The following is a 337,977-nucleotide window of genomic DNA, read 5'->3' on the forward strand; positions in this document are numbered from 1 at the left end:
TCGGGGCCACCCAGTTCCATTGCAAAAACACCGCCGCGCTTGAAGCAGACATCGCCAATGGCGACCTCTTCGCCGGACAGCTTTTTCTTTGCTGATGTTTCGATAATCGTTGGGCAAGCCTTGCCGCCAAAAAGCAGGCTTGTCGTATCAGATTTAGGATCGCAGCCAATCAGCAGCACGCGCTTGCCCATCTCGGCCATCATATGGCTGAGGTTGGCAAGGGTGAATGATTTACCGATGCCACCTTTGCCATAAATCGCGATGATCTGCGTTTTTGACGTTGGCACACCCTGCGGCACTTCGAGCGACGGCTCTTCATTGGCCTCATCGCGCAAGCGCTGATCAAAGTCCTTCAGGTTTGGTATTTCGTCTTTCATGAAGTTCCCCAATTCAAGATCATTTTCAGACACGCAGGGTCGGTGAACGCGGTCTTGTATGCGCCGCTGGCGAGGTCGGCGGGTTGTTGATGCGTAATCAGATCGGCCAATTCCAACACACCAGCCTCGACCAAGGCTTTGGTGGCGGTCATGTCATCTGGCGCCCATTCGGCGCTGATGCGAAAGCGGGCCTCTTTCATAAAGGCGGGCGGAAAGGCGAATTGCAGCGGGGCGGTATAGAAACCCGCCAGTACAATCTCGCCCCCTTTGGCGATACGGCCAATCCAATCGTTCAGCAAATCACCACGACCGGATGCGTCATAAACCGACTTATAATCGCGACGTTCGTCCAGTTCAGGCGTTGTTACTTCATAGCCTACGGCGCCTTCCATGCGGATGGGATCAACCTCCCACACTGTCGGCGCAGGCGCACCAGAGGCCACGGTCAAACGGGCCAGCAAACGGCCAAGAACACCGTGGCCGATAATCAAATCAGGGACGGCTTTGTTGGGGCCAGCCATCGCATGACGTGCAGTGGCAGCCAAAGCAAGCAAAGCACCAGCAGCACCAAGACCGGAATCAATCCGGGTGACGCGTGACGCCTTTGTCACCAGCGTTTCCGCCGCAGCCCCGAACAAACCAAATGCACCTTCATAGCAGCTTGCGCCGGGCACAAACACATGTTCGCCCACGCGGTAACCGCTGTCGACACCCGCCTCGATCACTTCGCCGGCGGCCTCATATCCGGGGATTAAAGGATAGCCCATTCCGGGGAACGGCGGCATTTCACCTGTCCAAAACAGCTTTTCCGTACCAGTAGAGATGCCAGAATGCTTGATCGCGACGACAATATCATCAGCCGCAGGGGATACGATTCCCACCTGATCAATCGCCAATTTACCTGGCGCTGATAGGATAACGGCCTTTGTTTGCAACGTTTTTCTCCCTTGTGAGGCAAATGATAGGCGTACCATTTGCGACACTCTGTCCATCCACAGTTTAGCCTTACATACCATAGTGTCAATTTATTTAGACAGCTAAAGTGTCAACTTTTCTTTACACCCTCTATAACCGAGGTGATATAAGCCCTGCGCGGTCGAGGCATCTGGATTTCATCAAAGCCTGCTTGCGCCAGCAGCGCCGCGATCTGTGCTTGGGATCGTGCACGCCCCGTACGCATCGCCGCGCAATAAAGCGCAAAATACGCGTCGCCCGCCCGCTGCGGGCTGTCGCCGCCAGTCATGGGTTCAGAAATCAGGATGCGGCCACCTGCGGGCAACGCATCATGAACAGCGTTGAGCAAGGCAATCACCGTTTCATCCGCGTGATCGTATAACACGCGCACAAGGCTGATGATATCAGCACCTTGTGGCAGCGGGTCGTCCCGAAAGGACCCAGGTACGATGTCAACGCGATCAGCAAGCTGCGCATCATCAAAACGTTTTGCGGCCGCCGGCACGACAGCAGGCAGATCAAAAAGGGTCATCTTCAGATGTGTATGGGCCGTACCAACGGCGGCTAGAAACGCGCCGGTTCCGCCGCCCACATCAAGGATATGCTGGGCGTCGGAAAACTTGACTGTGGCAAGCGTATCTTCTGCCACCAGAACCTGACTATCCGTCATGAGCTGCGAATACTTGGCCGTTGTTATCGGGTCCGTCGCACCGCTTGCACCAAAGACATATGGCCAGAATTCCGCTAATTCAGTTTCAACCTCACCTTTGAAGAATGCGACCGGATCGGCCAAATCCAAGTAAAGCACATCATGGTGATCAATCATCCCCGCCAACCCCGGAACACCCGCCAATGCGGCCCCGCGCGTGGTCAGCGCATAGCGCCCGGACCGGCGGCGCTTAAGCAGGCCAATTGCTGTTGCAGCGCTTAATAATAGGGGCATGCGATCTGGCGGCATCCCAGCCTCAAGAGCCAATGCATCGGCAGTCATTTCGCGGTCCAAAAGCATATCCGGCAGCTTAAGCCGCACAAAGGCCTGCAAGATCTGGCTGTGGCAAAACCCGGCCACCAGATCGAACATCGCTTCACCTTCGGATTTTACGAAACGGCGGGTTAAAGGAAAACGTGCAGCCCAGCTTTGAAATCCACGTGACGCCACAAGGCGGGTCAAACGGCCAGATCGCTTAACTGCCCCACGCGGCAACGCAGGTTTAGGTGCAGGGATGTCGAGGTCTTTCATTACTCGCCGGGAACAGTGGGCCTGCCGCGCGCACCCGCAGGCACCAGTTTATCGGCATAGGCCCGGACCATCTGCGCCAATGCAGCCTCACCGGGGCATGACGGGATTGACGAAATAGCCCCGCCCAGAATGTCATCAAAACGCTGAATCGCACCCTGCACACCATATGATGCAACCGCATTGGGGCGACCATGCAGATCGTCTTGTCCGGCTGGTTTGCCCAAGGTCTGTTCGTCACATAGCGCATCACGCAAATCGTCGGCAACTTGGAATGCCTCACCAATGCGTGCGCCCAATTCTTCCCACGGCTCTGCCTCTTGACCGGCGGCCACGGCACCCATTTGGGTCGCGGCAATGAACAAGGCACCCGTCTTGGCCTGATGATAGGCCGACAGATCAATCTGATCTTCGCTTTCCCAGCCCTGGCCTGCACAGATACCAAAGGGCATGCCCGTCCGCGTGCCAAGGATGTCGATCAGGCGCAGCGCACGGTCGGGCATATCGGATGCAGCGCGTGCCAAAATCTGAAAACCCATGATGATCAGGCTATCACCGGCAAGAACCGCCAAAGGTTCGGAATACGCGCGATGCACGGCGGGCTTGCCCCGCCGCATATCGGCATCATCGAAACAAGGCAGGTCGTCATGGACAAGGCTGGCGCAATGGATCACTTCCAACGCGACGCCAGCTGCATTCGTCAGTTCGGGACGATCATCGCCACAGGCCATCGCCACAGACGTCAGGATCGTCGGCCTAATACGCGCACCGCCCGGGGTGACGGCATATTCCAACGCAGCCGCAAGCTTGGCCGGGGCAACACCGCCCTGACCAGACGCAATCGCCTGCGCCATTGTCGCGTCAATCCGCTCTGAGATTCTCATGCGCGTCTCCTTTGCAATCTATAGTGTCTATTTTAGTTTACATATGTCAATGTAAATTAGAATTAACGGAGACTCAGAAGGCGGATGAAAGCCGACAAGCCCAAAATCGTTATCATCGGCGCCGGAATCGGCGGATTGGCCGCAGCCTTGCGGCTTAGCCATCAAGGCTGTGATGTGACAGTTTTGGATATGCACGGCGCGCCCGGCGGCAAAATGCGCACGGTTGCATCCGATGCCGGGCCAGTGGATGCCGGACCGACGGTACTCACGATGCGGCCTGTCTTTGAGGCGCTGTTTGCAGATGCGGGTGAAACACTCAGCGATCATCTTACCCTGCAACCACTGACGACGATTGCACGGCACTACTGGGATGATGGGGCAACGCTTGATCTGAATGCGGACCCTGCCAAAAGCCTGTCCAATGTTGCAGCGGCCTTTGGAACACAGGCCGCGCATGAATTTGAGGCCTTCTCGGCACGGGCGCAACGCCTCTTCAAAGCGTTTGACGCCCCAATGATGCGCACCGCTGAACCAAACCAAATGGCGGTGACCGAAGCAGTGCTAGGGCAGCCCAGCCTGATCCCGGATATGGCCCCGCATCGGACGCTGGCAGGTTTGCTCAAACGATCATTCAGTGATCCGCGGCTGGCGCAGCTGTTTGGACGCTATGCCACCTATGTGGGCGGGTCGCCCTATGCGTCGCCTGCGATCCTGTCGCTGATCTGGCAGGCCGAAGCGCAAGGCGTTTGGTCGGTTGCAGGTGGCATGCACACACTGGCGCAGACCATCGCAGACCTTGCCGAAAAACGCGGTACGGCTTTCCACTATGGCACAACGGCCACCCGCATCACCCGGCAGAATGGGCGCATCAACGGCGTACAAACTGATGAAGGACACTTCACAGCAGATACCGTACTATTTAACGGGGACCCCCGCGCATTGGCGAAAGGGTTACTTGGCGAAAGGGTGCAAGCGGCAGTCAGTCGAAAACACACTGAACCGCGCAGCCTATCCGCCTTTGTCCACGCCTTTGCCGCCGCCCCCAGCGGTATTGATCTTGCACATCACACCGTCTTTTTCGGGCACGATCCCCGGTCCGAGTTCAAGGCGCTCGCCAAAGGTGAGATGCCTGCCGACGCTACCCTTTACCTTTGCGCCCAAGACCACGGACATGCCGCCGCCAATGCCTTGCAACGGTTCGAGATCATCATGAATGGCCCGCCCGTCCCGCGCGATCCTGCTAAGGAGAAAGCCCCATGTCAGACACAGATTTTCGAGCGGCTCCGCGACTTCGGCCTGACCTTCAGCCCAACGCCGGGACCGGACGCGTTGACGACACCGCAGGGCTTCGACGCGCTGTTTCCCGCGAGCAGCGGTTCCCTTTACGGGCAGAGCCCACATGGGCTGATGGCAGCCTTCAAACGCCCGACGGCACGGACGAAAGTGCCGGGGCTGTATCTGTGCGGGGGCGGGGCACATCCGGGGGCGGGGGCGCCGATGGCGACACTCTCCGCCATGCACGCGGTCGCGGCGATCATGACGGACCATGCTTCCACCTTGACGTCCCGCCCAACGGCTACGCGTGGTGGTACGTTGACGGGATCAGCGACTGCGGGACGAAAGCGGTCTCTGTCATAGGATTTATCGGATCGGTGTTTTCGCCGTGGTACGCATGGTCAGGGCGCAAAGACCCTGCCAACCACTGCTGCATCAATGTGGCAACCTACGGTCCCGGCGGGCGGTTCACGATGACGGACCGTGGGCGCGAGGCGCTGACAACCACCACGAACACCTTGACCGTCGGCCCGTCGAATATGCATTGGAACGGCAACGCTTTGGTCATCAATATCAACGAGGTCAGCAGCCCGCCGTTGATCAGCCGCGTGAAGGGGCAAATCACGATCACGCCGCATGCAATGACCAACGTCGAACTGCCCCTCACCCCCGACGGCGCACATATCTGGCGGCCCTTCGCGCCGTCCTCTGACATCAAAGTTGATCTGGATGCCAAAGGCTGGCAATGGTCCGGCCACGGCTATTTCGACAGCAACTTTGGGACAAGGTCACTGGAAGAGGATTTCAGCTTTTGGACATGGGGCCGCTACCCGACCAAGGCGGGCGCGACCTGCATCTACGACGCAGTGCGACGCGATGGCACGACATTGGACACGGCAATTGCGTTTGACGGGGACGGCCAGGCCAAGATCGTCAACGCCCCACCCCGCACCCGTTTCAAACGGTCCCTCTGGCAAGTCATGCGCGAAACCCGCGCTGATCCGGGCGTGATGCCGAAACAAGTGCTGCCCATGCTGGACGCGCCGTTCTATTCACGGTCTGCCGTGCAGACGCAGCTTGATGGGGAATTCGTGACAGGCGTGCATGAGGCGCTGGATTTGAACAGGTTCCGGTCGCCGTTGCTTAAGCCAATGCTGGCGGTCAGGGTGCCGAGGCGGAAGGGGTGGAGCGGTTAGGGTCTGGTTTGAGACCGTTTCGACCAATGCTGCGCTAAATGCGAATGGCGACTTTCGGTATCAGACATATTCAAACCCATCTACGTAACTTGTGAGCGAGTTCGCTTCCGCCAAAGATATAAAGCGCCAATGAAAAAGCATATTCCTCCCAAAACAGAAAAGACTTTACCCATTGATGTGTAAAACTTCATCATACTCACACTTCGAATTTCGCCAGCCTCCCAATCAACCCGCCCATCAACAATGTCGCCGTCATTGTGGGGTTTGGGGCTGACCCATGCCGATCCTGAATATGTTATGGATGTTCCGTCATTTTGAAGGGCTTTAAAAAGAGGCCTGTAAACGATTCCATTGTCGCTTCTTCGGCTTTCCATGGATACGACATGCACTTCTTCCACCACAGAGCGCGCTGAGAACGCACTACTTGAATAGATGAAATACAGTCCAACGATGCTGAAAATCATTCCATTTAGGACTGCGATATAGGGTAGCATTTTCAGACATTTGACATAGAAATCGGCAAAGCTTGTTGGCATGGAAAGCATGATATGGCACCAAAGAAAAGTTTGTTTATCGACGCCTATCCCAAAAGAGCCACGACTTGAATATTGTACCACCTTGTTCGCCGAATTTTGTTTGGCGAGAAATCAGACGTTTAACAAATACGGCCATTGGCGCGACTGCGGCCAAAGCCCGCTCCGTCCCGCATACCCGCCCTTCACTCACCCACCCAAAGTCACAATCACCCCACCTGCCGCCTGTGCATCATCAGCATCATGCGTCACCATCAGCACCGGCAATTGCCGCACCTTTGCCCGGTCAAAGACCATATCGCGCACTTGTGCCCGCAGCGCTGCATCCAGCCGTGAGAACGGCTCATCCAGCAGCAGCCCGCAAGGCTCTGACAGCAGCATCCGCATTAAGGCAACACGCGCTTTTTGCCCACCCGACAGCGTCGCTGGATCACGGTCTGCGAAACCGCTCAGCCCGACCTCATCCAGTGCTTCTGCGATCTTCGCTTTGCGCTGTGCCGCCGACCCACCGGGCTGCAATCCAAACGCCAGATTGGCCCCGACCGACAAATGCGGGAACAGCAGGTCATCCTGAAACAGGATGCCGACCCGCCGCTGGTGCGAGGCGGCATGGGTGATGTTGTGCCCATCCAACCAAACCTCGCCCGTGGCCATGAAATCAGGCGCAAGCGTGCCGGTGATAAACGCCAGCAAGGTCGATTTGCCCACCCCAGACGGCCCCATGACCGTCAACACCTCACCCGGGGCGATGTCATGGTTCACCGACAACAGCGGCGCGCCTTCTTTGGTGATCGTTACATCACGCAGGGCCAATCCCTTATCCATGTCGCAACCCTTTTCTGTTTCGCCACACCACTGCGGGGATCAGCAAAGCCAGTGCAAATGGCACCAAAGCTGCGCCTGTCTGCATCAACCCGTAAACCCCAATCGCACGGCGATCACCGCCAGAGGCCAGCGCCACAGCCTCGGTCGTCAGTGTCGCAACGCGGCCCCCGCCAATCAGCAGCGTTGCCAGATACTGCCCGACAGATACAGCCAATCCAACGGCCAAAGCCGTCAGGATCGGGCGCAACAGCATTGGCAAACGCACGCGCCACAGCACACCATTCGGGCTCGCGCGCAACGCAGCGGCAATCGTACCCATACGGGTGTCCCATGCGCGAAACGGGTCAGCCAACGACAAGAACACATATGGCAAAACAAAAACCAGATGTGCCAATATCACGGGTATGCGCCCCACATCCGCACCAAGGCTCAACATCAGGGTTTGCAGCCCCGGCAGGAATGCCGTCTGCGGGATCAGCAGTGGCAGATAAAGCAACCACACCGCGCGCTGGCTGAAAGACAAACCATAGCGATACTCAGCTTCTAAACACCCAATCGTCAGGATCAACGCCGCCAAAGCGACGGTCACGGCAATCAAGGCCGTTTCACCCAGCGCGTCTAACGTGCCGGGGCCAAAGCGCATCCAATTGCGCCATGTGAATGCATCTGGAAAAGCGTCAGGAAAGCCCCAAAAGCCGGCAAAAGACCAGATTGTCAGCACAACAAGACCAAGCAGAACGCTAAGCGCGCACAATGTCCCGGCGATCAATGCACCCACGGCCACAACGCCATCCGCCTTGCCGCGTGCACCGGATGCGATCCAGCGCGCACCCAAGCGCGCCACAACGTATTCACCAAACCGCCAAAAGACCAATGCGCCAATGACCAGCCCCAGTTGCAGCAAAGCGCCCGCTGCCGCTTCCAGCCGCATGGCAAGATCAGGATCAGACATCCATTTGACGATTTGAACGGACAAGGATGGTGGCGTATTGGGGCCAAGAATGACTGCGACATCCACAACAGACATGGAATAGGCCAAGACCACATAAATCGGCGGCCTGATTTGCGCATAAACACGCGGGAATACGGTCTTCAACCAGCCTGTCACCCGCCCGTACCCTAACGCCTGCGATATCGCGACGCTGCGCTGCGCATCGGCTTGCCCAAGGGCCGCGAGGGTGATCAACAGCAGAAACGGCACCTCCTTGACGATGAGACCTGCGGTCATCGTCAGACCCCAGGTGTCTTGCACAATCAGCAGGTCCGGCGGGCGGTCCCACCCGGTAACGCCCGGCGACAACAAGCGAGAGATCCAACCCGAAGGTGCAATAAGAAAGGCCAAACCAAAGGCCGCTGCCGCATGCGGTACGGACAACAATGGCGACAAAAGTCGCTCTAACGCGCGAAAGGGTTTTGTACCTGACCAGCCCGCTGTCACTAACATCACAATCGCTAGCGATATGGATGTGGCCAATAACCCCGTCGAGATTGACAAGAACATCGCCCGTGGCAGGCCCGCCCAATCAAACAAATCGCGGAATGGGGCCAGCGACGGCCCCGTCAGCCCCGCTGCGGGTAAATGCCCGAACGCGGGCAGCAGCGTACCCCACAGGCCAGCCGCAACCGGACCCAACATTGCAAGCAATGTCAGGATCGGCAAAAGCGGAAGAAAGCGGCGGCGGTTCATTCTAGCTCCCGGCCCGGGCAGAACCCGGGACGGGTCAGCATGGTTTTTGGATTACTCGGACACACCGTAGCGTATCATCCAGTCATCAGCGATGCGGGTCGCCCAGCTTGGATGCGGTTCGTCTTGCACTGTGCCCAGTTCGGCAGGCGACAGCGTGGCAACACCCAACTCAAGCGCTTCAAACAATGCACGGTCATTGTCAGACAATGCATCCATGTTCAGCACAGTGCCATAACCCAAAATCGCAGGATCCTGCGCGCGCGCCTGTGCCTCTGGTGACATCAAGAAGTTTGCGACAACCATCGCACCCGCTTTGGAACCAGAGTTGTAAGGGATCGCCACAAATGACGCGTTACCGATCGTACCTTTGTCCAACACGAATGTGCGCACGGTGGGCGGTAATTCATTGTTGGCAATCGCAGTTGAAGCAGCACTAGGGCTGAACGAAATCGACAGGTCAAGTTCGCCATCGGCAATCAACGGGAACATGGCCGTGCCAGTGGGCGGATAGGCCTTGCCTTCGCGCCATAGGTTCGGTGTCAGTTCATCCAGATAGGTCCAAAGAGGTGCGGTCACTTCGTCATAGTTTTCATCCGTCGCTGGATCAGCCAACACCGACGGATCAGGCAGAATATCAACCAAAACCTGCTTTAGAAACGTTGTCCCAAGGAAATCGGGTGGCTGTGGATAGCTAAAGCGACCGGGGTTGGCTTGGGTCCATTCTAACAGCGCCTGCATCGACCCAAGGCGGTCTGGCATATCAGCGGTGTCATGTACAAAGACAACCTGCGCCATTGCCCATGGGCTTTCAAACCCATCGGTGGGGACGGTAAAATCGGTCTGTACAGTCTTGCCTTCAACATCGACAAACGCCCAGTTCGGCAACTGTTCGGCGTAGGGGCCAAACAGCAGATCGGCGTCTTTCATTGCTGCAAAATTCGCGCCATTAATCCAGATCATGTCGATGGCGCCGTCATCATCTTCGCCGGCCTGCTTTTCAGACAGCACGCGGGTGACGGCATCGGCGGTATCAGTCAGCTTTACATGTTCCAGCGTCACACCATAGTCTTCCATCACACGATCACCGACCCAGGCAAGGAAATCGTTGGTTGTGGTCGACCCACCCCAAGCATTCCAAAATACAGTCTGCCCTTCAGCTTCGGATGTGACGGCGTCCCAATTTGCAGGATCAATGTCGGCCAACGCGGGCACGGGGGCCAGCAAAACGGCCAATACGGCGAGATGTTTCATATGTGTCGTCCTTTAGTGCGTGTAGATTTGTTTGGCGGCATAAATCCGCAGTGTGGCGGTCGCAAAGCAAAGGATGCCGAACACCCAAGCCAGCGGAGAAAAGTAAGCAGGCAGCAGACAAAGAATGACAAAGAACACGATCGTCTCTGTCCCTTCCAGAATACCGTTTGAGTAGTAGAGAGACTTCTGACCTTGCGCATCGGTCTTGTGACCATGCTTTTCAGCCAAAATCGCATAGCCCAGAAAACTGGTCCCATTGAAGTAAAAAGACGCCAGCAGAAACGCACCTGCCGCACCATTCAAAGTTGGATCATAGATCACAAAAGCCATTGGAATGGCGCCGTAGAACAGAAAATCGACGGCAATATCAAGATATCCACCAAAGTCTGTTTTCTGCGTGGCACGGGCAACAGCCCCATCCAGACCATCTGCGATCCGGCTTGCCAGCAACGGGACCAGCGCCCAGCCAAACTGCCCCATGGCAATCAACAACGCCGCAAACAGCCCAAGACCCAGACCAATCAACGTAACGCCATCTGCCGTAAACCCACGTCCGGCCAATCCGCGACCGATCTGGTTCAGCGGTGGGTCGATCAATTGACGTGCATAACGGTCGAGCATCCGGCCTCATCCCAAGTTCGCTTCCTTGTGGACGATGCAACCCTTTGGCGCAATCAACCTGACGGGAAAGTGAGGGCAACGCGCAAGTTTGTCACAAATCTAAGGCGTCGTAGCGCGAAAGGTAAGAAAACTGCGCGCCCGAGCACTTATCCATCATTGGCAAGGCGTGGACGACCGCTTGCCTCAACCCGCAATGATGCTTCAACAAACATCGCCCGGTTATCGATTTTTGCCTGCGTGACATTGCGCGCCACTGTGAACCTGATCTCATCAACTCCTAATGCATGCATCCGCGCCTCGACGTCAGATCGCAAAGCGGCCTCAAGAAGATTTAGCGCCTCATCTAAGTCAGCGCATGTCCGAGGTCCGCCTGCCAAATGCACAACGAAGCTCTCCTCGCCTGCACTTGTGACCGTACCGGTGACTTGCGCGCGCGCCTGACCCACAACAGCCCCAATCGCATTGGCCACACCGCCATTTTTCTGCTAAATCATCTGCGTGCCCAGCCGGTGACCGACAGCGCCATAATAGGTCGGGGCGGACGCACGCAACCCGATCACTGGCACACCTAAAGACATCCGCAATTTCACGACACCGTCATGACGATCAAGCCCTGCGATGCTCAATGGATGCTGGGCAAGAACACCGGGGTCAGCCCACTCCCGATCATCGTCGGCAAATCCGGCCGCAAGCAGGCAATCCACCGTTTGCGCTGTCAATTGATCGACAATCTGTCGGGCCAGCGCTGTCCCATTCTTGGCCAACCGCGCACCAGCCCCTGTGCGACGGCGGGCAAACAGCATGAGCGCCTTTTCAGCCGCTGTGGCATCCCATGTATCCAGCAGCCCAAGGGCATGTGATGCATCGGATGGGGTGACACCAGCCAGAACAACCAGACCATGCCCCATCAAACGGCCAAGTGCGGGTTTTTCCATGCGTGTTTGCACCGCGTGCCCCAACCGCAAAGGCCCATCCGCCCAAAGTGTTTGTGGTAAGGGTCGTGGACAGCGATATCATCGCAACGTCAGGCCCTTTGATCCCTGCGTTTGCAACAGCCGCATCAATCGCACTGCTTACACCAATCGCAAGGTCAGGGCGCGACGTCAGCGCCTTGGCGGACGCAACGACACTGTCTTGCGCATCATCAATGATGACAGCATCGGTACAGGTGCCACCCGTATCAACACCCAAGAGGTAAGCCATTGATGCGCCCTGTTCTTTGCCGCCTTGCCGATAAGCACAACGATGGTCCAAAAGGCAACGTCAATCCACCACAGTTCTGCCAAAAGCTGCACTTACTGCGCAGGCAACCTTTACGTTAACCACATGATCGCCCATCCTGCGCCAAGCACGACTGACAAGAGACCCAAGATGTTCAAGAAATCCATTGGCCAAGCCCATGAAAAGCTGGTGTTCAATCGCCGCGTCCGCGTTTTGGTGGAAAAGATCGGGGCGTTACTGCCTCCAGGCTCTGATATGCTTGATGTGGGCACGGGTGATGGGCAGATCGCCAAGATGATCGGCGCGCGTCAGGATGGCACATCGGTGCAAGGCATCGACATCATGAAACGCGACACGATCCATATTCCCGTTACGCTGTTCGACGGCACCACCATTCCGATGGATGACAACTCTGTCGATGTGGTGACATTCGTCGATGTGCTGCACCACACCGATGATCCACAAGTCCTCATCAGCGAAGCATCGCGCGTGGCCCGCAAAGCAGTGATCATCAAGGATCATTTGAGCGAAAACAAACTTGACCATATGACCTTGCGCGCGATGGATTGGGTCGGCAACGCGCCACATGGCGTGGTGCTGCCCTATAACTACGCGCCGCGCCGGGATTGGGACGAGTGGTTTGCGAAGGCGGATCTTGCGACAGATAAATTTATCACCGACATTCCGCTTTATCCTGCCCCCCTTAGCTGGGTGTTTGGGCGCAAGTTGCATTTTGTGGCGCGGCTTACACCGAACGCGGCCTGAAGATCACATAACGGCAAATCAGATAGCTGACGACGGCGGCCATGCCTGCGGTCGCCAGAAATAAAGCTGTGTCGATCACAAAGTTCCGTGTGACAAAGCGGCTGGTGATGGTCGAGACGATGGCCAGGCTGCCCAATTGCGTCGCACCATAGATCAACATGGCGGTCTTACCTGATCGACCATCCCGAAAGGTGAACTTTTTCTGCGCCAAAAAGGCCAAAGGAATGCACAGCAGATAGACCATAACGCTTGTCAGCAGCGGCGGCATCTCTGCAAAGTTGATCAAACCTGCCGTGACCAGTGCATACCCAAGGCTAAAGCTGCCCCCAACAATCAAAAACCGCATGAACGTCCAGATCTGATTAGGGCCGCTCATTCGCGGATCACTTCGAACAAAATCTGAATGTCGTCATCAACGGCAACAGGCCGCAACCAATCGGCGCTGCCTCCATTGGCGAGGGTATTAGCAAAGCCATCGTCATAGCCATAACCGCGACAGATCAGCAGGTGGGTCGCGGGTGATGCCCGGACATAGGCAGCCATATCTGCGTTGTTCATACTGAACGGCAGAATGCCGTTTTCCATCGCCTTGGCACTACGGTGATATGGTGCTGACAAACCGTCGTGATGCGTTGCCCAGATCAGCCCCGGACCAAAGTTAATATGGCTTAGCAAAACTCCCGGTGGCACCGCATTAAGTGATCTAAGCGACGTATATTCCAAGCAGTCGTCGCGTGACAGCGTATTTGTGCCCTGCCCTTTTGCAATAAAGGGTTTTAATGCGTCAATAAATAAGCCGGGCGACGTCATCATTACAGTGACCGCAATGGCAAGCAGACCTTTTGTCAAATCACGCTTGTTGAGATAGCCTTGCAGCAAATGCGCGGCAACAACGCCCCCAATAACCGGAACGACAGAGGCGACCATAATAACCGTCCGCATCTGTAGAAACACCATCAATACCCCGGCAGCGCATAGGATCAACAACAAGCCAAGCGCTTGATCTGGATAATGCCCTGACCGACGCGATGTGCCCCACAACGCCCTTCCGGCAAATAACGACACCAAAACTGGCAGCAGAAACAAAAGCGCTGTCATAGGCCGAGCCTGCGCAAACAAAAAGGCGGGTTTCGCTTCGGTGATACGACCACTTATTGTTTCTTGAATAACCTCAGGCAGCGCGCCGTAGGGGCCAACTAAACACCCCGATAGCAAAGGCCACACCAACAACATACCGATTGCGGTCAGTACGGCAGCCGCACCCAACTGCAGCCAAGGCCCCTTTAGCCAACGATGCAAAAGCAGCGGCATTGTGCTGGCAAGGATTGCAACGGCGACCAGCAACAAGGTTTGCGGCCCTAGTTGGTCACATACCTGCTGCATCCGCATAACCGGTGGCGTCTGACCCAACCAGAAAACAACACTGCCGATGCCCAAAGCGGCGCAAAAAGTGAATAGCAAAGACCGCGTTAATGGCGATGGCAAAAAGACGACACGTATGAATATGGCCAGACCGCCGCCTATAATAAAGGGCAGGCTCTCTAACCCTACTGCCAGTGAAAATGCAGCAGCAATACCGCCGATACAGCCTGCAACAACAGGCCGGCTGGGCCAGATGACGGCAAAAGCCAGAAGGACCATCATCAAAAGTTGGACATTGTGGTGATCAAGCTGTCCCGCCCGGGAATGCAGGTCAGCAGTCAGAGGCCAAAACGCCACACATAGCACCGCAAAACATGCCGCGGCGCGTCCAAAAATATGCTGAGTGCCAAAGCCTACCACAAGCAAATGAATGATCATGATCATCGTAGGCCAAAGTGTGGCGGCCACCAATTCGGCAACGTCCATCGGGAAGATAAACGAAAACGGGATAATCAGTGCAGCAATGCCAACGTCGATATATCGCGACCAATGCAGCGGCACGCCATCAGGTGGCAGCAACCGATACTGCGCGACATCGTACCAACCTTGGCCTGCGATCCAGTCGCGAACGGACAGCAAACGCATCACATCGTCATTGTCCTGACTGGAAAACGCAGTGCCCAGCTTTACACCATCAATAGCGGCTTTCAGCATGACGATCAAAACTACCAGCCAAAGCACCGCGCGCAAAGGATGAGCAAGCAACATGCGTAGTCCGGAACGTTGGATCATAAAGGCCAGCAATCTTTGAATAAACAGCGAAACTATTAACATCTGTTCGTATCGTGCAACAATGTTTGAAATAGGGCGTTACGCCGCTAATAATAGCTGTTGCACAAAGGTCGCGCTGTGCCAAAGGTAGCGCACGGCGTCGTCTGAATTACGCCCTACTTTGCGGCTAGCCATACTCTGGCGACCGTAAGAACCAAAGCGAACCGATATGACCGAACTGACAATCCTGATGCCTTGCCTTGATGAGGCTGAAACGCTTGAAACCTGTATCGTCAAGGCGTTCGACTATCTTAAGCGGTCCGGTGTGGATGGCGAGGTGCTGATCGCCGACAATGGGTCAACAGACGGCAGTCAGGAGATTGCGCGAGGGTTAGGTGCGCGCGTGGTTGATGTACCTGTCAAGGGATACGGGGCCGCTCTTGGTGCCGGTATCGCACATGCCAAGGGTCGGTTTGTGATCATGGGCGATAGCGACGATTCCTATGATTTTTCGGACCTCGATCCCTTTGTGGAACAACTGCGTGATGGTGCAGACCTTGTGATGGGCAACCGCTTTAAAGGCGGGATTGCAAAAAACGCGATGCCGCCATTGCACCGTTATCTTGGCAACCCGGTGCTATCGACCGTGGGCCGCGTCTTTTATCGCACCCCGGTCGGCGATTTTCACTGCGGGCTGCGCGGGTTCTCAAAAGAGGCCATTCAGGGCCTGCATTTGAACACGCCAGGTATGGAATTCGCGTCCGAGATGGTTATCCGCGCCACGCTTTTTGGCCTTGATATTCGCGAAGTACCAACAACGCTGAAACCCGATGGCCGGACACGCGCGCCACATCTGCGCAGCTGGCGCGATGGCTGGCTACACCTGAAACTGCTGCTCACATTTGCGCCCTATTGGTTGTTCTATTATCCCGGTCTGGCGCTTTTTGGCATTGGTCTGGTCAGCTTTACGGCACTGATGTTTGGCCCTGTCACCATTGGCAACGTTAGCTTTGATGTCGCCACCATGATCCTGGCGAGTGCGCTGATCCTGACAGGTTTTCAGATGGTCTGTTTTCACGCACTCACACGTATCTTTGCGGTTCGCTTCAATCTGCTGCCGCTGTCGCCCAGATACGAGCGTTTCCGCAACATGATTTCAGTAGATAACGCCTGCATCATTGGTGGACTGCTTTTGTTAACTGCCCTTGTCTCAACCTTGGCTGGCGTCTTTAGTTGGGGGGCCACGGGGTTTGGTGATATGGTCGCCACAGATATCGTGCGCCCTGCCGCATTGTCTGTGGTTTGCGCATCGCTGGGGGTGCAGGTGATCACAACCGGCTTTCTGTCTTCAATGCTGCAACAACCCATCCGGCCCGGCATAAACTAGCGCTATTGCGGCAGATGATCCCTTGGTCGATAGTTGGGTCATGGTAGACCAAACACATCTGATGGATCAGGTCAAAAACCGACGCGATGATCTGATCGCGCTGACCCAAGATCTGATCCGTATCCCCACATTGAACCCGCCGGGCGATTGCTATCGCGAAATTTGCGAATATCTGGATGTGCGTTTGCAGAAATCCGGCTTTCAAACTGAACTGATCCGCGCGTGCGGTACGCCCGGTGATAGCAATAAATACCCGCGTTGGAATATCGTCGCGCGACGCGAAGGCGGGCAAAGTGGTGACTGCGTCCATTTCAACAGTCATACAGATGTGGTTGAGGTTGGCAGCGGCTGGACCAAAGATCCCTTTGGCGGTGACTTTCACGACGGGAAAATCTATGGGCGCGGTGCCTGCGATATGAAAGGCGGGCTGGCTGCGTCTATCATCGCCGCTGAGGCATTTATGGAAACGCATCCTGACTTTGCCGGTGCTATCGAAATCTCTGGCACAGCAGATGAAGAATCCGGCGGTTATGGTGGCGTCGCCTATTTGGCCGAACAAGGCTACTTCGACCCCGCGCGCGTGCAGCATGTGATTATCCCCGAACCGCTGAACAAAGATCGTGTTTGCCTGGGCCATCGCGGCGGCTGGTGGGCGGAAATCGAAACTTTCGGCGAAATCGCCCATGGGTCGATGCCGTTTCTGGGCGATTGTGCTGTCAGGCACATGGGGGCCGTCCTGACCGAATTCGAAGACAAGCTTTACCCCGTCATGGCCGCCCGCACGACCGACATGCCTGTGGTGCCAGAGGGCGCGCGGTCCTCGACCATGAACATCAATTCGATCCACGGCGGACAACCCGAACAAGACGACGACTACACCGGCCTGCCTGCGCATTGCGTGCCCGACAGCTGCCGCATCGTGATTGATCGCAGGTTTCTGGCCGAGGAAAATGTGGACGACGTACGGGGTGAAGTCCGCGCATTGCTGGAAGGGCTGAAAGCCAACCGCGACCGTTTTGATTATGACATGCGCGAAATCAATGTGGTCCTGCCCAGTATGACAGATCAAGATGCGCCCATCGTGCAGACGGTCGCATCCGAAATCGAAAAGGTGCTGGGCAAACCAGCCGAATTCGTAGCCTCGCCCGGCACCTACGACCAGAAACACATCGACCGAATTGGTAAGCTGAAAAACTGCATCGCCTATGGGCCGGGAATATTGGAGCTGGCGCATAAGCCCGACGAATACGTTGGCGTGGATGATATGATCGACAGCGCGCAGGTGATGGCTGGAACGTTGCGGCGGATACTGTTGAGGGAATAAACGGGTTCTCCATCAGCAAATGTCGGGTTTGAGCCCAAAGAGAGTGATGCTGCATGATGCACAAATGACCGCTTTCGTAAAATCTGGTGAAGACTTCTGAAGGCCCAAATTCTGTCAAACTAATGTTATTTAGATTTCGCATGCGCCGCTTGTTCAAGGATACGCACTCAATGTTCCGGTTGAAGCCCATAAAAGTCATGACCGTTTTCGCATCGTGCCTTACGGCGACGCAGGCATTGTCTGTCCAAGTTAGCTATTTTGGCGACAGCGTTGCTCTGGTCATGCTTGATCCTGAGGCTGCGGCTTTTGAATGTGCCTACAACGATCTGCCAGCACAGATCGAAATAAACGAAGATACGCGTGCAGAAGTGCGGATTAGTTTTGTGTCGGCCCTGTTTGGCTATGAGGAACCGCCTCAAGCTGTTGTCGAGAGTGGGACCGAAGTCGTTGAAAGGCGCGGCACCGATAGCGTACGCGTGCGGGTTCAAGACAATTCATCCGGTGTTGATCCAGAACCTACCAGTCAAGATGCCGACAGGCCGACTTTATTGCCCGATGAATGGCATGTGACAGTTACAGGTGAAATCGATTTCTGCGTAGGTTTAGCGACGCTTAAGATAATGGATGGCAACTTGGATGTTCGTGTGCAGGTTGGTCAATACGAGGCGCATATTCTGCACACCGAAGATATGCCGGGAGACCTGAGAGTGCTATATCAAACCGACCTTTCAAATTTGGACCCCCTGCCTCTTATTGTGCCGTTAGAAAGCGACCCAGCGCGGGCGAACGCCGACAAGTATGTTGGCTCAGTGGCGGTCGAAGGCGGGCGCAATCTCGGTGACGTGAGATTTTACGACCGACAGACCGACGTTAAATACACAAGCCCCACGGATCCCGATGGCGTTACTGATAACACGGGGCTGAGTTTCAGATTCACACTGGTCGAGGCCGCTTCGGTCTCTGATTAGATGGATCGATCACTATTGGAGTGCCATAAAACCTCGATTGTTTTCATTGTATTGTTAGGTAGGGTCAGCCGAAAGCCGCCATTGCCCGAAGGAGCCTCAAGGTCTGCTTAGTCCGCATAGCGGACATTTTAACCAGTCACGATTGTTAAACCGCCATATTGTCAATCAGCCGCACGCCAGCCAGCCATGCCGCAGCGAAAAGCCGCGAGTCTTCGCGCGCCACGTCCAGCAAACCCAGATCCTCGCCATCCCGCAATTCCAGATAGTCGATGTCGTTGAACCCCGCCGCCATGATCCGCGCTTTGGCGTCCGGCAGCACCTTTGTCATCGTCGCACCATCTTGCAGTTGCCGCCGCATGTCTTCCATCACCTCGGCCAGCATGGGCGCATAAACCCGCGACCTGTCCGACAGCAGCAGGTTGCGTGACGACATCGCCAAACCGTCCTCTTCGCGGATCGTCGGGCAGCCGACCACCTCAATGGGGATATCCAGATCATGGGCCATCCGGCGCACAATCTGCAATTGCTGGTAATCCTTTTCCCCAAAGAACGCGAAGTCAGCAGCGGTTTGGATAAACAGCTTTGACACCACCGTCGCCACCCCATCAAAATGACCCGGACGAGACTCGCCACAAAGCATATCTGTCAGGCCAGACACCGACACGGTCGTCGCAAAACCATCCGGATAAATCTGGTCCGGCTCCGGCACATAAATCAGATCAACGCCGATTGATTCCAACTTGCGCGCATCGTCCTCTTCTGTCCGGGGATAGTTTTTCAGATCATCGGGGTCATCAAACTGCTTGGGGTTCACAAAGATCGTCACGATCACCCGGTCGCATTTTTCGCGTGCCGCCCGCGCCAATGACAGATGCCCTTGATGCAAGGCCCCCATCGTCGGCACCACGCCAATCGTCTCTCCTGCCTTGCGCCAAACGTGCGTTTGCTGGCGCAACCCGGCCAAGCTGCGTTCTATTGGTGCAATCATTTCGCCGGGGCCTTATCCGCAAAAACATGTTCTGCGGCTGGAAAATCCCGCGCGCGCACGTCAGCAGCATAAGCTGCAATTGCGGCCTCTGCATGATCGCCCAGATGTGCATAACGCTTTACAAACTTGGCCTTGAACGCGGTGAACAGGCCCAGCATGTCATCAACGACCAGTATCTGACCATCACATCCGGCACTCGCCCCGATCCCAATGGTCGGGATCGGAATGCGCGCGGTGATCTCATCTGCCAATGTCTGCGGCACCTTCTCCAGCACCACAGCAAAGGCGCCCGCCTGCGCCACCGCATCGGCATCAGCCAGGGTTGCATCGCGCGCGTCACCGCGCCCCTGCACCTTATAGCCCCCCAGCGTATTAATCGACTGCGGCGTCAGCCCGATATGCGCCATCACCGGAATGCCACGGGCCACCAGAAACGCAATCGTGTCAGCCATCGCGACACCACCCTCAAGCTTCACCGCACCCGCCCCCGTCTCGGCCATCAACCGGGCCGCATTGCGAAACGCCTGTTTGCGGCTTTCTTCATAAGATCCGAACGGCATATCAATGACCATCATCGCACTGCGCAGCCCGCGCGCGACGGCCCTACCATGCAGGATCATCATCTCCATCGTCACGCCAAGGGTGGACGGCAGCCCATGCAGCACCATCCCCACGCTGTCACCCACCAGCACAAAGTCGCAATGCGGGTCCATCATCTGCGCCATGGGCGTGGTATAGGCGGTCAGACTGACCAGCGGCGTGCCGCCCTTGGCCGCACGGATGTCATCCGGCATGGGGCTGCGTTTCTTGGCGGTGGCACTCATTTGGGGCTCCCTCAATCCTGATCGCTCGATAGCAGTCCAACACGGGCCTTTCCAGCGCGAAGGGCTTGATTTGGCGACACGTTCCGACAAGAGTGAACGCAACAATAGGGGATTCAATATGCATTCTTTCAAGAAACTCGCCGCATCCACTGCTATCGTTCTTTGCGCGACGGGCGCGTTGGCCCAAGACAGCATCACCGTTGCGATTCAGCTAGAGCCCCCGAACCTTGACCCCACTGGTGGGGCCGCGCAGGCCATTGATAGCGTGCTTTATGCCAATGTCTTTGAAGGGCTGACCCGGTTCGATGCCGATGGTGCGATCATCCGGGGGTTGGCGCAAAGCTGGGACATTTCCGACGATGGTTTGACCTACACATTCAACCTGGCGGCGGGCGTCACCTTTCACGATGGCACTACGATGGACGCCGAAGATGTGAAATTCAGCCTTGATCGCGCCCGCGCCGCGGACAGCACCAACGCGCAGAAGGGTCTTTTCGCGGACATTGCAGATGTCACCGTTGTCGATCCGCTGACCGTGCAGGTCACGCTGGACCAACCCAACGGCAGCTTTTTGTTCAACATGGCTTGGGGGGATGCGGTGATCGTGGCCCCGGAAAGCATCGCGAATATCGCCTCCAACCCTATCGGTACTGGCCCTTTCACCTTTACCGATTGGGTGCAGGGCGACCGGTTGGAATTGACCCGAAACGACGCCTATTGGGGTACGGCCCCTGCACTGGAAAGTGCCACGTTCCGCTTCATCTCCGACCCGACCGCCGCTTTCGCCGCAGTAATGGCCGAGGATGTCGATGCTTTCATCGGCTTCCCTGCCCCCGAAAACCTGCCACAGTTTGAGGCCGATCCCCGTTTCCAGGTCCTTGTCGGCAACACCGAAGGTGAAACGATCCTGTCCATCAACAACAAAATGCCCCCTTTCGATGACGTGCGTGTGCGCAAGGCCGTGGCCCATGCGATTGACCGCGACGCTGTGATCAACGGCGCTATGTTCGGGCTGGGCACACCAATTGGCACGCATTTTGCACCACATCATCCCGACTACGTTGATCTGCTGGATAATTCACAACACGATTCTGAATTGGCCCGCGAATTGCTGGCTGAAGCAGGCTATGCTGACGGTTTCACCACCACGCTAAAACTGCCACCACCATCCTATGCACGGCGCGGGGGCGAGATTATTGCAAGCCAGCTACGCGCCGTCGGGATTGAGACCGAGATTACGAACCTGGAATGGGCGCAATGGATCGAAGAGGTGTTCACCAACAAAGACTTTGGCCTGTCCATCGCCAGTCACACCGAACCCATGGACATCAGTATTTACGCCAACCCAGACTATTACTTTCAATATGATAATCTGGAATTTCAGGGACTGATGGAAGTTCTGAATGTCACCACAGACCCTGACATGCGCAGCGATCTATTGGCGCAAGCGCAGACGATCATCTCTGAGGATTACGTAAACGGTTACTTGTTTGAACTGGCCGTTGCGACCGTGGCAAAAGCAGGAATTGAAGGGTTATGGGTTAACCAGCCCACCGCCGCAGTTGATTTGACCGGCGTCAGCTGGAGCAACTAAGGATATGCCCCCCGTCAAACCCTTGCGGGGGGCTATCAACTATGCCGCGCGACTTTCAGCACCAGTGGCATCTACCAACGCCTTAGCCGCCAGCGCCGCTTCTTTGCCTTTCGTCACAAAATGCGCACGGAAAATCGCCCTGTGATGGTCGGTTTCCTGAAACTGATGCGGCGTCAGGCTGACGGACAGCACCGGCACTTGGGTATCAAGCCCCACGCGCATCAGCCCATCAACAACGGTGCTGGCGACAAAATCATGCCGGTAAATTCCACCATCGACGACCAAAGCAGCACAAGCAATCGCATCAAAACGGCCCGTCAAAGCCAGCTTTTGCGCCAGCATCGGCATCTCAAACGCGCCTGGGACGTTGTAGACCGTCACCTGTTCGGCCGGGATTTCACTCAAAAATCCATCAAGCGCGCGTTCCACGATATCGGCGTGCCAACCCGCTTTGATGAATGCAAACTGGGGAAGTGTCATATTGTGATCTCCTTTTGGTTCCGACACGTCACCCAAGGCATCACACGACGCATCATGCGCCCGACAGGCGCACAACTCTCCGCATTCTCTTTCATCCGGACTATGACCGTCGGCTCAGGCGTCGCACCTGATCTGCTGACCCTTCCGCATGGAAGGCGCTCGCGGGCTCGTGGACCTGCCACATACCGCCGGTGGGGAATTTCGCCCCGCCCTGAGAATACGCCTGTTCTGACATGGGGCACCCACCACGGCAAGAGCGTGATCGCATGATTATCCGCGCCGAAACACCCGCAGATCATCAGGCGATTTATAACCTCACACGGGATGCCTTTGCACCGATGTCGTTCAGCGACGGCAGCGAACCGGGCATCGTTAATCAACTGCGCGCGGACGGTGATTTGACCCTGTCATTAGTAGCGGAACAGAAAGAAATCATCGGCCATGTGGCGTTTTCCCCAGCAAAAATCAGCGGGGGTGAAGGCGCGTGGTACGGGCTTGGTCCCATCTCGGCCCGGGCCGATATGCAAAAGCAAGGGATCGGCACAAAGCTGGCACATACCGGCTTGGGCCTATTGCGCGAATTGGGCGCGGCTGGGTGCGTATTGACGGGCAACCCCGATGTCTATTGCCCGATGGGGTTCAGTAATGACCACGCGCTGACCTACAGCGGCCTGAACCCCAAATACATCTTGTTCATCACACTCAACGGCACCGCCCCCAAAGGTGAAATCAATTTCGCCGAAGCGCTGGAAGAGGAACACCCATGATCCGCTATGCGCTGGGCCGCCTGACCTCACTGATCATCAGCCTGGTCGTGGCATCCATCGTGATCTTCGCGGTGATCGAGGTGATCCCGGGTGATCCAGCCGCCTTTATGCTGGGAGTGAATGCGCGGCCTGATACGATTGCAGCTTTGCGTGCTGAAATGGGCCTCGATCAGCCACTAATCACACGCTACCTTGATTGGGTCACGGGCTTGCTGCGTTGTGACTTTGGGCAATCATGGACCTACAAAACACCCGTTGCCGAATTGATTAACGACCGCATCTGGGTGTCGCTCCCCCTCGCAATCTATGCGCTAATCCTCTCAACACTGATTGCCTTTCCCGCAGGCATTTATGCGGCCAGCAGACGCGGCGGCGCGGGCGATGTGACGATCATGAGCGCCACACAACTGGGCGTCGCGATCCCCAATTTCTGGTTTGCGATGATCCTTGTGCTGATCTTCGCGATCAATCTACGCTGGTTCAGCGCGGGCGGTTTTCCCGGCTGGGACAACCCGCTGCAAGCGATCAAATCCCTTACCCTCCCCGCCATTGCACTCGCCTTGCCGCAAGCGGCCATCCTCGCGCGCGTCATGCGGTCCTCTCTATTGGACATGCTAGGCGAAGACTTCATCCGCACCGCCCGCGCGAAGGGACTATCGCGCCGCCAAGCGCTATGGAAACACGCGGTGCGCAACGCATTGATCCCGGTGCTGACCATCATCGGCCTGCAATTTTCATTTCTGCTGGCAGGCGGCATCATCATCGAACAAGTCTTCTTCCTACCCGGCCTTGGGCGCCTAATTTTCCAATCCATCAGCGCACGCGATCTGATTGTCGTGGAAAGCGTGGTGATGTTGCTGGTCTTCACAGTCATCATCGTAAACTTCCTTGTCGATCTGGCCTATGCCGCCGTGGACCCCAGACTGAGAACCAAAGCATGAACCGCAACCTGATCATCGGTACAGTGCTAACGCTGGTGTTCATCACGCTTGCAGCGGTGTCTTTCATCTGGACGCCTGCGGATATTGAAACGCTGGATATCCCCAACAAGCTACAGTCATCAAACACGACCAACCTATTTGGCACCGATCATTTCGGTCGCGATATCCTGTCGATGATCATGATGGGCGCGCGCACCTCTATTGCCGTTGCACTGGTCGCGGTCGGCGTCGGCATGGCGCTCGGCATCCCCTTGGGATTGCTCGCGGCGGCGCGGCACGGATCATTGCTGGATGAACTGATCATGCGTGGCAACGACCTTGTTTTCGCATTCCCGTCACTTGTCATCGCAATCCTGATCACCGCCGTCTTCGGTGCATCTGCCGTCAACGCCATCATTGCCATCGGCATCTTCAACATTCCCGTCTTCGCCCGCCTGACACGCGGTGCCGCACTGCCCCTGTGGGAACGTGATTTCATCCTTGCCGCGCGCGTCTGCGGTAAATCGGCCGCGCGCATCTCCGTCGAACACATCCTGCCCAACATCACCAACCTGATGATCGTGCAGGGCACGATCCAGTTCAGCCTCGGCATTCTTGCAGAAGCGGCCCTGTCCTACATCGGCCTTGGCGCCCAGCCGCCCACGGCCAGCTGGGGGCGTATGTTGGCAGACGCACAAACGCTGGTCAGCATCGCGCCACATACCGCCCTTGTTCCGGGCTTTGCAATCTTGCTGATGGTCTTGGGGTTGAACCTGATGGGCGACGGGCTGCGCGACTGGCTTGATCCGCGTTTACGGGTGGTGCGCACATGACTTTGCTGGCGATCAAAGATCTGTCTTTGTCGATCAACGGCACGCAAATCCTGCATAACATCGACTTGGATATGCAGGCAGGTGAGATCGTTGCAATTACCGGCGAAAGCGGGTCTGGCAAATCTATGACAGCGCTTGCCGTGATGGGGCTGTTGCCGCAAGGCGCCAGTCCCAAGGGCACGGTGACTTTGGACGGCACCGACATTCTGCAAACCACAGAACCCGACCTTTGCAAAATGCGCGGCAACGCGATGGGCATGGTGTTTCAAGAACCCATGACCGCCTTGAACCCGGTGCAAACCATTGGCAATCAAGTGGCCGAAACCATTCTGATCCACGAAAAAACATCCAAGGCCGAAGCGCAGAAACGCGCCGCTGCGATGCTGCACCGCGTCGGGCTTAAGGTATTGCCCACCCGCTATCCCCACGAACTGTCCGGCGGGCAACGCCAGCGCGTTGTCATCGCCATGGCCATCGCGCTGCGTCCCAAACTGCTAATCGCTGATGAACCAACAACAGCGCTTGACGTCACCACCCAAGCCCGCATTCTTGATCTGCTACGCGACCTTGTGCGCGAATTTGATATGGGGTTGCTATTGATCACCCACGACCTTGCCGTTGTCGCAGATGTCGCCGACCAGATTGTTGTTATGCAAAAGGGGCAGGTGGTTGAGGTAGGCAAGACCAAAACGCTTCTTGCCAACATGCAGCATTCTTACACAAAGGCATTGTTTAAAGCTTCAACGCATACGGTATCTTTGCCTGATACCGTCGCATCAGCGCCGATGCTGAATGTGCGAAATGTAAATCGCGATTATCCGGCAGCGCGAAAAACACTTCTTGGTGCAAAGCCAACGTTCCGCGCGTTGCATGACATCAGCTTTCAGATCAATCAGGGAGAACGCGTCGGGCTTGTCGGTGAAAGTGGATGCGGAAAATCGACCCTAACAAGGGCCATTCTGGGGTTGGAAGACGTACAGGGCGGCGAAATCACCCTTGATGGCGCACCTGTTTTCACCGGCAAACGCCCCAACCTTGCGGTACGGCGCAAGATGCAAGTCGTCTTCCAAGACCCCTATAGCAGCTTCAACCCGCGTCACCGGGTTGACCGGCTGATCACAGAGCCGTTTCATCTGCTAGAAAGTCCCCCAACCGGGGCCGCGCGTGAAGATGCCATTGCCAAAGCGCTCACCGACGTCGGGCTGTTGCCCAATGACGCCACCAAATACATCCATGAATTCTCGGGCGGCCAGCGCCAGCGCATCGCCATCGCACGCGCGCTTATTATCGCACCTGAATTGATCATCTTTGATGAAGCTGTCTCGGCCCTTGATGTGTCAGTCCGTGCGCAAGTGCTTGATCTTATCGCAGACCTTTGCCGCAAACGCCCGCTTGCGTATCTTTTCATCAGTCACGATCTGTCTGTCGTGCGCACGGTCACTGACCGGGTCATGGTTATGCAGGCCGGAAAAATCGTCGAACAAGGTGAAACAGAGACTGTTTTCGCCAATCCACAGAACCCCTACACCCAGACGCTGATCGCAGCGGCACCCAAACTGCCCGACTTGGGCGTGGCGGTCTGACGCAAGGGTTGCTACGGTTTGAAAACAGCAGGAGGTATCATGCGACTATCAGGCAAAACGGCGATTGTGACAGGTGGTGGCTCTGGCTTTGGGGCGGGCATTGCGCGCAAATTTGCCGCTGAGGGTGCGCGCGTTGTCGTGGCCGATATCAACGTAGAAGGCGCTGAAGCGATTGCAGCCGAAATTGGTGGAACAGCTTTGGTTTGTAATGTTGCAAGTCGCAAGTCAGTGTCTGACTTGGCTGAAACAGTGCTTTCGGCAGGCCACCTCGACATTCTTGTGAACAATGCGGGTGTCACGCATTTGCCCAACCAGCTTGAGGATGTGACCGAAGAAGACTTCGACCGGGTCTATAATGTGAACATGAAATCTGTTTTCCTGACCGCGCAAGCCTTCATCCCGCATTTCAAATCCCGCAAGAGCGGTGTGATCCTGAACGTGGCCTCTACCGCCGGGGTATCCCCACGTCCGCGTTTGAACTGGTACAACGCTTCAAAGGGCTGGATGATCACAGCAACCAAAACGATGGCGGTGGAACTGGCCCCCGAAGGCATCCGTGTGAACGCGATCAACCCTGTGGCGGGTGATACACCTCTCTTAAAATCCTTTATGGGCGAGGACACACCAGAGGTGCGCGCCAAGTTCCTTTCGACAATTCCAATAGGGCGGTTCTCCACTCCCGAAGATATGGGAAACGCCGCTTGTTTCCTCTGCTCGGATGAGGCGAGCATGATCACTGGTGTCGCGATGGAGGTGGACGGTGGCCGCTGCATCTAAGGGACCACGCAATCTGATCACTGACGTTGCAGGCCTTCGGGTTGGCAATGCGCAGGACAATCACATCAAGACCGGAACTACGGTGCTGGTTGGCGATAAACCTTTCACGGCCAGCGTGCATGTCATGGGCGGCGCGCCGGGGACCAAGGAAACCGATCTGCTGGCACCGGATAAAACTGTAGAGCAAGTTGATGCGCTGGTACTCTCCGGCGGGTCGGCCTTTGGGCTGGATGCATGCTCCGGCGTTATGGATGGGTTGCGCGCGATGGGTCGGGGTTTTCCGATTGGTACGATGAACATCCCCATCGTGCCCGGCGCGATCATCTTTGACTTGATCAATGGCGGCGTAAAGGATTGGGATGAAAACCCTTACCGCGCTTTGGGGCAAAACGCGCTGCAAAGCGCATCTGAGCGGTTTGCCACAGGTACAGCCGGTGCCGGCACAGGTGCAATGGCGGCGATGCAAAAGGGCGGTCTTGGGTCTGCATCGATCGTATTGTCCGACGGGGTGACAGTGGGCGCATTGGTCGTGGTGAACGCTTTGGGCAGCGTCACAACACCCGGCGATAAACACTTCTGGGCCGCCCCGTTCGAGGTGGATGCGGAATTCGGCGGCGCAGGCCCAGACACCAAGGCAGGTCACACCACGCCGGAACCCAGCCGCAAAGAGCAAGCAATGATGCTGCAAGCCACCGAAGGGGCCAACACAACGATTGCTATCGTCGCAACCGATGCCCCGTTGGCCAAGACCCAATGCTGCAGGCTTGCGGTCACAGCGCATGACGGCATGGCCCGCGCCATCGTGCCGTCGCACACGCCACTGGACGGGGACTTGGTCTTTGGGGTCGCGACTGGCGCGGGCACACCGGTTGATCAGTCACAATTTCGCGAAATCGCGGCAGCTGGTGCTGTCTGCCTGAGCCGTGCCATCGCACGCGGAGTTTACGATGCAACCGCCGCACCCGATGATCTTTTGCCGACATATCAAAATATGAACGCGCGGTCTTAGATCAGCCTTTGCGCGACCGCAGGCCCATCAGCCAGACCTTTCGCCGCGCAATCGCGGTCAAAAGCGCCGCAACAACCAGCGCTGAAAGAACTGTCTTTGTCACTTGTTCCATGGTGCCAATGATCTGCATCGCATGGGTAACCGTACCGATCACAGCCAGCGCCACCAATATTGTATGCCCCCAGCGCCACACCCGTAAGGGCATGCGCGGGCGCAATACTGCCAAACAGGCAGCACCAAAGACCGCCCACATGGCAAGAACACCCCACACGGCAAATGGGGTTGGCGACCGGAACAGTATCACATCAATCACATCCGGCGGGCTTGTAATCCAAAGCCCCACCACATGACAAGTGACGGTCAGAACAAGAAATAGACCGACATACCGGTGCAAACGGCGGCTGTTTTGCAAAGACAACCCCGGCAAGATGCCAATCGCCAAAAGCGGCTGCACCAGCATCAAAGCCATTCCTATAATACCAGCAAAGCCTGCAACAATATAAATGGGCTCTCGCCACTGAAGCAACGGGCTTGCCGATGCCGCGATCAGGGGAGTGAACATAGCGAGCGCAAGAGCGCCCCATATCAGCGCAGCGCGTGCGCGATCAGGCAGGTTCAAGTACAAATTCAACGTCAAGGGTCGTGTCATTGGGACTGGCCAGCAATGGGCGCAAAAAGACTGTTTTGAACGCCCCACTGTCATACGCCAAATGCCCGTGCGCTTGCCCAAAAGCAGGGACAATCTGAGGCATTTCCAATCGAAACACCCCGTTTGTATCCGTCAGCGTAGCCCCATGACTATGCGGATCACGTTCATGCCCTTCAGTGGTATGCGCCCACATCTGAATACGTTGGCCGGGCAATGGCGCCCCATCCCCTGCGCGACGCACCGTGCCTGTCATCCAAAACCCACCGCCGCCTATACGGTCAACAATCGGCGCGTCGGGGCGGTAGTTATTCGCACCGCCACGCATTGTCGGCGTAGGTGCAATACCTGCCGCTTGTGCAGGCGTCATCAGTGCTGCACCACCCATCGCGAGTGCTGTGCGCCGTGTGATTAAGGATGGTTTCATGTGAAAACTCCGCGGTGCTTTGACTTTACATATACTAACACACCGGGCCGTAATTTCGAGGTTGGGGCCGCCAACTTAACACAAAACACTGTCAAACTTTTGTGAAAGCCGCTTTGATAAGCAAAGGCCCCGGGGAATACCCGAGGCCTTTTTTGTCTAGATAAGATGTGTGGCTTAGTTCAGCGCCTGATCCGTAATCACACTGGTCCACGCACCTGTCGGCTGTGCAGAAATTACCGGATCGGAACCACCGGCCAACAGCGTATCAACTGTCCGCTGGAAATCTGCCGGATCAAGCGAACCGTTGGACCCAGCGGTCAGCTTGGCAATCTCGCCCATCATGCGCACCTGCGCCGCTTCGTTCTGTGCACCGGTTTCGTCGTTATCCAAAACGATACCTGCGGCTTCGGCAGGGTTTTCTTCCGCCCACTTCCAGCCACGCATCGACGCACGCACAAAGCGCACCATTTTGTCGACGAACACCGGATCTTCAAGGTTCTCTTCCAGCGCATAGATGCCATCCTCGAGCGTGGCGACACCCTGGTCTTCGTATTTGAAGGTGATCAATTCATCCTCGGACACACCTGCATCCAAGACCTGACCATATTCATTATAGGTCATCGTCGAAATGCAGTCTGCTTCGCGATTCAAAAGCGGGTCAACGTTGAAACCTTGCTTAAGGACAGTTACGCCATCTTCGCTGCCGTCCGTGGGAATACCTTCTTGGCTCATCCAGCTGAGAAACGGGTATTCGTTGCCAAAGAACCAAACGCCGATAGTCTTGCCGCGAAAATCCTCAACGGTTTCGATGCCGGTGTCTTTCCAGCAGGTCAGCATCAGACCGGATGTCTTAAACGGCTGCGCGATGTTCACGACAGGCAGACCCTTTTCGCGTGCCGCCAGTGCAGAGGGCATCCAGTTCAGCATTACATCAGCACCGCCACCGGCCAGAACCTGTGGTGGCGCAATATCAGGCCCACCGGGCAAGATCGTCACATTCAGCCCTTCTTCTTCGTAAAAGCCCTGATCCAAAGCCACGTAATATCCCGCGAACTGCGCCTGCGTGACCCACTGCAATTGCAGCGTCACATCATTGGCATGGGCATCCGCATGTGCCATTCCGCCCAGTCCTGCGGCGAGTGCTGCCGCCATCATCAACTTCTTCATATCATGACCTCCTAGTCAGTGTGTTTTTTGCCCTCTTGCCGGGGCTTATTTCCTTATTTGCGTTGCGATGGGTGCCAAAACGTCACCCGCCCCTCAATCCATGCCATCAGCCCATAAAGCGCGCTTCCCGCCAGGGCCGCGACCACAATCTCTGCCCAAACCATATCAAGCGCAAGCTGGCCGACCGAGGTACTAATGCGAAAGCCCATCCCTACCGTAGGAGAGCCAAAAAATTCAGCAACAATCGCCCCGATCAGCGCCAATGTGGTCGCAATCTTAAGCCCGTTAAAGATAAACGGCATCGCGGCAGGCAGGCGCAGCTTGAACAGCGTCGCCCAATACCCCGCGCCATAGGTGCGCATCAGATCACGTTGCATTGCTGTTGTATCGCGCAGCCCAGCCACAGTATTTACCAAGATCGGGAAGAACACCATCACAGCAACAACCGCCGCCTTAGACTGCCAGTCGCTACCCAACCAGCGCACAAAGATTGGTGCAGTTCCAACAATGGGCAGGGCTGCCATGAAACCGCCGACAGGCATAATACCCCGCGTCAGAAATTCTGACCTATCCGCCAAAATTGCGACAGCAAAGGCGGCAATCATACCAATGATGTAACCTGTCATCGCCCCTTTGATAATCGTCTGCTCAAAGTCCGCCCAAAGCGTGGGAATTTCGTTCGCAAACCTTTCGGCAATCATTGTCGGCGGTGGTAAAATGATCGGGCTGACTTCAAGCATCCGGACCAACAGTTCCCACATGACCAATAAGGTCAGACCAAAGATCGCAGGGACCAAAAGCTTGACCAACCGACTTTGCGCCATGGCACTATTGGCCAGCCGGGCGTTTACAAACCACCCTGCGCCCCAAACGGCCAAAGCACTGATGATTGCCGTCCCTGTCATGCCGCCTGCATCCCCATACGCCGCAAGGTCCAGCGTTCCATCAAGCTAAAGAAACCCACCAAGGCAGCGGCCGTCAGTGCTGCCGCAAACAAGGCTGCCCACGTCACCATCGGCTGTCCATACTGATCGCCCACCAACATACGCGCGCCAAACCCGGCACGCGCGCCTGTGGGCAACTCAGCCACAATCGCACCCACCAAAGAGGCCGAGATGCCAATCTTTAACGACGCAAAAAGATAAGGCACCGACGCGGGCAACCGCAGCTTCCAAAACGCTTGGTTGGGGCTGGCGTAATACGTGCGCAGCAGATCCAACTGCATCCCATCAGGGCTCCGCAATCCCTTCACCATGCCTACAACAACAGGAAAGAAACTCAGGTAAGCACTGATCACCGCCTTGGGAAATAGCCCTTGTATGCCAATCGAGCCCAGCATCACGATAATCATTGGGGCGAGCGCCAAGATCGGGATCGTCTGGCTGGCAATGGCCCACGGCATCACGCTCATATTCATCGCACGGTTGTAGACGATGCCAACGGCCAGCAAGATGCCCAGCCCAGTGCCAATCGCAAACCCCAGCAAAGTCGCCGACAGTGTCACCCAGCCATGATATACCAGTGACCTGCGCGACGTGACATTCTTCATCACAATCGTATCCCACATCTCAACCGCCACCTGATGGGGTGAGGGCAGACGCGGGCGATCCAGCGTATACGTCATTCCAAACAAATGCGTGTTGCGCAGGGTCAAGCCAATGCCGGAATACTCTTGCCGTGCGACAGGCGTATCAGGCGAAACCGCAATATTCTGCCGTTGCGCCAGATCAGCCGTCAAATGCATGTTCATCGGCACAACAGACACAACCCAAAACAACAGGATTGCCCCCACGACGGTCAGCACAGGCAACACAGACTTCATGCGGTTATCCCGTCTGTCGTTTGACGTGGCACAGGGGCCTGCCATTCCATACGGATTTCGGGAATGCCATCATTACCGTCCCAAACTGCGCCCACCTGAGTAAACCCTTCGCGCCCGTAAAAGGCATGGGCGCGCATGTTGGACAGATGCGTGTTCAGCTGCAAACGTGTTCGCCCCATCTTGGCGTGATCCATCAATTGCTTGCCCAGCCCATCGCCGCACCGCCCAACATAAAGGCCCCAGATATGGTTTTCAGCCGGGTCCATCGACAGATACCCTGCAACAGGGTTTCCGATTACCCAGGCTTCTCGCTTGGGCAAGCCTTCAGAAAGGATGTCTGCCAATTGACCAAGCGTCATCTTTTGCGGCATCCATGGCGTTGCCCTGATCCAGGAATGCAGTATTCCGGCACAGGCAGGGCCATCGGCGGCTGTGGCCCGTCGGATTGGTGCGGTATCACTCATCCACATGCCCCGCCCGCAGACCATCACGCACCCGGTGTGCGACTGCGATAAACTCTGCACTGTCGCGGATATCCAAAGGCCGCTCTTTGGGCAGCGGGCTGTCAATCACATCGTGAATCCGCCCCGGACGCGGCGACATGACAACGATCTTGGTCGACAAATACACCGCTTCAGGGATCGAGTGCGTCACAAACCCAATCGTCTTTTCGGTGCGTGCCCACAATTTCAACAACTGTTCATTCAGGTGATCGCGTACAATCTCATCCAGCGCGCCAAAGGGTTCGTCCATCAGCAAAATATCGGCATCAAACGCCAGTGCGCGCGCAATCGAGGCGCGCTGCTGCATGCCACCCGACAACTGCCAGGGAAACTTCTTCTCAAACCCCACCAGATCAACCAGCTCCAGCACACGGCCCACCCGTTCGTTCTGTTCAGCCTTTGAAAACCCCATAATCTCTAACGGCAGCTTGATATTGCCACCAATCGTGCGCCACGGATAAAGCCCTGCCGCCTGAAATACATAGCCATAAGCCCGCGCCATCCGCGCCTCATCAGGGGTCATCCCGTTGACGAAAATCTGACCACCCGTCGGGGTCTCAAGCCCTGCAATACAACGCAAAAAAGTCGTCTTCCCACAGCCCGAAGGACCGATAAACGAGACAAAGTCCCCCTTATTGATCTCAAGGTTCACATCCTTGAGCGCATGGACAGGGCCATCATTGGTTTGGAAGGTGAGGTTGAGGCCTTGCGCAGATATAACCGCTGATTGATCGGGCATTTATGCAAGGCTCCGAATATTCTCTGCTTTCCCACTATTCCTTAGAATAAGAAGAATCGTTTCTTTCAATTGCTCAACCTGCGGCTCAACGTGTAGTTTTTTGAAGAACTTCCGAATATATGGTTTCCTCGGTTCCAAAGAAAAACGGTGCGCCATTTCGCCTTCAATATTTGAGCATCCGATTGCGAGCGTGAACCCTCCATCATGATCGACTTCCATCCAATGACCCCAGTCTTCTTGGCACCTGAACTTGATCTTGACACCTTCCGCCTTCAGCCCTTCAACAAGAAAGTCCGCAAAATCCAAGGCAAATACGCCGGGGTTGATATAGTCGTCACTTGTCTCGTCTAATTCACTAGGTCTTGGAACAAAGCTTGTTGAGTCAAACATGTATTCAGTTTGCATAGATTGCTACACTCCCGTCGCAGGAATACCCGTCCGTTGCACGGGCTGCGGCGCGGTCAGTTCTTTCCATGACGACAGCGCCTTGTTCACTGGCGTATTCGCCTCGCGTTTCACGAACTTGCCGTGGCCTTCCTGCGTGCGCACGTCGCCATCATGGATCGCTACATGGCCGCGTGTCAGGGTAAAGCGCGGCAGGCCCTTCACCTCTTTGCCCTCGAACACGTTGTAATCAATGGCCGATTGCTGGCTGCCAGCGGTGATTGTCTTGGTCTTCGCAGGGTCCCAGACCACCAGATCAGCATCTGCACCGACCATCACCGCCCCTTTATTCGGGTAGCAGTTCAAAATCTTCGCGATATTGGTTGAGGTCACAGCGACAAATTCATTCGGCGTCAAACGACCCGTCTCAACCCCATGGGTCCAAAGCATCGGCATCCTGTCTTCAAGCCCGCCTGTGCCATTGGGAATCTTCGAGAAATCACCCACACCCGTCCGTTTTTGTTCAGTCGTAAAGGCGCAGTGATCCGTGGCCACAACGCTCAGCGACCCCGATTGCAGACCGGCCCAAAGGCTATCCTGATGCTGCTTATTGCGGAACGGCGGTGACATCACGCGGCGCGCGGCATGGTCCCAATCTTTGTTGAAATATTCACTCTCATCCAGCGTCAAATGCTGGATCAAAGGCTCACCCCAAACACGCTTGCCTTGCTGACGGGCACGGCGGATCGCCTCATGCGATTCCTCGCAGGACGTGTGCACCACATAAAGCGGCACACCCGCCATATCGGCGATCATGATAGCGCGGTTCGTCGCCTCGCCCTCAACTTGGCTGGGGCGCGAATAGGCATGGGCTTCGGGGCCGGTATTGCCTTCTGCCAGCAGTTTCGCGGTCATCTCGGCCACAACATCACCGTTTTCGGCATGGACCATCGCGATGGCGCCCAGTTCGGACAAGCGATTGAAGGATGAAAACAACTCATCATCATTCACCATCAGCGCGCCTTTATAGGCGAGGAAGTGCTTGAAGGTGTTGATTCCGCGGTCATTCACAACGGTTTCCATGTCGTTAAAAACCTGCTCGCCCCACCAAGTTACCGCCATATGGAAGGAATAATCACAGTTGGCGCGGGTCGATTTATTGTCCCAGCGCTTGATGGCATCCAGCAGGCTTTCACCCTGATTGGGCAGGCAGAAATCGACGACCATCGTGGTGCCGCCAGCAAGCCCAGCGCGGGTGCCACTTTCAAAATCATCGCTGGAATAGGTGCCCATAAACGGCATTTCAAGGTGGACATGCGGGTCAATGCCGCCAGGCATGACATAGCAATCGGTCGCATCAAGCTGTTCATCACCGGACAAGTTCTGACCAATCTCGATGATTTTGCCACCGTCGATCAAGACATCCGCGTTATAGGTCAGATCGTGTGTGACGATGGTGCCGTTCTTAATTACCTTGGTCATCTTGTTCCCCTTTATCCCTCTTGGGTCCTCCCCAAAAAGTCATCAATATGGCGTAGACTGCACCCGCAATCACAGCCGAAATGGCGACCTCGCGAAGCTCTGGCGGCCACGCCCGGCCGAACACGAAGTCAATCGCGAGCGAGATCAGTGCAAAAACTGGCGTAAAATAAAGGAAATGCCTCAGAAATCCTGATTTCACCCCACAATCTCCGCCGTTTCGACCACCGCATGAAACAGCACATCCGTCCCGGCCCGCGCCCATTCTGGGCTGATCTCTTCCGCCTCATTATGGCTCAGCCCATCCACGCAAGGGCACATCACCATCGCTGTCGGATAGATATCATTGATCCAGCAGGCATCGTGCCCCGCACCGGACACGATATCCATGTGGCTATAACCCAGCCGCTCGGCCGCATCGCGCACGGCCTTTACGCAGCCTTCGTCAAAGGCGGGCGGGTCAAATTGGCCAACGATCTCGCAGGAAAACTCGACCCCGATCTCTTCACAGAGCTTCGGCGCACGTTCGTTAAACTCGGCCACCATAGCATTCAGCTTATCCAATAGATGCGTCCGCATATCGACGGTGAAAACCACCTTGCCGGGGATGATGTTGCGCGAGTTTGGGTAGACATCAATATGCCCAATCGCACCTACTGCACCCGGTTGGTTTTTCATCGCAATCTCATGAACCAGTTCAGTCACAAGCGCCAAACCACGACCCGCGTTCTTGCGCATATGCATGGGCGTTGATCCGGTGTGGCTTTCCTTGCCGGTCACCGTGCATTCAATCCAGCGCAGGCCCTGTCCATGGGTGACGACGCCGATGTCTTTGCCCTCGGCCTCCAAAATCGGTCCTTGTTCGATGTGCAGCTCAAAGAACGCATGCATCTTACGGTCGCCGACCTTTTCATCGCCCTTCCAGCCAATTCGTTCCAATTCATCGCCAAAGCGTTTGCCATCGGCATCAACACGATCATTTGCCCAGTCCAGCGTATGCTTGCCCGCAAATACACCAGAGGCGAGCATCGCAGGGGCATACCGCGTGCCTTCCTCATTGGTCCAATTAGTCACCACAATCGGGTGTTTGGTTTTGATATCCAGATCATTCAGCGTCCGCAGGATTTCGAGACCACCCAGCACACCCAGCACACCATCGTATTTGCCGCCTGTGGGCTGTGTGTCCAAATGCGATCCCACATAAACGGGCAGCGCATCCGGATCAGTCCCCTCGCGGCGGGCAAACATATTACCAATCTCGTCGACGCCCATGGTACAGCCCGCAGCCTCGCACCATTTCTGGAATAGGTGGCGGCCTTCGCTATCTTCATCTGTCAGGGTTTGGCGGTTATTCCCACCTGCAACGCCCGGCCCAATCTTGGCCATTTCCGTCAGGCTGTCCCACAGCCGTTCACCATTGATACGCAGGTTTTCTCCGGGGGCTGGCATGGGGGGCTCCTTAGCTTGCATTTGACCAAGTGGTCAAAACAACGCTAACAGAGGGATAGCACCAGTCAAGTTTTCCGCTCGGATTGCAGGCAGATGCAACCAAAGCTGGCAGTTGTGGGTGCTTTCGCCCCGTTACCGCCTGTATTTTAAGCGAAGGAACGGCATGACCAAACCGCCTACCCGTATCCAGCAACGCAACCGCGCTGCTATTCTGTCAGCCGGGCTGGACGTCTTTTCACAATACGGGTTTCGCGGCACAACGCTGGATCAGATTGCTGATACCGCCGGTCTGTCCAAGCCTAATCTGCTATATTATTTCGCCTCGAAAGAAGCGATCCATGCGGCCTTACTGGAACGTCTTCTTGAAACATGGTTGGACCCACTCAAGGCACTTGATGGCGCTGGTGACCCGATTGCAGAGATCATGGGATATGCCCAGCGCAAATTGGCGATGAGCCGCGACTACCCCCGCGAAAGCCGCCTTTTTGCCAATGAAATCTTGCAGGGCGCACCACATATCCGTGATATCCTGCATACGGACCTTAAAACGTTGGTCGATGAGAAGGCGCAGTTGATTCAAGCTTGGTCAGACGCCGGCAAGATTGCGGCAATCGATCCCCATCATCTGATCTTTTCCATTTGGGCCCTCACGCAGCACTACGCCGATTTTGATGTGCAGGTCCGTGCTGTCTTGTCAGGGGAAGACGCATACGCCGGGGCCGAGACCTTTTTGACCCATATGCTTGGGCGCACTTTGGCCATCGCACCAGCGACCTGAACGGAACGATATCGCGCCACCATTGTTGATCCGCTATGACCAACAGGAGCGCAGACATGACATTTTCACTGACTTTGCAAGACATCAAACCCGTCACCCATGATACATATCAGCTGACCTTTGACAGACCTGATGGGTTCAACTTTGAGGTTGGGCAAGCCACCCACTTTGCTCTTGATCAGTCCGGTTGGCGTGATGAAGACCGCGCCTTCACCATGACCTCACTTCCGGGTGACAGCGACAAGCTGGAGTTTGTCATAAAATCCTACCCCAGCCATGACGGCGTGACCGAGCGTATTCCCGCGTTGCAACCGGGAGCGCAAGTGATCGCTGAGGAACCGGCAGGTGCGATCACTGATCATGGGCCCGGGACGTTTATTGCCGGTGGTGCAGGGATCACGCCTTTTATCGCCATCCTGCGCAGTCATGCCCAAAAAGGGGCCATGGACTGCCACCTGATTTTTGCCAATGAAACCGAAAAAGATATCATTCTGAAAGATGAATTTGATGCGATGGAAGGCTTGAAGACATCCTACTTGGTCTCTGATCAGAACGACACTGATCACACGGCAGGCAGGCCTGACAAAGATATGCTGTCCAGTCTTGTCACTGATTTTGATCAGACCTTCTATGTTTGCGGCCCACAAAAGATGGTCGATGCTGTGCGCGACGCCCTGAAAGAACTTGGTGCATCAGAGGACAAGATTATCACAGAAGAAGGGTGGTAGCATAAAGGGGGCCCGCCTTTACCGTGACGCCCCCCTTTAAAAACCTTCAATGATTGCGCAATGCGTTGATCAACGCGTCTTTGGTCATGTCAGAACGTCCGTCAATGTCCAGTTCTTTGGCGCGATCATAAAGCGCATCACGCGTCCATTCCTCATAAGGCGGCTGCTTGCCGCCTTTCTGGGATGGCGACTGGTCATCGTTGGCTTTCGCATTGGCGATGCGTGCAGCCTTTTCCTTGGATGCACCATCTTCGCGCAAGGCTTCATAGGTTTCGTCGTCCTTGACGGACGGTCCATGGTCTTTGATCATTTGCGTGTCTCCTTTGCCGGATGAACACGCAGGTAACACCTCAGGTTCCCTACTCTGCCGCGACAGCCCCGGGATTATTGGGGTGCGTAGTCCAATTAGCGTATTCTTTTTCAACCACTTTGCCGGTGCGCGGATCCACCTCACCCGGTTGCATCGCCTCCATGATGATGCAGTCTTCGACGGGGCAGACATCAACACACAGGTTGCAGGCGACACATTCTTCATCAATCACGGTGAAGGTGCGGTCGTCGGACATTGCAATCGCCTGATGGCTGGTATCTTCACAAGCCGCATAGCAGCGACCACATTTGATACAATCGTCTTGGTTGATCTTGGCTTTGGCCACGTAATTTAGGTTCAGATACTGCCAATCTGTTACATTTGGCACCGCGCGGCCGATGACCTCTTCCACAGAAGTATAGCCTTTTTCATCCATCCATTGGGACAGGCCGCTTTTCATCTCTTCCACGATCTTGAAACCATAGGTCATCGCCGCCGTACACACCTGCACATTGCCGCAGCCAAGGCTGATGAACTCTGCCGCATCCCGCCATGTGGTCACACCGCCAATGCCACTGATCGGCAGACCGTGGGTTTCCGGGTTGCGTGCAATTTCAGATACCATCGACATGGCGATTGGTTTGACCGCCGGGCCGCAATAGCCCCCGTGGGACCCTTTGCCGTCGATCGAAGGCTCAGGTGACATCGTGTCGAGGTTCACTGACGTGATTGAGTTGATCGTGTTGATTAAACTCACCGCATCCGCACCACCGCGCATCGCCGCAGCGGCAGGTTTGCGCACGTCTGTAATATTAGGCGTCAGCTTTACGATCACAGGTTTGTCGTAATACTGCTTGCACCAGCGTGTCACCATTTCGATGTATTCAGGCACCTGGCCGACAGCAGCACCCATACCCCGTTCTGACATCCCATGCGGGCAACCAAAGTTCAGTTCGATCCCGTCTGCGCCTGTGGCCGCTACACGAGGAAGGATGTCTTTCCATGCCTGTTCTTCACACGGCACCATGATGGACACGATCATCGCACGGTCGGGATAATCCGCCTTTACGCGGGTGATTTCTTCAAGGTTCACCTCAAGCGGGCGATCTGTGATCAACTCAATATTGTTAAGGCCCAGCAATCGCCGATCAGCGCCGTAGATGGCACCATAACGGGGGCCGTTGACGTTGACCACCGGTGGCCCTTCGGACCCAAGCGTTTTCCACACGACACCGCCCCAACCTGCCTCAAACGCGCGGCGAACGTTGTATTCTTTGTCGGTCGGCGGGGCAGAGGCCAGCCAGAATGGGTTCGGGGATTTGATGCCCAGAAAGTCAGTTGTCAGATCAGCCATTTTAAGTGCTCCCCATCAAGGTTGCATGAATATCCATTGCCGCATCGCGCCCTTCGGCGACGGCTGTCACTGTCAGGTCATCGCCCCCGCTGGCACAGTCGCCGCCGGCCCAAACACCTGCCTGGCTAGTGCGCCCAGCACCTGTCACCGCAATCTTGCGCCCTTCGAGGTTCAACCCGCCATCGGTTGTCAGCATCTGACCAATCGCTTTGAAAACCTGATCGGCAGCAAGGCGGATCGTCTCACCCGTCCCTTTCAGGCCGGTGCCATTGTCGGACGTATACTCCAGCTCAATCTCACGCACCGCACCGTTGCCATGGATCGCGACAGGTTGGGCATTGAACATCAGTCGCACACCTTTTGAGGCAGCGAGGTCCTGTTCGTATTCACTTGCACTCATCGCATCACGGCCCCGGCGATAAGCGATCGTGACGTTCTGTGCGCCCAACAGCTTGGACTGCACCGCAGCATCGACGGCGGTCATACCGCCACCGATCACCACAACATCGCGTCCAACGGGAAGGGCGGTCAGATCATCGGTTTGCCGCAGATCTTTGATAAAGTCGACCGCATCGCGCACACCGCCTTTGTCTTCACCATCGGCGCGCAAGGCGTTCACACCGCCCAAGCCAACACCAAGGAAGACCGCATCAAAGCAGTGTGTCAGGGATTCCATTGTAAGGTCATCGCCAAGGCGCATACCCGGTTTAATCTCGATCCCGCCGATGCCCATCAGCCAATCGACCTCGCGCGCGGCAAAGTCGTCAGTCGACTTATAGGCGGCGATGCCAAATTCATTTAGGCCGCCCGCTTTTGCTTCGGCGTCATAGATTGTCACGTCGTGCCCATGCATTGCCAGCCGATGCGCGCACGCAAGCCCCGCAGGCCCTGCACCAACAACGGCGATCTTTTTACCCGTTTCGGGTGCGCGGTCGTATGGGTGGCGCTGCTTGGCCATCAGCGTATCGGTGGCATGGCGTTGCAGGCGCCCGATTTCAACCGGTTTACCTTCGGCCAATTCGCGTACGCAGGCCTGTTCGCACAGATCTTCGGTCGGGCAGACGCGGGCGCACATACCACCAAGGATGTTTTGATCGAAGATGGTTTTGGCCGCAGATTCTGGCGTGCCAGTGCTGATCTGTCGAATGAACAGCGGGATATCGATGTCCGTGGGGCAGGCCGTTACGCAAGGCGCGTCATGGCAGAAATAGCAGCGGTCTGCAGCAACGGCAGCCTCGTGCGGGGCATAGGGCGCGTGCAGGTCATCAAAGTTTTCTGCAAGCATTTCCTGTGGCAAGCGCGCGGCGGCGATACCGGGGGTCATGGGGCTGGACATGGGTGTCATCCTGTCGTGGCTAATCCCCTTTAGCCTGCCACAGTTTTATTTTTTATCAAATGGTAAATTTTTGGCGGTTTATGAAAACACCTCTAGGCGCGTTGTTGAAAGGTCAGGATGCCTCCGGCGGAGGTATTTTTGAACATGAGAAGCAATGGGTTAGCCTAGAAGTGGAACGGGTCCACTATGATGCGTTTGCCCAGTGTCAACGCATCTGCGACATGGATCATGGGGGACACATCAACCTCTGATGCGCCATTTTTCACCAATTCTGCCATGCGATCATAGAGCGCGGGGTATTCACGGTTGTCACCCGCAGCGATTTCTTTGCCCTCAATCATCAGGCGGTCGCCACCATCATGCAGGTTGAGTGTGCCTGCGGTTGTTTCCACGGTGATGTCCCAGCTTTGCGGGCCTTCTTGGCGCCAATCGAAGTCTCCGCTCACGTTTTCGGTCCATTGCAGTTGCGCCGCAATCGGCGTGTCACGGTTTGCAGGAAACTTCAGATCAGCCGTGCGCAGATGGAAGGGCATTGGTAGGATTTCAGTGATGATCGAAATGGCGTTGCTACCCGGATCGAAGACACCCATGCCGCCGGGGGCGAAGACCCACTCCTGCCCCGGGTGCCAGCGCCGCACGTCCTCTTTCCAGTTGATGTGCGCGCCTGTCACTTCCTTGTCGGCAAGCCATGCTTTGGCGGGCGCGACGCCTTTTGCCATGCGGCTGTGCCATGTGGTGTAGAGCGTGACGCCAGCCGCTTGCGCCATTGTCGCCAGTGCATCAACTTCGGCCAAGGTTGCACCGGGTGGTTTTTCCAGCATCACGTGGCGACCCGCTGCGATGGCCTTTGCGGCATAGTCATAGCGCGGCACTGGGGGCAGGCAGAGCGAGATGACAGAGATGTCAGGTCGTTCCACCAGCATCTGATCAAAATCGGTGTAGGATGGCACGCCATCAACAGTCCCTGCCCGACTGACCGTCGCGGCCAAGTTCCAATCATCGCTACCGGCAATGGTAGGCACGTGTTGATCGACGGCGATTTTACCGATCCCGACCAGACAAATCGGTGTCATCAGTGCGCTTCCTTGCCAACAGCATTACCACGGTGCCCGACGAGGAAGTCAAAGTCCGCACCCGTATCAGCACCCATGACCCTGTCATGGTAGAGCATGGCATAACCGCTTTCGGGCCGGGGGTTCGCGCCGGACTTTTCAGCGGTCCAAGCGTCTATGCGCGCGGCCAGTTCTTCGTCAGTGATATCCAAATGGATGCGGCGACCGGCCACATCAAGTTCAATGATATCGCCGTCCTGCACAACGGCGAGGGGTCCACCAACCGCCGCCTCGGGTGAGGTGTGCAGTACGACTGTGCCAAAGGCCGTGCCGGACATGCGCGCATCTGAAATCCGTACCATATCGGTGATCCCTTTTTTAAGGATTTTGGGCGGCAGACCCATGTTCCCCACTTCGGCCATGCCCGGATACCCGCGCGGGCCACAGTTTTTCAGAACCATGACGCAGGTTTCGTCGATATCAAGATCATCATCATTGATGCGCGCTTTGTAATCGTCGATGTCTTCGAACACGACGGCGCGGCCAGTGTGTTGCATCAATTCCGGGGTCGCCGCTGACGGTTTGATCACAGCGCCCCCCGGCGCAAGATTACCGCGCAGCACGGCGATACCGCCTGATTGCGTCAAAGCTTTCTCAACCGGCAGGATCACATCCTCGTTCCAGTTTTTGACGTGCTTCACCTCATCCCACATCGACCCGCCAGATACGGTCAGCGCGTCTTTGTGCAACAGCCCCGCTTCGCCCAAGCGTTTGATCACGACAGGCAGGCCGCCTGCATAAAAGAATTCTTCCATCAGGTATTTGCCCGAAGGCATCAGGTTCACAATCGTCGGCACATCACGCCCCAAACGGTCCCAATCATCCAATGTCAGTTCCACGCCTTTGGTCCGCCCGGCCATCGCCAGCAGGTGGATCACAGCGTTGGTGGACCCACCAATCGCGGCATTGGTGCGGATTGCATTCTCAAACGCTGCTTTCGTCATCACATCGGATGGTTTCAAATCATCCTTGACCATATTGACAATGCGCCGCCCCGTCAGATGCGCCATCACGCGGCGGCGGCTATCGACCGCGGGGATCGCGGCGTTACCAGACAGGGCCATGCCCAGCGCCTCTGCCATGGATGCCATTGTGCTGGCTGTGCCCATCGTGTTGCACGACCCGGGAGAGCGGGACATGGAGGCCTCAGCCTCGACAAATTCCTCGGCCGTCATCGTGCCGGCGCGGACCGCTTCGGAGAATTTCCACAAGTGGGTGCCAGACCCGACCCGTTCCCCGTGAAACATGCCATTCAGCATTGGCCCACCGGAGACGACGATCGCGGGCAGATCGACAGATGCGGCCCCCATCAATAGGGCTGGCGTGGTCTTGTCACAGCCAGCCAGCAATACAACGCCGTCCATCGACATGCCACGAATGGCTTCTTCCACGTCCATCGCGCAAAGGTTGCGGTACATCATGGCCGTGGGGCGCAGGCTAGACTCGGCGGGTGAAAACACAGGGAATTCAACCGGAAAGCCGCCTGCCTCGTAAATCCCGAACTTCACCTTTTCGGCCAGATCGCGCAGGTGGGCATTGCAGGGCGTCAATTCCGACCACGTATTGCAGATACCCACAACAGGTCGCCCATCCAGCAAATCAGCTGGCAAACCTTGGTTTTTCATCCAAGACCGGTGATAGATCGCGTCCTTCGACGACCCCCCGAACCATTCCTGAGACCGCAGTTTCCGGGGCCACTTGGCGGGCTTGAATGTCATTTGGGGACTTCCTTTGTCATGCTGATAGCGCCATCATTATCGCGGGCAGCCGGTAAATCCAAGGAGTCGTAATGAACACGCATCAGCATAACATGACCCATTGGGCCGAACGGGTTGATATGGCCGCAGCCTTTCGTTGGACCGCACGGCTGAACATGCACGAAGGGGTGGCCAATCACATTTCTTTGGCGATCAACGACGATGGCACCAAGTTTCTGATGAACCCCAACCAGATGCATTTCAGTCGGATCAAGGCGAGCGATCTGATCACGGTGGATGCGCATGATCCTGATACGCTCAAAGGGCCCGATGCACCCGATCCAACCGCGTGGGGCCTGCATGGTGGTATTCACCGGCTGGTGCCACATGCGCGTTGCGCGATGCATGTGCATTCGATTTTTGCGACCGTTTTGGCATCATTGAAGGACAGCAGGCTGCCGCCTATAGATCAGAACTGCGCAACGTTCTTTGACCGTTACGTCATTGATGATGGTTATGGCGGTTTAGCGTTTGAGGAAGAAGGTACGCGCTGTGCGGCGCTGTTCAGTGACCCCAAGCAGAAGGTCATGATCATGGGCAACCACGGTGTGCTGGTCATTGGCGAAACCGTCGCAGAGACATTCAACCGGATGTATTACTTTGAACGGTCGTGCGAGACCTATATCCGCGCCTTGCAAACCGGGATGGAGCTGCGGGTTTTGCCTGATGATATTGCTGAAAAGACCGCGCAAGAACTGGAAACCTATCCCGAACAAGACATCCGGCATCTGGCAGAACTGAAAGCGGTTTTAGATGACGAAGGATCAAGCTACAGCCAGTAACACCGCTCTTTCTATGTTCAATCAAACTTCCGCTGTAAGTTCTGGCCTAAACCGCGTGCGCGATGCCCACTTGCAAAAACGCTAGGCCTGCGCCACCACTCAGCCCATGACGAAAACACTGCTTTCCTTTGGCCACGGCTATAGCGCCCGCGCCTTGTCCCGTATCCTGCTGCCGCAGGATTGGCGGATCATCGGCACGACACGATCCGAGGATAAGGCACCGCGCCTGATGAACGAAGGGGTTGAACCGCGGATTTGGCCGGGGGCCGATATGATCCCGGCGCTGAATGCGGCGACCCATCTGTTGATCTCAGCCGGACCGGACGATGCGGGTGATCCTGTCTTGGCAAAGCTGCATGATGAGATTGCCAGCCGCGCAGCCCAATTTGAATGGGTCGGCTACCTTTCAACGACGGGCGTCTATGGCGACCATAGTGGCGATTGGGTCGATGAAAACACCCCGCTGACCCCGGCCACAAAACGCGGTATCGCCCGGGTTGAGGCAGAGGCAGCTTGGTCTGCTATCCCGGGTCTGCCGCTGCATATCTTTCGTCTCGCCGGGATTTATGGCCCCGGTCGTGGCCCGTTTGCCAAGGTCCGCAACGGCACTGCACGCAGGATCATCAAAAAGGGGCAGGTTTTCAGCCGTACCCATGTGGCCGACATCGCCCGCGTGCTTGCCGCATCGATCAACAAACCCAATGCCGGTACGGCCTACAATGTCTGCGACAATGATCCTGCGCCGCCGCAGGATGTGATTGCCTATGCTGCTGAGTTGCTGGGTCTGCCGATCCCCGAAGCGGTTGATTTTGAAACAGCTGAGATGAGCGCGATGGCGCGCAGCTTTTATGCCGAAAGCAAGAAGGTGCGCAATGACCGGATCAAGGATGAACTTGGCGTCGAACTGCTTTACCCGGACTACAAATCAGGGCTCAAGGCGTTGCTGGCGCAGGAAATCGGCGCCTGATGCCCCAGGCGATCGCTGCGTAAACAACCAATAGAACAAGTGCCGTACCAAAATTGATACTGTAAAATACCGCACGATCAGCAAATTCCAGATTGTTCAGAAAATCATAAGGAAACCCGCTCGTGACCGTGCCGGACGGGGTGTTGTTAAGTGGCTGCCACACCAATTCGGCCAGAGCGATATACGTTCCGATCACACCCACCAACCATGCGGCTGCTGCCCAAACTCTGATAAAGCTGCGATGTATGAAAAGCGCATCAATCACGATCAAGGCAGGACCCAGCGCATGCCGATAAATCTCAAGGTGGTATTCGGTGAAACCACCGTCACCAGTGACTAGAACTGAATCCGCATAGAAAATCCGCCAATAGAGGATCAATACCATCGTGTTGAGCACAGCCGCCATGCTGATAAAGCCATCCCATCGGCATGTTGACCTTTCTTCTTCCAGTGCCATCAGGCGGCTGAACGCAAAGAACGCGCAAAACAAACCCCAGATCGTCAAAAACCGGAACGGGCCGCCAAATTCACCCCATTCGCCAAGGATCAGCGTATGAATGCAGTACCCTCCGGCCAAAAGAAACGCGGTCCAGCGAAAAATCAAACGGGGGTTCATCGACATTTAAGGCTCACTTTTTAGGCTAAACATGCGCAGGCGTCATATTATCCGTCCAGCATAACCTCACGTCGGGCGACGCTCTTGCTCAAATGTTGCAAACAACCCATATCAAGGACGCATCTGACCAAAGGCTAACCGTATGACCCTACGCCAAAAAACTGCTGATCTGCTTGCGACCCCTTGGGTGACCAACTTTATCGTCGGTGTAATTATCTTTAACGCAATCATTCTGGGGATGGAGACGTCTAAAACCATCATGGATGCGGCGGGATCGCTGATTGTGACGCTTGATTCAATCTGCCTTGCCATTTTTGTGGTTGAGCTTACGGCCAAATTTTACGCCCAGCGCGGCAAGTTCTTTCGCAACGGTTGGAACATCTTTGATTTCATCATTGTCGGCGTATCACTTGTGCCTGGCAATGGTGGCCTTTCGGTCCTGCGGGCGCTGCGTATTCTGCGGGTTTTGCGCGTGATATCGGTGGTGCCATCACTGCGCCGCGTGGTCGAGGGGTTTGTGACCGCCCTACCCGGCATGGGATCAGTTTTCCTGCTGATGGGTATTGTGTTCTACATCGCCGCCGTCATGGCGACCAAGCTGTTTGGCGCGTCTTTCCCCGAATGGTTCGGCACGCTGGGCCGTTCAGGATATTCGCTGTTCCAGATCATGACGCTGGAAAGCTGGTCAATGGGCATCGTGCGCCCAGTGATGGAGATTTACCCCTATGCGTGGGCATTCTTTGTACCCTTTATTATGGTCACAACATTCGCGGTGGTGAACCTGCTGGTGGGTTTGATCGTGAATTCGATGCAAGACGCCCATGCCGAAGAAGGCAATGCCGCAACGGATGCCTACCGCGATGAGGTGATGAAAAAGCTTGAGGCGATCGAGGCGCGCATGGATCGCGACAGCAAGACCGGCTAGGGCGTCCCGAGGTATTCAAAGCTTTCGCCCAGATGAATGGCATTGGCTGGCTGGCCCTGAACAAAGTGACCCACATTGCCGGATGCGTGCAAGACCTTGGCTGGAATTGATGTGGCCATGCGCAAAGCATCCGCAGGCGAAACTTCAGCATAAGTCACAAGCGTTTTGATAGCCGAGGCAACATCAAGATCAGCGCCTGCCAATGTGCCATCCTCTAGCATTAAGCGCCCGCCAACCCGGTGTACCTTGCGCCCATTCAATGTGAATTCCGTAATGTCCGACCCGGCGGTGGCCATAGCATCGGTGACAAGGAAAATCGCGTCCTGTTCCCGTTTGGCAGAAAGCGCCGACCGCATCGTACTCGCGTGGACATGAATATTGTCGGCAATCAGCCCCGCGCTGACCCCAGCCGCGTCCAACGCTGCCCCAACCAACCCCGGTTCGCGTGCAGTCATCTGGCTCATCGCGTTGAACAGATGCGTAACGCAAAGCGCACCAGCTGCAAAAGCAACACGTGCTTGGGCATAAGTGCAATCGGTATGACCGAGCGAAACGATGATCTCTGCCTCTGCCAATCGCCTGATCTGCTCTGATGTGACGCTTTCGGGAGCAACAGTTACCATCACATTTGGTATCCGGCTGGCCGCATCCACCAAAAACGCTTCATCCGCATCTTCCATCGGGCGGATCAGCGCCGGATCATGCGCACCCTTTTTGGCATTCGACAGATGCGGCCCTTCCAAGTGGATACCTATGATCCCCGGCACGCCCGCATCAATGGCCTGCTCTACCGCAATAACACCTGCGCGCAGGCAATCTGGCGTGTCGGTGATCAGCGTCGGCAAGAACGCCCGCGTCCCTGTTTTGGCATGCGCATCAGACATGGTCCGCAAGGTCGCAACGGACGGGTCATCATTGAACATCACACCACCACCGCCATTGACCTGAAGATCAACAAAGCCAGGTAGGATGATGCCGCCGGTGGCCCTGATGATCCTATATTCGGCAGGCACATCTTTGGCAGACAAGATGCGGTCAAAGACATCATCGTCTAGAAGCAAAGCGGCATCTTTATGCATACGCGTGCCGTCAAAGACCTTTGCACCGATGATCGCGCGTTTTGTCATGGTGTGTCTGCCGCTTTTACCAGGTTTCGGGCCAATAAGACCGCACCATCCAACGCCGTACCTTTCGGGGCTTGGATGCAAGACCGCGCTCGCGGATCAAGATATTCAGCATAGTGCGGACCAATCCCACCGGTAAGACAAAGGGTATCCGCCTCAGACCAATTCATCAGCTTCAGACAGGACATCAGATAAGCCGCCCCTTCCTTCATCAGCGTAATGCCATGCGGATCGCCTGCTTGCGCAGCTTCAATGATTTTCGGGGCAAGGGCCGCATAGTCAGATGGATGCGCCTTATTTGCGAATGACACCATCGCGGTAAGTTCACCACCACAACAAGCCATCAGGTGCCGGGTCAGGTCAGAATGCACCATATGGCCCTCTTCGGCCAACACCGTGCGGCGCAATGCCTGAACACCAAGCCAAACACCCGATGCCTGATCACCCAGTACATGGCCCCAGCCGCCCAAAAAGCGCTGCTGCCCGTTGCGTTGGGCCGCCACGAAAGAACCGGTCCCCACGGACACCACAACCCCACTAGCAGACCCAAGGGCACCCGCCACGGATATCGCACGATCATCGGTGATGGTTACGTATACAAAAGGCATTGCTGCAGCCACTTGGCCAGCATCAGTGTCGTTCATGACACCAGCCAGACCAATATGAGCGACGCAGTTTGTCAGATCTATACGGAACTGAGTCTTCAAAGCCTCAATCGCGGTCAGAACATTCTGGATCGTCGCATTTGGATTGGTTGTATAATTGGCTGGTCCGGCGCTTACTTCGGCAAGTTGTCTTCCGCTTTGATCGCACAGGACAACCCTGCAGCCGGTGCCGCCGCCATCAATGCCGAAAACGTGGGTATCGGAGGTCATAAGCCTCTGGCGCTCCTCAAATCTGCCTTTGCCAGCTTGCACCCGAAACACCCCCTTTCCAACCATAAAAAACCCCGCCATCACATGGGATGGCGGGGGAAAAGTTAGTGCTCGCGTGCCCATCCAGTATTGGACAGGCTTGCCGCAGGCACCGGCGGTATCAACTTTGGTGAAACTTAATGCTTCGCCATCTCTGAGCGGATCTGCTGACGCAGCAGATCAATGGGCACCTTTTGCCCGTCGCGTTTAAATTGCCAATAGGTCCAGCCGTTACAGCTTGGCGCACCTTCCAGATGCGCCCCGACCTGATGGATTGATCCTTTGATGTCGTCACCGATCAACGTGCCATCGGCACGGACCTTTGCTTTATGACGACCATTCATGCTCCACAGTTCCTCACCGGGGCGCAGCATGCCGCGTTCTACCAACACGCCAAAGGCCACGCGGGGTTCGGCCCGTTTCGATGTGGACACCTGCAAAGCTTCGTTATCGAACTTGCGAGTGTTCTTGATGCGCTTCTCTGCCACCTTGCGGTAGCTCTCTTCACGCTCAATCCCGATAAAATCGCGGCCCAGCATTTTTGCAACCGCGCCCGTGGTGCCAGTCCCGAAGAAGGGGTCAAGGACCACATCACCGGGGTTCGTGGTGGCAACAAGGACGCGGTGCAAGAGGGATTGCGGTTTTTGCGTGGGATGGGCTTTGTCTCCGGCTTCATTCTTCAACCGCTCATGACCGGTGCAGATAGGCAGAACCCAATCAGACCGCATCTGTACGCCCTCATTGAGGGCTTTGAGCGCTTCGTAATTAAAGGTGTATTTGCTGGCCTCTTCTTTCGACGCCCAGATTAATGTCTCATGGGCATTGGTCAGGCGCTTGCCCCGGAAATTAGGCATCGGGTTCGACTTGCGCCACACGACATCATTGAGAATCCAGAACCCCTGGTTCTGCAACTCAGCGCCCATCCGGAAGACGTTGTGATAGCTGCCAATGACCCAGATCGCGCCATTGGGTTTCAGCAGACGGCGGGCCGCGGCAAGCCATTCACGCGTGAATTTGTCATAGACCTTGAAACTGTCGAATTGGTCCCATGCGTCGTCAACCGCATCAACTTTGGAATTATCGGGACGGTGCAGATCACCCTTCAATTGCAGATTATAGGGGGGGTCAGCGAAAATCAGGTCGACAGAACCCGCAGGCAGGCTGTTCATCACGTCGATGCAGTCACCATCCACAATGGTATTGAGCGGGAGCTGGGAAGCCCCTTTTGCTTTGGTCTTGGTCGTCATTACTTGCCTCATAGCCCCGGCGGGTGTCCCGCTCTTTGGTTGAACCCAATGTGAGTCAGAGGTGATTCCAAGTCAAAAACATTATTGATTCAGGGGGTTAGGTTTTATCTTGATACAAGATGTTGTGTATCGGCTTGAAAGAGCGCCTATGGTGTTCGGTCACGCCAAACTGTTGAAGTCCCAATTTATGTTGGGCTGTCGGGTATCCCGCGTTCTTTTCCCAGCCGTAGTGCGGATGCTGTTGCGCCAATGCCACCATGTGTCTGTCGCGCCACACCTTCGCCATGATAGAGGCCGCAGCGATGCTCAAACTGCGCCCGTCACCTTTGATGATCGTCTGCGATGAAATCGCCAAATCACGCGGGATCATATTGCCGTCGATCAGCGCGTGGGCGGCAATGACGGATAATCCGGCAACTGCACGCACCATTGCAATATGCGACGCGCGCAGAATGTTGTGTTCATCAATCTCTGCAACTGTTGCTTCGGCGATGGAAACGTCCGCAACGGCGAGCAATTCATCATAAAGCGCATCACGCCGTTTTGCGGTCAGTTTTTTACTGTCGTTCAAACCATCGGGGATATTCGCGGGGTTCAGAATGACGGCGGCGGCCACAACCGGCCCAGCCAAGGGACCACGCCCCACTTCATCCACGCCGGCCACATGGATAAAGCCACGCTGATGTGCAGCACTTTCAAAACTGAAATCGGGTTTGGTCATAGGGTCAGTGACCAGAACATGACGGCCACTTCAAGGAAAAAGGGGCAGAGAGCCATGTCCAAACTCTCTGCCCCACGTAGGGGTCTTGCCTTATCACGCTCTAATCAGCGCGTTCTTTATAAGGCAATCCGCCCAAGGTGGCGCGGTAATCGGGGCTGTGGAACCGCGCAACGTGTCAGCGCCTTAGTGGCGCCGATCTGAACGAAAGCCCTGCTCGCGCAGGCACAAAGGGTCAAAGCCACGGCGTGGGCCATCATTTGTGTAAATCCTGACGGCACAACGATCAGGCAGGCGGTTCACATGGCGATAGTTACGCTCAAGGCATTGCTTGCCGAAAAGACCTTGATGACCGAACCGTGTTTCAACGGTGCGCAGGCACGCGTGCGGCAGCGCGCGGCGGCTGTTTTGGGTGTTCTGGTGTTCACGGTTCAAATCAGACCACGTATTGTTGCGGTGTGCGTCATTCCACTGCGGCGTTTGATGTACCTGTGTTCGGCGATCACGATCGCGGTCGCGGTTTTGATCAATGGCCGCACCGATTACAGCAATGGCAGCCAAACCAAAAATCAGCTTACCGACATCGTCGCGATTCATGCCTTGTGCATGCAGCGGTGTGGTTGTGGCAAGGGTCAGCGACAACGCGGTAATCCCTGCGATCAATGGCTTAAACATATCTGCGTCCTTTCGGTTCAGGTGCCTGACGTGTGGCGATGAACCGAAATTGGGGCAGGCGGTGCTTGCCAAACAATATCGGGGGATGGTTATACGATTGCCATCGCGATATCATTGGGCGTTATTGAATATCAGGACGGCTTTGGATCAGGTAGGGCGTATGAAAAAACTTTCTTTCTCATTCATGGCTCTGATGCTGAGCACAACCATCGCGCAAGCAGCTTGCTATGCCGATTATAAGGCCAAGCAGGACGACCCATTGCGGCTTCATTATGGGGTGGCAGAGGTGCGTGGCGATTGTTCGGTCGGGTCCGCCCAAAGCCAGTTGCGCGATCGGTTGGCAGGTAACGGTTGGCAGCTATTGAATGTGCTGGGTGTCTTTGATGACGCCGGCCTTGATGAAAGAAAGGACAGCGCAGGTGAGTTCTTCCTCCGCTACTGAAGCACGTGAAATTGGGAACAGGATTGTCGTCGCAGGGATTGCGGCGATTGTCCTGATTTTGGCCGTTACCGCGGTACTGCTGTTTATCAATCTACCTGATGCCAACGCATTCAATATGCGGGTGGAACGGTTGTTTGTTGAAAATGACAACCTGACCAGCAATGCGGAGATCAAGCTGCTTGAGATTTTGGCAGGGTCCGGTACTGCGTTTTCCGATACGCTGGCATCCTATCGCTTTGTCATCTTTGTGCTGCTGATCTTTGCAACGGCCCTTCTGGTGGCCGCCGTCGCCTTTCTTGTGATGTTGATCGCGCTGAACCGCCGCATGGGCCGGATTGAACGGCAGGGGATCGAGGTGAATTCGCTGACCATCAGCCGCGATCAAAAGGCGGTTTACCTCAATGACTTTGAGTTCAAACTGACGGATGCCGCCATCGAAACGCTTTCGGTTCTGGCCGAGGCGCGCATGGACGACGAAGTGCTGACAGGTGCGGAAATCGAAGGCGTCATCTCTGGCCGCGCTTCTGCTGATTGCGACGAAGCGGCAGGTGCGACGCGGATCAAACGCCTGCGTGATACGCTGGGCAACCAGATGATGAGCGAACTTTTGGTCAAGAACATTGCCCGAAAGGGCTATGTGCTAGCGATTGATAAAGACGTTATTCGGATGATCTAGCGGTGCAAAATGTTGCAAAGGCGTGGCGAAGATCGACAATTGTCGTAGCCGATCTTCACCATCTTTTTCGCATATCGCAGTGATCGCCAATACGGACCCTCAGGTCAGCATGGCTGTTGAAATGGTGCGCTAGTCTTCTGTCCAGTCAGTTGTTGTAGGTCCTGTCCCGATTTCAAGAATACGGACGTCGCCATCGCGTGCGGCCATCCAATGCGGCACGCCAGCGGGCGTCAGGGCAACGGTGCCAGCTTTGAACACTTGTTCTGCATCCGGATCGACGGACGTCCCGACGCCAAGATACATCGTGCCTTCAATGACCAGCGACATGCGGGCATCCGGGTGACTGTGCGGCGGGAAAACACTTCCGCCCTCCATAACCGCATTTGCGCCAAACACCCCTTCGGTCCCCATTGAGCCTGACATCATCGCCGAGGAAACGCCGTCAATCGGGGTTTGATTAAGTGGCATCTCACTCAGAGTTAGTTTCGAAACCTCTGCAAGGGCGAACGACGGCATCGAAAGAACGGTGATCAATGTGATCGTCTTGAAGAAAGTCATGGCTATAGCCTCCTGTTGCTGTTATTTAATATATCCATTAGTTCATAAATTAAGAGAAATAAAAAGACTGATGAGTTCACAAAATAGTCAGCGTGGTCGACCAGCAATTTTTGACGACGGCTCTATTATCAGTGCCGTGACCGATGTTCTTTGGAAAACAGGCTTTCTGGGCACCTCTATCAGCGATCTGTCGCGGGCAAGCGGCACGTCGCGGGCCAGTCTGTATAAGCTCTATGGTGATAAATTCACCTTGCTGGCTGCTGCGCTGGATTGTTATGCGGCAAGGTTTGACGCGCGCGTGGACAAAACCCTGCAAGATACCACCGACCCAGCCAACGCTGTTGAGGTGACACTGCGCGCCAGCGCGGATCGGTTAAGCGATCCGTCCGCACCCAATGGGTGCCTCAGATGCCGGACGACCCTGGAACTAAAGGGGCAAAGCCCGGTTGTGGACGCCGCAATTGAACGTGCAAATCAGGCTTTCGAAGCCAATATGCTGCGCCTTTTGGCCGCCGATGGACGTACGCGCGCAACAGACGGTCCAATGTCACGAAAACTCACTGCTATCGTCAACGGCATGGTGATCTTAGCAGAAGGGGGCGCGTCCAGAGAAAGCTTGCACGAGCTTGTGAGCAGCGCTGTGGCTGACGTGCGATCCAAGCTGTAGCGATCAGAAAGGCAGCCTTGCTACCTTTGCAGCGTTTCACCCACCGCAAGGATGGGTTCCAGCGCAACGACTGGGCCGTCAGGCACATCATCCCCAGCATTCAGCGCTGCAATGATCTGTGCGGCTTTCTGGCCAATCTCGCGGCGACACGCATCCATCGTTGCCAACTGACGCGGCAAGCCTTCCAATAATTCGACGCCATTGAACCCGGCCAGACCAATCTTGGCAGGCACATCAATGCCCTGCTCCAACAGATAAAGCAGTCCACCGGCGCCAATCATATCGTTGGAATAATACAGAAAATCCAGATCAGGGGTGCGTTCCAACATTTTGGCAGTCATCTCGCGCCCCTTGGCCAAAGCTGACCCGCCAGAATAAAATTCCTGATCCGCAATTTCGATCCCGGCCTTGGCAAGGGTGCGTGTAAACCCCTCAAATCGTTTGCGCGCGCGGTGGTCCAGCGGCATTTTCGTGCCCATGAACCCAATGCGTTTGTATCCAGCGGCGATAATCTCTTCTGCCATCTTACGGCCTGCACGACGATGTGAAATGCCAACGCAATAATCAATTGGCTCACCGTCCGTATCCATGATCTCAACCACAGGGATACCGGCCTGCTGTAGCATTGCTTGCGAGGCCTCTGAATGCTCTAATCCGGCGATAATCACCCCGGACGGACGCCACGACAGCATCTCGAACAACACCTTTTCTTCTTTTTCGGGCAAGTAGTCTGTAACACCCACGACAGGCTGCAATTCTGTATCCTCAAGCGTTTCTGAAATGCCTGAAAGCACCTCTGGAAAAACCATATTGCCCAAAGACGGAATAATCACCGCAACCAAATTGACGCGTTGCGATGCCAGCGCCCCCGCGATTTTGTTGGGCACATACCCCAGCCGTTTCGCGGCATCCTGCACCTTTTGACGTGTTGCCGCACTCACGTCGCCTTTGTTGCGCAACACCCGGCTGACGGTCATTTCGCTGACACCAGAGGCTTCAGAGACGTCACGCAGGGTCAGGGGGCGTTTAGGCAAATTGGTCAAAGGAGTTGTCCCGTCTGTCGTTTTCCCATTGTTAGCCCCGCTGACACACAAAAGCCAGAACCGCATCACCGTTGACCCCCGCAACAAACAAGGGCATTCCAATCAGGGCAAGGCCCCGTGGCTCAACTGGATAGAGCAGCCCCCTCCTAAGGGGCAGGTTATTGGTTCGAATCCAATCGGGGTCACCAAAATTCTTTGTTGTTATGACCGCACTTTAGTCGAGGCGTACGTTTTCGTTACTGTGCACATCCTCTGACGCGTAACCGATCTGAGGCAGCCCATATCCTGCGGCGATCGTGATGACGACAGCGGCGGCGAGCCCTGCGAAAATGGCTTTCATGCATGGCTCCTATTCCGCGGGTGTAGCATTGGGTTGCCGCTCTTTTTCTTTCATTTCCTCAAGCCAGATAGAGTGGTGCTGTTTCGCCCATGCCTCGTCTACTTCGCCATGGGTCATGGCCCCTGATGCGCCTTCCATGCCTACTGAGCCGATGTAGATATGCGCGATGATGATCGCCATCAGCAAGAAGGCGAAACCTGCGTGCAGCACCTGTGCGAGCTGCATTTCTGCGTGTGGGGTCAGTGTGGTGGGCAGTGCTCCACCAAAGAGTTCGGCAAGGCCGGTTGCGTTTAACACGCCAAAGACCCATGCAAAGACCGGGATTTCGAAGGGAAAGATGAGTGACAGGCCCGTCACGGAAATCAGGCCGCCGAAGACGATACAGGACCAGAAGATCAGTTTTTGACCTGCGTTGAATTTTTTGGCTGGTGGATGTTTTGATCCCACGATACCGCCTGCTTGGGCGAACCAGACCAGATCCAGCCTGCTGGGAAGGTTGTGCCAGACCCACATCACAAAAATCATCACAAGCGCCAGCATAAACGCCCAGGACACATTGTTATGCACAAAAATGCTAAAGCGCAGGATGGCTGCATTTGCCTCATGTCCAAAGGTCGGCACGATGAACGCCCGACCAAACAAAATGGCAAGGCCTGTCAGCCCTAAGACAATAAACGATCCCGCCAGTATCCAATGGGCAAAGCGTTCAACGAATTTGAACCGCAGCACGGTGCGTCCGGCAAGGCCACCATCGACACCGATGCGGCCACGCAGGATAAAGAACAGGATCAGCGCGCCGATGGTGCCCAACAAGGTCCAGCCGCCATAGGTGGCCAGCGGCCCTTCGCGGAACAATGTCCATTCCATACCGGATGATTGCACCAGCGTTTCGGCCACACGGCCCCCAGCGGATACGGTGATATCGGCGCTGTCATAGCGTAGCGCGCGCCAGACTTCGGCGTCGGATACACCACCCAAGGACCCTAGCTGATCCTTTGTTGCCGCAGCCGCCTCAGGATCGCCAGTTGCGTCGCGGCGGAAAGCGTCATCCACCTCTTGGGCAGCCTGACGCGCCATAATGTCTTCCAATGTTTGTGCGCCGCCGGTTTCTGCACGGTCCTGTGCGGCCAAGGGGCCAGCCAGAAGCAGCATTACAAAAAGGGCCATGAGGCGTTTGATCAACATGAAGCAAATCCCGGATCAGTTGAATTCTGTATCGAAGGGGCGCATTGGCGCCCCTTCGTAAGGTCAGAGACCGTTTTAGGTATCGCGCCCGTCATAGGCTGTACCCCAGCCCCATGCACCGGACCCAAAGCCACGGGCCACCACACGTTCGCGGTAGATGTCGGCGACCGTGTCACCGTCACCGGCCAGCAGTGCTTTGGTCGCGCACATTTCCGCACAGATGGGCAATGCGCCTTCTGCGATGCGGTTGCGTCCATACTTCTGGAACTCGGCGGCGGAGTGGTTTTCCTCTGGGCCACCGGCGCAGAATGTACATTTGTCCATCTTGCCGCGCGATCCAAAGCTGGCCGCCTGCGGGAACTGCGGCGCACCGAAGGGGCACGCGTAAAAGCAGTAACCGCAGCCAATGCACAGGTCTTTGGAGTGCAGAACCACACCATCAGAGGTCTGATAGAAGCAATCCACCGGACAGACGGCCATACAAGGCGCGTCTGAACAATGCATACATGCGACCGAGATCGACCGTTCACCCGGCTGACCATCGTCGATGGTCACCACCCGGCGGCGGTTGATGCCCCAAGGCACCTCGTGTTCGTTTTTACAGGCTGTGACACAGGCGTTGCATTCGATGCAGCGCTCGGCGTCACAAAGGAACTTTGCTCTTGCCATAATATGTCTCCCTTACGCTGGCATGATTTTGCAGAGTGTGGCCTTGGTCTCTTGCATCTGCGTGACGCTGTCGTAGCCGTAGGTCTGCGCTGTGTTGCACGATTCACCCAAGACGTATGGGTCGGCACCGGCGGGGTACTTCGCACGCAGATCCTCGCCCTGCATGTGACCACCAAAGTGGAACGGCATAAAGGCGACGCCTTCGCCAACCCGCCTTGTGACCATCGCCATGACCTTGACCTTACCACCCTCTGGCCCTTCGACCCAGACCTGCGCACCATCGCGCACGCCCAGATTGTTGGCATCCCGTGGGTGAATTTCCACGAACATGTCTTGCTGCAATTCGGCAAGCCATGGGTTTGACCGGGTTTCATCGCCGCCGCCTTCATATTCGACCAAACGACCGGAGGTCAGGATGATGGGATAGTCCTGCGAAAAGTCGTTTTTCTGGATCGACGCATACATGGTCGGCAAGCGATAGAACTTGCGGTCCTCGTATGTTGGGTAATCCGCGACCAGATCGCGCCGGTTTGTATAAAGCGGCTCGCGGTGCACTGGCACCGGATCGGGGAAGGTCCAGACAACAGTCCGCGCCTTGGCGTTGCCAAAGGGCGCGCACTCATGCTTGATCGCGACCCGCTGGATGCCGCCGGACAGATCTGTTTTCCAATTCACCTTGGCGACTTTGTCGTCGTAGTCAGACGGGAAGGGTGACATGGACTGCTCACCAACTTCTTTGGTGTAGTCGGTAAAGCCCTCTACACTTGCGGCCTTGGCAATATACGCACGTTCATCATCCGTCAGTTCGGTATGCCACCCAAGGTCCTTCAGCATCTGATATGTAAACTCAGGATAGCCATCCTGAATGTCAGAGTTCTTGGAATAAACCCCTTCGGCCAGCAGGTTTTCACCATCACGTTCCACACCAAAGCGGGCGCGGAAGGTCAAACCACCTTCAGAAACAGGCTTGGACATATCGTAAAGGTTCGGCGTGCCAGGGTGGTTCATCTCTGGTGTGCCCCAGCTTGGCCACGGCATACCGTAGTAATCGCCATCTGCAGGGCCACCAACCGCCTGTAACGTCGTGCGGTCAAAGGTATGCTGGTTTTCCATATGCTTCTTGATCCGCTCAGGGCTTTGACCTGTGTAGCCGATCGTCCACATACCGCGGTTGATCTCGCGCAGCGTATCTTCGGGATCGGGCGTCAGGCCATCATCCTCAAGTGCGATATTTCGGAAGATACGTTCGTGAAAACCGAACTTCTTAGAAAACAGCGCGATGATTTCCTGATCTGTCTTTGCCTCGAACAATGGATCAACGACCTGTTCGCGCCACTGGATAGACCGGTTCGATGCCGTGACAGAACCACGGGTTTCGAACTGTGTCGTGGCCGGGATCAGATAGGTGTTATCTGGCCGATCCTGCATCACGGCTGACACGGTAGGGAACGGGTCAATCACGACAAGCATGTCGAGCTTTTCCATCGCTTCCTTCATCTCGACCTGGCGAGTCTGAGAGTTCGGCGCGTGGCCCCAAAGCACCATGGCCCGGACGTTTTCGTTCTGGTCCATGTTGTCTTTGTCTTCCAGAACACCGTCGATCCAGCGAGATACCGGAATACCCGTCAGGTTCTGCAATGACTTTGTGCTGCCGTCCGCGGACTGCAAGTCATCAAAGCGACCGGCCAGCCATTCAGGGTCTTCTTCCCAGACGCGGGCCCAGTGTGCCCAAGCGCCAGCGCTTAGACCATAATAACCGGGCAATGTGTGCGACAGAACGCCAAGGTCAGTTGCACCCTGCACGTTGTCATGGCCGCGGAAGATGTTTGTGCCACCCCCGCTGACGCCCATGTTGCCAAGGGCCAACTGCAACACACAGTAGGCGCGGGTGTTGTTGTTGCCATTGGTGTGCTGTGTGCCACCCATGCACCAGATCACGGTGCCGGGGCGATTATCAGCCAAGGTGCGTGCAACACGCTCTAGCTGGCTACCGGGTGTGCCGGTGACGCGTTCAACCTCTTCAGGCGTCCATTTGGCCACTTCTTCCTTGATCTGGTCCATGCCCCACACGCGGGTGCGGATGAATTCATCATCCTGCCAGTCGTTTTCAAGGATGTGCCACAGGATACCCCAAACAAGGGCGACGTCCGTACCGGGACGGAAGCGCACATATTCATCCGCATGCGCCGCCGTGCGTGTAAAGCGCGGGTCGCAGACGATAACTGGTGCGTTGTTGCGTTCCTTGGCGCGTAGGATGTGCATCATCGAAATCGGGTGCGCCTCGGCGGCGTTGGACCCGATCATAAAGATTGCTTTGGAATTATGAATATCGTTGTAGCTGTTTGTCATGGCGCCGTAGCCCCATGTGTTCGCCACACCGGCCACAGTGGTGGAGTGACAAATCCGCGCTTGGTGGTCTACGTTGTTTGTGCCCCAATAGGCAGCAAACTTGCGGAACAGATAGGCCTGTTCGTTGCTATGCTTGGCAGACCCCAGCCAGTACACGCTGTCAGGGCCGCTTTCTTCGCGGATCTGCAACATTTTGTCGCCGACTTCGTCGATCACCTGATCCCAAGAGATGCGAACCCATTCGCCGTTCTCTTTTTTCATCGGGTACTTGAGGCGACGTTCGCCATGGGCGTGTTCACGCACGGCGGCCCCTTTGGCGCAATGGGCGCCAAGGTTGAACGGGCTGTCAAAGCCGGGCTCTTGGCCGACCCAGACACCGTTGGATACCTCTGCAATCACCGAACAGCCCACGGAACAGTGGGTGCAGACAGTCTTTTTCAATTCGATGTTTCCGGTCACAGCGGCAGTGGCTGCATCTGCACGGGTGACCGTGCCGCCTGTCGCGGCAATCGCGGCCATGCCACCAATGGCAAGGCCAGAGCCGCGCAAAAATCCGCGGCGGTCTACTGATGCGTTCGCCGCCTCAGTCAGGATCGAAGTCCGTTGGGAGCGTCGCGCAACCCCGTTGGTCTTTTTCCTCAGCATGTTTCTCTCCTCCCCCATCGGACACAAACGACGTTTGCACCTCAAAGGTCTGTTGGTTTTGCATCAAGACAGTCGGGCGTCACGCAACCAGTCGCCAGATGCGGGTGGTACGGCGTCAGGTCAGAACCGGGCGGCGTCGTAATAGGCGCGGGTCTGCGCGGTGTCCTGCATCGTATCGTCTGATAAATCGGGTGCAGATGCTTGCGCCGGATCGGCGCCTGTCACAACGACAGCGGCAGCCAATGGCGCTGCTGTCACGGACAGTTTCAGAAAATCACGGCGGTTTTCGCGGCGTTTCTGTTTGGCTTGGTGGGTCATTTATGATCCCTCCCCTGGCTTATGGCGGTGCCCCGCCGGTGATCCGCATGGCCCCGTCGGGCCACCGGTAAATGATTTATACCTGCCCGCTCATACGGAAGGCTTCGGCCTCAACCTCGATAAAGGTGCGGCCAACTGTGCCGACGGGCGCGTAGAAGACAGAGCCTTCTGCGCCCTCAAGATCGGCAAAGAACACACGCGCCCATGGGGCAATATGCGTGTTGAAAAAGTTGCGCTGCTCTTGCAATGGCACGGGTTCACCAAAGCGGCCAACAATCATCGCCGCCATGATCTCCATCAAGCTGGCGATATTATCTTCGGGTTCGAACACGGTTTCAGACCGCGCCAATCCAAGCCGCGACATATCAAGGCGTAAGGTCGCCAACGGCTTCTCGTTCAAAAAGCCGGTCATGTAGTAGCTGGCATAAGGCAACAATTCACCACGCCCCACCCCGATAAACAGGTTGTTGAATTCGCGTTCGACCATTTTGGGTTTGCTGAGCTTGGCAAGCTTGGCTAATATCGTGATGGCCTGCCCCAAATCCGTATCATCACCAGACAAGCCTGCGACCTGCGCGAGCATTATTTCATCAGGTGGTGAAGACAGGATGACCCCTAAAAAGTTATAAAGATCAGCGCGCTGGCGATCTTCAGCAGGGATCTGAATGTGGGTGGCCACGTTCATGTTGCTCCTTCCGGGGTAGGATCAAAGGCAAATGTCATGCGACGACGCAGCGGGGCGGAAGGCAGTTCATCGGGTTCTGCCATCTCGGGCTCCGGTGCAGAGGCAAGCACCAATTCCGGCAACTCTTCTTCATCCTCAACATCAGGCGTTTCAACAGCATCCTGCTGCTCTGGCGCGGCCAGTGCCTCAATCTTGGCGACCATGCCTTTGCCGACCTGATAGGCGGTCTGCAGATTTTCGACGACCGTTGCGCTGTCTGTATAATCTTCGCCGTAATCAACCAGACCGTCCAGATTGGCGAGCATGGGATTAATCCGCCACAGTTGACGCAAGGCGCGTGTTTTGATGCGCTGCGGCACAGCTTTGGTCAGGAAAGCACGGATTTGATCAGGATCTGCGACGTCCTCGGGGACCGGCAAGTCCAGCTCCGCCAAAATCTCTTCATCAGTACGGTCGGCCAAATCAGCCTCGACCTTGGCAATTTCAACCTGTTTTGCTTCTACAGCAACATTGGCGCGGCGCCGATCCCAGAAGTTCGCTTGGCTCATTGCAAGCGCTCCCTCAAACGGCGGGGCGAGGCATAAACATCGGACCCTCGGCTGACGCGGGCATCACCAATGCCATCTTGCCTAAGATCAATCCGCTTCTTGTCGCGCTTGCGCTTGATAAATGTCTCTTCCTGATGATGCTTTTCGACAAAATCCTCGACCCAAGCACGCAAGGCGGGTGGCATCGGCACTTTCTCGATAATTTCTTCGCCACTGTCAGCATAGTCCTGCGCCTCGTAGGGCGAGACCGTCAGAAGGACCAGATCAAGGGGCGCATCGCCTGCACCTTCGCGCAGAATAATATAGACGCTGGGGTCCTTGGCATGGAGGCCGTGCAAATAGGCCTCAGTGTCGGCGCGGTGCAATTCTAGATCAAGCGTCCCGGCGTGATACTCGGTGGTTTCACCATCGCGGCGCATCTCAACCCAGTGTGCGGGTTGGGCGCCCGGAAGGACAGCGCGGGCCGTCCAAGACCACTTAGCCCAAGCAGTAACGCCCGGTGTGCGCTGCATTACAACGCCAACCGGAAGGACATCATATTTGTCCGATCCGTGCTTCAAAGTGATCCTCCCTAACCGGTATACTATTGTATGAAAAATCGTTGACGCAATCGAAGATCGCTCTAACGCGACCATTTGTGACGGCTTTCGTATCAAGGTACTGATAAAACATCGAAGTTTTATAATCCGATGAAAAGACTAGGTTTTATGCTGCACCTGCACAATAATTGGACAGGGTTATTCCGCCGCACCTAGTTGCGATTGTGGCCATGAAGCGAATGTGTATAGGGTGAACAAATTGTCGCGCCAACCCGCAGGGAGGGGGAGTTGATGGCTGAAAAAGTGATGATCTGCCCATGTACAGGTCTGCAATCTGCGCATGCTGAAACACTGTCTGGTGCCATAAGCGCAGAGATCACAATCGCCCCATCCGCGCTTTGCGACATAGACCCTGGCATGGCCGCAAAGGCACTGTCGCAGGACCATGTCTTGTGGTGCTGCGGGCAGAACGCCGATCATCTGGCCGCGATGGCCGATGATCTGGAATTGGTGGCCCCTACCGTCTTGGACCTGAATACTGTGACCGGTTGGACCGGTGAGGGGACTGCACCTTTGCCAAAACTGGCCGCTGCTGTGGCCGAAGCGCTGTTGCCCGCCCCAGCGGCCAAAACGCTCGATGTTGTCTCCGAAGGTATGTGCCTAGTTTTCGGCCCCGAAGACGTGACATTGCCCGTGGCGGAACAACTTGCGCCCTATCTGAGCGTCACTTTGCTTTTGTCACCGGGCGCTAACATGCCTGACATCACCGGTGTTGATGTGATCGCAGGGCAGTTGCGCCGTGCCGCTGGCGCGTTGGGGCAATTCGACGTTGTGATTGATGCGCTGCAACAGCCCCGGCCCGGTTATCAGTGGTCAGAGGCCCGCGATGGTGGGCAATCGGCCTGTGATATTCTGCTGGACCTCAGCGGTGGCACGCCATTGTTTTCTGCACATGAAAAACGCGAAGGGTATTTGCGCGCAGACCCTGCGCATCCGCCCGCTGTTGCTGCGGCTGTGCTTGCAGCCTCGCATCTGATGGGAACGTTTGAAAAGCCGCTTTATGTGCAAACGGCCCCTTTGTTGTGTGCCCATTCAAGGGCGGGTCAAACCGGCTGTACCAATTGCCTCGACCTTTGTCCCACAGGCGCGATCAGCCCCGAGGGTGATCATGTCAGCATTGATCCGATGATCTGCGCTGGCTGCGGGGCCTGTTCTGCCGGCTGTCCGTCCGGTGCGATCAGCTATGACGCCCCGCCTGTGGATTTGACTATGCGACGGGTGCAAACATTGGCTCGGACCGCGCGCGGCGCAGGGGCAACGGCGCCACATCTGCTGGTGCATGACGCTTACGGGAGCCAGCTGATCCGTCTTGCAACGCGCCACTTTGGCGGCCTGCCGAATGATGTGGTGCCAATGGCGCTGCCTGCCATCGGTGCTTTTGGCCATGCCGAGATTTTGGCGGGCATTGCTGCTGGTTTCGCCGCTGTCACCCTGCTGCCCGGACCGGGCGCTGATCGCGACGCATGGCAAGCGCAGGTCGCGCTGGCGCAGGCGATGGGCGGTGGCGCACCCGTCAGCATGGCTGACGTTACCGATCCAGAGGCTTTGTCTGGTATGCTATCGCCTAGCCCAACCCCAACACCACCACCGATCCGCCCGATGGGCAGTCGCCGTCAGGTGGCGCGCCAAGCCGCCCGCGCGCTGAACCCGGACGCCACCGAATTGGCGCTGCCGGCAGGTGCACCCTACGGCGCAATCCTTGTGAACACGGACAGCTGCACCTTATGCCTGTCGTGTGTGTCGCTCTGCCCGTCGGGCGCTCTGGGCGACAACCCCGACAAGCCGCAGTTGCGCTTTCAGGAAGACGCGTGTCTACAATGCGGTCTTTGCGTACAAATCTGTCCAGAAGACGCGATCACCCTTGCGCCGCGTCTGGACCTGACCGATGCGGCCCTGAACCAGACGGTTCTGAACGAAGAAGAGCCCTTTGCCTGCGTCGAATGCGGCACGCTGTTCGGGTCAAAATCCACCATTGATCGGATCACTGAGAAACTGACCGGGCATTCGATGTTTGCCGATGAAAGCAAGCTGCGGATGATCCAGATGTGCGATGATTGCCGCATCGTCGCCCAAGTGCATAGCGCCGATCAGCCCTTGCAGGGGGGCGAACGCCCGCGCCCGCGCACCACGGATGATTATCTGTCAAAGCGGCGTGACCATTAATACCGAAGGGAGAGAGTGAAAATGGACGACGAAGACTTCAACATGTCGATGCGTAAATTCCTCAAAAAGGTTGGCATCACCTCGCAATCCGCGATTGAAGAGGCCGTGCGCGCCGCTGAAAGCAGCGGGAAAACCTACAACGTGCGCGCCGTGATCACCATCGAAGAGCTTGGCATGACCCACGAGGTCACCGGCACCATCAATGGGCGAGACTGACACTTGAGCATTGAAAGAACCGCTGTACTGGACGCGCTCAAGTCCATTTCAGACCCGACCGGCAGTGACATCGTCAGCGCAGGCGTCGTGCGTGCGCTGAATATTGGCGAAGGTGGTGCTGTGCGATTTGTCATGGAAATCCCGCCCTCGCAGGCGCAGGAATATACGGCCATCAAGGACGCCGCCGAGGCCGCTTTGCAGGCGCTGGATGGTGTTGGCGCGGTGTCTATCGTGATGACCGGACACAGTGAAAAGCCCGCGCCGCCCGATCTGAAACCGCAGCGCGCCGCTGAACCCAGCGGCCCGCAATCCATTCCCGGTGTTGACCGCATCCTTGCCATTGCCAGCGGCAAGGGCGGTGTTGGCAAATCCACCGTGTCCGCCAATCTGGCTTGTGCGCTGGCCCAGCAAGGGCGGCGCGTTGGTTTGTTGGATGCGGATGTTTATGGCCCCAGCCAACCACGCATGCTGGGGGTTTCCGGCCGCCCGGCCAGCCCTGATGGCAAAATCATTCTGCCGATGCGCAACCACGGTGTGACGATGATGTCGATTGGTCTGATGACCAACGAAGATCAGGCCGTCGTCTGGCGCGGCCCGATGCTGATGGGTGCTTTGCAACAGATGATGACACAGGTACAATGGGGTGCGCTGGATGTGTTGCTGGTTGATCTGCCCCCCGGCACCGGTGATGTGCAGATGACGCTTGCACAAAAGGCAAAGGTGGATGGTGCGATCATCGTTTCAACCCCGCAGGATGTGGCCTTGTTGGATGCGCGCAAGGGTATTGATATGTTCCAGCAACTGCATGTGCCGATCATCGGGATGATCGAGAATATGAGCACACATATCTGTTCGCAATGCGGCCATGAAGAACACGTTTTTGGACATGGTGGGGTTGCGGCAGAGGCCGCGAAACTGGATGTGCCGCTGTTGGCAGAGGTCCCGCTTGATCTGCAAATCCGGCTCTCCTCTGATGGTGGTGCGCCGATCACTGTCAGCCAGCCGGATGGTGCGCAGGCGCAGGCCTTCCAAGGCATCGCAAAGACCCTGATCGACGGGGGACATGCTTGACCCTGACGTTCCCACCTTTGATGCATGGTCACGCCGTCACCAGTGACGCAATGGCAGAGGCCGCGCGCCAAGCCACATTGGGGTGCGACGCCGGGCTAGTCACCTATGTCTCACGCCCTGATATGGTCGAGGCGGCGCTGGTTTTTGCCCCGGAAGTGCCGCTGGGAAAGGCAATGGCGATGCTGCCGCTATGTGGCGTTGGCTTTCAAAACGCCCTTGGCGCGCTGGGCCCGCCGGAAGTGGCGGCCCATCTGGAATGGCACGGTGGTATTCGCGTCAACGCCGCGTCCTGTGGCGCATTGAAAGTGACTGCCGCGACCACCGATCCTGATGAAGTGCCTGATTGGTTGATCGTCGGACTGACCATGCCGTTGATGGCTGGCACCGAAGACATGGGACATACACCCGACCGCACTGTGCTTTACGCCGAAGGCTGCGCCGATGTGGCCCCGAGCGATCTGATCGAGGCTTGGGCGCGCCACACGTTGCATTGGATCAGCCGGTGGGAGGCGGACGGCCCACGAACGCTACACACTGATTGGCGTGGCCTGTGCCATGGTATCGGGGAAGAAACCGGAGTGAGCGATCTGACGGGTACGTTCGTGGGTGTGGACGAAGACTTTGGCATGTTGTTGCGCGATGCTGATGACACGACCCATCTGATCCCCCTGACAACCCTATTGGAGGCCCAACCATGATGCTTGCCCGCGCGATCCATTTCGATGAAAGCGACCAGCGGGTCTTTGCCAGCCCGGCACGCACCGGCGAATACTGCATCTCTGGGGGTTTTGAGTTTTCGGACTGGACCGAGGGTGATCTGGTCGGCAAGGCGCGGCAGGCGTTTTCAAACGGCTGGCTTGGGCTGGAAACGGGCGGGCGGGTGACTTTTGTGGCCGTCACGCAAGTTGAGCAGGTCGAGATAGATGCGCTGGCGCAAACCTTGGCTGCGCATTTCGTGACGTACTACGGTGCACCTTCGGTTGACGCGGCCTTGCCCACGGCACAAGAAGAGTTGGCGCAAATGGCGGAGCTTTGCGCCGATCATGCACCCAACACCCTACTGACAGTTGCGCGCGAGCTGACGCCCGCAGGCGTGCGCGAAGGTTACCGCGTGATCGAGGCGCAGGCGGCAGGGCTGGAACAATTCGCGATCCATGTGACCGAGGATGACAACGGCCATAGCCATTAGTCGGTCTTGGCGTTGAAAATAAACAAGGTTTCGCGATCAATTGTATAGCCGTTGATCAAATCGGCGGCGCGTTCTGATGTCAGCCAGTCTTCCAGCCGCGATGCCAGATCGGATTTCACATGATCATGCAACGCCGGGTTCACCGGCAGGTAAGCATATTGATTGAACAGGACAGGGTCACCGGAAAACAGCAAGGCAAGGTCACCTTTATTGCTGAAATTCAACCAACTTGCCCGGTCAGATAGAATATAGGCATTCAGGCCCGACGCTGTGTTCAGTGCCGCCCCCATGCCAGCACCGACAGCGCGATACCAATCACCAAAGCCGGTTGGATCAAGTCCGGCATCAATCCAAAGGCTGAGTTCTTTCTTATGGGTGCCGCTGTCATCGCCACGGCTGACAAAAGGGACCTTGGCATCAGCGATACCCTGCAAACTATCGTTTGCATCAGCCGCATCACTGATCGCAGCCGGGTCATTCGACGGCCCCACAATGACAAAATCGTTGTACATGATCTCGCGGCGGTGCGTGCCGTAGCCATTTGCCACAAATGCCTCTTCCGCCGCACGCGAATGCACAAGGATGGCATCAACATCTCCAGCCTCACCCAAGCGTAGGGCCTGTCCGGTGCCGACAATCAACAACTGCACCTCAAGCCCCAGATCAGCCTGAATTTCCGGTAACAGAACATCGGCAAGGCCGGAATTATGAAAAGATGTCGTGACCGCCATGCGCATGCTGTCCTGCGCTTGGGCGGCGGTGGCCCAGAGAAGGGTTGCTACAAACAAAAAGCGTTTCATTCTACGATATCTCCGTTCAAAAAGGCCCGCGCTGCATCTGTTTGCGGCGCATCAAAGAATTGCGCGGCAGGTCCTGTTTCATGCACCTGACCGCCACGCAGAAACACTATCTCATCGGCAAGGCGGCGGGCTTGACCCATGTCATGCGTCGACATCACAAGCCGGGTGCCTTGTGCCTTTTGATCTTGCAGGATCGCTTCGATCTCGGCGGTGGCGCGACCATCCAAAGAGGCACAAGGTTCATCCAGAAAAACGACCTGCGGTGCGGTGATAAACGCGCGGGCAAGGGCCAGTTTTTGCTGTTCGCCGCCGGACAGGCTGGGGGCCGCCCGATACGGCATATCGCCCAAACCAACGCGCTTGGCCCAGTCAAGGGCTTGCGCCATCGCCTTGGCTTTCGGCAGGCCCCGGATCAGTAGCGGATAGGCGATATTATCAACAACACTGCGGCGCAACATAACGGGGCGCTGAAACACAAAAGATTGCACCGCACGGGCCTGATCCATGGGCAGTTGCCAGGCAATGGTGCCTGCATGCAAACGTGCTGTTCCATGCAAAAGACCCAGCAGTGATGTTTTGCCAGACCCGTTTGGTCCGATGACAACGGTCGCGCCCACACCAGCCAGATGCAAAGACACTGGTCCAACCAGCACCTTGCCCCGGCGGCGTGTTTCTGCGCCAGTCACTTGTAATGGAAACACCATCGCTACCACCGCCCTTCGCGTTCGGTCTGGCCCAGCCAGTGGATGGTCAGGTTAATCGCAATCGTCAGCGCGATCAGCACAAAGCCTAGCGCAAGCGCCAAGGCAAACGCCCCCTTGCCAGTCTCAAGCGCGATCGCCGTGGTCAGCACGCGGGTCACATTGTCGATGTTGCCGCCCACGATCATGATCGCACCAACCTCGCCAATGCCGCGCCCGAAACCGGCCAATGCTGCGGTCAACAACGCCCGCCGCGCGTCCCAGATCAGCGTGCGCATCTTCTGGCGCTGACTGACGTTCATTGAAATCAGCAGATCATGATATTCCTGCCAAAGATCGCGTAGCGACTGATGCGCGATACTGGCAATCAGCGGGACGATGATAATGACCTGCGCAATGATCATCGCCGTGGGTGTGAAAAGCAAACCCAAGACACCCAGCGGACCTGACCTGGACAGTAAAACATAGACGATAAGACCCACAACAACAGGTGGTAAACCCATCAGGGCGTTCAGAATTGCAATGATCAGTCGCCGAAACCGAAAACGGCGGACCGCCAGAAACGCCGCCAAAGGAAAGGCGATCACACAAGCAATCGCCAGTGCGGTCAGCGTGACATAAAGCGACCGCAACGCGATCTCGGCAAGCTCTGGATCACCGGTCAGCACAAGCCAAAAGGCCTGTGTCAAACCATCCCACAGATCGACCATGCGCCTTTTCCTTTTCCCTGCCGGTGGAAACTGCCAAGTTTCGCAGACTTAGACCAGAGTGCAGGCGCAGCAAAAGCCGAAATTGGGTCATAAAGTCCCAGCATCAAGACCCAAGAATAATCAGGCGCCGTGGTCTGCGCCATATTAAGAACGTTCACGCCTGCTTGCGAAAAGTTCAGGACAACACCTCAACCATAACGCTTGACTTGTACCACGGCGCTGTGCAGCCACCGGTGACAGCGCCAGAGGTCTTGGACATTGCATCCGATGTGCTGCCGTGGCAATGATGAATGGCGCGCACGAGTGGGTTATATTCTTGCTAATTCCTAAGGTTGGACCGTCTTGATGGAGATTGATAAAATCCAGCTCTTTGAGGTTCATCTTCTCTATCTTGCGCTTGTTTCTTTCATATTGTGCATGGCGTTGATTGTTTTGGCACGGACCGTCCCACGCCTGCGCGGACGGGCAGGCGACGCAACAGCTGTGCAGGCTATGCATGTTGGGCTGACACCACGGGTCGGTGGCGTTGCAATCTTTGGTGCGCTCGCGTTCAGTCTGTTTTTCGCGCCAGAAGCGTTGGTGCGCCAATATGCTGAGTTCATAATCGCCACAGCAATGATCTTTGTTATCGGCCTTAGGGAAGATCTTGGATTTCACGTATCGCCACGTATCCGGTTGTTGGCAGTTGTTATCGCCAGCTTGATCGTGATCGCACTTATCGGTGATTGGCTAAGAAGCATTGGTTGGCCCTTTGCTGATCAGCTTTTGTCATACTGGTTTATCGGCATTCCATTCACCCTTTTGATTACGGCTGGCGTTTCAAACGGGTTTAATCTGATTGACGGGGTAAACGGCTTGGCTGCGGTCACGGCGATTGGTGGCGCAATTTCAATTGCGCTGATTGCGCAACAGGCAAACTATGTCCCGACCGTGGTGTTAAGCATGATGCTGGCTGCGGTTGTGGTTGGGTTTTTGGTTCTCAACTATCCTTTTGGGTGGATTTTTCTGGGCGATGCCGGCGCCTATACCATCGGCTTTGTGCTTAGTTGGCTTGGTATTGCGACGCTGCTGAACGCGCCAGCGGTATCACCGTGGGCGATACTGCTTACCATGTTCTGGCCATTGGCCGATACGCTGCTTGCCATGTATCGCCGGAACCGCAGTAACCGAGGTGCAATGCTACCCGACCGATTGCACATGCATCAACTGATCATGCGCGGTATTGAGATCCGCATTCTGGGGCGCAACCGGCGCCATCTTAGCAATCCCCTGACCACGGCGGCTCTGACACCATTTGTCTTGGCGCCGCCGATTGCGGGCACGTTATTATGGGACCATAACCTTGCCGCTTTCTGTGTCGTGATCATGTTCCTGGGGTTGTTTTTTGGGTTCTATACATTTGCCGTTGGCGCAATTCGAAAGAACCGAAAACGACCATAGCTTTGTTTCGGATCTGCGAAACGGTGAGTAATGCCTAAGGTAAGATAGAGGCGTACAGATCAAGAAACCGCCTCGACATTTTTTCCCTGCCAAACTCGTCCTCATACCGATCCCGTGCCATTTGCGCATATTTTTCGCGTAGATTGGGGTCTGCCAATACTTGATCAAGGCGGGCGGCAAGGCCATCGTGGTCACACAAGTCAAATGTCATACCGCTTTGGTTCACCCATGACACACCGCTGCCGGGAATGTCGCTGGAAATAGCAGGGCACCCCGCCCGCATGGCCTCAAGCAAAACAACGCCGAACGCCTCAAGACGGTTGATGGATGGCAAACAAAAAACCGTAGAAACCTGAAACAACTCAAGTAATGCAGACTGATCGGCTTTGCCCAAAAAATCGATGCGGTCGCTTAGGTTTAGGTCGTTAGCCAAAGCCTCCAAAGATTTGCGTTCCGGCCCGGACCCAACAACGACAAGGCGCGCTGGACGGGTCATTTTAGCCATCGCCCTGAACAAGACCGGCAGCCCCTTATATGGCACCAGACGGCCCACAAACAGGATTTGATCTGGCTTTACCGCAGTCCGCTGGGAACCACCTTCAATATCTGCGATTCCAATGGGAATGACGGATATTTTTTCCGCATGCGCAATAAGCGGCGGTGAGGCTTCTGTATAAGCTTGGGATGTTGCGACAATCGCATTTGCCCTTTTCAGCAACAAGGATTGTATCGGCCGTATCAGCCGCCCCAACATGCCTTTCCCCTCAATATCCGCATGCCAATGCACGACGATGCGAGTTTTGCGAGCGGAAAAAAGGGCCACGAAAGCGGCCAGTACATTGGGTGTGTGTACATGCAGAATGTCGGCTGTCCGTGCGCGTTTTATGCCGTCAGTCATGTAGCGCAGGGACATCGGCTGCGACGACACTTCTGAAAGCGTGGCGTAACGACGAATGGTCAGATTGCCCGCTGTTTCCGTGCCCGGTGTCGTTCGGGTAAAACAAAGCACCTCAATTCTGTGCCCATCCTGCGCGTGATCCACGGCCAACGCCTCTGTCACGCTTTCGATGCCGCCAAATTCTGGTGGGTAAAATTTACCCAGATGAACAATATCCAAGCTGCGCATAGTCAGGTGAACTCTCTGAAAAGGAAAAGAACAAGCAGTGCAGCATACCCTCCCAGCGCGGATAGCCATAACAGCGTGTACCGATGCCCGTTACGCCAAATCGCTATACACTGGGTCAGATAAAAGCCAAGCATCAGTGCGGAATGCCACACAGCAAAGGTCATCAAAGTAGAGCCGACATTTCCATCGGTGTTTGAGCGCACAGTAACGAAAGCCAAAATCGGTAGCGATATCAGCAGAAACGCCGCAGCATACCACGCAACGCGGCCCGCAATCTGAAGCCGTGAATTAAGCAAATCGTTAAGTGCGATTGCTGACCAAAGCACTGTCTGCGAAAGGATCAAAAGCGCCGTGACACGGTGCTGTACAAACACCTCGGCAAACCGATCACCAAGCACCGCGCCAAATTGATCGACCAGCAGCCAGAATGCCAACGCAAAAACGGTAACGCCAAGAGGGATGACCACCGCGCGTTGCTTAAGAATGGCTTCATCCCAAGAGAACAACTTGGGAAACAGGCCGATGATCAACAACTGGTGCCCAACAAGTGGAACGGCGGTCGCACGAAACAGGATCGCATAAAGACCCAGCACCTCTAGGTTTGAAAAAGTGCCCAGAATAATCCGGCTGGAATAAACGGCAAGGACCGATAACAGTCCGATCACCATCAATGGCAGGCTCACCCGCAGATTTTCCCGAAGGTCAGCCAGATCAAAGGGCATCCGTATATCATAATAGGCCCGAATGGTCCATAACAACAAAAGAGCCGCATAGATAGCAAGCACAGCAACCAGAATTGACTGGTGTCCAACGCCCCAAACAATCAATGCGCCACCAAGAAGTATGGTGACCCAGAACCCTGCCTCAAGAGAGACAGCCATCGTACTCTTGCCTTTTGCCTTAAGCACGGTGGCCCAGAGGCCCTGCAATAACAATGCAGCAGTTGCCAATGGGATAAGAACAAAAAACGATGTGATGGTATCAGAGCTTAAGGCCGCGATAGCACTGACAAAGAGCAAAAGAACCGCGATAACACCTGTCAACAAAAGGCCTGTATCCCAACGCGCCTTTACCTCATCTCTGAGAAGAACAAGTGGCACTGATGCTGGCAAGCCAAGTCCGATAATAAGAGCGCATAGAACGGCAACTGACTGGGTTAACTCCAGCCGTCCATAAAGTTCGACCGATACCAGATTGGCCAGAATAATTTGCGAAAAGAACAACGCGCAGCGCGCGACACCGAACCCTACTAAAAATAGAATGAACCTATTCAATGGGGCTACTTGCCTGTGAAGAAATCATGCAATGTAGTTATGTCTGCGCAAGCGTTCGGAAATTAGGGGAAAATACGCATATGATGCGCTTCACTACTTCGACAGCAATCATTTTAGATATACCCGGTTCGTCCACGCATCGTGATTTTTATCATTGTCTCTTTGCATCACAGGTGATTTGGGGCCGTAGGGTAGTGGGGTCAGGGTGTACACCACCTGAAAAAGCAAACGATGGCCGTTTTTCACAGGCTGCCCTTTATGAATGCCGTAGGTATCCTCAAGAAAGCCGTCACCGGCAGCTGAAAGCATCGTTTTTATCTTCTGCGCTCCAAAGGTATCGCTGACTTCGTCATCATTGAACCGACGAATATCGGTGAGCTTTGGCTGGCTGGACGACCCCAATACATATTTATGAGGCCCACTTTCTTCAGAGACATCTGTTAGATAAATAAACAACTTTACAAAGCGCCAGTCGTCCACATCTCGATGATAATTCTCTGCTTGCTGCGGTCCCAGAGGTGTCGGATAGCTCCACCATGTCGCCATATATCCAATCGTTGGTTTGCAACCAAGAAACTTGCCCACAACATCAAGAATTCGTGGATCATTTGCAATGTCCAACAGATAAGGTGCCACAATTATGTCATCCGCGTCATGATGCGCGATATGTGCCTCCTTTGGGCGTTGGTCGGACAACGGTAGAAATGGTCCTTCGCCTGCTCGATACGGATCTCGTACCTCTCGGTTAGAGAAGTATTCACGTAATTCTTCACATTGCGCGGCGCTTAACAAAGAACCCAAAAGATGAATGCCATCATTGCGAAGGTTCATCAGCCCCTCATCACCGCGTTTATTGTCAACGATCGCTGCTTTAGGTTTAAAACGCACAAACTGGTCGGCAATCCATGCACGACGTGCCGGGGTCGTAATGCGACGTTGCAGGTAGAAACTCCACCACCGCTTATCAGTGACAATCTGCTTAACGCGTGAAAGCTTTCCCATCGTAACTAATCCTTGTTAAATTCTGTTCTTAACCGGGCGGGCTGGAATGCCAGCCACAGTGTCTCTTTCGGGTACTGTACAGAATGCGACTGACCCGGCTGCGAAAACCGCATTCTCACCGATCTGTACACCACCAAGAATAATCGCACGAGCACCGATCCACGCGCCGTTCTCAATCCGTATAGGTTTTGAAACATGCTGATATGGCGAATCCATGTCAGGAAAATTAAGCCCCGCGGTTTCAATCAAAACATCACGCAAAATACGGACGTTATTGCCAAGTTCGACACAACTATGCGCCCCGATCGAAACATTTGTGCCAATAACAACACTGTCTCCTAGCACCATGTTTTCGGGGTATCTAAGGTCTGCGTTCCATGCGCATACCCATCCCGATCCACGATTGCGCACCAGCGCGCCAAACCTGATCCGTCCCCAAAGCCACATGATACGAAAAGCAAATTTGCTGAACATCCATACTAGCCCCCCGAACAGCACGAAATCCAGAACGCTTTTTTCAAGATGCAGGATAAGTTTCTTCATATCACGCAGCCACCGGTTTCATCTTGTACAGTTTGCGCGACACGATCCAGAAGATGACAAACGCATTGATTGAATACATACCTTGCGCAGAAATCATGAAATTCACAACCGGCGCGAAAAAGAGCACAACACAAAAATGGCTATACAAAGGATAGGCGCCGATATCACCTTTTTGTGCTGATCGCGCCAGGCTGCGGGCCCACATCCCAAAGACGAACATCATAAGTGGCGAAAACCATCCAAAATCAACCCAAAGCGGGCCAAAGAACGACGTAAAAACACCAACCCTTGGGAAAAGCGCAAACAAATCGGCAGCACCGGCAAGTCCAAACATTTCAAGCGCTTTGAAGTACGGCGCAAAGGTCAGTGCCCCGAAAGCAAATTCTTGCGGCGTTGGCTGCACCCACAGGATCTGAAACTCAAAAAGAGCGTGTGTGTAATACTGCGAGATTGGTAAAATGACGGCAAGCATGTTGGCCGCTGGACCCCCGTTGGACAGTATAGCGTGCGCGCCCGCATTTGGGATAACGGTATGGGCATAGCCGGATACGTAAATGGAGTCGAAGACGGAAAAGCTCATTTCATCGAGGCGCCATAAAAAGACGTTTGCGGATACAAAAACGACGGCCGCAATGCCGGCCGCAACCGGAAGCAGCAGCTTGCGGGGTATCGCCTTTCCATTGAACACCGAGATTGAGGTTCCAAAATACGCCATCGCCAAGGCGACAAGCATGAATGATCTTGAAAAAATGATCAGCGCGTCGAACGCGGGGATCAGAAACAAAACAAGCGCAGCAATCAGCTTGAACCGGCTGCGGGGCATGAACCGCGAACCCAGATAAATGAGGATCGGTATAAAGCCGAACGGATAAAGCACAGCACCCACTAAAGAGAGCGCCGAAGTGCTGCTTTCAAGAAGGACTTCGCGCGCCAAGCCGCCAGACAGGTCCCCGACGCCGCGCAGAACATACCGATCAATCAGGCGTATCAGGTTGCCAACACCGCCAATGACGAACATTGTCCAGAAAAGACGTGCTTCCTTTCGCGCGATGGTCCTTTCCAATGCAAATCTAGTGCGATGAGACACCTTGACCAAATCTGAAAACCGGCTTCCCGCAACAAAGGTGCAGCAGCAGATCAAGATGAAAACCACGCTTGTTGGTGCGATCTCGACAACAGATTGAAGTGGCGCGATCACCCACAAGCCCAAATAAGTCACAAAGCCAAAGAACAGCACATTTTCAGGTCGGAAAAGCACCGTTTAGGTCTGCATCGCAAGAGATATTGATGTGAAGGATCTTGCCGCACTGTGCCAGCGGACTGTTAGGCCGATCACCCCAGCGCCTTTTATCTTGCTGCGCCCAATCTTTGATTGATGGCTGGTTTTAGGCTTTGGTATCATTGGTTTCCACAATGGCAAACTTAGACGTCGGATTTCAGCAGGTCCCATGAAACCGGGGTGTTGCGCCTGATGGCTTGTGTGACGCGTGCGCCAATAATCTTATCGGTGTATTTTGGCGGCAAACCGTACCCCGGTCGTACAGAACGCACCGCATCCGCCGTTACAATATCGTCGGCTTTCATGTCCTTTACAAAATACAGTGACCGGCGAAACTTAATATTTCCTTGCTCACTTGATTTGCGACCGTAGTCAACTTGCCCGATTGCCTGCCACGCTGTCTTGGCGCTTTTGCACAGCTGCGTGAATTCGGCTGGCTCCAGAGAAAAGCTATCGTCCGGCCCGCCACCATTTCGATCCAGCGTAAAGTGCTTTTCAATCGCAACGGCGCCAAGCGCGATACTGGCCACTGCCGTTGTGTTATCCAGCGTATGATCTGATAGGCCGACAGGAACGCCAAACCTGGCCTCCATATCTGCGATTGTGCGTAGGTTGTAGTCTTCGGCAGGGGCTGGATAACCGCTTACACAGTGCAGCAACAAAAGGTCTTGGCACCCGCCGTCGCGCGCGGCCTGAACGGCCTCGCCGATCTCTTCTTCATCGGCCATGCCGGTCGACATAATCATCGGTTTGCCTGTTGACGCCACATAGCGGATCAGTGGCAGGTCGATGACCTCAAAAGACGCGATCTTGAACGCCGGTGCGTTCAAATCCACTAAGAAATCAACCGCTGTGGTATCAAAGGGTGACGAGAACATCGTCATGCCATGGCGCGCTGCCCTTTCGAATAGGCTTTTGTGCCAGTCCCAAGGCGTATGTGCTTCTTCGTAAAGGTCATAAAGCGTGCGTCCATCCCACAGCCCACCAGTGATCTGAAAAGCCTCATCATCGCTTTTCAACGTGATTGTGTCGGCGGTATAGGTCTGCAATTTGATCGCATCGCAACCCGTTGCGGCGGCGGCGTCGATCATCTGTAGTGCTGTATCCAGCGATCCATTATGATTGGCAGAAAGTTCGCAAATCACGTAAGGCGGCTGATCTGCACTGATCAAACGGTCAGCGATTTTGATTGAATGACAGGTCTTGGTCATTGAGGCAGCCTTTCTTGCAGTTTTTCAAGTTTGGCGGCGCGTATTGCCTGCCAGTTGTCAGCAAATAGGGCCAGCCTGTGCACATCTTCCAGTGTCTCGCCAATCATGACGTGGGCAAGGAAAAGTCCCTCTTTTTCGAACCCAAAACTTTCATGCAACCCGATTGAAGCCGCATTGCCTTTGATCACCTCGGCGTTGACTTTGCGCAATGCCATTGGACCAAACGCTTCGTCCATTGCAAGAAATGTCATCATTGACCCGGTGCCGCGAGGTGCCTGAGGCGCGGTATAAAATCCCCAATGTGCCGTCGCGGACAGCGGCGCGATCTGGGAAAAAGCAACATAGCCCAAGGGTGTTTCATCACGCTCATAGATATAAAGCCGGGATTTTGGTGAAGTCTTTGTAGCCTCCCACCAAGTGCGATGCTCTTTTAGCGTAATCTCATCCTGCGTATACATGTGACGGCGGATCGCAGGGTGGTTGCGCCACGATAAAACAGCGGGCAGGTCCGTTTCTGTCATGCGCCGCAGCTTGCCTGGGGATTTGTCAGTCATGGGCATCCCCTAACAGGCGCGCGGCCATATGCCCGGCACCGGTGCCATCGGTTAGCGCGGCAGCACGACGCGCCATAGCACGATAGGCTGAAGGGTCACTTAACTGCGTCAGGCCCTGCGCCAACGCGGCTGCAAAATCAGATTCGTCCGGATGTGGCAGGGCAAGGGCCACCCCGTTTTCGGCCATGCTGCGGGCGATAGCTGTCTGATTGTCAGCAAGCGCCAGTTGCAGTGTGGGCAGGCCGAGACAACAACGCTCCCAAGCAGTCGATCCAGCCGCCCCGATGCAAAGGTCGGTTTGCGTAAGACGGCGCGCCATATCAGGGACGGCCACATCCACCTGCGTGTGCATCGGCAAAGCGCGTGCCTGTCGCTTGACGTCATCAAGCCAAGGGGCATTCGCGCCCATGACCACGCTGACCTTCATCTGATCAATTCCCGCAATACCTGCCAGCGCATCAAGCACCACGCCTGTTGCATTGTCACGGTCGATACCGCCGAGCGTCACCAATAGGCGTTCAGGTCGTTTCAATGTTTCGCGTCGGCGCAATGCATCGGGGCGCAGCGTTGCAAACTCCGGTCGCAAAAGCGCATGCGCGGGGCCGATCAATCGGTCGTAGTTTTCCGGGACAAGCCCATCATAGTCCTGCGCCAAACGGCCCACATTCTGGTCAAGCAACACATCCGCAAGATGGGGTCGGTCGGCCAGATCATCAATCACCAACAGTCGTACACCACCGGGTAACGCGGCCTCTTGCCAGACGCGATCCAGCGCGTAGTGATCCAGGACCAACCAATCCGCGCCCTCATCGCGCAGAGCCTGTCGGGTCGCAGCGGCGTCATCGCGCCAATCGGCATCCAGCCAATTTGCATGAACGGGAGTTGCGGTATGGGCGCCATAATCTGCACCAGTGTCGCCAAGCAGCGTGATGGCACGATAACCCCGGTCGCGGATCGTAGGGATAATATGTCCGCGATGTTGCCGGGTGATGAAAACCACTTTGGCCCCTTCAGCCCGCAACGCATCGGCCAGTGTCAGGCAGCGCATCACATGACCCGTTCCAATATTCAGCCCGGCGTCCGCACGAAATACGACGCAGCTGGACGTCATGTCTTTACCCACAAGGCTTCAACCATGGTTCAATTAAGCCGGTTGAACCCGGTATGACAGATCGGACCATCAAGTAGGCCTTCCAGCGTTTCACGCCCGGTCTGGCATTTTGATACCAACGCCATTGCGTCATCAAGTGCGGCAAATGTCAGGTCAAGCACCTCTGGCGTATGTGCCAGCGACGCATAGAACGCGGGAGGCGCAAGAAAACCGCGTTTCAGCATTTCTTGCGTCACAAGGGTTTTATAGCCCGCCGGATTGTCGCCTGTAACGGACCACGTGGTCAGCGCGGGCAATCCACTTATCACGACATCAACATTATGCGACGCGGCAACCTGGCGTAAACGCGACCGATAATCATTGCCAATATCAGTAATTTGCATCCAGCTTTCTTCGCGCTCCATGATCTCTAGCGTTTTTAACGCTGCGACAGAACCGATACGCTCGGTCCAGAACGTTGAACTGATAAAGGTGGATTGTGCGGCTTCCATCACTGCGCGGCGCCCGACAACGGCAGTAATGGCATAGCCATTTCCAAGCGTCTTGCCAAACACCGCGATATCAGGCTCTACCCCATATTTCTTGTGCAGCCCGCCAAAGGTTTCGCGAAAACCAGAGGTGCATTCGTCAAACACCAAGACAATACCATTGGCATCCGCCAATGCGCGCACCTTGTGCAGGAAATCGTCTTGCGGTTCAGCGTTTCGGACAACTTCCATTTTGATCACACCGATCTTGCCGGTAGCGACCAATTCCTCAAGCGCGGCAAAATCATTGTACATGAAAGGGAATGTGCTGGCGGCCAAACTGCGCGGAACACCACGCGGGCTCAGACCGGGCAACAGGTGACCGTCAAGGTTGGCATCATCCGCCAGATTTGCCGAAAGATACCAGTCATGCCATCCGTGGTATCCGCAGATCGCCACACCGTCACGCCCCGACGCCGCCCGCGCGATACGCACAGCGATGGCATTAGCCTCTCCACCAGATCGGGCAAACCGGACCATATCGGCCCACGGTGCGTTGATTTCGACCAGACGTTCGGCAAGCAACACCTCTTCGGGCGCATTGAGCGTCGATAGATTCCCCTTAGCCACACAATCACGAACGGCATCATCCACTTCGGGATGGCTATACCCAAGTACGTTGGTGCCAATCCCCATGAACCCGGCGTCTATGTACTCTGCCCCGTCCATATCCCAGACACGGCATCCTTGCGTGCGGTCAAAATAGGCGGGCCATTGTTCGGGCAGGTGCATTTCGGCGCGTTTCGACAAAAGCATATTGCCGCCCGGAATGACCTGCTTGGCGCGTTTCCACAATTTCTGCCCTTTACCTATTTTGGCCCCCTCATTGCGGGCGATGGTGCTATTGGCCTCAAACAATTCGGGCTGGCTGTCATACAGCGCAATCAATTTGGCAAAGTCGAAATCCGGGTCCGCAGAGAGCGCCTGAAGCACCGCTTCGGCGACCTGCAAATCTACTGGTTCATCAATCGTCAGGCGCAAAGCAGACAGATCGCGACCAGCAGTTATTGATCCGCGACGAATGTCTGCTGCGCGGCGCAAAAATGGCGTGACGTGTTCACGGTCATGGCTGTTCTGCGCTTTATGGGCGGCGCGCAACAGGCTGGCCGCTGTGAAAACTTCGATATCCAATCCGTCCGGATATGTTGGTGGGTCAATATTCGACAGATAATCGATATCCCCGTTTTGTGCATGAAACGCGCTGATGGCTGCATCAACCAATTCGGGCATAACAAACGGGCAGTCGCCGGTAATGCGAACAACGACGTCCGCGCCGCTTTCCTCTGCCGCACGCACATAGCGCTGTAATACATCGTCTTCGCTATCACGCACGACGCGAATCCCCTGCGTGGCGCAATGCGCGGCCAAAGGATCATCTCCTTGCAAATGGGTGGTGGCCAGCACAATTTCATCCACGCCACTGGCCTGCTTAAGCCTGTGCAGCAGCAGGTCGATGACCCGCTGACCCGCCACAGTCTTCATCACCTTACCCGGCAGGCGGCTCGAACCCATGCGGGCCTGAACGATAGCAACTGTTTTCATGCGTCAGCTTTCTGTTGTAGGCGATTCACGATCTGGCCGATGGCATTTGTCACCTTTGCGATATTGTCTTCAGACGCGCAATGTGGGTCATACAAGGGCTCATTTATCGTGCCTTCAAAACTGTCTGCCACCAGATGTGCCAAAAGCCCCGTACCGCGGGCGACACTGCCACATCCGGCGTTGACGTCGCTCAGTAAGCGGTCAACGGCCTCTTCTGGGGTGTCGGCATGAAACGCTGGCAGGTGACGCGCCAGGACAGGATGTCGCAAAGACATGCATCGCCCCCGGCCAAACACGGCCTCAAGACCAACGGTACCCGACACAGTGACAGCGCCGATACATGCGGTCTGTGCGGCAGCCATTGTGCAATCGCGCGGCAGCAAGATCACGCGATTTGTTTCTGCCGCCAATGCGATCAATGCAGACGAAACTTCATATTTCGCTTTTGGATTTGCCTTGATGGCCACCGCGCCCGTCTTTGGCAGCGCCGCCAGCAAGCGCCCTATCAACGCCACCTGATCGCTGAACGGCCGCCCCCAGACATCAATGTTAGCCTCAGGCTGCATCTGAAGCGGGTAGAGGATTATTGGGTCATGTGATGCGTCAGGCATGCGCGCCAACTTGTCCCATGCAGCAAGGTTCCGTTTCAGTTGCCTGCCCAGCGCCAATTTGCGGGCAGGCGACGGCGTATTGTAACGCTCACCCCGAAGCCAACCAAGCGTTGTCAGCCCTTGCCCGGCTGTACGGCGTAGCTGACGCGTGCGGGCAGATATTGCGGAAGGCAGCTTCATGTAACTTGGCAGGTTACGCCCTGTATTGATTGCTTCTGCAATCTCAATCAGTTTTTCTTGCGGCCATGCCTCCTCGCTGCCGCCGACAGGGATTTGCGTATCTTCTTTTAGGATATTGAAGCGACCGTTGGGATAACGTGTCATTGTCGGATGCAGATAGGGGATACCGCGTTTGCGACACTCTGCGATAATCAACAGCTCATGCATCAGTGTCGGTTCACCAAACACCACGTCAGGGCGCAGCTGATCCAAAGCAGACGCGATGCGGTTTTCATAATAGGTATAGTGCAACGATCCGCTGCCGAAATACTGTCTGCCACGGTCTGTTGTGACCGCTTCGGGCACAGGGGTGTTCACCAGATCAGCGCTTTGTGGAAAACCCAGATTGTACACATCACCCGCCACACCTGATGGTGCATAGGCCGGGTTTTGAACGATCCAACCCGTCTGATGACCGGCCTTTTCCAACGCGCGTGCCACCGTGGCCCAGAATGCCGTCTTGCCCCGGTTTTCGACAAAGGTCAGCCGGGCCATGGCGTCAGCACTCTTGCGGGAAAAACTTGGGGTTGAAACACGAAATGACAATGCGGTCACGCGACTGCCCGTTCAGCAAATACTGACCCCGCATTGTGGCCTCAACCACGAAACCAGCAGCACAATAGGCTTTGAGTGAACCAACATTGCCCTCTATCACGCCATCCGAAAGCTTGCGCAGCCCATAGTTTTCAAAGGCCAGCTGCACACCGATGCGCACAGCCTCGCGGCCGATGCCCTTACCCCAATACGCCCGATCACCAATGAACGTGACCAATCCGGCAGTTCCGTGTTTCCAACTGATTGGCCCGATCTTCACATTGCCGATATGCCGGTCACTGTCCTTTGCGAAAATACCATGCATCACATGCAAACCACTTTCGCGCCCACCGACCATGTAATCAACGACGTCCTTGCGCGAAAGATTGCGCGCCTCAAGATACTCGGTCACCACCGGGTCGCTGAACCATGACAGATAGGTGTCAGTCACGTCATCAGGTGTGAGCTGACGCACGGTGACTTGTCCGCCATCATCATGAACATCGTTTGTATAAGGGATTTCCTGCATGTTCCGTCCTCACCAACGCCTTGGATCAGTCAGATCCTTGGTCACACCCTCAAACGGCGTAAACTGTATAGCTGGCCGTGTTTGCGGCGACTGGGCCGCTTGCAGGATTTCATTTAGTTGGGCAGGGCTATCACAACCGACAACGACCTGCGCAATTCTCGGGCAGGACAACAACGGCAACAGCGCAGCTTGCACCGGGGTCAACCCCAGCGACGCGGCCTGCGCGCGAAACTGCGCCAGAACATCCCTCCAAGGCGCAAGATGTGGCGGCAGTTGGTCAGGTTGGCTAAGAAGAAAGCCCTGAAGGAAAGCCGAGCGCACATGCACTTCGATAGTTTCGGGCAGTGTCACCCGGTCGTACCACGGATCCAAAACATTGGCAGGCAACTGCACCAACGTCATGGGATAGCGCGCGCACAGCGCTTGCACGCTATCCACATCATACGCTGATACACCAATCCGCTTGGTCATTCCCGCATCGCGCAAACTGGTCAGCGCATCCCAGATACCCGGTCGTTCTATGTCGGTTGGGTTATGCAGCAGATAGCCATACAGTGGCACATCGCCCAGCGCGGCATAGGACGCTTCAAAGGCATCATGGAACGCCGCCAACGGATCAGTTGCATCGCTTAGGTCAGGACATTTGGTGACGATACCAAAGCGTTTCGACGCCTTAGCGTGGGCCAGAACCGCCTCTGCTTCGCCATAGGCGTGTGCGGTGTCCAACAGGCGCATGCCTGCGGCGTTTGCCATATCAAGCATCGCGCAAATCTGATCCAGCGGCACCTTCCCGGCGGCATTGAATGCACCATAGGTCATTCCGAATTGGACAGTGCCAAGCATCAGCTTCATGCCAAAGCACGTTTCAGGCACGCAACCACAGTATCCTGCTCGGCCTCTGACAATCCGGCATGAAGCGGAATGCTGACTGCCCGTTTATAGTAGTCTTCGGATACCGGGAAATCACCATCGGCAAAGCCAAGGTCGCGGTAATATGGCTGTAGGTGAACGGGAATGTAATGCAGATTTACGCCAATACCATCTGATCGCAGTGCTTCAAAAACCGAACGATGCCGTGCTTCGTCATGTAACCGGACAACATAGAGGTGAAACGACGCACGTGCATCTATCAGCCGTTTGGGCAAATTCAAAGGAAGGTCGGCAAGCAACGCGTCATACCGATCAGCCAGCGCATTGCGCCGCGTGACAAAATCATCAAGCCTGCCAAGCTGACTAAGACCCAATGCAGCATGCAATTCGGTCATGCGATAATTCCAGCCCAGTTCGATCTGCTGATAATACCACGGCCCGTCAGAGGCGTGGGTCATCAGATTTTCATCGCGGGTAATTCCATGGCTGCGAAGCCGCTGCATCCGGGCGGCCAAATCTGCGTTGTTTGTCAGCGCCATGCCACCCTCGGCCGTGGTGATGATCTTGACGGGGTGAAAGCTGAAAACGGTGATATCTGAGTAGGCACAGTTTCCTACAGGGGCATTGCGATAATCTGCGCCAATTGAATGGCTGGCATCTTCGATCAGACGAATGCCATGCCTGCGGGCCAGTTCAGATATGCGCAGCATGTCCGGCGACTGACCGCACATATGCACCGCCACGATCACTTTGGGCAAACGTCCGTCGCTGGCGGCTTGATTGATTTTTGCCTCAAGAGCGTCTGCGCAGATGTTGAACGTGCCAGGATCAATATCGACGAAATCAACGTCAGCCCCGCAGTAGCGGCCACAATTGGCCGACGCAACAAACGTGATAGGTGATGTCCACAACAAATCGCCCGGGCCCAAATCCAACGCCAGACAGGCGATGTGCAACGCTGATGTGGCCGAGTTCACGGCAACGGCGTGTTGCGCCCCCACACGATCAGCGACAGCATCTTCAAAACGCGGCACCACAGGCCCCTGCGTCAGAAAGTCTGAACGCAGCACCGCTGCAACAGCGGCAATGTCATCATCGTTGATGATCTGACGGCCATATGGGATCATCAAATCGCTCCGATTTTATCTTTATGAGTAGAAATCCAACTGGCAAGATCCTCTGGGGTCATCCATTCATCATTCTGATCGCTGGTATAAAAGAAATCCTCTGCCACTTTGCGTCCATCCTTGATGCGTGCAGGATCATCCGACCATCCATTGATCGCAGGCAAAATCTTGAAATGTGCGTCGTATTCGTAGGTGTAAGGCGCATCTTCTACACCAATCATTTGTTCATGCAGTTTCTCACCAGGACGAATGCCGATAATCTTTTGTTCGGCTGCCGGGGCGATCACCTTTGCGATATCCGTTACCGTCATCGAAGGGATTTTCTTAACGTAGATTTCCCCGCCGATCATGTCGTTAAAGGCATGCCACACAAGCTCCACACCCTGTTCCAGACTGATCATGAAACGCGTCATCCGATCATCTGTGACTGGCAATGTGCCCTTGTCGGCAATCGACATGAAGAATGGAATAACCGACCCACGCGACCCCATCACATTACCGTACCGAACAACCGAGAACCGTGTTCCATGTTCTCCTGAATAGGCGTTGCCAGCGACGAACAACTTGTCAGAGGCCAGTTTAGACGCGCCATACAGATTGACGGGCGATGACGCTTTATCGGTGGAAAGAGCGACAACGCCCTTCACCTTATTATCAATGGCGGCATCAATGATGTTCATGGCACCATTCACATTGGTTTTGATGCATTCAAAGGGGTTGTATTCCGCCGTTGGCACAATCTTGGTTGCGGCCGCATGGACAACATAATCAACACCGTTGAAGGCACGGTAAAGCCTTTCTCTGTCGCGTACATCGCCGATGAAAAACCTCACACGCGGGTCGTCGGCAAACAGCTTGGCCATCTCCCATTGCTTCATCTCGTCTCTGGATAAGATAATCACCTTCTTTGGCTTGTAGCGTTCCAAAGTCATCGGCAGGAAAGCATGCCCAAATGAACCGGTTCCGCCGGTCACGAGAATTGTAGAGTTTTCTAGCATTTCAGTCATGATGTCCTTAAATTCAGCTTGGATAATTTGATTGTCCAGACCGCGCCAACTGGAGTTTTACCTAAAGTCGATTGCTCTTTCAGAGTGCGGTTTTGAGCACACATCGGTTTTTGTGAACTGTGACCCATGACCTTACCTGCTGTCATCCGCGGCCTCATCGTCCAGTTCATTCTTCAATCCGTCGATCTCGGCCTTCAGGGCATCGTATTCACGCATTTTGCGCTGCAAGAACCGTCCAGTCATCCGCGCCTTCTCGGTCATGCCCTCAGGCGTCAGAACGTATGCATATCGCAGCTTACTGTCCGAGACGCGGAAGTTTTCCACCTTTACCGCACCTTTGGCGATCAAAGCATTGATGCAATAGTTAATACCGCCCAAGCTTACGCCGAGCGCACGCGAGAGGTCTCGTTGAGACATCTTGGGGTTTTCCGCGATGGCACGCATCACACGGAACCGCACTTCGGCTCTGTCGCTGAGTTCTTTGTCTTCGGAAAGAGTCACGGCTACCGCACCAGAGGTCACTGACGTGATCTGTTCAAAGAGCGCAAGGGAATCAGTGCGTTCATGCATGAACACATCGCAGTTTTATACTTTCTTTTCAAGGATGACCGATGTTCCTTACCTTAGCATCAGACGTAAATTAGGACGGGATGTGTCACAACCATCACACCTGATGCGGGTCGTTATTTTGTGAAATTCAGGCATGATACAGCGGTTATTGGTACGAATGGCTGGCAAGATTGGCACACCTTCTGGTCGACCCGCGTCACTAGCCACGCGTGAATGATCTGTAGACCAAAATACGCGGTGCAGGGTCGGCAATCGCGCATATTTTTCATAAGATACTCCAGACGTAGCCATAAAAGCACCTTAGGCGGAAACTGGAACTTTTTGGTTAACGTCGGCTTTTTGGTTAGTATCGTTTCTCAAGGTCACGACCTGCAATGTTCACAGCCGTTTCGCGCCCCATGACATCAACCAAAAGCTGGATACGATCGGGGGTATCAGCCGAAACCACCTTTGCCATCCAACCCGCAAAGGGCCCATTGACCACGCCAACCTGATCGCCTGTTTGCAAATCGGCAACGTCGCCCAGCATCCCATCTTCGGTCGTTATCGCCAGCAGGCCAGCGGCGATGTCCGCTGGAAGTCGCGCAGGCTGTCCGTCCGTTCCAACAACGATGCGCGTCACACCGCGAGTATTGGCCGCCGCGGGCCAATTGATCTGCCGTGCTGTCACCGAAAAGAACAGATAACCCGGGAACAGTGGCTGCCTGACGGTGCGCAAGCCATAGCGGGCATGTTGTGATACTTCACGCAGTGGCATCAAAGTCAGAAAACCCTGTCTGGCAAGATGTGTTCTGGCAAGGCTTAAACCATTTGGCTTAAGTTGCAGCACAAACCATCCCAACTTTTCATTCCTATCGTTCATGGATATCCCGTCAGAAATGCGACTCCATCGCAACATGCATGGCTATGTAGCCTTCAACACCTTACAACGATATGATCAAATTCCATAGACTGCGGCCCACAATGTGACACTTGCTCAGGTATCGTAATAGGTTTGATACGTACCATAGCTGTCCCCATACCCGTATCGTTTCATTCCCTTGGGTGATATCTGTCCCAGTACCAAACCAGATACTTTGACCCGGACTTGTTCAAGGGATCGCAGACCATCAAGTACCTGACGATGGGTGCTGTGGTCCCACCGGACGGTATAGATGGTGGTATCGACCCAACGCCCAATGATCCGGGCGTCGGCAACGGCCAGAACGGGTGGCGTATCGATGATGATGTAATCGTATGCATCCCGCAGACCGTTCAAAAACGTCCCGAACCGTTCTGATGAAAAGATGTCAGCGGCATTTGTCTGCGACTCTTCTCCGAACAGGACATCAAAGTTCATGCCAGGCAATTGCGTGATTGCCTCATCGAGCCGCACTTCACCAAGCATGACACTGAGGAAACCATGCTTCTCAGGCACACCGAAATAGGTGCTCATCACACGGCGGCGAATATCGCCTTCGACGAGCAAGACCTTTTTGCCCAATCCCGAAAGGTTCAGCGCCAGTGCGATTGATTGGGTCGTTTTGCCCTCACCGGGAACCGATGAGGTCGACATGATAATTTTTGGTGGCTTGTCCAGATTTGCCAGCAAAAGCGAGGTTCGCAAGTTACGTACCGCCTCAGCAACACCAGAATTCGGCTTATCTTGCAGGTACTGCAGCACCTTTTTGCGGCTTCGTGCGGGGACAAGCGGTATTTGACCGACAACGGCAAAGCCGGTCTTGTCTTCCAGATCTTCCGCCGTCCGGAATGTGTTTTGGGACAGTTCGCGCAACAGCACCAATCCTGTGCCCACGATGAGGCCAAGGATCATCGAAAACGTCAGAATGACGGCTTTTCGAGGTGCCGATGGCGCGCTGGGAAGAACGGCGTATGACAAGATCCGGCTTTCGGCCTGTTGTAACCCCTGCTGCACCGATGTTTCCTTCAGCCGGCCAAGAAAGAATTCATAGATCAGCCGGCTGGCCTCGGTCTCGCGCTGAAGCTGTTGCAACGCGACCAATTCATTCGACTGTGTCGCGATGCTTTGGGTAATTTCGACCATCGACTGCGCAACGGTATCGGCCTGTGCGACCGAGCGGTCACGCGCCATCACGGCGCGCGCAAGAATGGTGGCAAAGCGCGTCTGAAACTGGTTTTCAATCGCAGCTGTATCATTTGTTGCCGCAAGCTGACGCAGGGCCGTGTCGTTGGCAACCGCAGCCATCTGCAGCAGATCACCGGAATCAAAGGCAGCATTCAATGCGGCGACGCGGGCCACGTTCGCGGCAACCTCTGCATCAATACCTGCCTGCCGGTCGCGCAGATCTTTCAGTTGACGGTTCAGACCAACAAGCCCTTCGGGGCTGATCAGATCAGTGTTGCTACTAAATTCCTTCAGTTGGTTTTCGCTGGCCTCCAGCTCAATCTGAAGCTCAGCAACCCGATCAGTCAGCCACTCAGTGGCCTCGGCCGTCTTTTCAAACTTCAAAACGATCTGGTCTTCGACATAAAGTTCGGCAAGGCGGTTTGCCATTGCAGCCGATTTCGCCGGGTTTTCAGTGACGACAGAAATGTTGAAGACGTAGCTTTGGCGTACATTAGACACTGATATTTGTTCAAGCACCGCATCTACAACTGAATCGCGAATAGCCTCATTCGATTGCAACAAGTTGCCTGCGGGCTGCCCAAAGATGTTTTCGCGTATCGCATCTGCCATCGCACCCAAAGAATACCACGTCTCATCGGTCAATGTGCTATTGAACTCAGGATCCGCAACAAGGTTCAGATCATCAACCAGTTTGCCCATCAGGCGGCGCGACCGCAGTACTTCAACCTCGGTATTGATCGTGATCTGATCACCGGACAGGCCGGACATCACACTGTCAATATCGACAATCTGTTCTTGCCGGCTTTCCAACGCAACCGACGCCGTCGTCGTGTAAACCGGCGTGGCTACACCGAATGCATAATAACCGCCGGCGACAAGCGCGATTACTGCACTTAAAATGATCCATAGCTTGCCGCGCCACAACGTCCCGATTAGAGCGCCAAGATCAATCTCATCATCTTCTGAAGGTATGACAACCTGCATGCCCTTGGTCATGTCGTGGGAATGGCGTGTCATATTGAACCTTCTGGCTGCATTCGCTTTCAAACGCGCTGCGCATGACCAACCACTGTTGGCGCGCACGCAGGCGTGGCCCAGAGATCATTCAGTAAGGTTAATATTTCGCAAAAATTTACGGTCCGGCCGCAGTGTTATTCTACGTCTGCTTCGGCAAAGACTGGACAAAGCTGCAATGATCCTCAGCGATGTAAACCGCTGTCAAACATCCGGTTCTGTAAGCGCCGGTATCAACCGCAATGCGGCTATTGCGATTTATGGGCGTATCAACTGTCGTGTGTCCGTGCACGACACAAAGATCGTCCTGTCGCGGCGTCGTCAAAAAATCCGCATGCCCCCAAAGCAACGTTTTTTTCCGCTGAGCAGTCGGTGCTTTGGCGGGGTCGAATGCCGCGTGAACGCACCACATATTTCCACTGTTCCAAGACAAAGGCAGATCGCGCAACCATGCGGTCATCTCAGGGCCTAACCGCTGCTCAAGCGTATGCGACACATCTACCACATCATCCGGCGCGGTCTGTGCTGACAGACCTTTGATCCCATAACTGTCTAAGGTTGCTACACCACCATTGCGTAACCAGATGCCACCGCGACCCAAAGGGTCATCAATGAAATCCAACATCATCCGCTCATGATTTCCCATCAAGCAGACAAACTGGTCAGGACGCCCAGTCGTCATGTCAAAAAGTCTTTCAAGCGTGCTGGCCGCATCTGGCCCTCGGTCAACGTAATCACCCAGAAAAATAACGGGTTGATCTTTGTCAGGGTTTATTTTGAAAACCACTTCATCCAGTAAATCCAACCGTCCGTGAATATCGCCAACGGCATAAAACGGCTGTTCGGGTTTCAAGGTGTTGTGCGTCGTCCGGTTCTGATCACGCTCTCCTCCACGTTTGCGCAAGAACCGTGGCAGAAATTGGCGCATAAGATTTCTGTCCTTTAAGTTGTATCAACGATCAGTCGGACCACCACATAACATGTGTTTTCCAAATTCAATCGAAATTGTCACATAGAACAGTGCAACCTTCGTAATCCACGCAGGCCGCTGGCCAGTCTTACCACATGCCCGAAGCTGCACATCGTTAAGACGATCTTTCCTAAGTTCATACAATTTTAACGAAAATGGACGTATCCCTGACTCAAAAGGGCGGTCGCACAGCGATAAATCAGCCGCCGCTATGTTGCTTTGTTTGGCGTGGCGCAATTTTCTCAAAACACTTGTCTCTGGGGAACATAATTGAAGGTTTTAATGCGACGATGCTGCTTGGGCATCCTAACTTTGGTGATGCTAAGTGCATGCGGTGCAGCCTATATTTCGCCGCAGGTCAAAGCGGATGATGGCAAGGTCCGCATAGTCCCGCTAACCAGTGAATCCGTTTTGATTGCGAACCGCGACACCCGCACCCCAGACCAGATACCAGATGTGTTTTTCCGTACGGCTGGCAGCCCATCAGCTATGCGCGGCGCCGGTGCAGCGCCACCACCCAGCTTGACCGAACAAAGACGTCCCGCAACCTTGGACACACGACCGCCGCCCAATACTGCACCCGGCCCATACCGCATTGGGGTTGGTGATGTCTTGCTGTTGGCAACACCGTCGTCCGGTGGCACTGTCGAAGAACTCAGCGGTCTTTTGGCAGCGCAGAACAGTCGCGAAGGCTATACCGTTCAAGATGACGGCGCGATCGCGGTGCCCGATGTGGGCCGTATCATGCTGGCGGGGCTGACGCTGGAAGAGGCAGAAGCACAGCTTTTCCAAAGCCTTGTCGAAAACAGAATTGACCCGACCTTCAGCCTTGAGATCGCGGAATTCAATTCTAAACGGGTTTCGGTTGGTGGCGCTGTCGGAAAACCGGCCGTCGTGCCAATTGCCTTGACGCCCTTGTTTCTGGACGAGGCTATCGCCCTGTCAGGTGGGATCGCGACACCGGACATCGACTTTGCCTCGATCCGCGTATACCGGGATGGCGTCTTGTATCAGATTCCACTGGTCGCATATCTACGCGACCCCGGCCTGCAAAAGACGCGGCTGCTTGCGGGTGACAGTATCTTTGTTGACACCGCGTTTGAGCTTGAAAGAGCGCAAGCCTATTTTGCAGAGCAAATCACCCTGGCCCAGTTCCGGCAGCAAGGGCGCGTGCAGGCCTTGGCCGAATTGACTGCCGAGGTAGAGTTGCGACGCGCGGCCCTTATTGAGGCGCGCAATAATTTTCGGGAAAAGGTTGAACTTGACGCCGTCGCCCGCGACTTTGTCTATCTGACGGGCGAAGTGACCCAACCCGGTCGTTTTCCCTTGCCATTCGGGCGACAGGCCACGCTTGCCGATGCCCTTTTTGCCGAAGGTGGCTTTTCAAGCGAAACCGGCAACCCCGGTCAGATCTACGTGCTCCGCAGTTCAAGCGAAGACATCAGGGCAGTTACCGCATGGCATCTGGATGCAGCAAACGTGACTAACCTGCTGCTTGCAACGCGGATGAACCTGCTGCCCAACGATATACTATTCATCGCCGAACAACCCGTGACGCGTTGGAACCGGGTTGTGCAACAACTTGTACCGTCGCTTGTCACAACAGGCGCGGGGATCGCAACGAACTAGCGCCCCAACAAGCCTGCATGAACGCTAGAGCAGCCCATTTGGCAGCGGCTGCTCGTTCGCTGTATCCACCCGGCGGAACCATAAGGTTACCATGGTCGATGTGATCACGATGAACAGCGAATAAAGCACAGGAACGGCCATGATGGCCTGCGCTTCTGTTCCCGCAAATGTGAAAGCGATAATCGCAATGGCCAGCGGCCCATTCTGAATGCCCGTCTCAAGCGCCACCGTACGCGCATTGCGCGGATGCAACCGCAGCAAAACCGAAAAACCATAGCCCAACGCAAATCCAAAAAGCCCCAGCACAATCGCGCCAAAGTAGGTGGCCCATGTCGTTGTCAGCAAGAATTCCCAATTCCGCGGAATCCAGGACACAATCAGGAACAGAATAAAGAAGATCGCAAGCATCGACCCCATAAACTCTGTCACTGCGCCGACATTTGCGTTGAGTTTGCGTAGCACCATCCCAATGGCGACAGGCACCAACAGCAGCACCAACGTCGCGATGATATTTTCGCGCGGGATATCAAGATCAAGGGCCCCGGCGTAAAGCACCAAAACAACAGGGATCAGAATAACGCCAAAAACGGTTGAGGTCACCGTCATCAATACCGACAGCGCGAGATTACCCTTTGAAAAATAGGCAAAAATATTTGATGTCGTCCCACCGGGCATACAGGCCATGATCAGGATACCGATCTTGATTGTGTCTGACACAGGCAACGTCGTTGCCAGCACAAAGCCAATCAGCGGCATGAACCCATATTGCGACACAACGCCAATCATCAGGCCATATGGCCGTTTTAAAGCAAGCGTAAAGTCACGCGGTGTCAGTGATGCGCCCATGCCCAACATGATCACAAAAATCATCAGCGCCAGAATGGCCTGTTCAAGTGGTCCAACCATTATGCGTTCTCCACTTTGGCTTGTTCTTCGGCCCGCAGATCTTTGCGCAGGATCTTTCCGACATTCGATTTCGGCAACTCATCGCGGAATTCGACCGCTTTGGGCACCTTATAGGCCGTCAAATGTTCCTTGCAGTACGCGCGCATCGCGTCTTTATCCAAGGTGTCATCCCGTTTCACGATAAAGGCCTTCACCGCTTCGCCTGACGCGCCGTCCGGCACGCCGATCACTGCCACCTCTTCAACGCCGGGATGGGCGGCAATCGTGTCTTCGATTTCATTGGGATAAACGTTGAAACCGGACACAAGGATCATATCCTTTTTGCGATCAACAACCCGGAAATACCCATCGTCATCCATGACACCGATGTCACCGGTTAACAGCCACCCATTCTGGATCGTCTTTCCGGTTTCTTCAGGTTTGTTCCAATAGCCCTTCATGATCTGCGGACCCTTCGCAATCAGCTCACCCGGTTCCCCTTGGGGTACATCTGCACCGTCTTCATCGACACATTTTACTTCGGTCCCCGGAACCGGCACGCCAATCGAATTCAGGCGGGTCTTGCCATAGGGATTAAAGGTCAACACGGGCGAGGATTCAGTCAGCCCATACCCTTCCAAAACCGGCTTGCCGGTCACCTCTTCCCAGCGTTCGGCGACAATACCTTGCAAGGCCATGCCGCCCGCAGATGCAAATTTCAGATGCTTGGGTGGTGTGTCCTGAAACCAGATTTCCCCGTTTAGACCGTTGAACAAGGTGTTCACGCCGCTCACCCAAGTGATTTTATAATTTTCGAACGCGCGCTTGAGGTTGCTTAATGGTCGTGGGTTTGGGATTAGAATATTATGCGCGCCCTGCGAATACATGCCTAGAAAATTCACTGTAAAGGCAAAGACGTGATAAAGCGGCAAGGCGGTCAGGGCGACTTCACGCCCCTTCTCAAACTGCTCAATCAGTTCCATTGTTTGTTCCATATTCATCAGAATATTGGTGTGGGTCAGCATCGCGCCCTTGGACACACCCGTTGTGCCGCCCGTGTACTGAAGGCAAGCGACATCATCAGGATCAATGGTCGCGCGATAGGTCTGTAATGCGTTATGTGTTTCGGCGTGCTTGGCACGCCCGGCTTTTACGGCCTCTGGCAGGCGCATGTGCGGGGTCGCGATCGGTTTAATCGTCTTGTCCCAATATTTCTGGACCAACCCCACAATACCGCGCGGCATTGCCGGGAAATATTCCGCCACCCGTGTGACAATCACATTTGGGATCGGATAGTCTTGCATTGCCTCGACCAGTTTGTCGGCAAACATATCGACCACGACAATGGCGGCAGGTTCGGCATCGGCAAACTGCTTGGCCATTTCCTCTGCGGTGTAAAGCGGATTGACGTTGACCAAAACGCAGCCCGCTTTGAACACGGCCATTGCAGCAATCGGATAAGCCAGGCAGTTTGGCACCTGAATGGCGACGCGATCACCGGTTTTCAGCCCGGCAACTTCGCGGAAATAGACCGCCAGCGCATCTGACATCTCATCTGCCTGATGGTACGTCAGCGTGCCGTTCATCCCGTTGGGCAGGCAAGTGGTGAACGCGGGCCGGTCGCCGTAAAGTTCGGCCATGGCTGTGATGAAACCACCAATCGTGCGATGTGCAGGGGCGTCAATCGTCTTGCGAACGGACGGGCCATAAAAAGCGGTCCATGGGCGGGTCTGATCTGTCAATGGCTTCCTCCCAAAAGCGTTCAGGATACTCTAGCCAGTCTGATCGCTTTGTGAAGGAAAACAGTAGACATGCACAATATAACCCTACGTTCATGTGTGTTGATCAAAACCAACCGAAGGGTCGCCTTACAAAACCCGGTATTGTCCTTAACTGCGGAGCATGTGCTGACGTGAAACCAGTCGTTGCAATTGTTATGGTCGTCCTGTCGCTTTTTGTGCTTGAGGCCGCACGAAGTGACGTGCTGATTACAAGGGGTATTATCGGCGATACACCCGTGACCACATACGCGCAGCCAGACGCCGATGGACCAACCGTCGTCATTGCGCATGGTTTTGCGGGTTCTCAGCAGATGATGCAGGGGTATGCGCTTCCGCTTGCCCGTGCAGGGTATCAGGTCTATGCCTTTGATTTTCTGGGGCATGGTCGGCACAGCGTGCCGATGTCGGGTGATGTGAATGCGCTGGATGGAACAACGCGCCTTTTGATGGACCAGACGATCGGGGTGTTGGACACGCTGCCACCAAGTGGCGAACCTGTGGCCTTGTTAGGCCATTCCATGGCGACCGACATATTGGTGCGCGTGGCACGCGGACGCGGCGACAGTGGGCCGCTTGTCTTGATCTCGGCTTTCTCGCAAGAGATCACACGAACCTTCCCGCGTGATCTGTTGCTTGTCACTGGCAGTTGGGAACCGGGATTGCGCAATTTTGCGTTAGAAGCCGTTCAGATGCTGGCCCCCGATGCGGCAGAGGGCCAGACGATTGCGGTAGATGATCTGCGCAGACGCGCGGTCGTCGGTCCATTGACCGAACATGTCTCTATCCTGCACAGCCGGGCGGGGCGGGCGGCGGCGGTTGACTGGCTGGATCGCTTTTATGACCGCCAGTCTGATCTACGTATCCTGCCAACGGGCACCGCTATTTTGGGTTTGCTGATTGGGATCGTCCTTCTTTTTAAACCTATTGCCGCGCGGCTGCCAACGCAGGTGGTCGCGGTGCCAGTCCTTACAAAACCGCAGATGGCACTGCTGCTTTTGCCGCCCGCCGTTATCACGCCGTTCATTGCTGTGCCGCTGACACCGGAATTTTTGCCCGTTTTGGTTGCTGACTATTTAGGGTTGCATCTTTTGATTTACGGTGCATTGCAACTGGCCCTTCTTTGGGTTTTTGGCGTCAGGCTTGGCGCGTTCAACTGGCCTGCGGCTGTGTTGACGTTACTTTGGTGCGCGCTGTTTGGTGTTCTGCTAGACAGATATGCCGCAAATTTCTGGCCAACGGCCGATAGGGTTTGGATCATTGCCGCACTTACGCTGGGGACCGTACCTTACATGCTGGCGGATACAATTCTGACGGCGCATGCTCGCATTTGGAAGCGCTTACTTATCAGGGTCACATTCCTTGCCTCGCTTGGTCTTGCGGTTTGGCTGGATTTCAGCGGCCTGTTCTTTTTGATCATGATCGCCCCGGTGCTGGTTCTATTCTATCTGGTGTTCGGAACACTTGGCCGGTGGGTTGCAGCCAAAACCGGACCTGCCGCACCAGGGCTGGCGTTAGGGTTGGTTCTGGCATGGGCCTTGGGCGTTAGTTTTCCCTTGTTTGTTGGCACCTGAACCTCTTTGTGTACAATTGTACACCAAAACTATTCCCTTTCGCGGTCTGTTCCACTAGTGATGTGAATCAATTCCGGGCTTTGTAATCCTGCTAGGGTACAATGCCCCCACAAGCCGATGAAACACGCCAAAAAAGAGGACATGCGCATGTCAGATCAGACCCTGCCCGATATCATTTACACAAAGACCGACGAAGCGCCGCAACTGGCGTCTGCCTCTTTGCTGCCGATCCTGCGCAAGTTTCTGGCGCAGGCTGATATTTCGATTGGCACAAAAGACATCTCACTGGCGGGACGTATTCTGTCTGCCTTTCCTGAAAAGCTGACGGATGCGCAAAAAGTGTCTGATGATCTGGCGCTGCTGGGTAAAGTCGTGAAAGAATCCAGCGCGAATGTGATCAAACTGCCAAACGTCTCTGCCTCTGTCCCACAATTGGTGGCTGCAGTGAAAGAATTGCAAGGCCAAGGATACGACATTCCAGACTACCCCGAAGCGCCCGAAAGCACGGATGAAGTCGAAGCCCGCAAACGCTATGATGCGATTAAGGGCTCTGCCGTGAACCCGGTCTTGCGTGAAGGCAACTCGGACCGCCGCGCGCCATCTTCGGTCAAAGCTTATGCCAAGGCGAACCCGCATCGGATGGGCAAGTGGTCGTCCGACAGCAAAACGCGCGTATCTACGATGGGTGCGAACGACTTTTTCTCAAACGAGACTTCGGTCACTTTGTCTGACGCGCAAACACTGAAGATCGAACTGACCGCCGCTGACGGCACAGTCACCACGCTAAAAGATGGCATCGCGATGCCTGCGGGCACAATTGTCGATGCCACCTTTATGTCGGCGAAAGCGTTGAAGGAATTTTTCCATGCGCAGATCGCACGCACTTTGGAGGATGGGACGCTGTTTTCACTGCATATGAAGGCAACAATGATGAAGGTCTCGGACCCGATCATCTTTGGCCATGCAGTTGTCGCCTATCTGCAACCAATCTTTGACACATACGCGGATGATTTCGCTGCCGCCGGGATTAGCCCGAATGCGGGATTCGGTACGCTGTTTGATGCCATCGACGCGATGCCAAACGGTGCCGCGATCCGGGCCGAGATTGACGCACTGCTGTCTGAGCGCCCACCGCTTTACATGGTGAATTCTGACCGTGGTATCACCAACCTGCATGTCCCATCTGACGTGATCATCGACGCATCCATGCCTGCAGTGATCCGCGCAGGCGGCAAAGGCTGGGGGCCGGATGGTACAGAAGGTGACACCAACTGCGTCATTCCCGACAGCTCTTATGCGCCGGTTTATGACGCCTCTGTGGAATTCTGCAAAGCCAACGGCGCACTTGATCCCGTGACCGCAGGCACGGTGCAAAACGTGGGGCTGATGGCGCAGAAGGCAGAAGAATACGGATCACACCCGACGACCTTTGAAATAGCAACGGCAGGTACAGTGCGCGTGATTGCAGATAACGGCGACGTGCTGCACACGCATGAAGTGGACGCGAGGGATATCTGGCGCATGGCCTCTGCCCGCCGCGCACCGATTGAAAACTGGATTCAACTCGCGCTCGACCGGATGGCCAGCACCGGATACGAAACGATCTTCTGGCTTGATCGTAACCGCGCGCATGATGCGGAACTGCTGAAATACGTTGAACCCGCGTTGGAAAAGGCGGGTGTTGCAGACAAGGTCAAGATCATGGCGCCGCGCGATGCCACAACCCGGTCGTTCGAAGTGATCTACAAAGGCGACAACACCATCGCCGTCACCGGCAATGTGTTGCGCGACTATCTGACTGACCTGTTCCCGATCCTGGAAGTCGGAACATCGGCCAAGATGCTATCGGTCGTTGGCCTGATGAACGGTGGTGGCTTATTCGAAACCGGTGCCGGCGGCTCTGCGCCCAAGCACGTCGAACAGCTGGTACAGGAAAACCACCTGCGCTGGGATTCGCTGGGCGAGTTCTGCGCGCTGGGCGAAAGCCTGCGGTTCCTGGGCGTGTCACAGGGCAAGGCGGCAGCCAATATCATGGGCGATGCCGTTGATGCCGCCACAGAGAAATTGCTGTCTGAAGGGCATTCCCCACAGCGCAAAGTTGGACAGCCTGATAACCGCCATAGCCATTATTGGTTTGCACGTTTCTGGGCTGACGCGCTGGCGACGCAAACGGATGACACAGGTCTTGCGACAGCCTTTGCACCATTGGCCAAAAGCCTTGCGGAAAACGAAGCGGCAATTATTGCTGAATTGTCAGCGGGGCAGGGTCAGGCAGTTGATTTGCAAGGGTATTACAACCCGTCCGAAGACCGCGCGGCGCAAGCGATGCGCCCTTCGAACACGCTAAACGCGCTGATTGGGTAAAAGCCATCAAATGAACTTCAACAGGGTGAATTCTTTCATCCTGTTGATGTCCCTCAAGGCGCGGGCGATCCTGATGCTTTAAGCTTGGTTATTATCCGCAAAATGAAGGGGATTTACTATGTTTAACAACATCACGATCGGCATTGATGGATCAGATCATTGTTGGCGGGCGCTGGTTATCGCTTGCGATCTGGCGCAGCGATACACCGCACAAGTGCATATAATCCACGTCCCTGAAATCCCACCATCTGCCATGGCAATGGGCGTCGGTGCAATTGATGTTCCTGTGGATATGGAGCAGATCATGCGCGCAGGCCAAGCTATTATGGCCGATGCAGCGACACGCGCACGGGAACATGGCATAGAGCCATCCAGCCAAATCGTGCGTCTTGGTATTCCCTCGACGGAAATTATTCAGGTTGTGGAAAGCACAGGCTCTGACCTGGTTGTCACAGGAAGGCGCGGACGTGGCGGCGTGGCAAGCCTTTTGCTTGGCAGCACATCACAAAAAATCGCGCACGACGCACCTTGCGCTTGTTTAACGGTAAAATAGGCGTGAGTTAGGGGAATGCTGGGGGGGCGACACACAATCGAGACTTCACATTTCCTATATTTCTTATAAATATAGTCAGGAATAGGTTGCATCGATTCCGATGAAACCTGACTACAAAGGCTGTTTTGAACATGTTGTCCGTTGCACCTCTGACAATGCCAAAGGTCACACCGCCTGCCCCCGTTACCTTGCCGGGTGGGTGGTTGAATATGTTGAATGCGCTGCGCATTGTTGCCCTAAAGTGCCGCGTGGCGGCGCGCACTGATTTATTTGAGGCTTGCGCGCTCATCTCGAACAGCCCAAGTGCGGCACGCGATGCTTATGCACAAGCCCTGCTAAGATGTGTGCGCGAAGCGGTGGAAACGAAACCTGTATTCTTCCAACCCGGCACAAAGGAAATATCATTTGATGAGGCATGGCTGATCCGCGCCTTAATGGCTGCCAAGCAAGGCGACAGCGACAGCCTGACATTCTTGATCCGGTCGCGCGTGAGGGCAGATCACCGAAGGCACATTAGCTTTCTGATCAACGGTATTGCCGCACAAAGCACCCCAACTTAGAATTATTCTAAAAAGTACTTGTCTCAGATACAGGCTGGCTTATGTTAATGCCAAGCAAGCCAGCCAGATGCCAGCCAGCACAATTCAATTTTAAGCGGAGACCGGCAATGACACAGACAGCCATGGCGCTAAGCACAGACGCCAAAACACAAATCGCCGAAGCATTAAATCAATCAGTGGCGGAAACCGCCGTGACGACAATGCTTGCGCAGAATTTTCACTGGAACGTCAAAGGCATGGCCTTTGCGCCACTACATGAACTGTTCCAGCAAATCTATGAAGACCACTTTGTGGCGCAGGACGATCTGGCCGAACGTATCCGCGCGATTGACGCCCATGCCGAAGGAATGCTCGCCGGGATGCTCAAGCGGTCAAAGGTCGACGAACATGACGGGCATGCCAGCGACAAAGATATGATCAAAATGATGCTGGACGCACAAGAAACGCTGGCTGCGACGCTGGCAGGTTGCGGTGCACTGGCTGCTGAACATGGCGACACCCTGACCGAAGATCTGTGCATTGCACGCGGCCAGACACACGAAAAATTCGCGTGGTTCCTACGGTCCCATCTGCGTTAAACGTTTTCTATAGACATGAAAAAACGGGCTGCTTGGCGGCCCGTTTTTTTACGCCTAACGGTGCGATAGGTTAATGCAGCGTCGGTTGCTGCGGTAACATCCGTGCAGCTGCTTTGGGGGATGCAAGGTTCATCTGTTTCAAAGCCAAGCCAAAGTTAGTCGCCAGACTGGTCAAAATCGGCGCCACATCGGGCCGCACCAAAAGGATTGCGATCAGCATCGCATCATCACGGTCCCCTTCTGTGGCAGTGGCAATAAGCTGGGCAAAACCTGCCTCATCCGCGCCAACGCATCGGCAACCCAGACCGTGACGCGCCAGTGGTCGCCGCCCGTAACGCGCGCATAACCCGCAAATTTCGGCAAAAGCCTCGACCGCTTTGCCACCGCGCACGGACCCCAATGTATTGGACAGATCGGCGATCATGCTGGCCTGGGTTTCGGGGCCTGCGCACCACATTCGTAGGTAAATTACACAAGCCGCATTGATTGCATCACAATCATCCAAGCTTCCAACGGTCGCGCCGCCGCGATGATCGGACCCAGTATTCATTTGGTTAAAATCAGTTTTCCGGCGCGGGTGATGCGCAAGACATAGACTTGATCATCCAGAATGATATGCGCCTGTTCGCCGTGCGAGATCAGATCGCGTGCGTCATAGTGGGGCAGGTTCTGCGGCGGGGCGGGGGCCGTTGGCACAGCCTTTTGCAGTCCCATCACGTCCTCCCTTCGCGGGTGTTACAGCGGTCAAGGACCCACTCAAGCTGAAGTCCGGCGCGGCTGCTGTCATCTTGTTGCAGGATGCGTAGAATATCATCTTTGGAAGGCACATGAAGCTGAGGGTCGCGCCGAGGCGTTGTGTCCTGTGGTCGTGACATGACGAGAAGTCCTTTCATCTGACGAATGTCGGGCTTCCCTTGTGGTCAACAGGGGTGGCTAGAACGTGGTTCTAACCTGAGTGATTTTATTGGTTATGTCAATCCGACAATTTTAGTCGGAATTAATTAGCCGAGCGATGCCAATGCAGGCTTCGGTCTGATCCGAATGCGCTGGCGTGATCCCCAACACCCGCGCACGGATCGCTGTCCAAACCGGGTTTTGTGCCCCCCCGCCCGCTGTATAAAGTCGCGTAGGTCTAGGGCCGCCGCGCGCTGCAATCGCATCATAGGCCTGACGTTCGATCCGCGCGACACCTTCCAAAAGACCATGCAGGAAAGCCGCATCATTATCGGGGCGCGGTGTCATGCGCGGCGCAAGGTCAGGGTCATTGACGGGAAAGCGTTCGCCTTTTTTCAGCAAGGGATAATAATTCAATGGGCTGGCTTGGCTTGGGTCAATCTGGTCGGACAGGGTGGTCAGGGTTTCCGCATCAAACAGGCTCGCCAACACCCCACCGCCGGTATTTGACGCACCGCCAACCAGCCAGACATCGCCAAGCTTGTGCGAATAAAGCCCCATATGTGGTTCATCAATTCGCGTGGGCGACAGGATTTTGATCGCCAGCGTTGTACCAAGCGAGGTAACGGCGTTGCCTGCCTCCAACGATGCGGTCGCCAGAAACGCGGCGATGCTGTCGGTGGTGCCTGCGTGGATGACGGTTTGCGGCAAAAGGCCCAGCGCAGTCGCAACATCCGGTGCGATAGGGCCAAGCGCGGTGCCAGCTGGCACGACTTTGGGCAGCAGATCGGTACGCAGCCCTGTTTGTGCAAACCAGTGCGGCCAAGTGCCTGTATCCGGGTCATAACCCAGTTTCAGCGTATTGTTTTCATCGCTGACCCCGCCTTGTCCGCGCAGATGGGCGATGATGAAATCGGCTTGGTGCAGCAAATGCGTCGCTTGGCTGTCAGCATCAAAGGTCTGTAAGCGCAGCGCACGGGCGAGCGCAGAATTGCTGCCTTTGGTGATATGAGTAGCGGGCGCGTGTTTCGCAATGTCAGCCGCCTCGGCGGTGAAACCGGCAGAGTTATACATCAGGGCAGGTGTGACCGGGTGCAGGGTGTCGTCGGTCAGCACCATTGTGCCAGAAGTGCCATCAACGCCGATCCGGCTAACCTCTAACAGGCTGTATCCCGCATCTTTCAGCGCTTTACCTTGCGCGGTGATGCAGTCTTGAACCGTTGTCCACCATTTGCTGGCGTCAATATCGTTGGGTTTTTGGGGCAGGTGGGTTGTCTTAACAGTGCTGAGCACGCGTCCACCTGCGTCAATCACCGCTGTGCGTACCCCGGATGTACCGACGTCAATGCCAAGGGACAGATGGCCTGTCATCGTGCGGCCAAGGCTTGGCGGTATTTTTCAGCGTCCCAATTCAGCAAAGCTGCCTCCGCATCCGTGCCAATGGGTTCGGCTGTCCAATCTGCCGGTAGTCGCGACAAACAATCGGACAGGCATTTGATCATAGCGCGTTGCGATGATGTGGCACCATTGCGCAGATAAACGCCCTGTTCGGGCTTCACGATAACCGGCGGGTTTTCAGCGTGATCAGCGGTGGGCAAGGCGGGGCCAAGGAACACCACGTGGTCAGGATAGTAGGATCCGCTAAGGGCAAGGTCACAGATGCGCGGGTTGTGTGCGATCCAGCTTTCGCCGACTGCCTCAAAACCTGTCATTGCGGTCGTGGCGGCTTTCGTCGTGTCAGTCAGAACAGGCATTTGCAGCCTGTCTTCGACCTGCTGCATGATCTCATCAGTTTCGGCCACGGTGGTGCCGCAACAGATCAGCCCATGGTTTTCAAGGATCACGATCTGCGTGTCAGATGTAACCCGTGCAAGGATTTCGCGGGTCAGCGGCAGGCCCGGTTTGGCATAGGGCACAAAAACAGCAGGTAAATCGGCGAGCTTTTCGATGGCCACCTTTCGCCCCTCTGGGCTGATTGCATGAACGAGCGTCGCGATGGAATGGGTGTGGGCAACAACCGGCCAATCAAGGGCGGCGTGAAACGTCGTTTCGATAGATGGGCGCAGGGTGTTGGCGGGATCAATCACTGTATCCTTGCAGCTACCATCGCCTTCGCCAGCGGCCTCTGCTTGGGCGGCGGCACGGTTGACAGCAACGAAGATAGGCTTTGTTTCCGCATCGGCCAGTTCAGTGCCCGACGCCTTAATCCACATAACATCGCCAATTTTCATCGACGTGTTCCCCCCGGGGCCCTGGACACGCAAAGGATCTTTGCCCAGACGCGCGGAGAAAGCGTGGAAATCTGCGGACGGTTCAGTCATTGGCATCACCTGAGCGTTGGAATTGTATAGGTTGCAGTGGTCTTACCCGCGAAAACATCATGCGCCGCATCCGCATGCAGGCCGCCTGCGATAAAAAGGCTATCCCAGCCAACCGTTTGTGCGCCAGCGATATCGTGTTCGGGGCTGTCACCAACCATTAAAACGCGCTTGGGCTCGGTTATCTGCAGCGTATTCGACAGCACGTCAAAAATGGCTTTGTGCGGTTTGCCATAGAACATCACCTTACCGCCCGCATCAGCGTAGGCATGGGCCAATGCACCGGGTGATTGCACTGTTTTGCCATGCGCGCGCGGGGATGCGCGGTCAGGGTTTGAACAGATCAAAGGTAGGTTCAGCGCGCGTGCCCGGTCAAGGATCGCTTGTTGCTTGGGATGGTCAGTCGCATCAGGCAGGCCCATCAGTAGAACGGCGTCGGCTTGATCAACCGTGTCGGTGAAAGTCACGGATAGAGACCCTGCCCATTTCGCGGCATCCCCTGCGGCGGCAGTGATTGGCAGCAGCGTTTTGATGTCGCGCAGGCGGCCGCCTTTGAATTCAATATGCAATGCCTCGCCTGAGGTCATGACAACGCCAAAGGCATCGGGTGCAAACCCCATGCCGGTGATGCGATCTGCGTTCACGGCGGCCCGTTTGCCCGAATTTGACAGAACCGCCAGCGTCTTGCCCTTCAGCGCATCAATCGTGATGACCGCGTCCGGATAGGGGGAGGTTCCGTTGTGCAGAACCCCCCATTGATCAAAAACAATGGCGTCATACTGATCTGCGACCGCCAGTATGCTGTCGATCGGTTGCATCGCTTATTTGGGGTCCGGTGTGGGCGGCACCAATGCTGCGATATAGGCGTCAGCTTCATCCTTGGTCAGGGCAGGTGCTGACTTTTCAACAGCGCCCGCGGGCATGTCGCCAAAGTAGAATTGATAACCGGGGATCACCTGACGGCGTTTACGCAAAGGCATGCCTTCATAAGGAAAAACGTCGGACCGCGCGTTCGCGACCTTATCATGGCAGGCAAGGATATAATCCGCGCGCTTGTCCAGCTCTTCAACAGATTTCCAACCCTCAAAGGAATTCACAAAGCGTGCTGGCACCCAATAACGCCAACCTTCGTCCGGGTTGGGTTCCATGTTGCGTTCCTGAAAGATCGCATCGCCCGCAACCACAATATCACCGACGCTGGTCGCAACCGTCACGGCCATATGCCCGACAGAGTGGCCAGGGGTGTGGAACATCGTAATACCGGGCAGGATTTCGCATTCATCCTCGACCGCTTCAAACACGCAGCCGGCATAGGCTGGTTCGATGCCGAGATAACCGCTTTCATAGGTGCGGTAGTACAGCGGCAGCGGATTGTAGGCCATTTCAATCTCGGCCTTTGGCGCGATGTAGCGGGCGTTTTTGAATTGCTTCATGTTCTGCACGTGGTCCCAGTGCAGGTGGGTAAAGACAATCGCGTCAATCTCATCAGGATGCACGCCCAGCTTTTGTTCAAGGTGTTCATGGACCTGCAAACAACCACGTTTATCGCATTTATGGTGGTATTTAGTGGCGCGTTCTTCGTCGCAAAGCCCGGTGTCGATCAGGATCTTGTGGGTGCCGGTGTCAACATAGTGGCAATAAACCGGGTTCCAGATCTTCTGACCCGCAGGCCCTTTCCAGAAAATATATGTGCCAAGGTCGGCCTCAAGCCAGCCAGTGTTGATCGGATAGATTTTGGTTTCTGCGACGCCCATGAGGTCCTCCAGTTACGAGTCCCTGACTTTGTATACAAAAATACAAAACTGTCTACACTGCGGTGCTAATTATCTGAAACTCAATCCGACAGCTTAGTTATTTACTGCCAAAACGCGCATAAAGCTTTCAGTCATGTGTTTACGCATACCATCAACGGCAACCTGCGAGTCACCAGAAAAAATCTTGGCCAACAGCTCTTCGTGGCTAAGCACCGACGCATCAAGATCAGCCTTGGTTTCCAGTTTTTTCGCCCGGAAAGGCCCTGTTTTGCGTCGAAAGTCCGAAGCAAGGTCGCGGATGTACGGGTTGTCTGTTGCCCGGTAAATCGACATGTGCAGAGCTTCATTCGCATGAATGTAGGCAAGGCGGTCATTGGCCGCGGCCGCGGCCTTGCAGCTTTCTTGTGCGGCTTCTATTTCGGCGCGCGCCAATAAAGTAAGGCGTTGATTGGCCAAACGTGCGCAAATACTTTCGATTTCCTGCATTGCTTCAAACATTTGCGCCAGTTCTTCGCGGGAATATTGCGCCACGCGCACGCCGCGTTTTTCGCCTGCCACCAGCACGCCCTGGGCGGTAAGTCGGCTTAGCGCTTCGCGTACTGGGGTGCGGGATACAGCAAATCTTTCGGCCAGTTTTGTCTCGTCCAGTCGTTCGCCTGGCTCTAGCTGTCCAGCGGCGATGTCGTCGCGCAATGCACTTTCAATACGTTGCCCCGTCGATTCGCGGGAAGATGTGCCGTTTCGCTCCATGACAGGCCCTTCATCGTCTTGCGTCTGAACGTTGCACTATCATGATCCACATCCAAAAACTACTAAAACCGAATACATTGGATATTTTGTGTTGATTTTGTATACAAACTCATGTTCCCTTTGTGCATCGAGGGGAGAGGTCCGTTAATGCCAGAGATAAGACTACAACATCTGCGCAAAGACTATGGCGCGTTGACGGTGATCGAGGACCTGAACCTTGAAATGGCGGACGGTGAATTCACCGTGCTTGTCGGCCCGTCAGGCTGCGGCAAGTCAACGACCCTGCGCATGATTGCAGGGCTGGAAGGTGTAACCGGCGGTGAGATTGTGATCGGCGATCGTGATGTATCGCAGATGGAACCCAAGGAACGCGATCTTGCGATGGTGTTTCAGGATTACGCGCTTTACCCGCATATGAACGTCGCCAAGAACATGTCATTCGCCTTGCGTCTGGCACGCATGAACAAAGCTGACATTGACAAGCGCGTGGGTGAAGTGGCCGAAACGCTTGATCTGACCGCTTACCTGAACCGTAAACCTGCGGAATTGTCGGGTGGTCAACGACAGCGCGTGGCGATGGGCCGTGCACTGGTGCGTGATGCGGGCACATTCCTGTTCGATGAACCGCTCTCCAATCTGGATGCCAAACTGCGCGGGCAGATGCGTGCCGAACTGGCCCTGATGTCGCAGCGGATCAAAAAGAACATGATCTACGTGACCCATGATCAGGTCGAAGCGATGACGCTGGGCGACAAGATCGTGGTGATGAAGTTTGGCGAAATCATGCAGGCCGGCACCCCTGAAGAGCTGTATCGCAGCCCGGCAAACAAATTCGTGGCGGGCTTTATCGGGTCGCCAACGATGAATTTCCTGAACGCTGAACTGGTCGATGAGGCCGGAACGTTAAGCGCCAAAGGTGATGGGTTTTCCATCCCGCTGCCTGATGCGCGCAAAGGTGCCCTGCAAGCCCACCGTGATCGGAACATCCATCTGGGCATTCGTCCATCCAGCTTTGCCGAAGGGCCCGGTGGGCTGAAAATGCCCGTAATCCTGTCGGAATATATTGGCGCGCAATCTGTGCTGATCTCTGAACTGGGCGGTCAGCGTGTGTCGATTGAAATTAATACCGTCGCGCCCATTCGGGCCGGTGAAGAACGTGAATTCACGGTGCAAGGGGATGAAGTCCATCTCTTTGATCCCAAAACCGAAGCGGCCCTGTAAGGCCCGCAAAAAACCATCTGGGAGGATGATATGAAAGTAACGAAAACAAATGTCTGGTCTGCGGCGATTGCTGTGTCCCTGACCTATACGACGGCATATGCCGATGGCCACACGGCTGACGTCTATGCCCCCTACGAAGGCACGACGCTTGTCGTGAACTTCCCTGCGCACCCGCACTATAATGCGGTGCTGGAAGTGCTGCCTGAGTTTACAGAGCAGACAGGAATTGAGGTCGAAGTTGACCAATTGCAGTATCTTCGGATGCGCGAACGCCAGACGCTTGAGCTGACAAAGGACGAAGGTGATTATGACCTGATTTCCTATGTTGTGTTTTCCAAAGCGGATTATGTCTTTGCCGATCAGCTGGAAAATCTGGCCAAGTACTTCATGAACCCACGTTTGGCCGACCCAAACTATGATGCTGGCGATCTGATTGACGGTTACGTTGCCAACATCGGTATTGCGGGTGGCGAAAAAGGGTATCTGCCGGGTCCAACTGGATCGCTGTTTGGTATTCCTTTCGGGTCCGAAACATCCGTTCTGGCCTACCGCAAGGATATCTTTGAAAAGCACGGCATCGATGTGCCGGAAACATATGATGATCTGCTCGAAGTGGCCTGCCTGATCCCCGAGGTTGAGCCGGGCATGGGCGGTATGGCATCGCGCGCCGCATCCGGCCACCAGGCCAGCCACGCATTCCTGTTGCACCTTGCCCCCCTTGGCGGTCGTGTGTTTGACGCGGAATGGAACCCGATCATCAACAGCCCCGAAGGTGTTGCCGCTGCAAATGCGCTAAAGACTATCGTGGATTGTGGCCCTGAAGGTGGCACAACATTCGGTCCAGCCGAAGCTGCCGCCGCATTCCAGCAGGGTCAGGCTGCGATGTTCATGGACTCGATTGCCTTTGCAGCCGGGTTCGAAGATCCAAGCCGGTCTACTGTGGTCGGCAACGTGGGCTATGCGCTGCACCCCGAAGGCGTGCGCCGTGGGTCACAAACCGGTGGTTTTGGTATTGGCATCCCGTCGAACGCCCAGAACAAGGAAGCTGCGTTTTTGCTGATGCAATGGCTGACCAGCAAAGAACAGGATCTTGCGATTGCATTGGCCGGCGGCAACCCATCGCGGTTCTCGACCTATGAAAACGCTGAGCTGAATGAGAAATATCCATATTCCGCAACATTCGGTGAAGCACTGAAATACGCTGACCCGGATTGGCGTCCGATCATCCCGACATGGGGTACGATCAACGCGGATATCGGCACAACCATGAGCCAGGTTCTGACCGAAGGTCTGGACCCGCAAGAAGCGCTTGATGGTGTGGCCGAACGTGCCCGCGCCACGATGGAAGAGGCCGGTTACTACACCTGGCAGTAATTCCTCCCCGATGGCAGGCCGGTGCATGTTGCATCGGCCTGCTATTTTCGCCCGCGCCGTATCAGAAAGCCCCGGATCATGAGTATCGCTCGCGCCAACCGTCTGACGCCTTATCTGTTTCTGGCACCCGCCGGTGCAGTGCTGGCCGTCGCGCTGTTCTATCCGATCTGCTATATGATCTACGCCAGCTTTCTGGACTGGAACCCCAGCCAGCGCATTGGCGAGGCAGATTTTATCGGTCTGCGCAATTATACCAAGCTTTTCAGCGATGCCGCTTTCCGCGAAAGCATGTGGGTCACTATCAAGTTTTCCATAGTCGTGGTGACCATCGAAATGTTCCTCGGCGTCGGCCTTGCCCTGCTGCTGGATCGTAACATTCGCGGTATGTCTGTGCTGCGCACCCTCTTTATCCTGCCAATGATGATCGCCCCTATCGTTGTGGGTCTGATGTGGCGCTATATGTACCACCCCACCGTGGGTATCTTTAACCGCACGCTGACGGATTGGGGGTTTGACCCGATCCCGTGGTTGGCGGATGGCGATTGGGCCTTTGCGTCCATCGTGATCGCCGACATCTGGCAATGGACCCCGTTTATTTTCATTTTGTCACTGGCCGCCCTGCAATCACTGCCCGCATCCGCGATTGAGGCAAGCAGGATTGACGGTGCCTCGGGTTGGCAGCAGATCATCTATATTAAGCTACCGCTGATGTTGCCGGTACTGATCGTCACCTTATTATTGCGTCTGATCGACAGCTTCAAAGTGCTCGAGGTTATCTTGGTCATGACCAACGGTGGACCCGGCCTATCGACCGAAATCCTATCCATCCGCATCAACCGCACCGCATCCGAGTTCCGCGAATTGGGCGAAGCGGCGGCTATGTCGAACCTGCTATTGATCGTCTTGCTGATCCTGACCTTCGCGATGTTCATCTATAACAAAGCGCAGGAATTGCGCGCCCAGCGCATGCGCGCGGTGGAGGAAGAGGCATGAGCCAGAAAACCTATGACCGCCAGAACCCGGCCTTTTATGTCCTGATTGTCATGCTGGTGATCATGGCGATTGGTCCGATCTATCTGATGCTGGTCACGTCGCTGAAGCTGAATGTCGATATCATGTCCGACACCTCCAGCCTGATTTTCATGCCGACCTTGCGGAACTACGAAACCGCCTTGTGTGATTTCCTGTGGTACGAGCCGGAGCATCTGCGCCGCTGCGATCCAACGTTTGGTCGGGCGCTGACGAATTCACTGATCATCGGTCTGGTCTCAACCGCGATTACGCTGATTATTGGCACCATGGCCGCCTATGCGCTGGTACGTTTCCGGTTCATGGGTCGCGATGTGGTGTCCATCTGGACGTTGATGATGCGTATGGTCCCACCTGCGGTTTTGCTGGTCCCCGTCTTTGGCATCTGGACCTTTCAGTTCGGTCTGGATGGGACACGCGGCGGGATCATTTTGGTTTATGTGGCGCTGAACCTGCCTTTCGTGATCTGGATTTTACAGAGTTTCATTGTGCAAGTGCCAATCCAGCTGGAAGAGGCCGCGCGCATGGATGGCGCCGGCCCCTTCCAGGTTTTCTTTCTGGTCGTGCTACCCTTGATCAAACCAGGGATCGCAGCGGCGTCTATCTTTACCTTCCGGGTGGCGTGGAATGAATTCCTGCTGGCGAACGCTTTGTCAGATCGCAACAGCCGGACAGTGCCTGTGACCATCGTGAACAGCCTAACTGAATTCGACATCGACTGGGGTGTGATCATGGCAACGGGCATGTTGCTGGCTGTCCCCCCGATCATTTTCACTTTCTTTGCCAGCCGCCAGATCATCACAGGCATGACCGCAGGGGCCGTGAAAGGGTAATGTCAGTCCTTCTTCTTGCGACCTATGACACCAAGCAGGAGGAAGCAGATTATCTGATCCTTGGGCTGATGGCGCTGGGTGTGCCCGTCGAACAATGTGACATCTCGCTGAATGCTGGCGGGCAGCACTGGTCGCCTGCCGCCAAGGTCGCCGGCATGAAGGCCGCGACAGAGCGTGCCATAGCCGAGATTAACAGCGCCCCCCAAGCCGGACGGCGCATGGTTGTTGCCATTGGCGGGGGTACGGGCGGGCAGATTGCGGTGAATGTGTTGCGGTCACTGCCATTGGCGATGCCGAAGGTACTGGTGACAACCCTGCCCTTTGATCCGCGTTATGTGATTGCTGACAGTTCTATCGTGTTGGTCCCAACGATTGCAGACCTCTGCGGGTTGAACGCAACAACGCGGGCGGCGCTTGATCAGGCGGCGGCTATTACCGGCGGGCTATATCACGCGACTTTGCCGACGGGGCCTGTGTCATTATCGCCATCTGTTGGGGTTACGGCATTGGGTGTGACAGGGCCGGGAACAGACGTGCTCTGTAACAGATTGCGTGCCGAAGGCGATGAGGTGACCGTATTTCATGCCAACGGTTTCGGGGGTGCTGCCTTTACCCGCTGGTCGCAGAACGAAGCCTTTAAGTCGGTCATCGACTATACCCCGCATGAACTGACCCGTTGCTATATCGCCGGTGTAAATGCTGATATGCCGGGCCGTTTTACCGCGATGGGCAATGTGCCGCGGGTCGTCTTGCCGGGGGGTGTGAATTTCATCGGCATGGGGCAATCAGACCTCATGCCGGAAACCTATCGCGCCCGCCCGCACTATAGCCATTCGCCCTTGTTTACGCATGTAGAATGCGCACCGGATGAAATGGAAACATGCGCCAATATCTTGGGACAAGCACTGTTACAGGCGACGGCACCGGTGCGCGTCTTGATCCCCATGGGTGGCTTTTCATCCGAAGACAAACCCGGTGGCGCCATCGAAAACCCAAAGCTGCGCGAGGTCTTTCGTGACACGCTTGCCAACCATATCGACGTGACCAGCTTGCCCGGTCACATCAACGATCCTGCCACAGCCCATGCGGCTGTTGATGCTTTACGTGAAATCACAAAGGACTAATCCCCATGTTCGACCCTTCCGATATCGAAGCCAAGAAAGACGCGCTGATTTGGTCCGCGAACCGCTGTTTTCAAGGGGGGTTGCAAACGAACGCGGGTGGCAACCTGTCGGTGCGGTTGTCATCGGGGCCCGGGATTGTGATCAAACCGTCGGGCGTTGGTTTTGCCGAATGCAGCCGTGATAACCTGCAAGTCGTGCATCTGGATGGTACGATTGAACCATCCGCGTTCAAGCCGTCCAAGGATATGGATTTCCACCTCGACCTTTACCGTATCCGGCCCGACATCAACGCCATCGTGCATTGCCACAGCCCATGGGCCACAGGCTTTGCCAGTGCCGGGATCGAGATACCTTGCCTGACCGTGCAGACCATCGAAAAGATCGGGCGGATGCCGTTGATCCCGCTGTCTGACAACGGCGGGCCGCAAACCGAGGTCGAAATCAGCCCGGTGTTTCACGATACTTCGGTGCGGGCAGCAGTGCTGGCCAACCATGGCACCATCGGGGTCGGCAAAACGCTCACGGCGGCGCAATATCTGGCTGAGATTATTGAAGAAACAGCACATATTGCTTTTGTGCGGGACACACTGATGGCAGCACATGGCAAAACGACAGCTGATTTACCAGTTTATGGCACGGCAAAGGAAGCGCGGGGCGAATAGGGCGAAAGCCACCAAGAACCTGCTTTATTGGGCTGAATTTGCGTAATAATTGCGCGAAATGCCCGGTTTTTGCGCGAAATGAGAATGATCGTCATTTTTTCACCACTTTTCGAAGTGTTATTAGTACAGTGAAGACCTGTAGCCAGTAACGGAAGAGTTTATGATGAACATTACGAAAACCAAGAATAGTCGTTTGCCTATGGCAATCGGCACAGCGCTAGGCATTCTAGCGCTCGCAACGACCCCACTGACAGCGCAACAAAGTGCGCCGATCCAACTTGAAGCAAACGACGGCAGCATGTCGATCGCAGGCCAGCTTCTGAGCTTTGAAAACAATACCTACATCGTACAGACAGAGGGCCTTGGCACGCTGCGCATCAAGGCGGGTGGCGTGACCTGTACAGGTATTTTGTGCCCAGAACGTCAAGAATACGGCCCAGAGTTTGGAATTTACGGATCGCGTACTGTTGGCACGACACTGATCCCCAATTTGCTGCGCGGCTATGCGCAGTCCGTGAATGCGACCTATGAAATCATCGCAACGGATGAAGCCGCCGAACGAATTGTCCGGCTGACAAATGCCGATGGCACATTGCGGGCAGAAATTGATTTGCAAACGCGTGGGTCCGGCAGTGCCTTTCCCGCGCTTGCAGAAGGTTTTGCCGCGATTGGTGTCGCTGACCGCCGCATGAAAGACAGCGACGTCGAAAAACTGGCCATTGCCGGTATCCCTGATCTGCGTGACACAGCGGATGAAACAGTTTTGGGCGTCGATGGTATCGTCATGATCGCCCACCCAGACAATCCGGTCCGCAACCTGACATCGCTTGAGATCGCCAGAATTTGGTCGGGTGAGATTACAAACTGGCTAGAACTTGGTGGCGGTAATGTTCCGATCACCGTGAATTCCTTTGGCGAAGGTTCTGGCGACCGTGCTGTCATGATGGATGCGCTGGTGCGCCCGAATGGCCGTGATGAAACGGCAGAAGTGGTACGCTGGAGCGCATACCAGGACATGGTTGACGCTGTGATGGCTGATCGCGGCGGTATCGGCTTTGTTGGCCGTTGGCTGGCACGCACCAATGATGTCAACCTGCTTGCTATTCGCGAAACATGCGGGCTGTTGTCCCCGCCAACTGATTTCCGCATGAAGATCGAAGGTTACGCATTGTCTCGCCGTCTTTATGCCTACACCGCACCGGGCATTATCCACCCAGAGGCACAGGCATTTCTGGACTGGACACTGACCAGCGACGCACAATCCTACATCAAGGAAAGCAACTTTGTTGACCGCGAGCTTGAGCGGATGCGCCTGGAAGACATGGGTATGATGCTGGTGCACACTGCCGCGGTCGAGCCTGACTTTGATGGTGCGCAATACTCTGACATGATGCAGCAACTGCGCAGCGCTGACCGTCTGAGCACATCTTTCCGCTTTAACACAGGTTCCAGCGTGCTGGATGTCGAATCTATCCGTAACATCGAAGAACTGGCCGCACGTATGGAAGCTGGCGAATTCGATGGACTGGAAGTGCTGCTGGTTGGTTTTGCAGATTCAGTGGGTGAGCGGGCTCGCAACACCGCCCTTGCGCAGAACCGCGCTGATGCCGTCCGTAACGTTCTGGCCGACACGCTGTCGCGTGAAAATGCACAACGTCTGCGTCCGATCAGCTATGGCGAATTGCTGCCCTTGTCGTGCAACGAAGATGAGGTAGGCCGCGAGCGTAACCGCCGCGTTGAAGTATGGCTGCGTTTGCCAAACAGCCGCTCAGTGCTGCGCTAATCATCACGTAATTTTAGAAAGGCGCCGCGTTATCCTCGGCGCCTTTTTTCGTCTCTGTCACTTATTTGGTGATACGGTGCGCGTTTCATGAACGCATTTGGAACAAGTAACCTTGTCGTCCCACAATGCGTCTAAGCCTGCTGATAACCGCGCGATTTAAGAAGCGCCATTGTCGCTTCCAGAATTGTCGCAAGGCGCTTTTTCATATCTTCCGGGTCATCGACGCCGTATTTGGCGTTTTTACTTGCCGTATAGAAGAATTCCGAAACATCCTGCACCGCAGCGGGGCCGCCTGCGTCGGTCTGCAATTCTTTATTCAACATCCCGTTTAGCAAGGCGATCCATTCTTTCTCGATCTCCGCCAATTCAGAAGCTGCGCTCATGTTCAGACCTTCAAGAATATCGGCCCAGTCCGGCGCGTTGCGTACCTCTGTAAACCAGCTCAGCGGCCCAATCCGCTGAAAAGCCGCCAGTTTTTGCTCGATGGTGCCGTGCTCGGCCCACTCCGTCTTGAGTTGCTCTAAGGTTTGTTTGCCAATCTCGCGGATCACGACGCGCAGAATATCGTCCTTGCTACCAAAGGCGTTGTAGACTGTCTGTCGTGTCACGCCCGCCTGGTTGGCTATGTCAGACATGGTTGTTTTGGTGAAACCATGGCGACCGAACATCACGCGTGCCGCTTGCACAATATTTAAGACTTTTTTCTCCATGATGCTGGTTGACATCGCGCGCACCTCAAGTCAATTTTACAATCTGTACGTATGTGTAAAAGATGTCAAATTGACTTCAATCCCCCATGTGACTGGAAACCGGAGAGCGCACAGATGAAGATCACAGTGAATGGCCAGCAGCATGAGGTTACAGTCGAAGATGACATGCCCCTGCTTTGGATTTTGCGCGATGAACTGGGCTATACAGGCACCAAATACGGGTGTGGCATCGCGCAATGCGGCGCTTGCACGGTGCATTTAGACGGGTTTGCTGTGCGGTCTTGCCAGATCCCGGCAAGCACGCTGGACGGTGCCGATATCACCACGGTCGAGGGGCTGGGCACCCCTGATGCAATGCATGCAGTTCAGCAGGCTTGGGTCGACCACCAGGTTGCGCAATGCGGTTACTGCCAATCCGGCCAGATCATGCAAGCGGCTGCACTGCTTGAAACCAACCCCGATCCGACCGACGACGATATTGACACCGTGATGAGCGGTAACCTGTGCCGTTGCGGGACGTACCCGCGCGTTCGTGCCGCTGTCAAAACGGCCGCCGCCAACCTCAAGGAGGTTTGATCAATGGGTCGCATCAAAACAATCGCCCGTCGCAGTTTTCTGATCGGCTCTGCTGCTATTGCCGGTGGCGTCGCATTTGGCGTCTACGCTGTCCGACGTACCCCTGATAATCCCTTGGAAGACGATCTTGCAGCGGGGGCTGCCACTTTTAATCCGTGGGTTCTTGTCGACAGCGAAAAAGTAACTTTGATCACCCCACATGCCGACAAGGGTCAGGGTGTCATGTCGTCCCAAGCAGCCCTGATCGCCGAAGAGCTGGATATCGAATTCGGTCAGTTCGAGACAAGTTTCGGACGCCCGTCTGGTGCCTATTGGAACCGCGGCCTTAGCCATGAAACTGTTCCGTTTGCACCGACCGACGAACGCTGGATTGCCAATACGATGCGTGACGTTGCCGGTGGTGCGATCAAATTGCTGGGCATGCAAACGACCGGTGGGTCAACCAGCATGCCCGATAGCTTTGACAAACTTCGCGAAGCGGGGGCGGTGGCGCGCGAAACGTTGAAACTCGCAGCCAGTCAGCAAGAGGGCGTACCGGTTGAGAATTTGAGCACCGCAAACGGCGCGGTCATTTTGCCGGACGGCAGGCAATTGCCTTACACGTCCCTTGCGGCGGCTGCCGCGACTGTTGAACCTGTGACCGATATCACGCTTCGCCCGCCCAGCGCGTGGCGTTTGATTGGCAAACCAATGCAGCGCCTTGATATCGTCGCCAAGTCGACCGGAACACAGCAGTTCGGAATTGATCTTGCACTAGATGGCATGGTGCATGCGACCGTCTGCACATCCCCACGGCGGGGCGGTACGCTTGATGGATATGACGCGACCGAGGCTATGACGATGCGCGGGGTCAGCGATGTCCTTGAGGTTACCAATGGCGTGGCCGTTGTTGCTGACAACACGTGGCGCGCCATTCAGGCCATAAATGCGATCAAGTTCGAATGGGGTCCAGCCCCCTATCCGGCAGAGCAAGCGGATCACTGGCAAACCCTTGAAGACAGCTTTACCGATGCGCGTTTGGATAGCACATGGCGCGATGATGGTGATGCCGCATCAACTTTGGCCGATGGTGATATTGTTGAAGCTACCTATCGTTCGCCCTACGTCGCGCATGCCCCGTTAGAGCCGTTGAACGCGATTGTTTTGGTCAAGGATGACAGCGTCGAAATTTGGGCCGGCCATCAATCACCGTCGCAGGTTTTGATCGAAGTTGGTAAAATTACGGGCCATGATGCCAGCCAGATTACGTTCCACAATCAGTTTATAGGTGGCAGTTTTGGTCACCGGCTAGAGTCTGAATTCATCAAGCAGGCAACCGAAATCGCAAACCAGATGCGTGGCACACCGGTCAAATTGACCTACAGCCGGGAAGAAGATTTTGCGCAGGATTTCCCACGCCACCCGGCGATCGGGCGCGCGCGTGGCAAGGTTGATGATGGCAAGGTGGTTGCGATTGACCTTGAAATTGCAGGCACGTCGGTTTTGACGTCACAACTGGGGCGGCAGGGCATATCGCTGCCTATGGCAGATCCGACCTTGGCTGCCGGTGCCTGGAATAACCCGTATGATGTCCCGCACTACAGGGTGCGTACATACCGCGCGCCCGAACTGATGCCGGTATCAAGCTGGCGGGCGGTCGGGGCACCGGGTGCTGGCTTTATCTTTGATACGTTTCTGGATGAATTGATCCATGCCGCTGGTGCCGACCCGATAGAAGAACGCATCAGGCTGATGGGGCATGACGTATCGCGCAAAGTGCTTGAAGCCGTGGCAGAAATGTCTGACTGGGGCGGCCCATTAGGCGAAAATCAGGCCAAGGGCGTCGCCTTTATTGAAAGCTTCGGTGTGCCGACAGCAGAGGTCGTTCAGGTCACCAATACCGACAGGGGTATCAAGATCGATAAAGTCTGGGTGGCCTGTGATGTGGGCACAATCATTGACCCGATCAACTTTGAAAATAACGTCCAAGGGGGCGTTGTGTTTGGCCTTGGTCATGCGATGAATTGCGAACTGACTGTGTCTGACGGAAAAGTCGAACAGTCCAACTATCACGCGCATGAGGCGATGCGGATGCATCAATGCCCAGAAATATTCGTGCGCGGATTAGAGAACGGAACACAGGTGCGTGGCATCGGCGAACCACCCGTACCACCAGTAGCACCCGCGCTAGGTAACGCGATATTCGCGGCCACCGGTCAACGTATTCGCGAGATGCCATTCTGGAACCACGTCGATTTCGCCTGAGAACAGCAATTATGTTGCGAAAGGCCATCGCGGCTGTGGTAATATCTTGGCTTTGCAGGCGGTCTTTCAACGCGGTCTGAGCCAAGCTATGGCCGGATACATTTATGACTTGGACTGGTAAATTGTGCTAGGTGGATGCGTCTGACGTGATCCGCACCACATCTTGAAAGGAACCTGTCATGAGTATGAACGCGGGCATCTTTGGCCTTGGTTCTATGGGCTATGGCATGGCGCAATCTTGCTTGCGTGCAGGGCTGAATGTCCATGGTTTCGACGTGATGCCAGACCCTGTTACGCGTTTTGTGTCAGAAGGCGGAAAGCATGGCCGCATTGCAGATGTTGCACCCGCCCTTGACGCTATTGTCGTTGTTGTACTGAACGCCGCACAGGTAGAAAGCGTCCTGTTCGGAGCAGAGGGCGTCGTGCCCCAATTGCGCGAAAATGCCGTTGTCATGGCTTGCGCCACTGTTCCGCCAGAGTTTGCAAAGGACATGGAACGCAAATGCAATGCTTACGGCGTGCACTATCTTGATGCGCCGATTTCCGGGGGGGCGGTCAAGGCGGCAAAGGGTCAATTAAGCATCATGGCGTCAGGCAGCGCTGCTGCATTCACAGCGCTTTCACCGGTTCTGGATGCGACGGCCGAGACTGTGTTTCGCCTTAGCGATGCGGCTGGTGCGGGCTCTGCCATGAAGGCGGTCAATCAACTTTTGGCTGGTGTTCATATTGCCGCAATGGCCGAGGCGCTGACCTTTGGCATGACGCAAGGCATCACACCTGCCACATTTATTGAGGTAATTACAAAATGCGCGGGCAACTCTTGGATGCTGGAAAATCGCGCGCCGCATATTGTGGCGGGCGACTATACGCCCCAGAGTCAGGTCAATATCTGGCCAAAGGACCTTGGCATCGTGCTGGAAACCGCAAAAGCGTCGGGTTTTCATGCCCCGATCACAGAAACAGCGCTGGCACAGTATCAGCGTGCGGTTGAGATGGGGCTGGGTGGCGAAGATGATGCCGCTGTGGCCAAGGTCTATGCCCAGAATGTCGGGCTAGATTTGCCGGATGACCAGTCATGACTTTAATCTTTAAGCATGGTGAAATCGCGATCACTTCTTCACTAAAAATTGCATTGCCTGGTGGCTTGGGACGCTCGAAACCACTTGACCTTGCGACAATTTGACCCCGTACTTGATCAGGCACAACGCCTCGGAGGGACACATCATGACACAACGAAATCTGCGCCAAGCGGCCTTATTGGGCGGCGTACTCAGTCTTTGCGCCATAGGGGCGTCTGCTGAAACCCTGCGCTGGGCCTCAACCACTGATCCGCAAACCATGGACCCGCATGCCGTGAACTCTGCCCCGGTACTGTCCTTTTTGAATAACATTTACGAAGGTCTGGTCCGCCGTGGGCAGGATATGTCGATTGAGCCTTCTTTGGCGACGTCTTGGGAACCGCTGGAGGGCGAAAATGGCTGGCGCTTTAACCTGCGCGAAGGCGTGACCTTTCAGGATGGCGCGGCCTTTACCGCAGAGGATGTGATGTTTTCCTACCAACGCGCGTCAGATGAGGCCGCAGATGTGCGGTCTTGGTTCGCGCCTGTGTCAGAGGTGCGTGTTGTCGATGATTTCACGATTGATTTTGTGACCACAGCGCCGAACCCGTTGTTCCCGGATTCCATCGCAAACTTTATGATCCTTGATAAGGATTGGGCCGAAAGCAATGACGCGGCCTTGCCCGCCCGCGATGCAGAGAATTTTGCCACAATGAATGTGAACGGCACGGGTCCTTTCACCGTGGCAAGCCGTGATCCCGGTGTGCGCACCACATTGGTGCCAAACGATAACTGGTGGGATGAGGTGCAACACAATGTGACCGAGACGGTGTTCACGCCGATCGGGAATTCTGCCACGGGCCTCGCTGCTCTTTTGTCGGGTGAGATCGACTTTATCCAGCCGATCCCTTTGCAGGATGTGGAACAAGTCGAAGGCCGTGAGGGCTTTAAGGTGCTGGAGGGCGAAGAAACCCGCGTGATCATGTTTGGCTTTGGCCACGAGCATGACACGCTGCTTTACTCGTCCGACGTGACCGACGCAAACCCCTTCACCGACCCCCGTGTCCGTTTGGCTGCCGCCCATGCGATTGATATCGCGTCCATCGACCGGGTGCTGTTCCGGGGTAAAATTGAGCCGGCCAGCCAATTGGTGCCTGCCGGTATTTCCGGTTTCTCAGAGGCCAATCAGGACCGCCCCGCGTTTAACCAAGAACGCGCGCGCGAACTGTTGGCCGAAGCAGGCTATCCTGATGGTTTCTCGTTCGGTCTGAAGTGCACGAATGACCGTTATATCAATGATGAGGCGCTTTGCCGTGCCGCTGCATCCATGTTTGCCGCTGTTGGTTTGAACGCCGAACTCTCCACCGGTCCAGTGCGCGATTACTGGCCACAGCTGCGCGAAGATGACTTTGATATGTATCTTCTGGGCTGGTCCCCTGGCACGTTTGATATGGAACACCCGATCCGCTTTCTGATGCATAGCCAAGACGATGAAAAGAAGCTGGGTTCCTGGAACTTTGGCAACTATTCCAACGCGCGCGTTGATGAGTTGCTGCCGCAGATCCAGCAAGAGATTAACCCCGCTGCCCGTCAGGCCATGATTGATGAGGTCGTCGCGATCACGCAGGAAGAGGTCGCCTATATCCCGCTTTATACCCAGCCGCTGATCTGGGCTGCGAAGGACAATATTAATCTGACGCAACGTGCTGACAACTTCTTTATGCTGCGTTGGGTGACTGTGAACTGATCACCCAAAAATAAGCAAAAAGGCGATGGTCTATTTCATTCTCAAGCGGCTTGTGCAGTCCGTTTTCGTGATGCTGGCCGTCGCCTTTTTGGCCTTTTCGCTATTCCGCTTTGTCGGTGATCCGATCACGCAGATGACCGGGGTGGAAACCTCGGTCGCCGATCAGGAACGGCTGCGCGATGAATTGGGGCTGAATGATCCGTTCATCCTGCAATTTGGCCGGTTCACCGGCGACATGTTGCAAGGGGATTTCGGCTTTTCCTATCGCACCCGCCAACCGGTGGCCGAGATGATCGCAGACCGCATTCCCGCGACGCTTGAACTCGGTATCGTCGCGCTTCTGATTTCGCTTTTTGTGGGCATTCCTGCGGGGGTATACACTGCCTTGCGACCGCGCGGTATTGCGACCCAGACGATCTTGATGACGACCCTCGTGGGGGTATCTATCCCGACATTCGTGATTGGAATCATGCTGATTTTTATCTTTGGGGTGCAACTGGGGTGGTTGCCTACTTTTGGGCGCGGGGGCACCGTTCAAATCGGCGGCTGGGAAAGCTCGCTATTTACCGTTGAAGGCTGGCGCGCTTTGTTACTGCCTGCCATCACCTTGGGTGTCTATCAACTGACCTTGACCATGCGCCTTGTCCGGGCCGAGATGATGGAGGTCATGCGCACCGATTACATCCGCTTTGCAATGGCGCGCGGCGTGCCGATGCAAAAGCTGCATTACAAACACGCGCTGGCCAATACGATGGTGCCTGTGATTACGATCATCGGGCTGCAATTTGGTGGTGTCATCGCCTTTTCCATCGTAACCGAAAGCGTCTTTCAATGGCCCGGCATGGGGTTGCTGTTTCTAGAATCCATCCGCTTTGTCGATATACCTGTAATGGGGGTTTATCTGGTCGTCATCGCGTTTTTCTTCGTGCTGGTAAACCTGATTGTCGACTTGCTCTATGTGGCGATTGATCCGCGCCTAAGGGTGAGGGACGTGCAATGATCGCCTTTATCAAAAGGTATGAGGGCCTGTGGCTGTTCGTTCATTCACCCGCCGCAATTGTCGCGGCAATTGTCGCGACGCTGATCATATTAGGTGCGGTTTTCGCACCATGGCTGGCCTTGGTGAACCCATACGATCTCGCCTCATTCAGCCTGTTCGACGGTCTTCTGCCTCCGGTTTGGGAAGAAGGCGCGAACCCTAGATATTTGCTGGGGACGGATGATCAGGGCCGCGATATGATTTCGTCCATCCTTTACGGTGCGCGGTTGTCGCTGGTCATCGGGTTGTCGGCGCTGACCATTGCAGCAGTTTTGGGTGTCGGGCTGGGCCTTGCTGCGGGCTATTATGGTGGCCGGTTCGACGCCATCGTCATGCGGATCGCGGATGTGCAACTGGCGTTGCCTGCCATCCTGACCGCCTTGCTGATTGACGGGATCGCGCGGGGTATTCTGCCTGCCGCCGTGCAGCAGGATTTGCGCGTCGCGGTGCTGACCCTTGCGATTGCGCTGTCGCTCTGGGTGAATTTTGCGCGGACGGCCCGCGCCTCGACCTTTGTGCAGATGAATAAGGAATACGTGCAGGCGGCGATCATGATGGGGCAGCGCCCATCGCGGATCATGTTTGTGCATATTCTGCCGAATATCTTGGGGCCGCTATTGGTGATCATGACGGTCGATCTGGCCTCGGCCATTTTGTTAGAGGCGACACTGTCGTTCCTTGGCATCGGCCTGCCTGCGGACAGTCCCAGCCTTGGCACGTTGATCCGTATTGGGATGCAGTTTCTGCTATCGGGTGAATGGTGGATTTTGTGGATACCGACCCTGTTGCTCGTCGCCCTCGTGGTGTCGATCAACATCCTTGGCGACTTCCTGCGCGACGTCTTTAACCCGAGGCTGCGCTAGATGCTGACGATCACGGACCTTGCGGTAAAGTTCCCGTCACGCTTTGGCGATTTCACGGCGATTGAAGATGTGGATATGGTGATCAAACCGGGCGAGATTCACGGGCTGGTTGGCGAAAGCGGGGCGGGGAAATCCACCGTCGGGGCTGCCGTCATCGGCCTGCTGCAATCGCCGGGGTATATCGCGCATGGGTCACTGACCTTGGGCGATACGGACCTGCGCACATTGACGCCAGAGCAGGCGCATGCTGTGCGCGGCGACCGGATTTCGATGATCTTCCAAGATCCGCAAACCAGCCTGAACCCTTTGATGACGATCGAAGATCAGCTGATCGAAACCATTCAAGCGCATGCGGACGTCAGCACCGCCGCTGCGCGCCAACGCGCTGTTGATCTGCTGGAAGAGATCGGGATCAAGAATGCGGCTGAACGGATCAAAGCCTATCCACACCAGTTTTCAGGCGGGATGCGGCAGCGCGTGGTTATCGCTTTGGCGATTTGCACGGACCCGGAACTGATCATCGCGGATGAGCCGACCACAGCGCTGGACGTCGCGGTGCAATCCCAAGTCCTTAAGCTGATCCAGCGGCTGGCCAAGGATCGCAAAATCGCCTTTATGCTGATCACGCATGATATCGGTGTCATCGCACAGGTCGCTGATCGTGTGACAGTGATGCGCAAGGGCCGCGTCATGGAAACAGGTGAGACAGCGCAAGTGCTGGGCGCCCCACGTCACCCTTACACCCGCGCGCTGATGGATGCGGTTCCGCCCTTGGATTACCGGATTGATCGCTTCCGTGTACCGCAAGAGGAAGGTGCCGACTTTGAACGGTCACTTGGTCAGAAGGCTGAAGACTGGTTACTGGCGGGCGTGCAGGGCGCGCCTACCGGCCTGACCTTGCAAAACTTGTATGTCCGGTTTGCAGGGCCGCGAACATCGCTGTTTCGCAAACCAGAGCCGTATGTCGCCCTCAACGATGTGTCGCTGACCGTGCGCCCGGGGTCCATCATGGGGTTGGTCGGTGAAAGCGGGTCTGGCAAATCAACCCTTGCCAAAGCAATCACAGGGCTGGTGAAACCCAGCGACGGCACCATGATTCTGGGCGATGAGGTGTTGCCGGGCGGCAAGGCGCGCGACAGGCATCACCCGTCGCGGCAGTTGGTGCAAATGGTGTTTCAGGATCCATACTCGAGCCTGAACTCGCGGCATCGCATTGGTGCAGTCCTTGAAGAACCGCTTTGGTTTTATGGGTTCGTGAAAGATGCTGATCAGCGAAAAGAACTCGCCGCATCCATGCTCGCACTTGTGGGCATGCAGCCTGATGCGATTGACAAATACCCGCATCAATTCTCTGGCGGGCAAAGGCAACGAATTGCTGTGGCCCGAGCGCTGTTGGCACGGCCAAGGTTCTTGATCTGTGATGAGCCGACGTCAGCGCTTGATGTATCAATTCAGGCTGAAATCCTGAACCTACTGAAAGATTTGCAAGCGAAATTCGGACTGACTATTCTGTTCATCAGCCATAATCTGACGGTGGTCCGGCAAATGGCAGATGACACCGCTGTTCTGCGCAATGGCAAGATCGAGGAAATTGGCAAGACAGAAGACGTCTATGAAAGACCGCAAGCGGCCTACACTAAATCGCTGTTGGCCCTTACCCCTGTGATGCAGCGCGCATCATTCGCGGTTGCGGCCCACGACTGAATCCGGGCGGCATGCGCGCTATCCCTCTTTCACTTCAGCGATAAAGATATAACCCGCGCCATAAACGGTCTTGATAATACGGGCGTTTTGCGCGTCATCGCCTAGTTTTGTACGCAGCCGCGACACCTTAACGTCGATGGATCGGTCATAGGCGTCATCTGCGCTGCTTCCCAGATAGTCGAGGATCTGTTCACGTTTAATAAGCCGGTTCGGCGAGGCGAGGAACATTTTCAGTATCTCATTCTCGGCAAACGTCAGGCTTTGGTTTTCACCTGTTTCTTTTGTAAGCTGGAGCAGATTAAGGTCTGCCGTCCATCCGCAAAACTGAACTGTCTTGGCGTCACTTTTCACAGATTCGGCGTTTGTCCTGCGCAGGATAACACGCAGGCGAGCAATGACTTCCTCGACCTCGAACGGTTTGATGATGTAGTCGTCAGCACCAAGCTCTAACCCCACAATCTTGTCCTGTGTCCGCGACCTGCCGGAAATGATCAGGATGGGCACGTCTGACTGGCTTGCAAAGCGGTGAACAAGGGCAAGGCCATCACTGTCGGGCAATCCAAGGTCGATGATGCAGGCATCCGGTGTTATCGTTTTGCAGGCCTGTTCAAAATCTGCCGCGCGCCCGAAGGACCGCACCCTGAACCCCGCCTGTTCCAGGGCATCAGATAGAATGCTCCGAATTTCCGGGGTGTCATCAAGAACAGTGACGAGCGGGGCAGGTTTCATGTGAGTGTCACTTCATGCATTTCCGCCGACAGGGCATCAAATTCGAACGGTTTGTGCAAGACCCGGTACGCCTGCGCCGCAGCCAGACATTGCGGATCGTCCTGCGGTAGCCCGGTGATGATCAAGACTGGCAAATCGCTGCGGCGTTCGCGCAGGTATTGGGCCAGTTCAAACCCGGTATCCCTAGTCTTGAGTATCAGATCGGTGACAACGAAAGTGACATCGCCGACCAAGGCCAGTGTTTTTGCTTCTGATACGTTGTCAGTTTCCACAACTGCATGTCCCATGCGTTGCAGGTAACTTCGCACAGTCTGCCGGATGTCGACATTATCTTCGACCAGTAAAACCACACCGGGAACAACCGGTTTTGCTGGCAGATACGGCACAAGCATCGACACTTGCGCACCGCCCGTTTCGCAGTTTGCCAGCCGCACAGTTCCACCGCTCGACCTTGCAAAATCAAAGGTCGTCGATAGGCCAAGGCCCCGCCCGGTCCTGTCAGATTTGGTCGTAAAAAAGGGGGCCAGCGCATTGCTAAGCGCATCAGGTGAAAAGCCGGGTCCTGTGTCTTTGACACAGAAGGTAAGGAAATTTGCGGGATCAACTGACACTGAAATTGTCACGGTTCCCTCGCCTTTAATCGCGTCTATGGCATTCAGAACAAGATTAAGAAGGGCATCCTGCGCAAATCCAGCATCTATCATCAAGTGTGACGCGGTGACGTGATTATCAACGATAAGAGTGATCCGATCAGGTACGGCGGCTTGTGCCAGAAGGGTCATCTTTTTGATGAAACTACTGAAATCGGTCAGGCGCGTGTTGATCGTGCGTTGTGTATCCAGTTCACCAAGGCCTGCAATCAGATCACCACCACGTCGCGCAGCCGATTTGATGGTCTCAATGTATTGCAAGGCCTCTTCGGGCAGGCCGTTTAGTCGTGACAACCTGTCTTGTTCACCCAGAATAATCGTCAGCAGGTTTCCAAAATCATGCGCCAGCCCGCTGGTTAGCTGTGCCGCCAGTTCCCGCCTGCGCGTGTGCGCCAAAGCTTGGCGGGCGCGCACCTGTTCGGTCACATTTGTCGATAACAGGTAGGCGCCGACAACCTGATAATTTTCATCAATGTCCGGCGTGAACGCGACGCGATTAAACCGCCCCACTTCCTTGTGTTCAAACTCTACCACGGGCGCATCACCCCGCAAAGTGGCTGCAAAGGCGTCTGAAATTTTTTCGAAAACTTCTGGCCCCAATGCATCGGTCATATGTTTCCCAACGATATCGTTTGCGCGGCCAGGCACGATCGAGTTCAGCTTGTGATTGGTATAAGTATAGATCCCGTCACGATTGACCCGCGCGATATGCGCCGGGATCATGGAATTGGTGAGGTTAAGCCGGGCTTGCGACGCCAGTAGCTGGTGCTTGGTTTCCTCAAGGGTCGTGACCGTTGCGGTCAACGTCCGGTTCGCACGGGCAAGCTCCTCTGACCGTGAGATAAGCTCTTCTGATAAGTTGGCAGAGCGCGAGCGCAGCAATGCTTCTTGTGTTTTCAACTCGGTAATATCGGAATAAACAGCCACCCATCCGCCGCCTTGAAGCGGGCTGCCCTCTACCGAAATCGTGGTGCCATTGGCACGGGTCCGTTCAAAATAATGCGGCTCAAACGCCTTGGCTTGCGCGACCCGTTCAGCCAGAAAGCTGTCCACATCATCAAGCTCTCCGTAATCGCCCCGTTCTGCCAAGATCCGCAATGTTTCTTCGAACGATCCACCGGGTTTCACCAAGGCATCAGGCAAACCAAACATACGTTGAAATTGCAGGTTCGCCAGCACCAGCCGCAAGTCCTGATCATAGATCGAAATCGCCTGTTTGATCAGGTTCAAACCCGCTTGGATCAGGGTATCGTGGTTTGCGGACATATGCGCCATCCCATATCTGTAACAGCAACGCGGCCCGCCACAAGAGCAGGTAAAGCTTGCAAGGTTTCGCAACATTTCGGATAAACTTCTGTAAAACTTGTCTGTCACAAAAATATCTGAAGACCTTTGGGAGGACGATCGAAGGTCATTCGGGATTGCGTTTGGGAGGATGCATGACGGATCAAAACCCGCCAGAGGGACTTGTGTCTGTGCCGCATTTGCTGGCGCGCAATGTACAGCTATATGGCAACAAACCTGCGTATCGCGAAAAGGAATTCGGGATCTGGCAAAGCTGGACTTGGGCTGAAACCGCCGACGAGGTTGAGGCGCTTGCCCTGGGTTTGCTTGATCTGGGCGTGAATGTCGGTGACCACGTTGCCGTTATTGGCCGCAACCGTCCTGCCCTTTATTGGTCCATGGTTGCGGTGCAATCGGTGGGCGCTGTGCCAGTCCCCCTTTATCAGGACGCTGTTGTCGAAGAGATGACTTATGTGCTGGAAAACTGCGGTGCGCGCTTTGCCATTGCGGGTGATCAGGAACAGGTCGACAAGATTATTGAGGCGCAGGAAACGGTCCATGGGATTGACCATGTGATCTATTACGACACCCGCGGGATGCGCAAATATGATCATAGTGAGATCACGTCCTTTACCGATATCCAGAACGAAGGTCGCGCGGCCAAGGCGCGTCTGTCCAAGGAATTGAACACACGCCGCGATGCCCTTGGTTATGACGACACCTGCGTCATGCTTTACACGTCTGGCACCACCGGTCGGCCCAAGGGCGTGGTCCTGTCTAACCGCAACGTCATCGAGACATCCAAGAACTCTTCAGAATTTGACCATCTGAGCGCGGGAGAAGAAACGCTCGCTTATCTGCCGATGGCTTGGGTCGGCGATTTCATCTTTTCCATCGGTCAGGCCTATTGGTCAGCGTTCTGCGTCAACTGCCCGGAAAGCGCCGAGACAATGAACGCCGATTTGCGCGAGATTGGTCCGACTTACTTCTTCGCGCCACCCGCAATCTTTGAAGGGCACCTGACCCAAGTCATGATCCGCATGGAAGATGCCAGCCGGTTCAAGCGCTGGATGTTTTCCTATTTCATGGAGCATGCCAAAACTGTCGGGCCGCGTTTGTTGGATGGAAAACCCGTCGGCTTCAAAGACCGCATGCTGCATCGCATCGGCAAATACATGGTCTATGGTCCGTTGAAAAATCGGCTTGGCATGAGCAGGGTACGCGTTGGCTATACGGCAGGCGAGGCGATTGGGCCGGAACTGTTTGATTTTTATCGAAGCCTTGGGATCAACCTTAAACAGCTTTATGGGCAGACCGAGGCGACGGTGTTTATCACCCAGCAACCTGATGGTGAGGTGCGGTCGGACACGGTCGGCGTGCCGTCACCGGGTGTTGAATTGAAGATCGCGGACAATGGCGAAGTCTTCTACCGCTCACCGGGCACATTTGTGGAATACTACCAGAACCCCGAAAGCACCGCGTCGACGAAAGACCCCGAAGGCTGGGTCGCCACCGGCGATGCCGGGTTTATCGAGGAAACGTCAGGACATCTGCGCATAATCGACCGGATCAAGGATGTGTCCAAAATGGCGGACGGCAGCATGTTTGCCCCCAAATACATCGAAAACAAGCTCAAGTTCTATCCCAATATCCTAGAGGCCGTTGTCTTTGGCGCCAGCCGCGACCGCTGCACAGCCTTCATCAACATTGATCTGACAGCGGTGGGCAACTGGGCCGAGCGGAACAACATCGCCTATTCCAGCTATCAGGAACTGTCACAGCATCCGCAGGTTTTGGATACGGTTCTAGCGCATGTGAATGCGGTGAATGAAAGTGTCTCACAAGATGAAATGCTGGCGGCCTGCCAGATCCATCGTTTCTTGGTACTGCACAAGGAACTCGACGCTGATGACGGTGAAATGACCCGCACCCGCAAAGTGCGGCGCGCGGTGATTGCCGAGAAATTCAATGACCTGATTGATGCGCTCTATGATGGGTCCGACACCATCTATACCGAAACCGAAGTCACCTATGAGGATGGGCGCAAAGGCAAGATCAAAGCCACGCTTGATATCCGCGATGCCACCGTGATTGCGAAAACACAGGTGGCGGCATGAACGAAGCGGTGATGGACAAAAATGCGCCCTACGTGACCGAAGACGGTCGCCAGATCGGCGGCGTCATGATGGACCTGCGCGACATTACCCTGCGCTTTGGCGGGGTTGAGGCGATCAAGGCGATCAGTTTCGATATCCGCGAAGGCGAAATCCGTGCGATTATCGGCCCGAACGGGGCAGGCAAATCGTCCATGCTCAACGTGATTTCAGGCTTTTACAAACCGCAGGAAGGCGAGGTTTACTTTCGCGGTCAGAAACGCCCGCCGATGAAACCTTATCAAGTGGCCCGCCAAGGGGTTGCGCGCACATTTCAGAACATCGCGTTGTTTCAAGGCATGTCGGTGCTTGATAACGTCATGACGGGGCGTATGGGGCATATCAAAAGCAACATGCTGGCGCAGGCGATCTGGGCGGGTAAAGCCCAGCGCGAAGAAAATGAAAACCGCGAGGCGGTAGAGCGGATCATTGATTTTCTGGAGATTCAGGCGATCCGCAAAACGCCCGTGGGCCGCTTGCCTTATGGCTTAAAAAAGCGCGTTGAACTGGCACGCGCTTTGGCCGCTGAACCTGATCTGCTGCTGTTGGACGAACCTATGGCCGGCATGAACGTCGAGGAAAAAGAGGACATGAGCCGCTTTATTCTGGACGTAAACGATGAATTCGGCACCACAATCGCCTTGATTGAACATGACATGGGCGTGGTCATGGACCTGTCCGACCGCGTCGTCGTGATGGATTACGGACGCAAGATCGGCGACGGCACACCCGACGAAGTGCGGAATAATCAAGAGGTGATTGATGCGTATCTGGGGGTGGCCCATGATTAATTCTGGCATCTGGTGGAGGGCGTCTTATGTCCGCTGATTTCCTGTACGGCATCGAGGTTGTCATCAACGGTCTGATGGCGGGTGTGCTTTATGCGTTGGTCGCCCTTGGGTTTGTGCTGATCTACAAAGCTTCCGGTATTTTCAACTACGCTCAAGGCGTAATGGCCCTGTTCTCGGCCCTGACATTGGCCGGGATCATGTCGGGCCAGGTGCCCTTTGCCCATCTGATCAACGCAATCTTTGGAACGGATATCCACTATTTTGGCTGGAACGTCCCCGTCCTTGCTGCGATTATCTTGACGCTAATCGTTATGGTGATCTTTGCTTGGTGCGTGCAGCGGTTCGTCTTTCGACATCTGGTTGGGCAGGAACCAATTATCCTGTTTATGGCTACTATCGGGCTTGCGTACTTCCTCGAAGGGGTGGGCGATCTGATGTGGGGGTCTGATATCAAGACGCTGAACGTGGGTCTGCCACAGGGTGGGTCTCGCTTTGTCGAGGACGCCACCGCAGGCCTTGGTGGCGACGACTTCTTTGGTTTCTTCATAGATAAGCTGGATATGGTGGCGACGGTCGTCGCGATCATCCTTGTGGCCGGGCTGATTGCCTTTAGCCAATATACCAAGCAAGGCCGCGCGATGCGCGCTGTGGCCGATGATCACCAGGCGGCGTTGTCCGTGGGTATTTCGCTGAACTTCATCTGGGTGCTGGTGTGGTCGCTGGCGGGGCTTGTGGCGCTGGTTGCGGGCATCATGTGGGGGGCGAAATCCGGTGTACAGTTTTCGCTGTCCCTGATCGCGCTCAAGGCCCTGCCGGTGCTGATGCTGGGTGGTTTCACGTCGATCCCCGGCGCGATTGTCGGCGGGTTAATCATCGGCGTGGGTGAGAAGCTGTTCGAGTATTTGATTGGTGCGCCTTACCTTGGCGGTGCGACAGAAAACTGGTTCGCCTATGTGCTGGCGCTGCTGTTCTTGGTGTTCCGCCCACAGGGGCTATTTGGGGAGCGGATTATTGAACGTGTATAACAAGACAATCCGCGTGAAGGGGGCGACTAATGCTCTATCGTGAGGCCGGTGATTTCAAGACGACCTATGTCGCGGACAACCAGACCTTCCCGCTCAAGCTGGACAGGATTGGGTTCTGGGTCACAATGGCCGTCGCATGGCTGGTGATCCCTTTCGTGATCAACGACTATTGGGCAAGCTCATTGCTGGTGCCCTTTCTGATTTACGCAATTGCGGCGATTGGGTTGAACATTCTGACCGGATACTGCGGGCAGGTATCATTGGGCACAGGCGGTTTCATGGCTGTAGGGGCTTATGCCTGCTACAAGCTGATGACCTCGTTCCCCGATGTGAACATCATGATCCATATCGTGCTAGCCGGTGGGATCACCGCGATGGTTGGTGCGGCTTTCGGCTTGCCCAGCCTGCGGATCAAGGGGTTCTATCTGGCGGTGGCGACACTGGCCGCGCAGTTCTTTCTTGTCTGGCTTTTTAACAAGGTCAGCTGGTTCTACAACTACTCTGCCTCAGGCCAAATCAGCGCGCCTGAACGTCTGGTGGCAGGCGTTGCCGTGACCGGACCCAGCACGCCCGCTTGGGCGCAATATCTGATCTGTCTGTTCTTCGTCACGGTCTGCGCGATCATTGCACGCAATCTGACGCGGGGCACATTAGGGCGGTCCTGGATGGCGATCCGCGACATGGATATCGCGGCCGAAATCATAGGTGTGAACCCTTTGAAGGCGAAATTGACCGCCTTTGCTGTCAGTTCCTTCTTTGTCGGTATCGCAGGCGCGCTGTTCTTTGCAGTCTATCTAGGGGCCGTCGAAGTGGGCGAGGCCTTTGGCATTCAGAAATCTTTCCTTGTCTTGTTCATGATCATCATCGGCGGCCTTGGGTCAATTTTCGGCAGCTTTGCAGGCGCTGCCTTTCTTGTGCTACTGCCCGTCGCACTCAAGTGGATTGGTGTTGATGTGATGGGTTGGCCCACCGACCTTGTCGCCCATTTCCAACTGGTCATCGTTGGCGCGCTGATCATGTTCTTCCTGATCAAGGAACCGCATGGATTGGCGCAGCTTTGGCGGCTGGCGAAAGAGAAACTACGGCTTTGGCCGTTCCCGCATTGAACTGGGTGAAAACACCCAAACGACTATCGGAAAACCTATGGGAGGAGAAAACCGATGAAAATGAAGAAACTGGCCGCTATGGCCTTGGCGGGCACGATTGCCGCCACACCAGCGATGGCCGAACTGGTCATCCCTGACCTATCGTATCGGACAGGGCCTTATGCGGCGGGCGGCACGCCTTTCAGTGATGGCTATCAGGATTACTTTAACCTGCTGAACGCCCGCGATGGTGGCATTGGTGGTGAGCCGATCCGCATTGTTGAATGCGAAACAGGCTATAACACCGAAAAAGGTGTGGAATGCTACGAAAGCACCAAGGGCGAAGGCGCGTTGATCTATCAACCGCTGTCCACTGGGATTACCTATCAGATCATCCCCAAAGCGACGGTTGATGAAATCCCGATCCACACAATGGGCTATGGCCGCACGTCCGCTGCCAATGGCGAAGTGTTCAACTGGGTCTTTAACTACCCTGCAAACTATTGGGATGCCGCATCTGTGATGGTGAACTACCTGCTAGAGGAAAACGGTGGTGATCTATCAGGCAAGAAAATCGCGCTGGTCTATCACAACTCGGCCTACGGCAAGGAACCGATCCGCACATTGGAAGAACTGTCCGCCATGCACGGGTTTGAGCTGAGCCAACTGGCCGTTGACCACCCGGGTCAGGAACAAAAATCGCAGTGGCTGCAAATTCGCCGTGAACGTCCTGATTACGTTCTGATGTGGGGCTGGGGCGTGATGAACCAGGTGGCCGTGCAGGAAGCGGCCAACATTGGTTTCCCGATGGAAAACTTCATCGGGAACTGGTGGGCCGGGGCCGAGCATGACGTGACCCCAGCGGGCGCAGGCGCTGATGGATACAAGTCGCTGAACATGAACCGGATTGATGCAAGCCTGCCTGTGTTTGCCGAAATCCAATCGCTTGTGCATGAAGCAGGCAATGCCGCCGGTGACGGATCGAACGTGGGTTCGGTGCTATACACACGCGGCATGTATGCCGCGATGCTGGCGGCAGAGGCGATCGCAAAAGCGCAGGAAATCCACGGTGTCTCTGACGTAACCGCCGCAATGGTACGTGATGGCATGGCCGCGTTGGAAATCACCGAAGCACGCATGGCTGAGTTGGGGATGTCCCAGATTGGGCCGGAATTCAGCGTGTCATGTGAAAACCACGGCGGCTCTGGCTTGGGGATCGTGCAGCAGTGGAATGCGGCTGATGGTCAGTGGGTGGCACTAACCGATTATATTGCGCCCGATGACAGCGTGATTGATCCGCTGATCGCCGCGGACTCGGCTGCTTTCGCTGCTGAGAACAACATCGAGCCGGGCTGTCTCTAAACACTAATTGGGTGGCCCTTTGCCGGGCCACCCTCCCTTCGCAATCAAATGATGGATCAAAGCGCCATGCTGGACGATGCAAAAGTTGAGACCCTGCTAGAGGTCAACAACATCGAAGTGATCTACAACCATGTGATCCTTGTGTTGAAGGGCGTGTCGCTGAACGTGCCCAAAGGCGGGATCACGGCCCTATTGGGCGGCAATGGCGCTGGTAAAACAACAACGCTGAAGGCCATTTCGAACCTACTGCATTCCGAACGCGGTGAAGTGACCAAAGGGTCAATCACCTATCGCGGTGAACGCGTGCAAGACAGCTCGCCCTCTGATCTGGTCAAGCGCGGTGTCATTCAGGTGATGGAAGGCCGTCACTGTTTCGAACACCTGACCGTCGAAGAAAACCTGATGACAGGCGCCTATACGCGGCGCGATGGCGCGGCGAAGGTCAACGATGATCTGGAACTGGTCTATAATTATTTTCCGCGCCTCAAAGAGCGGCGCAAAAGTCAGGCAGGCTATACCTCTGGCGGCGAACAGCAAATGTGCGCTATTGGGCGCGCGCTGATGTCGCGGCCTGAAACGATCTTGCTGGATGAGCCTTCAATGGGCCTTGCCCCGCAGCTGGTGGAAGAGATTTTCACGATTGTGAAGAATCTGAACGAACAGGAAGGCGTGTCTTTCCTGCTGGCTGAACAGAACACCAACGTGGCCCTGCGCTTTGCCCATCACGGCTATATTCTGGAAAGCGGGCGGGTCGTGATGGAAGGACCGGCAGCAGAGTTGCGCGACAACCCCGACGTCAAAGAATTCTATCTGGGCATGTCTGACGAAGGCCGCAAATCGTTCCGCGACGTGCGAAGTTATCGCAGGCGCAAGAGGTGGCTGGCATGAGCAATCTGGACCCCCGCGAAACGCGGTCAGCGGATGCGCGCGAGGCGGATCAACTGGCGCAGTTGCAAGCACAACTTGCCCCTGACGTTGCCGCACAGATCGCATCGCTAGCAGATCTGGTAAAGCTGCCTGTGCTGCGCAAATCTGAACTCAGCAAAGCACAATCCGCCAATCCGCCGTTTGGTGGGATCACAACAAAGGGTATCACCCGGTTATTCCAGTCACCCGGTCCAATCTATGAACCGGGCGGGCAAGGTGCCGATTGGTGGCGCTTTGGCAGTGCGCTGCGTGCTGCAAACATCGGCGCAGGCGACGTGGTGCAAAACACGTTCTCTTATCACTTCACACCGGCTGGCGCGATGTTCGAAAGTGCGGCCATTGCAGTAGGTGCACAAGTCTTTGCCGCTGGGCCGGGTCAGACGGAATTACAGGTCCGCGCGGCGGCGGACCTTGGTGTGACGGCCTATGCCGGGACGCCGGATTACCTTGGTGCAATCCTTGCCAAAGCGGATGAGATGGGCGTTGATCTATCACGGATCAAGAAGGCACTGGTCTCTGGTGGACCTTTGTTCCCACCGGTACGACAGGCCTATGCAGATCGTGGCATTCACTGTTTGCAGTGTTATGGCACCGCTGATGTGGGAAACATCGCCTATGAAACAATCGCGGACGCACCGATGGTTGTCGATGAAGGCGTTCTGGTGGAAATCGTCACCCCTGGCACTGGCGATCCTGTTGCCCCGGGCGAAATTGGCGAAGTCGTTGTGACCCCCTTGAACCCTGACTATCCGCTGATACGTTTTGCAACAGGTGATCTATCAGCGTTTGTGCCCCATACATCTGCGTGTGGGCGCACCAACAAGCGGTTGGCTGGCTGGAAAGGGCGGGCAGATCAAGCGACCAAGATAAAGGGAATGTTTGTGCGCCCAGAACAGGTCGCCGATCTTGTATCCCGTATGCCCACGGTCGCGCGCGCAAGGGTCGAGGTCACACACGACGGGCAACGTGACGAGATGACCATAAAGCTTGAAACGCAAGAGACGGACAGCAAGCCATTTGAGGCGATAACCAACGAAGTGCTAAAACTGAACGCAAATATACACCTTGTCGCACCGGGGGAACTTCCGCGTGACGGCGTTGTCATTGCGGACCTACGGTAAGAACCGGTTGCTTGAGCGACTTTGGAAAGGCCGCCGCTGCTGTTTGATGCACCTTCCCGATGGGGAACGTGTTAAATAATCGGTGTGATGGGATCCGATAAATACGCATTCCGCCGGGCGACGATAGATGATCTACCCTTATTAGTGACGTGGCAGGCGCAACCGCACGTGCGCAAATGGTGGGACATGGACGCGCCCTATAGTCAGAAAGACATAGACGAACCGCGTGTATCGCGCTGGATCGTCATGTTGGACGGGCGTGCCTTTGCGTTTATGCAGGACTACACTGTCCATGGATGGCAAAATCATCATTTTGCAAATCTGCCCAAAGGATCGCGAGGGATTGATCAGTATATCGGCGATCCGGCAATGGTCGGTGCAGGACACGGATCAGCGTTTATTCGCGCCAGAATGCAGTTTCTTTTTGATGCAGGCGCGCCAGTGATCGCAACGGACCCGCATCCTGATAACAAGCGTGCAATTTCGGTTTACAGGAAACTGGGTTTTGAACCTGTTGGCCCCGTGGAAGACACACGATGGGGTTTGATCCTACCAATGCTGGCAAAACCGTTCGCACAGTCTGACGGCTAATGTGTTTATTGATCGGCACCGCCGCGTTGACGCTACGCATCAACTAGGCCGTTCTTTGAGTAGACGCCCTGACCTGTAACGCGAACCCAAGATCTATGTTGCGATTTTCCGGCTGCGGCTGACCGGCATTGCGGTCCAATATGTATTGCGCGGCACGCGCGCCAATTTCGGCCCTTGGTGTGTTCACAGACGTGATCGCTGGCTGCATCTGCGAGGTCGTACCCAAATCATTAAAGCCGCAAATACCCATATTTTGTGGAATACGGATGTTACGACGATGACATTCAAGCGCTATGCCCACGGCAACATCATCATTGTTACAAAAGACGCCATCGCAATCAGGAACTGTGTCGAGCAATGATCCCAACAAATGGCGGCCAATCTCAACGCTGGACTTTTGCGGTGTTGTCACCAAAAGCGCGGCATCAAAAAGCCCATGTTCTTCCATCACGCTGCGATATCCCGCCATACGTTGTTGGGTTCGGGGGTCCATGCGCGTACCGACAAATGCAATCCGTCGAAAGCCCTGTTCAACCATATGTGCAACCGCCTGTGCTGCGGCCTGAAAGTTTGAAAATCCGACGATGACATCAATTGGGTCGTCAGACGCATCCATGATCTGGACAACCGGACAGTCAGCAGCCTTTAACATCTTGCGCGATTTTTCAGTCTGGTCGACACCGGCGATGACAATGCCGGCAGGTTTCAACGTCAGAAATTTGGGGATCATCGCCTCTTCGGTCAGCGCGCTATATCCGGTGTTGCCGATCTGGATCGAATATTTCGTTCCCTCAATAACGCTGCTTGCCCCTGCCAGAACATCAGAGAAAACATAGTTTGAAAACGAAGGCACCAGTACGGCGATAACCGAAGACCGGTTCGATGCCAGCGTGGCTGCGGCTGCATCTGGCACATACCCAAGCTTTTCGATGGCGGCGAAAACACGTTTACGCAATGCGACCGAGACGCGGTCGGGATCACGCAATGCGCGCGACACCGTGATTGCGCTAACTCCTGATTCCTTGCCAACATCAATCAGTGTCGGTTTCTTCATAAAGGTAAGTCCTTCTTTCAAAAGATTATACAAACACCTTCCTTCTAAAGAAAAGAGAATTTGACAAATGATTGCGCAATCATTTAGGTGTTGATGTACGGGGGGATTCAATATGGCCGCAGACAGCCAACATTGCGCGATCGTCATCATGGGCGTCTGTGGCGTGGGAAAGACGTCTGTTGGCCGCACGCTTGCCGCGCGCATGAGTGCACGGTTCATCGAAGCCGATGACTATCACTCTGCGGAAAATCGAAACGCGATGGCGCATGGTATCCCGCTTTCAGATGAAATGCGGCTTCCTTGGCTGGAACGGTTGGCCTGTGCTGCCGAAAAGGCCCGTCAGGATGAAACTGTCATAATGGCCTGTTCCGCCCTGAAAAGGGGCTATCGCGACCTGCTGCGTGACGGCATCACAAACCTTCAGTTTGTTTTCCTGAACGGCGACCGCGACATTATCGCAGACCGGATCATGAAGCGCGAAGATCACTTTATGCCGCTATCACTCTTGGACAGTCAGATAGCTATTTTGGATCTGCCAACGCCTGATGAGAACGTACTGGCCGTTGATATCGCCCCCCCAAAGCACGTTGTTGACGATGTTGTTGAGCGCGCTGTGCGTTCCAAGGCGTTCGACCACCACCGGACCTGAACCAAACATTGAAAATGAGGAGTATCTCAATGTCACTAAACTTCAGAACACTTACCGCTGCCGCCGCTATGACAATCGGCCTTGCGACGGCTGCGACGGCCCAAGATTTTGCGCTGCGTTTCCAGTCGTCAGATCCTGCTGGCAACCCAAATTATGAACTGAAAGTCGAATGGGCCGAAAGTGTCAGTGCGCTTACCAATGGTCGTGTCGCCATCGAAATGCTGCCGGTTAATTCCATCGTACAACATACCGAAACCCAAGACGCGGTCGCGGCGGGTATCATCGACGGTCACATCACAGATACATCTTACTTTACCGGCAAAGACGCCGCATTTGGCCTGATCGCCAACCCTGTCGGCGCGTGGTCATCACCTTATGAGATGTTCGCGTTCCTTGAATACGGCGGCGGTAACGAGCTGATGCGCGAAATTCTGGAACCTTATGGACTGCACTTTATCGGCGCCACAACACCGGGATTGGAGGCATTCATTTCAAAAGTCCCTCTTGATGGTGTTGATGATTTGGCAGGTCTGAAAATGCGCGCACCCGAAGGTCTTGTGCAGCAGGTGTTTGCCGCAGCGGGTGCCGCACCTGTTAACCTGCCCGGGTCCGAGGTGTTCACGTCGCTGGACAAGGGCGTGATTGACGCTGCCGATTACACGGTGTTTTCAACCAACCATGCGCAAGGCATGCACGATGTCGCAACGCATCCGGTCTATCCCGGTTTCCACTCCATGCCGTTGGTCGAGGTGTCCATCAACAAGGCAACCTGGGACAGCATGCCCGCTGATATTCAAGCAATCCTTGAAATGTCTGTCCGCGACTTCGCGCATAATATGGTCGGCAAACTTGCCGCGAACGATACGCTGGCTGTGGCTGAAGCGAACGCAGATCCAAACATCACGGTGCATAACTGGTCAGCGGCTGAACGCGCAAAATTCCGCACAATCGCCCAAGGCGAGTGGGGCAAGGTTGCAAGCCAATCTGCAAACGCGCAACGCGTCTATGATGTTTTGACTGGCTATCTTGTCGCGCAAGGCATGATCTCTGAATAGATCAAAGAGGCAAAGACCCGTCCGCACACGTAAGCGGGCGGGTTTAATAATAACAGGGGCATAGCCATGACCGAAAAGATTGTTGATCGCCTGCATGATGATCCGGGCGCTGATCCACACTCTGGTGTTTTGGGTCGTATCATCAATGCAATCGGGATTGTTTTCGCGATTGGCATTCTGCTGTCAGCAGGCATCCTCGTGATCGAAATTTTTCTACGCTATGTGGTGAATGCCCCTACGATCTGGGCGCATGAAACGGTGATATTTCTGACGGCCAGCGCCTTTGTCTACGGTGGTCTTTACGTCGTTGCACGCAACACACATATCCGCGTCGTCCTGATCTACGACTACCTGCCAAAGCCGATACGCCGCTATTTCGATATCGCTATTTCAATGACCTGTTTTCTGGCTTCTGGTATCTTCGCTTGGGCCGCGTGGAAGGGTGTGGAACGCGCGATCTGGACCCCCGCTGGTGATTTCCGGCTTGAGACATCCGGCTCGGCGTGGAATCCACCAACGCCCGGTATGCTGAAGGTATTCTTGCTGTTCATTCTCATCGTAATGACAGTGCAGTTCCTTATTCTGACAATCGCCTATTTCAAGAAAAAGGACCACTGAGATGGAGTGGCTGACAGCCTTGACCGACCTCAAGTCGATGGGCATCGAGTGGGCAACATTTGCGATGTTTGCCTCACTGTTGATACTGCTGTTAACTGGCATGCCGCTTGCGTTTGTGACGTTGTTGGTCGCGCTCATTTTCGCGTTAGGCTGGTTCGGTCCTGCGGCCGTGCCACTGATTACAAGCCGCATTTTCAGTTTCGTAAATTCGTTTGTCTTTGTCTCGGTGCCCATGTTTGTGCTGATGGCCGCAATCCTTGATCGTTCAGGTATCGCCCGCGATCTTTTTGATGCCATGCGGCTGGTTGGGGGGCGTCTGCGTGGCGGTGTGGCGATACAGACATTGCTTGTTGCGGTGGTATTGGCTGCGATGTCAGGGATTATCGGCGGCGAAGTTGTCTTACTTGGCCTGCTTGCCCTGCCGCAAATGTTGCGTCTTGGATATGATCGCAAGCTGGCAATTGGCGTCTGTTGTGCGGGCGGTGCGTTGGGCACCATGATCCCGCCATCCATTGTTCTGATCGTTTATGGTTTGACGGCGAATGTCTCAATCGGGGACCTGTTTACAGCGTCGTTTGTTCCCGGGCTCATGCTTGCTGGGCTGTATGTGGTGTATATTTTGGTGCGCGTTCATTTTAATCCTGCAATGGCACCGATCCCTGAACAGGGCGAAATTCCCAAATCCGAAAGGCTGCGTCTTCTCAAAGGTCTGTTCTTGCCCGGTCTTGTTGTTTTCTTTGTCCTTGGGTCAATTTACGGCGGGATTGCCAGCGTGACTGAGGCGTCCGCCGTTGGGGTATTGGGTGTGACGTTATCTACTGTTGTGCGCGGCGAATTCTCAATGGGATTGCTGATTGGTGCGGCACAACAAACACTTGCGACAGTTGGGATGATTGTCTGGATCGGCATTGGGGCAACAGCCCTTGTCGGCGTGTTCAACCTAATGGGCGGGATCAATTTCGTTTCTCAATTGATCACCGGTATTTCGGATGAACCGATCGTCATCATCCTGTTTATGATGGCGGTCTTGTTTGTCCTCGGCATGTTTTTGGACTGGGTCGGTATTGCGCTTTTGACGATGCCGATCTTTGTCCCGATTGTCGTCTCGCTTGGGTATGATCCTGTTTGGTTCGGCGTGGTCTTTGCAATGAATATGCAAGTCAGTTTCCTGTCGCCCCCCTTTGGACCAGCCGCATTCTATCTCAAAAGTGTGGCACCACCTGACATTTCTTTGGGAGAGATTTTTCAATCGCTTCTGCCGTTTATCGCCCTCCAAATTCTTGCGCTTGCACTGCTCTTGGCATTTCCGGGGATCACGCTGATCGAAGGCCTTTAATCGGGCGTATAAATGGCTTTAGGGTCTCAGCTGGAAGGAATCAAATGCGTTTCTATGGGTGCGACAGTAACCAATGTCACGCATCCGGGACAAACTTTGCCGCGCGTTTCACTCCAACCCAATCGACGTAATGTCATGCAAGGTATGCTTTGCCAGCCGGACGCCTGCACCAGCAGTCACGCATAGTTGAGGAAGCGTCAGCCACTCAAGCATCCAAGCGCGCCCGGATCGAAAACCTTCATGGCGCGCAGATCGCAGTGCCGTCGCCGCAAGTCCGGCGGCAAAGTCAGCCAGCGCCACCAGCGCTTCGGCTTTGACCGGGTTGTTCTTGTGCGGCATTGCCGACGATTGTCCACCTTCAAACGTGATGTGGTCTGAACCGGTTATCGCGAACAGGACTATATCGTCGCCAATCTTGCCGGTCACAGTTGCGATGCGGCATAGAAGTTGGGTGACTTTGACAATAACAGTCCGATCCGTATGCCAGTCGCGCCCCGGATCCTTAAGGCCAAGATGCTGTGCAAAGGACGCACCAAGTGCATCCGCCTGAACATGCGCACGCGCGCCAATGGGACCACCCCATTGCAAGACACCAACCTTGTTTTGCAGATCACTCAAATCCTCAATGAGCTCTGCAAAAGGTTGCCTCCACCGGTCAATAACCTCATGAACCGTCGTTTCCATGGCAGGCTGCATCCGCGTAAAGGCTGTGATGGATCGATTGCCGAAGGCGCGTTGCTTTTCCGCAAGGTGCTGATCAAGCAACCCAAGCCGTTCTTTGAGAAGAGACAGAACCTGCACCAATGCAAGAATAAGACTGGTATCCACCACATCTTGCGATGTCAGTCCTTGGTGGACGTGCGTGGCCTGATCAGGCCGTAAATGTTTTCGCAAAAGGCGCACCAGAATCGGGATGGGTACACCATCTTCGGTCATGCCTGCCTTAAGGGCTTGTGGGTCAATCTGTGCGGCCTCGATAGATGCTGCGATATGATCAGACGCGTCGATACCGTCAATTTCACCCAATGCCCGCATCCAGGCAGCTTCAATCCTCAACAGACGTTTCAACTCCGCCTCTGGTTCAAAGATGCTCGCCATCTCTTCATCGCCCAACAGGCCACTTATCCATGGGTGGGTTGCGATGTTGATCATGCGGGTCGCAAGCCCAAAATGGCCCGTGCTTCGGCCGGGCTGGCCACTGGGCGATCATACTTTGCGCACAACTGTGCCGCGCGGGTAATAAGTGCCGCGTTTGAAGGGGCCAGCGTTGTTTTGTCGAGCCGAACATTATCTTCAAGCCCCGCACGCGTATGCCCACCCGCCGCGATCGCCCATTCATTCACCATGATCTGCGCAGCACCAATCCCGGCGGCACACCATTCAGCATTCGGCGCGCGCGATTGCATGATGTGGACGTAAAAATCAAACACCTCTTTATCGACCGGCATCGCATTCGCCACACCCATGACAAACTGTACATAAAGCTTGCCAAAAAGCGCGCCTTTGGCATGCATCGCTTGCGCCTGAAGAATATGACTAAGGTCGAAAGCCTCTACTTCGGGCGTGATTTCAAACTTTTTCATTTCCCCTGCCAGCCAAGCGACCAGATCGGGCGGGTTTTCATAAACACGGGCCGGAAAATTATTCGACCCGACAGATAGTGACGCCATGTCAGGTCGCAATGGTAACATGCCGCCACGCTCTTGGTCAGCGCCAGAGCGACCGCCAGTCGAAAACTGAACGATCACACCCGGACAGTGTTTTTCCAGCCCTTCTTTCAGGGCAGCAAATTTGTCAGGATTACTGGATGGGCTTTCGTCACTGTTCCTGACATGGGCATGAATGATGCTTGCACCTGCCTCAAAGGCGGCATGGCTACTTTCGATTTGTTCATTAACGCTGATTGGGACGGCAGGGTTATCTGACTTTCGCGGCAGTGATCCGGTGATGGCACAGCATAAAATACAGGGCTTTCCTGCAACATTAGACATCGAAAAATACCGTCTCGTTGCCACCCTGAAGGCGTATTATGTGTTCAAACCCATCAACGGTTTGCGTCGCGATAAGCGTGTCGGCCCGCGCGCCGGCAAGGGCGAACACAGGGTCGGATGTATTGTCTTCATCCGGGAAATATATGCGGGTCGTTAGCCCAAGATTGATGCCGCGCGCAACAAGCCAAACAAGGATATGAGGTGCTTGATCCCCGTTACGCCCCGGCTTCAATGTCTCAAACCGTGCAATTCCGGTAGAGAGGTCCGATGCCTGACGGCCCCAGTTGCGGAACGTATCTGAAGGCGTGTAATTCCCGCTTGGATCAGCTTGCCAGATTTCGATCAAAGCATCTTTTACCGGCGCATCATCACCATCCAACAATTTGATGCAGAGCGTCAGGCTGTCGCGACCCTCTGACACCATGGTGGTGCCCAACTGACTGCCCATTTCGCGCTGGTCCAACCCGGCTATTTGCGGCGTACAACCGATATGAACGTAAGGCCCCGCAGTTTGGGAAGGGCTTTCCCTTAACGGCATTATGTCCCCTCCATCTGGTTTTCAAAGATTGTCGCCCGCCGCCCGCGCAGGACAATATCAAACCGATAGGCGCGGATATCCATTGGAACGGTGCGTTCCATATCAAAACGCGCGACAAGACGGTCAATCGCTTCGTCACTGGGAATAGACTGAACAATAGGACACAGCGCAATATGGGGATCGCCCTCAAAATACATCTGCGTAATCAGCCGTTGCGCAAAGCCATCGCCAAAAACAGAGAAATGAATATGTGCAGGGCGCCAATCGTTGCCGCCATTGGGCCAAGGGTAAGGGCCGGGCAGGATCGTCCGAAAGCTATAGTGCCCCTGTTCGTCAGTAAGGCAGCGCCCGCAACCACCAAAGTTGGCATCAAGCGGTGCCAGATAACCATCATTAACATGGCGGTACCGTCCTCCGGCATTGGCCTGCCAAACCTCGATCAACTTGCCCGGCACTGGTCGGCCGTTTTCATCACGAAGTGTGCCGCGAACAATGATCCGCGGGCCTTGTGCAGTCTCGCCTTCAGCGGCGTAGTTGGTGATAAGATCATCGTCACGTAGCCCAATATCACCATGACCAAAAGTAGGGCCTGTCAGTTCGGTCTGGGTTTGTGGCATCTGCAAAAGCGGTTGTTGCGGTGCGCGCAAATGTGTCGACCGATAACGTTCGAAAAACGCAGGTGGGTGCCAGGAAAGGTCACGGCGGTTGAATTGCTGGTCAGTCATCGCCGCTTATTTCTGCAAGGGTCTGTTTGGCCAGTTTCAAAGCATGATTGGCGCGTGGTACGCCCGCGTATATGGCAACGTGTTGAAAGGCTTCTGTGATGTCGCTTTCTATTGCACCGGTGCGTTTGGTTGCGCGGATGTGCATGGGGATTTCATCAAAATTCCCGGTTGCCGCAAGAAGAGCCAATGTCAGCATCGACCGTTCACGGGCCGAAATCGCGGGGCTGGCCCAAACCTGACCCCACGCGCCTGTTGTGATAAGTGTCTGGAACGCTTGGTCGAGCGTAGTTGTCTTATCTGCCGCCTGATCCACATGCGCGCCACCAAGAACGGCGCGCCGCGTTTCCAGACCTGCCGTTGCGGTATCTTTATCGCGCGGATCAAACGCGGTGATAAGTGCGGCCAATTGCGCTGGCGCTTCAAGGCACGGCAAATGGCCGATACCGTCCATGATATGCAATTCCGCGTCGGGTATGGATGCAGAAAGCCGCGCAACGGCCTCTGCCTGGACGGATTGATCGTGGGTGCCGCCCACGCATAGCACCGGCACCTTGATTGCTTGCGCCATTCCTTGAAGGTCAGCATCTTGGATCGCGCTGCAGGCGGCGGCATAGCCTGCATTGGTGGTGCGCGCCACCATGGTTTGGTGCAAGGCCATCCGATCAGTTTGAGTGGCGTATTCTGGGCCAAACCAGTTCCCGACAATTTCCGCAGCGATTGCAGCAACGCCCTGATGCTCAACAGTGCTGATACGTGTGGTCCAGCGTTCTGCCGTTCCGATCTGAACTGCCGTATTCGATAGCACCGCCCCGCGCACCACGTCGCTGCGACGGGCCGCCAGTACTTGCCCGATCATCCCACCGATTGAAACGCCACAAAACAGCACGTTCTTGAGGCCCAATTGATCAATAAGCTGGCTTATATCGTCCGCCAAACCTTCGATACTGTCCGCAGTGCCGCCGCTTTGCCCATGTCCGCGCAGATCATATGTCACTATCCCGTAACCACGTGGCAATGCGGCGATAACTTTGTCCCAAATGCTTTGATCACTGCCAAGCGAATTGGAAAACACCAAAGTGCGCCCTAAACCGGGACGGTGGCGGTAGGCGACTGGTGCGCCATTGATCAAGGCTACATCCATCTTACGCTACTCCAACGGCAAGCCGACGTAATTCTCGGCTATCACCTTTGAGGCTGCCTCAGATGAGGTGATATAGTCAAATTCAGCGCGCTGCATCCGCTTTTCGAATGGCGAGTTTTCAGGGAACTGGTGCATCAGTGTAGAAAGCTGCCAAGAAAAGCGTTCGACCTTCCAGACCCGCTTAAGCATGGTTTCAGAGTAGGTATCGAGATAGATATCATTGCTGGCGTTATAATGCGTAATCAGCGCACGCGATAGCATTCGGATATCAGCAACAGCAAGGTTCAGACCCTTTGCGCCAGTCGGCGGCACGATATGAGCAGCATCGCCTGCAAGAAACAAATTGCCATAGCGCATCGGTTCGGCGACGAAAGAACGAAGCGGGGCGATAGACTTTTCAAACGACGTACCAGTTTGCAAACTAGCCGCGGTATCAGGGCCAAGCCGCGCTGCAAATTCTTCCCAGAACCGATCATCTGACCAGAGGGCCACATCGTCTGCAACATCGCATTGAATATAATATCGGCTGCGGGTCTTGGACCGCATGGAGGCCAGCGCGAACCCGCGCGCATGATTGGCATAAATAAGTTCGTCACTGACCGGAGGTTTTTCGACAAGGATCCCAAGCCAACCAAAAGGGTAGATCCGTTCAAACGTCTTGAGAACATCCGAAGGGATCGCCGCGCGTGAAACACCCCGAAAGCCATCGCAGCCCGCGATATAGTCGCAAGAGATTGTATGATCTTCGCCGTTTTGGCGGAACCGGACGATGGGCTTGTCGGATTTCAGATCAGTCGGAACAACATTTTCGACATTGAAAAAGAAGGTTTGTCCTTGTTTCTCGCGTGCTGAGAAAAGGTCTCTTGTCACTTCGGTTTGGCCATAAACCATCACCGATTTTCCCGTCAGTCCAACAAGATCGATCCGGTGACGGGTGCCATCAAACGCCAGATCAAAACCGTCGTGGCGCAGTCCTTCAGCATAAAGCCGGTCTGCCACGCCTGCATCTTCCAATGCAGCGACGGTACCTTGTTCCAGAACACCTGCCCGAATACGCCCTTCGATATAGGCACGGTCGCGACGGTCCAGAACGATTGTGTCGATCCCTGCTTGCGCCAAAAACTGCGCCAGCAATAGGCCGCTTGGACCTGACCCGATGATGCAGACTTGGGTTTTATGCTTATGGGTCATAGTGCCGAACTCCTACAGAACACGAGGCAGGTACAGTGACAGAACAGGCAGCAGGACCAGTATGGCGACCCGAACAAGTTCGATTGTGAAAAAAGGTGCAACACCGCGAAAGATCACGCCGAGTTTTGTATCGGGCGAGAACGACTTGATGACAAACACATTGAGACCGACAGGTGGCGTAATTAACCCAAGCTCGACCACGATTAACGCAAGAATGCCGAACCAAATCTTTAATTCGGCGGTGGTCATGCCAAATGCGGCGTCTTCGGCGCTGACCCAATCGCCACCATTTAGCTGGATCAACACGGGCCAGAAGAACGGCACGATAACCAAGATCATTGAAAGGCTTTCCAGAAAGCAGCCCAGAATGATCAGGATCACCAACATCAGCAGCAGGATAAGGTAGGGATCCATGGTCGAAGCCGCGGCCCAGTCGCTAAGCGCGGACGGCAATCCGGTACGCGCAAAGAACCCTTTCAGAATATCGGCAGAGAACAGAATGAAATAAATCATTGAGGCTGTTTTGGCTGTGGCAAGCAAAGCCGCCTTGAGCCGTGCACCTGTCAGGCCATCATCAGACACGAAGCGAAGAAAAACCCCGTATACCAGAATAAGGAATACACCAACGCCCGCCGCCGGTGTCGGCGTGAATAGCCCCATACCAAGACCCAGTATAACCGAGCCAAAGATCAACCCGACAGGAAGCAGTCGGCGGATCGCGCGCGTCGTTTCCGCGGCAGTCATTGGTTCAGGGTCAGGGGCCAGATCCGGGTTTCGGGCCAAACGAAACCGCACGACAATCAAGAAGAAAATGACTGCCAGTATCCCGGGGATAATTGCAGCCTGGAACATTTCTATGATCGGTGCCTCGACGACGATTGCATAAATCACCAGCGCTACCGAGGGTGGGATCAGGATACCTAAAGTACCGCCAGCGGCCAGCACGCCGGTGGACAGCCCCTCGTTATACCTCAGCCGCCGTAGTTCAGGCAGGGCCACCCTGCTCATGGTTGAGGCTGTCGCGATGGAAGATCCGCTTACAGCACCAAAGCCAGCGCAGGCGAGAATGGTTGCCATGGCCACACCGCCACGAATTTTCCGGGTAAGCGCGCTTAGACCCTGAAACAGGTCCCGGCTTAATCCGGTCTCGGCCGCCAGAAAACCCATCAAGACAAACAGAGGTACAACCGAAAGATCATAGTTCGCGACAGAGTTCCAAAGCGCTGTTTTGAATTGCTGCAGGTACGGGACAAATCTGATGAACGGGGAAACCAGGCTCAGTACCCAGGTCCCGATAATGCCAGTAAGCAGCATTGCCAGTGCCACAGGAATGCGCAGCATGATCAGGATGAATAACGCCACCAGCCCGTAAACGCCGATGAGTTCACGCTCCATTTGCCGTCTCCATTGGCGCAATAAGATCAAGAATGGCGGCGATGGCCCAAAGCAAGCAAGACATCACCGCAAAAGGCATGAAAATCCAGACAGGCCAGCCCAATACCGTCGTTTCAACACGGTCCGCGCGCATCTGAATGGTGCCTTGCGCCAACATCCAAGCCATCCAAACCAACAGAACAGCCAACACCACGCCCGACAACACGTTGACACCCCGGTTAGCCCATTGCGGTGCGCGCTGCATAACAACATCCACCGCAGCGTGGGCGCGGTGTAGTTGTGCATAGGGGAACATCATAAGCGCCGCCACACCCACTAATAATTGGACCGCATCTTCATAACCTGGCAATCCCGAAACATGACCGCCCCATGTTCGCGCGATTGTATTGGCCGTGAAACCGGCCGCATTGATCGCCGTTACAATGACGATGAGTAGAAGCAGCGCGCCACCAAGAAGGGCCCAGCCATTGATCAGTCGGATAAGAAAAGTTTTGACTGCCACTTGCACCGCCTCATTCATTTACTGGATGTTCGTTTCACAAGGACAACGTGCCTATATCGGCGGGACCGCCTTATAAGTTCCGGTACAGGACGCCATTGTACCGGAACTAAAAGTAGACGTTTTTTGGCTTACGGTCGTCGCGTGTGCTGCGCGACGCCGTGCACCAAAACCAATCACTGTCTGGAATATTCAGCGATTGTTGTTCGTGCGCTACCAAGAAGAGCCTCTGCATCAATACCGACCACAGCCGCTTCTTCGACCCAGCGCTGGACAGTTGCGTCGAATGGTGCGGTAAATTCGGCGGTCGCGTCTGACGTCAGCTGCGTCACATCATTTCCAGCGTCTAGTGCACGCTGAATGCCGATTGGTTCGATGCTGTTCCAGGCCTCACCCATTTCGGCTGCAATCGCGGCACCGGAATGGTCATCGATAATCTGCTGCAAATCTTCCGGAAGCGAATTGTAGCTGTCGAGGTTCATTGCAAACAGGAATGTGGACGTACCAAATCGCGCGCCTTCTGCCATTTCAACGGATGCAGATGTCAAATCCGCAAGACCCAGCGGGATCGCAACCTCAAATGGAACTAGGCCCGCATCCACGGTGCCCCGTGATAATGCCTGCGGCAGTGCGGGCACAGGCATGCCAACAGGTTCGGCACCCAATTCTTCCAGCATCCAAGCACCGGTTCTTGACGGGCTACGTATCTTTAACCCTTCAAAATCAGCAAGGTTTGTGACGCTGCCATCACTGAAATGAAGGGCATTCCCGGCGTGTACATGCACAAGAAGCGGGTGAATACCAACATAGTCTGGCAACAGAATTTCCATCAAATCCTGAATGGCCAAATTGGTTGCACGCGCATCGCTAAGATGAATACCGGGCAGTTCAAACACTTCTGTGCGGGGGAACGTGCCCGGTGTATAGCCCGGCAATGTCCAGACAATATCGGCAACACCATCACGTACCTGACCGTACAACTCTGGCGGCGCACCACCAAGTGCCATGGCTGGGAAAATTTCAAAGGCAATACGCCCTTCTGATGCTTCTTCGATGGATCGTGCCCAAGGTTCAATCAGCTGCGTTTGAGCCGGCGCTTTCGGGCTCAGAAAATGGTGAATCGAAAACGTGAATTCCTGTGCAGCAACGGCTGTCGAGAAGGCAAAGGTGGCCACACTTGCACTCGCGCTAAAAGCCAAGATCTTCAAAACACTCATTTTTCTCTCCATGATATTTATCGTCCTGGTCGCATCGCAACCTTGTTTCAGGGTTCGCCTGACTGCGCTGTGGGGCGTAGGCTGGATCCCTGTTTGGCAAAAGCTAAAGACCCATCCCCTAAGGCAGCGCGTCAGGGACATGCGTCACCGCGGCAATCAAATATATTTGCATCAACCCGCATTTCGCCAAGCCGATCGACATCAATGATGTACGCTCCATCCTCGACGCGCAACAAGTTCCCTTCAATCGTTGTGGTGCCACTTACCAAAGCAACTCTCTGGTCGACGGTTGGCTGCGCGGCGACACATCCATCACCTTCGCATGTTGTATCACTCGCGCTGATCCGCAGTTCACCGATATCGGTGGCCAAGACATACTCACCATCAACAAAATCAATGACGTTGCCAAACATCCGAAACGATCCGTCCAGACTTGTCAGGGTCGCTGGTGCCGCCGGAACCTCAAGCGCGGTTCCCTCGGGGCAGGCACGCCCGATACACGACACGTCCTGCGCAGGAACAGCGATCAAACCGATCGATGCCTGGATCCGAAAAACACTGTCCTCAAATCCCACCAATTCTCCAGAGACACCGCTGCCATCACCGTACTTCAAGGTGATTTGGTTATCGTCTTGCGCCGCGCTTGCGGTCGCCAACACCATCAAACCAAAAATGAAAGATCCCACCGTTGGATATTTGGACAATTTCTTACCTGACTGCATCTTGTCCGCTTTCTTGCGTCGTTTGCTGTAATCGGGGCATTCGCACTTTGCAGAATACGTATCGCATTTTAGCTACCGCTTTGCCGGAACTCGATCATATGGCGCCGTACAGTTTGGAACCAAAGACCAGATTCTTTGATATTCTTCAGGCCGCTGTTGATCGTGCCCAAAATATCGTCTCCGCGCGGATTGTTCTTGGCGACCGTGGCATGAAAAAAGTCGATATATGATAGATCATCATGCAACTGTATATTGTCTTGCGCATCCAGTTCTTTGATGCGCGCATCCGCCACTTCAATCGCCACCAATGCCACGTCTGCATTACCGTCCAGCACATAATCAATACAGGTCGCCGCATCAGGCGCACGAACGATGTCGATTGCTGACTGAGAAAGATTTACGGCTTCAAGCGGTACCAGCGTATAGTCGACCGCGCGACAAATCGTTTTGCCCGAAAGCTCTTGATGATCTGTGTATTCAGGGTCGCCCGCTGCTGAGTAATAGCCAAAGATTTCTTCGTACAATGGGTCGCTGAAGTCGAAGTTGTCGCAAAGGAACGTTGATTCCGGGCCCAATTGCGCACCATCCGCACATGCAGGCTGAAGCTGTCCAATACTGACATCATACGCCTGCTTTGTCAGCAGAGGGTCAAGATGGGCACCAAAATCATTGATGAAATCAATTTCATAATCCGCCTGATCATCTGTATTTACAAGCGCCAGCTCAGTGATCTCGGTCAGCAGTCCACCTTGTGGGTCACTTTCGTCAAGGAATGGGCGCCATCCGCTTGCCGTCAAAACCCGGATCGGAGCGTTTTCGCCAGACCCAGACGTTGCTGACGCCGCTGTCACGCGCGCTGCTGCCCCAGATCCGTTCAGGCAAGGGATATAAAACTCTTGCCCGATGCGAATAATACCGGGGTTTGGACCAATCACGTCACGATTGGCATCATAGATAACCGAGAAATTATTAAGGTTGCCGTAGGCGCGTTGCGCAATCCCCGACAGAAAGTCGCCTGCCTCCACAGTATATACTGTATCGCAAGCGATCTCTTGCGCGGTCGCCGAAGTGGCGAACAGGCTTACTGCTGATCCAGCCAACAAAACGGTTAGATTTCGCATTGGTCATACCTCATAAAGTTTGGTTAGAATTCTTATTCGCGAGGAACTCGCGAGTTGCAACATTTACATAACTACAAACTGTACACGCCAGTCCTGCAAAAACTAAGCCCCAGTTGCGAACCACCAAGCCGCACATGCCGAGATAAAGTTGTGCTGATTTTCTAGCGAGAGTAATCGCTGAAAAGCCCTGCAGCAGGAAACGCATTATGCCGATTGTCAGAGCCTTTTGTTACATCGTGTGGTCCGTGCAGCCTACCTATAAACAATCGATTAAAAATGGACATTTCGCGCAAGTCTTTGCACTATCCAATCATCGTGGGCGGTTTGAACAAAATGATGCAAAGGTGTTAAATGCCCAGAAGTATACCGAATTATGAACTCTATGGTGACTTGCTTGCAGGGCGTGCGCCAGACCCGATCCATCTGGAGCCTATACGAGAGAGAAGCAGCCAACATGACTGGACTATTCGCGTTCACAGTCATCGGCGGCTTGCCCAGATTTTTCTGTTTCGCTCACCTGATGTTCTTTTCAGCCTTGGCGATGTGCAACACCGAACGACCCATCCGACGTTGCTTGTGATCCATCCGGGTATTCCCCATGGCTTTCGGTTTGACGAAGATGTTGTCGGCGATGTCCTAAGCATTCGGGTCGGCGAAGTCCCTCGCCGTTTATATGATCGTTTTGCCGCGTTCGAAAGCCCGACAGATGCCGTTTTCTCAAAGCCGGATACTCCGCGTTTTGAAGATATCGTGATCCTTTTTGAGCAGCTTGGCAAAACCTACCAAAGGCTGGACAGCCGGCGGGTTGAAATTATGACTGCCCTCGTCGATCTCATCACACTTTATCTTACCGGAAATCAGTCGAGCAAACTATCACCTATTCCAGCAAACGCCGCAGATCATCTTGGCCGACAGGACCTTCAAGCCCATGCATTCTGTGTGCTGCTAGAGGAAAATTTTCGCCAGTCTTGGGCGGTGTCAGATTACGCTTCACACATGGGGCTGTCTGCGTCCCATCTCACACGTATATGTCGCGGCGTAATGGATGCAGCACCAAATTCTCTTGTCAGACAGCGGCGCGTTCTTGAAGCAAAGCGGCTACTGGAATATACATCCCTGCCCCTTTCAGAAATCGCGCACCGTAGCGGGTTTCGCGACACGACATTCTTCAACCGCACATTCAAGTCCTTCGTCGGCGTCCCACCAAATGCCTATCGCTCCGGCTTGGATCGGTAGCCTCATCGAAAAAAATGTCTAACCTCACAAAGAACGCATTTGGCCGTTCAAACGGGACGGCATTGTGCGTCACGCGATGAAATTCAGGAGCAATGCACGCGCATATCTGAAACCATTCTTCAAGGCCTCGTCAATTCCCAGCGGTAGCGCTACGTCACTAGCCTTTTTACACACGTGAACGATGATCTTTTAGCTTTCTGACAATAGAAAATCAAAACTTCCGCTTCGTTGAACACTACATAAAATGGTGAGCCGTGATGGGTTCCCGGAGAGACAACCTTGGAGGTGTTAGATGAACACACGCCGATTGATTTTGCGAAGGCCATGACTTAATGCGCAACAAAAGTAGAGGCGCACAAGCTCTCCGATTACTTAGAAGGCGTTTCCGAACCTCGCCCAGCCTGCCTGATCAACAACGACACGAGACCTCTGTATTTTTCGGGGTCAAAGGGTCCGGTTGACGGGCTGGTGCGATCTCGGGTCTCTTGCCGCAGAATTTCTACGACTGCCTCACCAACCACCCTCGGGGGCGGCTTTGCATCCAACCTCTGAACTTCTGCCTCGACCAAGGTGACAATCTCGCCAATCATATTGTAGAGCGCGGAAGTGGATTGACTGGTCGCATTGATCCCTTTGAACAGAACGGCAGGATCAATGCCGTAGACGTCGGCCAACACGAACAGTCGTTCCGCGCTGATCGTCTCGGCCTTGTTCTCCATACGCCAGACCTGAACCCTGCTCACACCAAGCCGCGATGCCGCTTCGTTGACAGTGAGCCCAGCTCGTATCCGCGCGTCCTTGATGCGTTCGTAAAGGTGTTCCACAGTCTTACCAGGTGATGATAGCGTTTCATCTTATGAAACGTTTCCGGCGGTTTTGCAACAATCATGTAAGTTACCTATAGCGAATCACTATGTTACATATTAAGTAACGGATCCATGACGCTCAAGGATTACCTTACCCAAAACAATTTAAGCCTGAAGGGCTTCGCAAACCAATGCGGGCTGAGACTACATCGGAGCACTGGTTCTTATCGGGAACACTGGCGCGGCAGGCTTCAAGGTGGGCGATGTATTCCTCATCCATTTTATCCTGCACCCTTGCGTTCTTGCTGGAGCAGGCATCATCGGTTGGCATGCACGCGGGATTCAGGCTGAAGAGGTTCAAAAACAAGCTGAAGCACTGACAGTTCCGGACTTCGAACAGGCCTTGCGTGTGCTGGGCTCTCACCCTGACCTCGCAGGTGCTGGCTGGTTTGATCAGCGTTGGGCAAAAATGGAGAAAGAAGCACGGCTGGAATGGATCACCCAACATGCTGATCAGCTTCGGGCGCTTTGGCTAGAAGCCAATGGAGAGGGCCTACAGGCGCACGGGCGTGAGCTACCGATGCGGCTTGCAGAGATCGATACCGACCAATCCACACCTTGACCGGCACACAAGATGGTTCAACCGTGGATCAGCGGCAGCACATTCTGGAACGACTATGGCACAGGAATTGGGTGCGGCGGCAAATCGGCTTGCGTCCTCTGGATATCAAGGCTCTCTACTCCAAGAAGGTCGCAGCAAAACGATAACAGCAATTTCGAGGTGCAAGTTGACTAAGCGGACGATTTCATGGCGGTCAAATCAATAGGCCAGACCGACCCACTGGCGATCTCGCATCAAGAGCGAAAGGCCATTATCAATGGCGTCCGCCGATCCAACCAGTTAAGACGTGATGCCCATTTGCCGCTGATTGATGCGGATGAAAGGTATGAACAAGAAGTCCAGCGCCGCAAACTTTGCCTCACCCAGTAGGACCGGCCCAGCCATGTGAAGCATGGAGGCCATCGCGTAGTTTTGGCCGTTCTCATAAAGGTCAACGCCGCGCTCGTAGTAATAGGGCTCGACCGAGTAATCGACGAACATGAGCGTCAGCATAAATCGCTTGTCGGCCACATAGGTTACACAATCGAAATCGCTCAAAAGGTCTTTCACCAGTGCAAGCAGACGCGGATGATTGGAAACGCGCCGCGACAGCCCGACTAGGAATCGAATATTGCTGCGAGCCGTCTTTGGTCTTCCAAGGAGTTAATATATTGGACAAACGCTGGGCACTCATCGGTCGAACGATCGACTAGGCCAATCAGTGTATCAAGCGCAGCGCGCTGATGACCGTTTAACCCCGAGAGAGAAGCGAAAATCTCTTCGAGATCGTTGTTGCTCGCGAAGATAAATAGCTTGCCGAGCAGCCCTGCAAGCACATCCGAGACCTGGACCCAAGGTGCGGAGCGTGAGTCAACGAAACTGAAATTCGAAAGCGCGACCTCACCGTCCTTCAGTTCGAGGCCAGCCAAAAAGTCCTGAATGGAAGGTTCAATGTCGAGGATGTGATTGGAGTGTTTGAACAGGGCTAGCCGGTGCAGATAGAAGCTGCCGAAACCGTCGATTAGGACGTTGGGGCGCTCATCCTCCAGATAGGGCAACCTTTCGAGGCGCGCGCCAATTTGCAGTAAGCCTTTCAGCATCTGGAAGTTAAATGCGGGAAACAAATCTTGGCGCGCCTTTAGGATAACTTGCAATTCCGCGATGAACGTAGCACGCCTGACACGGCCTACGTCCGGATAAGTATAGCGACCAAGAATCTCTGGGGTCTCATCGGGGTCATTGCGGAGAAGCCAGTAGAGATCGTTTTTGAGCAGTGGGGCGATCGCGATCAATTCATTGCTTCCATGCTCGGCTATGATTGAGTCAATCACATCAACCAGTGACCAATACATCGGATCGAGTACCTGAAAGTGGATGAAGGCGTTGGAGTTTTTCAGCCAATTGAGAAAGGTGCAGACCTTGGGAGCATCCAGTAGTGCAAGGAAATCGCCTTTGCCGAGATGCTTTAGCTTTAGTTCTACCGAAGACCTCTGCAGATTAAAGGCAGTTCGCAGATCTTCGAAATCAAGTACTGGTGCAAGTCCGGCGTGCGCGATGCCACCCAATACGAAACATTGTGGTGCCCTGACGTTAAGGCCGTTTGGGGTCAGATGCAGTCGACGAATGTTGTTGGTTTCGTCATAGTGAAAGGTGAACACGCGATCTAAGCCAGTGAGCCCGCCTAAGGCGATTGCTGGATTGCGTATATCATTCACGTCGACCATGTTATGTTTGGGCCATCCTTTGCTATTTTTGCTGAATAGTAAAACTAGCGCTGAGTGACAGCATCCGAAAAGAGTTCATTGCCATCATTAGATAGGTTGCTGCTTGTTTGGGAAACCAATTTGAACGCCACGCTACGAGCGGTCCTATGGGCTTTCGGCTTTTTCGGTGCGGGTAGTTGTCTATTGTTCCGGTTCCTAAAGCAGGTTTTGCTATTCGAGTCAGCTCGAACCGTCTGCAGCTGGAATTCCGAGATCAAGCGAGCGGTTTTCATGCGTGTATGCTGGACCCACGACGTAATCCTGGAGCTCTAGCGCAGGGTTCATCATCGACGTTGTGAAAATGATCTGGAACGGTGCCTCGAACGCCGTTGCATATTCAACGATCAGCTTTTGAAAGAGATGGCTGCGTTCCTCTTGCATGCCCTTGTCCTCGATGTTGTCAAACAAGAGGAACCTTGGGTGATAGAACGTATCGTCCTTCATGGCGGCGAGAAACAAAGCAAAAATCGTTGCATTCTTGAGAAAGACATTGCTGCTTTCTGCGAAATTGTAAGTGCCATCGACGGAGTTCGCGTCATTCTTGAAGTTAACCGAAACGTCCTGTGCTGCAATAAACTCATCTTGTCTTGGAAGATCTGATCTCAAGATTGCAGCAGCGATCCGAGATACACTGGATAGCGCCACGGTCCGCCTCTTGCCGGCCGCAGTGCGCAACGCTGTCGCGCGCGCGTTCTTGATGTCTAATTCCTTCTGAACAGAAGCTTTCTCTGCACTCAGCGCTTCGATCTCTTCTGCAACTTGCAGGTTTGACAGCAGATAGGCCTTTTCCGCATCGATGTGACCAATTCGATTGGTGCGTGCGGCTAAAAAGGCTTCCCGTGGCCCATTTGGTCCAGAATATTTGACTTGGTACTGCGTTAGGTCGCGCTTGTGCTCGCTGCGCTTCTTCCGAATTTCAGACAGTTTTTCGGTCAGGGATCCCTTTTTCTGGCTCAGCAACTGGTTGGTTTCACGAGATTGAATCTCAAGATCAAGTCTGATCTGATTGTAGCGCGCCTTCTCAATGTCCGGATCTAAATCCTCCTTGCAGACGTGGCACTGACTTTCAGAATCTGGAGCGACAATTTCTTTCCCACAAGCTGGGCAATGGCTAAATTCGATGGCACCGACAACATCAAAAGACAGTTGTGCGGCTGCCAACTTTACCGTTTGCTCTTCAAGGAAGTTTTGGAACTGGGCGATTTCCCTCAGTTCAAATTCTGCTTCGCTGATGTCACCCTCAACGGCAGTGATGGCATCTCGTTGTTTGGACAACTGTGCGCGGGCTGTCTTCCGTTCCGTCAAGAAATCCCCGACTTCTCCAGTATCGACATAGCGATCAACGTCCCCGATCTCAGCGTGTAGACGTGCTTTCTCAACCGTCAGTTCTTGAAGCTTGGAATTGATAGAGGCAGGCGTTGCGAGGGCATTTTCGAGCTTGAGCGCACCCAAAAGGCTAGAGAGCTTGGCATCGATCTTTGAGAACGCTTTCTCTTTGTTGCGAATTTCCAATCCAAGTTCGTAGAGCTCATATCCACTGATACCGCAGATCAGATCGCCAACAGCCTCGCGAATGCTTTGTGTGTCGAATGACTCATACCTGAAAACCCGCATCGCCGGGGTACGTTGATCAGAGTAACAGAGCCTCAAGAGCTGGTGCATCGTGATGTTGGACGCTCCATCACTCTGAGCCTCCGGGATTCCAAGCGTTCGAAACATGACCTGGGAGAAGCTTTCCCTGCTTCCGGAGCGCCGGAGAGGGAAGACCTCCCACCTATCCAACGCACTTCTTGATGCGTCTTCGAAGCCACCAAAAAAGATAGCCACTGGCTGTTGGGCAGACGAGGTGGCCCGTTTCAGAACCAGTTTGCCCTTTGACGTCTCAATCTCTGCTTGAACCTCGTCACATCGACTGGCCACGTCCTTCCAATCATCAAACTCTCCGCCCAGAACGAAGAAGATGAAGTCTGAGATCGTGGATTTACCGGAACCGTTTTCACCGCGGATAATATTGACGCCGGGATGGAAGTTCTGGTCATAGGCAGCGTGGCCCCGCCGCATGATGCGTAGTCGATTGATTTGGAGATAGCGGCTGGCCATATCAGACGCTCCTGCGCAATCCGCAGCTTGAGCGCAGGGTGCTCATACCGTTGTCATGGCTAGCTGAATATTGGTTGACGAGAAAACGCGCCAAACCGATCTCTTGCGGACTATCAGTGCGGTTTTTGATGTCCACAAACAAAGACGATCCGAGCGTATTTAACTCGGCGGATTTGCTTGCAAAGCTCTCATTATTTAGAAGGCCTTTACCCGCGAGGGCCCGCAGAGCTGATGTTTGAGCGCTCTCCATTTGGTGAAAAAGAAGAGGAGAGGCAGGATAGGACAAAAAGACCTTATCTGGTTTTGGAATTGCCAAATCGCGGAACGCACTTCTAACACCAGCCGTCATGGTGACACGGTGGAGCAGGGGCGCGTTGGCAAAAAAGAAGTCCAGAATATAGAGCCGCTCAAGATGAACTGGTTGCCGCCATTCGAGCAGCAATCCACCCAAACGGCGGACACAATCATAGACGTCAAACTGGGAGTACCAAAGCCGCGCACTCATGAGGGTTTGTCCCATCGAATATGGCATTGTTCGGTCAAAAAATACAAACCGGACAGAACCGCTGAGGCTGGAAACTTCGTCTCACCGAAGCCCTTTGCCGTTAGAGGGTCAAGAACGTTGTCCTGAAGGGCTGTTCGCACAGCCTCTTCAGGTGCGTCTTTGCAGATATGGGGATGGAACACGTGGGTCACAAACCGCGTCTCTATCTCAGCAAGGAGCGCATCGTGGTCTTCTTTCGCCGCAGTAAATAACCCCGTCTTAGCGTAGCCACGCGCGAACTTGTTCTGGGCATCGTTGGCGTAATCGTATTCGGCCTCTCGGTCGGCATCAATCAGCTTTTGGAGGAGATCGCGCCGGTCCCGCTCGGATTTTTCACTATAAACGGAGAAAGGCATCATACCGTTTGAGGCCGTCGCGGTGTTCTGTGCCTTTTCGATATGCCGCTTGATGCCACGATACACGACATCGTCGCGATCCTTGGGTTTGCAAATCGAAATATGATCTCGATCGACCGCCACAGGGTTTGCACCTGGGATCCCTGGATCGGCAGATTCTCTTGAAACGACGAGGACAGCTTTGTAGGTGGTGTGTTTCTCGTAGTAGACCTTCGTCACATGATCGTCGTTCGCGGCGCAGAACTTGCGGTAAGCTTTGTTGAGATCTTCCAACATACCGGTTTCATTGCCCAATAGTTTGATGTGCTTTGAAGCGCCTGGTACAGCGTCCACGATATTGGCAATGGACGCACCAATGTGTGGTGTTGATAGGAAAATCACGAGCTTGGTTGCGGTTGATACGGCCGCCCAGTCCTCGTCGTCAGCGTCCTTGGATGCGCGCAAGATCATCTTTGCAAGGATGCCGCCAAGACTGTGAGTGATGAACACTAGAGGGCGTTTGCCGAGCCCTTCACCGGAAAATTGTTCAAGAACGTTGTCGGCGCGCTCGAACATATCCATCTCTTTCTTTGCCCACTTTTCGAACACAGCCGCACCGTAGCCTAAGCAATAGGCGTTGCACGGACCGATGTCTTTGGTGAGCCAATGTGGCCAAAAGCCGTCGTCCCCACCGCAGTCCCAAGTTGAATGGGCATCTCCGGAAAGCCCATGGACAAACACAATGTCGATAAGTGCGTCAGTAGCACTATGGATTTTTTTGAATACCGTTTCGCCCACGTACTGCTCACTCAAAAATTGTTTTGTGGGGCAGGTCCTGCCCTTATTATCTCGGTTGAAATATGCCGTATCGTGGCCTTGTCGTCCACACCTTTAAGGTGATTGGTTTCCTCTTGACCACTGATTGCAAACGGTTCTGAAAGACTGCTTTGACAAGACGTGATGAATGTCTCGCATCTGCAGCGAACGACCGCTTCCCGCCCATTGTGTTAAAAACTCCAATTTCGCGGAAAACTTCTGAAGAAGTGGCCCATAAAAAACGTGTCGGAATATTTGACGAGCCGGGTCGACCAAAACACTGACTTGGCAACGTGAGTAGACCTCATGGCTTGCACTGACCGAGCTGAACCGACTTGGCTGATGTATTGAATTTTGGCACAAAAATGCGGAGATTAGATTTTCGAGTTTTTCAACACAGTTCGCACTCTTTGCGAAAGATTTACCGCCTCACCAACGTCCCAAGCTCAAACAATCGAGCGGGCCGCGACTGCATACTACCTGCCCCCGGTGCCAAGTCGAGCCCCATGTACCAAGCCCAAACTGACGACCCTTGTTCGTATATGGCCGGAAATAAGCGTCCTGCTGTCCTTATTTTACCCCTTACTTGATTCAGTTTTTTCACTTGGTCTGGTCCAAACAAGTAGAGAACACGTACAACCGTATGTTTTGCATTGGATAATTTTAGAACTGATCGGACCAAGAGGTCTTGCATTTTGGTCCAAGTGTGAGGAAAACATGGACCATGTCGATTCCCAACTGGTCCAGTCGGTCAGATCGCTTCACCTGCTCTTCCCAGCACGATTTCTCCGTATCTTATCTTTGACCTTACTCACACTGGGACCTTTTCGGAAAAGCGCGATCACATTGCAATCACTGGCTGGCATCGCCTGTTCGTCAGTTTCCGGATTTAGCCGCACATATCCATGCCGCTTCGTTCCGTCATGTAGTGTCTTCCTCATCTTCGAAGACACCTGGCCTCCAGAAACCATTTCATCCAACTTGCCCTGACAGTACGCAGTGGTTGCGCAGGCCGAGTAGTGTATGCATGGATATTTCCTCCAAATTTGCATGTGAACGTCCAAGATGTTCAGGACGACCGCTTCATTGCGATGTGGGGAGGAATAGCGGTTTCGATTCGTATGCGATAAAGGGAGGATAGTGGGTCAGAACTTTAGTTGATCAAAAATTTCAAATAATTCAAAAGCTTCCGCCCCGCTGAGTGAGGATTTTAAGTACTTCGAGATGTGCGGTATTTGTTTCTTAACCCGCAAACGCAGTATGGTTCTATAGTGATCCAGAGAGTTATCCGACTTATTTGGCACCGGTAAGAATTGGGTTATCTGAACAAACTCAATCAACAGATTCGCGAATGCCGAGTCGTATTCAGATACTCGGTTCTCGATAGTTCTGCCGTTTAGATCGGTATCAGCGCTCTTAGATTTGTCGTGGATTTGTGACGCCCTCTTTTTCCGATCAAATTCTTCGAAAAACTCAGCCAGCAACACGGTCATCGCTGTTCGCAAGTAAACGCGTGGGCTCCCAGTGCCCTTTTGAGACTGGTACTGGGAAAGGTAGTTGTAGAAGGCCGAATGGACTCGTCCATGCTCTCGGTGCAATTGATCTGCATCTAAGATTACAGTCCAAATATTCACGTCCCACAACGCATCGCCATCGTCATCGCCTTCATCATTGCTCTCGACATGAAACTCATTGATCACCCACATTACCTCACGGCAGTGCTTGACCAAATCTTCGCTTATTAGTCTCTCGGTCTTGTATGGGAGTGTCAGTGCAGAGGGGTTTTGAGCAAACTTTCGCTTCAAACGTTTTCTCAATTCTGACAATTGTAGCGAGAAATCCACGGTGAGTTTTATGGCTCCAAGAAACCCTTCAACCTTTTCAAGACGCTCGATTTCGTCCAGATATCGTAGGAGTGGGTTGCTGACAACTTCCTCTACCCCGAGAAGTTCGAGCAAAGGTACAAACCTCTGCATGTGCGCTTCAGCTAAAGGTGTATGATCATCCAAACGCCTGTGGTGAAAAGCCAGTTTAACCAACCGCTGTTCGTCTAAGTAGCGTTCGAATTCAGCCTTGATTAGGAGCAAACCGAAATGATGCACTATTCGCGATATGGCAGATCGGTCAGTACGTGAGCTAGATGATCTCTTGTCTGGCATGCGACGCTTTTCTTAGGGCTATTCTAGATGTTTATGACAGAAAGCATATACCTCAGTTGACTGGCAATACTTGCTGCACATGCTGTCCGCTAGGGTTCATGGCACCCTGCGGACGCTATTCATACCGACATGAGCCATACGGACAGACGCTTACTGCCTTCGCTCACTGCCTTCAAGGATCAGATGATCAGTGCTTGAAGCAGTGGTCTCTGTGCCATGAGACAAATTCGTCCCTTGGCCGCTCTGCCAACCGTTTAGGGACCAACAGGTGACCAGATGGGTTTATCATCGAACGGACAGCATCAGCGTCGTTCGCTTGTCTGGACACCATGATTTCTAGATCGTCGGACAATCCAACCAATCCACGGTCAAACATCCAATGCGCGGTGCCGGACAATGCAATGCCGTTGCTGATGATGTCTGGGCCGTCGTGCTCAACGGGGCGGATGTGAGCGGCTTCCACCTCGGCACGACCTCCCCCATTGATCAGGCGTAGCCCGGTGATCGCACAGCGTTCGCCATAAGCCTTTAATACCGTGCGACGGAAGTTCCGATCCCTGACCACTCGAGTGGTGAGTTGATTAACACGTTCACGGACCGGCGTATGATCAAAGCCAGCCTGCACTTCTTCGAATCCACCTTTATCAATGTGATCTCCCACTCGCGGCAGGGTGTCTGGGTCACGACCAAGGCCCATTTCAATGATCCGACTGAAGTCCTCTGATGACAGTGGCCTGACCGCTGCCTGCGCACGACCAGAAATCTTACCTTCATCGTTCAGCAGGCCCGTCTCGATGATCGACGTCTGATCCCTGAAAGGGACCGGATCACCGAAGTCCAGATAGGTGTTCGGCTCGATGACAGCCAGATACATGTCTGCGTGTCGTTGGTCAGGAATGATCTCTTGGACCTTGGCCACCGCAAAGTAGCCCTTCGTATTGGCGACCTTGCGAGGTTCTAAATAAACGATCCAATCACCTTCACACTCTTGCGCACGGCTCAGATACTGCTTTGGGAACTGGTACCGTTCCGATGGGACATCGTCGTAGATCGAGTCAGTTCGGTGAATGAAGATGCCAAAGCCCATGTGGCGATCATGTCGAAAGCCCGCTGGGTTGCCAATCGGTTTTCACCACGATCTGTTCCGTCAGCGTGACGATCCAGGGAGCCACCGATACAGGGTCGGTACGGATACGCCCACAGCGGCTGCGGCGTCCTTCACTGCTGTCCCAGATGCCAGAAGCTCACGCACGGCAGCTATCTTCTCCTGTGTCATTCTACGGGGCCGACCACCGATACGCCCCTTGGCTCTCGCTGCATTTAGGCCAGCCTGAGTGCGCTCACGAATGAGATCACGTTCAAACTCAGCTATTGCTGCGACGACGTGGAACATCAATCGCCCGGAAGAAGTGTTGGTATCGATAGCCTCGGTCACGGATTGGAATTCGATGCCGCGTTCTTTGAGGTTATCCATGATTTCGATCAGATGGGGCAAGCTCCGTGCGACGCGATCCAGTTTATACACCACCAACGTGTCACCTGCATCGGTACGGAGGTAGTCCATAGCCTCTGCCAATACCGGACGATCTCGCCTCGCACCCGATGCAGTCTCAGTGAAAATCTTGCTGCAACCAGCGGCCTTCAGTGCCACGATCTGGGCATCGTGTGTTTGGGTATCCGTACTGATACGTGCGTATCCTACTTTCATTAGGCCTCCTTCTCAAAACTCATCCTCAACCTAACAATCGGCTGGTTAGGTTACGACATAGGGTTGTGAGAATTCCTGGCCCTGTGTTTTCCAGGCCAGGGCCAGTCCACAGCCATGATCGTTGCGAGAACTCCGATAACGACCGTTTTTGAGAACGCACAACAATTTCGGGTCGATTTGTCCTACATCGACAAGTCCACTGTCAAACCTCGGATGTTCCAAAAGTTAGATCGATAAATACTGGTGAACACAACAATGAGGCTGCCATGCAAAGCTATATCGAGTCCTTCGCCCAACCCACTATCGGACAGGAGCATGAACTGGGGAATGGTCACAAAATCCTAGTCTCGGCCCGTCTGCTCCAAAAGGGCGACCCGTACGACATCGTCAGACACATCGATCCATGGGAAGAGGAAAGGTCAATCCTCCAGCCTGACGCCGGGATGCTACTCATTGAGGCACGTGATCCGACCGACCTAGACGAAGGTACCATTGCACATTGCGTCCTTTGTCTCGACCAAAGGAGTATCGATCTTCTGGAAATGGAGGTAGCGTACCCTTACCGGGGCAATAATATCATGGAAGCCCTAATTGCTCTGTCCTGCAAGCTGACCGACCTACCCTTTACGGACTTATCCGAGGATGCATTCAGATACCTTTGATCAATAAGCCGCCGTTTAATGTGTCATTCTTCAATGACCGCAGTGCGGACGAAGTGTGAATTCGCTGCGACCGCGCGAACGACTGCTTTACTCAGTCGATCATTGCGCTGCACTTTGCCTGAGCCACGCCGCCCACATGGCGAATCCTAAGCCCAAACCGGATGCCACTAGCATCAATGTAAGCAGTGTTTGCGCACCATTGGTCTCGGTAACGGCAGCGCCTGTCGCCGCAGTCAAAATGGCACCTCCTGCAACGATCAACGCGCCACTTAGCCCTGCGGCACTGCCCGCAAGGTCCGGACGCACCGACATCGCGCCAGCATTACTACCGGGCATTGTGATCCCATTTCCGAGGCCCACGAATATCGTGCTCGCAAAGAAGATTTGTGGCGATGTGATGCCCAAAGCCAAGACGAGCAGACCTCCAGCAAGCCCGATGCAGGCTATGATCCGGCCCGCAATCATCATGGTGGTCGGCTCAAAGCCTTTGCCAAAACGCCCGGCAATGAAACCGCCAAACATGAACCCGACTGTTATTGTTCCTATGTAGAAACCAAGCTCTGCCGTCGAGATTTCAAAGACGGCTTGAGCCACAAGCGGAGCGCCCGTTAGGAAGATGTAGAACGCACCAACCGAGAAAGTGCCGCAGAGTGCGTAAGCCCAAAAAAGCGGTTCGCGCAAAAGGGATGTCGTGCGAGGCACTGGCGTGCCGGGATCACTGTCCCGATCCCGCTTGGTTTCGCCCAAGTCCAGCCAACACAAAATAAGCAGGCCAAACCCGCACGCGGCATAGAAAGCAAAGATGGATCGCCACCCCAGAAATGTGTCCAGCACACCTCCTAACATCGGTCCAACCATCGGGGCGATTGCCATGGTCATTCCGATGTAACCGATCAAGCTCACAGCCTCTCGCTCTGATCTCGTGTCCCGGACGATGGCGAGAGACAGGGCGTATCCGCCGATTATTCCGCCTTGAAGCATCCGGGAAAACAAAAACACCTCAATGTTTTGAGCAAGAGCGCAGCCCACCGACGCAAATGCAAAGACCAGCAACGCTCCCAAAAGGACTGGCCGTCTGCCAATCCGGTCTGACAGTGGGCCAATGATCAGTTGAATGATCGCAGTTATCGCAAGATACCCAGAGACCGCCCAACTCACCGTTCCATAGTCTGTTTCGAGATCGACAGCGATGTTCGCCAGTGAAGGCAAAAACATATTGAGAGACATGGGCGAAAACCCCGTCAGGAGGATCAGTGTGATCAAAGCGGGCGGTGTTTTGGGGCGGTACATTTTTGAATATTCTCAGCATTAGAAACAAAAAAGCCCCCGAAGATTTCGGGGGCGCATGGAAACAGATATGGAAAACCCTTATCGAACCATGCACCTCTTGCTGACTACGACGACGAATTTAACGGTCATGGTTTTCTCCTCTGGCGGTGAGCGTAGTCAGACAGTTCTCCCTTGGCAATCCGAAAAACTGCCGTTCGTGCAACATGCAGCATCGGTGAATCTGGGCTCAAACCGAACCTTAGCTGCGCGATGCACCAACTTCCGGAATGCGGGACAAAGCGCACTTTCGCTGCATCTAGGCGAATGGCCGCTTTGGAAGAGCCAAGATTCCTACGCGCTACGGCTTGGTGAGCAGCCAAACGCTTACGATGAGGCTCCCAACACCGGCCAGTCGATTGAGATCGATGGGTCGTCGGGATGCACCGAAGAACCCGTAGTGTTCCAATAGCAAAGCCACGAAAAATTGCGTCGCGACAACAATTGTAAATGCTGCTGAAAGCCCCAAACGCGGCACTGTGAAACCAATTGACCCCGCAATCACCAACCCCAAGACTCCGGCCGAAAGGGCATACCATGGCACTTGCAAAAGGTTTTTCAGTGATCCGCCTTGCAGAAACAAAAGGATGATCGCTGCAACAAGTACCCCGCTGGCATAATTGACGAACAGTGCTCCGCTCGTTCCAATTTTGCGATCCATCATGCCCATGAATTGACCTTGAAGTGCGACGGCTGCCCCGCCCGTTGCTGCAATTGCGGCAAGCCAGATGGTATTGTTCATTTTGTATCCTCAGGATTTGATGTTCAGGAAATCCGCCAAACTCAAACGAGGCGCTACAAATGACAAAAGTCAGATCGGCATTGCTGACCGTATAGAATGCGTCATCAAAATTCTACGTCCATTTTTCGATAGCTGGGGGCGTGACGTCCTGAATTGCGCAACTCTGGCCAGCCCGTCGTATCAGAAAGGTCAAATTCGACTAAGATTGTGCATTCTGATTGTCGTTGATCTCTTTAAGGATATCTTTCAAGTCAGCCATGCGTTGTTGACCGATCACCTGTTCGTAACGTGTCTCGATCTCAATTTTCACCGCGTCAATTTCGGCATAAAGTAAACGACCACTATCCGTCAGAACGATGCGTTTTTTTCGCGCGTCGTCGGGGTCAGGCTGTCGCGTGACAATGGTGTCGCGCACCAGATCATCTATTTGCTGTTGGACGGCTTGCTTGCTTAGGCCTGATACAGTTGTCAGCCTGCTTTGGGACAATCCAGAGGGACCGATGTGCCTAAGAAGGCTATATCGCGCATCGCCATAGTCGTGAAACCCGCGTGCGATCATCCCCGCCACGAGTTCCTTTTTCCAATTCTGCGTGGCCTGCCACAAATCCCAGCCAATATGATCAATAATTTGAAACTCTCCAAATTCAGCGCTATTCGTCAAGTAACTTGACAAATGTTATCGCGCTAGTTAAAGTCAACCTACTTGACGATTTAAGGACTTTCAATGGACTTTACCAAACGCGACTTCATGGTTCGGTTGTGCGCAGCAACGGGGGCATCAGGTCTGATAACATCATCCGCAAAAGCTGATCCCGCACGCGGCGTCGTCATTGATGGCGTCTCGTTTCGATGGATGTTTCAGGACGGTCGTCTGGTCGGTGAACTCTCTGCGCCCACACCGGGATGGATCGCTGTGGGGTTCCACGCAGAAACAGGGCTTCAAGGAACCTACTTTGTCATCGCGTCAGTTGCTGATGATGTTCATCGGATCGAAGAACACTTTGCTGTTGTTCCTGATCACATTCCAATATCGGACCTTGGCTGGCCGAACACCGCCCGCTTGCATGCTGGACTGTTTCAAGACGGGGTTTCGTCAATGTCCTTCTCCATTGCAGCAACTTCCCCGTTCGGGGCGCGGGTCGCTTTGCAGTCAGGCAGGCACGTAAATCTCATGCTTGCTTGGTCCCATGAGGCCGACTTTGATCACCATTCGGCATGGCGCAAGCACATTGCCATTTCTTTATGAACCAATTGGCTGGACACAAAAGGCAGTGAACATGACATCGGAAACGACCAATTCGGCCAACTCAGGCAGTTCGCTGATCAATCTTTACAGCAAGGCAAGCTCGAAATGGCAGTCGACTGTTGAACGGCTGGGCTATCCCGCCGCCTACGGCGAACTTATTGCACGTAGTGTATCCGCATCCCAATATAGTAGCCTTGTGAATGTTCTGGATGTGGGGGCCGGCACTGGCACCTTTACCACGGCACTGCTGCAATCATCTGTTGCAGTTGGCCGCATAGATCTTCTCGAACCGTCGCCGGACATGCTGGCCGTAGCGGAACATCGTATAGGCCCGAACGCCAATCGCCTCAGGTGTTTTTCAGGTGGGATCGGGTCGCCACAGGTTAACGCAGGGACCTATGACATCATCCTGTGCGCTCATGTGATTGAGCATATCGACGATGTTCAAGCGGGCTTGGCTTGGATGAAAAGCCGCCTGACCGAGCAAGGTGTGCTATTGCTTGCCGTCAGCAAACCGCATTGGTGCACATCTCTGGTTCGCATGCGATGGGGCCATGCCGCTTATTCGCCACCAAGTGTAGAAAAGCTGCTGCTTACAGCCGGATTTTCACAGATTGATAGCGGCCCGTTCAGCAAGGGACCGCCAAGTCGAACGAGCTATGGATATACAGCGCGGGCGTGATGCGTTTATAATTCTTTCAGCCCTGAACAGGTGTTGAGGGTAGTTTTAACAAAGGAGTGCTCTGCCAGTGATCAAGTAATTTGCCTGAATTTTTGCAGCCTTGTGCTGAATGGTAACTTGGAATTGGAGCACTCAATGCATCCTATTATTTATGACGTCGCCGTCTCACTTGACGGTTTTATTTGCGGTCCCGACGAGGACGTTTCACAATTCGCCCACGATGGAGAGGTCGTCGAAGACTACAATCGCAGGCTTTCCACATACGCGACGGCCATCATGGGACGATCAACTTATGAATTTGGCTATAAGTTTGGCCTTGTTGCAGGTCAGAACCCCTATCCACATCTGAAGACAATCGTGTTTTCGACCCAGATGGAGGCTCCCAATGAAAGCAAAATTGTCGTTCAACGCGACATAAGTGATGGCCTGATGAAAGACATCGCAGCGGCGTCCGATGGTCCGATCTATCTTTGCGGCGGAGGAGATTTTGCGGGGTCGCTTCTTATGAAAGGTATGATTGACCGGATTGTGCTTAAGCGCGCGCCGATTGTACTGGGCGGTGGAGTGTCCCTATTTGGTCAACGGCAGACCAAAGCACCGATCCGCAGAGTATCTACCAAGACGTATGACAATGGATACGTTTTGGAAGAATTCACACTATAACCATGATCGCCGCTGCCATGTGTGGCGGCGATCTCATTGTAGCCGTTCACCCATGCCGCAGCATTTGTTACAATGAGCTCACACCATACGTTGACTGTCTTAGTTGCCTATTTTGTGTGTTGTAAGGTCTATGGGGTCGGATTTGCAGACGAAGCAGTTGTCGACAATCACAGGGCGAAATTTGGTTTTGGCCTAGGTACCTTGTTTCGACCAAGCATTTGCGATGCGTTCAGTCGTCATCTCGCCATTGAACGTCATAATGCGTCCCATCGCAGAATGGCTTGTTCTTTGAATGACCACATCGGCACAAAACGTATTTTGCGGGGCTGGCCCCGGCGCCATTGAATTCAGCATCCAGTGGCACGTTAGAAACCCAATACGGACCATGCCGTTCGATATCAATCTTGACCTCGGGGGACGTCATATGGGCGGCGTTCATGCTTTGCGTGCTTAGCCTAAGGGCACCTGACGGGCAGGCAGAAATGACCGCGAGAATGTCTTGCAGCGATCCGCCATCTGGCTTGATCCACGGTTTTTCTTGAGGGTTAAAGATGTCCTTGGCCAATCGGGCGCATTCCCCCGCATGCGAACAAAGCACAGGGGTGTAATGAACTGTGACGGGGTGGGAACTCGCCGTTCCTGAATACGCAATCTCTTTGTTTCTAATCTTGCTGTGATCCGGAGCGCTGGAAAAACCCTCGTCGCTGTGCGACCCGTCGCAAAAAGGTTTGTTCTTGGACGCACCGCACCGGCAAAGCGCTGCGACTTCCTTTGTTTCGATATCTTCGCCATTGGTGTCACGAAGGTTAGGCGGCGACGAGACGACAAGCGGGCCATTCTCGCGCAATGATATTTTTGTTTCTGAAGCCATAGTATGCATCCTTTTCTAAATTTTACGTCGCTTTTGGACCACTCAGCGCATAGAATCCATCATAATCCCCGATGCTGAACCCCGCTTGGAATAGCACGCTCAGGATGGCAGTTGGTTGACAGAAGGGGCCAATCCAAACCCCACCCATTTTCGATTTTATGGGAAAGCCAGAGCGCGACCAAGAATGTCGCAACACCTGCAATCGCGTTGGCAATCGCTTGCCCCGCTAGAACCCCCGGGGCGCCGAAGTACGCCGCGCAAAGCGTCATAAGCGGGATCGCCAAACCCAGATCACGGGCAAAATTGCTGATTGTTCCAAGGCCCGGATGGTGAAGCGCCGTCAGGATCGGATTTGCACAGAGTTGCAAGGCAAACAGTATATTGGTTATGACAATGAAGGTTGCATAGAAGCGAAGCAAATCTGCTGCGTCACCCTCAAGCTGAAAAAGAGATATCAGCGACCCTTGTAGAGCAAATATGACGATTGCGACTGGTACCATATAAATAACCGAGAATTTTGCGCCGGCGGTCAAAGTTTCGCGGACGCGGTCGAACTGGCCAGCACCGACATTTTGCGACGCAACCGGACCAATCGCACCCGAAAGGCCGTATAGCCCCGCGAAAGCAACGGGCGAAATACGCCCGATGACAGAGGCTGCCGCAACAGCGTCTGTCCCAAACTTTGCCATCTGCATTGTAGCATATGACGCGCCGATCGGGCCGGACAGGTTCGTGATCACGGACGGGACAGCGATCTTGTTCAACTGCTTAAAGTCGGACCATATCTGGGAGGTATCGATCCGGCCAAGCAAATCATGCTTTCGGATCAATCCAAAGATTGCGACGGCCACGACGACAATTCTTGAAATAACTGACGCAATGGCCGCGCCACTCAACCCCATGCCAACGCCAAAAATCAGGATTGGATCCAGTACAGCGTTTACAACACCGCCAGAAATAGTTGACCACATCGCCAGTTTGGCATCACCCGCTGACCGCAAAATTGCGGTGCCAGCCATGGCGATCCCTAGCAGCGGAAGTGAAGCGCCAACGATCGTGAAGTAAGTGACGGCAAACGCGAGCGTTTCGCCGCGCGCGCCCAAAAATTGCATGATGCCTTCTGCAAAGACGACCGTCAGGATCGTGATTGGGACCGACCAAACCAACATATACAGCATGCCATGGGTGGCCAGACGTCTGGCTGCGGCTTCGTCACCTTCGCCAAGCAATTGCGCAACCAGCGTTCCAATGCTGATCGCGATGCCGATACAGATAGCAGAGCCAAAGAAAATACCGACACCAGCAAACCCAACAGCCGCGGCCAACGCGGGCTGACCCAGCAATGCGATAAAAAACACATCAACAAGATCAACGATAAAGATCGCAAACAGCCCAATCGCCCACGTTGTGGACAACGCCGTGATATGGCTGAAAATTCATCCCTGCGTATAGGTCGCTTTATGCTGCATTGGGAACCTTCACTGCGTCACTGTCAGCTTGCCGGGGTTGATAAACACATCTCGTCCGATGTTTGCGTGGGTGATAAGCGTGCCGTCGGTTAACCGCAAAATGTTGCTCAGGCCTGGCCCATCGGCCTCGACCCAAGTCAGCATGAACATGTCGTCGGTGAGTTTGCTAAAGACATATTGTTCCGTGTCGCCTTGGCCTGTGTTTTTGCCAGCCGTCCTTGTCCAGCGTAGCGCCGTCTGTGATAGAATTTCAATGCTATAGGTTTCATCCGAATAGACGAAGCCGAAGCTCATCCCAATTATGTCTTTGTGGTCCATCTGATGGCCTCCTATTTCGGAATTCCGGTTATTCCGTGTTGCCTTCGATAAACACCGCGCTGAACGTCCCCGCCGATTTGCGCAGCGCCTTCAGCGGGGCGTAGTCATCCGATGCGTACCAAGCCTGCGCATCAGCCATCGACGGGAATTTGATGATGACGGGGTATGTCGGGGCCCAATCGCCTTCTTTGACATCAACCTGACCGGCCTTGGTCACGTACTGCCCTTTGAAGGCGTGGGTGATCGGCTCCACCGTGGTGGCATATTCTTGCATCTTATCCATGTCGGTGATCTCGAGGTTTTGAAACAGGCAGTATGCAGTCATAGTCATTCTCCGGGATTGGGTTGCTGTTCCTAAGGCTATTTATTTCTAAAAATGCGTTGTAGGCTATCATTTTAGAAATCGTATTTCGCGGAATTAGAAATGAATAGATTAGCAGAAATCGAGTGTTTTATCGCTGTGGTCGACGCAGGATCACAGCTGGCGGCATCTAAAAAGATGAACATCGCAGTCTCTGCACTTCATCGTCGCATCAAAGACCTCGAGGCACGGCTTGGTGTCGCTTTGACACGTCGCACGACGCATGGGACCACGCTCACACCGGAAGGGCGGGCCTATTATGATCGCTGTCATAGGGTCGTGACCGACCTGAACGAAGCAGATGCCCGCGCCAATGGAGAGATGCACAATGCGTCAGGGTTGATCCGCATGACCGTTCCCAGCGTGTTTGGCGCACGCCACTTGGCCCCGATTATGACCGCGTTTTCAGAAATGCATCCTGATATCCGTTTTGATCTAAATGTAAGCGATCGCCACGTAGATCTGATTGAAGAAGGGTATGACTTGGCCATTCGGATTGGCGGAGATGAGAAACCTCAGTTGGGCACAGAGGTCTTGTTCAAAGTTCATTATGCTCTCACCGCGAGCCCCGAATTCTGGGCAAAACACGGGTTCCCGAAAACGCCTGCGAATTTGGCAGGACTGCCGGTTCTGGCATATCGGTCAGGGTCAGTGCCAACGCATTGGCAGTTTCGTGCACCTTCCGGAAAGCTGTCAAAGGTTCCGATCACGCCGCGCTACATTGCCAACAACGGTGAGTTTCTAGTCGAAGCGGCAAAGGCGGGTTTGGGCGTTTCACTGGAACCTACATTCATTTGCGGTGATGCGTTGCGGTCAGGTCTATTGATCGCGGCGCTAACCGATTATGAAACTTATGATCGGGTTGCTCAGATTGTTAGACCTGAAAACCGACCTCTTTCTTTCAGGGTTCGAGAGTTCTCGAAATTCTTAAAGGCAAGGTGGTCCAAACCGGATCAGTGGAACATCGACCAAGTGTAGCCGCGCCTCATTGGTGTTGTAAGGATCACCTACGCGCGGCGCTATGCGCTGCGGACAAAGCGGTTGCATCATCGATGTTCGCCTTGTTCCGCGTCTTAATTACGGACCAAGTTGTGGTTTTATTATTACCCGCGAAGTTCGGCGTCCTCGTTCACTCTTGCCGAAGTCCAAAACGAATACTCTGAGGATCGGTGCATGTTGAGAAACGACCGAAGCCCGGTTCTTCCGGCGTTGGATCGTCTGCTTTGCCCCCGAGCTGTCGCACCTTTGCGACCGCGACTTTAATATCCGTTACATCGAAATAGACCACGATGGCGGGTCGTTCATCTTTTCCGTGCAAACCTGTTTTGATGTCTCCGGTGTCAAACCATCCGCCGTTTTCCATCGGAGTGAATGACCATCCAAAGAGGTCAGCAAAAAAGCGACGTGCCTTGGCGTCGTCAGGCGCGCCGATTTCAAGGTAGGATGGTTTCATGGGCAGGTTCCTTTAATATTCAGATCACCAATAGGCTACTATCCAGAAGCAATCTTGAACAAAACGGAAGTTGCCCGTCATTCCAAGGCGTTCGTCTGGCGGAACCTCAACGGGCTGACCCCTGCCAGTTCCATAAAATCGCGGTTCATGTGGCTTTGGTCAGCGTATCCCGCTTCAAGCGCAACAATCGCCAGAGGTTCGGTGCCGCTTGCGATTGCGTGGCTGGATTTCTCCAATCTGATCAGCTTTCGCCACTGAGCAGGAGATAGGCCTGTCTCTTGCTTGACTGCTGCACGGATGCGCCTGTCACTCAGCTCCAAGTTGTCGGTGATATCGCATAGTTGGCGTGTCGGGTCAGCTTGCAAAGCGTGCCAAACCCTCTGCGCAATATGAGCATCCACCGTGCCACGCCCAGCACTCCAGTTCATATAGGCCATTCTCGCAGTATCGAGTGCATCTGGCGCGGACTGCTGGACAGCAGACAGAAAAGGCGTTTGTGGCATATCGCTGATGTCATGAACGTCATGGCTCAGATCCCGCCCCGAAACGCCAAGAACAGCCGTCCCAACCCATGCCGGGAGACTGAACTCGGTACAACTTACGTCCTCGGAATACATCGCTTCGATTGGCGCTGCACAGCTTCCGACCACGAACGCGGTTCTTTTGCGTCCAGCAATATAGAAGTAACCGCGGCTTGCTATGATGACCTTGATGCGTGCCGTCGCCATCTCACTTGAGTTTGACGTCAGTGGTTCCGCGTTTGGATAGTCGGTCGCGACGAATTGGCTCATGTATGCACAATAGCAGACCTTCGTTCTCAACGCAGCATTGGTGAGTTTGGGCTCAAACCAGCCATTCGCCGCATCCATGCCAAGGTCGGCAAAGCGGATCATAAAGATGAGGAAGGCTTTCTCGCTTCCCGAGGCACCACTCTATCCCTAAGACAACATTCGAACGTCCAGATCCGCAACTAATAGTTCCACTAGTTGCTGATACGGCTGTCAAAGGCCGTTCACGCGAACTCATGTCGAGATTCTTCAAATGTTCAATTTGCCACTATGTCATCGGTACTATGAACAGAACGAGACCACCCTCCTCAATGTCGAAGCGCCTACCATTCACACTTACTGAGATGCGCAACGCAGCGCGCGTTGCGCGTGACGAAGGGGTTTGTGTAAGTCTAAGTCCATCAAAATGCGTAAGCTTCACACCGGTCGATCAAACAACTAAGACGGAGTGCTCCGGTTCGTTAACAGATTGGATGGAGCACTATGAACGTGGAACTAAAGGGCATTCATAAGGTAAATAAGATCCTCGCAAACGGATCGATCAAGACATACTATTACGCGCATCGCGGCGGGCCGCGCATTCAAGCAAAGTATGGCAGTCCAGAGTTTGTCACCCAATACATGGCCCTCAAGCAAAGCGCCTCGCCAAAGGTCAAGCGTAACAGCATAGATTGGCTCATCACTCAGTATCTTGAGTCTTATGATTTCAAAGCCCTGTCAGACGCCTCCAAGCGTGAGTATAAACGCTACCTCACTCTGATTTCACAGAAGTTCGGCAAAGCGCCCATCGATATAGCGACGAGGAATGACGCGATCGCTGCATATCGTCAGTGGCATCGAAGCATGCAAGACAAGCAACGCACTGCGAACTACGCGCTAGCTGTACTCAAGAAGCTGATGGCGTGGGCCGTCGACTCAGGCAATACGACCACCAATCCAACCGCGCAGATCAAACCAATCAAACGAAAAGGCAAATCAACGCGACGCGATATTATTTGGACAAAGGATCAAATTAACCATTTCAATACCGTCGCTGGGTGCCACGTCAAGAACCCATTCAATGCAGCACTCCTTACCTCTCAACGGAAGAAGGACATCATTGAGATGACTTGGGATGCGTATGATGGCGACACTATCAAGATCAGGCAATCAAAGACGGGTAAAGACGTCTGGATCAAGGTCCCGGAAGAACTCAAATGTATACTCGATGGCCTGGACCGCACACATGAAAGGGTCTTCTTGAACAGCCTTGGCCAGCCTTGGACACTGGATGGCTACGACAGCTCATTCCGTGCCGCAAAAATAGCAGCAAAGGTCAATGGTGTTACCTTTCATGACACGCGAGGCACGGCTGTCACCTTAGCATACATCGGTGGGGCAAGTTTCCGTGAAATATCACTAATGTCAGGACACTCTGAAAGGGAAGTGGAAGAGATCATCAATACTCACTACCTGAATCGCGCAGCAGCGGCCGACGCCATCGATGCGATCAAGAAAGTAAACCAGGCTGGAAAAGTGTAAACTGGCGAGGCAACCAAGCTAGAATTTGGGTGCAAGTATTTGTTTTATATAAATAAAATGGTGAGCCGTGATGGGTTCGAACCATCGACCTACTGATTAAAAGTCAGTTGCTCTACCAACTGAGCTAACGGCCCACTAGCGCGCTACTTAGAAAGGCGCACCGCCTTGGTCAAGCCCCAAATGCCGCGCAGCGCTGGATAACTTGTCTGCCTTGGCCTATATCGCCGCCATGGCTGCAGACGACTCATCATTTTTGCCCTTTATGAAGATGCACGGGCTGGGAAACGACTTTGTTGTCGTGGACGAGCGGGGAATCACTCCGCGCGTGGATAAGGCTGTGGCGGTCGCCATCGCGGACCGGCATCGCGGTGTCGGGTTTGATCAGTTAGCCGTGATGTCTGAGACGCCGGATGCCGATGTGCGACTGGTGTTCTGGAACAGCGATGGATCGCAGGCCGGCGCCTGTGGCAATGCAACCCGCTGTATTGCGCGGCATGTGATGGATCAGACAGGTGCGGCCGCGCTGACCCTAAAGACCGAGCGCGGGATCTTGCAGGCCAAGGATGCAGGCAATGGTCTGACGTCGGTGAATATGGGCCAACCGCAACTGGATTGGCAGCATGTGCCGCTGGCACACGCGATGGATACGCTGGAATTGCCGATTAAGGGCGCGCCAACCGCGACCGGCATGGGCAATCCACATTGTACCTTCTTTGTATATGACGCCGAGGCGATTGATCTCGCTACCAAAGGTGCAGAACTTGAACATCATCCGCTTTACCCAGAACGCACGAACGTACAATTCGCTAGCCTCATTGGCCCGAACCACCTGCGCATGCGCGTATGGGAGCGGGGCGTGGGCATTACGCTGGCCTCTGGATCGTCGTCTTGTGCCACAGCTGTTGCAGCTGCGCGCCGTGGTCTGACGGATCGTGATGTGACCATCGACCTTGATGGCGGCACCTTGCAGATCAGTTGGCGCGATGATGGCGTGTGGATGACCGGCCCGACCGCCCACGTGTTTGATGGGCAATGGCGGCTGTCATGACCAAAAACGCACCAATCTTTTCCAATCACGGCTGTCGTCTGAACGCCTATGAGACTGAGGCGATGAAAGAGCTTGCTACTGCCGCTGGTGTGGACAATGCGATTGTCGTGAATACCTGTGCAGTGACATCCCAGGCCGTGCGCAAGGCCCGGCAGGACATCCGCAAGCTGCGCCGCGATTACCCGGATGCGAAACTGATTGTGACTGGCTGTGCCGCGCAGACAGAGCCGGATACCTTTGCCAATATGGGCGAAGTTGATGTTGTCATCGGCAACACCGAAAAGATGGACCCCGCCACCTGGGCCGGCATGGCCCCCGACTTGATCGGGCAGACCGAATCTGTGCAGGTTGATGACATCATGTCGGTGACTGAAACTGCTGGACATCTGATTGATGGCTTTGGCACGCGCAGCCGCGCCTATGTTCAGGTCCAGAATGGTTGCGATCATCGCTGTACGTTCTGCATTATCCCCTACGGTCGCGGGAATTCGCGGTCTGTTCCTGCGGGCGTTGTCGTGGATCAGATCAAACGGCTGGTGGATACTGGCTATAATGAAGTCGTCCTTACCGGTGTTGACCTGACAAGTTGGGGCGCTGATCTGCCAGCAACGCCAAAACTGGGTGATCTGGTCATGCGCATCCTGAAACTGGTGCCTGACCTGCCGCGCCTGCGGATCAGTTCCATTGATAGCATTGAGGTGGATGAAAACCTGATGCAGGCAATTGCGACCGAACCACGTTTGATGCCGCATTTGCACCTGTCGCTACAACATGGCGACGATATGATCCTGAAACGGATGAAGCGCCGCCACCTGCGCGATGATGCCATCGCCTTTTGCCAAGAGGCGCGCACGCTGCGCCCGGATATGACTTATGGTGCCGATATCATTGCCGGTTTCCCGACGGAAACGGATGATATGTTCGCCAACTCATTGGCATTGGTTAAAGAGTGTGACCTGACATGGCTGCACGTCTTCCCCTATTCCCCACGCCCCGGCACACCTGCCGCCAAAATGCCGCCGGTGAACGGCAAACTGATCAAACAACGCGCCGCAGCTTTGCGCGCTGCTGGTACTGCGCAGGTGGATCGGCACCTCAAGGCGCAAGCGGGTAAAACCCATCGCATCCTGATGGAAAACGCCCGTATGGGCCGGACCGAACAATTTACCGAGGTTCTGTTCGACACTGACCAGCCTGAAAGTGTGATCGTGCAGGCGCAGATCACCGGATTTGCTGGCCAGCAACTGACCGCATGACGACACTACCGATCCTTTGGACGTTTCGACGGTGCCCTTATGCGATGCGCGCAAGGTTGGCGATCCAATCCAGCGGGCAGCAGGTGCAATTGCGGGAAATCCTGCTCAAGGACAAACCGACGCCCTTCCTTACCGCGTCACCCAAAGGCACGGTTCCTGTCGTGCAGAACGGCGACACTGTGATTGAAGAAAGCCGTGATGTAATGCTTTGGGCGTTGCGCCAGAACGATCCTGAAGGCTGGCTGGATATGCCTGAGGAAGGTTACGCTTTGATCGACACCTGCGATGGGCCGTTTAAAAGCGCCCTTGACCACACCAAATATGCAGTGCGCTTTCCTGACAGGGATGAGATGACCGAGCGTGCCAAAGCGATGGTGTTTCTGAACGACCTTAATGAACGACTGATGCAGAACACCTTCTTGACGGGTCCGAAATATTCGCTGGCTGATATGGCGATCCTGCCTTTCGTGCGGCAATTCGCAAACACAGACCGGGTGTGGTTTGATGCGCAAGGGCTTGGGCCACTTACTAAGTGGTTGGATAATTTCCTGACATCTGAGCGTTTTCGCAGCATCATGACAAAATATCCGCCTTGGCAAGCCGGACAGGATCAGGTCTTGTTTCCCTGAATTCGGAAAAGGAACCATGCCTATGCAACTCCTCATCTCACCCGCGTCACCGTTCGTGCGCAAAGTGCGCGTCTTGATCCGTGAAGTGAACCTGATGGACACAGTGGAAGAGGTGAATGTCACCACCACGCCGATGAATTCCGCATCCGAGGTTATCGCGGCGAACCCGATGGGCAAAATTCCCGCGTTGATCCGCGCGGACGGACCGGGCATCTATGATAGTCGGGTGATCACGCGGTTCCTGGACGATTTAGCCGGGTCGAACCTTTATCCGCAAAGCCGTATCTGGGAAATTCTGACACTAGAGGCGACGGCTGACGCGATTATGGATGCGACGGTAGCGATGTCATACGAGGCCCGGCTGCGCCCCGAAGAAAAGCAATCCGCCGACTGGGTAGAAGCGCAATGGGTGAAGGCAGCGCGCGGCATTACAGCTGTGAACAGCCGCTGGATGAGCCATCTGACAGGGCCGCTTAACATCGGGCAAATCGGGGTCGCCTGTGCACTTTCATACATTGATCTGCGGCATGATGAACGCGGCTGGCGGAATGGGCACGAAGCGCTGGCGAATTGGCATGCAGAATTCGCTGCAAGAGACAGCATGGTTGCCACCAAACCAGAGTGAGTATTTTAGAAGTTAAAGCTAACGCCAAAATTCAGCGCGTTGGTGACAATGTCAGCTTCCAACGTGCCGCCGCTTTCAAGATCGGCTTTATTAGACGAAAACGTACCCTTGTATTCGCCAAAAACCGACCACTGATCGTTAATCGGAAGGGATGCGCCCGCCAGCCATGTGGCAGCAGGCCCAGTCAGTTGATAGCCAAAGGTTTCTGAAGCACCATTCGTGACTTCGACATGGGGCAATGAAATGCCGACGCCACCACCAACATAAGGCGTGACATCACCCATCACATCGTTCCACCGGCGATAAGCATTGATCGTCAGCGTGTTCAGACCATCTGTGAATTCAAGCACTTCATAACCGGCGGGTAATGAACCATCGGTCGGATAAACCTTGTTGTGCGCGAAATCCAAACCAAAACCGAACGTTGGCGAACGCCACTGGGTCGCGCGAATCCCGTAATAGGGTGGGGCTTCGAAAGAACGGCCTTCCCATTCCTGGGAAAAGTCATCCGAACCAATTTCAGGATCTCGAATCGAAATGTCAGATGCGGGGGCCGATTGCACGCCACCATAAAAGCTCAGCTCAACATCTGCAGTCGCAAATGCGGGAACAATCATCAGGCTGATGAAGAAGGCCAAGGCGCGGTGCATAACGAAGTAATCCGAAGTGAGTGCTATCTAAAGTCGATAAACTTGTGCAACAAACCTGACAACAAAACATTAATCACCAATGTGTCACCATGATGCGAATGTGGCGCACCCAACACAACTATTGCTGATTTAAAGAAGAAATTCGCCGATTGCGGCAGAAAGAAGGCAACTTTATGTCCATACATCGCGCCCTACGTCGGATCAAAAGATTGGCGGCCTTAAACGATTCTCTGACGGCAGTTAACGATGTTTTTGGTATTGATCACTTACAACATGCGTCATGTCGGCCTGCGCGGGATTGTCCGCTGGACCTTGAAGGGTTTGATAGTTAAACAGCGCGGAAATTGACCGATCGCAGTATCGGTCTATTTTCTCGTGAGGGCAGCGAGCCCATCAAAAGAATCGGAGATGCATTAGTGTCACATGCAGATGATCATCAGGGCACACGCCGCGACTTTCTTTATTACGCAACCGCCGGTGCGGGTGTCGTGGTAACGGGCGCTGCGGTCTGGCCACTGGTAAACCAGATGAACCCTTCAGCAGACGTTTTGGCGCTTGCTTCAATCCGCGTTGATGTCAGCGCAGTTGATCCCGGCACACAGATTACTGTGCTTTGGCAGGGCAAGCCGGTCTTTATTCGGGCGCGGTCCGAAGAAGAAATCGCAGAAGCGCGCGCCGTTGATGTGAGCAGCCTGCCAGATGCAGACGCAAACAACGCCAACCTAGGCGAAGTACCGGCAACCGACGAAAACCGCGCTTTGACCGAAGACGGCATTTGGCTGGTTCAGATGGGTGTATGTACGCACCTTGGCTGCGTGCCTTTGGGCGATGCGGGTGACTTTGGCGGCTGGTTCTGCCCATGCCACGGTTCGCACTATGATACATCCGGTCGGATTCGCCGTGGCCCAGCGCCGCGCAATCTGCCCGTCCCTGTCGCGTCCTTCGTGGACGAAACAACAATCCAACTCGGTTAAGGAGAGAACAGTATGGCTGGTATTCCCCACGACCACTACGAACCAAATTCCAAAGGCGCAAAGTGGCTGCACTCGCGCTTGCCCATTGTGGGCCTGATGTACGACACCCTGATGTTGCCCACACCCAAGAACCTGAACTGGATGTGGATCTGGGGTATCGTTCTTGTTTTCACTCTTGTGCTGCAAATCATCACCGGCGTCGTGCTGGTGATGCACTATGTGCCACACGTTGATATGGCATTTGCGTCGGTCGAGCATATCATGCGCGACGTAAACGGCGGCCATATGATCCGGTATTTCCACCAGAACGGCGCGTCGCTGTTCTTTGTGGCGGTTTATGCGCACATCTTCCGGTCGCTTTACTATGGTTCATATAAATCACCGCGCGAGGTGACATGGATCGTGGGCATGTTGATGTATGTCCTGATGATGGGCACGGCCTTTATGGGTTACGTACTGCCATGGGGTCAGATGTCGTTCCACGGTACAGCTGTTATCACCGGCCTGTTTGGCGCGATCCCGTTCGTTGGTGAAAGCGTGCAGATCTGGCTGCTGGGTACGCCCAACGGTGCGATTGCGCAGCCTGCGTTGAACCGCTTCTTCTCACTGCATTATCTGCTGCCGTTTATCCTGCTGGGTCTGACAATTGTCCATATTTGGGCTTTCCACACCACAGGTAACAACAACCCAACGGGTGTTGAGGTGCGTCGCACATCAAAAGAAGATGCCGCAAAAGATACACTGCCGTTCTGGCCATATTTCGTGATCAAAGACCTATTCGCGCTAGCCATCATTCTGGCGCTGTTCGTCGCTGTTGTTGGCTTTATGCCAAATTACCTGGGTCACCCGGATAACTACATCCCGGCCAACCCATTGGCGACGCCTTCGCACATTGTGCCTGAATGGTACTTCTTGCCATTCTATGCCGTGCTGCGCGCGTTTGACCAAGACGTGTGGCTTGTGATCGCGGTAGATTGGATCACGTTCGGTATTGTTGACGCCAAATTCTTTGGTGTTGTGGCAATGTTCGGTGCGATCGTTGTAATGGCATTGGCACCATGGCTAGATACATCTTCGGTACGCTCTGGTCGTTACCGTCCGATGTTCAAATGGTGGTTCTGGGTGTTTGTCGTGAACTTTATCCTGCTGATGTGGGTTGGTGCGCGCCCAGCTGAGGGTATCTATCCTTACATCGCGCTGATCGGTTCGACGTATTGGTTTGCCTACTTCCTGGTGATCCTACCGCTTTTGGGTGTGATCGAAAAACCAAATACGCCACCGTCAACTATCGAAGAAGACTTCAACGCGCACTACGCGCCGAAAGGTGACGGCGCCAAACCCGTCGCCAGCCCGGCCGAGTGAGAAAGGACCAAAAGTAATGTTCCGTAAATTATCACTCACCGCAGCAATGGCGCTTGCCCTCACCGCAGGGCAAGCCACCGCTGCCGAGGTGGATATTGAAGTCATCGACTATGACTTCTCATTCGAAGGTCCATTTGGCAGCTTTGATCAAATGCAGCTTCAGCGTGGCCTTCAGGTTTACACTGAAATTTGCGCAGCCTGTCATGGTCTGGAATACGTTGCTTTCCGCAACCTGTCAGACGAAGGCGGGCCGGGGCTTCCTGAAGATCAAATGCGGGCCTATGCCGAATTCTATGAGATTTTCGACCAGGCTTTGTTTGATGGCGAAGGTGATTTCCGCACCGCCACACCTGCAGATAAGTTTCCAGCTTCAAGCCTGTCCAACGCACCTGATCTAAGCCTGATGGCAAAAGCGCGTGCAGGTTTTAGCGGCCCATACGGGACAGGCATCAGCCAATTTGTGAACGGTATGGGTGGCGCAGAATACATCGCGTCCCTGATGACTGGCTACCATGAAGAACCGGAATGCGCGCTTGAAGGTGAGCCGATGGACGGTTTCTATAACGCAGCCTTCGCTGCCGGTGGTTTCCCTGAAAGCTGTAAAGACGAGAATGGCAAGCACAAGGTGCCAGGTTCCTGGATCGCAATGTCGCAACCGCTGTGGGGCGATGATGTTGATTATGCAGATGGATCATCCACTGATCTGGAAGCGGTATCAATGGATGTTGCAGCGTTTCTGATGTGGACAGCAGAACCAAAGCTTGTCGCCCGCAAAGAAGCTGGCCTGACAGGTGTTTTGTTCCTGACCGTTTTGTCTGTACTTCTGTATCTGACAAACAAGCGTCTGTGGGCACCGCATAAACACAAAGATTAAATCACTTTGATCTAGCTAATACAAAGGCCCGCCAAATTGGCGGGCCTTTTGCGTTATGTAAGGTGGAACATGTTTCACCTTACCCCAAATAAGCCTTCAATGCGGGGGGTGGGTCATTGAACAACACATCTGTTGCGACGGGTGCGCTGACCTGACCGTCTGTGACTAAAGCTGCCATATCTGCAATACGCCGTGCATCTGCGGGATCATGGGTCACCATGATTACCGTCTTGCCTGCCGCGACCAGCTTTGATTGCACGAGATCCAGCATCTCGTCTTTAAGCGCTGGCCCTAAGGCCGCAAAGGGTTCATCTAATAAAACAACGGGCCGGTCCGCGACAAGAACACGCGCCAGCGCAACCCGACTTTGCTGACCACCCGACAAAGCATTTGGTTTGCGATCGCCAAAACCATCCAGCCCCACATCGGCCAATGCTGTGGCGACCGAGGCTTTATCCGGGGCACTCAACCGTAAATCTGGCCGCAATCCCAACCCGACATTTTGCGCGGCGGACAAATGCGGGAACAGGTTGTTATCCTGAAACAACATACTGACAGGCCGCGCACCCGGTGCCGCGTCTGTCAGATCGGCGTCACGCCAAAGTAACCGACCAGACACCGGTGACAAGAACCCTGCAATCGCCGCCAATAATGTTGACTTACCGGCCCCTGACGGGCCAATCAGCGCAATAGCCTTGCCAGGATCAAAAGCGATATCAGCACGCAGCGAAAACGACCCTTGCCGCAATATTAGATTTTCACATGTCAGCATCAGCCCGCCCCCAACGGTCGCATATCCAAAAGAGCGTAAAACTCAACGCCACCAGCAAAAGCGCTGCACCCGCCGCCGAATCCATCCGGTAAGCCCCCATCAAACGATACATCGCAAGTGGCAGCGTCTCTTCCGATTGCCCGGCGAATAAGGCAATAACCCCAAGGTCCCCCATGGATAAAGCGGCCGCCAGCCCAGCTGCAAACCCCAATGGGCGGCGCACGCGCGGCAAGATCACTAAACGCACCCACGATCCTTTGGCGATATCCAAGGACAGTGCCAAACGTCCATAGTCTTGCTTGATCTGTTCAACTGCGGGTGCCAACGCCCGCAATGCAAATGGCAATGCCAAGGTCGCATTCACCAGCATCGTTACAAGCAGGGCAACATCAGCAGGCCGGATGAACGGAAACACCAACAGAAATGCACCCGTTCCAACAACCAGACCCGACGCCGCAAGTGGCATAACCCCGACGATCGACACCATCATCTCGCCTCGCAAGGCAAGCGCAAGTGCCATCAGTACGCACAATAGGGCCGAACCCAGCGCCACAAGCACCGATCGAAACGCTGCGGCCCAGATGGCGGCTGGCATATTGAAGAATTCGGGTAGTCCACGCAGCACGATCATCGCCAGTGGCAACAACAGAAAAATGGCTGCCAATATGATCACACCATAATCGACCCCGGGACGCGCCAAATCCCACCGCCGTACCACACGGTCCAGCCCGGTCCCAATCGGGTCGTTACCGGTTACGCGCCATGCCAAGACGGCACCAAGAACGCAAAGCACAAATTGAATGCAGGCAAGCAGCGCCGCGCGACCCAGATCAAAGTCAAAGCGGACTGCCTGATAGATAGCCAACTCTACCGTTGTTGCACGCGGGCCGCCGCCCATCGTTAGCGCCACTGCAAAACTCGTCAGGCAAAGCAGGAATATGACAAGGAATGTGCTGGGCACAACTGCGCGCAACATCGGCAGTTCCAGCACCCGCCAAATCGGAACATTAAGCGACGCGGCCAAGCGAAACCGCTCCGCCGGGATAGACAGCCAGCCTTGCAGAATGAAACGTACCGCCAGCGGCATGTTGAAGAACACATGAGCCAGCACAACACCATGCAGGCCAAAGATTGAAATCGGCGCGATGCCCAGCCATGCCAATCCGGTGTTCAACAGACCGGCACGCCCGAATATCGCGAGAAGCCCCAGTACGGCCACGATGACAGGCAACAAAAACGGCGCACCTAATAGCGTGATCAGCAATTGTCGGCCCCAAAACTGTCGCCGCGCTAGGGCGCGGGCCACAGGGATTGCCAACATAACGCTAAAAAAAGCAGAGAGAAGCGCCTGCATAACCGTAAACCCGATTGCGGACCAATCCGCAGGGTCCAATCCGTCGCCCCATTCAGCACGCCAGGCAACTGCGCCCAGCGTGCCAAGGGTCAACACAAGCACCAACACCCCGGCAAGGGCGTCCGGCCAACGTGCTGTTACCGGGACAGCGCTGTGCGCCATTCATCCAGCGCGACGTCACGCTTTGCTGCGGCATCTTCGGGTGACAACAACAAGGACTTTGCAGGCGTCACCAAGGTTTCAAACCCTTCAGGCAAGCCCCCTTCGGGTGTGACAGCAGGGTACATCCAGTTTGTTGTCGGGATCACGCTTTGAAACCCCTCAGATACCATGAAGGCAAGGAATTTGTCCGCCAGCTCAGGTTGATCAGTCCCTGCAACTTTGCCCGCAACCTCGACCTGCATGTAGTGGCCTTCGTCAAAGGCCCATGCAACTTTGCTGTCATCTTCTTCAGCGATCAGATGATAGGCCGGTGATGTGGTGTAGGACAAAACAGCATCTGCTTCGCCTTCAAGGAACATCCCGTAAGCTTCAGACCAGCCAGACGTAACGGTAACGATGTTGTCGGACAGGTCAGCCCACAGCGCCGGGGCGTCATCCCCATAAGCTGTCTTGACCCACATCAGCAGACCCAAACCGGGTGTGGATGAGCGCGGGTCCTGAATAACGATTTGCGCATCGCTATCCGCAAGGGCACGCAGTGACTGAGGTGCATCTGCACCTGCATTGCCCACAAAGGCAAAGTAACCCCAATCAAACGGCAAGAAATCAGCGTCTGTCCATTCAATGGGCAAATCCAGATCAGCATTGATACCATGGGGCGCGAATAACCCGGTTTCACGGGCAGCTGCGGTCAGGTTGGTGTCCAGACCCAGCACGATATCTGCATCCGTGCGTGGCCCCTCCAACTGCAAGCGCGCTAGCAAGGCCGCGCCATCACCAGCCCCTACGAATTGCAGATCGCAAGCACATTCAGCCTCAAACGCCGTTTCAATTGCAGGGCCAGGGCCCCATTCCGTGACAAAACTGTCGTAGGTCAGAACTTGCAGCACCGGGGTTTCGGCCCATGCGCTTGTGGCGCATAGGGCAAGTCCCGCAACAGCTGGCAGATAGGTGGCTTTTTTCATCGTATCCTCCAAATGCGACGGGCGGATTGGGGGATAGCGGGGATGCTAAACCTTCCCTCCGCCGGTCTTAACCGGTTCAGGTTCAACGGGTCCGCATAATTGCATCTCAGCCAGTTGTTGGCCCCCCGAGGTACACCTTAGCTAAGATGGATTGCGCAAGGACGCAAGGGAAAGCACTTGAGCCTGATTGTCACCCCCGCTAGACCCGTCTGGCAAAGGGGATTTCCATGTCGATCAACAGCTTCGGTCATCTGTTCCGGTTCACCACATGGGGCGAAAGCCATGGGCCTGCCTTGGGCGCCACTGTGGACGGGTGCCCCCCCGGCGTGCTGCTGGAAGCGCCGATGATCCAGCAATGGATGGACAAACGCCGCCCCGGATTGAATAAAAATACCACCCAGCGGAACGAACCCGATGCAGTAAAAATCTTGTCCGGCGTATACGAAGGTAAGACAACGGGAACGCCAATTCAGTTGATGATTGAAAATACAGACCAGCGATCAAAAGACTATGGCGATATCATCAACACATTCCGGCCCGGCCATGCGGATATCACCTATCATCAGAAATACGGGTTGCGCGACCCGCGCGGCGGCGGGCGGTCTTCGGCGCGGGAAACGGCTTCGCGTGTCGCAGCGGGGGGTGTTGCACGAGAGGCGATCAAGGCGATTGCGCCAGGTGTGCAGATTAAAGGCTATATGACCCAGATGGGGACCAAGCAGATCGATCCCGCGAAGGTCGACTGGGACCAAATTGATCAAAACGATTTCTTCTGCCCCGATGCAGAAGCAGCAGCCGAATGGAACGACTATCTGGCGTGGTTGCGCAAAGACGATCACAACTCTGTCGGTGCGATCATCGAAGTTGTGGCGCGCGGCGTACCCGCAGGTATTGGCGCACCTGTTTATGCTAAGTTAGACACTGATTTAAGCGCTGCGATGATGTCGATCAACGCCGTCAAAGGTGTCGAGATTGGCGAAGGCATGGCCGCCGCCGCCCTGACAGGGCGCGACAACGCGGATGAGATTTTTATGGGTCCAAATGGGCCACAGTATTCGTCAAATCACGCAGGTGGCATCCTTGGCGGCATCAGCACCGGTCAGGATATAGTGGTCCGCTTTGCTGTAAAGCCGACCTCGTCCATTCTGTCGCCGCGCAAATCCATTCGCATGGATGGCAGCCCAACAGAGGTGGTGACAAAGGGGCGGCACGACCCTTGTGTCGGCATCCGGGCCGTCCCTGTGGGTGAAGCGATGATGGCCTGCGTTATTTTGGATCATCTACTGTTGGATCGTGGCCAAACTGGCGGGGTCCGCGGGATGATCGGGTAAGGTGGATCCTGATCCACCTTACTGTTTGGACAATTGTACCGCCAGAATACCACCTGCGATAATTGCCACACCCAGCACATCCAGAACGCCAATCGACTCGCCCAGCAAAGCCGCCGCAATGGCGACCCCAAGGAATGGATTGAGAAAGTGAAAGGTTGATGCTTTCACAGCCCCGATGCGCCCGACCAGCAAAAACCAAACCAAAGTTGCCGCCAAACCGGACACCAGGGTTGTGTAGACAAATGCAACGACCAACTGCCAGTTCCAGGTGACGTCCCACACCTCAAGCGTTAACGCTGGCACCCATAGTAATGTGCTACCCACAAGCATTTGCAGGCCAACGATCATCAGCACATTGCCACCCGATGATGCGCCCAATACCGCCAGCGTCGCGATGGTCAAAGAGATGACGCCAATCACGCACAGGGTTAATCCATATAGATCAACGCCACCCTGTAGCCTTGCGCCCATAATCAGGACCACACCCAACAGCCCGGCAATCAGCCCGATAATGCCTAGCGGTTTAACCTTGGTGCCAAAGACAATCCATCCTGCCAGCGCCACCAAAAGCGGCATGGTCGACGCAATGATTGCCGCCAAAGACGCCGGGATGGTCTGCATCGCCACAAAATTCAAACCCAAATAAAGCGCATTCTGGCAAACACCAAAAATCACAACACCCAGCCACTGTTTGCACGACAACCGCGCCGATTGGCCCAGCGCCCATGCGATGGCAACGCCAATCAGCCCAGAAATAAGAAACCGCAGGGCCAGCGCACTGAGCGGTGGCGCATATTCAACAATGACACGGGCAGAAGTGAAAGCGGATGACCACATGAGGGCAAACGCGAGGCCCATGAAGATTGCTTTGATGTCCATCAAGTTGACCTAGCGGACATACTGGGAATATTGAATGACAAAAGACATGAACGTGGGCCTTACCATTCCAGGGTGCCTTACATTAGTTATGCGGACATGGCAGTCATTCATTCTTATCTATTTAAAGTCCGGTCTTAGGTCCTAGACTGTAACGACGTTTTGCAGCTCAACGACTTCCCGAAAGTTCCGCTGCGGCTGAATCATCGATCAAAGCAGATTGAGCAAAACGTTTGCGATCCTCAACCTGCAATATAATGGACTCGACACTTTTGGCATCATCTTCCAGATGAAAAACGCGCAGGTCAATAAAGCCGTCACAGGGGTTCTCAATAGCTTTCACTGCCTCAAGGTCAGTCAGGCTAAGCTGGTCCATCGCGCATCCTTCGGCTGGAATATCTGTTAAAAGCGTCCCTTCATCAAACGCCCAAAGATACCTCTTTCGGCCTTGCGTCTGCGTCGATGACACCGACGCTGGCCCAAAAAGGCGGATGGCATTGTCAACGACGTTGCGCAGCTGCGGCTGTCCATCTGGCGCATCAAAAACATACGACACACTGAACCAATGCATTTGAGAACCGCTTGGAGGAGCCGAGAAGAAAGTGCTAACAGATGTTTCGGCTGTGTCACCCGACCCAAGCCAAGCGGCTTCGCCATCAAACGTAAGCTTTCGTGGCGCAATTAGTCCCTGTAGCCTGTCATCAAAGTCTACTTGTTCATAGGTCATTTCAACTTCGAAATCATGAAGAAGAGTACATAGCTCTACCGGTGTCTGGCCATGCTCCAGACCTAAGATAGAGCTAAATGAAAATGCCCAGTCGGTTCCATCTATAGGTGTTTCGTCTGATGACCATCCGTCACTTGATGCAAAAGCCAAACAACGTTCGTTATCCGATTTACAACTTGCCAGAATACTAAAGCTGACGAGTAAAAGAAGTCTAACCAAGTTACTTCTCCGAAGCTTGTTTCAGCGCACGCATTTCACATCGCCGGTATTCGCACAACCCGTAGCAATGGCCAGTTTGCGGTCAAATCTGCCCTTCACCAAAAAGGGCCGCCCTTTCGAGCGACCCTTTCAAAATCTCACGTCAGCCAAAAAGGCCGAACGACTTAGCCGTTTACGCTGTCTTTCAGCGCTTTGGCGATTGTCATTTTGACAACCTTATCCGCGTCTTTCTTGATCTGCTCACCCGTGGCTGGGTTGCGGACCATACGCTCTGGGCGCTCGCGGCAGTAGATTTTGCCGACGCCAGGAAGTGTCACAGCGCCGCCGCCGGATACTTCTTTGGTGATGATACCAGTCACGGCGTCAAGCGCGGAACCCGCAGCTTTTTTATCCATGCCTGTTTCTTCGGCCAGTGCAGTTACGAGCTGCGCTTTTGTCATTGGTTTTGTAGCCATCAATCTGGTCTCCCTCAATTTGCCCCAGCAGTAGGGCCTGTTACCCGCACATCTAACGGTATGTTGTGTGAAACCACAACGATTAGTGTAGGTTTACAAGGGAAAAAGTGCTGTTTTTGCATTTTTTGGCCGATCAGAGGAAGGCTGTCTCTTCAAAACTACGTAATTTCCGGCTATGAATGCGTTCCAGTGGCATTTCGCGCAAGCGTTCCATGGCCCGAATGCCGATCATCAGATGCGCCGCTACTTGGGTTTTATAGAAATTTGAGGCCATGCCGGGTAGTTTCAACTCACCATGCAGCGGCTTATCGCTGACACAAAGAAGCGTTCCGTAAGGCACACGGAACCGGAAACCATTCGCTGCAATCGTGGCACTTTCCATATCCAGCGCAATGGCCCGCGATTGTGACAGGCGCTGCACCGGCCCTGCCTGTTCGCGCAATTCCCAGTTGCGGTTGTCGATCGTGGCAACCGTACCGGTCCGCATGATCCGTTTAAGCTCATACCCTTCAAGCTCTGTCACATCAGCCACAGCCGTTTCCAGCGCAATCTGGATTTCTGCCAAAGCAGGGATCGGCACCCAGACGGGCAGATCGTCATCCAAAACGTGATCTTCACGCAGATACGCATGCGCCAGAACGAAATCCCCCAGCCGTTGCGAATTGCGCAGCCCAGCGCAGTGGCCGACCATCAACCAGGCATGAGGACGCAAAACTGCAATATGGTCTGTTGCGGTCTTTGCGTTCGACGGGCCCACCCCGATATTCACCAAAGTGATCCCACTGCCGTTGGCACGTTTCAGGTGATAGGTCGGCATTTGCGGCAACTTGCCGGGTAAGGGCAGTGGTGCATCTGCATCCGTGATCTCAACATTCCCAGTACTGACAAAACTGGTGTAGCCGCTTTCCGGATCAGCCAGCATGTGGCGGGCGTAAGCCTCAAACTCTTCTACGTAGAACTGATAGTTGGTAAACAGCACATGGTTTTGGAAATGCTCTGCCGCAGTTGCAGTATAATGTGCCAAACGCGCCAGTGAATAATCAATGCGTTGTGCGGTAAAGGGCGCCAAGGGCCGCGCACCATCGGGGTAGGTAAACGCCTCACCATTTACAATATTGTCGTGCGTGGTGCTTAGGTCAGGCACATCAAAGTTGTCGCGCAGGTTGAATTCCATTGATCCGTCATGCGGCACCGTCAGCCCCGGATCATTGGCCGCCGCAAAATGCACCGGCATTTCGGTGCTGGATGCGCCGATCACAACAGGCACACCATGGCTTTCGATCAACAGCCCAATCTGCTGTTCCAGATATGCTGCAAACAGATCAGGCCGTGTGATTGTCGTGGCATAGACCCCGGGTTCAGCAACATGGCCAAAGGACAGGCGGGTATCTGTTTTGGCATAGGTTGTCGTCGTCAGGCGAATTTCCGGATAGTAAGCGCGCACCCGGGTTTCCGGCTGGCCGTTGGCAAGTGCAGTCGAAAAATTCTCGGACAGGAATTGGACCGCCGTGTTGTAAAGCTCTTGTAACCGCGCGACGGCTTTCTTGGCGTCGGTGAAGCTTTCAGGTTGTGGGACATCGGGTGTCCGGATTGTCACTTTATGTGCGACGTTCATGCATTTTCCTCAAATATATCAGTAATTTCAAACTTATCGACATCAACCAAGCCCAAATCAGAGATCCTGAGCGATGGGATAACGACAAGCGCCAGCAGCGAATGCTGCATATAGGCGTTGTTCAATGTGCAGCCACAGGCGGCCATGGCTGCGACCATCTGATCTGCTTTGGCAGCCACTTCTGCCGCGGGGCTGTCAGACATAAGCCCGGCAATCGGCAGTTCAACAAGTGCCAGTTCCTTGCCGTCTTTCCAAACGGTGACGCCGCCACCGACATCGCCTAGCCTGTTCCCTGCTGCAGCCATCATCGCGCGGTCGGTTCCCACAACAATCATATGGTGACTGTCATGGGCAACGGTTGAAGCCATGGCCATTTTGCCAGTGTATCCGAACCCGGACACAAAACCATTCACGACCTTCCCCGTGCCTTGGTGTCGCTCAACAAGGGCAATTTGATAGGTGTCACCTTCGCCTTCAACCAAGCCGTCCACTACAGGCAGTTCGGCTGTCAAAGCCTCGGTCGGCGCTTGGTTTTCAACCACACCGATGACCTTGGCTTTGACCTTGTTCTTGCCTTCAGGTGCCTGAATCGCAAAGTCGGACGGTCCCAACACCTTTCCCATATGCACAGTTTTCCGTGCATCATCGGGCCAAGTATAATGCGGACACTCCACTGTGATCTTGCCATCCCGCGCGACGGTCCGCCCGCGTGCGATGACGTCCTCAATCGGCAGCGTCGTCAAATCAGAGGTCAGGATCACATCCGCGCGGCGCCCCGGCGCAATTGATCCAATCTCGCGTTCCAGCCCAAAATGCGTGGCTGTGTTGATCGTTGCCATTTGCAAGGCGATCACCGGATCACACCCGCAGGCAATCGCATGGCGCAAAACGCGGTTCATGTGTCCGTCATTGACCAGCGTGCCTGCCATGCAATCATCCGTACACAGAATGAAGTTACGCGGATCAAGACCCTTTTCTGTCACCGCCGTAATCTGGCTTTCCACATCATACCACGCCGACCCAAGGCGCATCATCGACCGCATACCATTGCGGACGCGGGCGATTGCATCCGCTTCGGACGTGCCTTCATGATCGTCAGCCGCACCCCCTGCGACATAGGCCGAAAACGCAACGCCCTTGTCAGGCGACGCATAATGCCCACCAACGGTTTTACCCGCGTTCATCGTCGCCGCCATTTCGGCCAGCATTTGGGGGTCGCCATTAATCACACCGGGGAAATTCATCATCTCGCCCAGCCCGATGATGCCTGGCCACGCCATCGCCTCGGCCACATCCGCGGCGGAAATTTCAAACCCGGTTGTCTCCAAACCGGGCGCAGAAGGCGCACAGGATGGCATTTGGGTGTAGATATTCACGGGCTGCATCAGGGCTTCGTCATGCATCATGCGTACACCGCGCAAACCCAGCACATTCGCGATCTCATGCGGGTCGGTGAACATTGTCGTTGTGCCATGCGGGATCACAGCGGCAGCGAATTCTGCGGGTGTCAGCATACCGCTTTCGATGTGCATATGACCATCGCATAGACCGGGGATCAGATAGCGGCCTTCGGCCTCGATCACCTGCGTGTCGTCACCAATACAGTGCGACGCATCAGGGCCAACATAGGCAAAGCGCCCTTCAGCCACGGCCACCTGCCAGCCATCCAGAATTTCACGGGTTTGCACATTGACCAGCTTGCCACCGCGAATGACCAAATCGGCCTTTTCGCGCCCGGCAGCAACGGCCACCAATCGGGGGGCCACATCGGCCCATGATTTGAAATGCGTTTCCATCCCCAATGGTTTCACCGAATGGGGGGACGTTCAAGGGGTGTTAAAGGTTCTGCAACTGCAACGGCTTTTGGTCAGGGTTCAGGCGAAACATGGCAAGGTTCAAAGCCGCTGCAACGGTCACCCATGCCAGATAAGGCACAAAGGCCAATCCCGCCCAGAAATCCAACTGGAAATGCGTGATCGTCGCGCCTGCAACCGCCAACCACAGGCAGGCCATCACGGGCAAAGACGCTTTCAGATGACGCAGCCCAAAAAACACCGGTGTCCACAATGTATTGAACGCGATTTGCAGACCCCAGAACGCCATAGCGTAAGCGTTACCGTCCAAAACAGCGACACGCGCGCCCGCGAAAGCGATCAGCAGATAGATTGACGTCCATGCCACAGGAAAAACCCAATCTGGCGGGACCCATGTTGGTTTATTCAGGCTCTTGTACCACTCACCCGTCGGGAAAAGCGCGCCGGTCGCACCTGCACCAAAGGTCGCCGCAAGAAATAGGCAGAAAAGAAAGATATCCATAGCAGGCCCCTTTCAAGGATCCCGCTACACCTAGGCCATCGGGCGGTCAGTTCCAATGCCTGCTTCGCGGGCTTTCAGTTCAGCAAGAATTTCCAAGACTGAGGTTGAACGCCCATGTTCCGGTTTGATCCGGCTGGCCGCATCGACCAGAAAAGCCACTTCTGGCAGTGGTTTGGCATAGATTACCGCTGATTTTGGCATAATCAATGACGTCGCTGTGCGCCCACTGGCCTGCATCAACCAGCCCAATTTCTGACGGCCTGTGGTGCGCGCGCGCATTGAAATGCTATCATATCCTTGGCGACGCAGTTGTTTGCCGATGCCAGCATAGATCAAACGGGCGGCCCAAATCCCGGTACGCGTCTGCAAAGGCAACACGTCAATGCCAGCCTCAGATCGCAGGTAAAGCCGGTTCGCTTCTGCCAGCAATCGTTTCACCATACGCCGCACATCTTGGGACGGCAGCGGTTCACGCACAAAGTTGATGGGATCAATCCCTGCTTCAGCCAACCAATCCAGTGGCAGGTATATCCGGCCCATTCGGGCATCTTCGCCCACATCACGCGCGATATTCGTCAACTGCATCGCCACGCCAAGATCACAAGCACGCGCCAAAGCGTCAGGATCACGGACGCGCATCAGCACGCACATCATCGCACCCACAGCGCTGGCAACGCGGGCAGAATAGTCTCTTACACCGCTCAAAGTGTCATAGCGATGTTCCGCTGCGTCCCAGGCAAGACCTTCTAACAAGGCCTCTGGCAACGCCCGCGGCATATCAAATTCTTCGATAATCGCAGCAAAAGCGCGATCTTCGGGCGCGTTCTTGGGCGCGCCGGCATAAGCCGCATCCAACCTCTCTTGCAGGCGAAGGACAGCGCTGGCCTGATGATCGCCCTCATCAACCTCGTCATCCGCCAAGCGGCAAAAAGCATAAAGCGCAAGCGCAGGATCACGGACCTTGGGAGGTAACAATTTGCTTGCCGCATGAAACGACAGTGATCCATGCCGGATCGCCTCGCGGCAATGTTCAAGGTCAGCGGGGCGGATCATTCGGCGGCGACTTTCAATTCAGGCATGACAGGCGCATCCGGCACCATCTTGGCCAATACTTCTGCGCTTGAAATAACACCGGGGACACCCGCGCCGGGATGCGTGCCAGCGCCCACCAGATAAAGGCCCTTGGCCTCTTCGCTCACGTTATGAGGCCGGAACCATGCGGATTGCAGAATGCGTGGTTCAATCGAAAAGCCCGATCCGTTGGGCGATAAGTATCTGTCGCGGAAATCTTCAGGCGTCAGGACCATTTCGGTACTGATGTGATCAGCAAAGCCCGGCAAATGCTTATCGACTTCGGCCTGCACCTTGGCCTTGTAGCTTTCAAGTTCCTTGTCCCAATCCACCGCGTTGTCGAAACCCAAATGCGGTACAGGGGACAGGACATAAAACGTATCGTCACCCGCAGGTGCAACACTTGGGTCCGTTTTTGACGGACGGTGAATATACAGGCTCATGTCGTCAGACAGTTTGCCCTTGATGAAGATATCCCGCAGCAATCCCTCATAACGGGGTGCATTGCTGATGGTATGATGGCCCACATCCGGCCACATCTTTGCGGTGCCTTTGGTGCCGAAATACCAGACAAACAAGCCCATCGACCAACGGCGGGATTTCAGTTTCTTGTCGGTCCATCGTTTGCGTGGCTGATTGCGCAACAGACGCTGATAGGTATGGCCTGCATCCGCATTGCTGACGACAAGGTCAGCATGAATAGTGTCTGAATTCGTCAGTTTAACGCCCTTCGCAGCGCCCTCTTCGATCAGGATCTCGTCAACTTCAACGCCCTGCCGCAGCTGACCGCCTTGGGACCAGATCACATCGGTCATCGCCTTGGCAATCTGCTGCACCCCGCCCATCGCGTAATGCACACCAAATTCCTTTTCAAGGTAGGCCACAAGCGCATACATTGATGTCACATGCATCGGGTCACCACCGATAAAAAGCGGATGAAATGATAGCGCCATACGCAATCGGGGGTCTTTCACCCGTGCCTTGGCCAGCCCAAGGATCGACCGATCCGCGCGCAGCATCGCAAACTGCGGCAACACCTTGATGGTTTCCCAAAGGCGGTGCATCGGTTTGGCCACCATGCCTTCAAATCCCACAACGTACCGGGCTTCACTGTCCTTCAAGAACCGCTTGTATCCTTTGACATCACGCGGGCTAAGCCGCGCAACCTCGGCAAGCATCGCATCTGTATCCTGACGGGCCGTAAAGGTAGACCCATCCTGCCAGCGGACCTCATAAAATGGATCCATAGGGCGCAGGTCGATGTCTTTGTGGAAGTCGCGCCCACAGGCGGCCCATAAATCCTCGTACACTTGGGGTACGGTAATAATCGTTGGACCAAGGTCGAATCGATGCCCATCTTGCGTGACGGATGACCCCCGGCCACCGGGCTGATCCAGGCGGTCCAACACCGTCACGGCATAGCCTTTTGCACCTAAACGCATCGCCGCCGCGAGGCCGCCAAGCCCCGCACCGATGACAATTGCTGCATTTGAATCACTTGGTTCAGCTGTAATCATAGCCTCACAGTAGTAGTGTAACGCCAAGTTGACAATTCTTATGTCAACATCTTCCCAAGTCAGGGCCAATATGTCAGGATAAATTGACACGACCACGAGGTCCTACACGTGACTCAAACCGTCAGCCTGTCTTTCTTCCGCTTCGCCGGGCCGCTTGCCCGCGCGTGGGCGTTGACGATGATGGGCGGCGCACGACTGCCGTTATCCCGCACCCCCGACATCGGATTTTGGAAGCTGTGTGGATCAGGCACGGGCGAAGGGTTCACCCCTGTCCCCAACACTGCCGTCTATGCGATCCTTGCCACCTGGCCAAATGCGGAAACTGCACACAAACGAACGCAAACAGGCATTTTTGCCACTTATCAAAAACGCGCAGCCGAAAACTGGACCGTATTCCTGCAAACGCAGACCGCGCGCGGCGAATGGTCTGGGCAATCCCCGTTCAAACCTACAACGGCCGAAACATCCGGCCCGCTTGCGGCACTGACGCGTGCCACGATCAAACCCAGCATCCTGACCCGGTTCTGGGGTCGCGTCCCAAATATATCGCAGATGATCGGCAAAGACCCCAACGTCGCCTTTAAGATCGGCATTGGCGAAGTGCCAATGCTGCACCAAATCACCTTTTCCATCTGGCCATCTGAAAAAGCGATGGCCGGGTTCGCCCGCACTGGGCCCCATGCGGACGCCATTCGCGCTGTGCGCGATGAAGGCTGGTTTCGCGAAGAACTTTATGCCCGTTTCGCAGTCCACTCTGACCGGGGCACCTGGAACGGCACCTCACCTTTAGCCAAACTCGAGGCAACCTAGATGCACCCTTTTCCATTCTCCGCCATCGTCGGCCAGGACGAGATGAAGCAAGCGATGATCCTTACCGCAATCGACGCCAGTATCGGCGGCGTTCTGGTGTTTGGTGACCGCGGAACAGGAAAATCAACAGCGGTGCGTGCGTTGGCTGCATTGTTGCCGCCAATCAAGGCGATCAAAGGCTGCCCAATCAATAGCGCCAAGGCGAAGGACGTGCCGGACTGGGCGCAGGTTTCGACCAAGCGCGCACAGGACATGCCGACGCCTGTTGTCGATCTGCCCTTGGGCGCGACCGAAGACCGAGTGACCGGCGCGCTTGATATCGAAAAGGCGCTAACCAAGGGCGAAAAGGCGTTTCAGCCGGGTCTGTTGGCCCGCGCGAACCGTGGCTATCTTTATATCGACGAGGTGAACCTGCTTGAGGATCATATCGTTGATCTGCTGCTTGACGTTGCCCAATCAGGTGAAAATGTGGTCGAGCGCGAGGGCCTGTCGATCCGTCATCCTGCGCGATTTGTGCTTGTTGGCTCCGGTAACCCAGAAGAAGGCGAATTGCGCCCGCAACTATTGGACCGCTTTGGTCTGTCCGTCGAAGTTGCGTCCCCCAAAGAGATCGACACCCGGGTCGAAGTGATCAAACGCCGCGATGCCTTTGAGAATGACAATGCCGCCTTCATGTTGCGTTGGCAGGCCGAAGATGCTGCTATCCGCGATCGTATTCTGAAAGCAAGAAAGTCTCTGACAAAGCTGAAAACGCCTGAAAAGACACTGATCGACGTCGCTGAATTGTGCCTCGCGCTCGGCTCTGACGGTTTGCGCGGCGAATTGACCTTGCTAAAAGCCGCCCGCGCCTATGCCGCATGGCGCGATGACACCGCGTTGACCCGTGCGCATGTGCGCGAAGTGGCCCCGATGGCCCTACGTCACCGCCTGCGCCGCGATCCACTGGATGAGGCAGGCAGCGGTACACGCGTTGCCCGTACCGTGGAAGAAGTCCTTGGCTAATCAAAGCTGGACCCATGCAACGCTGGCGCTGCAACTGCTGCGGATTGATCCGGGGCTTGGCGGTATTTGCATCCGCGCACGTGTCGGTCCGGTGCGTGACCGGTTGATGGCAATGGTTGATCCCGATGCAAGGCGCCTACATCCAGCGATTTCTGATGAAGCCCTTTTTGGCGGGTTGGACCTGTCAGCGACACTGGCAAGCGGTCATCTGGTGCAAGAACAGGGATTATTGGCAACCCCCGGCACCCTTATTCTGGCGATGGCAGAACGGGCGACGACTGGGCTTGCTGCACGATTGGCTGTGGCTTTGGATAAAGGGAAAAACCACACTCTGGTGGCTTTGGACGAAGGGGCCGAACCCGACGAATGCCTGAACCCTAAACTGGCGGAACGGCTGGCGTTTCATGTGGATTTGTCGGACTGCTGCTTAGCCGATCTGACCGACGCGGTTATCACCAATAAAAACGCTATCGCGCCTCGCGCTGTCACAATGTCGGGCGACATCACTGCGCAAATAGCCCGCATTGCAGATAATCTTGGGATCGACAGTATGCGGGCACCCATGTTTGCTATCCGCACCGCGCGGGCGCATGCCGCGCTTAACGGTCGGGGCACCGTCATCGTCGAGGACCTTGAAATCGCCTGCGCGCTGACCCTGGCCCATCGCGCAACGCGGATGCCGGAACCCGAAACCGGGGAAGAGCCGCCCGCGCCACCCCCCGATCAAGAGAGCCAAAACAATACAGAAGAAAGCTTTGACCTGCCGGATGAGCTGCTTTTGGATGCGGTACGTGCGCTATTGCCAGATAACCTGCTTGACCAACTCACTGCCCAAAAGGCGCGCGCCGGACGCGGCAATGGCACTGGTGCGGCGCATAAAGGCAACAGACGCGGTAGACCGCTGCCATCGCGGGCCGGACGGATCAGCGATGGCGCGCGCATTGATATTATTGGGACACTGCGTGCAGCAGCCCCTTGGCAAACGATCAGACGCAATGCGACGGGGCGCGCCGGACTGCAGATCAGACCTGCCGATATTCGGATCAAACGGTTTGAAGAAAAATCCGACCGGCTGTTGATCTTTACGGTCGATGCATCAGGGTCTTCTGCGCTGACACGTTTGGCTGAGGCCAAAGGCGCTGTCGAGCTGCTGTTGGCCCAAGCCTATGCCCGCCGCGATCACGTTGCCTTGGTGGCATTCCGCGGCACTGATGCAGAGCTGTTGTTGCCGCCGACGCGTTCACTTGTGCAAACAAAACGGCGGTTGGCCGGATTGCCTGGGGGCGGTGGTACACCATTGGCCGCTGGTATGATGACAGCATTCGAACAAGCAATCCAAGCGACGCGACGCGGATTGACGCCCACGATTGCAATCCTGACAGACGGCCGTGCAAATATTGCGCTGGATGGCAAAGCAGATCGCAAACAGGCCGCAACTGACGCACAGCAAATTGCCCGGGTGTTGCGCGCACATGGCACCGATGCGATTGTTATCGACACAGGCAACCGGCCGGAACCGGCACTACGCAATCTTGCGCAAACGATGGATGCGGCCTATCTGCCGCTGCCACGCGCCGATGCTGAACGGCTTTCGAAATCCGTCGCGACAGCGTTGGGCGACTGATGCGTTGGCCCGATGACGCCAAGGGTTGGCCTCTTACTGATTATTCTCGCCAAGTTCTGCATCGGCCGCATCGTTGGCACATTCAGGAACATGGTGAAGGTCCTTTGATCCTGCTGATTCACGGTGCGGGCGGTGGCACACAAAGCTTTCGGGGTCTGTTTCCTATTCTGGCCCAAACGCACAGGGTTGTGGCAGTCGATTTGCCCGGTCAGGGGTTTACACAACTGGGTGCACAACAGCGGTGTGGTTTGGATCATATGTCAGAGGATCTTCTTGCCCTGTGCCGCAACCAAGGCTGGACGCCAGACATTGTTGTTGGTCATTCGGCGGGTGCAGCCATCGCCCTTCGGATGTGGGAACTGGGGATGCGCCCCACAGGGCGGATTGTCGGGATCAATGCAGCCCTTGGCAATTTCAAAGGCGTGGCAGGGTGGCTGTTTCCGATGATGGCAAAGGCGCTTGCGGCAACACCTTTCAGTGCGGGCGTTTTTGCAAGCACAACAACACGCAGCAGCGTGCGCAATCTGGTTCAAGGCACCGGCTCTCATCTAGAGCAGGATGGATTAGAGCTTTATTACAGGCTTGCGACCGACAAAGGTCATGTTGATGCGACTTTGTCTATGATGGCGCAGTGGTCATTGGATGGGCTGCTTTTGCGTTTAGCCCAGATTGATATTCCCGTTCATCTGATCACCGGCTTGGGCGACAAAGCTGTTCCGCCGCAGGTCAGCCGCGATGCGGTACAAATTCTTCCGCATGCAACGCTTACTGAATTATCCGGGTTAGGGCATCTGGCCCATGAAGAAGATCCTTTGGCGATCGCTCATCTGATCCTTAAAACGTAAAAGGCCGCCAGAGTTTCCTCTGACGGCCTGAATACGATGGTAAAAAGCAGATTAGTTGGTCGCTGTTGCGTCCTCTTCTGCTGCTTCTTCCTCAGCACCGAATGTCGCGATGTATGCGTACAAATCAAAAGCCTGCTCTTCTTGGCGGACCTGATAGGCCATCTTGCCACGCGCACGACGGTTATCAAGCGTCTCGCGCAGCCAACCTGTTGGGTCCTGAACGTAACCAACGAAAGCTTCTTCTGTCCAAACAGTTTCTGCTTCGCCCAACTCAATCAGCGCATCGCTGTAACGGAAATCTTCAACAGAACCCATGGTGCGGCCAGCAAGGCCATAAAGGTTCGGGCCTGTGCGGGCATTGCGGCCAGCAAGTACTTCACCGGATGCGTCTGCGATAACATGGCATGCCACGCATTGGCGGTTAAATTGCTCTTCACCAGAGGCGACGTCACCAACGGTGGCGGCATGGCCGTCTGCGAATGCAGGAGCAGAGAGAACTGCGAGTGCAGCTGCGATTGTAAACTTTTTCATGATCGTATTCCTCTTCGATCTAGTTCTGTGACCGTTTGCCCCAGTCAAACTGTAATGTAACGCAACAGCCGGGACGGTCCACCCCTGCATGCAAAAGATTGCGTGATAAGCGCTATGCCACCGCATGCGCAAGGGCGCATTGCTTCCACAAAACCCTTAAAGCATTGATAAGATGGTCAATATCAGCGTCTGTGTGCAAAGGTGACGGCGTAAACCGCAACCGCTCTGTTCCTTTGGGAACCGTCGGATAATTGATCGGCTGCACATAAATATCCCATTCACGCATCAAATAATCCGCCAACATCCGAGTCTTGACCGGATCGCCAATCATCACCGGAATGATGTGGCTGTCGTTTTCCATGTGGGGAATACCTTCGCGATCCAATGCGGCACGCATGCGCGCGACCTGACGCTTTTGTTGCACGCGCTCAAACTCAGAGTTTTTGAGATAGGCAATTGATGTTCGCGCTGCTGCTGCAACGGCAGGCGGCAAAGCTGTCGTGAAGATAAAACCAGACGCAAAACTACGGATAAAATCGCAAAGCGCCGCTGAACCCGTGATGTAGCCACCAACAACGCCATAGGCTTTGCCCAAGGTGCCTTCGATCAGGGTGATCCGGTCTGCGATACCTTCGCGCTCACTCACACCGCCACCACGAGGGCCGTACATGCCGACAGCGTGCACCTCATCCAGATAGGTCATCGCACCATATTTTTCGGCCACTTCGACGATTTCCTTGATCGGGGCAATGTCGCCATCCATGGAATAGACGCTTTCAAAGGCTACGATCTTGGGCACGTCCGCTGGCAAGCAACGCAACTTCATTTCCAAGTCATGCACGTCGTTATGCTTCCAAATAACTTTCTGCGCCCGGCTGTGGCGGATCCCTTCGATCATCGACGCGTGATTGCCCGCGTCCGACAAGATCACGCAGTTTTCCAAACGACTGCCCAAAGTCGAAAGTGCCGCCCAGTTCGACACATAGCCCGAGGTAAACAGCAGCGCCGCTTCCTTGCCATGCAGATCTGCCAATTCATGCTCCAGCAGCAGATGGTCATGGTTTGTGCCCGAAATGTTGCGCGTGCCACCCGCACCTGTGCCTGTACGCTCGACCGCTTCGCACATGGCTTCGATCACTTTTGGGTGCTGACCCATGCCCAGATAATCGTTGGAACACCAAACGGTGACATCCCGCACACCTTCGTCGGTATGATTGGCCGCCCTTGGAAACTTGCCGCAATTGCGCTCAAGTTCGGCGAAGTATCGATAGTTTCCCTCATCTTTCAATTGGGTCAACTGGGCATTGAATAGGGCGTCAAAATCCATTGATCTTATCTTTCTTCTTTGGTCATCGTTTTCGGCGCAGGAAGCATCCAACGCCAGAGTTTCGCATCAGGCAGCGGCACCACCATCAGCCAGTGTTCAAGCAAGGCAAGGCCCGCCATTGCGGTCAGTAAGGCAAAGCCGACGATCGTGACGTCCGATCCGGCGGTCCACAATCGTTCGGCGCAAACCGCCAACAATGCAGTCAGCAGGGTGATCGCCGCTGGGAAGGCAAGCGTTACCGGGCCGCGCCGAAAGTATGATTTCAGATGCGATAGCTTGTCTGGCACAAATTCCGTGTTGATCCGTGGCACCCCATAAAACAGGTTCAGCTTGGCCGAAATACGCGCGAGAAACAGCACCAGATAGGTTGCCAGGGCAATACGGTTGGCCGCACCATCCGACGCAATCACAAGGCCCCAAAGCCCCAGGACAAGTGCCAATTCGTGATAGGCTACCGTCTGAAAGGCACGGAAAAACCGGTCGCGCCCGATCAGACCGGGTGGGCATTCATCCCGCTGCGGGCCAGTGATGACGCCTGCAAGAAAAGCAAGTTCAATCCAGCCCCAAATCGCCAAAGCGCCAGCAAAACCAACGTAAGCGCCAAAGACTGTAGCATCATCCAAAGATGCCGAAACCGCCCAAACGCCCAGCGCCAGCAAAGGTAGACCCATAAACACGGTCATCCCATGCGTGCCCAAACGATCCGCCCGGCGCACCGCCACCAAAATCGCCCCGGTGGAAAACCACCAGACGAAAATAGCAATCAGCGATGCGATCCAAGGCGATGTCATTAGTAGGCAGGCTCCAAACGGGGGCTATCAGGCACCGCATTCTTGTGAACAGGAATGGTCAAAAGCGAAACAAACGCAAAACCAGCTTTTGCCGACCCCGCCATCCGCTTGACCCAACCACCAACGCCACCTTGCTTGCGGCCTGCTGCGATCTGCACATTGGCATCCTGCATGCGGTTCAAAGTTGGTTCCCAACGCGGGTGATTGATGTCCAAAGTCATCGGGAACACCTGTGTTGTGATTTCTGACGTGACGCGGAACACTTCTTGACCGTACCACTTTGGATCAACGCCCAGCGCCTTGTGGAACTCAGGACGTTGGTGATCACGTACCCACATGGTCGAAAAGACCGCTGTGAGGAAGAACTTGATCCAAAGCTTGTTTATTCGGCCTTCGGTCAATTGTGGATCGGTCTTCAACAGCAGGGCAAATGCCTCTCCATGCGAAAACTCATCGTTGCACCATTCGCGGAACCACTTGAAAATAGGGTGGAATCGCATTTCTGGGTGCTTTTCCAGATGGCGGAAGATGGTGATGTAGCGGGCATAGCCGATCTTTTCAGACAGATAAGTCGCGTAATAGATGAACTTGGGGCGGAAGTAGGTGTACTTCTTCGCTTGCGTCAGGAACCCGAGGTTTACGGCAATGCCAGCCTCGCGCAGCGCATCGTTGATGAAACCAGCATGGCGGGCCTCATCACGGGCCATCAGCTGGAACAGCGTTGTGATGTCCTCATTCGATCCGCGGCGTTTCATCTCTTTATACAGCACACAGCCCGAAAATTCGGCGGTACAGCTGGAAATCAGGAAATCAATGAATTCCGCTTTCAATGCGGGCTCCATCCCGTCCCAATCAACGTCGTCCCAATCTTCGTTCTTTTTGAAGTGACCCTTGTTGGGGTCGGCCTTCATTTGAGCAATCAGCACGTCCCATTCATCGCGGACAGAGGATACATCAATCGCGTCCATCTCATCAAAATCAGTGGTGTAGAAACGCGGGGTCAGTAGCGTGTTCGACATCGCAACTTGCGTTGCTTCTTCATTGGTCAGCGGCGGCAGGGCCTCTTGCGCGGCAATAGCCTCTTCTGCGGTGGCGGCTGTGGATGAGTGCATATTCATGACATCACCTCTTCGCTGAATGAGAATTCACACAGTTCCATGAATTCAAAATCACCTGTTGCACGGGTCCACATTTGTTCGATCTTGGACGCGCGGGTGATCACAGCGGTGCGCTGCTCTTCGATCATTTCGCCAAAAGCGGCCATGATCTCTGGTCCTTGAACCTGTACAGTGTCACCGGGGTTGATGACCGCGCCGTTGTCCAACCGGACATGCGCAGACAGTTCTTCAAAACGATGCGAGATTGTCACCGTGCATGGCGCGGTTTCTTTCTCTCTTAAAAATAGTCCCATGTGAGTTCCCTTTCACATTAGGCGCAGGGGGCTAACCCGCGCACGGTTTCAATCAAGCAGCTTGGCAAAAGCTGCCACGTTATCTTTGCCGTATCCGATCAGTTCGACTCGTAAATCAGTGGTGTCGTCAATGATGGCGATATTGCCATTCTCGCGGCGCACCACCTGAACCGGGGCGTCCCCGGTCACGTTGTTCTTAAAGCGCTCGCGGTCAATCACGCGTCCGATCACACCCAAGAAACCGGCCTTTTCGTCTGACGATGATGCAATAAGCGTGCCATCAAGTATGCTGACCTCGTAGATACCGCTGCGGTCGCCTTCCATCACAACCGCAAGCGATTGCACGATAGGTGCTTCGACCAGCACACCCCGGTTTGGCACGTCAAACCATTGCGCATAAGCGACAATAGCAAGGCTGGCCGCCATCAGGGCAAACATCGCCTGCACCAAGATCCGAGGGACCATTTCTTTGTCGCGGTGACGCATTTGTTGTTCAAGTTGTGACATGATGCTTACTCCGCTGCGACGGCATTGCCGTCTTGTTGGCTGACGCGTTCAATGCGTGGTTCGGAAATGCGGGTTTCTGCCGCTTCTGCAAAGATACGGGCGACACTTTCGGCATCCGGGATGCAGCGCAGCGCTGGCTGGGCCCGCGCCATGCGCCACGGCCGGACATGCGGCCAGGACATGAGATAGGAAATCCGGGTTTCACCGATCAGTTCAAACGCCAGCGTGCCGTGGCCGGATGATTTAAGGTCCAGTTTCGCTGTCCCGATCCAAGTATAGGGCAAGTTCAGCGTCATGGTGAGTGCCGCACCAATCCGCATCGCCACCCGCTTGTTTGTCAGCGTGTAAACGGTCGAACGCGCTTGGACGTAAGCGATGCCATACAGAATGCCGCAAGCGACAATGCCGGACAGGATAAAGGGGACACCATGCATCAATGCAATGCCAAAAGGTGCATCAGCGGATGAAACCCCAACACGCCAGAAGGCAAGCAAGGCAAAGTAACCCATGACCCAACGCACACCTAAAGCCTCGCGCGCCAGACGGCGTGGATCAGGGGCGCCTTGCCACAAGATATGTTCCCCTTCTGGCAACTGCTCAGGCAGTCCCCGGATCGGTTCAAAGTTAAAATCGTCGTGGCTCATGGCACATTCCCTCGCTTTTATCTTGGTGGCCCCGGTGGCTGGCCGGGATCACCTATTCGTTCATCGTATAGATCAGGAGGCGTACATCGTGCCGCCGGCGTAATACGCCATGATCTTGTCTTCCTCGAGCAGGGTGACCTGCTCCATGCTTTTGGTTGTAGGTACGTTGTCCCAATTGCTGGCCATCAGCGACCGCACGACCACACGGTCTGTACCGATCTTGGCCATATTCATGGGGATCAGGCGTGTTTTACCTGAACCTTCGGGGTTCAGATCAACAGTCAGAAAGCGGACCATCTGCTCTGGCACATCAACCCACATATCTGTGACACGGCCAACGACCTCGCCGTCACGACCGACGACAGGCTTTCCACGCGGATCACGACCGGCAGACACCTTGAAGTCTTCCAAACCGGCCATTGGTTTGATCTTGACGTGACCATGTGCGTCCAACTCTGGCTCATCGCGGCGCGGCGCCCAAGCGGCGGGGCCGACACCATCAACCATCGGATCACCTGTTGGAATCCAAGGAGAACCGCTCGACGCAGAAGACTGCGCCAAGGCCAGATCACCCCGCATTTTGCCTTCTTCGTATTCACGCGAGGGCACTGTCAGCTCACCACGCCCATCACGCAGTTTGAAGGTCTTTTCCTTTGGCAAAGGAAACAAGCTTTCGTTCGCTGGTACGCCATCATCGTCGTCGCGCAAAGGATAGCCTTCGCGCATATTTTCCGTTTGCAGATAATAGACAAGCCCCGCAAAAAAGATCCAGAAGAGCCAAATTGCTGCGCTCGCCAGATCGAAGTCTCCAAAAAATTCTACACCAACCATTTTGTTTTCCTTTCGGTGGTTAGGTCGGGAAATCTGCCAATCCCAGCTTGGCAGACCCCCGCGCATTGATTGGCCGCAGCCGCACAAGCGGCCCCAGCACAATGAGGGTTAGGAATAAAAGGCCAATTTCGGTGTGATAAACGACCGAATAGCCCGTGGCAGGCGTGGCGAGCGCCTCTCCCAAGGTGCCGTTCCCAGCGGCATGGTTCACAAGGTCGCGCAAGGCGCCCCCGATAAAGATGGACAGCCCCGCACCGGTGGCTTGCGCAGCCCCCCAGGCACCAAGGGCCAAACCACGACCGGCATTGCCAAGCGTGGGCATTGTCATGGCGGCGGTCAGAGTCGAGACGCCGAAAAGGCCGCCTCCGAAACCGATGAGGGCCGCACCAAGATAAAACAAGGCAGGTGATCCAACGGGCGCTGAAAAGATCACCGCGCAGAACGCGAGGATACCAGCAAGGATACCCCGGGCGCACATGCGAAACGGATCCATGCCCTTAGCCAACCAGCGCGCTGCAAAGCCAAAGGCAATCAGCGCCCCACCAGCCCACATCGCCGTCAGCAATGTTGTGGCAGACACGGACAGTCCCAAAATTTCACCGCCATAGGGTTCCAACAACACATCTTGCATGTTGAACGCCATGGTCCCGATGAACACCACCGCCAACAGGCGACCCGCATCACCGCCTGCGGCCAAGTCTTTCCAAGCATCGCGGAAAGTGGGACTGGCTTCGGCGCGCTCTGCCTTGGTCATCGGTTTGACCTTTTCCTGCTTCCACAGGGCAATCAGGTTCAAAAGCAACGTGACGACAGCCGTGCCCTGCACAACCTGCACCAAACGCAGCGCGGAATAATCACGCAGCAAAGCACCAATCAGCACGGCTGCAACGGCCATGCCCACAAGGTTCATGACATAAAGCAAAGCCACAACCTTTGGCCGCGTTTCTTCGGTCGCTCGATCCGCTGCCAACGCCAGACCAGCTGTCTGCGTCATGTGCATGCCAAAACCCGTCATCAAAAACGCTAGGGCCGCGCCAACATAACCCGCAATCGGAAAGTCCAGCGTGCGATCACCAGACAGCACCAACAGCGCCATTGGCATAATCGCCAGACCACCGAACTGCCACATCGTGCCCAGCCAAAGGTATGGAATACGCTTCCACCCAATCGCAGATTTGTAGTTATCAGATTTATACCCAACCAGCGCGCGCAAGGGTGCGACCAAAACCGGCAAAGCAATCATCGCCGCGACCAGCATTGCGCCGATGTTCAGCTCAACAATCATCACCCGGTTCAGCGTACCTAGTAGCATAACAGCCGCCATGCCCACCGAAACTTGGAACAAGGATAGGCGCAGCAATTGGCCCAGCGGCAGATCATCACTGACCGCATCACTGAACGGCAGCAGATCAACTGATATCTTTTTGAGGGATGAGGCTTTGAAGATCATGAGATTTTACCCTCGAAGACCAGAGCGTTGGAAATGTAGAAACCAGACTTCACACGGTCGACTTCAACCAACCGCCCTTTGATGCTTGCATTGCGCAGCTCATTGGCAACGCCTGCTGTTGTCTGCGGGATCATCATCGGGCTGCGGTCCGCACGCGGGAATAACTTACCCACACGCCACATCGCCATCAGCGCAGGCGTGCGCGGCGGTAGTGTAAAGACAAACTTGCCATTGATCCGCGAACTGGCCCTTCCCAGAAGGGCGGCGATATCCGGTGCGCTGTAATAAATCATCGAATCCATCGCCAGCGCGTGATCGAACATACCGTTCGTCGCTTCCAGCATATCGCCAGCAACCCAAGTGATATGTCCGGCCAAATTCGCAGGCATCCGCTGTTCAGCAATCCCGACCAAAGCAGGCGAGATATCGACGGCAACCACATCAGCCCCGCGTTGGGCCAGTTCCACCGCCATAGCACCTGTGCCACAACCGGCATCCAAAACCCGCGCGCCGCGCAAATCTTCTGGCAGTTGCGCCAACATCAGTGCGCGCATCTTGTCACGCCCCGCACGTACCGTTGCGCGCACACCAGACACGGGCGCGTCCGATGTCAGACGCTCCCAAACCTTGGTGGCGGAACGGTCGAAATAATGCTCGACCCGGTCACGTGTGGCGGCGTAGTCAGCCATTAGTCAAACCCAAGCAGTTCAAAGATTTCGCGATCAGGCAGGGGGGCAGGCGCCAAAGGCTCGGTCCCGTTCCAAAGCGTTTCAGCCAGACGGATGTATTCCTTACGAACCTGAACGATGTCTTCCTCGTCATCCATCTCAAACAGCGTCTTTTTCTTCAAACGGCTGCGGCGGATCGCATCCAGATCAGGCATATGGGCAATGCGGTTAAAGCCAACCGTGTTGCAATAGCGATCCACCTCATCGGTTTCACGACTGCGGTTCGCCACGCAACCCGCAAGGCGAACCTTATAGTTGGCCGATTTCGCTTGAACGGCCGCAATAATCCGGTTCATCGCATAGATGCTATCAAAGTCATTCGCAGTCACAATCAACGCCCGGTCAGCATGCTGCAACGGGGCCGCAAAACCACCACACACCACGTCACCCAAGACATCAAAGATCACGACGTCGGTATCTTCCAGCAGATGGTGCTGTTTCAGCAGCTTCACCGTCTGCCCAACAACATAACCACCACAACCGGTACCAGCAGGCGGGCCACCGGCCTCGACGCATTTTACACCATTGAAGCCGTCAAAGATGAAGTCTTCAGGGCGCAGCTCCTCGGAATGGAAATCGACTTCTTTGAGGATATCAATCACCGTCGGCACCAGCGATCCGGTCAGCGTAAATGTGCTGTCATGCTTGGGATCACAGCCAATCTGCAATACGCGCTTGCCCAACATCGAAAAAGCAGCGGACAAGTTGGAAGAGGTCGTCGATTTACCAATCCCACCCTTACCATAAACCGAAAACACCTTCGCGCCTTCGATCTTCGCATCTTCGGGCTGGTGCACCTGAACGGATCCTTCACCGTCTTGGCCACGTAGGTTCGGGACATCATCTCTGGGGCTCATGCGAGCCTCCTTTCATTATTGGGGATTGTCCCCATCTTCTCATGTTCAAAAATACCTCGGGGGAGGCGCGCAGCGACGGGGGCAGCGCCCCCACTCTGGCGCCTCAAAGAGGCGCAAAACCTGATGGTCATAGTCATTCCGCAGCCACCCCTTCCATACGATCTTCCAGCGCATCCGCTGCATCTTGCAGGGCGGCGAGCGTGTCTTCGTCAGGTGCCCAATATTCGCGATCAGACGCTTCCAGCAGGCGGTTCGCCATGCGCATCGACGCCTGCGGGTTCAATGCCGCCAGCCGTTCGCGCATTTCTGCGTCTAAAACAAATGTCTCTGACAGGCGCTGATAGACCCAAGGCTCCACCTCGCCGGTGGTCGCTGACCAACCCAGCGTATTGGTCACATGCGCCTCGATCTGCCGCACACCCTCGTGGCCATGGTTTAGCAAGGCTTCATAGAATTTCGGATTCAGGCTGCGGCTACGCGTCTCAAGTGCGACCTGATCCTGCAATGTCCGCACCTTTGCGGACCCGCGTGTTTGGTCACCGATATACACCGGGGCGCTTTCGCCACCTTTGGCACGTTTCACCGCACGGGAAATCCCGCCAAGCGTATCAAAATAATGGTCGACAGTTGTCACACCCAGCTCGACCGACTCTAAATTCTGATAGGCCAGATCAACGTCTTTCAACGCTTTCTGTAGTAATGCAGGATTCTTTGCCGCCTTACCGTTCACACCGTAAGCAAAGGATTTACGCGCCTCATAGGCGTCCGCCAATTCATCCTCATCACCAAAGGCAGAGCTATCAACCAACTGGTTCACATTGGACCCATAAGCACCTTCCGCGTTCGAGAACACGCGCAAAGCAGCGGTTTCCAAATCGCAGCCCATCTCGTCGGCATAGGCCAGCGCATGGGCGCGGACAAAGTTCTGCTCCAACGGTTCATCGGCCATGGCGCATTTCAAGGCTGCCTCGGCCAACATGCGGGTTTGCAATGGCAGCAGATCACGGAAAATACCGGACAGGGTCATCACGACGTCGATGCGTGGACGGCCCAGTTTCGCCAATGGGATCAAATCAGCACCAGCCAACCGACCAAAGCTGTCAAACCGCGGCTTGGCCCCCATCAATGACAAGGCCTGCCCAATCGGTCCGCCATCGGACTTGATGTTATCAGACCCCCATAACACCAGCGCCACAGTACGCGGCAGGCTGGCGTGAGTTTCCAACAGCAGGTCGGCCTGCTTTTTGCCCTCAGACATTGCAAAGGCGGTTGGCATGCGGAACGGATCAAACGCATGAATATTACGGCCCGTCGGCACAATCTGCGGCGACCGGATCAGGTCACCACCTGGAACGGGCGGTATGAAATGCCCGGACAGCGCACGCATCAACGCCGGCAGTTCGTGGTCTTCTTTCAGCAGTTCAGCCGCGTTATCAGCCGCTTCGCCTTCAGGCATCAACCGCATCATGTCTGCACGGGCAGCGCCTGACAGCGGCTTGCCCACAACATGCAGACCTTCAGTAATCAGCGAACCTTCGGTCTCCAACAGCTTCAACCACAGCTTATCAATATCGCGCGCGTTCATATCAACCGCATTGGCCTGATCGCGGATCAACTGTTCCAGATCGCCGCGCTGATCATCCTCAGCGGCCATTTCGCGCCAGCGGGTCAGGCTGTCTTTCAACTCAGCCAGCCCTTTATATAGACCGGCGGTCGTCAACGGTGGCGTCAAATGGGTGATCGTCACCGCATTTGAACGGCGCTTGGCCAGTGTCGCCTCGGACGGGTTATTGGCGGCATAAAGATACACGTTCGGCATCTCACCAATCAGGCGATCCGGCCAATCCTGTGCGCCCAAACCGGCCTGTTTGCCGGGCATAAATTCCAGCGCGCCATGCATCCCGAAATGCAGCACAACATCTGCCATGAATGTATCACGCAGCCACTGATAAAACGTGACGAACGCATGGGTCGGGGCGAACCCTTTTTCAAAGAGCAATCGCATTGGATCGCCCTCGTACCCAAAGGCGGGCTGCACGCCGACAAATACGTTGCCAAAGTGATGGCCCAGCACATAAACACCGCGCCCGTCCGACTGGATTTTCCCGGGGGCCGGCCCCCAAACGGCCTCAACCTCTGCCAGATGTGGCGATGTGCGCACGATGCTATCGGCATCAACATGGGCCGCGACATTCGCCTGCTGGCCATATTGCGCAGCGTTGCCTTGCAAGATCATCGCACGCAAGTCACCGACGGTATCAGGCACATCGACACTGTAGCCATCGGACTTCATACACGTCAGCGTATTATGCAGGCTTTCAAACACACTCAGATACGCAGCCGTACCAACAGCGCCTGCGTTGGGCGGAAAGCCAAACAGGACAACGCCAACCTTTTTGGTGGCATTGCGCTTGCGGCGCAGTTGGGCAAGGCGCAGCGTCTTTTCAGTCAAGCTGGTAATGCGTTCATGGCAAGGCGCCATAGCTTTGCAATCTGACTGAGCCGCGCATGCTTTGGCGCAACCATTACATCCATCAACACCGTGACGACCGGCGAAAACTGTGGGGTTCGTCGCGCCGTCAATCTCGGGCAAGGCGACCAGCATTGTGGTTTCAATCGGACCGAGGCCCTGACCGCTACCCGCCCATTGACCCAGCGTTTGAAACTCCAACGGCTGTGCCGCGATATATGGCACATCCAGTTTTTCTAGCAACGCAACAGCGGCGTCGCTGTCATTATATGCCGGACCACCAATCAGGGAAAATCCGGTTAGTGATACCATCGCGTCAACGCGGCCTTGGAAATAACCTTCAATCGCCGGACGCCCATCAAGGCCACCCGCAAATGCAGGGATCACGCGCATGCCCTTCGCCTCAAACGACCGGATAACCGCATCATAATGGGCGCAGTCAGAGGCAAGGATATAAGACCGCAACATCAGCAAACCAACCGTCGCGACAGGGGCGGCGGGGGCAGGCAGATCGTTCAAATCCGTGACAATGTGATGCCCCGGCAGATCAGGGTGATAAAGGCCAACATCCGGGTATTCGATCGGCAAATCAGCCTGCGCACCTTGCCAATCAGGCCGCGTCGCATAGCGCCCGATCAAGAACCGGATCATCTGTTCGACGTTATCGTCAGACCCGCCCAGCCAATACTGCATGGACAGGAACCAGGCGCGCAGATCCTGCGCCTTGCCTGGGATCAGTTTCAGGATTTTAGGTAACCGGCGCAGCGTTTTCATCTGCTTGGCACCGCTGTTGGCAGATGCCTTGGACGAGCCGCGCAGTTTCTTCAGCAATGCCATCGCGCCACTGGCAGGCTTGGACATATCCAAGTCACCCATGCGGGTCAGCTTGACGATTTCGGCATCGGCAATCACGCCCAGCATCGCATCGCAGGTATCACGGCGCGCTTGCATTGCGGGCAAGATCGCTTTGACGTGTTCTTCAAGGAACAGCAGGTTGGCGATGATGATATCGCCCTGCGCCACAGCCTTTTGCGCCTGTTCCAAAGCTTTTGGGCATTCAGACCATTCCGCAGCTGCCAGAACCTGAACTTCTAGCCCTGGGAAATCAGGTGCCAAACGCGATGACACGCGCAAAGCAGGACCTGCCGCATGGGCATCCAGCGTGACAATCACCACGCGGTAGGGCCTATGGATCACCTCATCGCGCATAATGGGCCTTTGCTTCATAAAGCGTATCGAGGCTAATTTCGTGCAGCCCTTTTTCCATTGCAAACGTCTCAGTATTGCGGCGCGCTTTACCCCGCACAAAGAACGGAATTTTCTTGAGCTCTTTTTCGGCGTCTGACAGCCAGATCACATTGTCATCCTGAGGCTGAACCCGTTCAGCCGGGGCATCATCGACCTTTGCTTTAGCCTTGCCGCCGTGGTGGCTGGGGCCTGCGTCATCATGGAATTCAAAGTCATCGCGGAACATCGTCAGCAAGTGTTCTTCCAGCCCCATGACAAGCGGATGGATCAGCGTATCGAAAATGACATTCGCACCTTCAAAACCCACTTGAGGCGAATAACGTGCCGGGAAATCCTGCACATGCACGGGCGCAGAGATCACAGCACAGGGAATACCCAGACGCTTGCCGATATGGCGTTCCATCTGGGTGCCAAGAATCATTTCGGGGCTGAGACGCTCAATCGCGGCTTCAACCTCCAGATAGTCATCGGTGATCAGCGCATCGACGCCGTATTCCTTGGCCAGCGCCCGGATAGGTCGGGCCATTTCGCGGTTATAGCACCCGATGCCGACGACTTCGAAACCCATCTCGTCACGGGCAATCCGGGCGTGGGCCGCAACGTGGGTGCCGTCACCAAAGATAAAGACGCGTTTGCCAGTCAGGTAGGTGCTGTCCACGGACCGCGACCACCACGGCATGCGCAGGCGCGTTTCATCTGGACGGCCAGTGACGCCAGTTATTACTGCAACTTCGTCGATGAAATCGCGCGTCGCACCAACGCCAATCGGGACGACTTTTGTGAACGGCTGGTTGTGGTTCTTTTCCAAGAACCGCGCCGCAGCCTCACCCGTTTCAGGCGATAGCAACACGTTGAAATGCGCCGCTGGGAGGCGTGCAATATCAGATGGCGTTGCGTTCAAAGGGGCAACGACATTCACGTCGATGCCCATGTCGGACAACAACCCGGTCAATTCTTCCACGTCGTCACGGGCGCGAAAGCCCAGCGCAGTGGGGCCGAGGATGTTGCAGGTTACGCGCTTGGTGCGCTCTTGCGGTTTGCTCAGGCTTTTGACGATCTGATAAAATGCCTCATCCGCGCCGAAGTTTTCCTTGCGGCTGTAGCTGGGTAGTTCGAGGGGGATAACCGGTATGGACAGCCCCATCGTTTCCGCCAGACCCGCTGGATCATCTTGGATCAGTTCGGCAGTGCAGGACGCACCCACAATGATTGCCTCAGGATCAAACCGGTCCACCGCATCTTGGCAGGAGGTTTTGAATAGGGTCGCCGTATCGGCACCCAAATCACGCGCTTGGAACGTTGTGTAGCTGACAGGCGGGCGATGGTTGCGCCGTTCGATCATCGTGAACAAAAGATCGGCGTAGGTGTCACCCTGCGGGGCGTGCAGAACATAGTGCAAACCCTTCATCGCAGTTGCAACGCGCATCGCGCCAACATGTGGCGGGCCTTCGTATGTCCAGACGGTCAGCTTCATTCGACAGCCTCCATCTGGAGGACTGACTTGCGGCGCAGTGGCCGTGAGAAGAGACCAGCAAGATCACCTGCCTGTTCGTAGAAATGCACAGGCGTGAAAACCAATTCGATGGCCCATTTGGTGGACAGGCCTTCGGCCTCTAGCGGGTTGGCCAGACCAAGACCGCAGACCGTCAGATCGGGGCGGGCTGCACGCGCCCGCTCTAACTGCTTATCAACATCCTGCCCTTCGGAAATCTGCGGACCGGCCGGTAGCAAATCCAAGTCAGGACCATGCAGCGCATCGTGAATATAAGGGCTGCCTACCTCCACAGCGGTCATCCCGCATTCACGGGTTAGGAACCGTGCGAGGGGAATTTCAAGCTGGCTGTCAGGGAAGAAGAAAACTGACTTGCCGCGCAACGCCTCTGCCGCTTGGGCAATCGCCTTGCGGGCACGGGCGCGGGGGGCGGCGGTGACTGCCTCAAACGTTTCTTCGCTGACACCAAATTCAACGGCAATCGCCCGCAACCAAGCGGTCGTGCCTTCGTCGCCAAACGGGAAGGGCGCTGCAAGATGGCGTGCGCCACGGCGTTCAAGTTCGGCATGGGTGTCGCCAAGGAATGGCTGGGTGAGGGCAAAGACGGTATTCTGACCAACGGCGGTCGTGTCATCAATCCGGCGCGCTGGAAGCAAGCGGATCGGACCGACGCCCATATCGGTCAACAACGAAACCATCTGGTCTTCGACAACGTCGGGCAGGGCACCGACAACCAGCAGTTCTCGTTCTTGGGTGTCTTTCAAAACTGGCACCATCGAAGCAAGACAGGCGTCTTCCCCTTCGGTGAACGTCGTCTCAATACCCGAACCAGAGTAATTCAGTACGCGGACATGAGGCGCATGAACCTGGCTCAAACGCTCTGCGGCGCGGGCCAGATCAATCTTGATCACCTCGGAGGGGCATGACCCCACCAAAAATAGCTGCCGGATGTCAGGACGGCGCGACAAAAGCTTTTCAACTTCGCGATCCAGCTCGACATGGGCGTCCGCCATGCCGGCCAAATCCTGTTCTTCCAGAATCGCTGTACCGAATCGCGGTTCGGCAAAGATCATCACACCAGCCGCGGATTGCAGCAGATGCGCACAGGTCCGGGACCCGACGACAAGAAAAAATGCGTCCTGCATTTTGCGGTGCAACCAGATGATCCCGGTAAGGCCACAAAACACCTCGCGCTGGCCCCGTTCCTTAAGAACAGGTGTGGTACGGCAACCGCCGTTTGCGGGGGGTAAAGGTACGTTCATGCGCGTGCCTCTGCGTCCAGTCTGGCGAGGCGCAATTTCCAGACAAATTGGGCGGCGTTGATGACGTAAGCGGTATAGGCCGTCAGCGCCAAATACATCAGGCCAGCGGGCGACATCGCGTCCGTCAAAAGGGCAAAAACATATAACAAATGCAATGCGATAACCGCAAAGCTGAACACGTCTTCCCAAAAGAATGCGGGTGCGAACAGATACTGCCCAAAGACCACTTTTTCCCAGATCGCACCGGTTACCATGATCAACAACAAAACACCCGTTTTGATGACGATAGAAAGGGTTGCAACATCATATCCAGTACCGGTCAGAAGATAGCGGATCACAAGCGCTAAAGAGATCAGAAAAACAACAAACTGAAACGGGGCTAAAAGGCCCTGAACAAGGGTCCATTTCGTGGCATCGCGACGGGCCCTTTCAGCGTCTGAATACAGACGTCGACCAAGCGCTTGCACGCTGCTCGTATGAGTACTGGCGATTGCCATGTAAGGAGTCCCTGACAGCTTCTTGTGTCAAGAATATGAGGCAAAATGGGCATGTGTCAACTTTAAGTTACACTTTATGCCGGACTCGTTGACGCAGGGTATGTGGGCCGGATAAGGGCGCTAAAGCATAATATTATAAGGTTTTTTTCATATCATACGCTGACTACTGCTTGATCTATGTCAATTTGCTTTGACATTCATGCACCCACCTACGAGAATGCTGCAACTGCTGTAAAAGACGCCTTTCGGCATTGATTCAGTCAGAGGACCCATAGATGGCCGACCGTCAAAACTTTGACGCTAAAAAGGAAAGTGCTGTGCCAGAAGTGGCAAAGCGTCGTATCACGGCGGCTGTTGTCGATGATACCGTTCAACCAAAACTAGACGAAACGCTTTACTTGCAACTCAAAACAGCGGCACTCAATCCTGATGCCACTGCATGCCGTCGCGCAGTCAAAGCATCTTTGGCAAAAGGTACATCACCAGAGGAATTGGCTGATGTCTACATACCTGCCATCGCCCGTGACATGGGCGATCGCTGGTGTGAAGACCAACTTAGCTTTGCCAGCGTGACAATTGGCGTATCACGCCTGCAGGCCATGATGCGCGAATTGGGCCCAAACTGGGCCAGCGATAATGCGGCGGCACCGGGTGCGCCTTCAATCCTTTTGATCGTTCTGCAAGATGTCTATCATACCCTTGGCGCGATCGTTCTGACCAGCCAACTGCGCCGCAAAGGCTTTTCCGTAAAGCTGCTTTTGGGCTGTAGATCAGAAGATATTGCAGAACGCATTCAGCGTACTAAATACCACAGCGTATTTATATCATCATCGCGCGGTGAAACGCTTGAATCGTTGCGCCGTATTGTTGATGTTGTGAAAAATTCGACGGATCGTTCACCGCCAGTGGTGGTTGGTGGCACCATTCTGGACGTTGAGACGATTAACGATGTAACGGCGCTTACAGGGGCTGACTATGCCACAAAAATTCCGGATGAGGCCCTAGAATATTGCGGCCTGCAAGACATTCCTCACAACATAGCACACGCCAAGAACGGAACCTGACGCATGAAAACGGTTCCCAACCACTGGCGTCGTCCATGACATCCCGCGGAACAAAATACTGGAATAGTGGGGCAATCCCACTGATAGCACCCGAAATCCTGGGCGATATTATCGCAGAGGTCGCGGATGTCGGGGTTGTCATATCCGAAACAGGCTCAATCCTTTCCGTCCTTGTAAACCCGTCAAACGAAGCATTTCGTCAGCTGGAAAGCTGGGAAAACAAGGATATCCGCACGGCACTTACTATCGAAAGTGTATCGAAATTTGAAAGCCGCCTTGCCGAATTTCTTGAGGGTAAACCGCAGGTACGCCCGGTTGAACTGAACCACACAGATGGCAACAACCGATGGGAATCGCCGGTACGATATAGTTTTCACCGGATTGGACCAGATGGTGCCATCCTGCTTTTAGGTCGCGACCTGCGCCCCATTGCCGAGATGCAGCAACAGTTGGTCGAAGCCCAGCTTTCGCTTGAGCGTGACTATGAAACCCAACGTGAATACGACACACGTTTCCGCGTGCTGATGGAAAGCACAACCGAGGCTGTTCTTTTCGTGTCCGTCGTGACGGGTGAAATTACCGAAGCCAATTCAGCCGCTGTTGCGCTGGTGGATCGCCCGCTTGAAAACCTGATCGGCAATCAATTGTCCGGGTGCTTTGAAGGGCGCAAACGTGGCGATATGGTTGATGCGCTGGCGTCGCAGGCGATCTCGGACCAGAACAAGAAGATGACGGTTGATTTGCGGGGCAACGGTGGCACGGTAGAAGTATATCCAAAGCTGTTCCGCGCCGCTGGAGAACGGATTCTGCTGTGCAGGCTTGTCCCTGAAAGCCAAAGCACCGCCCGCGCCGATGCGCTGGGTCATAACCTTCAGGCGCTTTATACGGATGGGCCCGATCCGATGGTCTTTACCGCGGACTCGGGTGATGTTCTGTCAGCGAATGACGCGTTCCTGGACATGATCGACGTCGCGCATGATATCAATGTGCGCGACCGAAGCATTGCTGACTATTTGCAACGCGGCAGTGTTGATTTTAAGGTCATGACAGAAAACGCCGCGCGCGCCGGACGTATGCGTAACTATGCGACAAAGCTTGCCGGTGCTTACGGCAGCCCACGCGCTGTCGAAATTTCAGTCACCAAGCTGGCGGCAGGTCCGAAGACTGTTTTTGCATTTGTGATACGTGATGCCAATCGTGCCGAAGTTGCACAATCACGCCCACATCCAACCAGCGACGAAAGTATGCGTTCTGTTGTCGAACTTGTCGGAAGTGCGACGCTAAAAGACATCGTCGCGGAAACCACCAATGTGGTGGAAAAGATGTGCATCGAAACCGCGGTTGAACTTACCATGAACAACCGCGTCGCCGCAGCAGAGATGCTTGGGCTTTCACGTCAGTCGCTTTACGTCAAATTGCGGAAATTTGATCTGTTAAGCCGCGACGTCGAAGACAGTAAGTAGGGTTCGGCGTTTCCGTAATACCTTAACGTGGGCTACGCTTTGCCAAGATGCGCTGCAAAGTGCGTCGGTGCATCGACAATCGTCGTGCCGTTTCAGACACATTGCGATCACACAGTTCATAAACCCGCTGAATATGTTCCCAGCGCACACGATCTGCGCTCATGGGGTTATCGGGCGGTGGCGGCAATTCATCCGTCAACGCCAACAGCGCATTAGTTACATCAGTTGCATCTGCTGGCTTGGCCAGATAATCCGTCGCACCAATTTTGACCGCAGCAACCGCTGTCGCAATCGCACCATAACCGGTGAGGACAACAATGCGCGCATCGGGCCTCCGGGCCCGCAATGTTTCCACTACGTCAAGGCCATTTCCGTCCTCTAGACGCAGGTCAACGACTGCATATGCAGGCGGTCGCGCTGTTGAAACGGCTTTACCGGCCGCGACAGAGCCCGCCATTTCCACTTCAAATCCTCGTTTTTCCATGGCTTTTGCAAGTCGCCGCAAAAACGCTTCGTCATCGTCAACCAGAAGAAGGCTTTTGTCTTCGCCCAGATCCAACGCCTCGGTATTCATATTACAGACCTATTGCTTATTCACTTAAGAGGTAGGTTTGTAACAGGCGGCGTCAACTCGCCTTGGTTAGCGTGAAGAAAATGGTTCGACGCGCAAACAATCAGGTCGCATTGATCATCGCGCCATTCAGGTTATCCTCTCTGGCAACCTTTGCATTGGATTTCAAAGCATGCCGCCGACCGACTTTCGCCTGCTCAAGCAACAAGAGCGTAGTAACTGGGTCAGGCTGCGGACGCTGATGACCCTGCGCTGGTTTGCTATTATCGGCCAATCAGCAGCCATCATTGTGGCAACCCGGTTTTACAACATTGATATTGCAGTTGGTTCAGCAGCTTTGGTTGTGACCATCGCCGTGGTCGCCAACTTGGTGTCATACTATACCTATCCTACCAACAAGCGGTTGTCGGAATTTGAAGCGACGCTTTGGTTGATATTTGATATTTTACAGCTATCGGCACTTTTGTATCTGACAGGCGGGCTGAATAACCCGTTTGCCATGCTTATACTGGCCCCCGTGACCATTTCCGCGACGGTTCTGCATATCAGAAGCACCGTTTTTCTGGGGCTGACAGCGATCACTTTGGTGACAATTGTCAGCCGGTACAAAGTCCCGTTGCTAAGTGAGGACGGTTCAGAGCTGGCTTTGCCCGTACTGCTTCAGTTCGGGTTCTGGGTCGCTTTGCTGATTAGTCTGGTGTTTCTGGCGCTTTACGCACGCCAGGTTACATCCGAAATGAATGCGATGAATGAAGCCTTGCTTGCCACGCAGCTTGCCCTCGCGCGTGAACAAAAGCTTACCGATCTGGGTGGTGTTGTCGCCGCAACTGCGCATGAACTGGGCACACCGCTGGCGACCATCAAACTGGTCAGTAGCGAATTGAAAGAAGAGCTTCAGGATCGGCCGGATTTGCTTGAAGACGCAGAGCTGATCCGATCTCAGGCAGATCGCTGTCGTGATATTCTGCAGTCAATGGGGCGTTCGGGCAAAGACGACCTACAGGTGCGCTTTGCCCCCATTGAAACGGTAATCCACGAAGCGGCAGAGCCCCATTTGGACCGGGGCAAAGACGTGAAATTTGACGTGGTGCCGCAAGAGGGTGCCAGCCTGACCCAGCCCAGCATCGAAAGACGCCCCGAGATCATCCATGGATTACGTAACCTTATACAAAACGCTGTCGATTTCTCGCGTACAAGCGTGATGGTGGAAATGACATGGTCTGAGGATAGGATCGTTGTACGTATTTCTGATGATGGCCTTGGGTTCCCGCAATCCGTGATCGGTCGCATTGGTGATCCTTACGTCAAACGGCGGCGCCAATCAGAAGACGGGGCGCGGCGGCCCGGTTACGAAGGCATGGGTCTTGGACTTTTCATCGCAAAAACATTGCTCGAACGCTCTGGCGCGACGCTGAAGTTTTCCAACAGTCGCAGACATGGGCATGCAAGCTGGACGGGGCAGGCCACTGGCGGTGCCATTGTCGAGGTCAGCTGGCCACGCAATATGCTTGAAACAAACCAATCTACAGAGAATGCACCACTGGGTCAGAACCAGCCGATTGCAATTTGGCCCTAAACCAAACTTTATTGTTAAGCCTGAATTAACTTTCCTGACCGATATTTTAATCGAGCAGACTCAGGAATGGATATATCATGTTGTTGAACATGGCAGAGCTCGGCGCCATCACGGTCGCGGCTATTTGTGGGGCTGTGGCGGTCATAATGCTACTACAATTCAGAACATCATCTGGTTTGCAAAGGCAAACGGCGCCCCAGACAATGACGCATACGGGAACCGTGTTCTTGTTTCATGGCAGCGACCTGATCGACGCCACATCAGATGCGAGGGCCATGATCAAGCACGGATCAAGCAACCTCAGCGATCTTGATGTGTTGATTGCAAACACTGTGCAGGAATTTCCGCAGCTTAAGGAAAAGCTTGCCGATCCTGCTGCACATGAATTTCGTATCGCCAGCCAAAATGATCCAGCGGTCTTTGTTGACGTGAAACACACTGATGACCGGCTACGGATATCTTTGAACAGTGACGAAGACTGGACCCGCGAACTGGTTACCTTGCGCTTGTCTTGTGATGCCAGCAATGCACAGACTGCTTTGATGCATGGCATTGCCATACATTCCACGCAACTTGTCTGGCAAGAAGACTGCAACGGCAATCTTCTTTGGGCCAATACCGCCTATGTTGACACACTGCGCGATCTTGACGTCCCAACAATTCTTGGCAGTGGCAAAGACCATTTGACCGGACAAAAGCGCAGAATTGCGGTCAAGCTTGTTCAGGATAAGAAAGAAGAATGGTTCGATATTTCAACCGTTGCCCATGCTGACGGGTGGCTACATTTTGCCAATAACGCGACAGAGATTGTCCGTGCTGATAATGCCAGATCAGAATTCGTTAAGACCCTTGGCAAAACCTTTGGTGAGCTTTCTATCGGGCTCGCTATCTTTGGCAAAAACAGACAATTGACCATGTTCAATCCTGCTTTTGGGGATATGACCAGCCTACCCTTCGATTTCCTGAGCGCCAATCCAGCCATCGACACAGTACTGGACCGCATGCGCGAGTTGCGCATGATGCCCGAACCCAAAAACTATACATCGTGGCGCGAACAGTTCACCGCTGTCGAAGATGCGGCAAAGAACGGAACCTACAGCAAAAACTGGACCTTACCGGAAGGGCAGACCTATCGGGTCACGGGGCGCCCCTATCCGGGTGGTGCCTTTGCCTTATTGTTTGAGGATATCAGCGCAGAGGTGTCGCTGACCCGCCGATTCCGGTTGGATATCGAAACGGGGCAAGCCGTGCTGGATACACTGTCCGATGCGATCGCCGTCTTTTCGTCAACAGGCACGCTGGTGATGTCCAATCGCGCTTATGCAGCCCTTTGGCTGGATGGGCCGGAACAGATTCTGGAACATCGCGTCCTGCAATCGGAAATGAAAACCTGGCAAAACCGTTCGATACCATCTCCCATGTGGAACGATATGCGCGACTTTATTCAGCAACTCGGTGCGCGTCAGCCATGGACAGATACTGTGCTAATGGATGATGGGCGGCATTTGGAATGCCATGCAAACCCTATTGCAGGCGGCATGACCATGGTCCGCTTTACGATCGCACAGCCGAAAAGACCTGAAATTCGAAAGCTGATGTTGCGTGACACAGCGATCCAGGCCGCCAAGCGCTGATTTCTGCTTGCAGGGCGGACGCAACCCCATAATGTCGGGGCATGGTCCACACCTTATTCGCGTTTTATCTGGCTGACGAAAAAGCAACGGCTGCTTTGGCAACACAAATCGCCCCGCGCCTAAAAGCTGGGGATACACTTTTGCTGGAAGGCGAAATTGGCGCAGGAAAATCAGCCTTTGCGCGCGCATTGATCCGCGCCCGCCTTGGCCGCATGGAAGACGTGCCTTCCCCCACTTTTACATTGGTGCAAACGTATGAGGATGATCACGGCGACATCTGGCACTGTGACCTTTATCGCCTGACGCACCCTGATGAAGCATTGGAACTTGGCCTTGATGAGGCGTTCGAAACCGCCATATGCCTGATCGAATGGCCCGACCGTCTGGGGGAAGTCGCACCAAAAACAGCGCTAACACTGTCCTTTGAAGCGCAAGACGACCATCATCACGTTGCTATTACGGGACCGAATGTTTGGGCAGAAAAATTGCGAGGGTTGGATGCCTGATCGCGCAACTGCAATCGCCACATTTCTTGTGGACAGTCCATGGGAAAATTGGGTGCAAACCCCATTGGCCGGTGATGCATCAGCCCGCCGTTATATCCGCCTTTCGTCAGGCGCAGAAACTGCAATTCTTATGGATGCGCCGCCAGAAAACAGTGAAGACACAGAGCCCTTTGTTGAAATAGCACGCCTGCTGCAGCAAAATGGTTTTGCCGCGCCTGATATTCTTTTGCATGATCCCGAAACGGGATTCCTTCTTCTCAGCGACCTTGGCACGACTGATTATGCACAATGGCTGCATCGCGCACCATCGGATGAAGCGACGCTTTACCGCGCCGCCACCGATACCCTGCTCAAGCTCGAAACAGTTGATGCACCCAATGACCTTCATCAGATGACACCCGCTGTCGGGGCCAAGATGGTGGCGATCATTGGACCATACTATAGCCATAGCCCGACCGACGACCTTTGTGCCGAAGTCCAAAACGCATTGGCACAATACGCGCCTGACGTGAACACGCTCGCGTTGCGCGATTTTCATGCTGAAAACCTAATTTGGCGTCCTACACATCAGGGCGTTGACCGGGTCGGCCTGCTGGACTTTCAGGATGCTTTTGTGGCACCGCCAGGATATGATCTGGCCTCGCTTTTGCGCGATGCGCGGCGCGATGTCAGCCCAAAGGTTGCAGAGGACATCGTCAGCTATTTTTCAGAACACAGCCGCGCAAAAGAGCCGATACGCACATCGCTGGCGTGTCTTGGGGTACAGCGCAATTTGCGTATTTTAGGTGTATTTGCACGTTTGGTGACCGAAGTGGGCAAACCACGCTATCGCGATTTCATGCCACGCGTTTGGGGGCATATCCTGCATGATCTGGAAGACCCCGCACTCAAGAATCTGCGGCAAGCGGTGCAAGATATAGTGCCAGCCCCCACACCAGCAAAACTGCAAGAGCTAACCGAATGACCGTGCCAATCCTCTTTTTCGCGGCCGGGCTTGGCACCCGTATGGGGTCACTGACCCAAGATAAGCCCAAACCACTGATTAAGGTTGCGGGACGGGCGCTAATCGACCACGCGCTGGAGTTTGCAAATGATGCGCCGGTCGGTCCAAAGGTTGCCAACTTGCACTACAAGGGTGACATGATCCGCAGTCATCTGGTGGATCAGCACATCATATTCTCGGATGAAAGCGACGCGCTTTTGGAAACCGGTGGGGGGTTACGAAAGGCGATTCCTTTACTTGATGGCAACCCGGTAATGACGATGAACACCGATGCCGTTTGGCAGGGTCCAAACCCTGTGCAACATATGCTGAAGGCTTGGCAACCGCAGATGGAGGCGCTTCTTCTGATTGTCGAAAAGACGAACGTCCATGGCCACCTTGGCGACGGTGATTTCAGTATGGATGCAGACGGACGACTACATCGCGCACCCGGGGCGATTTATACCGGCCTTCAGATCATGCGCACCGAAGTGCTGTCCACGATTAAGGATAGCGCATTTTCGCTAAATGTGGCGTGGAACATCATCGCCGAACGTGGCGGACTTTATGGCACAATATATGATGGGCAGTGGTGTGACGTCGGTCAACCCGCCAGCATTCTCGTAGCCGAGGCAATGTTGAATGTTTGAAACAGATAAACAGCCACACATCTTCGCCAGTCCGCCGGGTGTGGATTTTGCCCAGGGCCTTGTTGCTGGCCTCATCGCGCGCACTGCTGATCTAGACCCGACCGATCTGGCGAGGGTTGAGATTTATGTAAACACAACCCGCATGCAGCGGCGTATCAGAGCCGTGTTTGACACTGGGCCAGCACGGTTATTGCCGCGTGTGCGGCTGATCACTGATCTGGCAAATGACCCTATTTCATTAGATCTACCGCCTGCTGTGTCACCCTTGCAGCGCAGGTTAGAGCTGTCGCAATTTGTTGCCAAACTCCTTGATAAAGAACCGGACCTCGCGCCGCGCGCCGCACTTTACGATCTGTCAGACAGCCTTGCCAAACTGATGGATGAAATGCAGGGCGAAGGGGTCAGCCCTGACAAAATCGCGAGTCTCGACATCGCGGATCAGTCAGGCCACTGGGAACGTGCGCTCGCATTCCTTAAAATTATCACCCCGTTTTTTGACCAACAAAACGAACCACCTGACAAGGAAGCCCGACAACGGATGGTAATCGAGGCGCTTGCGCAGAAATGGGAAACAGCCCCACCGCAGCACCCTATCCTGATCGCCGGGTCCACCGGATCGCGCGGTGCTACAGCGCTGTTTATGCAGGCAGTCGCGAAACTGCCGCAAGGCGCGATCATCTTGCCGGGATTCGATTTCGATCTGCCAGATCACGTGTGGGACGCGATGGATGATGACCTGACAGCAGAAGATCATCCGCAATTCCGGTTTCGCCGCCTCATGGACCTGATCGGATTTCAGCGACATGATGTGCGTGAATGGTCCACACAATCCCCGGCGCATCCCGCACGCAATGCGTTGGTTTCCCTGTCACTGCGCCCAGCGCCTGTGACGGATCAATGGCTGTCCGAAGGCCCGGACCTTGGCGATTTATATGAAGCAACCAAGGGTCTGACACTTGTCGAGGCAGCTTCACCCCGGGCTGAGGCGGAAACCATTGCCCTGCGCTTGCGCCAAGCGGCCGAAGACGGGATTACCGCAGCCCTGATATCGCCGGACCGCATGCTAACCCGTCAGGTCACCGCCGCTCTGGACCGTTGGGATATTAAACCAGACGATAGTGCCGGTACACCGCTCGCCCTGTCGCCACCCGGGCGCTTTTTGCGCCATGTTGCCGACCTTTTTGGCAAGCCTTTGACGGGTGAGGCTTTGTTAACGCTGCTCAAACACCCGTTATGTCATTCGGCACGGGATGATCGCGGTGAACACCTGCGCCACACCCGCGATCTTGAACTGCACCTGCGCCGCTTTGGGCCGCCCTTTCCCAAACCCGAAGACTTGCTGACATGGGCCAAGAAAGGCAGCGCGCGCGAAGATTGGGCGATGTGGCTGGCTGGATTGATTGCCGGACTTGAAGATTTGGCAAGCAGGCCTCTTGCGCATCATTTGGATCAGCACATCATTCTTGCCGAACAGCTTTGCGCTGGGCCTACCGCCAGCGGGTCAGGCGGGCTCTGGGACGAAGCCGCTGGCCGCGAAGCACGCAAAACCTGCGACAACTTGATCCAAGCGGCGGCGGCGGGTGGCACAATGACCCCGCACGACTACACAGCACTTTTTGGATCCGTGATTGCAGAAGGCACTGTGCGCGACCGTGATGCCGGCCATCCCGGCATCCTGATCTGGGGTACACTTGAGGCACGCGTGCAAGGCGTTGATTTGACCATTCTTGGCGGCATGAACGATGGTGTTTGGCCCGAAGCACCGCCCCCAGATCCATGGCTGAACCGGGTCATGCGGGCGAAAGCCGGGCTTTTGTTGCCGGAGCGGCGGATTGGACTGTCAGCGCATGATTATCAGCAGGCCGTTGCCGGGCACGAGGTTTGGATAACACGCGCAAAACGATCGGCTGATGCGGAAACTGTGCCGTCGCGCTGGGTGAACAGGCTGACGAACCTGTTAAAAGGCCTACCCGATCAGAATGGGCCCGATGCACTTGCCGCTATGTGCGCCAAAGGCGACCAGTGGTCAGCAATGGCTGCCGTTCTGTCAACGCCCCAAGCGCGTGTGCCGTCCGCGCCGCGCCCCTCACCTTGCCCACCTGTTGCAGCGCGCCCCAAAAAATTGTCAGTCACACAAATTAAGACACTGATCCGTGATCCCTTTACGATTTACGCCCGCAAAACGCTACACCTTAGCCCGCTTGACCCGCTTGTGCCCACGGCGGATGCGCCGCTGCGCGGCACCATCATGCATCGTATCCTTGAACGGTTCATCCGCGCCGGACATGGCCCAAACGATCGCGACGCCCTGATGCAGCTTGCATCGGAAGAATTCACCGCGCATTGCCCATGGCCCACGATCCGCGCCCAGTGGATGGCGCGCATGGAACGATCTGCCGATCAGTTCCTTGCTGACGAAGCCGACCGACAAGCGCTTGCCACAGACCATAAGATCGAAGTCTATGGCGAAATTGTTGTCGCGCCATCCGGTGTGTTGTTGACCTGCAAGGCTGACCGCATCGACCTGACAAAGACCGGGGCAGCACTGATTTACGACTATAAAACCGGGGCTGTGCCAACGAAGAACCAGCAACTTACCTTTGATAAACAACTGCTGCTTGAGGCGGCAATGGTGGAGCTTGGTGCGTTTGAAAGCCTTGGTTCCATGTCCGTTGGTGGCGCCACGTTTATTGGTGTGAATGCCGCGATGAAAAACGTACCCGCGCCCCTGAACGACAATCCACCTGATCAGGTCTGGGGTGAGCTAGAGACGCTTTTTGGCAACTGGCATGATCCCAGTCGCGGTTATACCGCTCGCCTCGCCTTATTCCTGAAAACCGATCAAAGCGACTATGACCACCTGTCGCGCCATGGCGAATGGGACACCAGCGATGACCCCGTCCCGCAGGTGCTGACATGATCCGCGATGCAGCCACCCAGCGGCAGGTCGATGCCGCAGACCCGCGTATTTCGACCTGGCTGTCGGCAAACGCCGGGTCTGGCAAAACACGGGTACTGACTGACCGCGTCGCGCGTTTGCTGCTAGAAGAGGTATCGCCACAGAACATCCTTTGCCTAACCTATACCAAAGCCGCAGCCGCCGAGATGCAGAACCGCCTGTTCCAGCGCCTTGGTGCCTGGGCGATGATGTCGGATACTGAATTAAGCGCAGAGCTGCTTGCGCTTGGCGTTGATCGGCAGATCGACAGTTCACAGCTTTCCCAAGCCCGCACACTGTTTGCCCGCGCGATTGAAACGCCCGGTGGTTTGAAAATTCAGACGATCCATTCGTTCTGCGCAGGCGTTTTGCGGCGCTTCCCGCTTGAAGCGCAAGTCAGCCCGCAATTTCGCGAGATGGAAGATCGCGCGGCACAAATCCTACGCGCCGAAGTGGTGGACGAGATGGTCATGGGGCCACAAGCCAACGTCGTGCACAGCCTGTTGGCGCATTTCACCGGAAGCGAGCTGGATCAGTTCACGGCAGAGATTGCAGGAAAAAGGGAATACTTTCTACAGAAACCGGACCGTAACGCTATTAGCGAAACGCTTAATATTCCGCAGGGCATCACCGTTGAAAATCTGTTGGATGATGTGTTCGACAAGGGATTGCTGCTGCAATTGGCGAATGCCTGTGCGAGCGGATCAGCCAATGACATCAAAGCTGCCAATGCCCTGCGATCTATCCTTGATTACCCGCATTCACCGCATGATGTACTTGCAGTTCTCGAAAGCGTTTTTCTTACAGGCGAAGGTGCAAAAGCACCGTTTACAGCAAAAATCGGCACGTTCCCAACCAAAGCAACGCGCGCCGCGCACGAAGACTTGATGGCGGACATCGAACCCTTGATGGGACGGGTTGAAGACATGCGCCCCCACCGCCTGGGACTGCTGGCCTTGGATCGTACTATGGCACTTTACGATTTCGCCAACGTCTTTGTGCCCGCATATGAGGCGCGCAAGCTTGCCATGGGCGCACTTGATTTCGACGATCTGATCCGCAAGGCCAAGGCGCTGCTTACTGACCGCGATGTGGCGCAATGGGTGTTGTTCCGGCTGGATGGCGGCATTGACCATATTCTAGTGGACGAAGCCCAAGACACCAGCCCGACCCAATGGGCCGTGATCGAACAGTTGACCCAAGAATTTGCGACAGGCGAAGGCGCGCGAATGGATCGCGAGCGCACCGTGTTTGTTGTGGGTGACAAAAAGCAATCAATCTATTCGTTTCAGGGCGCGGACCCCGCTGCCTTTGACCAAATGAAGACGCATTTTCGTGATGCCCATCAGGCGATCAGCAAACCTTTTGAGGTCACATCGCTGGACCATTCGTTCCGGTCTTCTCAAGCGATCCTTTCGGTCGTCGATCAGACATTCATCGAGGATCGTGCCGCAGGCATGGACGACAGCCTGACCCATATCGCCTTTAAGGAAAACATGCCCGGTCGCGTTGATCTTTGGCCTGTGATTGAGAAATCAAAAGTGGAAGACAACCGTGAATGGTTCAAACCTGTGGACGAACCAAGTGCCACCGATCATACTGTTTTGATGGCCCAGCGCGTGGCCGAACAGATCAGATATATGATCGCACATGAAACGATCCCCGAAGAAGTCGGCAACACTGGCGCGTACAACCGCCGTTCCATCACTGAGGGCGATTTCCTGATCCTTGTGCAACGCCGGTCAGAACTGTTCGCCGAGATTATTCGCGCTTGCAAGGCCGCTGACCTGAAAATCGCGGGCGCTGATCGGTTGAGGGTTGGGGCCGAACTTGCAGTGAAAGACCTTGCTGCGGTGCTAAGTTTTCTGGCTTTGCCAGAGGATGATCTGTCACTGGCTTCGGCGCTGCGGTCCCCTCTCTTTGGTTGGTCCGAACAGGATCTGTTCACGCTGGCCCATCATCGCCCCAAAAACAGTTTTCTGTGGGAAGCACTGCGAAACTCTGATCATAACGAAACCCTGGCGATCCTCAATGATTTACGCGGCAAGTCCGACTTTCTGCGCCCCTATGATCTGATTGAACGCATCCTGACGCGGCATGATGGGCGCCGCAAATTGCTGGCCCGTCTTGGGCCCGAAGCCGAAGACGGGATTGATGCTTTGCTATCTCAAGCGCTAGCCTACGAAAGCACGGGCGTGCCAAGCTTGACTGGTTTTCTGACGTGGATGGAAACCGATGATCTGGAAGTGAAGCGCCAGATGGAAAGTCAGGGCGACCGTATTCGCGTGATGACAGTGCACGGGGCGAAAGGGCTGGAAGCGCCGATTGTTATTCTGCCCGACACTGCCAAGCGGGATGTAAAGGTAAATCAAGAATTGCTGCCAGCCGATGATCATGTGATCTGGAAAACGCCTGCGAAATCTTCGGCCCCGTCTGTCATAGCCCTTCGCGACAAGGTCATTGCCAAACAGGCACGCGAACGGATGCGCCTTTTGTATGTTGCCATGACCCGCGCCGAGAAATGGCTTATCGCAGGGGCCGCCGGTGATATCGGCGAGGGCGATGCGAGTTGGTATAATCTTGTGGCCGACGGGATGGACAGGCGCGGGGCTTATGATGCCGCGCTGGGCGATATGCCTTTACGCCGGGTGTCAGAATTGGATTGGGACGCGCCTGATTTGGTGACGACAGATGCAAAACCCGACACGATAGTTGCACCACCGCAGTTTGGTGCCTTGCCAATCCCGAAAGCCACCAAAACCATCGCCCCTTCAGAACTACCCGGCGACAAGATCATGAAAGGTGATCCTGCCGGAGATGATATTGACGATGCAAAGGCGCGCGGAACGCAAATTCACCTGCTTCTCGAACATTTACCGATGGCCGCTGAAGAGCAGCGCCATGAACTTGGCCTGCAACTGTTGCAAACTGATGATCCCGCGCTTGTCGATGATGTCATCGCACTGATCAAGAAACCCGAACTGGGCTGGCTATGGAACGCCAATGCCTTGACCGAAGTTGTCATAACCGCCGATATTCCACAGCTTGGCCGCGTCCATGGTGCGATTGACCGTCTGATCATCGGACCAGATACAATCACTGCGATTGATTATAAATCCAACCGGCTTGTGCCCAGTACACCCGAAGATACACCCATTGGGTTGCAACGCCAGCTTGCCGCTTATGATTACGCCCTGCGTGAAATTTATCCCGATCATCAAATTACCACCGCAATTTTATGGACCCATACCGGCACTTTGACTGTTTTACCCCAACAACATCTTCACGAAGCGCTGAACTCGCTCGCTACATCTTGACCATCGGGGCAGGGGTTCCTAGTTTCGGTCTCCAATGATTTTTCGCCAAGGAGCACCCCAATGGCAACCGTAGCAGTAACAGACGCAACCTTTGACGCCGAAGTCCGCCAGTCCGATATCCCCGTTGTCGTGGATTTCTGGGCAGAATGGTGTGGCCCCTGCAAACAGATCGGCCCGGCATTGGAAGAGCTGTCTTCCGAAATGGAAGGCAAGGTCAAAATCGTCAAAGTGAACGTCGACGAGAACCCAAATTCACCAGCCCAGATGGGCGTGCGCGGCATCCCTGCGCTGTTCGTTTTCAAGAACGGTGAAGTTGTATCAAACAAAGCCGGTGCTGCGCCAAAGGCCGCGCTGCAAGGTTGGATCGAAGAATCGATTTAAACCGTCAGAAATCGGTTTTGAAAAGGGCGTCTTTTTATGGCGCCCTTTTGCTTTCAGACAGGCCAGCCATGAAAGCGCAATGATGCAGCAATCCGTTTCTTGGCCTCTGGACGGCCCGCGTTGATCGCACGCAATTGCAGGAACCAATACAGATATTTCGTATAGTCCGGCGCATGATCTTGCACCATTAAGAAAGCCTGTTCTGCGCCTAAATCACCGGCATTCAAAGCAATATGATGGAAGTCAGATTTCGCAAAAAGGATCAGGGGTTTGCCAAAAAAGTAGCCTTCAAACCCAACTGCCGAATTCTGTGTCACGACATAGTCGCAGTTTTGCAGATACCGCGGGGAACCAGCTGCGTTGATAATCAACCTGTCATCCTCGGATGCCAGTGTTTCCAAAGCTTTCTGTTCTTCAACCGCGTATGTTTCGGATGGATGCAAGGTCACAACAACGTGTCGCTTGGTGTCGTGGGCCAAGACCGCTTTTACCATCTCTAGCGGGCTGCACGACTGAAACGATCTGCTGCGCAGCAACTGCCCCTGCAGCGGCACATAAACAAACCCGTCCTGACGGGCGAAATCTGGCGCGTCGTCAAATAACCTTCGTCGCCAAAGCCGGGCAAAGTTTGTAGCCTTGCGCGCATCAATACGGAACGGGTCAAACGTATCTTGGGCAACTGGCCAGTCCCAGCGCTCTGCTTGCTTTTCAATATGCCAGAATGGATAGATGTACGTTTTCCGAAACGTTAGCCCGCGCGCATTCACAGGTGGATCCATCAGATAAAGCCCACGCCCCGACCGCGCCAAAGCCCGCAAACGTGCCAGATCATCATCGCCATCAAAGGCAACCGTTAGCCCAGCGCCTGTCAAAACATCGCTCACTTTATTGATAAAATTGTGATTGCCGCGCTCTGCTTGCTTGCGCAGTTGCGGCGGTAGGTAAAATGTCACTGTGTTACGGGCGCTCATCCGCCGAACGCTAGCCTTGCCCAACGTCGCGAACAACCCATCCGGGGTTGTTTGCCCCCCATCGCCCCGCCATATATGGACAAGGCGACAAGGAGCGACCTATGGCAAGTGAAGAATTCCCCGGCTGGCACGGCACGACAATCATCGGCGTCCGCAAAGGCGGGCAGGTTGTGATCGCAGGCGACGGGCAGGTTAGCCTTGGGCAGACTGTCATCAAGGGAACCGCCCGCAAGGTGCGTCGCTTATCCCCCGGTGGGCAGGATGTGATTTGCGGTTTCGCAGGATCAACAGCGGATGCATTTACTTTGCTTGAACGTCTGGAAAAGAAGTTAGAAGCAACCCCCGGCCAATTAGCCCGCGCCTCGATCGAGTTGGCCAAGGATTGGCGCACCGATAAATACCTGCAAAAGCTGGAAGCGATGCTGATTGTCAGCGACGGATCAGAATTGTTCGTGATCACCGGCGCTGGCGATGTGCTAGAGCCGGAACATGATATTGCGGCCATCGGATCGGGTGGGAACTATGCGCTTGCCGCTGGTCGGGCGCTGATGGACACGAAGAAAGACGCTGAAACGATTGCCCGCGAAGCAATGGCGATTGCCGCCGATATCTGTGTCTACACAAACGGCAATTTAACAGTTGAGGCGATCAAAGCATGATCGAACGCGATGATCTTAAGGCGGCCGTTGGCAGTGGCTTGATCAGCGAAAGCCAGGCAGCCGGACTGATCAGCCTGTCCGACAGCAGGCGCGGTGCGCGCGAAAATCTGAACCCCGGTGATGAACCGTTTGAGCTGTTCAAAGGGTTCAACGAAATTTTTATCGTCATCGGACTGATCATCCTTTCTTTCGGTTGGTGGGGCGTCGTTGCGCTGGCGCTTGGCGACGAAGTGGTCAATTTGCAGGACTACGCCATGTGGGTCACGCTGATCGGTGGTGGCATTTTATGGCTACTGTCGGAATACTTCGTGCGAAAACGGCGCATGGTCGCCCCGGCGATTGCTTTATCTGTGATGTTCGCAGCAAACGCCGCCTTTGGCTTTACCGCCGGCATGTCCGAACCCTTTATGATCGCGCAGAACGATTATTCAAGCGTGTCGTTTCCACTGGTACTCGCGACGTTGACGCTTGCGGTATATTGGTGGCGTTTCCGCGTACCTTTCGCGATGGCTATGATTGCTGTCGGGCTTTTCGTTGTCGCGATTGTCTATGCGGCCAGCCGGGAAGGACGCATTGCGAGTGTCAGCGAATTTTTCCTGCTGTCCGCTGGTGGTCCGTTTGCATGGATCACGCTTGCTTTGGGTATCTTGGTTTTTGCCGTCGCCATGATGTTCGACATGAGCGATCCACATCGCGTTACACGCAGGTCTGCCAATGGGTTTTGGCTGCACGTCGTGGCGGCACCTGCATTGGTGAACACCGTCGCGCTTTCGCTGTTGAACCAAGAAAACGGAGGATCAAATCTGATCCTTTTGGGGATCTTGTTACTGTTTGCCATTGTCGCGATTGTCATCGACCGCCGGTCGTTCCTAATTGCGGCGATCGGCTATATCGTGGCGCTTGCTGCGACTGTTTTTGATGGTGACGGGGCCGCGCTGACTGTGCTGATCCTAGGCATCGTCCTTCTGCTTCTTGGTGCGTTCTGGGAACGGATCCGAGCCCGCGTTCTGCGGCTGATGCCCGGTTTCATCCCGCTGCACCGCCTTCCCCCTTCACAAGTTTAAGGCCCATTATGACAGATCTGACCCCCCGCGAAATCGTCTCGGAACTTGACCGGTTCATTATCGGTCAGAAGGACGCCAAACGCGCCGTGGCCGTGGCGTTGCGCAATCGTTGGCGGCGCAAGCAATTGGGTGATGATCTGCGCGATGAGGTGTATCCAAAGAATATTCTGATGATTGGGCCTACTGGTGTTGGCAAAACTGAAATCTCTCGGCGGCTCGCGAAACTGGCGCGCGCACCCTTTCTCAAGGTGGAAGCGACGAAATTCACTGAAGTGGGTTATGTTGGCCGCGACGTTGAACAGATTATCCGTGATCTGGTCGATACCGCGATCATCGACACCCGCGAACACATGCGCGAAGATGTGAAGGCAAAAGCACGCGCTGCAGCTGAAGATCGCGTGATCACCGCTGTTGCTGGCACCGATGCGCGTGACACAACGCGCGAGATGTTTCGCAAAAAGCTAAAGTCAGGCGAGCTAGACAATACGGTGATTGAGCTTGAACTGACCGACACATCCAACCCCATGGGCGGTTTCGAAATCCCCGGGCAACCCGGCGGCATGGGTGGGATGATGAACCTTGGCGATCTGTTCGGTAAGGCGATGGGCGGACGCACGGTCAAAAAACAAATGACCGTCGCTGATAGCTATGAAGCGCTAGTCGCGGATGAAGCCGATAAGCTGCTCGATGATGAAACGGTAACCAAAGCAGCTTTGGAAGCGGTCGAGCAGAACGGCATCGTTTTCTTGGATGAAATCGACAAAGTCTGCGCACGCGCCGATGCCCGTGGTGCCGACGTGTCGCGTGAAGGTGTGCAGCGTGATTTGCTGCCGCTGATCGAGGGAACGACCGTGTCCACGAAACACGGACCGATCAAGACAGACCATATCCTGTTCATCGCATCAGGTGCGTTTCACGTGGCGAAACCATCCGACCTACTGCCTGAATTGCAGGGCCGCCTGCCAATTCGTGTCGAACTGCGCGCACTGACCGAAGACGATTTCGTGCGCATCCTGACCGAAACAGATAACGCGCTGACCTTGCAATATTCAGCCCTGATGAAAACTGAAGAGGTCACTGTGACCTTCACCGAAAATGGGATCAAAGCGCTGGCCAAGATCGCAGCGGAAGTCAACGAATCTGTGGAAAACATCGGGGCACGCCGCCTTTATACAGTGATCGAACGGGTTTTTGAGGATCTGTCCTTCAACGCCCCTGACCGGGCTGGCGACGATATCGCGATTGATGCAGCTTTCGTTGAGGAACACTTGGGCGAGCTGTCGCGATCAACAGATATCAGCCGTTATGTGCTTTAAGCGGTGCTGAAGCTCAAAAAATACCCAGCGTTTATCGTTTTACTCATCGCGGGCCTTTTCACCGTCATCTTTGCCTACGCGACGCTCAACCTGTTTCAAATGTCGATGGCCAACATCAGGTTCATCCGTGAATTCGGTTGGACCGCCGTGATGGAAGGCGCGTTGTTGCAACTGCTGACAGTGGCGATTTCGGGGGCTTTGGCGATGCTTAGCTACATTGGGTTTAAAATCTGCGAAAGTGAGTTGGTTCACAGATATCACAATTGGCAAAACAAATGATTTAGGGGTTTCACCGAACCCCCTGTCAGATCATCAAAGCGGGATGAGCCAACCCACCGGATATCTGGCGTTCATCCGCGAAAACATACCTTTCCTTGCGACGGGCGCATTGCTGTCATTCCTATCAAGTTTTGGGCAGACATTCTTTATTTCCATTTTCGGCGGGGAAATCCGTGAAACGTATGGTTTGTCCAACGGTGATTGGGGCCTGATTTATATGATCGGCACCGGCGCATCGGCCGTCTTGATGGTTTTTGTTGGTGGCTTGGCCGATAGGTTTCGGGTGCGTTCCCTTGGGATCGTCGTCATTGTGATGTTGGCTTCAGCCTGTTTGTTCATGGCATTCAACGCGGTTGCTGCATTGCTACCCTTCGTTGTTTTCGCACTACGTTTCACCGGCCAAGGCATGACAAGCCATGTTGCCACCGTTGCCATGTCACGCTGGTTTATCGCAACCCGCGGGCGCGCTTTGGCAGTGGCGGCATTTGGGTTCATGCTGGGCGAAGCGACCTTACCGTTGACCATGGTATGGCTGAAATCATTTATCGAATGGCGCACTTTGTGGGTGTGTTTTGCCGTATTTTGCGTGTTCGCCTGTTTCGTCCTGTACCGCCTGCTGCGACTGGAACGGACACCACAATCCATGGCTGAAACGACCCAAGCGACAGGGATGGGTGGCAAACATTGGACGCGCGCCGATGCGCTGCGCCATCCGCTGTTTTGGGCGATGATCCCGGCGGTCATGTCATTCTCTGGCTTTGGCACCGCGTTCTGGTTCCACCAGGCACATTTCGCTGAGATTAAAGGCTGGTCACACCTTGCCCTCGTGTCCGTTTTTCCATTGGGAACACTGATGCTTGCGCTTTCGACCATTGGTTATGGCTGGGCGATTGACCGGTTTGGTGCGATCCGGCTTTTACCGATCTATCTGATCCCATATGTGGTCGCATTTATCCTGCATTGGTATGCGCCATCCTTGGCATGGACAGCGTTGGCCGTCGTGTTGATGGGCATTGCTGGCGGTGGGCAGGCCACTTTGCTGAATGCATGTTGGGCAGAGTTTTATGGCACCAAGCACATCGGCGCGATCAAATCGGCAGCGGCGGCGCTGATGGTATTGGGGTCTGCCATTGGTCCGGGGTTAAGCGGATGGTTGATCGATCAAAGCGTTGGGTTTGAGGTGCAAATGCTGGGCTACGCCGCTGCTTTTGCTTTTGCTGCGCTCATTTTGATCATTCCGACCCAGCGCGCACGTCAAGCATTAGCGGTTTCGCCGTAAATAAACGTAATACGCGCCATGCCCGCCATGTTTCAGGTGCGCCGGTGTCACCTGCAAAATCGCCTGCGATAGCGGAGGAAGCGCCAGCCATTGCGGCACTTGATGACGCAAAATGCCATGACGTGTTGGGATCGGACCACCATCGTCGCGGTCTTTGCCTTTGCCGGTGATCACCAAAACCAGGCGGCGACCCATGGACTGCGATCCAAGGATAAAAGCAACCAACTCTGGATGTGCCTCGGCCATTGTCATGCCATGCAGGTCAATCCGCGCTTCTGGCTTGAGTTTGCCGCGCTTCATCTTACCGAAAGACTTGCTATCCATATTTACTGGTGCAGCAGCCAACCGATCAACAAGCGGGCGCATCACATCATGGGTGCGTGCCGTATTCGCCTTTTGACCAACGCGAAAATCGGGCAGCGGACCGCGCGGGGCCATGGGTTTTTTTGGTTTCGGTATCGGCAACGCATCTGGCGCAGGATCCTGCCGATTATCATGTAAAGGCGTGGCCCGTTCTGCAACCCGATCCCAAAGCGCGCGTTCTTCAGCAGACAAATGACGGGGCTTGCGCATTAACGATTTGCCACAACCAAACGATGGGCCATTGTTGTTGGCATCAGAACCACCATGCGACCGGGATCTTTAATCTTGCCCGCTTCGCGACCGGCTTCATCACCAGTTCCAAAGAAAATATCCGCACGCTGCGCACCCTTGATTGCCGACCCGGTATCTTGCGCGACCATCAAGCGGTTCATCGGTTCCGCGCCTTCTTTTTCAATCCAAACTGGTGCGCCCAGCGTGACAAATGCCGGATCAATCGCAATTGAGCGGCCTTCGGTGATCGACCGGTTCATCGCACCTAACGGGCCCAAGTCAGCAGGCACTTCGCTGACTTCGCGAAAAAACACGTAGCTTTCATTTTCCCATAACAGTGCGCGGCCTTCTTCGCGGTTCTGGCGCACCCAATTGCGGATCACAGCAGCAGACACCTGATGCGGTTCGAAAATCCCACGATCAACCAATTCCATACCAACGGACGAATAGTTCCGGCTATTTTTACCGCCATACCCAACACGCATCACACTGCCATCGGGCAGGCTGATGCGGCCAGAACCTTGGATTTGCAGAAAGAACAGATCAACCGGGTCGGTGAGCCAGGCCAATTCCAACCCACGGTTGGCAAGCGGCTGGTCTTCGTCAATTTCGCGGCGGGTATAATATGGTTCACCGCGAACCAGGTCATCCGGCACGCCGTAAATCGGATAACGGTATGATGCGCGCTTTTCACGCGACCCCGGCAGTTGCGGTTCAAAATACCCGGTGAACAGCATTGGTTCACCATCCTCGATCAGGATAGGGTGAAAAAATTTTTCGAAAAAGCCACGCGGTTCGGGGTTTGTCTTGGCAAAGTCGCACAAGACTTCCCATTGCGGGTCATCCAGATCACGGCAGGTATTGGTAAAAACATCAAAGGCGGCTTGATGATCATCATCACGCCACCCTCGCAAATCGTCAAACGTCAGCTGGGTATAGGTTGGATCAGCCATTGCGCCGCTCGCAATTGAGAAGAGAAAGCAATACCGACAAATCCAGCCAAGAATCATTCGCCCGTTGCAACAAGCCGCCAGTTTGGATCGTCTGCGTCCATCTTACGCGCGAACGTCCATGTATCTTTCTGGCGTTTGATCTCTGTCTCGCTGCCTTCAATGATATCGCCGGCATTGTCGCGCACGACCGACGTCATTTCAGACTTAAAGCGCACAGAAACCTCACCCTCTTTCGAGAAGTCGTCGAAAACGGCTTCTGTCAATGTCATGTCGCTGATCCCGATGAATTTGGCATCAACGGTTAAACCCTGACGCTGGCGTTCATCAACCACGGATGCAAACGCCTCGTACACATCTTCCGAAATAAATGGTACGATGCTGTCCAGATCACCATTTTCAAACGCCATCAAGATCATTTCATAGGCGCCACGTGCACCGCCCAAGAATTCGCTGACGTTGAATGAAGGATCGGCGCGCTTCATATCAGCCAGCGCTTTGGCGGAATCTGATCCTTCTTCGATATGGTCCGTAATATCCAGATCAGGACCGCCTTCAATCACGTCGAAATCTGGCTTGCCGACACGGGATGAAGGTTCTGGCCGTGTCACGGCAGGTTTCTCAAATCCTTCGCGTGTGCCAAGCACACCGCGCAGGCGCAAAATCAAGAAAACAGCGATGCCAGCAAGCACCAAAAGCTGAATAAGCGGAGAGTTCATTTTGACCTCGTTCAGGGGAAGGCATGGAAACACGCCCTTTCGCCCCTTATGTAGGTCGCAGGCGGGGCTGAGTCCACCTTACCCCCGAACATGTTATGAAAGGCGCACCTTATGTGGCTGTTAATTGCTTTTATTGCGGTTCCAATGATCGAAATCGCCCTGTTTATTCAGGTAGGCGGATTTATTGGCATATGGTGGACGTTGTTGATTGTTCTGCTTACCGCAGTGGCCGGATCATATCTTGTTCGGAATCAAGGTTTGCGCGAAATTGGTAACCTGCAAAGATCATTTTCAGAACTGAAGGACCCGACAGAGCCTTTGGCGCATGGCGCGATGATCCTGTTTGCGGGTGCGCTGTTGCTAACCCCGGGTTTTTTCACAGATATCGTTGGTCTATCGCTTTTGGTGCCTGGCATTCGCCGCACCGCATTCGTTTGGGCAAAATCCAAAGTGAAAGTGCAACGCTTTGAAATGGGCGAAGGGCCCGCCCAGCGCCCGCCGCCCACTGGTGACAGGGTGATTGATGGCGATTTCGAAGATGTGACCCCACAGAAAAACCGCCCGCAAGGCCCATCCGAGTGGACGCGGGATTGAGCCTATAGATTTAGGCTGATAGGAACGCGCGAACCTTATTTAACTGGAGCAGTTTCCAATGACCGATACACCTGAAAACGGTGCAGCAGCCGCACCGGCAGCCCCACAAATCACCAGCCGCGTTTTGGCGCAGTACATCCGCGATATGTCTTTTGAAAATATCCTCGCGCAAAAAGGTGTGACTGGCGACGCACAGCCCGAAATTCAGGTGCAGGTCAATCTTGATGCGCGCAAGCGCAGCACGGAAAACCAGTATGAGGTCCTTACGAAGCTGAACATCACAAGCAAGACGAAGGAAAAGGGCGATCCTCTTTTCGTGCTCGAGATTGAATATGCGGGCGTGTTCCACGTTGAAGGTGTGCCAGAAGACCAGATGCACCCTTATCTGCTGATCGAATGCCCACGTATCACATTCCCGTTCCTACGCCGCATCGTCAGTGACGTGACACGCGATGGTGGTTTCCCACCGTTGAACCTTGAAACCATTGATTTTCTGGCACTTTACCGGTCTGAGCTTGCACGCCGGTCGGAAGCGGAAAAGGCAAAAGTCAACTAAGCCACACCTAATTTTTCCAGATAGCGCCGTCGCCCAACTGCTCAACAAAAGCAGCATGGGCGGCGGCTTCTTCTATTGTAAGTTTGGGCGCAAGCGGTTCAGGTCGCGCTGATGGGCGCCATTCGTCTGACTGCCCACCTGCCGATTGGCTACGGGTATCTGCGGCCAATGCAAAATCGGGCTGACGTCCTCCGATCAGCTCAAGATAAACCTCTGCCAGAATTTCGCTATCCAGCAACGCGCCGTGCAAGGTGCGTGAGCTATTGTCGATCGCAAAACGCCTACAAAGGGCATCCAACGACGCGGGTGAGCCGGGAAATTTGCGACGGGCAATTGCCAGTGTATCAAGCGCCTGATCCATCGGCAGCAAAGGGCGGTTTAGCCAGCCCAGTTCTGCATTCAGAAACTTCATGTCAAAAGCGGCATTGTGGATGACCAGTTTCGCATCACCAACGAAATCGACGAAATCCTGTGCAACGTCTTTGAAAAGCGGTTTATCGCGAAGTGTTTCCTGTCCGGGCTTTGGGTCTTGCGGCGGTTCAAGCAAATCAGGGCCAATGCCATGCACGCCAAACGCTTCAGCCGGCATTGAACGCTGCGGATTGATGTATTGGTGATACGTCCGGCCTGTCGGGACATGGCCCATCAGCTCTACCGCGCCAATTTCGACAATGCGATCACCTTCGTGCGGTTCAAATCCGGTAGTTTCAGTATCGAGTACGATTTCACGCATCTGTTTGCCCTGTCAGTTCTGCGATTAGTTTTCGCACAGCTGTCTTGGTATCGTCCAGAGCAACAGTTTTAATGACATGGTCGGCAAGCGCACGTTTTTCAGCATCAGGCATTTGACGCGACATAATGCGTTCAAACTGGTCTTCCGTCATGCCCGGGCGCGCCATCACCCGATCTTTTTGGATCTCTGGCGGTGCAGACACAACAAGAACAGATGTCAGCCAGTCTTGCGCATTTGTTTCGAACAGCAATGGAATATCAAGAACGACAAGCGAGCCAGTATTTTCATTAAGAAAAGCCGCGCGGTGTGCTGCAACCAAAGGGTGCACAATTTCTTCGAGTTTACCCATGACATTCAGGTCTTCGGCGATCATTTGCTTGAGCAGGTCGCGGCTGACTGCGCCATCAACAATGGCTTCTGGTAATGCCGCTTGGATAACCGGCACCGCAGCGCCCCCTTTGGCATAAAGGTCGTGAACAACCGCATCAGCGTCCCAAACCGGAATGCCTTCTTCACGAAACATGGCAGCCGTCGTGGATTTCCCCATTCCAATGGAACCGGTTAAGCCCAACAGATGCGTCATCCGAGCACAGCCGCGCGTGTTGCATCGTCAACTTCCGGGCGACGGCCGAACCAGCGTTCGAATCCAGGGACACCTTGGTGCAACAACATCCCAAGACCATCGACTGTCGTGCAGCCCTTTTCAGCTGCTGCGATCAGGAATGGCGTTTGCAATGGTGTGTACACGATATCTGTCACCGTGGCTTCTGACGAAAGCGCATCAACGGACACTTTAAATTCCTGCGCCCCGGTCATGCCTAGCGATGTTGTGTTAATAACGGTATTGGCGTCTTCAAGCATTTGGTCGGCCTGCACCCAATCCACAACACTGACACGTGCGCCGAAATCTGCGCGCAGGGCTTCGGCCTTGGCGCGTGTTCTGTTGGCAAGGATGATTTGTGGAACACCCGCGTCGGCCAGTGCCACAATAATCGCGCGCGCAGCACCCCCCGCGCCAAAAATGGCGGCAGGACCAGCCTTGGGATCCCAATCTGGCGCGCCTTGTCGAAGGTTGGCCACAAAACCATAGCCATCCGTATTATCCGCAAAAATCCTGCCATCATCCTTGAATATCAACGTATTAGCGGCACCAATGAGTGTCGCCCGGTCAGTTATTTGGTCGGCAAACTGCATGACGCTGACCTTATGGGGGATCGTGACGTTAGCACCGATGAACCCTTGATCGGGAAGCGACCGAAGCGTCATTTCAAGGGCATCTTCGGTGACCTTTAGCGCGGTATATTCGCCCTCAATCTCATAGCGGTTCAGCCAGTAGCTGTGCAGCTTGGGGGAAAGGGAATGGCTGATCGGGTTTCCGATGACAGCAGCGCGTGGAATGTTTGTCATGACGGCAATGTTCCGCGAAGCGTCAAGTATGACAAGAGTTCAAGAAGCGGCAAGCCGAGGACATTGAAATAATCTCCTTCAATGCGTGTAAAAAGTCGCACTCCTTCTTCCTCTAACTTATAGGCACCAACGGAATGGCGAATACTGTCCCAGTTTCGATCAACATAGTCGGTCAGATATTTATCTGAGGCGTCGCGCATCAACAGGCGAACAACACCGACATGCCGCCAAAGGGGTTTGCCATCGCCATAGACCACCGCAGCAGACAAAAGTTGGTGTTTCTGGCCGCGCAAAGATTTGAGTTGGGAAAGGGCATCGTCTGGAGTCTGTGGTTTGCTATAAATGTCTTGTCCCAAAGCAAGGATTTGATCGCAGCCGATAACAAGTGCCCCAAGATGACGGGCGGCAACGCGTTGGGCTTTTAATTCCGCAAGCGTATCGGCAATGTCACGCGGCGAGGCCTGTTCCGTTTGCAATGATGCGCGAATGGCATCTTCATCGACGCGTGCAACAGAAACAGTGAAGTCAAGGCCTGCGTTTCTAAGCAGCTGAGCACGAATTTCAGAGCCTGAAGCCAAAATGATTTGGTCGGTCATGTGGATAACCTTTGGGACAAAGCCTGTGTCGCAACACTGGTGGTTTTGGGCATAACTAGTACACCATCTGCATTTGGGTAGAATTCTGTCATCTCAGGGATCTTCACATGGTTTTCTCCACGGTGGGTATGGATAAGTCGGCGTTGTGGAAGAATCATCGTCATGTGACAGTCAACCCTGTGATGCATAAAATATTCTGATATCGTCGCATCTCTAACACTCTGTTTTACATATATTTTAGTCCATGAAATGAAATTCATACTTACCTCTTTCATTTTATGTTGCTTGGGATAAGTCTGAGGATCAATCAACAACCCACAGAAAATCATCTGACAAACAACAACATCATCTTTTCTTTCCTTTTATATTTATTAAGGAAGGGTAAGGCATGAGAGTGGAATGATATGATCGATCTTCTAGATAATTTCTATCCATGGATTAAAGCCATTCATATTATGGCGGTGATCGCATGGATGGCTGGCTTGTTCTACCTACCTAGGCTGTTTGTCTATCACGCAGAACGGGCATCAGTTGGATCAGAACTGGATCACACGTTTCAGGTGATGGAAGAAAAACTGCTGCGGGTCATTATGAACCCAGCAATGATTGTCGCTTGGATCGCGGGGTTAATCATGATCGGCTTGGGGGCGTTTGATTGGAGCGCTGCCTGGTCATGGGTGAAATTAGTCTCAGTCATCCTGATGACAGGTGCGCACGGCTGGATGAGCGCACGGCGCAAGGATTTTGCGGCTGGGACCAATACACGGACGGGACGGACGTACCGGTTGTTTAACGAAGTGCCGACAGTCCTGATGTTTCTGATCGTGGTGGCGGTGATTGTGCGGCCGTTCTAAGGATTGATTGACTCAAGACGTTTGCTTGCCTATGTGTCACGCAGCTTCCCGTCCGGGAAAGTGATTTTCCATTTCTAATCGCAAAGATGCCGGTGTTCGTGCCGGTTTCAGGAATTATTCATGTCACAGCACCGTTTGAACCTTGCCGATCTCAAAGCGCAAAGCCCGAAGGATTTGTTATCCTTGGCCGAAGAGCTGGAAATCGAGAACGCCTCGACCATGCGGAAAGGCGACATGATGTTCGCTATCCTCAAAGAGCGGGCTGATGAAGAGTGGGTCATTGGTGGTGATGGCGTGTTGGAAGTCTTGCAGGATGGGTTTGGATTTTTACGTTCGCCCGAAGCGAATTATCTGCCGGGTCCCGATGATATTTACGTGTCACCAGACATGATCCGAAAGCATTCTTTGCGGACAGGTGACACGGTTGAAGGCGTGATGAAAGAACCAAACGATACCGAGCGTTACTTTGCTTTGATGTCGGTTGAGAAGATTAACTTTGAAGAGCCTGAGCGCGCGAAGCACAAGGTGGCCTTTGATAACCTGACGCCACTTTATCCTGAAGAGCGTTTCAATCTTGAAGTTGAAGATCCGACAATCAAAGATAAGTCGGCGCGGATTATTGATTTGGTGGCTCCGATTGGGAAAGGGCAGCGATCCCTAATCGTGGCACCACCACGGACTGGTAAGACAGTTCTGCTACAAAACATCGCGAACTCGATCGAGAAGAACCATCCAGAATGTTATCTGATCGTTTTGCTGATTGATGAACGACCCGAAGAAGTGACAGACATGCAGCGGTCTGTGAAGGGTGAGGTTGTATCGTCAACCTTCGATGAGCCTGCGACGCGTCACGTGGCTGTGTCAGAAATGGTGATCGAGAAGGCAAAGCGTCTTGTGGAACATAAACGGGATGTTGTGATTTTGTTGGATTCGATCACGCGTTTGGGCCGGGCGTTTAACACGACAGTGCCGTCGTCAGGCAAGGTACTGACAGGCGGTGTGGATGCGAATGCCTTGCAGCGCCCCAAACGGTTCTTTGGTGCAGCACGCAATATCGAAGAGGGTGGTTCACTGACTATCATTGCGACGGCCCTGATTGATACGGGTTCGCGGATGGATGAAGTGATCTTTGAAGAATTCAAAGGCACAGGTAACAGCGAGATTGTTCTGGACCGTAAGGTCGCGGACAAGCGCGTCTTCCCGGCGATGGATATTCTGAAATCCGGTACACGGAAAGAAGAGCTATTGGTGGATAAAGGCGATCTGGCTAAGACATATGTGTTACGCCGGATTTTGAACCCGATGGGTACGACAGACGCGATCGAATTCCTGATTGGTAAATTGAAGCAGACGAAGACAAACTCTGACTTCTTCGATTCAATGAACACGTAACTTATTGTTCTAAAACAATGGGTTAAGATATGGATACTATTTTTGCCTTAGCAACAGCACAGGGCCGTTCTGGTGTTGCCATTGTCCGTATTTCTGGGCCTTTTGCTGTCCAGGCGACGTCCCGATTGGCGGGTTCTGTTCCGGATGCGAGAGGCGTGCGCCAGTTGCGTGATGCACGGGGTGAGTTGCTTGATCAGGCGCTGATTTTGCGGTTCCCCAACGGACAAAGCTTCACTGGTGAGGTGGTTGTCGAACTTCATTTACACGGTAGTCCGGCTGTGGTGCATGCTGTGTTGCGGTGTTTGGGTGATATGCCAGAGCTGCGACAGGCAGAAGCAGGTGAATTCACGCGGCGTGCGCTGGAGAACGGTCGGCTTAATCTGGCCGAGGTTGAAGGCTTGGCAGATTTGATCGATGCCGAAACCGAAAGCCAACGCAAACAAGCCGTGCGGGTTTTTTCTGGTGCCTTGGGAGAGTTGGCCGATAGCTGGCGGGTTCGGCTGATCCGCGCGGCGGCGCTGTTGGAAGCCACGATAGATTTTGCCGATGAAGAAGTCCCAGTCGATGTCAGCCCTGAGGTTAACGACCTGTTGGCACATGTGCGTCAGGAGATGGTACGTGAGGCCGATGGTGTCCGTGTCGCAGAGCGTGTCAGGGATGGTTTTGAGGTTGCAATCATAGGAGCGCCGAATGTTGGTAAATCGACGCTTCTGAATCGTCTGGCTGGGCGGGATGTGGCGATTACGTCAGAGGTGGCCGGCACAACGAGAGATGTCATTGAGGTGCAGATGGACCTTGACGGGTTGCCCGTGACGTTACTTGATACCGCCGGTGTGCGCGAAACCGATGATGTCGTCGAAGGGCTTGGCGTTGCGCGCGCCCTTGAACGTGCTGAGCGTGCTGATTTTCGTATTCATTTGCTGATGGCGCCGAATGATACATCAGCGCCTTCTGGTCCAGATGACCTGATCGTGCAGGCAAAGTCTGATCTTCATGATGGTGATGGGATGGCTGTTTCTGGTAAAACCGGTGATGGTATTGACCAAATGATAGCACGGGTCAGTGGACGTCTTCAGGAAAAGGTAGGGCAGATTGGTATTGCGATGCGGGAAAGGCATCGTGTGGCGCTGGTAGGTGCCGTTGGGTACCTCGATGATGCGACAGCTGCCTTAGGACAGTCAGATATGATGACTGATTTGATTGCAGAAGATCTAAGGTCAGCGATACGCGCTGTGGATAGCATCGTCGGGCGCGTTGATGTAGAACATGTACTTGATGAGATTTTTAGCAGTTTCTGCATTGGTAAGTAGGGAGTGTTTCACGTGAAACATTATGACTACGACGTTATTGTCATTGGCGGTGGACACGCAGGTGCCGAAGCAGCACATGCCGCGGCCCGCATGGGTGTGCGGACAGCATTGGTGACACTGACCAAACATTCTATTGGCGTTATGTCGTGTAATCCGGCCATCGGTGGATTGGGTAAGGGCCACCTTGTTCGTGAGATTGATGCGCTAGATGGTGTTATGGGCCGTGTTGCTGACAAAGCAGGTATCCAGTTCCGTCTTTTGAACCGAAAAAAGGGGCCTGCCGTACAAGGCCCTCGTGCGCAGTCGGATCGGCAGATTTACCGGACAGAGATGCAATCAGAGCTTAATGCCCTTAAAAATTTAGTCATTGTTGAGGGTGAAGCTGTTGATTTGCTGATGTCTGGTGAACGGGTCACGGGTGTTCAGATGCATGATGGTAGCGCATTAACGGCGCAAAGCGTCATTCTGACGATGGGGACATTCTTGCGCGGTGTGATCCACATTGGTGATGTGTCACGGCCGGGTGGACGTATGGGTGACGATCCTTCGGTAAAGATGGCAGAGCGGTTGGATAGCTTTTCCTTACCGCTAGGTCGGCTTAAAACAGGGACACCACCACGGTTGGATGGTCGCACTATTGCTTGGGATAAGCTTGAAGCGCAGCCCAGTGATAAGGACCCAGTGTTATTTTCGTTTTTGTCGACAGGCACATATGCGCCGCAAATCGATTGTGGCATCACACATACCAACGCACAGACGCACGATATTATTCGGGATAATCTAGGCCGGTCTGCCATGTATGGTGGTCAGATTGACGGGGTAGGTCCTCGTTACTGTCCTTCGATCGAAGACAAGATCGTGCGCTTTGCGGAAAAGAACTCTCATCAGATTTTCTTGGAACCTGAAGGGGTGACCGATCATACGGTTTATCCCAACGGCATATCCACATCGTTGCCAGAGGATGTACAAAAGGCTTACGTCAATTCTATCTACGGCCTTGAAAACGCTCTTATTTTACAGCCTGGCTACGCTATAGAATATGATTATGTAGACCCGCGCGCTCTGCAAGCCACTCTTGAATTACGCGATGTGCCGGGGCTGTTTCTGGCGGGTCAGATCAATGGCACGACAGGGTACGAAGAAGCAGCAGCACAAGGCTTGGTTGCTGGTTTGAACGCTGCCGCGCAGGTAAGGGGACGCGACCCCATTACCTTCAGCCGGCGGGAGTCCTATATCGGCGTCATGATTGATGACCTTATTACGCGTGGGGTGTCAGAACCGTATCGCATGTTTACGTCACGCGCTGAATTCCGTCTGTCACTTCGTGCGGACAATGCTGATCAGCGCCTGACACAGCGGGGGCGAAACCTTGGTTGTGTGGGTGAAGGGCGCTGGGCGTATTTCAGTGAAAAGATGCAAGGCATCAATCTAGCCAAAGAAAAGTTGGCTAATATCAGCCTTTCCGCAAGAGAGATTGCCAGTACAGGCGTTAAACTGAACGCTGACGGACCACGCAAATCAGCTCTTGAAGCTTTGGCGCTGTCTGATTTTAGCTTCAGGCATCTTTCAAAACTTGATCAAAACGCTGATGAAATCCCGGCGCATATCCAGGATCAGGTGAAAAAAGATGCGTTATATGCCCATTATATTGCGCGACAGGAACGCGACATTGCTGCGTTAGAGCGTGATGAAAAGCACGTTATCCCTGCTGATTTCGATTACGCCGGGGTCAGAGGTCTTTCCAATGAAATCGCGGCAAAGCTTGCAGCGACCCGACCGGTAAGCATAGCGCATGCTGGTCGCATAGAGGGTATGACACCTGCCGCTTTGATGCTGATTATTGCTGCCACGAAAAAGCAACAGAAGGCCACTGGGACATAAGTGATGGATGCTCAGGTCGCAGGCATTAATGTTTCACGTGAAACAATCGATAATTTAGAAGCGTTTGGTACGCTAGTCACCAAATGGACACCAAAAATCAATCTTATCGCCAGCAGTACAGTTGCAACGCTTTGGGACAGGCACATCATTGATTCGGCGCAGATTTACCGATTTGCCCCAAAAGACTATGAAAATTGGGTTGATATGGGCAGCGGGGGCGGCTTTCCGGGTATCATTATGGCAATTATGGCCAAATCCTTACAACCGGACGCGCGATTTACATTGATCGAAAGCGACCAACGCAAAGCCATATTTTTAAGGACTGCTGCACGTGAATGCGGGCTACGCGTCGATGTTATAGCGCAACGTATTGAATCTGTACCTAAACAACTGGCAGATGTTGTATCAGCACGCGCGCTTACCGCATTATCTGGTCTTCTTCCTGCCGCTGAAAGACATTTGAAATCAAGCGGAGTAGCTTTGTTTCATAAGGGTCAAAAGTCACAACAAGAAATTGCCGACGCGAAAAAGAACTGGACGTTTGACCTTGAAGATTATGCCAGTATCACTGATCCTGACGCTCGAATACTTGCCATTCGAAGGATAAAAACCGTTGGCCAATGACCCAAAAATCATCGCGATTGCCAATCAAAAGGGCGGCGTTGGCAAAACGACGACAACTATTAACCTTGGCGCGGCTTTGGCAGAGCAGAACAAACGTGTTCTTTTGATTGATCTTGATCCACAGGGCAACGCATCGACTGGTCTAGGTATTGATCATGATAAACGTGATGCCACAACATATGACCTTCTGTCCGGTGATGTGACGTTGTCTGAGGCGGTGCAGAAAACATCGGTTGATCATTTGTCAATTATCCCGGCAACAACAGATCTCAGCTCGGCAGATCTTGAACTCGTCGATAATGCAAAGCGAAGCTTTCTGTTGCGGGATGTTTTACGGGCAAGCAGCGCTGAAGCGCTAGATTTCGACTACATATTGATTGATTGCCCGCCATCTCTCAACATATTGACTGTAAATGCTATGGTCGCGGCGCAGTCCATTATTGTCCCGTTGCAAAGTGAATTCTTTGCTCTGGAAGGTCTATCGCAACTTATTCTTACCGTCCGTGATGTGCGCCAAACCGCTAATCCTGATCTTCGGATCGAAGGTATCGCGCTTACTATGTATGACAGTCGTAATAACCTGTCTCTTCAGGTAGAGGACGATGCGCGCGAAAATATGGGCGATATGGTGTTCAAAACAGTTATTCCACGTAACGTCCGGCTTAGCGAAGCGCCGTCCTTTGCGATTCCAGTTTTGACCTATGATAGCGGTTCGAAGGGTAGCACCGCTTATCGGTCTCTTGCGAAAGAGCTTATTGAAAAAGAAAAGAAAATGAGGGCGGCGTAGATGGCACGCACCACAAAGAAATCCCGCGGCCTGGGTCGCGGTCTATCGGCCTTGATGTCTGATGTTGCAACAGAAGATGCGCCGCAATCTACACCGAAACGCCCTGATTTGGTTGTTCCGATTGAACAGGTGCAGCCAAACCCCGATCAGCCGCGTCGCACCTTTGGCGAAGACGCCCTGAAAGAGCTGGCCGGGTCGATCGCTGAAAAAGGGGTTATCCAACCGCTTATCGTGCGTCCATCGCCATCAGATGATGGGATTTATGAAATCGTCGCGGGCGAGCGCCGGTGGCGTGCTGCGCAAATGGCGAAGCTGCATGAAATCCCCGTACTTCTGCGCGACTATGATGATACAGAAGTTCTCGAAATTGCGATCATCGAAAACATCCAACGGGCTGATCTAAATCCAGTTGATGAGGCTGCGGGATACAAGCAGTTGATGGATCGCTTTGGTCATACACAAGATAAGCTTGCATCGGCGCTTGGTAAAAGCCGCAGCCATATTGCCAATCTTCTGCGCTTGCTGAACCTTCCTGACGAAGTACAAACCTATCTGATAAACGGTCAACTTTCCGCTGGACACGCCCGTGCCCTTGTTGGTCATGATCAAGCGGCTGAATTGGCGCGAGAGGTCATCCAACGTAATCTGTCCGTCCGCGAAACTGAAAAACTGGCCAAGAAAGGCCCGGCAATCAAGAAACGTTCCGTACCGGGTGCACCGGTTCCCAAAGATGCCGATACCGTGCAGATTGAAAATGAGTTGTCTGCGACGCTTAATATGAAGGTAACAATTGATCATTCAGCAGGATCCGAGGGTGGCAAGATGGTCATTGGTTACAAATCACTAGAGCAGCTTGATGATCTGATGCGTGTACTGGCGGGCGGCTAGGCCGTCAAAAGTTCACGCAAGACAGCGTTAAGCACTGGATAACCCTGATCGGTCACGCGGAGCACATCATCTTGTTTTTGAACAAAGCCGCTTTCTTGTAAGTTATTGATATTGTTTTGAAATATATATGTCACGCAGTCAGAAAATCGGGAAAGCTGAACACCCTCCCGCAACCGCATTCCCATAAGCAAAAACTCAACAAATTGATCCTGACGATCCAAAGCTTCTAGATTGCCATCCCCATTCCCTGTTTTCAAAACTTGTGAAAGCCAGATAGTGGGCGCAAGAGATGCCTCTGTCGCATAGCGCGTCCCCCCCAGCGTCAAACGCCCATGCGCACCCGGTCCAATGCCCGCGTAATCGCCGTATTTCCAATAGATTTTGTTGTGGACACTTTCACACTCAGGCCGGGCATGGTTCGATACTTCATAAGAAAAAAGTCCAGCCTCACCACAAACCTCTTGGGTGGCCATGTACATATCAGCCGCTGCATCGTCGTCTGGCAAATCGCGCAGTTTTCCAGCAGCGTACCGATCACCAAATGCTGTCCCGTCTTCGATTGTCAGCTGGTACAAAGATAGATGATCAACAGCCAAATTTAGGGCCTGACCCAATTCTGATGTCCAATCTTTCAGGGACTGGCCTTGCCGCGCATAAATCAGATCGAAACTCACGCGGTCGAATGCATTTCGTGCAACATCAAAGGCCTGCATTGCCTCTCTTGCTGTATGAAGACGCCCCAGCGCTTTTAGGTCAGCATCATTTAGCGCCTGAATGCCCATCGACACCCGGTTAACCCCGGCATCCCGGTAGCCAGCGAACCGCCCTGCTTCAACTGATGTTGGATTTGCCTCCAGCGTAATTTCAATATCGTTAGCGAGAGGCCATGTTGCACGCACTTTTGTTAATATCGCGTCAACGACTGCTGGATCCATCAGGCTTGGTGTGCCGCCGCCAAAGAACACAGACCGTAAAACGCGACCTTTGGTTTCTTCGCCGATCCGCTCAATCTCGCTTAGATAAGCAGCTTGCCACGCTTTCTGATCAATCTGTGCCACGACATGGCTGTTGAAATCGCAATAGGGGCACTTCGCCTGACAAAACGGCCAGTGAATATAAAGGCCAAAGCCGCCATGTTCCCAATCTTCAGGCAAAGCAACCAGCGATCAGTTTGGCAAAAGCATCGGCCCTGTGGCTGATCTTGTTCTTTTCCCAACGGTCCATTTCACCAAAGGTAATATCATATCCATCCGGCTGAAAAATCGGATCATATCCGTGGCCCTGATCGCCGCGCATTGGCCAAACGATCTGGCCGGGCATGACACCTGGAAACACTTCATCATGCCCATCTGGCCACGCCAGAACAAGCGTGCAACAAAACCGGGCCGTCCGCGGAAAAGGGGCGGAAACAGCCTCTAATTCAGCCCAACTTCGCTTCATTGCCATCTTAAAGTCACGGCCATTGGGCGTTTCGGCCCAATCCGCGGTGTAAACGCCCGGCGCACCACCCAACCCGTCAATTTCAATACCGCTATCGTCTGACAGTGCTGGCAAACCGATTGCCTGCGCTGCCGCATGCGCTTTAATTTGGGCATTCCCAACAAAGGTTGTCTCGGTCTCTTCTGGTTCGGGCAGTCCATGATCAGCGTTTGACGTTAAAGATACACCATAAGGCTTCAAAAGATCAGCAATCTCTTCCAGCTTCCCTTGGTTATGTGTCGCAATGACCAGTTCTTTGCCGTCAAAGCGCCGCATCAGCTGACAGCCGCCAGTTGGATCGCGGTCAATTCGCCCACACCCTTTTCGGCCAGATCAACCAATCCATCCATCTGCGCACGGGTAAAGGTTGACCCTTCAGCAGACATCTGAATTTCAATCATCTTGCCACCAGTCATGACAAAGTTCCCATCAACACCCGCCTCGCTATCCTCAGGATAATCCAGATCAAGCACTTCTTGCCCCGCATAAATCCCGCAAGAAATCGCCGCGACAGGATCAATTAACGGATCGCTGATCACATCACCCGCTTTCATTAACTTCTGCACAGCCAGCTTTAAAGCAACCCAACCACCGGTGATCGACGCACAGCGCGTCCCGCCATCGGCCTGAATCACATCGCAATCCACGACAATCTGACGCTCGCTCAAAGCAACGCGATCAACACCAGCGCGTAAAGATCGCCCAATCAACCGCTGAATTTCCTGCGTTCGCCCCGATTGCCCATTCTTCGCCTCGCGGCGCATGCGTGTGTTCGTCGCGCGCGGCAGCATACCATATTCCGCAGTGACCCAACCCAAACCAGAGTTCTTCAAAAACGGCGGCACCCGCTCGTCAATCGTGGCAGTGCATAAAACATGCGTATTCCCGCATTTAATCAGGCAAGAGCCCTCGGCATGCATCGTTACGCCTGTTTCAATGGAAACTTCGCGCATTTCGTTCGTCTGACGGCCTGATGGACGCATGGGGTCTCTCCTATCGGTTGCAGTCCGGGGATACGCTGCCCACATATGAAATCCAACCCCGATTGACGTAGGCCCGAACTTCGTTTTAATTGCCCAGCCTTTGTCTGAGGATCCGATGACCGAACAACCGCCAAATATCGACGAAATGAACACCCGCTCGCGCGAGGTTTTTCGGCGCGTGGTCGAAGGGTATTTGGAAAGCGGCGCACCTGTCGGGTCACGGACCCTGACGCGGGATTTTTCGGAAAAGATCAGTGCCGCGACCATTCGCAATGTGATGCAAGACCTCGAATTTCTTGGGCTGGTGGGCAGCCCGCATGTCAGCGCCGGGCGCATCCCGACGCAGTTGGGCTTGCGTATGTTCGTTGATGGGTTGCTAGAGGTTGGCGATCTGGATGGAAAAGATCGCGAAACCATCGACCGGACGCTGACAACTAACGACCAAGATGTGACCTCTGTGCTTGATCAGGTTGGAACAGCACTTTCAGGCGTGACCCATGGGGCAAGCCTTGTTCTGACTCCAAAACATGAAGCACCGATCAAGCACATCGAATTTGTCTCGCTATCCCAAGACCGTGCCCTTGTTGTGCTTGTGTTTGGTGATGGCCATGTCGAAAACCGCATTTTCACACCGCCACCGGGCCAAACCCCATCGTCCATGCGCGAGGCTGCAAATTTCCTCAACGCTATCGCTGCGGGGCATACATTGTCTGAGCTTGGCGCTGTAATCGCCCGTGAAATCAAAACTCGGCGGCAAGAGATTGATGCGCTTGCCGCTGAACTGATCGCCGATGGTTTCGCCCTTTGGGAAAACGAAGGCGAAGCGACCGAACGCCTGATCGTGCGTGGCCGCGGTAATCTATTGGGTGATGGCGAAAACGAAGCCGATCTGGAACGAATCCGTACCCTTTTCGATGATCTTGAACGCAAGCGTGATATCGCCCAATTCCTTGATCTGGCAGAAGAAGGTGACGGTGTGCGCATTTTTATTGGCTCAGAGAACAAATTGTTCTCTTTATCGGGTTCATCTCTCGTCGTTTCCCCTTATATGAACGCCGACCGAAAGATAATTGGCGCGGTCGGTGTGATCGGGCCAACACGGCTCAATTACGGGCGCATCGTGCCGATTGTGAATTACACCGCAAAGTTGGTTGGCAAAATGATTGCTGACCGCTCTTAAAGGGAAGACAGATGTCTGAGAAAGACGAAGAACTACAAAGTCTTGATGAACTTGCCGCAGAAGGCGATGAAATTGATTTTGACGCGGCCGAAGCGACATTTGATGAAATAGAAGCATTGCGCGCCGAACGCGATGAATACCGCGACAAATTCATGCGGGCGCTGGCCGATACTGAAAACCTGCGCAAACGCTCAGACCGTGACCGGCGCGAGGCCGAAGATTACGGTGGCTCAAAACTTGCCCGTGATATGCTGCCTGTTTATGACAACATGCGCCGTGCATTACAGTCCTCCGCCGAGGCAGAGCAGGACGTGAACAAAGCCTTGCTTGAAGGTGTTGAGCTGACAATGCGTGAGCTGATCAGCGTGTTCAAAAAGCACGGGATCGACCCGATTACGCCGGAAGTTGGCGATAAATTCGACCCCAAGCTGCATCAGGCGATGTTCGAAGCGCCCCTGCCTGACACCAAAGCAGGTGACATCATTCAAGTCGCTGCTGAAGGGTTCATGCTGCACGATCGTTTGCTGCGTCCCGCACAGGTTGGCGTATCATCAACACCCGCATCTTGATTAAATACCTCTTTTCAGGGGTTCTTTTACTTGGTCTTTGGGTCAGCACTGCCCTTGCGCAAAGCTTTCCCGAAGACGCCGATTTTTACGTCAACGATTACGCCGATCTCCTGACTGACAGTCAGGAAGAAGATTTGCGCATCATTCTGGATGAACTTTATACACAGCGGGGCATTGAATTTACGGTGCTCACGATCACGCGGATGTCCGATTACGGGCATACAGGCAGCATCGAAAGCTTTGCAACTGATCTGTTTAACACATGGGGCATCGGTAACGCCGAACGCAACGATGGTCTGCTGTTACTCGTGTCTCACCTTGATCGCAAATTGCGCATTGAGGTAGGTGCAGGCTATGGCAACACACTGAATGATCCAATGGCGCGTGTTATCGACACTAAGATTGTGCCTAATTTCCGGCTTGATGAATATGCCGACGGTATTCGGTCCGGCGTGGAAGAGGTGATCTATCAAGTCGCCGGTGTCACGCCGGGGGCTTATGATGCATCTCCTTGGTATCAAGCTTGGATCCGTGTTGGCCGTTTTCTGACTGATCTTGGTTTCTTACTGATACTGCCTTTTGCCGCAGCGGTTCCCTTTGTTGTACGCTTCATCCGCCGCATCAGGCGCAATCGTCCCCGGATATGCCCAAACGATGGGGCGCAGATGCGCCGCTATCTGGAAGAAACCGAAGATGACAGCCTGTCACCCGGGCAATTGATGGAAGAACAGCTTGAAAGCGTCGACTATGATGTCTGGTACTGCAACAGCTGCGATCACCTGACAATCGAAGGCTACCGCGCGTGGTTTTCACGTTATGGTGCTTGCCGCGAATGTGGTTTCCGCACGGTAGAAGGGGACAGCCGCGTTGTGAAATCTGCGACCTATTCGTCCACAGGGCTGCGTGAAACTGATTATAGCTGCCATCACTGCGATGCGCAGTATACGATCACAAGCACCATCCCTAAAAGAAAACGCAGCACGTCGTCTTCGTCCAGTGGCAGCCGTGGCGGCGGGCGGTCTAGTGGTGGCGGTGCAAGCGGCAACTGGTAGTATTATTCATCGTCGACCATGTTGCGCAGTTCATAAATCAACGTCAAAGCTTCTTTTGGTGTCAGGTCATCCGGGAAAACGCCCTTCAAAGCGTCCTCGACTTTTGATGCCTTTACAGCGGCAGGTTTTGGCGCTGGCGTCGCTGCAAATAGCGGCAGATCATCAATAATTGCCTTTTGTGCACCGCCACCTTCACGCTCGCCCTTTTCCAATGCGTCCAAAACCACCTTTGCCCGTTCAACAACGACAGGCGGCAGCCCTGCCAACCGCGCCACCTGTACCCCATAACTGCGATCAGCGGTGCCGCGTTTGACCTCGTGCAGAAAAATGACGTCACCTTCCCACTCTTTCACCGTAACCGTGGCGTTATCAACGCCATCCAGCTTGGCCGACAGCGCCGACATTTCGTGGTAATGCGTCGCAAAGAGCGCACGACAGCGGTTCACATCATGCAAATGCTCTAGCGTTGCCCAAGCGATTGATAAACCGTCATATGTTGCAGTGCCGCGCCCGATTTCATCCAAAATCACCAGCGCCCGGTCGTCCGCTTGATTAAGGATGGCCGCGGTTTCAACCATCTCGACCATAAAGGTCGAACGCCCACGCGCCAGATCATCGGATGCGCCGACGCGGCTAAAAATTTGGCTGACAATTCCGATATATGCCTCGGTTGCTGGCACAAAACTGCCCATTTGCGCCAAAATCGCCAGCAAAGCGTTCTGGCGCAGGAATGTCGATTTACCTGCCATGTTCGGACCGGTCAGCAACCAGATAGGGGCGTCGGTTAGCCCGCAATCGTTCGCAATAAACGGCGTACCATCTTTTTGCAGGGCGGCTTCCACCACAGGATGGCGTCCACCTGAAATTTCGAACGCACGACTATCATCAACTTTCGGGCGTACCCAGTTTTCTGTCATTGCCAGATGCGCAAGGGCTGCCATCAGATCAATCTCGGACAGTGCACGGGCCAGCGCACCCAAAGGGCCAGCCTGCGCAATAATCGCCTCGGTTAGGCTGGAATAGAGCCGTTTTTCAATCTCTAGCGCCCGTCCACCGGCGTTCAAAATACGCGTCTCAATCTCGGACAATTCTACTGTGGTGAAACGGACTTGGTTCGCAGTTGTCTGCCGATGAATGAAGGTTTCATTCAACGGCGGGGTCATCATTTTGTCGGCATGGGTTGCTGTCGTTTCGATGAAATAGCCCAGCACATTGTTGTGCTTGATCTTCAGCGACGAAACCCCGGATGCTTCAATGAACTCTGCCTGCATCCCGGCAATGACAGACCGGCCTTCGTCACGCAGCGTACGCACTTCATCCAGCTCGGCATTATATTCTGGCGCAATGAACCCGCCATCGCGTGACAAAAGCGGCGGTTCTGCAATCAAAGCTTCATCAAGCAGGTTTAGTAAGGTGCCGTGCCCGGTAAGATCATCCGCGGCATCGGACAAGATCTGCGGCAAATCTTTTGGCAATCGTTCAGAAAGCTGCCTAGCCTGTCCAATCGTGTTGCGAATGGCCGCCATATCCCGCGGGCCCCCGCGATCCAGCGCCAAACGTGATAATGCACGGTCTAAATCATGTACGCCACGCAGCGCCTCGCGAATGTCTTCGGTTAACCGCGTATCCTCCGCCAAATATGAAACGGCATTCAACCGCGCGGCAATAACATCAGCGTTACAAGATGGCGACGCCAACCGCCGTTCCAGCAAACGCGCGGCCCCGGCTGTTGCCGTCCGATCAATGCAATGCAAAAGCGAACCTTGCTTACCACCGTTCATTGCGTGCGTCAGTTCAAGCGATTTGCGGGTTGCCGCATCAATCTGCATCGCCGCAGATTGGCCTTCTTGTACCGGTGGGCGAAGTAACGGCAGATTACCGCGTTGTGTGATATCCAGATATTCCGCCACGGCGGACATCGCCCCAACCTCGGCCCTGCCGAAGCTGCCAAAAGCATCAAGCGACCCAACTTTATAGAGACTGCACAGGCGTTTTTCACCAGATGTACTGTCGAACGCCGCTGCCCCCAAAGTAGTAAGCGTTGCACCGGAATCAGATACTATTCCAGCCCAATCTGCGTCATTCCCGTCGACAACGATCACCTCGCGCGGGGTTAGTCGCGCCAGTTCCGGCCCCAGTTGCGCACCAGAACAAGCCATCACATGAAACGCCCCAGTTGAGATATCGACCCAAGCCAGCGCGCCCTCATCACGTACCATGTGAAACGCAGCAAGGAAGTTGTGCCGCCGCGCATCCAGCAGTGAATCCTCGGTCAATGTGCCCGGTGTGACCAGCCGCACGACCTCGCGCTTCACAACGGCCTTATACCCACGCTTTTTCGCTTCAGTGGGGCTTTCCATCTGTTCGCAAACAGCGACCCGAAACCCTTTTCGGATCAGTGTCAGGAAATATCCTTCGGCCGCATGATGTGGTACGCCGCACATCGGTATGTCTTGGTCGTCGTGCTTGCCCCGCTTAGTTAGCGCGATATCCAGCGCCTCAGCTGCGGCGACAGCATCGTCAAAGAACATCTCATAGAAATCACCCATCCGGTAAAACAGCAGGGCATCGGGATGCTCGGCTTTAATCTCCAGATATTGCGCCATCATGGGCGTTGTGGTGCTTTTGGTGCTGGTCATGCATCCCCCCGGATCATCCCGCGCACATTAACAGCATGAGGTAGCTGCGAAACCCTGAAATGAATCCGTTGCAGGCCAGTATCGGAACCCGCTATGACTTGTGGGCTGAAGAGGGGGATCAGATGCCAAAGAATAAACTTACCCGCGAGGATGCGCTGCAATTTCATATGCAGCCAAGCCCGGGAAAATGGGAAATTCAGGCGACTGTGCCGATGACAACCCAACGCGACCTGTCACTGGCTTATTCCCCCGGTGTGGCGATCCCATGCGAGGAAATCGCGGCAGACCCTGCGACCGCCTATGACTATACAAACAAAGGTAATCTGGTTGCGGTTATTTCCAACGGCACCGCTGTTCTTGGCCTTGGTAATCTTGGCGCGCTGGGCAGCAAACCGGTGATGGAGGGTAAGTCGGTGCTGTTTAAACGCTTTGCCGATGTGAATTCCGTCGATCTAGAGCTGGACACCGAAGACCCCGACGAATTCATCAAGGCTGTTAAGTTGATGGGCCCCACGTTCGGCGGCATCAATCTTGAAGATATCAAAGCGCCAGAGTGTTTTATCATTGAACAAACGCTTAAAGAGCAGATGGATATCCCCGTTTTCCACGACGACCAACACGGCACGGCTGTTATCTGCGCTGCCGGGTTGCTGAATGCGCTGCATCTGTCCGGTAAAAAGATCGAAGAGGTTAAGATTGTTCTTAACGGTGCGGGTGCTGCCGGTATTGCCTGCCTTGAACTTCTCAAAGCGATGGGCGCCAAGCATGACAATTGCATCATGGCTGACACCAAAGGCGTCATCTACCAAGGCCGGACCGAGGGGATGAACCAATGGAAATCCGCCCATGCGGCCAATACGAAGGCGCGCACGCTGGATGATGCGATGAAGGGTTGTGATGTATTTTTGGGGGTTAGCGCAAAAGGGGCTGTCACCCAAGAAATGGTGTCTAACATGGCGGAAAACCCCGTTATCTTTGCCATGGCGAACCCCGATCCAGAGATTACACCAGAAGATGCCCATGCCGTCCGCGAGGATGCCATTGTCGCCACGGGGCGCAGCGATTACCCGAACCAAGTGAACAACGTGCTTGGTTTTCCTTATCTGTTCCGTGGCGCGCTGGACATTCATGCGCGTGCAATTAACGATGAAATGAAAATCGCCTGCGCCGAAGCGCTTGCCGCACTCGCCCGTGAGGACGTGCCAGATGAAGTCGCCATGGCGTATGGCAAGAAACTGACGTTTGGGCGCGATTACATTATTCCAACGCCGTTTGATCCCCGCCTGATCCACCGCATTCCAACTGCGGTTGCCCAAGCTGGCATGAAAACGGGTGTCGCGCGCCGCCCGATCGTCGATATGGATGCTTATGAACTGTCGCTCAAATCCCGGATGGATCCGACACAATCCATCTTGCGCAGCCTGAACGCGCGAGCCCGCGCCAATCAGTCGACCGTTGTTTTTGCCGAAGGCGATGATCCGCGCGTATTGCGGGCGGCCGTGATGTATCAACGCTCTGGCATGGGCAAGGCCTTGGTCGTCGGGCGCGAAGATGACGTGAAAGAAAAGCTAACTGCTGAAGGACTGTCAGAAGCTTATGACGAGCTGGAAATCGTTAACGCAGCGACAACGCAACACTTGGATACGTACAAGGCGTTCCTTTATGAGCGCCTGCAACGCAAAGGCTTTGATGCCCAAGACGTGCACCGTCTGGCGGCGCGTGATCGGCACGTGTTTGCCGCACTGATCCTCGCCCATGGTCATGCGGACGGGATGGTCACAGGTGCGACACGTAAATCAGCGCATATTCTGGAACTGATCAACCATGTGTTTGACGCCGAACCGCATGACGGTGCTGTTGGCGTCACGGCGGTGCTGCATAAGGGGCGGATCGTGCTGATCACAGATACGCTGGTGCACGAATGGCCAGATGAGAATGACTTGGCCGATATCGCTGAACGTGGCGCTTTTGTTGCGCGCGAGTTGGGGTTAGAGCCGCGCGTGGCTTTCCTGTCATTTTCGACCTTCGGCTATCCGGTGTCGGAACGGGCCGAAAAGATGCACAAAGCGCCTAAAGTGCTGGACGCGCGCAAAGCTGATTTCGAATACGAAGGCGAAATGACCGTGGACGTGGCACTGAATGTACAAGCGCAAGAGAACTACCCGTTCCAGCGCTTGACCGGTCCGGCGAATGTGCTGGTCGTCCCGGCACGGCACTCAGCGTCAATTTCTGTGAAGTTGATGCAAGAAATGGCCGGCGCAACGGTAATCGGCCCGATCCTGTCAGGTATCGGTAAACCGATCCAGATTTGTTCAACAGGATCCACAGTCAACGACATCATGAATATGGCCGTAATTGCGGCCTGCAAGGTTGACTGATGGCGATCTGGAACCTTGGCTCAATCAACGCGGACTTTGTTTATAGCGTCCCGCATATCCCGGCACCGGGGGAAACGCTGTCATCGACGAAGCGCCAAGTTTTTCTTGGCGGCAAAGGCACAAATATGTCCGTGGCGGCTGCCCGTGCCGCCGCCCGGGTACATCACATCGGTGCCGTGGGCGAAGACGGGCGCTGGGCGATTGAGCGGTTGCTTGAATACGGTGTCGATACACGCAATATCGCCGTGTTAGACACTGAAACAGCACAAGCGATCATTATGGTTGATCCCGGCGGCGAAAACGCGATCATCCTGCACCCCGGCGCTAATGCAGAGATCCCACAAGTCACACTGCAGGGGGCAATGGCCGAAGCTGAAACAGGTGATTGGCTTGTCATCCAGAACGAAACCAACCTGCAACGGACCGCGGCAGAGATGGGTAAAAAGCTGGGCTTGAAAGTTGCCTATGCCGCTGCCCCTTTTGATGCTGATCGGGTGCAGGCTGTCTTGCCCTATCTTGATTTCCTGATCTTGAATGCGGTCGAAGCAGAACAGTTGCAAAACGCCACCGGCCAAGCTCCCGGTGATCTGCCTGTACGCGATGTGATCGTGACACGTGGATCAGAGGGGGCAGATTGGTATGGCACGACCGGCAAAGAGCATTTTCCGGCGATCAAAGTAGACCCAGTCGACACCACGGGCGCGGGCGATACCTTTACCGGTTACGTCCTTGCAGGTCTGGATCGTGGAATACCCATGGCACAATCGATTGGGCAGGCGACAAAGGCTGGCGCGCTTATGGTCACCCGCCATGGGACGGCGGATGTGATCCCTGATTTATCAGAAGTGCAGGCGTTTCACTTTTGATGCGCAAAGGGCGCTGCATCACCCCATAATTCCAACACGCGGGCATCACGGCCACAGGCCTCGCGATAGAATTCATAAGCTTCTGACTGCACCTTTACGCCGCGACGTGTGATGACCCGGTTTTCGCCTTTATAATAGTCTTGGTGATAGTCTTCAGCGTCATAAAACGTCGCTGCATCCAAGATAGGGGTTACAATCGGCTGCCCCAATGCGCGCTGGGCGCTGGCTTTTGCGGCCTCTGCAGCGGCGCGTTCCGCAGGGTTAGACACGAAAATTGCCGTGCGATAGCTTTCTCCGCGATCACAAAACTGGCCGCCCGCATCGGTCGGATCAACTGATCGGAAGAAAGCGTGCAACAACTGACCATAGCTGACAACATCAGCATCATAGGTGATCGCCGCGGCCTCATAATGCCCAGATCCTTTGATTGAATCGTATGTGGGATTGGCTGTCGTGCCGCCGGTATAGCCGGATACCACCTCACTCACTCCCTGCACTTTTTCAAAGTCACTTTCGACACACCAAAAACATCCGCCCGCAAAAATCGCGGTTTGGGTATCGGCAGTGGCGCTTTGTGCAATTGGCAACAGCGCGAGGATAAAGACGAGGGGCTTGAACATAAGAATTCTCCTTTGTTTGTACCATTTCAGGCCAAGTGGTGCCTACACAATCACTGACATGCGATCTCACGCGCTCTTTACCGCTTGGAACAGACCGTTTGCTGTCCTAGCGTCCGGTTAAGGGAGATCAGGAATGACAGACGTAACCACGCACCAAGCCGCAGATGACGCCCGTAACGAAAACATCCTGATCTATGTGGATGGAAAGATCGTTCCAAAGGCGGATGCTATGGTCAGCGTTTATGACAGTGGCTTTATGCTGGGCGACGGCGTGTGGGAGGGGTTGCGCCTTTACGATGGTAAGTGGGCCTTTGTCGATGAACATATCGACCGATTGTTCGAGGCGGCAAAAGCGATTGATCTGGATATTGGAAAGGATCGAAAAGAGGTGATTTCGGCCTTGTTAGAGACGAAAAAGGCAAATGAGATGACCACGAATGCGCACGCACGCCTTATGGTAACGCGCGGCATCAAGGTTCGGCCATTTCAACACCCCAGCCTTTCACAGTCTGGGCCAACGTTTGTAATTATCATGGAGCATTCACAGCCAAAAATCCCTAGATCGATCACCTTGGCCACGGTGCCGCACCAACGCGGTTTGCCGATGACGCAAGATCCAAAACTTAACAGCCATTCCAAGCTTAACTGCATTCTTGCCTGTATCGCGGCGCAAAAGGCAGGTGCGGATGAGGCGCTGATGTTGGATGTGCACGGGTTTGTGAACACGACTAACGCCTGCAACTTTTTCATCGTCAAAAACGGTACCGTTTGGACCAGCACTGGCGATTACTGCATGAACGGCATCACCCGGCAAAAGGTTATTGACCTTTGTCGCGCGAATGACATTCCGGTTTTTGAACGAAATTACAGCCTTGTAGATACATATTCTGCGGATGAAGCTTTCCTGACAGGAACATTTGGCGCACAAACGCCCGTCAGCACAATTGACGGCCGCTTGATTGGCACAGGCGAATTGGGCCCGGTGACCAAACGCCTGCGTCGTCTCTATAAAGATCTGATTGACCGCTCATGAGGATTGCAATGTGGTCCGGCCCGCGAAACCTGTCGACCGCAATGATGTATGCCTTTGGTAACCGCGCAGATTGCGCTGTGTGGGATGAACCGTTCTATGCGCCGTATCTAAAGGCAACTGACGCTGATCATCCGATGAAAGACACGATTATTTCAGCGCATGAAACTGATCCACAGATCGTCGCCCAGCGTTGTTTAGACACTATTCCAGCGCAAAAGACGCATTTCTACATGAAGCACATGCCGCATCATATGATCGATGACTTCCCGCTGGACTGGGCAAAGGATTGCATCAACATCCACCTTATCCGCCATCCGGCCCGTGTTATCGCGAGTTATGCAACAAAACGGGATGAAATGATGTTGCAAGACATCGGCTTTCGTCAACAAGCAGCGGTTTACGACAAGATCGGCGGACTGGTGGTCGACAGTGCAGATATCCGCGCCGACCCCGAAGGCATGCTGCGCAAACTATGCGATGCAATTCACCTGCCGTTCGATCCAGCGATGTTGTCATGGCCTGCCGAACCACGCAAAACAGACGGCGTTTGGGCCGCGCATTGGTATAATGCAGTGCATCAAAGTACGGGCTTTGCGGGGCCCGAAGGACCGCTGCCCAACGTTAAGGCCCAGCACAAGGATATCCTTGCTCAGTCATTGCCACTTTACGAAAGCCTTCAGACACAAAAGCTTTAGGCCGGTTTATTATTGGCCCAAAAATATCCTGGGGGGATCCGAAACGGGTCGGGGGCAAAGCCCCCTCAGCCCTTGCGGTTCCGCGCCGACAACAGTTTCAACCGCAATGCGTTCAACTGGATGAACCCTTGCGCATCTGTTTGATCATAAGCGCCCATGTCATCCTCGAACGTCACATGCTCTTCAGAATAAAGCGTTTCGTCAGACCAGCGGGCGACGGTGGTCGCGGACCCTTTGTAAAGCTTCACGCGCACGGTGCCTGACACATGCTCCTGGCTTTTGTCGATCAGTGCTTGCAGCATTTCCCGTTCGGGCGAGAACCAGAAACCGTTATAGATCAGCTCTGCATATTTCGGCATGATGCTGTCTTTCAGGTGCCCAGCGCCGGCATCCAGCGTAATCTGCTCAATCCCGCGGTGCGCTTCCAGCAGAACGGTGCCGCCGGGCGTTTCGTAAATACCGCGCGACTTCATCCCGATGAACCGGTTTTCCACCAGATCAAGCCGACCGACGCCGTGCTTGCCGCCCAGTTCGTTTAGCTTGGTCAGGATCGTTGCGGGCGACATCATTTCACCATCGATCGCCACGGCATCGCCGCGCTCGAACGTGATTTCAACCATTTCGGGGGCGTTAGGCGCGTCTTCCGGCGCGACGGACCGCTGATAGACGTACTCTGGCGCTTCCTCGGCAGGATCTTCCAGGACTTTACCTTCTGACGAGGTGTGCAAAAGGTTGGCATCCACGCTGAACGGCGCTTCGCCGCGCTTGTCTTTCGCAATTGGAATTTGATGCTTTTCAGCAAATTCAATCAGCTTGGTCCGGCTGCCCAAATCCCATTCGCGCCAAGGGGCGACAACCTTGATTTCAGGGTTCAGCGCATAGGCGGCCAGTTCAAAGCGGATCTGATCGTTGCCCTTGCCTGTGGCCCCATGGGAAATTGCGTCGGCGCCTTCCGCCTCTGCAATCTCAACCAGACGCTTGGAAATTAGGGGACGGGCGATAGAGGTGCCCAGCAGATACAGCCCTTCATAAAGCGCATTGGCCCGGAACATCGGGAACACAAAGTCGCGCACGAACTCTTCGCGCAGGTCTTCGATATAGATGCCGGTCGCACCCATCATCTCGGCCTTCTTGCGCGCTGGCTCCAATTCTTCACCTTGACCCAGATCAGCGGTGAAGGTCACAACCTCGCAGCCATATTCGGTCTGCAACCATTTCAGAATGATCGAGGTATCAAGGCCACCAGAATAGGCCAGAACAACTTTTTTCGGAGCGGTCATGAGCATGCGCCTTTACATCAATGTATCTGGAAAGGCGCGATAGCGTTTTTCTGTCAAAGTCACAAGCCACCAGCGTTGACCAAACAGTGTTTCCAGTCCACTTCGGAAGTACGGATTTAGAGGATAGCGTTTGACACGAATTATTGTTTGGAATGCGCTGGTTATTCTCAAATCGAATGCGAGGCTTGTCATTATCACATCGCTGTCGTCGACTTTGTTTACACTGGCGTCGATTGTCTTCTTTAACTCTGTGCTTGGATCCGGCAACTTCATATTTGCACAGTTTTACACCACGGGGTGGCCGCAGCTTGTGCTTCAAGCGGTGTTTATGTCACTTTTTGCTGTCAGATTTTTCAGGCAGTATCTTTTGCATCCGCAGACCGCGGTTCGCGCATCTACATTTTTTAAGATTGTCGGCGGATATAACCTGCGGGTATTGGGATTGTTTATCCCAACCGCCATCGTTTGGGTTGCAATTGTTTTGTTCAGTATCGAATTACTCACTCGCGTCGAAAGCAGCTCATTACGGGTTATCTATCTGCCCTTTGCCGTTTCATTTCTTGCGTCTTGTGCATTTGGTTGGCTTTGGCTTCGTTTTGCGATTATTTTGCCTGCTTACGTTGTAGGGCAGCCCATAGCGTTGCGTGTCGCCTGGCGGGCCTCGCGATCTTACAAATATCAGGCCATTTTTATGGCGATTGCGTATTATGTCGTGCCATGGGCCGCGCTGATCTTTTCATCATCGGCTTACCGAGGCAGCACTTTCGTGGAGCCGGCGCTTACCATCCTGATCATATGGCTTATCGCCGTATTGAAGGTCACAACACTCGCTGCCATGTACGAACGTATGCTTGTTGAGAGAGATCAATCGATGTCTGATGCTTTTGACTAGATTGCAGCTTTGGACAAACATGTTCTTTTCACAAAATCCGCATCACCCTCATTATGCAGCTCCATCACCGCGTCCTCCGGCTCTAACCAAAGTGCCATATGCCCCGGCTCTGTCGGTGGCCCATGTGGCCGCACGGGCCTTGCCAGATAGATATGGCACAGCTTTTCTGCCCACATGTCGTACTCTGGCATGAAGGTGAACCGCCGGAACGTGCCCAGCTTACGCGGCTCTGTAATCCGCCAGCCCGTTTCCTCAAACACCTCGCGGTGCAGTGCATTCAGCGGATGTTCCCCCGGATCAATCCCGCCACCGGGCAATTGAATCTCAAAATGCGGATCGCCTTGATACGTCAGCAGCAGCTTTCCATCCAATGGCAAAATCGCGTAAACGCCCGCCCGGTGTTTGTAGCGCTGCCCGCTTACCGGCACCTCGCCATACCGTCTGATCATAGCTTGCCCCCTTGGACGCCACCTTGCCCCACCTATATAGGCGCGGTATGCCATCCCTAAACTTGTTAGGAAAGACTATGACCACAGGCACTCAAATCGCCTGGGACGATACCGTCCTGCCGTTTCAACTTGACGCCTCCGACATCCGTGGCCGGGTGGCGCGTTTGGATGGCGTGCTGGAACAGGTTCTGAAACAGCACAATTACCCGCCGATGATCGAAGGTCTGGTGGCGGAAATGGCTTTGCTGACAGCGCTCATTGGTCAAACAATGAAACTGCGGTGGAAGCTGTCTTTGCAGGTGCGCGGGTCCGGCCCCGCCCGTTTGATCGCAACAGATTATTACGGCCCCACAGATGATGGAGAGCCTGCCCGCATTCGTGCCTATGCGTCTTATGATGCAGAAACATCGGATGAAAGCGCTGATCCGTTCAGCCAGATTGGCAATGGCTACTTTGCTATTCTGATCGATCAGGGCGAGGATATGACCCCCTATCAGGGCATCACGCCGATCGCTGGCGGTTCACTTTCCGCCTGTGCAGAGACGTATTTTGCGCAATCCGAGCAAATTCCGACTCGGTTCCAACTGACCTATGGCCAGTCACAACTGCCCGGCGAAGCCACGCATTGGCGCGCTGGTGGCGTAATCTTGCAGCATATGCCAAAGGCATCGCCGCATGTGACCGGTGAAGGTGGGTCTGGTGAAGATGGCCTGTTGCATGCGACCGATATTTTAGATGCAGACGAAAGCGAAAACTGGAACCGCGCCAATACGCTGTTGGATACTGTTGATGAGATTGAACTGATTGGCCCAACCGTATCGCCAACCGACCTGTTGGTGCGTCTGTTCCATGAAGAGGGACCGCGTGTTTACGATGCTCAACCGATCAAATTTGGCTGTAGCTGTTCGGATGACAAAGTCCGCCAAAGCCTGTCGATCTATTCGGCAAAGGATATCGCGACGATGACCACAGAAGAAGGCACTGTCACCGCTGACTGCCAGTTCTGCGGCGCACACTATACCTTCGATCCCGAAACGCTGGGGTTTGAGGCCAAGGATGCGAATGCCTGACTTGCGTACAAAACTAGAAGACGCGCTGGCCCGGCCGGGTGGCGCGTCTTCTGATTTTGATCTCAATGATGATGTGCAAGTGCCTGAGCGTGATTTAACGCCTGCCGCCGTTCTCATCGGTATTCGGGCCGAAACCGAGACTGTTATCCTTACGAAACGTTCAGCACGGTTGAAACACCATCCCGGTCAGATTGCGTTTCCCGGTGGCAAGCAGGACCCAACTGATCCAACCATCGTTGATGCCGCTTTACGTGAAGCACGCGAAGAAATTGGTTTGCCTGCGGGTATTGTTGATGTTGTCGGTATGCTGCCGCCGCATCAGACCGTGACAGGTTATCAGGTGACCCCGGTTTTGGCGATGATTCACGGCACCTATGACCCCGTGCCAGAGGCCGGTGAGGTCAGCGAAGTTTTTGAAGTGCCGTTGGCGCATCTGGTAAATCACCAAAACTTCCTGATCGAAGGGCGCCGTTGGCAGGGCCGCCGCAGACTCTATTATACTGTACCTTTTGGTCCTTATTATATCTGGGGCGCAACCGCCCGTATATTTCGCGCCTTCGCAGAGCGGATGACATGACCCGGATTTCTGCACCTTGGTTAGATGATGACGCCTCGCAACAGGTCTGCAAACTGCTGGCTGATGCAGGTTATCAAGCATGGTTCGTCGGTGGATGTGTGCGGAATGAACTGCTGGACGAACCCGTTGCAGATCTTGATCTGTCAACGGACGCGTTGCCTGAATTTGTCATGAAACTCGCGAAGGCCGCAAAGATCAAAGCGATCCCAACGGGTATTGACCACGGTACAGTCACGCTGATCGTCGATGATGTGCCATTTGAAATCACGACGTTTCGTCGTGATGTTGCAACAGATGGCAGACGCGCCACTGTCGCGTACTCTGATAACATGACGGATGACGCGCGCCGCCGTGATTTCACGATGAATGCGCTTTATGCAGATGCTGATGGCCAAATTGCGGATCCCTTAGGCGGTTTGCCCGACCTAAAAGCGCGGCGCATTCGGTTCATTGAGGACGCAGATCGCCGGATCAAGGAAGACTACTTGCGTATCCTGCGGTTTTTCCGGTTTTACGCATGGTATGGCGATGTGAATGACGGCCCGGATGTTGATGGGCTGGCGGCCTGCGCGGATAACATTGAAGGTCTGCAATCACTGTCGGTCGAACGTATCACGGCAGAGATGCTTAAACTGCTCGCGGCCCCCGATCCAGCACCCGCTTTGGCGTCTATGACATCGACCGGTGCTTTAGCGCAGGTACTGCCCGGTGCGGAACCCGGCAGCCTTGCCGTTCTTATCCATTTGGAACAGTCGCTCACTATTGCGCCTAACCCTTTGCGCAGGCTGGCCGTGCTGGGTGGAAAGCCCGGCGATGCGCTTCGCCTTTCAAAAACGCAGATGCGCACATTGGATCATCTGACGTCCGGACTGTCGCCAGTTGAGGCAAGTTATAGACACGGGGTGCAGGTCGGGTTGGATGTCTTGCTGGTTCAGTCTGCCTCGCTTGGTCAAGACATCGACAAGACAGCGCTTAAGCCAATTGAAAACGCAGCAAAGCAGGTGTTCCCCCTCAAAGCTGCTGATTTGATGCCCGCGCTAAGCGGCCCTGCGCTTGGCAGCGCATTGAAAGAGGCTGAGACGCGGTGGATCCGCTCGGGCTTCACATTGACGAAAGCGCAGTTGCTTGACTGAATTCCTGCCACTTATTGGGTTTGTGTTCTTCGGGCTGTTCTCTCCCGGACCGAATGTGATCTTGATCACTGCATCGGGCGCGCGTTTCGGGTTTCAGCGGACTGTGCCCCATATCATCGGTGTCGCTTTGGGTGTTGGCGTGATTGCGGCAGTCACCGGTATCGGAATTGGTACGCTGATCACTGCGCAACCGGCGCTGGGCCTTCTGCTGAAAATCATTGCAAGCCTTTGGATCCTTTGGATGGCCTACAATCTATGGCGCGCTGATCCAGCCAAAAAGACAGAGACAGACAAGCCTTTTACCTTTGTTGAGGCGGTGCTGTTCCAATGGGTAAACCCCAAAGTGTGGGCTGTCGCACTTAGCGCAACCGCTTATGTCGCGACCTTGGCCCCGGTGCAGCAGGCAATGTCACTGGCTGCCACCTTTTCAACCATTAACCTTGGCGTTTGTACCTTCTGGGCTGTCGCGGGCAGTTTGCTATCCTATCTGCTGATCAACGAGGCCGCATGGCGCATTTTCATGCGCATTATGGCGCTTGCTTTAGTTGGCTTTTCAGTCCTGCTTTTTCTCTGACCATTCCTTTGCTATAGCTGGCCCATAACCCCAAGAGGCAAGCCGATGTTTCGTTTTTTCGAAGGTCTTGTCGATCCCTATGTGCCATACAAAGAGACCGACACGCCGCCCCAGCGGCTTTACCCGTTTCTGCGTGAATACGCAGAGCCGTTTAAAAAGGTATTCTGGGTCACCGGCATAAGTTCAATCGTCATTGCCATCGTCGAAATTTGGCTGCTGGGCTATTTGGGGCGGTTGGTGGATATCTTGTCCGATGGCACGCCTGCGCAGGTGTGGGCCGATAGTGGAGGCGAGTTCATTGTTGTTGCGGTCCTGATCCTGACCATGCGGCCTGCGGTCCACATGTTTCAGATCATGCTGTTGAATAACACCATCCTGCCAAACTTCGGAACTTTGGTACGGTGGCGGGCGCATCGCCATGTTTTGCGCCAATCGGTGGGCTGGTTTGAGGATGATTTCGCCGGTCGTATTGCGAACCGGATCATGCAAACACCACCCGCCGCGGGCGAGGTGGTGTTCCAGCTGTTCGATGCGATTACCTTTGCGCTTGCTTATGTCATCGCTGCCGCCGTTTTGATGGGGCAGGCCGATGCGCGGCTTCTGGTGCCGCTGATGTTGTGGATCGTGCCCTACATCTTTCTGCTGCGCTGGGTCGTGCGGCGTATTGGGCCTGCGTCAGAGGCGGCCTCAAATGCGCGAAGCGCCGTCACAGGGCGCGTGGTCGACAGCTATACGAATATTCATTCCGTCAAGATGTTTGCCCATCACGACCGAGAGGTCGACTATGCCAAGGAAGCGATCGAAGAAGCACGGCGCACATTCCAGGTTGAGATGCGGCTTTACACGATCATGGACGCGGGCCTGATGCTGTTGAATGGCATGCTGGTTGTTGGCGTCGTCGGCTGGGCCCTTTGGCTTTGGATGCAAGGTGCGGCCTCTGTTGGCGTGGTCGCTGTTGCCACGTCACTGGCGCTGCGTTTGAACGCGATGTCCGGCTGGATCATGTGGGCCGTTACGAACTTTTTCCGCGAATTGGGCGTCGTTTCTGAAGGTATGCAAACCATCGCGCAGCCTGTCACTTTGTTGGATCAGGCTGATGCGACACCATTGGCGGTGACGTCTGGGCAGGTTCAGATCAGTGATTTGTCCCACCATTATGGGAAGGAAACCGGTGGCCTGGACAAGATCAACCTGACAATCGCGCCGGGCGAAAAGGTTGGGCTTGTCGGCCAGTCGGGTGCGGGTAAATCAACGTTGGTCAAGCTGCTGCTGCGGTTTTACGATGCCGAACGCGGCACTATTTCTGTGGATGGGCAGGATATCAGCCGCACCACCCAAGACAGCCTGCGCAGCGCCATTGGTATGGTCCAACAGGACAGCGCTTTGTTGCACCGGTCCGTGCGGGAAAATATCCTTTACGGCAACCCCGGCGCCAGCGAAGAGGAAATGATCGCGGCCGCGCGAAAGGCCGAAGCGCATGAATTTATCTTGGGGCTTGAGGATAACGAGGGCAACACAGGCTATGACGCGCGTGTGGGTGAACGCGGTGTGAAGCTATCTGGCGGCCAACGCCAGCGGATCAGCCTTGCGCGTGTCATTTTAAAAGACGCGCCAATCCTGCTCTTGGACGAAGCGACCAGTGCGCTAGATAGTGAAGTCGAAGCCGCAATTCAGCAGACGCTTTATGGGATGATGGAAGGGAAAACCGTTATCGCCATCGCCCACCGCCTTTCCACGATTGCCCAGCTGGACCGGATCATCGTGATGGATCAGGGGCGGATCATCGAAGACGGCACCCATGACGCATTGCTTGCAGCAAATGGACAATACGCACGGTTCTGGGCGCGCCAATCCGGCGGGTTTCTGGGACAGACCGAATAGGCAGTTGAATGACCCCAGAACGTTGGATTGATCCTTTTGAACCTGCCCAAGGGCCCCCGCCGCAGACGTTGATGGCGTTCTTGCGCTGGTGTCTGAAAGGCAGCACAAAAGTCACGCTTGGGGCTGGATTAGTATCTTCTATCGCAGGCACGCTCGAGGTTGCGACAGCACTTATGCTGGGTTGGGTGATTGATGCAGCCCTTAACTCCTCGGGTGAGGGGTATTTCACAGAGAATGTGTTGCTTTTGCTGGGTGTCACCGCATTCTTTATTGTGTTGCGTCCGATTATCCTTGGCGTTTCTGGCGTCATGCAGGCGGTCGTGGTTGGCCCTTCGTTAAGTAATTTGATCTTGTCGCGTCTGCACCGGCACGCGCTGGGCCAATCTGTGACGTTCTTTGATGATGATTTTGCCGGCCGCATTGCGCAAAAGCAGATGCAGGCCGCGCGCGCCGCGACCGATCTGGTGGTCGATATGATCCACACGGTTGCCTTTGCACTGGCATCGTTGGTGGGGTCGGTCATCTTGCTGCTTACAATTGATGCGCGGTCAGCAGGGCTTTTGGCGCTGTGGGCTGTGTCTTACATTGCGCTAATCCGGTTCTTCATGCCCCGCATTCGCGAACGGTCCAAGGCACGTGCCGCGACGCGCGCCATGGTAAGCGGGCAGGTTGTTGATACGATCACGAACATCAAAACAGTCAAATTATTCGCCCATGATGACCATGAAGACCGCGCTGCGATTGACGCGATGGAAAATTACTGGGGCACCGCTGTGCGTTATGGCTGGTTGTCTGCATCGTTTCGGTTCTGGCTGATGGCGCTGGGCGGGCTGCTGCCTGTATTGTTGGTCGGTATGACCCTTTATTTCTGGACTACGGGTACTGCCTCTGCCGGTGATATCGCCGCAGCCGGGGCCATTTCACTACGTTTATCACAAATGACCGGCTGGGTCAGTTTCACGCTGATGGGCATGTATGCCAATGTGGGTGAGATCGAGGATGCGATGAACACGCTCAGTCCTGCGCATACGCTGACAGATGCGCAGGGCGCGCCAGACTTAATCGCGAAGGATGGTGCGATCACGTTAGACAACGTATCATTCAGTTATGGTGGTGGCCCTGGCGGTTTGAATAATGTGAGCCTTACCGTGCGTCCCGGTGAAAAGCTGGGTCTTGTCGGGGCGTCAGGTGCGGGTAAGTCGACCTTGGTGGCTTTGTTATTGCGTCTTTACGATGCCGAGGCGGGCAAGGTGCAGATTGATGGCGCTGATGTGCGCGATGTGACCCAAGAAAGCCTGCGCCGTCAGATTGCGATGGTCACGCAGGAAACGGCAATGTTCAATCGGTCTGCCCGGGATAACATCAAATACGGCAAGCCGGACGCCACGCAGGACGAGATTGAAGATGCCGCACGTCAGGCTGAGGCGCATGAGTTTATTCAAACACTAAAGGATCACAAAGACCGCAGAGGATACGATGCGCATCTGGGCGAACGCGGTGTAAAACTGTCAGGCGGGCAGCGCCAAAGGATTGCGATTGCGCGCGCTATCCTAAAAGATGCACCAATCCTTGTTCTGGACGAAGCGACAAGCGCCTTGGATTCTGAGGTCGAGGCAGCGATTCAAGGTGCGTTAGAGTCTATTATGGACGGAAAGACCGTGATCGCTATCGCCCACCGCTTATCGACACTCGCCCGTATGGACCGCATCGTCGTGCTTGACGCTGGCCGCATTGTCGAGGAAGGAACCCATGACGCGCTTTTGGCCCAGGGCGGCCTTTATGCGCGCTATTGGAACCGGCAGTCGGGCGGGTTTATCAACGTGAAAGATGCGGCGGAATAAATGCTGACAATTGAAAGTTTGACCCATCTGGGGATGGGGCGTGCCTCTGACGGGCAGTCATTGTTGCCGCGTGTTCTGCCAGGGGAAGAGGTGGATGTTGCGCAGGATGGAACCGTGCGGATTGTCACACCTTCGGTTAACCGGGTTGCGCCACCGTGCCGGCACTTCAAATCCTGTGGCGGCTGCGCGATGCAACATGCGACCGATGCGTTTGTCGCGGACTGGAAGCAGGACATCGTTGTAAAAGCTGTCCAAGCGCGTGGAATAGACACTGTTTTTCGTGATATCGCGACGTCGCCGTCGCAATCGCGCAGACGTGCAAAACTATCAGGCAGGCGCACCAAGAAAGGTGCGATAGTCGGGTTTCATACCCGCGCGTCTGATACATTGGTGCAGGTCCCCGATTGCCGATTGTTAACGCCTGCATTGATTGACAGCTTCCCTGCGCTGGAAGCATTGACCGTTCTGGCCTGTTCGCGCAAAGGCGAGATTGATCTGACAGTAACAGAGGCCAGCCTTGGCCCGGATGTTTTGGTCGCAACTGATAAAGAGCTGACACCGCAACTGCGTGTTGAATTGGCGGGTTTGGCCAATCAGTTCGGATTGTCGCGCCTTGTCTGGAATGACGAACCGGTGGTCATGATTAATCCGCCGGCGCAGGAATTCGGCGGAACAGGTGTTGTGCCCCCACCCGGTGCATTCTTGCAGGCCACCAAACATGGCGAGGCCACGTTACTGGCTGCGGTTGAAGAAATCACAATGAACGCCAACCGCATCGTGGACCTGTTTGCAGGTTGCGGGACATTTACCTTGCCGCTCGCAAAACGTGCTGAGGTTCATGCCGTTGAAGGCGAGGTAGCGATGTTGGATGCGCTTGATCGTGGCTGGCGCGAGGGGCACCAGCTACGGCGTGTCACGACCGAAACCCGTGACTTGTTCCGCCGTCCGCTGGAAACAGACGAATTGCGCCACTTTGATACGGCCGTGATTGACCCGCCGCGCGCAGGCGCCGAAGCGCAGATCGAAACACTCGCGGCGTCGGAAATTAAGACAATCGCAATGGTGTCATGCAACCCTGTGACATTCGCACGGGACGCGCGCAGGTTGGTTGATGCAGGTTTCGATACGCCCTGGATGCAAGTGGTGGACCAATTCCGTTGGTCCCCACATGTTGAGATTGTTGCATCATTCACGCGGAAATAAAGGTCATTATATCAGGTGCTCTTTTGCGACGGCTGAGTTTGGTGTACTCAGGATGAAACGGCGCAGACCGTAAAGATGGGCAGAGATAATGATTTCAAGACGTTCTATGATAGTTGGGTCGGCCGCGGTCGGTATTTCAGCATGTACGCGGCAATTGCCAACCTACAACGGACCAGAGGTGACGCGCATTCAGGTTCTGAAGGAACGGCGAGAGATGCAACTTTTGCATCATCGCACGCTTTTGTCCTCATATAAAATAGATCTGGGCTTTGCCCCGGTTGGTCATAAAGTTCAAGAAGGCGACGGGCGCACGCCCGAAGGGGGCTATCGCGTTGACCGGCGCAATCCCAACAGCTCTTTCCATTTGTCTCTTGGCATTTCGTACCCTGATGCGAATGATATCGCTTCTGCGCGCGCCAAGGGTGTCAATCCGGGCGGTGATATCTTTATCCACGGCACACCGGCGGTTTGGGAACGCACGCCGGATTGGACATGGGGCTGTATCGCAGTCACGAATGATCAGATGGACGAGGTTTATGCGATGGTGAACACCGGCACGTTGATCTATATTTACGCTTAGAAACCAAAGCCGGCCATGGGTTGGCTGACCTGTGGGTCGCTGCCCATATTCAATGTCCACCACAGCTTTGCCGCTTCTTCCTGATACCATGCAAAACCCATAAACCGGGCGTCCGGGTCTAGGATCACGGCGCGCGTGTCAGGTTGCGCCATCCAAGCTGCAAGTGTCTGAAGTTCTGATTCAAATGACTCAGAGATGTTTTCACCCAAAAGCCTGCCGGGGAAACCGACACGGCGCGCACGTTCCAGTGGGCTGGATCCATCTGATCCGAAAAGCCAAGGCCGGTTTTGCACCGCCATATCGCGCGAATGCGTGGCGGCTGCTGCGTTCAGACGCGCGTCAAGTTCAACAGGTTGCGCACCTGCGGTTTGGCGCAGGGCATTTACACTATCGAGCATGCGGAATTGAATTGCGGCTTCTTCACCCGGCCTGATCACGTATGCCGACGGCAAAGGCAGGCCGTCTTCACCAAGCGGACGGTTTGTGGTCGCGCCACAGGCCGAAAGGCCAAGGGCTGCCAGCCCTAAAAAAACTTCGCGTCGCAACATATTACTACTCGCCTTTGCTATAGTCGCCATTCTTTAACGGGAATAAGGTGACACTTCAAACCCACATCTTTGCATAAGCATACGGATGACATTTGTTTGAATTGCGGCGCTTTGCCAGACACATTATCTGTCACTTTTGAAAGACATCTGATCCTTTAAGGAGGACCATCATGACAAAGACCCTATCGCGTCGCGGCTTTTTGGCTGCATCCGCTGCAATGGTTGGCACAAGCGCTGTGGCCCAGACTGCCGGCAGCACAGAGGTAGAGGCTGACATCTCTGCCAGCGTGCAGCGCAATGTCGCCAGTTTCCGGTCATTGGATTGGCAGCCCTATTTCAGCAACTTGAACAAAGGTGCTGTCTTGGTCGACATCCAATCGCGCGCGTTGCATTTCTGGTCCGAAGATCAGGCGGTCTACAAACTGTTCCCGACCAGCGTGCCATTGTCAGAAGAGCTGACCCGTAAAGGACGCACCGCAATTACGCGCAAAGTCGAAGGGCCCAGCTGGGCGCCGACGCCGTCAATGAAAATTCGCAATCCAGAGTGGCCTGATTTCATTGGTCCGGGCCCTGATAACCCGCTTGGCACCCATGCGCTGCACCTGTCATGGCAGTATTACCGCATTCACGGCACCCATGACACGCGCAAGATTGGGCGTCGGTCCTCGAACGGGTGTATCGGCTTGTATAACGAACAGATCGCCGAACTGTATAACCTGACCCAGGTCGGTACGCAGGTCCTGCTGATCTGAGAATAGGAAACACAAATCAAAAAGGGGCGCATCATATGATGCGCCCCTTTTTGTTTGAGTGGTCATATGGATGGTTTTGTCGGCGATGATTTTTTCCACAGGCCAATGCGCCACCAGCTTTTCTTTTTCTGTGGAGTCTGTCCTTGTTCAGCCTGACGTTCGGCCTTTTTCGCCTCAAGTTCTGCGACAGCCCTTTTCACAGCGCGTTGCTCTTCAAACGTTTCGGTTGTTTCTTGATTAAACTCTTCGACCCAGCCCGGTGATTTTGCTGGCTTTGCGTCAACAGGCTTTAATTGCAAAGGCGCTTTCTGCGGTTCGCGGGGCTGCGAATTCAGAACGTATTCATTGGTTTCAGACACCAGACGGGTCAGGGTTTTTTCAAGATTGAACCTTGAAGACACCTTGAGCTGCTGAACGCGCTTGCCCTCTTTGTTGATGATGTTCAACCATTCGGGTGCTGACTGCAGGCGTGCCTTGGGCAGGATTTGCATTGCCTTATCAATAGCCTCAAGGAACGTCAGATCATATTCTGGGAAACGCCCGGCCAAGGGTTCGCAAGGGTCAGGGTTATTGCCTGCAAACTCTGCCATGCGCGTTTGGCTGTTTGGTGGGGCGGAACCGCTGATCAGGTGATAGAATGTGGCACCAAGCGCATAAAGGTCACTGCTTGGCCCTTGCTTACCACCGGCAAAATAGAATTCCTGAGGAGAGTAGCCATCCTTGACGATCAGTACAGATGACACTGCGCGTGTTTCACGGCTGGCTTCTTCGCGTGCTGCGCCAAAGTCGATCAGGAACGGGCTACCCCATTTATCAAGCAGGATATTGTCGGGCGAGATATCGCGATGCAAAAGGTCATTCTGGTGTACCAGATCGACCGCATCTAAGACTTTAATCAGAACTTCTTTGATCTGATTAGGTGGCAGCGGATCATTCTTATCGTTGACGATACTCAGCAGGTCACGGCCATGGATCAGATCGAGAACCATATAGGCGGTTTGGTTATCTTCAAAAATCCGGTGTACGCCGACGATGTTGGGGTGGCGCATTTTTGCGATGCTGCGCGCTTCGCGCATGAACATCTGAACGATTGTGCGATATTTTTCTGCGTGTTGATCAGACCGGACCAGTACGTTTTTGCCGTCACGCATACAGAATACTTCTGGATAGCATTCCTTGATGACAACATTCCGTTCAAGGTAGTTGTCTTTCGCAAGATACGTAATGCCAAAGCCGCCGTTGCTCAGCGCTCTGTTGATTGTAAACTGGTCACCAAGCAAAGCCGTACCATCGGGAAGCGCTTCACTGCGCTCTTCTGGGTTCGCCCCTTTCTTTGGCTGCGTTACTGCTGTCATCTTCACCACTCATTGTACTGGCACTGGGCACGATCCAAACAATATACTTTCACAGTATATTTGATGTCATCGAAATATGTTGGCTTTGCGGCAGCGCTGCAAAAAAGTTATGTCTTTACTTAAGAAAACAGAGTCTTTTGGGGGTGTTAGCCCTAATTCCACCCCAAGGCTATAGCCGTGTTAATTTAGGGTTCATATTACTGACCTCGCCACCAGATAGAATCGGTTTAGCGCGCAGCCTTGATCCGTGTTGTCTTGATGACGTTACCATCTGTGTCACAGATCAGCCGGACCCGTTGATCCGCGTACCAAAATGTCAGTCGAATACGCCCTGCATCGTCATCGACACCTTCTTCTGACTGACTGGTAATTTCGCCAGCGCGCATTTTGGTTGGCACATCCGCGGGATCCAGCCCCAAAAGCGGGCCAAGATCATGCGCATCAACCGTCGCACCGCTTTCTGTCAGGGTCACTTTCATCAGGCAAAATCGCTTTTGGTTCGCCTGAATGATCGCAAAACCAAGGCTGTGCTGCAATCACCCGTGGTATTGGATTAGCCGATCCAGCCTTTAAGGTTCTTTTCAATGACGCCGGACAATGCATCAATATGCGCAGGATCATCGTTCAGGCACGGGATATAGGTGAAATGTTCGCCACCCGCTTCTTCAAAGCTTTCCTTGATCTCTTCGTTGATCTCTTCCAGCGTTTCGATGCAGTCGGCTGAAAATGCTGGCGCGCAAATGGCGATGTTTTTTACACCCTCTTCTTCTGCCAAACGGGCCACTTCATCTACCGTGTAGGGTTTTAGCCACTCTTCGGGGCCAAACAGCGACTGAAAGGTCGTTACGATCTGTGTGTCATCCCAACCAAGCCGCTCTTTCAGCAAGCGCGTCGTTTTCTGACATTGGCAGTGGTATGGGTCACCTTCGCGCAAATACCGCTCAGGCACGCCGTGGTAAGAGCAGATCAGCTTTTCTGGCTTTTTCTCGGCGGCCGCATAGGCCCGTTCAATCGATTGCGCCAACGCCTCGATATACGCAGGCTCTTCAAAGTAGGGGTCTACGATCCGTGCTGTTGGCTGCCACTTTTCTTTCATCAAAGCGCGAAAGAATTGATCGTTCGCAGTTGCCGATGTTGCACCCGCGTAGTGCGGATAAAGCGGGAAGAACAGGATTTTGGTGCATCCATCGTCGATCATCTGACGCACTTTGGATTGTGTGGAAGGGTTGCCATAGCGCATGCAAAAATCAACGCGCACATCATCGCCATAACGTTCGACCATCTGCGCTTTGATCGCCGCAGTCTGCTTTTTCGTGATGGTCAGCAGCGGGCTTTCGTTGTCTTCTTCATTCCAGATCGACTTGTAAGCCGCCCCAGACGAAAAGGGTCGCTTGGTCAAAATAACCAGCTGCAACAGTGGCTGCCAGATCCAGGCAGAGTAATCTACCACGCGCTTGTCGGACAGGAACTCGTTCAGATACCGCCGCATGGACCAGTAATCTGTTGCGTCAGGCGTCCCAAGGTTGGCCACCAGAATACCCACGCGTGCCGGTTTCACCGCCGGGTGATCGGGTTGCGCATGCATGGGGCATGTGGCTGGACGCTCTTGCGCCGTGGCTTGTGCATCGAACATTTTCATTGCCCCTTAAGTAGCGTCATTTGCGTAGTAGTAAATGGGATACGCATGGCATCAGTCATTGGACCTATCTAAAGGCGTTTCTTTGGTATTCAACGCATCAGACAACCTGGTTGTGGCGCTGCCGGGGCGTAACGGTTGTGGTTGGCTGTCAGCAGGGGCCCAACCGGTAAGCGTAATAAACTCAAACGTGGCGTCCACCCGATTCTCGGTGTTGCGAAAATTCGCTGCATAGATACACGCCGCTTCCGTCAACACATTGCGTCGTGTTGCATGCTTGATGCGCTGGGTCAGCGCGTTGTTTTCACCCATTTTGCGCAGGTCATGCATCAGGTGAAAGGCATTCGCATAGCTCGCGGTCAGCGGCGTGGCATCCGCTACTGGCAAGGCAAAGCCCGCACGCTGCAAAAGCGCGCCCAGATCACGGATTTCACCCATAGGCGCGATGCGGGGCGACAGACCACCTGCAACAACAGCTTCTGCTTCAGCAAGCGAAGCGCGCAATTCATGCAGGGTTTGACCGCCAAGAAACGTACATAACAAAAGCCCATCAGGTATCAGCGCATGTCGGGCTTGTACCAACTGCCCAACCGGGTCATTCGCCCAATGCAAGCACATGGTATGCAAAATCAGGTCATGGGACTGCGGTTTCAAATCAAGCGTTTCTTCATCTGAAATGACTGTTGCCTCTGGATAACGCGCTGCCCAGAAATCCGGGAAACCTGTGACAATCGCGACTGATGTAAAGGTTCTGTTAACCTCATTCAGTCTCTCTTGCAGTTCATCGGCGGCATGTTCTTGCAAGAACAGCGCATCAGGTTCGGCGCGGGCGCGATTACGCGCCAAAGCGGTGCGGTCGGTGATCTGGGGCATATACATGCCCGTCATTTAGGGTGCATTCATGCGGTTGCAAAGCGTCATTCGGGCAATTTATCCGCCGCAATGTGTTGCGTGTGACGCACAGACCGAGGATGACAACGGGCTATGCGCAGTCTGTTGGAAGGACACACAGTTCATTGGTGGGCTGGTCTGCAACACGTGTGGCACGCCTTTGCCCGGCGAGGATCATGGCGAAGTGGTGCAATGTGACGATTGTATGACGATTGCACGGCCTTGGGATACAGGGCGATCCGTTCTGGTTTACAATGGCGTGGGGCGGCGCTTGGTTTTGGGCCTCAAGCATGGGGATCGGACGGACCTTGCGCCAACGGCGGCGCGTTGGATGGCGCAGAAAATGGCTAATTTAGCTTTATCAGATACTATAATCGCACCAGTCCCCCTGCATTGGGTGCGTCTTGCCCGGCGCCGCTACAATCAATCGGCTTTGCTGGCGCAAGAGTTGGGAAAAGCCATGAACTTACCTGTCTGCGTCGATGCGCTGTTACGTCCTAAAAGGACAAATGCCTTGGAAGGACACAGTCGCGACGCACGGTTCGCAGAGCTGTCGGGTGCGATCATCCCAAACCCGAAAAGGGCTGTTCAGATTGTGGGTAGACCAGTCATTCTCGTTGATGATGTCATGACGTCTGGTGCCACGCTCGCAGCCAGCGCCGAGGCCGTCCGGGCGGCCGGTGCCACAAACGTGTCGATTGTTACACTGGCAAGAGTAGTAAAAGATGCCTAGATCAAGGTCGAAGCTGATCTAAGGACCGTTCAAAATGGCAACTGTAGAGATTTATACCAAACCAACCTGTGGCTTTTGCCACATGGCCAAGCGCTTACTGAATTCCAAAGATATCAGCTATGCCGAGGTTAACATATCCGCCCAACCAGAGCGTCGCGCCGAAATGATACAGCGCGCAAACGGGGGCAGCACTGTTCCGCAGATCTTTGTTGATGGCACGCATGTGGGCGGTTGCGACGATCTGTTTGCATTAGAGCGCGGCGGCAAATTGGATGCGCTGCTGGCGGCATGAAGGCCGCGCTGCTTCAGTTGAACGCCAGCGATGATCCGGCTGCCAACCTGTTGCAGACGACCGGGATGATCGCAGATGCCGCTGGGCAGGGTGCCGGTTTTGTGCTGACGCCCGAGGTGACGAACTGCGTGTCGCAGGACCGGGCACATCAAACACGCGTTTTGCAGCACGAAGATGACGATATGACATTGGCGGGTTTGCGTGACGCGGCGGTCCGCCATGGGATCTGGCTGTCCATCGGCTCTTTGGCATTAAAAACGGGCGACCCTGATGGGCGTTTCGCCAACCGGTCTTTCCTGATTGATCCTGCCGGGCAGATCGTGGCGCGATATGACAAAATTCATATGTTTGATGTGACGGTTTCTGAAACCGAAAGCTATCGCGAATCTGTCGGGTATCGCCCCGGTGAACACGCGGTCGTGGCCGATACGCCTTTTGCCAAAACCGGTCTGAGCATCTGTTACGATGTCCGCTTTGCCTATCTTTATCGTGCTTTGGCACAGGCGGGGGCTGAAGTTCTGTTGGTCCCGTCGGCGTTTTCCCCCGTAACAGGGGCTGCGCATTGGGAACCGCTTTTGCGCGCCCGCGCGATTGAGACGGGGTCCTATGTTCTGGCCGCTGCCCAAACCGGAACGCACAAAGCCCATGCAGGCAAACCGCGCCAAACATATGGGCACAGTATGGCGATTTCGCCGTGGGGGGACGTGTTGGCGGATTTAGGCCCGGAACCGGGCATCGCATTGGTTGATCTTGACCCTGCGTCAGTGGCACAAAGCCGCAAACGTATTGCGGCGCTAAGCCATGATCGCCCTTTTGAAGGCCCTTAATGTCCGAAGACGCCAATAACCTTGCTGTTTCGCTGTTTAGTGAAATTCTGGCCGTTGATCAGTTGGCGCGGGCAAGCGTGGCGCGCGTGTTGCCCAAAGGGATGGAGCTGTCGCATTTTTCGGTGCTGAACCATCTGGCGCATTCTGGCGCGGAACGGTCACCTGCCCAATTGGCAAAGACATTTCACCTGACCCGTGGGGCCATGACCAACACCTTGCATAAACTGGAATGGGCCGGTTGGGTGCATGTGCGCCCTGACTGGGATGATGCGCGTCGCAAGATGGTCGCAATCAGCCCTTCCGGCCAGTCAGCACGCGATGCGGCACTGGCAGCCATTGCACCCGTGATCGCCGATGTTGTGAACAAGGTTGGCGAAGATAAAGCAAAAGCCGTACTGCCTGTCCTGCGCGAGATGCGGTTGAAACTTAGCCAGGTTGATTGAAAGACGCGTTACGCTGGCTTTGTGGCTGCTGTCACATAGTTGACTGACAAGTCACGGTCAGAGATTGACCATGTGAACGTTGTAAAGCTGAAAATAAAACCTTTGCGGTCCACAGGTTTCATGCCTGCCTTTTCGAGAAACCCGTACAATTCATCCGGTGTGATGAATTTGTTCCATTCATGCGTACCTTTGGGCAGCCAGCGCATCACGTATTCCGCACCAACAATCGCCATTGCAAAGGATTTGGGGTTGCGGTTGATGGTTGAACAAATGTGAATGCCGCCGGGCTTCATCAGTTGCTGGCAGGCATCCAGATATCCCTGCGGGTCGGCCACATGCTCGACCACTTCCATGTTCAGTACAGCGTCGAATTGTTCACCGGCAGCAGCCATTGCCTCGGCGGTGGTGTGGCGATAGTCGATTTCCAGCCCTGATTGTTCGGCATGGATTTTGGCAACAGGGATGTTTCGTTCAGCAGCATCTGCGCCGACGATCGTCGCGCCCAAACGTGCCATGGGTTCGCACAGCAACCCACCACCGCAACCGATATCAAGGATACGCAGACCTTTGAACGGTTCAGGCTGGCTTAGGTCACGTCCATACTCTGCCGCGATCTGACTTGTGATATAGTCCAACCGCACAGGGTTCATCATGTGCAGCGGCTTGAATTTGCCATTCAAGTCCCACCATTCGGCGGCCATCGCCTCGAATTTAGCAATCTCGCTTGGATCTACGGTGTTCGTTGCCGACATTTTCATCGCTCCGCGTCATGGTCAGTGCGTACAACACGCGATATAGGGTGGTTATGGACAAAGTCGTAGGACAAAAGCGCCCCGGCGCGCATCTTTATCAGCCGATTGATCCGTTTGATCAACGGATGCTGGAGGTGGGTGACGGTCACCGCATTTATATGGAGCAGTGTGGGAACCCTGATGGTATCCCTGTTGTCGTCTTGCATGGTGGTCCGGGTGGTGGGTGCAGCCCTGCGATGCGCCGCTATTTTGATCCGAATATCTTCCGTATCATTTTGTTTGATCAGCGCGGCTGTGGTCGTTCGCGGCCGCATGCAAGTGTTGAGGCGAACACAACGTGGCATCTGGTGGCGGATATCGAATTGATCCGTGAAACGCTCGATATTGATCGCTGGATTGTCTTTGGTGGGTCATGGGGTGCGACGCTGGCGTTGATTTATGCCCAAGCGCATCCTGACCGTGCCGCAGCATTGACCCTTCGCGGCGTTTTCCTGATGACCCAGTCAGAGCTGGACTGGTTCTATGGCGGCGGTGCAGGCAAGTTCTGGCCAGATTTGTGGGACCGCTTTGCAGGTCTGATCCCTGAAGACGAACGTGATGATTATATTGCGGCCTATCACCGGCGTCTGTTTTCGGATGATCGCGGGATCGAGGTGCGTTATGCACGCGCCTGGGCGTCATGGGAAAATGCGCTGGCTTCGATTGACAGCGATGGCGTGACAGGCGAAAGCCCCGCCGATTATGCCCGTGCATTTGCCCGGTTGGAGAACCATTATTTCTATCACAACGGTTTTTTAGACGAAGATCAGCAAATCCTGCATCCTGATCAGATGGCTAAGATCGCCAATATTCCCGGGGTCATCGTCCAGGGACGCTATGATATGATCTGCCCCCCTGTGTCTGCCCATAAGCTTTCGCAGATGTGGCCCAAATCGCGGCTTACTTTCATTGGGCGCGCTGGGCATGCCTTGTCAGAACCGGGGATTAGCGCCGAACTTGTGCGCACGATGGATATGATGGGTGCGCAGCGCCATTCCTTGGGCCTTTAGGGTTTACTACTGAAATTATGCCGTTAGTCTTTGGCTAAGCTACGGGGAAAACTTGAGTTTTGGGCAATGTCCTAACGATTATTCTACAGCGCCTCGCGCTTGGCCTTCTGACATTGCTGATTGTGTCGATTGTGATTTTTATCGCAGTCAACCTGCTGCCGGGTGACTTTGCAGAGTCTATTCTGGGGCAAGGGGCCACACCAGAGGCGGTGGCATCAATCCGCAAAGATCTTGGGCTCGATCAGCCGCTGGTCGTCCGCTACTTTGACTGGTTGGGTGGTGTTTTGCGCGGTGATTTGGGCACCAGTTTTGCGCAGGCTAACTTTGCCAGCTTTACGGGTACAGACTCGGGTGCCACCACCGTGGCCCAGCAGATCGCCCCGCGTTTTGCCAACACCATGTTTTTGGCGATGATCACCGCGATGATCGCTGTGCCATTTTCGATCTTTCTGGGTGTGCTGGCCGCGCTTTACCGCAATACGGTTTTTGATCGTGCGACGAACATTTTTACGCTGTCGTCGATTTCCAGCCCGGAATTCTTTGTCGCTTACATCCTGATCCTGTTTCTGGCGGTGCTGAACCCGATCTTTCCTTCACTTTCAACCATCTTCGAAGGCATGCCGTTGATTGAGAGGGTCGAAAGATCCATGTTGCCAGCGCTGACGCTGACGTTGGTCGTGACAGCACACATGATGCGCATGACCCGTGCCGCGATCATTAATTTGCTGGCCTCGCCTTATATTGAAATGGCACGTCTGAAGGGCCTGTCGCCCATGCGTGTCATCGTCAAACATGCGCTGCCCAACGCACTTGCGCCCATCATAAACGTGATCGCCCTGAACCTTGCATACCTGATCACAGGCGTCGTGGTCGTCGAGGTGGTTTTTGTCTATCCGGGTATCGGCCAACTTTTTGTTGATAGCGTGCAAAACCGCGATATCCCGGTTGTGCAGGCTTGCTGCCTGATCTTTGCGACTGCGTTTATTTTATTGAACCTGACAGCTGACATTATGTCGATCCTATCCAACCCACGGCTGAGGCATCCAAAATGATCTGGTTCGTCGCAGCACTGATCGGGTTGGCCGCTGTCGCATGGGGGTTTCGGTTTGCGGGGCAAGCGGTCACCGGAAACGCACCCAAGTTTCGCGATATGCCCTATGGTGTGGCCTATGGCTATGTTTTGGGTGCGGCGGTTCTGGCATGGTTGGTTTGGGCCTATATGCAAGGACGCAGCGACGATCAGGCGATTGCCAACAAGTTCTTCTTTCTGCGCATCGCCATCGAAGGGTTTATCATCTTTGCGATTGCTGCCTGGCTGTTTCGCTTGTTGGGCCGTTCTGTCGGCACTGCACGCAGTAAAAAGCTGTTCCGTTCCATGCCCCTTACGGCGTCATTTGGTATCCTGACGATCCTGATCTATGCAATTTTTGCGATTTTCGCAGGATTGATCGCGCCATATGGGCAAGAGCAGATTATTCCCGGTGTTGCGGCAAATATCATCCCCGGTGGCGACCCGGAGCTGGGCGGCAATCCTGATTTTCCCTTAGGAACAGACCAGATTGGCCGTGATATCCTAAGCCGGTTGATTTATGGCGCGCAAAATACGGTGGGCATCGCATTCGCGACAACGGTCTTGGCGTTCCTCTTAGGTGGCACGCTTGGCTTTCTGGCCGCCACTTTGGGCGGTTGGCTTGATCAATTGTTGTCGCGTGCTGTGGACGTCTTGATGGCGATCCCATCGCTGATTTTTGCGTTGCTCTTGATGACAATCGCCAGTGTTTGGGCACCTGAATTGGGTATTCCGCTGACCGTGTTTATGGTGGTGATCATCGCCGTGATCGACAGCACGCGTGTCTATCGTTTGGCTCGTGCGGTCGGCCAAAACATCGTTGTGATGGACTATATTGAGGCGGCGAAACTGCGCGGCGAAGGTCTGGGCTATCTTGTTTTCAAGGAAATTCTGCCAAATGCTACAGCACCTTTGCTGGCCGAATTTGGGCTACGGTTCTGCTTTGTCTTCCTAACGATCGCCGCGCTGTCCTTCCTTGGTGTGGGTATCCAGCCGCCGTTGGCTGACTGGGGTACAATGGTGCGCGATTTGGGTGGTTTCGTGAACTTTGCGCAATTCGCGCCGATGGCCGCAACGGCCCCATTGTTGGCCGCTGGTGCCATTGCCTTGCTGACCGTTGCCGTGAACTTTGTCGTCGACTGGATGCTGCACAAATCATCGGGGCTGAAAGAATGAGTGACGAGATCCTTCTCAAGATGCGCGATGTCTGGCTGGAAGGCCGGAGCGATGAGACGTGGAACCCGATTATCAACGACGTCGATCTGACGCTGAAAAAAGGTGAAGTATTGGGCCTGATCGGTGAATCCGGTGCGGGTAAATCTACGCTGGGTCTGGCCGCAATGGGGTATACCCGCGATGGTGTACGGATCAGCAAAGGATCGGTCGAATTTGACGGCATTGATCTGCTGACCGCCTCTGCCGCGGTGAAACGCGCGTTGCTAGGCAAGCGTATTGCCTATGTCGCCCAGTCCGCGGCGGCCAGTTTTAACCCGGCGCACAAGTTGATGGATCAGCATGTCGAAGGTCCTGTTCAGCACGGTGTAATGGGACGCGGTGAAAGCGAGGCGGACGGCATAGAGCTTTACGCCAAGCTGCGATTGCCAAACCCGGACGAGATTGGCTTTCGTTATCCGCATCAGGTGTCCGGTGGTCAGCTACAACGCTGTATGACAGCAATGGCGATGTCGTGCCGACCTGATCTGATAATCTTTGATGAACCGACAACCGCGTTGGATGTGACAACGCAGATTGAGGTGCTTGCCTCAATCCGTGATATTGTTGAGCAGTTTAACACGGCGGCGATTTACATCACCCACGACCTCGCGGTTGTTGCGCAGATGGCCGATACGATCAAAGTGTTGCTGAAGGGTGATGAAGTCGAAACGGCCGACACCCGTGTGATGTTGGCGACGCCAACGCAGGAATACACTAAATCCCTTTGGGCTGTGCGCAGCTTTGAGCGACCTTTGAAATCTGCTGTGCAAACAGGCTCGGTGCCGGTTGTCAGCGTCCAGAATATTGATGCTTCTTATGGCACCGTTCCAGTGCTGCATGATGTCAGCTTTGACATGCATGAAGGCCGGACTGTCGCTGTTGTGGGCGAAAGCGGATCAGGCAAATCCACCGCAGCACGCTGCATTACGGGCCTTTTACCGCCAACCGCTGGGCAGATCATGGTCGATGGTGACGTGATGCCGCCCGATTATCGCAAGCGCAGCAAAGACCAATTGCGCCAAGTGCAGATGATTTACCAGATGGCCGACACCGCGCTGAACCCGCGCATGTCGATTGGCCAGATCATTGCCCGCCCCGTTGAATTCTATCTTGGGCTGAAAGGTGCAGAGAAACGCAAAAAGGTTGATGCGCTGTTAGAGCAGATCGAACTGGAACCTTCACAGTATTATCATCGCCTACCATCTGAATTGTCAGGCGGTCAGAAACAACGCATTGGTATTGCTCGTGCTTTGGCGGCGGAACCAAAGTTTATCATTTGTGATGAGGTGACCTCTGCGCTGGACCAATTGGTGGCCGAAGGAATTCTGCGACTATTGGCGCGCTTGCAGGATGAGCTATCACTTACCTATATGTTCATCACACATGATCTTGCGACGGTAAGGGCGATCGCAGATGAAGTTGTGGTGATGAAAGACGGACGCGTGGTTGAACAAGGACCAAAAGTCGAAATGTTTACCCCGCCCCATCACGCCTACACCGATCTTTTGCTGTCTTCGGTGCCGGAAATGGACCCGGATTGGCTGACCAATCTGTTGGCTGAACGCGGAGTTGATAACATCGGCGATGCAGCTGTTGATAAGATGTAACACGAATCGGTCACGCAAGTGACGACGCAATCGGGTGCACAGGTGCCTGAAAAAATAATTAGGGAGAACGAAAATATGCACGGAATTAGTAGACGCGGTCTATTGAAAACAGGTGTCGCTGCCGGTGTGCTGGGCCTTTCAGGCATGCCACTGCGCGCGCAAACACGCGGTGGAAAATTGACTGCAGGTCTGTCGGGTGCGAATACATCTGATAGTTGGGATGGACGGACCCACTCTGACTTGTTCATGATCGCATCCGCGCAGGGTTCGGTTTTTGATAGCTTGACCGAAGTTGGTGCTGACGGCTCTCTCAAAGGGGAATTGGCGGAAAGCTGGGAAGCCTCTGCCGATGCCAAAACTTGGACATTCAACTTGCGTCAAGGCGTCACTTTCCACAACGGCAAGTCATTTGGCGCTGACGATGTAATCGCATCCCTGCAATTGCACGTAGCTGAAGGCGCGAAATCTGCAGCCCAGCCAATCGTTGCGGCGATCACTGAAATGAACAAGATGTCCGACAGCCAGGTGCAGTTTGTGCTGGAAGCAGGCAACGCTGACTTCCCTTACCTGATGTCCGACTATCACCTGCTGATGTACCCCGCAGGCCAGATCGAAGAAGCAATCGCCAATGGCATCGGCACAGGCCTTTATCAAGTGCAGTCCTTTGATCCCGGTGTGCGCATGGTCGCAACCCGATACGCCGATCACTACAAGGGCGACAGCGCGGGCTTCTTTGATGAGATCGAATATATCGCCATCAACGACAACACAGCCCGTATGAACGCACTGATGACCGGTCAGGTCGACGCGATCAACCGGATCGACTTTAAAACCGAGGCCCTGCTGCGCGCCAACCCTGCGCTGCGCATTCAGGAAGTGACGGGTAATCAGCACTACACCTTCGCGATGTTGACCGATAACGCGCCGTTCAATGATGTGAACGTGCGCCGCGCGCTGAAGTACGGCATCAACCGTCAGGAAATGGTCGACAAGATCCTGCTGGGTCACGGTCAGGTTGGCAACGACACACCAATCGGCCCCGCCAGCCAGTACTATCACGCTGACATGGAACAGCTTGAGTATGATCCAGATCAGGCCAAGTTCTACCTGCAGCAAGCGGGTCTTGATAGCCTGAACATCGACCTCAGTGCATCAAACGCCGCGTTTGAAGGTGCGGTTGACGCAGCACAATTGTTCCAGGCTTCCGCGGCACCTGCAGGTATCAACCTGAACGTGGTGCAGGAGCCCGCAGATGGGTATTGGTCCAATGTCTGGCTGAAAAAGCCTTTCTCGGCTGTATACTGGTCCGGTCGCGCGACAGAAGATTGGATGTTCTCGACCGCGTATGAGGCCGGTGTGCCTTGGAATGACAGCCAATGGGATGCAGACGACAGCGCCCGTTTCCAAGAATTGCTGATATCGGCACGGGCCGAACTTGATAGCGCCAAACGCCAAGAGCAGTATTTTGAGATGCAGCAAATCCTGCGCGACGATGGCGGTGTTCTGATCCCAATGTTTGCCAACTATGTGCAGGCCGTGAACAACCGGATTGCGTCACCTGATACAGTGGGCAACCTCTGGCAGATGGATAACGCGCGGATGGCTGAACGGTGGTCTGTGGCGTAAGTTTATTGGTATATGTGGTGCCTTTCTTAGCGTCATGCACCACATATATAAATTTCTATTGACTCTGAGAGCGATTTGAGTCCGCGTGACATTGACAAATCCGAATCGGCGTACTAACTAATTTATATACCGGCCAATAGCAGGTCTATTGGTTCAAGAGCCGTGTAGGGTTTGCGCCCTCGCGGCTCTTGCTGTATGTACTCAACTCAAGGGTTAAAGGTTGCCGATGCGGGTTCGTGTATATGTTGATGGATTTAACCTATATTATCGACTCTTAAAGCATTCACGATACAAGTGGACAGACCTTAAACTGCTCTCTTCAGAGTTGTTGCAAACGGGTGATGTGATCGAACGCATTCGGTATTTTACTGCTGATGTTAGCCCCCGTGCAGGAGACCCGGATGCTCCAACGCGACAACAAGCTTACTTTCGTGCTCTTAGAACAATTCCTGAGCTTGAGATTCATAAAGGGACTTTCTTAGCCAAAACAATCCACCGCCCCGTTAGGGGCCAAGAAGAAAGCTACGTCTACGTTAGAGATACAGAGGAAAAAGGGTCAGACGTCAATCTTGCCTCACATCTCCTTATGGATGGTTTTTGCGACACCTACGACATTGCGCTGGTTATGTCTCAGGACACCGATTTATTAGAGCCAATTCGAATGGTTTCACAGGAACTTGGAAAAGTAGTGATTGTTGCTTGGTTCGAAGACACATCACCAAGTAAACTACTTCGTCAGTACGCTACCTCGGTTCGCCATATCAGGCCAGCTATGCTGCGACGATCCCAATTTCCTAACCCTGTTATTGGGAGAGGCGGCGCAAAACTTCGGCGTCCTGACGAATGGGACCCTGACCGCGAAATGTAGCCCTTGCACCTCCCTCCACCTTCCCCTATATCTTCCTCAACAGCGGCGTTGGCTTCCACCCCCAACCCCACCGAAATTCACAACGGGCCGCGCGCCCGTTTTTTTGTGTCCGAATGATAAGTCGGAAAATATGATGAACGATCTGATTGCCAAAGCGGCCATTGACCGCCGTATCGCTGAAATCATTACCCCTGTCGTGGAAGACATGGGGTTTGAAGTTGTGCGCGTCCGTCTGATGACGGGTAAGGAAAGCATCTTGCAGGTTATGGTCCAACGTCCTGATGGCCAGATTGAGGTTGATGAATGTGGGCAGGTGTCTACCGCTCTTAGTGCAATCTTGGATGTCGAAGATCCGATTCTAGATGTTTACACGCTCGAAGTTTCAAGCCCCGGCATCGACCGCCCCCTGACGCGAATGAAAGATTTTGATCAGTGGGAAGGCTTTGAAGCCAAGATCGAAACGGATGAGTTGATTGATGGTCGCCGTCGCTTCAAAGGCCCGCTCGCTGGTACTGAAGGCGATGAAGTCCTGATCACGATTGCTGAGGGCACGATTGGCCTCAAATTTGAATGGCTGTCAGACGCCAAACTGGTCCTGACAGATGAGTTGATCCGCGACGTGCTGCGCGGACGTAAAGATGCGGGTCAGATCGACGAGACCCAATTTGATGAGATTGAAACGATTATAGACGGTGAGGAGAACACCTGATGGCATATACTTCCGCGAACCAGCTGGAATTGCTGCAAACAGCCGAGGCTGTGGCCCGCGAAAAGAACATCGAGCCCGGGCTTGTTGTGGAAGCGATGGAAGAATCGCTCGCCCGCGCGGCAAAGTCCCGTTACGGGGCCGAGATGGATATCCGTGTCGCCATTGATCGTAAGACCGGCAAGGCCACATTCACCCGTGTGCGTACCGTGGTTGAGGAAGAAGAGCTTGAGAACTATCAGGCGGAATTCACCGTCGCCCAAGCCAAAGAATACATGGAAGACCCAGAAGTCGGTCAGCAGTTTATCGAAGAAGTGCCACCGGTCGAACTGGGCCGCATCGCGGCACAATCAGCCAAGCAGGTGATCCTGCAAAAGGTCCGCGAAGCCGAGCGTGACAAGCAATACGAAGAATTCAAGGATCGCGCGGGTACAATCATCAACGCGTTGGTCAAGCGCGAAGAGTATGGCAATGTCATCGTCGATGTGGGCGCTGGTGAAGCTGTTCTCCGCCGTAACGAAAAGATTGGTCGCGAGGCGTATCGCCCCAATGACCGCATCCGTTGCTTCATTAAAGAAGTACGTCGCGAACAGCGTGGTCCGCAGATTTTCCTGAGCCGCACAGCGCCTGAGTTCATGGCAGAACTGTTCAAAATGGAAGTGCCTGAAATCTACGAAGGCATCATTGAGATCAAGGCGGTTGCCCGTGACCCCGGTTCACGCGCAAAGATTGCTGTCATCTCCTATGATGGGTCCATCGACCCTGTCGGTGCCTGTGTTGGTATGCGTGGTTCGCGCGTGCAGGCTGTTGTGAACGAACTACAGGGCGAAAAGATCGATATCATTCCTTGGAATGAAGACATGCCGACCTTCCTTGTGAATGCATTGCAGCCGGCCGAAGTGTCCAAGGTTGTTTTGGACGAAGAAGCCGGCAAGATTGAAGTGGTTGTACCAGAAGAGCAGCTGTCACTGGCCATTGGCCGCCGCGGCCAAAACGTGCGCCTCGCGTCGCAGCTAACCGGCCTTGATATCGACATCATGACCGAGGAAGAAGAGAGCAAGCGTCGTCAGGCAGAATTCGAACTGCGGACGAAATTGTTCATGGATACTCTTGATCTGGACGAATTCTTTGCCCAACTACTGGTATCAGAAGGGTTCACGAACCTGGAAGAGGTCGCCTATGTCGAAGTTGACGAACTACTGGTGATCGAAGGCGTTGACGAAGATACTGCCAGCGAATTGCAGGCCCGCGCACGTGACTATCTTGAAGCGAAAGCCAAAGAAGCGATGGAAGCGGCCCGCGCCTTGGGTGTTGAAGACAGCCTTGCGAATTTCGAAGGCCTGACACCCGCGATGCTAGAGGCGCTGGGCCAAGATGGCGTGAAAACGCTGGAAGACTTTGCAACCTGCGCTGACTGGGAACTGGCCGGTGGTTGGACCACAGTTGATGGCGAACGCGTGAAAGACGACGGTGTGCTGGAACCTTTCGAAGTGTCGCTGGAGGAAGCGCAGGACATGGTGATGACCGCCCGCGTGATGCTGGGTTGGGTTGACCCTGATGAGCTTGCTGCCGAAGCCGCGGCTGCCGAAGAGGCAGAAGCAGCGGAGGAGGAGGCCTGATTTCAGGCCTCTGACGGGTTCGCAAATGGCGCGTGGTGGCCATAACAAAGATCGGGGTGATGCCGAACGCAAGTGCATCGTCACCGGTGAGGTGCAGCCAAAGGCTGGGCTGATCCGCTTTGTTGTGGGGCCGGATAATCAGGTTGTGCCTGATATTCTGGGCAAGCTGCCGGGCCGAGGCATGTATGTGACGGCTGACCGCAAAGCGCTGCATGAGGCGAAGAAAGGTCAGTTTTCACGATCCGCCAAGCAGGCGGTGACAGTGCCGGATGGTTTGGTAGACGAAGTTGAACGTCAACTGGCCCGCCGCACTGTTGATCTGATCGCATTGACCCGGAAATCAGGTCGCGCGGTCTGCGGATTTGAAAAGGTAAAGGGCTGGCTTGCCGGTGGTGAGCGGGTCCGTGTTCTAATTCAGGCCTCTGATGGGTCGGAACGGGGCAAAACAAAACTATGGACGCCCGAAGGCGCCCGATATTTCGGTTGCTTAAGCTCCGAGGAATTGGGTTTGGCATTTGGGCGGCAAAGTGTGATACATGGCGCGCTTGCGACTGGCAGACTCAGCGATCGTGTTGTAGAGGAAGCCACAAAGCTACGCGGTCTACGTGAAGTGAACGGTGGCGATACGGCCTCCGAGAAGGATACAGAAGCTAAATGAGCGATAACGACGGTAAAAAGACACTCGGCCTTGGTGGTTCACGTCCTTCAAACGTGAAGCAAAGCTTTAGCCATGGGCGGACCAAGAACGTCGTGGTGGAAACCAAACGTAAACGCGTTGTGGTGCCCAAACCCGGTGCGGCCAAACCTGCGGCCTCTGGCGGCCCGGTTGGTGGTGACCCTTCCAAGCGTCCTGCGGGCATTTCCGATGTGGAACTTGAGCGCCGGATGAAAGCGCTGAAGCTGGCGAAAGCCCGCGAAGCAGAAGAAGCCGAAAAGCGCGCAGCCGAAGAAAAAGAGCGCGCCGCCGAACGCGATGCGCGCCGCGCCGAGATTGAGGCAAAAGAAGCCGAAGATCGCGAACGTGAAGAGCGCGCCAAGGCGAAAGCTGAAGAAGAAGAGCGCAAGAAGGCTGAAGCTGCAAAGGCTAAGGCCATTGCTGATGCACCACCGGCTGCAGCTGCCGTGCCTGGCGAGACTGAGATTTCACGCCCAACAGCGGCACCCCGCAAAACGGACCGCCCTGCAGAAAATCGCGACAACAAGACCAAGGCAAAGCCGGGTCGCAATGATGACGGTCGCCGTTCAGGTAAACTGACTGTCAATGATGCGATGGCTGGCCGTCATGGTGGCCGTCAGCGGTCTATGGCTGCAATGAAGCGCAAGCAAGATCGCGCCCGTGCGAAAGCAATGGGTGTGTCGGCAGAGCGCGAAAAGGTTTTCCGCGAAGTTGCTCTGCCAGAGGCGATTACCGTCTCGGAACTGGCTAACCGCATGACAGAACGTGTGGCTGATGTTGTGAAGGCGTTGATGAATAACGGCATCATGGCGACACAGAACCAGACGATTGACGCGGATACCGCCGAATTGATCATCGAAGAGTTTGGTCACACGGTGACACGTGTTTCTGACGCTGATGTCGAAGACGTGCTGACCGCGATTGAAGACAAGCCCGAAGATCTGTCTGGCCGCCCCCCTATCATCACGATCATGGGCCACGTTGACCACGGTAAAACATCCTTGCTGGATGCGATCCGCAACGCGAAAGTTGTGGCTGGCGAAGCAGGCGGTATCACACAGCACATTGGTGCTTATCAGGTGACAACTGATAGCGGCGCTGTGCTGTCTTTCCTTGATACACCGGGCCACGCAGCGTTTACGTCGATGCGGTCACGTGGCGCGCAAGTCACTGATATTGTTGTGCTTGTGGTTGCTGCTGATGATGCGGTCATGCCGCAAACGATTGAGGCGATCAACCACGCGAAAGCGGCGCAAGTGCCGATGATCGTGGCGATCAACAAGATCGACAAGCCTGAAGCGAATGCTGACAAAGTCCGCACCGACCTGCTGCAACACGAGGTCATCGTTGAAAAGATGTCCGGTGATGTACAGGACGTTGAGGTTTCGGCCATTTCTGGTCAGGGTCTGGATGAACTGCTTGAAGCGATTGCTTTGCAGGCTGAAATTCTTGAACTCAAAGCCAACCCGGATCGCGCTGCCGAAGGTGCTGTCATCGAAGCGCAGCTTGATGTTGGTCGCGGTCCTGTAGCCACCGTTCTGGTGCAGAATGGGACATTGCATCAAGGCGATATCTTTGTTGTGGGTGAGCAGTACGGTAAGGTCCGCGCGCTGATCAACGATAAGGGCGAGCGTGTTGAAGAGGCTGGTCCGGCTGTGCCTGTTGAGGTGCTTGGCCTGAATGGCACACCCGAAGCAGGTGACGTGCTGAACGTGGTTGGAACCGATGCGCAGGCCCGTGAAATCGCAGAATATCGCGAAAAGGCTGCGAAAGAAAAACGCGCGGCGGCTGGTGCGGCGACGACGCTGGAACAGCTGATGGCGAATGCCAAGGCGGACGAAAACGTCAGCGAGCTGCCGATCTTGGTAAAGGCTGACGTGCAAGGTTCTGCCGAAGCTATCGTGCAAGCGATGGAGAAAATCGGCAACGATGAGGTGCGCGTGCGCGTTCTACACTCTGGTGTTGGCGCGATCACGGAAACCGATATCGGCCTTGCCGAAGCATCTGGTGCGCCTGTATTTGGCTTTAACGTCCGTGCGAATACATCCGCGCGGAACACAGCCAACCAAAAGGGCGTCGAAATCCGCTATTATTCGGTTATCTACGACCTTGTGGATGATGTGAAAGCGGCGGCCTCTGGTCTGCTCTCTGCTGAAATTCGTGAAAAGTTCATCGGTTACGCCAAAATCCAAGAGGTCTTTAAGGTCTCTAACGTGGGTAAAGTTGCCGGTTGTCTGGTCACCGAAGGCGTGGCGCGTCGTTCTGCAGGTGTGCGCTTGCTGCGTGACAACGTAGTTATCCACGAGGGCACGCTAAAGACGCTCAAGCGTTTCAAGGACGAGGTGCCAGAGGTACAGTCCGGTCAAGAATGCGGTATGGCATTTGAAAACTACGAAGATATCCGTCCCGAAGACGTGATCGAGATTTTCGAACGCGAAGAGGTCGAACGGAACCTGTGATCCATCAAGGATTGTAACAGCTGAAAAGGCGGGCCATTTGGCCCGCCTTTTTCATTCGCGGGATGCGTTCATAGCATGCCCGATTTTAAAAACATCGCCTGATTATGAATAAATTGCATCCCTGCTGCGTAATCCCAGCAGGACATCCTTTGGTATTTTGCCGCGGGGTCTGTCTGACGTTGGTTCGTGAAATAATGAGGGCCAACAATAACATGTTGAAAGAAGTCTGTTCAAAGGTGCCGCCATCGGACATATTGCAAAAATATTAGGAATGAAATTTTCGGTAGTCATGACCCCTGACCAGTTCAAATCAGAAATGATTGCGCTGTTACCGCGCCTGCGCCGATTTGCGCTGAGCCTGACTCGTTCTGGTCCGGATGCCGATGATTTATTACAAGAAGCTTGTACAATAGCGCTTCAGAAGTGGGAACAATATGATCCCGCGCAGCCATTTGACCGCTGGATGTTTCGCGTTGTACGTAACCTATGGGTCAGCGAAGTGCGTAAGCGTCAGGTCCGTCAGGGCCAAGGCCAGGTGGATGCACAAGACGCGCCAGAACTACACGCGGCAGGTAGCGCTGATGAAACCTTGGAGGCCAAGCAGATACGACGTAAGGTCACCGACCTTGGTGAGGAACTTTCGCAGCCTTTGCTGTTGGTTTGTGCCGAAGGATATAGTTACCGTGAGGTTGCGGATCTATTGGGGATTCCCGTTGGTACGGTGATGAGTCGCATTCACCGTGCCCGCAAACAGCTTGTATCAGGGCTCGTATCGGAGGGGGCTGGCAGATCATGACTGAATTTTCGACACAGCTGAGTGCCTATCTTGATGGCGAGCTTGACCCAACGGCCTCTTTGGCTGTGGAAGAGCGGTTGGCCAATGATCCGGCGGCGCAAGCAGAGCTTGATGCGCTGATTGCAGCCGATGTGCTTGCACAGGAAGCTTTTGAAGCAGAGTTGAGCGCTCCTGTTCCTTTTACCTTGGCGCAGCACATTAAATCGGCTCCGATGCCGCAATCTGCTGCGCCGAAATCACGACCTGTCTGGGGTGCGCTTGCGGCCAGTCTGGTTGTCTTTGTTCTTGGCGGTCTGGGTGGTTTTGCACTGCGTGGGCAGGATGCCCCTGTGCAAACCGCCGGTTGGTTGGCCGATATCGCTGATTATCATGCGATCTATGCCAGCCAGGTGCGTCACTTGGTCGAAGTGGGCGCCGACGAATCCGATCATATCGAAACATGGTTGGGCAACACTGTTGGCGCGACCTTTTCCATTCCTGATCTGACTGAATTTGGTTTGACGTTCGAAGGTGGTCGTCTGGTTGTTGCCAATGGTAACCCTGTCGCCCAACTGATGTACCGGGATGCGGATGGTGTCGTTGTCGCACTTTGCCTACAGCGCACCAGCAAAACACCGCCAGAGACACCGACCTTTAACGAACAGACCATCAATGGCTTTGATTTTGTATCATGGACGGCTGGCGAGGCAGATTATGTTGTCATCGGCCCCGAAGATCAGCCTGACCTGAACGAAATCGCTGCCGCAGCGGCGCTGGAAATCTAAAGCCAGTCGCGCAAAATCGGGATCAGCGGGATATCTGCCGCTGGCATAGGATAATCGCGCAATTCGTTCGCCCGTACCCATTTCAACGCTTGTTTCTCGCGCGACTGTGGTGCGCCCTCCCATTTGCGGCAGGCAAATAGCGGCATCAGCAAATGGAAATCGTCGTAGGAGTGGCTGGCGAATGTCAGTGGGGCAAGGCAAGACGCCCAAGTATCGATCCCCAGTTCTTCTTGCAACTCGCGGATCAAAGCTGCCTCGGGTGTTTCGCCTACTTCAACTTTGCCGCCGGGGAATTCCCATAGGCCTGCCATTGATTTGCCTTCTGGGCGCTGCGCCAAAAGGATGCGTCCGTCAGCGTCAATCAATGCAACAGCCGAAACCAATACGGTCTTCATGACCGATAGTCCGCGTTGATGCTGATATAGCCATGGGTCAAATCACAGGTCCAAACCGTGCTTTCACCCTTGCCGATCCCCAGATCCACACCCAGTTCAAGTTCGGCATTTTTCATATAGGCGCTTGCGGCGTCTTCGGAATAATCCGGCGCGCGCCAGCCGTTTTCGGCGACTGTGATATCACCAAAGCGAATGCTTAACCGGTCGCGGTCAGCGGCAGCGCCTGATTTGCCAACTGCCATCACAACACGACCCCAGTTGGCGTCTTCGCCCGCGATGGCCGTTTTAACGAGGGGGGAATTTGCGACGGCCAGCGCCACCTTATGCGCATCGGCGTCATCCTGCGCGCCGGTGACCTGAACGGTGATAAATTTGGTTGCACCTTCACCATCACGGACGACCTGATGGGCAAGGTCGCGCATGACGTCGTGCAAGGCATGCGCGAACGCAGCATTCGCGGTCACGTCCACACCAGATGCACCCGTTGCAGCCACGATCAGCGTGTCAGATGTGGATGTATCACTATCCACGGTGATGCAGTTAAACGTTTTTGCATTTTGCGCTGACACCAAGGCTTGCAGATCGTCTTGATCAATCTTCGCATCGGTAAAGATAAAGGCCAGCATCGTCGCCATATCAGGTGCAATCATGCCAGAGCCTTTGGCGATGCCCGCAATATTGACGGTTTGTCCGTCAATGGTCATCGTCGCCGATGCCCCTTTTGCAAAGGTATCGGTTGTCATGATGGCTTCTGCTGCCGCGTTGATAGCGGTAGTGGACTGTGTCGTCTGTAATTCGGCAATCTTGTCGGTAATCCGCGCGTGCGGCAACGGTTCACCAATCACCCCGGTTGAGGCGGTAAAGACACGCGATTGCGGGACACCTGTTGCGGCTTCAACTGCTGCTGTCAGGGCTGTGACACTGCCATCACCGTTTTTACCGGTAAATGCATTGGCATTGCCCGCATTCACAAGGATTGCTGCGGGTGTGTTGCTGGCACCGCCTAGTTTGCGTTGGCAATCCAATACAGGCGCTGCACGCGTGGCCGACCGGGTAAAGACACCCGCAATGGCTGTGCCTTCGGCCAGTACAGCCAACATGACATCTTTCCGGCCTTCGTATTTCACACCCGCAGCAGTGGCCGCGAACGTGGCCCCGCTAATTTCCGGTAACTGCGGAAAGGTGGCGGGCGCCAAAGGTGAGACGGTCATGTCTGCCTAGTCCAGCAATTCAAGCGCGTCGATCAGGGCGGGGTCAAATTCGCCTGGTTCTGGCTTGGTGATGGTCTGCGCTTCTGCAAGTTCATCCAGACGCGCGGTGATTGCTGCCTCTTGCAATTCTTGCGCGATTTGAGGGCGTAGATCATCAATTGTCGGGCGTGGTTGGACGCGTGTTTCCAGCAACGTTGCAACGTGCCAGCCAAACTGCGTTTCAAACGGTTCTGACACACCGCCAACGTCTAGCCCCATGACGGCTTCTTCAAACGTGGGAACCATGGCACCGGGGCCAAACCAGCCAAGGTTACCGCCATTGGGGCCAGTGGGCCCAGTGGATACATCGCGCGCCACATCTGCAAAGGCAGCGCCTTCGTCGATCCGGGCTTTGGCGGCGATTGCCTCTTCCTCGGTTTCGACCAGCAGATGTGCGGCGTTGAATTCTTGGATCTCTTCAGCGTTTTCAAAGCGCGCATCATAGGCGGTCTGCACATCGGCCTCTGTGACGGCATTATCTGCGATGGATGTGATAACATCAGCCGCGATCAACGCCCGCCGTTCATTGCTTAGCGTGTATTCGATCTGCGCGGATACTCCATCAGCTTCATCTGCTAAAAGCTGTTGCTGGATCAACTGATCCACAAGGCCGTTAAACAACGCATCAGCCGGAAGCTGCGCATATTGCGGTGGCAGCTGGGTACGGGCGATAATAATCTCGCCCATGGTGATTTCTGTGTCGCCGACGGTGGCCACAACGGTTTCGGCGGTCACGTCCTGGGCAAAGGCCCCGGTGGACAAAACCGTAGCCATGGCTGTTGCACCCAAAAATGTAACATGTTTCAGCATTAAACGATCCCTTGATAGGCCGCGTTCGCCCGCGGCGTTGACACTGTACTGGTGGCCCCTTACATCCCAAAGATGCCTCGAGGAGGCCTTATAGTTCCATAACCTCGGCCCTTTCTATGTGGCCTTTACCGGGCCTACAAGCGACCTCCTCTCAAATAGATGTCAGACAGGCGCGCACGCGCCGCCGGAGAGAATATGCTGGGTTTCGGAACGATTGCCAAAAAGGTGTTTGGCACCGCAAACGACCGCAAAGTCAAAGCGGCCCGCCCTTTGGTCGATCAGATCAACGCGCTTGAGCCTGAATTCGAGGCGCTGTCTGACGAAGAGATCAAGAACAAAACCGAAGAACTGGCGAAACGTGCCATGGGCGGCGAAAGCCTTGATGCAATCTTGCCCGAGGCATTCGCCAACTGTCGCGAGGCTGCCAAACGCGCGCTAGGCCTGCGTGCCTTTGATACGCAACTGAAGGGTGGCATCTTTCTGCATCAGGGTAACATCGCAGAGATGAAGACGGGTGAGGGTAAAACCCTTGTTGCGACTTTTCCCGCCTACCTGAACGCGCTGACAGGTAAAGGCGTGCATATCGTCACTGTGAACGATTATCTGGCCCGCCGTGATGCTGAGTGGATGAGCAAGGTTTACGGTGCTTTGGGTCTGACCACTGGCGTGATCTATCCCCAACAGCCGGAAGACGAGAAAAAGGCCGCTTACGCCTGTGACGTGACCTATGCCACGAATAACGAGTTAGGCTTTGATTACCTGCGCGACAACATGAAGTCTGAGCTTGATCAGATGTTCCAGCGCCACCACAACTTTGCGATTGTGGATGAGGTCGACAGTATTCTGATTGATGAAGCGCGGACGCCGCTGATTATCTCTGGCCCCGCCCAAGACCGTTCCGAGATGTACGCGACGATTGATAAGGTGATCCCTGACGTTTCAGAAGACCTTTATACGCTTGATGAAAAGACCCGCCAGGTCACGTTCAACGACGAAGGAAATGATTTTCTGGAAGAGAAATTGACGTCATCCGGCCTGCTGCCAGAAGGGCAGACGCTTTATGACCCGGAAAGCGCCACGCTGGTGCACCACGTCAATCAGGCGCTGCGTGCGCACAAGCTGTTTACCAAAGACAAAGATTATATCGTGCGTGACGACGAAGTCGTTCTGATCGACGAATTCACCGGCCGTATGATGGCCGGGCGTCGCTTGTCTGATGGTCTGCATCAGGCGATCGAGGCGAAAGAGGATTGTTCGATCAAGCCAGAGAACGTGACCATGGCCTCTGTCACGTTCCAAAACTACTTCCGTTTGTATGACAAACTGGGCGGCATGACCGGTACTGCGGCCACCGAGGCGGAAGAATTTCAGGAAATCTATCGTTTGGGCGTTGTCGAGGTGCCAACGAACAGGCCCATCGCGCGGATTGACGAAGACGATCAGGTATACCGCACCGCCCGCGAAAAGTTTGCAGGTGTTGTCGATGAAATCAAAGAGGCCCACGCCAAAGGTCAGCCGATTTTGGTTGGCACGACATCAATCGAAAAATCCGAGGCGCTGGCAGAGATGCTGAAAGCCGAGGGAATCACCTTTAACGTTCTCAATGCGCGGCAGCACGAACAAGAAGCACAGATTGTTGCTGACGCTGGAAAACTGAACGCCGTCACAATTGCGACGAACATGGCCGGTCGCGGCACCGATATTCAGCTGGGCGGTAACGTCGAAATGCGCGTGTTGCAGGCGATGGCCGAAACACCTGACGCCGATATCGAAGAGGTGCGCGCGCGTATCGAAGCCGAAGTTGCTGATGAAAAAGAAAAGGTGAAAGCCGCGGGTGGTCTGTTTGTCCTTGCGACCGAACGCCATGAAAGCCGCCGGATTGATAACCAGTTGCGCGGCCGGTCTGGCCGACAGGGTGACCCGGGCCGTTCGGCTTTCTTCCTGTCATTGGAAGATGACCTAATGCGCATCTTCGGCTCTGACCGATTGGATAAAGTACTGTCCGGTTTGGGCATGAAAGAAGGTGAAGCGATCGTCCACCCGTGGGTGAATAAGTCGCTGGAACGCGCGCAAGCCAAGGTTGAAGGCCGCAACTTTGACATTCGCAAGCAGTTGCTGAAATTCGATGATGTAATGAACGAACAGCGAAAGGTTATCTTTTCGCAGCGCCGCGATATCATGGAAGCGAAAGACCTGTCAGAGGTCACCAAAGACATGCGCGATCAGGTCATCGATGATCTGGTTGACGATTTTATGCCGCCAAAAACGTATGCAGATCAATGGGATACAGAAGGTCTCTATGCTAGTGTGATTGAAAACCTTGGTATTGATGTGCCGGTGATCGACTGGGCCGCCGAAGAAGGTGTCGATGATGATGACATCCGCGAGCGGCTGGAAGAGGCTGCCGACAAATACATGGCAGAAAAGGCCGAAGCCTTTGGTGATGAGACGATGCGCAACGTTGAAAAGCAACTTCTGTTGCAAACGATTGACGCCAAATGGCGCGAGCATCTGTTGACGCTGGAACATTTGCGTTCCGTCGTGGGTTTCCGGGGGTATGCGCAGCGCGACCCGCTGAATGAATACAAAACCGAAGGCTTCCAATTGTTCGAAAGCATGCTTGATGGGCTGCGCACGGATGTGACACAGAAACTGTCAAAAATTCGTCCGATGTCCAAAGAAGAGCAGGAACAAATGGTCGCGCAAATTCGCCAGCAGCAGCAAACGGCTGCGGCGGCTGCAGCGGCTGCGGCCACCCCGGCGGCGGCTGCCGCAGCGGCTGGAACGACGCGTGAAGGCTTTGACGAAAATGATCCAAGTACCTGGGGAAACCCAGGCAGAAACGACCTTTGTCCCTGTGGATCAGGCAAGAAGTTCAAGCATTGTCACGGTCGCCTCGCCTAATTGCCGACATAATTGGGTCACGCTAAGACCTTTCGCCAGTCCTGTTCATGTCACGTTAACACGGCATTCCTACCCTCAGCTTTCTGCCGCTGTGAGGGATGGGGATGTCTCGCTTTAACACGATCAAAACTGTCGCTTCGACGCTGACCATTGCCGTAACCCTTGGGTTTCTTGTGCAATATGGTGAAACAACGCCGCGTGTTGGTGATGGGGAAAGCGAAGAACTTTATAACAACGCCCCGCGATCTTTAATGCTGTCGACGAATGCGCAAGGCGAACCTGTTTTTGGCGTGCCGAATATTGTTACTACCCCACTTGATCACGCTGCCAATGTGCAACGTGTTGTTGCTGTTGATGTGGTTTATACGGAAATGGCCGCACCTAACCTTGGGATGATTATGGCTTCGCCGGTATCCGGGTGTGATGCCACCCTGTCTGCAGCGCGTGAACCTGCGGCGATGGTTGCCTTGTCCTTGTCTGCCCCTTGCGCCGAAGAACAGGCTTTTGCTGTGTCGCATAGCGGCATGAAAGTCGCTGCAAATACTGATGGCGAAGGCAACGCAATTGTCCGCATTCCCGCGCTGGTGACAGACGCTGAATTCAAGGTGACATTTGACAATATTCTGCAAGCCACGACAAAGATTTTTGTGCCGGAATTGCGCCAGTACGATCGTGCCGTGCTACAATGGATGACATCGGACAACATGCGCCTGCATGCACTGGAAAACGGCGCGCAGATTGGTGATCCTGGTCATGTTTGGTCTGCGTCCCTGCATTCGCCTGAGGATACGCGCGAGGGCAAGAATGGTTTCGTCGTCTATCTTGGCGACGCTGATGCAGATATTCCTTATCAGGCCGAAGTTTACACTTTTCCCGAGGGCCAGATGAACCGTGACGGTGCGGTTGACCTGCGTGTCGGTGTCACCGTGACCGAAAAGAACTGCGGACGCGAGGTGGACGCGATGACTATCCAGACCAACGCGGGACAGACGCTTATTCAAAGCGAAATTGCAGCGCAAATGCCTTCCTGCGAAAAGATAGGCGAAGTCGTGTTTCTTCAAGATAAATTTTCTGACTTGGCAATCGTGTCGAACTAAGCAGCACCATTAAAAAGACCAAGCGCCCGAAAGCTGGTTTCGTTTGATTTCCCAATAATCAAGTGATCATGCACGATGATGCCCAGTGATTTGGCAGCCGCATCAATCTGCCGTGTCATCTGAATATCGGCGTCTGATGGCGTTGGATCGCCAGAGGGGTGGTTGTGTACAAGGATCAATGCGCTGGCATTCAGTTCTAGCGCGCGTTTCACAACCTCGCGCGGATAAACCGGGACATGATCGACCGTGCCTTTGGCCTGTTCTTCATCAGCGATCACGGTGTTCTTTGTATCTAGGAAAAGAATGCGAAACTGCTCTGTTGCGCGATGTGCCATGGTGGTGTGACAATAATCAAGTAACGCATCCCAACTGGACAGCACATGACGTTGCATAATTTTAGCGCGTGACAATCGATGCGCTGCCGCTTCGACAATTTTCAGTTCCAAAAGAACGGCATCGCCAACCCCGCTTACCGCCAGCAGTTGCCCTGCCGATGCAGACAGCACGCGATTGAAATCACCGAAGATGTCAATCAGCGCACGCGCCAGCGGTTTCACATCTTGCCGCGGGATTGCACGAAACAGGACGAGTTCCAGCATCTCATAATCCGGCATTGCCCCGGCACCGCCAGACAAGAACCGTTCGCGCAGTCTTTTGCGATGATCGCGCATGTAGGATGGGACCTTGCCCTTTTGCAAAGGCAAAACCTCGGTCACGTCATCATGATCGGCAAAAAGGGAAGGTGCTTCGGCAAAATGGGTCATATGCCCACTTTGCCAAAACGATGGTTACCGCGTGGTTAACGCTAGCTCTTCATTGAGTCCCAAAAGCTTTTGACGCTGTCAAAGAAGCTGGACCCTTGCGGGTTGTTGTCTTCGCTCAGCTGGTCAAACTCTTTAAGAATTTCGCGCTGCCGCGATGTTAGCTTAACGGGTGTTTCCACCGCCAGTTCGATGAACATATCACCGGTATTACCGCCGCGCAGTGCGGGCATACCTTTGCCACGCAGGCGCATTTGACGGCCCGATTGCGACCCTTCGGGCACTTTTACCCGGCTGCGTCCGCCATCGATGGTGGGCACCTCAATCTCGCCGCCCAAAGCAGCGGTCGCGATGGACACAGGCACGCGGCAATATAGATTGGTGCTTTCACGTTCGAACAGTGCGTGGTCCTGTACCTCGATAAAGATATAAAGATCGCCGGTTGGCCCACCGCGCATTCCGGCCTCGCCTTCGCCGGCAAGGCGAATGCGTGTGCCAGTTTCAACACCAGCGGGGATGTTCACAGACAGCGATTTTTCTTTTTCGACGCGGCCTTGCCCATGGCAGGTTTTGCAAGGGTCTTTGATAATCTGACCTAAGCCGGAACAGGTTGGACAGGTGCGTTCAACCGTAAAGAAACCCTGCTGCGCACGGACCTTCCCCATGCCGGAACATGTTGGGCAGGTTTGCGGTTCTGATCCACCTTCGGCACCGGTGCCATTACAGGCACCACAACTTACAGCCGTGGGTACGGTGATTGTTTTCTGCATGCCAGCAAATGCATCTTCGAGGTTGATCCGCAGGTTATAACGCAGGTCATTGCCGCGTTGGGCCGCACTGCGACGGCCACCGCCACCGCGGCCACCCATGAAATCACCGAATAGATCGTCAAACACGTCAGAAAACGCGCTGCCAAAGTCGCCTTGGCCGCCGCGCGGCCCGCCGCCACCCATGCCGTTTTCGAACGCCGCATGACCATAGCGATCATAGGCAGCTTTCTTGTTCTCGTCCTTCAGGACTTCGTAGGCTTCATTCGCCTCTTTGAACTGTGCTTCGGCGTTTGGGTTGTCAGCATTGCGATCTGGGTGCAGTTCTTTGGCCTTTTGGCGATAACCCTTCTTGATTGTCGCGGCATCCGCACCTTTCGCGACGCCAAGCACTTCGTAATAATCACGTTTTGCCATGATGATATTCCCCCTTTGGGAAAGGAAAAGACCGGCCCGGGTTGCGGGCCGGTCAATTCACAGACGGCGTAACGCCTTAGTTGTCACGCTTGTTGTCATCCAGATCTTCGAAATCCGCATCGAGGATTTCTTCGTCTGCACCCGGCGCATCAGGCTCTACTTCGCCTTCAGCTTCTTGCTGCGATTTATAGATCGCTTCACCCAACTTCATGGCCGCTTCGGTTACGTTCTGGACGCCAGATTTGATCTTATCGGCGTTTTCTGTTTCCAGATCGTCCTTAAGTGCGGCAATCGCCAGTTCAATCGCTTCGATTGTGGTTGGATCAACCTTATCCGAATGCTCTTCCATCGACTTTTCTGTCGAATGGATCAGGCTCTCCGCCTGGTTTTTCGCATCCACCAGCTCGCGGCGTTCCTTGTCAGCTTCGGCATTCGCTTCAGCGTCCTTGACCATTTCTTCGATGTCGTCATCCGACAAACCACCAGAGGCCTGGATCGTGATCTTCTGTTCTTTGCCGGTGCCTTTGTCTTTGGCGCCGACCTCAACGATGCCGTTGGCGTCGATGTCAAAGGTCACTTCGATCTGCGGCAGGCCACGTGGCGCTGGCGGAATATCTTCAAGGTTGAACTGGCCCAACATCTTGTTGTCGGCGGCCATTTCACGCTCACCCTGGAAGACGCGCAATGTCACAGCGTTCTGGTTGTCTTCGGCGGTCGAGAAGACCTGAGATTTCTTCGTTGGGATCGTCGTGTTCCGGTCAATCAAGCGTGTGAACACACCGCCAAGGGTTTCAATACCCAAGGACAATGGTGTCACGTCCAGCAGAACCACATCTTTGACGTCGCCTTGCAGAACACCGGCCTGAATGGCGGCACCCATCGCCACAACTTCGTCAGGGTTCACACCTTGGTGCGCTTCTTTACCAAAGAACTTGGCCACTTCTTCTTTGACCTTTGGCATGCGTGTCATACCGCCAACCAACACGACTTCGTCGATGTCAGATGTGGACAGACCCGCGTCTTTGATCGCTTCTTTACAAGGCTTCAAAGATGCTTTGATCAGATCGCCAACAAGGCTTTCCAGCTTCGCGCGCGTCAGCTTCATCACCATGTGCAACGGCTGACCGTCAGAGCCCATAGAAATAAACGGCTGGTTGATTTCGGTGCTGGAAGAAGATGACAGTTCGATCTTCGCTTTTTCAGCAGCTTCTTTCAGACGCTGCAACGCCATCTTGTCCTTGGTCAGATCGACCGAGTTCTCTTTTTTGAACTCATCCGCCAAATAGTTGACGATGCGCATGTCAAAGTCTTCACCACCAAGGAACGTATCACCGTTGGTGGATTTCACTTCGAACAGGCCGTCGTCAATTTCAAGGATCGTGACGTCGAATGTACCGCCGCCAAGGTCATAGACCGCGATAGTTTTGCTGTCTTTCTTGTCGAGGCCATAAGCCAACGCAGCCGCTGTCGGCTCGTTGATGATACGCAGAACTTCGAGACCCGCAATCTTACCGGCGTCTTTCGTCGCCTGACGCTGGGCATCGTTAAAGTAGGCAGGAACCGTGATAACCGCCTGTGTCACGTCTTCGCCAAGATAGCTTTCGGCGGTTTCTTTCATCTTACCAAGGATGAAAGCAGAGATCTGGCTGGGGGAATATTTCTCACCCTTGGCTTCGACCCATGCGTCGCCGTTGCCGCCGTTGATGATCTCAAACGGCATGTTCTTTTTCTCTTTGGCAAGGTCCTTGTCGTCGAACCGACGACCGATCAGACGCTTGACCGCAAAGATTGTATTTTCAGGGTTGGTAACAGCTTGGCGTTTCGCCGGCTGGCCAACAAGGCGTTCATCATCTGTGAACGCAACGATAGATGGCGTTGTGCGCGCACCTTCGGCATTTTCTACAACACGTGGCTTTGCACCATCCATGATGGCGATGCAGGAGTTCGTGGTTCCCAGGTCGATACCAATAACTTTGGCCATTTTCAAATCCCTCTACGTTAGGCGGTTTGAGCAGCGCGAACCCGTTTTCGGCACCCGCGCCAGTTTCATTTTTGCAGTTCAGGATCACGCCCTGAATCTACGATCTTGGCGTATATAGGGATGCGGTATTGGGGCTGCAAGCACCAGAGTGCCCGCGACGCGCGTAAAATAACGGTTTTTATCGCCTTGGCAGAGCAAGCGCGGTTTATCGCCCGGCAAACCAGCTAAGTGAAACGTGCTGTCGTCCAAAGAATTCGCCCATCAGACCGATCATAATCAGAACGAGGGCGACATAAATCGGGTAGTCTGAACTGGTGAATTGCGGATTATAATGCAGGAACACGGCGCCCCGCATCTGATCAATGATGTGAAAAAGCGGGTTCCAGTCAAACATGTTGATCATCGACGCGGATAGCGAGTTCACCACAAAAAGCTTGCCCGACGCGATCATATTCACACGGACATAAATTGATTTGGCGATGGCAGTAAACTTGGGGAACCAAGGCTTTAACGCCAAAAAAATCATTCCCACGGCGCACCCTGAAAACCACGCCATGATCAAGAAACCCAATGCGGCGATCGGATCGTGAATTGTGATGGGCGACAGAAGGATATGATAAACCAACAGGATAATCATCAGCGTGACAAATTGCTGGTAAAACGTGGATACCGCCGTTGCCACAATCGCAATAATCGTGTTCATCGGGCGGTGCAGCATCATAGCAGATGTCGGCCCTGCGGCACCCATCACCGCGGCAACAGATTTGACGTGAGTGAGATAAACAAAAATCCCCGTCATGATATAAAGCAACATATCGCCACGAATGGGCGAACTTCTAAGCCCCAAAATTTGATAAAATAGCAAAAACGCGACAATCAGTGTCAGACCCTGCACCATATTCAGCACCATCGCAATCACTGCGTTCCGATGCCCGCTGCGGGCTTGCCGCACGATTGTATGATAGGTCACCTCAAGCATGCCAAGCAGGCTACTGCCATGCGTCCTATGAATTGGCGTTTGAAACATCGTGGGTCCGATCAGGTCATTCTTGCTGTTTCGAGGTTTGTCGCACGATATCCTTGCTGATCGTTTGACGAAACAGCATAAACGGGCTGATCAGGGCTTTTTGATGACAGGTGATATTTTATGGACTTTGTGAAACTGACAATTGTGATGCGCGAACTGGCTTTGCAAGCTGGTGACAAGATCATGGAGATTTATGGCTCTGACGATTTTGAGGTACGTTCGAAAAGCGATGAGAGCCCGGTTACTATCGCCGATGAAGCGGCCGATGCCATCATCAGCGCCGGTCTGCGCGCGGCCTTCCCAGATACGCCGCTGGTGACCGAAGAACAGGCAGCATCCCATGCGCAATCGGTCAGCACATTTCTGATCGTTGATCCGCTGGATGGCACGAAAGAATTTATCAAACGTCGCGGCGATTTTACAGTGAACATCGCTTACATCGAAAATGGCGTGCCGATCCGTGGCATCGTCTACGCCCCTGCCAAAGACCGCTTGTTTTATACAGACGCGAACGGTGTTGCCGTTGAAGAGGAAGGTGCCTTCGCGAAAGACGCGCCAGGTGCGACGCATCCGATCAAAGTGTCGACCCCAGACAATAGCGCGCTTTTGGTTGTGGCCTCGAAATCGCACCGCGATCAGGCAACCGATGACTACATCAACAAATACGCGACAGCCGATATGAAAAGCGCGGGTTCATCGCTCAAGTTCTGCCTTGTCGCGACAGGAGAGGCGGACATCTATCCGCGCCTTGGCCGCACGATGGAATGGGATACCGCCGCAGGACATGCCGTTTTGAAAGGTGCAGGGGGTGAGGTCGTTCGCTTTGATGATCATACGACTTTGGCCTATGGCAAACCGGGGTTTGAAAACCCGTTCTTCATCGCCTACGCACCCGGTGTGCAGCTAAAGCAACCCTGATGTCCGTCCTGATCGTTATTCCGGCGCGCTATGCCTCAACCCGGTATCCCGGCAAACCGCTTGTGACATTGCGGGGTGCCAGCGGCGCGGCAAAAAGCCTGATTCGCCGGTCATGGGACGCGGCTTGCGATGTTGCGGGCATTGAGAAAGTGGTAATTGCCACCGATGACACGCGTATTGCAGATGCATCACAGGCATTTGGGGCAGAGGTCGTGATGACATCGGCCACCTGTCAGAACGGGACGGAACGTTGCGCCGAAACGTTGAAGAAGCTGGAAGGGGATTTTGACCTCGTTGTGAACTTGCAAGGCGATGCACCGCTCACCCCGGCGTGGTTTATCGAAGATCTTGTTCAAGGGCTGCGCAACAACCCAAACGCAGATGTGGCAACACCGGTTTTGCGCACCGAAGGACGGGCGCTTAACGGGTTGCTCCAAGACCGCAAAGAGGGCCGTGTTGGTGGGACAACGGCCGTTTTTGGCGCTGATTACAATGCGCTATATTTTTCGAAAGAGGTTATTCCTTACACCGGCCAGGACTTTGCAGATCATGATGAAACACCTGTTTTTCATCACGTTGGCGTCTATGCCTACCGACCAAAAGCGCTGGCAGCTTATGCGCAATGGGGTGCCGGACCGCTGGAACAACTCGAAGGGCTAGAGCAATTACGCTTTCTTGAACGCGGCGTGCCGATGCTATGCGTCGAGGTGGCTGCCAAAGGCCGCCAGTTTTGGGAATTGAACAACCCTGAAGATGTGCCTCGTATAGAGGCAATGTTGGCAGAGATGGGTCAAGACTAGGCAGTCGCGCGCGATTTCTTGCGCAAGAAGGCTGAAATCCTTTGGCTTTGTCTTTATACTGTCGCGGATAAGCTGTTACTTGAGTGCAAATTGTTTTGAGGATCAAATTTATGAACAGAAAAGTATCAAAAGCCATTTTCCCCGTCGCTGGCATGGGAACACGCTTTCTGCCCGCGACCAAATCCGTCCCGAAAGAGATCATGACATTGGTGGATCGTCCACTGATTCAATATGCCATCGACGAAGCCCGTGCCGCTGGGATTGAAGATTTTATTTTCGTGACTTCACGCGGCAAATCTGCGCTGGAAGATTACTTTGATCTGGCACCTGATCTGGAAGCCTCGCTTGAGGCGTCTGGCAAAACCGAACTGCTGGAAATTCTGCGCAACACCAACATGGATAGCGGCACCATTGCTTACCTGCGTCAACATAAAGCGCTGGGCCTTGGGCATGCTGTATCCTGCGCGCGCAAGTTGATCGGGGATGAGCCTTTTGCCGTCATTCTACCTGATGACGTGATTGCAGGCGAAAAACCATGTTTGCAGCAGATGGTCGAGGCGTATCAGGAAACCGGTGGTGCGATGGTTGCCACAATGGAAGTATCGCCAGCGCAAACATCGTCTTATGGTGTGCTGGATGTTGCAGATCAAAGCCCGCGTATCGTAACCGCGCGTGGCATGGTTGAAAAACCCGCAGCGGGAACGGCGCCGTCCAATCTGGCCGTGATCGGGCGGTATATTCTGACGCCGCAGGTGCTTGCGAATTTTGACAATATCGGGCGTGGCGCCGGTGGTGAAATTCAGCTGACCGATGCAATCGCAGAAGAAATCCAATCAGGTCGTGATGTGTTTGGCTATCGGTTTGAAGGTGAACGTTACGACTGTGGTTCCAAGGCGGGCTTTTTGCAGGCCACCGTGGCGTTCGCATTGGCGCGCGACGATCTGCGTGATGAACTTGATGCATTTTTGACGGACCTGCATGTGGCCAAGCAGGCTGCGCAATAAGGTCTTTGCTGTCATTGCCCAAGACCGGCCTTTGGCATGCTTATCGCCTGCGTTGGAAACGCAGGCGATTTCTGTTTCGGATATGGCGCAAACGTAAAGAGCTATCGTTATCCACTGACCGGACAGCACAAATTTCCCCTGATGCAATCCTTGCCTTTTCAACGGTGCGCAATGAAATCGTCAGGCTCCCACATTTTTTGGCTTATTACCGCAAACTTGGAATTAACCATTTTCTGTTTGTTGATAACGGCAGTGATGATGGTACGGCTGCGTTTCTGGCAGAACAGCCTGATGTGTCATTGTGGACGACAACGCATAGTTATCGGTTATCACGTTTTGGGATGGATTGGCTTGGCTGGTTACAATGGCAATATGGAAACAAGCATTGGTGTCTGACCGTCGATGCAGACGAACTTTTGACGTATCCTGAGTGCGAAAACCGTGATCTTCGGGCGCTGACATCTTGGTTGGATGAAAGGGGCGAGGCATCGTTCGGCGCGTTGCTGCTTGAGCTTTATCCAAAAGGGCCTTTGCAGTCCGCCACCTATGTGCCGGGGGATGATCCGACCAAAACACTGGGTTGGTTTGATCCGGACAACTATCGCAACCAAGTGCATCCATATTACCACAACCTTTGGATACAAGGCGGTGTGCGCGAACGCGTCTTTTTCGCGAATGAACCTGCGCGCGCGCCAACGCTGAACAAAACGCCGCTGGTGCGTTGGTCGTGGCGCTATGTTTATGTCAGTTCAACCCATCAGATCCTGCCCACACGGCTGCATGATGTGTTTGACCTTGAAGGCGACAGTAAGGTCAGTGGTGCCCTGTTGCATACCAAATTCCTGCCCATTGTCGGTGCGAAATCTGCCGAAGAATTGACACGCGGGCAGCATTTTCAGAACACAGCCTTGTATCAAGACTATCATCGCAGGCTGACTGAAAACCCCGACCTTTGGCATGAAGGGTCTTGCCGTTACGAGGGGCCTGCGCAATTGGTTGAGTTAGGATTGATGTCCAAGGGGCGTTGGGTCTGATATGGTAAGTGGTAACGGGACAAACAGGTAACTTCAGGCGTGGGCTTTTTGACTTCATATCGGCTGCGGTGGCAGCGCAAGCACTGGCGTGCGCGTGCCTTGCGCAAAGGGCGCGAGTTGCAGGCCGTGTCTGACCGCACCAGCGATATTGGCCCCGATGATGTGCTGCTGTTCTGCACCTTCCGCAACGAAGATGTGCGACTGCCGTTCTTTTTCGATTATTATCGCAAGCTGGGTATCAACCACTTTCTGATGATTGATAACGGCAGTGCAGACAACGGCCCCGCTTTTGCGCAAGAACAACCCGACGTGTCTTTGTGGCGCACTGATGCACCTTATGGTGAGGCCCGTTATGGTGTTGATTGGCTGACCTATCTGCAAGGCAGATACGCTGATGGCCGCTGGGCGCTGACCGTCGATGTTGACGAATTTTTTGTCTACCCGTTTTGCGATACCCGGCCTATTCGTGCGCTGGCCGATTGGCTGGATGCGTCAGAGGTGCGTTCATTCGGGGCGATGCTGCTGGATATGTACCCCAAGGGTCCGGTGGGTCAGACAGAATACGCGCGCGGCGATAACCCGTTTGAAACAGCCAGTTGGTTCGACCCTGGCAATTATTTCATGACGCAGAATAAATTGCTGAAAAACCTTTGGATTCAAGGCGGCCCGCGTGCACGCAGTTTCTTTGCGGCCAAGCCAAAGCAAGCACCTGCACTAAACAAAATCCCATTTGTGAAATGGCGCAAACCCTATGCCTATGTCAGCTCGACGCATATGATGCTGCCACGGGGGCTCAACCTTGTTTATGATCAGCAAGGGGGTGAAAAGACCTCTGGCATCTTGCTGCACGCCAAGTTCCTGAACACCTTTGGCGATCGGGCAACCGAAGAAGCGCAGCGCGCTGAACATTATCGCAATGGCCAAGAATACAAGACATATGCGGAACGCCACGGCACAGACCCCGATCTTTGGTGCCAGTGGAGCGAGCAATACATCAACTGGCGCCAGCTCGAGGTGCTGGGCCTGATGTCCAAGGGGAACTGGGCATGAGCTTGGGTGTCATCATGTTGGTGCACACCGCATTTGATCGGGCCGAACAGATGGTGCGCCATTGGGCCGCCGCTGCGTGCCCGGTTGTTGTCCATGTTGATAGTAACGTTCCTGACGCGACTTATGACGCCTTTATGCGGTCCGTGGCCGACTTGGCTGATGTGCGCTTTTGTGCGCGGCACCGGTGCGAGTGGGGGACTTGGGGTTTGGTTGCTGCATCGCAAGAGGCGGCGACTGTTTTGCTTGAGGATTTTCCTGATGTGCAACATGCATTTCTCGCGTCCGGGGCTTGTCTGCCGTTACGCTCAATTGCCGATCTTATCGGTTACTTGAAAGCGCAGCCTGACACCGATTTTATCGAAAGTGCGACGACCGCAGATGTGCCGTGGACGGTTGGTGGATTGGACCGGGAAAGGTTCACGCTTAGGTTTCCGTTCGCGTGGAAAAAGCATCGTCGTCTGTTCGATTGGTTTGTCAAACTGCAACAGATCCTGGGGTATCGGCGCAACATCCCCGAAGGGATCAGACCACATATGGGATCACAGTGGTGGTGCCTGACGCGACAGACCCTTGATGCGATCCTGCAAGACCCTAACCGCGACACATATGACGCCTATTTCCGCAAAGTCTGGATTCCGGACGAAAGCTATTATCAAACCCTGACCCGCTTGCATACGCGCAAGGTGGAAAGCCGGTCACTGACACTGGCTAAGTTCGACTATCAAGGTAAGCCGCACATCTTTTTCGATGATCATGCAGAACTGCTGCAACGCTCAAAAAGCTTTGTTGCACGTAAAATCTGGCGCGATGCAGACCAGCTTTATCAGATGTTTCCGCTGCCCAGCGATCCGCTTGGTGCTGCTGAAGAACCCAATTCCGGCGCCGTCGACAGGGTCTTTTCCCAAGCGGTAGAGCGGCGCACGCTTGGCCGCGCAGGCCTTTATATGCAAAGCCGCTATCCAAGCATTGATCGGCAAACCAACGTCGCCGCTGCGCCCTATGCTGTTTTGCAAGGTTTAAGTGATGTCTTTCCTGATTTTCAGCCATGGCTTACCCGACAGACAGGTGCGCAGGTGCATGGGCACCTGTTTGCAAAGGACCGCGCACATTTTGCAGATGACAGTGATGTGTACCGCGGCGGGCTGTCAGACAACGCGCGGCTGCGCGATTACAATGGCAAGATGTTCCTGACGAACCTGATCTGGAATGGCCGGGACGAGCATCATTGCTTTCAGTTTGGCCCTGCGGACACCCAAGACATTTGCTGGACCCTTGCCAAGGATACCAACGCCAGCATCTGGGTTGTCTCTGGCGCGTGGTCGATCCCGCTGTTTTCATCAGGCCGGTCAGCCAGTGATATACGCGCCGAAGCAGCACGCCTTCAGCGGATTGAGGATAAGTTTTTAAAGGTTCTGCGTTCACCTGATGCGCGGGCGCGGATCAATATTATGACGTTAGCGCAGTTCATCGAGGCACCTATGGATGTTCTGCAAACGATCATTGACGAAATCGCGGGCCACCGGGGAAATGCGCTGAAAGAAGTGCCAAAGATGGCTGATTTAACAGGGTTGCCCGACTTCCTGCAGGACCTGAAAAACCAAGGCATGCATCCGTTCCTGACCGGTGACATCACGGTCGGAAACACCCAAGCGCCCAAACCAATATCGCGCCGCAAACCTTATGTGATCAGCACGAAATGAGCAGGTTTCGGTCTTTCATTCTGCTGGCCGAAATGCGCACAGGATCAAACCTGTTGGAAGCCAACCTGAATATGCTTGATGGTATCAGTTGTCATGGAGAGGCATTTAATCCGTCTTTCGTCGGATACCCGAAGATTGACGAGGTGCTGGGTATTGACCGGGATGCCCGCGAAAAGGATCCGCATGCCTTGCTGCAAAAGATCAAAGACAGCGATGATCTGGGGGGTTTTCGGTTTTTTCACGATCACGACCCACGTGTGTTGGACACCTGCATTGATGATCCCTATTGCGCCAAAGTCATTCTGACGCGCAATCCGCTGGACAGCTTTGTAAGTTGGAAAATCGCGCAAGCGACAGGACAATGGAAACTGACCAACGCAACCCACTCTAAATCAATGGCAATCACCTTCGATCCAAAGGCGTTTGAAGCGCATCTTGAAGCTATTCAATCTTTTCAGACCAGCATTCAACGCGCACTTCAACTTAGCGGTCAGACGGCCTTTCATATCAACTATGATGACCTGCGCGATGTTGATGTGCTGAACGGGTTGGCACAGTTTCTGAGCGTGGATGCGCGCCTGTCAAACGTGAACAAGAAACTGAAGAAACAAAACCCAGAGCCGCTGAACCAGAAGGTCAAAAACTACGATCAGATGACAGATGCTTTGGCCCGTATCGATCCGTTTGACCTATCACGTACCCCGCATTTTGAACCCAAACGCGGTCCTGCCATTCCCACTTATATCGCGGCCCCCACAACTGGGCTGATGTATATGCCGCTGCGGTCCGGGCCCGACCGGGCAGTGCGGCAGTGGCTGGCCGCTGTTGATGGTGCACCGACTGATGCATTGCTTGAAAAGTTTTCGCAAAAATCACTGCGCCAATGGCAGGAAAGGCAGCAGCCCCATCGTAGCTTTGCCGTGCTGCGCCATCCTTTGGCGCGCGCGCATGCTGCATTCTGTGATCGGATCCTGCTGGATGGTCCGCGTCGTCTGCCCGAAATTCGGGCCAATCTGATCAGGGTGCATAAGCTGAAAATCCCTGATGATGCACCAGCTTTGGATGATCCCGCCATCTATTCAGATCAGGATCACAAGCAGGCGATGCTGGGGTTCCTGACGTTTCTCAAAATGAATTTGGCAGGCCAGACCAGTATCCGGGTTGATCCGTCATGGGCCAGCCAGTTGACGCTTTTGCAAGGCATGGCGCAGTTTGCCGTCCCTGATCTTGTGCTGCGTGAAGAGAATTTGCGCGAAGACCTGCATCATTTGGCCCAGCAAATGAACCTGCCAAATACGCCCGCTTTGGGCCATACAGCCCACAAATGGCAGGGGCGCCTTGCGGCCATTTATGATCAAACGCTTGAAGATGCAGCGCGCGCAGCTTACGCGCGCGATTACGCAGTATTCGGATTTGGAAACTGGGCTTAGGCCGCTTGCGACGCTTCAAGCTCGGTCAGGATTGTGTGTAGTGTGCCTGCATCGCTGTTGGCGCGCAGTTTCGTACAAATCGACTTGTCCCGCAGTGTACGTGACACAAGCGCCAGCGCTTTGAGGTGGTCAACGCCAGCATCCTCTGGCGCGATCAGCGCGAATACCAGATCAACGGGCTGACGATCAACCGCATCAAAATCAAGCGGCTTTTCAAGGCGCAGGAACAGGCCAAAAACACCATTTGCGCTGGTCATGCGAGCATGCGGCAGGGCAATGCCCTGGCCAACACCGGTTGGGCCCAAACCTTCACGATCAATCAACGCGTCGATCACATCAACAGCGTTCAGGTCATAGCTTGCCTCAGCAAGTTCGCCCAGATCATGAAAAAGACGCTTCTTGCTGGTGCAAGATGCAATAGATTTTACCGCATCCGCTTTCAGAATAGTGCCAAGTTGCATTGATCGTATCTTTCACTTGATGCGCGGGTCTAACCCGATGTACGCGGGTCGATCCAGCCAATGTTTCCGTCGTCACGTCTGTAAACGACGTTCACCCCATTATGTTTTTCGTTCCGGAACACCAGTACCGGCGAACTTGCAAGTTCCATCTGCATGACCGCTTCACCAACAGACAGGGACGGAATTTTCGTCTCCATCTCTGCGACGATCATTGCGTTTACAGAATCTTGCTCAACCTCATCAGTCTCATCTCTTGATTCGAGGATATATGATCCGGCGTCCGAAAGTTCAACAGGTTGTGAACGCTCCTTATGGTGGTCTTTCAGGCGGCGTTTATACCGGCGCAACTGCTTGTCCATTTTTTCAGAACTTGCATCAAAAGCAGCATAAATTTCGGTTGCTTTACCAGTCGCCTGTGCGGTCAGTCCTGTTGAAAGATGCACAACGGCTTCGCAGACAAATTCATGGCCCGACTTTGAAAAAACAACGTAAGCTTCGGTCGGCCGTCCAGCATACTTGCTTAGAATATCGTCCAACTCTGTCTTCACATGAGTTTGCAGGGCTGCACCAATGTCGATTTGCTTTCCGCTGATCTGGTAACGCATCGTTTCTCCTTTACTGGGTCATGACAGGATGGATCAGTTGGCCCGGAAAACCGGTACCAACTGCGTTCTGTCATATGAGTGGATACCGATAACACCCTGATATCGTTAACCTTACCTGAACAGGCCGGTGATTTACCGGCAAAGACGCAGGGAAAGTAATCGGGTTCGTCATCACCTCTATTTGGCGATGAATCCCTGTCTGTTGTCAATGATGCAGTGGTTAATCCGCCAAAAGAATCAGTTCACACGGAAGTTGTTACCAAGATAGACGCGGCGCACATTTTCGTCTTCGATCACTTCGCTGGTGGTTCCGCTCATCAGGACTTTGCCATCATGCAGAATATAGGCGCGATCGACGATTTGCAGTGTTTCCTGCACGTTGTGATCCGTAATCAGCACGCCAATACCGCGGTTTTTCAGATCAGCGACTAGATGCCGGATTTCACCCACTGCAATCGGATCGACGCCTGCAAAAGGTTCGTCCAGCAGAACGTATTTCGGCCCTGCGGCAAGACAGCGCGCAATCTCAACCCGGCGGCGTTCACCACCTGACAGCGCCATCGCTGACGCGCGGCGCAAATGTTCGATTGAAAACTCTGACAGCAGTTTTTCCAGCCGCTCACGGCGGCGGTGGCTGCTGGATACGCTGATTTCAAGGATCGACATGATATTATCTTCAACGGACATGCCGCGAAAAATCGACATTTCCTGCGGCAGATACCCGATGCCAAGCTGGGCACGCCGATACATTGGCAGGGTCGTAACATCGCGACCATCAATGATGACGCGTCCACCTTCAGGGGTTACAAGCCCGGCGATGGAATAAAAGCACGTGGTCTTGCCAGAACCGTTGGGGCCCAACAGTGCGACAACCTCACCACGCGCCAGATCAATACTAACGTCACGAATGACGGGCCGTTTGCGATAGCTTTTGCGCAAGTTGACAATATGCAATCCAACATCGCCTTCTTGCACTGTCAATTGGGGGCTGGCGTCTTTCATCAGTTGCCACCTTGTTGCAGGACGGTGCGCACACGGCCATCCATTGCGGCGGTGCCATCGGTCACATTGATCGTCATCTGATCGGCAGAAATCGCACTTGGGCCTTGCGTCAGCAAAACGCCACCTGCCAAAATCAAAAGGCCAGTTGTGATATCATAGTCGGCTTCTTGTGCTTCGGCAGCCTCTTCTGCAGTCACAAAAGTCACACCTTTGGTCGCAATCAACCGTGCGATTTGTGATGTATCCGCGCCGTAAATCACCTCAACCCGGCCTGCTGTCAGACGTAAATCACCCTGGCCGATAATGACATTGCCGTCGAAAATAGCTTTGCCGCTGGCCTGATCGACGGACAGGCTGTCTGCGGTGACTTCAATCGCAGCTGATGTATCAACCGTGATTCCACCCAAATTGACGTTGGTTTGCGCATAGGCTGCACCCGCTGTCGCAACAAAAAGGGATGCACAAATGGCGATTAGTCGAAGCATAGGTGCCTTATCCTTGGTTACGGGGTCTGCGGTACGTATAGCAGGCGGACGCCGTCGGTGAACAGCATCTGCTGCGCGATATCTTCTGATGCCACCTGAAAGGTCACTTTTCCAGCGGTCAGTTGGCCGAATGGCGCGCGAATTTCCAATAATCCGTTGCTGGTGACCAGTCCGGTTTCCAACTCTGCGATTAATCCGTTCGTTTCCATCTCATAACCGCTGGACGTGACAAGGCGCGCAAGTCCCAGAAAGCTTGCTATTTGGGTGCTGCCATCAATTTCGCCCTGCGTTGCGGTAACGTCGATATTGCTGCCATCGGTGTTGTCCATGCGCAGCCTTATGCCATCAATACTGACTTTGTCGGGCTGGGTGTAATGCGGGCGCGCCGAATTGGCAGAGATTACGATGACGGCCCCATCATCCGTCAGTCCCGAAAATTCGGGCGCAGAGACGCGTTGTTCGCGCGCGATCGCTTCGACCTCTGCCAGCGCAATCTCGCTCGGTTCTGTCGTCGAGCGGGCAAACAGAAAAAGCGTCGACAACAAGCCCAGCGCGCAAAGCGGCAGGATGATTTTTGCCCATCCGACAAGCTGTGAATAGGTGTTGTCGGCAGGAACCATGGCTAGACGATCCCGGCGCGCAGGCAGTCGTGAATGTGAATGAACCCAGCCGCAGTCCCTGGACCTGCGGGATCAACTGCAAAAAGGCAGGTGATCTTTTTGTCGTTCATTAACGCAACGGCCTCTTCAGCCAAAGCATTGGGTGCGACTGTGGTTGGTTGTGCTGTCATGACCTCGCGGGCGGTATGGTCCAACAGCCCCGTCATATGCCGCCGCAAATCGCCATCGGTCACAATCCCGATTAGGCGGTCATCCGTATCTGTCACACCCACAACGCCAAACCCCTTTTGGCTGATCACCAAAAGCGCTTCGCTCATCGGTGTGTCTGCCGGGACAAGCGGCACAGCGTTGGCCACATGCATCAGGTCCGATACCTTGGACAATTGCGCACCAAGTTTGCCGCCGGGATGGAATTCGCGAAAGTTTTCAGGTGTGAAATCACGATGTTCCATCAAGGCGACCGCAAGCGCATCGCCCAGCGCCAATGTCATGGTGGTCGAGGTGGTAGGCACAACGCCGGTGCCGCATGCCTCGCCCAGTTGTGGCAGCACAATGGCGACGTCAGCGCGTTGCAACAACGTGCTTTGCGGTTTGCTTGCAACACCGATCATCGCGATACCAAACCGCCGGGTATAGGCGACAAGGTCGGCCAGTTCCGGGGTTTCGCCAGAATTGGACAGCACCAACACAACATCACCACGTGTCATCATACCCAGATCGCCATGACTGGCCTCGGCCGGATGGACGAAATGCGCAGGTGTGCCTGTGCTGGCGAATGTGGCCGCGATCTTGCGGGCGATATGCCCCGATTTACCCATGCCGGTCACAATCACCCGGCCACTGGCGTTCAACAGCAATTCAATTGCTTCGCCAAAGCTGTCGCCTAACTGATCCGACAGAACGGTCAGCGCCTTTGCTTCTTGCGTAATGACGCGCCGTGCGGCGGTCAGGAATATCGCGTGGTCGGTCATCAGTGCGAAAAGATATCAATGTCGGGCCATCCGGCCAGATCAAGCTTGGCCCGTGTTGGCAGGAAATCGAAGCAGGATTGCGCCACGTCTGCCCGGTGTTCACGGGCTAGAAGCACGTCGAACTTTTCTTTTAACTGATGCAGGTAAAGAACGTCAGAGGCGGCATAGTCAAGCTGTGCATCCGTCAGGTTTGGCGCGCCCCAGTCGCTTTGCTGTTGATGCTTTGAGATGTCGATCCCAACCATATCCTGCAACAGAGTTTTTAACCCATGCCGGTCGGTATAGGTGCGCACCAGCTTTGATGCGATTTTTGTGCAGTAGACAGGGGCTGTCAGTGCACCGAAAGCGTTTAATAGCGCTGCAATATCAAAGCGGCCAAAATGGAAAAGCTTTAATACATCAGGGTTTTCAAGCATCGCGCACAGATTGGGCGCCGCTGTTTGGCCCGGTGTGACCTGCACAAGGTGGCAATCACCATCGCCGCCTGACATCTGGATCAGGCAAAGACGGTCACGATGCGGGTTCAGCCCCATCGTTTCGCAATCAATCGCAACAACAGGACCAAGGTCCAACCCATCGGGCAAATCGTTCTGATAGAGGTGATTGGCCATGTGTCGCCCTTTTCTGGTCAGCCTTAACCAGCCCCAGATACGGCTTGTCTACGTGATCCTCAAGTGGTTCAGGCGAAACGCGCCATGTCGGGCCCAACCTGAGGCGGTGTTTTGGCATGTTGTTCAAGCCAGCGGGTGAACGCATCTGGCGGCATCGGTCTACCAAATCCATAGCCTTGTCCAACGCCGCAACCGCGCGCATTAAGGTGAACCGCTTGCTCATCTTCCTCCACGCCTTCGGCCACGACATGCAATCCCAGTTCGGCTGCAAGGGCCAGAATGGCCCGAATGATGCTATCCGCTGCCTGATCAGGCAGTGGTGCCACAAGTGACCTGTCCAGTTTGATACCGGCCAATGGCAATTGCGTCAGCTTGGACAAAGACGCGTAGCCGGTGCCGAAATCATCCAGTTCCAGCGCGATCCCGCAATCGGCAAGGCTGTCGATATTGATGGCAGCGATATCGTCTTTACCGTCGATCAGCGTGGTTTCCAGAACTTCAACGATCACCTGATCAGCATTCAAACCAGACCGCTGCAGCGCAAGCAAGAAACGTTCAAGCAAATGTGGGTCTGAAATTGTATCCGGTGCTGCGTTCAGCGATATCACAGGCTGCCAAACATCTGAGGCTTCCCAGTTTTTCGCCAAATCCATCGCGGCCCGCCAGATTGCATGATCAAGATCAATCATCAGCCCCGCACGCTCTGCTGCGGGCATGAACTTATCTGGTGTGAGCAAGCCGCGGGTCGGATGCCGCCAGCGCGCCAAGACCTCAGCACCGTGTAACTGCCCATCTGCTAGACGCACTTGTGGCTGAAACCAAGGTTCGATTTCACCGTTGCGGATTGCATCCATCAAATCCAATTGCAGTTGTTGCATCATGCCCAGATCGTCCCGCAGATGCTGCGTAAAGGCCTGCGCGCGGTTTCCACCGCTGTTTTTGGCGTATTGAAGCGCGATTTCAGCATCAGCCAGAATATCGAGCGGTGTCCTTTCAAGGTCCCCCATCTGTAGATGACCGATACTGGCATTGATGGGAATGCGCCGACCTTTGATGTGAAATGGTTCTTGAAGTGAAGCGGTAATCCGTTCGATGAGATAAGGGGTCGGTTCCCTGGAGATTAACGCAAACTCATCCCCACCGACGTGCGCAACCAAATTGTCATAATCAACGCAGTTTTTAAGGGCCTGACTGACCGCAATCAGCAGTGCATCGCCATAATCATGACCCATGGTGTCATTGACCGACTTAAAGTCATCAAGACCAACCAAAAGCAAGCTACGCTCGTCAGCGTCTTTATTTGATACGGTATTCCCAATGTATTCGATCAGTGATCTACGATTGGGCAGCCCTGTCAGTTGATCATGTCTGACAGTATGCTCCAACTGCGTGTTCATCTTTTTGAGTTGCGTTTGCGAATTGCGCAGATCGTTTGTTGTCTGTCGCATCGCGCGCAAATTGGATTGCACAGATCGTTGCGCGGGCAAAAAGATGAATAGCGCTTCGGCCAAAAGCACAATGGCAGAGGCCGCAAGCATCGCACGTTGCAAGGTGGTGAAATGCGCAGCTTCGATCGCCAATTGTTTGGCGACCAGATCTGGCGTCACTCGCAGGTCGGCTATCAGCCCATTTTCGTAAATCCGACGAAGTCTGATATTCAGCGTAAGTTGCACGTCAGGCGGTGCATCTGACAATTGTTTAGCGATATTTGCAAAGGCGCGTATGCGTTGATGCACTTGTGCGTTTTGCCCGAAAAAGTGGTCATTCACCAAATCTGACCGGACCTGTGTTGTCAGAATATCGCTATAGACGGCTTCGAACCTGTTGATCGCTTTTTCCAATGCGGCAAAGTCCGTTGACCCAACAAGAAGCAGATCATTCGAGAAACCAACAATATCTTGCGCCAGCAGGACATGTTCATTGCTGCTTGTGATACCATCTGCTGCGATTAACCCTTTTTCCAGCATCGTGCGGTTCAACAGATAGGTTGCCACAATCAGACACAGCACAATGACCAACGCAGAACAGTAATGCAGCCACAGCCGATCCGGCTTGCGCAGGAAAAGACTGGCTGTCGCATTTTCAGCCTGATTTTGGGTCGCGAGCATGCATGATTCCTGCAACTAGGTCGCAGAAGTATGGACTTGGATTCATTAAAGGAGCGTTGCGGCGAGGCAGTTAAAATACGACCTATCCGATTTCGAACCGTTTCCTTGCTTTATCAACGACTAAGTCATCTGAAAGTGAAACGTTGGTAAGCAGATCATAATCGACAAATCCGATGCTGCTGTAGTATCGCAAACCAGACGTGTTATCGGCGCGGATGGTGGCATCAATGGTCTTGACGCCCGCGCGTTGCGCCACAGTGACTGTTGCTGCAAACAGCCGCTTACCGATGCCTTTTCCAGCTGCGCGTCCGTTGACAAAACTTGCGATGATCGCCCACCCCTTGGGTAGATCATCGACCGTTTGATCGGCCCAACGAAGCCACTGAAAACCCATAACGGCATCATCTATTTCGGCGACATGGCAACATAACAAATCGTCATGCGCAATATACTTTTGCCGCATCTGATCTTCATTCAAAGGCGTTTGATAGGCCGTCGTTCCGCCGATGGCGATGATCTCGTTCAGCAGGGAGGTCATTTGTGGGGCATCATCAAATGTTGCGGGACGGATCATCATAGGGCGGCCACCAATTCTTGATAAAGTGCAGTATAGTCATCGCGCACCGCGACAGGTGCGCGTAATCGGATGGTCAAGCTGCTTGCCAGTGCTGGATCCTGCTTGCCAAAAAACTTGTCAGCCTCTGCTTGTGTGAAACCCGCAATCTGGATGGCTTCCAGCCAAGCCGACAGTTTGTCAGCCTTTTTGATCTGCTTTTTCACCGAAACTGGAATTTGCGCCGGTAGACCGAACCGTAAATGAATGGCCGCCGTCAGCCGGTCATCCAGCGCGCCATAGCCCGGGCCGACGGCAGCCTTCACAGGGCTGATCATATCGCCGATGACATATTCGGGGGCATCATGCAGCAAAGCGGCCAATTGCCATTTAACCGGCGCTTTGGGTTGTTGTCGTTTGAAGATTTCGGTGACCAGCAGTGAATGCTCTGCAACAGAATAGGCAAAATCACCCTTCGTTTGCCCGTTCCAGCGGGCCACAAAGGCAAGCCCATGGGCGATATCTTCAATCTCGATATCGACCGGGGTCGGGTCCAGCAGGTCAAGCCTGCGGCCCGACAGCATCCGCTGCCATGCTCTGGGTTGTGCTTTTGCCATGCCCGCTCCGCCAATGATCTGAACTATCGGCATAAGCCGCAGCGGGCGATGCGTAAAGTGTGGCTTTGGGGCGGGTTGTGATATTGCTCCATACTTGCTTAATCATTGCCGAATATCAGACTAATGCGACGGGTGATGTGCATCGCCTGACAGGCGCGACATCGCTGCCATTGTCGCAAGGCAAAAGCCCTGTTATCAGCCACGCAAACAGATCAACCGCGCGCCAGGAGGCAGCAATGAAAGATTACGTCGTCAAGGATATCGCCCTTGCACAGTTCGGCCGCAAAGAGCTGGATATCGCTGAAACTGAAATGCCGGGCTTGATGGCGCTGCGCGAAGAATTTGGCGACAAAAAGCCGTTGAAAGGCGCGCGGATTGTCGGGTCTTTGCACATGACCATTCAGACCGCTGTTCTGATCGAAACACTGGTTGAACTGGGTGCTGACGTGCGCTGGGCGTCTTGCAACATCTTTTCCACCCAAGACCACGCTGCTGCGGCCATCGCCGAAGGTGGCACACCGGTGTTTGCGATCAAAGGTCAGTCTTTGGAAGAGCATTGGGATTACTTGGATAAATCCTTTATGTTCCCGGAAGGCGCGAACATGATCTTGGACGATGGTGGCGATGCGACATTGTACATCCTGCTAGGCGCGCGCGCTGAAGCGGGTGAAGAAATTATTCCCGTTCCTGAATCCGAAGAAGAAGTCGCGATTAAAGCGCAGATCATGAAACGTATGGCCGCCAGCCCCGGTTGGTTCACCAAGACACGCGATGCGATCAAAGGTGTGTCCGAGGAAACAACGACAGGTGTGCACCGTCTGTATGATCTGCACAAAAACGGCCAATTGCCGTTCCCGGCGATCAACGTGAATGACAGTGTGACCAAGTCGAAGTTTGACAACAAATACGGCTGTAAGGAATCGCTGGTTGATGGCATCCGCCGTGCGACCGACACAATGATGGCTGGTAAAGTTGCTGTTGTCTGCGGTTATGGCGACGTCGGCAAAGGCTCTGCCGCGTCACTGGCCGGTGCCGGTGCGCGCGTGAAAGTAACCGAAGTTGACCCGATCTGTGCATTGCAGGCGGCCATGGACGGTTTTGAAGTTGTCGTGCTTGAGGATGTGCTGGATAGCGCCGATGTCTTCATTACGACTACCGGCAATAAAGATGTCATCCGGATCGAGCATATGCGCGAAATGAAGGACATGGCGATCGTCGGCAATATCGGCCACTTCGACAATGAAATTCAGGTTGCAGCCCTGAAAAACCACAAGTGGACCAATATCAAAGAACAGGTCGACATGATCGAAATGCCATCCGGCAGCCGCTTGATCCTGTTGTCCGAAGGGCGTTTGTTGAACCTTGGGAATGCCACTGGCCACCCGTCGTTCGTGATGTCCGCATCATTCACCAACCAAGTGCTGGCGCAGATGGAACTGTGGAACAATGGCGATGCTTACGAAGTTGGCGTGCATATCCTGCCCAAACATCTGGACGAAAAGGTCGCGCGCCTGCACCTTGCCCGGATCGGCGTAAAACTGACCGAGCTGAAGAAAGAGCAGGCGGATTACATCGGCGTCACCGTCGAAGGCCCGTTCAAGCCAGAGCATTACAGGTACTAAGCGCCAATGCGGCACGCCAAACGTCAGCAAATGGCGCAGGAGGCCGCTGAAAAGCAGCGCAAGAAACGTGAACGCAGCGGGGCCATAACAAGCGGCATCGCTGCGTTTTTGTTTGCGGGCGTGCTGGCCTTTGTTGGATATCAGGCAATTGTGCATCCAGACACACCTTTGCCACGGGAATGGAACCCGACCCAGCCTTTGCGGATCAGTGACCCCGTGACGGCAATGACAGGGTGGAAGCTGAATCAGGCCGTTTCTGATCAAGCGCAATGTCTGGCTGCACTGGACGGGCATGCAGCGCTGCAATCGCTGGGCCCGCTTGAAGATACCGAACAGTGCTTCATCACAGACCGCGTTGATCTGCGTGCTGTCGGGCAATCGCGGTTAGCCCCGGTTGAAACACGCTGCGCCATCGCGCTGCGGCTGGCCATGTGGGAAAGGCATAGCGTGCAACCCGCAGCGCAGGAATTTCTGGGATCAACCGTCAGCAGTATCGACCACTTTGGCAGCTATAATTGCCGGGCTATGCGAACCGGTTCCGGACCCTCCACCCGGATGAGCACACATGCCACAGCAGATGCCATAGATATTGCGGGCTTTGGATTGGCGAATGGCACCCGGATCAGGCTCCTCGCCGACTGGGAGGCTGAAGGACCCAGACGCGACTTTTTGCGTGCGGTGCGCAACGGGGCCTGCGATTGGTTCAATCTGACGTTATCGCCTGATTACAATCGCTTGCATGCGGATCACTTTCATTTGCAATCGCGCGGTTGGGGGCTTTGCCGATGACGACCAGACGCGGATCACATGATCCGCGTCTGGTCTTATTGCTTAGAAGCTAAAGGAAACGCGGGCTTTGAATGTGGTCACACCAACATCAAGGTCCGTATCGTTGTAATCTTCAAACTCGTGTTGCAGGATTTCTGCGCCAACGGTCATGTTTTGTGTCACTGGCAGGTCATAACCTACACCGACCAAATACCCATTGTCGTCACCCAATCCCGGGGACGTTGCCCATACCACACCGGCAGTACCATATGCCAAACCGCCGCCCAGCTCTGTACCGATGCGACCCTTCAGGCGCGTGGTTGAGTCGACTTCCTGCGCGCCGCCTGCAATTTCGTATTCGGTTACGTCATAGTCGATTTCGCCGCCATAGACGATTGCACCGTTTTGCACATTGTAACCAGCAAAGATGCCGTAGGACGGGCCGTCGCCGGTCAGTTCAGCTGCGCCATCAACGTCGATGTCTGATCCACCAATTTGGAAACCAGCGTATGGGCCGGTCCAATCTTGTGCGAAGGATGCGATAGGTGCGGCAGCAAGAGCAGCTGCAATGACGAGGGAGTGAAGTTTCATTTCGTGTTCCTTGTTGAAGTTAATGAATGGTTTACGGCGGGCCAATCGCTCTGGATTTACGGCTTTGCTCAACGTTTTCGTGAGGATGTTGTGAGCGCCTCATTCCCTGCCATCACACTTGAACCGGGGCTGGCTGGGGCAACAAAGCGAAAGATTGCCACCGAAAAGGCTTTTTTCTTTACGTCGCGGGGGCAGTCCCATTAACGTGCGCCTACTGGGGCGCGTCGCGTCTCTATTGATAAAAGAACACAAACATCGGGGACATTCTCATGGGTAAAAGAGACGATTTGATTGCAAAGTATGCAGACGACCTGAAGAACAAATGTGGCATGACGCCAGATATGGATCTTCTCACAAAGGTGACAATTGGATGTGGCCCAGCCATTTACAATGCAGACGCCGCGACCGTGGCCAGCAGTCAACCAGCGGAACTTGAGACCGTGAAAAGCAACTTCCTGATGAAAAAGCTTGGCTTGAAAGACAGCCCAGAGCTGGATTCAGCAATCAGTTCTGTCCTCAACACATATGGCCAGTCCGAGCGCAACAAATATCGCGCCGTGGTCTATTACATGCTGACAAAACACTTCGGTAAAGAGTCAGTCTACAGCTAAACGGACACCGAATTTTTGACGAAACGCCCGCCATTGCGCGGGCGTTTTGCGTTGTTTGGACGCAGATGCGATAGATTTGAATTGTTTTCGAGGTGCTTAGCGTTTGCCTGAACCCGCAATATCTTGTTAGACAAACACATGGGCCAGAACGGTCCGAACCAGAGATTCAGTTGCGTGTGGTGGAGATGGAGCACGCGGGGTGAGAGAGGGTTCGGAGCAGGTCCGAACCCTCTTTTTAATTTTATGGCTTTGTTTCACCCAAATCACAGATGATTTGCCACTCTTCGTCTGTGACAGGCTGCACAGACAAACGTGAATTGTTGACAAGCACCATATCAGAAAGGCGGGGATCGGCCTTGATAGTCTCTAGTGTCACCGGCTTGGTAAATGGACGTACTGCCTTGATGTCAACGCAGTCCCAACGGTCATCGTCGGTCGTGCTGTCAGGATGTGCCTCGGCACAAACCTCAACGATACCGACGATTTCCAGCCCGGTGCGCGAGTGATAAAAGAAGCCCTTTTCGCCAAGTTTCATCGCCCGCATGTTGTTACGCGCCTGATAATTCCGCACGCCGTCCCATTCTTCGCCAGCCTCACCTTTGGCGACCTGCGCGTCCCAGCCCCAGACATCGGGTTCCGATTTAAACAACCACCGGGCCATCAGCCGATCACCTTTTTCCATGCGCGCAAGGTGACATCGCTGAAAAGCCCTGCTTTGGCGTAAGGGTCGTTATCGGCCCAGGCCTGTGCGGCTGCCAGATCGTCAACTTCCAACACGATCAGCGAACCACACATCTGCCCGTCATCGTCCAGCACAGGGCCTGCCATCTCAACCACACCGGTTTCGGCGATGTAAGCCAAATGCGCCTCGCGGTTGTCCATACGGGTTTGCAAGGCGCCGGATTTGTCTTTCGTCATCAGGGCAACGCGCATTTATTCTTCCTTCAAAGGGCGCGAAAGCAGTGTATTCAGTGCCGTCGCCACGTCTGTTTTGTCTTCGGTCAGGTCTGCAACTACAGTACAAATGGGCATATCAATGTCCAGTTCACCCGCCAATTGGCGCACAGCGCGCGCCGTTGCCGCCCCTTCAACAGTGGTGTTCGGGTCAAAGTCCGTGCCGGTGCCAAGGGCAAGACCATAGCGATAGTTGCGCGATTGGTCCGACGTACAGGTCAGCACCAAATCACCAAAACCAGACAGACCAGAGAGCGTATCCGGCTGTGCCCCCAGCGCCAGCGCCAAGCGCTGCATTTCAGGGAAACCGCGGGTAATCAGTGCCGCACGCGCGCTTTCACCCAGCTTTGCACCGATAGCGATCCCAGAGGCTATTGCCATAACGTTTTTGAGCGCGCCGCCCAATTCGCCCCCAACAGTGTCTGTTGTGCGGTAAATCCGCAGGCTGGTCGTCGATAATGCTGTTTGCAGCATCGCGCCCATTTCATCATCGGCACAAGCCAGTGTCAGCGCGGTTGGCAGCCCCCGCGCGATGTCGGCGGCAAAGCTGGGGCCCGTCAGCATTGCAGGCACAGCCCCTGTCACCAAATCACGGATCGTGCTGGCCGGACCTGTCATGCGCTTCAGGTCGATGCCCTTGCAGCACGCCACAAGGTTCTTGCCGCCCAATGTTTCACTATGTGTGGTCAGGAATGCAGGCAAAGTTTGTGCAGGAATGGCAAGCAGGATCGTGTCACATACAAAAAGCGGCTCTAATTCGGCGGAAATAGTTATGTTTTGAGGGAGCTCAACGCCCGGCAATTTTGGATTGCTGCGCGTGTTTTGCATCGCTGAAACGGCGTCTGCACTGCGCGACCATAGGTGTATATCATTCCCGTCCAGCGCCAGCGCAACCGCCAATGCCGTGCCAAAAGCACCGCCGCCTGCAATTCCGATCTTCATGCTTTTGCTCCTTTTTTGCCTGATCCTAGCATGGGTGCCGCCCGCCCGTCCAAAGGCCAACGTGGACGGGCAGAAAGGGTCAGGTCATCGTATTCGCCAGCCATCATCCGTTCTATCCCTGCATATGCGATCATTGCGGCGTTATCGGTACACAAATGCAGGGGTGGTGCCATGAAATTAGTGTCTAACGTGGCGCAAAGCGCTAATAATTCATCTCTGACCGATTGGTTGGCAGCCACACCGCCAGCGATTGCAAAACTTCGTTTTGCCGGTGTCAATTCCAGATACTCAGCAAGCGCGCGCCGCGTTTTTTCTGTTAGCACATCAGTAATTGCGGCCTGAAAACTTGCACTCAGGTCCGATTGATCCTGCGCCGTCAGCCCGCCTTTTTCGGCAACAACGCTATCGCGCGCGCGCAGAATGGCGGTTTTGAGACCAGAAAACGACATATCGCACCCAGGCTGGTTCAGCAGCGGGCGCGGCAAGGCAAACCGCTTTGGATCGCCCGTCTTCGCAGCCTTTTCGATAGATGGGCCGCCGGGCTGCGGTAGCCCCAGCAGGCGCGCGGTTTTGTCAAATGCTTCACCCGGGGCATCGTCAATCGTGCCGCCGATGCGTTGAAAGGTGTCATGCGCTTTAACAATCAGGAACTGGCAATGCCCGCCTGAAACCAGCAGCATCAAATAAGGATAAGCCACTTGATGCGTCAGCCGCGGGGTCAATGCGTGCCCGGCAAGGTGATTTACCCCGATTAATGGCAATCCTGTCGCCGCACACAGCCCCTTGGCGCACATCACACCGGATAATACGCCACCAATTAGGCCGGGACCTGCGGTAACCGCGATACCGTCAAGGTCAGAGAATGTCAGTTCAGCCTCAGCCAGTGCTTCTTCAATGCAATGATCCAGCTTTTCGGCATGTGCCCGGGCTGCGATCTCTGGCACGACACCGCCGAAATCGGCATGGAGCGATGTTTGGCCATACACGACCGAAGCCAGCACATCATGCCCGCGCACCACAGCGGCGGCGGTATCGTCACAGCTGCTTTCGATGCCAAGGATGGTCAGAGTGCGATTCATGGCGGTTCCGGTTGCGTGTTTGTCGTTGCCGAGTAACACTGCGACAGCGCGCAAACAATGGTGCCTCAATAATGCCGACCGTCATCCTGACCCGCCCAAAAGCACAAAGCGCACGCTTTGCAACAAAGCTAAAGGCGCAGTGGGATGGACCGTTAGAGATTATTATTGCCCCATTGATTGAAATTGTGCCGGTCGCTGCCACTTGTGACGTACCGGACGCCATTATTTTTACCTCTGCCAATGGTGTGTCGGCATCTGAAAGGCTTGGCCTGCCGCGCGGCCTGACGGCATGGTGTGTTGGGTCAAAAACAGCCGAACTGGCGCGGACCGCTGGGTTTGCGCCGGTCGTCGGGCCGGGAGACGCTGATGGGTTGGTCGCCGACATCATTGCGGCCAAACCGACCGGCGCGCTTGCGCACATCCGCGGCAAACACGCACGCGGTGACGTGAGCGCCCGTTTAAACGCCGCTGGGATTACCTGCGCGGATGTCGTGGTCTATGATCAAAGGGCGCTGAACCTCACACAAGAAGTAAAACGCGCGGTCGCTGCGCAAAGCTTGGTGATCTTCCCCCTGTTCTCGCCGCGTACTGCGACGATACTGAATGGTGAGGGGCCGTTTGATGCAGCCGTTCATGTTGTGGCACTTAGCGATGCTGTGAAATCGGCAGTCTCGCCAAAGGTTGCAACGCAGATCACTGTGGCAGCCAGCCCGGATGGGAACGCGATGCTTTCGGCAACGTTAAGTGTCATGAGAACGCAAATTGGTCGCACTTAGGTCAGGTTGGATTGCTTGAGGGTCCAGCAGATGCGCGATAGTCTAGGTTTTCACCTGTCAATCTGGCCGGTGGGGGCGCTGAAAGGGTGAAAACGTGGCAAAACAGCCAGCCAAGGGTCGCAAGACACCAGCAAAACCGGAAAATACGGCAAGAACCGAAGCGGCGAAATCCGAATCGGTAACGGCCTCCAAGCCGATGATCGACACCATTCCTGCTGAAGTGCACACCAAAGCAGCGCCGGAAAAGAAAAAAGCTGTGGAAAAATCGGCTATGCCTGCTGTCGAAAAACCTAAAGTCACCCCAGCACCTGAAACGCCAAAAACACCCGCGCGCCCCAAAGCGGCAGAGCCTGCCCAAGGTGCCGGTTTCTTGCCGTTGGTACTTGGCGGTTTACTGGCCGGCGTCATCGGTTTCGCTGTTGCTTCGCTGACAGCACCCGCAGCCGATACAACATTGTCCGAACAAATTGCTGTCCAGTCATCGCAAATCAACAGTCTGGAACAACGTCTGGCTGCAGTACCCGAAGTGGACCTAAGCGGTATTGAAGCCGCGCAAGCGGATTTGGCGGCGCAGATTTCTGACATCACCGCCCGCGTCACCGCGTTGGAGGACCGGCCTGCCGGCACTGTGATCTCGGATGCGGCCGGCGAAGGTGTCGCGAGCGAGCTGGATGCCTTACGTGCGCAGATCGCCGAAATGACAAATGCAGCCCAGACGGAATTGACGGAGGCGCGCGCGCAAGCCGCATCCATTGAAGAGAATGCAGCAGCGGCAGCGCGCAACGCCGCAGCTCGCGCTGCATTGGCCCGTGTTCAAATAGCGCTTGAAAGCGGTGCGCCAATCGGTGCAGCTTTGGGTGATCTTGAAGAGGCGCTGGGCGAAAGCGCACCCGATGCCCTGATCGCAGTGCAGGATGGCGTGCCCACACTTGCCAGTTTGCAAGACCAGTTCCCGGACATGGCTCGTGTCGCCTTGGCAACCGCGCGCAGCGAAGGTGTATCCGGCGAAGAGACAACCGGCTTTGGTGCATTCATGCGCAATCAATTCGATGTCCGGTCAACGACCCCACAAAACGGTGACAGCGCCGATGCTATTTTGTCGCGGGCAGAGGACGCGGTGCGCACAGGGCGGTTGTCCGATGCATTGGCCGAGATCAGCGCCTTGCCCGAAGTGGCCCGCGCTGAAATGTCAGACTGGCTGGGTCAGGCCGAAGCGCGCGCTGATGCCATCGCCGCAGTTGATATGCTTTCTACATCCCTTTCAGATAACTAAAGGCGAACCTTATGCTTTGGTCCCTCATTAAAATAGTGGCGTTTGTTTTAGCCGTAACCGCACTCACCTACGGCGGCACGCAGCTAATGGAAGTGGATGGCGGGGCGACCGTGGATGTTGCCGGTCAGGAATTCACGCTCAGTACGCTGGAAATGGTCTTTGCCCTTGGTGCATTGGTCGTTGCGGTTTGGTTGGGGCTAAAGCTTTTGGCGCTTTGCGTGGCCACGTTCAAATTCCTCAACGGCGATGAAACCGCGATTTCGCGTTACTTCGACCGTAACCGCGAACGAAAGGGTTATGAGGCGCTCAGCGAAGGTATGATGGCGCTAGCGTCAGGCGAAGGGCATCTGGCGATGACCAAAGCGGCGCGGGCAGATAAGTATCTGCAACAGCCACAGCTGACAAACCTGCTTACGGCGCAGGCGGCCGAGATGACGGGCGATCGTAAAACAGCCGAAGAGACATACAAGAAACTGCTGTCCGATGACAAAACCCGCTTTGTCGGGGTGCGTGGGATCATGAAGCAAAAGCTAAGTGATGGTGATACGGATACCGCAATGGCGCTGGCGCAAAAGGCCTTTGCCCTGAAGCCAAAGCACGAAGAGACGCAGGATGTACTGCTGCGTCTGCAAGCCGAAAAGTCTGATTGGGCTGGGGCGCGCAAAACCCTTGGTGCTAAGCTCAAGTCCGGCAGCCTGCCGCGTGATGTTCACAAGCGGCGCGATGCTGTGCTTGCCCTGTCCGAGGCCCGCGATATTCTGGACGAAGGCAAAACCATTGAGGCCCGCGAGGCGGCCATTGAGGCCAACCGCCTATCGCCTGATCTGATCCCTGCGGCCATCATGGCTGCGCGTGGCTATATCGGTGAAGGTAACGCCCGCTATGCGACGCGCGTTTTGACGAAGGTTTGGAATGCGCAACCGCATCCCGACATTGCAGCAGCCTTTGCAGAGATTGCGCCGGATGAAAGCAGCGATGAGCGCCTTAAACGGTTCACCAAGCTAACAAAGACAACCGCCGACCATCCTGAAACAAAGATGCTGATGGCCGAATTGCACATCGCGGCAGAGGATTTCCCAGCGGCCAAGCGTGCGCTGGGCGAATTGGTTGAAAAAGACCCGACGGCCCGTAATCTGACAATCATGGCAGCCATTGAACGCGGCGAGGGTGCGGACGACTCCGTGGTACGCGGCTGGCTGACCAAAGCGCTGACCGCGCCGCGCGGCCCGCAGTGGATTTGTGGCAATTGCCAGCATATCCATCCCACATGGGCGGCCACCTGCGATAACTGCGGATCATTTGATACGCTTGCTTGGAAAACGCCACCGGCAAGCGATGTCGCCATGCCCGCCGGCACCGAGATGTTGCCACTGATTGTCGGGCAGACAAAAGAGGCACAATTGCCGTCAACTGAAGTTGTCGAAGAGGCCATTGTCGTTCAGGGCGAAGAAGCCAAGTAAGCCCACAGCGCATAAATTTTAGGCTGCCTGAAATGGCGGGCTATCACCGGCAAGACTGGTTGTTGTAAAGTCCTATAGCACCTGTTTAACTAACCCCAGCCACTGGGGAGTGCGTACACGAGTATGAAAGATTTTGGATCAGAAACGTTTCTGCGTTTTGATAATGTGAAGAAAAGCTATGACCAGAAAAATCTGGTCGTCAAAGGCTTCGATATGGATGTGAAAGAGGGGGAATTTATTACCCTTCTTGGTCCGTCGGGGTCCGGTAAAACCACCGTCTTGATGATGCTGGCAGGCTTTGAAAGCGTGACGTCCGGCGATATCGCGATCAGCGGTAAATCAATCAACAGTACGGCCCCGAACAAGCGCAACATCGGTATGGTGTTTCAGAACTATGCTTTATTCCCGCATATGACGGTGGCCGAAAATCTGGCGTATCCATTGAGCGTGCGCAAGATGCCAAAAGCACAAATCAAGGAACGTGTTGCCCAGTATCTTGAGTTGGTTGAACTGTCCGCGTTTGGTGATCGCCGCCCTGGTCAATTGTCGGGCGGACAAAAACAGCGTGTCGCCTTGGCGCGTGCGATGATTTTCCAGCCTTCGCTGATCTTGATGGATGAACCCCTTGGGGCGCTGGACAAAAACCTGCGCGAACAGATGCAGTTTGAAATTACGCGTCTGCACAAGCAGATCGGCTTTACCGTGATCTATGTGACCCATGATCAGACCGAAGCGTTATCAATGTCTGACCGCATCGCCGTGTTTAACGATGGTGTTGTGCAGCAATGCGCGCCCCCGTCTGAATTATACGAACGCCCGGTGAACGCATTTGTTGCTGACTTTATCGGCGAAAATAACTTTGTCGCGGGTCAGGTCACAAACCTGACGGATGGCGTGGCCCAAGTGAAAACCGATGCTGGCACGATCACGGCACGCGCGGCAGAAGGCCTGACAGATGGTGCTGCTTGCCGCGTGTCGATCCGCCCGGAGAAACTGTTCATCCATCCAACCGATCATGCCCATGACAACGCGCTGACAGTCACGTTCAACACGCGTATCTATGTGGGCGACTTTATCCGCTATTATTTCAAAATGCCGGACGGAACAGATATTATCGTCAAGGTCCTCAATGATCTGTCTGCCCCAAACTTTGACGATGGGGCGCAAGCCCAACTGCTGTCTTTGACCAACGATTGCACGGCCTTTCCGTAAGGTTCGGCCACTTTGGGCAAACCGGGGCCCTGCATAATGCCCGGACATGACAAGGAGAAACCGATGAAAAAACATCTGACGTTACTAGCCACCGCAACCGCGCTGACTGCCAGCCCGCTTGCGGCCCAAGACCTGACAGTCACATCATTTGGTGG

Annotated in this window: 333 protein-coding genes, 2 tRNA genes, 1 pseudogene and 2 riboswitches (1 of these 338 only partly in view); of the genes and pseudogenes, 153 read left to right on the forward strand and 183 right to left on the reverse strand. The window is 54.6% G+C overall.

What is annotated here, in order from left to right:
- The 4 genes from RCCS2_RS04940 to RCCS2_RS04955 form a co-directional block, all read right to left on the reverse strand.
- A protein-coding gene (locus RCCS2_RS04940) for a chlorophyllide a reductase iron protein subunit X (RefSeq protein WP_008231912.1) crosses the window boundary here: on the reverse strand, positions 1-377 show its 5' end (the start). Its footprint begins 628 nt before the window's first position; the window shows 377 of its 1,005 coding nt (coding positions 1-377); the start codon lies at positions 375-377; its stop codon lies off the left edge, out of view.
- Positions 374-1,312, reverse strand: a complete 939-nt coding sequence (gene bchC / locus RCCS2_RS04945) for a chlorophyll synthesis pathway protein BchC (RefSeq protein ID WP_008231913.1) — start codon at positions 1,310-1,312, stop codon at positions 374-376. Before bchC ends, RCCS2_RS04940 begins: the two co-directional genes overlap by 4 nt.
- Positions 1,313-1,422: 110 nt before the next feature.
- Positions 1,423-2,571, reverse strand: coding sequence for a methyltransferase (locus tag RCCS2_RS04950; RefSeq protein WP_008231914.1), 1,149 nt, complete (start codon positions 2,569-2,571; stop codon positions 1,423-1,425).
- A complete protein-coding gene (locus RCCS2_RS04955) occupies positions 2,571-3,452 on the reverse strand; it encodes a polyprenyl synthetase family protein (RefSeq protein WP_037293211.1) in 882 nt (293 codons plus the stop codon). The genes RCCS2_RS04950 and RCCS2_RS04955 overlap by 1 nt, the downstream gene beginning before the upstream one ends.
- Before the next feature lie 84 nt (positions 3,453-3,536).
- Between RCCS2_RS04955 and crtD the strand changes: the two genes are divergently transcribed.
- Positions 3,537-5,090 (forward strand): 1-hydroxycarotenoid 3,4-desaturase CrtD, encoded by a 1,554-nt coding sequence (gene crtD, locus RCCS2_RS04960; protein WP_008231920.1) that lies wholly within the window; start codon positions 3,537-3,539, stop codon positions 5,088-5,090.
- Complete coding sequence (gene crtC / locus RCCS2_RS04965; RefSeq protein ID WP_083791163.1) at positions 5,054-5,923, forward strand: carotenoid 1,2-hydratase; 870 nt, start codon at positions 5,054-5,056, stop codon at positions 5,921-5,923. Before crtD ends, crtC begins: the two co-directional genes overlap by 37 nt.
- An 80-nt stretch (positions 5,924-6,003) precedes the next feature.
- Here the strand turns inward: crtC and RCCS2_RS04970 are convergent, their stop codons facing one another.
- The 7 genes from RCCS2_RS04970 to RCCS2_RS17850 all read right to left on the reverse strand — a co-directional run bounded on the left by RCCS2_RS04970 (position 6,004) and on the right by RCCS2_RS17850 (position 12,043).
- Entirely contained in the window at positions 6,004-6,540 is a 537-nt protein-coding gene (locus RCCS2_RS04970; RefSeq protein ID WP_232204231.1) for a hypothetical protein, read from the reverse strand.
- A 105-nt stretch (positions 6,541-6,645) separates the two neighbouring features.
- Complete coding sequence (locus tag RCCS2_RS04975; protein WP_008231924.1) at positions 6,646-7,281, reverse strand: ATP-binding cassette domain-containing protein; 636 nt, start codon at positions 7,279-7,281, stop codon at positions 6,646-6,648.
- On the reverse strand, positions 7,274-8,968 hold the full coding sequence (locus tag RCCS2_RS04980; protein WP_008231925.1) for an ABC transporter permease: 1,695 nt from the start codon (positions 8,966-8,968) through the stop codon (positions 7,274-7,276). Before RCCS2_RS04980 ends, RCCS2_RS04975 begins: the two co-directional genes overlap by 8 nt.
- 51 nt (positions 8,969-9,019) lie before the next feature.
- A complete protein-coding gene (locus tag RCCS2_RS04985) occupies positions 9,020-10,219 on the reverse strand; it encodes an ABC transporter substrate-binding protein (protein WP_008231927.1) in 1,200 nt (399 codons plus the stop codon).
- A 12-nt stretch (positions 10,220-10,231) separates the two neighbouring features.
- Positions 10,232-10,840, reverse strand: coding sequence for a CDP-alcohol phosphatidyltransferase family protein (locus RCCS2_RS04990; protein ID WP_008231929.1), 609 nt, complete (start codon positions 10,838-10,840; stop codon positions 10,232-10,234).
- A gap of 146 nt (positions 10,841-10,986) precedes the next feature.
- The gene (locus RCCS2_RS17840; protein WP_008231931.1) at positions 10,987-11,310 is read right to left on the reverse strand and encodes a hypothetical protein; all 324 of its coding nucleotides are present in this window, start codon (positions 11,308-11,310) and stop codon (positions 10,987-10,989) included.
- A gap of 343 nt (positions 11,311-11,653) precedes the next feature.
- On the reverse strand, positions 11,654-12,043 hold the full coding sequence (locus tag RCCS2_RS17850; protein ID WP_008231934.1) for a hydantoinase/oxoprolinase N-terminal domain-containing protein: 390 nt from the start codon (positions 12,041-12,043) through the stop codon (positions 11,654-11,656).
- Positions 12,044-12,211: 168 nt separating this feature from the next.
- On the opposite strand from RCCS2_RS17850, the gene RCCS2_RS05005 reads away from it, so the two are divergent.
- Positions 12,212-12,826: a class I SAM-dependent methyltransferase gene (locus tag RCCS2_RS05005; protein ID WP_037293213.1), complete on the forward strand. Its 615-nt coding sequence runs from the start codon at positions 12,212-12,214 to the stop codon at positions 12,824-12,826.
- Here the strand turns inward: RCCS2_RS05005 and RCCS2_RS05010 are convergent.
- Positions 12,807-13,202 (reverse strand): GtrA family protein, encoded by a 396-nt coding sequence (locus tag RCCS2_RS05010; protein ID WP_008231936.1) that lies wholly within the window; start codon positions 13,200-13,202, stop codon positions 12,807-12,809. The genes RCCS2_RS05005 and RCCS2_RS05010 overlap by 20 nt on opposite strands.
- Entirely contained in the window at positions 13,199-14,980 is a 1,782-nt protein-coding gene (locus RCCS2_RS05015; protein ID WP_050770773.1) for a hypothetical protein, read from the reverse strand. The genes RCCS2_RS05010 and RCCS2_RS05015 overlap by 4 nt, the downstream gene beginning before the upstream one ends.
- Positions 14,981-15,188: 208 nt before the next feature.
- On the opposite strand from RCCS2_RS05015, the gene RCCS2_RS05020 reads away from it, so the two are divergent.
- The 3 genes from RCCS2_RS05020 to RCCS2_RS05030 all read left to right on the forward strand — a co-directional run bounded on the left by RCCS2_RS05020 (position 15,189) and on the right by RCCS2_RS05030 (position 18,638).
- Positions 15,189-16,346 carry a glycosyltransferase family 2 protein gene (locus tag RCCS2_RS05020; RefSeq protein ID WP_008231942.1) on the forward strand — a complete coding sequence of 386 codons (1,158 nt, stop codon included), beginning with the start codon at positions 15,189-15,191 and terminating at the stop codon, positions 16,344-16,346.
- A 40-nt stretch (positions 16,347-16,386) separates the two neighbouring features.
- Complete coding sequence (locus RCCS2_RS05025) at positions 16,387-17,670, forward strand: acetylornithine deacetylase/succinyl-diaminopimelate desuccinylase family protein (protein ID WP_008231945.1); 1,284 nt, start codon at positions 16,387-16,389, stop codon at positions 17,668-17,670.
- A gap of 170 nt (positions 17,671-17,840) precedes the next feature.
- Positions 17,841-18,638: a hypothetical protein gene (locus RCCS2_RS05030; RefSeq protein WP_037293215.1), complete on the forward strand. Its 798-nt coding sequence runs from the start codon at positions 17,841-17,843 to the stop codon at positions 18,636-18,638.
- Positions 18,639-18,783: 145 nt separating this feature from the next.
- Here RCCS2_RS05030 and panC read toward each other — a convergent pair whose 3' ends face one another.
- Positions 18,784-19,626: a pantoate--beta-alanine ligase gene (gene panC / locus RCCS2_RS05035; protein WP_008231948.1), complete on the reverse strand. Its 843-nt coding sequence runs from the start codon at positions 19,624-19,626 to the stop codon at positions 18,784-18,786.
- On the reverse strand, positions 19,623-20,450 hold the full coding sequence (gene panB / locus RCCS2_RS05040) for a 3-methyl-2-oxobutanoate hydroxymethyltransferase (RefSeq protein WP_008231950.1): 828 nt from the start codon (positions 20,448-20,450) through the stop codon (positions 19,623-19,625). Before panB ends, panC begins: the two co-directional genes overlap by 4 nt.
- A 118-nt stretch (positions 20,451-20,568) precedes the next feature.
- Here panB and RCCS2_RS05045 point away from each other — a divergent pair, with 118 nt between their 5' ends.
- The gene (locus RCCS2_RS05045) at positions 20,569-22,044 is read left to right on the forward strand and encodes an ABC transporter substrate-binding protein (protein WP_008231952.1); all 1,476 of its coding nucleotides are present in this window, start codon (positions 20,569-20,571) and stop codon (positions 22,042-22,044) included.
- Positions 22,045-22,083: 39 nt separating this feature from the next.
- On the opposite strand, the gene RCCS2_RS05050 is transcribed toward RCCS2_RS05045, so the two are convergent.
- A complete protein-coding gene (locus RCCS2_RS05050) occupies positions 22,084-22,524 on the reverse strand; it encodes a 6,7-dimethyl-8-ribityllumazine synthase (protein ID WP_037293216.1) in 441 nt (146 codons plus the stop codon).
- A 79-nt stretch (positions 22,525-22,603) separates the two neighbouring features.
- Positions 22,604-22,747: riboswitch (FMN riboswitch) on the reverse strand.
- 10 nt (positions 22,748-22,757) lie between these two features.
- On the opposite strand from RCCS2_RS05050, the gene RCCS2_RS05055 reads away from it, so the two are divergent.
- The 6 genes from RCCS2_RS05055 to RCCS2_RS05080 are packed head-to-tail and all read left to right on the forward strand — an operon-like array spanning position 22,758 to position 28,413.
- Positions 22,758-23,291 carry a GNAT family N-acetyltransferase gene (locus RCCS2_RS05055; RefSeq protein WP_008231955.1) on the forward strand — a complete coding sequence of 178 codons (534 nt, stop codon included), beginning with the start codon at positions 22,758-22,760 and terminating at the stop codon, positions 23,289-23,291.
- Entirely contained in the window at positions 23,288-24,232 is a 945-nt protein-coding gene (locus tag RCCS2_RS05060) for an ABC transporter permease (protein WP_008231956.1), read from the forward strand. Before RCCS2_RS05055 ends, RCCS2_RS05060 begins: the two co-directional genes overlap by 4 nt.
- Positions 24,229-25,044 carry an ABC transporter permease gene (locus tag RCCS2_RS05065; protein ID WP_008231957.1) on the forward strand — a complete coding sequence of 272 codons (816 nt, stop codon included), beginning with the start codon at positions 24,229-24,231 and terminating at the stop codon, positions 25,042-25,044. The genes RCCS2_RS05060 and RCCS2_RS05065 overlap by 4 nt, the downstream gene beginning before the upstream one ends.
- Positions 25,041-26,627, forward strand: coding sequence for an ABC transporter ATP-binding protein (locus RCCS2_RS05070; RefSeq protein WP_008231958.1), 1,587 nt, complete (start codon positions 25,041-25,043; stop codon positions 26,625-26,627). The genes RCCS2_RS05065 and RCCS2_RS05070 overlap by 4 nt, the downstream gene beginning before the upstream one ends.
- 39 nt (positions 26,628-26,666) lie before the next feature.
- A complete protein-coding gene (locus RCCS2_RS05075) occupies positions 26,667-27,404 on the forward strand; it encodes a glucose 1-dehydrogenase (RefSeq protein ID WP_008231959.1) in 738 nt (245 codons plus the stop codon).
- Positions 27,388-28,413 carry a P1 family peptidase gene (locus RCCS2_RS05080; RefSeq protein WP_008231960.1) on the forward strand — a complete coding sequence of 342 codons (1,026 nt, stop codon included), beginning with the start codon at positions 27,388-27,390 and terminating at the stop codon, positions 28,411-28,413. Before RCCS2_RS05075 ends, RCCS2_RS05080 begins: the two co-directional genes overlap by 17 nt.
- Before the next feature lies 1 nt (position 28,414).
- Here the strand turns inward: RCCS2_RS05080 and RCCS2_RS05085 are convergent, their stop codons facing one another.
- The 10 genes from RCCS2_RS05085 to RCCS2_RS05135 all read right to left on the reverse strand — a co-directional run bounded on the left by RCCS2_RS05085 (position 28,415) and on the right by RCCS2_RS05135 (position 37,029).
- Positions 28,415-29,116 (reverse strand): ferric reductase-like transmembrane domain-containing protein, encoded by a 702-nt coding sequence (locus RCCS2_RS05085; protein ID WP_332249295.1) that lies wholly within the window; start codon positions 29,114-29,116, stop codon positions 28,415-28,417.
- Entirely contained in the window at positions 29,019-29,486 is a 468-nt protein-coding gene (locus tag RCCS2_RS05090; RefSeq protein WP_037293224.1) for a twin-arginine translocation pathway signal, read from the reverse strand. Before RCCS2_RS05090 ends, RCCS2_RS05085 begins: the two co-directional genes overlap by 98 nt.
- Positions 29,487-29,660: 174 nt before the next feature.
- Positions 29,661-30,653, reverse strand: a complete 993-nt coding sequence (locus RCCS2_RS05095; RefSeq protein ID WP_008231964.1) for an ABC transporter substrate-binding protein — start codon at positions 30,651-30,653, stop codon at positions 29,661-29,663.
- A gap of 53 nt (positions 30,654-30,706) precedes the next feature.
- A complete protein-coding gene (locus tag RCCS2_RS05100) occupies positions 30,707-31,558 on the reverse strand; it encodes an ABC transporter permease (RefSeq protein WP_008231966.1) in 852 nt (283 codons plus the stop codon).
- The gene (locus RCCS2_RS05105) at positions 31,555-32,475 is read right to left on the reverse strand and encodes an ABC transporter permease (RefSeq protein WP_008231968.1); all 921 of its coding nucleotides are present in this window, start codon (positions 32,473-32,475) and stop codon (positions 31,555-31,557) included. The genes RCCS2_RS05100 and RCCS2_RS05105 overlap by 4 nt, the downstream gene beginning before the upstream one ends.
- Positions 32,472-32,939, reverse strand: coding sequence for a GNAT family N-acetyltransferase (locus tag RCCS2_RS05110; protein ID WP_008231970.1), 468 nt, complete (start codon positions 32,937-32,939; stop codon positions 32,472-32,474). The genes RCCS2_RS05105 and RCCS2_RS05110 overlap by 4 nt, the downstream gene beginning before the upstream one ends.
- Positions 32,932-33,717 carry an ABC transporter ATP-binding protein gene (locus RCCS2_RS05115; RefSeq protein WP_008231971.1) on the reverse strand — a complete coding sequence of 262 codons (786 nt, stop codon included), beginning with the start codon at positions 33,715-33,717 and terminating at the stop codon, positions 32,932-32,934. Before RCCS2_RS05115 ends, RCCS2_RS05110 begins: the two co-directional genes overlap by 8 nt.
- Entirely contained in the window at positions 33,718-34,107 is a 390-nt protein-coding gene (locus RCCS2_RS05120; protein WP_232204233.1) for a hypothetical protein, read from the reverse strand. It lies immediately after the preceding gene.
- A gap of 21 nt (positions 34,108-34,128) precedes the next feature.
- On the reverse strand, positions 34,129-35,583 hold the full coding sequence (gene hydA, locus RCCS2_RS05125; RefSeq protein WP_008231976.1) for a dihydropyrimidinase: 1,455 nt from the start codon (positions 35,581-35,583) through the stop codon (positions 34,129-34,131).
- A 195-nt stretch (positions 35,584-35,778) separates the two neighbouring features.
- Positions 35,779-37,029: a Zn-dependent hydrolase gene (locus tag RCCS2_RS05135; RefSeq protein ID WP_008231980.1), complete on the reverse strand. Its 1,251-nt coding sequence runs from the start codon at positions 37,027-37,029 to the stop codon at positions 35,779-35,781.
- 163 nt (positions 37,030-37,192) lie between these two features.
- On the opposite strand from RCCS2_RS05135, the gene RCCS2_RS05140 reads away from it, so the two are divergent.
- Positions 37,193-37,807, forward strand: a complete 615-nt coding sequence (locus RCCS2_RS05140) for a TetR family transcriptional regulator C-terminal domain-containing protein (protein ID WP_008231984.1) — start codon at positions 37,193-37,195, stop codon at positions 37,805-37,807.
- 56 nt (positions 37,808-37,863) lie between these two features.
- The gene (locus RCCS2_RS05145; protein WP_008231985.1) at positions 37,864-38,535 is read left to right on the forward strand and encodes an FAD-binding oxidoreductase; all 672 of its coding nucleotides are present in this window, start codon (positions 37,864-37,866) and stop codon (positions 38,533-38,535) included.
- 46 nt (positions 38,536-38,581) lie between these two features.
- Here the strand turns inward: RCCS2_RS05145 and RCCS2_RS05150 are convergent, their stop codons facing one another.
- The 5 genes from RCCS2_RS05150 to araD all read right to left on the reverse strand — a co-directional run bounded on the left by RCCS2_RS05150 (position 38,582) and on the right by araD (position 44,365).
- A complete protein-coding gene (locus tag RCCS2_RS05150; RefSeq protein ID WP_008231986.1) occupies positions 38,582-38,845 on the reverse strand; it encodes a DUF7218 family protein in 264 nt (87 codons plus the stop codon).
- A 49-nt stretch (positions 38,846-38,894) separates the two neighbouring features.
- Complete coding sequence (preA, locus tag RCCS2_RS05155; RefSeq protein WP_008231987.1) at positions 38,895-40,199, reverse strand: NAD-dependent dihydropyrimidine dehydrogenase subunit PreA; 1,305 nt, start codon at positions 40,197-40,199, stop codon at positions 38,895-38,897.
- Between the two features lies 1 nt (position 40,200).
- Positions 40,201-41,535, reverse strand: coding sequence for an NAD(P)-dependent oxidoreductase (locus tag RCCS2_RS05160; protein ID WP_037293548.1), 1,335 nt, complete (start codon positions 41,533-41,535; stop codon positions 40,201-40,203).
- Positions 41,536-41,699: 164 nt separating this feature from the next.
- Positions 41,700-42,608 carry a Gfo/Idh/MocA family protein gene (locus RCCS2_RS05165; RefSeq protein ID WP_008231989.1) on the reverse strand — a complete coding sequence of 303 codons (909 nt, stop codon included), beginning with the start codon at positions 42,606-42,608 and terminating at the stop codon, positions 41,700-41,702.
- Positions 42,608-44,365, reverse strand: a complete 1,758-nt coding sequence (araD, locus tag RCCS2_RS05170) for an L-arabinonate dehydratase (RefSeq protein WP_008231990.1) — start codon at positions 44,363-44,365, stop codon at positions 42,608-42,610. The genes RCCS2_RS05165 and araD overlap by 1 nt, the downstream gene beginning before the upstream one ends.
- A gap of 71 nt (positions 44,366-44,436) precedes the next feature.
- Here araD and RCCS2_RS05175 point away from each other — a divergent pair, with 71 nt between their 5' ends.
- Together RCCS2_RS05175 and RCCS2_RS05180 are read left to right on the forward strand one after the other, a co-directional pair.
- On the forward strand, positions 44,437-45,186 hold the full coding sequence (locus RCCS2_RS05175) for a class II aldolase and adducin N-terminal domain-containing protein (protein WP_008231991.1): 750 nt from the start codon (positions 44,437-44,439) through the stop codon (positions 45,184-45,186).
- A 106-nt stretch (positions 45,187-45,292) separates the two neighbouring features.
- Positions 45,293-46,153, forward strand: a complete 861-nt coding sequence (locus RCCS2_RS05180) for an SDR family oxidoreductase (protein WP_008231998.1) — start codon at positions 45,293-45,295, stop codon at positions 46,151-46,153.
- Here the strand turns inward: RCCS2_RS05180 and RCCS2_RS05185 are convergent.
- The gene (locus RCCS2_RS05185) at positions 46,119-46,775 is read right to left on the reverse strand and encodes a hypothetical protein (protein ID WP_156788424.1); all 657 of its coding nucleotides are present in this window, start codon (positions 46,773-46,775) and stop codon (positions 46,119-46,121) included. The genes RCCS2_RS05180 and RCCS2_RS05185 overlap by 35 nt on opposite strands.
- A 136-nt stretch (positions 46,776-46,911) precedes the next feature.
- On the opposite strand from RCCS2_RS05185, the gene RCCS2_RS05190 reads away from it, so the two are divergent.
- Positions 46,912-47,694, forward strand: coding sequence for an ion transporter (locus RCCS2_RS05190; RefSeq protein WP_008232003.1), 783 nt, complete (start codon positions 46,912-46,914; stop codon positions 47,692-47,694).
- Here RCCS2_RS05190 and nagA read toward each other — a convergent pair.
- The 5 genes from nagA to RCCS2_RS05215 all read right to left on the reverse strand — a co-directional run bounded on the left by nagA (position 47,691) and on the right by RCCS2_RS05215 (position 52,372).
- Entirely contained in the window at positions 47,691-48,821 is a 1,131-nt protein-coding gene (gene nagA / locus RCCS2_RS05195; protein WP_008232005.1) for an N-acetylglucosamine-6-phosphate deacetylase, read from the reverse strand. The two genes, RCCS2_RS05190 and nagA, sit on opposite strands and share 4 nt — an antisense overlap.
- A complete protein-coding gene (locus RCCS2_RS05200; RefSeq protein WP_037293227.1) occupies positions 48,818-49,693 on the reverse strand; it encodes a BadF/BadG/BcrA/BcrD ATPase family protein in 876 nt (291 codons plus the stop codon). The genes nagA and RCCS2_RS05200 overlap by 4 nt, the downstream gene beginning before the upstream one ends.
- Before the next feature lie 176 nt (positions 49,694-49,869).
- Positions 49,870-50,979: a site-specific DNA-methyltransferase gene (locus RCCS2_RS05205; RefSeq protein ID WP_008232009.1), complete on the reverse strand. Its 1,110-nt coding sequence runs from the start codon at positions 50,977-50,979 to the stop codon at positions 49,870-49,872.
- A 97-nt stretch (positions 50,980-51,076) separates the two neighbouring features.
- Positions 51,077-51,700, reverse strand: coding sequence for a ribonuclease HII (locus RCCS2_RS05210; protein WP_008232010.1), 624 nt, complete (start codon positions 51,698-51,700; stop codon positions 51,077-51,079).
- Between the two features lie 183 nt (positions 51,701-51,883).
- Positions 51,884-52,372: a hypothetical protein gene (locus RCCS2_RS05215; protein ID WP_008232011.1), complete on the reverse strand. Its 489-nt coding sequence runs from the start codon at positions 52,370-52,372 to the stop codon at positions 51,884-51,886.
- Between the two features lie 160 nt (positions 52,373-52,532).
- Here RCCS2_RS05215 and RCCS2_RS05220 point away from each other — a divergent pair, with 160 nt between their 5' ends.
- Both RCCS2_RS05220 and RCCS2_RS18665 read left to right on the forward strand, forming a co-directional pair.
- A complete protein-coding gene (locus tag RCCS2_RS05220; RefSeq protein ID WP_008232012.1) occupies positions 52,533-52,814 on the forward strand; it encodes a hypothetical protein in 282 nt (93 codons plus the stop codon).
- The gene (locus RCCS2_RS18665; RefSeq protein ID WP_232204234.1) at positions 52,771-53,490 is read left to right on the forward strand and encodes a winged helix-turn-helix domain-containing protein; all 720 of its coding nucleotides are present in this window, start codon (positions 52,771-52,773) and stop codon (positions 53,488-53,490) included. Before RCCS2_RS05220 ends, RCCS2_RS18665 begins: the two co-directional genes overlap by 44 nt.
- Positions 53,491-53,619: 129 nt before the next feature.
- Here the strand turns inward: RCCS2_RS18665 and RCCS2_RS17855 are convergent, their stop codons facing one another.
- Complete coding sequence (locus tag RCCS2_RS17855; protein WP_008232014.1) at positions 53,620-54,048, reverse strand: cupin domain-containing protein; 429 nt, start codon at positions 54,046-54,048, stop codon at positions 53,620-53,622.
- A 136-nt stretch (positions 54,049-54,184) separates the two neighbouring features.
- Between RCCS2_RS17855 and RCCS2_RS05235 the strand changes: the two genes are divergently transcribed.
- Complete coding sequence (locus RCCS2_RS05235; RefSeq protein WP_008232015.1) at positions 54,185-54,715, forward strand: TetR/AcrR family transcriptional regulator; 531 nt, start codon at positions 54,185-54,187, stop codon at positions 54,713-54,715.
- 20 nt (positions 54,716-54,735) lie between these two features.
- On the opposite strand, the gene RCCS2_RS05240 is transcribed toward RCCS2_RS05235, so the two are convergent.
- Entirely contained in the window at positions 54,736-55,758 is a 1,023-nt protein-coding gene (locus RCCS2_RS05240; protein ID WP_037293229.1) for a LacI family DNA-binding transcriptional regulator, read from the reverse strand.
- Positions 55,759-55,869: 111 nt separating this feature from the next.
- Between RCCS2_RS05240 and RCCS2_RS05245 the strand changes: the two genes are divergently transcribed.
- Positions 55,870-55,946: transfer RNA gene (locus RCCS2_RS05245), tRNA-Arg, on the forward strand.
- Between the two features lie 26 nt (positions 55,947-55,972).
- Here the strand turns inward: RCCS2_RS05245 and RCCS2_RS18760 are convergent.
- From RCCS2_RS18760 to RCCS2_RS05280, 8 genes are all read right to left on the reverse strand, one after another.
- Positions 55,973-56,098 (reverse strand): hypothetical protein, encoded by a 126-nt coding sequence (locus RCCS2_RS18760; RefSeq protein ID WP_008232017.1) that lies wholly within the window; start codon positions 56,096-56,098, stop codon positions 55,973-55,975.
- A 9-nt stretch (positions 56,099-56,107) separates the two neighbouring features.
- On the reverse strand, positions 56,108-57,283 hold the full coding sequence (locus tag RCCS2_RS05250) for a formate dehydrogenase subunit gamma (RefSeq protein WP_008232018.1): 1,176 nt from the start codon (positions 57,281-57,283) through the stop codon (positions 56,108-56,110).
- A 75-nt stretch (positions 57,284-57,358) separates the two neighbouring features.
- The gene (fdh3B, locus tag RCCS2_RS05255) at positions 57,359-57,952 is read right to left on the reverse strand and encodes a formate dehydrogenase FDH3 subunit beta (protein ID WP_008232021.1); all 594 of its coding nucleotides are present in this window, start codon (positions 57,950-57,952) and stop codon (positions 57,359-57,361) included.
- Between the two features lie 12 nt (positions 57,953-57,964).
- Positions 57,965-60,946 carry a formate dehydrogenase subunit alpha gene (locus RCCS2_RS05260; RefSeq protein WP_008232023.1) on the reverse strand — a complete coding sequence of 994 codons (2,982 nt, stop codon included), beginning with the start codon at positions 60,944-60,946 and terminating at the stop codon, positions 57,965-57,967.
- A 120-nt stretch (positions 60,947-61,066) separates the two neighbouring features.
- A complete protein-coding gene (locus RCCS2_RS05265; protein ID WP_008232024.1) occupies positions 61,067-61,264 on the reverse strand; it encodes a twin-arginine translocation signal domain-containing protein in 198 nt (65 codons plus the stop codon).
- 76 nt (positions 61,265-61,340) lie between these two features.
- Positions 61,341-61,949: a TorD/DmsD family molecular chaperone gene (locus RCCS2_RS05270; RefSeq protein WP_008232026.1), complete on the reverse strand. Its 609-nt coding sequence runs from the start codon at positions 61,947-61,949 to the stop codon at positions 61,341-61,343.
- Positions 61,946-62,497 carry a DUF3306 domain-containing protein gene (locus RCCS2_RS05275; RefSeq protein ID WP_008232028.1) on the reverse strand — a complete coding sequence of 184 codons (552 nt, stop codon included), beginning with the start codon at positions 62,495-62,497 and terminating at the stop codon, positions 61,946-61,948. The genes RCCS2_RS05270 and RCCS2_RS05275 overlap by 4 nt, the downstream gene beginning before the upstream one ends.
- Positions 62,494-63,057 (reverse strand): DUF3305 domain-containing protein, encoded by a 564-nt coding sequence (locus tag RCCS2_RS05280; protein WP_269571743.1) that lies wholly within the window; start codon positions 63,055-63,057, stop codon positions 62,494-62,496. Before RCCS2_RS05280 ends, RCCS2_RS05275 begins: the two co-directional genes overlap by 4 nt.
- A gap of 270 nt (positions 63,058-63,327) precedes the next feature.
- Between RCCS2_RS05280 and RCCS2_RS05285 the strand changes: the two genes are divergently transcribed.
- From RCCS2_RS05285 to RCCS2_RS05305, 5 genes are read left to right on the forward strand one after another with little or no spacing between them, the layout of a single operon-like run.
- Positions 63,328-65,259: a 4Fe-4S binding protein gene (locus RCCS2_RS05285; protein ID WP_008232032.1), complete on the forward strand. Its 1,932-nt coding sequence runs from the start codon at positions 63,328-63,330 to the stop codon at positions 65,257-65,259.
- A 21-nt stretch (positions 65,260-65,280) separates the two neighbouring features.
- Positions 65,281-65,475 (forward strand): DUF6494 family protein, encoded by a 195-nt coding sequence (locus RCCS2_RS05290; RefSeq protein ID WP_008232034.1) that lies wholly within the window; start codon positions 65,281-65,283, stop codon positions 65,473-65,475.
- Positions 65,476-65,478: 3 nt separating this feature from the next.
- Entirely contained in the window at positions 65,479-66,546 is a 1,068-nt protein-coding gene (locus tag RCCS2_RS05295; RefSeq protein ID WP_008232036.1) for an Mrp/NBP35 family ATP-binding protein, read from the forward strand.
- Positions 66,547-66,566: 20 nt separating this feature from the next.
- Complete coding sequence (locus RCCS2_RS05300; protein ID WP_037293557.1) at positions 66,567-67,244, forward strand: biotin/lipoate--protein ligase family protein; 678 nt, start codon at positions 66,567-66,569, stop codon at positions 67,242-67,244.
- Positions 67,241-67,735, forward strand: a complete 495-nt coding sequence (locus RCCS2_RS05305; protein WP_008232040.1) for a DUF6505 family protein — start codon at positions 67,241-67,243, stop codon at positions 67,733-67,735. Before RCCS2_RS05300 ends, RCCS2_RS05305 begins: the two co-directional genes overlap by 4 nt.
- Here RCCS2_RS05305 and RCCS2_RS05310 read toward each other — a convergent pair.
- The 3 genes from RCCS2_RS05310 to RCCS2_RS05320 are packed head-to-tail and all read right to left on the reverse strand — an operon-like array spanning position 67,732 to position 69,946.
- Positions 67,732-68,535: a substrate-binding domain-containing protein gene (locus tag RCCS2_RS05310; RefSeq protein ID WP_008232041.1), complete on the reverse strand. Its 804-nt coding sequence runs from the start codon at positions 68,533-68,535 to the stop codon at positions 67,732-67,734. The genes RCCS2_RS05305 and RCCS2_RS05310 overlap by 4 nt on opposite strands.
- Complete coding sequence (locus RCCS2_RS05315) at positions 68,532-69,239, reverse strand: ATP-binding cassette domain-containing protein (protein ID WP_008232043.1); 708 nt, start codon at positions 69,237-69,239, stop codon at positions 68,532-68,534. The genes RCCS2_RS05310 and RCCS2_RS05315 overlap by 4 nt, the downstream gene beginning before the upstream one ends.
- 2 nt (positions 69,240-69,241) lie before the next feature.
- Positions 69,242-69,946: an ABC transporter permease gene (locus RCCS2_RS05320; RefSeq protein WP_008232045.1), complete on the reverse strand. Its 705-nt coding sequence runs from the start codon at positions 69,944-69,946 to the stop codon at positions 69,242-69,244.
- Between the two features lie 417 nt (positions 69,947-70,363).
- Here RCCS2_RS05320 and RCCS2_RS05325 point away from each other — a divergent pair, with 417 nt between their 5' ends.
- The gene (locus tag RCCS2_RS05325) at positions 70,364-71,386 is read left to right on the forward strand and encodes an MraY family glycosyltransferase (RefSeq protein ID WP_198007007.1); all 1,023 of its coding nucleotides are present in this window, start codon (positions 70,364-70,366) and stop codon (positions 71,384-71,386) included.
- Between the two features lie 34 nt (positions 71,387-71,420).
- Here the strand turns inward: RCCS2_RS05325 and RCCS2_RS05330 are convergent, their stop codons facing one another.
- From RCCS2_RS05330 to RCCS2_RS05415, 18 genes are all read right to left on the reverse strand, one after another.
- Complete coding sequence (locus tag RCCS2_RS05330) at positions 71,421-72,512, reverse strand: glycosyltransferase (protein WP_008232049.1); 1,092 nt, start codon at positions 72,510-72,512, stop codon at positions 71,421-71,423.
- Positions 72,513-72,514: 2 nt separating this feature from the next.
- Positions 72,515-73,786, reverse strand: coding sequence for an oligosaccharide flippase family protein (locus RCCS2_RS05335; RefSeq protein ID WP_083791147.1), 1,272 nt, complete (start codon positions 73,784-73,786; stop codon positions 72,515-72,517).
- A 108-nt stretch (positions 73,787-73,894) separates the two neighbouring features.
- Positions 73,895-74,788, reverse strand: coding sequence for a phytanoyl-CoA dioxygenase family protein (locus RCCS2_RS05340; protein ID WP_008232051.1), 894 nt, complete (start codon positions 74,786-74,788; stop codon positions 73,895-73,897).
- 15 nt (positions 74,789-74,803) lie between these two features.
- The gene (locus RCCS2_RS05345; RefSeq protein WP_008232053.1) at positions 74,804-75,331 is read right to left on the reverse strand and encodes an acyltransferase; all 528 of its coding nucleotides are present in this window, start codon (positions 75,329-75,331) and stop codon (positions 74,804-74,806) included.
- Between the two features lies 1 nt (position 75,332).
- Positions 75,333-76,349, reverse strand: coding sequence for a hypothetical protein (locus RCCS2_RS05350; RefSeq protein WP_156788426.1), 1,017 nt, complete (start codon positions 76,347-76,349; stop codon positions 75,333-75,335).
- Between the two features lie 404 nt (positions 76,350-76,753).
- Complete coding sequence (gene pseI, locus RCCS2_RS05355; protein WP_008232057.1) at positions 76,754-77,821, reverse strand: pseudaminic acid synthase; 1,068 nt, start codon at positions 77,819-77,821, stop codon at positions 76,754-76,756.
- Positions 77,818-78,375, reverse strand: a complete 558-nt coding sequence (pseH, locus tag RCCS2_RS05360) for a UDP-4-amino-4,6-dideoxy-N-acetyl-beta-L-altrosamine N-acetyltransferase (RefSeq protein WP_037293562.1) — start codon at positions 78,373-78,375, stop codon at positions 77,818-77,820. Before pseH ends, pseI begins: the two co-directional genes overlap by 4 nt.
- Positions 78,368-79,486 carry a UDP-2,4-diacetamido-2,4,6-trideoxy-beta-L-altropyranose hydrolase gene (gene pseG, locus RCCS2_RS05365; protein WP_008232059.1) on the reverse strand — a complete coding sequence of 373 codons (1,119 nt, stop codon included), beginning with the start codon at positions 79,484-79,486 and terminating at the stop codon, positions 78,368-78,370. The genes pseH and pseG overlap by 8 nt, the downstream gene beginning before the upstream one ends.
- 29 nt (positions 79,487-79,515) lie before the next feature.
- On the reverse strand, positions 79,516-81,555 hold the full coding sequence (locus tag RCCS2_RS05370; protein WP_008232060.1) for an aminotransferase class III-fold pyridoxal phosphate-dependent enzyme: 2,040 nt from the start codon (positions 81,553-81,555) through the stop codon (positions 79,516-79,518).
- Positions 81,552-82,880 (reverse strand): hypothetical protein, encoded by a 1,329-nt coding sequence (locus RCCS2_RS05375; protein ID WP_008232065.1) that lies wholly within the window; start codon positions 82,878-82,880, stop codon positions 81,552-81,554. Before RCCS2_RS05375 ends, RCCS2_RS05370 begins: the two co-directional genes overlap by 4 nt.
- 4 nt (positions 82,881-82,884) lie before the next feature.
- Positions 82,885-83,448: a GNAT family N-acetyltransferase gene (locus RCCS2_RS05380; RefSeq protein ID WP_008232067.1), complete on the reverse strand. Its 564-nt coding sequence runs from the start codon at positions 83,446-83,448 to the stop codon at positions 82,885-82,887.
- A gap of 9 nt (positions 83,449-83,457) precedes the next feature.
- Positions 83,458-84,300, reverse strand: coding sequence for an aldo/keto reductase (locus RCCS2_RS05385; protein ID WP_008232070.1), 843 nt, complete (start codon positions 84,298-84,300; stop codon positions 83,458-83,460).
- A complete protein-coding gene (pseC, locus tag RCCS2_RS05390; protein WP_008232071.1) occupies positions 84,297-85,445 on the reverse strand; it encodes a UDP-4-amino-4,6-dideoxy-N-acetyl-beta-L-altrosamine transaminase in 1,149 nt (382 codons plus the stop codon). The genes RCCS2_RS05385 and pseC overlap by 4 nt, the downstream gene beginning before the upstream one ends.
- Positions 85,445-86,443, reverse strand: a complete 999-nt coding sequence (pseB, locus tag RCCS2_RS05395) for a UDP-N-acetylglucosamine 4,6-dehydratase (inverting) (RefSeq protein ID WP_037293567.1) — start codon at positions 86,441-86,443, stop codon at positions 85,445-85,447. The genes pseC and pseB overlap by 1 nt, the downstream gene beginning before the upstream one ends.
- Before the next feature lie 141 nt (positions 86,444-86,584).
- Positions 86,585-87,022: a MarR family EPS-associated transcriptional regulator gene (locus RCCS2_RS05400; RefSeq protein ID WP_008232073.1), complete on the reverse strand. Its 438-nt coding sequence runs from the start codon at positions 87,020-87,022 to the stop codon at positions 86,585-86,587.
- 343 nt (positions 87,023-87,365) lie between these two features.
- Positions 87,366-87,920, reverse strand: a complete 555-nt coding sequence (locus RCCS2_RS05405) for a transcriptional activator RfaH (RefSeq protein WP_083791148.1) — start codon at positions 87,918-87,920, stop codon at positions 87,366-87,368.
- 78 nt (positions 87,921-87,998) lie between these two features.
- A complete protein-coding gene (locus RCCS2_RS05410; protein WP_232204235.1) occupies positions 87,999-90,128 on the reverse strand; it encodes a GumC family protein in 2,130 nt (709 codons plus the stop codon).
- Positions 90,129-90,267: 139 nt separating this feature from the next.
- Positions 90,268-91,053: a metallophosphoesterase gene (locus tag RCCS2_RS05415; protein ID WP_008232077.1), complete on the reverse strand. Its 786-nt coding sequence runs from the start codon at positions 91,051-91,053 to the stop codon at positions 90,268-90,270.
- 360 nt (positions 91,054-91,413) lie between these two features.
- Between RCCS2_RS05415 and RCCS2_RS05420 the strand changes: the two genes are divergently transcribed.
- Complete coding sequence (locus tag RCCS2_RS05420) at positions 91,414-92,724, forward strand: polysaccharide biosynthesis/export family protein (protein WP_008232080.1); 1,311 nt, start codon at positions 91,414-91,416, stop codon at positions 92,722-92,724.
- A 24-nt stretch (positions 92,725-92,748) separates the two neighbouring features.
- Here RCCS2_RS05420 and RCCS2_RS05425 read toward each other — a convergent pair whose 3' ends face one another.
- Positions 92,749-93,630, reverse strand: a complete 882-nt coding sequence (locus RCCS2_RS05425; protein WP_008232082.1) for a bile acid:sodium symporter family protein — start codon at positions 93,628-93,630, stop codon at positions 92,749-92,751.
- A complete protein-coding gene (locus tag RCCS2_RS05430) occupies positions 93,630-95,351 on the reverse strand; it encodes an AMP-binding protein (RefSeq protein ID WP_008232085.1) in 1,722 nt (573 codons plus the stop codon). The genes RCCS2_RS05425 and RCCS2_RS05430 overlap by 1 nt, the downstream gene beginning before the upstream one ends.
- Positions 95,352-95,521: 170 nt before the next feature.
- Here RCCS2_RS05430 and RCCS2_RS05435 point away from each other — a divergent pair, with 170 nt between their 5' ends.
- The 5 genes from RCCS2_RS05435 to RCCS2_RS05455 all read left to right on the forward strand — a co-directional run bounded on the left by RCCS2_RS05435 (position 95,522) and on the right by RCCS2_RS05455 (position 101,016).
- Positions 95,522-96,961, forward strand: a complete 1,440-nt coding sequence (locus RCCS2_RS05435) for an alpha/beta hydrolase (protein ID WP_232204236.1) — start codon at positions 95,522-95,524, stop codon at positions 96,959-96,961.
- A 147-nt stretch (positions 96,962-97,108) separates the two neighbouring features.
- Complete coding sequence (locus RCCS2_RS05440) at positions 97,109-99,325, forward strand: NADP-dependent isocitrate dehydrogenase (RefSeq protein WP_037293578.1); 2,217 nt, start codon at positions 97,109-97,111, stop codon at positions 99,323-99,325.
- A gap of 118 nt (positions 99,326-99,443) precedes the next feature.
- Positions 99,444-99,878 (forward strand): universal stress protein, encoded by a 435-nt coding sequence (locus RCCS2_RS05445; protein WP_008232088.1) that lies wholly within the window; start codon positions 99,444-99,446, stop codon positions 99,876-99,878.
- 155 nt (positions 99,879-100,033) lie between these two features.
- Positions 100,034-100,438, forward strand: a complete 405-nt coding sequence (locus RCCS2_RS05450; protein WP_156788428.1) for a hypothetical protein — start codon at positions 100,034-100,036, stop codon at positions 100,436-100,438.
- Between the two features lie 107 nt (positions 100,439-100,545).
- A complete protein-coding gene (locus RCCS2_RS05455) occupies positions 100,546-101,016 on the forward strand; it encodes a Dps family protein (protein ID WP_008232096.1) in 471 nt (156 codons plus the stop codon).
- 70 nt (positions 101,017-101,086) lie between these two features.
- Here the strand turns inward: RCCS2_RS05455 and RCCS2_RS05460 are convergent, their stop codons facing one another.
- The 7 genes from RCCS2_RS05460 to RCCS2_RS05485 all read right to left on the reverse strand — a co-directional run bounded on the left by RCCS2_RS05460 (position 101,087) and on the right by RCCS2_RS05485 (position 106,732).
- Positions 101,087-101,566 (reverse strand): hypothetical protein, encoded by a 480-nt coding sequence (locus RCCS2_RS05460; protein WP_008232098.1) that lies wholly within the window; start codon positions 101,564-101,566, stop codon positions 101,087-101,089.
- A complete protein-coding gene (hemP, locus tag RCCS2_RS18115) occupies positions 101,563-101,730 on the reverse strand; it encodes a hemin uptake protein HemP (RefSeq protein ID WP_008232101.1) in 168 nt (55 codons plus the stop codon). The genes RCCS2_RS05460 and hemP overlap by 4 nt, the downstream gene beginning before the upstream one ends.
- A 273-nt stretch (positions 101,731-102,003) precedes the next feature.
- The gene (locus RCCS2_RS05465; RefSeq protein ID WP_008232102.1) at positions 102,004-103,281 is read right to left on the reverse strand and encodes an FGGY-family carbohydrate kinase; all 1,278 of its coding nucleotides are present in this window, start codon (positions 103,279-103,281) and stop codon (positions 102,004-102,006) included.
- The gene (locus RCCS2_RS05470; protein ID WP_008232104.1) at positions 103,278-104,237 is read right to left on the reverse strand and encodes a class II aldolase/adducin family protein; all 960 of its coding nucleotides are present in this window, start codon (positions 104,235-104,237) and stop codon (positions 103,278-103,280) included. Before RCCS2_RS05470 ends, RCCS2_RS05465 begins: the two co-directional genes overlap by 4 nt.
- On the reverse strand, positions 104,237-105,046 hold the full coding sequence (locus RCCS2_RS05475; RefSeq protein ID WP_008232107.1) for a TIGR01459 family HAD-type hydrolase: 810 nt from the start codon (positions 105,044-105,046) through the stop codon (positions 104,237-104,239). Before RCCS2_RS05475 ends, RCCS2_RS05470 begins: the two co-directional genes overlap by 1 nt.
- Before the next feature lie 3 nt (positions 105,047-105,049).
- Complete coding sequence (locus RCCS2_RS05480; protein ID WP_008232109.1) at positions 105,050-105,982, reverse strand: N-acyl homoserine lactonase family protein; 933 nt, start codon at positions 105,980-105,982, stop codon at positions 105,050-105,052.
- A 93-nt stretch (positions 105,983-106,075) separates the two neighbouring features.
- On the reverse strand, positions 106,076-106,732 hold the full coding sequence (locus RCCS2_RS05485) for a GntR family transcriptional regulator (protein WP_008232110.1): 657 nt from the start codon (positions 106,730-106,732) through the stop codon (positions 106,076-106,078).
- A 147-nt stretch (positions 106,733-106,879) separates the two neighbouring features.
- On the opposite strand from RCCS2_RS05485, the gene RCCS2_RS05490 reads away from it, so the two are divergent.
- The 7 genes from RCCS2_RS05490 (at position 106,880) to RCCS2_RS05520 (ending at position 114,758) form a co-directional block, all read left to right on the forward strand.
- Positions 106,880-107,953 carry an ABC transporter ATP-binding protein gene (locus RCCS2_RS05490; RefSeq protein ID WP_008232111.1) on the forward strand — a complete coding sequence of 358 codons (1,074 nt, stop codon included), beginning with the start codon at positions 106,880-106,882 and terminating at the stop codon, positions 107,951-107,953.
- Positions 107,954-107,983: 30 nt separating this feature from the next.
- Positions 107,984-109,327: an extracellular solute-binding protein gene (locus RCCS2_RS05495; RefSeq protein ID WP_008232112.1), complete on the forward strand. Its 1,344-nt coding sequence runs from the start codon at positions 107,984-107,986 to the stop codon at positions 109,325-109,327.
- 78 nt (positions 109,328-109,405) lie between these two features.
- Positions 109,406-110,320 carry a carbohydrate ABC transporter permease gene (locus tag RCCS2_RS05500; RefSeq protein ID WP_008232113.1) on the forward strand — a complete coding sequence of 305 codons (915 nt, stop codon included), beginning with the start codon at positions 109,406-109,408 and terminating at the stop codon, positions 110,318-110,320.
- Positions 110,317-111,189, forward strand: coding sequence for a carbohydrate ABC transporter permease (locus RCCS2_RS05505; RefSeq protein WP_008232114.1), 873 nt, complete (start codon positions 110,317-110,319; stop codon positions 111,187-111,189). Before RCCS2_RS05500 ends, RCCS2_RS05505 begins: the two co-directional genes overlap by 4 nt.
- The gene (locus RCCS2_RS05510; protein WP_008232115.1) at positions 111,189-112,313 is read left to right on the forward strand and encodes a Tm-1-like ATP-binding domain-containing protein; all 1,125 of its coding nucleotides are present in this window, start codon (positions 111,189-111,191) and stop codon (positions 112,311-112,313) included. Before RCCS2_RS05505 ends, RCCS2_RS05510 begins: the two co-directional genes overlap by 1 nt.
- A gap of 5 nt (positions 112,314-112,318) precedes the next feature.
- Positions 112,319-112,975: a class II aldolase/adducin family protein gene (locus RCCS2_RS05515; RefSeq protein ID WP_008232117.1), complete on the forward strand. Its 657-nt coding sequence runs from the start codon at positions 112,319-112,321 to the stop codon at positions 112,973-112,975.
- Positions 112,976-113,135: 160 nt separating this feature from the next.
- The gene (locus RCCS2_RS05520) at positions 113,136-114,758 is read left to right on the forward strand and encodes a phosphate ABC transporter substrate-binding/OmpA family protein (protein WP_083791149.1); all 1,623 of its coding nucleotides are present in this window, start codon (positions 113,136-113,138) and stop codon (positions 114,756-114,758) included.
- Between the two features lie 131 nt (positions 114,759-114,889).
- Here RCCS2_RS05520 and RCCS2_RS17860 read toward each other — a convergent pair whose 3' ends face one another.
- Positions 114,890-115,483: a TetR/AcrR family transcriptional regulator gene (locus RCCS2_RS17860; protein WP_008232119.1), complete on the reverse strand. Its 594-nt coding sequence runs from the start codon at positions 115,481-115,483 to the stop codon at positions 114,890-114,892.
- 99 nt (positions 115,484-115,582) lie between these two features.
- Here RCCS2_RS17860 and RCCS2_RS05530 point away from each other — a divergent pair, with 99 nt between their 5' ends.
- The 7 genes from RCCS2_RS05530 (at position 115,583) to RCCS2_RS05560 (ending at position 124,699) form a co-directional block, all read left to right on the forward strand.
- Entirely contained in the window at positions 115,583-116,044 is a 462-nt protein-coding gene (locus RCCS2_RS05530; protein ID WP_008232120.1) for a (2Fe-2S)-binding protein, read from the forward strand.
- A 3-nt stretch (positions 116,045-116,047) separates the two neighbouring features.
- On the forward strand, positions 116,048-118,288 hold the full coding sequence (locus RCCS2_RS05535; RefSeq protein ID WP_008232121.1) for a xanthine dehydrogenase family protein molybdopterin-binding subunit: 2,241 nt from the start codon (positions 116,048-116,050) through the stop codon (positions 118,286-118,288).
- A gap of 185 nt (positions 118,289-118,473) precedes the next feature.
- Positions 118,474-119,367: an L-threonate dehydrogenase gene (gene ltnD, locus RCCS2_RS05540; protein ID WP_008232122.1), complete on the forward strand. Its 894-nt coding sequence runs from the start codon at positions 118,474-118,476 to the stop codon at positions 119,365-119,367.
- A 145-nt stretch (positions 119,368-119,512) separates the two neighbouring features.
- Positions 119,513-121,093: an ABC transporter substrate-binding protein gene (locus RCCS2_RS05545; RefSeq protein ID WP_008232124.1), complete on the forward strand. Its 1,581-nt coding sequence runs from the start codon at positions 119,513-119,515 to the stop codon at positions 121,091-121,093.
- A 25-nt stretch (positions 121,094-121,118) separates the two neighbouring features.
- The gene (locus RCCS2_RS05550; protein ID WP_008232125.1) at positions 121,119-122,093 is read left to right on the forward strand and encodes an ABC transporter permease; all 975 of its coding nucleotides are present in this window, start codon (positions 121,119-121,121) and stop codon (positions 122,091-122,093) included.
- Positions 122,090-122,995 (forward strand): ABC transporter permease, encoded by a 906-nt coding sequence (locus RCCS2_RS05555; protein WP_008232127.1) that lies wholly within the window; start codon positions 122,090-122,092, stop codon positions 122,993-122,995. Before RCCS2_RS05550 ends, RCCS2_RS05555 begins: the two co-directional genes overlap by 4 nt.
- Positions 122,996-124,699, forward strand: a complete 1,704-nt coding sequence (locus RCCS2_RS05560) for a dipeptide ABC transporter ATP-binding protein (protein WP_008232129.1) — start codon at positions 122,996-122,998, stop codon at positions 124,697-124,699.
- Positions 124,700-124,717: 18 nt separating this feature from the next.
- On the opposite strand, the gene RCCS2_RS05565 is transcribed toward RCCS2_RS05560, so the two are convergent.
- Together RCCS2_RS05565 and RCCS2_RS05570 are read right to left on the reverse strand one after the other, a co-directional pair.
- Positions 124,718-125,428: a response regulator transcription factor gene (locus RCCS2_RS05565; RefSeq protein ID WP_008232132.1), complete on the reverse strand. Its 711-nt coding sequence runs from the start codon at positions 125,426-125,428 to the stop codon at positions 124,718-124,720.
- Positions 125,425-127,344: a PAS-domain containing protein gene (locus tag RCCS2_RS05570; RefSeq protein WP_198007008.1), complete on the reverse strand. Its 1,920-nt coding sequence runs from the start codon at positions 127,342-127,344 to the stop codon at positions 125,425-125,427. The genes RCCS2_RS05565 and RCCS2_RS05570 overlap by 4 nt, the downstream gene beginning before the upstream one ends.
- Positions 127,345-127,517: 173 nt before the next feature.
- On the opposite strand from RCCS2_RS05570, the gene RCCS2_RS05575 reads away from it, so the two are divergent.
- The 8 genes from RCCS2_RS05575 (at position 127,518) to RCCS2_RS05610 (ending at position 136,417) form a co-directional block, all read left to right on the forward strand.
- Positions 127,518-129,479, forward strand: coding sequence for an AMP-binding protein (locus RCCS2_RS05575; RefSeq protein WP_008232137.1), 1,962 nt, complete (start codon positions 127,518-127,520; stop codon positions 129,477-129,479).
- A gap of 11 nt (positions 129,480-129,490) precedes the next feature.
- Positions 129,491-130,306, forward strand: a complete 816-nt coding sequence (locus RCCS2_RS05580) for an ABC transporter ATP-binding protein (RefSeq protein WP_156788460.1) — start codon at positions 129,491-129,493, stop codon at positions 130,304-130,306.
- A gap of 26 nt (positions 130,307-130,332) precedes the next feature.
- Entirely contained in the window at positions 130,333-131,331 is a 999-nt protein-coding gene (locus RCCS2_RS05585; protein WP_008232142.1) for a branched-chain amino acid ABC transporter permease, read from the forward strand.
- A 29-nt stretch (positions 131,332-131,360) separates the two neighbouring features.
- On the forward strand, positions 131,361-132,437 hold the full coding sequence (locus tag RCCS2_RS05590) for a branched-chain amino acid ABC transporter permease (RefSeq protein WP_008232143.1): 1,077 nt from the start codon (positions 131,361-131,363) through the stop codon (positions 132,435-132,437).
- 54 nt (positions 132,438-132,491) lie between these two features.
- Positions 132,492-133,778: an ABC transporter substrate-binding protein gene (locus tag RCCS2_RS05595; protein WP_008232144.1), complete on the forward strand. Its 1,287-nt coding sequence runs from the start codon at positions 132,492-132,494 to the stop codon at positions 133,776-133,778.
- Positions 133,779-133,844: 66 nt separating this feature from the next.
- Positions 133,845-134,666, forward strand: a complete 822-nt coding sequence (locus RCCS2_RS05600) for an ABC transporter ATP-binding protein (protein WP_156788461.1) — start codon at positions 133,845-133,847, stop codon at positions 134,664-134,666.
- Positions 134,663-135,826, forward strand: a complete 1,164-nt coding sequence (locus RCCS2_RS05605) for a phenylacetate--CoA ligase family protein (RefSeq protein WP_008232146.1) — start codon at positions 134,663-134,665, stop codon at positions 135,824-135,826. The genes RCCS2_RS05600 and RCCS2_RS05605 overlap by 4 nt, the downstream gene beginning before the upstream one ends.
- Before the next feature lie 87 nt (positions 135,827-135,913).
- Complete coding sequence (locus RCCS2_RS05610) at positions 135,914-136,417, forward strand: GNAT family N-acetyltransferase (RefSeq protein ID WP_008232147.1); 504 nt, start codon at positions 135,914-135,916, stop codon at positions 136,415-136,417.
- Between the two features lie 43 nt (positions 136,418-136,460).
- Here RCCS2_RS05610 and RCCS2_RS05615 read toward each other — a convergent pair whose 3' ends face one another.
- Positions 136,461-137,471 carry a LacI family DNA-binding transcriptional regulator gene (locus RCCS2_RS05615; RefSeq protein ID WP_008232148.1) on the reverse strand — a complete coding sequence of 337 codons (1,011 nt, stop codon included), beginning with the start codon at positions 137,469-137,471 and terminating at the stop codon, positions 136,461-136,463.
- 112 nt (positions 137,472-137,583) lie between these two features.
- On the opposite strand from RCCS2_RS05615, the gene RCCS2_RS05620 reads away from it, so the two are divergent.
- From RCCS2_RS05620 to RCCS2_RS05635, 4 genes are all read left to right on the forward strand, one after another.
- Positions 137,584-138,120, forward strand: a complete 537-nt coding sequence (locus tag RCCS2_RS05620) for a gluconokinase (protein WP_008232149.1) — start codon at positions 137,584-137,586, stop codon at positions 138,118-138,120.
- A 29-nt stretch (positions 138,121-138,149) separates the two neighbouring features.
- On the forward strand, positions 138,150-139,175 hold the full coding sequence (locus RCCS2_RS05625; RefSeq protein WP_037293237.1) for a TRAP transporter substrate-binding protein: 1,026 nt from the start codon (positions 138,150-138,152) through the stop codon (positions 139,173-139,175).
- 66 nt (positions 139,176-139,241) lie between these two features.
- Positions 139,242-139,793: a TRAP transporter small permease subunit gene (locus RCCS2_RS05630; RefSeq protein ID WP_008232155.1), complete on the forward strand. Its 552-nt coding sequence runs from the start codon at positions 139,242-139,244 to the stop codon at positions 139,791-139,793.
- 1 nt (position 139,794) lies between these two features.
- Complete coding sequence (locus RCCS2_RS05635) at positions 139,795-141,129, forward strand: TRAP transporter large permease (protein WP_008232156.1); 1,335 nt, start codon at positions 139,795-139,797, stop codon at positions 141,127-141,129.
- 108 nt (positions 141,130-141,237) lie between these two features.
- Here RCCS2_RS05635 and RCCS2_RS05640 read toward each other — a convergent pair whose 3' ends face one another.
- From RCCS2_RS05640 to RCCS2_RS05690, 12 genes and pseudogenes are all read right to left on the reverse strand, one after another.
- A complete protein-coding gene (locus RCCS2_RS05640) occupies positions 141,238-142,281 on the reverse strand; it encodes a lyase family protein (RefSeq protein ID WP_008232157.1) in 1,044 nt (347 codons plus the stop codon).
- Positions 142,278-143,120: a 3-keto-5-aminohexanoate cleavage protein gene (locus RCCS2_RS05645; RefSeq protein WP_008232158.1), complete on the reverse strand. Its 843-nt coding sequence runs from the start codon at positions 143,118-143,120 to the stop codon at positions 142,278-142,280. Before RCCS2_RS05645 ends, RCCS2_RS05640 begins: the two co-directional genes overlap by 4 nt.
- A complete protein-coding gene (gene pcaG, locus RCCS2_RS05650) occupies positions 143,113-143,658 on the reverse strand; it encodes a protocatechuate 3,4-dioxygenase subunit alpha (RefSeq protein WP_037293240.1) in 546 nt (181 codons plus the stop codon). The genes RCCS2_RS05645 and pcaG overlap by 8 nt, the downstream gene beginning before the upstream one ends.
- The gene (pcaH, locus tag RCCS2_RS05655) at positions 143,658-144,383 is read right to left on the reverse strand and encodes a protocatechuate 3,4-dioxygenase subunit beta (protein ID WP_008232162.1); all 726 of its coding nucleotides are present in this window, start codon (positions 144,381-144,383) and stop codon (positions 143,658-143,660) included. Before pcaH ends, pcaG begins: the two co-directional genes overlap by 1 nt.
- Positions 144,376-144,777, reverse strand: a complete 402-nt coding sequence (pcaC, locus tag RCCS2_RS18530; protein WP_269571745.1) for a 4-carboxymuconolactone decarboxylase — start codon at positions 144,775-144,777, stop codon at positions 144,376-144,378. Before pcaC ends, pcaH begins: the two co-directional genes overlap by 8 nt.
- Before the next feature lie 6 nt (positions 144,778-144,783).
- A pseudogene (locus RCCS2_RS18670) lies at positions 144,784-145,524 on the reverse strand (alpha/beta fold hydrolase); the annotation flags it as partial.
- Between the two features lie 6 nt (positions 145,525-145,530).
- Positions 145,531-146,715 (reverse strand): 4-hydroxybenzoate 3-monooxygenase, encoded by a 1,185-nt coding sequence (gene pobA, locus RCCS2_RS05665; RefSeq protein ID WP_008232164.1) that lies wholly within the window; start codon positions 146,713-146,715, stop codon positions 145,531-145,533.
- Positions 146,716-146,727: 12 nt separating this feature from the next.
- A complete protein-coding gene (locus RCCS2_RS05670) occupies positions 146,728-148,110 on the reverse strand; it encodes a TRAP transporter large permease (RefSeq protein WP_008232165.1) in 1,383 nt (460 codons plus the stop codon).
- Positions 148,100-148,612: a TRAP transporter small permease gene (locus tag RCCS2_RS05675; protein ID WP_156788433.1), complete on the reverse strand. Its 513-nt coding sequence runs from the start codon at positions 148,610-148,612 to the stop codon at positions 148,100-148,102. Before RCCS2_RS05675 ends, RCCS2_RS05670 begins: the two co-directional genes overlap by 11 nt.
- Positions 148,613-148,785: 173 nt before the next feature.
- Complete coding sequence (locus tag RCCS2_RS05680; RefSeq protein ID WP_008232167.1) at positions 148,786-149,826, reverse strand: TRAP transporter substrate-binding protein; 1,041 nt, start codon at positions 149,824-149,826, stop codon at positions 148,786-148,788.
- 131 nt (positions 149,827-149,957) lie between these two features.
- Positions 149,958-150,512, reverse strand: coding sequence for a hypothetical protein (locus RCCS2_RS05685; RefSeq protein WP_156788434.1), 555 nt, complete (start codon positions 150,510-150,512; stop codon positions 149,958-149,960).
- A gap of 104 nt (positions 150,513-150,616) precedes the next feature.
- Positions 150,617-151,669, reverse strand: coding sequence for a LysM peptidoglycan-binding domain-containing protein (locus tag RCCS2_RS05690; RefSeq protein WP_008232169.1), 1,053 nt, complete (start codon positions 151,667-151,669; stop codon positions 150,617-150,619).
- Between the two features lie 351 nt (positions 151,670-152,020).
- Between RCCS2_RS05690 and RCCS2_RS05695 the strand changes: the two genes are divergently transcribed.
- Positions 152,021-152,905, forward strand: a complete 885-nt coding sequence (locus RCCS2_RS05695) for a helix-turn-helix domain-containing protein (protein WP_083791150.1) — start codon at positions 152,021-152,023, stop codon at positions 152,903-152,905.
- A 368-nt stretch (positions 152,906-153,273) separates the two neighbouring features.
- On the opposite strand, the gene RCCS2_RS05700 is transcribed toward RCCS2_RS05695, so the two are convergent.
- Positions 153,274-153,729, reverse strand: a complete 456-nt coding sequence (locus tag RCCS2_RS05700; protein WP_008232172.1) for a helix-turn-helix domain-containing protein — start codon at positions 153,727-153,729, stop codon at positions 153,274-153,276.
- A 238-nt stretch (positions 153,730-153,967) separates the two neighbouring features.
- Here RCCS2_RS05700 and RCCS2_RS05705 point away from each other — a divergent pair, with 238 nt between their 5' ends.
- Positions 153,968-154,333 (forward strand): hypothetical protein, encoded by a 366-nt coding sequence (locus tag RCCS2_RS05705; protein ID WP_008232173.1) that lies wholly within the window; start codon positions 153,968-153,970, stop codon positions 154,331-154,333.
- Between the two features lie 279 nt (positions 154,334-154,612).
- On the opposite strand, the gene RCCS2_RS05710 is transcribed toward RCCS2_RS05705, so the two are convergent.
- The 11 genes from RCCS2_RS05710 to RCCS2_RS05770 form a co-directional block, all read right to left on the reverse strand.
- Positions 154,613-154,882: a hypothetical protein gene (locus RCCS2_RS05710; protein WP_037293242.1), complete on the reverse strand. Its 270-nt coding sequence runs from the start codon at positions 154,880-154,882 to the stop codon at positions 154,613-154,615.
- A 47-nt stretch (positions 154,883-154,929) separates the two neighbouring features.
- The gene (locus tag RCCS2_RS05715) at positions 154,930-156,036 is read right to left on the reverse strand and encodes a DUF3800 domain-containing protein (RefSeq protein WP_008232175.1); all 1,107 of its coding nucleotides are present in this window, start codon (positions 156,034-156,036) and stop codon (positions 154,930-154,932) included.
- 219 nt (positions 156,037-156,255) lie between these two features.
- Entirely contained in the window at positions 156,256-158,175 is a 1,920-nt protein-coding gene (locus RCCS2_RS05720) for an AAA family ATPase (protein ID WP_008232176.1), read from the reverse strand.
- A gap of 1 nt (position 158,176) precedes the next feature.
- Complete coding sequence (locus RCCS2_RS05725) at positions 158,177-158,695, reverse strand: ABC-three component system middle component 5 (RefSeq protein WP_232204238.1); 519 nt, start codon at positions 158,693-158,695, stop codon at positions 158,177-158,179.
- On the reverse strand, positions 158,677-159,852 hold the full coding sequence (locus RCCS2_RS05730) for an ABC-three component system protein (RefSeq protein ID WP_008232178.1): 1,176 nt from the start codon (positions 159,850-159,852) through the stop codon (positions 158,677-158,679). Before RCCS2_RS05730 ends, RCCS2_RS05725 begins: the two co-directional genes overlap by 19 nt.
- Before the next feature lie 1,163 nt (positions 159,853-161,015).
- The gene (locus RCCS2_RS05740; protein WP_037293249.1) at positions 161,016-161,957 is read right to left on the reverse strand and encodes a hypothetical protein; all 942 of its coding nucleotides are present in this window, start codon (positions 161,955-161,957) and stop codon (positions 161,016-161,018) included.
- Between the two features lie 259 nt (positions 161,958-162,216).
- Complete coding sequence (locus RCCS2_RS05745) at positions 162,217-163,116, reverse strand: HNH endonuclease (protein ID WP_008232180.1); 900 nt, start codon at positions 163,114-163,116, stop codon at positions 162,217-162,219.
- A gap of 60 nt (positions 163,117-163,176) precedes the next feature.
- Positions 163,177-163,737, reverse strand: a complete 561-nt coding sequence (locus tag RCCS2_RS05750; protein WP_008232181.1) for a recombinase family protein — start codon at positions 163,735-163,737, stop codon at positions 163,177-163,179.
- 761 nt (positions 163,738-164,498) lie between these two features.
- Entirely contained in the window at positions 164,499-165,689 is a 1,191-nt protein-coding gene (locus RCCS2_RS05760) for a multidrug effflux MFS transporter (protein WP_008232186.1), read from the reverse strand.
- Positions 165,690-166,026: 337 nt separating this feature from the next.
- The gene (locus tag RCCS2_RS05765) at positions 166,027-166,467 is read right to left on the reverse strand and encodes a DMT family transporter (protein ID WP_008232188.1); all 441 of its coding nucleotides are present in this window, start codon (positions 166,465-166,467) and stop codon (positions 166,027-166,029) included.
- Between the two features lie 199 nt (positions 166,468-166,666).
- Positions 166,667-167,128, reverse strand: a complete 462-nt coding sequence (locus RCCS2_RS05770; protein ID WP_008232189.1) for a MarR family winged helix-turn-helix transcriptional regulator — start codon at positions 167,126-167,128, stop codon at positions 166,667-166,669.
- Between the two features lie 63 nt (positions 167,129-167,191).
- Here RCCS2_RS05770 and RCCS2_RS05775 point away from each other — a divergent pair, with 63 nt between their 5' ends.
- The 3 genes from RCCS2_RS05775 to RCCS2_RS05785 all read left to right on the forward strand — a co-directional run bounded on the left by RCCS2_RS05775 (position 167,192) and on the right by RCCS2_RS05785 (position 169,058).
- Positions 167,192-167,713: a DOMON domain-containing protein gene (locus RCCS2_RS05775; RefSeq protein WP_008232190.1), complete on the forward strand. Its 522-nt coding sequence runs from the start codon at positions 167,192-167,194 to the stop codon at positions 167,711-167,713.
- A gap of 31 nt (positions 167,714-167,744) precedes the next feature.
- Positions 167,745-168,395 carry a class I SAM-dependent DNA methyltransferase gene (locus tag RCCS2_RS05780; protein WP_037293250.1) on the forward strand — a complete coding sequence of 217 codons (651 nt, stop codon included), beginning with the start codon at positions 167,745-167,747 and terminating at the stop codon, positions 168,393-168,395.
- A 135-nt stretch (positions 168,396-168,530) separates the two neighbouring features.
- Complete coding sequence (locus tag RCCS2_RS05785) at positions 168,531-169,058, forward strand: dihydrofolate reductase family protein (protein ID WP_008232194.1); 528 nt, start codon at positions 168,531-168,533, stop codon at positions 169,056-169,058.
- Between the two features lie 229 nt (positions 169,059-169,287).
- Here the strand turns inward: RCCS2_RS05785 and RCCS2_RS05790 are convergent, their stop codons facing one another.
- The 4 genes from RCCS2_RS05790 to RCCS2_RS05805 form a co-directional block, all read right to left on the reverse strand.
- Entirely contained in the window at positions 169,288-169,929 is a 642-nt protein-coding gene (locus RCCS2_RS05790; protein WP_008232195.1) for a CDGSH iron-sulfur domain-containing protein, read from the reverse strand.
- Positions 169,930-169,988: 59 nt separating this feature from the next.
- A complete protein-coding gene (locus RCCS2_RS05795; RefSeq protein ID WP_008232197.1) occupies positions 169,989-171,344 on the reverse strand; it encodes an MATE family efflux transporter in 1,356 nt (451 codons plus the stop codon).
- A 63-nt stretch (positions 171,345-171,407) separates the two neighbouring features.
- The gene (locus tag RCCS2_RS05800) at positions 171,408-171,716 is read right to left on the reverse strand and encodes a MoaF-related domain-containing protein (protein WP_008232199.1); all 309 of its coding nucleotides are present in this window, start codon (positions 171,714-171,716) and stop codon (positions 171,408-171,410) included.
- Positions 171,717-171,744: 28 nt separating this feature from the next.
- The gene (locus tag RCCS2_RS05805) at positions 171,745-172,041 is read right to left on the reverse strand and encodes a DUF1330 domain-containing protein (RefSeq protein ID WP_037293254.1); all 297 of its coding nucleotides are present in this window, start codon (positions 172,039-172,041) and stop codon (positions 171,745-171,747) included.
- A gap of 99 nt (positions 172,042-172,140) precedes the next feature.
- Here RCCS2_RS05805 and RCCS2_RS05810 point away from each other — a divergent pair, with 99 nt between their 5' ends.
- Positions 172,141-173,055, forward strand: a complete 915-nt coding sequence (locus RCCS2_RS05810) for a LysR family transcriptional regulator (RefSeq protein ID WP_008232204.1) — start codon at positions 172,141-172,143, stop codon at positions 173,053-173,055.
- 151 nt (positions 173,056-173,206) lie between these two features.
- Here RCCS2_RS05810 and RCCS2_RS05815 read toward each other — a convergent pair whose 3' ends face one another.
- Entirely contained in the window at positions 173,207-173,530 is a 324-nt protein-coding gene (locus RCCS2_RS05815; RefSeq protein WP_008232206.1) for a VOC family protein, read from the reverse strand.
- A 77-nt stretch (positions 173,531-173,607) separates the two neighbouring features.
- Positions 173,608-174,423, reverse strand: a complete 816-nt coding sequence (locus tag RCCS2_RS05820) for a helix-turn-helix domain-containing protein (RefSeq protein ID WP_008232207.1) — start codon at positions 174,421-174,423, stop codon at positions 173,608-173,610.
- 378 nt (positions 174,424-174,801) lie between these two features.
- Between RCCS2_RS05820 and RCCS2_RS05825 the strand changes: the two genes are divergently transcribed.
- Positions 174,802-175,839 carry a tyrosine-type recombinase/integrase gene (locus RCCS2_RS05825; protein WP_008232208.1) on the forward strand — a complete coding sequence of 346 codons (1,038 nt, stop codon included), beginning with the start codon at positions 174,802-174,804 and terminating at the stop codon, positions 175,837-175,839.
- A 58-nt stretch (positions 175,840-175,897) separates the two neighbouring features.
- Here the strand turns inward: RCCS2_RS05825 and RCCS2_RS05830 are convergent.
- A tRNA-Lys gene (locus RCCS2_RS05830) sits at positions 175,898-175,973 on the reverse strand.
- A 95-nt stretch (positions 175,974-176,068) separates the two neighbouring features.
- Here RCCS2_RS05830 and dapF point away from each other — a divergent pair.
- The 4 genes from dapF to RCCS2_RS05850 are packed head-to-tail and all read left to right on the forward strand — an operon-like array spanning position 176,069 to position 179,397.
- Positions 176,069-176,887, forward strand: a complete 819-nt coding sequence (dapF, locus tag RCCS2_RS05835; RefSeq protein WP_037293594.1) for a diaminopimelate epimerase — start codon at positions 176,069-176,071, stop codon at positions 176,885-176,887.
- A complete protein-coding gene (gene mtaB / locus RCCS2_RS05840; RefSeq protein ID WP_037293257.1) occupies positions 176,884-178,143 on the forward strand; it encodes a tRNA (N(6)-L-threonylcarbamoyladenosine(37)-C(2))-methylthiotransferase MtaB in 1,260 nt (419 codons plus the stop codon). The genes dapF and mtaB overlap by 4 nt, the downstream gene beginning before the upstream one ends.
- The gene (locus tag RCCS2_RS05845) at positions 178,140-178,772 is read left to right on the forward strand and encodes a glutathione S-transferase (protein ID WP_083791154.1); all 633 of its coding nucleotides are present in this window, start codon (positions 178,140-178,142) and stop codon (positions 178,770-178,772) included. Before mtaB ends, RCCS2_RS05845 begins: the two co-directional genes overlap by 4 nt.
- A gap of 22 nt (positions 178,773-178,794) precedes the next feature.
- A complete protein-coding gene (locus RCCS2_RS05850) occupies positions 178,795-179,397 on the forward strand; it encodes a glutathione S-transferase (RefSeq protein WP_008232212.1) in 603 nt (200 codons plus the stop codon).
- 5 nt (positions 179,398-179,402) lie between these two features.
- Here RCCS2_RS05850 and RCCS2_RS05855 read toward each other — a convergent pair whose 3' ends face one another.
- Positions 179,403-180,047 (reverse strand): outer membrane protein, encoded by a 645-nt coding sequence (locus tag RCCS2_RS05855; protein WP_008232213.1) that lies wholly within the window; start codon positions 180,045-180,047, stop codon positions 179,403-179,405.
- Between the two features lie 416 nt (positions 180,048-180,463).
- On the opposite strand from RCCS2_RS05855, the gene petA reads away from it, so the two are divergent.
- Genes petA through RCCS2_RS05870 form a run of 3 tightly spaced genes read left to right on the forward strand, consistent with a single transcriptional unit; the run spans position 180,464 to position 183,257 of the window.
- Positions 180,464-181,021 (forward strand): ubiquinol-cytochrome c reductase iron-sulfur subunit, encoded by a 558-nt coding sequence (gene petA, locus RCCS2_RS05860; RefSeq protein WP_008232222.1) that lies wholly within the window; start codon positions 180,464-180,466, stop codon positions 181,019-181,021.
- 12 nt (positions 181,022-181,033) lie between these two features.
- Positions 181,034-182,383, forward strand: a complete 1,350-nt coding sequence (locus RCCS2_RS05865; protein ID WP_008232223.1) for a cytochrome b — start codon at positions 181,034-181,036, stop codon at positions 182,381-182,383.
- Between the two features lie 16 nt (positions 182,384-182,399).
- On the forward strand, positions 182,400-183,257 hold the full coding sequence (locus RCCS2_RS05870) for a cytochrome c1 (protein ID WP_037293260.1): 858 nt from the start codon (positions 182,400-182,402) through the stop codon (positions 183,255-183,257).
- Positions 183,258-183,336: 79 nt separating this feature from the next.
- On the opposite strand, the gene RCCS2_RS05875 is transcribed toward RCCS2_RS05870, so the two are convergent.
- From RCCS2_RS05875 to thiB, 3 genes are read right to left on the reverse strand one after another with little or no spacing between them, the layout of a single operon-like run.
- Positions 183,337-184,029 (reverse strand): thiamine ABC transporter ATP-binding protein, encoded by a 693-nt coding sequence (locus RCCS2_RS05875; protein ID WP_008232225.1) that lies wholly within the window; start codon positions 184,027-184,029, stop codon positions 183,337-183,339.
- Positions 184,016-185,545: a thiamine/thiamine pyrophosphate ABC transporter permease ThiP gene (locus RCCS2_RS05880; RefSeq protein ID WP_008232226.1), complete on the reverse strand. Its 1,530-nt coding sequence runs from the start codon at positions 185,543-185,545 to the stop codon at positions 184,016-184,018. The genes RCCS2_RS05875 and RCCS2_RS05880 overlap by 14 nt, the downstream gene beginning before the upstream one ends.
- Positions 185,521-186,510, reverse strand: coding sequence for a thiamine ABC transporter substrate binding subunit (gene thiB / locus RCCS2_RS05885; protein ID WP_008232227.1), 990 nt, complete (start codon positions 186,508-186,510; stop codon positions 185,521-185,523). The genes RCCS2_RS05880 and thiB overlap by 25 nt, the downstream gene beginning before the upstream one ends.
- A gap of 36 nt (positions 186,511-186,546) precedes the next feature.
- A riboswitch (TPP riboswitch) is annotated at positions 186,547-186,648 on the reverse strand.
- Positions 186,649-186,737: 89 nt separating this feature from the next.
- Between thiB and aroC the strand changes: the two genes are divergently transcribed.
- Entirely contained in the window at positions 186,738-187,841 is a 1,104-nt protein-coding gene (gene aroC / locus RCCS2_RS05890) for a chorismate synthase (RefSeq protein ID WP_008232228.1), read from the forward strand.
- Positions 187,842-187,859: 18 nt separating this feature from the next.
- Here the strand turns inward: aroC and RCCS2_RS05895 are convergent, their stop codons facing one another.
- The 8 genes from RCCS2_RS05895 to RCCS2_RS05930 form a co-directional block, all read right to left on the reverse strand.
- Positions 187,860-188,720, reverse strand: coding sequence for a DMT family transporter (locus tag RCCS2_RS05895; protein ID WP_008232229.1), 861 nt, complete (start codon positions 188,718-188,720; stop codon positions 187,860-187,862).
- A 166-nt stretch (positions 188,721-188,886) separates the two neighbouring features.
- Positions 188,887-189,663, reverse strand: coding sequence for a hypothetical protein (locus RCCS2_RS18310; RefSeq protein WP_156788435.1), 777 nt, complete (start codon positions 189,661-189,663; stop codon positions 188,887-188,889).
- A 164-nt stretch (positions 189,664-189,827) separates the two neighbouring features.
- A complete protein-coding gene (locus RCCS2_RS05905; RefSeq protein ID WP_037293262.1) occupies positions 189,828-190,118 on the reverse strand; it encodes an HU family DNA-binding protein in 291 nt (96 codons plus the stop codon).
- A 133-nt stretch (positions 190,119-190,251) separates the two neighbouring features.
- On the reverse strand, positions 190,252-191,733 hold the full coding sequence (locus RCCS2_RS05910) for an AMP nucleosidase (RefSeq protein WP_008232239.1): 1,482 nt from the start codon (positions 191,731-191,733) through the stop codon (positions 190,252-190,254).
- Positions 191,730-193,529, reverse strand: coding sequence for an adenine deaminase (ade, locus tag RCCS2_RS05915; RefSeq protein ID WP_008232241.1), 1,800 nt, complete (start codon positions 193,527-193,529; stop codon positions 191,730-191,732). Before ade ends, RCCS2_RS05910 begins: the two co-directional genes overlap by 4 nt.
- A 40-nt stretch (positions 193,530-193,569) precedes the next feature.
- Positions 193,570-194,049 carry a tryptophan-rich sensory protein TspO gene (gene tspO, locus RCCS2_RS05920; protein WP_008232243.1) on the reverse strand — a complete coding sequence of 160 codons (480 nt, stop codon included), beginning with the start codon at positions 194,047-194,049 and terminating at the stop codon, positions 193,570-193,572.
- Between the two features lie 30 nt (positions 194,050-194,079).
- Positions 194,080-195,102 (reverse strand): 15-cis-phytoene synthase, encoded by a 1,023-nt coding sequence (gene crtB, locus RCCS2_RS05925; protein WP_008232244.1) that lies wholly within the window; start codon positions 195,100-195,102, stop codon positions 194,080-194,082.
- Positions 195,099-196,637, reverse strand: coding sequence for a phytoene desaturase (locus RCCS2_RS05930; protein WP_008232246.1), 1,539 nt, complete (start codon positions 196,635-196,637; stop codon positions 195,099-195,101). Before RCCS2_RS05930 ends, crtB begins: the two co-directional genes overlap by 4 nt.
- Positions 196,638-196,745: 108 nt before the next feature.
- On the opposite strand from RCCS2_RS05930, the gene crtA reads away from it, so the two are divergent.
- Genes crtA through bchO form a run of 4 tightly spaced genes read left to right on the forward strand, consistent with a single transcriptional unit; the run spans position 196,746 to position 200,918 of the window.
- On the forward strand, positions 196,746-197,447 hold the full coding sequence (gene crtA, locus RCCS2_RS05935; RefSeq protein ID WP_008232249.1) for a spheroidene monooxygenase: 702 nt from the start codon (positions 196,746-196,748) through the stop codon (positions 197,445-197,447).
- On the forward strand, positions 197,448-198,449 hold the full coding sequence (gene bchI, locus RCCS2_RS05940; protein WP_008232251.1) for a magnesium chelatase ATPase subunit I: 1,002 nt from the start codon (positions 197,448-197,450) through the stop codon (positions 198,447-198,449).
- The gene (locus tag RCCS2_RS05945) at positions 198,442-200,073 is read left to right on the forward strand and encodes a magnesium chelatase subunit D (protein ID WP_008232253.1); all 1,632 of its coding nucleotides are present in this window, start codon (positions 198,442-198,444) and stop codon (positions 200,071-200,073) included. The genes bchI and RCCS2_RS05945 overlap by 8 nt, the downstream gene beginning before the upstream one ends.
- Entirely contained in the window at positions 200,073-200,918 is an 846-nt protein-coding gene (gene bchO, locus RCCS2_RS05950; RefSeq protein ID WP_008232255.1) for an alpha/beta fold hydrolase BchO, read from the forward strand. The genes RCCS2_RS05945 and bchO overlap by 1 nt, the downstream gene beginning before the upstream one ends.
- Positions 200,919-200,969: 51 nt before the next feature.
- Here the strand turns inward: bchO and RCCS2_RS05955 are convergent, their stop codons facing one another.
- The 15 genes from RCCS2_RS05955 to bchF form a co-directional block, all read right to left on the reverse strand.
- A complete protein-coding gene (locus RCCS2_RS05955; RefSeq protein ID WP_008232257.1) occupies positions 200,970-201,449 on the reverse strand; it encodes a c-type cytochrome in 480 nt (159 codons plus the stop codon).
- Positions 201,450-201,561: 112 nt separating this feature from the next.
- Positions 201,562-202,776, reverse strand: coding sequence for a 5-aminolevulinate synthase (hemA, locus tag RCCS2_RS05960; protein WP_008232260.1), 1,215 nt, complete (start codon positions 202,774-202,776; stop codon positions 201,562-201,564).
- 5 nt (positions 202,777-202,781) lie between these two features.
- Entirely contained in the window at positions 202,782-203,567 is a 786-nt protein-coding gene (puhE, locus tag RCCS2_RS05965) for a putative photosynthetic complex assembly protein PuhE (protein WP_008232263.1), read from the reverse strand.
- Positions 203,567-204,685 (reverse strand): magnesium-protoporphyrin IX monomethyl ester (oxidative) cyclase, encoded by a 1,119-nt coding sequence (acsF, locus tag RCCS2_RS05970; protein ID WP_008232264.1) that lies wholly within the window; start codon positions 204,683-204,685, stop codon positions 203,567-203,569. The genes puhE and acsF overlap by 1 nt, the downstream gene beginning before the upstream one ends.
- A complete protein-coding gene (locus tag RCCS2_RS05975; RefSeq protein WP_050770778.1) occupies positions 204,682-204,978 on the reverse strand; it encodes a hypothetical protein in 297 nt (98 codons plus the stop codon). The genes acsF and RCCS2_RS05975 overlap by 4 nt, the downstream gene beginning before the upstream one ends.
- A gap of 48 nt (positions 204,979-205,026) precedes the next feature.
- The gene (gene puhC / locus RCCS2_RS05980; RefSeq protein ID WP_008232268.1) at positions 205,027-205,485 is read right to left on the reverse strand and encodes a photosynthetic complex assembly protein PuhC; all 459 of its coding nucleotides are present in this window, start codon (positions 205,483-205,485) and stop codon (positions 205,027-205,029) included.
- 5 nt (positions 205,486-205,490) lie between these two features.
- Positions 205,491-206,129: a photosynthetic complex putative assembly protein PuhB gene (gene puhB, locus RCCS2_RS05985; protein WP_008232269.1), complete on the reverse strand. Its 639-nt coding sequence runs from the start codon at positions 206,127-206,129 to the stop codon at positions 205,491-205,493.
- A gap of 72 nt (positions 206,130-206,201) precedes the next feature.
- A complete protein-coding gene (gene puhA, locus RCCS2_RS05990) occupies positions 206,202-206,960 on the reverse strand; it encodes a photosynthetic reaction center subunit H (RefSeq protein WP_008232271.1) in 759 nt (252 codons plus the stop codon).
- A gap of 19 nt (positions 206,961-206,979) precedes the next feature.
- A complete protein-coding gene (locus RCCS2_RS05995; RefSeq protein ID WP_008232279.1) occupies positions 206,980-208,410 on the reverse strand; it encodes a PucC family protein in 1,431 nt (476 codons plus the stop codon).
- Entirely contained in the window at positions 208,407-209,099 is a 693-nt protein-coding gene (gene bchM / locus RCCS2_RS06000) for a magnesium protoporphyrin IX methyltransferase (RefSeq protein WP_008232281.1), read from the reverse strand. The genes RCCS2_RS05995 and bchM overlap by 4 nt, the downstream gene beginning before the upstream one ends.
- Positions 209,099-209,995, reverse strand: coding sequence for a ferredoxin:protochlorophyllide reductase (ATP-dependent) iron-sulfur ATP-binding protein (bchL, locus tag RCCS2_RS06005; RefSeq protein ID WP_008232282.1), 897 nt, complete (start codon positions 209,993-209,995; stop codon positions 209,099-209,101). The genes bchM and bchL overlap by 1 nt, the downstream gene beginning before the upstream one ends.
- A 133-nt stretch (positions 209,996-210,128) precedes the next feature.
- Positions 210,129-213,674: a magnesium chelatase subunit H gene (locus RCCS2_RS06010; RefSeq protein ID WP_008232283.1), complete on the reverse strand. Its 3,546-nt coding sequence runs from the start codon at positions 213,672-213,674 to the stop codon at positions 210,129-210,131.
- Positions 213,664-215,187 (reverse strand): ferredoxin:protochlorophyllide reductase (ATP-dependent) subunit B, encoded by a 1,524-nt coding sequence (gene bchB, locus RCCS2_RS06015; RefSeq protein WP_008232284.1) that lies wholly within the window; start codon positions 215,185-215,187, stop codon positions 213,664-213,666. The genes RCCS2_RS06010 and bchB overlap by 11 nt, the downstream gene beginning before the upstream one ends.
- Positions 215,184-216,467 (reverse strand): ferredoxin:protochlorophyllide reductase (ATP-dependent) subunit N, encoded by a 1,284-nt coding sequence (locus RCCS2_RS06020; protein WP_008232285.1) that lies wholly within the window; start codon positions 216,465-216,467, stop codon positions 215,184-215,186. Before RCCS2_RS06020 ends, bchB begins: the two co-directional genes overlap by 4 nt.
- Complete coding sequence (gene bchF, locus RCCS2_RS06025; protein WP_008232286.1) at positions 216,464-216,964, reverse strand: 2-vinyl bacteriochlorophyllide hydratase; 501 nt, start codon at positions 216,962-216,964, stop codon at positions 216,464-216,466. The genes RCCS2_RS06020 and bchF overlap by 4 nt, the downstream gene beginning before the upstream one ends.
- A gap of 275 nt (positions 216,965-217,239) precedes the next feature.
- On the opposite strand from bchF, the gene RCCS2_RS06030 reads away from it, so the two are divergent.
- Both RCCS2_RS06030 and ppsR read left to right on the forward strand, forming a co-directional pair.
- Complete coding sequence (locus RCCS2_RS06030) at positions 217,240-218,028, forward strand: cobalamin B12-binding domain-containing protein (protein WP_008232287.1); 789 nt, start codon at positions 217,240-217,242, stop codon at positions 218,026-218,028.
- 35 nt (positions 218,029-218,063) lie between these two features.
- On the forward strand, positions 218,064-219,491 hold the full coding sequence (ppsR, locus tag RCCS2_RS06035) for a transcriptional regulator PpsR (RefSeq protein WP_008232288.1): 1,428 nt from the start codon (positions 218,064-218,066) through the stop codon (positions 219,489-219,491).
- A 22-nt stretch (positions 219,492-219,513) separates the two neighbouring features.
- Here the strand turns inward: ppsR and RCCS2_RS06040 are convergent, their stop codons facing one another.
- Positions 219,514-220,065: an ActR/PrrA/RegA family redox response regulator transcription factor gene (locus RCCS2_RS06040; RefSeq protein ID WP_008232289.1), complete on the reverse strand. Its 552-nt coding sequence runs from the start codon at positions 220,063-220,065 to the stop codon at positions 219,514-219,516.
- 169 nt (positions 220,066-220,234) lie between these two features.
- On the opposite strand from RCCS2_RS06040, the gene regB reads away from it, so the two are divergent.
- From regB to trxA, 8 genes are all read left to right on the forward strand, one after another.
- Positions 220,235-221,638: a sensor histidine kinase RegB gene (regB, locus tag RCCS2_RS06045; protein WP_008232290.1), complete on the forward strand. Its 1,404-nt coding sequence runs from the start codon at positions 220,235-220,237 to the stop codon at positions 221,636-221,638.
- A gap of 203 nt (positions 221,639-221,841) precedes the next feature.
- On the forward strand, positions 221,842-223,272 hold the full coding sequence (locus RCCS2_RS06050; RefSeq protein ID WP_232204239.1) for a PAS-domain containing protein: 1,431 nt from the start codon (positions 221,842-221,844) through the stop codon (positions 223,270-223,272).
- Positions 223,273-223,313: 41 nt separating this feature from the next.
- Positions 223,314-223,778 carry a tRNA (adenosine(37)-N6)-threonylcarbamoyltransferase complex ATPase subunit type 1 TsaE gene (gene tsaE / locus RCCS2_RS06055; RefSeq protein WP_008232292.1) on the forward strand — a complete coding sequence of 155 codons (465 nt, stop codon included), beginning with the start codon at positions 223,314-223,316 and terminating at the stop codon, positions 223,776-223,778.
- On the forward strand, positions 223,771-224,742 hold the full coding sequence (locus RCCS2_RS06060) for an aminoglycoside phosphotransferase family protein (protein ID WP_008232294.1): 972 nt from the start codon (positions 223,771-223,773) through the stop codon (positions 224,740-224,742). Before tsaE ends, RCCS2_RS06060 begins: the two co-directional genes overlap by 8 nt.
- A complete protein-coding gene (locus RCCS2_RS06065; RefSeq protein ID WP_008232295.1) occupies positions 224,739-225,410 on the forward strand; it encodes a nucleotidyltransferase family protein in 672 nt (223 codons plus the stop codon). The genes RCCS2_RS06060 and RCCS2_RS06065 overlap by 4 nt, the downstream gene beginning before the upstream one ends.
- Entirely contained in the window at positions 225,403-228,330 is a 2,928-nt protein-coding gene (gene addB, locus RCCS2_RS06070; RefSeq protein ID WP_008232297.1) for a double-strand break repair protein AddB, read from the forward strand. Before RCCS2_RS06065 ends, addB begins: the two co-directional genes overlap by 8 nt.
- Positions 228,327-231,665, forward strand: coding sequence for a double-strand break repair helicase AddA (addA, locus tag RCCS2_RS06075; protein WP_008232298.1), 3,339 nt, complete (start codon positions 228,327-228,329; stop codon positions 231,663-231,665). The genes addB and addA overlap by 4 nt, the downstream gene beginning before the upstream one ends.
- Positions 231,666-231,725: 60 nt before the next feature.
- Entirely contained in the window at positions 231,726-232,046 is a 321-nt protein-coding gene (gene trxA / locus RCCS2_RS06080; protein WP_008232308.1) for a thioredoxin, read from the forward strand.
- Between the two features lie 53 nt (positions 232,047-232,099).
- Here the strand turns inward: trxA and RCCS2_RS06085 are convergent, their stop codons facing one another.
- Positions 232,100-233,017: a capsular polysaccharide export protein, LipB/KpsS family gene (locus RCCS2_RS06085; RefSeq protein WP_008232309.1), complete on the reverse strand. Its 918-nt coding sequence runs from the start codon at positions 233,015-233,017 to the stop codon at positions 232,100-232,102.
- A gap of 101 nt (positions 233,018-233,118) precedes the next feature.
- On the opposite strand from RCCS2_RS06085, the gene hslV reads away from it, so the two are divergent.
- From hslV to RCCS2_RS06110, 5 genes are read left to right on the forward strand one after another with little or no spacing between them, the layout of a single operon-like run.
- Entirely contained in the window at positions 233,119-233,676 is a 558-nt protein-coding gene (gene hslV, locus RCCS2_RS06090; RefSeq protein WP_008232310.1) for an ATP-dependent protease subunit HslV, read from the forward strand.
- Positions 233,673-234,740 (forward strand): hypothetical protein, encoded by a 1,068-nt coding sequence (locus tag RCCS2_RS06095; protein WP_008232311.1) that lies wholly within the window; start codon positions 233,673-233,675, stop codon positions 234,738-234,740. Before hslV ends, RCCS2_RS06095 begins: the two co-directional genes overlap by 4 nt.
- An 8-nt stretch (positions 234,741-234,748) precedes the next feature.
- Positions 234,749-236,056 carry an ATP-dependent protease ATPase subunit HslU gene (gene hslU / locus RCCS2_RS06100; protein ID WP_008232312.1) on the forward strand — a complete coding sequence of 436 codons (1,308 nt, stop codon included), beginning with the start codon at positions 234,749-234,751 and terminating at the stop codon, positions 236,054-236,056.
- A gap of 3 nt (positions 236,057-236,059) precedes the next feature.
- Positions 236,060-236,335 (forward strand): hypothetical protein, encoded by a 276-nt coding sequence (locus RCCS2_RS06105; RefSeq protein ID WP_008232313.1) that lies wholly within the window; start codon positions 236,060-236,062, stop codon positions 236,333-236,335.
- A gap of 43 nt (positions 236,336-236,378) precedes the next feature.
- Entirely contained in the window at positions 236,379-237,614 is a 1,236-nt protein-coding gene (locus RCCS2_RS06110; protein WP_008232314.1) for an MFS transporter, read from the forward strand.
- Here the strand turns inward: RCCS2_RS06110 and RCCS2_RS06115 are convergent.
- The 3 genes from RCCS2_RS06115 to RCCS2_RS06125 are packed head-to-tail and all read right to left on the reverse strand — an operon-like array spanning position 237,597 to position 239,877.
- A complete protein-coding gene (locus RCCS2_RS06115) occupies positions 237,597-238,187 on the reverse strand; it encodes a Smr/MutS family protein (protein WP_008232315.1) in 591 nt (196 codons plus the stop codon). The genes RCCS2_RS06110 and RCCS2_RS06115 overlap by 18 nt on opposite strands.
- Positions 238,187-239,161, reverse strand: coding sequence for a murein transglycosylase A (gene mltA, locus RCCS2_RS06120; protein WP_008232317.1), 975 nt, complete (start codon positions 239,159-239,161; stop codon positions 238,187-238,189). The genes RCCS2_RS06115 and mltA overlap by 1 nt, the downstream gene beginning before the upstream one ends.
- 53 nt (positions 239,162-239,214) lie before the next feature.
- A complete protein-coding gene (locus RCCS2_RS06125) occupies positions 239,215-239,877 on the reverse strand; it encodes a Tim44/TimA family putative adaptor protein (protein ID WP_008232319.1) in 663 nt (220 codons plus the stop codon).
- A gap of 111 nt (positions 239,878-239,988) precedes the next feature.
- Here RCCS2_RS06125 and RCCS2_RS06130 point away from each other — a divergent pair, with 111 nt between their 5' ends.
- Complete coding sequence (locus tag RCCS2_RS06130) at positions 239,989-240,471, forward strand: FxsA family protein (RefSeq protein ID WP_008232321.1); 483 nt, start codon at positions 239,989-239,991, stop codon at positions 240,469-240,471.
- 58 nt (positions 240,472-240,529) lie between these two features.
- Entirely contained in the window at positions 240,530-241,027 is a 498-nt protein-coding gene (secB, locus tag RCCS2_RS06135) for a protein-export chaperone SecB (RefSeq protein WP_008232323.1), read from the forward strand.
- A gap of 7 nt (positions 241,028-241,034) precedes the next feature.
- Here the strand turns inward: secB and dnaQ are convergent, their stop codons facing one another.
- The 4 genes from dnaQ to RCCS2_RS06155 are packed head-to-tail and all read right to left on the reverse strand — an operon-like array spanning position 241,035 to position 243,763.
- Positions 241,035-241,760, reverse strand: a complete 726-nt coding sequence (gene dnaQ / locus RCCS2_RS06140; protein ID WP_008232325.1) for a DNA polymerase III subunit epsilon — start codon at positions 241,758-241,760, stop codon at positions 241,035-241,037.
- Complete coding sequence (coaE, locus tag RCCS2_RS06145) at positions 241,753-242,343, reverse strand: dephospho-CoA kinase (RefSeq protein ID WP_008232327.1); 591 nt, start codon at positions 242,341-242,343, stop codon at positions 241,753-241,755. The genes dnaQ and coaE overlap by 8 nt, the downstream gene beginning before the upstream one ends.
- Complete coding sequence (locus RCCS2_RS06150) at positions 242,340-243,167, reverse strand: shikimate dehydrogenase (protein ID WP_008232329.1); 828 nt, start codon at positions 243,165-243,167, stop codon at positions 242,340-242,342. The genes coaE and RCCS2_RS06150 overlap by 4 nt, the downstream gene beginning before the upstream one ends.
- Positions 243,164-243,763 (reverse strand): Maf family protein, encoded by a 600-nt coding sequence (locus RCCS2_RS06155; RefSeq protein WP_008232331.1) that lies wholly within the window; start codon positions 243,761-243,763, stop codon positions 243,164-243,166. Before RCCS2_RS06155 ends, RCCS2_RS06150 begins: the two co-directional genes overlap by 4 nt.
- A gap of 404 nt (positions 243,764-244,167) precedes the next feature.
- On the opposite strand from RCCS2_RS06155, the gene hemJ reads away from it, so the two are divergent.
- The 7 genes from hemJ to RCCS2_RS06195 all read left to right on the forward strand — a co-directional run bounded on the left by hemJ (position 244,168) and on the right by RCCS2_RS06195 (position 251,499).
- Positions 244,168-244,617 carry a protoporphyrinogen oxidase HemJ gene (gene hemJ / locus RCCS2_RS06165; RefSeq protein WP_008232335.1) on the forward strand — a complete coding sequence of 150 codons (450 nt, stop codon included), beginning with the start codon at positions 244,168-244,170 and terminating at the stop codon, positions 244,615-244,617.
- Between the two features lie 120 nt (positions 244,618-244,737).
- Positions 244,738-246,009 carry a transcription termination factor Rho gene (rho, locus tag RCCS2_RS06170; protein ID WP_037293265.1) on the forward strand — a complete coding sequence of 424 codons (1,272 nt, stop codon included), beginning with the start codon at positions 244,738-244,740 and terminating at the stop codon, positions 246,007-246,009.
- Between the two features lie 29 nt (positions 246,010-246,038).
- Positions 246,039-247,319: a tRNA uridine-5-carboxymethylaminomethyl(34) synthesis GTPase MnmE gene (gene mnmE / locus RCCS2_RS06175; RefSeq protein ID WP_008232338.1), complete on the forward strand. Its 1,281-nt coding sequence runs from the start codon at positions 246,039-246,041 to the stop codon at positions 247,317-247,319.
- A 3-nt stretch (positions 247,320-247,322) separates the two neighbouring features.
- Positions 247,323-249,200 (forward strand): tRNA uridine-5-carboxymethylaminomethyl(34) synthesis enzyme MnmG, encoded by a 1,878-nt coding sequence (gene mnmG / locus RCCS2_RS06180; protein ID WP_008232341.1) that lies wholly within the window; start codon positions 247,323-247,325, stop codon positions 249,198-249,200.
- Between the two features lie 3 nt (positions 249,201-249,203).
- Positions 249,204-249,824, forward strand: coding sequence for a 16S rRNA (guanine(527)-N(7))-methyltransferase RsmG (gene rsmG, locus RCCS2_RS06185; protein ID WP_008232342.1), 621 nt, complete (start codon positions 249,204-249,206; stop codon positions 249,822-249,824).
- On the forward strand, positions 249,814-250,611 hold the full coding sequence (locus RCCS2_RS06190) for a ParA family protein (protein WP_008232343.1): 798 nt from the start codon (positions 249,814-249,816) through the stop codon (positions 250,609-250,611). Before rsmG ends, RCCS2_RS06190 begins: the two co-directional genes overlap by 11 nt.
- Positions 250,612-251,499 (forward strand): ParB/RepB/Spo0J family partition protein, encoded by an 888-nt coding sequence (locus tag RCCS2_RS06195; protein WP_008232351.1) that lies wholly within the window; start codon positions 250,612-250,614, stop codon positions 251,497-251,499.
- Here the strand turns inward: RCCS2_RS06195 and hemW are convergent.
- Genes hemW through rph form a run of 3 tightly spaced genes read right to left on the reverse strand, consistent with a single transcriptional unit; the run spans position 251,496 to position 253,961 of the window.
- A complete protein-coding gene (hemW, locus tag RCCS2_RS06200) occupies positions 251,496-252,653 on the reverse strand; it encodes a radical SAM family heme chaperone HemW (RefSeq protein ID WP_008232352.1) in 1,158 nt (385 codons plus the stop codon). The genes RCCS2_RS06195 and hemW overlap by 4 nt on opposite strands.
- Positions 252,646-253,254 (reverse strand): RdgB/HAM1 family non-canonical purine NTP pyrophosphatase, encoded by a 609-nt coding sequence (gene rdgB, locus RCCS2_RS06205; RefSeq protein WP_008232353.1) that lies wholly within the window; start codon positions 253,252-253,254, stop codon positions 252,646-252,648. Before rdgB ends, hemW begins: the two co-directional genes overlap by 8 nt.
- A complete protein-coding gene (gene rph, locus RCCS2_RS06210; protein WP_008232354.1) occupies positions 253,254-253,961 on the reverse strand; it encodes a ribonuclease PH in 708 nt (235 codons plus the stop codon). The genes rdgB and rph overlap by 1 nt, the downstream gene beginning before the upstream one ends.
- Positions 253,962-254,076: 115 nt before the next feature.
- On the opposite strand from rph, the gene hrcA reads away from it, so the two are divergent.
- Genes hrcA through RCCS2_RS06225 form a run of 3 tightly spaced genes read left to right on the forward strand, consistent with a single transcriptional unit; the run spans position 254,077 to position 256,762 of the window.
- Entirely contained in the window at positions 254,077-255,141 is a 1,065-nt protein-coding gene (gene hrcA / locus RCCS2_RS06215; RefSeq protein WP_008232355.1) for a heat-inducible transcriptional repressor HrcA, read from the forward strand.
- Positions 255,142-255,152: 11 nt separating this feature from the next.
- A complete protein-coding gene (locus RCCS2_RS06220) occupies positions 255,153-255,710 on the forward strand; it encodes a nucleotide exchange factor GrpE (protein ID WP_008232356.1) in 558 nt (185 codons plus the stop codon).
- Positions 255,707-256,762, forward strand: a complete 1,056-nt coding sequence (locus RCCS2_RS06225) for a TPM domain-containing protein (RefSeq protein WP_008232357.1) — start codon at positions 255,707-255,709, stop codon at positions 256,760-256,762. The genes RCCS2_RS06220 and RCCS2_RS06225 overlap by 4 nt, the downstream gene beginning before the upstream one ends.
- A gap of 2 nt (positions 256,763-256,764) precedes the next feature.
- On the opposite strand, the gene mutS is transcribed toward RCCS2_RS06225, so the two are convergent.
- Positions 256,765-259,401, reverse strand: a complete 2,637-nt coding sequence (gene mutS, locus RCCS2_RS06230; RefSeq protein ID WP_008232360.1) for a DNA mismatch repair protein MutS — start codon at positions 259,399-259,401, stop codon at positions 256,765-256,767.
- A gap of 122 nt (positions 259,402-259,523) precedes the next feature.
- On the opposite strand from mutS, the gene RCCS2_RS06235 reads away from it, so the two are divergent.
- A complete protein-coding gene (locus RCCS2_RS06235) occupies positions 259,524-261,779 on the forward strand; it encodes an NADP-dependent malic enzyme (protein ID WP_037293598.1) in 2,256 nt (751 codons plus the stop codon).
- Positions 261,779-262,645, forward strand: coding sequence for a ribokinase (locus RCCS2_RS06240; RefSeq protein ID WP_008232362.1), 867 nt, complete (start codon positions 261,779-261,781; stop codon positions 262,643-262,645). Before RCCS2_RS06235 ends, RCCS2_RS06240 begins: the two co-directional genes overlap by 1 nt.
- Here RCCS2_RS06240 and msrA read toward each other — a convergent pair.
- Complete coding sequence (gene msrA / locus RCCS2_RS06245; RefSeq protein WP_008232363.1) at positions 262,636-263,265, reverse strand: peptide-methionine (S)-S-oxide reductase MsrA; 630 nt, start codon at positions 263,263-263,265, stop codon at positions 262,636-262,638. The genes RCCS2_RS06240 and msrA overlap by 10 nt on opposite strands.
- Before the next feature lie 133 nt (positions 263,266-263,398).
- Between msrA and RCCS2_RS06250 the strand changes: the two genes are divergently transcribed.
- The gene (locus tag RCCS2_RS06250) at positions 263,399-264,298 is read left to right on the forward strand and encodes a D-amino acid aminotransferase (protein WP_008232371.1); all 900 of its coding nucleotides are present in this window, start codon (positions 263,399-263,401) and stop codon (positions 264,296-264,298) included.
- On the forward strand, positions 264,295-264,993 hold the full coding sequence (locus RCCS2_RS06255) for a sulfotransferase family protein (RefSeq protein WP_037293272.1): 699 nt from the start codon (positions 264,295-264,297) through the stop codon (positions 264,991-264,993). The genes RCCS2_RS06250 and RCCS2_RS06255 overlap by 4 nt, the downstream gene beginning before the upstream one ends.
- A gap of 65 nt (positions 264,994-265,058) precedes the next feature.
- Here RCCS2_RS06255 and RCCS2_RS06260 read toward each other — a convergent pair whose 3' ends face one another.
- Positions 265,059-266,273 carry an argininosuccinate synthase gene (locus RCCS2_RS06260; protein WP_008232374.1) on the reverse strand — a complete coding sequence of 405 codons (1,215 nt, stop codon included), beginning with the start codon at positions 266,271-266,273 and terminating at the stop codon, positions 265,059-265,061.
- Positions 266,274-266,403: 130 nt separating this feature from the next.
- Between RCCS2_RS06260 and RCCS2_RS06265 the strand changes: the two genes are divergently transcribed.
- Positions 266,404-267,165, forward strand: coding sequence for a hypothetical protein (locus RCCS2_RS06265; RefSeq protein WP_008232387.1), 762 nt, complete (start codon positions 266,404-266,406; stop codon positions 267,163-267,165).
- Here RCCS2_RS06265 and RCCS2_RS06270 read toward each other — a convergent pair.
- Positions 267,162-267,614, reverse strand: coding sequence for an NUDIX hydrolase (locus RCCS2_RS06270; protein WP_008232389.1), 453 nt, complete (start codon positions 267,612-267,614; stop codon positions 267,162-267,164). The genes RCCS2_RS06265 and RCCS2_RS06270 overlap by 4 nt on opposite strands.
- 77 nt (positions 267,615-267,691) lie before the next feature.
- Here RCCS2_RS06270 and hslO point away from each other — a divergent pair, with 77 nt between their 5' ends.
- From hslO to RCCS2_RS06310, 8 genes are all read left to right on the forward strand, one after another.
- Positions 267,692-268,684 (forward strand): Hsp33 family molecular chaperone HslO, encoded by a 993-nt coding sequence (gene hslO, locus RCCS2_RS06275; protein ID WP_008232390.1) that lies wholly within the window; start codon positions 267,692-267,694, stop codon positions 268,682-268,684.
- Positions 268,677-269,261 carry a CoA pyrophosphatase gene (locus RCCS2_RS06280; protein WP_008232392.1) on the forward strand — a complete coding sequence of 195 codons (585 nt, stop codon included), beginning with the start codon at positions 268,677-268,679 and terminating at the stop codon, positions 269,259-269,261. The genes hslO and RCCS2_RS06280 overlap by 8 nt, the downstream gene beginning before the upstream one ends.
- Positions 269,258-270,394 (forward strand): CCA tRNA nucleotidyltransferase, encoded by a 1,137-nt coding sequence (locus tag RCCS2_RS06285; RefSeq protein WP_008232394.1) that lies wholly within the window; start codon positions 269,258-269,260, stop codon positions 270,392-270,394. Before RCCS2_RS06280 ends, RCCS2_RS06285 begins: the two co-directional genes overlap by 4 nt.
- Positions 270,387-270,968, forward strand: a complete 582-nt coding sequence (locus RCCS2_RS06290) for a LysE family translocator (protein WP_008232396.1) — start codon at positions 270,387-270,389, stop codon at positions 270,966-270,968. The genes RCCS2_RS06285 and RCCS2_RS06290 overlap by 8 nt, the downstream gene beginning before the upstream one ends.
- A gap of 45 nt (positions 270,969-271,013) precedes the next feature.
- Complete coding sequence (locus RCCS2_RS06295; protein ID WP_008232397.1) at positions 271,014-272,849, forward strand: ABC transporter ATP-binding protein; 1,836 nt, start codon at positions 271,014-271,016, stop codon at positions 272,847-272,849.
- A gap of 8 nt (positions 272,850-272,857) precedes the next feature.
- Complete coding sequence (locus RCCS2_RS06300; RefSeq protein WP_008232398.1) at positions 272,858-274,690, forward strand: ABC transporter ATP-binding protein; 1,833 nt, start codon at positions 272,858-272,860, stop codon at positions 274,688-274,690.
- A complete protein-coding gene (locus RCCS2_RS06305) occupies positions 274,691-275,893 on the forward strand; it encodes a class I SAM-dependent RNA methyltransferase (protein ID WP_008232399.1) in 1,203 nt (400 codons plus the stop codon).
- 106 nt (positions 275,894-275,999) lie between these two features.
- Positions 276,000-276,473, forward strand: a complete 474-nt coding sequence (locus RCCS2_RS06310; protein ID WP_050770779.1) for a L,D-transpeptidase family protein — start codon at positions 276,000-276,002, stop codon at positions 276,471-276,473.
- On the opposite strand, the gene RCCS2_RS06315 is transcribed toward RCCS2_RS06310, so the two are convergent.
- Positions 276,470-277,021 carry a CAP domain-containing protein gene (locus tag RCCS2_RS06315; RefSeq protein ID WP_008232401.1) on the reverse strand — a complete coding sequence of 184 codons (552 nt, stop codon included), beginning with the start codon at positions 277,019-277,021 and terminating at the stop codon, positions 276,470-276,472. The genes RCCS2_RS06310 and RCCS2_RS06315 overlap by 4 nt on opposite strands.
- 170 nt (positions 277,022-277,191) lie before the next feature.
- On the opposite strand from RCCS2_RS06315, the gene RCCS2_RS06320 reads away from it, so the two are divergent.
- The gene (locus RCCS2_RS06320; RefSeq protein ID WP_008232402.1) at positions 277,192-277,773 is read left to right on the forward strand and encodes a L,D-transpeptidase; all 582 of its coding nucleotides are present in this window, start codon (positions 277,192-277,194) and stop codon (positions 277,771-277,773) included.
- A 62-nt stretch (positions 277,774-277,835) separates the two neighbouring features.
- On the opposite strand, the gene RCCS2_RS06325 is transcribed toward RCCS2_RS06320, so the two are convergent.
- From RCCS2_RS06325 to RCCS2_RS06340, 4 genes are all read right to left on the reverse strand, one after another.
- Entirely contained in the window at positions 277,836-279,128 is a 1,293-nt protein-coding gene (locus RCCS2_RS06325) for a serine/threonine protein kinase (RefSeq protein WP_008232404.1), read from the reverse strand.
- Between the two features lie 227 nt (positions 279,129-279,355).
- Entirely contained in the window at positions 279,356-279,607 is a 252-nt protein-coding gene (locus tag RCCS2_RS06330; protein WP_037293602.1) for a DUF6522 family protein, read from the reverse strand.
- Positions 279,608-279,681: 74 nt separating this feature from the next.
- Entirely contained in the window at positions 279,682-280,761 is a 1,080-nt protein-coding gene (hemH, locus tag RCCS2_RS06335) for a ferrochelatase (protein ID WP_037293604.1), read from the reverse strand.
- Between the two features lie 57 nt (positions 280,762-280,818).
- Entirely contained in the window at positions 280,819-281,643 is an 825-nt protein-coding gene (locus RCCS2_RS06340; protein ID WP_008232409.1) for a methyltransferase domain-containing protein, read from the reverse strand.
- Positions 281,644-281,665: 22 nt separating this feature from the next.
- Between RCCS2_RS06340 and RCCS2_RS06345 the strand changes: the two genes are divergently transcribed.
- The 4 genes from RCCS2_RS06345 to RCCS2_RS06360 are packed head-to-tail and all read left to right on the forward strand — an operon-like array spanning position 281,666 to position 283,950.
- Positions 281,666-282,388, forward strand: a complete 723-nt coding sequence (locus RCCS2_RS06345) for a ComF family protein (RefSeq protein ID WP_008232410.1) — start codon at positions 281,666-281,668, stop codon at positions 282,386-282,388.
- 34 nt (positions 282,389-282,422) lie between these two features.
- On the forward strand, positions 282,423-282,680 hold the full coding sequence (gene grxC / locus RCCS2_RS06350) for a glutaredoxin 3 (RefSeq protein ID WP_037293277.1): 258 nt from the start codon (positions 282,423-282,425) through the stop codon (positions 282,678-282,680).
- Positions 282,677-283,507, forward strand: a complete 831-nt coding sequence (locus RCCS2_RS06355) for a carbon-nitrogen hydrolase family protein (protein WP_008232414.1) — start codon at positions 282,677-282,679, stop codon at positions 283,505-283,507. Before grxC ends, RCCS2_RS06355 begins: the two co-directional genes overlap by 4 nt.
- Positions 283,507-283,950 carry a MarR family winged helix-turn-helix transcriptional regulator gene (locus tag RCCS2_RS06360; protein WP_008232416.1) on the forward strand — a complete coding sequence of 148 codons (444 nt, stop codon included), beginning with the start codon at positions 283,507-283,509 and terminating at the stop codon, positions 283,948-283,950. Before RCCS2_RS06355 ends, RCCS2_RS06360 begins: the two co-directional genes overlap by 1 nt.
- A gap of 8 nt (positions 283,951-283,958) precedes the next feature.
- Here the strand turns inward: RCCS2_RS06360 and ubiG are convergent, their stop codons facing one another.
- Positions 283,959-284,708, reverse strand: coding sequence for a bifunctional 2-polyprenyl-6-hydroxyphenol methylase/3-demethylubiquinol 3-O-methyltransferase UbiG (gene ubiG, locus RCCS2_RS06365; protein WP_008232418.1), 750 nt, complete (start codon positions 284,706-284,708; stop codon positions 283,959-283,961).
- A 47-nt stretch (positions 284,709-284,755) separates the two neighbouring features.
- Between ubiG and pip the strand changes: the two genes are divergently transcribed.
- The 12 genes from pip to RCCS2_RS06425 all read left to right on the forward strand — a co-directional run bounded on the left by pip (position 284,756) and on the right by RCCS2_RS06425 (position 299,156).
- Positions 284,756-285,751 carry a prolyl aminopeptidase gene (gene pip, locus RCCS2_RS06370; protein ID WP_008232420.1) on the forward strand — a complete coding sequence of 332 codons (996 nt, stop codon included), beginning with the start codon at positions 284,756-284,758 and terminating at the stop codon, positions 285,749-285,751.
- Positions 285,752-285,810: 59 nt separating this feature from the next.
- On the forward strand, positions 285,811-286,803 hold the full coding sequence (locus RCCS2_RS06375) for an ABC transporter permease (RefSeq protein WP_008232422.1): 993 nt from the start codon (positions 285,811-285,813) through the stop codon (positions 286,801-286,803).
- Positions 286,800-287,996 carry an ABC transporter permease gene (locus tag RCCS2_RS06380; protein WP_008232424.1) on the forward strand — a complete coding sequence of 399 codons (1,197 nt, stop codon included), beginning with the start codon at positions 286,800-286,802 and terminating at the stop codon, positions 287,994-287,996. Before RCCS2_RS06375 ends, RCCS2_RS06380 begins: the two co-directional genes overlap by 4 nt.
- Positions 287,993-289,642 carry an ABC transporter ATP-binding protein gene (locus RCCS2_RS06385; protein WP_008232425.1) on the forward strand — a complete coding sequence of 550 codons (1,650 nt, stop codon included), beginning with the start codon at positions 287,993-287,995 and terminating at the stop codon, positions 289,640-289,642. Before RCCS2_RS06380 ends, RCCS2_RS06385 begins: the two co-directional genes overlap by 4 nt.
- 75 nt (positions 289,643-289,717) lie before the next feature.
- Positions 289,718-291,268: an ABC transporter substrate-binding protein gene (locus tag RCCS2_RS06390; RefSeq protein WP_037293278.1), complete on the forward strand. Its 1,551-nt coding sequence runs from the start codon at positions 289,718-289,720 to the stop codon at positions 291,266-291,268.
- A 226-nt stretch (positions 291,269-291,494) separates the two neighbouring features.
- On the forward strand, positions 291,495-292,136 hold the full coding sequence (locus tag RCCS2_RS06395) for an NYN domain-containing protein (protein WP_008232430.1): 642 nt from the start codon (positions 291,495-291,497) through the stop codon (positions 292,134-292,136).
- 133 nt (positions 292,137-292,269) lie between these two features.
- Positions 292,270-292,845, forward strand: a complete 576-nt coding sequence (rimP, locus tag RCCS2_RS06400; RefSeq protein WP_037293606.1) for a ribosome maturation factor RimP — start codon at positions 292,270-292,272, stop codon at positions 292,843-292,845.
- The gene (gene nusA, locus RCCS2_RS06405) at positions 292,845-294,461 is read left to right on the forward strand and encodes a transcription termination factor NusA (RefSeq protein ID WP_008232434.1); all 1,617 of its coding nucleotides are present in this window, start codon (positions 292,845-292,847) and stop codon (positions 294,459-294,461) included. Before rimP ends, nusA begins: the two co-directional genes overlap by 1 nt.
- 25 nt (positions 294,462-294,486) lie before the next feature.
- Positions 294,487-295,119, forward strand: coding sequence for an RNA-binding protein (locus RCCS2_RS06410; RefSeq protein WP_008232435.1), 633 nt, complete (start codon positions 294,487-294,489; stop codon positions 295,117-295,119).
- Positions 295,116-297,596: a translation initiation factor IF-2 gene (gene infB / locus RCCS2_RS06415; protein ID WP_008232438.1), complete on the forward strand. Its 2,481-nt coding sequence runs from the start codon at positions 295,116-295,118 to the stop codon at positions 297,594-297,596. Before RCCS2_RS06410 ends, infB begins: the two co-directional genes overlap by 4 nt.
- A gap of 289 nt (positions 297,597-297,885) precedes the next feature.
- Positions 297,886-298,392 carry an RNA polymerase sigma factor gene (locus tag RCCS2_RS06420; protein WP_008232440.1) on the forward strand — a complete coding sequence of 169 codons (507 nt, stop codon included), beginning with the start codon at positions 297,886-297,888 and terminating at the stop codon, positions 298,390-298,392.
- Positions 298,389-299,156 (forward strand): anti-sigma factor family protein, encoded by a 768-nt coding sequence (locus RCCS2_RS06425; RefSeq protein ID WP_008232442.1) that lies wholly within the window; start codon positions 298,389-298,391, stop codon positions 299,154-299,156. Before RCCS2_RS06420 ends, RCCS2_RS06425 begins: the two co-directional genes overlap by 4 nt.
- Here RCCS2_RS06425 and mutT read toward each other — a convergent pair.
- From mutT to RCCS2_RS06440, 3 genes are read right to left on the reverse strand one after another with little or no spacing between them, the layout of a single operon-like run.
- Positions 299,153-299,551: an 8-oxo-dGTP diphosphatase MutT gene (mutT, locus tag RCCS2_RS06430; RefSeq protein ID WP_008232443.1), complete on the reverse strand. Its 399-nt coding sequence runs from the start codon at positions 299,549-299,551 to the stop codon at positions 299,153-299,155. The genes RCCS2_RS06425 and mutT overlap by 4 nt on opposite strands.
- Positions 299,548-300,762, reverse strand: a complete 1,215-nt coding sequence (argJ, locus tag RCCS2_RS06435; protein ID WP_008232445.1) for a bifunctional glutamate N-acetyltransferase/amino-acid acetyltransferase ArgJ — start codon at positions 300,760-300,762, stop codon at positions 299,548-299,550. Before argJ ends, mutT begins: the two co-directional genes overlap by 4 nt.
- A gap of 6 nt (positions 300,763-300,768) precedes the next feature.
- A complete protein-coding gene (locus tag RCCS2_RS06440) occupies positions 300,769-301,611 on the reverse strand; it encodes a peptidylprolyl isomerase (RefSeq protein ID WP_008232451.1) in 843 nt (280 codons plus the stop codon).
- A gap of 195 nt (positions 301,612-301,806) precedes the next feature.
- Between RCCS2_RS06440 and secA the strand changes: the two genes are divergently transcribed.
- Positions 301,807-304,515, forward strand: coding sequence for a preprotein translocase subunit SecA (gene secA / locus RCCS2_RS06445; protein WP_008232452.1), 2,709 nt, complete (start codon positions 301,807-301,809; stop codon positions 304,513-304,515).
- 104 nt (positions 304,516-304,619) lie between these two features.
- The gene (locus tag RCCS2_RS17865; RefSeq protein ID WP_156788438.1) at positions 304,620-305,612 is read left to right on the forward strand and encodes a hypothetical protein; all 993 of its coding nucleotides are present in this window, start codon (positions 304,620-304,622) and stop codon (positions 305,610-305,612) included.
- Here the strand turns inward: RCCS2_RS17865 and radC are convergent.
- The 4 genes from radC to RCCS2_RS06470 all read right to left on the reverse strand — a co-directional run bounded on the left by radC (position 305,609) and on the right by RCCS2_RS06470 (position 310,565).
- On the reverse strand, positions 305,609-306,376 hold the full coding sequence (gene radC, locus RCCS2_RS06455) for a RadC family protein (protein WP_008232457.1): 768 nt from the start codon (positions 306,374-306,376) through the stop codon (positions 305,609-305,611). The genes RCCS2_RS17865 and radC overlap by 4 nt on opposite strands.
- A 41-nt stretch (positions 306,377-306,417) precedes the next feature.
- On the reverse strand, positions 306,418-307,557 hold the full coding sequence (gene dnaJ, locus RCCS2_RS06460) for a molecular chaperone DnaJ (protein WP_008232459.1): 1,140 nt from the start codon (positions 307,555-307,557) through the stop codon (positions 306,418-306,420).
- Positions 307,558-307,633: 76 nt separating this feature from the next.
- Positions 307,634-309,538, reverse strand: coding sequence for a molecular chaperone DnaK (gene dnaK / locus RCCS2_RS06465; RefSeq protein WP_008232461.1), 1,905 nt, complete (start codon positions 309,536-309,538; stop codon positions 307,634-307,636).
- Between the two features lie 205 nt (positions 309,539-309,743).
- On the reverse strand, positions 309,744-310,565 hold the full coding sequence (locus RCCS2_RS06470; protein WP_037293279.1) for an ABC transporter permease: 822 nt from the start codon (positions 310,563-310,565) through the stop codon (positions 309,744-309,746).
- 120 nt (positions 310,566-310,685) lie between these two features.
- Here RCCS2_RS06470 and cysQ point away from each other — a divergent pair, with 120 nt between their 5' ends.
- The 7 genes from cysQ (at position 310,686) to RCCS2_RS06505 (ending at position 318,501) form a co-directional block, all read left to right on the forward strand.
- Positions 310,686-311,483: a 3'(2'),5'-bisphosphate nucleotidase CysQ gene (gene cysQ, locus RCCS2_RS06475; protein ID WP_008232469.1), complete on the forward strand. Its 798-nt coding sequence runs from the start codon at positions 310,686-310,688 to the stop codon at positions 311,481-311,483.
- A complete protein-coding gene (locus RCCS2_RS06480) occupies positions 311,483-312,283 on the forward strand; it encodes a 3-deoxy-manno-octulosonate cytidylyltransferase family protein (RefSeq protein WP_008232471.1) in 801 nt (266 codons plus the stop codon). Before cysQ ends, RCCS2_RS06480 begins: the two co-directional genes overlap by 1 nt.
- Before the next feature lie 110 nt (positions 312,284-312,393).
- The gene (locus RCCS2_RS06485) at positions 312,394-313,287 is read left to right on the forward strand and encodes a UTP--glucose-1-phosphate uridylyltransferase (protein ID WP_008232473.1); all 894 of its coding nucleotides are present in this window, start codon (positions 312,394-312,396) and stop codon (positions 313,285-313,287) included.
- 5 nt (positions 313,288-313,292) lie between these two features.
- A complete protein-coding gene (locus RCCS2_RS06490; RefSeq protein WP_008232474.1) occupies positions 313,293-314,321 on the forward strand; it encodes a glycosyltransferase family 2 protein in 1,029 nt (342 codons plus the stop codon).
- A gap of 39 nt (positions 314,322-314,360) precedes the next feature.
- The gene (locus tag RCCS2_RS06495) at positions 314,361-315,371 is read left to right on the forward strand and encodes a glycosyltransferase family 2 protein (RefSeq protein ID WP_008232475.1); all 1,011 of its coding nucleotides are present in this window, start codon (positions 314,361-314,363) and stop codon (positions 315,369-315,371) included.
- Positions 315,368-317,071 (forward strand): DUF5927 domain-containing protein, encoded by a 1,704-nt coding sequence (locus RCCS2_RS06500; RefSeq protein WP_008232476.1) that lies wholly within the window; start codon positions 315,368-315,370, stop codon positions 317,069-317,071. Before RCCS2_RS06495 ends, RCCS2_RS06500 begins: the two co-directional genes overlap by 4 nt.
- On the forward strand, positions 317,068-318,501 hold the full coding sequence (locus RCCS2_RS06505) for a sulfotransferase family 2 domain-containing protein (protein WP_008232477.1): 1,434 nt from the start codon (positions 317,068-317,070) through the stop codon (positions 318,499-318,501). Before RCCS2_RS06500 ends, RCCS2_RS06505 begins: the two co-directional genes overlap by 4 nt.
- Here the strand turns inward: RCCS2_RS06505 and RCCS2_RS06510 are convergent.
- From RCCS2_RS06510 to RCCS2_RS06555, 10 genes are all read right to left on the reverse strand, one after another.
- Positions 318,498-318,962, reverse strand: a complete 465-nt coding sequence (locus RCCS2_RS06510; protein WP_008232478.1) for a PTS sugar transporter subunit IIA — start codon at positions 318,960-318,962, stop codon at positions 318,498-318,500. The genes RCCS2_RS06505 and RCCS2_RS06510 overlap by 4 nt on opposite strands.
- A 29-nt stretch (positions 318,963-318,991) precedes the next feature.
- Positions 318,992-319,567, reverse strand: a complete 576-nt coding sequence (gene hpf, locus RCCS2_RS06515) for a ribosome hibernation-promoting factor, HPF/YfiA family (RefSeq protein ID WP_008232480.1) — start codon at positions 319,565-319,567, stop codon at positions 318,992-318,994.
- Positions 319,568-319,804: 237 nt separating this feature from the next.
- Positions 319,805-320,569, reverse strand: a complete 765-nt coding sequence (gene lptB, locus RCCS2_RS06520) for an LPS export ABC transporter ATP-binding protein (RefSeq protein WP_008232481.1) — start codon at positions 320,567-320,569, stop codon at positions 319,805-319,807.
- Entirely contained in the window at positions 320,569-321,054 is a 486-nt protein-coding gene (locus RCCS2_RS06525; RefSeq protein ID WP_008232482.1) for an LptA/OstA family protein, read from the reverse strand. Before RCCS2_RS06525 ends, lptB begins: the two co-directional genes overlap by 1 nt.
- Positions 321,055-321,071: 17 nt before the next feature.
- Complete coding sequence (locus tag RCCS2_RS06530; protein WP_008232483.1) at positions 321,072-321,674, reverse strand: LPS export ABC transporter periplasmic protein LptC; 603 nt, start codon at positions 321,672-321,674, stop codon at positions 321,072-321,074.
- Between the two features lie 2 nt (positions 321,675-321,676).
- On the reverse strand, positions 321,677-322,645 hold the full coding sequence (locus RCCS2_RS06535) for a KpsF/GutQ family sugar-phosphate isomerase (protein ID WP_008232485.1): 969 nt from the start codon (positions 322,643-322,645) through the stop codon (positions 321,677-321,679).
- On the reverse strand, positions 322,645-323,256 hold the full coding sequence (locus RCCS2_RS06540) for a ribonuclease D (RefSeq protein WP_008232493.1): 612 nt from the start codon (positions 323,254-323,256) through the stop codon (positions 322,645-322,647). Before RCCS2_RS06540 ends, RCCS2_RS06535 begins: the two co-directional genes overlap by 1 nt.
- A 68-nt stretch (positions 323,257-323,324) precedes the next feature.
- A complete protein-coding gene (locus RCCS2_RS06545; RefSeq protein ID WP_008232494.1) occupies positions 323,325-325,364 on the reverse strand; it encodes a putative bifunctional diguanylate cyclase/phosphodiesterase in 2,040 nt (679 codons plus the stop codon).
- An 82-nt stretch (positions 325,365-325,446) separates the two neighbouring features.
- The gene (locus RCCS2_RS06550) at positions 325,447-325,941 is read right to left on the reverse strand and encodes a GNAT family N-acetyltransferase (protein WP_008232496.1); all 495 of its coding nucleotides are present in this window, start codon (positions 325,939-325,941) and stop codon (positions 325,447-325,449) included.
- A complete protein-coding gene (locus tag RCCS2_RS06555) occupies positions 325,938-326,534 on the reverse strand; it encodes an HD family hydrolase (protein ID WP_232204240.1) in 597 nt (198 codons plus the stop codon). Before RCCS2_RS06555 ends, RCCS2_RS06550 begins: the two co-directional genes overlap by 4 nt.
- Before the next feature lie 236 nt (positions 326,535-326,770).
- On the opposite strand from RCCS2_RS06555, the gene ahcY reads away from it, so the two are divergent.
- Positions 326,771-328,156 (forward strand): adenosylhomocysteinase, encoded by a 1,386-nt coding sequence (gene ahcY / locus RCCS2_RS06560; protein ID WP_037293614.1) that lies wholly within the window; start codon positions 326,771-326,773, stop codon positions 328,154-328,156.
- A gap of 6 nt (positions 328,157-328,162) precedes the next feature.
- Positions 328,163-328,945: an extensin-like domain-containing protein gene (locus tag RCCS2_RS06565; protein ID WP_008232499.1), complete on the forward strand. Its 783-nt coding sequence runs from the start codon at positions 328,163-328,165 to the stop codon at positions 328,943-328,945.
- A 42-nt stretch (positions 328,946-328,987) separates the two neighbouring features.
- On the opposite strand, the gene RCCS2_RS06570 is transcribed toward RCCS2_RS06565, so the two are convergent.
- On the reverse strand, positions 328,988-329,515 hold the full coding sequence (locus RCCS2_RS06570) for an outer membrane protein (RefSeq protein ID WP_008232501.1): 528 nt from the start codon (positions 329,513-329,515) through the stop codon (positions 328,988-328,990).
- A 3-nt stretch (positions 329,516-329,518) separates the two neighbouring features.
- Here RCCS2_RS06570 and RCCS2_RS06575 point away from each other — a divergent pair, with 3 nt between their 5' ends.
- Both RCCS2_RS06575 and RCCS2_RS06580 read left to right on the forward strand, forming a co-directional pair.
- Entirely contained in the window at positions 329,519-329,719 is a 201-nt protein-coding gene (locus RCCS2_RS06575) for a hypothetical protein (RefSeq protein WP_156788439.1), read from the forward strand.
- Positions 329,720-329,784: 65 nt separating this feature from the next.
- Positions 329,785-330,126: a DUF2853 family protein gene (locus RCCS2_RS06580; protein ID WP_008232502.1), complete on the forward strand. Its 342-nt coding sequence runs from the start codon at positions 329,785-329,787 to the stop codon at positions 330,124-330,126.
- Positions 330,127-330,367: 241 nt separating this feature from the next.
- Here RCCS2_RS06580 and RCCS2_RS06585 read toward each other — a convergent pair whose 3' ends face one another.
- From RCCS2_RS06585 to tsaD, 4 genes are read right to left on the reverse strand one after another with little or no spacing between them, the layout of a single operon-like run.
- Entirely contained in the window at positions 330,368-330,787 is a 420-nt protein-coding gene (locus RCCS2_RS06585; protein ID WP_037293618.1) for an EVE domain-containing protein, read from the reverse strand.
- Entirely contained in the window at positions 330,787-331,059 is a 273-nt protein-coding gene (locus tag RCCS2_RS06590) for a YciI family protein (RefSeq protein ID WP_008232504.1), read from the reverse strand. Before RCCS2_RS06590 ends, RCCS2_RS06585 begins: the two co-directional genes overlap by 1 nt.
- Complete coding sequence (locus tag RCCS2_RS06595) at positions 331,060-332,022, reverse strand: NAD(P)H-dependent glycerol-3-phosphate dehydrogenase (RefSeq protein ID WP_008232505.1); 963 nt, start codon at positions 332,020-332,022, stop codon at positions 331,060-331,062. It abuts the gene before it with no gap.
- The gene (gene tsaD, locus RCCS2_RS06600) at positions 332,019-333,101 is read right to left on the reverse strand and encodes a tRNA (adenosine(37)-N6)-threonylcarbamoyltransferase complex transferase subunit TsaD (protein WP_037293282.1); all 1,083 of its coding nucleotides are present in this window, start codon (positions 333,099-333,101) and stop codon (positions 332,019-332,021) included. Before tsaD ends, RCCS2_RS06595 begins: the two co-directional genes overlap by 4 nt.
- A gap of 71 nt (positions 333,102-333,172) precedes the next feature.
- On the opposite strand from tsaD, the gene RCCS2_RS06605 reads away from it, so the two are divergent.
- The 4 genes from RCCS2_RS06605 to RCCS2_RS06620 all read left to right on the forward strand — a co-directional run bounded on the left by RCCS2_RS06605 (position 333,173) and on the right by RCCS2_RS06620 (position 337,822).
- Positions 333,173-333,877 (forward strand): uroporphyrinogen-III synthase, encoded by a 705-nt coding sequence (locus tag RCCS2_RS06605; RefSeq protein WP_008232508.1) that lies wholly within the window; start codon positions 333,173-333,175, stop codon positions 333,875-333,877.
- A 94-nt stretch (positions 333,878-333,971) separates the two neighbouring features.
- The gene (locus RCCS2_RS06610; protein ID WP_008232509.1) at positions 333,972-335,150 is read left to right on the forward strand and encodes a COG4223 family protein; all 1,179 of its coding nucleotides are present in this window, start codon (positions 333,972-333,974) and stop codon (positions 335,148-335,150) included.
- An 11-nt stretch (positions 335,151-335,161) separates the two neighbouring features.
- Positions 335,162-336,610 (forward strand): heme biosynthesis protein HemY, encoded by a 1,449-nt coding sequence (locus RCCS2_RS06615; RefSeq protein WP_037293284.1) that lies wholly within the window; start codon positions 335,162-335,164, stop codon positions 336,608-336,610.
- A 123-nt stretch (positions 336,611-336,733) separates the two neighbouring features.
- Entirely contained in the window at positions 336,734-337,822 is a 1,089-nt protein-coding gene (locus RCCS2_RS06620) for an ABC transporter ATP-binding protein (RefSeq protein ID WP_008232511.1), read from the forward strand.
- Positions 337,823-337,977: the final 155 nt, after the last annotated feature.

This window comes from Roseobacter sp. CCS2, from assembly GCF_000169435.1.
GTDB lineage: Bacteria > Pseudomonadota > Alphaproteobacteria > Rhodobacterales > Rhodobacteraceae > Yoonia.

Coding starts and splice junctions, on each gene's coding strand:
- RCCS2_RS05855 (WP_008232213.1), bottom strand. CDS start 180,047: ATGCACCGCGCCTTGGCCTTCTTCATCAGCCTGATGATTGTTCCCGCA.
- RCCS2_RS06240 (WP_008232362.1), top strand. CDS start 261,779: ATGGCGATCTGGAACCTTGGCTCAATCAACGCGGACTTTGTTTATAGC.
- RCCS2_RS06480 (WP_008232471.1), top strand. CDS start 311,483: ATGTCCGTCCTGATCGTTATTCCGGCGCGCTATGCCTCAACCCGGTAT.
- RCCS2_RS05210 (WP_008232010.1), bottom strand. CDS start 51,700: ATGACCAAACCCGATTTCAGTTTTGAAAGTGCTGCACATCAGCGTGGC.
- RCCS2_RS05850 (WP_008232212.1), top strand. CDS start 178,795: ATGCAACTCCTCATCTCACCCGCGTCACCGTTCGTGCGCAAAGTGCGC.
- bchM (WP_008232281.1), bottom strand. CDS start 209,099: ATGGCTGACTACGCCGCCACACGTGACCGGGTCGAGCATTATTTCGAC.
- RCCS2_RS05175 (WP_008231991.1), top strand. CDS start 44,437: ATGAACACGCATCAGCATAACATGACCCATTGGGCCGAACGGGTTGAT.
- RCCS2_RS05085 (WP_332249295.1), bottom strand. CDS start 29,116: ATGACAGTGGGGCGTTCAAAACAGTCTTTTTGCGCCCATTGCTGGCCA.
- panB (WP_008231950.1), bottom strand. CDS start 20,450: ATGAGTGCCACCGCCAAGAAACGCAGCCCCATGCCGGATGACATCCGT.
- RCCS2_RS06620 (WP_008232511.1), top strand. CDS start 336,734: ATGAAAGATTTTGGATCAGAAACGTTTCTGCGTTTTGATAATGTGAAG.
- tsaD (WP_037293282.1), bottom strand. CDS start 333,101: ATGAATCGCACTCTGACCATCCTTGGCATCGAAAGCAGCTGTGACGAT.
- RCCS2_RS06235 (WP_037293598.1), top strand. CDS start 259,524: ATGCCAAAGAATAAACTTACCCGCGAGGATGCGCTGCAATTTCATATG.
- dnaJ (WP_008232459.1), bottom strand. CDS start 307,557: ATGGCAAAACGTGATTATTACGAAGTGCTTGGCGTCGCGAAAGGTGCG.
- RCCS2_RS06510 (WP_008232478.1), bottom strand. CDS start 318,962: ATGCAACTTGGCACTATTCTGAAAGCGGATGCGGTAAAATCTATTGCA.
- trxA (WP_008232308.1), top strand. CDS start 231,726: ATGGCAACCGTAGCAGTAACAGACGCAACCTTTGACGCCGAAGTCCGC.
- RCCS2_RS06380 (WP_008232424.1), top strand. CDS start 286,800: ATGATCTGGTTCGTCGCAGCACTGATCGGGTTGGCCGCTGTCGCATGG.
- tspO (WP_008232243.1), bottom strand. CDS start 194,049: ATGGATATCTTTCTTTTCTGCCTATTTCTTGCGGCGACCTTTGGTGCA.
- acsF (WP_008232264.1), bottom strand. CDS start 204,685: ATGAATATGCACTCATCCACAGCCGCCACCGCAGAAGAGGCTATTGCC.
- hemA (WP_008232260.1), bottom strand. CDS start 202,776: ATGGATTTTGACGCCCTATTCAATGCCCAGTTGACCCAATTGAAAGAT.
- RCCS2_RS05620 (WP_008232149.1), top strand. CDS start 137,584: ATGGCCGCAGACAGCCAACATTGCGCGATCGTCATCATGGGCGTCTGT.
- RCCS2_RS05585 (WP_008232142.1), top strand. CDS start 130,333: ATGTCCGCTGATTTCCTGTACGGCATCGAGGTTGTCATCAACGGTCTG.
- pseI (WP_008232057.1), bottom strand. CDS start 77,821: ATGACCAAGACCTGTCATTCAATCAAAATCGCTGACCGTTTGATCAGT.
- puhB (WP_008232269.1), bottom strand. CDS start 206,129: ATGAGCCACGACGATTTTAACTTTGAACCGATCCGGGGACTGCCTGAG.
- thiB (WP_008232227.1), bottom strand. CDS start 186,510: ATGAAAAAAGCCACCTATCTGCCAGCTGTTGCGGGACTTGCCCTATGC.
- RCCS2_RS05135 (WP_008231980.1), bottom strand. CDS start 37,029: ATGCCAGCCCCCGGAGAAAACCTGCGTATCAATGGTGAACGGCTGTGG.
- RCCS2_RS05320 (WP_008232045.1), bottom strand. CDS start 69,946: ATGGTCGATCTGTGGGATGGTTTGACACAGGCCTTTTGGCTTGTGCTG.
- RCCS2_RS06590 (WP_008232504.1), bottom strand. CDS start 331,059: ATGCGCGTTGCCCTGATGACGAAAGACAAATCCGGCGCCTTGCAAACC.
- hemJ (WP_008232335.1), top strand. CDS start 244,168: ATGATCGATCTTCTAGATAATTTCTATCCATGGATTAAAGCCATTCAT.
- RCCS2_RS17860 (WP_008232119.1), bottom strand. CDS start 115,483: ATGTCAACCAGCATCATGGAGAAAAAAGTCTTAAATATTGTGCAAGCG.
- hslO (WP_008232390.1), top strand. CDS start 267,692: ATGACCACAGGCACTCAAATCGCCTGGGACGATACCGTCCTGCCGTTT.
- RCCS2_RS06315 (WP_008232401.1), bottom strand. CDS start 277,021: ATGTTGCGACGCGAAGTTTTTTTAGGGCTGGCAGCCCTTGGCCTTTCG.
- RCCS2_RS06030 (WP_008232287.1), top strand. CDS start 217,240: ATGGCCGACCGTCAAAACTTTGACGCTAAAAAGGAAAGTGCTGTGCCA.
- RCCS2_RS05145 (WP_008231985.1), top strand. CDS start 37,864: ATGACATTTTCACTGACTTTGCAAGACATCAAACCCGTCACCCATGAT.
- mutT (WP_008232443.1), bottom strand. CDS start 299,551: ATGAAGACCGTATTGGTTTCGGCTGTTGCATTGATTGACGCTGACGGA.
- RCCS2_RS06565 (WP_008232499.1), top strand. CDS start 328,163: ATGCGGCACGCCAAACGTCAGCAAATGGCGCAGGAGGCCGCTGAAAAG.
- RCCS2_RS06580 (WP_008232502.1), top strand. CDS start 329,785: ATGGGTAAAAGAGACGATTTGATTGCAAAGTATGCAGACGACCTGAAG.
- rsmG (WP_008232342.1), top strand. CDS start 249,204: ATGGATGCTCAGGTCGCAGGCATTAATGTTTCACGTGAAACAATCGAT.
- panC (WP_008231948.1), bottom strand. CDS start 19,626: ATGATTGCACCAATAGAACGCAGCTTGGCCGGGTTGCGCCAGCAAACG.
- RCCS2_RS06255 (WP_037293272.1), top strand. CDS start 264,295: ATGAGGATTGCAATGTGGTCCGGCCCGCGAAACCTGTCGACCGCAATG.
- RCCS2_RS18665 (WP_232204234.1), top strand. CDS start 52,771: ATGAAAGAAAGGACAGCGCAGGTGAGTTCTTCCTCCGCTACTGAAGCA.
- RCCS2_RS05765 (WP_008232188.1), bottom strand. CDS start 166,467: ATGAACAATACCATCTGGCTTGCCGCAATTGCAGCAACGGGCGGGGCA.
- RCCS2_RS05260 (WP_008232023.1), bottom strand. CDS start 60,946: ATGCTGAGGAAAAAGACCAACGGGGTTGCGCGACGCTCCCAACGGACT.
- infB (WP_008232438.1), top strand. CDS start 295,116: ATGAGCGATAACGACGGTAAAAAGACACTCGGCCTTGGTGGTTCACGT.
- RCCS2_RS06485 (WP_008232473.1), top strand. CDS start 312,394: ATGAACAGAAAAGTATCAAAAGCCATTTTCCCCGTCGCTGGCATGGGA.
- RCCS2_RS06300 (WP_008232398.1), top strand. CDS start 272,858: ATGACCCCAGAACGTTGGATTGATCCTTTTGAACCTGCCCAAGGGCCC.
- RCCS2_RS05185 (WP_156788424.1), bottom strand. CDS start 46,775: ATGTCGATGAACCCCCGTTTGATTTTTCGCTGGACCGCGTTTCTTTTG.
- RCCS2_RS05095 (WP_008231964.1), bottom strand. CDS start 30,653: ATGAAGAAGTTGATGATGGCGGCAGCACTCGCCGCAGGACTGGGCGGA.
- RCCS2_RS06385 (WP_008232425.1), top strand. CDS start 287,993: ATGAGTGACGAGATCCTTCTCAAGATGCGCGATGTCTGGCTGGAAGGC.
- RCCS2_RS06390 (WP_037293278.1), top strand. CDS start 289,718: ATGCACGGAATTAGTAGACGCGGTCTATTGAAAACAGGTGTCGCTGCC.
- RCCS2_RS06550 (WP_008232496.1), bottom strand. CDS start 325,941: ATGATGATCCGTCCCGCAACATTTGATGATGCCCCACAAATGACCTCC.
- RCCS2_RS05640 (WP_008232157.1), bottom strand. CDS start 142,281: ATGATCAACATCGCAACCCACCCATGGATAAGTGGCCTGTTGGGCGAT.
- hemP (WP_008232101.1), bottom strand. CDS start 101,730: ATGGGACTGCAAAAGGCTGTGCCAACGGCCCCCGCCCCGCCGCAGAAC.
- nusA (WP_008232434.1), top strand. CDS start 292,845: ATGGCATATACTTCCGCGAACCAGCTGGAATTGCTGCAAACAGCCGAG.
- RCCS2_RS05205 (WP_008232009.1), bottom strand. CDS start 50,979: ATGACGACCAAGACCAAAGCAAAAGGGGCTTCCCAGCTCCCGCTCAAT.
- RCCS2_RS05090 (WP_037293224.1), bottom strand. CDS start 29,486: ATGAAACCATCCTTAATCACACGGCGCACAGCACTCGCGATGGGTGGT.
- RCCS2_RS05265 (WP_008232024.1), bottom strand. CDS start 61,264: ATGACCCACCAAGCCAAACAGAAACGCCGCGAAAACCGCCGTGATTTT.
- RCCS2_RS05180 (WP_008231998.1), top strand. CDS start 45,293: ATGACGAAAACACTGCTTTCCTTTGGCCACGGCTATAGCGCCCGCGCC.
- RCCS2_RS05790 (WP_008232195.1), bottom strand. CDS start 169,929: ATGGCTTCAGAAACAAAAATATCATTGCGCGAGAATGGCCCGCTTGTC.
- pip (WP_008232420.1), top strand. CDS start 284,756: ATGGACAAAGTCGTAGGACAAAAGCGCCCCGGCGCGCATCTTTATCAG.
- RCCS2_RS05590 (WP_008232143.1), top strand. CDS start 131,361: ATGCTCTATCGTGAGGCCGGTGATTTCAAGACGACCTATGTCGCGGAC.
- RCCS2_RS05270 (WP_008232026.1), bottom strand. CDS start 61,949: ATGAACGTGGCCACCCACATTCAGATCCCTGCTGAAGATCGCCAGCGC.
- RCCS2_RS06535 (WP_008232485.1), bottom strand. CDS start 322,645: ATGACCGACCACGCGATATTCCTGACCGCCGCACGGCGCGTCATTACG.
- RCCS2_RS05120 (WP_232204233.1), bottom strand. CDS start 34,107: ATGTTTGACTCAACAAGCTTTGTTCCAAGACCTAGTGAATTAGACGAG.
- RCCS2_RS06595 (WP_008232505.1), bottom strand. CDS start 332,022: ATGAAGATCGGAATTGCAGGCGGCGGTGCTTTTGGCACGGCATTGGCG.
- RCCS2_RS05005 (WP_037293213.1), top strand. CDS start 12,212: ATGTTCAAGAAATCCATTGGCCAAGCCCATGAAAAGCTGGTGTTCAAT.
- lptB (WP_008232481.1), bottom strand. CDS start 320,569: ATGAAAGACGCCAGCCCCCAATTGACAGTGCAAGAAGGCGATGTTGGA.
- RCCS2_RS05010 (WP_008231936.1), bottom strand. CDS start 13,202: ATGAGCGGCCCTAATCAGATCTGGACGTTCATGCGGTTTTTGATTGTT.
- RCCS2_RS05780 (WP_037293250.1), top strand. CDS start 167,745: ATGACATCGGAAACGACCAATTCGGCCAACTCAGGCAGTTCGCTGATC.
- RCCS2_RS05380 (WP_008232067.1), bottom strand. CDS start 83,448: ATGCAGGAAATCCCTTATACAAACGATGTTCATGATGATGGCGGACAA.
- RCCS2_RS05720 (WP_008232176.1), bottom strand. CDS start 158,175: ATGGCCAGCCGCTATCTCCAAATCAATCGACTACGCATCATGCGGCGG.
- ade (WP_008232241.1), bottom strand. CDS start 193,529: ATGGAAACGCATTTCAAATCATGGGCCGATGTGGCCCCCCGATTGGTG.
- RCCS2_RS05385 (WP_008232070.1), bottom strand. CDS start 84,300: ATGAAGCTGATGCTTGGCACTGTCCAATTCGGAATGACCTATGGTGCA.
- RCCS2_RS04980 (WP_008231925.1), bottom strand. CDS start 8,968: ATGAACCGCCGCCGCTTTCTTCCGCTTTTGCCGATCCTGACATTGCTT.
- bchF (WP_008232286.1), bottom strand. CDS start 216,964: ATGGCAATCGCCAGTACTCATACGAGCAGCGTGCAAGCGCTTGGTCGA.
- RCCS2_RS05440 (WP_037293578.1), top strand. CDS start 97,109: ATGTCAGATCAGACCCTGCCCGATATCATTTACACAAAGACCGACGAA.
- RCCS2_RS05775 (WP_008232190.1), top strand. CDS start 167,192: ATGGACTTTACCAAACGCGACTTCATGGTTCGGTTGTGCGCAGCAACG.
- RCCS2_RS06530 (WP_008232483.1), bottom strand. CDS start 321,674: ATGGTTCCTGCCGACAACACCTATTCACAGCTTGTCGGATGGGCAAAA.
- RCCS2_RS05100 (WP_008231966.1), bottom strand. CDS start 31,558: ATGACAGGGACGGCAATCATCAGTGCTTTGGCCGTTTGGGGCGCAGGG.
- RCCS2_RS06130 (WP_008232321.1), top strand. CDS start 239,989: ATGTGGCTGTTAATTGCTTTTATTGCGGTTCCAATGATCGAAATCGCC.
- RCCS2_RS05070 (WP_008231958.1), top strand. CDS start 25,041: ATGACTTTGCTGGCGATCAAAGATCTGTCTTTGTCGATCAACGGCACG.
- RCCS2_RS05560 (WP_008232129.1), top strand. CDS start 122,996: ATGCTGACGATCACGGACCTTGCGGTAAAGTTCCCGTCACGCTTTGGC.
- RCCS2_RS05370 (WP_008232060.1), bottom strand. CDS start 81,555: ATGAAAACAGTTGCTATCGTTCAGGCCCGCATGGGTTCGAGCCGCCTG.
- RCCS2_RS04975 (WP_008231924.1), bottom strand. CDS start 7,281: ATGGATAAGGGATTGGCCCTGCGTGATGTAACGATCACCAAAGAAGGC.
- RCCS2_RS06270 (WP_008232389.1), bottom strand. CDS start 267,614: ATGATCAGACGGTATGGCGAGGTGCCGGTAAGCGGGCAGCGCTACAAA.
- RCCS2_RS05865 (WP_008232223.1), top strand. CDS start 181,034: ATGGCTGGTATTCCCCACGACCACTACGAACCAAATTCCAAAGGCGCA.
- RCCS2_RS06150 (WP_008232329.1), bottom strand. CDS start 243,167: ATGACAAACATTCCACGCGCTGCTGTCATCGGAAACCCGATCAGCCAT.
- addA (WP_008232298.1), top strand. CDS start 228,327: ATGATCCGCGATGCAGCCACCCAGCGGCAGGTCGATGCCGCAGACCCG.
- RCCS2_RS05930 (WP_008232246.1), bottom strand. CDS start 196,637: ATGATTACAGCTGAACCAAGTGATTCAAATGCAGCAATTGTCATCGGT.
- hydA (WP_008231976.1), bottom strand. CDS start 35,583: ATGACCAAGGTAATTAAGAACGGCACCATCGTCACACACGATCTGACC.
- pseC (WP_008232071.1), bottom strand. CDS start 85,445: ATGATCCCATATGGCCGTCAGATCATCAACGATGATGACATTGCCGCT.
- RCCS2_RS05405 (WP_083791148.1), bottom strand. CDS start 87,920: ATGTTGCGATGGAGTCGCATTTCTGACGGGATATCCATGAACGATAGG.
- RCCS2_RS06050 (WP_232204239.1), top strand. CDS start 221,842: ATGACGCATACGGGAACCGTGTTCTTGTTTCATGGCAGCGACCTGATC.
- RCCS2_RS05845 (WP_083791154.1), top strand. CDS start 178,140: ATGACGACACTACCGATCCTTTGGACGTTTCGACGGTGCCCTTATGCG.
- RCCS2_RS05825 (WP_008232208.1), top strand. CDS start 174,802: ATGAACGTGGAACTAAAGGGCATTCATAAGGTAAATAAGATCCTCGCA.
- RCCS2_RS05250 (WP_008232018.1), bottom strand. CDS start 57,283: ATGTTGATCAAACGCCTCATGGCCCTTTTTGTAATGCTGCTTCTGGCT.
- RCCS2_RS05505 (WP_008232114.1), top strand. CDS start 110,317: ATGAGCCAGAAAACCTATGACCGCCAGAACCCGGCCTTTTATGTCCTG.
- RCCS2_RS06320 (WP_008232402.1), top strand. CDS start 277,192: ATGACAAAGACCCTATCGCGTCGCGGCTTTTTGGCTGCATCCGCTGCA.
- ubiG (WP_008232418.1), bottom strand. CDS start 284,708: ATGAAAATGTCGGCAACGAACACCGTAGATCCAAGCGAGATTGCTAAA.
- RCCS2_RS06285 (WP_008232394.1), top strand. CDS start 269,258: ATGACCCGGATTTCTGCACCTTGGTTAGATGATGACGCCTCGCAACAG.
- RCCS2_RS05895 (WP_008232229.1), bottom strand. CDS start 188,720: ATGGACATCAAAGCAATCTTCATGGGCCTCGCGTTTGCCCTCATGTGG.
- coaE (WP_008232327.1), bottom strand. CDS start 242,343: ATGACGCATCTGTTGGGCTTAACCGGTTCCATTGGAATGGGGAAATCC.
- RCCS2_RS05745 (WP_008232180.1), bottom strand. CDS start 163,116: ATGGGCTTTGGCATCTTCATTCACCGAACTGACTCGATCTACGACGAT.
- RCCS2_RS04990 (WP_008231929.1), bottom strand. CDS start 10,840: ATGCTCGACCGTTATGCACGTCAATTGATCGACCCACCGCTGAACCAG.
- RCCS2_RS05680 (WP_008232167.1), bottom strand. CDS start 149,826: ATGAGTGTTTTGAAGATCTTGGCTTTTAGCGCGAGTGCAAGTGTGGCC.
- RCCS2_RS06305 (WP_008232399.1), top strand. CDS start 274,691: ATGCTGACAATTGAAAGTTTGACCCATCTGGGGATGGGGCGTGCCTCT.
- RCCS2_RS06250 (WP_008232371.1), top strand. CDS start 263,399: ATGACAGACGTAACCACGCACCAAGCCGCAGATGACGCCCGTAACGAA.
- RCCS2_RS05050 (WP_037293216.1), bottom strand. CDS start 22,524: ATGACACTTCCCCAGTTTGCATTCATCAAAGCGGGTTGGCACGCCGAT.
- RCCS2_RS05375 (WP_008232065.1), bottom strand. CDS start 82,880: ATGGCCCGGCTGACCTTTGTCGAAAACCGGGGCAAGACGGCATTCTGG.
- RCCS2_RS05645 (WP_008232158.1), bottom strand. CDS start 143,120: ATGTCTAATGTTGCAGGAAAGCCCTGTATTTTATGCTGTGCCATCACC.
- RCCS2_RS05465 (WP_008232102.1), bottom strand. CDS start 103,281: ATGACAGGCCATCTGTCCCTTGGCATTGACGTCGGTACATCCGGGGTA.
- rph (WP_008232354.1), bottom strand. CDS start 253,961: ATGCGTCCATCAGGCCGTCAGACGAACGAAATGCGCGAAGTTTCCATT.
- argJ (WP_008232445.1), bottom strand. CDS start 300,762: ATGACCGTCTCACCTTTGGCGCCCGCCACCTTTCCGCAGTTACCGGAA.
- RCCS2_RS05565 (WP_008232132.1), bottom strand. CDS start 125,428: ATGAAACCTGCCCCGCTCGTCACTGTTCTTGATGACACCCCGGAAATT.
- RCCS2_RS05485 (WP_008232110.1), bottom strand. CDS start 106,732: ATGGAGCGAAACGGCACATCTTCCCGCGAATCGACGGGGCAACGTATT.
- RCCS2_RS05875 (WP_008232225.1), bottom strand. CDS start 184,029: ATGCTGACATGTGAAAATCTAATATTGCGGCAAGGGTCGTTTTCGCTG.
- RCCS2_RS05800 (WP_008232199.1), bottom strand. CDS start 171,716: ATGGACCACAAAGACATAATTGGGATGAGCTTCGGCTTCGTCTATTCG.
- RCCS2_RS05200 (WP_037293227.1), bottom strand. CDS start 49,693: ATGACCTCCGATACCCACGTTTTCGGCATTGATGGCGGCGGCACCGGC.
- RCCS2_RS06395 (WP_008232430.1), top strand. CDS start 291,495: ATGCGGGTTCGTGTATATGTTGATGGATTTAACCTATATTATCGACTC.
- RCCS2_RS05600 (WP_156788461.1), top strand. CDS start 133,845: ATGCTGGACGATGCAAAAGTTGAGACCCTGCTAGAGGTCAACAACATC.
- RCCS2_RS05460 (WP_008232098.1), bottom strand. CDS start 101,566: ATGAATACTGGGTCCGATCATCGCGGCGGCGCGACCGTTGGAAGCTTG.
- RCCS2_RS05580 (WP_156788460.1), top strand. CDS start 129,491: ATGGACAAAAATGCGCCCTACGTGACCGAAGACGGTCGCCAGATCGGC.
- araD (WP_008231990.1), bottom strand. CDS start 44,365: ATGACATTCAAGCCCGCCAAGTGGCCCCGGAAACTGCGGTCTCAGGAA.
- RCCS2_RS05330 (WP_008232049.1), bottom strand. CDS start 72,512: ATGCGCAGCTTGGATATTGTTCATCTGGGTAAATTTTACCCACCAGAA.
- mtaB (WP_037293257.1), top strand. CDS start 176,884: ATGACCAAAAACGCACCAATCTTTTCCAATCACGGCTGTCGTCTGAAC.
- ppsR (WP_008232288.1), top strand. CDS start 218,064: ATGACATCCCGCGGAACAAAATACTGGAATAGTGGGGCAATCCCACTG.
- RCCS2_RS17865 (WP_156788438.1), top strand. CDS start 304,620: ATGTCTCGCTTTAACACGATCAAAACTGTCGCTTCGACGCTGACCATT.
- RCCS2_RS05480 (WP_008232109.1), bottom strand. CDS start 105,982: ATGGGCGTCGCAGAAACCAAAATCTATCCGATCAACACTGGCTGGCTT.
- RCCS2_RS06110 (WP_008232314.1), top strand. CDS start 236,379: ATGAGCCAACCCACCGGATATCTGGCGTTCATCCGCGAAAACATACCT.
- RCCS2_RS06040 (WP_008232289.1), bottom strand. CDS start 220,065: ATGAATACCGAGGCGTTGGATCTGGGCGAAGACAAAAGCCTTCTTCTG.
- secA (WP_008232452.1), top strand. CDS start 301,807: ATGCTGGGTTTCGGAACGATTGCCAAAAAGGTGTTTGGCACCGCAAAC.
- msrA (WP_008232363.1), bottom strand. CDS start 263,265: ATGTTCAAGCCCCTCGTCTTTATCCTCGCGCTGTTGCCAATTGCACAA.
- pcaH (WP_008232162.1), bottom strand. CDS start 144,383: ATGACTGACCAGCAATTCAACCGCCGTGACCTTTCCTGGCACCCACCT.
- RCCS2_RS05065 (WP_008231957.1), top strand. CDS start 24,229: ATGAACCGCAACCTGATCATCGGTACAGTGCTAACGCTGGTGTTCATC.
- RCCS2_RS05570 (WP_198007008.1), bottom strand. CDS start 127,344: ATGTCCGCAAACCACGATACCCTGATCCAAGCGGGTTTGAACCTGATC.
- RCCS2_RS06555 (WP_232204240.1), bottom strand. CDS start 326,534: ATGGCAAAAGCACAACCCAGAGCATGGCAGCGGATGCTGTCGGGCCGC.
- RCCS2_RS05345 (WP_008232053.1), bottom strand. CDS start 75,331: ATGAAGAAACTTATCCTGCATCTTGAAAAAAGCGTTCTGGATTTCGTG.
- RCCS2_RS06585 (WP_037293618.1), bottom strand. CDS start 330,787: ATGGCCCGGTGGTTGTTTAAATCGGAACCCGATGTCTGGGGCTGGGAC.
- RCCS2_RS05630 (WP_008232155.1), top strand. CDS start 139,242: ATGACCGAAAAGATTGTTGATCGCCTGCATGATGATCCGGGCGCTGAT.
- RCCS2_RS06220 (WP_008232356.1), top strand. CDS start 255,153: ATGTCTGAGAAAGACGAAGAACTACAAAGTCTTGATGAACTTGCCGCA.
- RCCS2_RS06330 (WP_037293602.1), bottom strand. CDS start 279,607: ATGAAAGTGACCCTGACAGAAAGCGGTGCGACGGTTGATGCGCATGAT.
- dapF (WP_037293594.1), top strand. CDS start 176,069: ATGGCTGCAGACGACTCATCATTTTTGCCCTTTATGAAGATGCACGGG.
- bchI (WP_008232251.1), top strand. CDS start 197,448: ATGCACCCTTTTCCATTCTCCGCCATCGTCGGCCAGGACGAGATGAAG.
- RCCS2_RS05045 (WP_008231952.1), top strand. CDS start 20,569: ATGCATTCTTTCAAGAAACTCGCCGCATCCACTGCTATCGTTCTTTGC.
- RCCS2_RS05415 (WP_008232077.1), bottom strand. CDS start 91,053: ATGCGCCAATTTCTGCCACGGTTCTTGCGCAAACGTGGAGGAGAGCGT.
- RCCS2_RS05995 (WP_008232279.1), bottom strand. CDS start 208,410: ATGATCTTCAAAGCCTCATCCCTCAAAAAGATATCAGTTGATCTGCTG.
- RCCS2_RS17850 (WP_008231934.1), bottom strand. CDS start 12,043: ATGGCTTACCTCTTGGGTGTTGATACGGGTGGCACCTGTACCGATGCT.
- RCCS2_RS05140 (WP_008231984.1), top strand. CDS start 37,193: ATGACCAAACCGCCTACCCGTATCCAGCAACGCAACCGCGCTGCTATT.
- RCCS2_RS05305 (WP_008232040.1), top strand. CDS start 67,241: ATGATGCTTGCCCGCGCGATCCATTTCGATGAAAGCGACCAGCGGGTC.
- RCCS2_RS06060 (WP_008232294.1), top strand. CDS start 223,771: ATGCCTGATCGCGCAACTGCAATCGCCACATTTCTTGTGGACAGTCCA.
- RCCS2_RS05425 (WP_008232082.1), bottom strand. CDS start 93,630: ATGGTTGGACCACTTGAACAGGCCATTCTGGCGCTGATGATTTTTGTG.
- RCCS2_RS05610 (WP_008232147.1), top strand. CDS start 135,914: ATGGGATCCGATAAATACGCATTCCGCCGGGCGACGATAGATGATCTA.
- RCCS2_RS06345 (WP_008232410.1), top strand. CDS start 281,666: ATGCGGTTGCAAAGCGTCATTCGGGCAATTTATCCGCCGCAATGTGTT.
- RCCS2_RS06570 (WP_008232501.1), bottom strand. CDS start 329,515: ATGAAACTTCACTCCCTCGTCATTGCAGCTGCTCTTGCTGCCGCACCT.
- RCCS2_RS05555 (WP_008232127.1), top strand. CDS start 122,090: ATGATCGCCTTTATCAAAAGGTATGAGGGCCTGTGGCTGTTCGTTCAT.
- RCCS2_RS05030 (WP_037293215.1), top strand. CDS start 17,841: ATGTTCCGGTTGAAGCCCATAAAAGTCATGACCGTTTTCGCATCGTGC.
- RCCS2_RS06195 (WP_008232351.1), top strand. CDS start 250,612: ATGGCACGCACCACAAAGAAATCCCGCGGCCTGGGTCGCGGTCTATCG.
- RCCS2_RS06410 (WP_008232435.1), top strand. CDS start 294,487: ATGGCGCGTGGTGGCCATAACAAAGATCGGGGTGATGCCGAACGCAAG.
- RCCS2_RS05340 (WP_008232051.1), bottom strand. CDS start 74,788: ATGGGAAAGCTTTCACGCGTTAAGCAGATTGTCACTGATAAGCGGTGG.
- RCCS2_RS05445 (WP_008232088.1), top strand. CDS start 99,444: ATGTTTAACAACATCACGATCGGCATTGATGGATCAGATCATTGTTGG.
- mnmE (WP_008232338.1), top strand. CDS start 246,039: ATGGATACTATTTTTGCCTTAGCAACAGCACAGGGCCGTTCTGGTGTT.
- bchB (WP_008232284.1), bottom strand. CDS start 215,187: ATGAAGCTGACCGTCTGGACATACGAAGGCCCGCCACATGTTGGCGCG.
- RCCS2_RS18760 (WP_008232017.1), bottom strand. CDS start 56,098: ATGAAAGCCATTTTCGCAGGGCTCGCCGCCGCTGTCGTCATCACGATC.
- RCCS2_RS06295 (WP_008232397.1), top strand. CDS start 271,014: ATGTTTCGTTTTTTCGAAGGTCTTGTCGATCCCTATGTGCCATACAAA.
- crtB (WP_008232244.1), bottom strand. CDS start 195,102: ATGATCCGCCCCGCTGACCTTGAACATTGCCGCGAGGCGATCCGGCAT.
- hpf (WP_008232480.1), bottom strand. CDS start 319,567: ATGCGTTACCAGATCAGCGGAAAGCAAATCGACATTGGTGCAGCCCTG.
- RCCS2_RS05015 (WP_050770773.1), bottom strand. CDS start 14,980: ATGATCCAACGTTCCGGACTACGCATGTTGCTTGCTCATCCTTTGCGC.
- RCCS2_RS05290 (WP_008232034.1), top strand. CDS start 65,281: ATGGACGACGAAGACTTCAACATGTCGATGCGTAAATTCCTCAAAAAG.
- RCCS2_RS05910 (WP_008232239.1), bottom strand. CDS start 191,733: ATGAACGTCGCACATAAAGTGACAATCCGGACACCCGATGTCCCACAA.
- dnaQ (WP_008232325.1), bottom strand. CDS start 241,760: ATGCGTGAAATCGTACTCGATACTGAAACTACCGGATTTGAACCGCAC.
- RCCS2_RS05870 (WP_037293260.1), top strand. CDS start 182,400: ATGTTCCGTAAATTATCACTCACCGCAGCAATGGCGCTTGCCCTCACC.
- pseH (WP_037293562.1), bottom strand. CDS start 78,375: ATGACTGACAAATCCCCAGGCAAGCTGCGGCGCATGACAGAAACGGAC.
- RCCS2_RS06260 (WP_008232374.1), bottom strand. CDS start 266,273: ATGACCGCTCCGAAAAAAGTTGTTCTGGCCTATTCTGGTGGCCTTGAT.
- hslV (WP_008232310.1), top strand. CDS start 233,119: ATGGCAAGTGAAGAATTCCCCGGCTGGCACGGCACGACAATCATCGGC.
- RCCS2_RS05075 (WP_008231959.1), top strand. CDS start 26,667: ATGCGACTATCAGGCAAAACGGCGATTGTGACAGGTGGTGGCTCTGGC.
- RCCS2_RS05490 (WP_008232111.1), top strand. CDS start 106,880: ATGCCAGAGATAAGACTACAACATCTGCGCAAAGACTATGGCGCGTTG.
- RCCS2_RS06155 (WP_008232331.1), bottom strand. CDS start 243,763: ATGACCGACCAAATCATTTTGGCTTCAGGCTCTGAAATTCGTGCTCAG.
- RCCS2_RS05115 (WP_008231971.1), bottom strand. CDS start 33,717: ATGCCCGATCAATCAGCGGTTATATCTGCGCAAGGCCTCAACCTCACC.
- grxC (WP_037293277.1), top strand. CDS start 282,423: ATGGCAACTGTAGAGATTTATACCAAACCAACCTGTGGCTTTTGCCAC.
- cysQ (WP_008232469.1), top strand. CDS start 310,686: ATGGACTTTGTGAAACTGACAATTGTGATGCGCGAACTGGCTTTGCAA.
- RCCS2_RS06065 (WP_008232295.1), top strand. CDS start 224,739: ATGACCGTGCCAATCCTCTTTTTCGCGGCCGGGCTTGGCACCCGTATG.
- RCCS2_RS05315 (WP_008232043.1), bottom strand. CDS start 69,239: ATGGTGTTTCCATTACAAGTGACTGGCGCAGAAACACGCCGCCGGGGC.
- RCCS2_RS05105 (WP_008231968.1), bottom strand. CDS start 32,475: ATGAAGTCTGTGTTGCCTGTGCTGACCGTCGTGGGGGCAATCCTGTTG.
- RCCS2_RS06085 (WP_008232309.1), bottom strand. CDS start 233,017: ATGAGCGCCCGTAACACAGTGACATTTTACCTACCGCCGCAACTGCGC.
- RCCS2_RS05955 (WP_008232257.1), bottom strand. CDS start 201,449: ATGAAAAAGTTTACAATCGCAGCTGCACTCGCAGTTCTCTCTGCTCCT.
- RCCS2_RS05160 (WP_037293548.1), bottom strand. CDS start 41,535: ATGTCCAGCCCCATGACCCCCGGTATCGCCGCCGCGCGCTTGCCACAG.
- radC (WP_008232457.1), bottom strand. CDS start 306,376: ATGACCCATTTTGCCGAAGCACCTTCCCTTTTTGCCGATCATGATGAC.
- ltnD (WP_008232122.1), top strand. CDS start 118,474: ATGAACGCGGGCATCTTTGGCCTTGGTTCTATGGGCTATGGCATGGCG.
- RCCS2_RS05325 (WP_198007007.1), top strand. CDS start 70,364: ATGGCGTTGATTGTTTTGGCACGGACCGTCCCACGCCTGCGCGGACGG.
- bchL (WP_008232282.1), bottom strand. CDS start 209,995: ATGAGCCCCAGAGATGATGTCCCGAACCTACGTGGCCAAGACGGTGAA.
- RCCS2_RS05905 (WP_037293262.1), bottom strand. CDS start 190,118: ATGGCTACAAAACCAATGACAAAAGCGCAGCTCGTAACTGCACTGGCC.
- ahcY (WP_037293614.1), top strand. CDS start 326,771: ATGAAAGATTACGTCGTCAAGGATATCGCCCTTGCACAGTTCGGCCGC.
- RCCS2_RS05275 (WP_008232028.1), bottom strand. CDS start 62,497: ATGAGCCAAGCGAACTTCTGGGATCGGCGCCGCGCCAATGTTGCTGTA.
- RCCS2_RS06545 (WP_008232494.1), bottom strand. CDS start 325,364: ATGCTCGCGACCCAAAATCAGGCTGAAAATGCGACAGCCAGTCTTTTC.
- RCCS2_RS05750 (WP_008232181.1), bottom strand. CDS start 163,737: ATGAAAGTAGGATACGCACGTATCAGTACGGATACCCAAACACACGAT.
- puhA (WP_008232271.1), bottom strand. CDS start 206,960: ATGGTTGGTGTAGAATTTTTTGGAGACTTCGATCTGGCGAGCGCAGCA.
- RCCS2_RS06505 (WP_008232477.1), top strand. CDS start 317,068: ATGAGCAGGTTTCGGTCTTTCATTCTGCTGGCCGAAATGCGCACAGGA.
- RCCS2_RS05810 (WP_008232204.1), top strand. CDS start 172,141: ATGAATAGATTAGCAGAAATCGAGTGTTTTATCGCTGTGGTCGACGCA.
- RCCS2_RS05785 (WP_008232194.1), top strand. CDS start 168,531: ATGCATCCTATTATTTATGACGTCGCCGTCTCACTTGACGGTTTTATT.
- RCCS2_RS05400 (WP_008232073.1), bottom strand. CDS start 87,022: ATGCATGAACGCACTGATTCCCTTGCGCTCTTTGAACAGATCACGTCA.
- RCCS2_RS05545 (WP_008232124.1), top strand. CDS start 119,513: ATGACACAACGAAATCTGCGCCAAGCGGCCTTATTGGGCGGCGTACTC.
- RCCS2_RS05820 (WP_008232207.1), bottom strand. CDS start 174,423: ATGATCCGCTTTGCCGACCTTGGCATGGATGCGGCGAATGGCTGGTTT.
- RCCS2_RS05635 (WP_008232156.1), top strand. CDS start 139,795: ATGGAGTGGCTGACAGCCTTGACCGACCTCAAGTCGATGGGCATCGAG.
- pseB (WP_037293567.1), bottom strand. CDS start 86,443: ATGCTAGAAAACTCTACAATTCTCGTGACCGGCGGAACCGGTTCATTT.
- RCCS2_RS06020 (WP_008232285.1), bottom strand. CDS start 216,467: ATGAACGTACCTTTACCCCCCGCAAACGGCGGTTGCCGTACCACACCT.
- mltA (WP_008232317.1), bottom strand. CDS start 239,161: ATGGCTGATCCAACCTATACCCAGCTGACGTTTGACGATTTGCGAGGG.
- RCCS2_RS05715 (WP_008232175.1), bottom strand. CDS start 156,036: ATGGTCGACGTGAATGATATACGCAATCCAGCAATCGCCTTAGGCGGG.
- RCCS2_RS05300 (WP_037293557.1), top strand. CDS start 66,567: ATGCATGGTCACGCCGTCACCAGTGACGCAATGGCAGAGGCCGCGCGC.
- addB (WP_008232297.1), top strand. CDS start 225,403: ATGTTTGAAACAGATAAACAGCCACACATCTTCGCCAGTCCGCCGGGT.
- RCCS2_RS05420 (WP_008232080.1), top strand. CDS start 91,414: ATGCTAAGTGCATGCGGTGCAGCCTATATTTCGCCGCAGGTCAAAGCG.
- RCCS2_RS17855 (WP_008232014.1), bottom strand. CDS start 54,048: ATGACTTTCTTCAAGACGATCACATTGATCACCGTTCTTTCGATGCCG.
- RCCS2_RS06325 (WP_008232404.1), bottom strand. CDS start 279,128: ATGACAGCAGTAACGCAGCCAAAGAAAGGGGCGAACCCAGAAGAGCGC.
- RCCS2_RS05025 (WP_008231945.1), top strand. CDS start 16,387: ATGGTAGACCAAACACATCTGATGGATCAGGTCAAAAACCGACGCGAT.
- RCCS2_RS05695 (WP_083791150.1), top strand. CDS start 152,021: ATGCCCAGAAGTATACCGAATTATGAACTCTATGGTGACTTGCTTGCA.
- RCCS2_RS05470 (WP_008232104.1), bottom strand. CDS start 104,237: ATGCCAATGACTGAACCGTCCGCAGATTTCCACGCTTTCTCCGCGCGT.
- RCCS2_RS05510 (WP_008232115.1), top strand. CDS start 111,189: ATGTCAGTCCTTCTTCTTGCGACCTATGACACCAAGCAGGAGGAAGCA.
- nagA (WP_008232005.1), bottom strand. CDS start 48,821: ATGACAAAACGCGCGATCATCGGTGCAAAGGTCTTTGACGGCACGCGT.
- pseG (WP_008232059.1), bottom strand. CDS start 79,486: ATGACGTCCAGCTGCGTCGTATTTCGTGCGGACGCCGGGCTGAATATT.
- RCCS2_RS06500 (WP_008232476.1), top strand. CDS start 315,368: ATGAGCTTGGGTGTCATCATGTTGGTGCACACCGCATTTGATCGGGCC.
- RCCS2_RS06280 (WP_008232392.1), top strand. CDS start 268,677: ATGCCTGACTTGCGTACAAAACTAGAAGACGCGCTGGCCCGGCCGGGT.
- RCCS2_RS05530 (WP_008232120.1), top strand. CDS start 115,583: ATGAAGATCACAGTGAATGGCCAGCAGCATGAGGTTACAGTCGAAGAT.
- RCCS2_RS06605 (WP_008232508.1), top strand. CDS start 333,173: ATGCCGACCGTCATCCTGACCCGCCCAAAAGCACAAAGCGCACGCTTT.
- RCCS2_RS06470 (WP_037293279.1), bottom strand. CDS start 310,565: ATGTTTCAAACGCCAATTCATAGGACGCATGGCAGTAGCCTGCTTGGC.
- RCCS2_RS05975 (WP_050770778.1), bottom strand. CDS start 204,978: ATGGGACTATTTTTAAGAGAGAAAGAAACCGCGCCATGCACGGTGACA.
- RCCS2_RS06540 (WP_008232493.1), bottom strand. CDS start 323,256: ATGGCCAATCACCTCTATCAGAACGATTTGCCCGATGGGTTGGACCTT.
- mutS (WP_008232360.1), bottom strand. CDS start 259,401: ATGACCAGCACCAAAAGCACCACAACGCCCATGATGGCGCAATATCTG.
- tsaE (WP_008232292.1), top strand. CDS start 223,314: ATGGTCCACACCTTATTCGCGTTTTATCTGGCTGACGAAAAAGCAACG.
- RCCS2_RS05520 (WP_083791149.1), top strand. CDS start 113,136: ATGATGAACATTACGAAAACCAAGAATAGTCGTTTGCCTATGGCAATC.
- pcaG (WP_037293240.1), bottom strand. CDS start 143,658: ATGCCGTTAAGGGAAAGCCCTTCCCAAACTGCGGGGCCTTACGTTCAT.
- RCCS2_RS06125 (WP_008232319.1), bottom strand. CDS start 239,877: ATGAACTCTCCGCTTATTCAGCTTTTGGTGCTTGCTGGCATCGCTGTT.
- pobA (WP_008232164.1), bottom strand. CDS start 146,715: ATGACCCATAAGCATAAAACCCAAGTCTGCATCATCGGGTCAGGTCCA.
- dnaK (WP_008232461.1), bottom strand. CDS start 309,538: ATGGCCAAAGTTATTGGTATCGACCTGGGAACCACGAACTCCTGCATC.
- RCCS2_RS06360 (WP_008232416.1), top strand. CDS start 283,507: ATGTCCGAAGACGCCAATAACCTTGCTGTTTCGCTGTTTAGTGAAATT.
- RCCS2_RS06440 (WP_008232451.1), bottom strand. CDS start 301,611: ATGCTGAAACATGTTACATTTTTGGGTGCAACAGCCATGGCTACGGTT.
- RCCS2_RS05450 (WP_156788428.1), top strand. CDS start 100,034: ATGCCAAAGGTCACACCGCCTGCCCCCGTTACCTTGCCGGGTGGGTGG.
- RCCS2_RS06095 (WP_008232311.1), top strand. CDS start 233,673: ATGATCGAACGCGATGATCTTAAGGCGGCCGTTGGCAGTGGCTTGATC.
- RCCS2_RS05550 (WP_008232125.1), top strand. CDS start 121,119: ATGGTCTATTTCATTCTCAAGCGGCTTGTGCAGTCCGTTTTCGTGATG.
- RCCS2_RS05220 (WP_008232012.1), top strand. CDS start 52,533: ATGAAAAAACTTTCTTTCTCATTCATGGCTCTGATGCTGAGCACAACC.
- RCCS2_RS05110 (WP_008231970.1), bottom strand. CDS start 32,939: ATGAGTGATACCGCACCAATCCGACGGGCCACAGCCGCCGATGGCCCT.
- RCCS2_RS05455 (WP_008232096.1), top strand. CDS start 100,546: ATGACACAGACAGCCATGGCGCTAAGCACAGACGCCAAAACACAAATC.
- puhE (WP_008232263.1), bottom strand. CDS start 203,567: ATGACATCGCCTTGGATCGCATCGCTGATTGCTATTTTCGTCTGGTGG.
- RCCS2_RS06340 (WP_008232409.1), bottom strand. CDS start 281,643: ATGTATATGCCCCAGATCACCGACCGCACCGCTTTGGCGCGTAATCGC.
- RCCS2_RS06355 (WP_008232414.1), top strand. CDS start 282,677: ATGAAGGCCGCGCTGCTTCAGTTGAACGCCAGCGATGATCCGGCTGCC.
- RCCS2_RS05805 (WP_037293254.1), bottom strand. CDS start 172,041: ATGACTGCATACTGCCTGTTTCAAAACCTCGAGATCACCGACATGGAT.
- RCCS2_RS05760 (WP_008232186.1), bottom strand. CDS start 165,689: ATGTACCGCCCCAAAACACCGCCCGCTTTGATCACACTGATCCTCCTG.
- RCCS2_RS05165 (WP_008231989.1), bottom strand. CDS start 42,608: ATGACACCGATTTGTCTGGTCGGGATCGGTAAAATCGCCGTCGATCAA.
- rho (WP_037293265.1), top strand. CDS start 244,738: ATGTCACAGCACCGTTTGAACCTTGCCGATCTCAAAGCGCAAAGCCCG.
- regB (WP_008232290.1), top strand. CDS start 220,235: ATGCCGCCGACCGACTTTCGCCTGCTCAAGCAACAAGAGCGTAGTAAC.
- RCCS2_RS05410 (WP_232204235.1), bottom strand. CDS start 90,128: ATGACACGCCATTCCCACGACATGACCAAGGGCATGCAGGTTGTCATA.
- RCCS2_RS05670 (WP_008232165.1), bottom strand. CDS start 148,110: ATGGAGCGTGAACTCATCGGCGTTTACGGGCTGGTGGCGTTATTCATC.
- RCCS2_RS05285 (WP_008232032.1), top strand. CDS start 63,328: ATGGCTGAAAAAGTGATGATCTGCCCATGTACAGGTCTGCAATCTGCG.
- RCCS2_RS04955 (WP_037293211.1), bottom strand. CDS start 3,452: ATGAGAATCTCAGAGCGGATTGACGCGACAATGGCGCAGGCGATTGCG.
- RCCS2_RS06525 (WP_008232482.1), bottom strand. CDS start 321,054: ATGCTTCGACTAATCGCCATTTGTGCATCCCTTTTTGTTGCGACAGCG.
- RCCS2_RS05880 (WP_008232226.1), bottom strand. CDS start 185,545: ATGGCGCACAGCGCTGTCCCGGTAACAGCACGTTGGCCGGACGCCCTT.
- aroC (WP_008232228.1), top strand. CDS start 186,738: ATGTCGATCAACAGCTTCGGTCATCTGTTCCGGTTCACCACATGGGGC.
- RCCS2_RS05190 (WP_008232003.1), top strand. CDS start 46,912: ATGACCCTACGCCAAAAAACTGCTGATCTGCTTGCGACCCCTTGGGTG.
- RCCS2_RS06310 (WP_050770779.1), top strand. CDS start 276,000: ATGATAGTTGGGTCGGCCGCGGTCGGTATTTCAGCATGTACGCGGCAA.
- RCCS2_RS05815 (WP_008232206.1), bottom strand. CDS start 173,530: ATGAAACCATCCTACCTTGAAATCGGCGCGCCTGACGACGCCAAGGCA.
- RCCS2_RS06420 (WP_008232440.1), top strand. CDS start 297,886: ATGACCCCTGACCAGTTCAAATCAGAAATGATTGCGCTGTTACCGCGC.
- crtD (WP_008231920.1), top strand. CDS start 3,537: ATGAAAGCCGACAAGCCCAAAATCGTTATCATCGGCGCCGGAATCGGC.
- RCCS2_RS05725 (WP_232204238.1), bottom strand. CDS start 158,695: ATGGGACAAACCCTCATGAGTGCGCGGCTTTGGTACTCCCAGTTTGAC.
- RCCS2_RS06115 (WP_008232315.1), bottom strand. CDS start 238,187: ATGCGCAAGCCCCGTCATTTGTCTGCTGAAGAACGCGCGCTTTGGGAT.
- RCCS2_RS05615 (WP_008232148.1), bottom strand. CDS start 137,471: ATGAAGAAACCGACACTGATTGATGTTGGCAAGGAATCAGGAGTTAGC.
- RCCS2_RS05575 (WP_008232137.1), top strand. CDS start 127,518: ATGACGGATCAAAACCCGCCAGAGGGACTTGTGTCTGTGCCGCATTTG.
- RCCS2_RS05535 (WP_008232121.1), top strand. CDS start 116,048: ATGGGTCGCATCAAAACAATCGCCCGTCGCAGTTTTCTGATCGGCTCT.
- rimP (WP_037293606.1), top strand. CDS start 292,270: ATGAACGATCTGATTGCCAAAGCGGCCATTGACCGCCGTATCGCTGAA.
- RCCS2_RS06615 (WP_037293284.1), top strand. CDS start 335,162: ATGCTTTGGTCCCTCATTAAAATAGTGGCGTTTGTTTTAGCCGTAACC.
- RCCS2_RS05020 (WP_008231942.1), top strand. CDS start 15,189: ATGACCGAACTGACAATCCTGATGCCTTGCCTTGATGAGGCTGAAACG.
- hrcA (WP_008232355.1), top strand. CDS start 254,077: ATGACCGAACAACCGCCAAATATCGACGAAATGAACACCCGCTCGCGC.
- rdgB (WP_008232353.1), bottom strand. CDS start 253,254: ATGCGGCGCTTTGACGGCAAAGAACTGGTCATTGCGACACATAACCAA.
- puhC (WP_008232268.1), bottom strand. CDS start 205,485: ATGTCACAACTTGAACAACAAATGCGTCACCGCGACAAAGAAATGGTC.
- RCCS2_RS05310 (WP_008232041.1), bottom strand. CDS start 68,535: ATGAAACGCTTTTTGTTTGTAGCAACCCTTCTCTGGGCCACCGCCGCC.
- RCCS2_RS05055 (WP_008231955.1), top strand. CDS start 22,758: ATGGGGCACCCACCACGGCAAGAGCGTGATCGCATGATTATCCGCGCC.
- RCCS2_RS05350 (WP_156788426.1), bottom strand. CDS start 76,349: ATGTTCGTCATTGGCGGTGTTGGCAACCTGATACGCCTGATTGATCGG.
- secB (WP_008232323.1), top strand. CDS start 240,530: ATGACCGATACACCTGAAAACGGTGCAGCAGCCGCACCGGCAGCCCCA.
- hslU (WP_008232312.1), top strand. CDS start 234,749: ATGACAGATCTGACCCCCCGCGAAATCGTCTCGGAACTTGACCGGTTC.
- RCCS2_RS05625 (WP_037293237.1), top strand. CDS start 138,150: ATGTCACTAAACTTCAGAACACTTACCGCTGCCGCCGCTATGACAATC.
- RCCS2_RS04985 (WP_008231927.1), bottom strand. CDS start 10,219: ATGAAACATCTCGCCGTATTGGCCGTTTTGCTGGCCCCCGTGCCCGCG.
- RCCS2_RS05475 (WP_008232107.1), bottom strand. CDS start 105,046: ATGCAACCGATCGACAGCATACTGGCGGTCGCAGATCAGTATGACGCC.
- hemH (WP_037293604.1), bottom strand. CDS start 280,761: ATGTTCGATGCACAAGCCACGGCGCAAGAGCGTCCAGCCACATGCCCC.
- RCCS2_RS05215 (WP_008232011.1), bottom strand. CDS start 52,372: ATGTTTAAGCCATTGATCGCAGGGATTACCGCGTTGTCGCTGACCCTT.
- preA (WP_008231987.1), bottom strand. CDS start 40,199: ATGGCTGATCTGACAACTGACTTTCTGGGCATCAAATCCCCGAACCCA.
- RCCS2_RS04950 (WP_008231914.1), bottom strand. CDS start 2,571: ATGAAAGACCTCGACATCCCTGCACCTAAACCTGCGTTGCCGCGTGGG.
- bchO (WP_008232255.1), top strand. CDS start 200,073: ATGCGTTGGCCCGATGACGCCAAGGGTTGGCCTCTTACTGATTATTCT.
- RCCS2_RS05595 (WP_008232144.1), top strand. CDS start 132,492: ATGAAAATGAAGAAACTGGCCGCTATGGCCTTGGCGGGCACGATTGCC.
- fdh3B (WP_008232021.1), bottom strand. CDS start 57,952: ATGGCAAGAGCAAAGTTCCTTTGTGACGCCGAGCGCTGCATCGAATGC.
- RCCS2_RS05605 (WP_008232146.1), top strand. CDS start 134,663: ATGAGCAATCTGGACCCCCGCGAAACGCGGTCAGCGGATGCGCGCGAG.
- RCCS2_RS05690 (WP_008232169.1), bottom strand. CDS start 151,669: ATGCGAAATCTAACCGTTTTGTTGGCTGGATCAGCAGTAAGCCTGTTC.
- RCCS2_RS05495 (WP_008232112.1), top strand. CDS start 107,984: ATGAAAGTAACGAAAACAAATGTCTGGTCTGCGGCGATTGCTGTGTCC.
- RCCS2_RS06010 (WP_008232283.1), bottom strand. CDS start 213,674: ATGCGCGATGAGGTGATCCATAGGCCCTACCGCGTGGTGATTGTCACG.
- RCCS2_RS05150 (WP_008231986.1), bottom strand. CDS start 38,845: ATGATCAAAGACCATGGACCGTCCGTCAAGGACGACGAAACCTATGAA.
- RCCS2_RS05060 (WP_008231956.1), top strand. CDS start 23,288: ATGATCCGCTATGCGCTGGGCCGCCTGACCTCACTGATCATCAGCCTG.
- RCCS2_RS06425 (WP_008232442.1), top strand. CDS start 298,389: ATGACTGAATTTTCGACACAGCTGAGTGCCTATCTTGATGGCGAGCTT.
- RCCS2_RS05500 (WP_008232113.1), top strand. CDS start 109,406: ATGAGTATCGCTCGCGCCAACCGTCTGACGCCTTATCTGTTTCTGGCA.
- RCCS2_RS05515 (WP_008232117.1), top strand. CDS start 112,319: ATGTTCGACCCTTCCGATATCGAAGCCAAGAAAGACGCGCTGATTTGG.